Source organism: Amycolatopsis sp. WAC 04169 (assembly GCF_003947535.1).
In the GTDB taxonomy this organism is placed as follows: Bacteria; Actinomycetota; Actinomycetes; order Mycobacteriales; family Pseudonocardiaceae; genus Amycolatopsis; species Amycolatopsis keratiniphila.
This window is the reverse complement of the sequence record NZ_QHJI01000007.1, coordinates 283,959-682,618: the sequence shown is the minus strand read 5'-3', so window position 1 is coordinate 682,618 and position 398,660 is coordinate 283,959. Positions and strand designations below refer to the sequence as shown.

Here is a 398,660-nt window from a genome sequence, read left to right as displayed (position 1 = left end):
CGTCCTGGGTAAGTCCGTGATCCAGACCGTTCTGGATCTTTTCCCGTTCCTCGCACGTCAACCGGGGTCCTGGCATGAAGATCTCCTATCAGCTGCCACCACTTGCAACAACCGATTGAGACCGCCGAGCCTTCGGCCCACTCGTGACAGCATGAAACCGCTCAGACCGCGTCCAAGCACACTGCCCCTATGGGCAACGACCGGCGCACGGCCGCACACCCGTCCGCTGGTGCCGGTCGCGACGCCGGACGCGCAGACTTCTGGGTATGGGAGCAACGGCGACGCTGTCCGAGGCGGGTCTGGTCGCGGAACCGGGCCAGGAGATCAGCTGCTCGGTGACGATCCGCAATGCCGGCCGGGTCGTCGATCAGTTCGCGATCGAGGTGGTCGGCGACCCGGGTGCCTGGGCCACCGCGGAACCGGCGACGGTGAACCTGCTGCCGGGCGAGGCGGGCACGGTCGTCGTCCGGTTCGCGCCGCCGCGCTCGTCCGACGTTCGGGCGGGCCTGATTCCCTTCGGTGTCAGGGTTTTCTCGAGTGAGGATCCGGCGGGGTCGGTGGTCGAGGAGGGCACCCTCCAGCTCGGCGCGTTCACCGAGGTGACCGCCGAAGTCGTCCCGTCGAAGGTGGAGGCCGGTTCCAAGGCCGACTTCGAAGTCGCCGTCGACAACCGCGGCAACCACCCGGTCGCCGTCGAACTGAGCGCGCTCGACCCCGAGGACGAGCTCGACTTCCAGCTCGAACGGAACCGCGCCGACCTCGCGCCGGGCACGGCCGCGTTCGTCCGCCTGCGCGCCCGGCCGCGGAAACGGTTCCTGCGCGGGCAACCCGTACGGCATCGCTTCCAGGTGTTCGTCATCGCCGACAATGCCGAACCGCTCAAGACCGAAGCCACCATGGTGCAACGGCAGCTGCTGCCGAAGTGGCTGCTGCCGGCGCTGGCCGCGCTCCTGCTGCTGTTGCTGGCCTTGGTGACACTGTGGTTCACCGTGCTGAGACCCGCGGTGAAGTCGGCCGCCCGTGAAGCCGCTCAGGAACAGAACCAGGAGGTGATCAAGGCCGCCCAGGACGCCGGTGGCGCCGCGGGCGAGGCGAAGAAGGACGCCGATCAGGCCAAACAGAACTCCGAAGACGCGATGAAGGCCGTCGGGCTGACCCCGCCGCCGGACGGCGCGCCGCCCGGCCCCAGGGCGTCGAACGGTGTCCCGAACCCGGCGGGCAACGCCAACGGGACACCGACCGACTTCCGCGTGGCGGCGGACGCGGCGGTCGATTCGAACGTCAACCGCTTCGCCGAATTCCCCTACACCATGCCGGATGCCTCGAAGACCCTGGTCGTCACCGACCTCATTCTGCAGAACCCGCGTGGTGACAACGGAACCCTGCGGCTGCTGCGGGATTCCGGTGGCACCAAGACGGTCCTGCTCGAAGTCGGCCTCGCGAACTTCCGCGACCTCGACCACCACTGGTTGCAGGCTTGGCGGTTCGCCCCCGGCGAGAAGATCGTGCTCGCGGTCAGCTGCCAGACGCCGGGAGGCGGCAGCCGGTGCACCCCGTCGGTCTCGTTCTCCGGCCGCGTCGAATAGACGCCGATCAGATCAACCCCTCGCGCAAGGCGAACGCGACGGCGTGAGCGCGGTTGCGGAGCTGGAAACGGTTGGTGATGTCGTGCAGGATCGATTTCACCGTGCGCTCGGAATAGCTCAGCCGATCGGCGATCTCCTTCGTCTCGAAGCCGTCGGCGACCATCCGCAGCACCTGGATCTCGCGTTGTGCCATCCCGGCCAGATCCCAGCCGTTCGGTTGCAGCACGTCCCGCTGCAACCGGGACACCCTGGACAGCAGGCGCCCGAGCAGATCCGGCGGCAGCGCGCCCTCCCCGGCGGCCGCGGCCTTCACCAGCCGCACCAGGGTGTCGGGGGTGGCGTCGGCCCGGCGGATGATCGCGGAGACACCGTTGCCCACGACGTCCAGGAGCTCCGAGTCGTCCACCTCCCCGGCGACCAGGACGACCCCGGCGCAGCCGGCGCAATTGAGACTGCGCAGCAACTGCCGCGCCTCCTCGTTCAGCCGCTCGACGATGACCAGTACGACGGCCGGCTCATCGGTGTCCTCGGCGAAACGGATCTCAGGGCGTGCGCGCAGCGCGGCGGTGACACCCGCGTGCGTGATGGTGTCGGTGGCATGGAGCAGCACCGGGATCTGGTCGACGAGCATCGATGAACCCCTCCCGTGAACGGTGTTCCGTCATTCCCAAGGATCGTGCGGACGGGGTTTCGCGAACAGGGATCCGGTGTCCCGATATGTCCCGCTTTGCTACTCCGATCGAGCGACGCCCGCCTTCCTGATCTTGGCGATGGCCTGGGCGCGGTCGGTGACCTGGAGCTTGCGGAAGATGTGGGACACGTGGTTCCGCACGGTTTTCGGGCTGAGCACCAGCCGGTCGGCGATGGAGGCGTTCCCCATGCCCTGCGCGATGAGCCGCATGATCTCCCGCTCGCGCGCGGTCAGCTCCGGGAACGACTCGTTGCGCGGGGTTTCCGTGCCCAGCAGGGCAAGCACCTGGGTCGCGATCGCCGGGCTGAAGATCGCCTCGCCGTCGCCGATCACCCGTACCGCGCGGACGACCTGCTCGTTGCGCGCCCCCTTGAGCAGATAGCCGCGCGCACCCGCGCGCATGGCGGCGAACACGGCGGCCTCGTTCTCGAACATGGTCAGCATGAGCACACCGGTGTGCGGGGAGGCCTTCACGATCCGGCGGGTCGCCTCGACGCCGTCGAGGTCCGGCAGGTTCAGGTCCATCAGGATGACGTCGGGTTCCAGCCTGCCCGCTTCCGCGACCGCGGTGAGGCCGTCGGCGGCCTGCCCGACCACGTCGATGCCGTGGGTACCGTCGAGCATCGCGCAGATGGCCGTCCGGAAAGCGGGATGATCGTCCACCACGAGGACGCGGAGGGGCGGGAACATCGCGTTCACTCCTGGGCGGCGAGCGGCAGCCAGGCGGCGATCCGGGTGCCGCCCGAGGACACCGGTTCGACCACGCAGCCGCCGCCGAGGTCGACGGCGCGTTCCCGCATCGAACGCAACCCGGTCCCACCGGCCGCGGGCAGCGGCTCCCCGCCCGTGCCGACCCCGTCGTCGACGATCTCCACGCGCAGATCGCCGTCCAGCGGCCAGAGGCGCACCGTGCACTGCCGGGCACCGGAGTGGCGGGCGATGTTCACGAGCGCCTCGCGGATGATCCGGTACGCGGCGACCTCCACCGCGGCCGACAGCGGCGGCAGCTCACGGCGGACCTCGACCGTCACCGCGAGCGGACCGTGCTCGGCGGGGACCCGGTCGGCGAGCAGTCCGGCGTACCGGCGCACGGCCGTGACGAGACCCGCCTCGTCGAGCGCGGGCGGCCGCGCGTCGGTCACGATGCGGCGCAGTTCGGTGATGGCGCCGTAGAGCTCCTCCTCGATCCGGGACAGGAGACGCTCGGCCCCGGCTCGGTCGCGGACGAGCAGATCCCGGGCCGCGCGCAACCCGAGCACGGCCACGGCGAGTGTCGGCCCGACGCCGTCGTGGAGGTCGCTGAGCACCGTCCGGAGCCGGTCCTCGTATCCGGCGGGATGAACGACGTCGGTGACGACGAAGGTCCGGCGCATTTTCTCCCCCGTGTCGGGCGGTGGTGCGGCTCGGTGGTGCGTAGCGTTCTGGTCACTCGCGGTACTAGTCGCGGAATCCGGTCCCGGCGTTTCCCCACCTGCCACGAGTTCAGGTAACGGTTTGGAGCCGATGCGGGCGGCGGCTCGGTCGGCCGCGACCCGGGCGGCGGCGAAATGCCGTAACCGGGATTCGAGAATTCGGGTCATAAAATGATGGTGCTCGCTTCGAAGTATGATGCGCGCGAGTGAACTTTCTCGACAGTGGACAGGCCTTCGCGGACAATCGGATCCGCGCGGCACCCTGCGAGCAAATCCTTCTGTTGCGCTCAGTTCCCTGCTCCCATCATTTGGCGAAAAGGAACCTTATGCATGACGATGACGAACCGGTAGGCCGGGTGCTCGGCAGGCGGCAGGCGTTGATTCTGCTCGGCGCCGCCGGCGCGACACTCGCCGCCGCGGGCTCCGCGGCGGCGAGCACCACCACTCCCGCCGCGGGCATCCCCGAGGTCTGCACGCTGGATTGCGTGGTCAAGCCCGAGCAAATGGAGGGTCCGTACTTCGTAGACGAGCGGCTCAATCGCTCCGATATCCGCAGTGAGCCATCCACCGGCCAACTGGTTCCCGGCACCGCGCTGGTAATCAATTTCACCGTTCAACAGGTTCGCCAGCAGCAGTGCACCGCGCTGCCCGGAGCGATGATCGACCTGTGGCAGTGCGACGCGTTCGGGCTGTATTCCGACATTCCGTCCCAGGGCAGTCGCGGCCGCCGTTTCCTGCGCGGTTATCAGAACACCGACCAGGCGGGCACGGCCCGGTTCACCACCATTCTTCCCGGCTGGTACACCGGACGCACACTGCATATCCACGTCAAGATACGCACCACCGGAACCAACGGCCGTCCGTACGAGTTCACTTCGCAGCTCTACTTCACGCCCGAGTTCGGCGCGGCCTATCTGCGGACCGATCCGTACCGGCGGAAAGGCCCGGCCGACACGACCAACAGCCGGGACTCGATCTACCGCAACGGCGGATCGCAGATGCTGCTGCGTCCGCAGCAGAGCGGGACCGGTTACACGGCGGACTTCGCCATCGGTCTCGACCTGTCGAACACCCAGGTCGGCCGCCCCGACTAGCGCCATCGTGTGACACCAAACGGGCCGAAGGCTCCCTTCGCCGCATCGGACGCGGCGAAGGGAGCCTTCGGCCCGTTGTAGCACTCACGCGCCCACGGCCACGCCGAGTAGCCCCGCGGGCCGAAGCCGCCCCCTTCATAACACCGTGACCCGCTGGATCAACTCCGATCGAGTGTCGCCTACCTGCGGACTTGACCGCCGACGAGAATAAGACCAAACTTCGTTGGTGAAAAGGAGTCCGCCATGACGCATGGTCCACTCGACCCATGAGGAGCTGACAAAGTGGAATCGCCGACGTTTGTGGTCATCGGTGCCGGCCTGGCCGGTGCGAAAGCCACGGAAGCCTTACGCGACAAGGGATTCGACGGGCGGATCGTGCTGCTCGGCGATGAGGGGCACCGCCCGTACGAACGGCCGCCGCTCTCGAAGGACATGCTCACCGGAAAAGCCGGGCCGGACAGCGCTTTCGTGCACGACGAGGGCTGGTACTCCGGCCACGAGGTCGAGCTGCGGCTCGGCGCCCGCGTCACCGCGATCCATCGCGCGGCCCACGAGGTCGAGCTCGCCGACGGCACCCGGGTCGGCTACACCAAGCTGCTGCTGGCGACCGGAGCCGAACCTCGCGTCCTGCCTGGCGCGGAGGGCGCGCTCACGCTGCGCCGCCTCGGTGACTCCGAGCGGCTGCGGCAGGTACTGGAGACCGGGTCCCGGCTCGCGGTGGTCGGCGCCGGGTGGATCGGTCTCGAAGCCGCGGCGGCGGCCAGGCAGGCCGGTCTCGACGTGACGGTGCTGGAAGCACTCGATCTGCCGCTGCTGCCCGCGCTGGGACGCGACGTGGCCAAGGTGTTCGCGGACCTGCACGCCGCACACGGCGTCGACCTGCGGTTCGGGGTCAAGGTGGCCGAAGCGGGCGCGAAGCACGTCAGCCTCGCCGACGGCACACGTGTCGACGCCGACGCCGTCCTCGTCGGGGTCGGCGCGGTCCCGAACACCGAGCTGGCCGAAGCCGCCGGATTGACCGTGGACAACGGCATCCGCGTCGACGCGCACCTGTGCACCGGCGACCCGGACATCTTCGCCGCCGGGGACGTCGCCAACGCGGACCACCCGTTCCTGGGCCATCCGGTCCGGGTGGAGCACTGGGCGAACGCGCTCAAGCATCCCGCCGTCGCGGCCGCCGGGATGCTCGGCAAGGACGAAACCTACGACGAACTCCCGTATTTCTTCACCGACCAGTACGACCTCGGGATGGAGTACCTCGGCCACAACGCCGGTCACGACCGGGTCGTCTTCCGCGGCGACGTCGGGGCCAGGGAGTTCATCGCCTTCTGGCTCAAGGGAGACCGGGTGCTGGCGGGGATGAACGTCAACGTCTGGGACGTCACCGACCCGATCAAGGCCTTGATCCGCGGCGGGCGTCCGGTGAACCCCGGCCGGCTCGCCGACACTTCGGTGCCACTCGGGGAGGTCACCGTCGGCTGAGCCGGGAGGAGTGGCGCCGGGCGTTCAGACTTTGCGCCCGACGCCGGCGTAGACGTCGTCCGGCTCGATGTCGCGAAGACCTGGTTCCGCATGCCACAGCGGTGCGCTCACGACACCGGGTTCGACCAGGTCCAGCCCGTCGAACAGGGCGGCGACCTCGGCGTAAGGGCGGAAATACATGGGGTCCCGGCTGTTCTTCATCGCCTCGGTGACCGCCGCCATCGCCTCGGGCGCGTGGTCGGCGGTCAGATGCGACAGCGCGACCAGGCTGCCGGACGGCAGCGTTTCGCGGTACCGGGCGACGATCTCGGCGGGGCGCAGGCTGTCCGGGATGAAATGGAAGACGGCCACCATGAGCAGCCCGATCGGCCGGTCGAAGTCCAGCATCTCTCGCGTCGCCGCGGAGTTCAGCACCTCTTCCGGCCGGCAGAGGTCCGCCTCGACGACGGTGGCGTTCGGATTCCCGTCGAGGATGAGGCGGCTGTGCGCGACGGCGACCTTGTCGTAGTCGACGTAGACCACCTTGCAGCCTGGGTCCATCTCCTGCGCGATTTCGTGCACGTTGCCGACGGTCGGGATCCCCGAGCTCAGATCGAGGAACTGGGTGATGCCGTGGGAGACCATGTACCGCACGGCACGGCGGAGGAACGCCCGGTTGGACGCGGCGACCCGGCGCCCGGACGGCAGGACGGCCACGACCTTCTCCCCGACGGCGCGGTCGGCGTCGAAGTTGTGGCTGCCGCCGAGCAGCCAGTCGTAGACCCGGGCCGCGCTGGGCAATCGGACGTCGACGCCCTCTGGAACCCGTTCACCCTGCACGGACACCCCACACCTCACACCGTGTCGACAGCTGGAAACCTTTTTGTCACCAGCACCGTACCGACTCGGACTCGGGACGCCTATCGTGTGGCGCGGTCACGCTGGGTCGGCCATTCGGCCGATGGCGCCCCGGCCGATGAGCCGATCCGGTCATGATCTTCGCCTCATAGTGTGACGACGGTAAGTAATTCGTCGTCTACGGGGAGATCACGATAATGCTTCGCAAAACAGGGGTACTGGCGGTCGGGCTGGCCGCGGCGGGAGCGATGCTGATCCCGGGGGTCGCCGCGGCGGCCGAGGGGCCGACGCCCTATGTCATCGGCGGGCACGACGCCACCGAGGACTACTCGTTCATGGTGTCGCTGCAGCAGGGCGGCAACCATTTCTGCGGCGGCTCGCTGATCAGCGAAGACTGGGTGGTGACCGCGGCGCACTGCGTGAAGGGAGCGCGGCCGGGGGAGATCAGGACCAGGATCGGGGCGCGGCAGCACGACAGCGGGGGCACGGAGACCGGTGTCAGCCGGATCATCGTGCATCCGGACTTCGTCGGGCAGAACCCGCCGGGCGCGGACATCGCGCTGGTGCGGTTGGACAAAGCGGTGAGCGAGAAGCCGATCGAGATCGCCGGGGCGGTGGGCGAAGCGGGCACGGCGACCCGGATCCTCGGCTGGGGTGAGCACTGCGCCGACCAGACCTGCGGGGCGCCGGAGATCCTCCAGGAGCTCGAAACCAAGGTCCGGCCGGCGGGGGATTGCCGAAATCTGGCCACGGGCAAGGAGATCTGCACCGGTTCCGACACCCCGGACGCGATGGGTTGCTACGGCGACTCGGGCGGGCCGCAGATCAAGGGCAGGCCGGGCGAGTGGGAACTGGTCGGCGCCACCAGCCGCGATGGCGACGCGGACCCGAAGTGCGCCAGCGGTCTGGGCATCTGGACCGACGTGACGGTGTACCGGGACTGGATCGCCGAGCAGCAGGCGAGCCACTCCGGTAGCGAGGCGTGACAAACGGGCGAGGACGGTGATGAGACCGTCCTCGCCCGTTCACCGCGATCCGTCACCGGGGCGCGAGTGCCTCCAAAGAGGACAGTGGCGCCTTGTGCAGGTTCGAAATGATGTTCCTCGGCTTGTCCGCGGCCTTGCTGTAGTAGTGCGCGCCGGACTCGAACGCCAGGTAGACGTTGCTGCCGTAGACGGTCAGCCCCTCGGACATGCTCGGCGCGCGGAAGCAGTGCTTCTTGGCCGTGTCCAGGTCCTTGTCACCCGCGCCGCGCCGGACGACGTAGATGTTGCTGCGGTTGTTCCTGCCGTGCGAAGTGCTGTAGATGAACAGGTCCTTGGTGACAATGAGGCCCTGCGTCTTCGTCGGCACTTCCCACGACCCCGGCCGGTAGCTCAGCTTGCCGTCGGCGCCGACGGTGTACGAGTGCATCAGACCGCGTTTGGCGTCCTCGAACTTGCCCGCCCACAGGGTGTCGGTCGGGCCGTGGCTGGTGAGGAACGAGGAGGCGTAGACGGTCTGCGCCTTCCCCTCCTGCTCGATGGGCAGCGACTTCTTGATCGCGTTCTTCAGCTTCGCCAGCGAGTACTTGCGGATCGTGTCGCCCTTGCCCGACACGAACGCCCAGCCCTGCTTCTCGAACACGGCGATCCCGCCGACGTGCGAGTAGGCGAGCAGCGCCTGGCCGACCTGCTTGCCGGTCTTGGCGTCGATGCCGATGATGATCGCGCTGCGGTGGCCCGACTCGTACGAGGAGACCAGGATCAGGTCGTTCGAGCCGTCCCAGTTCGACCAGGTCGCCGTGCCCTGCGGGATGTTCGTCTCCAGCGCGGGGACGGGGTGACTCTTGCTGAACCGGTTGTCGTAGGCGTAGGAGGCGGATTCCCCGCGGTAGAAGGGCCCGTCCTTGCCGCTGGACTTCGTGTCACAGGTGATGGCCGCGGCCTCAGCGGAGGCGGTGCCCACCACCGTCAGGCCGAGCAGGAGCGTGCTCGCCGCGGCGGTGATCGTCGCCTTCTTGAGTAGCGTCTTCATTCATTCCCTTGTAGTCGTCGTGCGTCCGGTTCTCAACTGGGACTCGCCGGAGGCGCTCGCGGTTCCGGCGGGTCCGCGGCGAACACGGCCGGTCACGGTGGGTTAGTCCATTGAGGACGGTGACCGTCCTCCGCGTATTTCTGAATCGATTGTGGAAAATTGTCCACTTTGTTTTGGTGAACGCATTCCTCGGCACAGTGTCGGTTAATATCCGACGCATTACCAAAAGTGATCGACCGAGTGTTCATGGTGGTCGGCGAATCGGTCACGAAAGCCGTCGGGGTGCCCGATTGGGCTGGAAGACGTGGATTGCTGCGTCTTGTGGTCCAAGATCAGTGCGCCATTCGGACCAAATCGATGGAAATCGTATTCCTCGTCGCGGCCTGCCGTCTTAACCTTGCGTAATTCTTCACCTGCATGGTCACTGGGGAGCAAGATGAAGTCCACGCCGTTGTTGTCGCGCGCCCGAAAAGCCTCGGAGCGACTGTCCGACGCCCGATGAGACAAGACGGCTGCGTCGGCCGATTCGAGGTGCACGCCCGGCGATCACCGGACCGGATCGCGGTCGACGAGCACGGCACCGGGGTCACCTACGACCGGCTCGCCGGGCTCGCGGGCGGCCGCGCGCTGCGGTTGCGCGACGCCGGTGTCCGGCCGGGGGAGCGGGTCGGGCTCGTCACCGGCCACGGCACTGCCGCGATCGCGGCGATCCTCGGCACGCTCGCCGCGGGCTGCACCTACGTCCCGCTGGACCCGACCTTCCCCCGCGAGCGTCTCGAACACCAGCTCGCGGCCGCACGGGTGACCGCCGTGCTCGCGGATCCGGAGTACGTCGAGCTCGCGGAGTCCTTGTGCCGTACCGGATCCGCGCGGCTCGTGCGTACCGGTACGGAGACCGCGCCGCTTCCGGTGTCCGAAGCCGACCCGGACAGTCCTGCGTACGTGCTGTTCACGTCCGGGTCCACCGGCAGGCCGAAGGCCGTCGCGCAGACCCACCGCAACCTGCTGCACGTGGTCGGCAACCAGATCGACGCGCTCGGCATCACCGCGGCCGACCGGCTCAGCCTGCTCGCGTCGTTCGGTTTCGACGCGGCGATCCCGGACCTGTACCCGGCTCTGCTCACCGGGGCCGCGGTCGTGCCGGTCGACCTGCGCGCGCACGGTCTCGCGCACGCCGCGCGCGAGCTGACCAGGCATGAAGTCACCGTCTACCACTCGACGCCCACGGTCTACCGGCACCTTCTCGACGTCCTCGGCGAGACCGGCCTCCCGTCCGTGCGGACCGTGCTGCTCGGCGGCGAGCAGGCGACCCACGCCGACGTCCGCCGTGGCCGGTTCGCGCCGGAGTGCGTGTTCGTCAACGGCTACGGCGCCACCGAGGTGACCTTCGCCGCGCACTACCGGACGACCGCCGCCGAACTGGACCCGGATGCCGACGGGCCGCTGCCGATCGGGCGCGCGCTGCCCGGGTTCACGCTGACCGTGCTGGACGGCGGGGAACTCGAAGTGAGCGGGCGGCACCTCGTCGACGGCTACCTCGACCAGCCGAGTCCGGCGTTCGGGGTGACGGCCGACGGCGGCCGCCGTTACCGGACCGGCGATCTCGCCGCGCTGCTGCCGGACGGGAACCTCGTCTGCCTCGGCCGGATCGACCGGCAGGTCAAGGTCCGCGGTTTCCGGGTGGAGCTGACCGAGATCGAGGCCCGGCTCGCCGAACAGCCCGGCGTGGCCGAGGCCCGCGCGATCGTGCGCGACGGCGACCTGCTCGCCTACGTGACCGCGGCCGGGCAGCGTCCGGACGGCCGGACGCTGCGGGCCGCCTTGGCGGACGTCCTGCCCGGCTACTCGGTCCCCGCCGCCGTCGCCGTGCTGGACGCTTTTCCGCTGACCGTCACCGGGAAACTCGACGAACTGGCGCTGCCGGACCCGCGGACGGCCGTGACCGTCCCGGCCGAGCGGCTGACCCCGGACGAGGAACGCGTGCACCGGATCTGGTGCGCGGTGCTGGGCCGCGACCGGATCGGGCGCACCGAGGCGTTCTTCGACGCCGGTGGCGACTCGCTGCGGCTCGGCCGGGTGCAGGCGGGGCTGGCCGACGAGTTCGGGGTGGACGTCCCGATGCTCGCCCTGTTCGAGCGTACGACGATCGCCGGGCAGGCCGCCTGGTTCACCGAGTCCACTTCGGACACTCAGCCGCGGGTCACCGCGGAGGAACAGACCGGGGACCTCATCGCCGTCGTCGGGCTGGCCTGCCGGTTCCCCGGTGCGCCGGACGCCGCCTCGTTCTGGTGGAACCTCTGTGCGGGCATCGACTCGATCCACGACTACACCGACGAAGAGCTGGCGGCGCTGGGCATCGGGCCGGGCCTGCGTGCCGACCCGGCGTACGTGCGGGCCGGTGGCCGGATCGACGGTGTCGAAGACTTCGACGCCGGGTTCTTCGGATTCACCGCCGACGAAGCCGCGCGGACCGACCCCCAGCACCGGCTGTTCCTCGAAACGGCCTGGCGGGCGCTGGAGGACGCGGGCCGCGATCCCGCCGCCGAGACCGGGCCGGTCGGGGTGTTCACGAGCACCTCGGTGAACCGCTACTTCCTGTTCCACCTGTTCGGCAACCCGGCGGTGACCGGCGACGTCGACCCGGACGACTGGGAGGGGCGGCTGCCCGGCCGCCAGCTCGCCGATCACCTGCCCGGCCAGGTCGCGTACCGGCTCGGGCTGACCGGGCCGGCCGTGGCCGTGCAGAGCGCGTGCTCCAGTTCGCTCGCGGCGGTGGCGCTGGCCGCGCAGAGCCTGCTGGATTACCGGTGCGACGTCGCGCTGGCCGGTGGGGCGAGCGTGACGTGGCCGCGGTATCGCAGCGGCGGGCTCGTCTCGCCGGACGGCCGGTGCCGGGCGTTCGACGTCGCCGCGGCGGGCGCCGGATTCGGCTCGGGCGCAGGCGCGGTCGTGCTTCGGCGGCTGGCGGACGCGGTCGCCGACCGCGACCACGTCTACGCCGTGCTGCCCGGCTGGGCGATCACGAACGACGGCCCCGACCGCGCGGGCTACGCCGTGCCGGGACCGGCGGGGCAGGCGGCCGCGGTGGCCGAGGCGCTGGCCCTCGCGGACGTCGCCCCGGACGAGGTCGCGCTGCTCGAAGCCCACGGCAGCGGCACCCCGCTCGGCGACGCGATCGAGATGGCCGCGCTCAACCGGGTCTACCGGGACACGCCGCCGGAAACGTGTGCGCTGGGCTCGGTGAAGACGAACATCGGGCACCTCGACACGGCGGCGGGTATCGCCGGGCTGATCAAGGCCGTGTTGTCCGTGCGGCACGGCGTCATCCCACCGAGCCTGCACTTCACCGCCCCGCATCCGGAGGTCGACCTGGCGGGCGGCCCCTGGTACGTCCCCGCGAAGGCCACCGACTGGCCCGACCGCGACCGGCGGGTGGCCGGGGTCAGCTCGTTCGGCATGGGCGGCACGAACGTGCACGTGATCGTGGAGGAGGCCCCAGCCGTCCCGCCACGGCAGCCGGCGAGCGGTCCGTTCGTCCTGCCGCTGTCCGCGCGCGACCCGAAGGCGTTGCGCGAGGCGGTTTCCCGGCTGCGGGACCGGCTCTCCACGGACGCGCCGGACCTCGGGGACACGGCGTACACGCTGTCGGTCCGCCGGGCGTTCGCTTGCCGCGCCGCCGTGGTGGCGGACTCGGTCGAGTCGGCGGTGGCCGCGCTCGACGCGGTGCTGGCGAACGGAACCGACGTCGAGGGCCCCGCCGGGGCAGAGCGGGACCTGGCCGTTCATTGGGCCGGGGGCGGCGACATCGAGTGGGCAGCGGACGGCGATCCCGGCCGCGTCCCCTTGCCGGGCTATCCGTTCCAGCGGGAGCGGCACTGGATCGACCCATCGCCTCAGCACACAACCGACCAGGAGACCCCTCGGTGACCGACACCTTGCCCGTCGTGGGTGGCCATGGCCCGCCACTGTCCTATCCGGACACCACGCTCACCGGGCTGATCCTCGCCCAGGCCGCGCGCACCCCCGACGCGGTCGCCGTCCGGCAGGGGGACGCCCGGCTGACCTACCGCGAACTGGTCGCGTCGGCGACCGGCGTCGCCCGGTTGCTGCGGGCCCGGGGCGCCGGGCCCGGCACCCGCGTCGGCGTCTGCGCCGACCGGCGCCCGGAGCTGATCTCGACCGTGGTGGGGGTGCTGCTGTCCGGGGCCGCCTACGTGCCGCTCGAACCAGGCGGGCCGAAGGCGCGGCTGGCCGAAATCGCGGCGGATGCCGAGGTCTCCCTCGTCGTAGGTGACTGCGCGCGGGCCGAATTCGGTGCCGCGCAAGGTATCGAGGCGCTCGACGTGCCCCAGCCCGCGGACGGGCCCGTCGACTGCCCCGCCGGGCCGGACGACCTCGTCCACCTCCTCTACACCTCCGGCTCCACCGGCCGTCCCAAGGGCGTGCTGACCAGTCACCGCAACGTGGTCGCGTTCGTGACCGGGTTCGCCGCCGCCCTCGGGATCCGGCCCGGCGCCCGCGCGCTCGGCATCTCGTCGCTCGCCTTCGACGCCTTCACCATGGACGTGTTCGTCCCGCTGACGCACGGCGGATCGGTGCAGCTCACCGGCGCCGCCGACCGGGCCGACCCCGAACGGCTGCGGCGGTTCCTCGTCGAGCACGACGTCGAGTGGGGCTTCGTCACGCCGACGCTGCTGTCCATGATCGACCCCGCGACCGTTCCCGGCTGGCGCGTCATCGCCTGCGGTGGCGAGCCGGTGCCGGCGGAGCTCGCCGCGCGCTGGCTGCCGGGGCGGCGGTTCTTCAACGCCTACGGCCCGACCGAGACCACCGTCGTGGTCGTCACCGACGAGGTCACCGGCATCCCCGCCGATCCGCTGCCGCTCGGCCGCCCGACGCCGAACCACCGGGCGTACGTCGTGGACGCCGGGCTGCGGCCGGTCGCGCCCGGCGAGATCGGCGAGCTGCTCATCGGCGGCCCGGGCGTCGCGCTCGGCTACCTCGGCAGCCCCGAGCTGACCGCCGAGAAGTTCGTCGACGACCCGATCACGCCGGGAGAACGGCTCTACCGCACCGGAGACCTGGCCCGCGAGCTGCCCGACGGGCGTCTCGAGTTCGCCGGCCGCGCCGACCAGCAGGTGAAGGTCCGCGGCCAGCGGATCGAGCTGGGCGAGGTGGAGGCCGCGCTCACCACCCACCCGGACGTCGACGCCGCCGCCGTGACGGCCGTCCCCGGCCCGGCGGGCACCCGGCTGGTGGCCTTTCTGGCACCGGCGTCGGCACCGTCCGATGTGGACGAACTCGGCCGGGACCGGCTCACCGCGGCGATGCGCCCGGCCGCGATCCGGGTGCTCGACCGTCTGCCGGTCAACCCGCTCACCGGCAAGGTCGACCGGCCCGCGCTGCGCGAACTGGCCGAAGCGGCGCTGGCAGAGGAACGGTCCGGCCTCGGCCCGCTCGGCACCCCGGCCGAACGCGCGGTCGCGGCCATCTGGCGGCGGGTGCTCGGTGCGGGCGCGGGGACGGACTTCCTGGCCTCGGGCGGGAACTCGATCGCCGCGATGCGCCTGGTCGCGGCGCTGCGCACGGAGCTGGCCGCGGACGTCGCCGCGGAGGACGTCCTGGCCACCGGCACGCTCGACGGGTTGACCCGGCGGGTCGCGGCCGCGTCGCCGTTGACCGGGCCGGGCCTGACCACCGGGCACGCGCCCACCCTGTCGCCGCAGCAGCGGCGGCTGTGGTTCCTCGACCAGCTCGCCCCGGACGCCGCGCCGTACAACATCGCGATGGCGTTCCGGCTGACCGGCGCGCTGGACGTCGACGCGCTGCGCCACGCCTTGCGCGCGGTCGCCGAGCGGCACGACGTGCTCCGCTGGCGGATCCGCGCCGTCGACGGCGCGCCGGTGGCGGATCGCCTGCCGCCGTCGGACGTTCCGCTGCCGGTGACGCCGGTGACCGAGGACGGTCTGCGGGCCCGGCTGGCCGCCGACGCCGCGACGCCGGTGCACCTGGACCGCGAGGCTCCCTGGCGCGTGCGGCTCTACCGGCTCGGCGAGACGGAGCACGTGCTCGGCTTCACGCTGCATCACGCGGTGTTCGACGGCTGGTCGCAGGACCTGCTGTGCGCCGACCTGTCGGCGGCCTACCGGGGTGAGCCGCTGCCGCCGCCGGTGGCGTCCTACGCGGACTACGCGGTGTGGCGGGCCGGACGCGACGAACGCCGCGAAGCGGTTGATGTCGCGTGGTGGACCGAACGTCTCGCCGGTGCACCATCCACAGTGGACCTTCCGCGCGACCGGCCGCGTCCTGCCGTGCAGACCTACCGGGGCGCGAGCCTGCGTCAGTCCTTTTCGGACGGTGTCGCCGACTCGGTGCGGGCACTGGCCGCCCGCACCGGTATGACCCGCGCCGGGGTGCTGCTCGCCGCGTTCGGCCAGCTGCTGCGGCGGCTCACCGGGGCGAGCGATCACCTGGTCGCCACGGTCGTCGCCGACCGGCAGCTCGCCGAATGCCAGGAGGTCGCGGGGTTCTTCGTCGACATCGTGCCGGTGCGGCTGCGGGCCGACGACGCCGCGGACTTCGCCTCGCACGTCCGCGACGGCGGCGCTGAACTCCTCGCCGCGACCGCGCATCCGGCCGCACCGGTCGAGCGGCTCGTCGAGGCGCTCGGCGTACCCCGCGATCCCGCGCGCGCCCCGCTCGTGCAGGTGATGTTCAACGTGCTGAACTTCGCCGAGCCGAAGCTGGACCTGCCGGGCGTTGCCTCGGCGTGGCTGCCGGTCGACAAGCCGGGATCGCCGTTCGACCTCACGGTGTACGTCCACGACGACGGCGTCGAACTGCTCTACAACCCGGATCTGTTCGACCAGACCCGGATGGCCGGGCTCGCCGAGGATTACGTCGCCCTGCTCGGCGCGCTGGCCGCGGCGCCGGACGCGCCGGTCGGGACGAGCGTGCCGCAGCTGCCGCGGGCGGACGTCCGCACCGCCGCTCCCGCCGCGGCGGCCCGCGCCAGGGCACGCCCGGCGCCGGTGGTCGCGGATCCGGCGGCGCTCGCCGCGACCGAGGCCGTGATCGCGCGTGCGTGGTGCGACGTCCTCGGCGTGGCAGAAGTGGGGCACACCGACAACTTCTTCGACGTGGGCGGGCATTCGCTCGCTCTCGCCAGGGTGCACGCCCAGGTCACCGCCCGGCTCGCCCGCCGGATCCCGATGGTCGACCTGTTCACCCATCCCACCGTCCGCGCCCTCGCCGCGCATCTGCACTCCGGCGACGCCGCCAGCCCGGAGCTGGCGCGTGCCGCCGAACGCGTCGCCGCCCGCCGCGGCCGCACCCAGACCAGAAGACCCCGTCGCACCGCCGGCCCGGCCGGCCCCGGATAGGAGCACCACCGTGACCCACCTCCCCGAAACCGGCACCGGCGACCCCGGAGCCGAACCCATCGCGATCGTCGGACTGGACGTGCGCGTGCCCGGCGCGCGTGACGCGCGGCAGTTCTGGCGCAACCTCGTCGACGGCGTCGAGTCGATCGTGCCCGCCACCCGCGAGGAGATGATCGCCCGCGGCGCCGCACCGGACACGGTGGACGATCCGAGCTGGGTGAACGCCACCGCCGTGGTCGACGGCTTCGACGAGTTCGACGCGGAACTGTTCGGCATGACCAGCCGCGAGGCCGAGATCACCGACCCGCAGCATCGGCTGTTCCTCCAGTCGTGCCACGCCGCGCTCACCGACGCGGGCTACGACCCGGCCCGCTTCGACGGCGCGATCGGCGTCTACGGCGGGTCCGGGGGCACCGGATACCTGACCGAGAACCTGATGCGCAACGAGCGGCTCCTCGCCTCGCAGCACGGCGGGATCGGCATCTCGACCGGCAACCAGCCGAGCTACCTGACTACCTCGGTGTCGTACAAACTCAACCTGCGCGGCCCGAGCCTCGCGGTGTTCACCGCCTGTTCGACGTCGCTGGTCGCGGTGCATCTCGCCTGTGAGGCGCTGCGCAACGGCGAATGCGACATGGCGCTGGCCGGCGGGGTCAACGTGGAGATGCCGCACGGCGTCGGCTACATGGGTGTCGACGGCTTCACCTCACCGGACGGCCACGTCCGCGCGTTCGACGCGGGCGCCAACGGCACGGTCTGGAGCAGCGGCGTCGGGGTCGTGCTGGTGAAGCGGCTGTCGCAGGCGATCGAGGACGGCGACCACATCCGGGGCGTCGTGCTGGGCAACGCGATCAACAACGACGGCGCCACCAAGGTCGGCTTCTCCGCGCCCAGCGTGTCCGGGCAGACCGAAGCGGTCGCGCAGGCCGTCGGCATGGCCGGGGTCGACCCGCGCACCATCGGCTACGTCGAGGCGCACGGCACCGGCACCGCGCTGGGCGACCCGATCGAGATCACCGCACTGTCCACTGTGTACGGAAACGGGGTCGAGGACACCGGCTGGTGCGCGATCGGCTCGGTGAAGTCCAATATCGGCCACCTGTCGCAGGCGGCGGGCGTGGTCTCGTTGATCAAGGCCGTGCTCGTGATGGAACACGGGCTGATCCCGCCGACCATCAACTACCACGAACCCAACCCCGGCATCGACTTCCCGGCGAGCCCGTTCTATCCGGCGCGCGAAGTGACGAAGTGGGAGGCGGACCGGGTGCCGCGGCGGGCGGGCGTCAGCTCGTTCGGCGTCGGCGGCACCAACGCCCACGTCGTGCTGGAGGAGGCGCCGAGCCCGCAGCGGTCCCGCACGCCGCACCCGGCGCATCTGCTGCGCGTGTCGGCCAACACCGCGGAGGCGCTCTCGGCCGCGGTCGACCAGCTCGCCGAGCGGCTGGCCGGTGACGTGGACGTCGACCTCGCCGACGTGGCGTACACCCTGGCCGCCGGGCGCACCGAGTACCCGCATCGGGCGGTCGTCGTCGCCCGTGACCCGGAGGACGCGGTCGACGGGCTGCGCGACCCCCGGCGCCTCGTGTCCGCACAGGCCGGGGAGACGAACGTGGCGTTCCTCTTCCCCGGGCAGGGTTCCCAGTACGCCGGGATGGGCGCCGAGCTGTACGACGCCGAGCCGGTGTTCGCCGCGGCCGTCGACGAGTGCCTGCGGCTGCTCGAAGCCGAGCTGCCGGAGCTGCGCGACCTGATCTTCCGGCCAGGGGGCGAGCAGGCGCTGAGGGAAACCCGCGTGACCCAGCCCGCGCTGTTCGTCGTCGAGTACGCGCTGGCGAGGCTGTGGCTGAGCTGGGGCGTGCGGCCGGCGGCGATGATCGGGCACTCGGTCGGCGAGTACGTCGCCGCCACCGTCGCCGGGGTCTTCACCCTGCCGGACGCGTTGAACCTGGTCGCCACCCGCGGCCGCCTCATGCAGTCGATGCCCGCCGGGGCGATGCTGGCCGTCCAGCTCGACGAGGAGAGCGTCGCCTCGCGGCTGCCGGACACGCTTGCGATCGCCGGGGTGAACGGGCCCGGCACGTGTGTCGTGGCCGGGCCGTCGGACGCGGTCGCGGATTTCGCGGCGACGCTCAAGTCCAGCGGTGTGCAGTGCCGCGAACTGGTGACCTCGCACGCGTTCCACTCGCCGATGATGGACCCGATCCTCGCCGAGTTCACCGCGGCCGTCACCGCCGTCACCCGCACCGCGCCCACACGGCCGTTCCTCTCGAACGTCACCGGCGACTGGATCACCGACGCCCAGGCCACCGACCCGGCCTACTGGGCCTCGCACCTGCGTCAGGCCGTCCGGTTCGGCGACTGCGTCAAGAACCTGTTCGCGCGCGGCGGCCGCTGGGCGCTCGTCGAATGCGGCCCGGGTCACCAGCTGTCCGGGCTGTCCCGCGGCCAGGTGCCGAAGGGCATGCCCGCGCCGCAGCCGAGCCTGCCGGGCCGGACCGAGCGCATCGGCGACGTCGAAACGCTCTACGGCGCGGCCGGTCTCTTGTGGACGAACGGGGTTTCCCTGGAACCGCGGACGTTCGGTGCTCCGGGCAACCGGGTCCCGCTGCCCGGCTACCCGTATGCGCGCAAGCGGTACTGGGTCGACCCGGACCCGGTGACGGCGACCCGGCCCGTGCGGTCGACCGGTCCGCTGCCGCTGTCCGAGTGGTTCGCGGTCCCGGCGTGGCGGCAGGCGGAACCGGATCTGCGACGCGAGCCCCTCGCGAACGCGCTCGTCTTCACCACCGACGACGTCCTGCCCGGCCTGCTCCGCGACGCGGGGGTGGGGGTCACCGAGGTGCGCCCCGGTGACGGGTTCGCCGCGACGGAGACCGGATTCACCGTCCGGCCCGGGGTCCGCGAGGACTACGACGCACTCGTGGCCGCGCTGCCCGCCCGGCCCGAGCGGGTCGTCCACGCCTGGGCACTGGCCGGGGACGAGCGCGGCATGGCCGCACTGGACCGCGGGTTCTTCAGCGTGCTCAATCTCGTCCAGGCCTGGGGCGAGCCGGTGCGGATCGACGTGCTGAGCACCGGCACCGCCGACGTCACCGGTACCGATCTGACCCGGCCCGAGCACGCGACCCTCGCCGGTATCGCGAGGGTGGTGCCGCTGGAGGCGCCGGGCACCGTGGTGCGCCGGATCGACACCGATCGTGTGCAGGACGCCATCGCCGAGCTGTTCCGCCCGGCGGACGCGGCGGCCGAGGTCGCGCTGCGGGCCGGCCGTCGCTGGGTGCTGGACTACACCCAGCTCGCCCTGCCCGAGACCGCCGAACCGGTGCTGCGCGACGGCGGCCGGTACCTGATCACGGGCGGGACCGGCGGTATCGGCATCACCCTCGCCGAGGATCTCGCCCGCCGGGTGCGGGCGAAGCTCGTGCTGCTCACCCGCGCCGGGCTGCCGCCGCGGGCGGAGTGGGACGCGCACCTCGCCGCGCACGGCGGCACTGACCGCGCCGGGCGCGCGATGCTCGCCGTGCGGCGGATGGAGGCCGCGGGCGCGGTGGTGCACGTCGTCGCCGCCGACGTCACCGACGCGGCGCGGCTGCGCGAGGTCCGAGAGCTGGCCGAGCGCGAGTTCGGCGGCCTCGACGGGATCGTGCACGCCGCCGGGCTGCCCGGCGGCGGTGTCGCCGAGGTGAAGGAGCGGGCCGCGGCCGAGGCCGTGCTGGCCCCGAAGATCGCCGGGACACTGGCGCTGGCCGAGGCGTTCGCCGACCTGCCGATGGACTTCGTCGCGCTGTGCTCGTCGATCACCGCGGCGGTGGGCGGCATCGGGCAGGTCGACTACTGCGCCGCCAACAACTTCCTCGACGCCTACGCGCGGGGCGGTCACGGCTGGCAGGCGCGGCTGGTGTCGCACGCCTGGGGCGGCTGGGACGAGGTCGGCATGGCCGCGGAGGTGGCCGCGCCGACCACGATCCGCACCACCCGGTCGCGGGCGCTCGGCCCGGTCGGGCACCCCGTGCTCACCACGCGCACCGAGGACGGCGCGCACGGGCTCGTCTCGGCGGCCACGCACTGGCTGCTCGACGAGCACCGGATCGCCGGGGTGCCGGTGGTCCCGGGCACGGGACACCTGGAGACCGTCCGTGCGGCGGTGGCCGCGTCGCTGCCGAAGCCCGGCGACGGATACGTCGTCGAGCTGCGGGACGTCGCGTTCCTGGAGCCGTTCGGCGTCCCGGACGGCGCCACCGCGGAGTACCGCGTGGAGTTCGACGGCGACGACTTCACCGTGACCAGCCACGTCGCGGGCGCGAGCCGGACCCACGTGCGCGGATCCGCCGGATGGGTCGCGGCCGAACCGGTGTCCACTGTGGACATCGCGGCGGTGACCGGGCGGACCGAGCCGATCGACGACGGGCACGGCTTCGGCACCGGCCGCACCAGCATGGTCACCTTCGGCCCGCGCTGGGCGGCGTTGCGCGAACACCGCATCGGCGCGGAGGAGGAGCTGGCCACGATCACGGCCCCCGACGCGGCGGCGGGTGACGTCGGCGCCTGGGGCCTGCACCCGGCGCTGCTGGACGTCGCGACCGCGTTCGGCCGCGGCCGGGGGAGCGGCACCTACCTGCCGATGAGCTACGGCCGGATCGTCGTGCACGACGCGCTCCCGGCGAGTTTCCGTAGTCATCTGCGCTACCGCGACTCCGGCGGCGACCAGGTGGTGGCGGCCGACCTCTCACTGTGCGACGAGACCGGCCGCGTGCTCGTCACGATCGAGGATTTCGTGCTGCGCCAGGTCGATCAGGCCGCCGTCGGCGGTGGCCTGACCTCATCATCGTCCACAGTGGACAGCGCGGGGACCTCGACCGGGATCCGGCCGGTCGACGGTGCCGAGGCGTTCGTCCGGGCGCTGGCCCCCGGCCTCGGCGGGCACGTGGTCATCACCACCCTGCCGGTGCGGGAGCTGATCGAGCGCCAGGTCAGTGCCGAGGAACTGGAGGAACCCGGCGAAGCACCGGTGGCGGTGTCGGAAGACGACTACGTCGCCCCGCGCACCGAGCTGGAGGCCGAGATCGCCCGTCAGTGGACCGAGCTGCTCGGCGTGGAGAAGATCGGCGTGCACGACGACTTCTTCGCCCTCGGCGGCAACTCGCTGGTCGCGATCCAGCTCATCGCCCAGGTGCGCAAGGCCACCGGCGCGCGGCTGGCGATGAAGACGCTGTTCGAAGCGTCCACGGTGGCCACCCTGGCCGAGCGGATCGAGGAGCTGCGCGCCGGCAAGGCCGAGGCGCCCGCCGAAGAACCCGCCCGGACCACCATCCCCAAGCTCGAGCGCTGAGCCGTGCGGTGGGTCGTGAGCGGCGTTTCGATTAGAACCCGAAACGCCACTCACGACCACCTGGACCGACGCGGCACTCTCGCGTGACCTCTCACTGAACAGGAAATCATGAGCGACACGAAGGAATGGACGTTCCCGGCCTCGTTCGGGCAGGAGCGGATCTGGCTGTCCGGCCAGCTCGACCCGGCGTCCCCGGTGTACAACCTGCACTGCCAGGCGCGGCTCGACCGCCCGCTGACCGCGGAGCAGTGGCGTGCCGCGCTCGGCGTCATCGTCGGGCGGCACGAGGCGCTGCGCACGTCGTTCCGTATGGAGGGCGGCGCGCTCATGCAGGTGGTGCACGCCGAGGTGCCGATCGACCCCGAGGTGCACGACCTGCGGGACCTGCCCGCCGACGCCCGCGAAGCCCGGCTCACCGAACTCGTCGGTGGCGTGTCGCGCGAGGCCATCCCGCTCGACTCGCCGCCGCCGTGGCGGGCCCAGGTGTGCCGCACGGCCGACGACGAGTGGGTGCTCACGTTCGTCGTGCACCACACCGTGTTCGACGCCGGTTCGGTGCTGGTGCTGGGCAAGGAGCTGGGCGAGGCGTGCGACGCCGTGTTCGAGGGCCGCGAGCCGAAGCTGCCCGAGCTGGCCATCCAATACCCGGACTTCTCGGCCTGGCAGCGCGGGCAGCTCGAAACGTCCAGTGAGCAGCTGGACTACTGGCGCAAGCAGCTCACCGGGCTGCCGCCGGTGCACGGCCTGCCCACCGACCGGCCGCGCCCGTCGGAGCTGACGTTCGCCGGTGACCAGGTGCACTTCGCCCTCCCGGACGGCCTGATCGACCGGGTCGGAGAGCTGAGCCGGGAGTTGTCGGCGTCGCCGTTCATGGTGCTGCTGGCCGGTTACGCGGCCCTCCTTTCGCGACTGTCCAGAGTGGACGACATCGTCGTCGGCGTCCCGGTCGCCGGCCGCGACCTGCCGGAGCTGGCCGACCTGATCGGCATGTTCGTCAACCAGATGGCCGTGCGCGTCGACTGCTCGGGCGCGCCCGCGTTCACCGAGCTGGTCGGCCGGGTCCGGACCACGTTGCTGGAGGCGATCGACCACAGCCAGGTGCCGTTCCAGGCGGTGGCCGAGGCGGTCGGGGCCGAGCGTGATCCCGGCGTGCAGGCGCTGTACCAGCTCGGCTTCAACTTCCTGCCCGACTCGGGGCTGGAGCCGATCCGTTCGGCCACCGCGAAGGACGACATCGCGATCGACCTGACCTCCGTGGACGGCAGGCTCGTCTACCGCACCGACCTGTTCGACCGCGAGACCGCCGAAGCCATCGCCGAGCGGTATGTGCGGCTGCTCGACGCGGCGCTGGCCGATCCGGCCGCGTCGGTCGCGGATCTGCCGCTGCTGTCGGACGCCGAACGCGAACTGGTCCTGAACGGGTGGAACCCGACGGAACTGTCCACTCCGGACACCAAGACGGTGCACGCGCGTTTCGAGGAACAGGCACGACGGAACCCGGACGCGCCCGCCGTCGACTTCGGTGGGGTCCGCCTGACGTACGCCGAGCTGAACACGCGGGCCAACCGCGTCGCGCACCGGCTGCGCGAGCTGGGCGCCGGTCCCGGCACCGTCGTCGGCGTCCGCGTGCCGAACTCGGCGGACCTGCTGACCGGCGTGCTCGGGGTGCTGAAGAGCGGCGCGGCCTACGTCCCGCTCGACCCGGCCGACCCGGCTCCCCGGCAGGCGCTGATCCTCGCCGACGCGGGCGTCCCGTTCGTGCTGGTCACCGGGGAGTCCACAGTGGACACCAAGACGCTGGCACTGGACGACCCGGCCGAGTGGTCGGCCGCGGCCACCGAAGACCCGGAACCCGCGGCCGCGCCGGGCGACGTCGCCTATGTGATCTACACGTCGGGCTCGACCGGGCGGCCCAAGGGCGTCGAGGTCGAGCACCGGGCCGTCGACACGTACCTGGCGTGGGCGCGGGAGGCGTACCCCGGCCTGGCCGGACGGGCGCTGCTGCACACGTCGGCGTCATTCGACCTCACCGTGACGACGCTGCTCGGCACCCTCACCGCCGGGGGCGCGGTCGTCGACGGTGGCCGCCCGACGTTCGTCAAGGCGACCCCGACGCATCTCGCCATCCTCGCCGAGGAACTGTTCCCGACGGGTGAGCTGGTGCTCGGTGGTGAAGCGCTGACCGCCGAGGCCGTCCAGCCGTGGCGGGACCGGCATCCCGGCACGCTCGTCGTCAACGAATACGGCCCGACCGAGGCCACGGTCGGCTGCGTCGTGCACCGGATCGAGCCCGGGGACGTGCTGCCGTCCGGGCCCGTCTCGATCGGCCGTCCGGTACCCGGAACCCGCGCGTACGTCCTCGACGAGCGAGGGCAGCCGGTGCCGCCGGGCGTCCCGGGCGAACTGTACGTCGCCGGGCGCCAGCTCGCCCGCGGCTACCTCGGCCTGCCGGACCTGACCGCGGAGAAGTTCGTCGAGGGCCCGTCCGGCCGGATGTACGCGACCGGAGACCTCGTCCGCCGGCGTCGCGACGGCTCGCTCGACTACCTCGGCCGCGCCGACGAGCAGGTGAAGCTGCGCGGCTACCGCATCGAGCCCGGCGAGGTCGAAGCGGCGCTGCGCGAACTGCCGGCGGTGCGGGACGCGGCCGTGGCGGTCCGCGGCGACGCGCTCGTCGGCTACGTCGTCGGCAGCACCGACGGCGCGTCCGAAGCACTGCGGAAGACGCTGCCGGAGTACCTGGTGCCGACCCGGTTCGTGGCGCTCGACGCGCTGCCGATGGCGGCCAGCGGCAAACTCGACCGGACCGCGCTGCCGGATCCCGAACCCGATGAGGCACCGGTGTACGTCGCACCCCGGACCGCGGCCGAAGAGCTCGTCGCCGAGGTGCTCGGAGAGCTGCTCGGCATCGACGACCTCGGCGCGCACGACGATTTCTTCGCCCGTGGCGGCAATTCGCTGCTGGCGATCCGCGCGATGGCCCGGCTGCGCAAGCAGATCGAGGTCGACATCCCGGTGCGGGGACTGTTCACCCTCACCACCGTCGCCGGGCTCGCCGCGGAGATCGAGCGGCGGCTCGAGGAAGACCTCGACCAGCTCAGCGACGAAGAGGTCCAGCGTCAGCTGGCCGAAGGCGAGAACTCATGACCGCGATCGACGAAACCAGCGCGGCCGCGCGCCGCGCCCTGCTCGAACGGCGATTGCGACGGCGCGCGGAACCGGCCGCGACCATCGCCCCGCGTCCTGCCGATGCCGTCGTCCCGCTGTCTTATCAGCAGGAACGCGTCTGGTTCATGGAGCAGTTCGCGCCGGGCACCGGGTCGTACCACATCCCGGTGCCGATCCGGCTGACCGGCAGGCTCGACGTCGCCGCGCTCCGGTCCGCTTTGGACACTCTGCCCGCACGGCACGAGGCGCTCCGGATGCGGTTCCCGGAGGGGGACGACGGCCAGCCGACCGTCCACATCGAACCGTCGGTCACCGTCGCTCTGTCCATAGTGGACGCGGGAAGCGAGGAAGCGGCCCGCGCCGCCGTCGACGCCGCCGCGGCCGAGACGTTCGACCTGGCCACGGGCCCGCTGCTGCGGGCGACGCTGGCCCGGGTGTCCGACGAGGAACACCTGCTGGTCCTGTGCACGCACCACATCGTGGGCGACGGCTGGTCGGTCGACCTGCTGCTGCGGGACCTCGCCGCGGAGTACCACGCCCTGAGCACCGGCGGCACGGCCGAGCTGCCCGCGCTGAGCATCGGGTACGGCGACTTCGCGCACTGGCAGCGCCGCACGCTCACCGGCGGCGAACTCGACCGTCAGCTGGAGCACTGGAAGGCGCAGCTCGCCGGGGTCGAGCCGTTGGAGCTGCCCACCGACCGGCCCCGGCCCGCCAAGCAGAGCTTCGACGGCGCGATCCACGAGTTCTTCGTCGAGCGCGAACTCGCCCGCGCCCTCGGCGAGCTGAGCCGCGAGCACGGGGTCACGCTCTTCATGACCCTGCTGGCCGCCTACCAGGTGCTGCTTTCGCGGTACTCGGGCCAGGAGGATTTCGCGATCGGCTCGTCGTCGGCCGGGCGCGGTCTGCCCGAGCTGGAGGGCGTGGCGGGCATGTTCATCAACATGCTGCCCCTGCGCGCCCAACTGGCGGGCGACCCGACGTTCGCCGAACTGCTCGAACGCACCCGGCGGCACGTGCTGGACGCGTTCGAGCACGCCGACGTCCCGTTCGAGCGGCTGGTGAACGCCCTCGGCGTGCCCCGCGACGTCAGCCGCTCGCCCGTGTTCCAGGCGATGTTCGTGCTGCAGAACTACGAGATGGGCCGGATGGGCGAGGCGGGCGAGTCCGAAGTGGACTTCCGCTGGCTGCCGATGGACCTGCCCGCGACCCGGTTCGACTTCGAGTTCCACGCGATCGAGCTCGAACGCGGGCTGATCGGCAAGCTCGTGTACAACACCGCGCTGTTCACCGCGGACACGGTCGACGGGATGGCCGGGCGGCTGGTCACGCTGCTGCGGTCGATCGTCGCCGACCCGGACCGGCGACTGTCCGAAGTGGACATACTCGACGCCGCGCAGCGCGAACTCGTCCTGGAGCGGTGGAACGACACGACCACCGAGTTCCCGCAGACCACGCTGCACGCGCTCGTCGAGGAGCAGGCCGCCCGGACGCCGGACGTGCCCGCGGTGACCTTCCGCGGCGCGTCGCTGACCTATCGCGAGCTGGACGAGCGGGCCAACCGGCTCGCGCACCGGCTGCGTGGCCTCGGCGTCGGGCCGGGCGTGCTCACCGGGGTGTTCGCGGAGCGGTCGTTCGAGCTGGTGGTCGCGCTCCTCGGCGTGCTGAAAGCCGGTGGCGCGTACGTCCCGCTCGACCCGGAGTATCCGGCCGACCGGCTGGCGTTCATGCTGCGGGACGCGGCCGCGCCCGTGGTGCTGACGCAGGCGGCGTTGCGCGAAACGCTGCCGCCGGGCGACGCGACCGTCGTCGTACTGGACGACCCTGCCGAGACCACGGGGCAACCGGGCACCCCGCCCGAAGCTCTCGCCGGACCGGAAGACCCGGCGTATGTCATCTACACCTCCGGCTCCACCGGTCAGCCGAAGGGCGTGCCCAACGGTCACCGCGGCATCGTCAACCGGCTCGACTGGATGCAGCGCGCGTACCGCCTCGACGGCACCGATTCGGTCCTGCAGAAGACCCCGGCAGGGTTCGACGTGTCGGTCTGGGAGTTCTTCTGGCCGCTGATCACCGGCGCGCGGCTCGTGCTCGCTGAACCCGGCGGCCACAAGGACGCCGCGTACCTGCGTGAGCTGCTCGCGTCGGAAAGCGTCACCACCGCGCATTTCGTGCCGTCGATGCTCACGCTCTTCCTGGCCGAACAAGGCGTCGAGAGCTGCACGGCGCTGCGGCGGGTCGTGTGCAGTGGCGAGGAACTGCCGCTCGACGCCGCCCGCGAGTTCACCCGGCGGCTGCCCGGCTGCGAGCTGCACAACCTCTACGGCCCGACCGAAGCCGCCATCGACGTCACCTCCTGGCACTGCACGCCCGCCGCGCTCGCCGACGTCGCGTCGGTGCCGATCGGGGCGCCGATCCAGAACATCCGGATCTACGTGCTCGACCGGGCCGGGCGGCCCTGCCCGGTCGGCGTGCCCGGTGAGCTGCACATCGCCGGCGTCGGCCTGGCGCTGGGGTACCACAACCGCCCGGAGCTGACGGCCGAGCGGTTCGTGGACGATCCGTTCCACAGTGGACGGATGTACCGCACCGGCGATCTCGCGCACTGGCGCCCGGACGGGACGATCGCGTTCCTCGGGCGGATCGACCACCAGGTCAAACTGCGCGGCCTCCGCATCGAACTGGGGGAGATCGAGACGACCCTGCGCGCCCAGCCGGGCGTGCGCGACGCCGCCGTGATCGTCCGCGAGGACACGCCGGGGGACAAGCGGCTGGTCGGATACGTCGTCGGCGACGCCGAGCCCGGCACGCTGCGGACGGCGCTCAAGCAGAGCCTGCCGGACTACATGGTCCCGCCGTCGTTCGTCGCCCTCGACGAACTGCCGCTCACCCCGAACGGCAAACTCGACCGCAAGGCATTGCCCGCTCCGGTCGCGTCCCGGGACGCGACCAAGGAACTGGTCGCGCCGTCGACCCCGGTCGAGACCCTGCTCGCCGAAATCTGGCGAGACGTGCTCAAGGTGGACGAGCTGGGCGTCGACGACGACTTCTTCGACCTCGGCGGCCATTCGATGCTGGCCACCCAGGTGGTGGCGCGGATCGGCAAGGCGGGCGCGGGCCAGGTCGGCGTCATGGACCTGTTCCAGCACCGCACGATCCGCGAGCTGGCGTCCTTCATGGACGGTGACGACGCCGACCGGCCGCGGCACCTGCTGTACGAGCTGACCAAACCGGCGAAGCAGCGGACGCTGACCTACGTCTGCTTCCCCTACGGTGGCGGCAGCGCGATCGTCTACCAGCCCTTGGCCGACGCGCTCCCGGAGGGCCACTCGCTCTACTCGGTCGCCATCCCCGGCCACGACGTCGGGCTGTCCGAGGAGGCCCTGCCCTTCGACGACCTGGTCGAGCGGCTGACCGAGGAGATCCTCGACCGTATCGACGGACCGCTGGCGATCTACGGTCACTGCGGTGTCGGCAACGCGCTCGCCGTCGCCGTCGCCCGGCTGCTCGAAGAGGGCGGCCGCGAGCTGGAGGTCGTCTACATCGGCGCGATCTTCCCGTTCGCCCGGATGAAGGGCGCGGTGGGCACACTGCGCACGCGGCTGGAGAAGCTGCGCAGCAACCGGTACTACTCGAACTGGCTCAAGGGCATGGGCGTCGACACCGACGACCTCGACCCGGCGCAGGCCGACCGGATCATCACGAACATGCGCGCCGACAGCCGCGCCGCCGAGGAGTACTTCAGCGGCCTGCTCGACGCCCGCGTGGCCAAACTGCGCGCGCCGATCGTGTCGGTGGTCGGCTCCGAGGACCCGGTCACCGACTACTACGCCGAGCGGTACCGGGAATGGGAGTTCCTCACCGACACCACCGCGCTCGTGGTGCTCGACCAGGCCGGGCACTTCTTCCTGCGTTACCGGGCCGAAGAACTCGCGGAGATCGTCACGCGGGTGCATCCGGCGCTGGACGATCCCGGCGAACTCGACGTCCGGGTCCGCGGTGAAGACGCCGCCTGGGCGGTGCACGAGACGCATCGGGCGGTCGTGGACGACAAACCCAAGGTCCGGCCGAGTATGGGCCGGTTCGTCACGATCACGATCGGGCAGCTGGTCTCCTCGACCGGCTCGGCGCTGACGTCGTTCGCGGTGCCCATCTGGCTCTACACCCGCACGGGCTCGGTGGCCGACCTCGGCCTGCTGTGGGCGCTCGCACTGCTGTTCGGCGTGCTCGTCCTGCCGGTGGCGGGCGCACTGGTCGACCGCGGCGACCGGCGGCGGATCATGATCGCGGCCAGCAGTATCGCGGGCGGGATCCAGCTGATATTGGCGTTGCTGCTGCTCACCGGGCAGGTCCAGCTGTGGTTGTTCTATGTGCTGATCCCGCTCGGGTCGGTGGCCTCTTCGTTCCAGCGGATCGCCTATCAATCGTCGGTGGCGCAGCTGGTGCCGAAGCAGTACCTCGGGCACGCGATGGGTCTCGCGCAGCTGTCCAACGGGTTCGCCCAGCTGCTGATGCCGGTCCTCGCGGCCGGGCTGCTGGCGGCGATCGAGCTGTCCGGCATCCTGATCCTGGACATGGCGAGCTACGTGTTCGCGATCGTGGGCCTGCTGCTGGTGCGCTTCCCGGACATGATGGGCTGGCGCCCCCGCGAACCGCTGCTGACGGCGATCGCGGGCGGGCTGCGGTACTCGTGGAACCACCGCGGTTTCCGCACGATGCTGCTGTACTTCGCGCTGGCGAACGTCTTCCTCGCCCCCGCGCTGGTGCTCCTCTCGCCGCTCGTGCTGTCGTTCGGTTCGGTCACCGACGTCGCGCAGGTGGCGCTGGCCGAGGCGCTCGGCGCGGTGGCGGGCGGCATCGGGATGGCGCTGTGGGGCGGACCGCGGCAGCGGCGGATGGTCGGCGTGCTCGCCGGCAACGTCGGGATCGCGCTCGGCAGCCTGGTGATGGGCCTGCGGCCTTCGCTGATCGTCGTCGCGGCCGGGGTGTTCCTCCTGGCCGCCGCGATGGCCGTGTCGCAGGGCATCTACGCGACGCTGGTGCAGGTCAAGGTGCCGCAGCGGTTCCACGGCCGGGTGTTCGCGATCAACCAGACGATCACGTGGTCGACGCTGCCGATCGGGTTCGCCGTGCTGGCACCGCTGGCCGTCGGCTGGTTCTCGCCGCTGCTGGCGCCGGGTGGCGCGCTGACCGGGTCGGTGGGCGCCGTGCTGGGCACCGGCGAGACGCGGGGGATCGGGCTCGCCTACGTCGTCTTCGCGCTGATCCTGTTGCTGATCAACGTGGGCGGGTTCTCGCTGCGGCGGCTGCGCCGGTTCGACACCGAGGTACCCGATTCGCTGCCCGACGATCTGGTGGGGGCACAGGAACGGGAGCGCAAGCTCGCCGGGAAGGAAGCCGCATGAGTACGGCAGTGCTGGTCAGGGAGGCCCGCGGGCACTGGGTCGGCGAGGTCGCGCCGTCGATGCGGGCGGCCGGGCACCGCGTCGTGCTGCTCGCCCCGCCGATGGACGAGGCCGAGCGTGCGTCGCTGGACGGTGTGGTGGACGACATCGTCGCGCTCGACGACGTCCACGACCCGGAAGCCGTCGCGGCGAAGGTCCGGGAGGTCGACGGCGGCGCGCTGGCCGGGATCTTCACCGGTTCGGACGGCGCCATCGCGAGTACCGCCCACGCCGCGGAACTGCTCGGGGTGGCGCGCTGCCCGGCGTCGGTGTTCGCCTTGTGCGCCAACAAGTTCGCCGTCCGGGAAGCCCTCGCCGCGGCCGGGCTGCCCGGCCCCGCGTACGCGCTGATCTCGTCGGCCGCCGCGGCGGCGTCGGTCGCCGCGGCGGTCGGGTTCCCGGCGATCGTCAAACCGGTCAACGGAGCGGGCAGCAACCTCGTCCGCACCGTGTCCAGTGTGGACGAGCTGGCGGCCGCCTACGAGCTGCTGGCCGCGCGGCTGCCCGAATCCGCGGATCCGCGCTATCACCGTCCTTTGGGGACACTCGACCCGTCGGCGACGTTTCTCGTCGAAGGGTTCCTGAGCGGCCCGGAGTACGCGGTGGACGTGCTGGTCCGCGACGGGGTGGCCGAACCGGTAGAGATCCTCGACAAGCCGCTGATCGACGAGCGGAAGTTCGAGCTGGCGCTGTCGTGCCCGCCCGCCGGGCTCACCGCCGACCGGGCCGGCCTGGTCACTGCGGCGGCCGTCGCCGCCGTCCGCGCGCTGGGGCTCGACAACACCTGTGCCCACGTCGAGCTGATCGACGACGTCGACCGCGGGCCGACGATCGTCGAGGTCAACGCGGGCAGGCCCGCCGGATCGATCATGCCGCTGCTGGCGAAGCTGCGCACCGGCATCGACGTGTTCGCCGAGCTGGCCGCGCTCGCGGTGGGCGCTCCGCCGCCGGCGCGGGAACCGGCGAAACTGCCGATCCCGCTGGGCATGCTGATCCTCTACGCGTCCGGCTCGGGCCGGTTGACGAGGATCGGCGGGCTCGACGAGGTCGCCGACCTGCCCGAGGTGATCGACGTCGTCACCACCGTCTCGCCGGGGCAGGTGCTCACCGACGAACAGGAGACCTACGCGGTCAACCTGGTCGTGGCCGGGTTCGCCGATCACGACGACCTCGCCGCCCTGCACGCGGAGGCGAGCAAGCTCGTCCGGCTCGAACTGGAGGAAGTGTGAACACCGCGTTCGTGGTCTGCGAGACCGCAGGACAGTGGATCGCCGACATCGTGGCCGCCGTGCGCGCGACCGGCCTGCGGGCCGAGCTGGTCACCGAGCCCCTCGAGCCGGCCGAGCTGACGCAACTGGCGGACGTGGTGGACGGCTTCATCGTCGTCAGCGATGTCCGTGACGCGGAATCCGTGGCCGAGGCGATCCGGGCGCGGACGCCGCTTCCGGCCGGGGTGGTGACCGCCGCCGAGGGGATCATCGCGAGCGTCGCCCGTGCGGCCGAACTGCTCGGCGTCGCACGCTGCCCGGCGTCGGTGTTCGCTGTGGCGCACAACAAGTTCGCGGTCCGGCAGGCGCTCGCCGCGGCCGGACTGCCCGGTCCGCGCTGCGCGCTGATCTCGGCCGAGTCCGAGGCGGCGTCGGTGGCCGAGGCGGTCGGGCTCCCGGCGATCGTCAAACCGGTGAACGGCGCGGCGAGCAACCTCGTGCGCACTGTGTCCACAGTGGACGAACTGGCGGCGGCGTACCGGCTGCTGGCCGAGCGGTTGCCGCTGTCGGAGGACGCCCGGTACCACCGGCTCGTCGGGTCGGTCGACCCGCTGAAGGTGTTCCTCGTGGAAGGCCTGCTGCGTGGCCCGGAGTACGCGGTCGACGTCCTGGTGCGCGACGGCGTCGCGGAACCGGTTGCCGTGGTGGAGAAGCCGCTGATCGACGAGCGCAAGTTCGAACTGGGCATGGTCTGCCCGCCGCTCGAACTGTCCGAAAAGGACACCGAACGGCTTTTCGCGGCCGCGACGGCCGCCGCGCTCGCGCTGGGCCTGGACAACACCTGCGCTCATCTGGAACTGATCGACGACGCCGAACTCGGCCCGACGATCGTCGAGGTGAACGCGGGTCGTCCGGCCGGCGGTGCCCAACCGGTGCTGCTGAAGCTCGCGACCGGCATCGACGTCATCGCCGAGGCCGTGTCGCTGGCACTGGGCACGCCTCCGCCCGCGCGAGGAAAGGGCCTGCCGGTGCCGGTGGGCTACCTCATCTTCTACGCCGAGGGCACCGGGCGGCTGGTCCGCGTCGAGGGCACCGACGAGGTCGCCGACCTGCCCGAGGTGCTGGAGGTCGTCACGATCGTGCGCCCCGGCCAGCTGCTCACCGACGACCAGGAGATCTACGCGGTGAACGTGCTCGCCGCGGGATTCGCCGACACCGAAGACCTCGCCGCGCTGCACGCCGAGGCCGCCAAGCTGATCCGATTCGAACTGGAGGAGTCATGACCGCCGAACTCACGGCGAACCTCGGGCACATCGAGGGCAACGAACACACGAAACTCACCGTGTACCCGGCCACGGGCCTGGATTGGGTGCGCGCGCACCGCGAAACACTGCAGGACCGGCTGCGCGAGCACGGCGCGATCCTGCTGCGCGGGATGCCCGCCGACCTGACGGTGTTCAACCAGGTCACCGAGGAGATCGGCGGCTCGCTGCTGACCTACACGGAACGGTCGACGCCGCGCTCGGCGGTCTCCGGCAACATCTACACCTCGACGGAGTACCCGCCCGCCGAGTCGATCCCGATGCACAACGAGAGCTCGTACTCGGCGCACTGGCCGGATCGCCTCTTCTTCCTGTGCGACATCGCGGCCGAAACCGGTGGCGCGACGCCGATCGCGGACAGCCGCGCGATGTACCGCCTGCTGCCGGAAGACCTGCGCGAGCGCTTCGCGGGCGGCGTCACCTACACGCGGGCGTTCCGCGAAGGCCTCGGGCTGAGCTGGCAGGAGGCGTTCCAGACCGAAGACCGGCGGGCGGTGGAGGACTACTGCACCGCCAACGGCCAGACGTACGAGTGGACCGACGAAGGCCTGCGCACACGGCACGTGCGCCCGTCGTTCGTCACGGAACCGCACACCGGCGGGACCGTGTGGTTCAACCAGGCCAACCTGTTCCACGTTTCGAGCCTGGGGGAGGAGGTCAGCGAGGCGCTGCTGGAGCTGTACCCCGTGGAAGACCTGCCCCGCAACGCTTTCTTCGCCGACGGCTCGCCGATCCCGCAAGCGGACCTGGACGCGATCAAGGCGGCGTACGACGAGGTCAGCTACGCGTTCCCGTGGCAGCCGGGTGACATCATGGTGATCAACAACATGCTGATGGCGCATGGGCGGGAGCCGTTCACGGGGAAGCGGCGGACGCTGGTCGCGATGACCTGACGCTGAGGCGGCGTGCCCGATGTCGCGGGCGCTTCGCGGGGGTCGTGAGTGGTAATGATCGTTCTAACCGCCTTTATCACTCACGACCCCACCGCAAAATCGCACATGGAGGCATGAACCGGACGGTCTGCCAGCCGGCTCTGCCGCCGTGGGCTCGCCCGCCCGATCGACTCCAGTCTTGACTTGACCAACGGCGACATAACGTGTTGCGAAAGCCACTTTCGCAACCTTCAACGTTACGAAAGTGGCTTTCGCAACGCCCCCTTTCCCCACCCTCACCAAGCCTCACTCCCGGCGAGCAGGCATCGTGACGACGAACCCCGTGCTGCGCCCCAAATCGTCCAGCAGCCAGCCCATCCGTTTGGCCGTCCGCAGGATCAGCGCCGAGTCGACGATCGACAGCGGCGCCAGGTCCTGTTCCAGATGCTCCTGCATCCGCATCGATTCCTCGATCGAGCGCATCCACGTGGTCACCAGCAGATTCGCCGGGCCGGGCAGGCTCGCGATCTGGCGGATGGCCGGGTTCGCCCGCAGCCGGTCCACGCAGGTCGGCACGTGCGCGACAGGCACCTGGCACCACCAGTTGACGACGATCGGCGACGGGGTGAGCCCCTGCGCGATCTCGCACCGGAACGTCAGCGCGTCGGCGGCGATCAGCTGGCCGAGCTGGCGCCGGACGGTCGACACCGGGCGGCCGGTGAGCCGGGCGAGGTCCGCGGCGGTGCGGCGGCCGTCCTCGCCCAGCGCGGCGGTCAGCGCGGCGTAAGGCTCCTGCCACGGCTGCATCGCCGTCTGCCGCCCGCCCGCGCCGCCGGACGGCGGTAGCTGGGACAACGCCTGCACGCGCCCCCGGTCCAGCGCTCCCACCCGCCACGAGCTGCCTTCGACGTGCAACCGCGACACCAGATGCGAACGGATGTTCAGCACACCGGGGAGCCCGGGGATCGCGTCCAGCAGCAGTGTCGACAGGTCGTGCATGCCGAGGCCGAACACCGTCAGCACCAGGCTGTACTCGCGCGAAGCCTCCTCGATGCTGACCACCGACGGCCAGCTGGACAGCTCGCGGATCAGAGCCCGCACCTGGCCGCTCGCGCAGCGGATCTCGACGTACGCGGCCTGGATCCGGGACCGCCCCGGCACGCGCGGATAAGCCGTCACCCAGGCTCCGCCTCCGTCGCGCAGCCGCTCCCACCGCCGGGTCAGCGTCACCGGCGACGAACCGAGGGCTTCGCCCAGCTGCGCCCAGGACGCCCGAGGCCGCAGTTGCAGAGCGTGAATGAGCGAAAAGTCCTCCTCATCCAGCGAATCGAGCATCATTTGCGCTTCCCAGGGCCGATCGTTGAGCGATTCCGACAATTCTAGCCCGATATCGGACGCCGATTCGCACACTCGACGACCAAGACGCCGACGTCCGACGAAGAGGAGATCGACCGGTGGACCTTCACGACGACGCTCGAAGCCTGCAGGACGAGCTGGTCCGGTTGCGGCGCGACCTGCACCGCGAGCCCGAGATCGGTCTCGACCTGCCCCGCACCCAGGAGCGGGTCCTGCGTGAACTCGACGGGCTCGGCCTGGAGGTCTCCACCGGGACGGACACGACCTCGGTGACCGCGGTGCTGCGCGGCGAGGGCACGGCCCGGGATTCGGCGCGACCGCGGACGGTCCTGCTGCGCGCGGACATGGACGCGCTTCCGGTGGCCGAAGCGACGGGCCTGGACTTCGCCGCCACGAACGGCGCGATGCACGCCTGCGGCCACGATCTGCACACCACGTCGCTGGTCGGCGCGGCCCGGCTGCTGCACACCCACCGCGATCGCGTCAACGGCGACGTCGTCCTGATGTTCCAGCCCGGCGAGGAGGGCTGGGACGGCGCGGGCGTGATGCTCCGGGAAGGCGTGCTCGACGCCGCGGGCAGGCGCGCCGACGCGGCCTACGGGCTGCACGTCTTCTCGTCGATGCTGCCCAGCGGGCAGTTCGCCAGTCGTCCCGGCACGCTGATGTCGGCGTCGTACCGGCTGCTCGTGACCGTGCACGGCGAAGGCGGCCACGGGTCGATGCCGCACCGCGCCAAGGACCCGATTTCCGCGACCGCGGCGATGATCACCGCGTTGCAGACGATGGTCACCCGGCGCCTGGACATCTTCGACCCGGCGGTGATCACGGTCGGTGTCATCCGCGGCGGCACCAAGCGCAACGTCATCCCCGCCACCGCAGAATTCGAGGCCACCGTCCGCTGTTTCTCGGACGCCACCGGCGCACTGCTCGACACGGCGATCCGCGAGACGATCGACGGCGTCGCGCGAGCGCACAGCGTCACCGCCGACGTCGTGTTCGAAAGCGAGTACCCGGTCACCGTCACCGACGTCGACGAGACCGCGTTCGGCGCCGAGGTCGTCCGCGAAACGATCGGCGAGCGATACTACACCGAACTGCCCAATCCGGTGGCCGGTTCCGAGGACTTCTCCCGGGTGCTGGCCGAGGTGCCGGGCACGTTCCTCGGCCTCGGCGCGCTGATGCCCGGGCTCGAGCCGGACACCGCGCCCAACAACCACAGCCCGTACGCCGACTTCGATCCGTCCGTGCTGTCCAGGGCCGCCACCGTCTACGCCGAACTCGCCATCCGCCGTCTCGACCGCTTCGCCGAAGGAGCCACCCGATGAGCGTGACCGCGGGCAAGGACCGCCGCCGCACCCTGTTCGGGCTCGGCGCGGGCAACGCGATGGAATGGTTCGACTGGAACATCTACGCGACGTTCGCGTCGTTCTTCGCCGCCCAGTTCTTCAACGCGCAGGACGAGGTTTCGGCGCTGCTGAGCACCTTGGCGGTCTTCGCGGTCGGCTTCGCCGCCCGGCCCCTCGGCGGCTTGGTCTTCGGCTGGATCGCCGACCACAAAGGCCGTCAGCTGTCGATGACCCTGACGGTCGCGATCGCCGCCGGCGGCAGCCTCGTCATCGGCTTTTCCCCCACGTACGGCCAAATCGGCGTGTGGGCGTCGGTGATCCTCGTGGTGGCACGGCTGGCGCAGGGCCTCGCGCACGGCGGTGAGCTGCCGTCGGCGCAGACCTACATCGCCGAGGTCGCCCCGCCCGCCCGGCGTGGGCTGTGGTCGAGCCTGATCTACTTCTCGGGCACGTGCGGCGTGCTCGCCGGGACGCTGCTGGGCGCGGTCCTCTCCGGTGCGCTGAGCCACGAGCAAATGCTTTCCTACGGCTGGCGGATCCCGTTCGTGCTCGGTGGCGTCTTCGGGATCTACTCGCTCTACATGCGGTTGCGCATGCGGGAAACCGGGGTGTTCCTCGCCGAGGCGGCGAAGGACGACGCCGCCGGGAAGAAGGCCGAGAAGGGCCGCATCTGGCAGACGCTCAAGCAGAATCCGAAGCTGCTCGCGCAGGTCGTCGGGCTCACCGTCGGGGCGACGGTCATCTACTACATGTGGGCCGTCGCCGCGCCGTCGTACGCGATCACCGTGCGCGGAGTCGATCCGACCGGTGCGCTGTGGGCGGGCGTGTTCGCGAACGTGGTCTTCCTGATCGCCTTGCCGTTGTGGGGAAGGCTGTCCGACCGCATCGGCAGGAAACCGGTCCTGTTCATCGCGATCGTGGGGCTGCTCGTGCTGAGCTTCCCGCTGAACGCGATGGTCGGCGACCAGGCGTGGCAGTTGTTCCTCGCGATGTCGATCGCCCTGGTTTTCATGGCCGGGTTCTCCTCCATCGGCCCCGCGGTCTACGCGGAGATCTTCCCGACCCGTATCCGCACCATCGGCGTCGGCGTGCCGTACTCGATCGCGGTCGCGTCCTTCGGTGGTACCGCGCCGTATCTGCAGACGCTCCTCGCGAAGAACGGCCAGCCGTCGCTGTTCGTCGTCTACGGCATGGTGCTCATGGTCATCAGCGCCTTGGTCGTCTTCACCCTCCCGGAAACCCGGGGTGTCGACCTGCGCGAGAAGGCGGACACGGAGGTCGAGTCCAAGGCCGTCGCCTGATCGCGACAGTACTCTGTGCTACTTTGTACTGGTACTCAGTGCTACTGGGTACCAGGCAGTCGAAGGGGCACCATGGACGGTTTGACCGAGATGCTGAAGGGCACGCTCGAGGGCTGCGTGCTGGAGATCGTCGGCGGCGAGGAGACCTACGGGTACGCCATCACGCGTCGGTTGAACGAGCTCGGCTTCGCGGAGGTGGTCGAGGGGACGGTGTACGCCATCCTGCTGCGGCTGGAGAAGAACGGTCTGGTCCTGGTGACGAAACGGCCGTCCGAGCAGGGGCCGCCGCGCAAGTTCTACGCGCTCAACGACGCGGGTCGCGCGGAGCTCGCGAGGTTCTGGGCGAAGTGGGAGTACGTCACTTCGCGGATCGACAAGCTCAAGGAGGGCGGGAAATGAACTTCTGGGAGACCGTCACCGGCAGTGATCTCACCAGGGAATGGAAGGCGTTCGAAGCGCGGGCGCAGGCGTTGCCCGCCGACCATCGGGCGGTGTGGGAGCAGATCACGGGGCATCTTTCGTCCTATTCGGATTTCACCGGCCGGAACCTGATGCCGATTCTCGACGGCGCTTTGGGATTGCTGGAGGAAACGGCCGCGGACGGGCAGAGCGTGCACGACGTCCTGGGCGACGACATCGAGGGCTTCTGCGCGGCGCTGGCGGGGGAGGAACGTGGCCGCGGCTTTCGTGATCGCTGGCGCCGGCAGCTGAACCGGAATGTCGCCAGGAAACTGAAGCAGCTGGGAGGCTGACGTGGGCATCCAGGACATCATCGAGGGCAAGAGACAGTGGCGTGCGCACGTGGCACGGGTCAAGACGCTCCCGCCGGACTACCGGATCGTCTACCAGGAGATGCAGAAGTACCTGTTCAAGGTGGGGCCGGTCGACCTGGCCGAGGGGCCGCTGCTCTCCGGGATCGTGGACTTCTTCGAGGAGGGGGCCGCGTCCGGCAAGGGGGTGCTGGAACTCATCGGTGAAGACGTCGCCGCGTTCTGCGACGAGCTGATCAAGGACACGCCCACCTACGCGGACGCCTATCAGGAGTCCATCGGCGGCAAGCCCGGCACGGCGGGGCGACCTTGACGAAATCGAAGGTTTCCGGGAAATCCCGGCCTCGGCGACTCGATCCCGCACTGCGGCCGGGAATCCACGTCGGCTGACGACAGGCGTCAACAAGAGATCGGGACCGGGGTGATCGGCGTACTGTTCCCGTGAAATTCGGTCCCGTGTCACCGGGAAGCGACTCCCGGCACACGAGGATCGGGTGTATGCGCACCTCGTACCACGAACAACTCGACCGGCTCGTCACCCGGCTGCTGCGGACGTCGCGGCTGGTCGCCGACATGATGGACCGGGCAGGCACGGCCTTGGTCGAAGCCGACGGCGAGCTGGCACGCGAGGTCATCGCCGACGGCGCGACCCTGGACCGGGTCAAGACGGAGGCGGAGGGGCACGCGCACGCGATCCTGGCGTTGCAGTCGCCGGTGGCGACCGATCTGCGGGTCGTCCTGGCGGCGATCCACGCCGTCGGCGACCTGGACCGGATGGGACGGCTGGCGATTCATGTCGCCGAGGCCGTCCAGCGCAGGTACCCGGCCCGGGTGGTGCCGCACGTGCTCGTGCCGCGGTTCGTCGAAATGGGCCGCATCGCGGTGTGGCTGGCGGTGATGGCCGGGCAGGCCGTCCAGAGCCGTGACGCCGTACTGGCCAGGACACTGATCAGCGTCGACGACGACATGGACGACCTGCACCGGACGCTCTTCACGGTGATCGACTACCAGAACTGGGCCCACGGAACCACGAAAGCCGTCGACGCGGCCTTGTTGAGCCGGTACTACGAACGGTTCGCCGATCACGCGGTGTCGCTGGCGAAGCAGACCACGTTCGTCGTCACCGGCCGTCCGAAGTGGACGGACGTGGTGCCCGCGCAGGGCGGCGCACGGATCGCGTAGCACCGTTCACCGGGCGGTCAACCGGAAGCGCATCCGGCAGACGACGGCGTCCGAGCGGCGGCGCAGGGCGCGGGCGAGCACGCCGCCGCGCTGGTTCTGCAGGATCCGCTGCCACCAATGCTCCGGTTCGACCTCGGCGATCAGCACGAAGACGTGCCGGTCGGCGACCGTGCGGAGGTGCTCCACCAGCGGCTCGCCGAGACGGCGGCGTTCGTCGTGGAGCTGGATCAGCGTCACTTCGGGGTGCCACTTCTCCCAGTCGGCGACGAAGCCCCGCGCCGCCTGTTCGTCGTCGGGGTGGACGACGTGCACAGCCTCGACGTGGTCGCCGAGCGACAGCGCGGCGGCGAGGGCGTCACGGGTCAGACGGGAGACGGTGTGGACGGGGACGATGACGAGTGAACGGTGCGGTCGCGGGGGAGCGGGTGTCAGCCCGAGCCCGAGCCGCTCGCCGATCCGGTGGTAGCTGCGTTCCACCCATTCCATGGCCGCCACCAGCAGCGGCAGCGCGACGACGATCAGCCAGCCGCCCTCGCCGAACTTGGTCGTCGTCACCACGATCGCCGCGGCTCCGGTGAGCAGCGCGCCGAAACCGTTGAGCGTGGCCTTTCCACGCCAGCCGGGCGGGCGGGTGCGCCGCCAGTGCCGGACCATCCCGACCTGGGAGAGGGTGAACCCGACGAACACCCCGATCGCGAACAGCGGGACCAAGGTGTTCATGTCGCCGTCGGTGATGACGAGCAGCAGGGCCGCGGTGATCGCGAGGAAGCCGACGCCGTAGCGGTACACCTGGCGTTCGGCGCGCAGGGCGAACACGTGCGGCAGCTTGTTGTGCCTGGCGAGCAACTGGGCCAGCACGGGCAGGCCGCCGAAGGAGGTGTTCGCGGCCAACGCGAGCAGCACCACGGTCGAGAACTGCACCAGGTAGAAACCGAAACCGTCGCCCAGCGCCGCGGTAGTCACCTGCGAGAGCACGGTGACGCCGTCCACCGGATGGATGGCGAACTTCCCGATCAGCACGGCGATCCCGAGGAGCATCACGCCGAGCAGACCGCCCAGCGCGATCTCCGCGTGCTGTGCGCGCCGTACCCGGGGTTTGCGGAACGACGGTACGGCGTTGGCGATCGCCTCGACCCCGGTCAGTGCCGCGCAACCGTTCGCGAAAGCCTTGAGCAGCAACAGAATGCCGACCGTCTGCAGGTTCTGCGCATGGTCCGGCGCGACGACCGCCGCGGCCGGGCCGGAACGGAACAGGCCGGCGACGATCACGGTCAGGATCGCGCCGACGTAGATCACGGTGGGCACGACGAACACCCGGGCGCTCTCGGCGATGCCGCGCAGGTTCACGCCGGTGACCAGCGCCAGCACGCCGAGGCACAACCACAGCGTGTACGGCAGCAGGCCAGGGAATGCCGACGTCAGCGCCGCCACCCCGGCCGCCACCGACACCGCGACGTTGAGCACGTAGTCGACGATCAGCGATGCCGCCGCCACCAGTGAGGCCCGGCGGCCGAGGTAGGTCCGGCTGACCCCGTAGGCGCCGCCTCCGTCGGGGAACGCGGCGATCACCTGGCGGTAGGACAGTGTCAAAACACCCAGCAGTACGGCGATCGCGAAGGTGACCGGCAGGGTGAAGCCCAGCCCCGCGCCGCCGGCGACGGCCAGCACGATGACGATGGCCTCGGGTCCGTAGGCGACCGACGCCATCGCGTCCAAGGATAGGGCGGCGAGCCCGCCGACGACGGAGAGGCGGTGGCGTTCGGAGCGGCCGGTTCCGCTCTCGGGACGGGTGAGTGTCGTGGTCACGCCGTCAGCGTGGGGTTCCGCTGGTCTTCGGTTCGAGGACGTTGACGGGTTCTTGACACCGAATCGGGTGAACCCGATGCCGCACTGACGCCCCGGGACAAGCACGCGAAACCGGTGGCGCCCAGCCAGGAGTGCACGGAAGCGAGTGGTTGCGGTGACCGGGATCCGGCGTGCGGTACGCATCCCTACAGCCGAACTTGCGGAAGCCGCCGGCTGAAGGCTTGCGCATCCGGCGGTAGTCAGCGCTACTATGTACTGGTAGTCAGTGATGCTGAGTAGTGCGAAGGGGGACGGCCTGATGGCGACGCGAGCTCAGGCGATCCGGGTGCGAGGCCTGGAGAAGTCGTACAAGACGCTGCATGTGTTGCGAGGGGTGGATTTCGATGTGGAGAGGGGCAGCATCTTCGCTCTCCTCGGATCGAACGGGGCGGGCAAGACCACGGTGGTGAGGATCCTGTCCACGTTGCTCAAGGCGGACGCGGGGACGGCGAGTGTCGACGGCTTGGACGTCGCCACACGTCCGGCGAGCGTGCGGGAGGTCATCAGCCTCACCGGCCAGTTCGCCGCTGTCGACGAGATCCTCAGCGGCCGCGAGAATCTCGTGCTCGTCGCCCGGCTGAGGCATCTGAAGCAGCCGGGCAAGATCGCGGACGACCTGCTCGAACGGTTCTCGCTGACCGACGCGGGCGCGCGGAAGGTCTCGACGTATTCGGGTGGCATGCGCAGGCGGCTGGACATCGCCATGAGCCTCATCGGGAATCCGTCGGTGATCTTCCTCGACGAGCCGACCACCGGGCTCGACCCCGAGGCGCGTATCGAGGTGTGGGCCGCGGTGAAGGAACTCGCCGCCCGTGGCACGACGGTGCTGCTGACCACGCAGTACCTGGACGAGGCCGAGCAGCTGGCCGACCGGATCGCGATACTCCACAAAGGACGGATCATCGTGAACGGCACCCTCGCCGAACTCAAGCGGCTGCTCCCGCCCGCCGAGGTGGAATACGTCGAGAAACAACCGTCGCTGGAGGACGTCTTCCTGGCCATCGTCGGCGCGGACAAGTAGAGGACACGCGATGAACAAGCACTTCTTCGGCGACACCACCGTCCTTTTGGGACGTTCGGTGAAACACGTGACGCGCAGTATGGACACCATCATCACGACCGCGATGATGCCGGTGGCCATGATGCTCATGTTCGTCTACGTGTTCGGCGGCGCGATCAACACCGGAACGGACTCGTATGTGAACTACCTGCTGCCCGGCATCCTGCTGATCACGGTCGCGTCGGGCGTCGCCTACACCGCGCTCAGGCTCTTCACCGACATGAAGAGCGGGATCTTCGAACGCTTCCAGTCCTTGCCGATCGCGCGTTCGGGCGTGCTGTGGGCACACGTGCTGACCTCGCTCGTCGCCAACCTGGTCTCACTCGTGATCGTCATCGGCGTCGCGCTCGTCATGGGCTTCCGCTCAGGAGCGGGAGTGGCGACCTGGCTCGCGGTGGCCGGCATCCTGCTGCTGTTCACGCTGGCGCTGACCTGGCTGGCGGTGATCCCCGGTCTCTCCGCGAAATCCGCGGACGGTGCGGGCGCGTTCTCCTACCCGCTCATCTTCCTGCCCTTCCTCAGCTCGGCGTTCGTGCCCACCGCCACGATGCCCGGCCCGGTGCGCGCCTTCGCCGAGCACCAGCCGGTGACCTCGATCGTGAACGCCCTCCGCGCCCTGCTCACCGGGGGTCCGGTCGACACCGACATCTGGACCGCCCTCGCCTGGTGCGCCGGTCTTCTCGTCGTCGCGTACTTCTTCGCCACGATCACCTACCGCCGCAAGATCTCCTGACCGCCGAGGATCGTCGTCGAAGGTCAACTCCAGACGGTGCGGGCCGGCTCTTTCCGGGCGCGCCGGACACCTGACGCGGCCTCGGAGTTCTCAGGTGAGCAGTCTGCGCAAGGCGGTCGGAGTGTGCCCCAGATGCTCGCGCATGGTCCGGCACAGATGTGCCTGGTCGGCGAACCGGAGGTCGGCGGCGAGGGCGGCGAGGCTGGGCTCGCCCGCCTCCAACCGGTCCAGCGCGTGGGCCACGCGGACGCGGTTTCGGTAGCGGGTCAGGGAAATTCCCAGTTCGCGGGTGAAGGCCCGGCTGAGCCGGTACGGCGAGACCCCCAGCAGGGTGGCGAGGGGAACCAGGCCCGCCGTGGCGGGATGACTGTCTCCGATCAGGCGCCGGGCCTGAGCCACCAGCGTCCGGTCACCGGTGGCTGCCCGGTCGCCGTCCGGGACGGTCGTGGTCACGATCTGCCGGACGACCGAGGCCAGCAGGTCGATCAGTCCTTCGGTCGCCGCGTGGTCGGTGTCGGCGGTGCGGGTGGCGGCCAGGAGCCGCCGGTGGGCGAGGTCGAGCCGGCCGTCGACGTACAGCGACGAGCGCTCCAGTCGTGGTGCGTCGCCCGCCATCGTGCGCCAGAGCGCGGGTGTCAGGCTGATCGAGGTGCACGTGTCGCCGCCGTCTGGATGAGCGAAGTACTCCTCGTCGCCGGGCAGCCCGAGGTAGCCGACGGTGGGGTCGAGGTCCGCGCGGACACCACGGACCCGCCTGCGGAACCCGCCGCGGCGCACGAACACGAGCCGCACATCGTCGCGCGGCCGCTCAGCCGTCCAGCCGCGGTGATCGTCGCGGCAGTCCACCGCCGTAACCGCGAACTCCGGGCGGGCTGCGAGTTCGAGGAAGGAGAGCACACGCGGAGGCTATGCGGAGGGTCCGACAGTTCCGCAAGGATCTTCAAGACCCGGGGACAGGTTCGGGGCAGCCTTGGGGACATGGCGTCCATCAGCTACGAAATCATGGTCGAGTCCAGCGCCGAAGCGGTGTGGAAGGTGATCGGCGACTTCAGTACGGGGCCTTCGCGAATGGCACCGGGGTTCGTGGAGGACACCCGCATCGAGGACGGCTGCCGGGTCGTCACCTTCGCCGACGGCACGGTGGTCCGGGAGCGGTGCGTCTCCGTAGACCACGACAAACGCCGGATCGTCTACTCGGGGTGGTCGGCGGCACCGTCCGGCCGGACCACGACAACGCCTCCATGCAGGTCTTCGCCGACGGTGAACGGCGGTGCCGACTGGTGTGGGCCCGCGACGTCCTCCCCGACGCCTTGGCCGCACCGATGGCCGAGGCGATGTCGCAGGCACTGAAGGCCATCAAGCGGACTCTCGACCGGGGCTGACTCCGGCGGGCCGGGACCGTGGGCACAACGGTTGTGGTGGGGATAGGCGGCTCGGGATCCGCACAGCGCACGGCGGTGTGTTCGGCGGGCGAAGCCCGCCAAGAGGAGGAAGCGACTCCGTCCGATCCACGTGTACCTGGTTCCTCCGGTGCGGATGCCCAGCGTGATGCCGTCCGCCGACGCGACCCGGTCGGCGTTCGAGTCGCAAGGGACGCGATGGCTCGCGGAAGCCCGTGACGCGGTGGCCGAGCGCTATCCGGACCTGACGGTCATTGCTTGGTCGTCGTCGCGAGAGGGAACGCCCGGAAGACGCTCCGCCGGAGATCGGCCCGGTCGTCGTGGGCACGGACGGTTCCGAATCGAGTGGCTGACACCGTGGCCGGCCAAGTTCTTGAACCTGTACGTCGAGACCGTGATCGCGCGCGGCCAGCCCATGCCCTGCTCGGTTTCGACGAACATGTGGGCAGGAGACGGTGAGGAGCATGCGAGCACGGGACCTGATGTCGGCCCCGGCCGTCATGGTGACGCCCGGGGCCACCGTCACACAGCCAGCCGAGCGCTTGGCGGAGAAGGAATTCACCGCGTTGCCGGTAATCGACGAGGATGGATCAGCGGCGGCACGGACGCCGCTGAGTCGGCAGGGCTCTACTCGACGGACGTATCCGCGCGATGCCCATCGTTGACGGTGCCAAGGGGGTCGGAATCCTTGAGCGAGGCGTGCCTTCGCCCGTCCGGACTAGGCGATCCGCCATCACTTGTCGATCTACGGCGGACCGGCCCGGTGGACGGCCGAAGCGCGCGACCGCGTCCTGAGGCCGACGACGCCAGGGACAACGAGACCGACCGACATGCGGCGAAGCTGCTGGCCGAGGCGGTTCTGGGGGCTGGCTTTGATCAGGAGGTTTCCCGAATCCTTTCCAGACTGCTGCGGCAACTGGTGGTGATCGGATGACGCTCGCCGAGAGCTTCGCCGCACACTGCCAAGGTGGCGCGTTGTTCTTGTTCGGCGGCCTCCCGCAAACCGAGATGGTAGAGAAGCACGCCGTGATTCACTCGGCGGCCAAGGGTGACCGGATCGCGCTCGCCGAGAGTGGCCGTCGTTGCCTCGACCAGCATTCTTTGCTGGTTCACCGCTTCGCGCAAGTCGCCGGAGTCGAGCAGGAGGTAGGCGAGCAGGCTTTGGCTGAACAGCGTTTCCACATCGGCCGGGCCGAGAGCGCGAGCGCAGTCGTTCTTGGTGGCCCGCAACTCGTGCTCGGCCTCCTCCAGCCTGCCGGCGCGGTGCAGGGCGAAGCCGAGCAGGTTCCTGGCTTTCAGTGTCTCCCGATGATCCGGCCCGAACCGGCTAGTGGCAAGCGAGACCGCGGTCCGGTGGGTATGGATCGAGTCGACTTCCGACATGCTGCTTCCTCCCCTGTAGTGAACTGCCCTCTCGAACGAGGGTACGCGCATCGTCGGCCCGCATGGCGAGATCGAGGGGCACCCGCAGGGGGTTCCGGGTGCCCCTCGATCAAGGCTCACTCAGCGGTTCACAGCGGGATCCAGTAGTACCCACCGTCGATGTACGTGCAGATGTGGATGATGCCGAACCGGTCGGTCTTCCAGTCGCCCACCTCGCTCGAGGTGCACGCTCCGGGGGGATTGCTGAACAGTGTCGCTTCGGACGCCTGCGCGGCCGATGTGCCCAGAAGTGTCAGGCCGAGCAAGGCGGCCGTTCCGGCCAGCGCGGCGCCGATGTAGCGAATTCGATTCATTTCTTCTCCCGTGTTCTGGAGGGATTGAACCTACTTGGTAGGTGTTGCCACTTTCGCGTAGTGAACTGACGAACGACTGACGCGGGGTGGAATTTTGCCGTCCTTCCGCGTCCGATGGTTCTACGGAATTTCTATATCTCACCTATTTCGAGTAAGTGTCGGGAAGAACGGGTCGACGGAACGCGCAAGCGCATTCCCCGGCGCCGTCGGGTTTGCTACGGTAAACAATCCGGCAGAGGGGCGGGGAAAGGCGATGTCCGTTTCTTCAGGTTCGTTCTTGCGTGCTCGAGTGCTCGGCTCCTTGGAAGTTAGACGGCGGGATCAGCTCGTGGAACTGGGGCCGGTGCGTCAGCGGGTCATACTCGCGCTGTTGCTACTGAACGCCGGGCGCCCGGTCCCGCGTGCTCGACTGGTCGACGTGCTCTGGGCCGATCCGCCCGCGAACGCGGTGAACAAGGTGCAGGGTTATGTCGCGGCCTTGAGGAACGTCTTGGAGCCGGGAAGGCGACGCAGAGGTGAGTCGATTTTGCGGCATACGGGCGGCAGCTACACGCTCGACGTGCCACGAGACCTGCTGGACCTCTCGGTGTTCGACGACCTGCTCGGCGCCGCTGCGGCCGCCGAACGGACCGCGATCGCCGGGTTGCTGAGGTCCGCGCTCGAGCTCTGGCGCGGTGACGTGCTCGCCGACCTTGGCGAGATGCTCGCCCATCTGCCGGAGGTTCAAGCGGTGCGATCCCGGCATCGGCAAGCGGTACTGACGGCGGCCACGCTGGCTGAGGATCGCGCGGACAACGCCGTGCTGGTGCCACATCTGACGAGAGCCGCCGAACTGGCCCCGCTGGACGAGGAGGTTCACGCGGTGCTCATGGTGGCGTTACATCGCTGCGGCCGGCGAGGAGATGCACTACGGGCGTACCACTCCGTCCGCGAACGCCTGGCCAGGGAGCTCGGTGTAGGGCCGAGCTCCCGGCTCGCCGAGGCCTACCAGGAGGTTGTGGGTCCCGACGCGGAGCCGTCGGTGCCGGCGCAGCTGCCCCCGGACGTGCCGAGATTCGCCGGGCGGTCCATGATGCTGAAATCGCTGTCCCGCAAACTGACCAGGAGCCACGCGCGTCCCAGGGTCGTGCTCCTCGCCGGTGTGGCGGGTGCGGGCAAGACCGCTCTGGCAGTGCGGGCGGGGCATCTGGTGGCGGAGGCGTTCCCGGACGGCCAGCTGTTCGCCGACCTGGGCGGTACCGGTGACCGGCCCGCGGATCCGAACGAGGTCCTTCATGGTTTTCTGAGAGCGCTCGGTGTTCCCGACGAACGCATCCCCATCGCGTTGCCGATGCGTGCCGCGTTGTTCCGGTCCTTGCTAGCGCATCGGCGGATCCTGGTGGTGCTCGACGATGTGCGGGACGTCGCGCAGGTTCGGCCGCTACTGCCCGGTTCTTCGTCCAATGCGGTGGTACTTACGAGTAGATCCCATCTCGCCGCTATGGACGTCACGGACCGCGTTGACGTCGGGGTGCTGAACGCTCCGGACGCCGCCGAGTTGCTGGCTTCGACGCTCGGTAGGCCGCTCGGAAACACCGACGGCGAAGCGGCGGAGGGGCTGCTCGCGGCTTGCGGATACCTCCCGCTCGCCGTGCGGATCGCGGCGGGCCGGATTCTGCTCGGCGGCCATCCGGACATCGCCTCGCTTGCCCGCCTTCTGAGCGACGAGCGAGCCAGGCTCGACGAATTGCGATTGGGCGATCTCGCGGTGCGCTCCAGCTTCATGCTCAGCTACCGGAATCTCGATGCTCAGTCCGCGCGTGCGTTTCGGCTGCTGGCGACAGCCGTTAGCCCGGTGCCGAGTCCGGCGGCGGCGGCGATGCTGGCTGTGCGCCCGAATCAGCTCGCGCGTCTCCTGGAGCCCCTGGTCGACACGCACATGCTGACCATCGACGCGATGGGGCGGTGCGAGTTCCACCAGTTGTTGCGTGTGTTCGGCCGGGAACGCGCACGGGCCGAGGACGGAGAACAGGAATTGCTGCGAGCCCACATGCGGCTGGCCGGTTGGTATCTGAACACACTTGGGCGAAGGGTGGAGACGTCTTGTCCCGTGCCTGGCATCTCCGACACCGCACCTGATCAACGCCTCCAGCGAGTATAGGACCAGTATGGGGTCAAGCCGCACCCTGATCCGGTGCCGAGCATCTTTCGTGGCCGGCACACCGTTCTTCTGCTGTGGTGGTGAACAAGAAGGAGTGTGCCGATGCGATTCGGACTTTTCTACGAGCTGCAGATGCCACGGCCGTGGGAAACGGGAGCCGAGCATCGGTTGTTCAACGAGACACTCGACCAATTCGAACTGGCCGACCGGCTCGGTTACGACTACATCTGGATGGTGGAACACCATTTCCTGGAGGAGTACAGCCATTGTTCCGCCCCCGAGGTGTTCCTCGGTGCGGCCAGCCAACGGACCACCAGGATCCGACTCGGTCACGGGATCATGGCCCTGCCGCCCAACGTCAACGCGCCGGCGCGGGTCGCGGAACGGATCGCCACTCTCGATCTGATATCCGATGGCAGGGTGGAGTTCGGTAGCGGAGCGTCGAGCACGGAAGTCGAACTGGATGGCTTCAGGGTGGACCGTCGGCGCAAGAACGCGGAGTGGCTCGAGGCACTGGATGCCGTCACAAGAATGTTGGTCGAGGAACCTTTCGCCGGGTATAAGGGCGATCACATCACGATGCCCCCGCGGAACGTCGTACCGAAACCGTTGCAAACCCCGCATCCGCCGCTGTGGCGTTCGTGCATTCGCAGAGAGGCCATCGTCGATGCCGCGTCTCGCGGCCTCGGTGCGCTCACCTTCTCCTTCGTGCAACCAGACCAGGCCGCACGTTGGGTACAGGCCTACTACGAGACAATTGCGTCCGACGAGTGCGTGCCCATTGGTTTCTCGGTGAACCCGAACGTCGCGATGACGCTTTACCTGCAGTGCCACCGTGACGAGGCCGTCGCGCGTGAACGTGGCGTCGCGAGTCACACTTTCTTCGCGAAGTCACTCGCCTACTACTACCAACACGGAACTCCCGCGCCAGGACGGACCTCGCTGTGGGACGACCTTTCGATCGAAGAGCAGGCGAAGAACGGTAACGGTCACCAGGTGGAGCTCAGTGCCGCGTTCGACGCCGTCGGGAGTCCGGGCCGGATTCGTGAGCGGCTGCGCCGGTACGAAGAAGCCGGCGTCGACCAGATCTTGCTGGTGGCGCAGTCGGGGCGAATCCCGCACGAGCAGGTCTGCGAGTCCTTGGAGTTGTTCGCGAAGGAGGTCATGCCAGAGTTCCACGACCGGTGCGAGGCGGTGGAACACGCGAAACGGATCAAGCTGCGGCCGGCCGTCGAAGCCGCGCTCGCGAGACGCCCTGGGCCGGTCGAGGTGGCTCAGGACTACCGTGTCCCCCGACCAGCGAAACTCTGAGCGGCAACCGGTGACGCCCTACGCCACGTCCACTCCGCTGGAGGTCAGCAGGATCGTCGTATCGACGACGCCCGCTCTCACCGACCCGGTGTTCGCCGGGCATTTTCCGGGTTTTCCCTTGCTGCCGGGTGCTTACCTCATCGAGTTCGTCCTGCGTGCGGCGGTACTCGGCCGCCCGGATGCGGTTCTCGCCGAACTCGTGGATTGCCGGCTTCACGAATCGGTCGCCCCAGGCGACCGGTTGCGGATCGAATTGTCCTTCAGCGACCTTTTCTGTTCTGCAGTCGTGACGGTGGACGGGCGCCTGACAGCGCGACTGCGGCTCAGATATCGGGACGGAGAGTGACGATGATCCCGGTCGAGGAGTTGCTGCCGCACCGCCCGCCTATGTTGTTCGTCGACGAGATCGTCGAACTCGTTCCCGGTGACCGGATCACCTGCGCCCACTCCGTCACCGGATCCGCGTCGATGCCCGGTGTACTGCTCCTCGAATCATGGGCGCAGGCCGCGCTACTGCTGGTGGTGTGGGACGCCCCGCATCCGGATACCCGGGCTTCGGCCGTTCCGATCGTGGGCAGGTTCGGCGGGGTTCGCTTCGGAAGGAACGCCTTGCCCGGCGAGACGATCGAGCACCGGGTGAAACTGAACAGACTCATCGCCGGGACCGCCTTCCTAAGCGGCAGAAGCCTCATCGACGGCGAGATCGTCCTGGAGGTCGACAGGCTGGTAGGGGGAACCCGTCTGGCCGCGGACCTCCGCAATCCTGGGGAGGGGAGCGACCGATGAACGACTCATCGCGACCGGTAGCCATCGTCACCGGTGGTTCCCGGGGGATCGGGAGGGCTGTCGTGGATCGCCTCGCCAAGGACGGATACGACCTCGCGTTGTGTTATCGATCGGATCGGGAAGCGGGCGCAAAGGCGGTCGCCGGTGCCCTGGAACACGGTGCGAGGGCGATCGCGTGTCAGGTCGACGTCGCCGACGCCGCCGCGGTACGGGATTTCGTGCGGGTCGCGGAAATCGAGTTCGGCAGGCTCGACGCGGTCGTCTCGTCGGCGGGGATCATCCGGGACAAGCCACTCGCCCTGATGGCGGGCGAAGATTGGCGTTCAGTGCTCGATGTGAACCTGGACGGCACCTACAACGTCATTCGAGCGACGATCCGGAGGATGATGAAGCAGCGAGGAGGCGCCATCGTGACTTTGTCGTCGGTGGCGGGGGTGGCAGGAAATGCCATGCAGACCAACTACTCGGCCTCGAAAGCAGGCATCATCGGCTTCACCAAGGCACTCGCCAAGGAAGTCGGGCGATACGGGATCCGGGCCAACACGATCGCACCCGGCGTCATCGAGTCCGACATGACCTCGGCTCTGAGGGATGCCGAGGAAGAGGCGATTCGGGACAGAGTGGCGCTCGGCCGATTCGGCACGGTGGACGAGATCGCCGAGGTGGTTTCCTTCCTCGTGTCAGCGCGTGCCTCCTATTTGACCGGTCAAGTCGTCACCGTCGACGGCGGAATGACCCTGTGACTCGGCGTCAAGCGTGACGCTGAGCTTCTTCCTGTCGATTTTCCCGTTTGCTGTCAACGGAAGCTGTTCCAACCGGAAAACCAGCCGCGGTACCTTGTAGGGCTCGATCTCCTCCCGCAACGACGCCAGGAACTCGGCGGGTTCGCGCGAACCTACCAAGAACAGCACCGCCTCGGGACGACCAGGAGCGGGAGGTAGGACCGCCGCGGATTGGATACCCGGCAGCCGGCACGCGGCCGCCTCGACCTCGGTCGCGCTCACTCGGAAGCCACGCGACTTGTAAAGGTCGTCCCGTCGGCCGCTGAAGTAGAGGTAGCCATCCTCATCGAGCCAGCCGTAATCGCCGGAATGCAACCGTGGGAACAGGCCCTCCGACCGGCGGAACCGTTCGGAGGTGCTTTCGGCACGCCGCCAGTAGCCCGCCATGACATGAGGACCGCGGATCACGAGCTCGCCGACGGTGCCGGCCGGAACTGGGTCGCCTTCGTCGTCGAGGACGAGCACTTCGGTACCGGGTAATGGCAGACCCGAGGAACCGGGACGGGCCAGATCCCCGTCCGGGGGCATGATCGACACTCGTTTGCATTCGGTCAGACCGAACATCAACTGCACACGCAGACCGGGCAGCCGGTCGCGCAGCACCCGGAGGACGTGGGCCGGCATGGCGGCGCCGGTGTTGGTGAGCAGCCGCAAGGGTGGTGCCCCGCCGTAGCGGGCGAGCATACGGCCAAGGTTCTCGGCGAGTGAGGGCACCGCCGGCAGGACGGTGGCGCCGGCGCGGCGCAGGTTCCGTAGCAGGACAGGGCCGATGTCGGCCGAACCACCGAGCCACACGTGTGCTCCCGCGAGGGCGGCGAGAAAGACTTGATAGAGCCCGTAATCGAACGACAGGGGGAGTGCGACGTACACAACGTCGTCCGCGCGATACCTTAGTCGTCCTTGGATGGCCTTTGCCGCGAACAGCACCTGCGCGTGCGTCGAAACGACCGCCTTCGGCATCCCGGTACTGCCCGAGGTGTAGACGAGGCAGATCGGATCGATCGACAACGGGCCAGGCCCCGCCGGAGTCCCGTCGGACTCCAAAGTGTCGGTGTCGGCCACTGGTATCGCGTTTTCCGAGCAGGCCGAGCGTACGTCGAGGTGGTCGGTGAGCACGAGCGCCGGCTCCGCGTCCTTCAGCACGTGGTCGAGACCGGCGCCTCGGATCTGCTCGTGGACGACGACGAAAACGGCACCGATGCGGGAACTCGCGTAACCGATGATCACCGTTGAGGGCCGGTTCGGGGAAATGATCAGGACACGATCGCCGCGGCGTACCCCCTGGCTCGCCAACCAGTTCGCGGCCCGCTTGCTGGCGTCGGCGAGGTCCGCGTAGGAGAAGGTGTGGCCTTCGCAGCTCAATGCGGGCGCTTCGGGCGTCATGGCGGCCGCATCGTCGAGGATGTCGTGCACCAATCCTGCGTTCACGGCCGTGTCCCAAGGTTCTCGGGCACGTGGAACGTGCAGAGGCAGAGGTAGCCGAGCTCTGGCTCGTACTCGACCACGAGCACCATGCGTGCGAAGGACGTCGCGGTCTCGAGTTCTGCCGCCAGTTCGGCCCAGACCGAGGTGCAAAGCCGGTCCTTGGGCGCCACGCGTAATCGATGTGGCGTCCGCGGGGGTGGGACGGTGGGCCCGCACACCAAAGTCACCGGTCCGGAGGGCAGCTCGGCCAACTCGGCGGCGAGCACGGAGTCCAGCCGTTCCAGGCTCACCCCGGGCAGGTGGCGGGCGAGCCCCGCCTTGATCGCCCCATCAGGAGTGAACAGGAGGCCGACGGCGTGATCCGTGCCGAAGTCCAGCCCTGCCAACGCCGGATCGGAGTATGCGATCGTGCCCTGGTCCATCGCCAATACGGCCGCACGGCGATAACCACCGGTAGCGAGTTGTTGAACGAGCCGTATCGCGGTGAACGGAGTCGCTCTACCCTGTTCGGTCACGGCGAAGGTGAGTGGTTGCCCCGTGCAGCCCTGATCGAGATAACCTGAAATCGACGTGGCCAGGCCACAGTCCGGGAGCGCGTGCGCGACGACGACGAGATCGGGATCCGTCGAACCGGCCAGCCCCCGTAGCACCGGTTTCCCCATGTGGGCATAGCTGTTCCGGTTGCCGGGGAGGTTCTGCCACCGGTCGACCGGCACACCATAGGGTGCGGAACGTTCGGCGAACAACGCGATGACACCGGGATAGTCCGGTTCGGCTCCGTTGACGCCGAACGTGGTGTGGTGGATGGCGCTCAAGCCCAGCACGGCCCCTCCTAGTGTTTGAAGAGCATCGCGGAAAAAGTCGCGCCTAGCCCTACGCTCGCCATCAGGTAGTGGTCACCGCGGCGCAGCAGACCGCGGCTCAGCGCATGTGCGTAGTTGACGAACGAGTCGGCGCAGAAACAGTGGCCGGTCACCGGGATCGTGTCGAGGAGCACCCGGTCGACAGGAAGCCCGAGCACCTGGCACACACGGACCCAGGAGATTCGGTTGATGTTGTGCGGCAGGATCTGTCGGACGTCGCCGAGCGCGACACCTGCTTTCTCGGTGACGGTTCGGAGAAGCCCCGCGAGCGTGTCCGGATAGGACCGCTCGAACTCGGCGATCAACTCGCCGCTGTCGGCGCCGAAGTCGTTGAAGGCGCCGAGTGTGCGCGTCTCGAATGCCACCAATCGGTCGTGTCCGCCGCCGAGACCGACGAGGCAAGCGGCCGAGGCCTCACCCATCACCGTGGAAGCCGGCATGTACCGGGCCACATGCGGATAGGTCTTCTCGCCGGTCAGCAGCAAAACCTGTCCGTTCGGGTCTCCATCGGCACGCAGCATCCGCCCCGCAAGGTCAATGCCGAGCAGCCCGGACGCACACGCGTGCTGGCTGAGCCCGAACGCGGGCACGTGACCGAGGCCGAGTTCCCTGGTGGCCACGTGCAGCGCGTTGACCGAGTAGGGGCCAGTGGGCTCGATCGTCCTGGCGTGGATCACGTACCGAACGTTGCTCAGGTCGGGCAACAGGCGGGCGGCCGACACCAGCAGGTCGGACTGTCGTGCCGCCGGATCCCAGCGCACCCTGTCGAGCCCCATGAATCGCCGGTACCGCTTCAGTTCACGGGCCGTGAGGCCGAGCACCTCGGCTATGTCTTCCAGCGAGTAACTGTGCTCGGGTACGTACACGGCCACCGACGCGAGCCGGGTGGCGGTCGTGGCCGGTGTGGCCACGTCCGGCCCGGTTGACAGGTCAACGGCCATAGTGCGCTTCCCCTTTGAGATACCCCTGTGTCACGTGAAGCCGCTGGATATGGCTTGTTCCCTCCATGAACTCGAACGCCGCCGAGTCTCGCCACCACTTCTCGAGCAGCGGATGCTCCAGCAACGCTCCCCTGCCGAGTAGCCGGGGGAGGCGGGCGCACACTCGCTCGCAGAGGGCGACGGCCGTCAGCTTCGCCAGTGCCGCGCCGTAGCCACGGGTGCGGTCGACATCGACGTCAGCGGCCGCCTGGAAGGTCAGCAGACGCACAGACTCGATTTCGGCTTCCATCGCGTCCAGCTCGAACTGTTCCTCGACCGTCCACTCACGACGCTCGGTGCGTACGTACTCGTGTACCGCGAGCGCCGTTCCGACCGCCATGGCGGCGACCTGGACCCGCACGATGTTGAAGCACTGCAGTAGTCCCCACATTCCGCGGCGTAAGGACTTGAGGTGCGAACCGAGCAGATCCGCCGACCGCACCGGAACCCCGTCGAAGGTCATCTCGCTGATCCGTGCGCCGCGCAGGCCGATCGTCTCCAGAGGAGCCGCGGACAAACCCGGAGCTGGTGTTTCGATCAGCGCCGCACGCAGCGACAAGGGACTCGGGCCGGTCCTGGCGAGGACCACGCCTGCCTTACCCCGCGAGCCGTTGCCGACGAATCGCTTGGCGCCGTGCAACCGGTAACCGTCACCGTCCCTGTGCAACTTGGTGCGAAGGCCGGGCACATCGCTGCCACCGGTGGGTTCGGTGACGGCGAGGAACGCCCAGCTCCTGCCGTCCGCGACGGCCGCGGCCAGCCTGCCGCGCTGGTCTTCGTCGCCGATCAGCCCGGTCAGGATGCCGGCAAGCGACTGACTCGGACATGCGAGCACCGTACCCGCGTCGCCCTTGGCGAGCTCGACCATGACGACCGCGGACTTGAGACAGCCCAGGCTGATCGGGTCGAAGCGGTGGATCGCCCGCGACGCGGCGGAATCGAGATGCTTGTCGAGGTGGTCCGGACTCGCGTCGACCGATAGCGCTCGTTCTCGCAGATCCGCCGCGCATTCCCGGGCTTCCTCGCGGAGGATGTCCAGCTCAGTATCGAGTCGCATCGGGAATCCCTGTCCAGGTGGTATGCACGAGTTCGGCGAAATACAGGCAACGGACCGGATGATCGCGAAGGTATCCCTCAGCGCCGAAGAAGGTCCGGATGGACCGTGCCGCTGTGTCGAGGCGTGCGTGCAGTTCCGCGGCCACGGCAGGGTGATCCGCCGACGACCTCAGGCCGTACCGACAAGTCTCGAGTTCGACGAGCACATCCGCGATCGCGCCACGCAGCAGCTGTTTGTCGGTCAATGGCTTGCCGTCCGCCTGCCGCCCGCCCAGATGGCGGACGGCGACGTCGAGCATGTGCTCCGTCAGTCCCAGCCTGACCGCGGCCAGCAACAGCCCGGTCCGATCGGCGGACGGGGGATCACCGGGCCTCGCTCGGTCCCAGTTGCTCACTTCGACCAGTGCCAGCCCTTCGGTGGCGATGAGTTCGTGCGACAGAACGGTCACGACCGCATCCTCGGCGGGGAGCCAGGCGCCAGGCAGGGTCCAGCCGACGATCGAACCGTCTACCCCCGTCGGCACCAGCGTGAGACCCCGGCTCGAGCACGGCGCGGGTACCCCCCCTGCGAGCAGAAGTCGCAGTCCGGCGGCGAGGCCCTCGGCCTCGCTCGTCGAGCGCAGGTCTTCGACGACCGTGGGCGACACGGTCACTTTCCCGAGGCCATGGCGGCGAGATAGTCGGCGAGGCTGCCGGCGGTCTGGAAGACGGCGGGATCGAGCGTGTCCGGGTCGACTTCGAAGCCGACGATGTCCTCGAGCTCCATCAGCAGCTCGATGATGCCGGTGGAGTCGATGCTCAACTCGTCGAGCAGCCGGGTATCGGCGGCCAAGGTGAGAGCACCCTGACCGAGGACCTTCTCAGCCACGATCCGGATTTGTTCGATTGCTTCGAGACGATCCATCTGCTCACTCCTTCGACAGGCGTCATACCGCGGGGTCCGTCACATCCGCGAACTTGTGGTGGCGCTGTTTGCGCAGCAGATCGGCCGGTACGTCCCTGTCTCGGATCAAGTAAGGTTTCCCTTTTCGCACCAGTACTTCCGCGGGAAAGCCATGGCCGAGGAACAGCCCAGGGGAGGCAGTAGGGCCGTAGGCGCCGGAGCGGAGGATCCCGATCAGGTCGCCGGGCCGCGGTGCGGGAAGCGCGACGTCCTTGGCGATGACGTCGTCAGGTGTGCACAGTGGGCCGGTGAGTTGCCACAGCCCGTCGGGCGGCTCTTCGGGCCTGTCGAGATGACGGACCGGAAAGTTGCGCTTCCCGAACGAGCCGATCCCGACCGCGGCCATGTGGTGATGGGTGCCGCCATCGGTGACGGCGAACCGGCTGCCGAAGGATTCCTTCACATATCTGACCCGAGTAACGTAAACGCCCGATCGGGCGGTCAGGAAGCGGCCGGATTCGAAGAGCAGCCTGGTATCCGGATGACGAAGCCGGAACGGCTCGACCGCCTGCCGCATCCCGTCGCGCAGGCCTGCCAGATCAGGGTCGGACTCGCGCTCGAAGTACGCGACTCCGAGTCCTCCGCCGACGTCGACGGTGTCCAGCCGGATCCCGGTGGCTGCCGCGACCCGCTCGGCGAGATCGAGGATCAGTATCGTGTTCGCCACTACGACCTCGTGGTCGAGGATCCTGGTCCCCAGGTACGCGTGGACACCCGCGAGGTCGAGAGCCGGATAGCGGCCGGGCAGGTCGGCTCGTGTGAGCAGTTCGGCCTCGTCGATGCCGAACTGCCTTGGCCTCCCGCCCATCGTCAACCGTGAGCCGGCGACCGCAGTGATCGGATTGACCCGGACCAGCACGCGTTGGCGTCTGCCGGCCGCCGCCGCGAGAACGTTCAGTTCGTCGAGTTCGCCGAAGGACTCGACGACCACTGCGGCGACTTCGGCGGATAGACAGGCGACGAGTTCCTGACGTGTCTTGCCGGGGCCGAGAAATATGATGTCCTGGCCTCGAATCCCCGCTTGCTGTGCGGTTCGCAGCTCCACCAACGACGAAACCTCGGCTCGTGCGCCGTGCGCGGCCAGCAGGGCCACCAGGGCCACATTCGGGTTGGCCTTCAGCGAGTAGAAGATCTCCATCTCCGGCGGCAGCACCTCGCGGAGTTCGCGCAGAGAACGGACCAGCGTCGACCCGTCGTAGACGAAAAGAGGCGAGCCGTATCGTTCAGTGAGCTCTCGGAAGTAACCGGTCTCGATCTCTTCGTTGTCCGGCAGGAAATCCACTCCATCACCCTCACACCGACGGTCATCGGGCGAGTCGCCCTGCCACAGGCTGTGTGAGATGTCCATACATTTCCTATAGGTGGATCCGTAGAAAAGATATAGCCGGGAACAGGAGGCTCGCTCTGGCCAGTCCACGGAGATGGGGGAAGTCGATGACGCGTACACAGGGTTCGACGATCTCCGGGCTGGGTGTCTATCGGCCGGGCCGAAAAGTGACCAATGCGGCGGTCTCCGAACTCACCCCGGCGAGCCCGGAATGGATCGAACAGCGCACCGGAATTCTCACGCGGTACCGCGCCTCGGCGGAAGAGGATGTTCTCACCATGTCTGTGGAGGCCGGAGCGAAGGCGCTGGCGGACGCCAGCGTGGATGTCACCGAGGTGGACCTGGTGATCCTGGCGACGGCCACCCGTAGGCAGCGTCTGCCCGGTGCCGGCCCGCAGATCGCGTCCCGGCTGGGGATCCCGGACGCCGGAGCGTTCGACGTCAACGCCGTGTGTGCGGGCTTCTGCTATTCCCTCGCTTTGGCCTCCAATGCCGTCCGGCTGGGCGAAGCGCGAAACGTCCTGGTCGTCGGGGCGGAGAGGACCAGCGACTTCCTTGACCCGAACACTCCTGACAGTTATGTCATCTTCGGCGATGGAGCGGGCGCCGCGGTCGTGACGAGTTCGGAAACCCCGGATATCGGTCCGGTGGCATGGGGTAGTGACGGTGCTCGGCACGGAGTGCTGGAGATCCGGGAGGACGCCGGCGGCAGGGAGTACGTGACCATGGACGGTCCGCTGGTCTACAAGTGGTCCACCACGACCATGCCGAAGGTCGCCCGCAGGGCTTGTGAGCTGGCGGGCGTTTCGATGTCCGAGGTGAAATGGTTCGTACCCCATCAGGCCAATCGGCGGATCGTCGACACCCTGGCGAGAGTGCTCGAGTTCCCCGCCGACAGGGTGGCGAGAGACGTCGTCGACACGGGCAACACCTCTTCGGCCTCCGTACCACTGGCGTTGAGCCGACTGTGCGACAGCGGCCGCGCCCGCCCCGGTGATCTGGCGCTGGTCCTGGGCTTCGGTGCGGGTTTGACCTACGCCGGACAGATCATCCGCATCCCCTGAACGCGCTCCCCACGAGAGGAAACGTCATGAGCACGAATGTCGTCGGAGAGGTCGAGAAACTGATCCGCGGACTGATGCCCGAGCTCGACGGCAAGGAGATATCGCCGACGGCGAGTTTCGAGGAGCTCGGCATGGACTCCTTGACTCGCGTCGATCTGTTGGCCGAGGTCGAAGGATCTTTCGGCATCCAGGTGCCGGACGAAGACGTGGCGAGCTTCGTCCGGGTCAACGATGTCATCGACTTCATCAAGACCACCGGAGTCGGCTGAACCGTGGAGCAGGACGTCCGCGCGCTCTCCCTCGGACAACAGTCCTTGTGGTTGTTCCACAACCTCGTTCCGGAGAGCACCGCGTACAACGAAGCTTCGGCTGCGTCGTTCTCGCCGTGGCCTGACATACCCACCCTCGAACGTGCGGTATCGGCGGTCGCGGATCGTCACGAACTGCTCAGATCGAAGTTCACCGAGCTCGAAGGCCGGCCCGTCCGGATCGTCTGCGCGGCGGATCTGGTCCGGCTGGAGGTCAGGTGGCTGCCGGACGGCGAAGATGCGCGAGCCGCGGCACGTGCGGTCGCCGCCCGGCCGTTCGCGCTGACCGACACCGGCGCCTTTCGAGTCGTCCTCCTGCTGAGGGAGCACGAAGCCGTGCTCGTCGTGGTGATCCACCACATCGCCAGCGACGCTTTGTCCCAGCGGCTGGTGTGGCGGGATCTGATCGAGGCGTACCGGGCGAGCAGGCTTGACGTCGAGCCGGACTGGCCTGCGTTGTCCGGACGATTCGACGATTACGTGGCCAAGGAACGGGCGCTGCTGGATTCACCGCGTGGGATCGAGCTCCGGCGGTACTGGGAAAAGATCTGCGACGGTGCGGAGGCCGCCGTACTGCCCACTGACCGACCACGCCCGACAAGGCCGGCGTTCGCTGGTGCGACACATCGAGCGACCTTGCCGGAAGAACTCGTCAGACTCGTGCATACGGCGGCGGGGGGATTGGGTGCCACGCCTTTCGCGGTTCTGCTCGGCGTGTTCCAGGCGTTGATCTTCCGATACACCGGGCAGCACGACTTCACCGTAGGATGCCCCGCTTCCGTCCGCCGGACCCGCTCACTGCGGGAAGTCGTCGGTCTGCTCGTGAACCCGATCGTGCTGCGTGCCGGGTTCGGCGGTGCCACCACTTTCGCGGAGACGATCGCGGAAGCTGGTGGGCAACTCGGCGCCGCGACCTTCCGGGCGGGCTACCCGTTCGCCTTGCTCGCGGCGGACCGGGCCGCCGATGACCCGCTGTTCCGCATCGCGATCACCATGGTGAAACCTCAGCACGACGACCGTTTGCCGGCGATCGCGGGTGGTCGAATCAACGTTGCGGGGCACCTGCTGGAGCGGGTCGACCTGCCGCATCTGGAAGGACAGTTCGACCTTTCCCTCGAGATCACCCACTCGCCCGGCTCGCTGACGACGGAATTCCGATACGACGTCGAACTCTTCGAACCCGCGACGATCGAGCGTCTCGCCGGACACTTCCTGCGCTTGATCTCCGTGGCGTGCGCCGAGCCGGATTCCGTGGTTGCCAAGGCACCCATGATCGACCACGCCGAGCAGCGAAGACTGCTCGCTCTCGGTACCGGCACGGAAACCCTTGCCTGACGGTGACCGGGCGCCGGTGGGCACACCCGAACGAACCCGATTGCGAGGAGCGCCCGTGAACGCCCTTCTGCACCAGCTCGTGGCCATACAGGCTGCCCGCACCCCGAACGCGACAGCCGTGGTGCACGGAGCGGCGGAACTCAGTTACCGTGAACTCGACAACCGAGCGAACCGGCTGGCGAACCATCTCCGCGAGCTCGGCGTCGGAGCGGAGTCGTTCGTCGGAGTCTGTCTGGAGCGTGGCTTCGACCTCGTGGTCGCGCTGCTCGGAGTGTGGCGGGCCGGGGGTGCGTATGTGCCGATCTCACCCGGTCTGCCCGCCGTGCGAAGGCGCTGGCTGGTCGAGGACACCGGGCTCAGGATCCTGCTGACCCGCTCGTCACTACCGGAGATGTCGGCGGTGCGGGATGTCCGCGTGGTCAACCTCGGCACCGATCGGTCCATCATCGACGCCTGCGGCGTCGCCGCTCCGGAGATCGTCGTCGAACCGGACTCCGCGGCGTACGTTCTCTATACCTCCGGCTCGACGGGGCAGCCGAAAGGCGTGGTCATCACACACGAGGGGATCGGCAACCGCGTCGACTGGCAAGTGCGGCGGCACGATATGTCAGTCGGTGATCGGGTGATCCAGAAGACTTCGATCGGCTTCGACGCGGCTTGTTGGGAGTTCTTCGCACCACTGATCTCGGGTGGGGCGGTCGTACTCGCGCCGATCGGTGCCGAGCGTGACCCCTCGGCGCTGGTCGCCGCGATCGCCGAGCAGGAAGTGACGATCCTTCAAGGTGTGCCGTCGGTGTTGCGGCTGCTCGCGGACGAGCCTGGATGGGCGGAATGCGTCACCTTGCGGTTGGTGTTCTCCGCCGGCGAGCCACTGGAAGCCGAACTCTGCCGACGGCTCCGCGCCGACGTCCCCGTGGAGATATGGAACACCTACGGTCCGACCGAATGCTCGATCGACGTCACCGCTCAGGCTGTGGAACCGTGGAAGGAAGCCGGGCGGGTCCCGATCGGCCGTCCGCTCGACCGTCTTCGTGTCCTCGTGCTGGACCCCGATGGTCAACTCGCCCCGGCGGGCGCGGTCGGCGAGTTGTACGTCGGCGGTATCGGGCTCGGACGCTGCTACCTCGGCCGTCCCGATCTGACCGCCGACCGGTTCGTGCCGGACGGCTTCGGCCCCCCGGGCGCCCGGCTTTACCGCACCGGTGACAGGGTCCGCTGGCGGACCGACGGGTGCCTCGAGTACATCGGCCGGGTCGACGGCCAGCTGAAGGTCGACGGTGTGCGGATCGAACCCGGCGAGGTCGAGTCGGCACTCGTCTCGCACCCGGGTGTCGTCGCGGCGGCAGTGGCCGGTTTCCGCGATGGCGAAGGGCGGACGCGGATGGCCGCACACGTGGTGAGCAACGGAGAACTCCGAATTTCCGAGCTGCGTGCGAATCTCGCCGAATGGTTGCCCGAGGTCATGGTCCCGGCTGTCTTTCTGGAGGCCGATGCGCTGCCACTGACCGAGAACGGAAAGGTCGATCGGGCCGCCCTGCCGGTTCCGGCCGCGAGTTCGTCCGGTCGGTACGCCGAGCCGCGTACGTCCGCGGAACACATGGTAGCTCGGGCCTGGGAGGAGGTTCTCGGGACTGAGCGAGTGGGCGTATACGACGACTTCTTCCGGTTGGGTGGGTCTTCCCTGAAACTGGCCAAGCTCGCGAACTTGTTGCGTGCCAGGACGGACGTGGACATCGCCACGCGTGATCTTTTCCTGGCGGCCACGGTGGAGGATCAGGCGAAACTGCTGGACGAGTCCGGTGAGCGACCGGCCTCACTGACACCGGTGTCCCGGCAAGGTGCCTTGCCGCTGTCGTTCGGCCAGCACCGGTTGTGGTTCCTCGACAAGATGAACCCCGGTGGTCGCGAGTGGGTGGCCCCCTTGTTCCTGCGGTTGCCTGCCGCGCTGGCGCCGGCGGACGTCCAACGCGCACTTGACACCGTCGAAGCACGGCACGAGGCGTTGCGAACCCGGTATGTGACACAAGGGGATGAACCGCGGCAGTTCATCGACAGGCCGGGCGAGGTCGAGTTGCGCGTCGTGGATTTCTGTGGCTCGGAGCCGTCCGCGTTGTTCGGTGAACAGTTCGAGCGCGGCTTCGACCTCCGGCACGGTCCCCTGTGGAGAGCGATGCTGATCCGGATTCCCGGCGAGGAGCACCTGCTCCTGGTGACGGTCCACCACATCGCGTCGGACGGCCGGACAACGGTCGTGCTGACACAGGAGTTGCGTGAATTGTGTTCGGCGCGGCTCGAGGGCCGCGAGCCGGAGCTGCCCGAACTCTCCGTTCAGTACGCGGATTTCGCGGCTTGGCAGCGTGCTCGGCTCACCGACGAGGTCGTGTCCCGGGAACTCGCCTACTGGCGCGGCAATCTCGAAGGGCTGCCGAGGCTCGAACTGCCGCTGGACCGAGGCCGGCCCGTCGAACGGGATCCACACGGCTCCGGAGCGCGGATCGAGATTCCGGACGGTACGGCCGAGGCCGTCATCGAGTTGGGCAGGCGCCATGGCGCAACGCCGTTCATGACCTTGCTCACGGCCTTCGCCGCGTTGTTGGCGAGATACGCGGGGCAATGGGACGTGCCGATCGGTACCCCGGTCGCGGGGCGGAACAGGCCTGGGCTGGAGAACGTGGCCGGGTTCTTCCTCAACTCGTTGGTGTTGCGCTGCGAACTGACCCCTGACCTGTCATTTGTCGACGCGGTCCGCAAGGTGCGTAAAGTGGTCACCTCGGCTTTCGCTCATCAGGAATTGCCGTTCGAGCGCATCGTCGATCTTCTCGAACCGACTCGCGACCTGTCGCGCACCCCGCTCTATCAAGTCGCTTTCGATCTACAGGAAGAAGGCGACACCAGTGCGGTCCTGGCGGACACGACCTCGTTGGACGCCTTCCAGAAGGCCTGGCAGGTCGCCAAAACCGACTTGACCTTGTTCGTCTGGCAAGGCGAAGAGGGGTTGACGGCCGCCTTCGAGTACGCGACCTCGATTTTCGACGAGTCCACAGTGCTGCGGCTTGCCGAGCATTTCTCTCGGCTGCTCGCCGCGATCGCGGCCGATCCGGACGCCCGGCTCGGCCGCTTGGACTTCCTCACCTCAGCCGAAACCGAACAGCTCGTCTCCGGCTGGAACGCGACCACGACACCGCTTCCTCAGGTATCGGTACTCGATCTGTTCGAAAGCCGGGTCGCGGCCGACGGCGCCGCGGTCGCGGTGACAACTGACGAAGCGACGGTCTCGTACGCGGAATTGAACATGCGGGCCGATCGCGTCGCGGGGTGCTTGCGGCGGCGTGGCGTCGGAGCAGGGGCGGTGGTCGGCGTCGTGGTGGAGCGTGGGGTCGACCTGGTCGCCTCCCTTCTCGGTGTGTGGAAGGCGGGAGCGGCGTACGTACCCGTCGAACCCTCCTTTCCCACGGAACGGATTCGCTTGATGCTGGCCTCCGCGGGCGTGAAAGCGGTGGTGGGTTCGGCGAACGCCGTGGATCGATCGGACGCGACCGAGTTCCTGGTCGTGTCCGAAATGGGGAATGTCGACGAGCCGGTTTCCCGAAACTCCGAGTTGGACGATCTCGCGTACGTGATCTTCACGTCAGGATCGACGGGAACGCCGAAAGGGGTGCAAGTCACGCACCGGGGCTTGGCCGACCACGTCCTTTGGGCGGCGGCCGAACTCGCGGCGCGGGGAACCTCCGGGGCGCCCTTGTTCTCTTCTGTCGCCTTCGACCTGGTGGTCCCGAATCTGTGGGCGCCCTTGGTGACAGGGCAGCGGGTGCACCTCGTCGACCCGGAATCGGAGTCGGCCGGTTTGGGCGCGGCGCTGGAGGCGGCGGGGCCGTTCAGCTTCGTCAAACTCACCCCCGGGCATCTCGAGATCCTTCTGCATCAGTTGACCGCCGAGCAGGCGGCCAGCCTCGCGTCGGTGATCGTGGTGGCCGGAGAAGCCCTCCCCGGCGCGCTGGCCACCAAATGGCTGAGCCTGCTGGGGCCGGGTCGATTGATCAACGAGTACGGCCCGACCGAAGCGTCGGTGGGGACGAGTGTCTTCCCGGTGAACGCTCCGCAGGACGTGGACGTGGTACCGATCGGCAGGCCGCTGCCGAACGCCACGATGTACGTGCTGGACGCGGGCTTGGGTGTGGCCCCCGTGGGTGCGCCCGGGGAACTGTACGTCGGAGGCATCGGAGTGGCACGAGGCTATGCCGGCCGACCGGACCTGACGGCCGGACGATTCGTACCGGACCCGTTCGGCGAACCAGGGGACCGCCTGTACCGGACAGGAGACCGCGTCCGCCGGCTACCGAGTGGAGACATCGCCTTCCTCGGCCGTGTGGACGACCAGGTCAAGATTCGCGGTTATCGTATCGAACCGGGGGAGGTCAAGGCCGTCATCGATGCGTGTCCCGGTGTTCGGGCGAGTGCGGTCGTCGCGCGTCGGGAACGGTTGGTCGCCTACTACGTCGGTGACGCACCAGGTCTCGCTGAGCACTGTGCGGCCTTCCTGCCCGGCTACCTGATGCCGTCGCTTTTCGTGCCGCTCGACGAGCTGCCGTTGAACGCCAATGGAAAGGTGGACCGGGAAGCCCTTCCCGATACGGACAAGACGGAAGCCGAACCCCCGTTCGCCGTGCCTAGGAACGTGATCGAAGAACGGATATCGGAGATTTTCACCGAGCTGCTGGGGACCGACATCGGTGTCCTACGCAGCTTCTTCCGGTCGGGTGGGCATTCCATTCTGGCAGTGCGGCTCGTATCCCGGCTGCAGGAATGTTTCGAGGTCGACCTCCCGATCCGGCTCGTCTTCGAGCAGCCGACTGTCGCAGGTATCGCCGAGGCCGTCGAAGAACGCATCAAAGCCGAAGTCGCTGCCCTTTCGGATACCGAACTCGCGCGCATGGGCGAGGAGGCCGAGACGTGAGCCTCGTCGAGGCCGCGCCGGGGGACCGGAAGGAGGTACCACTCGGCCGCAACCGCGACTTCCTGTTGCTGTGGATCGGCGCCGGAGTCTCCTTCCTCGGCTCACGGGTCAGTGCGATCGCCTACACCCTCCTGGTGTTCTGGTCGACCGGTTCGGCGACCGCCGCGGGGCTGGTGGGCTTCGCGGCGCTGTTGCCGAACCTGGTGGTGCAGCTTCCCGCGGGCGCACTGGTCGACCATTGGGACCGGCGCAGGACCATGATCCTGTGCGATGTCGGCCGGATGGTCACGATCGGCAGTGTCGCTGTCACGGTCTTGCTCGGCCATGTCTGGATACCGCATCTGATGGCCGTGGCTTTCCTCGAGTCGTCCTTGACCTTGCTGTACCGGCTCGCGGAACGGGCCGTGGTGCGCAATGTGGTGCCGAAGGGGCAGCTCGCTGCGGCGCTGGCCCGAAACGAGGCCCGTGGCCAGGCGGCGGGCCTGATCGGGCAGCCGGCGGGCACCTTGTTCTACTCGATGACCCGGTGGGCGCCGTTCGGATTCACCGCCGTCGCGCACTTGATCTCGCTGATCACCTTGTTGTTCATCCGGAAGGACCTGCAGGAGAAACCTTCACACGGGCGGAAACCCCTGAGGATGTTCACCCGGGTCAAGGAGGGTTTCGTCTTCGTCTGGGCCCAGACGTACCTGCGCCGGGCTCTCGGCATCGTCGCGGCCAGCAACATTCTCTTCCAGGTTCTCAGCCTCGGTCTGATCGTGATCGTCAAGCAGAACGGTGGTTCGCCGGCCACGGTCGGCTTCATCATCGCGGTGAACGGCATCGGCGGAATGCTCGGCGCGTTGTCGAGCAACTTTTACCTGAAGCGTGTGGGAATCCGACGGATCATCATGAGCGTCAACATCTCGTGGGCGTTGTTGATGCCGCTGATCGCGTTCGCCCGTCATCCGATCGCGCTGGCCGCGATCTACTCGACGATCATCTACGGCGCCGGAGTCGCCAACGTGGCGGGCATGGTCTACCAGGTCAAGACCACGCCCGACGCCATGCAAGGCAGGGTCGGCTCGATCGCCACCTTGCTCACTTCCGGTGCCAACTCCCTCGGCGCCCTCCTCGCGGGGTTCCTGCTGGACGCGTTCAGTTCACGCACGGCCATCCTGCTGGTGGGTGGCGTAATGACCCTCTTGGCCGCGCTGTCGGTCGTCGGTCTCGCCGGCAAGAAGGCAGCCGAAGCAGAGCGTGGGATCGACTTGACCACCTGAATGCGGCGCCCGGGCCCACACGCCCGCATACCCAGGCGCGCCGAACAGACGGCAGGGTCCCTCAGGAGCCGGCCACCGTCACATCACCGGCCGAGGTGGAGGCCTCGATCCGATGCGGACTGGCGGGGACGTCTTGGACCTCCACGACACGCCTGCCCGCGTTCGTATCGGCTCGCACCTGGTATCCACTCGGGTTCGCGGGCACCCGGACGCGGACGTCGCCCGCACCGCTGGACGTCCGCACGAGGCTGGGAACGCCGCTGAGCCGAAGGTCCACGTGCCCAGCGCCGGTGCCGAGGTCGATCTCGGCCGAGGTGATCCCGGTGGCCGTTAGGTCACCGTTGCCACTTCGCGCGTAAAGCTTGCCCTTGGTGTTCTCCAGCGTCGTGCGACCGGCCTCGGTCTCGGCCTTGATGTCGCCGCTGAGGTCCCGTATATCGAGGTCTCCCGCGTCCGTATGGGCTCGCACGCTTATCGATCGGGGTACCCGGATCGTGTAGTGCACCGAGCAACCCAGCTTGCCGTCCGGGCACCGGACGGTGATTCGCAGCGTGTCGCCGTTCCACTGTTCGGTGTAGGTCGGTTTGTGGGCGGTCCACTCCAGCCGTCGATCCACGCCCACCTCGCCGTCAGGACCCGCCGAGACGGTGAGGTCGCCCGCGGCGGAGCTGATCTCGATCCTGCCGATCGGTTGCCGGTATATCTGCGACTGCGACTCGGTGTTGGGCCGGCTCTCGCCGGACAGCCATGACCAGACCATGGCGCCGGCGAGGAGCAGGACGAGGACTGTAACCAGCGCGCCGCCGGCGAACCAGGTTTTACTGGGGTTTAGGGTCTCCGTCGTCGTGGTGGACATCGAGTCCTCTCTAACCGTTGAGAAAACGAAGGACCGCCAGTACCCGACGGTGGTCGGAGTCGGCGGTGGCGAGGTCCAATTTTGTGAAGATGCTGTTCACGTGCTTGGCGACGGCGCTCTCGCTGACTACGAGCGCGGCCGCGATACCGGAGTTCGAGCGCCCTTCCGACATGATCGCCAGAACTTCACGTTCTCGTGCGGTGAGCCGTTCGAGGGGACGCTGCCTGTTGCGCACCAGGATCTGCGCGACTACCTCGGGGTCGAGCGCGGTACCGCCTGCGGCGACCCGGCGGAGCGCGTCGACGAACTCCACGACGTCGGCGATCCTGTCCTTGAGCAGGTAACCCACACCGCTGGTTTCCCTTGACAAAAGATCCGACGCGTACCGCTCTTCGACGTACTGGGAGAGCACGAGCACCGCGACGGCCGGCCATCGTTCGCGGATCGTGAGGGTGGCTTGCAGCCCCTCGGAGGTGTACGTGGGCGGCATGCGTACGTCCGCGATGACCAGGTCAGGCTCGTACCGCTGGACGGCGTCGACGAGCTGCTCGCCATCGCCGACCGCCTCGACGACCTCGAATCCGTTGACGCCGAGCAACCGTACGAGGCCTTCGCGGAGAAGGACCGAATCCTCGGCGATCACCACGCGCATGGCAGTGTCACCACTAGTCGGGTCGGGCCACCCTGCGGACTGTCGATGGACATCGTTCCGTCGACCGAGCCGACCCGCTGGGCCAAACCGCGCAGTCCAGTGCCAAGGGTCGGGTCGGCGCCCCCTCGGCCGTCGTCGGACACGATGATTCCGAGCACCTCGTCAGTGGTCATTTCGACGACAATATCGACTTGCTTCGCGTGGGCGTGCTTGGCGGCGTTGGTGAGTGACTCGGAGACCACGAAATACGCGATCGTCTCGACGGCGCGGGGCGGCCGACGAGGCAATTCGACGAGCAGTCTGACCGGCACCGGAGACCGGGCAGCGATTCCGGACAGCGCCGCGTCGAGCCCCAGGTCGTCTAGCACCGCGGGATGTAGACCGCGCACCAGGTCCCGTAACTCGGACAGCGCGAGTTTTGCTTCCTCATGGGCTTGCTCTATCGCCTCACGGGCCTCCGGGGGGATCCCGGTCAGCGTGGTGCGCGCCATCCCCAGATTCATCGCCAGTGACACGAGGCGTTGCTGCGTGCCGTCGTGCAGGTTCCGTTCGATACGGCGGCGCTCGGCATCGGCCGCGTCTATCATCTCGGTCCTGCTCGCGGAGAGGGTTTCGACTCGCTGTGCCAGCGTTTCGCTCCTACTGGGTGCCAAGAGGGCTTTCGCAAGGCCGATATCGACCTTCACGGCGTTCGCGGCGACCGCGGGCGCCGCGAGAAGCAGGATGAGGCCGAGTACGGTCAGGGACGCGAAAACCAGTGGCGAACGGTCGATTCGCGAGGTGTCGGGCAACAGCCAGCCGTGGGCCAGGATGGTGCTGAACAGGGCACCGAGCGTCCAGAAACCGGAGACGAGCACCGCGCCCGCCGTGCCGGTCACGCCGGCCAGCGTGTGGTAAAGGACGTGTCGCCAGGTCTCTTTCGTGCGTGCTTCGGTCCAGAGTCCACGCAGCCAGTCTTCCCGTGGCAGCCGCGATCGCGGCGGGATGGAAATCCCGAGTAGCCCCCGGAGCCGAGCGCGCTGCCAGAACGTGAACGCCCTGCTCAGCCAGAAAAGGGCCGCCAGCAGGGGAATCACGAGCACAGCTGTGATCGCCAGCGAGACCGTGAGCGCCAACATCGTCACCACGATCGCCGACGCCGCCAGGGCCAGAGGGAAACCCGCGAGTACGACGGTCGTGTCGCGCCATGCCCTCGGGCTCAGCGGCGCGCGAAGGAGGCCGCCAAGCCGTCCACTCGCGGTTTCCGAACCGACATCCGTCGTCATGAGACCAGCCTAAGGAGCGCGCGAAGCGGGCACCAGGGACCTGGATTCCGTATCCTGCTGTACCCAGCACCACCCCGAACTCGGGTGTGGGGACTACCGATATCACGCGTTCTTCCCGCGATGCTTTCCCCATGATTAGCCGACTTGGGAACTTCTGCGTTCGCAGACGATGGTGGGTCTTGACGGCGTGGGTGCTGGTCATGATCGCGGGCTCGTTCGCCATCGGTCCCGTGCTCGACGGCATGGGGGACACCAACAACATGAAGGGGACCGAGGCGAGCCACGCCCGCGATGCGATGAAAGAGGGCATCGACCGGGGGGTCGAGTTCATCGCGGTGGTCGACAACGTCGATCCGTTGGTTCCCGCCACGGGAGAAGTCGTCGACCGGGCACTGAGCGACGTCAGAGCGATCCCGGGTGTCAAGGAAGTGGCCAAACCCCGCACGGCGACGGACAAGCGGGCAGTGGCGATAACCGTCGTACTGGCCAAGGCTGAAAAGCAGGCGGTGCCCTTCCGTGAATCGACGACCCGACTGAAACAACTGTCGAACGAGTTGCCTGGCGCCACGGTACAAGTGGGCGGCGGGGAGTTGATCAGTCCGCAGGCGAATGATGCTGTCGATGAAGACCTTCAACGGGCCGAACTGTTCTCGCTCCCGCTCACGGCGATCGTGTTGCTGTTCGTGTTCGGTGGGGTCATCGCGGCCGGGCTCCCGATACTCGCCGCGGTGGGCACGATGCTCGGGGCCTTCGCCAGTTTGCTGGGCTTTTCCGCGATCTTCGATCTCGACGCCAACGTCATCACCGTGGTCACCCTGTTGGGTCTCGGGCTCTCCATCGACTACGGACTGTTGCTGGTTGCCCGCTACCGGGAGGAACTGGCTGCCACGGACGACCGGGCGGCAGCCGTCGAGCGGGCTTGGCGCACGGCGGGCAGGACCATCGCGTTCAGTGCGCTGACAGTGGCGGCCGCCTTGACCGGCCTGGCGGTCTTCGACGTTCCACGCCTGCAGGCGATGGCCGCGGCCGGGATCTCGGCCGCCCTCGTCGCGATGCTGGCCGGGCTGACGCTGACCGCGGCGCTGATCGGTCTGCTCGGCAAGTGGATCAAACCGGGGAAGAAGGACCTGATCCGACAAGCCGCGTCGCGCACCGCGGCCGCAGGTGGGACGAAGCCCGCCGCCGCGGCACTCGAGAAAGGTTTCTTCGCGAGGCTGGCCAAAGCCACGCAGCGCAGACCGTTGCTGGTGGTGTTGGGTTCGCTGGTGGTACTGCTGGCGATCGCGGCGCCGGTGCTGCACGTGAACGTCAAGGTTCCTCAGTTGGAGGGACTTCCCCGGAGTATCGAATCGGTCAGGGTCGCCGATCAGCTCGACGCCCGGTTCGGGCAGACCAGCCTCGCCGCGGTGCGAGTGGTGGCCCGCACCGATCCGGCGACGTTGGACGCCTACTCCGCCAAGTGGGCTTCGGATCCGGAGGTGCTTCGCGTCGAGAAAGCGAGGCCGGTGAACCCGACCGTATCCGCCGTGGTCATCGCGACCAAGGGGGATGGCCAGAGCAAGGGCGCTCAGGACTTGGTGAACCGGCTCCGAGCGGACCGACCCGGCGGAATCGAGTCTTGGGTGGTCGGTGACGCGGCTCAGCTGATCGACCTGAAGCAACGGCTGGCCGACAGGCTACCGTTGGGTATCGCGATCACCGCGCTGGCCATGATTCTGCTCCTCTTCCTGATGACCGGCTCGCTGATCATCCCGTTGAAGGCCATCGCGATGAACGTGATCTCGCTCGGTGCCACTTTCGGGGTTCTGGTCGCGGTCTTCCAGGACGGGTTCCTCGCCGGTCCGCTGGACACGTTGACCGTCGGCGGGCTCAGTCCGTACATGATCGTCGTGGTCTTCGCCTTCGCGTTCGGGCTTTCGATGGACTACGAGGTCTTCTTGCTCGGCCGGATCAAGGAGTACGTGGACGCGGGGGAGGACAGCGACACCGCGGTCCGGCACGGGCTGCAGGACAGCGGCCGGATCATCACCTCGGCCGCCCTGCTGATGCTGATCGTGTTCGCGTTCTTCGCCGCGGCCAAGGTCGGCCAGGTCGAGCAGATCGGGCTCGGACTGTTCATCGCGGTGCTCGTGGACGCCACGATCGTCCGGTGCCTGCTGGTGCCCGCCACGATGACCCTGCTCGGCAAGGCCGCGTGGTGGGCGCCGCGACCACTCAAGCGGCTGCACGACAGGATCGGCCTGCGAGAGACCTCGACCGTCGTGGGGCGGGCACAGGAAAAGGTTTCGGTCGACTGAGACCGATGCCGGCGGAGCCGGCGGGCGCCCCCCACGCCTGCCGGCTCCGCGTGTTCCGCGATATCGAAGAAATATGGACCTCAGCGGGAATCTCCCCTCAATGACGCACGCCATGAGGGGGATTGGCATGAACGATCCAGCCGGCTGGAAACCACGGGAGATCGACCCGTCCGAAACCGGAATCGGGGCGAGCGTCAGCGACCTCGTCGAATACCTCGATGGCTTCGATGTCACCGAGACGTTGACAAAAGAGAAGGCGCTGGTCTTCCGTGGTTTCGGTGTCACTCCGGACACCCTCGAACAAGTGCTCGATCAGTTGGTGCCGAACCGGCTCGCCTACCTGCACGGCAACTCGCCGCGGACCAAGGTAGGACAGCACCTTTACACCTCCACCGAGTATCCCGCCGAGTTCACCATCTCCATGCACAACGAGCTCTCCTACGCGTCACGCTGGCCCACTCGGCTGTTGTTCTTCTGCGAGATCGCGGCACCGGTCGGCGGCGCGACCCCGGTCGTCGACGCGGCCCTGTGGCTGGACCTTCTCGATCCGGAGGTCCGCACGGCGTTCGCGGGAGGCGTGCGCTACCAGCAGAACCTGCACGACGGCGTAGGTCTGGGGAAAAGCTGGCAGGACACCTTCGAGACAGACCGTCGCGCCGACGTCGAATCGTTCCTCGCGGAGACTGGAGCCGACTGGCGGTGGACCGCGGGCGGCCTGCGGGTCAGCCAGGTCCGGCCCGCGACCATCAGACACCCGTCGACCGGGGCCGAGGTGTGGTTCAACCAAGCGGATCAGTGGCACCCCGCCGCTCTCGGTGACGATACCGCCGCCGCGTTGGCACAGATCATGCCGCCGGAGGAGCTGCCGCAGTCGGTGACCTTCGCCGATGGTGAGCCGATTCCCGACGAGTACGTGTTCCAGGTCCGCGATCGCGCTTTGCAGGCTGCGGTGGATGTCGACTGGCGTCCCGGGGACCTGCTGCTCATCGACAATGTCCTGGTCGGGCACGGCAGGCGGCCGTACACCGGTGAGCGCCGTGTCTTGGTCGCGATGTCCGACTGATCCCCACTCGGCGACCGTGGACCGGCCGAGCTGTGGCGACTTCCCGAATTCCCCGCTCGTGACGGCTTCGTGTGTCCGTGCGAAGCCGCGAAAAGGCACTACGAGATTCCCGCTACGAGGAGGAACCAATGGTCGATGAGCAGGACGACAACCAGGTCTATCGCGTGGTCGTCAATCACGAGGAGCAGTACTCCATCTGGCCGGTGGACAGGGATATGCCCGCGGGCTGGCGGGCGGAGGGCAAGGAAGGCACCCGCGCCGAGTGCCTTTCGCACATCGGAGAGGTATGGACGGACATGCGCCCGCTGAGCCTGCGTAAGCGCATGGAGCAGAACGCGGCGCACTGAGTACATCACCGGTCCGAGCCCGGCGGGCCGGACGTCGAGCCGGAGCCGAATTCGCGACAGCGGAAGGAACGACAGCCATGACCATGGGGGAACTCGAAAGCGCTGACATGGAGGCGCTCAGGGACGAAATCCTGCGGCGACGGCTGGCCGGCGAGTCCCGCGGCAGTCGACTCGCCATCGAGCGTGTCGATAGGTCGGGGCATCTGCCGCTGTCGTTCGGGCAACAGCAGATGTGGTTCCTCAACCGGCTCGATCCGGAAAGCGCGGAATATCTGATCCCCCTGGCTTTCCGGCTGCGCGGCGAACTCGATGTCTCCGCATTGACCGAGGCCGTCTCGGAGATCGTCGCCCGGCACGAGGTGGTGCGGACCCGATATGTGCTGACCGGTACCGAACCGGCCCAGATCGTGGATCCGGCGACGCCACTCGAACTGCCGATCGAAGAGATGCCGGGACGTTCGATCGCGGAACGGCGTGCCCGGGCACACGAGTTGGTCGAGCGGGAAGCCAGGACTCCGTTCGATCTCGAGTTCCAGTGGCCGATGCGAGTACGGCTGGTCCGCATCTCCGCGTCCGAACACCTCATGACGATCGTGTTCCATCACATTGCCTTCGACGCGTGGTCGACGCGGGTTCTCGGCATCGAGCTGAGTGCTCTCTACAGCGCGTTCGTGGAGGGTGGCCCGTCACCGCTGCCACCGCTACCGTTGCAGTACGCGGACTATGCCGCCTGGCAGCGCCGGACGGTGGCCGGTGCCGTGCTGAAAAGGCAACTGGACTACTGGCGCGATCAGCTCGACGGCAACGAACCGGTCGACCTACCCGCGGATCATCCTCGGGCTCCCGTACGCGATCACCGGGGCGGGAGCGTCCCGATCACCTTGACCCCACAGCTGTCCGCACGGATACGTGAATCGGCCGGGAAACTGGGGACGACCCCATTCGTCGTGCTGCTGACCGCGTTCCAAGTTCTCGTCGCCCGTTACACCGGCGAGACCGACGTGCCGGTGGGTACGGTCGTTTCCGGCCGGACCCGTCCCGAACTGCAGGAACTCATCGGTTATGGCATCAACAACCTGGTGATGCGCGGTCGCTGGACCGGTGACCCGGGTTTCGGGGCGCTGGTCGAGCGGTCACGGGGTAACCTGATCGCCGCTTACGAACACCAGTCGGTGCCGTTTCCCACGCTGGTGGACGAACTGCGCCCGGAGCGGGACATGTCCCGTACCCCGCTTTACCAACTCGCCCTGACGATGCACGAGCAGCGCGGCGAACTGTTCGACCTGCCCGGTCTGCTGGTGGAGCCGGTCGAGCTCAGTGGTGACATCGCCAAATGCGACCTCGAACTTCAGATAGAAGACTCGCCGGACGGGTCCTTGCGAGGCCGTTTCGTCTATGCGACCGGCCTTTTCGAGGCCGCGACGGTCACTCGCCTGAGCAGCCACTTCACGCGCCTGCTGGACAGTGCGCTGACGGATCCGCACGCGCCTGTCTCGCGATTGGAACTACTTGACGACGCGGAGCGGATGACGGTCACCGGGCCACCGCTGGACGATCCCGAGTTTCCGTCCCTGACCGTGCATGAGGTGTTCGAGGCACGGGCCGCCGAGACCCCTGACGCGGTGGCTGTGGTGTTCGACGGGATCGAGCTGACCTACGCGGAGCTCAACGCACGAGCGAACCGCCTCGCCCATCGTCTGCGCGACCTCGGGGTCGGCGCGGAGGATTTGGTCGGGGTTTGCCACGAGCGCGGGATCGAGCTGATTCCGGCTCTGCTGGGAGTGATGAAGTCAGGGGCCGGCTACGTGCCATTGGATCCGGTGAACCCACCGGATCGTCTGGGATTCATTGCCGCTGACGCGGGCGTGTCGGTGTTGGTTACTGACTCGGCTCAGGCCTCGTCGCTCCGTGGGATATTCGAGGGCGAACTGGTCCTGTTGGACGATCACGAACGGGAACTCACGCATTTCCCCGTGACGAACCCTGTTCCGGTGTCCGGTGCGGACAACGTGATCTACGTGATCTACACGTCGGGTTCGACCGGGCGGCCGAAGGGCTGCGTGGTGACCCACGCGAACGTCTTGCGGCTCATGTCGACGGCGGACGAGCACTTCGGGTTCGGTGCGTCAGACGTGTGGTCGCTGTTCCACTCCTTCGCCTTCGACGTCTCGGTGTTCGAGATGTGGGGAGCGCTGCTGCATGGCGGCAGAGTGGTCGTCGTACCCAGGGATACCGCACGGTCGCCTGAGGAACTGCTCGACCTTCTCGCCGAGCAAGGCGTCACGATCTTCAGCCAGACTCCCTCGGCGTTCCGGTCACTGGTGGCCGCAGTCGATGAAACCCGACTTGGTCGGCTGGCGTTGAGGTCGGTGGTCTTCGCCGGGGAAAAGCTGGAGACCCCCGAACTGAGACCGTGGGTGGACCGGCTGGGTCTGGATCGGCCCGCGCTCGTGAACATGTACGGGATCACCGAGACCACCGTGCACACGACCTGGCATCGGGTTTCCGAGGCGGATCTGGAGTCGCGCGCAGGCAATCCGATCGGTCGACCACTCAGCGATTCGAGGATCTACCTCCTCGACGGGGCGGGAAACCTGGTGCCGCTCGGAGTGCCGGGGGAGATCTGTGTCGGCGGTCCGGCGGTGACACGCGGCTATCTGAACCGTCCCGCGCTGACCGCCGCGCGCTTCGAGCCGAATCCGTTCGGTCCGCCGGGCTCCCGCTTGTACCGCAGCGGAGATCTGGCGCGGCGCGGGAGCGACGGGAGTCTTGAATTCGTCGGCAGGGTCGATGATCAGATCAAGATCCGCGGCTACCGCATCGAGCTCGGTGAGATCGAGACCGCACTGCTCGCGCATCCGGGGGTGAGGGACGCGGTGGCGATCGTGCGAGAGGACAAGCCCGGAGACAAGCGGCTCGTCGCCTACCTGGTGCCCGCCGATGGCGAAACACCGACGGTGGCCGAGCTGCGGGCCGCGTTGAGCCGTGACCTACCTGAGTACATGGTGCCGTCGGCTTACCTGAATCTGACGGAACTCCCGCTGAACGCCAACGGGAAACTGCACAAGTCCGCGCTACCCGCGCCGGGGCCGGACGCTTTCGCGATGACCGCCTACGTGGCACCGAGAACCCCGGTTGAGGAACGGGTCGCGGAGGTGCTGGCCGAGGTGCTCGGCGTCGATGAGGCCGGTGTCCACGACAACTTCTTCGACCTCGGTGGTGATTCGATCCGGGCGGTGGCCTTGGTAGGAGCGCTACGGGCCGAAGGATTCGACCTGGCGGTGCGGGACGTGTTCGACCGCCGTTCGGTCGCGGGCCTGTGCGAGCTCATCACCGGGAGATCCGCTCTGTCAGAGGACGACTTGGCGGTCACCAAACCATTCGAGCTCATCTCTCCCGCTGACCGGCTCCGGGTGCCGGAGGGAATCGTCGACGCTTACCCGCTCTCGCAACTCCAGACCGGAATGGTCGTCGAGATGATGGCCGACGAAGGACAGAACAACTACCACAACGTCACCTCCTTCCGTGTCCGCGATGACCGTCCCTTCTCCTTTCCGGCGTTCCGGCGGGCCGCCGAGATCCTGGTCGAACGACATGAAGTCCTGCGGACTTCGTTGCACCTCACCGACTTCTCGGTGCCGATGCAGCTGGTGCACGCGACCGCCGAAGTCTCCACCGGGATGCGGGACATCACCGGCCTCGCCGCGGAGGACGCGGAGAAGGCCGTGCGTGAGTTCGCGCGGAAATCGCGCACGGTGCTGTTCGACCTCGCCACTCCGTCCTTGGTGCGGTTCTTCGCCCACGCGGCCGAGGGCGGTTGGTGGGTGTCGATCACCGAATGCCATCCGATCCTTGAGGGCTGGAGTTACCACTCGATGCTCATGGAGCTGCTCGGCTGTTACCAGCGGCTCCGGGACGGCGCGTCGCTCGAGCCGTATCAGGCACCGGCGGTCCGGTTCGCCGACTCCATCGGCGCGGAGCTGACCGCTTTGGACTCGGCGGGCGATCGGGACCACTGGCGCGGTATCACCGACAGCTACCCCAAGTTCCGGTTGCCCACGGGGTGGGGTGACGAGCAGGACTCCCCGCGAACGACGCACCGCGTGCGGGTCGGCTGGGCTGATCTGGAGGGTGGTCTACGCGCGCTGGCGGCCGCAGCGCACGCCTCACTGAAGAGTGTCATGCTCGCTGCGTACCTGAAGGTGCTGAGCCAGCTCACCGAGGAGCCGGAATTCCACGCGGGCCTGGTCTACGACACGCGTCCCGAGGTGTTCGGCGCCGAGCGGGTGTACGGGATGTACCTGAACACATTGCCGTTCCCCTTCACCCGCTCGGCGACCACCTGGACGGATTCGGTCCGGGGACTGTTCGTGCGAGAGGCCGAATCGTGGCCGCACCGCCGATATCCGTTGCCCGCCATCCAGCGGGACCGCGGTGACGCGCAGCGCCTGATCGATGTGTTCTTCAACTATCAGGACTTCCGTCAGGTCGACCTGGCGCTGGTCGACGACGCGGCCGGTATCGACGACAGCCCCACCGAGTTCCCCCTCACCATCTCCTCGCGCAACAAGCACATCCACCTCACCGCGGATTCGCGGTCGCTGAGCTTGGCCAACGTCGAGCGGATCGCCGGGATGTTCCGGTCCGTGCTCGAAGCCATGGCCGCCGATCCGGACGGTGACGCCGGAGCGACTTTCCTGCCCGAGGGTGAACGGGCTCGTGTCCTGACCGAATGGGCGGACCGCTCCGAGCCGGTGACACGTGGTCTGTGTGAGCTGTTCGTGGAACAGGCCACGCGGACACCGGACGCGATCGCGGTGGTGGCCGGTGACGTCCGGGTGAGCTATTCGGAACTGGCGTCGCGCGCGGACCGTTTCGCGTGCTATCTGCGAGCCGCCGGGGTCGGGCCCGAATCGGTGGTCGGGGTTCTGCTCGACCGGAGTGTGGATCTGCTCGTCACCCTGCTGGGAGTGTGGCGGGCGGGTGGCGCCTACCTGCCACTGGACCCGGCTTTCCCCGACGACCGGGTGACGAGTCTGCTCTCCGACGCGCGTGCGACGGCCGTCGTCGTCGGAGCGGCTTATCAGGACAAGATCGGGGAGGAATTCGACGGAAGGGTGGTCGTACTCGACCGCGAAAGAGCGGCGATCGAGGTATGTGCTGGGCCGATCCCGCCGGTGCCCGCCGATCCCGACCGGCTTGCCTATGTCATCTACACGTCAGGTTCGACCGGGCGGCCGAAAGGTGTGGCGGTAACCCATCGGGGGCTGGCCAACCACGTGTCGTGGGCCGTACGGGAGCTGGCCGCGCTGGGGACCGGTGGTGCCCCGCTGTTCTCCTCGATCGCCTTCGACCTCGTTGTCCCGAACCTGTGGGCGCCGTTGATGGCAGGCCAGGCGGTACACCTGCTGCCCCAGGACCTGGATCTCGGGAGGCTTGGAGAGCTATTGACCGCCGGCGCTCCGTACAGCTTCGTCAAGCTCACGCCTGCCCATCTCGAGGTGCTTACCCACCAGCTCGCCGCCGGGCAGGCGGCCTCCCTCGCCTCGGTACTGGTCGTCGCGGGTGAGGCGTTGACGAGACGGTTGGTCGGGGCGTGGCGTGAACTGGCGCCGGCGGTGAAGCTGATCAATGAATACGGACCGACCGAGGCGTCGGTCGGTACCTGTGTTTCCCCGATCGAAGGAACGGTGACCGCCGATGTGCTGCCGATCGGTCGTCCGCTGCCGAACATGACGATGTACGTGCTGGACGACCTGCAACAGCCGGTCCCCGTAGGAGTGACCGGGGAGCTTTACGTCGGCGGAACGGGCGTGGCGCGAGGCTATGTCGGGCGCCCAGAGCTGACCGCGGACCGCTTCCTGCCCGACCCCTTCGGCCCGCCGGGAGCGCGGTTGTACCGCACGGGGGATTTCGTGCGGATGCTACCGAATGGCGAAGCGGACTTCCGCGGTCGTCGTGACGGACAAGTGAAGCTCCGTGGTTACCGGATCGAGCTCGGCGAGGTGGAGGCGGCACTCGGTGACCTGGCGTCCGTATCGGACGTCAGAGTGGTGCTACGCGAGGATTCCCCCGGTGACAGGCAACTGGTCGCCTATGTGGTCCCGGCCGAGAACGGGGGGTTCTCACCCGGTGCCTTGCGTGCCGAGCTCGGGACGAAACTGCCCGAATACCTGATCCCGGCGAGATACGTGGCGCTCGATTCGATTCCGTTGACCGCGAACGGAAAACTCGACTATCGGGCGCTGCCCGTCCCGGACGAGGACTCGATCTCCCGGACGGGGTTCGTCCCGCCGAGGACACCGATGGAAGAGCGTGTCGCGGCGGTTTGGCGCGAGGTACTCGGTGTACGCCGGGTCGGCGTGCACGACGAGTTCTTCGAGGCCGGTGGTGATTCGATCCGCGCGGTCGCTCTGGTCGGAGCCCTGCGGGCGGAAGGGGCGGCATTGGCCGTCCGTGAACTCTTCGAGCGACGGACCGTCGCAGGCGTGGCGAAGCTGCTGACCGGCCGGTCGACGTCGACCGTGGCAGACCACACCGCCGTCGCGCCGTTCGAGTTGGTCACCGAAGAGGACCGCGCGGCGCTGCCGGACGGTGTCGTCGATGCCTATCCGCTGGCGCGGAATCAGATCGGTATGCTGGTCGAACTGCTGGCCGACGAGACCCGGAACAACTACCACAACGTCAACGTGTACCGGGTGAAGGACGACGGACCGTTCGACCCCGCGGCCTTCCGGGAGGCGCTCGAGCTGGTCGTGTCGAGGCACGACGTGCTGCGTACGTCGGTGCATCTGACCGGGTTCTCGGTGCCGCTGCAGATCGTGCACGGCCAGGTCGAGGTTTCGTGCGAGGTACAGGATCTGCGGGATCTCGACGAGCCGGAGCAGCGAATCGAAACGGCCGCGTCGGTGGCGGCGGAACGTGCCGACGTATTCGACCTCGGTGCTGCCCCGCTGCTGCGGGTCTTCGCCCAGTTGACCACCGACAGTACGTGGAACTGTGGCTTCACCCAGAGCCACGCGGTCATGGACGGCTGGAGCAATCAGCTGTTGCTCGTGGAACTCGTCGGCTGTTACCAGCGTCTTCGGGACGGCCGCGCACCAGAGCCATACGAGCGGCCTTCGGTGCGTTTCGCGGATTCCGTGGTGGCCGAGCGTGCCGCGGTGGAATCCGCGGAGGACAACGCGTACTGGCGGGAACTGGTCGGACGGCATGCCAAGTTCGTGCTGCCCGCCGACTGGCACGGCGACTTGACCGTCGCGCCGAAGCAGGTACGCGCGGGCACGAGCTATGCCGACGTCGAGGACGGACTCAACGTCCTCGCCAGGACGGCGCGCGCCTCGATCAAGAGTGTGCTCGTCGCCGCGTACCTGAAAGTGCTGAGCCAGCTCACCGACGAGCCTGCGTTCCACGCCGGCCTGGTCACCCACACGCGGCTCGAGGAACGCGGAGCCGACCGGGTGTACGGCACTTTCCTGAACACCTTGCCCTTCCCCGCGGACCGATCCGCCAGGACCTGGTCCGAACTGGTGCGCCAGGTGTCGAACCGGGAAATCGAAGCTTGGCCCCACCGGCACTTCCCCATGCCCGCGATCCCCGGCGAATCGGGACGCGGGCGACTGGTGGACGTGTTCTTCGCCTACCTCAACTTCCACCGGCTCGACGAGGACGCGGTCGGCGAGGGTTGGGGGCTCAACGAGGCTCCCAACGAGTTCGGACTCGGCTTCACCGCCCTCGACGGCGTGCTCAGCCTGCGTTCCCACTCCCACGTGCTCAGCCAGGCGAACGCCGACCGGATCATCGGAATGTTCCGCTCGGTGCTGGTGGCGATGGCCGCGGATGTGGAAGGTGACGCGCGGAAGGCGTATCTGCCGTCCGGGGAGCGTGAGTGGCTGCTGGACGCAGGGGGAACCCGTGCGGACGGACCGGTGTCGTGCTGCGTGCACGAGGTTTTCGAAGCTCAGGCCGCAGCGTCGCCGGAGGCGGTGGCCGTGGTCGCCGACGGGATCGAACTGTCGTACGCGGAGCTGAATCGCCGGGCGAATCTGGTCGCCCATCACCTGCGCCGCCTTGGTGTCGGCGCGGAGTCCCTGGTGGGGGTTTGTCTCGATCGAGGGGTGGATCTGCTTACCACCTTGCTCGGGGTGGTGAAGTCCGGCGCGGGCTATGTCCCGCTGGACCCGGTGAACCCTGCCGACCGCCTTGGTTTCGTCGCCGCCGACGCCGGCGTGTCGGTGGTGGTGACCTCGAACTCGCACGGTCCCGAACTGGCCGGCGTCTTCGATGGTGAAATCGTGATGCTGGAGCGCGACCACGACCTGCTCGCGGTGGGGCCGGAAAGCGATCCGGAGCCGGTGTCCTGTCCGGACAACGTGATGTACGTGATCTACACGTCCGGTTCTACAGGGCGTCCGAAGGGCTGCGTGGTGACGCATGCGAACGTGCTGCGGTTGCTGGAGGCCGGGCGCGCGGAGTTCGACTTCGACGCGGGCGATGTCTGGACCCTGTTCCACTCCTATGCCTTCGATTTCTCGGTGTGGGAGATGTGGGGGGCGCTGCTGCACGGTGGGCGGTTGGTGGTCGTGCCGCGGCAGGTGACCCGCTCGCCGGAAGACTTCCTGGATCTGATCGTCCGACGACGGGTGACAGTGTTGTGTCAGACCCCGTCGGCGTTCCGGGCACTGGCCGCCGCGGCGGCATCCGATGCTCCGGCGATCGAACGGTCGGCGCTGCGAACGGTCATCTTCGGAGGCGAGATGCTCGATCTCGGTGAACTCGAGCCGTGGGTGGACCGTCTCAGCCTGGCACGGACCGCACTGGTGAACATGTACGGCATCACCGAGACCACTGTCGTCACCACTCGCCACCGACTCACCGCGAAAGATTTCATCGAGCGATCACTGAGTCCGGCAGGGTTTCCCCTGTACGGCCAGACAGTCCACGTCCTCGATCGGAGTGGCGAGCCGGCGCCGATCGGGGTACCCGGCGAAATCCACGTCGGCGGTTCGGGAGTCGCGCGCGGCTACCTGGCCCGGCCGGAGCTGACGGCGGCCCGATTCGTGCCCGATCCGTTCGGTCCACCCGGATCGCGGCTCTACCGCAGCGGTGACTTGGCGCGAAGGCAGCCCGGCGGAGGCCTGGACGTTCTCGGACGTCTCGATCAGCAGGTGAAGATCCGTGGCTACCGGATCGAACTCGGAGAGATCGAGGCTGTGCTGGCCGCACACGCCGGGGTGAGGGACGCGGTGGTGATCGCCCGCGAAGACAGTGCCGGCAAGCGAACCCTTGTCGCCTACTACGTCGGAACCGGTACAGGATCCGTCTCCGGCACCGAGTTGACCGCGCACTGCGCCACCAGCCTGCCCGACTACATGGTGCCGTCGGCCTTCGTCGTCGTCGAAGCGATTCCCTTGACCACCAACGGGAAACTGGACGAGCGAGCGTTGCCCGCACCGGACGACGACTCGTTCGCTTTCGCCGACTACATCGCACCCAGGACGCCGGCCGAGGAGCGCATCGCCGCGGTCTGGCGTGAAATGTTCGCGGTGCGGCGGGTCGGGGCCCACGACGGCTTCTTCGAACTCGGTGGTGATTCGATCCGCGCCGTGGCGCTGGTCGGCGCGCTGCGTGCTGAAGGCATGGATCTTTCGGTCCGGGACGTGTTCGACCATCCCACAGTGGCCGGCCTCGCCGGCTCGGTGACCGGCCGTTCAGCGCCCACCGCCGCCGAGGAACGCGTCGCGCCGTTCGAGCTGATCTCGGCCTCGGACCGGGCCGAACTGCCGGAGGGCGTCGACGACGCTTACCCGATCTCGCAGATTCAACTCGGTGTACTCGTGGAGATGCTTGCCGACAGCGGCCAGAACCCTTACCACGGCACTGCCTCTTACCGGATCGCCGATGACCGGCCGTTTTCGACCGATGCCCTGCGTTCTGCCCTCGCGCTCGTGGTCGGCGGTCAGGACGTGCTGCGTACCTCTTTCGACCTGTCGAACTACTCCGTACCCATGCAGTTGGTGCACACGGTGGTCGAGGTCCCGTTGACCGTCCACGACATGCGAGCCCGGGACGAGACCGCTCGGTACCAGCTACTGAACGAGTATGTGGAAGCAGAGCGGTCCGCGGTGTTCGACTTGAGGATCGCTCCACTGCTGCGGGTGGGGGTGCATCTAGTGGACGACGGCTGGTGGCTGTCGCTCACCCAATCGCACGCGGTCGTCGACGGGTGGAGTCTGTACTCGCTCATGTCGGAACTGATCACCGGCTACCGCCGATCGCGGGACGGCTTGCCCGACCCGGCGCTCGGGACCTCGCCGCTGCGCTTCGCTGACGCGATCGCGGCCGAAAGCCGGTCGCTCGTCTCCACGGCGGATCGCGGGTACTGGCGCGGTCTCGTCGAGAGCCATCCTCCGTTGGCGTTGCCGCCAGGGTGGGGTGGCGGCGGCGTGGAGCCCGACGAGGCCTACACCCTTCAGATCGAGGTGGCCGATCTAGCCGACGCCTTGCGAGCCTTCGCGTCCGAAGTGAAGGTCTCGCCGAAGAGCGTGCTGCTCGCCGCCTTTGCGAAGACGATGAGCCAACTCACCGAACAGCCGACCTTCCACACCGGGCTGGTCTGCCATGTCCGGCCCGAGACGGCGGGGGCGGATCGGGTCTACGGAATGTACCTGAACACGCTGCCGCTCGTCGTCGATCGCACCGCGCGCACCTGGCGAGAACTGGTGCGCGGAGTGTTCGATCGCGAGGCCGGGTTGTGGCGGCACCGCAGGTTCCCGTTGCCCGAGATCCAGCGCATGGCGCCCGGCACGGGACGGTTGATCGACGTTCTTTTCAGCTACTTGGATTTCCAGGCGGTCACCGACGGTTCGGTCGCCACCGGCTCGGGATTCGGAGCGAGCGCCACCGAGTTCGCGCTTTCGGTGACCGGCTCCTTGCGCGGGCTCAGTCTCAAGGCACGGACGCGGACCCTGGACAGGGTGAACGGTGAGCGGGTCGCCGGGATGCTGCGTGCGGTACTCGAAGCGATGGCGGCCGATTCCGGAGGAGATGCTCGAGCGGTGTACCTGCCCGCTGAGGAGCGGGAGTGGCTGCTGTCCAACGGTGTCGCCGAGTTCGTTGAGTCGTCGCCGCGACTTCTGCACGAGGAGTTCGAGGCATGGGCCGCCGCCACTCCGGAGGCGGTGGCGGTGGTGGCCGACGGGATCGCGCTGACGTACGCGGAGGTCAACGCACGGGCGAACCGGCTCGCCCATCACCTGCGAGGTCTGGGGATCGGCCCTGAGTCACTGGTGGGGTTGTGCCTTGATCGCGGGATCGAGCTGGTTCCCGCGATACTCGGGGTGGTCAAGTCCGGGGCCGGATACCTTCCGATGGACCCGGTGAACCCGACGGACCGGATCGGGTTCATGGCCGAGGACGCAGGTGTTTCCGCGGTGGTGACCGAGTCCGCGCTGCTGCCGTCGCTCGCGGCGGTCCCAGTCGGCGATCTCGTGGTGCTGGATCAGGACAGTGCGCTGTTGGAACGGCTGTCTGAGGCGAATCCACCACCGGTGTCCGACCCGGACAACGTGTTGTACGTGATCTACACCTCGGGGTCCACCGGGCTGCCGAAGGGCTGCGTCCTCACGCACCGCAACGTGCGGCGGTTGTTCGAGGCGCTCCGGGAGCGAATCGAATTCGGCCGTGACGATGTCTGGGCATTGCTGCACTCCTATGCCTTCGACGTGTCCGTGGCCGAAATGTGGGGTGCGCTGTCGTACGGGGGGAAGCTCGTGCTGGTTTCCCGAGAGGTGAGCAGGGCGCCGGACGAGCTCCTCGACCTGCTGGTCGAGCGCCAGGTCACCATGTTGTTCGAGACTCCCTCGTCGTTCCGGTCGTTGGTCGCGCTGGCGGCCGAAGACGATCCTCGGATCGACCGCCTCGCCCTGCGTCTGGTGAACATCGGCGGTGAGCCACTCGAGGCGTCCGACCTACGAGCCTGGGTGGAGCGAGTGGGTTTCGCGCGTCCCGTCACGGCCAACGCACACGGCATCACCGAGACCGCGGTGATCGACACGTTCCACCGCATCGGCGCCGCGGACGTCGACGCGGGCGGTGTGCTGCCGATCGGCCGCCCGCTGCGGGACGTGACACTGCACCTTCTGGACGAAACCGGTGAACTGGTCCCGGCCGGGGTGACGGGGGAGATCTACATAGGCGGGGTCTCGATCGCCCGGTGCTATCTGGGCAGGCCGGAACTGACCGCGGAGCGGTTCGTACCCGACCCATTCGGCGGCCCAGGGGCGCGGCTCTACCGCACCGGGGATCTGGGTCGGTTGCGGCCTGATGGGGAGTTGGAGTTCGCCGGGCGCGTCGACGAGCAGGTCAAGATCCGCGGCCACCGGGTCGAACTCGGCGAGATCGAGGCGGTGCTCGGCCTGCACCCTGGGGTCGCCGAGGCGGTCGTGGTGGTGCGCGAAGACGACCGCGGCACCCGTCTGGTCGCTTACTGGGTCGCGGCGGACGACGAACCCCCTCCGGCGGATGAACTGGCAGCGCACTGCGCGGCCGGAGTTCCCGAGTACATGGTCCCCTCCGCGTACGTTTCCCTGGAAACGATTCCGTTGACCACCAATGGAAAGCTGGACAGGCGGGCGCTTCCCGCGCCGGCGGGTTTTGATGCGGCGGCAGGGGAGTTCACGGCCCCTCGGACCGAGCTGGAGGAGCGGCTCGCCGCGGTGTGGAGCGACGTGCTCGGAGTCGACAAGGTGAGCGTGCACGACGATTTCTTCCTGGCCGGTGGCGACTCCATCCGCGCGGTGACGCTCGTCGGCGCGCTGCGGTCGACCGGCTTCGACGTGTCTGTACGTGACGTGCTCCGGATCAGGACCGTGGCACGGCTCGGTGAGGAACTCGCGGACCGGGCACCGCTGGTGGCCGCCGACACGTTCGTCGCACCTTTCGAGTTGGTCACCCCTGAGGACCGGTCCGTGCTGCCGCCCGGCCTTACCGACGCCTATCCGCTTTCGCAGGCGCAGACCGGAATGCTCGTCGAGATGCTGGCAGGTGTGGCGAACACCTACCTCAACGTTTCGACCGCCTTCGTCCGCGACGATCGGCCCTTCTCGCTCACCGCGCTGCGGGAAGCGGTCGCGATCGTCGTCACCCGGCACGACGTACTTCGGACTTCGGTCGACCTGACCACTTACTCCGTGCCGATGCAGCTGGTGTGGGACGAAGTGCAGATTCCTTGTGGCTATGACGATCTGGCCGGACTCGACGAGGCCGGGCAACGTATGGAGCTGGCCGCCTTCGTCGAATACGAACAGACGCGGGGGCTCGACCTCACGGCGCCTCGGCCGCTGTTCCGCATTCACGCGCACAGAAGCGGCGATCACGGGTGGTTCTGCACCATCACCCAGAGCCACGCGATCATGGAAGGGTGGAGCTACCACCTCCTGCTGGCCGAACTGATCGAGTGCTATCGGCGGATCAGGGACGGTGCGGAGCCGGCGCCGTACGAGGCACCGCCGGTGCGATTCGCCGACGCGATCGCGGCCGAGCTCACCGCGATGAAGTCCGACGATGACCGGAGGTTCTGGCTGGGCGTGGTGCGCGAATACGAACCGTTCGTACTGCCGCCGACATGGGCGGATCGAGGCGCCGAACCGGTGAGCTACGGACTGCGGATTCCGCTCGAGAACCGGGATCGGTTGCGAGCCCTGGCGGATGGAATCGGAGTTCCGTTGAAAAGCGTGCTTCTCGCCGCGCATCTCAAAGTGCTCAGCCAGCTTACCGACGTGCCTGCGTTCCACAGCGGACTGGTGGCGCACACCCGCCCCGAGGCGCCTGGCGTCGAGCGCGGCTACGGGATGTACCTGACCACGATGCCGTTTCCCTTCGACCGGTCCGCGCCGACCTGGCGAACACTGATCCGCCGGGTCGCCGATCGGGAGGCCGGGGCGTGGGCGCATCGGTTCTACCCGATGCCGGAGATCCAGCGGATCGCCGGCATCGGCGGCCGCCTCATCGAAGTGATGTTCAACTACGTCGACTTCAGTCGTGCCGACGGTCTCGGCGGCGGGTCGGCGGAAGTGGTGGCTAGTTCCGCGCCGACCGAGTTCGGCCTCGCCGTGCACGCGCACTCCGACGAGTACCTGCATCTGCGCACCAACACCTCGGTACTTACCAAGCCCAACGCGGAACGAGTGGCGGGAATGTTGCGCACGGTCCTGGCGGCGATGGCCGCTGACGGCGACGGTGACGCGCGGGCGGTGTACTTGCCCGCGGGCGAACAGGACCGGTTGCCCGGCGGCTCGGCGGTCGAGTCCGCGCCTTCGGCGTCGCGGTGCGTCCACGAAGTGTTCGAGAGGCAGGTCGCGGCGGTGCCGGACGCGATCGCGGTCGTGGCTGGAGAAGCGCGTCTTTCGTATGCGGAGGTGAACGCGCGGGCGAACCGGCTGGCACATCACCTTCGTACGCTCGGAGCGAGCGCCGAGGCAGTGGTGGGAGTTTGTCTTGATCGTGGGCCGGACCTGGTGCCCACGCTGCTCGGCGTGATGAAGTCAGGCGCGGCTTACGTGCCGTTGGATCTGGCGAACCCGATTGAGCGGCTCGGTCACGTGCTCGCGGATTCGGGGGCATCTCTCGTGGTCACGACATCCGCGTGGGCGGCGCAACTCGCCGAGGTGTTCGACGGCGAGCTCGTGGTGCTCGACGAGGAGGGCAGTGGACTGTCCGCGTCCCCGGATACGAACCCTTGTTGGTCGACGGATCCGGAGAACCTCATTTACGCGATGTACACCTCGGGGTCGACCGGCCTGCCGAAAGGTGTCGGGGTGACGCACGCGAACGTGGTGCGGTTGATGGAGGTGGTCGAACAGCACTACTCGTTCGACGGGACGGACGTATGGGCTGCCTGCCACTCGTTCGCGTTCGACGTGTCGGTGTTCGAGATGTGGGGGGCGTTGCTGCACGGCGGCAGGTTGGTCGTCGTCCCGGCCGAGGTGACACGATCCCCGGACGAGTTCCTCGACCTGTTGGTCGACGGCGAAGTCACCATGTTGTGCCAGACACCGTCGGCGTTTCGCTCCCTGGTGTCTGCGGCGGCCGCAGATGACGCGCGCATCGGCAGGCTGGCGCTGCGCGCGGTGGTCCTGGCGGGGGAGAAGCTGGAGGTCACATCGCTCAAACCGTGGATCGACCGGCTGGGGCTCGGGCGGACCGCGTTGGTGAACATGTACGGACCGACCGAGCTGACCGTCTACGCCACCTATCACCGGCTGGTGAAGCGCGACCTCGAACCGGGGGTGAACAGCCCGATCGGACGGCCGTTGTCGGATCTCCGGGCGCGGCTGCTGGACGGGTTCGGGAATCAGGTGCCTGCAGGGGTGATCGGCGAACTGCATGTCGGCGGCCCGGGTGTGGCACGCGGCTATCTGAATCGACCGGAGCTCACCGCGGAGCGGTTCGTCCCCGACCCCTTCGGTCCGCCGGGATCCCGGGCGTACCGGACCGGCGATCTGACCCGCCTGTCGGCGGACGGGGGCCTCGACTTCATCGGCCGGAGCGACGATCAGGTCAAGATCCGCGGCCACCGGGTCGAGCCCGGTGAGGTCGGAGCGGTACTGGCGTCACATCCGGCGGTCCGCGAAGCAGTCGTCGTTTCACGTGAGGCTGCGGCCGGTGATCATCGGCTGGTCGCGTACTTCGTCCAGGAGGGAGCGGCTGCGCCGGACGCCGGGGAGTTGCGGAGCTTCCTCGGTCGTGCCCTGCCCGACTACATGCTGCCCGCGGCGTATGTCGACGTGGAGCGCATTCCTCTCACCTCCAACGGAAAGCTGGACAAACGGGCCTTGCCGGATCCGACCGCGGACGCGTTCGCCCAACGCGCGTACCTGGCACCGAGAACGCCCCTGGAGGAACGAGTCGCCTCGGTGTGGGCCGGAGTGCTCGAACTCGACGAGGTCGGCTTGCTGGACGGCTTCTTCGACCTCGGCGGCGACTCGATCCGGGCGATCGCGATGGTCGGGGCACTTCGTGCGGAGGGGTTCGACGTCGATGTACGGGACGTGTTCGAGCAGCAGACGCTGACCGAGTTGTGCGCCGTTCTGGCCGGCCGATCCGCGTTGCGGGAACGGGACGAGGCCGTCGCACCGTTCGCGCTCGTGGGCGACGAGGACCGGATGAAGCTCCCGCCAGGCCTCAGCGACGCCTACCCGCTGACCCGGAATCAGGCAGGCATGCTCGTGGAGATGCTGTCCGGTACGGGACGTCGCCGGTACCACGTGGTGAATTCGGTTCGTTTCGACGACGGCAAGTCGTTCTCGGGCGAAGCGTTCCGGCGTGCGGTCGCCGAACTGGTTGCACGGCACGAAGCCCTACGTACCTCAGTGGATCTCGAGACCTACTCCGTGCCGATGCAGTTGGTACACGCCGAGGTGGTACTGCCGGTGACACTCGTGGACCTCGGTGACTCGGACGAAGAGGGACAGCGGCGGATACTGGCCGATTTCGCCTCGGCCGAAGCCGGAAACCTGTTCGACCACGAGAACGCCCCCTTGCTGCGAATCACCGTGCATTCGAGCGATGACGGCGGTTGGCAGTGCACCTTCACTCAGTCGCACCTGATCGTCGATGGCTGGAGTTTCGATATCTTGCTGCGGCAGCTCATCTCCGAGTACCACCGTTTCCGGGACGGCGCGGAGCCCGCGCCGTACAAGCGACCCGAGGTGCGTTTCGCCGATGTGGTCGCCAACGAGCTGAGGACGCTGGACTCCGAAGAGAGCAGAAGCTTCTGGCGCGGAATCGTGGACACGCACGAGAAGTTCGTGCTTCCGCCGGGATGGGGCGCGGATTCGGACGCCCCGCTCGAGGCGTACAGCCTGCGGGTACCTCACGCCGACCTCCAGCCTGGACTTCGGGAACTGGCCATCGTGGCGAAGGCCGGTATGAAGAGCGTCCTGCTCGCGGCCTTCCTGAAGGTGATGAGCCAGCTCACGGCTGAGCCGGCCTTCTTCGTGGGGTTGACCAGCCATGTCCGGCCGGAGGTCCATGGCGCTGACCAGGTGTACGGCATGCACTTGAACACGCCGCCGTTTCCGATGAATCGGACCGCGCGTACTTGGCGCGAACTGGTGCGCCAGGTGTTCGACCAGGAGTCGGTGATGTGGCCGCACCGGTTCTTCCCGATGCCCGCCATCCCCCACGATGGCGCGAACGGTCAACGGCTCGTCGATGTCTACTTCAGTTATCAGAAACTGGATCCCTCCGAGGTCGAGGCCGCGGTGCCCGACGCGACCATGAGCTCTGCGGCCAACGAATTCCCGTTCTCCGTCAGCACTGGTAGGGATGAGCTCGTCCTGCGCACCCACACCCACGCAGTGAGCAGGCTCCACGGCGAACGGATCGCGGACATGGTGCGCGCGGTGCTGACGGCGATGGCCGCCGACCCGGATGGCGACGTCCGCACCGTCTTCCTGCCAGCCGACGAGCGCGCACGGCTGCTGGGGGCGTGGGCAGCCAACCCGGGTGAAGCGGTCACCCAGTGCGTACACGAGCGTTTCGAGCAGCAGACCCAGCTCACCCCGGACGCACCCGCCGTGATCGCGGCCGGTACGTCGACGGCGTATGCAGCGCTCGATGCCAAGGCGAACCGGTTCGCCCATCATCTGCGGGTACTCGGGGCCGGACCGGAAACCGTGGTCGGTGTGGTGCTGGACCGGGACGAAGAGCTGATCGCCACCTTGCTGGGGGTCTGGAAGGCGGGCGGGGCGTACCTGCCGATCGACACGTCGACTCCGGCCGATCGAGTGGCCTTCCTGTTGGCCGACGCGGGAGCGTGCGTCGTCGTGACCAGTTCCTCGTACGTGGGACACGTCCGTGGTTTCGACGGAGAGGTGGTGTTGGTCGACCAGGACGAGGATCGGCTCGCCGCCGCGCCGTCGTCACCAGTCGGTGTCCCGGCCGATCCGGACCGGCTGGCATACGTGATCTACACGTCAGGGTCCACCGGGCGGCCGAAGGGTGTCCAGGTGCCGCACCGTGGTCTGGCCAATCACCTGAGCTGGGCTGTCGACGAACTCGCCGCTCGCGGTGACGGCGGGGCGCCGGTGTTCTCGTCGGTGGCCTTCGACCTCGTGGTGCCGAACCTGTGGGCACCGCTGCTCGCGGGGCAGCCGGTGCATCTGCTGCCGCCGGATCTGGACCGGCTTGGGGAGAACCTGACCGAGGCGGCGCCGTTCAGTTTCGTGAAGCTCACGCCGGCCCATCTGGAGGTGCTGGCCCAGCAGCTTTCGCCCGCCCAAGCAAACAGGCTGGCGTCGGTGCTCGTGGTGGCGGGAGAGGCGTTTTCCCGTCGTGTCCTGGCCACGTGGCGGAAGCTGGCGCCTTCCATCCCAGTGATCAACGAGTACGGGCCGACCGAGGCTTCGGTCGGCAGCTGCGTGCACCCCATCGAGGGGTCGGAATCGGGCGATGTGCTGCCGATCGGTCGCCCACTGCCGAACGTGACCGTCCAAGTGCTCGATGGGAACCTCGAGCTCGTTCCGGTCGGGGTGGTCGGTGAGCTGCATATCGGCGGTCCAGGGCTGGCCAGGGGCTACAGCGGCCGGGCGGACCTGACGGCGGAGCGGTTCGTGCCGAATCCGTTCGGTGAGCCGGGCTCGCGACTCTACCGAACCGGTGATCTCGTGCGGACGCTGCCCAACGGCGAACTCGACTTCCTCGGCAGGGCGGACAGGCAGGTGAAGCTCCGCGGCTACCGTGTCGAGCCCGCCGAGGTCGAGTCGGCGGTCGCTGGGCACCCGGACGTCACCGAAGCCAGGGTGCTTCTCGACGAGGGGACCGATGGCAAGGGACGGTTGGTGGCGTACCTGGTCACGAACGGCGGTGTCGAAGTCGATCAGGAAGCCCTGCGTGCGTACCTGAATGGCATCCTGCCTGAACACTTGATCCCTTCGACGTTCGTGCCCGTCGACGCCATGCCGCTGACCGCGAACGGCAAACTGGACGAACGTGCCCTGCCCGTCCTGGCGGCAAGGCCGGGGCGGGAATACGTGGCGCCCAGGACACCCACCGAACGGGCGCTAGCCGGGATCTGGGCCGAGGCGCTCGGGGTGCCGAGGATCGGTGTCGGTGACTCGTTCTTCGACCTCGGCGGTCACTCGGTCCTGATGATCAAGGTGGTCGCCGAGGCGCGGCGGGCGGGCTTACCGGTCAGCCTGGTCATGTTCACGCAGGACCTCACACTCGCCCACCTGGCTGCGGCCGTCGATGGGGCTGCCGAGGCGGCGCCCACGCCGATCCGCAGTGCCTCGATTCCCTCGCCGATGCCGCTCATGCGTGCGAACGAGGTGCCCGGTGCCAGTGTGGCCATGATCGAGGGTGGGGAGTTGGTCGCCGCGGCGGGCTTCGGCGAGCTGACCGCAGGAGGCGACCCGGTCACTCCGGAGACGCTTTTCCAGGTCGGCTCGTTGAGCAAGCACGTCACCGCGCTCGGGGTGTTGCGGCTGGTGGGCTGCGGTCTTCTCGAACTCGACGTCGATGTCCGCCACTACCTCACGGGATGGAAGATCCCGGGCGGGGTGGAGGCCCCGCCGATCACCGTGCGACAGCTGCTCGGACATCGCTCGGGTCTCGCCCCGAACCCCGGAAAAGGCTACCCGCTCGGCGGGGTTCCCTCACTGCTCGACGTGTTGTACGGCAGGCCACCCGCCATCAACCCGCCGGTGACGAGAGAGGAGCGACCGGACACCGTTTTCCGAAAGGCGAACGTGCACTTCTCGGTGCTGCAGCAGATCATGTCCGATGTCACCGGCCAGCCGTTCGCCGAGCTCATGCGGGACCTTGTGCTGGACCCACTCGGCATGCACGGCAGCGACTTCGATCAGTCGTTCCCGCAGCGCGCCGGCAGGCCGGTCGCGCGCGGCCACCACATCGACGGGACCGCGGTCGAGGGCGGCTGGCTGATCCGCCCCGACCTGGCCGCGGCGGGGCTCTGGGCGACCGCGACGGATCTCGCCAGACTGGCGATCGAGGTCCGGCGCTCTTGGCTGGAACGGCCACTCGCCCTCTTCGCCCCGCAGTTGGTGCGGGAGCTGCTGACACCACATCCGGAAAGTGCTTATGGACTCGGCACGGTCGTCGACACCGCCGGAGCCGACCCGCACTTCGGGCATGGCGGCGAGCCGGTGGGTTATCACGCCTTGAGCACGTGCAGGGTGCGGTCGGGTTCCGGCTGGGTCGTCCTGACGAACGGCGTGGGAGGAGGACGAGTGATCCGGAAGCTGGTGCTCGGTGACCTCGCCGACCAGGGAACATCCCGTTCGCGACCGTCGGCGAACGGGAGGTGAGCGATGCTCGCCGGATCTGACTGGTTCCGGGTCCACGTTCCGCGGCCGAACGCGCGACTCCAGCTGATCTGCTTCCCGTACGCGGGTGGCTCCGCCAGCGTCTTCAGGGAGTGGGGGGACATGCTGCCCCTCGTCGAGTTGATCTCGGTGCAGTACCCGGGTCGACAGGATCGCGTCGGTGATCCTTTCGCCGTCACTCTCGCCGAATTGGCGGACCGGCTCGCCGAAAAGATCCAACCCCTCCTCTGCCGACGGACGGCGTTCTTCGGGCACAGTATGGGTGCCATCGTCGCCTTCGAGGTCGCGCGGAGGCTGCGGCCGCGGTTTCCGTCACCGTTGACGAGGCTGTTCGTTTCGGCTTGCAATCCACCGGCTGAAGCCCGACCTCGTGGCTTGAGCTTCGACGACACCGAACTCAGGGACTATGTCCGGGAATTGGGCGGCGCGGATGCCACCACATCGACGGAAGACGACGAGCTGTGGCAACTGGCGTTGCCCCCGTTGCGTGCCGATCTGCGGCTCACCGAAACCTATCGGTATGTTCGCGGCGCGCCGTTGGCCTGTCCTATCACGGCGATAGCCGGCGACGAGGATGCCTTCGCCACCATCGAGGAAATGCGGCGCTGGCGAGAGCATTCGGTTGCGGGAACGGATATTCGAGCGCTGCCGGGCGGGCACTTCTATTTTGACGATTCGCTGCCGGAACTCGCAAAATTATTGCAGAGTGAACTGGACACGGGAAGAACCTCGACGGTCCGTTCGCCCGGCTGAGCCATCGAAAGTCGGAAAGGGGAATGATGCCGGTCATCGGATCGCCAGAGCAGTACACTGAGAACGACCTTTACGTGACTCTGGAGAACATCTACGACCGCCGCCTCTACCTCAAATGCGAAGGTTTCAACTTCGCCGGTTCGATCAAGCTCAAGGCCGCCGCCGAGATGGTGGACACGGCGGAGCGGAAGGGACTGATCGGGCCGGATTCGATACTGGTCGAGTCCTCGTCGGGAAATCTCGGAGTCGCGCTGGCGATGCTCGCCACCGGTCGAGGGTATGCCTTCCTGTGCGTCACGGACACGCGCTGCACGCCGGCGAACCGGCGCCTGATCGAGGCATTCGGTGGTGTCGTGCATGTGGTCACCGAACCGGACCCGGACAGTGGCTATCTGGGGGCCAGGATCGCCCATGTCCGGAGGCTGTGCTCGGGGAGCTCTCGCTACGTCTGGCTTGACCAGTACTCGAATCCGGGTAACTGGATCGCCCACTACCGGCACACGGCGCCGGGTATCGCGGACAGGTTCCCCGATCTGGACGTACTGTTCGTCGGTGCCGGTACCACGGGGACGCTGATGGGATGCGCCCGCTTCTTCCGGCGGAACCGGCCGCGGACCCAGGTGGTGGCCGTGGACGCGGTGGGATCGGTGACATTCAGTGGAGCCAAGCCCGGCCCGCGGATGATCCCGGGTATCGGCACGACGGTGCGGCCCGCGCTGCTCGACGAGGCTTGGCTCGACGACGTCGTGCACGTCGCCGAGCCGGACGCGATCGAAGCCTGCCGTCGAATGGCAGCCCATGGGTTCCTGTTCGGTGGGTCCACCGGTGCGGTGGTCAGCGGAGCACTGCGGTGGTTGACGGAGCATGAGGCTCGTCCGGAAACGAGTGCGGTGGCGATCGCACCCGATCTCGGTGAGCGGTACCTGGGCACCGTGTACCGGCCCGACTGGGTCAGGGAAACCTACGAAAACGGGAAGACAGACCTGTCGAACGCGTCCTTCGGTTGACGCGACATCCGAGGAAGGCGGCACGATGAGCATCCGGACGACCGGGGTCCCGGACGAGATTCTCGCGATCGACCTGGTCGATCCCCGAACCTATCTCGAAAACGACATGCGGGAATACTGGCGGCGGCTGCGCGCGGAGCACCCGGTCCACTGGCACCCCCCGGCTCGTGGAAACCCGGGATTCTGGGTGCTCAGCAGACATGCCGACGTGATGGCGGTGTACCGCGACGACAAGCACTTCACATCGGAGCGCGGAAACGTGCTCGTCACTTTGTTGGCAGGCGGTGACACGGCGGCGGGCCAAATGCTCGCGGTCACCGATGGTGAACGCCATAAGGACTTGCGTAACGTGATGCTCAAGGCGTTCTCGCCGCGTGCGCTGAACAGAGTGGCCGACCGTGTGCGGGCGAACACCAGGCGAATCATGGCGGACGCGGTTCGACGTGGCGAGTGTGAGTTCGCCGGCGAGATCGCGGCGAGAATCCCGCTGACCACGATTTCGGACCTGCTCGGTGTGCCGGAAGCAGATCGCGCCCATCTGCTCGGCCTGACGAGATCCTCGCTGAGTTCCGACGAAGCGAACCAGGACGCCGACGATTCCTGGACCGCGCGGAGCGAGATCTTGCTCTACTTCAGCGAATTGGTCGCCGAGCGGCGGAAAATTCCCGCCGATGACGTGATCAGCGCGCTGATCGCCTCCGAGGTGGGCGGTGTGCCGCTGAGCGACCGGGACATCGTGCTCAATTGCTACAGCCTGATTCTCGGTGGAGACGAAACCAGCAGGCTGACCATGATCGATCAGGTGCTGACGCTTTCGAAGTCCCCCCGGCAGTGGCGTTCCCTCAAGAACCGGGAGGTGTCGCTGGAGACCGCCACCGAGGAGGTACTGCGATGGGCGACTCCGGCCATGCATTTCGGTCGTACTGCCCTGGTCGATGTCGAGGTCGGGGGACGGTTGATCCGGGCGGGCGAGGTCGTGACGCTGTGGAACATCGCCGCGAACCGGGACGAGAAGGTCTTCAGCGACCCCTACGCCTTCGACCTCGGCAGGACACCGAACAAGCACGTCACCTTCGGCTACGGCCCGCACTTCTGTCTCGGCGCCTTTCTCGGCCGGGTCGAAGTGAGAGAGATGCTCTCGGCCCTGCGCGATTTGACCAGTGGATTCGAACTCGCCGGCGAACCGAAGCCGATCCACTCCAATCTCATGGCGGGAATGTCCTGGCTGCCGGTCCGGTTCGAGTGTGACGAGGCAGGGCTGGCGGAAGAGGGCCTCTGACGGGGCGGCCAGGTTGGCGACGAACTGTCTTCGCGTCCGGAAACCGTCCGCCATCAGGCCAGCATCAGAGAGAATACCGGCTCAGGTCGGCGAAGAACTCGTCGATGACGCGCAGTTCGCCTCGTTCGGCGATGGTGTCATAGACATGCCGAGCCAGCGCCAGGTCGAGGACGCCGAGGCCGAAGGGCGAGAACACGACCGGCCGGTCGGTGGGGATCGGACCCCTACCCTTCAGTACATCGTGAAGGGTGCCCGATATGAACTTGCGATGTCCGGCTCGCTGTTCGGCCAGATGTGGGGAGGTTCCGGCCTTGAGACAGTGATCGACGTCGTCGACGACGTTGTGCGCCGTGAGAATGATTTCCGGAGCCAAATCACGCAGGGAGATGTTCAGAACGAGTGGATTGTGGTCGAACCACGAGCGGTCGGTCAAGTAGGGTTCGGCCGCGGTGGTCGCGAGGACGACGAGATCCGAGGCGCGGATGAGACTCGCGGCGCGGTGATGGGTCCGGATCACCGTCTTGTCGTGGCTGCGCGAAAGATAGGTGCCGAAGTCGTGAGCGTAGGCGGGGTGGTGGTCGTGCACTTCCACCTGCTCGAAGGTGAAACCGCTGTCGACCAGGAAGGTGTGGACGTATCTGGCGATGAGGCCCGTACCGAGAAAACCGACCGTGGTCGGCCTGACGCCCCGGCGACGGGCCAATGCCGACACGGCAAGCACTGCGGAAGCCGCCGTTCGCGCCGCGCTGATGATCGAGCTTTCGAGGCAGGCGAACGGATATCCGGTTTCGAAGTCATTGAGAATGGTCACCGCGGACGCGCGGGGGAGGCCTTCCGTCAGGTTGCCTGGAAAACTTCCTATCCACTTGATTCCGTGCACCCCGACGTCGCCCTTAACAGAGGCGGGTAGGGCGATGATGCGTGACGACGGCCGATCAGGAAAGCGCAAGAAGTACGAGTCGGGGTTCACCGTCTGCCCGTCGCCGTGCAGCCGATAGGCGGACTCGATGACCTCGACGACATCGGGAACGGCACCGTGGATCACCCTGCGGACCTGCGCGCCCGAGATGACGGCGAAAGGACGTGGTTGCGTCAAGGGAACTCCTGACATAGGAGGAAAACGTATCGACCGGCGCGAGCGGCGGAGTGAATTCGTGGTCAACGGGAAGTCAAAGGACATCCCGGCACCACTCCATGACCGCCATCGCGCTGTGCATCTTCGCTTCCGCCTGCGCGAAAGCGATGCTTTCAGGACCGTCGAGGACCTCCGCGATCACCTCTTCGCCCCGGTGAGCCGGCAGGTCGTGCATGAAGACGGCCTTGGGGCTGCCTTGCCAGAGATCCGCTGTCACCTGAAACGGAACGAACGCCTCTCGCCACCGTGGATCGGGCTTGGACGTGCCGGTGGTACGCCATCGGGTGGTGTAGACGACATCGAATCCTGAGGGCAGGTCGTCCATGTCGTGTCGTTCGGTGACGATGGCACCGCATCGCAGAGCATGCGTTTCGGCGCGCGCCAGGACGTCGCCGGTCACGCCGTACCCGGGAGGTGTCCGTAGGACTAGTTCCGTGTTCCGATAGCGACTCAAGGTCAGCGCCAGCGCCGCAGCCGTGTTGTTCCCCTCGCCGACGTAGAGCACGCGGAGCCCTGCGACCTGGCCGAAACGAGTGGTCATGGCCGCGAGGTCGGCCAGTGCCTGAGTCGGATGCTCGGCGGCGGTCATGGCGTTGATCACCGACATACGGTTTCCCTCGGCCCAGCCTCGCAACTCCGCGCACCCACCTCCAGTACGGGCAACGAGGATGTCGAGCATTCGTGACAGCACCCTTCCGGTGTCTTCTGTCGTTTCTCCGGTATTCGTCTGCAAGTCACCGGGGCCGTACGCGATGATCTGCCCGCCGAGCCGAAGTGCGCCCGAGGAGAACGCGGTCCGAGTCCGAGTCGATGTCATCCGGAAGTAGATTCCGGCGACTTGACCTGTCAAAGACCCGTTGTTCACGAGTCCGCCGGAGGCAAGCTCGGCGCCTCGGCCGACGATCGCCCGAAGGTCTTCGTCAGTGAGATCATCGGTCGAGATGAGACTTCTGCTTCGTCTCTCCATGGACTCCTCGTTTCCTGTCCTGAAATTCACCTTGTGCACTGTCGGCCTGCTGATCCGTCGGAAATGTTCCACTGTGGAGCTATATCCGGGCTATCCGGGCCGGGCTCCGGTGCATATCCGTCAGGCTCGGGTGTTGCAAGAGAAATCCTGGGACGGGCGATGTGGATACCGCACCGATTGTGCCGGAAATCGGCGTTATTCGTCGCGGTGGACAAGGGGGCGGGTAGTCGAACACGGTGGCAGCCTGTTGCCATGGCAACAGGCTGCCACGTCAAGTTCAGGTCGTGGGGGCTTGAGTTCGAAATAATCATGAGGTGGGCAAGTGTGCAACATGCGCGAGCCCACCGTTGTCTGGGGACATATGTTTACCGAAGGGGAGAGGTGTCACTGTACATGCGTCGGGTTTCGAGGGAAGTCGTCGTTTTCTGTCGGGCAAGCGATTTCTTTCTGCTGGAAGAAAATACCTGGGGGCCGTCTGTTCGTCGATGAATTCGATTGGAGGTGACAGCGCAACTGGATACCGCTCGTTCGATGATATCTAGTCGCATGCACGCTCGATCATGTTAAGGAGTTCGAAATGACGATCAGTTCAATTCGTCGTATTGGTAAACGGGTCGGCGCCATGGCGTTCCTTGTCGCCGGGTTGACCTTTTTCGGGACTTCGCCCGCGTTGGCTTTGCAACCGTCATTGACGGTGAGTCCGACCACCGGCATCGCTGACGGACAGACCCTGAGTGTGACCGGTTCGGGTTTCGGCGCAAATGCCACCGTGCACATCGTGGAATGCTCTCTCAACGGTGGCGTACTCGCGTGCAATCTGGGCAACGGCGACGCGAAGACCGTGACGGCGGACTCGAACGGCCAGGTCGCAGCCGGGCTACCCGTGCGTAAGGTGTATGCGGGCGTCGATCCGGTGACCGGCAACCCGACAGGGCAGGTGGACTGCGGTGCGGCGCCGGGGTGCATCGTCGTCGCGTCGGTCGACGGGTCGTCCACCGCTACCGATCCCGTGGCGATCAGCTTCCAGTAGGTCCTGGTGAAGACGGGTTTCCTGGAAGGCCGAGGATGCTCTTCATCGGCGGCGCCGGAGACCGTTCGAGCCGACGGTACCCGCGTTGACAGAGGTGGGACAGCGTGGTCTCGCCCAGGCAGGCTCGGCTTCGGCGAGCCGGCCGCACGACGTGGGGTTTGATCTCAAAGGGTTCCCCTGGTCGGGGTTCAAGTCGAACCCCGACCGGGAGAATTCTTTCGCCAGGGCGGCGACATCCTGCATCCACTCTAGTGATTCACTGCCGTCCTGCCGTAGGCGATGGATCGTTCGTATCAGCCGGCATTGAGCCTTTTCCCGTATCGGCCGAATGGCGTTTCCCTGTCGGAGGCCGACTGCTCGGGCGCGACATGGCGATGAACTGAAAGACCTTTGGCGCCGAGTTGAGGACATTGAGTCTTTGAGGCATTCTCGGTTGCGCCCGCAGATCACGCGAACGGCGGTATCTTTCGCGGGCGAAGCTCTGGTTCTCTCCTGGTGGGGAGGTGGGTGCGTAGTGGCGCAAAAGGGGAAGTGTCCATGCTGCGACCTCGTGTGCGCTCTCCGCTGGGGAGTACGCTTTCCGTTCTCACGGTAGGGGTGCGGAGGGTTAATCGTCGAATTGGGGTAGTTCATGTCGTTTCGATCGGGCGCTTACTCCGTGGGATGCTTCGTGTCGACGCGGGCGATGGCGGTGCTCGGGCTCGTCGGCCGGGCGAACATATAGCCCGGATCCGGAAAGTTCTTCCTGCGGCGGCGAATATTCGTTGTCGGGGTGGCCGAAAACCCGACTGGGCAATAGCGGGCGGTTTGGGGCGCGCGCTGGAGGGGAGTCGACTGTTTTGAGCGAAAGCAGGGTGACCGGTGCTCTCGGTTTGACCGAGGACGAGGAGACGGTCTACCGAGCGATGCTGGAGAACCCGCGGTTGGGAGTGGCCGGGTTGGTGGAACTACTGGGCTGGCCGGAGACCAGGATCACCACCGTGCTCGACGGGCTCGCTCGCCTCTCCCTCGTCCGGGAATCGCTGGAGAAGCCCGGACAGCAACGTCTCGTTCATCCTGAAATCGCCCTGAACTACTTGTTGCTCCGCCATGAGGCGGAGTTGATTGAGCACGCCAGGCGGGTCAGTTCCACCCGTCTGGTCGTAGCACAGCTACTTGTCGACCACGGTGAACGAGAGAGCGTGGTCGCTCCCTCGGACGCGGTAAGGGTGATGGGACGTGACGCCATCCAGTCGCGCATCGAGAAGCTCGCCGCCGCCTGCCAAACTGAAGTCGTGGTCTTCGCGCCGGGAGGTGCGCAGCCCGCGCAGAGTCTCGAAGTGGCCAAACCCCTTGATTCGGCACTGCTCTCTCGAGGCGTCGACATCCGATACGTGTATCTCGACAGCATCCGGAACGATCGGGCTACGACCAGGTACGCCCACTGGTTGATCGAGCAGGGCGCACAGGTGCGTACTATACCCCAATTGCCTCCGCGAATGATTATTTACGATCGCCGTCTCGCCGTCGTACCGGTGGATCCGGATGTCGCGGACCTCGGCGCGGTGGTGTTGTCAGGCATCGCCGTGGTGGCCAGTCTGTACGCTCTGTTCGAACAGGTCTGGGCCCAGGCTTCGCAGATCGGCGAGGTGCCACGCCATCAACATGAAGATCTCACCGATCAGGAGCACGCGCTTCTCCTATTGCTCACCCAGGGCCACACCGATGACGTGGTGGCTCGCCGGCTCGGCGTATCGGTGCGCACCAGCCGCCGGCTCACCTCCCGGCTGTTGGACAGGCTTGGTGCCCGTAGCCGCTTCCAGGCAGGCGCGCTCGCGGCGGAGCGCGGTTGGATCCCGGGTGTTACTCCCACCGCGGTCTTGGACGGGGTGTTCGCAACCGGATCGCGGGTGTAGCCAACTCCACCCTGGAAACGCGTGCCTGCACCCGTGCGGCCGAGGCGCGGGTGCGGTTTCCTCGAGTCATGGGTTCACGAGTTCGTGAGTCTTCGATGGCGAAGCTGGTTGGAAAGCTCAGTGGTCGTGTACCCGAGGTCGCGTTCCCGTCCCGCGAAAGTCTGTTCGGCGAACAACTTCGGTGGTGTCGGTTGTATCTGCTACTCGCTCGACTCGACGGCTCGGCTCCAACCGATATGGACGCGGCCAGGCTGCGAGATCTGGTCCGTGCCTCCGCACCGGCCCAAGGATGCCTCGAACATGTCTACGTCCAGGTCGATCAGACTGGATTCGATCTTGTGCTCTTCATGATCTGTCGATCGCGAGCCTGTGTCCGAGCCGAGGCAGAGGTCATCCGGATGCGCGCCCTCAGCGCGTGTTCTTGCCAGACGAGTCGATGGCGGTTGTCCAAGTGCGACATCGCCCGGGCCGAAACGGTCGCCCGGATGGCTCTCGGAGACGACGCCCGGAGACAATAGTTAGCGATCCGATATGTGGTGTCAGGACCCTGTCGTCGCAGGGTCCTGACATGCCGGGAGACTGGTTCTGCCCCAGGTCCCGGCCCAGAATTGTCCTGCCCGCGATACTTCATGCCAAGGGGTTCGCAGGGTAGGCCTCGACCAGAACTCCCGCAGTGCGCGAGGTCACGTGGCCATCTGTGCGGGAGCTGGGGGTTCGATGGAGTTCAGAGTTCTCGGTCCGGTGGAAGCGAGCGACGACAGAGGTCGTATCGCTCTGGCAGGTAGCAAGGTGTACACCGTGCTTGCCGCTTTGCTGCTGGCGCGCGGAAAAACCGTTTCAGACGAGCGGCTCAGCACGCTTCTGTGGGGCTGGGAACCGCCCGCCACAAGGAATGCGCAGCTTTATACGTACGTGTCGCGTCTGCGTAAACACCTGGGCCCCGAGATCGAACTCGTCCGCGAGCCGCCGGGCTATCTGATCCGAACCGGGTCGGCCCGGTTGGACCTGGTCGAGTTCGAGCAGTTCGCGCGGAACGGCAGGGAAGCCCTTGCTCAGCGCCGATACCACGACTCGGCCAGATATTTGCGCGCCGCGTTGCGCCTTTGGCGTGGTACAGCGCTGGCCAACGTCACCGAGCATCTCGCTGCTGCGGAGCAGCCGAGGCTGGACGAGGTGAGGTTGACCGTCCTGCAGGATCGGATCGAGGCTGAAATGGCGCTCGGCAGGCACCACCAACTCGTACCTGAACTGGTCGGCCTGGTTTCCCAGCATCCGGTGCGGGAGGGGATGCGGATTCAGTTGATGACGGCGCTCTGTCGCTGTAATCGGCAAAGCGACGCCCTGGCTGCCTACTATGAGGGGCGACGGGTGCTGGCCGAAGAACTGGGCATTGACCCAGGGTTCGAGTTGAACGCGGCATACCAGGCGGTGCTCGACGGCAGTCTTGCCGAACCGGTGGTGGGCATCGGGCAGCAAGAAGCAGGAGTTCGTCCTGTCCCGGCGATGGTGCCACCGGAGACACCGGACTTCACTGGACGATCGCTCGAGCTGGCCCATCTGCGGGAGCTTCTCCAAGTCGGCCGGCGAACCTCCGCGCCCTCGTCGTGCGTTCTGATCACCGGGATGGCCGGCGTGGGAAAGACAAGCCTGGCCTTGCGCGCCGCTCATGCCAACGCGAGTTTGTTCCCGGATGGCGACCTGTATGCCGACCTGCGAAGACCGGATGGGTCTGCCAAGAACCCGAGTGAGGTGCTGAAACAGTTTCTTCGTGCACTGGGGGTGAACATAGGGCGACACCAGGGGAATCTCGACGAACTGACCCGTCTGTTCCGGACACACATAGCCGGTAAGCGGCTGTTGGTAGTGCTCGACGACGCGGTCGGCGATAGCCAACTGGCGCCGCTGCTGCCCCACTCGTCCGCTTCGGGCGTGATCGTCACCAGCCGGAAGCCCTTGGCCGGAACCGTGGGGCACCGGGTGTGCGCAGGTCCGCTCACCGAGAACGAGGCTGTCGATCTGCTCGCCGCGACGGCCGGAAGCGAGCGATTCTTGGCAGAGCCGACGGCGGCGCGCACCATCGTGGACCTGTGCGGCAGGCTCCCGTTGCCCATCCGCGTCGCGGGCCTGCGCTTGGCCACCCGGCCTCAGTGGTCCGCGACGGTACTGGTCCGGCGACTGGAAGATCCGGCGACCCGCCTGGACGAGCTGCGTTTCGGCGAGTTGAGTGTCCAGGCGACCTTGGCGAATTCGATGATGGAGATATCCGAAGCGACTCGGCTCTTGCTGCCACGGCTGGCCGCTGTCGGCCATGCCGAGTTCCCGGTCAGTACCGCGGCGGAGGAACTGGGCATGTCCGAACGAGCGGCTGGGTGGGTTCTGGACGAACTCCTCGATGCGTGGCTGCTCGAGACGGCGGGGACAGACCGCGCAGGACGGTTCTTGTATCGCTTCCACGAGCTTGTTCTGCTGTACATGCGCTACATACTCAGCAGTCAGAGCTGCGTGGAGGTGACTTGAGCCGGTGGCACGTCGGCGTGGCGTGCGGCTCGACACCGCGCTTCCGCGGGGAGCGGCCTCGCAAGGCCGAGAACCGTGTCCTCGGTGAGGAAGTTGACGACCAGCCAGTCGTCAGCGGGGCGGTCCGGGAGGCAATTCGGAGGGCGCCCCGCGGTGCCAAGGCGACGCGTCCGGAGCGAACCCGTACTGTAGGTGGTGGATCGCAGCTCAACGTTGTCGTGCCGACAATGGCGAATGATGACGGCTGCCGATGTGGTTGGAGAGTGTGTTGCGGGGTAAGTCTGCCGCACGCCGGCTTCTGAAGGCGTCAGCCGAGCGTTCCTACGACCCGTCGGTGGACGTCGATTGGGACGCGGGGCCTGTGGACGGCAAGGCATGGTTTCCCGAACATCGGATATCACTGTACGGAACCCCGTTATGGGACGAATTGACGTCCGAAGGTCGGGAGGAGCTCGCCAAACAGGAGTTGATCACCGTCTTGTCGGTGATCATCCATGCCGAGCTCAGTCTGATGCGCTCGCTGCTCCGCTCGATTCAAGAGGGTGAACCGGAAAGTGACCAGGCGCTGTACGCACTGACCGAGGTGGGAGACGAATGCCGCCATTCGACGATGTTCGCGATGGCGATAGATCGGTTGGGTGGCCGGGCCGTACCGCAGTCGAGAGCGCTGACGAGGGTCCTGAACGTCTGCTCGGCGTTGGCCCCGCTGGGGCCGTTCTTCTGGGCCAGCGCCCTGTTCTTCGAGGAGCCGATCGATCGGCTGCAACGCGAGTGCATGGCTGATGACGAGTTGCAGCCGCTGACACGGATGATCTCACGCATCCATGTCGTCGAAGAAGCTCGTCACGTTGCCTATGCTCGGGAAGCCGCGGTCCGGACGATGGCTTCGGCCGGCCCGGTTTCCCGATGGGTGAACCGGGTCGGTATCGCACTGCTCGCGTTGTCGTTGCGGCGAGCCTTCATCAGGCCTGAAACCTATAGGCGTGCCGGCCTGGACAAGAAGTCGGCGTACCGGGCCGCTCTGGAGAATCCGCGGTATCACGAGTCGTTGCGGTGGATGACGGGCCGATTGATCGTCTTCTGTCACGACGCCGGCTTTCTCCGGGGCCGCTTGACCATGGCATTGTGGCGCCGCTCCCGACTGCTTGACTAACTGCTCGGCACGCATGCGTGCACGAAGCCGCCGAAAGTCCAGATCGGTCCCTGTCTGGCCCCGTTGGGCAGGGTGAGGTAACGAGCCTGACCATCTGCCAGATCGAGGTCCTCGACGACCGAAAGACCGAAAGCGTGGACGAAGGAGGCAGCCGTTCCTCGTGGGATTCCGGAAAGCCATGGTTCGCCACGGGAAGCGACGTCGCGCATCGCTTCGTCGGCTTCCGGTATCTGTCCGGGGTCGTCGAGCACCTCTTGCCAGCAGTAATCGAAGACGATGGAACTGCCCGGGGACTGTGCGGCCAGCCAGCGCAAGGTGGCCTCGACGCCGCGCTGCTTCAAGTACGGTACGACTCCGGACCAGATGACGATCGTCCGCCGGGTGGGGTCGAAGCCACGGTCACTCAGCACCCGATGGAGGTTCCCGTCGTTGAAGTCGATGGTCACGTAGCGGACGTCAGCGGCCGGAAGCGATCGGACCCGGGCCTGCTTCCGTTGGGATAGTGCCGGGCGATCGACCTCGTACACCACGACGTCCTGCAGGTCGGCGCGCATCCGGTGGGCGCGACTGTCGAAGCCGGCTCCGAGGATCACGACCTGATCGGCGCCTTGGCGGATTTCCTGGAGCAGGATGTCGTCCATATAGCGGGTCCGGACGAGTTCGAACCAGAGTGCGCCGGGTTTGCGCCTCCTGACGGCGTTGACGATCAACGCCCGGAGACCGGGTACTTTGACCAAGGTGCGGACCGATAGCCGCCAGGGGAGCATGTATGCGGCGAGCGTATCGGGACCGCGGACCTCTCTTTGGGGGAGCAGGGAACCGGCGGCCCGGAGCAGGGTGGCTGTTTCCGCGGTCGAAGCTGGTGACATGGCGTGTCAGTTCTCTCCGTGATCCAAGAGCATGAGGCGTTTCCTGACTTGATCTCCTTCAGGAACGCCCAGTTCATGGTAGATGGCAACTGCTTGCTTCCAGTGCTTACGGGCCTCAACGGTCCGACCTTGTGCCAGGTGGGCTTGGCCGACGCCGTCGTGGGCACAGGCGGCCTCGTACGGATTGCCCGTTTCGTCCGCGAGCCGCAGAGCCTCTCGATAGCGTTGCATCGCGAGTTCGTGCCGCCCCATATCGCGGTGGATTCCCGCCAAGGTGCGTAGCGCGCGGTTCTCGATGTTTCGGTTCTTGCCCGTTCTCGCCAGCTCCAGAGCCCGTAGACAGTGCGTCAAAGCCTTGCCGTACTCGCTTTGCCCGGCGTGGATCTCGGCGAGTGCTCGTACGGCATAGCCCTCCACAGTTATATTACCCACCTCGCGGGCGATGGCGGACGCCTGTTCGTACGAGCTCACCGCGGCTTCCGTGTCCCCTAGTCGATGATGTACCTCGCCCAGCCCTCGTAAGGCATAGCCTTCGAGAACTCGGTCACTGGTATCCCAGCTGGCGGCCAGTGTTTCCTCTAGCGTGGCGCGCGCTTCCCGATGGGCACCCAGCCGGGTGTACACGAGTCCGAGCGCGTGCAGAGCGCGGCCTTCCAAGCTGCGATCATTCGCGGTGTCGGCGAGCCGGGCGGCCGTCACGCAGTCATTCCGCGCATGCTCGTACCGGCCGAGCCACCAATTGACATAACCTCGGCTGGCCAGTGAGTCTGCTTCGTACCGGCTGTTTCCCGCCGCGCGCGCCGCGGCGATGCCATGGGTGTGCAGCATGAACGCGTCATTGTGATAGCCGCTGATGTGGAAGTACCGCCACAGCGTGGCGGAAAGCAGGTATGCGTAGGCCGATGGTCCGTGCGTCGCACACTTCGCGGCGACCGTCAGGAGGTTTACTCGTTCGACGTTCAGCCATTTCAAGGCGGTGTCGTAGTCTGAAAAGCGTGGCGCCCCGGATGATCCGCCTTGTAGTGCCGGCCGGTGTGCTCGTTCGGTGGGAGACAAGACGTCCATGGCGGACGCGGCCGTGCGCAGGTAATGCTCGAAAAGCCGCCGGAAAGCCTCCTCCCGTTGAGATTCCGAGTCCTCGATGACCGATAAGTCGGCGGCATAGGAACGTAAAAGGTCGTGAAGTCGATACCGCCCCGCCATCGACTGTTCCAGCAGATGGGCGTCCAGTAGATCCTCGAGTATCTCCTCGGCCTTGGCCGGCGTCAGACCGAGGAGGGCTGCCGCGGCGTGAGGTTCGATGTCCGCGTAGGGGGCTGTACCGAGCATACGAAACAGATCCTGGTGTTCGTCCCGTAGTTGATCGTAAGACAACTTGAACGCGGCCGCGACGCTGTGGTCGTCCGCTTTCAGTTCCTCGAGACGGGAGCATTGATCCCGTAGCCGGTCAGCGAGATACGACACGCTCCACGACCCACGGTGCCGCAGTCGCGCGCCGGCGATACGGATGGCGAGCGGCAGGTTGCCGCACAACTGCAGTACCTCGGTGGTCGCGGCGGGCTCGGCCATGGGTCGAGCGTCCTTCGTCACGTTGAACAACAAGCGACGTGCGTCGGCCATCGGCAGCACATCGAGTGTCAGCGTCGCGGCATCGAGACCGGTTAGCCGCTTTCTGCTGGTGACCAGCACCGAACAGCCTTCCGTGCCCGGAAGCAGAGGTTCGACCTGGTTGGTGTCGAGGGCATTGTCGAGTACGAGCAGGACCCGCCGATTCGTCAGTTGGGCTCGCCAGAAGGACGCGCGTTCGTGGAGTTCGTGGGGAATGCGATCGCTGTCGACCCCGAGTGCTCGTATCAGCTTTTCCAGGGCCGTTGCTGGGCTGAGTGGCGGATGTCCAGGGGTATGGGCGTGCAGGTCGACGAAGAGCTGAGCGTCGGGAAACCGGTCGGCCAACCGGTGAGCCGCACGGATCGCCAGAGCGGTTTTCCCGACGCCCGGCATGCCGTCGATGGCCGAGACGGGAACTGTCGCCTCGCTGTCTGCCGCGGGCGTGATCAGCTTGACAAGCTCGCGGGAGCGGCCAGTGAAAGAAGGCGTGTCGCGGGGAAGATCGGATCTGGGAAGTGGCTTCCTGGGAGAGGCGAGCGCCTCGTCGTTGGCCAGTATCCGCTCATGCAGATCTTTCAACTCGGCGCTAGGCCCGACGCCGAGTTCTTCGCGCAAAAGGCGTTCCAGACGCTGGAAGACCAAGGTCGCCTCGGCGGGCGAACCCGATCGGTACAACGCGAGCATCAGCAGCGCGGTGAGTCGTTCTCGGAACGGGTGCTCTCGCGCCCAGCTGGTCAGCTCACCGACGAGGGCACGATGATTGCCTCGTTCGAGCTGAAGGTCACTCCACTCTTCGAAGACGGTGAGCCTGAGTTCTCGGAGCTTCGCGACCTGCGGTTGCAGGGAAGGGCACTCGAGCCCAGCGAGCACATCGCCTCTCCATAGGGCCAGTGCGGCCTCGAACTCGGATGCGGCGGCCAAGTCGTCTCCGGCGGCTAAGCGGTGTCGTGCTCTCTCCGTCATTCGGATGAATGCTGCGGCGTCCAGGTGGCCTTTGGCGTCAAGCCGATAGCCGCCGGTGACGGCCTCGATGGAAGGGCCTTCGGGTGGAAGTGCTCGTCTGAGATCCGAAATCGCGTTGCGGACCTGTTTGGCGGCCGTCGCCGGTGGCTCCGCCTCCCAAACGACGTCCACGAGATGGGTGACTGGAACGGGTTGGCCGAAGGCGAGTAAGAGCGCGGCGAGTATTTTCTGATGCTTCGGGCCACCGCACGACGTGACTTGCCCGTTCCTGCGGACTTCGAGTTGGCCGAGTACCTCGAACAACACGAAATGTTCCTCCGATGACTGAATCGTGACCGTCGCACCCTATCAAGGCTCGGTCGCGACCGAGGACGAAACGAGGACGCCGGTCCGGATACTGACCGGGAAGGCCCGGGGAGTTCGCTGCGGAGGGAAATGGACTGAGGTTGTTCGAGCAGACGGTGAACCGATGCAGCTTCGGTCTTTGTTGATTCGAAGGAACAAGATTACGATATGCGTAAGACTTGACTGCGCTGTCAGTGGAAAGCGTGGTCATCCTTCTAATTAAAGGAGGCCGGTGCTCCTGTGCGTTGACGCTGAGGTTCGGCATCGGTGTGCGGATGCGGGTCTGCGGGCAAGCCGCCGCCACGTTGGGGAGCGGAGTCGGGTGTGAGGAGAGAGTTGTCTAAGGCGGCGCGAGAACCTGCAGGGTTGTCACGGAAGAAGTCGATGTGTCTTTTCGCGGACTCGTCCTTCCCGGCCTGCGATTTATGCCGCAGTCACTCGCCAGATCTCCTGATCACGGTGGCTCTGCTCGGAATCTGTCCGGTGGAACGCTGTCTTGACGTGAAGGTGGACCTGATGTGCGGCTCCGAAAAGGGTCGATCGTCGAAAGGCGGGTAACGGCGACTTGTGGATCTGTGCTGAGGCGCCCGCCGGCGACTACGGGGTCGTCACCCGGAGCCGGGCTGGACATGCTCGGCGGATCAGCGGTCCCAGTGGATGCGGATCCGCCAGTTCACGGGTATTGCAACGGGCCGGTCGTCAGCGTAGAGAAGCTCGCGGGCAGCACGCAGGATTCCGTCTTGGCGGGCGCGTGGATGTGGCCGCCGTCCGAGTAGTTGCCGATCGTCCACTTGAACCGGCGGTCGGGCGCCACGATCGTGCCGCTCCGATCTTTCACTTCGACTCCCCAGGCAGATGTCTTTCGCGCTAGGACGAATTGTCGGATACCCATGCCTGATCGGGCGATGCATTCGGACGTTCCAGGCGATCCTGGACACAACGGGCGACGGCGGATGCGACCGGCACCGCGAGCCGGCACGCGCAGGCGGTGATGTCGTCGGTCGGAAACGCCATGGGAATGGAAACGCATGGTCTGGCAGGTTTTGCGCGTCAGGCTCCAGGCGAACACGCCGGGGTAGCGAGGAACGCGACCGTCATCCGCGGGCTGCCGCAGCCTAAGAGCCGATGGTCCAGTAGCGTCGCCAGATTCCGATCCCTTTACTGGGCACGCTGGAGGGGATCGAGCCGGCGATCAGCCGGGCACGGAAACCGCTCGAAGTTGACGGCCTGGCGTGGATCTCCGTCGAGCCCGAAGCTGTGCGACGAGGGCTGGCACGCCTCGCCCGGCCCGGGCGGATCCGGGAACGGCTGATCTGTACGGCGCTTGCCCGATCGGCCTGACTCGGCAAGCCGATCGTCCCCGAAGCCGCCGGATCCCGGCAGGGAAGGCGGACCCGCTCCTAATTTGGTGTTCGTCGCACAAAAAGCGGGCGGGGAGGAATCCTGATGGTGTCAGCGATGGCGAGCCGGTCGACGATGTCGCCGAGACGGGCGCGGTTCGTGCGGAACTGGACCGGCAGGCTCGTCGCGTTCGGCGAGTTCATCGACGGCTACGACCTGCTCGTCATCGGCGCCGCGGTCCTGTTCCTCAAGCCGTCGTTCCACCTCACCGCCGCCCAGGTCGGGCTCGTGACCGCGGCGGCGTTCGTGGGCACGGCGCTCGGCCTGGTGGTCTTCGGCGATCTGTCCGACCGGTTCGGCCGCCGGGTGATCTTCATGGTCAACCTGGTGGTCTTCGTGGTGGCCTCCCTTGCCGCGGCGTTCGTGCAGGACGTTTGGCAACTGGTCGCGGCCAGGTTCGTGCTCGGTCTCGCGGTGGGGATGGACATCCCGACCTCCCACGCCTTCCTCACCGAGATCGCGCCCAAATCCCGCCGGGGCCGGATCGCGGGCAGCCTGCCGAACATGATGTGGCTGAGTGGCGCCATCACGTCGGTGTTGCTCGCGCTCGCGCTCCAGCCGCTGTTCGGCGACGAGACCTGGCGATGGCTGTTCGGATTGGCCGCGTTGCCCGCGGCCGCGGTCCTGGTGGCGAGGCAGTTCCTGCCGGAGTCGCCCCGGTGGCTGAGCGCGCGCGGTCGCGTGGATGAGGCTCGGCGGATCTACGACGCGCTCGGGCTGGAACCGCCGAAACGCGAGGTGTCGGAGCGGCGGAGCTACCGGATGCTGGTGTCCGGCGGTGCGTGGCGGCGGCTGGCGACGGTCACGGCGTTCTTCGCCATCCAGGCCTTCGGTGGCGCGGTGGCGACGGTCGCCGGGCCGTTGATCATCAGCAGCACCGGCATCGGGGTCTCCAACACCCTGTACTTCTCCCTGCTGGGTTTCGTGGTGGGGCTGATCGCCGTGGTGGCGGGCGCCGCGATCATCGACCGGGTCAACCGGCGCTGGCTGGGCGTGTGGACGTGCCTAGGGGTGTTCGCCGCCGGGCTCGGCATAGCGTTCACCGGTGAGCGCGCCGGTGTCGGTCTGGTGGCCTTCTGGGTCGTGTACGCCATGTTGACCTGGTTCGGCCCGGGCGTGTTGTCCTGGGTGTGGAGCACCGAGGCGTTCCCGACCGCGTTGCGCGGCCTGGGATCCGGCATCGCGCAGTGCGTGACCCGGCTCGCGATCGCGCTCAACGTGTTCCTGGCACCCATGCTGGCGCAGAAGCACGGCATCGCGGTCGTCGCGTGGTACGCCTGCGCGTTCCTGGTGAGCGCGGTGATCGTGCTGGTGTCGCCGTGGCTGGCCACCACCGGTGTCGAGCTCGAAGAGGCCAACGGCGTCGAGTCCGGGAAGACGGAGTGAAGACGAACCAGCCGGGCCACACCGGAAGCCGGCCGCGTCAGGCCCGGCAGGCCAACACGGCCGCCGTGCTCCAGTTGCTCGTCCGGAGCGGGCCGCTGGCGCGCGGCGACATCGCGAAGGAACTGTCCCTCAACCACGGAAGCGTCAGCCGGATCATCGAGCCCCTGCTGTCCGCCGGTGTCGTCCGTGAACTCGCCGAGCGGTCCACCGTCGCCCGCGTCGGCAGGCCCCGGGTGCCGGTGGAGCTCGACTCGTCCAGCCGGTACGCGGTCGGTGTGCACCTCGGCCTGGAACGGACCACGCTCGGCCTGATCGACCTGTCCGGGCACTGCGTCAAGACCTACACCGAGAACCGCGATCCGGCGGACAGCGCCGCCACCCTGCGGCACGCCGCGGAACTGGCGGCCGGGATGGCGGACACCGCGCCGGGACCGGTGCTGGGCATCGGTGTCACCGCCGGCGGTGAGGTGGACCGGGCGACCGGCCGGGTCGTGCGCAACGACGTGCTGGGCTGGGCCGACGTCCAGGTCGACGGTGTGTTGCGGGAGCGGACCGGGCTCGACGTCGTGGTGGACGGCAACGTGCCCGCCCTGCTGGGAGCCGAGCTCACGTTCGGCGCGGGGCTCGGCGGGCAGGACGTGTCGTACCTGTTCATCGGCAACGTCACGGAGACGGGATTCCTCAGCAGGCCTATGGGTACCTGCTCGAACAGCATCGTTCAGGGCGATTTCGGCCGCCTCCTCGTACCCCAGCTCACCGGCGGCGGTCACGGACGCTTCGGTGACTGCGGGACGGACGTGGCGTTGCTCGCCGCCGCCCGGTCCGCCGGGGTCGCGGCGACCTCGCTGACGGAGCTGATCCGCTTGGCGGACAAGGATCCAGCCGCGGCCGGGCTTCTCGAGGCGCGCAGCACGCAGGTGGCCCTGGTGGCCGACACGGTGTACGACCTGATGCGGCCGGACCTGATCGTCCTCGGCGGCAGCGGCGCGCCGTCGGACCGTTGGCTCGACGCGGTGCGCGATCGCGTCGAGACGGCTCCGCCCCAGGCGCTGGTCCGCCCACTGGCTCGGGGCAATCCGTTGGTCGTCGCGGCGGCGGGACTCGTCGTGCGTGCCTTCTTCACCAGTGGGGAGTGGTCATGAGCGGTGTGGTGGTACTCGGCGGCGCGGGCGGCATCGGCTCGGCCGTGGTCCGCGCGCTTCGGGCGGAGGGACGGCCGGTGGCGGTGGTGGACATCGCGCCGAACCCGCCGGAACACGCCGGTGTGCCGTGGATCCGCGGTGACGCGACCGATCCGGCCGTGATCGGCGCCGCGTTCGACACCCTCGGCGGCGTGACCGGTCTGGTGCATTGCCTGCTGAGCGAGCATCGCGCCTCCTTCACCGAGCAGACGCCGGACTCGGTGCGCAAGGTGCTGGACATCGGTGCGGTGTCCGCGTTGGAACCGTTGCAGCAGCTGGTTTCCCGTGCCGGGGGACGGCCGTGCGCCGCTGTGCTGGTCAGTTCGATCCACGCGGGCCTGGCCTGGGGTGGGCAGGCCCCGTACGCGATGGCCAAGGCCGCCTTGGAGGCGCTCGGCCGCGCGGCCGCCGTGGAACTCGGACCGCGCGGGTTGCGGTGCAACACCGTCCGGCCGGGGTTCGTCATGGTGCCGCGTAACGCGCATCGCTGGCAGGACGCGGACACCCGCGAAGCCTTGACCGGGCTTCAGCCGTCCGGCGAGCTCGCCGGACCGGACGACGTCGCGAGCGTGATCGCCTTCCTCCTCGGCGATCAGGCCAGGTTCGTCTCCGGTGAGACCGTCACCGTGGACGGCGCGATGACCGCCGTGCTGCCCGAGCCGCCGCCCTCGTGACTCCGCGCCGCCTTCACCCGAGGAGGGCCTGGGTGATCTGGCGGGTGGTCTGCGCGGCGACGCGGGGGTTCACGGCGGCGTAGGAGACATAGGCGTTCAAACCGGTGGCCAAGGCCCAACCACGACCGCGGGTCCAGGTCGCGTCGTCCAGGTCGAGCGCGGCGCGGAAGGTGGCTCGCGTTTCGGCAGACATGAGGGTGAAGGCGACGATCAGATCGCGAGCCGGATCCCCGACGCCGAGCTCGCCGAAGTCGATGACGGCGCTGAGGCGCCCGTCGGTCGTCAACAGGTTGCCGGTGTGGAAATCGCCGTGGAACCAGACCGGGGGAGCGGCCCAGCCGGGGGCGGCGAGGGCGGTGTCCCACAGGTCGGTCATCGCCGCGGTGTCGAAGGCATCGCCGACTTGCGCGATGGCGGACCGCGTCGCCTTGTCCCGAGTGGCGAGCGGACGACCGGTGAGGTCTTCCGTCTTTCCGGCGTCGATCCGGTGGAGTGCGGTCAGGAACCCGGCCAGTGCCACAGCGGCCTCGTGCGAGCTGGACAGGGCGTCGACGGTCGCCACCTCGCCGTCCAGCCATCGCGACACCGCCCATGGCCACGGATAGCCGAAGTCCGCTGCTCCCACTCCCACCAGCACGGGTACGGCCAACGGCAGGTGCGGGGCCAGCCGGGGCAACCACTCGGCTTCCTTCTTCGCCTGCCCGATCGCGCCGTCGTGGCGAGGAAGCCGCACGGACAATTGCTCGCCGAGCCGGTAGATCACATGATCCGAGCCCGCCGGAGCGTACGGAAGCAACGGCAGCCCGGCCCACTGCGGGAACTGCGTATCGACCAGACGCCTCGCCAACGCGGCGTCGATCGCCGGGGTGGTTTTCACGGTCAAGGGCAACTCCCGCCATCGATGCCGGCAGCGTTTCATGGTCCCTGCTCGGTGATCAACCGATTTGCCGGACTCGCGCGCCGGGCCACTGCCCGACTTTCGGGCCTACACGCCGGTGCGCCGGACGCCTACCGTGGTGTGGTCTAGACCTCTCAAGAGAGGACTTTGCGATGAAGTTTTCCCGCTCTGCAGTGAAAGTCGCGGTATTGACCGCTGTCTTCGGCGCGGTTTCGGTGTTCACCGCCGTTCCCGCGCTCGCGCACGGCTCGATGGGCGATCCGATCAGCCGGATCATGCGCTGTTTCCAGGAAGGTCCGGAGAACCCGAGGTCCGCCGCGTGCAAGGCCGCCATCGCGGTGGGCGACAGCTGGCCGATCTACGACTGGGACGAGGTCAACATCGGTGACGCCAGCGGCCGTAGCCGCGAGATCATCCCGGACGGCAAGCTGTGCAGCGCCGGCCGGGACAAGTACAAGGGGCTCGATCTGCCCCGCGCCGACTGGCCGGCGACCACTATGCCGGGCAGCGGGCCGTATACCTTGCGGTATCAGCTGACCGCCCCGCACCCGGGCACGTTCGAGCTGTATGTCACCAAGCCGGGTTACGACCCGACGAAACCGCTCAAGTGGTCCGATCTGGAAGACACCCCGTTCTACAAGCAGGACAACCCGCCGATCGCCGGCAACGCCTACCAGCTGCGGGCGAACCTGCCCGGCGGGCGCACCGGCAGGCATTTGATCTACTCGATCTGGCAACGCCACTGGCCCGATTCCGGTGAGGCCTTCTACTCCTGCTCGGACGTGATCTTCCCCTGATGTCCGTGGCCCGGCCGGCAACGGTGTCGAAGACCGATGCCGGCCGGGCCTGGATCAGGGCCTAGCTGAGGTAGAAGCCGCCGTCGTTGCGGAGGACCGTCGCGACGATCGGGAACCGCCTGGTGCCGTTCCACCAGTGGTAGACCGCGTGGTACTGGCCGTTGGCCGCCTGGAAGAAGTCCATCCCGCCCGGGCCCGGGTGGTTGCCGGGCAGGCCGCGGTAGGGGTTGAGGCCGCCGGTGCCGGTGTACCCGAAGTACGGCCGCTCGGCCCCGTTCTGCCGCGGTGTGCAGCGCGTCGACGGGATCGGGCCGGTGCCGCACCTGGCGATGCCGGTCGCATACCGTGCGCTGTCCCAGTTGTTGCCGGAGTAGGCCAGGTACCAGTAACCGTCGGCGGACTTGAACATCGACGGGTTCTCGACCACATGGGTACCACCGCTCATCCGGATGGTCTCCCAGCCGATGTCGGTGCTCTTCAGCGCGTCCCGCCGGGTATCCCAGTCCGCCATGCCGTTGGCGTGGGTGCGCACGATCGAGATGCCGGTCTCCGGGTACGAGGTGATCGCGTCGTCCCGGTAGGCGACGTACATGGCGCCGCCCGCGACGTACGGGTTCGCGTCGATGGCCCAGCGGCCGTTGCCCGGGCACGCCCACTCGACGGGGTTGGTGAACGGTCCTCGTGCACTGCCCGAGACGGCGCGGCCGAGGCATTTCTGCCCGGAGCCCCGCCTGGATGCGGTGTAGTACATGAAGTACGTGTCGCCGAAGCGGACGACGCCGGGCGCCCAGACGTTGCCCTCCGCCCAGCTGCCCGGCCCGTTGGGCAGTGCGTCGGCCGACGCGCAGGTGCCCACGCCGACGGTGTTGCCGGAGCCGTGCGAGAGCACCGGCACGAACAGTTTGCCGGTCGCGCCGCACCGGGCGCCGACGCCTTCGCCGACTGTGGTGCCGTAGGTGACGTACGTGCCGTCCTTCGCCTGGACGGTGTCCGGGTCGGCGAGGGGGAACGTCGATTCGGCGGCGGTGGTTGAGACACCGTCGGCCGCACTGGCCGGGTTGACCGCCACGAGGGCGGCCGCGGCGGTCGTGGCGAGCATGCCCGCCACGAGTAATCTGGTCGTCCACTTGCGCATGCTGAATCCCTTACTGGGCAAGGAGAGTGGTGTCGGTCAGCGGGAACACCCGGCCGGCCACGATCGAGGCGGCGCCGGGGTGACCAGCGGCTCTCCTCGGTTACTTGTGGACGGACAAGTGCGCCGGTTGCAAACTATGTGACCTCGCTCGCCAACGGGACAGAAAGCGCGGAAACTGCCGCTCGATACGCCCGTCCGGCCTATCGGCGGGTGACCACCTTGCCGATCAGCTGGAACGCCTGCCTGAACGTGATCTTCGGCAGATACGCCTTGGCGATGGCGTTGCCGACGCTCGGCAACGCCGCCACCCGCGGGTAGGCCATGTACAGCGGCAGGTACGTGGGCTGGAACTTGGCCTTGAAGGCCAGGAGCGACCGGAATCCGTAGACGGGTTCCAGCGTCTTGCCGACGACGTCGAGCAGTCGTTGCGGGAACACGGTCCGCTCGTCCCGGTCGAGCCGGGCGAGTGGTGCGCCCGACAGACTCAGGTACTTGGAGCCTTCGTCGCGGCAGCGGACGACCATGGACGCGATCAGGAATTCCATCACACCGGGGAACGCGTCCCGGCCGCGGCGCATGAAGTCCAGTGTCCAGGCCATGATCCGGCCTTCGTCACGGACCGGGAGCCAGCTCGTGACGCCGTGGACGTGCTGCCGGCCGTCGACCGCGACGAGACAACGGACGTCGGGGTCGGCGAGCTCGTCGAGGCCGCCGAGGGTGAACCTCATGTCCGGTAGCCCCTTGTCGGCCAGCCAGTCCCGGGACAGGGCCTTGATCTGACTGGACATCCACGGCGGAGCGTCCGCATAGGACAGACACTCCGCGGTGACACCGGAATTCTTCGCCTTGTTCATCGCCGTGCGGATGTCCTGCCACTTCTTTCCCTTGAATTCCAAACCCTTCAGCGGGACGACGGTCTCTTCGGCGACCTGAACCGAATTCCACGACGACAGGTCTTGCCGGAGTTCGTCGGTGATGCCGTAGAAACACGGTGTCCACCCGTTGCGAACGCAGAATCGGGAGAACTCCCGGGCGGCGGCGCCCCTCGAGGTGGGTGCGCCGACCGGCTCGCCCGTGGTGAGCGCGACCGAGGAGATGACGCGGTAGGCGACGACGGCCTGGCCGTCCGGAGCGAACCAGTAGTCGTTGCCCGGCCAGGTGATCATATGGGCCATCGAGGTACCGCCGTGGGCTTCGAGCAACTCCCGGGCGCGGGCACGGTCGGCCGCGCGTCGTTCGACGATGGCCTTCCTGAACGTGATCAACCCGCCGGTGAGCACGACGAGCCAGAAGATCACGCCGATCCACTGGTGCAGCATCGTGGCGAGCCGGCCGGTGGGCAGCACCGTCGTTTCGATGGCGCCGAGGTAGCCGGGCGGGGCGAACCGGGTCGGGAGGTCCGTGAGGATTCCGCCTCGCCGGATCGGCGCTGAACCACCGCGAACGACTGCAGGTCGGGATACTCGGGCCACGCGGCACCACCTCGGTCGTCTTCGGGCTCCTCGCCTTCAATCGCCTCCCCGAGGGACCGGTCGCCGACACCATCCTGCTCATCACCGTCACCCTGGTCCTGGGCAGCGTGGTAGTGCACGGCATCGGTGCCGGCCCTGCCGTGAAGTGGCTGACGCCCGCGAAACCGGCTCGTCGCTGAAATCGCGTGCCGGCCACGGCGCTGGGTCAGCTGGGTGCTCGAATCCCGGTCGCCGGCCGCTCCTGGCCTGCCGCCCACGACGCCAACAGGGCCAGACCATCCGCGGTCGCCGTACCGGCGGGTGCGGTGTAGACGGTCAGGAGCAGGCCGGGCTCGGCAGGCAGTTCCATCGACTCGACGTCCAGGTCGAGCCGGCCCACCACCGGATGGTGCAGACGCTTGCGTCCGGACCGGTGGAGCTGAACGTCCTGGGAAGCCCACCGCTGCCGGAACAGTTCACTGCGCGTCGACAACTCACCGACCAATGCGAACAGCTCCTCGTCGTGGGGATTGCGGCCGGCTTCCATGCGTAGCTTCGCGGCCACGTCACGGACGATTCGGTCATAGTCGACAAAGAACGTGTTCGCCGCCTCGGGATCCAGATACACGAACCGCGCGGTGTTCGCCGGCCGTCGCGTGTCGGCCAGCACCGGTAGATACAGCGCTCGGGCAAGGCGATTCGTGGCCAGCACGTCGTAGCGGCCGTTGCAGATCCACGCCGGCGCGTCGGTGACGGCGTCGAGCACCTGCTGAAGCGCCGGACGCACCGTCGTGGCGGCTCGCCGCCGGCGTGGGCCGCCGGGCGTCCCGGACCGCCGGGCCAGGTGGAACAGGTGATCGCGCTCGGCCTCGTCAAGGTGCAAAGCAGCGGCCAACGAGTCGAGCACCCCGTCGGAGGCACCGGCGAGGCTGCCGCGCTCCATGCGCACGTAGTAGTCGACCGATACTCCAGCCAGTAGTGCCACCTCTTCGCGACGCAGACCTTTGACCCGGCGGTTGCCACCGTAGGCGGGCAGCCCGGCCCGCTCGGGCGTGATCCGCGCGCGACGCGAGCTCAGGAATTCCTTGATCTCGGTGCGCAGGTCGATCGTGGTCACCCTTTCACTCTAGGTCCCTGACGCGGTCGTGGCGGTGCCGCCGTCGACCGGGACGATGGTGCCCGTCAGGTAAGACCCGGCCCGGCCGGCGAGGAACACGGCGACGCCTGCCATGTCGTCGTCGCGGCCGAGCCGGCGCAGAGGTGTCTTCGCCGCGATCGTGTCGCCGATGGCCTCGATCGTGGCCGCCATCATCTGCGACGGGAACACTCCCGGGGCTATCGCGTTCACCGTGACGTGCTGTGGGCCCAGTTCCCTGGCCAGCACCCTGGTGAGTTGATGGAGTGCGGCTTTGCTGCTGGCGTACGAGTAGTTGGGCGCCTCGGCGACGTGGATGGCGGCGATACTGCCGATGTTGATGATCCGCGCGGGATCCTCGGCGGTGCCCGCCCTGCGCAGTGCGGGCAGCAGCGCCTGTATCAGCCAGAATGGCGACTTGAGGTTGAGGTCGATCACCGCGTCCCATGCCTCGGCGGGGAACGTCTCCAGCGGCTCGCGCCACATCGCTCCGGCGTTGTTGACGAGGATGTCCAGGCGTTCCGAGCCGGCCTCGACAAGATCGGCGAGGCGTCGGCACTCGTCGTATCTGGACAGGTCGGCGGGGATCGCTCGGACGTCACCGAATCCGGACAGCAGACGTTCTGCCTCCGCGCACGCGTCCGCCTTGCGTGAGCTGACGACGACGCGGGCGCCTGCCTGCAGAAGGCCGCGCGCGATCATCATCCCGATGCCCCTGGTGCCGCCAGTGACAAGTGCGTACTTCCCGCTCAGATCGAAAAGTCCTGAGTGAGTGGTGAACTGGTTGCCCGCCATGGGTCTTCGTCCGTTCTGTCGTGTGAAGCCGACTAGAACAGCCTGACAGGCGTGCTGGACGTCTGGAGAGTCCCTGGCGATACAGGTACTGCGAGAGCCCCCTTGTCCGCTACCGCGGAGGCCGGCGGTTCCGGGCAACCGCCGGCCGTTGCGTCAGGGCCGGAGCCAGGGCCCGGTCATCGCGGCGAGAAGGCTGTGCTGCGGATCGTCGGCACCCAGCTCCCACATCATCATGCCCGCCAGGCGGTTGCGTTTCGCGAACAGCGAGCGGTCCTGGATGGACCGCGGGTTCTCGTAGCTCACCCAGATCTTCTTTTCCGGGTTCCAGAGGTACGGCGAGCGCACGATCGGGTCCCAGCCCTTGCGGAACCCGGGGTCACCGGCCCACTCCGGGCCCATGAGGACCTTGTAGTCGAGGAACTGCATGGCCGTGTACGGCTGGTAGAGGCCGTCGTTGGCGGTCGAAGTGACGGTGAACGCCCGGCCGTAGAAAGGAACGCCGAGGACGATCTTCTCGCGCGGGACGCCGTGGTCGGTCATGTACTTCAGCGCGCCGACGTTGTTGTTGTACTCGTCGTTCGGATCACCGGGCCGCTTGACCAGCGGATCGTTGAAACAGGAGAACTTCGAGTAGCCCGTGCAGAAGTCGTAGGTCATCAGGTTGAAGATGTCGACGAGCCTGCCGACCTCACGCAGGTCGAAACTGTTGGACGCGTCGTAGGGCGCGCCGCCGGTTCCGGTGCCGTCGTCCTGGACACGGCCCGCGGGGATGTCCGCGGACAGCTTCATTGCGCGGGCAGACCTGCCGTGTTCGCGCGCATAGCGCTGCAGTTGTGCCCGGAATTCCTTGAGCAGCAGGGTGAAGTTCGCGCGGTCGGCAGGCGAGTTGCCGATACTGGGCAGCCCTCCGGAGACCGGGAACTCCCAGTCGACGTCGAATCCGTCCACCAGCCCGGTCGGGAACGCGCTCAGCCATTTGTCCACACAGGACTTGACGAACGCGCGGCGGGATTCCGCGGTCGCGGCGCCGGCACCGAAACCCGGGGCGGCCCAGCCACCGATGGAGATCAGCACGGTCAGATCGGGGTGGTCACGTTTCACCGCCGCGAGGCTTTCGATGTCCTTGCGCTGCTTGGCGTCCGGGGTGCTGCACCGGCCGCCCGCCGGTGAGGCGAACCAGTAGCTGATGGTGTTCAGCATTTCCCAGGGGACCTGGTCGGCGGGCGGCGTGCCACCCCAGAACGCTTCCAGGACCGGCCGATCCGGTGGCGGGGCGGCCTCGATCTCCGGTGTCCCGGAAGCAGGCGAGGCGGGGAGCAGGGCCAGGACCGCGGCGAGGCACAGCCCGAGCCGCAAGGCCAGTTTCTTCGGTCGCATGGAAGATCCTTCCTGGTGGGGATGTGTCGGAAAAGGGGCGATCACGGCGGCATGATCGACGCGATTTGTCCGTTGTGGACAGTCGGCGGAGTCTGTCCGTATCGCCAGTTCAGACTCACGTCGCATAGGCGTCCCTCCCGTCTGAAGCTGGCGAAGAACGTCTAGCGGGGCACTAGTGGGGATGTGTACGAGAGGCGGTGGCGACCAGACCGGCCCGCGCGGCGGCGACGCCCGCCTGGAACCGGCTCTCCGCGGCGAGTTCCTGCATCATCGCCGAGATATGCCTGCGCAACGTCCGTTCGGACAGGCCGACCCGGCGCGCGATCACCTCGTCCTTGAGGCCGGCGGCGAGCAGGTCCAGCACCCGGGACTTGACGACGTCGAGGGTGCCGTCGTAACCGGCCCGGCCGGGATCGAAATCGGTGCCGGATTCCCAGCCCCGGTCGTGCGTCCCGGCGAGGAACTGCGCGATCACCGGCCCGTGCACCATCGCGACGGCCTGGTCGCCCTCGAGTCCCGCCCGGAGGAACGCGACCTCGCGGTCGAACACGGCGAATCGGTCGAAAATCTCGTCCGAGGTCCGCACCCGGCCGCCGAGGGAGGCGACGTTGCACAGGAACGACCGGGTCGCCGCGTCCGCGCGGGCCGCGTGCGGATACAGCACCCGGACGCGGATCCCGCGCCGCAGCGCGTCCAGGACGAGCGGCCGCAGATGCCGCGCTTCGGGCGGCTCGTGCGCCACGCAGGACTGCATCATCAGCACCTCGGATTTGCAGCCGTTCGCCGTTTCGACGAGCCGCAACTCGGTTTCGCGCGGATCACGCGAGATCTGGATCGGGGAGTGGCGCGGGTTCGCCCGTTCCGCGCGACCGAAGGCGTCGGCGAACGAGTGCAGTTGCCGCCGCCGGGCCAGCAGCAGGCTGCGCTGGTCGTGGATCGCCCGTTCCAGCGGCAGCAGCAGTTCGGTCCGCGCGCAGTCGGGACTGACCGCGACGACCTCGCCGTCCCGGGTCTCCCGGATCAGCCGCAGCCGCCGCAGGAGGCCGAACGCGCGGTCCACCTCGGCCACCGGGACATCGAGCCGGGCCGCGATGTCCGCGGGACCGTCGCCGTCGAGGATCCGTTCGTAGACCTCGACGGCGAACTCGTCGGCCTCGATCCGGTCACTCGGCACTTCGCAGATCCCTGATCGAGCGGACCGCGAGCAGCAGCCCGGTACAGACGAGCCCGAGCACGGTCGCGAGGATCATCAGCGGCCGTGCGCCGAAAAGGCCCGCCATCGGACCGGCGAGCGACCTGCCCAGCACCAGCGCGAGCAGCGACCCCGAGACGTCGTAGGCGTAGACCCGGTTCAGGAGCTCAGCGGGGATCTGGGTCTGGACCGTGGTGGACCACAGCACACCCCAGTAGGCGAGGCCGAAACCGGCCAGCGTCCAGCCGGCGATGAGGAAGGCGACCGGAAGTCCCACCGCGGGAGTGATCGGGTACAGCGCGAACAACGCCCAGCCGATCGCCCCGGACAGCAGCGGACGGCTCGGGCGGACGCGCATGGCGACCGCGCCGCCCGCGACCCCGCCCGCGCCGAAGGCGGCCATCCCGATGCCCAGTGCGGTCGAACCGTAGTCCGAGACGACCAGGTCCGCACCGACCGGCAGGGACACGCCCGCCACGAAACAGCCGTACACCAGGTGGATAGCGATCACACCCCAGAGCCAGCCACGGGCGGCGAATTCCCGCCAGCCTTCCACCAGTTGACGCCAGAACGACGGTTCACTGTCCTCAGTGGACTTCACCGGCGTGAGCCGCAGGGCGAACAGGCAGACGGCGCTGATCCCGTACGTCGCGGCGTAGATGCCGAACACGGTCCCGGTGCCGGCGACGGCGACCAGCACACCGGCGAGCGCCGGGCCGAGCACGCCCGAGATCGCCTCGGAGATCCGCAGGATGCCGTTCGCGCCCTGGACGTCCTCCGCGACCTGAGGGACCATGCTCGCCACCCCGGGCTGGAACAACGCGGTGGCGGCACCGCTGAGGAACTGCAGGACGACGACCGTCGGCAGCGACGGCGTCCCGACGGCGAAGGCGACCGCCATCCCGCCCTGGACGACCAGCCGGACGAGGTCCGCGATGATCATCATCCGGCGCGGCGTGAACCGGTCCGCGAGCACACCGCCGAACAGCATGAACAGCGCGAGCGCGCCCATCCACGCGCCGAGGGCGTAGCCGACGCCGTCGATCCCGTGACCCGCCGCCAGCACGGCGATCGAAAGTGCGACGGGCAGCATCGCGTCGCCCAGCATCGACCCGCTGCGCGCGGTGAGGTAGAGCTTGAAGTTGCCGGACCAGAGCCGTCCGGCGGCCGGTTTTCCCTCACCGGTCAGGGTTTCCGTGTCGTGACTCATACCGGCAGCTCCCGCCCGCTCGAAGAGTCGATGGCCGTGGCGGTCCAGGCGCCCGGATCCAGCGGATCGGCGGGAGGTTCGGCGCAGATCACGTAGTGGTGCGGTGCCAGCGCGGTCGGCCGTCCCGGCAGCGCGGCCAGTACTCCGGCGTGCAGGTCCGCGGGCGTCGCCGGGCCGGTCAGGTGACACACCAGCCGGTGACCCAGGACGTCGTCGGGTTCCGCGGTCACCAGATGCGGCCGGTCACCGAGGACGTCGGAGACCAGTTCCCGGACGGCGTCGAGCTCGACCCAGCACGAGTCCGAGAGGTACCAGCCTTCCCCGCGTTCGATGGGCGCGAGCGTGGTGAGTGAATGGAGTTCCTTCAACGGAAGATCCGCCTCGGCCGCCGCACGCAGCAACGCCAGGAGACCGCGGCCGAACTCGGTCACCTCGGAGGTGCCGAGACAGCCGGGGTCGACCCACAGCGTCAGATCCAGTTCCGTGTCGAGGCGGTACAGGCAGCCGAAGAAGCGGGTCGGGATGTCCTCCTGCGGCAGCAATTCCAGCGTGCCACCGATTTCGGGGTCGTCTTCGACGTCCGGTCCGCCCGGCAGCCACACCGACGGCAGCCTGCCGTAGGCGGCGCGAGGCGGCTCGCCGACGGCGGCGTCGCCCAGCGCGCTCATGTCGTTGAACACGAGGTCCCTGGCGAAGGAGAAGCCCCGTTCGTGGGTGACGCGGGTGATCACCTCCCAGATCGCGTCGGCTTCGAACCAGCTGTGCCGGTACGCGGGCACCGAAGCGGCGCGGACGGCGTGGACCAGTTCGTCGAACGTCTCCGGGATGCTGACCGGGAGTAGCGCGTCCTGCGCCATCGAACCGAAGAAGCGGCGCAACTGCTTGAGCACCCGGTTGCCGGACAAGGACGTCGTCACGCAGGTGGATTGCGCGGTCCAGTGCGCGATCAGCGCGTTGAGCGCGGCGAGGGCGATGGCGGAGGGGCTCGCGCTGGTCCGCTCGGCGATCGCCGCGATATGGCCCATCGCGGCCCGTGAACGGACTCGCAGCCCGGGCCGGAGGAAGCCGGTTCCGGTGGCGGGGATGGGGAACATCGCCTGCGGAACCGTCCGCAGCTTGCTTTCCCAGTAGCGCGTCGCCGCTTGGCCCAGCCGCTGCACCGCGGGCGTCTTCTCGAGTTCGACGACGTCGAGAGGTTGCGGCGAGTCGTCCTCGGGAAGCTCGCGCCCGGCGGCCAGCTCGGTCCATTCGCCGAGGAGGAGTTCGCAGGTGGCGACGTCCATCGCGGCGTGGCTCACCACCCAGACGAGCCGGCGCGGGACGGCGTCTTCGGTCACCACGGCGAGCCGCAGCGGCAGGTCCGCGGTGAGATCGAAGACCCGGGATCGCAGGGCGCGCGCGGTGGCCTCGGCCGTCCGGAGGACGTCGCCGTCGCTCTCGACGACCTCGACCTCCACCTCGCCTTCCGCGAGCACGTGCTGGAGCGTCCGGTCGCCGAACGAGTACGTCGTCCGCAGCGACTCGTGGCGTTCGAGCAGCACCCGGATCCAGGTGCCGACCTGGTCCACCGGCGCACCGGGCACGTCGAACACCATCGCGAGGTTGAGCCGCGTCGGATCGTCGTCGAGCGTGATGGCGCGGACGATGTTCGCGTGGCCGAACGCCAGCGGACCGGAGCGCGCCGTCTTGCCGGTGTAACGGACCTGGAACCTGCTCATTTCGTCACCTCGTGGGTCGGGCGGGTCAGGGGAGCGGCGGTGGTCTCGAACCGGCAGAACGCGACGGTCGCGTCGTCGTGGTGTTTCCCGGCGAAGTGGCCCGGCGCGGTACGGAGTTCGGCGCGGCGGGTCTCGTGGACGACGGCGACCTGGCCGTCGAGCTCGGCGACGTCGAGCAGCCGGCGCCAGGTCCACCCGTAGCGTTCGACGAGCCGGTACGCGCCGTCGGTGAGGAGCGCGGCGCGCCGCAGTTGCGAGAGTTCCACGGTGCCGGTGCGGGCCTGGGCGGCGGCGGCCGGATCGCTGCCCGCGACCCAGAACCCGCCGGGCGCGTTGCGCAAGGGCCGGACCTCCTGCCAGGACAGGTGCAGCAGCCGGTCGATCCGGTCGTCGATGACGGCCTCGACGGTGCCGTCGAGCCGTTCGAGCACCACCGCCGAATCGCTGAGCACCAGGTAGTCGGCGAATCCGTCCCGTTCGCGCAGGATCGCCACGGTCGCGGTCGGGCCGCAGGGGTTGCCGAGATCGCAGGTGCCGGAATGGGCGTAGCGCACCGACTCGATGGCCGCGCGGAGGACGTCGCGCAGGTCTTCGGCGGGACGTTCGACGAGGAGCCGGTCCAGCGCGGTGCCGAGCCTCGCCACCAGCCAGCGGACGTCGTGCACGCAGCCGGTCTCGGCACCCGGTTCCGCCGTCGCGCCGTCGATGACCAGCGCGTGACACCGGCCCGAAAGCACCAGATCCTCGTTGACCAGGCCGTCACCCGGCTGGGAGAGACGATCGACTTTCATGCTTCTTCCTTTTCGTAGGCGAGCCACTGGGCGAGTGCGCGAATGCCTTGATCGAGTTCCGTCGCCGGTTCGTCGGCGACGAGGTGCGGGGCGGAAGGGCCGTGCGGCGACGACGGCCAGCTGACCGGAACCCGCCGGACGGTCCGGGCGACCGCGTCGGCCAGGTCCCGGCTGGTCAGCGGGGACGGCGTCGCGACGGTCCGCCGCGGCGCGGGCTGATGCAGCAGGTGGTGCACGGCGAGCGCGATGTCCCGGATGTAGGCGGGCCGGTGGGTCGCCTCCGCCGGGACGTCGGCCTGGATCGGTTGTGCCAGCAGGGCTTGCCGGGTGAACGTCTCCAGGACCGAGTAGCCCTCGATCCCGGGCCCGTACGGCGAACCGGTCCGCAGGACGCTGGTGCCCGGCGTGGCGGCGGGGACGGGCGCGCCGGGAGGACAGACCTGAACCACGTGCCGCGCCGTCACGGGCGGAAGCGGGGAACCGGGTTCGGCGACGTGTACCACGGCGTCGACGTCCGGCCCGTCGCTTCCGGCCACGACCTCGTAACCGCGATCGGCCAGATGACGCGCGATCTCCCGGCCGAGCGGGCGGTGAGTGGTGGTGACGAGGACGCGTTCCCGCCGGGGCGCGGGCGAACGTCGTGCCCGGGCACCGGCCTCGTGGCCGAGCCGGGCCAGTTCGGACATGGCGGGCCGCAGCGTCCGGAGCGTGGAAGCGCCGACGCTGGTGCACACCCCGCCCGCGCCGATCGTGCCCAGCGCGAGGGAGCCGACCCGGTCGAGCCGGCGGCGGGTCCCGAGTGCGCCGAGGAGGTAGGCCGTGGTCCAGAGGCCTTCGACGGCTTCTTCGTCGAGATGCCGTTCCAGTTCGGCGAGAGCGCCGAACACCGACCCGGTGACTTCGAGCCGTTGTTTCTGGCAGGCGTCGAAATCCCAGCCCGCCCGGCCGAAGTACCGCTCGGCGTCGATGGTCGTGCGTCTTCCGCCGTCACGGACGACGCATTGGGCGATCCCGTGCTTGAAGAACGGGATGACATCGGGATCGAGCGGGCCCGCGCCGAGTGACCAGTCGTCGCCGGGCGGGGCGGCGAAACACGCCGACCGCCGCGAGCCGTGGGAGTCGTTGCGGAGGACGCTGGGTTCGTCCGCGTGCTCGACGAGATTCGGCGCGACCAGGAGCACCGGCACCCCGGCCGCGCGCAGGTACCGGGACATGACGACGTCGTCGGGCCAGGTCGAGCCGTGCGCCTCGGCGAAATCCGCGAAACCTGCCGCGATCTCCGCGGGCAGGGCCAGCGCGACGGTCGGGGTGTACTCGTGGGTCGCGGTGACCCACCGCTTCCCGGCCAGAGCGGCGATCCGCACGGCGGCGCCGTTGCGGGAGTTCCAGTTGGTGTAGAAGGCGATCGCGGCGTCGGGCGCGGCCGCGACGGCGGCCCGGGCGTGGTCGAAGAAGCCGTCGGCGGTGACGGCGTCGTCCTGGAGGACCAGGTGGTGGGTCGTGCCTTCGGCGATCGCGGACCAGGCCCGGATCGCGGTACGCAGGGCGGTCGGCGGTCCGGCGGGCTCCGGATCGGAAACCGGTCGCAGCGCCCCGGCGTGCCCGGCGGCCAGCAGGCGGCCGGTGCGTCCCGGCCGCCGAGGATGGGTCATGACGGCACCGGTGAGCACTATGTCGTGGCAGGGAGTCGGAGTGGTCACGTGGCTGGTCCAATCAGGACGAGAATGCGAGACGATCCGGAACGGAATCTAGGTCGGTCCCGGCGGATGCCACCAGAATTTGGCCGAAAGCGGACTCGGCGAGCGGGGAAAGCGACCTCGATCGGCGGCGCCGGTAATGATCAATCCACAATGGACGCAGAATGCGGCCGGTACCGGACAACCGCTTCAGTCGGGTGCGCCGGCGGGCAGCCACCCGCATTCCGCCGCCCGGAACCCGAGTTCGAACCGGCTTCTCGCGCCGACGCGGGCCATGAGGACGTTCACGTACCGCCGAACGGTCCTCGCGGATACGCCCAGCCGGTTCGCGACCGCTTCATCGGTCATCCCGTCGACCAGGCAGCGCAGAATCGCCTGTTCGAACTCGTCCGGCCGAGCGGACGTCAGCTCCCAGGGCGTGGCCTCCTCCCAGCGAGGGTCGAAGGCGTCGGCGAGGGCGCTGATCAACGTCGGCGTGGTCACCATGAGCAAGCTTCCGGCGTCGTCGCCACCCGAAGGGACCAGTGCCAGTCTGCGGTCTATCAAAAGGGATTCTTCGATCGCCCGATCGGTGACCTTGACCCGGAGCCCGTGCCGCACCGCCTCGATGAGTTCGCCGCGCGTGTGCTCCGCCGGTGCCGTGCACAGCAGCCGCACCCGGACGTGCCGCGGGAAGGCGCCGCGGCGCGCGGCCTCGGTGACGGTGCCGCCGAACCACGGCGAACCGCCCGTCGCGGTGGTCAGCACTTCCCGTCTCGCGGTGGAAACCAGATCGAGTACGGTCGACAGCCTCGTTCCATCGGTCGGGTTCGGAGCGGATGACGCAGACACTGACCTAGCCCCCAGGCGTGTTCGTCCTACACGGTCGCACTTTGTTTTCCCGCCGGTTGAATTCTTGTTCCGAAGCATGCGGAGAGCCGGTATAAATTTGGTATGGACCACCAACCGGAAAGATCGTGAACGCTTCGCGATTATTCCGGCGAGGTGAGTGGGGGTCATATGGAGTTCACGATTCTCGGGCCGCTCGGTGTCCGCGACGGAAATGCCGAACTCGACCTGGGCGCGCCGAAAGTCCGTCGTCTGCTGGCGCTGCTGCTGCATCGCGCGGGCGAGGTGGTCCCGGTGAGCGCGCTGGTCGACGGCCTGTGGGCGGGCCGCCCGCCCCGTACCGCGGTGAAGAACCTCCAGCTCTACGTCCTCCAGCTCCGCCGCGCGCTGGCGGATCCGGATCGGGTGGTGCACCGCAGACCCGGTTATCTGCTGGTGGTGAATCCCGGCGAACTGGACGTGCGGCGGTTCGAGGAGCTCGCCGACCAGGCGCGCACGGCACACGAGAGGCGGAACGCGGTCGTCGCCGGAAGTCTCGCGCGGCAGGCGCTCGCGGTCTGGCAGGGCCCTCCGTTCGGCGGGCTGGCCGACAGCAGTGCCGCGCTCCAGGTCGAGGCGGACCGGCTGCAGGAACGACGGCTGGTCGTGCTGGAGCAACGCATCGACGCGGATCTGACCCTCGGCAGGCACGCGGACGTCGTCGCCGAGCTCACCGAGCTGGTCTGGGAACATCCGCTGCGGGAACGTTTCCAGGCTCAGCTCATGCTCGCGCTCTACCGGTCACGGCGCCAGGCCGAAGCGCTCAAGGTCTATCGCCGGGCACGTGCCCTGTTCACCGGCGAGCTCGGGCTCGAACCGGGTGCGGAGCTGACCGACCTCGCCCAGGCCATCCTGCGCACCGATCCGGCGCTGGACCTGCCCGCCGCCGGACAGCCGGTTTCCGCCGGGCCGAGGCAGCTGCCCGCCGCGGTGCCGACGTTCACCGGCCGCACCGTGCAGCTGCGCCGGATCGACGCCCTGGTCGCCGGCGGCGCACCGGTGGTGGTCGTCAGCGGCACCGCGGGGGTGGGCAAGACCGCGCTGGTACTGCAATGGGCACACGGCGCGCTCGACCGGTTCCCCGACGGCCAGCTCTACCTGAATCTGCACGGCTGCGCGCGGTCGGCCACGGTGACCGCGGCCGAAGCGCTGGTCCGGCTCGTGCGCTCGCTGGGTGTCCCGCCCGACCGGATACCGGTGGACCCCGACGAACTGGCCGCGCTCTACCGGTCCGAGCTCGCGGGCAAACGGATACTCGTGGTGCTCGACAACGCGGGCACGGCCGATCAGGTGCGGCCGCTGCTGCCCGGCCGTCCCGGCAGTCTCGTCGTGGTGACCGGCAGGCAGGAACTGCCGGGGCTCGTCGTCCTGCACGACGCCGGTGCCGTCCGGCTCGATTTGCTGACCGAAGAGGAGGGGCTCAAGCTGCTCGCCAGGCTCGTCGGCGCGCAGCGGGTCAAGGAGGAACGGCGGGCGGCGGCGACGCTGGTCCGGTTGTGCGCCGGGCTGCCGCTCGCGTTGCGGATCGCGGCCGCGGACATCGGTATCGGCCGGGACCGGCCGATCGGCGCCGTGGTCGACGGGTTGCGGGCCGACCGGCTGGACCGGCTCGGGATCGACGGCGACCCCTCGACCGCGGTCCGCGCCGCGTTCGAGCTCTCGTACCGGCGGCTCGGTCCGGCCGCCCAGGGCTTGTTCCGGTTGCTCGGCGTGGTCCAGGTGCCGGATTTCACCGCACGGTCGATAGCCGTGCTCGCCGGGGACACGTCCGACGCGCTCGCCGAACTGGAGCGTGCTCATCTCGTGGCCCGGGGCGCCGACGGCCGGTACCAGTGCCACGACCTGCTCCGGCTGTACGCGACCGAACGCGCGCGGGCCGAGGACGACGCGGCCGGACGCGACGCGGCCAGGCTCCGGCTTTTCGGCTGGTACCTCGCGACGGTGACCGCCGCGGTCACGCGGATCACGCCGCAGATCCTCCGGCTTCGTGAAGGAGCCGAATTCGGCGAGACCGACGTCGTCTTCGAGGACGACGCCGAGGCGCTGGAGTGGCTCGAAGCGGAACGTGCCTGCCTCATGGCCATCGTCCACGACGCCGCCGCGCAGGGCCCGCACCGGGTCGTCTGGTTACTGGCGGACGCCCTTCGCGGCTTCTTCTGGCTCAGAAGGCATTCCGTGGACTGGATCACCGTCGCGAAGGCCGGGCTCGCCGCCGCGGTCGCGGACGGTGAACCGCGCGGCCGCATCGCCGCCCGGCAAAGCCTCGCGCAGGTGTACCGCGGGCTGGGCGACTACGCGGCCGCCGTCACGCACTACACCAGGGCGCTGGAGCTGGCGACCAGCGAACGGTGGCCGGAAGCGGAAGCCGCCGCGCGCGGCAATCTCGCCGGAGTCCACTGGGAGCTCGGGGCGCTCGACGAGGCCGTCGCCGAACTCGATCGCGCGATCGAACTGAACAGCCGGATGGGCTGGGAAGCGGGACTTTCGGCCAATCTGCACAACATCGGGACCCTGCTGCGCGAGCTGGGCAAGCCGCAGGAAGCCATCCAGCGGCTGGCCCAGGCCCTTTCCCTGATCGAACGCAACGCCAATCGCGACGGCGCCGCGCATGTGTACACCACGCTCGGCGAGGTCTATCTCGACCTCGGCAGGCTGACCGACGCACGCGAGTCGCTGTCGAAGGGTGTTTCCCTGCACCGGGAGAACGGCGCTCGTTACGGCGAGGCCACCGCTCTCTGTTCACTGGCGGCGTTGTGCGCCGAGACCGGGGACTTCACCGAAGCGGCCGAGCACGCCGAGGCGATGCTGGAACTGGCCCGGGAGACAGGTGATCGCCGGGCGGAGGCGAACGCGCTCGCGGCACTGGCCGAACTCGGCGGCCGGGCCGAGTTGCCGGTGGCTCCCGAGGTCCTGGCCGGACAGGCGGTCGAACTCGCGCACAAGATCCACTACACCCGCGCGGAGATCGTCAGCCTGCTGGCGCTGGCCGAGGTGTGTCGTCGTGGCGGGCGGCTCGACGACGCCGTCACGCATGCGGGCGCGGCCGCGGAACTGGCCGCACGGCGGGACTTCCGGCTCCTCGCGGCCCGGGCGCAGACGGTGCTGGCCACCACCCGGCGGGACCGCGGCGACCGGAAACAGGCGGCCGAATGCGCCGAGCGGGCGCTGACCCTGCATCGCCGCACCGGCAACCGCATCGGCGAGGGACACGCGCTCGCCGTCCTCGGCGAAGTCACCGCGAAACGGGATCCCGGCGCCGGGCAAGGACTTCTGCGGAAGGCGCACGACATCCTCGCCGACTGCGGTTCGGTCGAACGATTCCGGGTGGCGAACCTGCTCGCGACCTGAATTCAGGCCGTCCCCAGCGCGACCGCGATCACGAGCCCCCGCTCACAGGAAATGGAGACGTCGACCCGATCGATGCCCAGCGCGCGGGCACGTTCGGCCGCCACGCCGCGCAACTCCACCGATGTCGCGCGCTCTCCGGACCGCCGGATCACGATCTGCGCGGGCGGGACCGAACCGGACAGGCAGGTCCTGAGCATCTTCAGCACCGCCTCCTTCGCGGCGAACCGGCAAGCGAGACAGATGCTGCCCGCCGTCGCGAGTTCGTCGATTTCCTCCTGGGAGAAAAGGAACTTCAGGAACCAGCCGCGCCGCGCGAGCAGGTCGAGTTCGGCCACGCGCAGCGCGTCCACTCCGACGAGCGTGGTCATACGTTCCCGGTCCCTTCGCAGGCGATTCGTGTTTCTCTTGAGCGGTAAGTCAAAGGTCGCGTGGTCGCGGGCGGGTCGGTGGTGGGATGAAGGCTCCCTTCGCCGCGTCTGATGCGGTGAAGGGAGCCTTCAGCCCGGCCACTCACTCGCGCCGACCGCCACGCGGCCGGCGCCCGTGTTGCGAAAGCCACTTTCCCAACGTTCAACGTTGCGAAAGTGGCTTTCGCAACACGCCACCTTTGCCCAGCCCCCACTCACGACGCCCCGCGTCCTCGCCATGCGACCATCCTAGGTCGCCACCGCACCGGCGAACCAGGGTGCTGTCCGGTGTCGGCCAGACCGCTTGCGGACGTTGAATCGCGCGGATTCCTTGCCGTAGCGTCGAATCGAGTCCGGAAGAACGGAGGAGACCTTCGTGGCCAGTGACATCAGCGACATCATCGACGCGGACGAACGGTTTCGCGGCTTGCTCGATCGCCTCTCGTCGAAGTCGATCGACGACTATTACAACCCCTATCAGATGTTCGAGTGGCCGGACAGCCTGCCCGAACGGATGTGGTGGATGAGCCCCGAGCTCACCACCACATACGGCACCGAGTTCGCCACGACACTGAGCGAAGACCAGCTCTTCGCCCTGTCGCGGTTCGAAAGCATCAACTTCTACAGCCTCAACGTGCACGGGATCCGCGAGCTGCTCATCGAGGTCGTCGCGCGGATCCACACGGTGGGCTTCGAGACGCCGTCGGAGTTCTTCCACCACTTCATCGGCGAAGAGAACGAGCACATGTGGTTCTTCGCCGAGTTCTGCCTGCGCTACGGCAAGAAGATCTATCGCGCACCGGGGGCCGGCGTCACCATCCCGCCCGCGTCTTCGTCCAAAGTGGAGAGTCTGCTGGTGTTCGCGAGGATCCTGATCTTCGAGGAACTGGTGGACCACTACAACTCGCTGATGGCGCGGGACGAACGCCTGCACGAGACGATCCGCGCGATCAACCGCATCCACCATCAGGACGAATCGCGGCATATCGCGTTCGGCCGGGAGCTGGTGGAGCATCTCTACAGCGACCTCAAGAAGACGGCGACCGAAGAGGAGCTCGCCGAGGTTTCGGCCTATCTCCGGCGGTATCTCACCTACAGTTTCGAGTCGCTGTACAACCCGCAGGTCTATCGCGACGCCGGTATCGAGAACCCGCTGGAACTCCGGCGTGCGCTGCTCGACGCGCCCACCCGGCCTGCCACCGAGCAACAGGTGTTCCGCAAGACCTTGAAGTACCTGGAGCGAACGGGGATCCTCCGATGACCCGCACCACCGGAGTGGACGGCGCCGAAGCGCTGGCGATCCTCGGTCCCGACGAGACCGCCCTCGTCCAGGAACTCGACCGGATCTTCCTCGGCTGGGCAGGCGCCGCCGGGGCGCGGGAGATCAGCCCGCCGCCGCTGTACCCGGTCACCGACCTGGAGAAGTTCGACGTCTACGCGAACTTCCCGCATCTGGCGTTCGTGGCCGGCCCGCTGGATCTGGCCGACCGGGAGGGAAAGCCGGTCGACGGGCGGTTCGCCGGCGGCGATCTGCAGGACGGCCGTTACGGTCTGCCGCACGCGACCTGTTACGGGGCTTACCTTTTCTACGAGGGCACGAAGGTGTCCGAGACGGAGATCGTCACGCTCGTGAACCGCTGTTTCCGCAGCGAAGACCACTACAGCGGATTGCGGCGGCTGGCGAGTTTCCAGATGCGCGAGATCGTCGCGCTCGGCTCGTTCGAACACACCCAGGAGGTCGTTTCCCGCTTCACCGAACGGATTCTGGCGTTCTCCGGCGAACTCGGCCTCGGCCTGGAGAAGGAGGCCGCGATCGATCCGTTCTTCAAGAACGACGGCGCCCGCGCGCTCCTGCAGAAGCTGAGCCCGGTCAAATACGAGTTCCAGCACGGCACCCTCGCGATCGCCTCGGTCAACACCCATCGGAACTTCTTCGGCGAACGGTGCGACATCCGCTTCGGTGACGGCAAGGAGTTCGCCTACACCAGTTGTGTGGCGTTCGGCCTGGAGCGCTGGCTCGCCGTGCTGACCGAGGTCCACCACGGCGATCTCCCGGCGGCGCTGGCGGCCGTCCGAGCGGCGGCGGGCCGGGCCGGGTGACCATGCCCGCGAGACGGATCGGCATCGACGTCGTCCCGCTCAGCCGGGTGCGCGAGCTCGTCGCCCAGGACGCGGAATCCGCGTTGCGGCGCATGCTCTCCGCCGCCGAACTGCTGAGCTCGTCCACTCCGGACGGTCCGGACCTGGCCGGTATAGCGGGACGCCTTGCCGCCAAGGAGGCGGTGTTCAAACTCTTCCACGTCGGTGGGCAGCCCGTGCCCTGGCTGTCGACCGAAGTGCTCAAGAGCGACGGCGGCTGGCCGGTGGTCCGGCTCACCGGCCGCGCCGCGCGGCTGGCCAGGGAAGCCGGGCTCGGCGAGATCGAAATCAGCATCACCCACGACGACGCGTACGCCATCGCGGTCGCGGTGTCCGCCGCGGACTGAGAAGGAACCAACCTCGAAGGAGAAAGACATGCCCGCCCCCGGTATCGAAAAGGTCAGTGACTGGATCCTCGGCAAGCACCCGGAACGCACCGAGCTGGCGTTCGACGAGGACCTGATCGAAAGCCGCTTGGTCGACTCGCTGTCGTTCGTCGAACTGGTCTACGTGATCGAGGACGCGAGCGGCGTCGAGGTCGACTTCGACAACATCGACATCGCGGACTTCAAAACCCTGTCGGCCATCGAGAAGGCGTTCTTCGCCGGAGCGGGAGTCAGCTGATGCACGCCGTTTCCTATACCGCGCAGTGGATGGCGGCGGCCCGCTCGCTCGAATCCGAGCGCGAGGACGCGTTGTACGTCGACCCGCTGGCGAGCGCCCTCGCCGCGCCGGACGGGTTCCGGCTGATCGAGCGCTACGCCGGTGGCGGGCTGCTGCCGTTCATCAGCATCCGGACCAGGTTCCTCGACGACGCGATCGGCGAGCTGCGGTCGGATCCCTCCATCCGCCAGGTCGTGCTGATCGCGGCGGGGATGGACACCAGGGCGTTCCGGCTGGACTGGCCCGAGGACACCGTCGTCTTCGAGGTCGACCACGAGCCACTGCTGGTGGAGAAGCAGCGCCGGCTGACCGAACTGGGCGCCGAGCCGCGGGTCGACCGCCGGTGCGTACCCGCCGACCTGACCCGTGAATGGCTGCCGGAACTGGAGAAGGCGGGCTTCGACCCCACCCGCCCGACGTTGTGGGTGGCCGAGGCGCTGACCTTCTTCTTGACCGAGGAGCAGGCGGGCGGTCTGCTGGAGACGCTGGGTTCGGTGTCGGCGCCGGGAAGCAGGCTGGCGCTGGACATCCTCGGCCGTGCCCTGCTGCGCAGCCCGTTCTCGAAGCCGTTCCTCGACCGGCTGGCCGACGACGGGACACCGTGGATCTTCGGCACCGACGAGCCGGCGGACTTCCTGCTGGCCCACGGCTGGAAGGTCGACGAGATCAAGGAACCCGGCCAGCCCGGCACGGGCGAGGGCCGCTGGCCGTACGAGGTACAGCCACCGGAACGCCGCGGCGCCAACCGGCTCTGGCTGTTGCAGGCCGAGTACTTGGAGGGCTGATGGGCGCGACCACACTGGAACGCGTCGAATCGTTCGTACCCGAGCGCAGCGTCCGCATCGAGGAACTCGGCGAGCACCTCGGGCTGCGCCGGGCGGAACTCGGCGTGTTCCGGAAGTTCTACGGCCTCGACACCCTCCGGTTCGATCCCGGGATGGACCTGTTCGACCTGCTGTTGCCCGCCGCGAAGCGGGTGCTGGCGGCGTTGCCCGCCGGCCGCAGGATCGACAGGCTGGTGTTCGCGCATACGACCCAGGCGCTCGCCCCGGCCGACGTCGAGATCGCCCAGGAGCTCGCGCGGCGGCTGGGACTGGTGGACGTCGAGGCGTTCGCGTTGTCCCACCAGGCGTGTGTCAGCAGTCTGGGTGCCATCGACGTGGCGGCCGAGCTGCTGCGGGCCGAGGGCGAGACCGGCGGTTACGCGCTGATGGTGACCGGCGAGCGGGCGTTCTCGCCGATCGTGCAGCTGATCCCCAACACCGCGATCATGGCGGACGCGGCCTCGGCGTGCCTGCTGACGGTGGACGGCGACGGCGACGTCGTGCATTCGTTCGTCACGAAGACACTGGGGCAGTACGCGGAATGGCTGGCGCTGACCCCGGAGCAGAACACCGAATTCGGCGAGCTCTACGGGCCGCGACTGGCCGAGGTCATCCTGGAGGCGGTGGCCGAGGCGGGATGCGGGTTCGACGACATCGATCTGGTGATCCCGCACAACGTCAACGCCCTCGCCTGGCGGCAGACGGTGAAGGCGCTGGAGGCGCCGTCGGAGAAGTTCTTCCTGGAGAACATCCCCAAACTCAGCCATTGCTTCTCGTCGGACGTGTTCCTGAACTACACGACCTTGCGGGAGAACGGCAGGCTCGTCGACGGCGCGCGCTACGTGCTCGTGACGGTCGGTCTCGGTGCGACGTTCGGCGCCATGGTGATCAGCCATCGGACGCGGGGGAGCGGGACGTGACGGCCCGCGACGAGGTGGTGGCGGCGATCGGGGCCGCGCTCGGGGACGTCCTGGAACGGGAGATCACCGGGCTGACCGAGGACACACGGCTGTTCGACGACCTGCGGCTGGACTCGTCGAAGGTCTTGGAACTGCTGATGCTGGTGGAGATGGCCGTCGACATCACGGTGGATCCGGACGACCTCGACATCGATCGCCTTCGGACCGTCCGTTCGTTCGCCGACTACGTCGAATCCAGGCAGGCCATCGGGGAAGGAGTGTCATGAGCGGTGAACCGACCCTGCGCGGCACGAGCGCGGTGATCTCACCGCCGGGGCCCGGCTATCGGGAGGACGCGGCGGTCTCGAGGTTCCTCGCGGATCTCGTCGAACCGTTCGGGTCCAAAGTGGACGAAGAACGCTGGCAACGCGGCGCGCACGTCTCGCACAAGGCGCTGACCGACCGGTTGCTGGAAGCCGAGGGGGTGCGTGCGAGTCGCCCGCAGCTGATCATCGTGACGCACGCCCTGCCCGACGTCCTCCCGTTCACCGCCGTGGCGCCGTATCTCGCCGACCGGCTCGACGCCACGGCGACCACGTTCTCCTTGGCACAGCAGGGTTTGGCCGCGCCTTTCACGGCCTTGCGCATCGTGGCGGCGTATCAGCGGTCGGGACGGTGCGACGAGGCGGTCGTCGCGGTACTGGAGCAGACGACGCTCCCGACCCCGCATCCGCTCGTCGATGACGGCGGGCTGGTCGACTCGGGTGCGGCGCTGGTCCTCGGCACCGGACCGGGGCCACGGCTGGCGTCGGTGTCGTCCGGCGGGACGGTGGGGGAGTTGCTCGAACCCCATCGGGAGCCCGGCACGCTCGTGGTCCTCGGCCCGTGGGTGACGGAAACCGTCGAGGCGGAGGACGTCCACCGGGTCGCGCCGGGCTCGTACTGCACCAGTGTGTGGCTGGCCCTGGCGGGAAACTGGCCGGCGTGGCAGGAGACGTACCGGAAGGTCGTGCTCTGCGACACCGACCCGGTGAGCGGTCGCAGTCACGCCGCGGTCTTCACCTTCCCGGCCGGGTAGCCCGATGCGGATCGGGGCCGACCTGCTGTACGTCGGCGAACTGGACCGGCTGCTGGCACGGCCGTGGTTCCGTGCCTACGTCTACGCCGAGTCCGAACTCGCCACCACGGCCGGGTTCGGCCCCGATCGATGCCGGGAGTTCCTGGCGGGCCGGTTCGCCGCGAAGGAAGCCGTCGCGAAGGCGATCGGCACCGGTTTCGCCGGCGGCGTCACGCCGCGCCAGATCGCCGTCGAACGAGCCGATTCCGGAGCGGCCCTGGTGATGCTGACCGGCGCGGCGGCCGTGAGAGCCGCCGCGCTCGGCGTCGTGGACGTACAGGTCTCGATCACGCACAAGGCGGATTTGGTCCTGGCGGTCGCGCTCGCGGTGCTCACTCGAAGACGTGCGTGAACTGTCGCAGTGCTACCGCGGGCGTAGCCGCTGTTTGACCACTTTGCCCATCTGGTTGCGCGGCAGTTCGTCGAGGAATACGACCTCGCGTGGCCGTTTGTGCCGGGACAGCCGGTGGGCGACGTGATCGATGAGGACTTGGCCGTCACGATCGGGACTGATCACGAAGGCGATGATCTTCTGGCCGAGGTCGGGGTCCGGGACTCCGACCACCGCGACGTCGACGACCGAGGGGTGGTCCATCAGTGCCGCCTCGATCTCGCCTGCCCCGATGCGGTACCCGCCCGACTTGATCAGGTCGGTGGACTCGCGTCCGACGATCCGGTGGAAGCCACCGGGATCGCGTACGGCAAGGTCGCCGGTACGGAACCAGCCGTCATCGGTCCAGGCTTCCGCGGTGGCGTCCGGCCGGCCGAGGTAGCCGCTGAACAGCATCGGGCCTCGGACCTGGAGCGCGCCGACGGTCCGGCCGTCGTCCGGGACCGGGCCCGCGTCGTCCTCCGAAGGTGACATCAAACGAGTCTCGGCACCGGGAATCGGTAGTCCGACCCAGCCGGCGCGCCGTTCTCCGGAGGCCTGCGCGCTCACCGTGATCATGGTTTCGGTCATGCCGTAACGCTCGACCGGCGACTGCCCGGTCAGTTCCGCGATGGCTTCGAACAAGGGGGACGGCAAGGGCGCGCTCCCGGATACCAGCAGCCGGGCCTTGCGCAGGGCGTGCGCCGACCCAGGATCCTGTGCTATCCGGTTCCACACGGTCGGGACGCCGAAGTACATGGTGCCGTCGGTGGCCGCGTACCGATCGGGTCGCGGGGCCACCGTGTGCACGACACGGGATCCTCGTCGCAGCGAGCCGAGCACACCCAGAACGAGGCCATGGACGTGGAACAGTGGCAGACCGTGTACGACGGTGTCGTCCGGAGTCCAGTCCCATGCGGCGAACAGGCCGTCCAGTCCGGCGGCGATCGCGGCGCCGGACAGCTGGACGCCCTTCGGCGCACCTGTCGTCCCGGAGGTGTAGACGAGCATCGCCGTTCGCTGAGGATCGACGGCTCGCGGCGCGATCGGGGTCCGGCCGGGAGTGATCGTCGGCAGTTCGACGCACTCCGGGAGGTCGCCCGACCAGGCCGTCGCACCCGAGTCGCGGATCATGTGGGACAGCTCCGCGGGACCGGAGTCCGGGGGAACCGGCACCACCGGTACACCGGCGAGCAGACAGCCGGTCACGGCGACGACCGTGTCCATCGTCGGCGTCGCCAGGACCGCGATCGGCCCCGTGTCGGGGATCGCGGCCGCGAACCGGCCTGCCCGATCGGCCAGCTCCGACCTCGACAGCACTTCGTCCCCGACGACGACGGCGCGCTCAAGGTCTTGTCCTGAAACGAGCGAGGTGAGTAACAACGGGATCTCCGGCTTCTTTTCTTGGGGTGGTCAGAGCGCCATCGCGGGCAACACGAGCCCACCGACCAGGACGACCGGCCCGAGCACGACCATGGTGAGGCCGTATCTGGTCAGCAACGCGGTCATGCGGGGCCGAGCTTCGGGATCGACGGTGGTCGCGACCAGCGCCGCACCCACCGTCGAGAAGGGCGAAATGTCCACAATGGAGGAACAGACGGCCAGCGCGCAGATCAGCGCCCAGCCCGGCAGATCCCCGTGCTGCACCAGGGGGATGGCGAGCGGGACCAGGGCGGCGAGGATGCCGGTCGTGGAGGCGAAGGCCGACACCAGGCCGCTCACCGCGCAGATCACGAGTGCGGCGAAGATCGGCGCGCTCGGACCGGAGGCGAGGTCGCCGAGGAGGTCGACGGCGCCGATCTTCTGCAGGACACCGACGTAGGTGATGATTCCGCCCACCAGCAGCACGGTCGACCAGTCGATCTCCTTGAGTGCCGTCCTGCCGCTCTCCGGGTCGATCAGCGCGAGGACCGCGCCGAACCCGAAGGCGAGCACGCCGACGTCGGGCCGGCTGTCCCGCACCGCGAGCACGACGACCACGGCGAGCAGACCCAGCACGGCGAAGGCGGTGATGACGTGGATCGTCCGCAGCGGCGCGATCCTGGCCGGGTCACCGGTCTCGGTCTCGTCGCCGTCCGAGGGCAGGGGGCGCCGTTCGCCTCGGACGGCGAACATCAGGTAGGCCGCCCCGAGCAGGAGCAGGTTCACGCCGATCGCGACGGCGAACAGGACGAGCGGGTCGAGTGCGATACCCGCCGAATCGGCGGTGCCCCAGGTGACGATGCCGAACAGGGAAGTCGGCGCGAACCCGCCTGCCGACAACCCGGTGCCGATCGCGAGCGCCATCAACATCGGGTCGATCCCGCGCCGGTGTGCCACCGACATGCCGATCGGCGCCATCACCAAGCCGCCGAGTGGGGAACCCATCGCCGAGATCAGCCCGGTGAGGACGAAGAAGGCCACGGGCAGCGCTCCGGTCCGCCCTCGGACGAAGACCAGTGCCCGGTCGACGAGTCGTTCGATCGTGCCGTTGGACTTGGCGATCCCGAAGAAGAACGTCACCCCGACCAGCAGGATCAGGATGTCGATGGGATAGCCGCCGACGATGTCGTCGAGTGGCACACCTGCGAGCAGCCCCATCGCCGCGGCGGCGGCGAACATCGCGATGCCGATATGCGTGCGGCGGATTTCGGCGATCACGAACACGGCCGCGAATATCGCCAATGCCACGATCTGCACGGTCATGTGCGCACCTCCGTTGGTGTACCGCCACCCGATCGGTCCACTGTGTGGCACAATGGTGCGCTATGTGGACCGCTGGCGGATACCGTAGGACGGACGTGCGAGGAGGGTCAAGCGGATGACGACGAACAGCGTTCTCTCGGCGATCAAGGTGCTGGAGGCGGTGGGCGAGTCGCAGCCCGTCGGCCTGTCCGAACTGGCTCGTACCGTCGGACTCCCGAAGAGCACGGTGCAGCGGACTCTGCGGACGCTCGAGGAGGTCGGGTGGTGCCGCACCGACGACGCCGCCCGCTGGCAGCTGACGTATCGGGCGTTCGCCGTCGGGAACCAGGCGCGTGACGCCGGGGGGCTGCGGGAACGCGCGTTGCCGATCCTGCACGAACTTCAGCTCGGCACCGGAGAGACCATCCACCTGGCCGCCGCCGACGGCCGGGAACTGGTGCTCCTCGAGCGACTCGACACCGCGCATTCCCTGCGCGCGTTCCTGCCGCTGGGCTATCGCATCCCGCTCAACGCCTCCGCCACCGGGCAGGCGTATCTGGCGGCATGCACCGACCTCGAGGTCGACGCCTACCTCAAGGGCGGCGTCCTGGAAGAACGTACCCGGCGCACCATCGTCGATCCGGACGCGCTGCGTGCCAGGCTGGCGGAAATCCGGGCCCGTGGCTGGTCGCTCAACCAGGAAGGCCTCAGTGACGGCATCGTCGCCGTCGGCGCGGCGATCCTGGACGCGGACGGCCACCCGATCGGTGCCGTATCCGTGTCCGGCCCGACCGTGCGGATGACCGATGCGGTGTTCGACGAACACGGCCGCGCCGTCGCGGAGGCGGCGCACCGGATCACCCGGGGACTCGGCGCCGCCTTGTGATCCGCGGCGAGGATCCGCCCTTCGTGGCCTTCGGGCTGTCGTTGCCCGGCAGGGATGTGTCTGGTTGATCGGTACTGGTCGCGGTGCGCGGCCAGGTCCAGGCGTATCGCAGGATGCAGACGAGAAGGAGCACTTCCAGGGCGACGCCAAGGCCGTAGAAGTACGTCCAGGACCCGCCCACCACGTTGAACGCCGCGTAGGGGATCTGTACCGAGGCCACGATGAGGTTCGTGACGCGGTTCGCCCTGGCGGGCAGCGTCATCGACAGCACGATCATGAAGATCGGGATCGCCATGAGCGTGAGGAAGAGGACATACAACGGCTGGCTGATGTCGAACTCGAAGACGACGCCCGCCAGGATGTCCGTGACGACGCCGGGCTTGAAGAAGGCGAGAATGTCCACGTAGGCGTACAGGAACATGACGCCTGTCCACGCCGCGGTGAGCTTGGCCTTCACCGGGATCGGCGGGTCTTCCAATGTGGTGGTGGGTTGAGGTGTTCTCATCGTGGGCTCCGTTGTCGTGGTGAGGACTGGTGGCCAACGATCGCCGAGCCCGGCGGCGCGCACATCGTCGTCGAAGCCGGTCTCGCCCCGGCCGTGGGGATGAGCGGCGTCTCGTTCTTTCGGTCGGTCCCCGACGCCTCGGTGGTCCCTAGGCTGGGCGCGTGACCACCAACGTTCTGCGCTCGCTGTGGGCCGAGCCGCGCGCCACGGACGCTCCCGGGCGGATGCCGCGCGACTGGATGCTGGTCGGGGCGTTGATGGTGACGGCGCTGCTCGAGGGAGCCCTCCGGGACGACGTCGCCTGGCGGCCGTTCGCGACGACCGTGGCGGTCGGACTCGCGCCGGTGCTGCTGTGGCGGCGTACTCACCCGTTGGCCTGTGTCGTGGTGGCCTTCGGCACGGCGATGGCCTTGGGACTGGCGAGCCTTCTGGGTCCGAGCGTGGGTCTCGACACGATGATCTACGTCCTGGTGCTCGTCTACGCGCTGGTCCGCTGGGGCTCGGGGCGCGAGATCGTGATCGGGCTGGCGGTGGTGGCGGTCGCCGCGGGAATCGGCATGATCCCCGACCACGTCGGGCCGACCGAGGTCTTCGGCGGATTCGCCATCCTCGCGGCGGCAGCGGCGGGGGGAGCGGCGTTCCGCTACCGCGCCGAGAGCCGGCGCCGGGAGTTGGACCAGATCCGCGGCCAGGAGCGGGTCGGTCTCGCGCGCGAGTTGCACGACATCGTCGCGCACCACGTCTCGGCGATCGCCGTGCAGGCGCAGGCGGGCCGGGCGATGGCCGGGCAGCGGCCTGAGGCGGCACTCGAAGTGCTGGCGACGATCGAAGGGGAGGCGTCGCGGACGCTCGCGGAGATGCGGGCGATGGTCCGCGTGCTGCGCGACGGAGCGCCGGCGGGATACGCCTCCCAGCCCGGCGTCGCCGACCTGGTGTCCCTCGCCAGACGCGCCCCGGTCCCCGTCGTCGACGTGGAGTTGCCGGAAGACCTGGACGACCTTCCGCCCCAGATCGACGCGGCGGTCTACCGGCTGGCGCAGGAGGCGCTGACCAACGCCCTGCGGCATGCCCGCGACGCCTCGCTGGTGCGGATCCGGGTCGTGGACGGCGCGGGAACGCTGCGACTACGCGTGACCGACGACGGACGGATCGACCCGAAACGGTCGGTGAACCACGGCTTCGGGCTGCTCGGGATGACCGAGCGGGTGCAGCTGCTCGGCGGCACGCTGCGCGCCGGACCGGCGCCCGAGGGCGGGTGGACGGTCGACGCCGAACTGCCGACTAAGGTACGCCGATGACGGTGCGCGTGCTGGTGGCCGACGACCAGGATCTGGTGCGCACCGGCCTGTCGATGATCCTTGCCGCGCAGCCCGGAATCGAGGTCGTCGGCCAGGCCGCCGACGGCCACGCCGCCGTCGAGCTGGCGCACCGGCTCCGCCCCGACGTGTGCCTGGTCGACATCCAGATGCCCGGCCTCGACGGCATCGAGGTGACCAAGCTCCTCGCGGGGCGGGGCGTCCCGGACCCGATCGCGGTAGTCGTGATCACGACTTTCGACCTCGACGAGTATGTCCACGGCGCGCTCCGGGCCGGCGCCCGAGGCTTTCTGCTCAAGGACGCAGGGACGGAGCTGCTCGTCCAGGCGGTCCATGCCGCCGCCGCCGGCGATGCCCTGATCGCGCCGAACATCACCCGGCGGCTGCTGGCCACGCTCGCCGCCCGGGAACCGTCGAGCCGGCGGACCCAACCGGTCGAGCCGCTCACCGACCGCGAGGAGGAGGTGCTGATGCTGGTCGCCCGCGGCCGCACGAACGCCGAGATCGCCGCCGAGCTCTTCATCGGCCTGACGACCGCCAAGACCCACGTTGCCAGCCTCCTGACCAAAATCGGCGCCCGGAACAGGGTCGAGATCGCGATGTGGGCGTACGACACCGGCCGGGTGGGGGACTGAACCGAACCCGACGAGCCGGCGTCAGAGCCCGTTCATGTACATGGCGTCTTCCGGGTACCGCTGGCCCTTCGTGATGCCCGCCGGCACCGCGGCGTCGAGCAGTGCCATGTCCTCGGGACCGAGCCGCAGAGACACGGCCCGGAGGTTCTCCTCGAGCGTCCACCGTCGCTTGGTGCCCGGTATCGGCACGACGTCATCACCTTTGGCCAGCAGCCACGCCAGGCACACCTGCGCGGGGCTCGCGCCGACACGGGCGGCGACGACGCCGACCTCGTCGACGGCGGCGGAGTTCGCGCAGAAGTTCTCGCCCTGGAAACGAGGATCCCGTCGGCGGTAGTCGTCGTCGGCGTACTCCTCCGCGGGTTTGGCGTTTCCGGTCAGGAAACCGCGGCCCAGCGGGGAATAGGCGACCAGGCCGATACCCAGTTCGCGCAGGAGAGGCAGGATCTCGGCCTCGATGTGTCGTTCCCACAAGGCGTACTCGGTCTGCAGGGCCGTCACCGGGGTGACCGCGTGCGCTCGGCGGATCGTGGACGTCCCGGCCTCGGACAGGCCGAAGTACCGGACCTTGCCGGAGGCGATCAGCCCGCCGACGCCGTCGGCCACGTCCTCGATCGGGACCGTGGGGTCGACCCGGTGCTGCGACAGCAGGTCGATGCGGTCGGTGCGCAGCCGGACGAGCATCGCGTCGACTGTCCGGCGGATGTGACCGGGCCTGCTGTTCAGTCTGCCACGGGTGCCGTCCGGGGCGTACTCCCAGCCGAACTTCGTGGAGATGAACGCTTCGTCGCGCCGTCCGCGCAAGGCGGCGCCGAGCAGTGCTTCGTTGTGGAAGGGGCCATAAACCTCCGCGGTGTCGAAGAAGGTGCAGCCGAGGTCGAGTGCCCGGTGGACGGTGGCGATCGATTCGGCGTCGTCCGCGGCGCCGTAGGCCCGGCTCATCCCGAAGCAGCCGAGTCCGAGCGCGGACACGGCCGGACCGCCGTCCCCCAGGACACGCGTGGGCAGGGCATCGTCGTATGTCACCGCAGTTTCGCTCCCTGGCCGACGACCGCGTCGAGGAAGTCGCCACGCGCGAGCGCGGCGGCGAGCGCTCCGATGTCGTCGCTCAGATACCGGTCCCGGTTCAGGGCCGGGACGATCGCCCGTACCTGGTCATGGGTGACCCGGCCGAGCGGACCGAGCCGCCGGTACCGGCCCGACACGTCCACGGCCTGCGCCGCGGCGAGCAGTTCCACCGCCAGGATCCAGTTGTTGTTCGCCAGTACCCGGCGGGCGTTCCTGGCCCCGATCAGACCCATGCTGACGACGTCCTGGTTGTCGGCGTTGGCCGGCACGCTCTGGGTGCTGGCGGGGCCGATCGTCCGGTTCTCGGCGACCAGCGCGCTCGCCGGATACTGGGCACCGGCGAGCCCGCTGTGCAGGCCGGGATCGCTCGCGATGAGGAACTCGGGCAGGCCGTCGTTGAGATGCCGGTTCAGCAGCCGATGCGTCCGGCGTTCGGAGAACACGCCGAGCTGGGTGAGCGCGATGGTGCAGTAGTCCATCGCGAAGGCGACCGGCTGGCCGTGGAAGTTCGCGCCGTGGAAGATCTCTTCCTCGCCGTCGTCACCGGATTCGCCGAAGAACAGGGGATTGTCGTTGGCGGAGTTGAGTTCGATCTCCAGCGTGGCTTCGGCCTGCCGGAGGGTGTCGCGCACGGCGCCGAGCACCTGCGGCACCGCACGCAGGGTGTACGCCTTCTGCAGGTAGACCTCGCCGTCGCCGTCGCGGGCCTGCCGCGCGAGCTCGGCGTGACCGACGGCGAGCCCGCTGCCGTCCAGCAGCAGGCGCAGGTTCGCCGCGGTGTCGATCTGACCGCGGTGGGGCCGGGCCCGCTCGTGCCCGGCGGCCAGGAACGGGCTCGTCGAACCGCGCAGTACCTCCAGCACTAGCGCGGAGATGATCTCGGCCTGCCGCACCTGATCCAGCGCGCGGCCGGCCACCAGGGCGCCGAGCCCGGTCATCGCCGACGTGCCGTTGATCAGCGCGAGCCCTTCCTTGGCCCGCAGTTCGAGCGGAACGAGCCCGTGCCGTTCGAGGACAGGGCCGGTCCGTGTCCGTTCACCGTTTTCGAGGACGTAGCCCTCGCCGATCAGGGTGACGGCGACGTGCGAGAGCGGCGCGAGATCCCCGCTGGCGCCCAGCGACCCGATCTCCGGCACGGCCGGGGTGATGTTCAAGTTCAGATACGCCGCCAGCCTCTCGAGGACGGCGGGGCGCACCGCCGAGTGGCCCTTGGCGAGCGCGTTGAGCCGGGCCGCGATCATCGCCCGGACCTCGTCCTCGGCGAACAGCGGGCCGACACCGGCACTGTGACTGCGGACGAGGTTCGTCTGCAGGGCCACCTCGTCGCCCGCGCCGACCGGATGGTGCACCAGCTCGCCGTACCCGGTGGTGACGCCGTAGACGGGAACGCCGCGGCCCACCAGCTCCTCGAACGACTTCCGGTTCCTCGCGACGGCGGCCAGCGAGGACGGGGCCACCGCGCACGGCGCCCCGTTCTCGGCGATCCGCCGGACACCGGCGAGGTCCAGGCCCTCGCCGTCGAGTTCCACTGGTCGGTGTTCCCTGTCTGTCACAACCCGGCTCCCGCCTCTGTCGCCGTTCCCGATCGGCCGAGCACCCAGCTCAGCACCGCTGTCGCCACGGCGAGCGCCGCGAGCACCCCGCAGGTGACGACGAACGCGTCACCGAAGTCGCTCGCGGGGATCGACGCCGAGTCCTGCGGATTACGCCCCAGCGCGGCGCGGTAGACCGTGCCGATCCCTGCGATCCCGACGGCCATCGCGGCCTGGGTGACGGTGTTCAGCACCCCCGAACCCGCGCCGGTCAGATCGGCGGGCACCTGGGCCATGGCGATGCCGACCAGTGGCGAGACCACCAGTCCCTGCCCGATCCCGGACAGCCCGATGGTGGCCGCGAGCGCGACGGCCTGGGTGCCGGTGCCTGCCTGCACGATGAACGGCATCGGCAGGAAGCTCGCGAACATCAGCAGCGCGCCGGTGATCAGCACCCGGGTGCCGTAGCGCTCGGCCAGCCGTCGTCCGGCCACCGAAGCCACCGCGAACCCGACGCCCAGCGGCACGAACACCACACCGGTGGCCAGCGGGTCCAGGTGCAGCGCGGACTGGAGGTAGTAGGTCAGCACCAGGAAATAGCCCGCGTTGCCGGCGAAGAACACCGTCACCGTCGCCATGCTGGCCGGGAATCCGCGCCCGCGCAGGACGCGGGCCGGCAGCAGCGGATCCCCGCCGCGCGCGGCGAGCCTGTTCTCGTACCGGAACAGGCCCGCCGTCAGCAGCGCCGCGGCGGCGAAGCAGCCCCAGATCCACGGCGGCCAGCCGTGTTCCGGGCCGAGCGACAACGGGATCAGCAGGATCGGCAGCACGGACGCGGTGAGCACCGTCCCCACCATGTCCAGCGGCGCGGTGACCTCGCTCCGGCTTTCCCGGACCGTCGACGGTGCGGCCAGCAGGATGAGCAATCCGATCGGGACGTTGATCAGGAAGATCGTCCGCCATTCCAGCCCGGCGACGTCCACGTTCAGGAGCAGCCCGCCGCCGATCAGCCCGGCGACGACCCCGAGCCCGATCACCGAGCCGTACGCACCGATCGCGCGCTGCCGGTCCTGCGGGCGGGCGAAGGTGCCCTGGATGATCGACAGCACCTGTGGCATCAGGACGGCCGCCGCGGCGCCCTGCACGACTCGCGCCACGATCAGCAAATTCGCCGTGGGGCACAGCGCGCACAGCAACGAGGCGACGGTGAACGCCGCCACCCCGTACTGGAACACCTTCTTGCGGCCGAACCGGTCGCCGAGCTTGCCGCCGGTCACCATGCCCGCCGCGTAGGCGATCACGTAGCCGTCGATGACGAACTGGATCTGGCCGAAGCTGGCGCCCAGATCCGTTTGGATCGGCGGGCTGGCCACGTTCACGATGAACATGTCGATCTGGCCCATGAACGTGGCCAGCAGGACCACCCCGATCCCCGCCCAGTCACGAGGACCGGGCACGGTCGAGGGTGATGTTTCCGCGACGGCAACCATTCTCGTCCTTACCTGGTCGGGTGGGCGCCGCCGTTGACACCGAAAGTCTGCCCGGTGATGTGCCGGGCGCCGGCGGAAGCGAGGAAGTACACCGTTTCGGCGATGTCGGCGGGAATCCCGGCGCGGCCGGTGCTCGTCGCGTCGATCAGCTGCTCGGCCCGCTCGGCGGGGAGCTTGTCGCGGAAGAACTCGGTCTCCCGGATGTAGCCCGGCGAAACCACGTTCGCGGTGATCTTGCGGGCCCCGAGTTGCTTGGCAAGGTCGACGTTCCACGACGCGAGTCCCGCCTTGGCCGCGCCGTACGATCCGGCGCCCTGGTCCGCGGCGATGGACCCGATGTGGATCACCGATCCGCCTTCGACCAGCTTGTCCTGGACAGCGGTGGTGGTCAGCACCGCGCTGATCAGATTGGCGTCCAGGTTCGCCCGCCAGTGCGCGAGGACCCCGGCGAGCCCGTCCTGCTCGGGGAGGTCGAAGTCGGTGTTGCCGCCCGCGTTGTTGACCAGTACGTCGATCGGCCCGTCCAGCGTGTCCAGCGCGGCGGTCACCTGTTCGGGATCGGTGCCGTCGCAGACGAGCGGCCGGACCGACGGGCCGAGCTCGGCCGCCGCCGAGACCAGTACGTCCTTGCGACGGCCGGTGATGTGCACGACGGCGTCGGACGCCGCGAATCTCGCCGCCACGGCCCTGCCGATGCCGGTGCCCCCGCCGGTGACCAGGATCGTCCGGGTCATCTAGCCTCCTTCGTGTTCGCCGGTCCTAACTCACGTTTAGGCCTAAATGATAGGCTGTGCGTCGTGCAGCCGACAACCGCGGTGGAGGTCTGGGATGAGTGCAGCGTCCGAAAAGGACCCCACGCCGGACGCCGCGGACGAGATCGAGGCGGCATGGCAGCGCGAACGGCCCGGCACGTCGACCGAGTCCATCGGCATCGTGACCCGGGTGTGGCAGCTGGCGAAGCTGTTCGGTGAGGACCGGCGCCGCGTCCTGCTGGACTCCGACGTCGATTCGGCAACGCTGGACCTGCTCAGCATGCTCCGGCGCAGCTCACCGCCGTACTCGCTGACGACCAGGGAACTGGCGAGGCTGACCCTGGTCACGGCGGGGGCGATCTCGCAGCGGGTGGCCCGCGCGGAACGCGAGGGGCTGGTCGAGCGGCACACCGAACCGCGCGGCCGCAGCGTGTACGTCACACTCACCCCGGCCGGGCACGCCTTGGTGGAGCAGACGGTCGATCGGGTGCTGGAGCGGGAACTCGAACTGATCTCCGGGCTGAGCGTCGAGCAGCGCGCCCAGCTCTCCTCACTGCTACGGGTGCTCCTCGGCGAGGTCCAGGGCCGATGCAACGATCACGGTGTTTCGCATGTCGGTGATGTCGGTTCGGCGCTCTGAACCCCGCCGGGTGCGGATCAGAGCAATCGGGTGAAATGCCGGACGACCCGCTGCGCCTGATCCGGATTCAGCCGGGGGTCACAGGCCGACTCGTACCTGTCCAGGTCGAGGGCGCCGGACAGCTCCGCCGCGGTGTCCACGCATTCGGTCACCGGGTCGGGGCTCACCTCGAGGTGGAGCCCGCCCGGGTGCACGCGGTGCTCCCGCAGGATCCGGCAGAATTGGGAGATCTCGGCCTGGATCTCGGTCACCACCCGGGTCTTCTGGCCCGCCGTGGTCTTCTTGGTGTTGCCGTGCATGGGATCGCACAGCCAGGTCACCTGCCCGGCGCGCGTGCCCAGCGCCGCCACCAGCGCGGGCAGCCGGTCCGCGATCTTCTCCGCGCCCATGCGGATGATGAGGCTCAGCCTGCCCCGGCGATGTCCGGTGGCGAGCCGGTCGACGATGGCGATCAGCTCTTCCGGCGTCGCGTTCGGGCCGATCTTCACGCCGACGGGATTGGTGATCTGTTCGGCGAACGCGAGATGCGCGTGGTCGAGCTGCCGGGTGCGCTCACCGATCCAGACCATGTGGGCCGAGGACGCGTAGTTGCCGCCTCTGGCCGGGTCCGGGCGGAGCAGCGCGTGTTCGAAGTCCAGCAGGAGAGCTTCGTGGCTGATGTAGGTCGGCGCCAGCAACGAACTGATCCCGCTGCCGCCCTCGAGAAGCAGCAGTTGCCGCATGAACAACGCGTCCAGGCCGCTCGCCGCGAGATCGTAGGCGGTCAGCATGCGCGCCGGATCGGCTCGCCTGGCCACGGCCGTGGGGGTCACGCCGTTCACGGCGTCGCCGCGGTAGACCGGGATCTCCGTGCCGTCCGGCAGGACTTCCGTCGCGCAGGAGCGGGGTTTGGCGAACTGCCCGGCGAACCGGCCGATGCGGACGGTCGGGACCCCGGCGGTTTCGGCGGTTTCACAGAGATGGTGCAGCTGGGAGGCCTTGGCCTGGACCCGGTGCCGCTCCGAATCGGAGAACAGTTCCGCACAGTCGCCTGCCTGGATCACCACGGCTTCCCCGCGGGCGACGAATTCGAGTTCACCCGCAAGCGCGTAACAGGAGTGCGCGTCGACGAGCGGAGGTCTGGTGCGCAATTCGTTCCGCACGGCGGCGAGCTCCTCCGGCGCGGACCAGTCGGGTTGGTGGGCGGCGGCGATTTCCAGCATTGTCCGGGGGATCATCGCGGTCTCCTGGTGGGGTGGTGGTGATCACGCGGGGCGAAGCTCCGGCGGTTTCAGCCGGAGCTGTACCCGCCGGGCCAGGTCGATCAGCCGTTCTTCACTGCCGGGTGGCCCGACGATCTGCACCCCGAGCGGCGCGCGGTTCACCCGGCTGAGCCGGGCGGGTACGGCGATGGCAGGCAGTCCGGCGAAACTGGCGATCGGGGTGTAGCCGATGCGCCGGTCGTAGTCGGCTTCTCCCGGGGCCGGGATGGTGGTGGCGGCCGGGCTTCCGGTCCGCAGATCGGGTGGGGGAGAGGGATCCAGCGGCAGCAGCCAGGCGTGCATGTCGTCCCCGAAGCGGGTGGCGTTCGCCTGACGGCACGAGTGCATCGCGTCGAGGATCTCCGTGTACTCGGCGTCGGTCACCCGTGCGCCGACCTCCAGCGCCTGTTCGGTGCTCCGGTGCACCGGCACGGTGATCCAGCGCCGCCACTGCCGGTAGCCGTCCCACGCCTGCCGGGCGCAGAGCTGCCAGGCGTCGCCGCGGCGACGCCAGAGATCGTCCCCCACCCGGAGGTCGGTCAGCTCGTGGCCGTCGTCGGACAGCGCGGCGCTGACGAGGTCCAGCGTCTCCAGCATTTCGGGATCGCACGAGCCGTCCCGGACGTCGGTGGGCACGCCGATGCGGTACCGGTCGGGCACCGGTCGCCCGGCCTGGCCGAGCAGGGCGCGCAGCCCGAGGCGCTGCCACAGGAACGCGAGGTCCTCGGCCGTGCGCGCCACCCAGCCGACCGCGTCCATCGGTGGTGACAAAGGGAAAATGCCGTGCAGCAGCCCGGGATCGTGCGTCATCCGCAAACCGACGGTGCCGCAGTGCCCGGCGGGCCAGCGCACCGACCCGAGGACGTCCGTGCCCATCGAGAGATCGCAGAGACCGGCCGCGACGGAGACCCCCGAACCCGTACTCGAGCCGGCGGGGTCGATGTGCGGGAAGTAGGGATTCACGCAGCCCGAGCCGACACCGATGTTCAGCTCCGTGCTCACGACCTTGCCGATCACCTGGTCCTCGGCACCGTCGAGCCGGGAAAGCGCCCTCGCCGACGCCACCGGATGGTGCCGGTAGTGCCGCAGGCCCAAGGAAGTCGGCAGACCGGCGACGTCGATGGTGTCCTTGACGCCGATCCGGATCAGCGGCGTACCCACTCCCGGGCCGCGTCGCGAGGTGATCGCACGGTAGCGGGCGTCGGCCGCGGAATGCCAGGTTTCGTTCTGCTCCGCCCATTTCCGGTCGTCCCACTCGCCCCGGTCGTGCAGGTCGCATCGTTCGGCGAGCGGTAGTTCGAGCAGATCGGGCAGCTCCGGGCGATCGTCCGGATAGGAGATTCCGGCGTTTTCGGCGTAGGCGCCCAGCGAAGTGGCGGGATCGGACGGGCGCGGACGGGCTGCCGCGGCCATCAGCTCGCTCCTTCCAGCGCCGCCCTTGGCTTCTGCTGGGTGAGCGCGTACAGGGCGGTGACCGCGATCTTCCCGGTCGCGGTCCGGGGGATGCGCCGGACCTGGTGCACCGCTCGCGGCGGGGTGACGTCACGCATGACTTTCCGCAACCGGGCGGAGATCTGGCGATGGGAGAGGTCCTGATCGAAGCTGTAGAACAGTTCGTAGTGTTCGGCACGGACGGGATCGTGCACGGGCAGGCAGGCCACGTCCAGACCGTCGACCGAGTTCCGCAGCGCGGTCGCGAGTTCCTCCAGGTTGACCCGCTCGCCGTTCACCTTGATCAGCGCGGAGGCCCGTCCGTGGAACTCGAAGGACCGGCCGTCGCGGTGGATCACGTCGGGCAGTTGCCACGTGTCCGGCCGGACCGCCATGTCGCTGCGGCGGGCCAGCCGCGGGCTCCGGATGTTGAGCCACTGTCCCGGACCCGCGCTCGGATCGGCGAACTCGACGTCGGGCAGGAGCCGCCACCGTCCCGTCCCGGTGCCGGGCGGGGTGATCTCCCGGTGCGCGATCCCACCGGTTTCGGTGGAGCCGAACAGTTCGAACGCGCGGAAACCGGTGCCGGACAACGCGGCGACCACTTCACCGGTGGCCTGCACCGTCGGCCCGGTCCCGTGCAGGGCGACCGACGAGGGGAGTGCCTTGAGCCGGCCGAGCAGATGACGCAGCACCAGCCAGCTCGACGGCAGGCAGACGAACAGCGTCCGTTTCTCCTCCACCTCGGGCGGCAAGCCGGTGGGCGCGTGGGTGAGATGATGCACGGGGACGCCGCGAAGCTCCGGCAGGACCTGCGCGAACAACCGGCCGAACAGGTGCTCCACCGGCGCGAAGCTGACGATCTGCTCGACCTCGCCGACGAGTTCGTCCGCGATGAGCCCGGCCTCGGCCCGGAGCTGGTCCGGGGTGCGCAGCCAGACGGCGGGGGAACCCGTGTGCCCGGAGGTGCGGAATTCGATTTCCGGCGCCGTCATCGGGACCCTCCGAAAACCGCCCGGTCTTCCAGTTGCGAGTGGACGAATTCGGCGATGCGGTCCAGTTGCGCGAAGGTGTAGCGGACGTCGTGCTCGACGAAGTCGACCTCGATGCCGAACTCCTTTTCCATCGCGGTCACGCATTCCATCGCGCCGAGACTGTCGTAGCGGTCGCCGAGCGTTTCCGGGAGCGGCGTGTCGGCGGGCAGGTCGTCGATCTCCGGGCCGAACAGGCCGGCCAGCACGGCCCGGGTCCGGGTCTGGAGCGAGTCGAGGGTGGGCACGGAAGATAAGGTCATCGGTTTCCCCTCAGTGTGGCGTCCGCGCGACGAAGTCGTCCCTGGGCGCCGAAGTACACGGATTCCTTGGGTGTCGGCCGGAATTCCAGGTAGAGGAACGGAGTTCCGGCGGTCATTCCGAGCGAGTCGGCGAGCACGGTGGCGAGTTCTTCGTAGAAGGCTTCGTCTCGTCCGACGGACACACAGCAGACGACACTGGCGTGGTGCAACCCTTCGTCTTCGTGCGGCAGGGCTTCGACCGGAAGGCCGCCGACGAATACCGTGCCCTCCTCGGTCCGTTCGAACCGCACGACCACATGCCTGCGGTCGCTGTCGTGTTCGCCGAACCACCGGGTCAGCCGGACGGCGATGGCCCGGCGTTCGGTAGTGGACAGCGCGGTCGTGCGAATGGTGATGGTGGGCATGATTTCCCCAGAATGGAAGGATTTTCCTTCAGGACAGGGTGAGCGCGGGCAGGTCCGCCCGGCGCCCCTCGATCCGTTCGCGGAGCAGTGAGCCGAGGCAGTCGGCCAGCACGCCGCCACCGGTCGGCGCGAGCGGGGTCCACCCGATGCCCTCCGGCCGGACGAGCCGGTCGAGGAAGACGGTCAGCCGGGCGGAATCCACGAAGATGCCCTGCCGGTCCGCGGTCACCACGGCTTCGTAGGTGCTCAGCAGGTCCGGCATGCGCGAACCGACATTGGCGAAGCCGCCACTGGACACCCGATGGCGTTCGAGCAGAGCGGCCAGCTCGCCGGACGAGGCCTGGCCCAGTTGTTCCCGGATCCGCAACGCCTGTAGCCCGGCCCTGAGCGTGGGAGGCGCCCCCGGGACGTGCCGATGGCCCTGTTCGTCACGGCAGCCCAGGACGAACTCCGCCAGGCGTGCGGTGTCCAGCACCTCCGAGACCGGAATCCCGAGCAGCCGCAACGCTTCCACCGCCGCCGCGGTGGAGACCAGATCCGATCCCCGGCCTTCCCAGTAGCCGAAGCCACCGTCCGGGTTCTGCAGATCCGCCAGCCAGTCCGCGATTCCGGCCGGCGCGGTGGGGTCGGCGTCGGCCGCCCCCGCGGCGAGCGCCCACAGGGTGCACCGCACTTCGCTGCCCCGGGCGGGCATGTACATGACCCCGCCCTCGTTCGGCAGACGGCATCCGGCGAGCCAGGTGCGCCACTGCTCCTGCCGCGGGTCGTCGGCCGCCGTCGCCAAAGCGGTCGCCGCGGTGCTCAGCGCGTCCCCGGCCTGATCGGGTTCGCGGTAGGTGAAACCGCCGGCGGGGCAGGAGAGCTCGTGCAGCCTGCGCAGCACGGGACCGGCGTGAGGGCCGGTGTCCGCGCCCAGCGACCGCACCGAGCCGATCGCGCAGAACGAAGCCCAGACGTCGGCCACGTCGTAACCGGCCCAGCGGACGAACGCGCCGTCGGCCGTCCGGCGGTCCAGCACCCAGTCGAGGCAAGACTGTTTCTCCGCCGGGGCCGCTCCCAGCGCTTCCAGCGCGGCTGTCGCCCGATAGGTGGCCCACAGGCACGGGATGTCCGCCGACGGACCGAACCGGAAACCGCCTTCGGCCTGTTGCTGTTCCCGCAGCCAGCGCACGAGCGCGGGACCGTCCCAGGGAAGCGCCAGCTCCGGTTCCACGGTCCGCAGCGCCCGCCAGGACATCACCCCGTAGAAGCAGGCGCGGACGTCGGAATCACCGCCGTGCTCCGGCGACCAGCCGAGGCCACCGTCCGGCGCCTGCAGGGCGCGAAGCCAGCTCACCAGCCGATCGAGGTCCGGCGGGGCGTCCCCGCACAGTTCGACCACGCTGCGCACCGAGAAATGCGTGGCCCAGACGTCGGGAGCCTGGCCGGGCAGCATCGCGTACGCGTCACCTGACCAGGTCTCGCGCAGCCAGCCCCGCGTCGCGTCGAGCTTGGGGATCTCGGCGCCGAGTTCGGCCATCGCCTGGGTGCAGTAGAACGTCGCCCACGCGTCGGAGGCCATGCCCTTGCTCCAGGCGTACCCGCCATCGGTGTTGCGCCGGCTGCTCAGGTAGTCGATCGTGGCCGCGCGACCGGGCAGCTCGCCGGTCCGGCCCAGCCAAGCGGCCGTGCGGACCGCGGCGTAGGTGCACCACAGGTCGGCTTCACCGGTGGTGACGGCGATCCCCTTCGGCGCGTGGGGAGCGAGGCGCGCGGTCATCCGCCGGCTCCCACGACCCGGAAGTTGGATCGCTTCCAGCTCTTCTGCGACGCGCCGCTCTTGGTGCTCGCGGGCAGCTGGTTGACGAAGAGCACCTCGTCCCATTCCAGGCCGAGCACCTCCCGGGACGAATGCTGGAGGCGGTCGGCCATCGTGGCTTCCCCCGCCCGATCCCAGTGCACGTCCCGTTCCAGGATCAAGCGGGCGAACGCCCCGGGCGCGTCGGTCTCCATCAGATAGCCGGTCGCCTCTGTCTCGCCGTAGACCACCTCTTCGACCGCGCGCACGGTGAGCTTCGCACCGCGCACGGCCACGGCGTCGGAACCGCGTCCGACCACTTCGATCACCGGGGCGCGGTCACCGCAGTCGCACCGGGCGCCCAAGCGCACGTCGTCTCCGGTGTCCAGGCGCAGCACGCACCGGGCATGCAGGTTGAGCGGGGTGACCACGAGCCGTCCGGCGCCGGATTCCGGCAGCGGGCGGACCGTGCCGTCGTCGTCGGCGAGTTCGAAGTAGTTGGTGGCGGTCAGCAGGTGCAGGCGGTCCCTGGCGCAGCCGGCGGCCAGGGTGCCGGTCTCCGTGCTGCCGTAGCTCGCGTCCAGCGCGGAGGCGTTCCACCACCGGCCGAGGCGGGTGCGGAACGGCGCGGTGCTGACTTCGCCGAGCAGCATCATCCGATTCACGTCGGCGCTCAGTTCCGCCAATAGTCCGCGTTGTTTGACCAGTCTGCTGAACTGCAACGCCACCCCGGGCGCGGCGAAAACGGTGGTCGGCCGGAAGGACCGGCACAGACCGATCAACCGGTCCCAGTCGGAGATCCCGGTGGCGAACGGATAGGCCCGTGTGTGGGGGCGCCCGAGGTACTCGCAGACACCGACGATAAGGTCTGCCACCGGAACGATGTCCGACGGCAGCATAATCAATACGCGTTCATTTTCCGGCAACAGATCACGCCAGGCTTCGGCCACCGAAACGGTGTTCCAGATTATGTCCTCCGGCAACCGAGGGGTCGGCGTCGGAAGTCCGGTTGTGCCGGTGGTTTCATAATACTTGGCCGCCGCGTCGATCGGGGCTGCCAGGAATTCATAAGGGGTTTTCTTGAGGCGATACTTGCTGGTGGTGCCGAGCTTCTCGAATCGGGCAAAAGAGTACTCCGGGAGGCCGGCGTAGGCCTCGGTCCGTCCGGCCCGCTGCCAGGTCTCGGATAGTTTTCGCAGGTAGAAGCCTTTGTCGGGCAGGCTCCGCTGCCGGTCGCGGATCTCGTCGCCTGCGTGCTGCACCAGGCGCAACCGATCACTGCCGTTGATGATCAAGGACAATTCCTCCCCAGGAAATAACGCAGTCGATGATCCCCTTGTGTCCCCATGGCGATTAGAACGCCGACGAAGTTTAGCACTAAACACCAACTTCACGCAAGTTGTCCGGTGAGACAACGCGACCTTTGTCCCCATCGCCGCCGACGTCACTCTGGTGGCGGTACGGGCCCTGTTGGGCGCTGAGTACAGTCCTCGACCAGATGAATTACCGGCAGTTGTCGTCGTGCGTTCGTCTGCACTATATCGCCGACCTGGTCGGTCAAACACCCTCTTTCGTCCACCCCGTCGCGCCGAGCCAATAGCACGTGTCGCGAGGGTGAACGACTCGTCATGGCGGCGTACGAGGAATCGAGCAGACCCAGCATGCCTCTAAGACAGGGAGCGTCATGTGCGGAATCGCCGGCTGGATCGATCTCAGCCGTCCCAACGAGTGGAAAGAAGCGGATCTCGAACGCATGACCCGCATGCTGGCCCGCCGCGGGCCGGACGACGAACGGCTGTGGTCGGACCGGTATGTGGGACTCGGTCACCGCAGGCTGGCCATCCTCGACGTGCGCCGCGGTGTGCAGCCGATGGTCGCGGGTGCGCCCGAGGATCCGCACGCCGTGCTCTGCTACAGCGGCGAGGTCTACAACTTCCGTGAACTGAGGACGGAACTGGCCTCACGCGGCCACGTCTTCCGCACCCACGGCGACACCGAGGTGGTGCTCAACGCCTATCTGGAATGGGGCGAGAGCTTCGTCGAACGCCTCAACGGGATGTTCGCCTTCGCACTGTGGGATCCGCGCGTGCGGAGGCTGCTCCTGGTCCGTGACCGGCTGGGCATCAAACCCCTCTACTACGCCAGGTCCGGCGACGCGGTGTTGTTCGGGTCCGAACCGAAGGCGGTGCTTGCCCATCCGGAGTTCACCGCCCGGCTCGATCACCAGGGGCTCGCCGATCTGCTGGGCCTGGTCAAGACTCCCGGCGTGACCCCGTTCCACGACCTCTACGAGGTGCCACCGGGGCACGTCCTCACCGTCGACGGCAACGGCAACAGGCTGTCCCGGTACTGGAAGCTGCCGTCCGCTCCGCACGAGCAGGACATCCCGGACACGGCCGCCCACGTCCGCGAACTGCTCGTCGACATCGTGCGCAGGCAGTTGATCACCGACGTTCCGCTGTGCACCCTGCTTTCCGGTGGCCTGGATTCGAGCGCGTTGACCGCCATCGCCACGGCCGTCCTCGACGAGGCGGGCGAAGGCCCGGTCCGGTCGTTCTCGGTCGACTTCGTCGACAGCGCCGAACACTTCCGTGCCAGTGCCTTCCGGCCCGAGCGGGACAATCCGTACGCCCTCCAGGTCGCCGGACATCTCGGCACGGCACATCGGACCATCGAGCTGCCGGACGAAGCCCTTACCCAGGACGGGAACCGGGACGCGGTACTCGGTGCGCACGACCTCCCGCTCACCTTCGGCGACGTCGACACCTCGCTGTATCTGCTCTTCTCTGCCATCCGTGAGCAGTCGACCGTCGCGCTGTCCGGTGAATCCGCGGACGAGGTGTTCGGTGGCTACAACTGGTTCCACGATCCCGACGTCGTCGCCACGGCGGACTTTCCCTGGCTCAGCACCATGCAGTTCGTCCCCGAGCACATGCTGACCACCGAGTTCCGCGAGCACACGCGGTTCGGCGAGTACCGGGCCGACCGCTACCGGCAGGCGATCGGCGAGGTCGAGTACCTGCCGGGAGAAGACGCCGAGGACCGGCGGATGCGCGAGTTCGGTCACCTGCACCTCACGCGCTGGCTGCCGGTGCTGCTGGATCGCAAGGACCGGCTCAGCATGGCCGCCGGACTCGAAGTACGGGTGCCCTTCTGCGATCACCGGCTGGTCGAGTACGTGCACAACATCCCGTGGAAGATCAAGACCAACGACGGCAGGGAAAAGAGCGTGCTCCGCGGCGCGGCTGCCGGTCTGCTGCCCGACTCGGTCCTTAACAGGAAAAAGAGCCCATATCCGACCACCGCCGACACCCGGTACGAACAGGATCTGCGACGGCGCGTCGGCACCCTCCTCGCGGAGAACCGTTCGCCGGCGCTGGACATCGTCGACGCGGGTGCGCTGCGCGAGTTGCTGAGCAGGCCGGACGGTCACTTCGACACCCAGCTCCGGCGCAACCCGCTGGAAACCGTGCTGAGCCTCGCGCAGTGGTACCGGGAGCAGTGGAACTCGTGACCAGACCTCCGGGAGGAAAGATGGAAAACCCGTGGCTCGCCGACGTCCTCGCGAAGCCCGCCCCGGAATCGGTGCGGTTCCTCAGCCGGGCCGACGTCGTCGAGTGCCTGGCCGGGATCGACGTCGTGGCCGAGGTCAAGGACGCGCTGCTGAGTCATCACTTCGGCCGGACGATCCTGCCGAGCGAGGCGTATCTGTCCTGGACCAACCGGCACGGCGCCTACAGCCGCTCGATCGGCATGCCGGGTGCGGTGCTCGAAAACGGCGCCGAGGGCGCCTACGGCATGAAGATCATCAACGCCAGCGTGTCGAATCCGGAGTTCGGCCTGGAAAGGGCCGGTGGGCTCGGACTTTGCTTCGACGCGCGGACCGCCAGGGTTACCGCGGTGATGGAGGTCGGCGTGCTCAGCGCCGTGCGGACGGCCGCCGTCACCGCGATCGCCGTCGAAGCCGCCGGGTACCGGGCGACGCGCTCGCTGGCCGTCGTCGGGTGCGGGACTCAGGCACGGGTGCATCTTGCCCTGCTCCTCACGCGATGCCCGGAGCTGAGCCGGATCACCCTGTGCGACGTGCGCGGGCCGGTGGCGAAAAGCCTCGCCGTCGAACTCGCCGCACGGCATCCGGGGGTTTCGTTCTCCGTTGCGGCCACACCGGCAGAGGCGATGGCCGAGGCGGAAACAGCGTTGTTCCTGACCACCGTCGCCGAGGGGTACGTCCAGCCGGAGTGGGTGCGGCCCGGGTCGCTCCTGGTCAACGTCTCGCTCGGCGATCTGACCGACGAGGTCCTGACCGGTGCGTCCGCCCTCTTCGTGGACGACGTCCAGCTGATCGTCGAAAACCCCCGGCGTCCCTTGGGGCGTCTGGTCAACGAGGGGCGAATCGCGGCGAAGATGCGGGAAGACCGGCCCTCGATCACCGCGACGCTCGGTGAACTGCTCGCCGGCGACACCGTCGCGGAGCGGCCGGACACCGGCTACGTCGTCGTGAATCCTTTCGGGCTCGGCATTCTCGATGTGGCGCTGTTCGGCGCGGTCCTGCGCCGGGCGAGCGGCGCGGACATCGGGCAGGCGCTGGAGCTCGTGTGATCCGGAAGTTCCACCGCCATCGATTCAGGGAGTTCAAGTGCGGTTGCCCAACCATCGCGGTCCGGTGAGCGAAATCCTCGTCGGTCTCTTCCAGCGTCCTCCGGAGGACGGCGACGAGTCAGTCCTGGGAGCCATTTCGGCGACCGAGGTGGACGCCATTTCCGACGAGGACCTGCAGCTGAGTTTGTTCTTGTGCTACGGCCCCCAGTACTGCCTTTTCGGCGAAGCGGCGCAGACCTGGGAATGGGATTCCTCGCTGGTCGAGCTTCGCAAGCGGCTCGAAACCCGCTTCGCCCGCGAACTACGGGAAACCGCCGGCCCGCTTCCGGCAGTGGACGTCGAGAAGCTACCCGGGTTCCTGATGGAACTCGGGAAACCGAGCCCGGGGCGGTCTCTTTCGCGGTACCTCAGGCAGGACGCCACGATGGGGCAGTTCCAGGAGTTCCTCATGCACCGGTCCGTCTACAGCCTCATGGAGGCGGACCACCACAGCCTCGTCATCCCGCGGGTGCGCGGCGGCGGTAAACCTGCCCTGGTGGAGATCCAGGCCGACGAGTACGGTGGCGGAATTCCGGGTCGCCTGCATTCCCAGTTGTTCGAGCTGACCCTCGCCGAGCTCGGTATGCACACCGAATTCGGCGCGTATTTCGAGGACGTTCCGGCTTGTTCGCTCGCGAACGTCAACGTGATATCCTATTTCGGGACCTACGGTCGTCACCGGGGAGCGCTGCTCGGAAACCTCGCGATGACGGAAATCGGCTCGCATTACGTCAATCGCAATTTCCGGAACGGTCTGCAGCGGTTGAACGGGTCGGACGATTCGTGGTTGTTCTTCCAGGAGCACATCGTGGCCGACGCCGTCCACGAGCAGCTCGCCGCCTACGACATGTGCGGCAAGTTCGTGCGGGACCACCCGCGTGAACTGTCCGACATGGTCTTCGGCGCCGTCGTGACGGCCGAACTGGGCGCACGGGCCAACGAGTACCTGCTGTCCGCCTGGGAACGCGGGGAGTCCTCTCTCCGTGTCGCGACGTCGGCGGCGGGCTGATGGACGCACAGGAATCGGATCGGAACGGGGCCGCGGTGCGGAAGCCCGCTCCGGCCACGGTCGTGGTGTGCGAGGACGGGCCGGTCATCATCCGCGGCGACTACGACCTGCGCAGTCAGACCGACGAGCCGATAGATCCGCAGCGAAAGACCATCGCGCTCTGCCGTTGCGGACGTTCACTGCAGAAGCCGTTCTGCGACGGCAGCCATATCTGGGCCAGGGGCGTGACCCATGGAGATCGGTCGAACCGGACGTGACCAGTGAACTGGGACAAGGGGGAGGGGAAGACGTTGCCGACTGAACTGCACGGCCCGGTGCCGGGGAGGACCCCGATGCTGAACGCCGTGACGAGATATCGCGGCAGAACGACGAATCTCTGGCTGAAACTGGAACAGGAGAACCCGTTCGGGTCCATCAAGGACAGAGTGGCGTACTCCCTGCTCTCCTCGATCTTCGAGTCGGGGGTGCTCTGCGGCGGGATCATCGAGTCGACGTCCGGGAATCTCGGTGTCGCGCTGGCCAGGTACTCCCAGATCTGCGGGGTGGAGTTCACCGCGGTCGTCGACCCGCGGACGTCGCGCAAGCTCGTGCGGCAGATGCGGAGCGCGGACGCGAAGATCGTGGAAGTGACGAATCCGGACGAGACGGGCGGCTACCTGCTTTCCCGGCTGGCCTACATCCGTGACCGGATGGCGGCCGAAGATCTGCTCGTGTGGCCGAACCAGTACGAGAACCCGGCCAATCCCCGCGCGCATTCCGAGGGAACCGCTCCGGAGATCGCTTCCGCGGTCCCGCACGGAGAACTCGACGTCTTCCTCGGCGTGTCGACCGGGGGGACGGTGCGCGGGTTCACCGACTACGTCAAGCGCAACAGCTTGCCCTGGCGTTGCGTCGCGGTGGACGAGGTGGGCTCGGTGGCGCTCGGCGGCCCGCCGGCGTCCCGCTGCCTCAACGGGATCGGCGCGAGCCGGACCTCGTCCTTCGTCGACGGGCGGGATTGCCTGAACGTGAAGGTGACCGCGGCCGAGGCGGTGGCCGCGTGCGACTGGGTCGCGAGCGAACTGGGCGTCCGGGTCGGCGGCAGTTCGGGCGCCGCGGTCGCCGGTGCCCTGCGGTGGATCGGCGAGGGTCTCGGCGCCGAGCACGTGGTCGTCGTCTGTCCCGACGGCGGCGATCGCTACGAGGACACGATCTATTCGCCGGGCTGGCGCCGCGCGAAGGAACTCACGTCGAGGGCGGACCGGGAATTCCCCGAGGTGTGCTCGACGCGGGTCGTCGACAATTCGCTGGTCTTGATCTGACGGGGGTGCACAGCATGGTCGGTTTTCTTTCTCTCGATGACGTCGGCACCGAGGAACTGCACGGAATCGTCGAGCGTTCCGCCGGTGTGCTCGATCGGCCGGAACCGTTGGCGCAACAGCTCTCCGGCAAGGTTCTCGGCGTCTACTTCGCCAAGACCTCGACGCGCACGCGGACAGCGTTCACCTCGGCCGCGTTACGGCTCGGGGCCTCGGTCATCCCGTACGGCCCCGGCGATCTCCAGCTCAACACCGGTGAGTCCCTGCACGACACCGGCCGGATGTTCGGCGCGATGCTCGACGGTCTGGTGATGCGTACCGCGGGCCCGCTGGAGGATATGCGACTGGTGGCCCACAGCAGTGGTTTGCCGGTCGTGAACGCGATGGCGGCGCAGGAGCATCCGACTCAAGGCGTCTGTGACGCGGCGGCGATGCTCCGGCACTTCGGCTACGTGGACGGCCTGTCGGTGCTGTATGTCGGCGAAGGGAACAACACGGCCGTAGCGCTGGGAAAGATCCTGAGCACTTATCGTGGCGTCACAGTGGTTTTCGCCACGCCGAAGGGCTATGGGCTCGACGCCGCGCTGCTCGGCTCGTTGCAGGAAAAGGGCGCGGCCTCGGGATCCCGTTTCCTCGAGACCCACGACCTCGACGCTGTCGACATCACCGCCGACGTCGTCTACACGACTCGGTGGCAGACCACGGGAACGGCCAAGCCGAGTGCGGACTGGCGGGAGGACTTCCGTCCGTTCCACGTGGACGACGAAGTCATGGCCCGGTGGCCGAAGGCGGTATTCATGCACGACCTGCCCGCGCACCGCGGTGACGAGGTCAAGGGATCGGTGCTCGACGGGGACCGCTCGATCGCCTGGGAACAGGCGCGGATGAAGTACGGCAGCGCGGTCGCGATCCTGCAGTGGATCTACCGCGACGCCCGATGAACAACTCGTGAGTGAACAACGCGGGGGGACCGCTTGACGACAGCTACTTTGCTCGCTTTCACCGCCGCGGCCGCGGTCATCGTCATCGTGCCGGGGCCGGACCAGGCGTTGCTGCTCCAGACGAGTGCCGCCGCCGGACGTCCGGCGGCGGTGCGTACCGCCGGCGGCGTTCTGCTCGGCATCGTCCTGTGGGGCGTCGCTTCGGTCGCGGGGCTGGCCGCGCTGCTGGCCAACGGCAGCGTGGCCTTCCGGATCGTGACCGTGATCGGCGCAGCCTACCTGATCTGGCTCGGGATCACGGCCTTGCGGTCCGCGGTGACGGCGGCCGCGTCCGCGCCGAAACACGAAGATCGCGTGAGCACTGGATTCTTCCTACGCGGACTGCTCATGAATTGCCTGAACCCGAAGATCGGCTTGTTCTACCTGTCGATTCTTCCGCAGTTCCTCCCGGGCTCGGCCGCGTCGGCCCTGGGCGCGGAACTCGTGCTCTTCGCCATCTACGTCACGGTGAGCGCCCTGTGGTTGTTCGGGTTCGCGTTCGCGGCCGGAAGTCTCCACCCGTTCCTGAACCGGCCGCGGGTCAAACGATCGTTGGATTCGGTGGTGGGCGTGATCTTGCTGGGACTCGGAGTCATGGCCTTGGTGGGAGTGTGACGGTGTGGCCGTACAACAAGAAGAATCGGCGCTGTGGCAGGAGAACTTCGTCGAAACCGGCAGCGAGGTGGGGCGTGCCGTCGACGCTGTCGAACGGGCCAGGGGCAGGTTGCGGATGTCCGGTGATCCGCTGATGGCCGCGGTCGACAGTGCCCTCACCTGTGCCGTGTCGTTGATCGAACTTCGGCAGCGCGGAACGGAATGCGACATCGACACGCTTCACAACGCGCTGGACGCCGCCCGCGCATTGGTGGGCGAAGTGACCTTCGCCGTGCGGGACAGCTATCCGGGGTCCGGTTCTTGACGACCGGGTTGTGAAGCTCCTCCTAGGCGTGATGGCCCTTCCCGCGGGAGGGCCATCACGTGTCCGTCGCAGGTCGATCCGGGCCGTGACCGGCGGATACCCGCGGCGACGCCATCGCGAACCCGGCGTTCTTCGACGGCTCGCACCGGATCTTTTAGGTCGAGCTGTGGACAGAAACCCTCCGGACATGTTGGGCTGAGACCCGGCCGTCCCTTGAGCGGTCGGAGATTTTCCGCCCTGCGACGTCGAGGAGCAGCGCCCTGAGCCTGTCGGAGTACCTCCGGGAGAACTGGATCGACGTCGTGAACGACGCGATCCTGCACGTGGATCTCACTCTGGCGGCGATGGCGCTGGCCGTGCTGGTCGGCATGACGATCGGCCTGCTCACCTACCGGCGGCGGTGGCTCGGCGCGATGGCGACCACGACGACGGCGGCGTTCCTGACCGTTCCGTCGATCGCGTTGCTGGGCATCCTGATCGGCCCGTTCGGACTGGGGCTGACGAATGTCCTGTGCGCGCTGGTGCTCTACGCGCTTTTGCCGATCACGCGCAACACGATCGTCGGGCTGCGTGGCGTCGATCCGGCCGTGGTGGACGCGGCGCGGGGGATGGGGTTCGGCCGCGTGCGGTTGCTGTTTCGCGTGCGGCTGCCCCTAGCCTGGCCGGTGATCCTTTCCGGCATCCGGGTCTCGACGCAGATCACGATCGGTATCGCGGCCATCGGCGCGTATGTCAAGGGCCCCGGCCTCGGCAACCAGATCTTCGACGGGCTCGGCCGGTTCGGCTCGGTCAACTCCCTGAACCAGGTGCTCACCGGAACGCTCGGGATCATGGTGCTGGCGCTGCTGTTCGACCTGGCCTTCGTGGTGGTCGGCAAGCTGACCACACGGCGACGCCCCCGTGCCGGCCGAGCGGTGGCTCCGGCGACGACCGGGGGAGCGACCGGAAGGGGCGGCGAGACGATCGAGCTGCGGAGCGTCGGCAAGCACTACCCCGGACGAGCGGTACCGGCGGTCGAAAACCTGACGATGCGCATCCCCGCGGGCGAGATCGTCGTGCTGACCGGCCCGTCGGGGTGCGGGAAGACGACGACCATGCGGATGATCAACCGGCTCGTCGAGCCCACCTCGGGCACCGTCACGATCGGCGGCACCGACGTCTCGGCGCTCGATCTCGACGAACACCGGCGCAACACCGGCTACGTCATCCAGCAGATCGGGCTCTTCCCGCATCTGCGAGTGGACGCCAACATCGGCGTGGTGCCGCGGCTGCTCGGCTGGACCCGGCGACGTATCGCCGACCGTGTGCGCGAGCTGCTCGACGTCGTCGGCCTGACCCGCGAGCAAGGAATCCGTTACCCGCGTGAGCTTTCCGGCGGTCAGCAGCAGCGCGCCGGCGTTGCGCGGGCGATGGCCGCGGACCCACCGGTCATGCTGATGGACGAGCCGTTCGGCTCCACCGACCCGATCACGCGTGCCCGGTTGCAGGACGAATTCCTTCGCCTGCAACGGGAAGTGCGCAAGACGATCGTGTTCGTCACGCACGACTTCGACGAGGCGCTGAAGGTCGGCGACCGGATCGCCGTGCTGCGGCCACGATCGGTTATCGCGCAGTACGACACGCCCCAGGCGATCCTCGCCGCGCCCGCGGACGATTACGTCGCGAGCTTCATCGGGCCGAAGCGGAACCTCAGGCGGCTCGCACTGATCCGAGTGGGTGATCTGGAGCTCCGGCAGGAAGAAGGGCCGGACGGCCGGCCCGCCGTCCGGTCCGACGCCACCCTGCGGGACGTGCTGGATGTGATGGTGCGGACCGGCAGCACCGCGGTCGTGGTCACCGAGGACAGCGCCGCGCGGCCGCTGGGGGTATGCGACGTGGCCGGCCTGGTCGCGGCCCTCCGGCCCACCGACAAGGCACCTGTGATCCCTGATGTGGCGGAGGCGCCTCGGCCGGACACCACGGTGCGCGCGCGGCCCGGCCGGCGTCGGCTCGGGCTGCTGATACGCCCGGTTCTGTTGACGCTCGGGTTGCTGGCGCTCTTCCTGATCGTGCGCGCGCAGCCGCTCGACTCGATCGAACAGCGTTTCCTCAACGCCGGCGAGATCTTCACCGAACTGGGCGCGCATCTGCGGCTCACGGGGATCTCGACGGCGTGCACCATCGCGATCGCCCTCCCGCTCGGCATCCTGCTCACTCGCGCCGGTGCCCGCTGGGCCCGGCCCATCGGGTTGGGGCTGGGCAACCTCGGCCAGGCGATCCCGTCGATCGGGCTGGTCGTGCTGCTCGCGCTCTGGATGGGCACGGGCACCGCGACCGCGGTGACGGCGCTCGTCGTCTACGCGACGTTGCCGGTGCTGCGCAACACGATCGTCGGACTCGACGGCGTCGACCCGAGCCTCGTCGACGCCGCGCGAGGTATGGGCATGGGCAAGACGGCCATCCTGTGGCGGATCGAACTGCCGCTGGCCGTCCCGGTGATTCTCGCCGGGATCCGGACCGCGCTGGTACTCACCGTAGCGAGCGCGACGCTGGCGACGTTCATCGACGGCGGTGGTCTCGGCGGCGGGCTCGTCGCCGGGATCGGACTGGACCGGCCGATCCTCAGCCTGACCTTCGGCATCATCGTCGCCGCACTTGCGCTCTTCATCGACTGGCTGGGGCTTGTCGCCGAGGAGATCCTGCACCCGCGCGGAATGTAGCCCGACCGACTTCAAGGAGGACCAACCCATGCGGATGCTTCAGCGCACGACCGCCGCGGTGCTCGCGCTCGTCATGGCAGCGGCGCTCTCGGTCGGCTGCACGATCGGCAAGGACGAAACCGGCGCCCAGGTGGGGGCGGGCTCCATCAAGAAGATCGACGCGCTGAACGGCGCCCGGATCCGAGTCAGCTCCAAGGAGTTCGACGAGCAGCTGCTGCTCGGCCAGATCGCCCTCGTCGCATTGCAGGCGGCCGGGGCGAGCCCGGAGGACAAGACCAACATCACCGGTTCGAGCAACGTCCGCCAGGCGCTCACCGGCGGCGCGGTCGACCTGTACTGGGAGTACACCGGCACCGCCTGGATCAGCTACCTCAACCAGACCAAGCCGATCAGCGACCCACAGGCGCAGTACGACGCGGTCAAACAGGCCGACATCGCCAACGGTGTCACCTGGTGGGCGCGCTCACCGGCCAACGACACCTACGCCCTCGCCGGAAACCCGGAGACAGTGGCCCGGACCGGCGTGAAGACGCTGTCCGACTACGCGGCCCTGGTGAAGCGGGACCCGGCCGCGGCCTCGACCTGTATGGGCCCCGAGTTCAAGAGCCGGGACGACGGGTTCCCCGGCCTGGCGAAGGCCTACGGGTTCACCCTGCCCGACCCGCAGATGCACCTGCTCAACGACGCCGTCGTCTACCCGAGCGTCGGGAAGGGGGAACCGTGCGGCTTCGGTTCGGTCGCCTCCACCGACGGGCGTGTGGCCGGGCAGCGGCTCACCGTGCTCGAGGACGACAAGCATTTCTTCCCGACGTACAACCCCGCGATCGCGATCGCCACTCCGCTCGCCCGGAAATACCCGCAGCTGGAGCAGGTCTTCACGCCGATCGCCGCGAAACTCGACACCGCGACGCTCACGGACCTGAACAAGAAGGTCAGCGTCGATGGCCAGAAGCCCGCCACGGTCGCCCGCGACTGGCTCAAGTCGGCGGGCTTCATCAGCTGAAGCGTCCGCGCGACGACGGATTCCTGGCGAATGTCGCGCTGGTGAACACCCCGGTGTTGAAGGCGAAACAAACGGCTGGTCCGGTCGTTTCCTTTCCGGCGGTCAATGGTCGAGCCGGGGGAGCAGACCGGCGCGGTGGGCGATGGCGGCGGCCTCCGTGCGGCGACCGGCACCGAGTTTGGCCAGGATCCGGGAGACGTGTACGCCCGCTGTGCTGGCGGAGATGAACAGTGACGCGGCGATCTGGCTGTTGGTCAGCCCATCGGCCAGCAGACGGAGCACGTCCAGTTCCCGGGCGGTCAGGCCGAACGGATCCGCGGGCGGTGGTGTGGGTGGGGGTTCGGACGAGGCGAGATCGACGCGGCCGCGGGCCGCGAGCAGGTCGATCTCGCGACGGAGGTGTCCGGCGCCGAGGTCGTCGGCGAGGGCCGCGGCTTCCCGCAGCGGGTCCTGCGCGGCAGCGCGGTCGCCCGCTGACAGTGCCGACTCGGCCATGCCGAACAGCGCCTGGGCGAGTTCGTAGGGCTGGGACCGGCCACGCCACGCCGCCACCGCGGCGGCCCACAGCCGCGAATCGTTCTGCGCGATCTCGGCGTGGAACGCGGCCAGGTGCGCCGACGGCACCGGGCGGTCAGCGGTCACACGCGCCGCCAGCTCCTGGAGCTGTTCGGTGCGCCGCTCGACCAGTTCGCGCCGCTGCCGGTCGGGGCCTGCCGTGTCGAGCAGAGCCCGCCGCACCCGGGTGCCCGCGCGCAGGAGCGTCCACGGGTCGCCGAGAGGGCCGAGCAGCCCCGGGTCGTCCAGGGCGTCGGCCAAAAGCCGGTCAGCCGCTTCGAGGTCACGCTGGGCGACCGCGAGCCGGCACCGGAACGCGACGGCGAACACTGGCGTCCCCTGCCCGGGCGAACCGGCCGCGACCTCCGCCGCCGCGTTCAGGTCGCCCTGGGCCAGCAGCATCTCGCCCAACAGGGTGGTCAGCACCGCGGTCGTCATGGTCGGCGGGTCGTCGGTCAACGCGTCTTCGACGACCTCTCGTGCCTGCGACCACTGGCCGAGCAGCCAGAGCGCCTGGGCCAGGACGCCGGTGAGGGCCGCGCCTCGCGACCGGGCCTGTCCCACACGATGGGCCGTCGCCCGCCCCTTCGCCGCGACGACGGCGGCCGAGCCGTAGTCGCCGGCGCCCATGAGCAGGTACGCCTGTCCGAGCAGGGCGGTGAGCGCGTTGTAGTGGTCGGAGGTGACCTCCGCGATCGTGGCGGCTTCCCGGAACAGGGCGAGCGCTCGATCCTCCTCACCCGTCGCCGCCGCGACCCTGGCGGACGCGATCAGCGCGGTGGCCTGGACGACGGGCAGCCCGTGAGCGCGGCCGATGTCCAGTGCCTCCCCGGCGTAGCGCCCGCCCTCGTCGGGGTCACGCAGCCCCACGGTGACCGCGAGCATGGCCAGCGTCTGGCCACGCAGCTCGGGCGGCGCGTCAGCGGGCATCGTGGCCAGGGCGGCGCGGAGGTCCGCGTCACCGTCCCGGCCCGCGCGGCGGTTGAGCAGACCGCGGGTGGCCAGTACGCGGGCGGGCCGCTGCGGGTCGGTCGCGGGGTCGGCTTCGTCCAACGCCCTGCTCGCCAACGTGACGCCCCGTTCGAAGTCCCCGGTGTTGACGCATGCCCTCGCGGCGTGGTCCAGCACGACGGCCCGGGACACACCCAGGCGGGCGGCGGGGTCGGGAACCGTGTCCCAGCGGTCGAGAACCCGGTCGAGCAGCCGGAGCTGCTGTTCGTAGGCGTAGGCGCGGCCCGCGTCGCCCGCCGCCCGCCAGGACGCTTCCAGGGTCCGCGCGTGATCGCCCGCGGCGTTCCAGTGCGCGGCCAGCTCGACGGCGCCCCGCCCCTCGGGCACCAGCGCGGGGTTGTCGTGGATCGCTTGGGCGCAGCGGACGTGCAGCCTGCGCCGCTCGCCGGGCAGCAGGTCGCCGTACACGACGTCGCGGAGCAACGCATGATGAAAGGCGTACCCGTCCTCGCGCACCACCATCAACCGCCGGTCGACGAGCGCGCGCAGCGCCGGTTCCAGCTCCTCGTCAGGCAGCCGGCAGGCCAGCGCGAGCAGTTCGTGCCCGACCTCGTGACCCACGACCGCCGCCGCGCGCAGCACCGACCGTCCGGTCTCGGGCAGCCGCGCGGTCGCCGCGGTGAGCAGGTCCCGCAGCGAGGACGGGGTGATGTTCGCCGGGTCGGCGGCCAGCGCCTCCACGAACAGCGGGTTGCCGTCGCTGCGCTCGTGCACGCGTGCCACCAGCGCGCGGTCGGGCTCGTGACCGAGCAGCCCGGCCAACTGCGTGCCGACCTGCGACCGGTCCAGCGGGCCCAGCTCGAACTGCAGGCCCCGGGGCCTGCGGGCGATGTCGAGCACCAGCGGACGCAAGTCGGCCCCGCCGACCTCGCCCGACCGGTAGGTGCCGACCAGCAGCAGGCCCGGCTGTTCCAGGTTGCGCACCAGGTACGCGAGCAGGTCCCGGGTGCCGGAATCGGCCCAATGCAGGTCTTCGAGCACGACCACCAGCGCGTGCCGTGCGGCGGCGCCTTCCAGCAGCGTCAGCACCTCGTCGAACAGCCTCGACCTGCCCTGCGCCGGATCCTGGTCGGCCGGCGGCTCGCCCAGTTCGGGCAACCAGCGCGCCAGGCTCAGCCCGCCGGCGGGCAGTAGGTCCCGGATCGCGTCGCCACCGAGTTCGCGGCGCAGCCGCCGCACCACCGTGGTGAACGGCGCGAACGGCAGGCTGTCCGCGCCGAGTTCGAGGCACTCGCCGCGCACCGTCCGGGCGACGGGATCGAGCCGGTCGGTGAACTCGGCGACCAGCCGGGATTTCCCGATGCCCGCCTCGCCCGCCACGATCGCGACGGCCGCCCCCTCTGCGACAGCAACCTCGTAAACCTCGCCCAACGCGGCCAGTTCGGCGTCGCGTCCGACGAGGGCCGACCCGCCCCCATGCACGTTCACTGACGCCATGATGCCACCACCCGGGGCGACCTAAAGAGGTGGCGGCGGACGCGTAAAGAGTCCGGTCGGCCGATGAGGACAGTTCTCCTGATGTGGCCGAGGGGGTGCTTGAACGAGATTTGTCGGCATGGAAACCAAGGGATTGAGCCTCGTCCTCGCAGCCGCCGGCGTCGCCGGGGCCCTCATCGCACCATCCGCCGCCGCGGCCCCCGCCGACCGATGGACCGGCACCTGGACCACCTCGATGCAGCGCCCCATGGGCGCGACCTGGCAGGGCGCGAACTGGTCGCTCGACGGGTTCGCCGGCGAGTCGGTCCGCCAAGTAGTACGGATCAGCCGGGGTGGCACGCAGTTGCGTATCCGGTTGTCCAACCGCTACGGAACGTCGCCGCTGCGCCTGGCGGGCGCCACGGTCGCCAAGGCGGGCGACGGCGCGTCGATCCAGCCGAGCACAGTTCGTCCACTGCGGTTCGACCGCTCGCAGTCCACAGTGGTCCCGGTCGGCTCGGAGGCGGTCAGCGACGCGACACTGCTGCCCACGGCCGCGCTGGACCGGTTGGCGGTCACGCTGTACTTCGCCGTGCCGACCGGACCGGCGACCTTTCACGAGGCGGCGACCGCGACGACATTCCGTGCGAAGGGCGACCACCGGTTCGACGCCACCGGAAGGGCGTACTCCGCCGAGAGCCACTCCTGGTACTACCTGTCCGGGGTGGACATCGCAGGCGGTCCGGCCCGGTCCGCGGTCGTCACGTTCGGCGACTCGATCACCGACGGTGTCAGCGCCACCAAGAACGCCGACAACCGCTATCCCGACCAGTTGGCCGAACGGCTGGTCGCCTCCCGTAAGCCGCTGGCGGTGCTCAACGCGGGCATCGCGGGCAACCGGGTGCTCGATGATTCCGACTGCTGCGGTGACAGCGCGCTGTCGCGGTTTCGCCGCGACGTCCTCGACCAGCCGGGCGTGCGCAGCGTCGTCGTCACCCAGGCGCTCAACGACATCGGTTTCGACCCGGAGGTCACCAGCGCCGAGCTGATCCAGGCGCACCGGAAGCTGATCCGGGCCGCCCGCGACCGCGGCGTCAGGATCATCGGCGGCACCGTCACCCCGATGAAGGGTTCGATGCTGGACAGCCCGCGCGGCGAACAGATCCGCAGCGAGGTCAACCGCTGGATCCGCACGGGCGGCGAATACGACGCGGTGGTGGACTTCGCCGCCGTCCTGGCCGACCCCGCCGACCCGGCCGCACTGCGCGCCGAGTTCGACGCCGGCGACCGGCTGCACCCCAACGACGCCGGCTTGCAGGCGATGGCCGACGCCATCGACCTCTCCAGCCTCTGAGCCAAGCCCCCACCGATCCCTGTCACCAGAAGGAGAACCATCATGATCCTCGTCACCGCCGCCACCGCCCCCGTAGGCCGTGAGATCGTCGGCCAGCTCACCGCCGCCGGCCACCCGGTGCGCGCCCTGACCCGCGACCCGGAGAACACCGGCCTCCCGGCCACCACCGACGTCGTCGCCGGCGACCTGGCCGACCCCGAGTCCCTGGCGATCGCGATGCGCGGCGTGTCAACGGTGTTCCCGCTGGCCGTCGTACCCGGCTTCGCACCGGCGTTCCTCGCCGCCGCGAAGGAAGCCGGCGTGCGGCGCATCGTCTTCCAGTCCTCGGGCTCGGTGGACGACACCGCGGCCGAGCAGCCCCACCCCGTCGCCGCCTTCCACCACGACATCGAGCAGCAGCTCCGCGACTCCGGGCTGGAGTGGGCGATGCTGCGTCTGGAATTGTCCGCCGCCAACCCCATCCAGTGGGCGTTCGACGTGCCGGGGCAGGTACGGGCAGGCGACGTCGTCCGAGGCCCGTACGCCCAGGCCGCCGGCGCTCCGATCCACCCCGCCGACTTCGCGGCCATCGCCGTGGCGGCCCTCACCGACGACGCCCACGCCGGTCGGACCTACCCGGTCACCGGCCCGCAATCCCTGACCCACGCGGAGCAGATCGCGCTCCTGGCCGAAGCACTCGACCGGCCGCTCCGGTACGAGGAGCTGCCCGTGGAGCAAGCCCGAACGGCCATGGGCCCGCACGCGCCCGCCGACGTCCTGCTCGACGACTGGGCCCGTCACCTCGACCGCCCGGCACCGATCACCGACACCATCGAAAGGATCACCGGCCGGCCGGGCCGCACCTATGCCGAGTGGGCCGAGGACTACCGCGGCGACTTCCTGAATTAGCAGGTCGGGGACTGGCGCGGGCGCTCGACGTTCTGTTTCCAGTCCCCGCCACCTCGAACCGGTCCCGGAGAACCCGGGACCGGTCTCTGACCTGCGACTTGCGCACGAAAGTCGCTCGCGGTCGCTGTCAGACGGTAACCGGACATCATCTCAATGTGAGTCACGGTGACGATACGTACCCCCCTGATCGAGGGCTCTCAGGGGACGTATACTCTTCTCACATCAGCAAGTCCGAGTGGCGGAATGGCAGACGCGCTAGCTTGAGGTGCTAGTGTCCTTAACGGACGTGGGGGTTCAAGTCCCCCCTCGGACACACACGTTATCCACACGTGGAGAGGCGGTCACTACGACCGCCTCTTTTTTGTTGTCGTAGAGCACTTGCAGCCCGAGATCCCGGTAGACCTGTGTGATGCGGTCCGGGTTCCGCGAGTTCAGTGCTCGCTCGACACCCAGCGAGTCCAGCATGGCGTACACCTCCGCCGCGTCGATCGTGGCGGACTCAGGCAGGTTCTCCAACTCCTCTCGTGCCGCCTGGCGCTCCGCCTGAGCAAGGTTCATAGCGTCCACGAGCGCCGCCGGATCCACGCCGGCCTCGATCGCCGCCTGATGCCGCCGCAACCGCGCCTCTGCGTCCTTCAACCGTTTCTCAACGGTCTCGCGTCCCGTTCCCGACCCACCCGGCTGGGCTCCGACCATCGCGGCCACGGTCTCGTCGCGGTTGTCCGGGTCGAAGACCTGGCACAACCAGGCATTGAGCGGTGGGATCACGACGTCCTCGCGAAGGTTCACCGTCTTCGGATGATCGGCCAGCACCGGCGACCCCGGCGCCATCGTCCGAGCGATGCACCGGTAGTAGATGCCCTTACGAATCACCGCACCCTGCATCCTCCGAGCGCAGATGTCACAGCGCACTAGCCCTTTCAGCAGGTACGTGTGCTTGGCAGCGGGCCGCTCGCGCTCCAGCTTCGCGATACCGCGCAGTCCACCAGCAGCCCGCGACCGGCGCATGAGCTGGGCCTGCGTGAAGTCCTCCACCGAAACGATCTTCGGATGTGCCGGCTGCCGTGAGCGCACGATGCGGTCAGGTGCCGCGCGCCGGAACCGGACCACATGACCGGCACCGACGTCGTCAGGATTCAGGAGCGTCTCGTGCTTGGCCCATCGGCCGAAGATGGCGTACCCGGTGTAGCGCGGATTCTCCAGAATCGATCGCGTCGTGCTGCCCTGCCATCCGTCGGCGAGCCGATGCCGGTTCTGCTCCGGCCGCCGAGCGGAAGGGCACGGGATCCCATGCTCGGCTGGCCCGCCTCCACCATCTCGCGCCTGGAAAGCGGCCTCCGCAACTACCAAGCGGGCGACATCGCCATCTACCTCGCCCGAGCGAAAGCAACCCCCCCCCGCGAACTCGACGATCTGGTAGCCCTAGACCGTCTCCCCGACGACGGCTACCAGGTCAGAAGCCACCCCATAGGCTTCCCCGACGACCTTCCACTCATCAAAGTGCTCGACAGCGGCAGCCAGTCCGTCACGGCCTACGCCACCGTCGAAATCCCACGGCAACTGCAGATCGAGCCGTATATCCGCGAAGCTCTCGCCAGGAACGGGCATGCGGACGGTCCCGCTCTCGATACGGCAGTGCGCACGCGACTGGCCAGCCAAGCAGCATCCCTCCGGACACCTGGGCCCTTCACCTTCTACCTGCACGAAACCACGCTGCTCGCACGCCTTGAAGAACCCGTCGTCAAACACGAGCAGATACTGCACCTGCTGATCACGTCGTCGCTACCTCATCACCACATCCACCTGTTACCCAATCACCTCGCCCTGGCCAGCCTCCATGCAGGTTTCGCCCTGTATCGACACGACCAGCACCGTCCGCTCATTCATCACCAACAGCCCACAACCAGCCTGTTCCTCGAGAACGATGATGACGTCGCCTTCTACGAAAATCAGCTCGAACGCATCGCCCGCGATGCCCTGCCTCGCCGACAAACCCGCGACTGGCTCATGGGCCACCTGGCCGAGCTGGAGTTGGACCGTGACCCCCGGTATCGCGAGCTGAGCAACTCTCATCTAGATCGATTACTCCGGCCGTGAGTTGAGGTAATAGAGCAGGGGCACCAACACGCCCGCTCCGAGCAACTTCTCCTGCTGTACAAATCGATTCACCGCGACAACGGCGCCCACTCCACCCGACCGACCACTTCCGCATCAGTGGGCTCGCCAATGTGCTCGACCTTGCGCCAAAGGTACGCATTCACCGGCGCCGTAACCTGGCCCGGCAATTGCTCGAAACTCACCAGATGCTCCGCATCACCGATCGGCCGCCAACCGGACTCCTCAACAGCTTCCCGCACAGCCGTCCCGGCATAATCGTCGCCAGCCTCGACCATCCCATCCAACAGTTCATAGCCCCACTGCTTCGTCGCAAACCGGTAGCGCCACAACATGGGCCCCCGTCCTGGTCGTTCACAATCAACCCGATAGCTATCCACGCGAGATGCACCACGTGATGGTCCCAGCGCTCGCCGTTCCAGGCAGCGACGACTATTTCGACGCCCGCTGTGCGCCGGTTACGAAAACGCGCGTCCGATCCGGTAACGCTTTCCGGTGCCACTTTTACGTTTTCTCAATATCCCGCACAGCCACATCTTAATTATGAGCTAAGCGTGCAGCTAAGCTGGGCAACAGTAATCTATAACTACGATATGCGGTGTCCGGCCCTGTCCCATCATGCTTCGAGTAGAAAAGGTCAAACAGAGATTTATAGAAGGCTTTGTCATTTTTCCACACGCCAGACAAAACTTTGGCACTCAACCATTTCTGAACAATGCCTCGGTAAATTTCGAGATTGTAGGCGCGGACAAAGTCTATGCAAACTCTTGCCACATGATGTAGCTCCGCTAATTCTATCACAATATTCAGCTTTTGCCCATTTGATGCACTAACTCCGAGAGCTCGCGCATTACCTCGATTTAAAGCACCTTGGGCATGGATAGCCGCATGGCGCATGTGGCAGATTCGATCGAATGCCTTTAGCGCCACGTCTACCGAGCTAAGCGGTGCCCATGTTACTCCTGTTAGCTGCTTTGTTTTTTTGATTATCTCGGTGTCGCCTGCGAAGCTAGCACCTTCAAATAGTGCAAGGTTAACGTGTTTAACCCCATAGTAATCAATGGAGCCCACCGCAATCATCTGATCCGCCACTAGCTCACGACTCAGTGGGCAGGTTATGGTAATGCCTAAAAGTATCGATCTTATGTAAGATTCAACTCCGGCAACAAGGCCCATTACGAGTAGCTTTCCCAGCATATCACTTGCAGCGAGAGCTGAAGGCTGACCTAGAGTCAAGATGTGAGCTTGCGTCTCATAGTATGAGTCAATAGGGCTGAGAACGTCGGCTATTGTTGTACACCTCGGCGCCGGTCCACTGGATATAGCACTGGGTGGCCCGCTGATCTCCGTCCAGGTAGATGGTTTTTTACTAGACACTTACAAACTCTTCCGCATAGCGACGGATTCGGGCGGACCAGATCGGTCCCACAGACGGCACTGATCGTATTTGAGTGTAGTCTTCGTCCAGCAGGACATCATTTACGGTTCGGATACCCGTGTACTTCTTTAGTCCTTGAATCTTATTCTTCGTCAACGGAAGCCTGTCGATTGGCGCCTTTATTAGCTCGTCATAAACGGAAGCGGTCTTGAGTGGTTGCCCACATCGCATGCAGAACAGCGCATCTTCGGACGGGCGAGGTGCCCCACAATTCTCACACGGCGCAAGGTCAAGCGTGCAACGATTCGCATAATCAAGGCCCAGCAGATTCTTTGCTTGCACTCTGACAAACGCATGAGCGTTCCGCTGCGTCAGCGCGGCGACGACATCAACAAGAGAGAAACTCTTGCCTAGACTCAAAGCGTTACCAGTTATTACAAACCCGTAGTGAAGGATGTATCTATTAAAGACACCCTTCTCGCCACGAGAGACTGACCCTGCGTCTCTAACTATCCCCGCATACTCCAGCATTTGAAGCATGCGATTGACCTCTGGGCCGATCGGAACAGGAAAGGCGACGGTCACCGCCTTTCTTGCAATGCCTTTATTTACATTGAAGGCCTGAAGAGACTGAGTCATCGCCAGTGCCAGCTCGTTGCCGACTTCGACGAAACGCGAATACCTCGAGAGCTTCGAAGCTAGGCTCGTAAAAACGTTCTTGACAGAGTCAGCGTGATCACTGACGGCTCTTTCAGCTGAGAGTCGTGTCGGCGTGGCGCTTGGTTCACCCTCTTCAATGCCGAGTAGCTGCGAGAGCATGACCAAGAACCCGCGCGGAATCCCAAAGCATGCCAGAGCTACGTAATCCACCAGGTCTTCGCGGCCTCGAAGCGCTCTCTTGTGACGATTCGGCAAACGTCGATCGGCAATCTCGCGCATCGTGTATAGATAGTCTTCATCCTCGGGCTTATACCAGGCCTGAACAACTTCCGCCTCGTGGCCGACATGGAAGTATGGCGAGTAGCTAGTTATCCCTGGATAAACCGCCGCCTTAGCGGAAACAATCCTTGAACGCAGCTCCCGGAATACTTCAAAGAACTCGCGCTGCTGCTCCGGCGAGAAAGCATGCGCCGCATCATCCAGAAGAAGAATTAGCCTCTTGCGATCAAGTCTAGCTGCCCACGATTCTAGCAGACTTAGCAGAGTCGACGGAGTTAGATAGTCGCCGGAGAGCTGCACTTGAAGCCCCGCCTCTAGTTCGCGAATAAAATCGCGTCCTTTTTGATAGATGGGCACAAGCGTTGGCGGAAGCTCTAATCCTTCTTCAAGTATAGTGTTACCGACGCCGACCGCGATCTTAACGAGAACCCATTGGCGAAATAGTTGTAGCGCATTCGCGGTCTTGTGGAACATGGGTTCTAGGGCTAGCGACCTGCTGTAGTTTACATAGACAGCCAGATCTTTTTTCTTTTCATTGATTTGGAAGTAGGAATGGCGCAGCAGAGTAGATTTCCCGCAACCGCGGGGGCCTATCAGCAGTTTCGCCCCAGGGCCGGTAAGCTTGGCGATTATTTCACGGTCACGCGCCGTGATAATGGTCCATGCACTGAGCTCGGTTTTTGAAAGATATTCTGCGCGCTCCTCGAACACGCTTGCCAGCAACTCCTGGTCCACCTCGGCCAATACGCACCGCCTCTAGTTCTTCCTGTATGCACTAGCTTAGCCGTCGCGTGCGCCTCAGAATACCTCCGCACACTTCCGGTCAGCGCGTGTCGTCGTCATGAGAGCGGAAAGTAGTGATTCGTGACACAGAGTGTCGATCTTGGCGGAGCCGCACCTTCCGATTCGATCCGGGCCCGATCTGCTGATCGTGATCGCGCCCGACCCATCCTGCCAACACGCCTCATCGATTCGAGGGCGCCATCAACCCGTCCGCCGCAGCACGCCTATGTGCGGCAGTTGAATCGGACCGGCCAGCTCGTCCTCGCCGCATCGGTCCGCGAACAGCTACTCGTCGCACACGCCGGCATCACAGTGGCCTGCCTCCCGACCCCGTACTATCGCGACGTGACCGTGCCCGGTCATGACGACTGACTTGTCCCGTGTCCTCGCCGCCCGCCAGATCTTCGGGTGAGCGGGCTTGCGTCCCAACAGCCTCAAGACTGGCGCGGTCGGGTGTGAGGGTTCCCCGGACGAGAACGACGCGTGACGCCGACACGGCGTGTCTCAAACCGGCCCCGGAAGGCCGTCTTGTGACGGCTTGGACGGGCGCGAGCGAACCCGTCACGGCCGTCACAAACAACGTTTCCCCTGGTTAACGCGCACACGCAGCCGTCATTGCGGCGTGACGGTTGTGACGGCTGGTCAGCGAGGACTCGACGGGTGAATTGTGCGAAACTCGCTCCTCGGACACGTGGGGGGGCAATCCCTAGGGACACCCCGTTGATGCTCGACGCCCGAGGGCCCGCGATCTTATCGTCGTTTGGACATAAGAGCCGTACTTCGCGGCGAGCCACAGCACTGCCATACGATGGTCACGTGCAGGCGGTAGACGATACGGGCGTCGTGCTCAACGCGGCGTTCGAGATTGAGCAGGACGGCAACGGGCTTGCGTTGGTGATGAGGAGCGCAAGCGGCAGGTCAAGCAGGTATCCGCAAGGTATTAATCCGCAATACAACCACGCACTTGAGCTGCTGCTCAGCCGGCTTCGAGATCGCGAGGCCGTGTTGGAAAGCGGCGTTGTCGACTCCAGTAGGGTCAGGAACCTACCTGAAGCAGAACGCACCATCCTTGACGCGCCAGTTGCACTCACGGACCTGGCAGACATCGAGCAGTTTCGCAAAAAGCTGGGCCGCGCGCAGGGGCAGATCGCCGGATCTTCAGGTGGCAACAACACGAAGCAAATCCGGCTCAGATTACGAGTCCCCGGCTACGGCGCTAATGACGCTGCTCGACTTGCCGCGGACTTAGCACTACCCTGTGCCCAGCCCGCTAGCGGCGTGAATTTGCGAGACGCCTCAGAAGACCTCGCCAATAATCTGCATTTCGACCTGGCCTGGCTGCAGAAAGTTATCTCCCTCTTGCAGGACCGTAAGCAAGTCGTACTATACGGGCCGCCCGGCACCGGAAAGACCCACCTTGCAAGGGAGCTTGCAAGGTGGGTCTCCGACCACGACGCGATCCGCTTAGTACAGTTCCACCCCTCTTACACCTACGAGGATTTCTTCGAGGGTTTCCGGCCACGTCTCAAAGGAGAGAACGCAGCCTTCGAACTAGTGCACGGACCGCTGCGTCGACTGGCAAGTGATGCCGATGCAGACAAGGGTCGGCCACACGTGCTTATCATCGACGAGATCAATCGCGCAAACCTGCCAGCAGTCTTCGGGGAGCTGTACTTCCTACTAGAATACCGCGACGAGGTGATCGATCTCCAATATTCACCCGGCGAGCGATTCAAGCTGCCACCGAACGTATTCTTGATCGGCACGATGAATACCGCCGATCGTTCGATCGCCTTAGTGGATGCAGCCATGCGGCGTCGGTTCGCGTTCGTTGAACTTCACCCCGACCATCCGCCGGTGCGCGATGTCCTTTCGCGTTGGGCGGAAGCAAACGGCAAGGACGACGATCGAGCCGCCCTGCTCGCTAGACTCAACCAGGCAATCGGTGCTGATCACGAATTTAAGATCGGCCCCTCGTATCTTATGAAACCTGACGCGGATCGTGGACTGAACCTCGTTTGGGAGCACTCGATCTTGCCCTTGCTCGAGGAGCACTTCTACGAACGTCTGTCCCGTGAACAGATACATGAGACTTTCGGCCTCGACGCGATTCGTGGCCTTCGGTGATCGTCCTCCAGGAGAATGCCCGCACAGGCACTGTCGTGTCACTCACTCCCAGTCAGGCGGACTACCTGAGTAAGTCCGGGTTGGTAGAGGTTCGGCCGAACGGCAGAACATTCGCACTCGCACCCAAAGCCAAACGGGTGGGCGCTGTTCATGCATACGGCCTTGATATCGTAGTAACTCCGAAGGTCAGTATCCCACGTCTACTTTTCATGGTCGGATACGCAATCAACCCCGGCTTTCTTCCGGAAGATGTCGAGGGCGTCGAGGCGGCCGGATTATGGTCGATCGTCGCCGAGACATTGTGCCGAAATGCCGAACGCGCTCTAAGGCGTGGCGTGCTGCACGGGTACACCACCGAACACGCGACAAGTACTGTAATCCGAGGACGAATTCGAGTCGGCGACCAAATCTCCAAGCGACCCGGTCGCCTGACACCGGTGGAGATCACACACGACATGTTCACTGTCGACATTGCAGAGAACCGTCTTCTGCGGGCCGCCATCATCCGAATGCTCACGGTTCCCCGCGTCAACGGATCAATCCGGAATCGCCTACAGCATCTGCTCAACCGATTGACTGGCGTCTCGCCTTTGGCGCGCGCGGCCTCGTTACCGCGCTGGCGTCCACACCGACTCAACGCACCCTATCACGCTGCACTACGAATTGCGGAACTCGTACTGAACGCAGGCTCGTTCGAGGTCGGAGAGAACGGCCTGTCGATAGCCTCTTTTATCGTCAACATGGAGAAGGTTTTTGAAGACTTCGTCACCACCGCCCTGACCGAGGCATGGAGATCCATTCCTGGTCGAACTGAACGCCAATACCCGGCCAAGCTCGATACCGATGGGGCAGTGTCAATGAACGTCGATGTCGTGCATCTCGTTGACGACATGCCTCGCGTCATCGTAGACGCGAAATACAAGCTCGAAAGCACATCCGGGCGTTACCCCAATACTGACCTCTATCAGGTGCTTACATATTGTATAGCGCTCCGCGTTGACCGCGCCTGGCTCGTGTACGCGGGGGATAAGGCCAATGCGAAGTCGCACAACGTTCTCAATTCGCCGATCACGATTACGACATATGCGCTGGACCTCGGCGCGCCGCCACAGGACCTCGTCGGTCAGGTCGAGCGGCTAGCGCGTGCCTCTTTGCCCGCACTCTCCCCCCACACAACAACGTAAAGTCGAGGAACGCACGCAGCAGTCGCTTACTGCTGGTCAATTGTCGCCGAGCCCCTCTGCGTGGACCGTCGCACCTTCCACTCGATCACCGACCGCCCGGTGGGGGTGGCTGTGGCCGGGGCGACCAGCGATATCAGGACTGCCAGGTCACCCGGGACCGGGTTGGGGGATAGGTTGGCCGCTTGGCATTTCATGTCGCCGGCGTCCGCTGGGTCTGCCGCAAGGTAGACCAGCATCGAGCCACGTCGACCTGCCGGATCGCGTAGCGCATCGGCGTGCGGGTCGGGGGTCTTCGTCGATGCCCCGGCAATCCGTTCGGCGGCGTCGCGATGCTTGGAGTCGCTACCTGCGAAGTCGAGTCGAGGCAGGTTTCGTCTGCTGCGAGTGACGATCTGGGCATCCCCAAGACCCGGCAACTTGCGGGTCGCGACCGTCTTGCCCAGGTGCGGTCGAATGACGACGACATCCTCGAGACCCCCCTTCGCTACGAGGTTCTCATAGAAGCGCAATGTCGGATCGAAGACGGTCCTGTAGTCGGGATGCCACTGAAGGGCTCTCAGAAGTTCGAGATATTCCTCGGCCTTCACGACGCCAACGAGCGCATGGAAGTCACGAATCGGATCTTCCGGTTTGCTTCTGCCCTTGAACGTCCGCGGTTCGCAGGCCCGAGCCAGGATCGGCACCGCAAGGTTGAGGTTGGCCGCCTTTGCTTCTGCGTCTTTCCGCGGCGGAATGCCATAGAAGTCCTTGAGTTTGCCAGCGTCACCAAGGGTATCGACGACGGCGTTGAACATCTTGGTCCGCCCGGTCGGTCTGAGGTATGGCAGGTGCTGGCTGACGATCGGCGGGACCTGCCAGGGTTCGAGGATCGGTGAACCGTCCTCATGGAAACCTTCGTAGTCCTGAAGTCGGTGCCGCAGCGCGACCTCGTCCCGCATGAGCCCCTCGAAGGCCTCGTACAGGTCGACACGCCGAGGATTGTCGTCAGGGTCACGTCGGATGAACAGACGCACTAGGTCCCGGTACCCGCTCCGGAAGCCAAACCACCGCCCAGCCTGCATGAGCGTGTCACCTTGCAGCGCCTTGCGCGTGTAGAACGAGATGGTCAATCCCTCGACAGTGAACCCTCGACTGAGTTTCGCGCCGCCCACGAGAATCCGCCACACCCGGTTACGGTCGAAGTCGAGAATCTGCTGGTTGCGCTGAACGTCCTGATCGCTGTTCACGACCAGGACGGGGTCGCCGACCTCTCTGATTCTGCGACAGGCTTCCCCCATGGGCTGCTTGAGCTGGTCGAAGGTCGCTGGAACCGGAAGACCGTCGGCGCGGGCCGCGCACACCGGACGGTAGTCCGATTCCCACAGCGACCGGAGTCGGCTCAGCGCTCGTGGGGTGCCGTAGCCGCTCTTGCTCCACACTTCCCGCACGAGTTCCGCCTGCTCACGATGCACGTGAGTGTCGGTGGCCTCGTGAACCAGCATAGTGTGATGTCGGTAGTCAAGACTTGCTTCCTGCTCTCGGAATACCTTGAGCGCGCCGGCCAGGACGAACGAGTCGAGCGCCGTTTGCATCTCCGCGGCGCGCTTCTTCAGCTCGTCCGGCTTGTCGGGGTCCGGTGGCGGCCCGACAGGGCGGACAAATGCGCGTTCGTTCGATTTGCCTGGATCGTTCTTGTCGTCCTCGCTGTCCCAGTCGACGTCGTGGAAGTCTTCCACACCCATATAGCCGGGCGGTCTGTCGAGGGCAAGTATGAAGTTCTTGGGAAAGATGTCCTCGTGATCGTCGGGGTCGACGAAGAAGTTCGCGAACGGCGTCGCTGTGTACATCACGAGCTGGCCGCGGCGAAGATGCCCCAGCAAGTCCGAGATCGCCTTGTTGATCGCGGTGCGCTCTCGGGTCTTCATCGGGTTCTTGGTGTTGATGGAGGCGAGATCGGACTCGTCGTCGACAATCAGGACTGGGATCTCGGCGAGCTTGTCCTTGAGCGGTTTGAGGTCCTGAGCGAGCTTCTTCAAGACAGCGCTGTTCTTCTTGACCACGACGAGGCGCGCGTCGGCGGGCATCAGGTTCTCGGGGTCGTAGAAAGGCTTCGACCTGTCCCGGAGGTGGAACTGCATCCTGCTCAGGCCCTGCTTGAGCCTCTTGTAGTCGTCGTGCAGAAGGGTCATCCGCTCGATTCCGGGATAGCCTCGTGCGAGGAAGTCATCGCCATGGTCGATGAATGCCTTGTCGAGCCAGTCCTTGTCGGCGGCGTAGTCAAACTCCTCAGCGGCCTCCTCGTCAAGACCGCGGGTGAGGTTCTGCACGCCGACCAGTTCGCGGTCCAGCCTGCGCTGGGTTTGCGAGCGTAGCAGCTCGATGGTGCCGGTCATGACGATGACTAGGCGGTAGCCCGCATCAATCGCCTTCGCGATCACGCCGGTGAAGTTTGCAGTCTTCCCGCTCTGTACATAGCCGACCACGAGCCCCTTGGACCGATAGCTGTTGTCCGATGTGGGGTCGGAGATGCGTTGCACGACGTCGGTGGTGGCCAAGTCAAGCGCGGCGACCGATTCTGCAGGCCAGCCTCGGTGATGGAGCAGGTAGTCCTTGTAGTGAGGCCAGTAAAACGCTGAGGCCTCTCGGCGTTCCTCGGTGTACCAGGGCTCCCACCGGGTGCTGATCACCGTGGTGCGCATGGTCGCGACCGGCGCGATGGCATCCAGCCGCGCCGAGACCTCGGGAGTCAACCGAAGCAACGAATAGACCCGAGCTCGGCGTTCCGCCGTGCGAGGAGAAGTCGGCTGGTCGCGGTCGTCCCATGCAGGATCCTCGGCGAAGTCCCACTCGGCCAGCGCCAACGCGAGCTGGCGTACGGCGTGATTGTCCTGCTGATTATGGGCCTCGAGTAGCTTCGACAGATCGTCGGCCGTCACCTTGTCATCGCCGTCACGGTCGATGTTGACCCGCTTCAACAGGTCTGCCGGGCGGAGCGAGCGCAGCGCTGCCACTGCGGCGACAAGCTCCTGTTCCCAGTGTTCGAACAGTGGTGGCATGGTCAGCAGCTCTCTTCGATGAACCGGTCGGCCGGAGCGGGCGGTCGCGCGCTCGGCAGCGATGTGACGTCGATCGTGTAACTCGCGTCGATGATCAGCTCCGGCCGCACGCAGCTCCTGCTCACAATTCCGCGGGTCAACATCGGAAAGGACTCGTCTACGGGGTACGCCGCAGGCACGGTGCGCAGGGTCAGTGTGTCGCGGTAGAGGGAGCGGTCACGTTCGCGCCATCCCGCCCGGGCGAGCGCAGTGTCCAGGTCTCGCCGCGTCGAGCCAACCGCCGCGCGTACGTCGTCGACGAGTTCGGGCAGCGAACGCCCGCCACCGGGTGCGGCCTCGGTGAGTTGGACCGAGACCAGCCACAACGGCACAGTAGGCAATGGCTGCAGTTGTTCCAGACTGCCGATGCGGTGGCGACGCTTCTCAGTTCTCGTCGTCTTGATCTCGAAGCCCGCGCGCGGGAACACGAAGTCGTGCTCGTGCGCCGCGAAGCCCTTCCAACTGGCAATCGCCTTGGCCGCGGGTACCGAACGTATGCAGGCTTCGAGAAACAGCAGCTCGCCGTACAGCCCTGTCCGACGCTCCGCAGTGAGACCGGCTGCCCGGGCGAGAAGATCCTCGAAGGTGCTCAACGCCAAGAGCACTGCCGCGGCCAGAGTCATCCCGTTCTGCTGCACCATGTCGACGATGTCGCAGAGCAACAGGTACGCCTCGTGTGCGTGATTGCGGTAGTCGATCGACACCTCGCACCAGGTGGCACCGTCCACGAAGATCAGGCGAGCGTCGACGTGCACGAAGTCCGCGAGATCCAGCTCATTGCCGCGGTGCGGGGTACGCAGTGCCATCAGTCGCCGGGGCGCATCGATGACGATGCGGCACGTGGGATTGCCCGGCACGACGATGGTGGCCGGACCCGACAGCGCCAGGTACTCCTCCAGCGCCGAGCGGGACAGGTGCTTGTTGTCCAAGGACGGGATCATGGGTTGGCCTCGTCGTTGCGGTAGGCATATTCGGTGCGCACAGCCGCGCCGAGGATGACGTCCCACATGTCGAGCAGGTCTCTGTGCTTAGACCCCCAGTACTGGCCAGTGAAGTGGTTCTGGGTGAGCAGGTACACCAGTGTCTTCAGCAATGGGGCGTCGCTCAGACCGGTCCTGCCACCGGTGAGCATGGCGCGGTAACGCTGGTTCAGGTAGATGACGCGGGCCTCGCGCTCGAGTTCCAGAAACTTGTCGCTGGGCATGCGTCGCCAGCGGATCTCCACCGGGTCTTCATCCCTGCGGATGGGAACCTCCGCCCGGATCACCCGACGGACGTCCTCGTGCAGTCCCTTGGTTGGTTCGACAACCGGGCTGCGCTTCCGGACACGGCGCCTGGACTCGACCAACACGGACTCGGCCCGCTCTATGTAGTCCTTGAACGAAATTCCGCCGTTACGTCCCGATATGGTCGTGGCTCCGATGATTGCGGCCTCCAACTCGTGGGTGAAGCTGATCCCGCTCTTCTCCGGGTTCATCCGCACGAAGTTCTGGAGCGACTCGAAGTCGTCGAGCACCACTCGCGCCAGCGCCCGATCACCGTCGGAGGTGAGGATACTGTTCCAGCCGCCGCTTTGCAGAAGACGATCGTTGCGATAGATGAAAAAGCCCTGGTACTCCGATCCGTCCCGCCCGTAGAGGCGGAACTCCGGGCCGCTCGCCTTCGGAGGCACGATGTGACACTCGAGCCGCAACCGAACTTTTCCCAAAGTTGCGAACAGCGTCTTCGGATAGCCTGACACCGCGGCCACTGGGAACCCGAACGGGTCGATCGGCATCACAGCTTCCGGCGGTCCGGACTCCCTCAGACCCAGGTCATGCACTTCGATGTCCATCCGGATACGGCCCGAAGTCAGCAGACGGTGGTAGACAAGACCCAGATGCATGCGAAGCTGGGTCTTCGACTCGTCCAGCCAGTCACTCTTCCCGATCACGGTCGCCCGCGGGAAGCGGGTGTCGGACCACCTCACGCTCGTACCTGTCGCCGCGCCGAGCAGAGCGAGATGGTCTGCCAACTCACCACTGATCATGGCGGGATCGAGAACTTCGCAGCTGTAGTCGCGCTGAACATCCACCTTTCGCAGACGGCGTCCGTGGTACTCACCTCGTCTCGGTGACGTGCAGACGGTCAGTGTGTCGGCATGACCGAACGAGGCCGCCTTCAAACCGATTCCGAAGTGTCCTTGCGCATTGGTTGCGTACCTGCGCTGTCGCCCCAGTCGCATCGCCTCGTCGGCCTGGACACCGTTCATGCCCCGCCCGTTGTCCACGACGGTCAGCCCGACCGGTACGTCGTCCTCGATCTCGAACCTGATCAAGACCCGACCGGCGCCCGCATCGATGCTGTTGTCCACAAGATCGGCGACGGCCGACCGAAGAGTGTGGTGCAACCCCAAGCTCTTGATCAGACCCGGATCGGGCTCGAGGATCTTCCGCTCGAGCACATCATCGTGAACTGGCACTTCGATCACAACCACCCCATGCGACGACCACAAATCGAACCGACCGAGAGAACAGCGTGCACGCGTGCGTCGCAGTTCACGCCGACCTTCCGCCCGGCGCCCCGACACACCGCGACGACGTGCTTCTCCTCGACGCGGACCGTTTGCTTTCAGTGACCGCGACGACACTATGTGGATTCGGATCGGGCTCGGCTCGCCGAGCTCGTGTGCACCGCCGGCCCGGGTGTGAGCGTCCATCGAAACACTGGGTGAGGACGTTGGAACCGGCCAAGAGTCGAGACGAGCGAACCACGCAAAGTTCTCCTGAGCATGCAACGACGCCGTCGAACGGGGACCTGTCACGACGCCGCAGGGGCTGGGCAGTGTGTTGGTCGCTCCGACGTCTCACCGTGTTACTTCGAAGGCAGGTCGTTCCGCGCGATCAGCTGATTCGGTTGTAGGCGCGTCCGCAGGATGTTCCGCATCTCGCCGGACCTGCGTTGGACGGTCGGCCTTCGACGGCCCCGCCAGCCGACCGCGCCAGGCAGACCCAGACCAACGAGTGCCTCGGCTGGCGGAGGTGAATCGGCCGGTTGTAGAGGTCGTAGGTCTCGAACCGCAAGCGAGCGACCGGAGCCGGCCATCGCCGGTACGTGGCCAGGTCGGTGTGGACCCGCAGGTCAGTGCTGGTCGTCTCCACAAGATGCGCGAGGCGTTCGACCTATACTGACTCCATCGCCGCAAGGGCGCTGGTGAGGAAGCTTGCTACGTCCAAGGGTGTCAAAGCACGGCGACTCGCAGCTGCCGCCCCAGCACTGCGGGGTCTACTGACGATCCTTCGAACCAAGCGTCAACGTCAGCGCTGACAGAGACGACAGCGGGCCGCGCGATCGCCCGACTCCTTACCAACGCGTCACCAGCGAGCACGTCACGTACAGCGTTCCAGGCTGAGCCGTGTGGATAGTGAGCAACTCGCCGCTCGGACACCCGCATTATTCACACGCAAAGAGGTCGTCGCGTAGACGGCCTCTTTTTCGTTGTCGTACCGCAGGTCAAGCCTCAGATCCCGGTAGAGCCTTGCCAGTTTGCCCGGCTGACTGTCTGCGAGCGCTGCCTTGATGTCGCCGAGCGAGTCGATCATTGCGTAGACCTCGGCGTCAGTAATCCCCGCTGGCTCGTCCGCGACCGCTAGCGCTCCCTGCGCGGCAGCTCGATCCGCCTGAGCCTCGTTGATGCTCTCGACCAGCGCCATCGGGTCGACACCCGCAGCGATGGCGTCCTGGAACCGCCTGAGCTTGGCTTCTGCCTCCACTCTGGCGAGAGCATGCAACTCGACTCCGCTTCCAACAACTGGGAACTACCGAGCCAGGGCACCTGCGGATTTGACCTCCCCGGGAGAAGACCACATGACCATGCTCGAGCCAGACCGGGGCGCGCATTCCTGACCGGCACACTGTGTTGTTGATCTTGCCGTAGGGTTCGCGATCATCGTGAGTGGAGGGGAGCCATTCTGGTGCAGGATCGCGAGCAATCTGCGCGGGTGGTGCAGTTTTGGCGCACGATCGAGATGTTCAGTCCGCAGGGTGTCCCGAAACTCACTCCAGCCGGTGAGCGCCAGAGGTCGACGCAGGTGGTTCTGGACGTCGCACGTAATGAACCGGCACCGTGGCAGGCCCATCATCCGATCGCGCGACGTCAGCCGCGTGAAGGTAAGACGTGGCAGTTCACGGTGTACGGCGGTTTGTACAGCGTGGCGGCGGCACGGGCCGCGTTGACCACCGCGTTCGGTGAGGACGACCTGCCGGTCGATGCCCGCGGGAACGACGGTGAGACCGCACTGTTCGCGTTCACCCTCGACGCGGAGGGATGCCTGGTCGAGAACTCGGCCACGTTGTCCGCGTGCGCGTGGGCGATCAGCAGGCTGGCCTCACCTGGACCGGATGACCACACGTGGCTGGACGGGTTCGCGCACCACGAGCGCGAGTTCGTGGCCGCATTGAACAAACTCGTACCCCCCAAGCGCGAGCCAAGGTCGACGGGAAACGGCGTGGTCAAGTCCGCTTTGACCACCGCGGGAAGGGCGATCACCGAACAGGCGAAAGGCGCCGCCAAGGAGGCGGTCACGGCCGGCGCGAAAGCCACGGGTGCCGCGGTGACGACGGCGGTGGGCGCTGGAGTCAGCGCGGTCGCAGGTCCGGTAGTCGGTGGGATCGCCGGAGCGGTCGCGGGTACCTTCGCCGAAAAGCTGCTGACCCCGCGCGACTCCGAGTCCCCGCCCAAGAACGAGGGCGACGCCGCAGACCGGCCCGCAGGCCACGGCGAGGCAGGTATGACAGTTCCGCGGCTGCGGATGACCGCAGCCGCGCTGAATACGTTCGTCTCGGAGCTGGCCTCTGCCCTGGGAGTCGCGGACGTACTGGACGCCCAAGGGGTCCGGGTGGCCTGCACGCAGGTCCCGGTGACCAGGGCAGATCAGGCTGGTGGACAGAACTTCCTGAACAGCTACATCGCAGCCGACCTGGCCGAGATCGAGGATGCCGTGCGCTCCGGGAATGTCGGCGCCGGACTGGCGACCTACCTCGCCGACCACCCAGCCGCGGACCGGGTCGATGTGCGCGCAGGACGCGACCCGCTGATCCACGGTGTCCAACCGCGCTACATCCCGGGTGGGCGCTGGCCGACCGCGGTGTCGCGGCCGCTGGTGATCAGCCAGCAGTTCGCTGTGAACCAGATCATGTCCGAACTCGGCGACAACACGGGCTTGTTCGCGGTCAACGGCCCGCCCGGCACCGGCAAGACCACCATGTTGCGTGACGTCCTGGCCGCCATTGTCGTCGAGCGCGCTACCCGCTTGGCCGCGCTGCAGAATCCCAAAGACGCCTTCACAGAAGTGACCGAGAGGGTAACGCTTGGCCCGCGATACACCGCCGCTGTGCGGAGTCTGCGGGCGGAGCTGATCGGGTTCGAGGTGGTGGTCGCCACCGCCAGCAACGACGCGGCAGCCAATGTGACAGCGGAGATCCCGGCCATGGACGCCGTACGCGGGGCCGAGGACGAGGCCTTGGCCGTCGACTACTTCACCGACCTTGCCTCGCACGTGCTAGGCAGCCCAGCCTGGGGAATGGTCGCTGCGGCCCTGGGCAACATGAAGAACCGCAACAGCTTCGCCGGCCGATTCTGGTGGGGTGACGGCGCGCGCCAGATCTCGGACGAGGCAGGACGCCAGAATGCGGACGATGAGACTGACACGGACGAGCTGAACGACGAATCCGGCAATGTCGGCCTGTTGAACCTGATGAAACAGGTACGCGAGGACCCGGACCTCGTCGAGGACTGGGACACCGCGGTCACCGCGTTCACCGACGCGCAAGCGGAGGTCCAGCGACTCGCCGCCGCTCGTCAAATCGCCGCCGAAGCCATTGCAGAGTTCAATTCCCGCCGGAATGCGGTCCGTGAAGCCGAGGGCAGGCTGCGGCAGTCACAGGCCGCCTGCGAGCAGCTCAACAACGATCTGCGCCATGCCACCGAGCAGTGTCACAGAGCGGAACACGCCTACCGGAATGCCGACGAGGAGTACGAGGACTGGCCAAACCACAGGCCAGGATGCTGGGTCTCATTGTCCACCGGCTTCCGGGCCGGCAAGGAATGGGACACCCAGCATGGCAAGTTGCGGAAGGCTCGGGACAACGCCAAAACCACCCTCGCTCAGTGGACTGAATTCGTCCCCAAATGCAAGTCCGCCTTGCACGAAGCCGTGCTACAGAATCGGCGGAACGAGAACGCCTTGAACGATGCCACCTACGCGCTGGCCGCAGTGCAGGCACGCATCGATGCCGCTCGAGCCGAGTGGCCCACCACTGTGCCTTTTGGTGACGAGCTCGCCGACGAGGCGCGATTTCAGCTGTGCGCGCCGTGGGCCGACCCGGAATTCACCACTGCACGTAACCAGCTGTTCCTGGCCGCGCTGCGGTTGCACAAGACCTTCCTGCTGAGCGCGGAACCACACGCCCGCGGCAACCTGGCCGTCATCGCCGCCGTCATCGGCGGCACGCTCAAGAACCAGCCCAAGTCGCAGACGCTGCTGGCCGCGTGGCAGGCCTTGTTCCTGGTCGTGCCAATGATTTCCACGACCTTCGCCTCGCTGCCGCGACTGTTCTCCGGTCTGGGCAGCGAAAGTTTCGGCTGGCTGTTCATCGACGAAGCCGGCCAGGCAACACCCCAGCAGGCCGTCGGCGGTCTCTGGCGATGCCGCCGCGCCGTGATCGTCGGCGATCCGCAGCAACTCGAGCCGATCGTCACGCTCCCCCTGCCCGCTCAGCACGCATTGCGCCGCCACCATGACGTGCACGAACAGTGGACCCCGGAAAACACCTCGGCCCAACGCGTCGCTGACCGGCATGCCCGACACGGCACCGTCCTCCTCGAGCCTGACGGCGGCACCGTATGGGTCGGCGCTCCTCTTCGCGTTCACCGCCGCTGCGACCGCCCGATGTTCGAGATCTCCAACACCATCGCCTATGGCGGAGACCTCATGATCTACGGCACCAACCACGACGGTGACTACCCAGGGCAGAACACCTGGATCGACGTCCGATCCGGGCAGTCGCACGGCAACTGGATCCCCGCCGAAGGCGAGGCCCTGCTCCGACTGCTCACCGACCTGGCCAGGGACGGCGTCAAAACGCACGAGATCCGCGTGATCAGCCCATTCCGCGACGTCGTCCGTGGCAGCAAAGACATCCTCACCGAACGACTCGGCCGCGACGACCACATTCGGGGCTTCATCCACAAAAACGTCGGCACCGTCCACACCGTGCAAGGGCAAGAAGCCAACGTCGTGATCCTTGTATTGGGCAGCAAACCCAACAGCACCGGCGCACGCGCCTGGGCGGCCGAAAAACCCAACCTCCTCAACGTCGCCGCCTCCCGCGCCAAACGCCGCCTCTACATCATCGGCAACCACGACAACTGGAAGCACCTCCGCTACTTCAACTTCCTCGCCACCACCATCCCCGCCGACCGGCAGTAGCGTCAGACCTAAGGCGGTCCGGCAGATCGATCACTGCGGCGAGTGCGTTGCGCAACAGAAGCTGAGTATGCAGACCGCTGCTACTCAGGTTTGTCCCGCCTCTCGCACCGGCGGATCAGGTGCTCGCGGAACCACTCTTCGGCGAGAGCCGAACTAGCCTGCCTTCGCAGATAGAGCTGGCGATCGGGATCTTGGAGGTTGTGACGGCCCGAGCCGGCGTTCCACTGCAAGTTCTGTTCAGGGACTTCACGCGATTTCGGAACTACTGGGTCTGAAACGGCGCTCAAAGGTCGTGGCAGGCACAGCGAGAAATCTTGGACGGGCTGTTCGAACCGACGCGAACCAAGTTGGCGCAGATAGTGGCTAGTCCACTCGATGCCCGGCTGCCGGCGAGTCCCTCAGGGGCCTGAAAGACCTATCCGCGCTCCTGGGGTACCTCCAGCGAATCCAGCGCGCGATCGTTACCGAACTGGCGCAGGTCATCGGCAGTGCGAAAGAGCTCATCGAGAGTACCTCGAAGTCGGGGTTAGCCCGCCCCTGCCGCGCACTGGGGTGAATCTGGTGTAAGTGTCCCTGCCCAGGGGGCTACTCCGGTCGTGAGCAGCACGGCCGTGAGACATGAATGCCTCCACGCGCGCTTGCAAGCATGATCCAGCCCGTCCACCGGCGCATGGGTCCCTGAGTCCAGTGCTGCTGCAATGGTCTCGGCGCTGCCCCCGTCCACTTCTTTGACGTCGGTTCGCACTCCGGTTGGCGCCAGGACGATGGCCGCTTCATCCAACCGCTCATCGTCGATGAACTCCTGACCCCATGACCGTCGAGTTCTGGAAGTCCTCGCGCAACGATTCGAGCCGACGGCTAGCGCGGTCGGCACCGTCACAAGAGCCCGTCGACACGCTCTCGATCACAGACCACCCGAACGCCTTATTTACTGTCACTCTGACAATAAATAAGGTCTTGCACATGCCGGATGACGACTGGACCCCCCCGCTGGTGATGCTGGCCGTGGACCTGGTGATCTTCACCCTGCGAGAGTCGGCACTCTATGTGTTGCTCGTCGAAAGGGGCATCGAGCCTTTCCAGGGCGCGTGGGCGCTGCCGGGCGGTTTCTTGGGCAACGGCCAGGAGGACGTACTCGCCGCAGCCCGTCGCGAGCTACGGGAGGAGGCGAATCTTGATGCGTCACAACTGCACTTGGAGCAATTGGGTGCCTATGGAACCCCAGACCGCGATCCCCGTGGCCGGGTCATCTCGGTGGCGTACCTGGCCATCGCTCCCGGTCTCCCGGAACCACTGGCGGGCACTGACGCAGCCCATGCGTCGTGGACGCCGGTGTCGGACATCCTGCGCGGGCGGCTTCGGCTGGCGTTCGACCACGACGAGATCCTCGGTGATGGCTTGGAGCGAGCGCGGTCGAAGCTTGAGCACACGGCGCTGGCAACGGCCTTCTGCCGGGAGACGTTCACCATCAACGAACTGCAAGAGGTCTACGAGGCCGTGTGGGGCTGCCCGCTCGATCTGCGGAACTTCTACCGGAAAGTCCAGGCTGCTATCGGTTTCATCGTGCCTGCTGGCGCCGAACGCCGCACTGGCAAAGGCCGTCCCGCCCGGCTGTTCAAGGCTGGTCATCGCACGACACTTCATCCGCCACTGGTACGACCCGCCACGACGACACGAGAGGGGAACTCATGACCGACGACCTGGTGGTGATGCTGACCGCCTTGAATCTTGAGTACGAGGCGGTCCGGAACCGGCTCGAGAACCTGCGATCGGACCGGCACGATCGCGGTACTCGTTTCGAGGTCGGCACCGTTCGCGGTACATCGTGCCGCGTCGCGCTCGGCCTCACTGGCAAGGGAAACCACTCTGCCGCGGTACTGGCCGAACGCGCCATCTCGCACTTCTCCCCGACCGCACTGATGTTCGTCGGTGTCGCCGGCGCCATGTGGGGCACACCGCTCGGTGACGTCGTCTTCGCGACTCACGTCTACGCCTACCACGGCGGCACCAGTGAGGACGACGGTCTCAAGGCCCGCCCCAGGACGTGGGAAACCTCGCATGAGGTGGCCCAGATCGCACAGCACGTCGCACGCATCGGCGACTGGAAGCGAGACGTCCCCGACGGCACGAACGCCCATTTCGGCCTCATCGCCGCTGGTGAGATCGTGCAGAACTCGACCATTTCCGCCGAGGCGCGGTGGATTCGCGACCACTTCAACGACGCGCTCGCGATCGAGATGGAAGCCGCGGGCGTCGCGCAGGCCGGTCACCTCAACGGCGCCCACGTCGCAATCGTTCGTGGCATCAGTGACCAGGCCGACGGAACGAAGAACTCCGCCGCAGACCGGAACTGGCAACCACGGGCCGCCGCGAACGCCGCGGCGTTCGCCACCCACCTCGCCACCGAGCTACTCAAAGAAGGGGAACACGCCGCCATGCGGAACTCGAACGCTTCGGGCGGGCCGCGTACCGTCCACATCAGTGGGACCGGGACGGTCGGGATGCAAGCCGGGACCATCTCCGGGAGCACCGTCGTGCAGAACGTCTCCCTCCGTTCCGAGGGCACCCCGGATTTCGCGACCGAGTTGTCGCGCCTGCGCCGCGATCTCGAACGGGAGCACTCGCGTGGGCAGCTCGACGACGACACCTACGAAGCCGCACGCGGTGAACTCGACATCGCGGACAAGGCGATCGCGTCCGACACGCCAGAGGGCCGAAAGACCTTCGTGCTGGCACTCAAGCGGCTCGGCGGCCTGATCGCGGAACTCGTCGGTCCCGCGGCGAAAATCGCCGCACTCGTAGCGGCGGCGAAGGGATTCCTGTGATCCCACCGAATCAATCCACGTTCACAGCTGAAGCCGGATCGACGGTCGGCATGCAGGCCGATGAAATCCACAACTCGACGGTCTATCAAGTCCTACCCGACGCTCCACCCGAGGAAAAGTACAAGGTCGGCATCGCGTATCTGCGGGACGGCGTCCCTACCCGCGCGCGCAAATTCATCGATGAAGCACGCGCCCACGGATACGACAACGCCGAAGTCAGGTTCCACTGGGTACTCGCGATGCTCAGCAAACGCTCCTACCGCGATCTCACCCCGGACGAACGGCAGCGCCTGGCATCCGAAGTGCAATGGTGCGCCGACCTCCCAAGCGACGAGTGGACGCGCTCGCTCTCGGCAGTACACGATCTGCTCGACTACCTCATCGGCACCAACAAAGATCCGGAGCAGGCGCTCACGCAGCTGGCCGGCTTGCCGGCACCGCAACGCGACCAGGTCATCCACCACCTGGACCTAGTACTCACTGGTGGACTGAAAGACCGGTTCTGGGCCGATATCCGTCGACACGCAGAAGAAACACGCACCAGTCACAACCGGCAGAACCGCGTCTGGGCCTACTTCGAGCCGTTTCCAAACAGACCCCGAACCCGGCAGCCGACACCCGTCACGAGCACGACGCGCGATCGCGTCCGAGCCGGATTCGCCACAGTAGCGGCTGTCCTCGGCGCCGGCTACCTGGCCAAAGCGGTCTTCTTGGCTGCACGACCGCTGCCGATAGTGGCGTATCTGCTCGCGATCGCCGCAGCGAGCATCGCGATCCGGAGCGGATTCCAGTGGCGCTATCTCAGTGGGCGCCTCGCCGAGCACGAACGGCGATACGCGGGCCGGAGCGGGACCACGGAAACCACGGACCAGGGCTTCGCCGCCAGCGTGACCCGGTACTTCGAATATTACTTCAACCGGTACCCACCCATGGGCATGGATCGCACACACTGGACGAAGACAACTGCCGGTATCCGATCGTGGTTACGCAACGAGGTCGTCGATCTCTACCGCGAAAGCAGGATCCCAGCCGGCCGGATCAAGTGGCTCGTCCGCTTTCTCGCGCGAGATGTGCGTGACAAGTGGCACAAGGGTGAGCTGTTCGAGTACCGCGAAAGGTACCAGGTCGCCGTCCCCACGAAGATCGTCTGCACACTGTCCACAATGGCCTTTCTCGGCTTCGCCTCCTACACCGTCTCGGCAGCGCTCGAAACCGAACTCTTGGCCACCGTGACCGCGACTCTCGTCCTCCTCATCGGAACGGGTTACGCACTCCGCGGCTGGTCGGAAATCATCGGCGAACGCCGACGAGTTGCGGATGACCAGCTCGAACGCGAGAGGGTGCACAAAGCACGCGAGGACGAGTACCAGCGCTGGAAGGACAAACTGGACGCGATCCGGCCATCCGAAACCGAAATGGAGACCTGGCTGACCGCCGACAAGACGATCGTCGTCGAACGGGCACTGCGCCACTACCGCCTCGCGTGGCGCGACGTGCTCACCCACGCAGTGCTTCAGACACCGGTTAAGAACAGCAAACACGCGCGAGTCCGCGGTGGCCCGCGACGATATGCGAAGTACGACATCCGCCTCTTCCTCATCACCCTCGACGGCGTGCGTGAGCTGGGTACCTCGATCGACTTCGAACACATGATCCTCACTGACATCGAACGCAACAACTTCCGCTTCGACGCCGTCTCCTCGGTCTACGTCGCGACGCCGACCGACCTCAGTTGCGACCTCGAACTCACTCTCATGAACGGCGAACCCCGCGGCATCCACATCACCGACCCCACCAGCGACCAGACCACCCCCGACGAGAGCCCGGACGTGGTCGCACAGATGAACCTCGACGTCACCGGCTTCACCCACACCCTGCACATCCTGGAAGGCATCGCCGCCGAAGGAAAACGATGGATCGAACGCGACCCATACCTCACCAAGCCCCTCGAAGGGCTCGCGGACGAGCTCAACCGCCCGAACCCGTCGAGTGCTAACGGCGCGAAAGCCCATAATTAGGAGAAACGGGAGACGAAGGCCTGCAGAACCAGAGGAGTGCCTGGTCAGGAGGTAGTTCGATCTTCCTGTCATGGAAGTACTCACTTGCCGGCTACAGACACACTCAACTACCAACCACTACTTCAACCAAAGGCGTGTGGATAGTGAGCAAGTCGCCCTCGGACACACGCAGTACCCTACGAGGTGGAGCGGATGCCGTCCGCTCTTTCGCGTTATGACCGTGTACACAGCCGGCGGGGAATCAATCCTGGTCACGGAGCGCTTACACGGGCGTGAAGAAGATTGGTTTCCTGTCCTTCGGCCACTGGTCACCGAGCGCGCACTCCGAGACGCGGTCCGCGGCCGACTTCCTGCATCAGTCGATCGACTTGGCGGTCGCGGCCGAGGAGCTCGGCGTGGACGGCGCGTACTTCCGGGTGCATCACTTCGCGCGGCAGGCGGGGAGTCCGTTCCCGTTGCTGTCGGCGGTCGGGGCCCGGACGTCGAAGATCGAGATCGGCACCGGCGTGATCGACATGCGCTACGAGAACCCGATGTACATGGCCGAGGAGGCGGGCGCCGCCGACCTCATCTCCCGCGGCAGGCTCCAGCTCGGCGTCAGCCGGGGATCCCCGGAGCAGGTGATCGACGGCTGGCGGTACTTCGGGTACGGGCCGGCGGAGGGGCAGACCGCGGCGGACATGGCCCGGCAGCGCACCGAGGTCTTCCTCAAGCTGCTCGAGGGCGAGGGGTTCGCGCAGCCGAATCCGCGGCCGATGTTCCCCAATCCGCCGGGGTTGCTGCGGCTCGAGCCGTATTCGGAGGGGTTGCGCGAGCGGATCTGGTGGGGGTCCAGCTCCAACGCGACCGCGGTGTGGGCGGCGGAGCAGGGCATGAACCTGCAGAGTTCCACCCTCAAGGACGACGAGACGGGGGAGCCGCTGCACGTCCAGCAGCGCAAGCAGATCGAGGCCTACCGCGAAGCCTGGAAGGAGGCCGGTCACTCGCGTGAGCCGCGGGTGTCGGTCAGCCGCAGCATCTTCGCGTTGACCAACGACCTGGACCGCGCGTATTTCGGCCGCGACCGGAACTCGCGCGATCAGGTCGGCATGATCGACGAGACGACCAGGGCGATCTTCGGGCGGTCGTACGCCGCCGAGCCGGACGAGCTGGTGCGGGCGCTCAAGGAGGACGAGGCGATCGAGGCCGCGGACACCTTGCTGCTGACCATCCCGAACCAGCTCGGCGTCGAGTACAACGCGCACGTGCTGGAGAGCATCCTCACCCACGTGGCGCCGGAGCTCGGCTGGCGCTGAGAATGCGCGATTCGGCGGATGGGCCGGGGATGTCCCGCTCGTTACGATCGGGACATCCCCGGCCATCGGAGGGTCCCGTGAGACTGCCCCGATCCCTGTCCTGCCTGGTCCTGGCCTTCGGTCTGGCCTTGCCGTCGACCGCGCACGCGAGCGCTCCCGCCCCGCTCGGCGGCGGGAGCGTGTTGCAGAGCAGCGCCGCGACGCGGTGCATGGCCGGGTTCGCCGCCGTCTCGGGGAATACCGGCTACCTGATCGCGAGTTCGGCCTGCGGCAAACCCGGTGACACGATCCGCAGCGCCGGCCGGGTGGTCGGGGTGGTCGTGGGCGCCCAGACGCCGCCGACCGGCGCGATCGTCATCCGGGTGACCAACACGACCGACTGGCGGCTGGTGGCCTCCATCCCGCCCACCGAGCCCCGCGTGACGGTCACCGGGTCGGTCGAGGCCCCGGTCGGCGCGTCGGTGTGCCGGTACGGCGCGACCACCGGCTGGCGGTGCGGCATCATCCAGGCGAAGAACGTGTCGATCACCTTCCCGGAGGGGACACTGACCGGCTTGACCCGGACTTCCGTGTGCGCCGAGCCGGGGGACAACGGCGGGCCGTTCGTCAGCGGGACACAGGCCCAGGGTGTGCTGGTCGGTGGCAGCGGCAACTGCTCCAGCGGCGGCTCCACCTTCTTCGTCCCGGTCAACCGGGTCTTGTCGGCCTACGGGCTGACGATCCTCGCCGGAACCTAGAACGGCAGCGCCCTCGGATACGGGGGAGGGGAATGCCGCGCGAACGCCGGGGTGGTCGTCACCCGGGTCTCCCGTACGATGTCGAAGATCGTCTGGTGTTCCGGGGCGAGCGTGCCCGCTTCGGAGTTCAACGTGGCGGGGCCGGTCGACGGCCAGCGTCCGTGATCCAGCCGCCGTTCCAGCGTGCGCAGGGCGGTGATCTCCTCGGACGCGGTGAACACACAGTGACCTGCGCGGTTCACGAACAGCTGACGGAGTTCGTCGCCAGGTCCCACTCGTTCGGCGTAGGCGCGTTCGTGCGCCGCGGGGGCGGTGCCGTCCGCGACGGTGTGCATGGTCAGCACCGGGACCGGCGTGCGCCCCAGCGGCAGCCCGAAGCGGGCCAGATAGACCACCGCGGCCGGATCCGGGGTGATTCGGGGCGCCTTCGCCAGCCGGTCGAGGTCGGCGCCGAGGTCGAGCCCTGCCTCCGCGTAGGCGCGTTCCACCAGCGTCCGTTCACCGGAGTTCGCCAGGATCCGCCGGTAGTCGACACCCACGTTCCAGCCCGGGTTGCCGCCCGCCCGCTGTTCCAGCGCGACCCTGTCGACGCCGAACGCGCCGGCGCGGTAGAAGCGATCCCATACGCCCTGCCAGAAAACCTGGTCCGCGACGTCCGGCGGGCGAGGTTGCGTGGCGTCCAGCCAGCCTGGGATCTCGGCCAGCGCGTTCGCCATCGCGAGCCGCGCCCTGCCGCCCGGATTCGCGGTGGCGGCCTGCACCACGTCGACGAATCTGCCCACGTTGGCCGCGGGATCGGTGATCCGCACCAGTTGCAGCCGTGCGTCGAGCAGGGTGTTCAGCGCGTACCCGAGATCGAGCGACGAATTCCAGTGCGCGGCCCCGCCGGCGAGGTTGCCGCAGAAGGTCATCAGGCCGTCGAACCGGCGCGGATTCCGCTCGGCGAGCAGGGTCGCGGTGATCGCGCCCACCGATTCGCCCGCCGCGATGGTTCGCCGCGGCGGGCCGACCGTGCGGGTGAACCAATCGTGCAGCCGGGTCTGGTCGGTGAGCGCCTCCTCGATCGACCAGCCGCGCACGGTCCGGTACTGGGAGGCGGCCAGCGCGTATCCCTGCGCCAGCAGGAAAGACTCGGTCGCGGGCTGGGATGTCAACGCGATCCGATCCGGCTCCGGATAGGCCAGGGAGTACATCCCGTGGCTCCACAGCATGAGCGTGCCGTTCCAGTTTTCCGGCACCAGCACCAGATAGCGTGCGCCTTCGAGTTCGCCTTCGTACCTGGCGACCGGGCCGCCGGCCGAGGCGCGGGGCACCACCAGCCCCAGGAAGATCGTGAGCAGAGCCAGGAAGACCAGTCCGCGTCGTGCCACGACGACCACCCCCGCGCCTCATCCTTCGCCGCGCGGGGTGTGGTGTCGAGGTCCGCTCGGCCTAACTGAAGATGACCGAGCGGAGGAGGAGTCTGTCCGAGCCGCGGCCGCCGTGGGGGCGAAGCGAGAAGTAGGAATCACTCTTGCAGTCGTCGTCCAGGAACACCACGGCGGTCGAGTCGGTGTTGTTCCGCGGGCGGAACGCGTCGACGTCCCAGTCGGCTATTTCGGGAATCTCTATGCATTCGCCGCTGGGCGGGTCGACCAGGGTGCCGACCTGGATCTCTTCGTCTTCGTCGTAGTAGCGGTAGGTGAATTCGCCTTCGGCGGCGGAGGCCACCGCCGGGATCGTGAAGCAGAGGGCGAGGGCACTGGCGATGGACAGGAAAGCGGTTCGTGTACGCATGGTTCGACGTTAGGTCGGTGATCAACACCTCCGGTAGGTCCCGCGACGAGGTCCACCCGAGGGTGTGGACCTCGTCCGGACGGTGATCGATAGTGAGGGGCATGTACACCGGCAACCCCGACGTCCCCGACGACGTGTTCGCGGACGTTCTCGGCCAGATCGACGATTTCGTGCGCACCCGGGTGATGCCCCGGGAGCTGGAGATCATGAACACCGACGCCATCCCGGCCGATCTGCGGGCGCAGGCAGCGGAGATGGGGCTGTTCGGCTACGCGATCCCCCAGGAGTGGGGTGGGCTCGGCCTCGACCTGGTGCAGGACGTCGAGGTCGCGATGGCGCTGGGGTACACGTCGCTGGCGTTGCGGTCGATGTTCGGCACGAACAACGGGATCGCCGGTCAGGTGCTGGTCGGGTTCGGCACCCGGGAGCAACAGGCCCGGTGGCTGCCGGGGATCGCCTCGGGGGAGGTCGTCGCGTCGTTCGCGCTGACCGAGCCGGGCGCGGGGTCGAATCCGGCCGGGTTGCGGACCAGCGCGAAACCGGACGGTGACGGCTGGGTGATCGACGGCGGGAAGCAGTTCATCACCAACGCCACCGAGGCCGGCCTGTTCGTGGTCTTCGCGCGGACGGACACCGGGATCGCGGTGTTCCTCGTGCCGGCCGACGCGCCGGGCATCACGGTGGGGGCGAAGGACGCGAAGATGGGGCAGGAGGGTTCGCGGACCGCGGACGTGACGTTTTCGCAGGTCCGCGTCGGGCCCGACGCGTTGGTCGGCGGGGACGGGGAGGTCGGCTACAAGGCGGCGATGACGTCGCTGGCGCGCGGCCGGATCCACATGGCGGGCCTCGCCGTCGGGACGGCGCAGCGAGCGCTGGACGAGTCGGTCGCGTACGCCGCGACGGCGACCCAGGGCGGCACGCCGATCGGGGATTTCCAGCTGGTGCAGGCGATGCTGGCCGATCAGCAGACCGGTGTGCTCGCCGGTCGCGCGCTCGCGCGTGAGGCGGCGCGGGCGTATGTGACGGGGGAGGACCGGCGGATCGCGCCGTCGGCGGCGAAGCTGTTCTGCACCGAGATGGCGGGCAAGGCCGCGGATCTCGCGGTGCAGGTCCACGGCGGGAGCGGCTACATGCGCGAGGTCGCGGTCGAGCGGATCTACCGGGACGTCCGGCTGATGCGGCTGTACGAGGGCACGAGCGAGATCCAGCGGTTGATCATCGGCGGCGGGCTGGTGCGGGCCGAGAAGAAGAAGGCATGACGCGGCCGCTCGACGGGGTCACCGTCGTCGCCGTCGAACAGGCCGTGGCCGCACCGCTGGCCACCCGCAACCTCGCCGACCTCGGCGCGCGGGTGATCAAGGTGGAACGCGTCGACGGCGGGGATTTCGCCCGCGCCTACGACCACGCCGTGCACGGCAGCGGCGCGCATTTCGTCTGGCTGAACCGGGGCAAGGAATCGCTCGCCGTCGACCTCAAGACCGGCGAAGGCCGTGACGTCGTCCGCCGGCTGGTCGCGAAGGCCGACGTGTTCGTGCAGAATCTCGCCCCCGGCGCGGCGGAGCGGCTCGGTTTCGGTGATCTGCGGGCGGATCACCCCGAACTGGTCGTGGTGAACCTGTCCGGGTTCGGCGCGGGCGGGCCGATGGAGCGGCGCAAGGCCTACGACATGCTGATCCAGGCCGAGGCCGGGCTCATCGCGATCACCGGAACCCCGGACGCGCCGGCGAAGACCGGGATCCCGACCGCCGACATCGCCTCGGGCATGTACTGCGCGCAGGCGGTGCTGGCGGCGTTGCTGCGCCGCTGGCGCACCGGCGAGGGCGCGACGATCGAGGTCTCGATGCTGGAAGCCACCGTCGAATGGATGGGATACGCGCTCAACACCCGGATGTACGCCGGCACCGAGCCCGAGCGGATGGGGCTGAGCCACAGTTCGATCGCGCCGTACGACGCCTTCCCGACGCGTGACGGCCAGATGCTCATCGGCGTCCAGAACGACACCGGCTGGCGCACGCTCGTCACCGATGTCCTCGACGCGCCCGAACTCGCCGACGACCCGCGCTTCACCACCAACGTTCAGCGGGTGGCTCATCGCGCGGAGTGCGACGCCGCCGTCGCCGCCAGGACTTCGTTGTGGTCCAACAGTGAACTCGACGAACGGCTCGCCGCTGCCGGGGTTCCCGCCGCGCAGCTCAAGGACGTCGGCCAGGTCGCCGATCACCCTCAATTGCGGGCGCGCGACCGGTGGCGCAAGGTCGGCACCGAATTCGCCCGGGTCGACGCGCTGCTGCCGCCGGTGACGTTCGACGATTTCGAGGCGTGCATGGGCGATGTCCCGGCCCTGGGAGAGCACACGCGCGCGTTGCTCGTCGAGTCCGGAGTGGACGCCGACGACTATCTTCGCCGCGGCATCGCCCGCTGATTTTCAGAAGCGACTGGAGGAACTCCAGGTTTACGATCAAGATCATGCGATTCGCCATCAAGACTTCGCCGCAGGACACCGTTTGGTCCGACATGCTCGCCGTCTGGCAGGCCGCCGACGAGATCGAACTCTTCGAATCGGGCTGGACCTTCGATCACTTCTATCCCATTTTCTCGGATTCGACCGGTCCGTGCCTGGAAGGGTGGGTGACGCTCACCGCGCTCGCGCAGGCCACGAAACGGCTCCGGCTGGGCACGCTGGTCAGCGGGATCCATTACCGCCACCCGGCGCTTCTCGCGAACATGGCCGCGACCCTCGACATCGTTTCCGGCGGCCGGCTGGAGATCGGCGTCGGCGCGGGCTGGAACGAAGAGGAATCCGGCGCGTACGGCATGGAACTGGGCACCATCAAGGAGCGCAGTGACCGGTTCGAGGAGGCCTGCGAGGTCCTCGTCGGCCTGCTGACCCAGGAGACCACCACCTTCCAGGGCGAGCACTACCAGCTGACCGACGCCCGCTGTGAACCCAAGGGCGTGCAGAAGCCGCATCCGCCGATCTGCATCGGGGGCAGCGGCGAGAAGCGCACCCTGCGCACGACCGCGAAGTACGCCCAGCACTGGAACTTCGTCGGTGGCACGCCGGAGGAGTTCGCCCACAAGCGCGAGGTGCTGCACCGGCACTGCGCGGACATCGGCCGGGATCCCAAGGAGATCACCTTGTCCTCGCACGTGCGCCTCGGCACGGACGGTGACTACGCGAAGGTCGCCGCGGACGCCGAAGCACTCGGTGAGGTGGGCCTCGACCTGGCGATCATCTACCTGCCGCCGCCGCACACGCCCGCCGTGCTGGAACCGCTCGCGAAGGCGCTCGAACCGCTGCGCTGAGGTCTCGGAGGCCGGCCGGGGAGCGACGGCCCGTTGCGGAACCGGCCGGTCTCGCTATACGGTGACAGAACTAGAACAGGTTACAGTTCTGCACGGTGGGCTGACCGAGGAGCGGACATGGCGAACAGGGCTGCGCGCGGCGACGAGGCCGACTACGTGGTCGTCGGATCGGGCAGCTCGGGTGCCGCGGTCGCGGGCAGGCTGGCGGCGGCCGGGGCCAGCGTGATCGTGCTCGAAGCGGGTAAGACGGACGAGAAGATGCTCGTCAAGAAGCCGGGGCTGGTCGGCCCGATGCACGCGGTGCCCCAGCTCAAGAAGCCGTTCGACTGGGGCTATTACTCGGTGCCGCAGAAACATGTTCTCGATCGCCGGATGCCGGTGCCCGGCGGCAAGGTGGTCGGCGGCTCCAGCTCCATCAACGGGATGGTCTACGTGCGCGGCAACCGCGCCAACTTCGACTCCTGGGCCGCCGAGGGCAACAAGGGCTGGGACGCCGACAGCGTCAACGCCGCGTACAAGCGGATGGAGGACTTCGAGGACGGCGAAAACGACTTCCGCGGCGCGGGCGGGCCGATCCGGGTCACCCGCAACAAGACCCCGCAGGAGGGCACGCTCCAGTTCCTCCAGGCGACCGCCGACGCGATCGGCTGCGAGATCCTCGACGACTACAACGCCGAGTCCCAAGAGGGCGTCAGCCGGATGCAGCAGAACGCCGCCGACGGCCTCCGCTACAGCGCCTCCCGCGGCTACATCCACCATCTCGCGCCCGCAACGCTTCAGGTCCAGTCCGGGGTGCTGGCGAAGAAGGTGGTCATCGAGAACGGCCGTGCCGTCGGTGTCGAGGTCGTCGACGCGAACGGGGGCCAGCGCATTCTGCGCGCGGGCAAGGAGGTCATCCTCTCGGCGGGCTTCGTCGGGTCCGCGCAGTTGCTGATGCTGTCCGGGATCGGCCACGCCGAGCACCTGAAGGAGCACGGCATCGACGTCGTCGCGGACCTGCCGGTCGGCGACAACCTGCACGACCACATGTTCCACGCGCTGACCTTCCGCGCGTCGTCGAGCAAGAACAGGGGCACGCCGCCGTACTTCGCGCGCGGCCTGGTCAGCGAACTGATGCGGCCCGGAACGACGTTCCTGGCGAACTCGGTCTTCGAGGCGGTCGCCTTCCTCAAGACCTCCCAGGCCGCCGAGGTGCCCGACCTCCAGCTGCACCTCCTGCCGTGGGCGTACGTGACGCCGAACCAGGACGCGCCCATCCGGCACGACGTCGACAAACGTCCCGCGCTCACCGTGCTCACGACGCTGATCTACCCGAGGAGCCGCGGCACGCTGCGGCTCGCTTCGGCCGATCCCACCGCGGCGCCGCTCATCGACCCGCAGTACCTGTCCGACCCGGCCGATCTCGAGGTGCTCGGCGAGGGCTCGGAGATGGTCCGCGAGATCTTCGCGTCGAAGGCGTTCAACGGCTCGATCAAGGAGGAGCTGCACCCGGGCAAAGCCTTGCAGGGACAAGAACTGCGCGACGCGATCCTGAACCGCGCGACCTCGGTCTACCACGGCGTCGGCACCTGCCGGATGGGCGTGGACGAACTCGCGGTCGTGAGTCCCGACCTCAAGGTCCGCGGGGTCGAGGGCCTGCGGGTCTGCGACGCCTCGATCATGCCGTCGATCACCGGCGGCAACACCAACGCGCCCGCCATCATGATCGGCGAGATGGGTGCGCAGCTCGTCTTGTCGGACAACTGACGGAAAGAGGGCCATGACCGTCACACCGCTCGCGCTCACCCGTCCGGCGTCGGTGACCGACGCCTTCCTCCGGCGGCTCGCCGCCCGCGTGCCGGGCTCGTCCGGCGCGACCTGGAAACTCAACGAGGTCTACACCGGCGAAGTGCTCGTCGAGCTGCCACAGTCGACCCCCGCCGACATCGAGCAGGCGTTCGTCACCGCGCGCGCCGCGCAGGAGAAGTGGGCCGCCACCCCGCTCAAACAGCGGCTGGAGGTGTTCAAACGCGCGCACACGCTCTTCGTCGACAACGCGCCGGCCGTCACCGACCTCATCCAGGTCGAGAGCGGCAAGAACCGCCGGATGGCGATCGAGGAGACCTGCGATCCGGCGATGGTGATGAGCCATTACCTCACGCGCGCCGCCAAACTGCTGGCGCCGGCGAAACGCGGGGGACCGGTCCCGTTCCTGACGACCTCGACGGAGATCCGGCAGCCCAAGGGCGTGGTCGGGATCATCGCGCCGTGGAACTTCCCGTTCGCCACGGGTATTTCCGACGCCGTCCCGGCCCTGATGGCCGGGAACGCGGTGGTGCTGAAGCCCGACAACAAGACCGCGCTCTCCCCGCTCTACGGCGTCGAGCTGCTGGAACAGGCCGGGCTGCCGAAGGGGCTGTTCCAGGTGGTGTGCGGCGAGGGCCCGGACGTCGGACCCACGCTCATCGGCCAGGCGAACTACGTGATGTTCACCGGTTCCACCGCCACCGGCCGGGTGATCGGCGAACAGGCGGGCCGCAACCTCATCGGCTGCTGTCTCGAACTCGGCGGCAAGAACCCGATGATCGTGCTCGAAGATGCCGATCTCGACGAGACCGTGCAGGGCGCGATCTTCGGCGCTTTCGGCAACACCGGGCAGATCTGCATGCACATCGAACGGATCTACCTGCCGGAATCCCGCTACGAGGAGTTCAAGAACGCCTACGTGGCGAAGACCAAGGCGCTTGACGTCCGCGCCGCCTACGACTTCGGGCCGGACATGGGCTCGCTCGTCTCCGTCGACCATATGAACCGGGTCAAATCCCATGTGGACGACGCCGTGGCCAAGGGCGCGACCGTCCTTTGTGGAGGAAAGCCGCGGCCCGACCTCGGCCCGGCGTTCTTCGAGCCGACGATCCTCGAAGGCGTCACGAAGGACATGCTCTGCGGCGTCACCGAAACCTTCGGACCCGTTGTCGCGCTGCACAAGTACCGCACGGTCGACGAAGCCGTCGCGCTCGCCAACGACACCGAGTACGGCCTCAACGCCTCCGTCTGGGGCCGTGACGTCGGCGCCGCGCGTGCGGTGGCCGCGCGGATCGAGTCCGGCAACGTCAACATCAACGACATCCTGGCCACCGCGTACGCCTCGAAGGGGACACCGTCCGGCGGGGTCAAGAACTCCGGCGTCGGCGCCCGCCACGGGGACCAGGGCCTGCTCAAGTACACCGACGTGAAGAACGTGGCGGTGCTCAAGAAGCAGGTCATGGGCCCCCGCGGCGGCCAGACCTACGAGAAGTACGTCGAAGGGATGCTGTCCGGGCTGAAACTCATGCGACGGCTGCGCATCCGCTAAACCTCGTCGGTGTGCTGCGGCGCGGCCAGCACACAGGCGATGCTCAGCACGCACATCCCGATCAGCAGGCCGATCGCCGGCCAGACACTGCCGGTCGCCTGGAACAGCAGCGTCGACACCAACGGCGAGAGGCCGCCGAACAGCGCGCCCGCGAGCTGATAGGACAGCGAGATGCTGGTGTAGCGCGCCCGAGGGCGGAACATCTGCGACAGGATGGCGGCGATCGGGCTGTAGGTCGCCGTCATCGCCAGGCGCATCGCCACGAACGCCGCGATGATCAGCACCGCGTTCTTGGTCGAGAGCACCAGGAACTGCGGGGCCGCGAGCACGGCGACCCCGACGAGACCGATGACGACCACCCGCACCCGGCCGAAGCGGTCGCCGAGCCAGGCCGCGCCGAAGCTCACGGCCAGTTCCACGAAGGCCGCGATGGTGAGCGCGTTGAGCACCAGCGATTCGGAGACGCCGACGGCCGGATCGGTCGCGTACGCCGTCGCGAACGTGGTGACCAGGTAGTAGCCGCCGACCGCGACGGGCAGCACGCAGATGCCCAGCAGGATCGGCTTCCAGTTGGTCCGCACCGCGTACAGGATCGGCACGCCCGTTTCTTCGGTGGTTTCCTCGAAGACCGGTGACTCCTCGACCTTCAGCCGCACGAGAAGGCCGACCCCGATGAGCAGCGCGGACGCGAAGAACGGGATCCGCCAGCCCCAGGTGGCGAGCCATTCCGTGCCGCCGGTGCTCAGCAGGCTGAACAGACCGGTCGCCAGCAACGCGCCCGCCGGGTTGCCCGCCTGCGCGAACGCGCCGTAGAACGTCTTCTTGTCCGGTGGAGCGTGTTCGACGGCCATCAGCACGGCGCCGCCCCACTCACCCCCGACGGCGAGCCCTTGGACGAACCTGAGCACCACGAGCAGGATCGGCGCCCACGTGCCGATCTCGTCGTAGCCGGGCAGGCAGCCGACCAGGAAGGTCGCCACGCCCATCATGGTCAACGTGACCACGAGGGCGGTCTTGCGGCCGACCCGGTCACCGACGTGCCCGAACACGATGCCGCCGAGCGGCCGCGCGAAGAAGCCGACGGCGTACGTCGCGAAGGCCGCCGCGACACCGGTCAGCCGGTCGCCGGTCGCGGGGAAGAACACGGTGCCGAAGACGAGGCTCGCGGCCGTGGCGTAGATGTAGAAGTCGTACCACTCGATCGTGGTGCCGACGAAGGCCGCGAGCCCGGCCCGGCGGGCCCGGCGGAGCGACTGGGTGTCGGTTCGGACGGTCATCGGGCCACCTCGCCGTCGATCCAGGTTTCCAGCACGCCGATGCCCGCGATCCGGCTCGGGTCGCAGGTGAGGGGATTCTCGCCGAGCAGCACGAAATCCGCGCGTTTGCCGGGCGTGATCGAACCGAGGTCGCGTTCCCGGCCGAGCACCCTGGCGCCGGCGATCGTATGCGCGGCGACGGCCGACCGGACGTCGATCAGCAGGTCGTCGCCGCCCAGCCGGTGGCCGCGGCGGGTCGTCCTGGTCACCGCGGTCTGGATGGCTTCGAGCGGATTCGGCTCCGCGACCGGCGCGTCCGAGCTCAGCGTGACCGGCACGCCCGCCGCCTGGAACTCGCCGAGGGGGTTGAACCGCTCGCCGGGGGTGCCGACGGCGTCGGTGACGCCTTCGCCCCAGTTGTAGTAGTGCTGGGGCTGGTTGACCGGGTGGACGCCGAGCGCGGCCATCCGCTCGATCTGCTCCGGGGACGGCAGCCCGCAGTGCTCGATGCGATGCCGCGCGTCGGGCCGGGGAGTCCGCTGCTGCGCGTCCTCGATGGCGTCGAGCACCATGGCGATCGCGTCGGGGGACTGGGCGTGGGTCGCGGTCTGGAGCCCGGCTTCATGGGCTTTGTCGATGAGTGCCGCGTAGTCCTTCGGGTCGTGGTAAAGCTGCCCGGTGCGGCAGGGATCGCCGACGTAGCCATCGGGGAAGTACGCGGTCCACCCGCCGAGGGTGCCGTCGGCGTAGAACTTGATCCCCGCGAACGCGAGGCGCGTGGTGCCGAAAGCGCCGTGCAGCCCCATTTCCAGGGCCTGGTCGAGCAGATGGGACAGCAGGTACATGTGGACGCGCGTCTTGAGCCGCCCGGCCTCGTCCAGCCGCAGGTACATGTCGAACTCGCGGCGCGTGACCTGGGCGTCGCCGATCGCGGTTACCCCGGCGGCGAGGAACTTCTCCTGCGCCGCGGCCAGTTGCCGCGCGTGCTCCTCTGGCTCGTCTTCGAGGTGGAAGTTCGGCCCGTGCCGTCCCACCTTCACCCCGGTGACCCCGGTGAGGATGTTGCACGCCGCGTCCGAGAGTTCGCCGGTGAGTTCGCCGTGCTCGTCGCGGAAGAACACGCCGCCGTCGGGATCCGGGGTGTCGCGGGTGACGCCGTTGCGCCGCAGCGTGAAGCTGTTCACCACGCCGCCGTGCCCGCTGGCGTTCATGAGATAGACCTCGCGATCGACGGCGACCGCGTCGAGTTCTTCTTTGCGGGGATGCCGTTTCTCGGCGAGGTTGCGGTGCTCGTAGCCGTAACCGCGGATCGGCCTGCCCGCCGGGGTGTTCTCGGCCGCCTCTCGCAGCAGCGTGACGATCTCGGGAATGGTCGACGCGCGTTCGGGGCCGCAGTCGACCCAGGTCATCATCTGCCCGTACATCAAGGGATGCGCGTGCGGATCGACGAATCCCGGCAGGAGCGTGCCCGGCATCCGCCGCACCTGCGGATCGGGACGGCCGAGGCTCGCCGCGCGGGTACGGCAGTCGTCCAGGGAACCGACCGCGGCGATCTCCTCGCCGAACACGAGGACCGCTTCCGCGCCTTCGGTGGCGTCGTCGACGGTCACCAGCTCATCGGGACGCAGGATCGTCGCTCGCGCGTCGAGGACTGAACGATCGAGGGGCAACAGGCGCATCGGGCGGACTCCTGGGGTTTTCGACGGTGAAGTGGGGCGAAGGTAAGCGACGAAAACTCCGGGCGCAATCAGATCGGTCGCGTGCGGACGGTGTTCACGATCGATCTGTCCACGATCATGAACACAAAGCGCTATCTCGGCTGTTCTGGAGGCGGTCATGCCGGTGATATGGTGCGTCCCGCCGTCGGAAATTCAGCAGAGGAGAAATCGCGTGGACGACGCGCTGGTCGCGGCTTTGCGCACGGACGGCCGGATGAGCGTCGCCGATCTGGCCAAACGCGTCGGGGCTTCGAGGTCGGCCGTGTCGGCCCGGCTGGAGCAGCTGAAGGCCGACGGCTCCCTGAACGTGGTCGCGGCGGTCCACCCCGAGTTCCTCGGCCTCACCGCGTACGCGCATCTCGCGATCCGCACTTCGGGCCGCTCGCAGGCGACGACTGACGCCATCGCGGCGCTGCCCGCCGCGGCGTTCGTCTCCGCGGTGAGCGGGGAGTACCAGACCGTCGCCGAACTGCGCCTGCCCGACTCGCCCGAGCTCTATCGCACGGTCGCCGACATCCGCGGCCTGCCGGAGGTGGAACAGGTCAACACCCTCGTCTACGTCGACGTGGTCAAGGGTCTGTTCATGCCGGGCCGCCCGCTGCCGCCCTGGTTGCGGCTCGACGACCGCGATCTCGCGATCATGCTGCGGTTGCAGGCCGACGGGCGGGAAAGCTACGCGAGCATCGCCGAACACGTCGGGCTGTCACCGTCGGCCACGCGCACCCGCGTGCGCTTCCTGGTCGAGCACGACGTCATCCGGATCGCGCCGGTGCTCAGCCGGGCCCGCCCGGACGCCGGCCTCGTCTGCGGGATCGGCCTGAACGTGCGGGGCGCCGGGGATTCCGTGACCGCCGCGCTCGCCGCGCGGGAGGACACCGAGTTCCTCGCCAGGACCATCGGCCGGTTCGACGTCGTCGCCACCATCGCCGCGCAGTCCGCCCGCGCCCTCGACCGGGCGCTCGAAGAGATCAGCGGCCGACCCGACGTCGTGACCGCGGAGACGTGGGTCCACCTCCGCATCGCCAAGGAACGCTACGAGTGGCCGCTGCCGACCGCGGAGGAGCTCGCGCGGCGCTAAGCGTTGTCCAGCAAAGCTTTCCGGATCTCGGTCTTGAGCACCTTGCCGATCTTGGACCGGGGGAGATCCGGCCAGACCAGGATCTCCTTCGGGGTCTTGATGCCGCCCAGCCGCTCCTTCACCGCGGCGCGGAGTTCTTGCGCCGCCGCCGTTCTGCCGGAGTGGAGCTGCACCACGGCGGTGATCTGTTCGCCCCATTTCTCGTGCGGCAGGCCGATCACGGCGCAGTCCTGCACCGCTTCGTGCGCCATGAGCGCCTGCTCGACCTCGGCCGAATAGACGTTGAAACCGCCGGTGATGATCATGTCCTTGGCGCGGTCGACGATGTAGAGGTAGTGGTCCTCGTCGAGGTAGCCGATGTCGCCGGTGTGATGCCAGCCGTGCGCGCTCGCTTCCGCCGTCGCCTCCGGATTCTTGTAGTAACCGAGCATCACCAGCGAGCCGCGGACGACGATCTCGCCGCGTTCGCCGGGCGGGAGCAGCTCGCCCGTGTCGGACATGATCGCGACCTGGGTGAGTGGTGTGGGCTTGCCGGCCGACGTGAACCGTTCCAGGGCAAGGGATCCATCCGGGTGGACGTGCTCGGCGGGGGAGAGGGTGGAGACCATCATGGGGGCTTCGCTCTGGCCGAACAGCTGCCCGAAGACCGGGCCGATCCGGGTGATCGCCTCGGCGAGTTTGGTGGCCGACATCGGCGCGGCGCCGTACCAAAGGCATTGCAGCGACGAAAGATCGGCCTCGTCCAGCGCCGGATTGTCGAGTAGCAGATAGATCAGCGTCGGTGGCAGGAAGGTGTGCGTGATGCGGCGGCGTTCCACCAGCGCGAGGAATTCGCCGAGATCCGGCGAGGGCATGACGACGATCTCGCCGCCGAGGGTGAGGACCGGGAAACAGAGCACACCCGCCGCGTGTGTCAGCGGCGCGAGCGCCAGATAACGCGGTCGCCCGGTGAACGGGTAGCTCATCAGCGTGAGCGCCGACATCGTCTCGACGTTGGTGCCGCTGAGCATCACCGCCTTGGGGCGTCCGGTGGTTCCGCCGGTGCCGACGAGCAGGACCATGTCGTCCGGCGGCGTTTCCTCCCAGGGCTCGGCGCTGTCGAGCCAGTCGGAAAACGGGACGGCGCTGGGCATCGTGCCGTCGAGACAGACCACTGTGGACAGTTTCGGCAGGCCGGGGAGCATCCGGGAGACGAGCGGTGCGAAGGACTCCTGCACCAGCAGGCAGGTGCAGTCGAACAGGTCGAGCAGTTCCCTGTTCTCGGCGGCCTCGTTGCGCGGGTTGACCGGGCACCACACGGCACCGGCCCGGCTGATCCCGAAGACGCAACCGAACGACAGGGGATCGTTCCCGGACAGGATCGCCACCTTGTCGCCCGGTTCGACGCCGGACCGGGCCAGCGCCCGCCCCACCCGCCACGACAGCTTTTGGACTTCGCCGTAGCTGAGCGAGGTGTCACCCATGGTGAGGCAGGGTGCCGCCGGATCGAGTGAAGCGCCCTTGTCGAGGTAGTCGGTCAGTCGCACGCGCTCGTCCTTCCGGTCAGTCGTGGACGGTCAAGACCGGATTGGAAACCAGCCCGAAGCTTCGTAGCACGCCGAGCAGCTCGCGGTGGCCGAAAGCCTGGCATCCGGACGCGAATCCCACGCGCTTCGGCGGCTGCTGAAGCAGCGAGTAGGCGCCGTAAGCCTGCATCAACCCGGTCTGCTTGTAGTTGCAGGTGCCGTGGATGACGCAGTGCGCGCGGCCCAACGGCCCCGAGGCGTGCACCGAATCCAGCGAGGTGTTGAGCCGCTGGTTCTCCCGCGGCGGCATCTCGTCGCGCACCGCGGCGGCCTGCTCCGCCAGCACGCGCATCTTCTCGTCCAGCGGCAGGTCTTTCACCTGTTCCAGCACGGCGGCGACGATCTGCGGCACCCCCTGCATGAGCGCGCGGTCGAAGACGCCGCCGACGGCCTTGACGTTGGCCACGCGGGCGTCGTTCTTGAACCAGACCGGATGCGAGGTGCCGCCCCAAGGCAGCGCCAGCCCGGTTTCGTGATGACCGGGCACGGTGACGTCCTGGAGGCCGCCGTCGGCGGGCCAGGGCCGGTATTCGTTCTGTTCGAGGTAGTACGCGGCGGACAGCGCGGCGTTGACCAGGATGGTCTTCGTCGAAGCGACCGTGGGATACCCCTTCCAGAACACCAGGATGTCCAAAGTGTCCAGTCCGGGTGTCTCCAGGCAGAGGTTCGCCGCGATCTCGCCGGTGGTGTACATCTGCGCGATGCCGGGGGAGAGCAGCAAGCCCTTCTCGGCCATCTGCGCGCCGTAGCGCTCTTCGGAGGCGATCAGCCAGTCCTGTTCGCCGGTGGTGTCGAGGTAATGCGTTCCGGTGCGCAGGCAGGCTTCGACGACCTCGTGGCCATACTCGCTGAACGGGCCGACGGTGTTGCACACGACCTTGGCGTCGCGGAACAGTTCGGTGAGCGCTTCGACGTCGTGCGAGACCTCGACGACCTCGTGATCGATGGTGTCGAGGCCGGGCACGTGGTCGATCGCCTCCTGGATACGGGCCTTGTCCCGGCCGGCGGCGACGAACGGGACGTTGTACTCGCGCAGGTACTCGCAGATCAGCCGTCCGGTGTAGCCGGAGGCGCCGTAGACGACGACGGGTTTGGGGCTGCTCATGGTGATTCCTTTCGGGTTCGTGCTGGTCACATGCCCATTCCGCCGTCGACCGGGAGCCCGGCGCCGGTGATGAAGCGGGCGGCGTCGGAGGCGAGGAACACGACGGCGTCGGCCATGTCCGCGACCTCGCCGAGCCGCCCGGCGGGGGTTTGCCCGACGACCGCGCCGATGGCGTCCTCGACGCTGGGGAAGAGGCCGACCTCGACGACGTCCTGCGCGAGCTGATTGCCCATCTGGGTGGGGACGAGGCCGGGGTAGACGCAGTTGACGCGCACGCCGTAGCCGAGTTTCCCGGCCTCCATCGCGGCGACCCTGGTGAGCCGGTCGACCGCCGATTTCGTCGCCGAATAGCCCGCGATACCGGGGAAGGCGATGGTCGCGGCGACCGAGGCGATGTTCACGACGGCGCCGCCGGCACCCGCGGGACCGCCGGGCCGCATCGCGCGGAAGGCGTGCTTCACGCCGAGGGCGGTGCCGAGCACGTTGACGTCGAGCATCTTGCGCACGTCGGCGGGGTCGAGGTCGGCGACGAGCCCGGTGATCTCGACGCCGGCGTTGTTCACCACGATGTCCAGCCCGCCGAGTTCGCCGATGACCGCGTCGACCGCCTGCTCCCAGCTCCGTTCGTCGGTGACGTCGAGCCGGACGAAGCCTGAGTCGAGCTTGTCGGCGGTGGCGCGCCCGAGATCCTCCTGGACGTCGCCGATGACCACCGAGGCGCCCGCCTGTGCCAGCGCTTCGGCCATTCCGGCGCCCAGGCCCTGCGCGCCACCTGTGACCAGGGCTTTCCGGCCCGAAAGGTCGTACGAACCCATGGACTTCTCCTCCTTGAGACGGTCCGCGGTTGCGGTGTGGGTCACATCCTGAGCCAACTTTGGACAGTCGTCAAGATTTTCTTGGACAGTCGTCAAGAAATCCGCGACGCTAGACTGTGGGACCCCGCGGCAGGCGCGGGCTCCCGGACCGGACAGGAACTCGTGGTGACCGAGACGAGCGAGCGGATCGCACGCCGGAGCGTGGACAAGTTCGCCCAGCGGCGGGCGGAACTGGCGGAGTCCGCGCTGCAGGCGCTGTCCGAACTGGGGTACGCGAGGACGAGCCTGCGGGAGATCGCGCAGAAGTCGAACTTCTCGCACGGGGTGCTGCACTACTACTTCACCGACAAGGTGGAACTGCTGACCTACGCGGTCCGCAAGTTCGAGGAAGTGTGCGTGACCCGCTACGACGAGGTCGTGGCCGTGGCGCGTTCGGCCGAGGAACTGGAGCGGGGCTTCGGCGACGCGATGGCGGGCACGCTGCGGGCCGACGCCGTGATGCACCGGCTGTGGTACGACCTGCGGAATCAGAGTCTGTTCGAGGCCGCGTTCCGCGCGGACGTGCTCGAGATCGACACTCAGCGGCAGGCGATGATCTGGCGGGTCGTGGAGCGCTACGCCGAGCTCGCCGACGCTTCGCTGGTGGTGACGCCGCAGGTCGCTTACGCGGCCTTCGACGGCTTGTTCCAGCAGGCGCTGCTGCACCATCTCGCCGATGGCCTCGCCGAGGATGCCGGGTCGTTGCTCAGGCGGCTGGTCTCGTAGGCCCGTTCGACGGGCTCCTGGCCGGAGCCCATCGAACGGCTTGTTCCCTAGTCGGTGGCGTTGATCGCCGCGCCGTCGTAGAGGAGGGTTCCGGCGCTGTCGTAGACGCGGACCTTGAGCTTCGCCATTTCCGTTCGGGAGTCGGCCATCAGGCGCTCGAACTCCGCGCGGCCTTCCGCGGAAGCGGCTTCATGGGCTTCCAGTCTTTCCCGCGCGTGGCGCAGACCGGCCATGTCCACGGCTATTTCGGCGGCGAAGGTGCCGTCCACGACGTCGGCTTCGGCGACCGTGCCGTCGCTCGCGTGGAGCTCCAGCCTGGCCGCTCCGGGAGCGAGGCGTCCCATCAGGCAGGCGGGCCGGCCGTTGTAGGCGGCCATCCATCGCCAGACCGAGTACGGGCGATGGTCTTGCTTTCGGTCTTGGGGCTGCAGATTCAGCCACGTGCCGCGGCCGTTCTCGAGATTGCAGATCCCGGTGGATCCGTCGTCGTTGTAGGCGAGGAGCGCGCCGAGTTCGGCCGTGGCGCCGATCCTCGCGCCGGGATGCCATCCCTGGGCGGTTGGCAGTTGGTCCGTTCTTCCTTGTGCTGTTTTCTCTTCGATGGTCGTGGCCAGGGCTGATTCGAGCTGTGCCGCGGGTGAAGTCACTGCGTGCTGTTCTCCTTCTTGTCGGATCGGGTTCGGTTCACTCTCGCTTCGGTTCGTGGTCGGCGCATCGGGGAGATTCCCTGAGTTCCGGTGAGTGGGGTGGTGGATGTTAGCAGAAAGCGCTTACCTGCGGGCTGTGGTCGGTATGCCTGGCTGTGCTGGTTTCGGGAAGCTGTTTCACTCTTCGGTGTTGTATGTGCGTTTTGGTTGTTGCTTAAAATTACGAACACTTGTTCGATTTTGTGGTGTATTATGGAGGTGTGTCCGAGACCTTTCTTCCCGAACTGCCGCAGGAGTTGTGGCGCGCTGGCAAGCTGGAGCTTGCGCATGGCGTGCAGCAGTCGTTGCAGGTGATTCGGATCGCGACCGCCTGCCTGGGGCGGTTTCTGGCGGAGATCGAGAATCGGGGCGTCAAAGACTTGTATGGGCATGGCAGCACAGCGAGCTGGTTCGCGGAGATGGCGGGGTTGTCGCGCGGTGAGGCGGGCGCGGTGGTGAAGCGGGCTCTCGCCCTGAACCCCACCCGTGCGTTGGATGGCACCGAAGTTCCGCCTGTCGCTCCCGCCACTGCTGCGGTTGCCGCTCAGGGGTTGGTCGGGGATGAGCGGATCGATCAGATCCTGGACATTTTGAAACGGCTCCCTGCCGACACCTCCGCTGAGGATCGGGAGACTGCGGAGAAGATCCTGGCCGAGCTGGCCCCGAACGCCGGACCCCGGCGACTCTCCAGCGCCGAGACGAAACTGATGGGTTGGCTCAATCCCGACGGCAACGAGCCGAAGGATCCCGAGCCCAAGGAACCCCGTCGGGAAATCACGCTGGAGCGCCGCAAGGACGGCTTCTGGAAGCTCACCGGTCTCCTCGATGACGAGACCGGTGCCCGGACCGCGGCTGCTTTGGAGGCGCATGCCCAGCCACGTCCTGTCGATGAGTTCGGCCAAGCGGACCTGCGGATGAAGTGCGAGCGCATGGGCGACGCCTGGGCTGAGCTTCTGGACCTGGCGATCGCGTGTCCGGATCAGCCGGGAACCAGTGGCTACCGGACGTTGGTGCACGTGACCATCGGACTCGAGGAGTTGAAGTCGGGGCTCGGGACGGCCTGCCTGGACTTCGTCGGGACGATGACCGCGCGGGAAGCCCGACTCGCCGCCTGCGACTGCCTGATGTTGCCGGTCGTGATGGGAACCTCGGGTGAGCCGTTGGATATGGGTCGCCTGAGACGGTTCGTCACCCCGGGCCAACGCCGGGCGTTGAACATCCGCGATGGTGGTTGTGCGTTCCCGGGATGTCATCGGAAGCCCAAGAACTGCCACGCTCACCATATTGAGCACTGGGCAGACGGCGGACCGACGGATCTTCGGAACCTGGTGTTGCTCTGCGGCTTTCATCACCGCCTGATCCACCACGGCGACTGGGAAGTACGGATGGCGGCCGATGGGTTACCGGAGTTCGTTCCACCCCAATACCGGGATCCGCTCCGACAACCCCGCCGCAACACCCTGCATCACGTCTGAACCCCGAGGAGCCCGTCGGCCACACCGACGACGGGCCCCTCGGCATGCCCGCAGTCGGGAGGACGTCGCTCGTGGCCGCAGCTCATCGAGAAGACCGCCGCCGAAGACCTGCGCCGGAACCGTCGACGGCAGCCAGCTGAAGAGCGTGCCAGTTCATCAAGGGCTTATTGTCCTCAGCCGTGACGACGTCGCGAGGCGGCATCCGGTGCGGACCTGGCCGGCTCGTCACGATCGGATCGTTGCCGGCGACCGACCCCGGTCAGCGAAGTGCTTGGATTCGCCGGTAAGCGGCGACGAGTGTCGCGCCGTTGCCGACGGGAATCTACAGAGAGGCCGGTTCGGAGCCCAGATCCCGGCCCGGCGTTCGCGACACGACCGCAGACGGCCGCGACCGGACCGCGCCACCACCCACCTTCAACCCGCCGTAAACGGTTAAAAGCCCCATACGTTCGACGGGATACACCCGGACTCGGTGCCCATATCGTCGGAGGCCGACCGCGACCAGGTGAGGAGCGTCTCGGATGAAACTCGTGCGGATGATGGGGCTGGCCGTGCTGACGGCCTCCGCGTTGGTGTTGTCGATGACCGCGGCGTCCGCGCACGATCCCGAGACGGCGGAGGGACAGGCGGCGGCCCGGACGTTCCTGGCCGACCACGTCCCGGCCGAGCGGCACGCCGTCACCGGCACCGCGGCCGGGGTCCCGTGCGTCAACGGCAAGGCCGACAAGTACCCGTGCAAGAACGTCGACCTGCTCAGCGTGTTACCCCTCTCCGGACTCGGCGGCGGGAACGGCAACGACATCTGGGGCTGGACCGATCCGTCGTCCGGCAAGGAATACGCCATCGTCGGGCGGACCAACGGCACCGCGTTCGTCGACCTGAGCGTCCCGACCTCGCCGAAATTCCTCGGCAACCTGCCCTCCAACGGCGGCAGCAGTTCGTGGCGGGACATGAAGGTGTACAAGAACCACGCGTTCATCGTGGCCGACTTCATCACCGGGCACGGGATGCAGGTGTTCGACCTGACCAGGCTGCGCACCGTCACCACACCGCAGACCTTCACCGCCGACGCGCTGTACAAGGAATTCGGTCCCGCGCACAACATCGCGATCAACGAGGAGACCGGTTTCGCCTACGCCATCGGCTCCAACACCTGCAGCGGCGGACCGCATATCGTCAACATCCAGAACCCGAAGGCCCCGGCCAAAGCCGGTTGTGTCTCGCAGGACGGGTACACCCACGACACCCAGTGCGTCGTCTACCGCGGGCCGGACGCTGCCTACAGCGGCAAGGAAATCTGCTTCAACGCCAACGAGGACACGCTGACCATCGTCGACGTCACCGACAAGGCCAGGCCGGTCCAGATCTCGCGCAAGGGCTACTCGGGCGCGCAGTACTCGCACCAGGGTTGGCTGACCGGCGACCAGCGTTACTTCCTGCTCGACGACGAACTCGACGAGTCGCGCGGCACCGACAAGCGCACCAAGACCTACGTGTGGGACCTGGCCAAGCTGTCCGCCCCCGTGCACACCGGCGTCTACAGTTCGCCCGCCACCGCGATCGATCACAACCAGTACATCAAGGGCCAGTACTCCTACCAGGCGAACTACCAGGCCGGTCTGCGGATCCTGGACGTCAGCGGGGTCGCTTCGGCGAAGTTGTCCGAGGTCGGCTACTTCGACATCTACCCGGCCGGTGACGCCGCGAACTTCAACGGCGCGTGGAGCAACTACCCGTACTTCTCCAGCGGCATCGTCATCGTCAACGGGATCGAGCAGGGCCTGGTCGTGGTGAAGCCGAACCTCGGCGGCAAGTGACCGGGGGCAGGGCGTGCGCAAACCCCGGCTGACGGACTGGCTGTTTCTCGCGCTGGCCCTGGTGATCGGCACGGCCGCGGTGTTCGTGGCCCTCCGGCCGACACCGGGCTCCGCGCATTCGGCTCACCAGCAGCCCGTGGTGACGGCGGATCTGCTCCCGGCCGCCCACAGCGACGGGCTGTCGGAGGCGGAAAGCGGCTACCGGTTCGAGCGGGTCACCACCCCCGCCGTCCGGGGCCCCGAGGTACCGGTCGCGTTCCGGATCCTCGGTCCCGACGGGCGGCCGGTGACCCGGTTCCTCGACAACCAGACCAAACAGATGCACTTCTTCGCCGTGCGCGACGACATGAACGTCTTCCAGCACGTGCATCCGAGGCTGGACGGCGACACCTGGCACACGAACCTCGCACTGACCGACGGCGGCGCCTACCGGATGTTCGCCGAGTTCGTACCGCTCGACACGAAGGATCCGAAGCATCCGGTGGTGCTCGGCGTCCCGTTCACCGTGCCCGGTGACACCACTTTCGTGCCGGTGCCCGCGCCGGCGGCCGACACCGTGACGGCCACGGGATACCGGGTGGCGCGGGTGGACGGGGCGGCCCGGATCCCGTCGATGCGGGCCCAGGTCCTCCGGTTCGCCCTGCGCGGCCCGGACGGCACGCCCCTCACCGCGGTCGACCCGCATCTGGGCGCCAACGGCCATATGACCGGATTCCACACCATGCTGCTGTCGGCCACACATCTGCATCCGGTCCAGCCGCTCGGCGTGGCGCTGGCCGACGGCGAGCTGACCTTCCACTCCCTGTTCTCGGAGCGCGGGGAGTACCGGCTGTTCCTCGAGTTCTCACACGGCGGGCGGGTGCACACGGCCGCCATCACGGTCGCGGTGGACTGACCGGGACGACCTCCGCGATCTTCGGTGCCGCGCCTCCCGGCGACCAGAGGAGCCGGACCTTGTCGGTCACCACGCCGTCAGCCGGCAGTTCCGTGTAGCCGCCCGACAGCCTGCCGATCGTCCGCCAGCCACCCGCCGCGTCCGCGACCTGGACGTCGGCGCCCGCACCGGCGTCGGCCGCCAGGACGACGACCTTGCTCAGCGGTTTCGGCGCGATGGCCGTGACGACGAGCGCGTCGCCCGCCATCGGCGCCGACGCCGCCGCGTACAGGGAATCGGCGTTGTTGTCCGCCGCCGCGGCCAGGTTCGGCCCCGCCGGGGTTCCGGTGACGGTGTACTTGGGACTGTCCGGTGTGGACACGGTGAGTTCACGCACCACGACCCAGAAGGTCTGGGCGCCGGTCGTGCGGATGCGGACGAACCGCGCCTCGGCGCCTTCGGGCAGGTCGGCCGAGATCACCGGCTCGGTGACCGTCTTCACCGTCGTCCACCGGGTGCCGTCTGCGGAGTATTCGAGGACGCCGTCGCGGACGTAGTCGTCGGGGCTGGTCGGCTTTCCCATCAGGATGTCCACATGGGACACCCGCTGCGGGGAACCGAGGTCGACCCCGATGGTGGCGCCGATCCGGGGTGCCCAGTCGCTCCAGTAGTAGGTCTCGGGGTCGCCGTCGACCATCCGGGCGGGGACATTGTCGGTGTAGGTGCCGAGCGACGTCGTCGGCCGCGGCCGGATCCCGGGCAGGCCGAACCAGCGGTCGGCCGTGGCCAGCGCGCTGTCGAGGAACGGCACGCAGACCTCCGTGCAGGTGCTCGGGTTGCGCGGGCCCCGCGAGGTCGGGACGCGGATCGCCTGCGCCCGCTTGAGCGCGGCGACGAGTTCGCCGCGTTCCGCCCACGCCTTCGCGCCGTCGCCGTCGACCTGGGCCAGCAGCATCCGCACCGCGTGCCTGCCGGCCTGACCGTAGAGCCCGACCTGGTCGAGCCACGGTCCGACCTCGGCGAGGAACTTCGGGTTCGAGGCCATGCCGCGCCGCAGATCTTCGGGATCGGATGCCATCGAGGTCAGGTAGCGATCCAGTTTCGCGGCCGCGTCCCACGGATCCTTCTTCTCCAGCGCGGTCCAGAAGGCGGCCAGGAGCGGCCGCAGCACCGGCGAATCCAGATCCGGCTTCCCGGTTTCGAGACGGACGAGCAGACTCGAATAGTTGTTCTCCGCGAACACCTTCAGCGCGGGTGCGGCCGGTCCGCCGAGGTCGGCGATGGCGGCGAGCCAGGACTTGTCGGGGTCGTACCGGTCCGGGTTCCACAGGAAGTCACCGGAGGTGAACTCGGCGATCTTGGACGCCTCGGCCTGCACCATCGGGTTCGCGGTGATCCCGGACAGGTACTTCGCGACCCCGGGCTCGCGGCCGATGTACGGGCCGAGCAGCAGACGTTCGGTGATGTAGTCGTTGACCGGGTAGTTGTCCCAGATCAGGATGTCGTGCCCGAAGACCTCTTTCGCCTGCCGGGCCTGCTTTTCGGTGATCTGTCCGGCGATCACGCCGACGCCGGTCCACTCGACGATCACCGCCTTGTCGAGCTGGGTGCGCAGCGCGGTCTTGTACGGCGAGTCGGCGAGGTCGTAGTACTCGGTCGGGACGGTCTGCAAACGTTCGACGCCGGGATGTGCCGCGATGAAGTCCTGCTGAACGCGGTTGAGCAGGAACGACTGCGCGGCGCCCGCGGCCGCGCCACCGGTGCCGAACTTCGCGGCGTCGGCGTCGCAGTTCCAGCGGGTGTAGGAGATGTCGTCGAGCGGGATCGCGAACGACCGCACCCCGATGTCCCACAGCGACTGGAACTTCGTGACCAGCGCGGTCTTGTCGGCGTCGGAGGAGTAGCACACGGAAAGGCCGGGGGAGAGGGCGTAGGTGAACTCGACGTGGTTCGCGGCGGCGCGCCCGACCAGTTGCGAGAGCAGGGCGAGCTGTTCCGGCGGGTACTGGTCACGCCAGCGGGCGCGCAGGAACGGGTCGTCCTTGGGTGAGTAGACGTACATGTTCTGCTTGGTGCGGCCGTAGAAGTCCAGCTGTGCCAGCCGGTCGGCGTGCGACCACGGCGCGCCGTAGAAGCCCTCGATCACGCCGCGCAGCGGGGCCGCGGGCCAGTCGCGGATGCCGAACGCGCCGCTCTTGCCGGAAGCGAACAGCTGCCGGAACGACTGCGCGGCGTAGAACGTCCCCGAAGTGTCCACACCGGACAGTGCGATCACGCCGCGGTCGGCGGCGAGGACGTATCCGCCGGGGGCCAGGCCTTCCGGACCTTTGAGGCGGAGCGCGGCGACGTCGAGCGCGGTCGCCCTGCTTTCGGTGGGCCCGCCGACGAAGACGACGAGGCCGCCGTTGCCGCGTTCCCGGTCGACGGCGGCCTGATCGTGGTCGGTGACCTTGACGATCGTGCTCGTCCCCGCCGCGCGGAGGACCTGGTCCACGACGGCGAGTGCGGACGGATCGGTGCCCGCACCGACGACTTCGACGACGGTGCGCGGGATGGTCACCTGCCCCGCCCGTGGCGTCACCTGCTGGGGTGTGGGCCATACCTGTGCCAGGGGAGGGGCGGGAGCCGCGTTCGCCGGTGCGGGGACGGCTACCGCCACCGCGGTCACAAGCAGCGTCACCGGAATGAGTCGAAGTACCCATCGGAAGGACATCGGCGGCCCCCAAATCGTCGATCAACGACGTTCTGCGAGCAAGCAAACACCCGATGTGATGACCTGGGCTAGGTCGGTCCGGGTGATTTTCCGACCGGACCGGCGGCTATTCGGTCAGGGCGGCGGCGGTGAGGGTGAGATGCCGGGTCAGCGCCTCGGCCGCCGCGTCGGCGTCGCGCGCGAGCGCCGTTTCCTCCAGCAGGCGGTGTTCGGCGAGATGATCGCGGCCGGGAGCGCGGTGCGCCGCCCAGCGGCGGGCCAGTTCGCTCGCGGTCCACATCCGGTCGAACGTCTCCAGCAGGACCGGGTTTCCGCAGCCGTCGAGCAGGGTGCGGTGGAAGACGCGATGGGCTTCGGACCACGCGGCGCTGATGTACTCGCCCTCTTCGGGGACGAACGGCGGCGTCCGGCTCAGCCGGTGATGGGCGGCGCGGACGCGGGCCTCCCAGTCGAGGTCGCCGCGTTCGACGGAAAGGCGCAGGACGAGCGGCTCGATGGTCCGGCGGGCTTCCGTGATCTCCTGCCAGCGCCGATCGGAGAAGGCGGGGACGGCGAAGCCGCGGTTGGGGAGCCGGTCGGCGAGCCCGTCGCCGACCACGCGGACGAGTGCCTCCCGAACGACCGCCAGGCTCACGCCGTGTTCCTTGGCGAGATCCTGCGGTTTGAGCGGGGCGCCGGGGGCGTGGTCGCCGCGCATGATCGCGTCCCGCAGGCGGGTGTACACCTGCTCGGAGAGCATCTGCTTGTCCGGTGAGGCCATCCGCAGAGCATAGACGAACCGGCAGATAATCGATTATCTGTGTTATGGTCGATTTATGAACGATCCCTTCGCGAGGCTGCCCGAGGTGGCCGCCTTCACCGTCACCAGTGCTTCTGTCGTCGACGGTGGCTCCTGGTCGCCCGAACAGCTGGCAGGCAAGGACGTCTCGCCGCAGCTGAGCTGGAGCGGCGCCCCGGCCGGCACCAAGAGTTACGCCGTCACCGTCTACGACCTCGACGCGCCGACCGGTTCCGGTTTCTGGCACTGGGCGGTCGCCGACATCCCCGCGGCCGTCACGGAGCTGCCCGAAGGCGCCGGTGACGACACCGGCTCCGGGCTGCCCGAAGGCGCCTTCCAAGTGCCCAACGACGCCCGCCTCACGCGTTTTCTCGGTGCCGCACCGCCCGCCGGGCACGGCGTGCACCGCTACTTCGTCGTGGTGCACGCCCTCGACGTCGAGTCGCTCGGCGTCCCGGCCGACGGCACGCCCGCCCTCCTCGGTTTCACCATGGCGCCGCACGTTCTCGCTCGCGCGGTCCTGGTCGCCACCGCGGAAACCCCAGGCCCCGAACGCATCGAGGTCTCGCGGCTCATTCCCGCCTCCGCCGCGGAGATCTTCGCGGTCTTGAGCGATCCGCAGGGACATGTCGACATCGACGCGTCCGGAATGCTCATCGACGCGGAAGGTGGCCCGGTCGAGCAGGCGGGCGACCGGTTCGTGGTCCACATGGACCGGGAAGCACTCGGCGATGTGCCCTTGGGCAAGTACGACGTCGAGGTCGTCATCACGACACTCGCTCCGGGCGAGGAGATCGCGTGGACCGTCGAAGGCCGGATCCGGCCGCATGCCCGGCACATCTACGGCTACCGGCTGGAGCCCGCCGAGGGCGGCACGCTCGTCACGTCGTACTACGACTGGTCGGAGGTGGGCGAGGAGTGGAAGGAACGCATCACCTTCCCCGTGGTCCCCGAATCCGCGCTCAAGGCCACGCTCGGGATTCTCGAGCGGACCGTGCGGCGTCGAGCCGTTTCACCCCCGCGCGGACGCTGAACACGACAGAATGTCCCGGTGCGGAACATCCTCGTAGCGATCGCCCTCGTCCTGCTCGGTGTCACCGGTTGCCAGAGTGGGGTTTCCGGCCAAGCCGAGCCCGAAGGCGACAGTTTCGCGATCAAGGACGGGTCACTGCTGCGGTTCCGCCCGGTCCTGGCGGAGTTCCCGCCCGGCCCGGCGACAGGCGCGGCGACCGACCGCCAGAGCACGGATCCGGCCGGACAACAGGCCGCCGTCGCGGCGCTGGACTGTTCGGAGGGACCGGATCCGCTGGACGGCCGCGACGACCCGGCGCTCCCGCTGGTCAGCTGCGACAGGGTGCAGGGCACGAAATACCTGCTCGGCCCGGCGTTCCTCACCGGAGCCGACCTCAGCCGGGCGAACGCTCGCCTCGACACGCAGTCCGGGGGCCCGATCGTCGGGCTCAGCTTCACCGACGCGGGGGCGCGGACGTGGGCCGACTGGACCGCGGCGAACGTCGGCAAGCAGGTCGCGATGGTGCTGAAGAGCCGGGTGCTGACCGCGCCGTCGATCCAGTCGGCCATCACCGGCGGCGAAACCCAGATCACCGGCAAGTTCACCATGGACGACGCGCGCCGGCTGGCGCGCGACATCGCCGGCGGCTGACCTCGCCCCCTTAGTGGGTAAGGACGGTCGGGGCCGACCGTTTCGCGTGATCAGATGGACGACACACGTGATCAGATGGACGACACGCGGCGGACCCGGTCACGTGCGCGTGTCGTCCGTCCAGTCACGCGTGTCGTCCATCTGATCACCCGTGTCGTCCGCGCGGTCACGAGACGTGCCCGCCATACCACCGCCGCCCCGCGGGACACCGGGCGGAATACGATCACCGCAGGCGACGTTTGAGCGTTCAACTACTTGAGGAGTTGGACATGGCTTACGAGATCCTGGGCACCCCGCAGGCGCCGACTTTCGGCCTGGACACCTTCGGCGACGTCGGGAACGACGCGAACGGCCGGCCGGTGAGCCAGGCCGAGGCCATCCGCGAGGTCGTGGCCGAGGGTGTCCTCGCCGACCAGGTGGGCGTGGACTACTTCGGCGTCGGCGAACACCACCGCGCGGAGATGGCGGTGTCCTCGCCGGACGTCGTGCTGGCCGCGATCGCGGGCCGGACCGAGCGGATCCGGCTGGGCACGGCGGTCACGGTGCTCAGTTCGGACGACCCGGTGCGCGTGTACGAGCGGTTCGCCACGCTGGACGCGGTTTCCCGGGGACGCGCGGAGGTCACGCTCGGCCGGGGCTCCTTCACCGAGTCGTTCCCGCTGTTCGGCTACTCGGTGGAGGACTACGAAGCACTGTTCGCCGAGAAGCTCGACCTGTTCACGCATCTGCAAGCGGAGAAGCCGGTCGACTGGTCTGGGACCGTCCGCCCGGCCCTCGAAGGCGCGCAGGCCTTCCCGGTCACCGAATCGGGCAGCCTGCCCGCGTGGGTCGGGGTCGGCGGCACCCCGCAGTCGGTCGTCCGCGCGGCGGCGTACGGGCTGCCGCTGGTGATGGCGGTGATCGGCGGGTCGCCGGAACGGTTCACCCCGCTCGCCGACCTGTACCGGCGTGCCCTGAAGGAGGCGGGCCACCAGGAGCTGCCGATCTCGATGCACAGCCCCGGCCACATCGCCGAGACCGACGAACTGGCCGTCTCCCAGCATTTCTCGCACCACCAGGCCGCGTTCGCCAAGATCGGTGCCGAACGGGGCTGGGGCCCGATGTCCCGGGCCGACTACGACGCCATGGCGGGTCCGCGCGGCGCGTTGTTCGTCGGCTCTCCCGAGACCGTCGCGCAGAAGATCGCCTGGGCGGTGCGGACCCTGGGGCTGTCGCGGTTCCAGCTCAAGTACAGCGTCGGCGAGCTTCCGCACGAGCAGCGCCTGAACTCGATCCGGCTGTACGGCGAGCAGGTGATCCCGCGGGTGAAGGAGTTGCTCGGTTAGGGCGTGTATCCCAGACCGGAAGTTCGGCTGGTAGGTGAGGACACGCGCGCGCGTTTCTCTTCGGCCGGAGGCCTCGGATTTGCGGAGGTGGGCCGTTGACACGGCTGAGCGAGATCAGCTGACGCCGCGGCCCGGCTACGGAAATCCGAAAGCGCGCCCTAAGAGACACAGCTAGCCTCGAAGCCGTGGTGTTCGATTCCGAGCGATTCGACCTTCAGCCCTACACCGGTTTCGACATGTCCCGCTATGTCCGGCGGACCTATTGCAGCTGGGAGGATTCCGGCTGGGAGTCGCTGCTCGTCCAGCGGTTCGACCACGTTCCCGTCGCGGAGGACCTGCGGCTGCCCGCCGTCGCGGATCTGCATCTGGTCCTGCCGCTTTCCGGGCGGGCGGTGATGGAGACCCGCGGCGAAGGCCGGTGGAACCGGTACGAATGGGGACGGCTCGAACTCGCCGTACCCGGCAGGCCGCTGCGACGCCGCTACCGCGGGGACGGATCGATGCGCAGCCTGCAGGTGCACATCCCGGGCACCACGGTGGAATCGGTCGCCGCGCGGCTGGGTGGCCGCGCGGTGGACCACGAGGCGATGGCGGCGTCCGTGGCCGGGGGCGATCCGTTGCTCGACGAGCTGGTCCGGGCGGTCGGGAACGCGAGGGAGGACGACGACCTCTACGCCGAATCCGCGGCCGCCTTCCTCGCCGTGCACCTGCTCACCCGCCACGCGCGGAAGCCGGGCCCGCCGAGCGCGGGCCGGGAGGACGAGCGGGTCCGCGCGGCCGTCGCGATGATGCGTGACCGCCTGGCCGATCCGCTCAGCGTCGCCGAAATCGCCGGTGAGGTGCATCTGAGCGTCTACCACTTCATCCGGGTCTTCAAGGAGAAGACCGGCGAGACACCACACCGGTTTCTCGGCGGGCTCCGGATCGAGGAGGCGCGAAGGTTGTTGCGGGGCACCGATCTCCCGATCGCCGCCATCGCGGGAAGATGCGGGTTCGCCACTCCCGGCGCGCTGTCGGCCGCTTTCCTGAAGCGCACCGGATCGCGGCCCTCGCAGTACCGCAATTCCTGATCACCGTGCCGCAATCCGGCGCATGGTGGCCTCACCCGGCCGTTCCTAGGGTGAGCCTTGTGAGTGGAATGCAGTCGTACGACGTCACCGCCGAATCGTCGGCGCCGCCCGCCGAGGTGTGGGCCCTGCTGCTGGATGCCCGCAGCTGGCCGGTCTGGTCTCGGGTCGGCTCTCTGGAAGTCGCCGCGTCACAAGGACTTTCGACCGACGGCCGGGACGAGGTCGGCGCGGTTCGCGCCTTCCGCACCGGCAAGACGGTCACCAAGGAGCGGATCACCGCCCTCGACCCGGAACGCCGGTTCGCCTACGAGGGGGTGGACGTCCCGGTGATGCTGGAGTATCAGGCTTCGATCGATCTGTGCGAAACGCCCGGTGGGGGAACGCGGATCCGTTGGCACGGAACGTATCGCGTGGGCAAGGGGAGCGCGTGGATCTTCCGGTGGTACCTCCGGCGCTTCATGCGCGACATGGCGACCGGGCTCGCCGGTCACGCCGGCGGCCCGGTCCGGAGGCCATGACGGAAATCAGTGCCGATGCGCGGCTTCGCGGTGGAAGCCCGCGATCATCGCTTCGGTGCTCGGCGGATTGAACGGCTGGCCGAGGGTGCGCATAAGCGAGTTCACGCTGGGCCGGTACATCCCGGTCTTGCAGTAGCGGGAGCCCTCGAAGACGCCGACCGTGCCGCCGTCGGGGGAGGGCTTGCCCAGCCAGGCGTACCACTTGGCCCGGCGGTCCTTCATCTGCTGGGCGGTGAGCGCGGAAGCGTTGGGCTCCCGAGGTTCCCGGGTGTCGCAGGTGCCGTAGTCGTACTCGTCGGCCAGCCCGCCGATCGAGTGCCCGAGTTCGTGGGCGACGATCTGGCTGGCCTGGATGTTGCCGCCGGAGGAGGTCGCGACCCCGCCGCCCGCGCCGCCGTACTTCGTGGTGTTGGCCAGCATGATGACCTGATCGACGTCCGGTGCGGCCGCGGCGTACTGGTTCGCCTTGGTTTCGTTGACGCACAACAGCCGTTCGATGCCGCCGCACCAGAAGTACGAGCCCAGCGCGGTGTTGCGCCGGATGCCCTGGGTCGGGTCGTTGGTGATTCCGGACTGGGGCGAGACGACGTCGACCTGCCAGAGGTTGAACTGCTTGCGGTAGCTCTTGTACGGCTCGATGGCGAACAGCGCGGCGATACTGGACCGGACGTGCTGCGCGTACGTGCCCAGCTGCGTGGAGGTGTAGCCGTCGCCGACGAAGACCAGGTCGAAGGTGGTCTCGCTGGGGCCGTTGGTCTCGATCGGGGTCACCGCGGCGGCGGCCGCGATCTGCTGCGGCGCGGCCGCCCGGTCCGAAGCGGGCCGGGTGACGTCCACTCTGGTGATGGTTCCTCCGGGCTCGAAGGCCTCCATCGACGTCGTGAATCGGGGAGCCGCCGACGCCGTCGCGGGAACGAGCCCGGCGACGAGGACGGCGGTCAGCGCGAGCATGAGGCAGGCGCGTCGCATGCGTACTCCTTGCGGGGAGGGGAGAGAGGGGAGTACGGAAAACGATCCCGACTTTCGACGGCTTCCGGCACATCCCAAGTGGCCATAAGGTCCGCGTGATGGACGTCGAGTTACGTCATCTGCGAGTGGTGTGCGCCGTCGCCGACGCGGGCAGCATCACGCGCGCGGCGATCCGGATCGGGAGCACCCAGCCCGCGCTGACCGCCGCCGTGCAACGGATCGAGCGTGCGTTCGGGGGAACCTTGTTCGTCCGGGGACGCGACGGGGTCTTCCCGACGGCGTTCGGCGAATGCGTACTCGTCCGCGCCCGTGCCGTCCTCGCCGCGGCGGACACGATGCACCGGGACGCGGCGCGTTTCCTGGCGGAGGGCGAGAAACGTCCGGTCGCGCTGGGTGGGATCGGCGGGTCCATGGTCGTCGAGCTGGCGGACCGGCTCGGGGATTCCGGCCGGGGACAAGCGGTTTCGGTGACCACGGAGTTCTCTCCGTTGCGGCTGCTGGATCTCGTGGCAGGCGGGCAACTCGACGCCGCGGTCGTCGCCGACTATCCCGGCCACCTCCTGCCATCGGCGCCGGGGGTGGCGTCGCGGCCGCTGGCGACACAACCGGTGTTCGTGGCGATCGCGGCGGACCATCCCGCGGCCCGCCGCGCCGAGATCGACCTCGCCGAGCTCGCCGGCGAACGGTGGGTGCTCGGGCCGTCCGACGGCGCCGGATGGCCGGAGTGTTTCGAGGAAGCGTGCGCCCGCGCGGGATTCCGGCCGCAGGTCGCGCACCGGAGCACGGAATTGCGTCCCCTGCAACGTCTGATCGCAGCGGGCCGGGCGATTTCCCCGTGCCAGGTCTCCTTTCCCTCGTCACCCGGGATCGCGATCCGGCCGCTCGCGGGGGATCCGCTGTGGATGCGGTATCTGATCGCTTGGAGCGCGGAGGGAGCCTTCGGCGGGGACACCGATGCCTTGATCGAGGCGGCCGAGGCGGCTTACCGCTCCGACACCGAAACAAGCCTTCCCTATCGCCACTGGCTCGCTCGTCGCGCTGGGCCGATCGAGGAGCGGGCGTCCATCGGGTGACACCTGGTCGGGGAATTCCCCTTGTCGGGCAGGGGGTTCTAGCCTCGGATCACCTCATCGACGAAGGGTAAGAAATTGCGTCTGCGCGCCCTGCTGGCCGCTGCTGTCCTGACCATCACCACCGCTCCGGCCGCGTTCGCCGCGCCGGACGTCGCCCACGGCACCGATGTCCCACCGGGGCGGTTCGGGTTCGTCGCGAAGATCGCGATGACGAAGATCCCGCGCCCCGACGGTTCGACCTACAGCAGCTACTGCACGGGCGCGCTGGTCGCGCCCGGCTGGGTGGTCACCACGGGGCACTGCTTCCACGACGCGCACCGCAAGCGGGTCGCGGGCAAGATGCCGTATCCGACGATGGTGACGTTGGGCCTGGTCGACGAGGCGGTCGAATCGGGTGTGGCGCGCAAGGCGACCGAAGTGCTGCAGGCGAAGGAAAACGACGTCGCCCTCATCAAGCTGGACACGCCGGTGACGACGGTGACCCCGCTGACGGTGAGCCGGGTCCTCCCGAAGGTCGGCCAGCAGCTGACCTTGGCGGGCTGGGGGAGCCTGACCGCCAAGAATCCCGCTCCGGCCACCCGGATGCAGCAAGGCACCGTGCAGGTGGCGACGGTGGCCCCGACGACGATCGGCGTCCGCGGCGCCGCGCCGTCGATCACGACCAGTGCCTGCACGTACGACTCGGGGGCGCCGTACTTCGTCCCCGGTGACACGGGCGGCGCGCTGGTCTCGCTGGAGGCCACCGGGCCGGACTGCCCGCACGCCGGCATCGAGACGACCTCCCGCGCGGACGTCATCGCGGACTGGATCGCCACCCATACGGGGTAACCGGCCGTTTCGGCCGGTGGCGCATCGGGTAGTGGCGTGGGCAGGAGGTAGTGCGATGACGAGTCCTCGAACGACCGCGCCTCCGGCGCCGCCGGACCCCATGCCGCCGGATCCCGGTATCCCCGAACCGGTGCCCGACCCGGGCAAGCCGGTCCCGGGCCCCGGGGTGCCCGAACGGCTCCCCGATCCGGGACCGGACCGGCCGATCCCGGAACCCGAGAGCCCGCCGGAATCCCAGCCGGGACCGGCGGGTCTCAGAGGGTGAAAGCGAGCCAGAGCGCGAGCCAGGCACAGGCCGCGATCGCGACGACGACCGCGACCACCCGCAGGCCCGCGGTGGCGATCCGGAGCGACGCGGTGCCGGTGTGGTGTCGGTGATTGCCCATGATGACGCCCTCCTTTCCAAGATCACCATCCGCTCCCGGCGCCTTCGCCGCAGCGGGGATGGCCTGTCCGGGTGACCCCATCCGGGTGAGGGCTTCCCGCATTCAGAGGACGAAACGCGGGGTGGTCAGAGCCAGTTGTTGTGCGCGGCGAAGACCCCCAGCTGGAACCGGCTGGAGACGCCCGCGCGGTCCATCAGGGTTTCGAGATAGCGGAACAGGGTGCGTCTGCTGACGCCCAGTTCGGTGGCGATCTCGTCGTCCTTGCGCCCGGCGGCGAGCAGGATCAGCAGCTCCCGCTCGATCGGCCGGATCGGCTGATCGGACGTCCGCCCACGACGGTCGATCGGGAGCGCGGCCGCCCAGGACGTCTCGAACAGCCCTTCCAGCGCGGAGAAAAGGCTGCAAGGGCGCACGATGACGATGGACTGGTTGCGATCGGCCTCACGGATGGTCAGCGCGATGGTGGCCGCACGGTCGTCGAACAGCGTCAGCTTCACCGGGAGTTCGGGCAGCAGGCGTGCCTGCTCACCGGCTCGCAGGCACGGCAGGATGTTGGCGGCCAGATAGCCGGGGTCGCCGAACGACGCTCCACTGTAGACACAGCGATAGCCGATGCCGCGCCGCAGTTGCTCCTCCTCCAGGAGGTTCCGGCGGCCGCCGGTGAAATAGGGCGGGGAATCGAGACGGCGCACCTGATGCCGCACCGTGGTCGCGAGGTGCTGCAGCCGGGGGATGATGGCGTCGCCGGTGACCACTTCGAGCAGGTCCTGCGCGTTCGGCATGCCCGAATGCGCCCGCCTGAAGGCACGGTACGCGGTCTGGACCGCGAGCCGGGCGTCGTGCAGCTCGGCCTGCCGTCGCGTGGTCAGCGCGGTGAGCGCTTCGCTGGGGTTCGCCGGGAGGTACTCGTCTCCGTCCACTCCGGACGACACCGCGAGCCCTGCGTCGGCCAGTTCCTTCAGCGCCAGCTCGACGTTCTCCGCGTCTTCGTCCCGCCAGGACAGTTCTTTGACGGTGACGGGCGCGCTTTCGAGCATCCGCCGGTAGATCCGGGCGGCGGTCTCGCCGAGGCCCAGCCTGCTCAGCTGCGGGCCGAGCCCGTCCGGAGCCGTCGATGCCACTTTCCACCTGCCTCTCAGCGGTCCGGGAGCGGCGGCGCCACCGCTCCCGGACCGGTTCGGACCTAGACTCCCGACGTGTTCCGGATCCAGGTGCGGTTCGCCGAGATGCTGGTGTGCGTGGAGGTGTCCACCTTGTTGCCCGCGATGTGCACGCCGACCTGCTTGCCGCCGACGAAGACCGGCCCGCCGGAGTCGCCGCCGTTGGTAAGTCCGTTGCCACGTCGGGCCTTGATCAGTCCATTCCCGACACTGGTCACGGTCATCCGGGCGACCTTGAGGTAACGCTGCAGATCGCCGTCTTCGTTGTAGCCCCAGCCATAAACGTATTCGGTGTCGCCGACCGCGACGGAGGTGCCGAGCGACGCGTACGTCGTGGTCACCGAGCGGTCCAGTTTCAGCAGTGCGATGTCGGCGCCGTTGGACGGTGTGTGGATTTCGGCCACCACCGCGTACGTTCCGGCCTGGTGGTCGACGTCGCCCACCCGGACGGAGTATTCGGCGCCGGGCTCGTCGACGCAGTGCTCGGCGGTGAGTACCCAGCGGGCGCTGATGATCGAACCGGAGCACCACTGCGCGCCGTTCTGCTCGATCATGGCGGCCCACGGGCCGGACTGGGCGTATTCGCCGTCGATGATGGGGGCCGCGACGGCGGCGGGTGCGACCGTCGTGAGCCCGGCCGCGCACAGCAGGGCGGTGAGGAGACCTCGGATGCGCATGGGTGCCTTCCAATGCAGGGGAATCAGGGAAATCGACGGGTCACCCGTTTACGGCCACGGCGGATCACCAGGGATCGCCCGGCCGGATCCGATACCGGTTTTCCCATGCTAGGCAAGCGGATACGGCGGTTGATAGCGACTAAAGACGGGAGAAGGCCGCGGCGGACGGCGCGGGACCCGGGCTTTCGGCACCCGAGTGCCGGTGGCACCGATGTGCCAAGCGTGATCGACTAGCGGCGCTCGGGCGGCCGCGGATCGAGCAGTTCCTCGGCGAGCACGATGGCCCGGTCCGATAGCGTGCCGGACCACCGCTCCACCGAATCGCCGATCCAGCCCGCTTCCCGGCGGACGCCCTCGCCCACGGGCTTGCTGTGCCGGTCGGCGAGGCCCGCGAGCCTGCTCCCCGAGACCAGGACCAGGTCGGCGAGCCGCTCGCCGAGTTCGGTCAGCCGGTTCGCCGTCCTGCCCGCGCGGCGCGCCACCAGATCCTCGGTCTCCCGTCGCAGTTCGCGGACCGCGGACCGCGACTCGGCCGTCGTCCCGGTGAGTGCGGACCTCAAGGTTTTCGTCACGTCCATCAGGGTTCGACCTCCACGCCGCCAGCCTGCTTTGAGTGTACAACTGTGCACCGTATTTTCGGAATACGTGACCGCGCCTTCCCTTGCTGCATCGAAAAGAAGCGCGTTCGGCCCGCGTTCGGAGAACGTGCGTAGTCGTCAGCAGCGCCAGATCGCGCCTCGGTCTGGCCGAAGTCGCAAAATTTCGGAAAGCAGTCAACTTCTTGCATTTTGTCTCCGGGTTGTTGCATGCTCGTACGGCTCTGGCTCCCTCCCCGCCGTCTCAAAGAAGAGAAGACGCCATGACACGTATGCGCCTGTCCCGGATCGTCGCCGGTCTCCTGGTCGCAGGGCTTTCCGTCGCCGGACTCTCCTTCGCCTCCGCCGCGAGCGGGCCACCACCGGATCCCGCCGCCCCACCCGGTCCGGCGGCGCTCGCCGAAGTGCCGTTGACCCGCACGGTGTCGGCGAGCAGCGCGCTGCCCGGCTATCCCGTCGCGAACGCCGTCGACGGAAACCAGGAGAGCTACTGGGAATCCGCCAACAACGCGTTCCCGCAGTGGATCCAGGCCGACCTCGGGGTGGCCAAATCCCTGTCGCGGATCGTGCTGAAACTGCCGTCCGGCTGGGAATCCCGCACCCAGACGCTGGCCGTGCGCGGAAGCACCGACGGCACGGCGTTCACCGACCTCGCCGCGCCGACCGGCTACGCGTTCGCGCCCGGCACCAACACCGTCACGATTCCGATGACCGCGTCGGCCCGCTACGTGCTGCTGCAGTTCACCGCGAACACGCGCTGGCCCGCCGCGCAGCTGTCGGAATTCGAGCTGTACGGACCGGACACCGGTGACACCCAGGCGCCGAGCGCGCCCGCGAATCTCACGCTGACCGAGCCCGCCGCCGGCCAGATCCGGCTGGCCTGGTCGCCCTCGGCGGACAACGTCGGGGTCACCGGGTACACCGTCTACCGCGACGGCACGCCGGTCACGACGATCACCGGCACCACGTTCACCGAATCCCGGCCCGCCGGGACAAGGGCCGAGTATTTCGTGCGCGCCAAGGACGCGGCGGGCAACGAGTCCGGCGACAGCAACCACGTCGTGCGCTCCGGGACGAGCGCGGGCGCGAACCTGGCGGCGGGTAAACCGATCGAGGCCACGTCGGCGGTCCACTCGTTCGTCCCCGCCAACGCCAACGACAACAACACCGCCACGTACTGGGAGTCCGCCGCGGGCTATCCGAACTCGCTGACGGTGAAACTCGGCGTCGACGCGGACGTCGACTCGATCGTGGTGAAGCTCAACCCGGACCCGATCTGGGGTGCGCGGACGCAGAACTTCGAGATCCTCGGCCGCGCGCAGGGTGCCACCGCGTTCACGTCTCTTTCAGCACGTGCCGACCACCGCTTCGACCCCGCCACCAACCAGAACTCGGTGGTCGTACCGGTCAGCGGACGGGCGTCGGACGTGCGCCTGCAGTTCTTCGCCAATTCCGGCGCTCCCGGCGGCCAGGTCGCGGAATTCCAGGTGATCGGCACGCCCGCGCCGAACCCGGACCTCGTCGTCACCGGCACGACCTGGACGCCGTCGAATCCGACGGAGACCAGCAAACTCGCCGTCTCGGCCACGGTGAAGAACGCCGGCACAGCGAACGCGGTCGCCACGACCGTGAACGTCAGTCTCGGCGGCACCGTCGTCGGTGAAGCGGCGGTCGGCGCGCTCGCCGCCGGAGCGTCCACGACGGTGACCGTCGACGCGGGAACGCGTCCACAGGGGACGTACACCGTGGCCGCCACCGCGGATCCGGCGGGCACGGTGGCCGAGCAGAACGAAGCCAACAACACCTACACCTCGCCGACCCCGCTGGTCGTCGCGCAGGCGCCGGGGCCGGATCTCGAGGTCGCCGGCATCACGTCGAATCCGCCCAACCCGGCGGCCGGTTCGGCGGTGTCCTTCACCGTCGCGGTGCGCAACCGCGGCACGAGCGGCGCGGACGCCTCCGTGACGCGGCTGACCGTCGGCGGCACCACGCTGACCGGCACCACCGGTGCGATCGCGGCAGGGGCCACCGCGAACGTCGCGATCGCGGGCACCTGGACCGCCACCGACGGTGGCGCGACCCTGACCGCGACGGCCGACGCGACCGGCACGGTCACGGAGACCAACGAGTCCAACAACAGCCTCTCGCGGGCGATCGTCGTGGGCCGCGGCGCGGCCGTCCCGTACGTCGAGTACGAGGCGGAAGCCGCGCAGTACCAAGGACAACTGCTGGAAGCCGACCCGTTGCGCACCTTCGGCCACACGAACTTCGCGACCGAGTCCTCCGGCCGCAAGTCCGTGCGGCTGGCGAATCAGGGGCAGTACGTGGAGTTCACGTCGGCGAACGAGGCGAACTCGATCGTCGTGCGCAACTCCATCCCGGACACCCCCGGCGGTGGCGGGCAGGACGCCACCCTCAGCCTCTACGTCAACGGGACGTTCGCGCAGAAGCTGACGCTGTCGTCGAAGCACAGCTGGCTCTACGGCAGCACCGACGACCCCGAAGGCCTGAGCAACACCCCGCAGGCCGACGCGCGGCGCCTGTTCGACGAGTCGCACGCGCTGCTGTCCCGGTCGTATCCGCCGGGCACGAAGTTCAAGCTGCAGCGGGACAGCGGTGACAACGCGGCGTTCTACATCGTCGATCTCATCGATCTGGAGCAGGTCGCCCCGGCGTCGGAGAAACCGGCGAACTGCACGTCGATCACGGAGTACGGCGCCGTGCCGAACGACGGGAACGACGATTCGGCGGCGATCCAGCGCGCGGTGACCGACGACCAGAACGGCGTGATCGCCTGTGTCTGGATCCCGGCGGGGCAGTGGCGGCAGGAGAAGAAGATCCTGACCGACGACCCGAACGTGCCCAACGGCGGCGGCCAGTACAACCAGGTCGGCATCTCCGACGTGACGATCCGGGGCGCCGGCATGTGGCATGCGCAGCTGTACTCGCTGATCGAGCCGCAGAACGCGGGCGGCATCAACCATCCGCACGAGGGCAACTTCGGCTTCGACATCGACAAGAACACGCAGATCTCCGACATCGCCATCTTCGGTTCCGGCCGGATCCGCGGCGACGACGGCGGCGCGGAAGGCGGCGTCGGGCTCAACGGCCGGTTCGGCACCGGCACGAAGATCACGAACGTGTGGATCGAGCACGCCAACGTCGGCGCGTGGGTCGGCCGGGACTACAGCAACGTCCCGGCGCTCTGGGGGCCGGGCGACGGCCTCGAGTTCAGCGGCATGAGGATCCGGAACACCTACGCCGACGGCATCAACTTCACCAACGGCACGCGGAACTCGAAGGTGTTCAACTCGTCGTTCCGCACCACCGGTGACGACTCGCTCGCGGTGTGGGCGAACCAGTACGTGAAGGATCCTTCGCAGGACATCGCGCACGACAACGTGTTCGCCAACAACACGATCCAGCTTCCGTGGCGGGCCAACGGGATCGCTGTCTACGGCGGCTACGGCAACAAGATCGAGAACAACATCGTCCACGACACGATGAACTACCCGGGCATCATGCTGGCGACGGACCACGACCCGCTGCCGTTCTCCGGGGAGACACTCATCGCGAACAACGCCCTGTACCGCTGCGGCGGCGTGTTCTGGGGCGAACAGCAGGAGTTCGGCGCGATCACGTTCTTCGCGCAGGGCAAGGACATTCCCGGGGTCGTGCTGCGGGACACGGAGATCCACGACTCGACCTACGACGGTGTCCAGTTCAAGACGGGCGGCGGCGTCGTGACCGCGGCCCTCACCAACGTCAAGATCGACAAGTCGAACAACGGCGCGGGCATCCTCGCGATGAGCGGCGCCCGTGGCAGCGCGACCTTGACGAATGTGACGATCAGCAACTCCGCGAACGGCGATGTCGTCCGTGAGCCGGGGTCGCAGTTCGTGATCAACGGTGCCCCGGTGCCGGCGGTGGTCTCGTCGGGCCGCCGCGGCATCCGGTAGGCGGAATCCGTGCCGGGGCCGGAGTGGGCGACCACTCCGGCCCCTTTCACGTCCGGGGGCTCAGCCCTGCCACGGCCAGGCGGAACAGCCGGCCCGCCTGGGCGGCCGGATCCGGGTGGTGCTCGGTGGCCAGGACGATGCCGACGATCAGCGTGACGAGTTCCGCGACGGTGACTTCCGGTCGCACCGCGCCGTCCCGCGCGGCCCGCCGCAGGAGGGGTTCCCCCGCGTCTTCGATGGCGGTGGAACAGGAGTTCTCGTGCGTGGGCCCGTCGTACGACAGCGCGGCCGCGAGGCCACGGGCGGAGACGCAGTAGGCGACGAGCTCGTCGAGCCAGGTCAAGAGCGCTTTCCGGCTGTCCTCCTCGCCGGTCAATTCGGCGGCGCGGGCGCACAACGCGGCGATCCGGTTCGCGGAGACCGCCTCCAGCAGCGCCCGGCGGGTGGGGAAGTGGCGGCGCACGGTCGCCGAACCGACGTTGGCGGTGCGGGCGATCTGCTCCAGCGAGGCGCCGGAGCCATGGGCCGCGACCTCTTCCTCGGCCACCGCGAGGATGCGCGCGTAGTTCCGCCGTGCGTCGGCGCGCTGACCGTCGGACATGGCTTCACCTCGGTGTTTGCGTAAGTGGCGGGGCCCGCCATATTGTAGCGGACGTTAAGTGGTGGGCCCCGCCACTTAGTCGACCGAAGGAGTCACCATGTCCGCAGCACCCGTTTTGGTCACCGGCGCCACCGGCAGGCAGGGCGGCGCGACCGCCCGCGCCCTGCTCGCGGCCGGCGTCCCCGTCCGCGCCCTCGTCCGCGATCCGGCCAAGGCGAAGGCCGTCGAAGCACTCGGCGCCGAACTCGTCGTCGGCGACCTCCACGACGTCGAGTCCGTGACCCGCGCGGCCAAGGGGGCCCGTGCCGTTTTCTCGGTGCAGATGCCCGGAATGAACGAAGACGGATTCGACTTCGCAGGGGAGGTGGCGCAAGGCGTCAACCTCATCGAGGGCGCGAAGGCGGCGGGCGTGCCGCAGTTCGTGCACACCTCGGTCTCGGGAGCCGGACAGCACGTCGAGGCGGACGGATGGGCCGAAGGGCGCTGGTCCTCGATGGAGCCGACGCTGGGCGCCAAGGCCGCGATCCAGGATCACCTCCGCGAGGCGGGCTTTCCGCGGTGGACACTGCTCAAGCCCGGCTTCTTCATGGAGAACTTCCTGCCCGACATGAAGTTCCTGTTCCCGCGCGGGGTGGACGGCGGCCTGGTGAGCGTCATCAAGCCCTCGACGTCCCTGTCGCTCGCCGCCGTCGACGACATCGGTACCGCCGCCGCGGCGGCCATCGCCGAACCGGACCGGTTCACCGGCGTCGAACTCGAGCTCGCGAGCGACTTCCTGACCATGGCGGAGATCGCCGAGATCCTGTCCAGTGTGCTGGGGACGAAGCTGGCCGCCCCGGACATGACCGTCGAGCAGGCGGTCGCCGCCGGGATGCCGCCGATGGGTGCTTCGCACGAGTGGCTGAACGTGATCGGCCAGCCGGGGCGGCCGGAGTACGCGCGGGACCTCGGCATCCCGCTCACCGGTTTCGCCGACTGGGCGCGGAAATACCTTGCGTAGCGGGTGATCGTTGAGGCATGCGCATCGAACCCCTGCTGGACCATCTCGACCGTGAGGATCCCGGCGGCGTCCTCGGGTTGTACCTCTTCGGTTCCGGCGCGGCGGGCGGGCTCAAACCGGACAGCGACGTCGATCTGCTGCTGGTCACCCGCCGGTCGCTCGGTGAAGACGAACGTGCCGCTCTGGTGTTACTGCTGTTGCGGCTTTCGGGCTGGCGCGGCCACGCCGGCCGCTTTCCCGGCGCGGCGGACCGGCGTCCGATCGAGTTGACCGGGATCGTGGCCGGGGGCGAACCGTCTCGCCGGGATTTCCAGTACGGGGAATGGCTTCGGGAGGAGCTCGTCAAGGGTCGTCTTCCCGGGCCTGCCGAGGATCCCGATGTCGCGATCCTCGCGGCCACGGCCCATGCGGCGCACCGGGTTCTACGCGGTCCCGCGCTCGCGGAGGTCGTCGATCCGGTGCCGCCGGATCGGCTTCGCGACGCGGCACTCGGCGTCATCCCCGGCCTCCTGTCGGAGATCGAAGGCGACGAACGCAATGTCCTGCTCACGCTCGCGCGCATCGTCGTGACCGTCGAAACGGGACGGATCGTCTCGAAGGACACCGCGGCGGCGATGGTCGGCGGCGGTGTGCTGCTGGAACGCGCGCGGGCGGGCTACCTCGGCACGGCTTCCGACGACTGGACCGGGCTTTCGGCTGAGGTGGCCTCGCTCGCGGGTGCTCTCGCGGACCGGGCGAGGGGCGTCTGACAAGTAGTTCAGCGAACCGCCGGCTCGACGGTGAGGGTTCCCGCCTCCGTGTCCAGGATGGCGGCCGGACCCAGCGGCAGCGACAGGGGATCGGGGCCGTGTCCGACGTCGATTCCGCCGAGTACGGGCACGTTCAAGGAACCCAGGCGGTCCTTGAAGACGTCGACGAGGGTCCAGCCGCGATCGGTGAAGTCCTCGAATCCGGGGAACCGGCCGAGTGCGATCCCGCGTACCCCGTCGAGCGCGCCTGAGCGGATCAGCTGGGTCAGCTGGCGATCGATCTGACCGAGGCCCATCGTCCGCTCGGCCTCGAGGAAGAGGATGGCGCCCGAGAGTGAGGGCAGGCCGATGCCGACCGCGTGGGCGAGGGTGCCGAGATTGCCGCCGACGAGCTCGCCCGAGGCGGTGCCGGGTACTTCGGCCGCGATGGTCATGGCTCGCGGATCGCGGTGCAGGACGGCGGGTTCACCGTCCATCAGGAGTCTGCGGGTCGCGGCCGCGGAACGCGGGTGCGCGAGGAAACCGTGGATCCCCGCCAATCCGCAATGCCGCCAGAGCGCGAGGTGCAGGGCGGTGATGTCGCTGAAACCGACCATCGGCTTGGGATCGGCCAGGACCGCGGCGAAGTCCAGGTCGTCGGCGATGCGGTACGCGCCCGCCCCGCCGCGGGTGGCGATCACCGCGCGGACGGCAGGATCGCGGAACGCGTCGTCGAGGTCGGCGAGACGGTCTTCGTCCCGGCCGGCCATGAAGCCCCGCTGGTCGAACACGTGCGCCCCGATTTCGACCACCAGCCCCCAGCTTTCCAGGATCGCCTTGGTTTCGGCGACCAGCTCGCGGCTAGGAAAGCTGGCGGGGGAGACGAGCCGGACGTGGTCGCCCGGCCGTGGCATCGGCGCGATCAGGGGGCGGCGCGGCGCGGTCACCCGATGATCGTGTCAGAGCACCGGGATCTCCGCCCACACCGTCTTGAACCCGGCGCCGGTGTTCACACCCCACTTGGCGCTGATCGCCTCGACCAGCGCCAGCCCTCGTCCGTGCGGGCTCGTTGGATCGTCCTTGCGCACGCGGTGCGGCCGCAGGCGCGGACGGCGGTCGTCGACCTCGATGCGGACGACGTCCCGTCCCGAGGGGACGGAGACCCTGAGCTCGGCGACGCCGTCCGCGTGTTCGTGCGCGTTGGTGACCAGTTCCGTGGTCAGCAGCTCGGTGTCCGCGATGGTGGTGCGTCCGACCCCGCCCAGCTGCTCTCGCAGCCAGGCCCGGACCGCTCCCAGTGGCGGGGCGATGCCGGTGGGGAATTCGTAAGCCTGTCTTGTTCTCGTGATACCCACGCGTTCTCCTTAGCGGGTTTCCCAGCTGGGCCAAGAGCATGGGCGCAGGCATGGAGTACCCAAGGAGTGCGGGGTTCACACGTGGGCGTTCCCGGCGATCGCGGTGACCCTGATCTCGACCCGCATCTTCGGCGCGCCGAGGGCCGCGACGCCGATCTCGGTCCAGATCGGCGCCCGGTCGCCCATGTGCTCGCGGAACTGCGCCACCATCACGCGGTTGTGGGTCTCGCCGATGAAGCCGGGGACCTCCGGGACGTGGTACGAGTCGACGGAGATGACGTCGCGCCAGGTGGCGCCCGCGGTGGCGAGGGTGCGGGCGACGTTTTCGAAGGCCGTGACGATCTCCTCTTCCAGTGACTCCGGGAAGTTCAAGTCGTCGTCCCAGCCGCCCTGGCCCGAGATCTCGATGCGATCGCCGACGCGGACCGCCTGGCTGTAGCGCATCTCGGCCAGTTGCCGGTCGCCGTAGCCGGGCGTGGCGAAGAACTCCGGCTGGGTCATGGTGGATCCCTTCGTTGACTTCATGCTTGAAGTCAAGCTAGCACGATTTCACTTCACGTGTGAAGTCGCGGCGTTCTGGGTAAGGTTCCGCCATGGCCGCCCTGGACCCGGACGAAACGCTGTGGCTGACCCCTGCCGAAAAGGAGGCATGGACCGGGCTGGTCTCCTTGGTCCTCCTGCTGCCGGGGCGGCTCGAGTCGCCGTTGCAGCACGACGCCGGGCTGACGTTGTTCGAATACCTCGCCCTCAGTCATATTTCGGAGGCGCCGGAGCGTCGGCTGCGGATGAGCGAACTGGCCTACCTCGCCAACGGCTCGCTCTCCCGTCTGTCCAATGTGGTCAAACGCTTCGAGCAGCGTGGCTGGGTGGAGCGGACGCCGGATCCCGGCGACGGCCGGTACACCCTCGCCGTGCTCACCGACGACGGCTACGACGTGGTCGTCGCGGCCGCGCCCACGCACGTCCGTTCGGTGCGGGAACTCGTCCTCGACCCGTTGACCTCGGAGGATCAGCAGGCGCTGGCCCGGATCGCGGCCAAGCTGCGGACGCGGCCCGTCGATCTCGCCTAGTTACCGTGGAGGCGCCGAGCCGATCGGCCCGGGAGTCCGAGTTCAGCGTCCCGCTGATGCTCGCGCCGCCGAACGTCAGCCCGAGCACCATCCTGGGGCCCTTTCATCTCGCTTTCATGCCATGAAAGAGGCACTCGCACTTCGAGGCGGTCGAATGTGCGCGCGAAGGTACCTTGTGCGCGCGTCGCGGACTTTGGTCCCCTGACGGGGTTCATTTCGCACGCAGAGGGGGAACTCTCGTGTTCAAGAAACTATTCGCCGTACTGTCGGCATTTTCGATGGTACTCCTCGGACTCGCGGAAACGGCGCACGCCGGTATCACGCAATGGTCCGACGGCTACGAATCGAACCCGTTCGGTGTCTGGGAGCGGGGAATCCAAGGTGGTGACGGGCATTCCTGGATCGACATCGGCATGGGCGTGGCCCGGACCGGCAACAACAACGGTTGGCTCTTCGCCGACAACGGCTGGTCGGCGATGAGGACTCCGAAGTCGCTCAGCAGTTTCCCGTCGAATCGGTCGAATTGCGCTGCCGCGATCCACGCCGACCCGGTCGGTGGTGGAGCGAACATCGGCCTCGAGATCTGGGATCCCAACGGCTGGCGGAAAATCTCCCACACGGTCAAGTGGATCGACGACTGGGCGGGCTATCAGCTCATCACACTGCCCAATCTCAATCTGAACGGCGTGGGCACCGTCTATCTCCAGCCGATCTACGGCAACAATGGCGGGCCCGCGAAGTACATCCGCTTGGACGACGCGATCATCCAGTGCGTCTACTGAGCCCGAGGTCTCGCCACGGTATCGATCGGCGCGTGACGTTACGACATTCGGTGACTGTTCGCCGGATGAACGCGGATTCCGTCCGGCCGAGCTGATCACGGAAACGCAGGAAACTTCGACACCTCTCACGCTGAAGAGTGAGAGGTGTCGAAGGTCCTTCGGCTGGACGGCGCAATACGGGTCTGGTCCGAGTAGCCCGGATTCGCGGTAACAGCCCGTTGGGCCTCTTGACACAGGGCGCTCCGGGTGAAGTCCCGCCTTCGCGCTAACGAAAAACGAAATATTCCGTCTTTCCGAGGAAGCCCATAGGAATTCCGGCTCCGGCCGGGTCTGAGGAGGGAAGTCCATGTCACGAAGACCACTGCTCGTCGTCCTGGCCGCGGTCACGGCGATGTTCGCGTCCACCGCGGTCGCCGCCGCGGCCCCGCCGGGAGTCGACCCGGCCACGGTCGATCTCACCCTCGACGCGGGGCAGAGCACGACCGTGACCAAGAACGTGACGACCTCGGCCGTGCCGCCGAACCCCGACCTCGTCCTGCTCGCCGACACCACGGGCAGTATGGGCGGGCCGATCGGCAACGTGCGGTCGAACGCCAGCGCCATCACCGGTGACGTGCTCGCCGCGCAGCCGACCGCGCAGTTCGGCGTGGCCGAGTACAAGGACTTCACCGACTCGGTGCCGTTCAAGGTCAATCAGGGCATCACCGGGGACACGACCGCCGTCCAGGCGGGGATCAACCAGTGGGTGGCCGCGGGCGGCGGGGACACGCCGGAAGCCAACCTGAACGCGCTCTACCAGCTGGCCACCGGCGCGGTCGCCTTCCGGCCGGACGGCACCCGCATCATCGCGTGGTTCGGCGACGCGCCGTCGCACGATCCGAGCGGCGGGCACACACTGGCCCAGACCATCGCGGCGCTGCAGGCGGCGAAGATCCGCGTGGTCGCCGTCAACGTCGGTGCGCTCGACGCCACGGGACAGGCCTCCGCCATCACCTCGGCGACGGGCGGCGTCCTGCTCAACAACGTCCCGGCAGGCAAGGTCTCGCAGGCCATTTTGGACGGCATCAAGTCCATCGAGGTCACCGTGACGCCCAAGGTGACCAGCTGCGACCCGCAGCTCACCGTCACCAACGACCCTGGCAGCGTCAAGGTGCCCAGCGGCGAGGTCGCCACGTTCACCGAGACGATCAAGGTGGCGGCCGGCGCCGCACCCGGCACCTACCAGTGCGTCGTCGACTACCAGGTCGACGGGGTTTCCCGCGGTTACATCGAGACCACCACGGTGCGCGTGCTCGGCTTGAGCATCAACGACGTGACGGTCGGCGAGGGCTCCGGCGGGGCGCAGGTCCCGGCGACGTTCACGGTGTCGCTGCTCGGCGGCCCCAGCCCGAATCCGGTGACGGTCCAGTACGCGACCGCCAACGGCACCGCGACCGCGCCCGCCGACTACGCGGCGGCGGGCGGGACGGTCACGTTCGCTCCCGGGCAGACGACCAAACCGGTGACCGTCCTGGTCAACCCGGACACAGTCGACGAGCCGGACGAGACCTTCACGGTGAACCTCTCGGCCCCGGCCGGTGCCGGTCTGATCGACGCGACCGGGGTCGGCACGATCGTCGACGACGACCGTGACGGCGTCTTCTCCTGCACGGGTACCGCGGCGAACGTCCTCGGCGTGACCGCGGCGCGGGCCAACCCGGCGAATCTGCCGTGTGCCGACGACAGCAGCACCGTCGCCGCCGCGACGCTCAACGCCGGTCTGATCAAGGTGGACACCAAGGTGCTGACCGCGTCGACCGATCTGACGCCGGACGACCAGTCGGTGGCTCCGGCCGCGGGCGATCGCGCGCTGGCGTCGGCCAAGATCGACAAGACGGTGATCAGCACGCTCGGGCTGACCATCGAGCTCGGCGTGATCCAGTCCCAGGCGACGGCGACCTGTCAGCCGTCGGCGGGCGGGCTCGCGCCGGTGCTGGCCGGCAGTTCGAACGTCGCCTCGCTGAAGATCAACGGCGAGTCGATCACGGTGGGCTCGGCGCCGCTGACCATTCCGTTGGTCATCGGTTCGCTGAAGCTCAACGGCCAGACCGTGGCGAACGGCGTCGTGAAGCAGCAGGCCGTCGCGCTGGACACCGCGCTCGCGAAGATCGTGCTCGCGGAGTCCCAGGCCGACGTGCACGGAACCTCGGCGCATCCGGCGGGCAACCCCTGCCGTCGCTGAGCCGCTGAACCCCGCCGGGACGGACGGATCCTCGTCCGTCCCGGCGGGACCGGTCAGGGGAGGGCCTTCATCGCGGCCGCGGTGGCGTCGGCGAGGAGCTTGTTGTCGATCTCGGCGTCCTTGTCCGGCCGGTCGGTGAGTACCGAGACGACGATCGGGGCCCGGTTCGGCGGCCACACGACCCCGATGTCGTTGCGTGTGCCGTAAGCCGCCGTGCCGGTCTTGTCGGCGACCGCCCAGCCGGGCACCCCGGCGCGGATGTTCTGGTCGCCGGTGGTGTTGGCGCGCATCATGTCGACGAGGATCTTGCGCTTGTCCTCGGGGAGGGCGTCGCCGAGCGCGAAGGCACGCAGGCTCACGGCGAGGGCGCGGGGTGTGCTGGTGTCCCGGAGGTCACCGGGGAAGGTGTCGTTGAGCTCGGGTTCGATCCGGTCGGCGTGGCTCGTGGTGTCGCCGATCCTGCGGAACACCGCGTTGAGTCCTTCGGGGCCGCCGAGTTCGCGGAAGAGCAGGTTCCCGCCGGTGTTGTCGCTGTAGCGGAGGGTCGCGTCCATGACGGCGCGCAGCGGCAGGCCCGTCGCCACGTGTTTCTCCGTGACCGGCGAATTGACGACCAGGTCCTGCTTCCCGTAGGTCACGGTGCGATCCAGTTCGGTGATCGGCGTCCGCTGCAGGACACCACCGGCGCTGAACACCTTGTGCGTCGAGGCGTAGGCGAAGCGTTCGTCGGCGCGGAAGGCGACTTCGCGGCCGGTCGCGGTGTCCACGGCGTACACCCCGACCCGGGCACCGAAGGCTCGTTCGAGCTGTTCGAAGTCGGCGCTCGCGGCCGGCGCGACCGGCGAGGCGGCGGCGGGAGGTGGCGCGGGGGCAGGTGCGGAACACGCGGCGAGTGATACGGCCGAGAGCGCCAATAGTGCGGCCCAGCGGCGAGAAGTGACTGACATGCCCGCAGTCTGTCCAGCTCCGGTCATGCTGTCCAAGACACGGATGACGTCTTTCATGCGAAACGCGCATAGTATGTGGTCGTGGACCTGATCGGGAGTTGCCGGGCGTTCGTGAGCGTGAGCGAGGCCGGGACGTTCACCGCCGGAGCCGCGCTCGCGCGCATCCCGCAACCGGTGGCGAGCCGCCGGATCGCCGCGCTGGAACGGCATTTCGGCGAGCGGCTGTTCGACCGCTCCACCCGGCGTGCCCTGCTCACCCCGTTCGGGCGGGACATGTTGCCGTCGGCGAAACGGCTGGTGGCCTTGGCCGACACCCTGGAGCACGACGCGCGGCGCGCCAGGCAGCGGCCGATGCGGCTCGCGATGCCGGAAACCTGCACCGTCCGCGAACTCGCCGAACTCGACGCGGCGGCGCGGGCGGTGGACGTCTTCCTGGAGTTCCGGCAGGCGCCGCCGCGGGAACGGGCGGAACTCGTGCGCACACAGGAGGTCCGCGCCGCGCTCACCGCCGTCCCCGGCGAGGAGGGCAGCTGGAAGGTGCCGCTCGGGCTGGCGGGTGGAGGCAGGCCGCGGGCGGACGTCCTCCATCTGGAAACGCTGCGGGTCGGCCGGTCCGGCCGTTCGCCTCGGCGGGTCTGGATTCAGCCGGAGGACGACGTCCCGCATCTGCGCGACCGTCTCTTCCGGATCCGTGACGCGGTGGGGCTGCGGCCCGCGCAGGTGTCCGTCGCCGATTCGCTCACCGCGGCCGCCGCGGCCGTGTTCGGTTCGGACGATCTGCTGCTGTGCTCGGCGGCGCAGGCCACCGACCTCGGCTTGAACTGGCGGACCATCGGCGAGATCCGGCTCGTACGCGGGTTCGAGATCACGGCGGGGCCCGGCGAGGACGCCCAGCGGCTCCGGGCACGATTGGGGCCGGACATCGCCCGCTGTCTCGGCGCGGAGGAGACGACGTGAACACGGAAACGCTGCTCATGCGGCTGCGCGCCGATTTGGCCGACGGCGGCCTGCGGGGTTCGTTCCTCGTGCGCGATCTGCGGACCGGTCACGAGGTGGGCATCGACCCCGACGTCGAGTTCCCGAGCGCCTCGCTGGTGAAGATCCCGCTCGCCGCGGCGACCCTGGAGCGGATCCGGCGGGGCGAGCTGGACGGCGCGGCGGCGCTCGACGTCGAGCCGGGGCGGGCCACCGCGCCGGGGCCGACCGGGCTGACGCGGTTCCGGCATCCGGCCAGGGTGGCGATCGACGACCTGCTCTACCTGACCATGGCCATCAGCGACGAGACCGCCGCGGACGCGCTGTTCGCGCTGACGCCGCCCGCCGAGGTCACCAGGATGACGCGCGATTGGGGCATCACCGGGATCACCGCCCGGCATCCGGCCGCGGACCTCAGCGACACCCCGGCCGAGCGCTTCGCCCCCGCCGATGTCCACCTCGCGCACGCGCTCGCGATCAACGCGGGCACCGCGGGGCGAGGCCATCCCGTTCCGCAGCTCGACGTCACACGCGCGAGCTCCGGTTCGGCCCGCGCGTTCGTGCACCTGCTCGAAGCACTGTGGAAGCCGTCCAAAGTGGACGAGCAGGTGGCGGCGCGGGTCCGCGAGCTCATGGGGCTCAACCTGTTGCGGCAACGGCTGAGCCCGGATTTCGTCTCCGATGCCACGAAATGGTCGTCGAAGACGGGCACCGTGCTGAACCTGCGGCACGAGGTCGGCGTGGTCGAGCACGCCGACGGCGGGATGTTCGCGATCGCCGCGCTGACCGAGTCCGAGGTGTCCGCGGCGATCCAGCCGGAGGCCGAAGTGCTGATGGCCCGCGTGGCGCGGGAGCTGCGGGATCACCTGCGCGAGGGCTGACGTCACGTTCTTCGCCGCTGCCCGGTTCTTGAGGGAAAGGACCGGCGGAGTGGAGGATCGGCATGAAGGTCGTCATCGTGTGCGTTTCGGTGTCCCACGGCAACACGCGAAGGGTCGCCGACGTCATGGCGGGGGTGCTCGGCGCCCGCGTCGTCAGCCCCGAGGAAATCGGGCCGGCCGACCTCGATTCCTGTGACCTGGTGGGATTCGGCTCGGGGATCTTCGGCATGGACTTCCATCCGCGCCTGCTCCGGTTCGTCCGGGAGCTGCCGGGGGAGCAGCGGCGAAAGGCGTTCGTGTTCACCACGAGCGGGCTGCCCGAACCGCCGTTCCGGAGCTACCTCCGCCGCCTGGCGCGGCTGCTCGGTCACAAGGGATTCGACGTGGTGGGCACCTTCTCGTGCCGCGGTTTCGACACCTGGCTCCCCTTCAAGCTCGTCGGCGGCATCGGCAAGAACCGTCCTGGCACGGCGGATCTCGACGCGGCGCGGCGATTCGCCGAAAGCCTCGCGGGCTGAGCCGGAACGTGAGCAAGCCCGGTCCGTGGTCGCGTCCCTTCCCAGCTCCCGAGGCCTCCCGCCGGGCGGGCAAAAGCGAGTACCCGAGAACTGAGGAAATGCTCATAATAGTGCTATGACCTGCACAAACACTGAGAGTTCGCGATGATCCCGCGCCTCAAGGCCCCGAGCTCGCGGAAGATGATCACCCTGGAGGTCCGGGAGCGCGTCAGCCTCAGCCCGAGCTTCGCGTCGGTCACCTTGGGCGGTCCGGAGCTGAAGGACCTCGTCGTCACGGGCGCGGACCAGACGGTGCGGCTGTTCTTCCCCCGCGAGGGACAGCGCGGGCTGCGGATGCCCACCTTTTCGAACGAGACGTGGATGCCGGAGCTGATGCTGCTGCCCAAATCGGTCCGGCCTTGGGTTCGCACGCTCACCATCCGCCGGGCGAGACCCGCCGACGACGAGGTCGACATCGAATTCGCCCTCCACGGGAATTCGCCGATGAGCGAGTGGGTCCGCCGCGTGCGCCCGGGCGATCCGGCCGGGATCTTCGACATGGGCACCACGTACCGGCCACCGGCCGACGTCGGCGGGCAGCTCGTCGTCGCCGACGAGAGCGCCCTTCCCGCCGCGTTGGCGATCCTCGACGACGCTCCGGAATCCCTTGCCGCACAGGTGTTCCTGGAGGTGCCCACCGCTGCGGACATCCGGCGGTACGACACGGCCGACGGCGTCCGCGTCCACTGGCTCAGCAGGGACGATCCGGGACTCCGGCCGGGAACCCTGGCCCTGGAGGCGGTCCGGCGGGCATCGCTGCCGCACGGCCGGTTCTACACCTGGGTCGCGGGGGAGTCCCGGCTGGCGACGTCGCTGCGCCGCCATCTGGTGTCCGAGCGAGGTGCGGCGAAGGCGGACATCTCGTTCGCCGGGTATTGGCGGCACGGCTGGTCCAGCCCGGGTTGACCGTTCGTGTCGAGATCCCGCCATGTCGGGTATCCGCCAGCCCGTGGCCGTGTGGGAAGGCTGATCACCGGTCTTTACTTCACGTACGGACGTCGGGGGGCTCCTGTCGAAAGGGATCATGGTGATCAGTAGTACGAGAAAGACGCGGAGAGGCACGGTGGCCGTGGTCACCGGTGCGTTCCTGGCCTCGGGCCTGGTGCTCGCCCCCGCCGCGGGTGCGGCTCCCGCGGTCAAGGCCGAGCCGGACACCGCCGCGCTCGCCGGTGCGCTGACCAAGCAGGCCGTGGCCTGGGGCGAATGCTCGTTCCCGTCCGTCGCGCCGGCGACGGAAGCGGAACTGAAGAAGGTCAAGGGCCTGGCCTGCGCCACGGTCCAGGTACCGCGGGACTGGCACAACCCGCAGGACGGCAACACGATCGGCGTCCGCGTCTCCAAGACCGGGACCGCCTACCCCGGCACCGGCAGGCAGGGCATCGCGCTGGTCAACCCCGGCGGTCCCGGCGGCGAAGGCCTCCCGTGGGGCGCCGCGATGGCGATGCGCAGCCCCGTGCTGGCCTCGCAGTACGACTTCGTCGGCTTCGACCCGCGCGGCGTCGGCCAGAGCACCCCGCTGACCTGTAGCTACACCGTCCCGGACAGCACGGATCAGAACGTGATCAGCCGGGCGAAGGTCGAAGGCTGCCTGAAGAACCCGCTGACGAAGTTCATCACCACCGAGCAGACCGCGTACGACATGGACTTCATCCGCGTGCTGCTCGGCGAGAAGAAGACCAGCTACATCGGCTACTCGTACGGCACGTGGCTCGGCACCTGGTACGCCACCACGTTCCCGAGCAAGGCGCACCGGTTCCTGCTCGACTCGTCGACCGACGCGAGCCGCCCGACCCTGGAGAAGACCTGGGACCTGCAGCCGCGCAGCCGCGACCGCCAGTTCCAGGAGGCGCTGCTGCCCTACGTCGCGCGCAACGACGCCAAGTACAAGGCGGGCACCGACCCGATGGAGATCCGCCGCAACTGGGAGAAGGCGGGCGGCACGCGGGAATTCGCGGGCATGCTCTACGCCGCGTGGTTCATCATCCCGGCGATGTACGACACCACCCAGTACCCGTCGGCGGCCTCCATGGTGGCCGCGCTGGCGAAGGGACCGGCGCCCACCGGGACCGACGCGGAGAAGCTGGAGCAGGTCGTCGCGAAGGCGCTCGCCACCCCGGGCCTGACCGACGCGAACAAAGCGTTCCTGAACAAGGCCAAGGGCAACGCGCTCGAGGCCATCGCGAAGAAGGACTCGGTCGAGCGCAAGGCCTCGTATCAGGGCGGCGCCGAGGTCGAGACCTGGGACGCGGCGTTCGAGGCGATCCGCTGCCAGGACGGCCAGTGGAACCAGAATCTGCACTACTGGACCTACTGGCAGGCCGACCTGACCGTGAACGCGCCGTTCATCGCGCCGATCATGGCCCTGTCGGGCGCGCCGCTGTGCGCGTTCTGGCCGACCACCAACGCCAAGCCGGCGCCGGACGCCAAGACGTTCCCGAAGCTGCTGATCGCGCAGACCGAACTCGACGCGGCCACGCCGTACGAGGGCGCGCTCGCCACCGCGAACGGCCTGCCGGGCGCCAAGATGATCAGCGTCGACAACGAAGGCAGCCACGGGATCTTCCCGTACAACACCGACTGCGTCGACGACCCGATCGTCGCCTACTTCCAGACCGGTCACACGCCGAAGAAGAAGTTCACCGGCTGCCAGGGCCTGCCCTTGCCCGGTGAGGACAAGACGGTCGAGGTCGGCGGCAACCTCGGGCACGACGGCAAGATCAAGATCAAGATGATCACGCCGCAGGTGCGCAAGGCGAACGAGATCGTCCGTGAGCTGCTCGAAGGCACCGCCACGCCGGAAGCGGACGAGAAGGGCATGCCTGCCAACGCCTGATCCCCGGCAGCGTCGCACAAGGGCTCCCGCGGGCCGATCCGGCCCGCGGGAGCCTCTTCGGCGATCCGTGACGGTTTCGTTATCGGTCCAGCCGCACGATCCGGCCGCTTTCCCCCTCAAGAAGGGTGAGACGTGACATCGATGTCACGTCGATCGATCCTGGGCGGGGGAGGAGAAGCGTCATGCTCGCCGAGTCGCGAGGCCTGTCGGTGGAGGCCGAGCAGCTGTACCGGGCCCTGCTGGAGGGGCGTCCGGGGCCGCCCGGCGCCGAACTGGCGGAGCTGGAGCGGTTCGGCTTGATCCGCGCCGGCGCGTCCGGCGTCGAGGTGTGCCCGCCGCGTGCGGCGCTGTCGGCGTTCGCGGCGCAGCACGAGGCCGCGGCCGTCCGCGCGCGGGAAGCGGCCGAGGTGCTGGGCGCGGCCTACTCCCTGAGGACCGGCCGGGACGCGGACTTCGTCGAGGTGCTGCGGAGTGGGGACGAGGTGATCGCCACCTTCGAGGCGATGCAGACGCAGGCCGGCGTCGACATCGTCGCGCTGGACCCCGGGTCGTACATGAGCCCGAAGGCCGAAGTGAGCACGGTGCAGCCGGGCTCGATGGCGCGCGGCATCGCGTACCGCGTCGTCTACGACTCGGCGGTGTTGCGGACCGACGATGGATTCGCCCAGGTGCAGTCGAGTATCGCGCTCGGGGAGCAGGCCCGGGTGTTCCCCAGGCTGCCGCTGAAGCTGGTGATCGCCGACAGCAACAAGGCGCTGATCGCCGTCCCGAACTCCGACGCCGGCGACGTGCTGGCCCTGCTGATTCATCCGTCGATGCTGCTGAGCGCGCTGATCGAGCTGTTCGAATCGTTCTGGCGGATGGGTGTCCCGGTGCGGGCGGGCGGTCCGGAAGACGCGGAGGCGACGCAGGAACCGACCGTCGCCACACGCCGTCTGCTCGCGTTGCTGAGCGGAGGCCTGACCGACGAGGCGATCGCGCGCGAGCTCGGCGTCAGTGAACGCACGGTCCTGCGGCGGATCAGCCGTCTGCAGCAACTGCTGGGCGCACAGACCCGATTCCAACTGGGCGCGCAGGCTTCGCGGCAGGGATGGTTATAGCGCGAGTGTGAACGGGGCAGGCGGGAATTGTCACGGGAGAGTGGGGTCCAGTTTCGTGAGTGGTAAGGACGGTTAGAACCGTCCTCTTCACTCACGAGGAGCCGAAATGAGAGCGACGCTCCTCATGATCGGGCTCGGGGCGTTCGTCACCACCCTCGACAACACGATCGTCGCGGCGGGCGCGCCTTCGCTCGCCCGGGAACTCGGGCTCGATCTGCCCACGCTGCAATGGGTGAGCATCGGCTACATGCTCCCGTTCGCCGGGTTGCTGCCGGTGGCGGGGACGCTGGTGGACCGCTGGGGCCAGGCCGCGACCCTGCGGGCCGGGCTGCTCGCGTTCGGCGCCGGGGCGGCGATCGGAGGGTTCGCCACGACGGCGTGGCTCGTCATCGCCGCGCGGATCCTGCAAGGCGCGGCGGCGGCGTTCCTGGTCCCGGCCCTGCTCAGCCTGCTCCGCACCGACCTCGACGCGCGAAGGCGGGCGGTCGGCGCGACGGTCTGGACCGCCTGCCTCGCGGTCGCCCTCGCGCTCGGACCCACGCTCGGCGGCGCGCTGAGCGAATATCTCGGCTGGGGCTGGATCTTCTTCGTCAACCTCCCGTTCGTGGCGGCGATGCTGATGCTGGTGCGCAGGGTCGCCCTCGCGGATCGTGATCCGGCGGCCGGACGGCCCGCCGTGCTGTCCATGCTGGTGCTGACCACCGCGATGGTCCTGGTCACCGCCGCCGTGGTGGAGCTGAACGCGGTGCTCTGCGCGGCGGGGACGGCCTTCGCGATCTGGTTCGTGGTCAGGGAAAGACGCGCGCGGGTGCTGCTGGTGCCGGCGGCACTGACCGGAACGCGGGTGTTCACCGGCGCGCTCACCGTGCAGTTGCTGTGGGGACTGGGGGTTTCGGGCGTCTTCTTCTTCACGCCGTTGCTGCATCAGGAATCCCTCGGCCTCGGGCCGATGCTCGCCGGATTGCCGCTGGTCGTGGTGGCGGTCGCGGTCGTCGCCGCCACGCCGCTGGTGCCCTGGGCGGTACCACGGTGGGGTCCACATCGGACGGTCGCGGTCGGGCTGGCGACGGTGGCCGCCGGACTGCTGGCGCTCGCCGCGGTCAACCATCTGCCGGAAATCCCGCCCAGGGTTCCCGGGCTGGTGCTGATCGGCGCCGGATCGGCCCTGACCACCCCGTTGACCTCGTACGCGCTGGAGATCGTCGCCGAACGGCACGCGGGCACGGCCTCCGGCCTGCTCACCGCGTCCCGTGAACTGTCGAGCGCGCTGGGCGTCGCGCTGATCGGGGCCGTCCTGTCGGTGGTTCGCACGGCCCGGCTCGACGAGGGCGCCGCGGCCGCGCTGGCGGACGGCTACACGGCCGGGCTGCTGACCGCGGCGGCACTGCAACTCGCCGGAGCACTCCTCGCGCTCCGGCTCCTGAATCCCCGAAGTTCGTCCCGAAGTGACAAGCCGGGTGCCCCCTTTCTCACTTCGCGGTGAGCACGTCCGCGCGGGCAACGGCGTTCCATCATCCTTTCATTGACACCCTTCCCGGGACGTCCATACAGTTCCGGGCAGACAAAGAACGGTCTCCGGAATGGAATCCGCTTTCGGCAACGGCGCCGTTCCGAATTCACCCGCTCCTGCTCACGTCGTCAAAACGAGGGGCCATGGAAACCATTTCGGAAACGGTCGTCGCCGCCCGCGGCACGGACGACGCACCCGGTGGGGAATCGTTCGCCACGCTGCTGCGGTACTGGGCGTGGCGGCTCGGCGACGAGGTCGCGGTGACCTACCTCGACCATCGCGCCGGAGCGGACGGCCGCGCGATCAGCCTGTCCTGGCGTGAACTCGACGAGCGCGTCGATCACCTCGCCACCCGGCTGACCGCGTTCACCGGCGCCGGTGACCGGGCCGCGATCCTGGCGCGGCAGTCCGTGGACTACGTCGTCGCCTTCCTCGGCGCGATCCGTGCCGGGCTGGTCGCGGTGCCGCTGTTCGCCCCGGACCTCCCCGGGCACGCGGGCAGGCTGGCCGCCGTGCTCGCCGATTGCGCGCCGAAGGTCGTGCTCACCACCACCGACGGACTCGACGTCGCCGCCGGTTTCCTCGCCTCGACGGCGATCGAGCGCCCCGCCGTGCTCGCCGTCGACACCACAGCTCCGGTCGCGGCCGGTGACCGCTCCTGGCCGCGACCGGAACCGGACGGACTGGCGTACCTGCAGTACACGTCCGGTTCCACGAGGACGCCGGCTGGCGTGATGCTGACCCATCGCAATGCGCTCACCAACGCCCGGCAGGCATGCGACGCGTACGCGATCGAAACCGGGACGACGTCCACCGTCAGCTGGCTGCCGCTCTTCCACGACATGGGCCTGATCCTCGGGATCGGCGCGCCCATGGCGGCGGGGGCGCCGTCGGTCCTGATGGATCCGCTCGCCTTCCTCGAACGTCCGTCACGCTGGCTGCGCGCGCTCTCGGCCAGCCCCGGCGCGATCAGCGCGGCACCCAATTTCGCCTACGCCTACAGCGCTTCCCGCGTGACCGAGGCCGAGAAGAGCTACCTCGAACTGAGCCGGGTCGTCTCGCTCATCAACGGCAGCGAGCCGGTCCTCCCGTCGACGATCGCGAAATTCCACGGCGCCTTCGAGGAATGCGGGCTGCGCCCGGAGGTGCACCGGTCGTCGTACGGACTGGCCGAGGCCACCGTGCTCGTGTCCGTCACCGAGGCGGGCAAGGCGCCGCGAGAGGTCGCCTTCGACCGCGAACAGCTCGCCGCCGGGCTGGCGGCGCCCGCGCTCCCCGGCGCGGTGTCCACCACGCTCGTCTCGTGCGGATTCCCCGCCGGGCAACGGGTCCGCATCGCCGATCCGGTCACCGGCGCGCTGGTCGAACCCGGCAGGGTGGGGGAGATCCAGGTCAACGGCCCGAACGTCGGAGTGGGGTACTGGGGGCGGCCCGCCGCGTCCGACGGTGTCTTCGGCCTGCCGCCGATCGACCCGGAGTCCGGCGCGGGCTGGCTCGCGACCGGGGACCTCGGCGTGCGCTACGACGGCGAACTGTTCATGACCGGCAGGCTCAAGGATCTCGTCATCGTCGACGGCCGCAACCACTATCCGCAGGACATCGAGCAGACCGTGGAGACCCATCCCGCGGTCCGGCCGCATTCCGCCGCGGCGTTCGCGATCGAGCGCGAAGACGGCGAAGCGGCGGTCGTGCTGGCGGAGCGCGCCAAGGGGAGCGAGGCCGACATCGTCGTGGCGAGCGGCGAGATTCGGAGGGCGGTCTCGGCCGCGCACGGCCTGCGGGCGTACGACATCGTCTTCCTCTCGCCAGGCGAGATCCCGCGCACCTCCAGCGGCAAGATCAGCCGGGCGCTGTGCCGGAAGTCCTATCTGGACGGATCGCTGACCGCGCGGCGGCTCGGGTGACCGGCGAGATCCACGCCTGGCTCATCGCGCGGGTGGCCGAGCGGACCGGCACGCCCGCCGGTCAGGTCGACCCCGACCGGCCACTGTACGAGAGCGGGCTTTCCTCCCGCGAGTCGATGGAACTGGCGGCGGAACTGAGCAGGCATCTCGGCCGCCCGCTGCCGCCGACATTGGTGTGGCAGTACCCGACGATCTCCGCGCTCGCCGCCCGTCTGTCCACAGTGGAGGACTCCGCGGTCGTCGAAGGTGAAGGCCGCGAGGAGGAACCGGTCGCGATCGTCGGCATCGGCTGTCGTCTGCCGGGCGGCGCGGACTCCCCGGAGCGGTACTGGCGGCTCCTGGACGCCGGACGCGACGGCATCCGCGAGGTTCCGGAGGACCGCTGGGACACCCCCGCCCGCGGCGGGTTCCTCGGCGACATCGCCGGATTCGACGCCGAGTTCTTCGGCATCACCCCGGGTGAGGCCGAGACGATGGATCCCCAGCAGCGGATGCTGCTCGAAGTCGCGTGGGCGGCGCTGGAACACGCCGGGATCCCGCCGTCCACGCTGCGCGGAAGCCGGACCGGGGTGTTCGTCGGGCTCTCGGCGGGCGAGTACGGACACCTGACGATGGCCGATCCCGCCGCCGTCGACGTCTGGTCCGCCACCGGCGCCGCGACGAGCATCGCCGCGAACCGGCTGTCGTACCTGTTCGACCTGCGCGGCCCCAGCCTCACCCTCGACACCGCGTGCTCGTCTTCGCTGGTCGCGGTGCACCAGGCGGTGCAGAGCCTCCGCCGCGGCGAATGCGGGACGGCGCTCGTCGCCGGGGTGAACCTGCTGCTCTCGCCCGCGGTCACCGCGTCCTTCGAGCGGGCCGGGGTGCTGGCGCCGGACGGGCACTGCAAACCGTTCGACGCCGCCGCCGACGGCATCGCCCGAGGCGAGGGCTGCGGGGTGATCGTGCTGAGACCGCTGAAGGCCGCTCGCCGCGCGGGCGACCGGGTGCTCGCGGTGATCCGCGGCAGCGCGGTCAATTCCGACGGACGGTCGAACGGGCTCGTGGCACCCAGCCCCGGCGCGCAAGCCGACCTGTTGCGTGACGCGTACGCGACGGCGGGCGTCGAACCGTCCTCTGTGGACTACGTGGAGGCGCACGGGACCGGGACCGCGGTGGGCGACCCGATCGAGGCGGGCGCGCTCGGTGAAGTGCTCGGCGCCGGCCGCGAACCCGGCCGCCCGCTGCTGATCGGCTCGGTGAAGGGGAACCTGGGCCATCTGGAAGGCGCGGCGGGGATGGCCGGGCTGATCAAGGTCGTCCTCGCGATGGTCCACCGGCGGCTGCCGCCGACCCCGCACCATCACGAACCCAGCCCGCACATCGATTTCACCGGTCTCCGCCTTCGCGTGGTGGACACCGGGACGGACTGGCCGCGCTACTCCGACGTCGTACGCGCCGGGGTCTCCGCGTTCGGATTCGGCGGCACCAACGCCCACGTCGTCGTCGAAGAATGGCCTGCCGCCTCGTTCGCCGCCCGGGGGAAGGAAACCGAGGGCTCGCGGGTGTTCGCGCTGTCCGCTCGCTCGGCCGAGGTGCTCCGGGCGCGCGCCGCCGATCTGGCGGACTGGCTCGAAGATCCCGCGCACCGCTCGGTCTCGCTGGACACGGTCGCCGCGACGCTGGCCAGGAGCCGGGACCACCTGCCCGTCCGTGGCGCGGTCGTCGCGGAGGGGCGCGACCGGGTGGCCGCCGCCTTGCGGGCGATGACCGCCGGACGTGAGAGCGCCGACGTCGTCTTCGGCGAGGCCGCGCCCGTGTCCGACGTCGTGTTCGTCTTCTCCGGTTACGGCTCCCAGTGGCCCGGGATGGGCCGCGTCCTGCTGCGCACAGAGCCCGCGTTCCGCGCCGAGGTGGAGGCGCTCGACCCGGTGTTCCGGGCCGAAGCCGGCTTCTCCCTGCGCGCGGTGTTCGCCGGCGACCACGACCCGCCGGACCTCGGCGCGACGCAACTCGCGTTGTTCGGTATGCAGCTCGCCCTCGCCGGGCTCTGGCGTGCGCACGGTGTCGTCCCGGCCGCGGTGCTCGGGCATTCGATGGGCGAGGTCGCGGCCGCCGTCGTCGCCGGTGCGCTGGACGTCGCCGAGGGTTTGCGCGTGATGGCCACCCGCGCCCGGCTGCTGGCCGAGGTCGACGCCTCCGGCGACGGCGCGATGGCGGTGGTCGAACTGTCGCCGGCCGAACTCGCCGATCTGGAAGCGGATTTCCCCGGGATCACCGTCGCGGTCTACGCCTCGCCGGTCCAGTGCACCGTCAGCGGCGGAGCCGAGCAGGTCGAGGCGCTGGTGTCGCACGTCGAGAGCCTCGGCAGGCTGGCGAAGCGGCTGCCCGTCGGCGGCGCGGGCCATTCGGAGGCCGTCGACGCCGTTCTCGGCCGGTTCCGTGCCGGGCTCGGCGAGCTGTCCCCGCGACCGGTGGAAATCCCCTGTTACAGCAGTGTTCTCGACGATCCACAAGGGTCGCCGGTGTTCGACGTCGACTACTGGGCGGCGAATCTGCGCCGTCCGGTGCGGTTCAGCCAGGCACTGACGGCGGCGACCGCCGACGGATACGACGTGTTCGTCGAGATCTCGCCGCATCCGGTGGCGCTGGCCGCGATCGAGCAGAGCACCGGCGCGCTCGCCGTGCCGTCGGCGAGCCGCAAGATCGACGAGCGCGTGGCGTTCCTGACCACGCTCGCCCGGCTCCACACCCTCGGGCTGCCCGTCGCGCTCGACGACGGTGGGCCCCGCCCGCTTCCGGTCGAGCTGCCCGCCCCGCGCTGGCGGCACCGGCGGTTCTGGCCGCGGCGCCCGGCGAACCGGGCCGGGGGCACACATCCGTTGCTGGGTGTCCACATCGAACAACCGACCGGCGGCGGGCACCTGTGGCGTGCGGACGTCGGGACCGAGACGCTGCCCTGGCTGGCCGACCACGCGGCGATGGGGGTGCCGCTGTTCCCCGCCGCCGGATTCCTCGAACTCGCGCTCGCGGCGGCGAAATCGGTCCTGCGACCAGGCGGGCAACTCCGCGTCGGCGGCCTCGAACTGCACCGGGTCCTCCCGCTCGCCGCGCATACCGAGGTGACGACCGGCCTGCGCACCGGACCGTCCGAAGTGGACGTCTACGCACGGTCCTCGGACGGCGGCTGGGTGCGGCACGCCACAGCCCGCGTCCGCGACGGGAACACCGCGGTGGTGCCGTTCGGCGCGGTCGGCGACGACGCCAGGCCGATCGACCTGTACCGGCTGCTGGCCGGGATGGGACAGAGTTACGGACCGGCTTTCCGCGGGTTGCGGGACGTCCTGGCCGCACCGGGCAGGGCTTCGGCCTCGATCACCCTGCCCGCCGACGATCCGGCGTACGTCCTGCATCCGGTGATCGCCGACGCCTGCCGGCACGCGCTGGCCGCGGCCGCCGGGGACGTGCTGCGCGAAACCGACGGGGTCTTCCTGCCGCTGACCTTGGGCGAGGTCGTCGTCGCCGGTGACCCACGCCGTGGTGTCCGGGTCGACGCCGTGCTCGACTCGCTCGATCCGGCCGGTGACGGCCTGGTCGGCGGTGTCCAGCTGGTCGATGCCGGCGGTGTCGTCCTGGTCGAGTTCCGCGAGGTCTACTGCCGCCGGTTCCAGCGTTCGGCGCTGCCGGTGCCGATGGCGGAGCTGCTGTTCGAGACGGTCTGGCGGCAGGCCGACCTGCCCTCGGCCGCGCCGGGCCCGCGCCGCTGGGTCGTCCTGCACGAGGACGCGCCGTGGCTGACGGCGTTGCGTGACCGGCTCGCCGGGGACGAACTGGTGACCGTTCCGCTCGGGGATAGGGCGGCGCTGGCGGAAGCCCTGCGAGCCCGTGAGGTCACCGGAGTTCTGGCTTGCCTCGCGTCCGGTGACTTCGACCCGATGCGGGACGCGCGGATGGTCGCGACGCTTTCGGGTGTCGTCGCCGAACTGGTCGAAGGGGCGCCGCGGTTGTGGTTCGTCAGCGCGGGCGCGTCGGCCGTCGAACCCGGCGAGCGTGGAGACCCCGGCCAGGCCTGGCTGCGCGGGCTGGTCCGCGTTCTCGCCTTCGAACATCCCGAACTGCGCGCGAGCCAGGTCGACTTCGACGCCGAGCCGGATCCCGCGCTGCTCTGGGTCGCCAAGCTGGCGGCGGAGCTCCGCGCGGACGCGCCGGACGACGAAATCGCCTGGCGCGAGGGCGTCCGGTACACCCGGGTGCTGGCCCGGCCGGAACTCGGCGACCCAAGCCGCGAAACCGTTGTGCGCGAAGGTGCCTACGTGATCACCGGTGGTCTCGGCGGCCTCGGCCTGGTCGCCGCGGACTGGCTGACCGGACGCGGCGCGAGCAGGCTCGTCCTCTCCGGACGGCGTGGCGCGAGCCCCGCCGTCGAACCGCTGCTGGCGGATTTGCGTGACCAGGGCGTCGACGTCCGCGTGGTGGCGGGTGACATCGCAGCGCCAGGGACGGCCGAAGCGTTGGTCGCGGCGGCGATCGATGGCGGCCTGCCGTTGCGTGGCGTGCTGCACGCGGCCGGTGTGCTGTCCGACGGTGCCGCCGTCAACCTCGACGAAGACGCCGTCGAGGCGGTCTGGCGCGCGAAAGCGCTGGGGGCGTGGCGTTTGCACGAAGCGACGGCCGGGCACGAACTCGACTGGTGGCTGACGTACTCGTCGGCGGCCGCGCTGTTCGGATCGCCGGGTCAGGCGGCCTACGCCACCGCGAACGCGTGGGTGGACGCGCTCGTCGCGTGGCGCCGGGCTGCCGGATTGCCGGCCGCGACCATCGGCTGGGGTGCCTGGGGCGAGGCCGGAGCGGCCGTCGGCAACCGCAACCCCGTCCTCGAACCGCTCGGTACGGAGGAAGCGCTGGCGGCGTTGGACGCCGTGCTGCGCCGCGACCGCGCCTCGACCGGGATCGCCCGCGTCGACGCCGGAACCGTCCTGGCCCTGTTCCCGCGATTGGCCGGACGGCCCTTCTTCGAGATCCTGGTTCCGGGGGAGGAACCGGCCACTGGACCGTCCACTTGGGACGGACTGGACGCGCTGCGGGCGGTCCTGCCCGAAGCGGCGCGCGAGATGCTGGCCGACTACCTGGCGGGGCTCGTCGCCGGGATGCTCGGCCTCGCCGCGGACGAGATCGACCGGAACGCGCCGCTCACCCGGCTCGGCCTGGATTCGCTCACCGCGATGCGCGCCAGGGGAGTCGTGGAACGCGATTTCGGCCTGCCGCTGCCGATCCCGCTGCTGTTGCGTGGTGCGAGCCTCGGCGAACTCGCCGACCATCTCGCGGAACAGGCCGGGTTCCGCGAGGCGGACCCGCGGCCCGCCTCGCCGGGTGCGGCCGTCGGGCCACGTGACCCGGCCGAACGCTGGATCGCCCGGCACTGGCAGGCGGAACTCGGCGGCGCGGAACCCGGCGTCCACGACGACTTCTTCGCCGCCGGTGGCGACGCGGAAGCGGCCGAGCGGCTGCGCGCCGTTTTCGCCGGGCAGCTCGGAGCCGTCCCTGACGGGCTGTTCGCCACGCCGACGATCGCCGCGATGGCCGATCTGCTGCGCGACGCGATCGAGGGACGCGGCGGCTGCCCTGTCCGGCCGCTGCGCGAGGGCGGCACGGATCCGGTGTTCCTCTTCCATCCGGCGGGCGGCCCGACGAGCGTCTACGAAGGGCTCGTCCGCCTGCTGCCGGAGGGCAGGCCCGTCTACGGGCTCGAACGGATCGACGAAGAGGACACGGTCGAGGACAAGGCCGAGTGCTATCTCGAACTGATCAGGGAGATCCAGCCGCAAGGCCCGTACCGGCTGGGTGGCTGGTCGTTCGGCGGCTGCCTCGCCTACGAGACCGCCCGGCGGCTGACGGCGGCGGGGGAGCGGGTCGATCTCGTGTTCCTGATCGACAGCATCCTGCCGCTGCCCGCGCCGGGGAAGCCGGCGCACGAGATCCTGCTGGACCGGTTCGACCGCTTCGCCGAACACATCGAGCGGACCTACGGCGTCCCGCTGGACATCCCGCGCGAGGATCTCGTCCGGCTCGGCGACGACGAACAGATCCGGCTGGTGATCAGCAAGCTGGCCGAGCAGGTGCCCGGGATGGGGCACGGGGTGCTGCGGCATCAGTACGAGTCCTATGTGGACGCGCGGGTCGCGGAACGGTACGAGCCGGAACCGTATGCCGGGCCGGTGTTGCTGATCCGCGCGCAGGAGCCGCATCCGCTGACCACCACCCTCGACCCGCGGTACCTGCGCACGGACGAGTCCCTCGGCTGGGACGCCTTCTGCGCGGATCTGGAGGTCGTACGGGTGCCGGGCGATCACCTGTCGATGATCGACCCGCCGCACGTCGAGGTGGTCGCCGCCGCGCTCGCGGCCCGGCTGGGGGCACCCAAGGCGGCGCGGCCATGACCGACACGACGGCGTTCCGGATCGCCGACCTCGCCGCCCGTCAGGAAGATCTCCGGATCGCCGAGAAACGAGCCGTCGACCGGCAGCACGCCAAGGGCAAGCTGACCGCGCGCGAACGCGTCGAGCTGTTGCTGGATCAGGGTTCCTTCGTCGAGCTCGACCAGTTCGCCCGGCATCGGTGCACCGAGTTCGGGATGGACGCCAACCGGCCGTACGGCGACGGAGTGGTGACCGGGCACGGCACGGTCGACGGCAGGCAGGTCTGTGTGTTCTCCCAGGACTTCACCGTGTTCGGCGGCAGCATGGGCGAGGTCTTCGGCGAGAAGGTCCTCAAGGTGATGGACCTGGCGATGACGCTGGGCTGTCCCGTGGTCGGCATCAACGACTCCGGCGGCGCCCGTATCCAAGAGGGCGTCGTCTCGCTGGCCTACTACGCCGAACTTGGCAGGCGGAACGCGCTCGCGTCCGGTGTCATCCCGCAGATCTCGCTGATCATGGGACCGTGCGCGGGCGGGGCGGTGTACTCGCCGGCGATCACCGACTTCACCGTGATGGTGGACGAGACCGCGCACATGTTCGTCACCGGCCCGGACGTCGTGCACGCCGTCAGCGGCGAGCGGGTCTCCGCCCAGCGGCTCGGCGGCGCCGCGGTGAACAGCGAGGTCTCCGGGAACGCCCACCACCGGGCCGCCGACGAGCACGACGCGATCGACTGGGTGCAGACGTTGCTCGGGTATCTGCCGTCCAACAACCTCGACGCTGCCCCGGAATACGCCGACGAGACCGATCCCGGACTCACCGCCGCCGATCTCGAACTCGACCGGCTGGTGCCCGACTCGCTGAACCAGGTCTACGACATGACCGAGGTGATCTCGCGGCTCGTCGACGACGGCGAGTTCACCGAGATCCACAGTGCCTTCGCGCCGAACATGATCTGCGCGTTCGGCCGGATGCGGGGCCGCACGGTCGGGGTCGTGGCGAACCAGCCGTGGCACCAGGCGGGCGTGATCGACATCGACGCCTCGGAGAAGGCGGCGCGATTCGTCCGGTTCTGCGACGCGTTCGGCATCCCGATCCTCACCCTCGCCGACGTTCCCGGCTACCTGCCGGGTGAGGCACAGGAACGGCACGGGATCATCCGCCGCGGCGCCAAACTGATCTACGCCTACGGCGAGGCGACCGTGCCGAAGGTGACCGTGGTGATCCGCAAGGCCTACGGCGGCGGCTACGCGGTGATGGGGTCGAAACACCTCGGCGCGGACGTCAACCTGGCTTGGCCCACCGCCGAGATCGCGGTGATGGGCGCCGAGGGCGCGGTGCGGGTGCTCCATCGACACGAACTCGCCGCACTGCCACCGGAACAGCGGACCGCCGAACGACGGCGGCTCACCGAGGCGTACCGCGAACGGTACTCGAACCCTTATCTGGCGGCGGAACGCGGCTACGTCGACCAGGTCATCGCGCCGTCGCAGACCCGCCTCCAGGTGGCGAGGGCCCTGCACGCGTTGCGGACCAAACGGCAGACCCTCCCGGCCAAGAAGCACGGAAACATCCCGTTGTGAGCGAGGAGAAGTGATGAAGCGAACCCGGCGGTGGGGTCTGCTGGCGCTGGCCATGGTGGCCCTGCTCGGAAGCCCGGTCCCCGCGAGCGCGGCGCCCGCGCCGGTGTCCGCCGACAACGGGGCGAAGGTCGTCGAGGAGACCTGGCTGGACGCGCGCACGGTCGATCTCAAGATCAGTTCGCCCGCGCTCGGCACCACCGGTATGGTCCGCCTGCTGGTGCCGACCGGCTGGGCCGCGCAACCCATGCGGACCTGGCCGACGCTGTACCTGCTGCACGGCTGCTGCGAACCGGTCGACTACCGCTCGTGGGATCAGTTCACCGACGTCAAGGCGTTCACCGCCGACAAGGACGCCCTCGTCGTCATGCCGACGGGCGGCCCGGCCGGCATGTACACGAAGTGGTGGAACTTCGGGCTCAGGAGCACTCCCGACTGGGACACCTTCCACACCCTGGAGGTGCGGCAGATCGTCGAACGCGGCTACCGGGCGGGCACCCGCCGGGCGGTCGCGGGCTTGTCGATCGGCGGCTACGGCGCGCTCGCGTATTCGTACAAGCACAAGGGGATGTTCGCCGCGGCGGCGTCCTACAGCGGGGTGCCGAACACCCTCAATCAGGGCGCGCCGCTGTTCATCCAGGGAATCCTGGCCCGCGCGGGGATCTTCAACTACCTGGAGCTCTGGGGCGACAGCTGGGGGATGCGACCGATCTGGACGGCGAACAACCCGTACGACAACATCGACGGCCTGCGCGGCACGGCACTCTACATCTCGTGCGGGAACGGCAAGACCGGTCCGCTCGACCCGCCCGGCCAGTCCGACATCTTCGAACCGCAGGCGCTGGCTTCCTCGGTGACCTTCACGGATCGGTTGAAGGCCAAGGGGATTCCGGCGACCGTCGACTACTACGGCGACGGCACGCACAGCTGGCCGTACTGGCAGCGGGCGCTGCGGAACTCCTGGCCGGTGCTGGCGGGCGGGCTCGGCTTGTGAGCGCAAGTCCGTGAAGGCCTCCTTGAGGGACCCAGAGTCCCTCAAGGAGGCCTTCACGGACAGCCGCATTCAGAGGACGAAATGCGGGGAGGTCAGCCGGCGATCAGCTCGGCGAAGCGTTCCGGGCTGACGTTCCCGCCGCTGATGATCACCCCGACCCGGCCCGACGCGGGAATCCGGCCGCTGAGCAGCGCGGCGAGACCGGTCGCCCCGCTCGGTTCGATGACGAGCTTCAGCCGTTCGAACGCGAACCGCATCGCGTCCCGGACCTGCTCGTCGGTGACCAGCGCGATGTCGTCCACGAGCCGCCGGTTGATCGAGAACGTCAGTTCGCCGGGGACGGAAGCGGCCTGGCCGTCGGCGATCGTCCGCGGCACCGGGATCGACACGCGTTCGCCCGCCTCGAGCGAGCGTTTGGTGTCGTCACCCGCGGCGGGTTCGACGCCGACCACCCGGATACCGGGCCGCACGGCCTTCGCGGCGGTCGAGCTGCCCGCGATCAGGCCGCCACCACCGACCGGGACGACGAGCGTGTCCAGGGATTCGGTGTCCTCCAGCAGTTCCAGCGCCGCCGTGCCCTGTCCCGCGATCACGTGCGGGTGCTCGTAGGGCGGGATGAGCGCGAGACCGCGGTCGGCCGCCAGCGCCTCGCCGATGGCGACGCGGTCGCCGGTGTACCGGTCGTAGGTGACGATCTCGGCGCCGTAACCCGCGGTGGCGTCCTTTTTGGACTGCGGGGTGTCCTCCGGGATCAGGATCACCGCGCTGCTGCCGAGTTCGCGCGCGGCGAGCGCGACGGCCTGCGCGTGGTTGCCCGAGGAGTACGCGGCGATGCCCTTGGCCAGCTGTTCCGGCGAGAGCCGGGAGGCGGCGTTGTACGCGCCACGGAACTTGAAGGCCCCGACGCGCTGAAGGTTCTCGCACTTGATGAAGACCTCGGCGCCGACGAGCTCGTCGAGGGTGCGGGAACGCACGACCGGGGTCCGGTGCGCGACCCCGGCCAGCTGGGCGGCCGCGTCGCGGATGTCGTCGATGGTCACGGGGGCGGTCATGATGCTCCTTGTTCACGGATTTCGGCGAGATAGTTGTAGGCGGAGGCGCGGGAGATCCCGATCCGCGCCGCGACCTGGGGTACGGCCCGCCGCACGGCGAACACTCCCCGTGCGTGCAGGCTGCGGAACAGATCGAGACGTTCTTCGCGGTTGAGGGCGGTCCACGGTTTGTTCAGCCGGAGTTGATGCTCGTCGACGATCGCGTCCACCACGGCGTCGACGTCGTCGCCGAAGGTGGTGGTCGGCGTTTCGGCCGCGGTGCCGACGTCGGCGAGTTCGCCGACGAGGGTTCGTAGCTGGCCCAGAGCGGTGACGTCGAGGTTCACGCACAGCGCGCCGAACACCGAGCCGCCGCTGTCGCGCAGCAGCATGGTCGAAGACTTCACGAGCTTCCCGGACGCCGTCCGCGTGACGTAGTTCAGCTGGTCTTCGGCGTCGTCGCCGCGGGCGAGCAGGCCCATGCCGATCTCGCTCATCGAGCCGCCCACGGTGCGGTCGGTCACCGAGCCGGCGATTGCGACCACCGACTTCTCCGGGCGGCGGAAGTCGTGTACCACGACCTCGCAGAACGAACCGAGCGTCGCCGCGATGCCATCGGCGACCGGGGCGAGCGCGTCGAGGATCGCGTCCTGCTCAGACATCGCGTACTCGGGCGAGGGCCTCGACTTCGACGACGCCGCCGTAGGGCAGGGAAGCGACCCCGACACAGGTACGGGCGGGCCTGGGTTCCGAGAAGAACTCCTCGTAGACCCGGTTGAGGCCGTCGCGGTCGGCGATGTCGGTCAGGTAGACCACGACCTTCACCACGTCCGCGCGGGTCGCGCCCACCGAACGCAGCGCGGCGTCGAGGTTGGCGAAGGCCTGTGGGCATTCGGCGTCGAATCCGCCGGGTACCAGCGCCCCGGTCTCGGTCACGCCGAGCCGTCCGGACACGGAAACCAGGTCGCCGCTGCGGAAGGCGGGCGGATACGGATGCTCGTTGGTCACGAGACCGACTGTATAAGTGCTGGACGGATTGTCCAACCGATTAAGAAGTGACCTACCGCTCACACGTGCCGACGGTGATTGATATACCGTATACAGACAGGGAGGGGTTCGATGACCACGAGTTCCGCCGATGCCGTGCAGGACGAGGACGGCCGGATCGTCGCGCCGCCGAGCATGGCCGACCTGGCCACCCGTGCGCTGCGCGCGATGATACTTTCCGGCGAACTCCCGCCCGGCACGCGTTTGGTCGAGGCCAAACTCACCGAGCGGCTCGGGGTTTCCCGGCCGCCGCTGCGCGAAGCGTTGCAGGTCTTGGCCTTCGAAGGACTCGTCGTGCCCCATCCGCGGCGCGGCGTCATCGTCCGCCCGCTCACCCGCCACGACGTCTACGAAATCGTCACCCTGCGCGAAGAACTCGAAGCCTTCGCCGTCCGGATCGGGATCCCGGTCCGCTCGCCGGAGCGGCTGCAAGCCTGCCGGGATGCTCTCGCCGCGTTCGAACAGGCGGGCCGCGACGGCGACGAAGGTGTGTTCACGCAACGGAAGTACGACTTCCATCAGTCGATCGTCGCGCTCGCAGGGCACGAGCGGGTCACCGAGGCCTATCGCGCGCTTTCCCTGCAGATGCAGTTGTGCATGGCCCTCAACCGCAGTGCCCGCCGCGACGGCGAATCGTTGATGCAGAACGTCGAGCGGCACCGCGAGCTGCTCACGATCATCGAGGGCGGCGACCCGGACGCGGTGTTGCGGGCGCTGGCCGATCACGGTCACGGCAGCTTCCTCGACGCGGTGGTGGATCAGCTCGACGGCGGCACTCCCGATTCGGAACGCTGGCTGGCCGAGCGCCGGAGCCGGTAGCAGAACGGCGCGGGTGGTCGTGAGTGGCGTATCGGGTTCTAACCCGAACCGCCACTCACGACCGCATGGGCCGCCTCAGCCTCAGCCGGGCAGGATGAACAGCAGCCAGGTCGCGATCGGCGCGATCGCGCACATGCTGAATCCCCAGATCATCAAGCCCCGGAACACTTTGTCGTTCTGCCCGGCGGGCGCGTTGGCCACGACCAGCGCGCCGCTGGTGGAGAACGGCGACGAGTCGACGACCGAGGACGAGATCGCCAGCGCGATGATCATGCCGACCGCGCCGACCTCGCCCGCCAGCAGGAACGGCACCGCGAGCGGGATGAGCGCGCCGAGGATCCCGGTCGTCGACGCGAACGCCGACACCACCGCGCCGATCGCGCAGATCAGGATCGCGGCCAGCAGCGGTGAACCGATCCGCGTCACCAGGTTGCCGAGCCAGTCGATCGTGCCGACCCGCTCCATCAGCGAGACGAAGGTGACGATCCCGCAGATCAACAGCACCGTCGGCCACGCCACCTCGCCGACGGCCGCCTTGGCCGATCCCGGCGAGACCAGCGACAGCACCGTCGCCACGGTCAGCGCGGTGAAGCCGACGTCGAGTTTGAACACCAGCGCGCCCACCGCGAGCGCCGCCAGCCCGATCAGCGTGAACACGTGGTCGCGTGTGAGCGGGAGTCGTTCTTCGGGCTCGTCGGTGCCGCCGCTCGAAGGCGTGGGGTCGCCGGTCATCGTCGTCACCGTCGAGGAACCGCTGTGCGCGAGCGCGGCGACCTTGGGTTCGGCCGATGACCGGCGGATCAGTTCGCGGCCGCCGAAGAGGAAGAACACCACGACACTCAGCGCCAGGTTGAAGACGAAGGAAGACGCGAAGAGCAGTCCCGGATCACTCGGCAGGTTGTCGCGCGCGACGACGCCGTTGACGATGCTGCCGAAGATGCTGATGGGGGAGAAGCCGCCCGCGCTGGCGCCGTTGATGATCAGCAGGCCCATCAGCATCGGGTTGATCGAGTAGCGGCGGGCGAATCCCATGCCGATCGGCGCGATGATCGCCACCGCCGCCGGCACCACCGCGCCGACCGCGGTCGGGGCCGCGGTGACCACGAACATCACCCACGGGATCAGGGCGATCCGCCCGCCGACGGCGCGCACCACCAGATGCACGAGCCGGTCGACGGTGCCGTTGCCTTTGGCGATCGCGAACAGCAGTGTCACCCCGACCAGGATGACGAAGAGGTCGCCGGGAAAGCCCGAGACGATGTCGTCGGTGCTCTCTCCGGCGAAGGCCGTGCCGATCACGAAGGCGGCGACGAACGCCAGCGCTCCCATGTGGACGGGGAGCACGGTCGCGATCAGGAAGACCAGGGCGAGCGCCACGACTGTGACGAGTTGTATGGACATCGGAATCCTCTGCGGTCGGCGCTGACACATTCAGGGAATCGGGTCGAAGTCGGTCCGGGTACCCCCTCGACGGAGTTCGGTACACGGTATACCGTTCAGGCGGTGGGACCAAGGTTTCACTCCGTGCAACCTTTCGAAGCCGAGCGTGGAGGCGCACATGACATACGCGGCCGGACGGCACTTCCTGCAGATCCCGGGGCCGACGAACGTTCCCGACGTGGTGCTCCGGGCGATGTCGGCGGCGACCATCGATCACCGCGGACCGGAGTTCCAGGAACTGGCGACGCGGCTGTTACGCGACATCAGGCCCGTCTTCGGCACGAAGAACCCGGTCGTCATCTACCCCGCCACCGGGACCGGCGCGTGGGAAGCGGCGCTCACCAACACCCTCAGCCCCGGCGACACCGTCCTGGCTTTCGAGACCGGCCATTTCGCCACGCTGTGGCGGGAAATGGCGCAGGGGCTCGGCCTGCGCGTCGACTTCGTGTCCGGTGACTGGCGGCGTGGCGCCGACCCCGAGGTGGTCGCCGAGAGGCTCGCCGCCGACACCGCGCATCGGATCAAGGCCGTTTGCGTGGTCCACAACGAGACGTCCACCGGTGTCACCAGCCGGATCCCGGAGATCCGCGCCGCGATGGACGCCGCCGGGCATCCCGCGCTGCTGCTGGTCGACACCATCTCGTCGCTGGGCTCGATCGACTACCGGCACGACGAATGGGGCGTCGACGTCACCGTCGCGGGCTCACAGAAAGGCCTCATGCTCCCGCCGGGCATGAGCTTCAACGCCATCAGCGACAAGGCCCTCGACGCCGCCAAGACCGCGAGCCTGCCGAAGATCTTCTGGGACTGGGGGCCCATGCTCACCGCGAACGAACGCGGATTCTTCCCCTATACCCCCAACACCAACCTCATGTACGGCCTGCGGGAGGCCTTGCGGCTGCTCTACGAAGAGGGTCTCGAGAACGTCTTCGCGCGCCACGCCCGGCACGCGGCCGCCACCCGCGCCGCCGTCCGGGGCTGGGGCCTGGAGGTCCTGTGCCAGGACGAGCGCGAGCATTCCGCGGCGCTGACCGCCGTCCTGATGCCCGAGGGGATCGACGCCGACAAGGTCCGCGCGCTCATCCTGGACCGGTTCGACCTGTCCTTGGGCGCGGGGCTGGGCAAACTCGCCGGGAAGATCTTCCGGATCGGGCATCTCGGCGCGTTCAACGACCTCACCCTCGCCGGCACGCTCGCGGGAGTCCAAATGGGACTGACGCTCGCCGGCGTGCCCGCCGATCCACGCGGGCTGCAGGACGCCCTCGAACTGCTGCAGAACGACTGAGGGCCGGCCGATGACCAGCCTTCTCGAAGAAGCGTTGCGCGCCCGGATCGACGGGGAAGTCGCCTTCGACGACTACACGCGGCACCTGTTCTCCCGCGACGCGAGCATGTACTCGATCATGCCGCGCGGGGTCGTGTTCCCCGTCGATCAGGAGGACGTCGCCGCGGCCGTCGCCACCGCGGCGGAGTTCGGCGTGCCCGTCGTCGCGCGCGGGGCGGGCACCAGCCTGGCCGGGCAGACCGTCGGCCCCGGTCTGGTGCTCGACCTTTCGCGGCACATGAACCGCATCATCGCACTCGATCCCGTCGCGCGGACCGCCGTCGTCGAACCCGGCGTCGTCCAGGACCAGCTCAACCAGGCGGTGGCCGCGCACGGGCTGATGTTCGGGCCCGACACCTCCACCAGCAACCGCGCCACGATCGGCGGCATGGTCGGCAACAACTCGGCGGGGTCCGGATCGCTGACCTTCGGCATGACCATCGATCACGTCCGCGCGCTGGACGTCGTCCTCGCCGACGGCTCCACCGCCCGGCTGGAGCCGGTGAGCGAGTCCGAACGCTTGCGGCGTGCCGAGGCGGACACGCTCGAAGGCCGGATCTACCGCGAACTCCCCGAACTCGTCACCGCGCACGAGGACGCCATCGCCAAGGGCATGCCGTTGTTCTGGCGGCGCGCGTGCGGCTACCGGCTCGACCGGCTCTCCGGGTACGGCGACGGGAAACCCTTCGACCTGGCCAAATTCGTCGTCGGGGCGGAGGGCACGCTCGTGCTGGCCACCCGGATCGAGGTCGACCTGGTGCCCAAGCCGAAGAAGACCGTCTACGCGGTCGGGCATTTCGAGACCACGCACGGCGCGATTTCGGCGACGCTCGACGCGCTCAGCTGCGGGCCGCATCAGGTCGAGATGATGGACAAGACGATCCTCGACCTGTCGCGGCGGAAGATCGAGTACGCCGACCTCGGCAACCATCTCGTCGGCGATCCGGAGGCGCTGCTGTTCGTGTCGTTTTCCGGCGACGACGAGACCGTGCTGGCGGCCAAACTCGACGAGGTCGCCGCGCTCTGGGAGCGCGACGGGCACGGCTATCACACGCTCAAGCTCGTCACGGCCGCCGAACAGGCGGCGCTGCTCAAGGTGCGCAAGTCCAGCCTCGGCCTGCTGATGGCGGCGGGCGAGGGGACCAAACGGCCATTGGCGTTCATCGAGGACACCGCCGTCGCTCCGGAGCATCTCGCGGAGTACACCGCGCGGTTCAAGGAAATCCTCGACGAGCACCACCTGGAAGCCGGGTTCTACGGTCATTGTTCGGTCGGCTGCCTGCACATCCGGCCGTTCGTCGACCTCACCGACCCCGCCCAGGTCGACACGATGCGCACGGTCGCGGAGAAGATCAAGGATCTCGTGGCCGAATTCGGCGGCGTGAACTCGTCCGAACACGGCGACGGCCTCGCCCGCTCGGAGTTCAACCGCGAGATCTTCGGCGACGAACTCTACGAAGCCATGCGCCAGGTCAAGAAACTCTTCGATCCCGCGGGCACGATGAACCCCGGCAAGATCGTCGACGCGCCTTCGATGACCGAGAACCTGCGCGACCGTGACGCCCTGCCGCCCGCGCCGCCGCTGCGGACGATGCTGTCGTTCGAGGTCGTCGGCGGGATGCGCGACGCCGCCGACCGCTGCATGAACATCGGGTTGTGCCGCAAGACCACCGGTGGCGTGATGTGCCCGTCGTACCAGGTCACCCTGCAGGAGGAGCATTCCACGCGCGGCCGGGCCAACGCGTTGGTCAAGGCGCTCTCCGAACCGGACCCGAAGGCCGCGCTCGGCGGGGAACGCCTGCACGAGATCCTCGACCTGTGCCTGATGTGCAAGGCGTGCAAGAGCGAATGCCCGATGAGCGTCGACATGGCCTCGCTCAAGGCCGAAACCCTGTACCAGCACCATGAGGAACACGGCACGCCGCTGCGGTCCCGGATCTTCGGCTCGATCCGGTTCCTCAACCGGCTCGGCTCGGCCACCGCGCCACTGTCCAATGTGCCCGGTCGGCTCGGTCCGCTCCGCCGACTCATGGAACGGACCGTCGGCATCAAGGCCGAACGTCCGCTGCCGAAGTTCGTCCGGGACAACCTGATGCGCTGGAACCGCCGCCGGGTGACGGCGCCGGGGACGGTGGGCACGGTCAACTGGCTGGCGGACTCCTTCACCACCTTCACCGAACCGCAGATCGGCAAGGCGGCCATCGAACTGCTCGAAAGCGCGGGCTGGGCGGTGGAACTCGCGTCCGGGGGCTGCTGCGGACGGTCGAGCCTGTCCAAAGGCCTGCTGGACGATGCCAAGAAGAAGGCCACCGGACTGGTCACGTCCTTGACCCGCGACACCGAGCCGGGATCGCCGATCGTCGGCTGTGAGCCGTCGTGCGTGTTCACCTTGCGCGACGAGACCTTGGCACTGCTGCCGGATCTTCCCGAAGCGCGTCAGGTCAAGGAGCGGGTCCGGCAGGTCGAGGAACTGCTCGTGGAGGCCATCGACGACGGCAGGCTGAACCTGCCGGAACGTTCGTGGCTGAGTGGGCGCCGCGTGGTCTTCCACGGCCACTGTCACCAGAAGGCGGAGGTCGGCACCGCCGCCACCATGGCGCTGCTGCGCCGCATCCCGGGACTGGAGGTCGCCGAGATCGACTCCGGCTGCTGCGGCATGGCGGGTTCCTTCGGCTTCGAGGCCGAGCATTACGAGACGTCGATGGCCGTCGGCCGCGACCGGCTTTTCCCCGCGCTGGAGCGGGAACCGGCCGGAACACTGGTCGCGGCCACCGGCGTTTCGTGCCGTCAACAGATCTTCCACGGAGCGGGGCGCACGGCGTGGCATCCGCTCGAACTGGTCCGGGAAGCGCTGGGCGGTCCGGCATGAGGCTGATCCGCTTCGACGCGGAGGGAACCGCCCGGAGCGGCTGCGTCGAGAACGACGTCGTGCGTGCTTACGACCCGGACACCGGGCCCGGCGAGGTCATCGGTCCGCTGTCCGGGGTCCGGCTGCTCGCGCCGTGCGAGCCGCGCACGATCGTCTGCGTCGGCAGCAACTATCCCTGCCAGCTGGAGGAAAAGGGGCGCCCGTGGCCGGAGCGGCCCGCCCTGTTCCTCAAGGCGCCGAACGCCGTGACCGGTCCGGGGCAGCCGATCCTGCACCCACCCGAGGTCGAACGCCTGGAGTACGAGGGCGAACTGGCCGTCGTCATCGGCAGGACCGCGCGGAACCTGACCGTCGACGACGCCGCCGAGCACGTCCTCGGCTACACCTGCGCGAACGACGTCACCGCGCACGACTGGCGGGCCGATGGCCAATGGGCACGGGCCAAGAGCGCCGACACGTTCCTGCCGCTCGGGCCCTGGATCACCACCGACATCGAAAACGGAGACCTCGAGGTGACCACGCGGATCAACGATCGACTCGCCCAGCGCTCCACCACCCGGGAGATGATCTTCGGGGTGCCGGAGATCCTCGCGTGGGTGACCCGCTGGTTCACCCTGCGCCCCGGCGACGTGGTGCTCACCGGCAGCCCGGCCGGGGTCGGGCCGATGAAGCCGGGGGACGAGGTCACCGTCGCGATCGAGGGCGTCGGGGAGCTGACCAACCCGGTCCGCTAGACCACCTCGAAGTTCGCCATCATCGCCATGTCCTCGTGTTCGGCGTTGTGGCAATGGAAGACGTACCGGCCGCGATAGCCGTCGAAGCGGGCGATGACCTCGGCCGACTCGCCCGGCGCCAGATCGACGGTGTCCTTGATGCCGCCGTCGAACGGCCCCGGAGGCCGCCCGCCCCGCGAAAGGATCCGGAAGCCCACCAGATGCAGGTGCACGGGATGGTGGATGTCGGCGACGAACCGCCAGATCTCCGTGTCGCCGAGGCGCGGGCTCGCCGACATCAGGTCCGGCGAGAAGGGTTCGCCGCCGATCACCCAGCCCGCGCGACCGTGGACGGTGCCCGCGCGGAACGAGAAGTCGCGCGTGGTCGTGGCCTGTTCGCGGGTGAGCGGCGGGATCTCGCTGAGCTTGGCGGGAACTCGGCTGTCGTCCGCCGCACGGCGCGCGACGACGAATCGCATGACCTGCGCGGTCGAGCCGGTGCCGAGCCGGTTCACGAGGGTGACTTCGGTGCCGACCGGATACCGGCCGAAGTCGACGACGACGTCGTACCGTTCCGCGGGAGCGATGGGGAGATGGTCGTGTGCGCGCGGCGCGTCGAGCAGGCCCTGGTCGGCGCCGATCTGCACGAATCCGCCTCCGCCGGGCGGCGGCGGGTCGAGCGCCAGGTCGTACCGCCGCGCGTTGGAGCCGTTGAGGAGACGCAGCCGATACCGCACGGCGGCGACCTCGTGCACCGGCCACGGCGCGCCGTTGACGAGGATCACGTCGCCGAAAACACCCTCCACGTAAGCACTTTCGACACCCGGTGTGGTCCGCAGCGACCGGTCGAGGGAGGGATAGGCGAACTCGCCGTGCTCGTCGAAGGAACGGTCGGCGATCATCAGCGGCAGTTCACGTTCCCCGGACGGGAGCCCGAGGGCGTCTTCCTCGTCGTCGCGGATCAGGTGGAATCCGGCCAGGCCCCGGTACACGGCCGGACCGGTGAAGTCCATCCGGTGGTCGTGGTACCACAGCGTCGCGGCCCGTTGCCGCAGCGGGAAGACGTAGTCGCGCTCGCCGTTCGAGATCCGGGCACGGCTGTCGACCATGCCGTGTCCGGCGTGCGCGGTGCTCCAGCCCGACCGCGGCAGGACGAGATCGGTCGGGTAGCCGTCGGAGTCGGCAGGCGTGTGCCCGCCGTGGAGGTGGACCACGGTCGGCACCGGAAGTTCGTTGCGATGGTGCGCCACCACCGTCCGGTCCCGCCGCGATTCGATCGTCGGGCCAGGGAAGATCCCGTCGTAGCCCCAGATCGGTGTCCGGACGCCCGGCAGGATCTCGGCCGTGGCCGCCCGCTGGGTGATGGTGTAGTGATCGGCGTCGGCGGTCCTTTGTGGACGCAGGACCGGCGGGATCGGCAGCGGCACCCGGAACGGTTCCGGCAGGGGGAGCCCGCTGCGCAGCAGCTCACCGGTCCCCGGTGCGCCTTGCGCGAGCAGGCGGGGAGCCGCGATCCCGGCGGCGGCGAGGACACCGGCCCCGCCGGCGAGCCCGAGGAAGGTCCTGCGGGGAAGGCGGCGGCTCATCGGCGGGCCCGCCAGGTCTGCGGGCGCCAGACGGCGATGGTCGTCAGGATCGCTCCGGTGACCAGCGCGACGCCGAGGGGGACGTGCAGATCGAGCGCGCCCGCCATCCCGGCGAGGTACTGCGCGGTCTCGCCCGCCGCGAGCAGCAGGCTGATCCAGAACAGCCAGCGCGGTCCGCGGGTCAGCCAGAGGACCAAGGCCGCGATGATCTGCGCGTACGCCAGGTACGACACCGCGTCCGCGCCCCAACGGTGCAGCCACAGCATGTCGTAATCGCCGCCGAGATAGCCGCCGGCGAACACCGGCTGGCCGATGATCGCGACGGCGTGGGCGCTCACCAGCACCCGGTTCACCACCAGCGTCCCGTTCGCCTTCCGGCTCGGGCTGGTCAGGGTTTCACTCACGCGATCGAACGTAAAAGCCGAGGCCTTATGCTGTCCAAGACAAGATCGGTTATCTGTTCATAACAGGTGGGGTATCAGCAGTGGATCTTCTGGCGCTCCGGTACTTCCAGACGGTCGCCCGGCTCGAACACGTCGGCCGCGCGGCCGAGAAGCTGCGGGTCGCGCAACCCTCGCTCAGCCGGACCTTGGCCCGGCTGGAAAGCGAACTCGGCGTACCGCTGTTCGACCGGCACGGCCGCCGGATCAGGCTCAACCGCTTCGGCACCGCGTTCCTCCGCCGAGTCGACCGGGCGCTGGCCGAGCTCGACGACGCCCGTCAGGAACTCGACGACGCCGCCGGGCTGGAACGCGGCACCGTCACCGTCGCGGCCGAAAGCCTGCTCGCCCTCACGGAACCGCTTCGCACCTTCGTGCCCGGCCATCCGCTGGTCGACGTGCGGCTGTCCCAGGCCTCGGCCGAGGGTATGGCGGAGAAGCTGCGATCCGGCGACGTCGATCTGTGCATCTCGTCGCAACCGTTGGCGGGCAACGACATCCGCAGCCGCGTGCTGCTCGATGAGCAAGTGTTCCTCTGCGTGCCTTCCGGGCACCGGCTCGCCCGGCGTGGCCGCGTCGGCCTGGCGGACCTCGAAGGCGAGCCGTTCCTCACCACGCGCCCCGGGTACTGGCAGCGTGCGCTCGTCGAGCGCCTCTTCGCGAAGGCCGGGCTCGAACTCCACATCGTCTGCGAGGGCGACGAAGCCGCCGTGCTCTTCCAGCTCATCGACGCGGGCCTCGGGCTCGCGCTCGTGCCGTCGCTCGGACTGCGGCCGGAAACCAGCCGGACGGTGGTCTGGCTCGATGTCGACGACCCCGATTGCCGCCGCGTGCTCAGCGTCACGTGGCGCGAGGACACCTATCTTTCGGCTGCGGCGCAACGCTTCCGCGACCACGTCGTCGAGCACTTCCGCGCACAGGCCGGGCCCCGGTCGCGGTGACCGGGGCCCGGGACGTGCTTACGGGTTGAGCGTGACGCTGTAGGCGCTCAGCGCCTCACCGATCGGCTGGTAGTACGAAGTGCCACTGCCCTTGCCGGAGGTGATACCGAGACCGACGCTGCCGGAGAAGAGGCAGCCGCCGGAGTCACCGGGGTTGGCCAGCGCATTGGTCTGGATCAGCTGGTGCACCGAACCTTCGGCGTAGTTCACCGTGACGTTCAGCCGCTGCACCGAACCCGAGGTGAGCCGGGTGGTGCTGCCGCTCTTGCTGATCCGCTGCCCGACGGTGGCCGAACCGGCGGAGGCGATCCGCTGGGTGGAGCCGTTCCACAGGGTGACCGCGCCCGGCGCGCTGCCGGTGGTGTTGCGGATCAGGCCGTAGTCGTTGGTCGGGAAGCTGGCGCCCTGCGACGGTCCGACGTTCCACTGCGACACCGCGCGGGTGCAGTGGCCGGCGTCGAGGATGTAGTTCTGGCCGCCGCGGTTGGTGTTGAAGCCGACCGAGCAGCGGGTGCCGCCGCCGGTGATGGCCTCGCCGTTGTAGATCGCGGTGTGCATCTCGCCGGTGGTCCGCTCCACGCGGACGCGGTCGCCGAGGGCTTCGGCGGCCTTCACGAGGGCCTCGGAGCCCTTCGCGGCGTCGGAGATGGTCAGCACGACCTGGTTGGCCTTGGGGTCGAGGCCGATCGAGGTGTGCGCGACCGCGGGCAACGCCTGCAGGGCGTTCTGCGCGCTCGTGAGCGCCGCGGTGGAGTGCTTGACCACGCGGGCCCGCGCGCCGGTCGCCGTCACCTGGTCGGCGGCGGCCTGGTCGAGCACGTTCACCACCGGCTTGGCGGCGTCGTCGAGGTAGCCGTCGGCGGCACGGGAGCCGAGCGACGCGGTGATTTTCTGCAGCGTTTCGACGCTGGCCGTCTGCGTCCGGAGGAACTCGACCGCGGCGGCCTGGCTGATCCCGGCTTCGGAGGCGAGGGACGTCACCGCCTCGTGCTGCACGGTGGGGGAGTAGCCCGCGATCGTGGTGGCGGTGGCCGTGGACGGGGCGAGGAAGCCGACGGCCGCGGCCGCGGCCACCAAGGTGGTGGCGGTACGGGCCAAGGGGTTTGTGCGCATACCGGTGTCTCACTTTCGCGAGGGAGGATCCAGTGCGAGGGGTGGCCGCACTGGACACAGTGGGGTCGCCGGGCACGGCCAAGGCGACCCGGCACCGGTGATCCGGTGCCGATCATGGTGATCCGCCGCACCGGTGGCGGATACCGACTTTCGTTGGACAGGAAGAAAGATAGGTACCGGCAAACGGGGCTACCGAGGTATACGCGCACAGTAAACGACGGGACTCACGAGGCGTCGAAGGCCAGCCGGGCGAAGCGTTCCCCGATGAGCCGGTGCGTGGCCGCGTCCGGGTGGAGGTGGTCGGGCAGCGGCAGCTCGGCATGGTCCGCCTCGCCGTACAGTTCGAGGCCGTCGAGATAACGCAGGTGGGGGTCGTTCGCGCTCCGCTCCTTGACGATACGGGCGAGTTCGTCGCGGATCACGGTGAGTGTCAGCTTTCCCGCGGCGGTTTCCGCGGGGTCGCCGGTCGCCCTGAACCGCACCTTTCCCGCTCGCAGGGCGGCCGGATCGAACTCGCCGGGCCCCGGCGTGTGCTCGTGGATGGGGCAATAGAGCGGCGAGACGACCAACAACGGCGTGGTGGGATGGCCTTCCCTGATGGTGTCGAGAAACCCGTGCACCGCCGGGCCGAACGCGCGCAGCCGCATCAGGTCCGCGTTGACGACGTTGATCCCGATCTTGACACTGATGAAGTCGGCCGCCGTGTCCCGCATCGCGCGGGCGGTGAACGGATCGAGCAGCGCGCTGCCGCCGAAGCCGAGATTGACCAGTTCCTTACCGGCGATGGCCGCGGCCGTGGCGGGCCAGATCCCGGTCGGGGTCGCGGCGTTGGAGCCTTGGCTGATGGAACTGCCGTGGTGCAGCCAGGTCTCGCGACCGGACGACTGGACACTGTGGACGGACGCGTCGGTGCGCAAGGCGACGAGCTGCGTCGTTTCGTTGTGGGGCAGCCAGATCTCGACGTTCTTCTCGTGCCCGGGCAGGCCGTCGAAGCGCAGGGTCCGGACAGGCCCGGGCTCGTGTCGCGCGGTGCCGGTGGCCAGGTCGACGGTGATCGTGTCGCCGTCGGTGGCGCTCGCCCGTCCGGCGAGCCGTCCGTCGACGAACAATTCGTAGACGCCATCGGGCCGGGGCGGAGTGTCGGCGAAGACCCGTTTGGTGGCCAGGACGTCCAGTTCGACGAGCGACGCCGCGCTGCGGAAGACGAGCCGCACTCCGGAAGGCTGCGATTCCGCCATGGCCAGCTGACCATCGGGGATCTGCTGCCTGGCCCGCGCGGGCAGCCGGTGGGGGAGCACGCCGCGCTCGGTGTCTTCGAGGTCCAGCGCGCCTCGGACGAGGGCGGCGGTGATCGGGGTGGTGAGCATTCTTCCGTTCATTTCGTTCGGGGCCAGGCGCGCAACAGGACGTCGAGAGCGTCGAGGATCTCGGTCCAGCTCTCCTGCGAGCCGGGGGTGCTGTGGCTGAAGCCTCCGGCGGACTCCAGGCCGACGAAACCGCTGAACACGCTGCCCAGCAGCCGGACCGCGTGCGTCTGGTGTGGCTCGGCCAGGTCGTAGCCGCGCAGGATCGCCCGCATCAGTTCGGCGTGGCGGACACCGGCGCTGCTGGACGCCTTCTCCGGGGCGAGCCGGAATCTCGCGGCGGTGAATCGGCCGGGGTGTTCGAGCGCGTAGTCGCGGTGGACGTTCGCCAAGGCGATCAGCGCGTCCTTGCCCGCCAGCCCCGCCACCGCGGTGGCGGCGAGATCGGCGAGTTCGGCCAACGCCAGCAGGGCGATCTCGGTCTTCAGCTCGTGGGCGTTCCGCACATGCGAGTACAGGCTCGCCGTCTTGACGCCGCACCGCTTCGCGAGCTCGGTGGGGGTCACGTGCTCGAAGCCGATCTCGTCGGCGAGCTCCGCGCCCGCCCGGACCACGCGTTCCGTGGTCAGTCCCGCTCTCGCCATGACGGGCACCGTACCATAGTCCATTCGGGAGTTGCCTAATCAGATTAGGAAACCGAAAACCTGGGTTCGGTAGCGCCCGGCGCGGCGGAAGCTGGGCGCGGACCCGAACGGAGGTGAGCGTGATGAACACGGTGGATCCGGCCAAGGCCAGGCACGACCGCATCGAGCGGCTACGGGGTGACCGCCGTCTGCTCGCGGGCGCGATCCTGGCGTCGGCGGTCACCCTGGTCTGCGGCTTCTTCGCCGGACACGGATTCGGAGACCTCCTCGAACAGTTCCGGACGATGGCGATCGACAGCATCTTCGACGACCGCGGCGACGGCGAGCCGCCCTACGGCCCCCTCTGGGGAACGTTCGGCTTGCTCGGTTGTCTCGCCGCCGGCAACCTCGCGGCGGCCGCCACGAGGCGCTACCAGGGACAGTCGTCGGGACCGGCGTTCCCCGTCGTGGCGGCATTCGCGGCCAGCACGCTCGGCCTCTGGCATTCCTCGCGCGACTGGCTTCCGCCGCTCGCCGTCGGCACCGCTGTCGACCCGGTGTTCCACGAGGACGAAAAATGGGGGCTCTGGGCGTGGTTCCTCTACTACGCCGACTGGTGGGCGCCCGCGTTCTTGTTCGTCCTGACGGTGCTGGCCCTGTGCTACGCCGTCCAGGTTTCGCGGCGGCACGCCGAGACGGTCCGCACCAGGGAATGGTTGCTGCGGCACGGCCGGCGGGTGCCCGCCGGAATCGTCGAGGTGAAACTGCGCCTGGCGGGTGACGAATCAGGGACCCGTGTCGCGGGCGCGAACGTGACGGTCGTGTTCACCGACGGCGCGGGGGTCCGGCACTGGGTGACCCGCCGCACGAGGGACACCACGATCGCGACCGCCGAAGTGCTGTTCGACCCGGCATCACCGGCCGACGACAAGAAGATCTTCGTGGCGCTCCGGCGCCATCCCGCCCGCAGCGACTGGCTGCCCGCCCACTGAGTCCCGAAAGTCTGGAGTCACGCCCATGCCGCTCGCCCTCGTCCGCGGATTCCTGACCGGGATCATCACCGGTACGACCCTGTGCGCGTTCATCGTGGGGATCGTCATCGAGTACGTGCCGCTGATGGTCGCGGGCGCCGGACTCCCCATCGCCTACGGAATCCTGCTCTACCTCGCCGGGGCGCCACGACGTGCTCGTGAGGCGAGGGTCGCGCCGGTGATCGCGCTCGCGAAGATCGAGAGCCTCCGCGCGGGCGGCACCGAGACGGGGGACATCCCGGTCTACTTCGATCTCACCGTCGCCCCCGACGGCCTGGCCACCTACCGGTTGAAGGTCACGCACAGCATCAACCTGGTGGACCTTCCGAACTACCGGCCGGGCGACGTCCTCGTCGTGCGGTACCCGCCGGACCGGCCGTGGAAGGCGGAGGTTGTCGAGCGGTTGTCACCGGAGTGGGAGCGCCGCGTGGCCGAAGCGGTGATCGAATCCGCTCCCGAATCCAGCCTGGTGCGGGAACCGGAAGAGGGCTGCGCGTTCGGCGCGCTCGCGGTCCTCGGGTTCGTGCTCGGCGCGGCTCTCGTGCTGTTCCTGTTCCGTGTCGAGCTGTTCGCGCCGGAAGAGCCCGCCCGGGCGGAAGAAACCCAGTCCGGCACGACCACGTCCTCCTCGGGATCGGCGACCGTGAACGTCGACAGATCCCTGCTGGGCGAAGGTGAACTGCGCCGGGCGATCGACGCGCTGGCGCGGGCCACGGACGTTTCCCAGGTGGTCACCGCGGTCGTCGAGGACCGGCGGCTGACCGTGGTCTTCGCCCCGACCGACGCCCAGGTGCCGCGGTTCGACCTCCGTGAGGTGGCGGTTGACCGCGTCCCTGCCCTGGTCGAGCGGGCGAAGGCGACCATCCACGTCGGTGAGCCGAAGACGTGGCAGGTCACGATCATCCCGTTCGGGACCGCGGTGAGCAGCCGGGTGATCGTGACCGGCCCCGATGGCAGCGGCTCACTCGCGGACGGTGGCTGAAGCCGTGGTCAGGCTCCGTGTTTTCCCGGCGCGGCGCTGCCGGAGTACTCGCCGAGGCCGGAGATCAGCTCGGTCAGTTCGGCGTCGTTGTCGTAACGGCGCTGGTGCAGTTCGGCGATCTTCGCGCCCATCTCCGGATCCGGGTCGTCGGTGACGTCGAAGGACGCGAACCGGTCGACCAGCGGGAGCCCGACCCGGTCGGTGTTCCGGTGCGCCGGGTGCATGAGGTACTCCCAGTACCCGTCGAGGTCTTCGATCGCGAAGACGGCACCCCATTCGTAGTCGCCGCCGAAATCGCGGCCGACGACGAAGGACTTCACCGCCGGGATGACCCGGCCCTGATTCCGGAGGCTCTCCAAGGCCTCTTCGACCTGCTCCGGCGAGGCGTCGGGCCGCAGGGTGAAACGGTTGCCGTGGTAGATCATCGTGTTTCCTTTCCGTTGTTGCGATTCGAGAGAAATGCGGCGAGCGCCGCTCCGGCAGCCAAGGCGATGCCGGACCAGGTGAACGCACCGGCGATGCCGATGCCCTGGACGAGTGGCTGGACGACGAGCGGGGACAGGAACTGGCCGAGGAAGATCCCGGTGACCAGGCCACTGAGCACCCGGCCGCGCCGCGCGGGATCGGCGGCTTCGGCCAGGCGCAGGTTGAGGTTCGGGACGACGAGGCCGACGCCGAGCCCGCCCGCGAGCAGCCCCGCCACGACCTGGACGACGGTGCCCGCGGTACCGATCACCAGCCAGCCCACGCCCATGAGCGCGACACTGACGGTGGTGATCGCGGTGGGGCCCAGACGCCGGCGCAGCCGCGGGAAGGCCAGCGCGCCGACGACGCCGGTCAAGGTGCTCCCGGCGACCACGGCGCCGACGACGGCGGGCCCGCTGCCGAATTCCTCCAGCAGGAACGGCAATTGGGTCGGCGCCATGTAGAAGACCAGCGTCACCACCAACGCCAGGACGTAGATCCCGACGACGCGGGCGGGCAGCCTGCCGCCTTCACCGGCCGCGGGACTGTTCCGTTCCGGTTCCCGCAGGGACACGAGAGCGAAGGCCGCGACGATCACTGAGACCGAGTAGATCCAGAACGGCGCATGCCAGTTCACGGTGGCCAGCAATCCGGCCAAGGGCAGAAAGACGACGCCGCCCAGGCTCGCGAAAGCCTGCTGGAGACCGAGGAAAGAGGCGCGGCGTCCGCCGGTGAACCAGTCGGTGATCAGGGTGCTGATCGCGGTCATGATCCCGCCGACGGCCAGCCCGAGCGCCGCTCGGGTGATCAGCAGCAGGTAGAGGTCGTCGACGAAGAATCCGGCCGTACCGGAAACCGCGTAGAGCCCCAGCCCCGACAAGAGCAGCGGGCGTCGTCCGACGCGGTCCGCGACGATCCCGGACAGCGGTGCGCTGATCGCGATCGCGAGCGAGGTCACGGTCAGGGCCAACCGGACGAGAAGACCGGAACCGGGCGTATCGGCGAAGTCCGCTCGCATCGCGGGCAGGCTGGGCGCGATGATGGCCGCGGCCATGATGGTCAGCGGCGCCGCGGCCAGCACGGTGCCGCGAGCCCGCCGCGTCGGTGCCAAGGTGTTCGTCACGCCACCGAATCTCGCAGCCGGGCGGCGGGGTTCGCGTCGGTGAAGATCACCTAGATCGGCCCGCGCTCGGTAGCGTGCGGGCATGACCGACGAGATCCTGCCCGCCATCGCCGGAGAGATCCTCACCGGAGAAGCCTCTACCCGGTGCGGAACGACCGGTTGAAGACCGCGCTGTTCAGCGTGCCGCCGGGTGAGCTCTCCTGGCTCTTTTCCCCGCTGCGGGTGGGTCTTCCCGACGATCCGCTGCACAACGCGCGCCTGCTGGAGCTCAATGTGGACCTGTACCGGAAGGCACGTGATCTCGGCGGAAAGGTCTACCCGTCGAACGCGCTGCCGATGTCCACAGAGGACTGGCGCGCACACTTCGGCGACGCCTGGCCGAAACTCGCCGACGCCAAGGCCCGGTACGCACCGGGGAACCTGCTCAACCCCGGCCAGCGCCTGCACTGGTAGAAATGTCCGGTGCGTGACTTTCTCAAGGGAATCCGGATGTTCGGGCGAGGCCTCGGCATCCTGGCGCGGTCGCCGAGGCTGCTGCTGATCGGCGCGCTGCCCGCGTTGCTGACCACGGTGCTGCTGATCGGCGGGATCGTCGCGCTGGCGTTCTGGATCGACGATCTCTCGCTGCTGATCACGCCGTTCGCCGACGATTGGTCGCCGGGCTGGCAGACGACGATCCGGGTGGCGGTCGGCGTCGCGGTGTTCGGGGCGGTGCTGGCGATCGCCATGATCGGCTTCACGGCGATCACCCTCGCCGTCGGCGGCCCGTTCTACGAGCACATCGCCGAGAAGGTCGAGGACGACCTCGGTGGTGTACCGGGTGCGGTGGACCTGTCGGGATGGCGGTTGCTGGTGATGGGCCTGAAGGACGGCCTTGTCCTGGTGCTGCGTTCGCTGATGTTCACGATCCCGCTGCTGATCGCGGGCTTCATCCCCGTGGTGGGGCAGACCGTGGTGCCGGTCCTGCTGGCCTTGGTGACGGCGTGGTTCCTGGCGCTGGAACTGATCGCCGTGCCGTTCTACCGGCGCGGGATGGGACTGAAGCAGCGCCGGCTGGTGCTGCGGCGGCACCGCGCGCTCGCGCTCGGGCTGGGGCTTCCCGTGTCGCTGCTGTGCCTGATCCCGTTCGCCGCGCTGATCGTGATGCCGGTCGGTTTCGTCGGCGGCGTGCTCGTGGCGCGCGACGTCCTGGCAGACGACATGGCCTAGGTGTCTGTGTCAGATGACGCAGACACCGGCGGCTCCCCGGCGCCATCGTTGGCGCGACACTGAGGGGAGCTTCCGATGAAGAGAGCGTTGTTCCTGGCCGCCGCCATCCCGATCGTCGCGCTGCTGACGACCGGTCCGGCGATGGCCGACGAGGGGATCGTGGCCGGGGTCGTCAAGGCCGCCGACTCCGGTGAGCCGGTGGCCGGGGCATGTGTGACGCTGTTCGATCTCGACCTGAAGGAGACGGGTTCGGGGTGCGCGGGCGCGGACGGCCGCTACGAGATCGCGGGCGTCGTTCCCGGCAAGTACAAGGCACGCGCGACCGCCGCCGGCTACGCCGAGCTTTGGGCGTACAACAAGGGAAGCTCGCTCGCCGCCGAGGTACTGGACCTGCCGCACGGCCTGGACTTCTCGTTGCGGCAGGGCACGGCCACGGTCCGCGGGCAGATCACCGCCGAGGGAAGGCCCGCCGCGGGTGCCTCGGTGAGCCTCACCGATCAGAACCAGCGGTGGTGGTCGACGGTCCTCACCGCGGCGGACGGCACGTATTCGTTCAGCGGTGTCAAGGCGGACACCTACACGATGGCGATCACCTACGGCGACCGCACGCAATGGATCCGGCAGAAGTCGAGCTTCCCGGAAGCGGACACCTTCGCGGCCGAGGAAGGCCAGGTCGCCGTCGTCGACGAAGCCATGGTGCCGTACGGAAAGCTCCGGGTGGTCGCGACCGACGAGAAGACCGGCGCGCCCGTCGCCGGCGCGTGCTCGCAGCTCAACCGGCCGCGTCCGCCGGAACTGCGGAAATGCGCGGGCGCCGACGGAGTCATGCTGTACGAGGACGTGCCGCCGTTCGACTACCACACGCTGAGTGTTTGGGGCCCGGACGGTACGCATTACCCGGTCAACGGGCAGCAGGTCCATCTGACCCCAGGCCAGACCACCGAATTCGGGGCGCCGATGAAACCCGCCGCATCGGTCGTGGCCACCGTGCGGGACGCGAAGACCGAGGCGCCGCTGGAGCGGATCTGCGTCGACACCTACGCCCTCCCGATCGTCGGCGTCCTCGACGCGGACTATCGGTACTACTGCAGTGACGCGGACGGGAAACTCGTGATCGGGCCGATCGACCCCGGCTCGTACAAGCTGCTGGTCAAGCCGCTCGACGAGCGCTACGGCATGCAGTGGGCCGGGCCGGACGGCGGCACCGGCGACATCGGGCAGGCCCGCACGGTCACCGCCGAACTCGGCAAGGCCGTCCCGACCGCGGACATCAAGATGGATCCCGCCGGCACGATCACCGGCAAGGTCACCGACCGCGCCACGGCGGCGCCGGTGAACGGCGTCTGCGTCTACCCGTACGCGGTCGATCCCCGGATCGGCTTCCGCTTCGACGTGAACTGCAGCCGGAACGGCGGGGTCTACACGATCAAGGGCCTCGGGCCGTACAACTGGCCGCTCGAATTCGCGTCCTCGCGAGGTGACTACGCGTGGCAGTGGTCGGGAGGCGGCGCGGACCGGTTCGCCGCCCGTCCGGTGCGGGTGCGGCCCGGCGCGAGCGCGACCGAGAACGCCGCGCTGGTGCCGAACGGCGCGATCAGCGGACGGATCCTCGACAAGGACGGCAAGCCGACGTTCGGCTACGTCTACGCCTTCAGCGCGCGCACCGGCGACATCGTGGACTGGGCCACGCCGGATTCGAACGGGCAGTACACCGTCAACGGTCTCACCACGCAGAACGTCAAGATCAAGCACTACACCGATGCCGACTGCTGGTACCGCGACGCGGCCGATTTCGCCTCCGCCACACCGATTCCGGTCACGGCCGGGCAGACCACGGGAGGAGTGGACCTCCGCCCCTGCCGCCGCTGACAAGCGCGTGAAGGCCCCCTTCCCTCGGCTCAGCCGAGGGAAGGGGGCCTTCACGCGCCATGGCGATCTAGCCGATGGGCTCGATCCAGATGTTGCGGAACCGCGGGTTCTCACCGGGATCCCCGTGGTCCTGCAAGCGGATCGCGCCCGGTGCCGCGCTTTCCGGGATGCTGTCGCCCGTGCCGCCGTCGATCGCCACGTCGTTGTGGACCACGACGCCGTTCCACACCACGGTCACGCGGGCGTTGTCGGTCTTGTTCCCGGCACCGTCGAACCGGGCGGCGCGGAAGGTGACGTCGTAGGTCTGCCAGGTGCCGGGCGCCGTCGCCATGTTCCGGTCAGGTGCCTTCTTCGAGTAGATGGCGCCCGCCTCGTTGTTGGCGAGCGTGGTGTCCCCGAAGGATTCGAGCACCTGCAGCTCGTAGCGCTCCTGGAGATAGACCCCGCTGTTGCCCCTGGCCTGTCCGGTGACCTCCGGCGGGTAGTTCGGCTCGTTCCATTCGACGTGCAGCCGGAAATCGCCGAACTGCTGCTTCGTGCGGATGTCCCCGCCGTTCGACTCCATCGCGCCACCGGACACCGGCCAGGTGGCCGCGCCGCCCGCGCGTTTCTCCCACGCGTTCAGATCGGTGCCCTTGAACAACGGGATACGCCGGGATTCGGTCAGGGTGAGGCTGTCGAGGTTGACGTTGCCCGCGTCGCCCGCGTCGTAGCGATAGGAGATCGTGTTCGATCCGGCTTTGAGGTTGAGCGTCTCGGGCTGTGTGTTCCAGGTGTCCCAGTTGCCGGTGCTCGCGAGCCTGACCTGCTTCACCTTCGTCCCGTTGACGTAGACGGTCACCGATTTGGTCCCCGGCGCTGGATCCGGGCCGTTCGAGTAGCGCAAGGCCGCGTTGTAGGCACCGGACTTCGGCGCGTTCACGGTGAACGTCGTCACGGCGCCCTGGTTCCAGTAGCCGTCGACGAACCCGGTGCCCGTGTAGCCCGCGTGGTTCGTGTTCGTCCCCGCGCCTCCGCTCAGCGCGGCCCGCTCCGCCTCGTAGGTCGTGCTCGCCGGAGGACCGCCGACCAGTGAGTTGAGCGTGTACCAGGCTTCCGTGCTCCACAGCGCCGCACCGGACTCCGCCGCGAACGGACGCGGCGACCGCAGGTGGACGACGTGCCCGGCCTTCAGCCCCGCCACCTGCAGCGTGACCTTCTTGCGATCGGCGGACAGGCTCGCGGAGGTGACGGACAGGGTCTGTTCGTCGATCTTCGGCCCGCCGTAGGCAGGGGTGGGCTGGTAGCGCCACTGCTGCGCCTGGTACTTCGCCGCGAGGTTCTGCGCGGTCCCGGCCGACAACGGTTGCGTGTACTCCAGTTCGAATCCGCCCGCGACGGCGCGCATCGCCCGGATGTCGAAGGCGTTCGTGCCGTTGGGCGTCACCTTCTGGAGGCCGTAGGCGAGTTTGCCGGGCTGGCCCCAGTTCCCGCCGCCGTCGATCCCGCCGGTGTAGATCGCGCCGTCGGGGCCGAGGCTGATCCGGCTGACACCCGACTCGAGGCCCTGGGTCATGCGGAAGACCGCGCCCTGGTACTCGCCGTTCACCTTCTCCAGGAACGCGCGCTGCAGCCCGCCGTAGGTCACGTCGCCGTACACCATCTGCCCGGCGAACGGGCCCGTCGGCAGCATGACCATGTTGCTCGGCGAGTTCGCGATCTCGTTGTGCGGCAACCACAACACCGGCGCGGTCACCGGCTTCGCGTCGAACGGCCCCGCGGGATTGGTGTAGTGGTTGAAGAAGCGGTCCTGCTTGACTCGCACGAGCTTGTTCGCCGGCAGCCAGCCGCCCTGGTTGTCGGTGACGAAGACGTCGCCCTCCGGCCCCCAGCCGATGCCGTGCGGCGTACGCAATCCGCCGGCGATGTAGGAGACCTGGCCGGTGGCCTTGTTCACCTTGATCGTCGTGCCGCGGTTGGGCGCGGGCTGCGGATCGGTCGTGGCGCCGCCGTAGTTGATGGACACGGAAAGGTTGGCGTAGAAGTAGCCGTCCTTGTACAGCAGGCCGAACGCGAATTCGTGGAAGTTGCCGCCGAACGGCCAGGTGGCGACCGTGCGGTAGTCGTCGGTCACGCCGTCGCCGTTGGTGTCGTTCAGTTCGACGAGTCGCGACTTCTCCGAGACGTACAGCTTGCCGTCGACGTACTTGACGCCCATCGGTTCCTTGAGCCCACTGGCGACGCGCTGCGTGCGGACCTTGCTCGGGTCGGTGTTCCCGCTGACGTTGCTCAGCAGGTGGACCTCGCCGAGGACCTTGTCGGAGCCGCCCCAGGTGGCGATGGCGAGCCGTCCGTCCGGCAGCCAGTCCATGCCGGTGACCTGCGGCTGGAAGCCCTCCGGACGCAGGTTCGTCAGCGTGAAGCCGGGGTGGACGCCGTTGAGCGGCAGGCCGTCACCGGGCGAATCCGTGGCGCCCTCGCATTCCTTGCGCCCCGGCGAGGTCACCCGCACGACGTCGGCGTCGGTGCTGAGCACCGAATTCGGCACGAGCGCGAAGCCCGCCGCGCCCGGCGGCCGCCATTCGAGGGTGACCTGCTGATCGTTGGTGTTGTCGAAATGGTCGATCCGCAACGCGTGGTACCCGGTGCTCAACTGCACCGACCCGGTCGCCGGGGTCGCCCCATGCAGGCCGTCGTGGTTGATCACCGTCTGGCCGTCGATCCGGAGCCGGGAGCCGTCGTCGCTGGTGAGCCGGAATTCGTACTGGCCCGCGGTGGCGATGTTGATGTTCGCGATGACCTCGGAGACGAACCGCTCGCCGAGCCCGAAGTCGGCGGTGGTTGTCCAGTCGATCGTCGGCATCAGCTTGTCGACGTTGGGGGTCTGGCCGGATTTGATCGTGCAGAGCTTGGTGAGCTCGCGCTGGAGGTCGTACGTGCGGAGCGTGACACCGGGTTGCTGGGGCGGGATGGCCGCTTCGGCCGGGGCTGTCGTCAGCCCGGTCAATGCCGTGACCAGCGCCAACGAGGCGACGATGGACCGGTTGAAGCGCTTGCGGACAAACGGAAGCATCGTTGCTCCTCGGGTCGGCGGCGGAGCACCTCTGTGACGTCGCTGAACCTAAGAGGACTTTCGATCGAAGTCAACGAAAGTATGTACAGAACGGACGAAAGTTAGTCCGAACGGTCGTGTTCGGGATCTTTGCCTTGCCGTCTCGACCTGCGCCATTCAGGTGGGAACCGCGGGAACCCGCGACACCGGTCCGTTCCGGCGCGATGTTCCAGTATGGATCGTTGGTACGACGAGTCCCCCGGGCGTGGTGAAGGTTCTCCGCCGACCCCGCATCAGCTTCCCGCCGTGACCGCGACGTTCGTCGGGCGGGAAACGGAACTGGCGAGGATCAGCGCGATCGCGGACCGGGACGACGGCCGATCCAACGCGGTCGCGATCATCGCGGGCGCGCCGGGGGTGGGGAAGACCGCCTTGGCCGTGCAGTGGGCATCCGCGCAGCGCGAGCGTTTTCCCGACGGCGATCTCTACTGCGATCTTCACGGCTACGCACCGGGTCCGGCCAGTACGTCACCCGAAGTCCTCGCCGGTTTCCTGCGCGCGCTCGAGGTCCCCGGGAAGAAGATCCCGCGGAGCCTGGAGGCGAAGTCGGCGCTCTTCCGCTCGCTGCTGAACGATCGCCGGTTCGTCATCGTGCTGGACAACGTCACCTCGCCCGACGAGGTACGGCCGCTGCTGCCCAGTACCCCCGGCTGTTTCGTGCTGGTGACGAGCCGCAGCAACCTGTCCGGCCTCGTGGTGACCAACGGCGCCCGCCGGATCACCTTGGACATGCTGATGCCCGCCGAATCGGAGGCCCTGCTCCGGACGGCGATCGGAGCGCGCCGGGCGGACGGTGAACCGGGCGCGGTCAGGGAACTCGCCGATCTGTGCGGACATCTGCCGCTGGCGGTGCGGATCGCGGGTGAGCGTGTGGCGGCTCATCCGTATCTGCGGCTGGCGGACCTTCTCGGGGAACTCCGGTCGGAGGCACGGAGACTCGACGGGTTCGAAACGGGCGACGACGAGATGTCCGCCCTGCGGCCGGTGTTCTCGTGGTCGTACCAAGCCTTGGATCCCGCCACCGCCCGCGTCTTCCGGATGCTCGGCCTGCATCCCGGACCGACCGTCACCGTGGCCACCGCGTCCGTGCTCGTCGGCCCGCCCGCTGCCGATGTCCGGCGCAGGCTCGACAAGCTCACCGCGGGTTGTCTGCTGAGCGAAGTCGACCGCGACAGATTCCGCTTCCACGACCTGCTGCGCGTGTACGCGAGAGAACGTGTCGATGCGGAGGAGTCCGCCGAAGAATGCGAGGAATCGCCTCGGCGTTTGCTCGAGTGGTATCTCGCCGGCGCCGATTCCGCGGACCGGGTGCTCACTCCCATGCGAAGGCGCGTCGCTCTCGAAGTTTCGCCGGAGGTCTCCGGCGAGTTCGAGTTCGGCAGCTACGGGGAAGCACTCGCCTGGTGCGAGGCCGAGCAGCCCAATCTGGTCGCGTCGGTGCACGCCGCGCTGGCCGCGGGGTGGTGCTCGATCGCGTGCAGGCTGCCGCTCGCGCTGTGGGCGTACTTCACCTTGCGGAAACCGTGGGCCGACTGGATCGCCACCTACAAGGCGGGTGTGGAGGCCGCGAGGCGATGCTCCGACCAGTTCAGCGAGGCTTCTCTGGTGGCAGGGTTGGGCATCGCGCACCGGGACCTCTGCCGTTTCGAAGAGGCGCTGGCGTATTTGGAGTCGGCGCTCGCGATCCGGCGGCGGATCGGTGATTCCTGGGGGCAGGGCCAGGCGCTGATCAGTCTGGGGATCGCGTATCACGAGCAGGGCCGGTTCGCCGAAGCCCTCGGGCATCACGCGGACGCGCTGGAGGTGTTCCGACACCTCGGTGACGAATGGGGAGTGGCGCAGACCCTGCATTTCCTCGGTCTCACGAACCACGGGCTGGGCAGATTCGACCAGGCTTACGAGAATCTCCAGCAGGCCTTGGACATCCGGCATCGGATCGGCTACCGCTACGGCGAAGCCGAGACGCTGGTGGGGCTGGCCCTCGTCTTCCAGAAGATCGACCGGGGCGGCGAGTCCGCGGGGCAGCTGAAGCGGGCCTTGGAACTACGTCGTGACATGGGAGATCGCTATGGCGAAGCGGCCGCACTGGACCACTTGGGCCAGCTCTGGGCGGTGAAAGGCGAATCCGAGTGGGCGAAGACCTGCTGGGGCGACGCGTTGGCCATCTTCAATGAACTCGGAGCGCCGAGAGCGGCGGAGGTGTACGCGCGGCTCCGTGAGGTTCAAGCGAGCTAGGTTTTTTGACTTGTTGCCGAAAATCGGCAATTCTTCTGCCGTTCGTGGGGCCGGGAATTGTCGGTGGCAGGTCGTAGGTTCGTGGGGTGGACACTCATTCCGCGCCTGTGGCGCTTTTGGAAAGCCTCACCGATCCCGAGGTGCTGACAGCGGTGAACGATGCCGCGAATATGTTGGATGACAAGGATTCCGTTGCGTTGGCGCAAGCCGCGTCGGCCGGGATCGCGCGCCTGGAAGCGGTCCGGTTCCGGGCGTTGGCGCAGCTGAACCGGCATCGTGAGGGAGCGCGGAGTGTGGCGCAGGAGGTCGCGCTTGAGTTGTCCCTTGTGGACAATCATGCGGGTGCGCTGGTCGCCGCGGCGGACGCGTTGACCACTCGGTTGCCCTGCACGCTGAATCTGATGGATGAGGGAAAGCTGGCCGGTTTCAGCGCGATGAAAGTCGCTTCGGCGACCGTATGGCTCTCCGACGAGGACGCCCGTGCGGTCGACGCGCTGCTGGAGGGCCGGATCGCGGACAAGAACCCGGATCAGGTGCGGAAAGCCGCGAACCACGCGGCGAACACCGTCGACCCCGACGGTGCCGGTAGACGGGCCGAGCGGCATCGTGAAGGCCGTCGCCTCACTCTGCGGCACGGCGAAACGGGGGTGGCGTCGATCGAGGTCGAGGATGCGCCGGTGGAAAAGGTCGCCGCTGCTTATCAGCGGATCGACCGTGAGGCGCGGGCTCTCAGAGCTGGTGGTGAGACTCGTACTTTGGAGCAATTGCGTGCGGATGTCGCGCTCGATCTGCTGCTCGGTGGCCAGGGCGGGGCGAGTGAGCGCAGCGAAGTGTTCCTCTATATGGACTTGCTCACCTATCTCGGCTTGAACGACGACCCCGCGGAACTGGCCGGACATGGCACGATCCCCGCCGCGTTGGCCCGGAACATCGCTAGCGGTGAGAACAGTGTGCTGCGGCGAATCATCACCGATCCGCTGTCCGGGCAGGTTCTGGATCTCGGCCGGGACCGGTACCGGCCGACGGCGGGGCTGGCCGAGTTCGTGCGGGTGCGGGACCGTGAATGCCGAAGACCTGGCTGCCACCGCCCTGCCCAGGCGTGCGATCTCGATCATGCGGTGCCGTGGCAGCACGGCGGGCACACTGCCGACACCGAACTCATCGATCTCTGCCGCCGCGACCACCGGTTGAAGGACGAACCCGGCTGGACCTACCAGCTGACATCTGCTGGCACTCTTACGATCACCACTCCTACCGGGCAGCGCTACGACAGCACACCGCCGCCTCTTCACGAACCCCGCCCGGTAGTCGACGAGTCACCACCGTTCTGAGTCCGTCGCCGAAAAGCGGCAACGGACGGCTTGTGCCCAACCGGGCCCCTCATCTCACGCGGTGAAGGGCGCTTTGCCCGCGTCAGATGCGGTGAAAGTCCCCTTCAACCACCCCAGGGCCAGAAGAACTCAAGACACGAATCCCCAGCCTCCGACGTCCAACACCAGTGAACATCCTTCGGTCGCGAAGCCAGCCGCTATCTCCGGATGGACGTCGCCGCACGAGGAGAACCACGCGGTCGAGAGCAGGGCGGTTCGCGTCGTCCGCCCGGTTGGGTCTTTCGGGCATCAAGGTGAGCCCAGCCTCGGATAGAGTTGCGGCCGGAGCAGAGGAGGGCGATGACGGGATCGGGCGAACCCCGGCTGAGGTCGGCCGTTCTCGCACAGGCCTGGGCGGACATCTCCGGCGTCGAGGTCCTGTCGTCCGCGGATGGCGGACCGCTGACCCGGACGATCAAGAAGATCATCGACCCGTTGGTGATCCGCACGGCGGCGCGTCCCCGGCTCGGCCGTCCGGTGCTGGACGCGGTCACGGCGGCGGAGCTGACGGAGTTCCTGCTCGCCGACGCGGACAGGCTGCGCGCGACGGCCGCGTGGTTCACCCACCTCAAGCGTCAGCGCCGCGCCTTGCGTATCACGGCCGGCAACGTCCAGGACGTCTGTTTCCCGCTGGCGTATGAACTGGCGACGGGGTTCGGCTCGCCGGGGCCCGGCGCGGCGGCGACGGCCGCGGCGGCGTTGCGGGATCTGCACGGCGAGGGCGGCGCGGCGGGCGTGGATCAGCTCACGGCGTATCTCGCGGATCCGCGGCACGAGGCGCGGCTGACCGCGGAGTTGCGTCGCCGCTGGCACGCCGAATCCACCCTGCCGCAGGACATCGGCGCGCTCCGGGCGTTCGTTGACGAGCTTTCCGACGGCGCTTGGCGCGTCCTCGCCGATTCGGCGACCGGGCACGCTCTCGGGCTCGGGCTGAGGCAGCCGGGCGGGGCAAGCGCGCTCGGCGAGATCGTCCGGGAGATCTCCGGGCTGCCCGCGCCGGATCTCGGTCTGCAGCGCGGGGATCGCACCGCCGTCCCGCCGTTGAGCCGGCGCGACGAAACCGGTGCCGAACTGCTCGAACGCAGTGTCGAACGTCGGGTACGCGCCACGTTGCGCCGTCTTCCCCCGGACGAGCGGGCCGCCGTCGAGGACCTCGTCGACGACGAACTCGGCCGGGTCGCCGCCGGATTCGGGCTCGGCCTGCCCGCGCTGGCCGCCTGCTTCGCGCTCGGTGTCGTCCTCGCCCCCGCGCTGAGGCCGCTCGACGGCGCGGCACCCGCCGGGGTCCCCGAATTCGCGCGACGGCTCAACGCGCAAGTCGCGCGAGAGGGTTACGTCCTGCACGCGCGCCGTGCCCTGGCCGGGGCCACCCCACTCACCCCGCGGCCCGACGCCGAACTCCTGCGCGATCTTCGCGAGTTCGCCAAGCATTTCCTCGGCAGGCTGTGGGTCCGGCTGCACGGCTTCGACGTCCGGGGTGACCTGCCCGCCGACGCCGCCGACGTCCGCGACCTCGTCACCGGCGTGGTCCGCTCGACGTCGCTGGACCTGCGGACGAAGGTGCGCCGCGCGCTCGTGGCCCGGTTGCCGGATCTGGAGGCCGTGTCGTGACGCATCCGGTGCACACGCCCGTCGTCGCCGCTGATGGCGGCCTCATCAGCTTCGCCCTCGCCGATCTCCTCGCGGGCCGGACGACCACGATGCGCGTCGAACTCAGCGACGCCGGAGCGGCCGAACCGTGGCTGACCCGGCTCGTGGGCGCGGAAGCGAGCCTCGCCGCGCTCGGCCAGGGCCAGGCGGATCTGCCCGCCCGGCCGGAACTCGGCAGGCTCGCGTTGCTGCTGTGGTTGCGTCGCTGGTGGCCCGCGGGCCCGTCGCTCGGAATCCCGTCGCTGGACCCGGCGTTGCTGGACCTCGAAACGGCGGTCGCGACAGCCGACGTGGAAGACCTGGCCGAAGGGCTTCTCGACGGTTTCGAAGCATCGCCGGGGGAACTGTTCGACGCGGCGATCGCGGACGGCGCCCTCGCGGCGGCGGCGTGGCCGGTCGGCGACGACGTACGGGCACTGTGCGCGCGCCTCGCCGCCTGGTTCGACGATCAGGACGACGTCGTGCGCGCCGAAGCCGCGGCACGCGTGGAAACACCGGCGCCGACCCAGAACACATACGCGCTGGCGGCGGGCCTCGATCCGGTCGTACCCGGCGAAGGCGTACTGGCGAGCGGGCGCGCGAGCGTCGACTGGGCGCGGGTGCCGCCGGGGATCCTGGACGCCGGCGAGGACACGGTGAGCTGGCGGATCGTGGCCGCCGCGGCCGCCACCCGGCTCGAAGTCGTCGTCGCGGGCGCGTTCGCCGACGCGGCCATCACCGCCTTCGCGAGCCACGAGGGCGAGCCGTTCGCGGAGGTGCCGCTGGAGCTGGGCGCCGGGCGGTTCACCGGCACGGCCGATTTGCCCGAGACCGCGGCACATGTCCACAGTGGACTGATCACCGTCGTCGTCGGGTTGGCGGACGAGGGGGTCGCCGGGACCACCGCGGAGGACCGGGCCGAGGTGGTCGCGCTCGTACGGGCCCGCCCTTCCGGGATCAGGACGCTGGCCGAACGGGCGGCGGCCGCTTCCGCCGACGAGGAGTTCTGACGTGCTTGTTGGCATGCCGCCTCCCCGGAACCCGCCGGACCGCCCGCTTCCGCCCGAACTGGGCCCCGCGACCTCGCACGGGTACAACTGTCGTTGCGTCGCACGGTACTTCGGGCTCGATCCGGCTCCGTATGGCGTACTTCCCGCGTGCTCGCTCTCGGAGCGCCAGTACCGGAAGCTGCTGCTGGAGGCGGGCAAGGTCCAGGACGAGGCCAAGCGACTGGCCGTCACGCGGAACGTCGTGGACGCGCAACGGAAGTACGCCCGGATGCGGGAGATCGCGCAGCGGCTCGACCGGACGGACCTCGAAGTCGCCGCGGTCAGCGATCTCGCCACGCTCTGTTATTCGGCGGGCGACCTGCGCAACGCGCGGCAATGCGCCGAAGCCGTGCTCGACGTGTTCAAGGTGAGTGCCGTCGCCATCGTCCACTTCGGACAGTACGCCGAGGCGCGGATGATCGAAGGCTCCCGCGAGGTCGCCGAGCGCGTGCTGATCTCCCTGGCCACCGAGGAAGGCGACGTCACCAAGGCGCGTGAGCTGATCGCCGGGCAGCGGCGCCGGGCCGCGTTCCGCAAAGAGGCCGGGCCGGAACAGTATCCGCCCGAGTTGCTCGACGTCCACGGTGTCGACGAGCTGGAACTGCGGATCTTCGACGTGCGCGTCCAGATCGCCGCCGGGGACTTCGCGGGCGCGCGGACGGCGATCGAGGAGATCTTGGCGGCGTTGGAGGCGCTCGCGGAGAACGACGAGGTCCGCGAGCGGGTCGTGCACCAGCAGGCCATGGTCAGGGCCGAACGTGCCCGGATCCACCAGGCGGGTGGCGAGGACGCCGAGGCACGGGCGGATCTGCTGAGACTGACCGCCCGGCACGCGGGCAGCCCGATGGCCGCGAAGGTGGGTATCGGGCTGGCGGAGGCCCGCGCCCTCGCAGGCGACTTCCCCGGCGCGGTCGCCGCGATCGTCACCGCCCGCGACGAACTCGCCGCGGCGGGCCTCACCGGCGACGTCGCCGAGGCGAGCCACGCCCTGGGCTCGTTGCTGCTGCACGCGGGCGACGTCGCGCAGGCCAGAGCGCAGTTCGAACACGCGAGGACGATCCGGACGGCCAACGGCGACGGCCCGGGCCTGCGCCTGGTGGACACGGCGCTGGCCCGTTGCGCGGCGGCGGAAGGCGACTGGGCGACGGCGGAGCACCACGCCACCCGCGCGAGGGAATCGGCGCGGTCGTCGGGGGACTGGGCGGATCTGCTGCACACGGATTTCGTGGCGGCTTCGATCGGGTTCGCCCGTGGAGAAGACCTGCCCGCGGTGCTGGACCTGTTGCTTCCGCTGACCCTCGCGGCGGCGGAGTACCGCTTCGAGTTCGCCGCGCCGCAGGCACGCACGGCCTGGGCCCGCGACGTCGCCGGTCCCGCGATGGAACTGCTGATGGCGCTGCTGGCGAAGCTCGGGGAACAGCGGCTGGCGGCGGAACTCATCGAACGAACCTGCGCCGTCGGCGCGTACACGGGCGTGGAGGAGCGTTCGCTGGACCTCACCGGCACGCTTCCCACCCTCGAAGTCGGCCCGGCCGTCGAGGGTCTTCCGTTGGCGGCACTGGGTTCCGTGACTTCGTCGCTTCCGCTGCGGCTGGCCCCGCCGCCCGCACTGCGCTGGTCGCCGTCGTCGCCCATGGAGCTGGAGCCGTGGCTCCGTCTCGCCGCCGAGCGGTATCGGCTGCCCCGCCCCGCCGCCGACACCGTCGAGACCTGGCCCGCCGCGAAGCCCGGGCGCGAGACGTTCCTCCTGCGCTTCGCCGACGCCGGGCACACCTTCCTGACCTGGCGGACCACCGAGGACCTCGACACCGTCCACACCCACCCGATCGACTTCGCCCTGGTCGCGACCGCCCGGCAATATCTGGACGCTGCTTCTCCGACACCGCACGAAGGCGAGAGCGTGGCCGACGCGGTCCGGCGGTCATTGGGCGAAGACGCGTTCGGGAGCTTCGCCGGGGAACAGCGCCTGGCCCGCGTCCTCGCGCTCAACCTCCTGCCCGCCGATCTGGTCGAGCGGCTCCGGCGTGCCGCCGCCGGGGGAAACCGTCCGCTCCTGCGGATCCAGCCGTCGCCGAGCCTCGCCGGTGTCCCGTGGGGACTGCTGGCGCTGCCCGACCGGCGGGCCGATCGTGTGCTGGAGATCGACGAGATCGGCTTCTGTTTCGACGGCGACGAGCGCGTCCTCGACGTCGCCGACGTCTCACTGCTCGCCCCCGCCGCGATCCCGCGCCGCCCGTCCTCGGCCGACGGCCCGCCGGTCTACCTGCTCGACCCGCGAATCCCCGGCCAGAGCGCGTTCGGCGAGCTGGGTTCCGTGCTCGGCAAACAGGACGCGACCTCACCGCTGATCCGCCATCTCGACGAGCGGCTCGCCGGTGGCCCGGTCCTCCCCACCGCCGAACGCGGGCTCGATCTGGTGCGCCGCACGGACACCGACCGCCGGCTGCTCGCCGAACTCCTGGCCGGGCCCTGTTCGCGGCTGGTGTTCGTCGGGCACGTCAGCCGTGTGCGCGACGAGTACGGCGCGCAGACCGCGCTGCATCTGTCCTGTTCGGCCGAGCTGCCGGGTACGGCCGCCCCGATCGGTGCGCACCGCCCCTTCACCGCCGCCGACCTCGCACTGTCCGAAGTGGACACCATGCCCGCGCGGGTGGCGCTCGTCGGCTGTGCCAGCGCGAGCGATTTCGGCCTCGCCGAACCGTTCGGAGTGCTGCTCGCCGCCGTCGCGGCCGGAGCCGGTCTGGTCGCCGCCACGGTCTGGGCGCTGCCGACCTCGGCCGCCGTGCCCGGCGCGGACCCGATGTCCGAATTGGTCATCGCCGTCGACACCGCCCTCGCCGGTGAGGATCCGGTCACCGAGTTGTGCGCCTGGCAGCGATCCCGGCTCGCCCGCTGGCGCGAGACCCCCGGACCCGCCACCTCACCGGTCTTCTGGGCGCCGCTGACCTGCCTCGACGCGACCGACGACGGGAAAACCTGGGTTCGGTAGCGGAACGCCCCGCCGAAGCTGTGTCCAGCACCGACGACACGGCGAAAGGCGGCACCCGATGTTCAAGAAGATCCGCGACAAGATCAACGAAGCGACGCAGCAGGGCATGGCGCGGGGCGAACAGGACTTCCAGCGCCACGCGGAGCAGTTCCGCCAGGCCGCCGCCGCGCAGGGGCACGACATCACCCCGCAGCTGCCGACACCGCAGCTGGCCGCACAGGCGTTCCGGAGTCTGAACGCGGACCCGGACATGGCGGCGTTCCTGGCGCTGCCGATGGACGAGCAGTTGCGCCAGCAGCAGGAACTGCAGGCCTACGGCACCGAACTGCGGCGGCTCTACGACACATGCGAACCCGCCACCCTGGTGGTCCGCGGGCTGGAGCCGACCGGCCGCAAGATCGCCGGGCAGGCGCAGTACACCGCGACGCTCGAGGTCACCCGCGCCGATGGCACCACGTACCGGACGGTGACGCAGCTGATCACGCCGCTGGCGACGATCCAGCAGTACGCGCCCGGCACCCGGCACGAAGCCCGCGTCGACCCCGCGGACCCGGCGAAGGTCGCCGTGTTCGGGCCGATCGGTTAGGTGGTGGAGATGTTCGGGACCTTCGAGTTCGGCCTGCCGGACGACCCCCGGCGGACCCGCCGCCCCGGCCTGCGTCTGTGGCTGCTCGGCGTGCCCACGACGCTCGCCTGGGCGGCCGCGGGCTGGTCGGGCGCGCTCGGGCTGCTGGACGGCTTCCGGTTGATGTCGCTGAACCGCGTCGACACGTGGGGGCCCGACGCGGGCCCGGCGGTCTCTCTCGTCCTGTTCTTCAGCGTCTCGATCACGGTGGCTTCGTCGCTCGGGTTCGCGATGCTGTGGGGCGGCGGGATGTCGCTGCGCGGAATGGGCGTCGGCTTCCGGGCGAGCAGCCTGGCCGCGTCGCTCGGCATCGCGCTGGGCACCGGCGCCGCGATCCCGTCGTGGACGCCGCCGGAGTCGGTGGGGAAGCGGCTGCCGTCCGAACCCTGGACCGAGGTGGACTGGATCATCTACTACGAGCCGTATCTCGTCCCGGCGGTGGCCGGGTTGACCGCGCTGGTCATGATCATGGTGCTGGGACGGGCGTTCGTCACCAAGGCCGAAGCGGACGACCGCGCGCAGGCGCTGGCCCAGACCGGCCGTCAGGTGATCGGCCACGTGATCGGTGTCGAGTTCACCAACGTCTGGGTGATGGGGAATCCCCGGTTCACCGTGCAGGTCAGGTTCCCCACCGACGCGGGGGAGCGGACCGTCGTCGCCGCGATGATCACCCCGCCGCTGCAGGCCCCGGCCCGCGGTTCGACGGTGAAGGTCACCTACGACCCGCGCGATCCGGACTCGGTCCTGATCGATCCGGATCCGGCGGACCGGGCGGCGGGCGGAAACCTCGGTGCCTTCCTGCCCCCGTTGTTCTGATCGCCCTCTACACTCCCGCGGATGGACGAACAGACGGCAGAGGTGTCCACCGCGCAGGCGGTCCGCAAGGCGATGATCCGGCTGGTCCCGTTCCTCGGGCTGCTCTATCTGCTCAACTATCTCGACCGGGTCAACGTCGGGTTCGCCGCGCTCACCATGAACGTGGACCTCGGCATCAGCTCGGCGGCCTACGGGCTCGGCGCCGGCCTCTTCTTCGTCGGGTACTTCTTCTTCGAGGTGCCCAGCAACGTGATCCTGCACAAGGTCGGGGCCAGGGTCTGGATCGCGCGGATCATGGTCACCTGGGGCATCGTCGCCTCGGCCACCGCGTTCATCCAGGGCGAGGTCAGCTTCTACATCGTGCGGGTGCTGCTCGGCATCGCCGAGGCCGGGTTCTTCCCCGGCATCATCCTGTACCTGACCTACTGGTTCCCGCGGAAGGTGCGGGCCAAGATCGTCGCGCTGTTCTTCCTGGCGGTCCCGCTCTCGTCGGTGATCGGCAGCCCGATCTCCGCCTTGCTCATCAAGCACGGCGACGGGGCTCTGGGCTTCGACGCGGGCTGGCGCTTCATGTTCTTCGCCGAAGGTGTTCCTTCGATCCTGCTCGGCTTCGCGGTGCTGTTCCTCCTGCCGAACCGGCCGAAGAACGCGAAATGGCTGACCCCGGACCAGCGCACCGCGCTGCAGTCGACCCTCGACTCCGAGGACACCCGCGAGGTCGGCCACGAGGTGAGCACCCGGTCGGCGCTGACCGACCCGCGCGTGATCGCGCTGAGTGCCGTCTACTTCGGGATCATCTTCGGCCTCTACGTGCTCGCGTTCTTCCTCCCGCAGGTGATCAAGGGCTTCGAGCAGCAGTTCCAGACCAAGTACAGCATCGTCGAAATCGGCTTGATCACAGCGGTCCCGTACGCGATCGCCGCCGTCGCGATGGTGTTGTGGGCACGCCATTCCGACCGCACCGGCGAACGGGCGGGACATGTCGCCATCGCCGCGTTTGTCGGCGCGGTCTCGATCGCCGCCGCGCTCTATATGGGTTCGCCCTTGCTGGTGATGGCCGCGGTGACGCTCTGCGCGGTCGGCGTGTTCACCGCGGTCCCGGTGTTCTGGCAGTTGCCGAACGCGTTCCTCACCGGGGTCGGCGCGGCCGCCGGGATCGGACTGATCAACTCGTTCGGCAACCTCTCGGGCTTCGTGGGCCCCTACCTCGTCGGCTGGCTGCAGGGGCTCACCGGCAGCTTCCGGCCCGGCATGTGGGCCGTCGCGTTCTTCATGGGGCTGGCGGGTGTCATCGCGTTGTTCTTCCGCCGTAAGGAAAAGGCCAAGGAGAACGTCGCGGTCAAGTGAGGTGGTCGAAGTCGCCGCTGACCCACCGGATGTGGGTCTCGGCGCTTCGGCGCACGACGGCGCGGGCGTCACGATCGATCGTGTCGCCGCCCAGGGTGTAGAGCCGGTCGTAGGTGAAGTCGTCGAGCCGGTCGACGACGCGGCGCACCACGGCCGCCGACAGCGGGATGTGCTTGGGGAAGTTGCGCTGGAACGACACCCAGCCCGGCGCGAGCCCACCCGAGATCGTGTCGCCGGCCAGGATGCTGCCGTCCGGTGTCCTGGCCACGGCGCTGCCGCGCATATGCCCGCCGAGCCGGATCAGTTCGAGGCCGGGCAAGGGTTCCACGTGCTCGTCCCAGAACTCGAACGCCGGATCGGGTGCGGGCAGCCATTCGCGGTTGCGTTCGTTGACCAGCACCGGGACCCCGCCCAGCGCGCGGCTCCAGCCGAGCTGGGCGCCGAACATGTGCGGATGGCTGGTGGCGATCACGGCGACGTCGCCGAGACCGCGTACGACGTCGAGCACCTCGGTGTCCAACCAGGACGGCGGATCCCAGAGCAGGGTGCCGGCCGGGGTCGTCGCGATGAACGACCAGTGCCCGATCGCGAGCTGCGGGTCCCGCCTGATGCTGTGCAGCCCGCGGCCGTGATCCCGGTGCAAGGTCTTGTGCGGCAAGGACATCAGTTCTTCGTGCGTCCACCAGCGTCCGGTGTGCGCGCCGAGGTCGCCGGCTTCCTCCATGCCGACTTCACCGCGGTCGAGCACGCACCGGGGCGGCTCCGGGGTGGCTGGATGTTCGATACCGCACCTGTCGCAAATCCACATGATCGGAAGACTGCGACCTCCAGCGCGCTGGAGGTCAAGACGCGTCTTCCCCCGGCTCGCCGAGCCGGGGGAAGACGGGCGATCAGCTGACGGTCGTCTTGCCCAGGACGGCGTCCTGGTCGGGCGGGTCGAGGGTGAGGTTGACGTCGAACTCGCCGAGCGAGCTGTCGGTGACGATATGCGAGGTCGCCGCGGGGTCCACGCTGCTGGTCGCCTCGCCGGCGGGGGTGCCGGCCGGGATGGTGAAGTCGACCTTGCCGGTCGCGGTGAACTTCAGGGAACCTTCGGCAGGCACCTCGGTGTCCGGGATCGGCAGTTCGATGGGGATCGACACCTTCTGTTCGCCGAGCGCGACGTTCACCTTCGAGTTGATGGTGCCGGAGAGCTTCTTGGCGCCGACCAGCCGGAGCCCGTCACCGGCGGCCTGGCCGGCATCGACGTCGAGGGTGAACGGCACCGAAATCGGTTCACCCGCCTTGGCCGTCGCCGGGATTTCCGCCTTCACCACCACCGCCACCTGCTGGTCGCCGATGATGGGGAAGCCGCCCTTGTACGTGAGATTCTTTTCGACGGCGGCCGCGGTTCCGGCCGCGGTGAGCATTACGATTCCGGCGACCACGGCCGCGATCCCGGCCGCGCGGAATCGCCGGACACCCTTCCGTACGAGGGTTTCCGTCATGTCAGGTCCTTTCGTCGTTGAATGGGCTCGAAACCGAATGTAGGTGGAAAGTCACCAACGAGGAAAGGAAAAGATCTCTCGCGTTTTCTTTATGCTTCGATCTTGTCACGCGTATGTGGAATAACGAGTTCTCGAATTGTCACGCGAAGGTGGAAAGGGGGAATGCCGCCCGTATTCTTGTCACGCCGGTGACAGGTGCCCCGTCCGCGCGGCGAACGACTATCGTCTTGATCGTGACCGAACGACCTGAGCCGTGGCATCTCCGGACCCGCCGGTTCCTGCGCGCGACGGACCAGCGCAGGGAACTGGTGCGCGGCGCGCGGTTCCTCCGCGGGCTCGTCCCCGGGACCGGCGAGCCGCTGGCGCCGTCGACCGGACGCTCGTCCGACCGGCTCGCCCGCCTGCTCGCCGAAGCGGGTGCGGACCGGCCCAGCGCCACCCGCGAGCTGGGGCTGGCCGCGGTCCAGGCGTGGCAGGCCGTCCGGCGCTCCGGCACCCCGGCGGTGTCCGCGGACGGCATCACCGTGCTGTTCACCGACCTCGTCGGCTTCTCGACCTGGGCACTGGAGGCCGGTGACGACCGCGTGCTGCAACTGCTGCAGGAGGTCTCCAAGGTGACCGAGTCGATCGTCATCGGGCACCGCGGCAGTGTCGTCAAAGGGCTCGGCGACGGGGTCATGGCCGTGTTCGCCGACCCGGGCGAGGCGGTGAACGCCGCCTACGAGACGTGCTCCGCCGTCAGCGTGATCAAGGCCGAGGGCTACCTGCCCCATCTGCGCGCGGGACTGCACCGCGGGAACCCGCAGCGGGTCGGCGACGACTACCTCGGCGTCGACGTGAACATCGCCGCCCGGATCATGGCCGCCGCCGACGGCGACGAGGTCCTGGCCAGCGCCAGCGTCGTCGAAGAGCTGGACCAGGACGTCTTCACCGTGCGCCCGCGCCGGAACTTCCGGGCGAAGGGGACCCCGAGGGACCTCCGGGTCTTCCGGGTCGTTCCCCGGTACTCCTCGTGAGTGGCGAAGGACGGCTTCGCCACTCACGAGGAGTGGGCTAGCCGGGCATCTCCGAAGGCTGCGAGTCCAATCCTGGCCGCGCCTTCGTCCAGCCACCGCGCGTGAAGTCCGGTACCGCCACCGGTTTCCCGCCGCGCGCGAGGGAGACCACGCTCAACGGCACGGGGGAGCACCAGGCCGCCGAGTCGTAGACGTCGATGTCCGGCACCAGCCCGGCGCGCATCTGCTGCACGATCCGCCACTGCAGCACGTAGTCCATGCCGCCGTGCCCGCCGAGGTTCGGGTCGTCCTTGAGCTTCTTCCACAGCCAGTGGTCGTGGCGCTCGCGATACGGCCCGAAGTCCTTCCACGCGTGCCCGCTGTGGTCGGGCTCGACGTAGATCCGGGCGGGGTAGTCCTCCACGATGCCGCGGCTGCCGGCGAGGCTGTTGATGCGGCTGTACGGCCGCGGCGAGCTGACGTCGTGCTCGGCGCGGATGATCCGGCCCTGCTCGGTCTCGATCAGGCAGGTCACCAGGTCGCCGTTGATGTAGGTCTCTTTCCACGACGGGTGGCCCGGTGGCATATGGCGTTTCCGGTAATCGGCGAGGCCCTTCGGCTCGGTCGCGGTGGCGCGCAACGTGGCGAACCGGTCGCCGCGGTTGACGTCCATGCAGGCGGCGATCGGCGCGAGGCCGTGCATCGGGTAGAAACTCGCCGTGCTGCGCGTATGCCACTTCCGGCGCCACGCGTCGGTGTAGTACGTGTCGGAGAACAGCAGCTCGCGCAGGTCGTGCAGGTAGCCGCCGTGTCCGTTGGTGACCTCGCCGAAGACGCCCTGGTGCGCCATCTTGAGGATGGCCAGCTCGTTGCGGCCGTAACTGCAGTTCTCGGCGAGGAACAGGTGCTTGCGGGTCTGCTCGCTGGTGTCGACGAGATCCCACAGCTGGTCGAGCTCGGTGGCGATGGGCAGCTCGACGCCGACGTGCTTGCCGGCCAGCAGCGCGGCCTTGCCCTGCGGGTAGTGGAACTCCCACGGCGTGGCGATGTAGACGAGGTCGACGTCGTCGCGCGCGAGCATCTTCTTGTAGGCGTCGGCGGACCCGCCGTACTCCGCGGGGCGCGGCTTCCCGGCGGTGGCGAGCTTGTCCGCGGCGGCCTTCGCGCGCTCGGCGCGGATGTCGCAGACGGCCGTGACCGCGGCACCCGGGACGGCACTCCAGCCGCCGATCATGGACATCCCGCGGTTGCCGAGACCGATCATCCCGATCCGGACGGTCTGGTGCCGCTCGAACGGGACGCCGATCATGCTGCGCTGGCCGGGACGGCGGGGCGAAATCGCGGCTTCGTCCGCGGCGGTGGCGCTCGCCGGCATCGCGGCGAGCGCCCCGGCGGCGAGCGCGCCGCCGAACAGTGTCCGCCGGGAGACAGAGGGCAGGTCGGCCATGAAGAACACTCCTTCGTGTCGCCTTCGGTGCCCAGACCTTGTCCAATCGTCGCCGGATATGTCAAGAGATGCGCCAAAGTGAGCACTAAACTGCACTAATGAGCAGTTCGAGTGCTTGTTGATGGGTGTTTCGCGCAACCCGGGTGCGCGTACACACCCGGGTCGCGCGGCGGCTCAGCGGCGGATCATCACCTGGTCGATCGACTTGCGCACCAGGTTCGGCACCACGCAGTCGTCCGCCGGATAGCCGACCGGGATGACGGCGAACGCCTTCTCGTTCTGCGGCCGTTCGAGCAGTTCGCCGAGGAACCGCATGGGCGACGGCGTATGCGTCAACGCGGCCAGCCCGGAGAGGTGAAGCGCGGTCAGGAGCATGCCGACCGCGATGCCCACCGACTCGTCGACGTAGTAGTGCTTGTGCTTGGTCCCGTCCTCGTCGAGGAAGTAGCGCTGCTGGAAGACCACGATGAGGTACGGGGCGTCGGTGAGGTGGGTCTTCACGGCGTCGGTGCCCAACGGGCGCAAGGCGGACAGCCACTCCTCGCCGAGCCTGCCCTCGTACGAAACGCGTTCCTCCTCTTCGGCGGCCTCACGAATCCGTTGTTTGGTGGCGGCGTCCTCGATGAGGACGAACGTCCACGGCTGCTGATGTGCGCCGCTGGGCGCGGTCGAAGCCACCGCGATGGCATCGACGACCACCTGCTCGGGCACCGGATCGGTCGAGAACATCCGCACGGTGCGGCGGCTGTCCATCCGACGGCGCAGATCGGCGGCGGTGGCCAGCGATTCTTCCTCGGGCATACGCGCCGGACGGTAGGGCACCGGCTCGAAGGGGTCGCCGTAGGTCGGGGTCCACTGTGCTGCGGTCATGGTGGCGATTCTGTCGGCGGGACGGGCTTTCGGGAAGCCCCGGCGCCGGGTTATGTCCCTGGAGTTATGCCGCCATCTGTCTCAAGTGGACGGACGCCGGGCGTCGTAACGGGCGGGTGGTTCCGGTACCTAGAGGGGCACTTAGCGGTGGTCACGGCGAACAGATAAGTACCTACTGCACGACTTTCGGCGGTTTCCGGTTTCTCTTGCCGCGTCCCAGAATCAGCACACCCCGTCCCCATCGCGCGGCCGGATCCCGGCCGCAGAAATGAGTCGGAACCATGCGACTTCGCTCCTTCGCACTGATCGCCGGCACCGCCTTCGCGGCGCTGCTCGGCGTCACCGCCCCCGTGGCGTCCGCCGCGGAACCGTCCTCCGACGTCCAGCCGATGATCATCGGCGGCCAGAACGCGACGAGCGGCCCGTGGGCGGCCAGGCTCTTCGCCAACGGCCGGCAAACGTGTACCTCGACGATCATCGCGCCGCAGTACATCTTGACCGCGAAGCACTGCGTGGCCAGCAGCGGCACGTTCACCTTCCGGATCGGCAGCCTCGACCAGCAGAGCGGCGGCACCATGGCCACCGGCTCCACGGTCACCCGCCACCCGAGCGCGGACCTCGCGATCGTGAAGCTGACGACGTCGGTCAACGCCACCTACTCGCCGCTGGGCACCACCGCCAACGTCTCCGTCGGCCAGACCGTCCAGGTCTACGGCTGGGGCGCGACGAGCCAGTGCGGCTCGGAGATCAACTGCCAGTCACGCTACCTGAAGGTCGCCAACGTCTCGGTCACGTCGGTCTCTTGCCGTGACTACAACGGCGGCATCGCGGTGTGCGCGCGCCGCGGCGACGGCATTACCGCCGGCGGGGACTCGGGTGGCCCGATGTTCGCCTCCGGCCGTCAGGTGGGCGTCGCCTCGACGAGCGACCGGCAGACGACCACCGCGTACACGAACATCACGCGGTACCGGCCCTGGATCCAGCAGATCGCCGGGGTCTGAGGTTCGGTTGTAGCGGGGCCCTCCTCGGCGTCGGCCGGGGAGGGCCCCGCTCGCCGGCTTGTGTGTTCCCCGTCAGGGCGCGGGCCGTAGTCGGTAACGGCCTCGAGCAGTTCGAGCTACTTCTACACTCGGCCTGGTGAGGTCGACCGGGCGCTCTGCTGATCAGCAGCCGGGCGATGTGGTCGCGCAGCAGTTTCTGCGCGTGGTCGGCGTCGAGCCGCGCCCGACGCTCGTCGGCGACGTCGCGGCCGGGTTCGTTGCCCAAAGACACCGACCACGCGCTCTGCGCGGCATGAGAGTGCGTTGACCGTTCGCGCCTGAAGGCGGGGCTGTAGCGGTCTGAGCGTCGTGGCCGATATCGAGGGTTGACGGTCGTGGCGAGGTGAGGGGTTCGGTGTGATCGAGTCGGTCGAGCTGGTGGTAGCGGCGTTGGCCGCGGGTGCGGCGGTGGGGGCGCGTGAGACGGCGTCGAACGCGGTGAAGGACGCTTATTCGGGGGTGAAGACGCTGGCCCTCCGCACGTTGCGCCGTGGCGATTCCGTGCCGCCCGAGGTGGTGGAGGCGGTCGAGTCCGATGCGATCACGCCGATCGAGGACGGGGCCGCGCGGCGACGCGAGCTCACCGCGGCCTTGGCCGCGGCGGACGCGGGGGCGGATGACGAGCTTGTGGTGGCGGCGCTCAAGGTCCTGGAGCTGACCGATCCCGCCGGAACCCAGGGGGGAAAGTACCGGGTGCTGATGCACGGCAACAAAGGCGTGCAGGTCGGCGACCACAACACTCAGACCAACACCTTCGGCTGACACCGTCGCCGATGCCCTCGAACCCCTACGGTCCCGACGGAAAACCGGCCGCCGCGTACGAGGTCCGCGGTGGCCAAGGCGTGCAGGTGGGAAACCACAATGTCCAGCACAACACCTATGCGCACCACGTCCACGTACCCGCGGTCGTCACGCCGATGGAGCAGATCGACGCACCGGCCGGTCTGATCAACCTGCCGAAACGGTCCGCGATGTTCGTCGGCCGTGGCGGGGACCTGCAGCGGCTGCGGGAGGCGATCACGGCGTCATCGTCGGGATCGGTGGTGGTGACCGCGGTGCACGGCTTGGGCGGGATCGGCAAAAGCACGCTGGCCGCGCACTACGCCGACACGCACCGCGCCGGCCACTCACTGGTGTGGTGGATCACCGCCGACGCCCCCACGTCCGTCGAGACCGGCTTGGCGCGCCTGGCGGTCGCGCTGCAGCCCGCAGTGGGAACTCTGCCGCTGGAGCAGCAGACCGAGCACGGCCTGCGCTGGCTGGCCACCCACAGCGGCTGGTTGCTGATCCTGGACAACCTTCCTGGGCCGAATGACGCGGCGACGCTGCTGGCTCGCCTGCCCGGGGGCCAGGTGCTGATCACCAGCCGTCGCACCACCGGCTGGCACGACATCGCCACCACGCCGCTCTCGCTCGACGTCCTGGAACCCGGCCAGGCGCACGAACTGCTCACCCGGATCCTGACCCACCACGACCCCGCCGCCGACACCGACGGCGCGGACACCTTGTGTGCCGAACTGGGATTTCTGCCGCTGGCCATCGAGCAGGCCGGCGCCTTCATGGCCGAAACCGGTTCCACAGCCGGCGAATACCTCGACCTGCTCGGCCGGTACCCGGCCACCATGTACGGCGAAACCGCCGAGGGCGGGAATACGCAGCGGACCATGGCCCGGATCTGGCGCGTCACCCTTGACCGGCTCGCCGACACTCCGTTGGCGGGCAAGGTGTTGCGAGTGCTTGCCTGGTACGCCCCCGACGACATTCCCACCACGCTGCTGAACGAGATCGATGACGAGCTCGCCGTGACCAAGGCGTTGGGACGCCTGGCCGCCTACGCCATGATCACCCGCGACGGTGCAGTGATCAGCGTGCACAGGCTCGTGCAGGCGGTCACCCGCACCCCCGACCCCGATGACCTTCATCGCAGCCCGGTCGACGTCGCACACGCACGTGACCACGCCACCAGCGCTCTGAGCCGGGCACTCCGAACGCTGAATCCCGAGGCGCCCCAAGATTGGCCAGGGCTGCGGGTCCTGGTGCCCCACGCTCAATCACTCATCGGCAACACCGCCCCTGAGGACGACACCGGCGACACCATCTTCGTCCTCGGCCAGTTGGGGCGATTTCTGGGGAACCAGGGAGCAGTGGCGATGGCGACGGGATACTTGGACCGTTGCCTCATCGACTGTGTGCGGGTGCTGGGTCCTGACCACCCCGGCACTCTGACCTCCCGCAACAATCTCGCCGGCGCCTACGAATCGGCGGGGGATCTCCGACAGGCGATCCGGCTGTACGAGGCCGCTCTCGCCGATCGCGAACGGGTGCTGGGCCTCGACCACCCGGACACCCTGACCTCCCGCAACAACCTCGCCGGCGCCTACCGGTCAGCAGGTGATCCCGGGCAAGCGATCCCGCTGTGCGAAGCGACCCTCGCCGACTGCGAACGAGTCCTGGGCCCCGACCACCCCAGGACGTTGACGTCCCGCAACAATCTCGCGGGCGCCTACGAGATGGCGGGGAATCTCAGGAAGGCGATCCCGCTGTACGAGGCCAACCTCGCCGACCGCGAGCGCCTACTGGGCCCCGACCACCCGGGCACCCTGACTTCCCGCAACAACCTCGCCGCCGCTTACGAGATGGCGGGAAAACTCGGGCAGGCGATCCCGCTGTATGAAGCGACCCTCGCCGACTGTGAGCGAGTGCTGGGCCCGGACCACCCCGACACTCTGATCTCCCGCAACAACCTCGCCTACGCCTGCTGGCTGGCAGGGGACCTCGGGCGGGCGATCCCTTTGCACGAGGCCACTCTCGCGGCCCGCGAACGGGTACTCGGTCCCAGTCACCCGCACACTCTGTCCTCTCTACACAATCTCGCCGGCGCCTACGAATCGGCGGGAGATCTCCGGCAAGCGATCCCGCTGTACAAAGCCACCCTTGCCGCCTACAAGCGGATACTGGGGCCCGGCCACCCCGAAACCCGCGCCGTACGCGCCAGTCTTCGCCGCGCCCGCGGAAGATGACACTTCGAGGAACAGCCCAGTGATGCGCTCGCGTCCCGTCGGACCGACGGAAGTGACCGGGAGCGGGGCACGCTTTCGGCCACCGATCTGCCACGCGGGCAGGGTTTGGTCCACTCGGCGTTGATCCGCGTGCGTGGGCAGGTCGCCCCTGCTGTGCGCCACCCGTGGTTTCGAGCTGTCGATACTGACCAAAGTTCTTCCCCCCACGCTTGGGTTCCGAGGATCTGCCGTCGGCCTTCGACGACCCCGAAGCCAAGATCGGCTGGGTATCCTTGCGTGAAAACGGCGGGCCGCGCTATGGACGTGCCGACGGCTGTGCGTCTCGAGTTCACCACGGAGCATGTGGTTTGTCGCTGCCATCCCACAGCCGCCGGAGTGGCAGCGCGTGTTCCTCGGAGGGGACGAGATCATGGTTGTCTCCTCGCCCGAGAGGATGCGCGACATGGGCTTCGGCGACACCACATTCCTTTGATAGTTCAGTTACACGCTCGACGGCATGAGCAGACAGTGGCGGGAACACACGACCCGCGGCATGAGCGGATGTTGGCCACGCGACGGGTCCTTATGCTGCCGCGGCGGGCGGAGTCCGCAAAGGCCTCGCCCGAGGACTCAACCAAAGGGCCAGCTCGAGCATGAGTTCAGCTGGGTTCGCCTCGGGCCCTCTGGTTCGTCCTTAGCGGCCAGCGGGCTGGACGATGTCCGGGCCGCCGGTATGAGGTGTCGGGACGTAGCCTTGCGCCGACGTCGGCAGCGTCGCCACGCAGTTCCCGGAGCACGCGTTCACCAGCAGCGGCAGCACGTCGGTACCGACCCGGCGGGAAACCCACACCTGATGCAGTTCTCGATCGATCAGCCTGTCGCAGACGCTGCATGTCCGTACGCCCGTGGTGCCCCACACGCCCGGATCGAGCTCGGCGAAGTCCGCCTGGTCGGCGCGGGTCACCGGCCGCAACGCCGGAAACGGTGGCCGGAACTTGGCGTTGCCGTAGAGGACACGGGTGCTCACCGTGCTGTCGATGACTCTTGCACACCTGGTGAGTTCATACGGGTACCAGTGCAGCCGGTGCGACGTATAGGGCTCGAACACCTCAAGGCTGGTCATCGCTCCGATCTCGGGTGGCAGGCGGACCAGGTTCGTTCCGTACAGGACCAGGCGCGTGACCGCGGTCAGTTTCGCGATCGTGGACGGCAACGTGATGATCTGCCGCCGTTCCACGGCGCTCATCTCCGTGAACGGGGCGAACTCCGTCCGACCATCCTCGGCGGTCTCGTCGATCAGAGCCAGTAGGTGCTGCCAGCCCTCTGCCGCTTGGTCTTGTGTGTCCTTATGGAAGGAGACGGTCACCGGTCGGGTCGTCTTCGAATAGCCGACGCACCGGCAGTGATCCCGATCGGGTCCATCTTGCGGGGCTCCGATGGCGTCGGCGAACCGGTTGAGGAACACCTGCGGCGCGTTCTCGTCTGTCGACACCTGTGAAGCGTATCGACGATGGCGGGTAACAGTTGCCATCGCTACGACCCGTAGTGCGCCAACCTCCTGTCATCGGCATGACAGGACGTTGGCAGGATGCGGACAGCCGCGCCGGAACCGTGTGGCGGAGGGCTAGCCTGCGCTCGTGGAACGACAGGGGCAGCAGCAGTGGTTTCCGGATTTCCCGTCGCAGCCCGGTTACCAGGCGCCTTCGCCGAAACGGCGTCGCACGGGGATGCTCGCGGGGATCGCCGTCGGCGTGCTGGTGGTGATCGCCGGTTTGGTGGCGGGGCTGCTGGTGTTCCTGAACAACAAGGACGACAGCGCTGCCTCATTCTGGCCTATCAGCGAGAGCGGTACCTCCCGAACCCCGCCGGCGCCTGGCTGGAAGACGCTGGAGCTCGGGCTGGGCGTGTTCGTCGAGGTGCCACCCACCTGGCAGCCGGTCGACGGAACCTTCATCCCGGACGCTCGAACCCGAGGCGCGCGGTACAAACCGGGCTACTGCGCAGCGAATCCGAAAGCCATCCTCGGCCAGCTGTATCTCGACCGGGCGCGTATCACCGATCCGATGGCGGCCGCGGCGGACGCGTTGATGTATCGGGGAACGCGGGCTTTCCGCAGCGGCGGTCAGGTGTCTTCCGGCCCTGTCGGACGCCGCCCGGACGGCGGGGCGCAGGTGCAGGGCACGGTCACCCCGCACGGCAGGGACGAGTGCGACCCGCCGTCGACCACCTACCGAGTGGTCGCCTTGCCCACCGCGCAGGGGACGCTGCTGGTCGTGGTGTGGGGTGACCTGCAGATGCCGGACTCGCCTGCCGAAGAGGACCTCACCAGGATCGCGGACAGCGCGCGCCTCGCGGCATGAGCGGATATCCGTCATCGGTGTGCCCGGGACTGGCCATCAGTGTGCGGTGAGTCCGCCGTCGATGACGAGTTCGGTTCCGGTGATGAACGAGGATTCGTCACCGGCCAGGAACAGCATCGCGGGAGCGATCTCGGCGGGGTCGCCCGCGCGCCGCATAGGGGTGCGCATGATGTCGGGTTGCCGGTCGCCCTGCTCGTCGAGCAGGTCTTGGATCATCGGGGTGGCGATGACCCCGGGGTGCACCGAGTTGACCCGGACGCCGCGGGTGGCGTATTCCACGGCGGCGGTCTTTGTCAGCAGGCGCACGGCTCCCTTGGTCGCCTGGTACGCGGCGGCGGCTCCGCTGCCGACCAGGCCGAGCACCGAGGAGGTGTTGATGATGGAGGCGTTGCCGGAAGCGCGTAGCAGGGGCATGGCGGTCTTCATCCCGAGCCAGGTGCCGGTCTGGTTGACCGCGACCACTTGGTCCCAGCCGTCCTTTGTGGTCTCTTCGATGCCGGGCCAGTCCAGGACACCGGCGATGTTGACCAAGATGTCAAGGCGGCCGAAGTGCCGCCGGGTCAGTTCGATCGCCGCGCTCCAATTCTCCGGCGAGGAGATATCCAACCGGACGGCCAGCGCATCGGTGCCCTCGGCTTTCAGACGTGCGGCGAGCTCGTCCGTGGTGTCCTGGGAGATGTCGGTGACGACCAGGCTGGCTCCTTCCCGGGCGAACAGTTCCGCGGTGGCTTGTCCGATGCCGCCGGTCGCGCCCGTGATCAATGCGACTTTGCCGGCGAGGCGTCCACGCATGACGTGCTCCTTCTCTCGTTGTTGCTAGGAGTCAGGCGGCGGTGTAGCCGCCGTCGGCGGCGACGACCGCGCCGGTGATGAAGCTGGAGGGGGGCGACGCCAGGAAACCGATCACCTCGGCGATCTCCTCGGGCTGCGCGACGCGGCCGAGGGCGTGGGCGTCGCCGAAGGAGCGCAGATACTCCCGGCTGTCGGCCCGGAAGTTGTCGAGCATGTCGGTCTCGATCACACCGGGGGCGACGACGTTGGCACGGATGCCGTGCGGTCCGCCCTCCAGCGCGAGCACCTTGGTCAACTGCGCTAACGCTCCCTTGGCCGCGCTGTAGGCCGCGGCCTCGGCCAACCCGACGGTGCAGGCGAACGACCCGACGGTGACGATCACACCCCCGCCGCGTTCGCGCATGACCCGGAATGCTTCCCGGGCGTGGAGAAACGCCCCTCGGGCGTTGATCGACATCAGCTCGTCCCAGTCGGTCGCGGTGGTCTCGGTGATCGGCTTGTTCACGGATCGACCGGCGTTGCTGACCAGGATGTCCACGCTGCCGAACCGGTCGATGGCCGCGGCCACCGACCGCACCGCGGTGTCCTCTCGGGACACGTCGCCGACCAGGGTGGACACGCGGTCGAACCGGGTGGCGAGACCATTCACCTCGGGGCGGAGGTCAGTGGCCAGCACTCGCGCGCCGTGGGCGTGCAACCAGGCGACCGTGGCCGCGCCGACCCCGCGGGCGGCACCAGTGACCAACGCGACCTTGCCCGCCAAGTCGCCAGAGATCGGTGGCAGGCTCATCGCCGTGCCTGCCGGTGATCGGCGGCGGACTCGCGATACAGGGCGAGATGCTCGTGGTGGAGCACGCCGTCGCGGATGTCGCCCGTCGCGGTGAAGCCGGTGTCGTCCACGTAGTCGAGGTGGTTCCCGGTCACCGTGTAGCGACCGGTGTAGGCGCTACGCCGTTCGCCGCGTGCTTCGTCGTAGCGCCCGTCGGCGCGCAGCTCCTGCCGGATATGCCCGTCCGCGGTGACCCACATGCCGACCACGTCGATATCGCTTGTCATACCGACCAGCGTCGGCGACGGCGAAAAGCGATGGCAGGGCGTGTGGTGGCTGGGTGTGCCGCACCCACCCAACCGGACGCGCAGCGATCTAGCATGATCGCCATGGGCAGTGGTGAGCTGGGAGCGTTCCTGCGAGCGCGCCGTGCACAACGATCTCCGGAAGACGCGGGCGTGCTCTACTCCGGCCGCCGCAAGGTGACCGGGCTGCGCCGCGAAGAAGTCGCCGTGCTCGCCGGAGTGAACGTCGACTACTACACCCGGCTGGAACAGGGCCGCGAGATTCACCCGTCACCGCAAGTGCTCGACGCCCTGTGCCGCGCACTGGATCTCGACCCCGACGCCCGCGAGCACCTGTACCGGCTGGCCGGTGCCACACCGGACGACACGCCCGCTCCGGTACCTCAGACCGTGAGCGCCGAACTGCGGCAACTCATGGACGGCTACCCGCACACCCCGGCCTTCGTGCTCAACCGCATCCTCGACGTGCTGGCCACCAACGCCCTCGCCGACGCGCTGTTCTCACCATTCCGAGCGGTGGACAACCTCGCCCGTATGACCTTCCTCGACCCCGCGGGACGACAGTTCTACGCGCGCTGGGACTGGACCGCACAGGCCACCGTGGCGAACCTGCGGGTGGCCGCAGGTCTCAACCCGCACGACCCCGCCCTGCGGTGCCTCGTGGCCGAACTGAGCGAAGGCAGCGAACACTTCCGCGACTTGTGGGAAATCCACCAGGTGCGCGGCAAGACCCGCGAACCCAAACACCTCGTACACCCCGACGTCGGCCCGCTCACCCTTACCTACCAGGCATTCGACGTGCGCAGCGCCCCCGGTCAGCAACTGATCATCTACCACGCCGAACCCGCCACGCCCAGCGCCCACACCCTCGCACTGCTGAGCAGTCTCCACGCCACCACAAACCACACGCGCACGGTCGACACCTTGCCGGCCGAACGTCCGGTCTAGGTCTTCGGCTACACCCTGGTGCCGGCGGATCGCGCCGCCGAAGGTGCCGCTGCCCGCGGCCCAGCCACCATTGGCGGCGGTGGAGACATATCCTCTGGTGTGGCCGGCGGATAGGGGCAGCGCCACCGTGGCGGCCCGCAGCGGCGCGATCTCGCTGCCTTGTCGGACGGCTCAAGCGTGGTGAAGCTCGGACGCCTTACGCGCCCGATGATTCGCCACGTTGACGCGGTTCCCGCAGAGTCCTGGCATGCAATAGCGCCGCCGTCCGGGACGCGTCGTGTCGATGAAGACACCCTGGCAAGTCGGCGCGCCACAGGCGCGGAACCGTGCCACGTCGAGTGACTGGACGACGCCGAGTATCCCGACACCGCAGATCAGGGAAAGCGCGTCGACGACGGTCGCGCCCTGTCGGAGCGAAAGGGTCCATCGAGAGCGGCCCGAGGTGGCATCGAGGGAGACGTCACCGACCGACGAGGTGAGCGAGGTGGCGCCGGTGATGAGGCGTGCCTCGGCCGGATGGTCGATCAGGTCGCGCACTGTGGCACGCAGCCGGTGAACGGCCCGCAGGTCACCAGGCCGCGTGCTCACGGGTATCGAGTGCTGCTCGGCGAAGGCGGCAAGAGACGCCAGGTCAGGCAGCTTGTCCGCCCCGTGCCACACCTCCGGCGCCGTGTTGACCAGGTCGGTCGCGACGCCAGCCGCCCAGACGTAATCGTCTAACGCCACTTGCATCCCTTACCGGCCTCTCGTACGTTCGCGGTTAACCGACACTTTAACCCTTACTGGGAGGTTCATCGTGGAGATCGACGCGTTGGTGTTCGACATCCTCGGCACGCTCGTCGACGAGCCGGCCGGGATCCGCGCGGCCGTCCGGCAGGCCGCGCCGGATGCCGACGCCGACGAGCTGGTCAGGCTGTGGCAGGGCCACGTCGAGACCGAGCAGCGGCGCATCGTCGCGGGGGAACGGCCGTACGCCCCGAGTGACGTTCTCGACCGCGAAGCGGCCCAGCTCGCCACTAAGACGGACGTGGTGCCGAAGCTCTCGCCGTGGCCCGACTCCGTCGAAGGGCTGGCGAAGCTCGCTGAACACCACACGCTGATCGGCCTCTCCAATGCCAGCCGGACGAGTCTGCTCGGGATCAACGCCCATGCCGGCCTCCGGTGGCATCAAGCGCTCTCCGCGGAGGAGGCGCAGACCTACAAGCCGGATCCGGCGGTCTACAAGTTGGCCGTCGACGTGGCCAGGACGAAGCCGGAGCGGCTGCTGATGGTCGCCACCCACGCGTGGGACCTGAGGGGAGCGCAGCGCGCCGGTCTCCGGACCGCCTACGTCGCCAGGCCGGTAGGGGACCCGCCGTCCGAGACGGACCGGTTCGACTTCCATGCCGACGGCCTCGCCGATCTGGCCGTTCAGCTCGCAAAATTTCGGATGTGATCAAAACTGTCGGTGCCTCCCGCTAGGTTCATCCCAGTCCCCACCGAGGCACCCCCGCAAGGAGAAGATGCGTTGTCAGACTGGGAAAGAGCAAGCACGGCCCGGGTTTTGCCACCCGCTCGCCCGCGCAAGCTCGCGAAGGTCCCGTTCGTCGAACTGGCCGACGGACGGGTGCAGGGCGTGGTGTCCAGCGGGTCGGACATCGGCCGGGTGTACGTCTCGTCCGTCGCGGCGAGCACGTACGAATTCTCCTGTAGTACCAACAACAACCGGCCGTGCGGCGGGGCGCGGGGGATGTTCTGCAACCACATTCTCTCCCTGATCAACGAATCCACCCTTCAATACGGTGCCGAGCGAGTAGCGCGGTACCTGCGCGTCGAGGTTCCCGAGCCGACAGCGCAGGCCATTTCGCAGACCATGGGCGCGACACGGCCGTCGCAGGGCGACAGCACCGCCGCGGCTTCCGTGTTCAGCCAATTCCTGCGGCACTTGGCATACCTGGAATTCAAAGCGTCGACGGCACCGGTGCCGGAGCTTCAGTGGTTCCCGTCGACCAGGGCGGTGGTCTGATGCGCGTCGATCTGCTCACCGATCCCATCGCGGGTCTCGACGAGGCACTGGCGGTTGTCGACGCCTTCGACGACGTGCTCGTCGCCGGGTTGCTTCGTCCACAGAAGACAGCCGGTCTGACCGAGCTCGCCGATGCCGTCGCCGGATCGCCTTTGGCGGCGCGCGTCGCGGAGGCGGCCGAGAAGACAGCGGCCGGTGCGGCAGGGGAGGAGCACTTTGTTTCCCTTGCGGCGGCAAGGACAGCGGTGTTCGGCTCCGTGCACGACGCGGTCTTCGCGCGCCTTGCCGAAGCGACAGGGCGGCCGCAGGGCGAGGACTCGACCCGGCCTACTTCCGCGACAGAGTCGCCGAATCTGCTGGCGGCCGCTCGGTCGTGGCTCTCGGACCTTGCCCGTGCCGGCTGGCACGGCATCGACCATGACCTCATCTCGGGCTCGGCGCAGGTGATTTCGGCGCTGCTCGCCGAGCCGAGCCTGCGTCGGCTGGCCGTACTGCTCGACGGTTTCGCGGCCGAGCTCGCGGCGTCGTGTCCTGGTGCGGCGCTGGAGCGCGTCCCCGCCCGGCGCTGGGGCGATCTGTGGTCGCGGGCGATGGTTCTGACCCTGCCCGTGGCGGCGCCGGAGATCGGCACGGTCACCGGCCGCTTGCTGCCGCTCGGGGTCGACCTGCTGGAACACTCGACAGCCGCGCAGGCCCAGGTCTACGCCGTGTTCGAACCCGAAGACGGCACAGCGCCCCGTCTCGTGCGTGCGAACGTGACCGTGCCCAAACCGGACACGATCATCGGCGCCGGGATCTGGCAGTTGCTGCGCCCGCATCTTTCCCTGCTCACGGCGATCAGCGAGGGCCGCTCCATGGACCTCGCCGACATGCCGGTCACCGCCGAGGGCGACTTGCTCTGGCAGGACGAGCACGCCCGCCTCGGCGAACCCGCGGACGCCTTCTCCACGGCACGCGTCGTTCTGCCGAAGGCCGTCACCCCGGCGGTCGCACCGCTGGACCGGCATCCGGTGCGGATCGCCATTCCTGTCTTCCTCGAGGGTTACGACATCGAGGGTGACGAAGACGAGGTCGCGTTCACCTTCGCCGGGAATCGGCTCTTCGTCGAGACGGACCGCATCCCGGCGGCCGGTCCGCTGACGCCGAAGGCCGTCGCGAGCTCCAGCGCGTGCATCGGCCTGATCCGGTGGGACGGTGGATTCCGCCTCCAGCCGCTCGCCGTCGAGACCACCGTGCGGAAGAAGACCACCGCCGTGCACGCCGGAGCCTGGGCCGGCGGCACCACGGACAAGGCCGGGGTGAAAGCCGAGAAGGCGGCCACTGACGCCGCGGCCGTGCTGCGCGAGCGCGCCGGAAGGTTGCTGCGGAAATGACCGAACCCGAGGACAACCGCCGCCAGGTCCTGTACTGGCGGCTGCTCGCCCGGCTCTTCGACACCGAGGAGCAGGCCGCGCTCGAGTCGGCGAGTGTGGCCGTCGTCGAGGACATCGGCTTGCCGTCGGCGCTGCTGGATCCGAACGTCGCGGTCGACTCGGTCGTCCAGCGTCATCCGGAGCTGGCCGCCGAGTTCGATGGCCTGATGGTCCCCGAAGCCGAGGACAGCCGGGACAAGGCGGCGGAGGTGCGGCGCGCGGCGCTCGTGTCGAAGGTGCTGCTCAACGTCTTCGCTCAGCCGCCGCACACGGTGACCGCCGGCCGGCTGTCCTGCTGGCAGTCCGACGCGGGCTGGCTGGAGCGCGCGCTCGGGTGCCGCCCGGGCGAGTTGCGCGGTGGTCGTTCCGGAGGCGCTCCGACCGGGCTCGGTGGCACAGGTGGGGGCGGCACACCCGATCTGAGCACCCTGCTCCCGGCCATCGGCCCGGACCTCGGCGACATCGAGGCGGACCTCGTCAAGCGGATGCATCTGCGCGAGGTCCTCGCCGATCCCGCGCTCGCGGCGAAGCTGAGCCCGAGTATGTCCCTCATCGAACAGTTGTTGCGGGACAAGGACAACCTGTCCGGAGTGGCGTTGGCCAACGCCAAGTCGCTCATCCGGCGCTACGTCGACGAGATCGCGGAGGTCCTGCGGACCCAGGTCGAGAAGGCCTCGACGGGCAAGGTGGATCGTTCGGTCCCGCCGAAGCGCGTTTTCCGCAACCTCGACCTCGATCGCACCATCTGGAAGAACCTCACCAACTGGAGCCCGGAAGAGGAACGGCTCTACGTCGATCGCCTCTACTACAAGCAGACCGCGAAGAAGACCACACCGCAGCGTCTCATCGCGGTCGTCGACCAGTCCGGCTCCATGGTCGACTCGATGGTGAACTGCGCCGTGCTGGCCTCGATCTTCGCCGGACTGCCCAAAGTGGACGTTCATCTGATCGCCTACGACACGCAGGCGCTCGACCTCACGCCATGGGTCCACGATCCGTTCGAGACGCTGCTGCGCACCAACCTGGGCGGCGGCAACGACGGCATGGTCGCGATGGGACTGACCCAGCCGAAGATCGCCGAACCCGCGAACACCGTGGTGGTGTGGATCTCGGACTTCTACGAGACCCGCGTCGAGCAGCTCTTCGAAAGCATGGCCGCGATCCACCGGTCCGGGGCGAAGTTCATCCCGGTCGGTTCGGTCACCAGCGCCGGCCGGGGCAGCGTCAATCCCTGGTTCCGTGAGCGCTTCAAGGATCTCGGCACGCCCGTGATCTCCGGCCACATCACCAAACTCGTCCACGAACTCAAGACTTTCCTCACCTCCTGAACTCCCCGAAAGGCAAGACATGTCCGACCTGTTGCGCGCCCCCGCCGAGATCAAGTACGCCGAAGAGCTGGACTGGCTGGAGTCGGTCGACGACAACCCCAAGCCGTTCGCCTGGCGCCTGTCCCCGAAGATGCTGCGCCTGTTCATCCTGGGGTCCGAGCGCGCCGACGGCCTCGACCGCGAGATCTCGCAGAAGTGGTTCGGCGACCGGAGCATCGTCGAACGGGCCATCGTCACGCTCGCCTCGGACCGCGGGCTCCTGCTGATCGGCGACCCGGGCACCGGCAAGAGCTGGCTCGCCGAGCTGCTGGCCGCCGCGATCTCCCGCAACTCGACCCACGTCGTGCAGGGGACCGCCGGCACCACCGAGGACCACATCAAGTACTCGTGGAACGTCTCGATGGTCATCGCGAAGGGCCAGTCCCGCGAGTCGATGATCCCGTCGCCGATCATGACCGCGATGGAAGCGGGCTCGATCGGCCGGTTCGAGGAGCTGACCCGGTCCACCAGCGACGTCCAGGACGCGCTGATCTCGATCCTGTCGGAGAAGTACATCTCGGTGCCGGAGCTGGACAGCGACGGCATCGTCTTCGCCAAGCCCGGCTTCTCCGTGATCGCCACCGCCAACAGCCGCGACCGCGGGGTCAACGATCTGTCGTCCGCGCTCAAGCGCCGCTTCAACTTCGTCCGAATCCCGGTGGTGACGAACAAGAAGAGCGAGGCGGAGATCGTCCGCTTCCGCACCGAGGAACTCCTGCGCCGCCACCAGATCGAGCTGGACGTGCCGCCGACGCTGCTCGATGTGCTGCTGCGCAGCTTCGGCGACCTTCGCGCCGCGGCGGCGTCGGCGGGCAGCGACGACGAGAAGCTGGAGTCCGCGTTGTCCACGGCCGAACAGATCGGCGTGCTCGAAGACGCGGTGCTGCACAGCAACTTCTTCGGGGAACGCGCGCTCACCGCCCGCACCCTGGCGTCGTCGCTGGTCGGCTCGCTCGCCCGTCGTGAGCCGGAGGATCTGGCGATCCTCAACAAGTACCTGCACGGCGTCGTCGAGCCGCGCAGCAAGGACGAGGGCGGGGACTGGCCGGAGTTCCTCGACGGCGGCCGCGACGCGATCGCCTCCCTCTCGTGAGCGGCGCCTTCGAGGCGTTGCGCGGCCAGTTGCAGGAGGCCGCGGCCGCCTTCGCCGACGGGCCCGGCGCACTGGAGGGCATCCTGCTCGGACTCGTCGACGACGTCGACCGCGCGGTGCGCGAGCCGTTGGAGATCTTCCCGGTCTGCCACCATTCCCCGGCTTCGGCCGTCGCGATGGCACGGCGGCTGCGGGAGAAACAGCCGAAGGTGGTCTACCTCGAACTGTGCGAGGACATGGCGCCGTTGCTGACCGAGCTGCGCAACTGCCGTCTTCCCGTGGCGGTGCAGGCGTTCGCGACGGAGGTGAAGGGGTTCCCCGCGGAGTGGGCGCCCTTGTCCGTGGTCGCGCCGATCACCGAGGCTTCGGCGGAGTACCAGGCGATCGCGTACGCCCTCGACACCCCGGGCGTCGAACTCGTGCTCGTCGACCGGTCGGCGGACCATGTCTTCCAGTGGGACGAGCGTGTGCCGTCCTCCGATCCGGACGCTCCGCCCGCCGAGGAGGAGGCGGCGCTGCACGGTGACGCGGTCGGTGTCGAGATCGGCGATCTTCGGCCTCGGTTCGCCGAGCTCGAAGAGCACCTGCTGCGGCACGGGCGGGTGCGGCACTGGTCGGAATGGTGGCACCAGTACGTCGAGCTGCCGCTCGGTGACAGCGACCACGACACCTATCGCCAGGTCATGTTCCTTATCGGCAGCCTGTTCCGCCGTCTCGCGCCGGGGGACACCCGGCACGTCCGGGTGGACGAAGACCGCGAGCGCTACATGTGGACCCGCATGCGCGAGCATCTCGCCGCGTCAGAGGCGGACCCGGCGGAGTGCCTCTACGTCTGCGGCGCCTTCCACGCGGCCAGCCGGGTGGCGGAGTTCGGCGTCGAAGGTTCGGACGGGTTCGTGATCAGCCCGCGCAGTCAGAGCACCTGGCAGTACGGGCTGATCCCGTCGAGCCACGCCTCGATCGAGGCGCAGTTCGGGCTCGCCGGGGGATCGGTGTCGATCGCGGCGACCGAGTGGGCCAAGAACCTCAAGCGCACCAAGGTGAAGCAGTTCCAGCTGGAAGGGCAGGTGGGCGCGCCGAAGCGGAAGAAGGCCGCGGAGCTGCCCGCGCCGACGCCGGATCCGGTGGCAGTGGACCCATCGGACCAGCTTTCCGGTTTCCTGCAACGACCTCCGGTACTCGACCGGCTGGACGAGGCCGAGCTGCTGGGCTGGTCGGTCGAGATCGTGCGGGCGGCGCGCCGGAACGGGTACCTGTCCTCGACGGCCGATGCCATCGCGGTCTTCGAGACCTCGATCCTGCTGGCGGGCATGCGTGACCGGGCCAAGCCGACACCGTACGACTTCCAGGACGCGGCGGTCACCTGCATCGAGAAGGACGTCGTGCCCGGCAGGCGCGACATACGCCGCCTCGTCGAGATCATGATGGGCGGCGACCGGATCGGCCAGGTCGGGTACGACGCATTGCCACCCTTGGCACGCGACGTGCACGACAGGCTGGAGCCGCTGGATCTCAAGCTCCAGCAACGAGGTGTGCAGCGGGCGCTGCTCGACATCGCGTCGCGGCCCGAGCTGGAGCCCTGCTCCGATCTGCTGTGGATGCTGCGCTACCTGATGCCGCACGGTGCGGCGAGGCCGATCATGGGCGAGCGGCGGCTCGGCGAGCGGCCGATCCAGGAGTCGTGGGATCTGGCGCTGGGCACTCACCAGCGGGCCCTCATCGAGCTGGGCTACGAGGGGGTCAGCGTCGAGCAGGTGCTGGAGCAACGGCTTCGGCGCGCTGCCTACCATCCGCAGGCCACCGCCGCGAAGGTGCTCGGAGCGGTCGAAGACGCGACGCTTTACCTTCGCAGCGCGCGGCTCGCGGGGGAGTTGGGGACGCGCGCCCTGGAGGTGCTGGCCACCGAACGGACCGTCGACGGCGCTCCGGAAGTGCTGCGGCGGGTGCGCAGGTTGCTGGCGCACTACCGGACCAGCGAGCCGGTGCTGCCCCGATGGATCGAGGAGTTCGTCAGGACGGGGTACGCGCACTACTGCACCCTGCTCCCGGCGGCCTTCGCCGACGAGGAAGCCGGTGTCGAGCAGGTCGCCGCGATGCTGGGCTTCCTGTTCAGCATGGAGTCGCTCGCGTTGTCGCTGGGGTGCGACCGCACCCAACTGGAGCTGGCGATCGTCGGATCGCATCCGCAGGAGCCGTCGAAAGTGGCGTTGCTGTGGGCGGCGCAGGTGCAGCTCGGCCGTCTCTCCCGGGCGGAGCTGCGGGAGCGGTGCGCAGAACTGCTGGCGAACCCGATGGTGCTGCCCGCTTATCCGCGCTACCTCTCCGGGTTCGTGCACGCGCTGGAGCCGGCGCCGGGGCTGGCCGACTTCGTCGTCGAGGCGGTGTCGAACGCCTTCGCCGAGCTTCCGGACAGGTTGCTGTTGCCGTGGTTGCCGACGTTGATCACCACCCTGCGGTCCCGGGGGGCCGAACTGGTGCCCTTGCTCGTGCGTGAAGCCGGTCGGATCTTCCCCGGCCGTCTCGCGGCGCTCGACGAATGGGTTCCGCCTTGGCGCGACCAGCCGGAACCTGTCGCGGTGGCGAGGAAGGCCAAGGGCGGCGGCCTCGCGCTGCTGGCGGCGCATCCGGCCGCGTGTGACGCGGTGGCGGGTCTGCTGGGCTGCAACGAGCCGTGGGGGAGCACCACGCCCACGGGGCTGGCGTTGCTCGAGCGGTATCCGGACTCCGCCGCCGCGTTGGAGGAGGTGCTCACCGGAGTGTGAACGGGCGGGCTGTCGCCGGGAAGTCCGGCGACAGCCCGATCGGTCAGTCGGCGACCCAGCTTCCATGGAAGCCCAGCGGTACCGGCCTCGGCAGGTGAATGCGTGCCAAGGGTTTGGCGGTGAAGTCCTGTGCCGCGAGGATCACCAGGTCCGACGCGTTGCGGTCGGGGTTGTTGACGTAGGCGAGGGCGTAGCCGTCGTCCTCGGCCTTGCCACGGGAGGAGGGCACGAACACCGCTTCGCTCGCGTCAGCGCCCCGGCCGAAGCGGTGCACCTCCGAGCGTCCGGTCCGCAGGTCGTGCTTGATCAACGCGTTGCCGAAGGAACCGGCCGGCTTGTCCAGGTAGACGTCGAACAGTTCGCCGGGGGAGGCCGAGTAGCCATACCGGTGCCGTCGCGACACCAGGCTTTCGTTGACCCGCGGGAACTCCTGCGGCCGGTCGTCGAGGACACGGCGCCGGACCCGTCCCTGCGCGAGGTCGATCGTCCAGCGCTCCAGCACCGGCGGGCCCGACGCGGAGGGACCACCGAAGCCCTGTTTGCCCGCCACCTCGAACGGCGCGGGCATCGTGGTCAGGTCGACCACCACCGTGGAGCCCTGCTCGTAGGCGTTGAGGGTGTGCGAGTAGAACACCGGATCCACCCCGAACCAGCGGACCGGGCCGCCGTCGCGTCGCATCACCCCGACGCGGGCCTGGTGATCCGGGTTCCACTTGTAGGGCACGATCTTGCCCGGCTGCGGATCGAAGGTGACCGGTACGTCGAAGACGACCACGTGGTTCTCGGTGAGCCCGAAGTCGTGCATCATCGGGCTGTCGGTGACCGGGATGCGGGTGGTCCGCACCACGCGGCCGGTCCGGTCGACCATCAGATGCCGTACGTGGTCCCAGGTCGGGTGATAGGTCACCGCGTGCAGTTCGTCGGCGCGCGCGTCGAACTTGGTGTGCGCGGTGTAGGAGCCCTCCAGTGAACCGCTGAAATCGAACGGCCCCAAAGTGTTCAGCTCGCCGTCGAGTTCGTACGGCGGGGCACCCGATTCCTGCAGGGTGAGGATGCGGCCGTGGTGGCCGATCACGTGCGTGTTCGGCGCGAAGTCCTCGGCGGGCACCGGCCACGGGTACCGCTCGCCGAGTTTCGCCGCGACGCCGGACGAGCGCACCCAGCGATTGCGGTACCACTCGGCCTTCCCGTCGCGCAGCCGGACGCCGTGCACCATGCCCTCACCCAGCATCCAATGGTGGGCGCGCGGATCTTCGAGGCCGAGCACGTTCGGTCCGGTGCGCAGGTATCGACCGCACAGATCGCTCGGAATGCGGCCGGTCACCGGTAGCGCGAACGCGGTCACCTCTTCGGTGACGGGCGCGAACGCGCCTTCGAGGAACGGGTAGCGCGGTTTCGCCGGAGCCGGTGCGGCAAAAGCGGATCCGCTGCTCGCGGCGGTTCCGGCGATGGCGAGCGCGGCGGCCCCGCGGAGCACGTTCCGCCTGGTCGGTTCGGTCATGGTCGATCCCCCAGTTCGTGAAGTAACTGTGTATGCCATGAACAGTGTATGGCTTTACCGGTTTTGGATGCAACAATGCCCCGATGGACGACGTCGAGATCGAGTTGCTGCCGCCGGGTACGGCGCTGGCCTGGGGGCACACCCCGGCGCCCCGGCGCGGGCCGAAACCGGGATACAGCCTCGAGCAGATCGTCGACGCGGCCATCGCGCAGGCCGACGCGGAGGGCTATGCGGCGCTGTCCATGCCTTCGATCGCCAAACGCCTCGGCGTCACCGCGAACGCGCTTTACCGGTATCTGAGCTCGAAAGAGGAACTACTCGTCCTCGTGGCCGAGGCGGCCTGGGGTCCGCCGCCGGAATCGACTCCCGGCGATTGGCGCGCCGCGGTCACCGCCTGGGCTCGCGCGCTCCTCGAACGCTGCCGCCGTCATCCGTGGCTGATCGACCTGCCGGTGCGGAGCGCGCCGAGTACGCCGAATCTCTTGGGATGGCTGGAGAACTTCCTGGAGGGAATGGCCGATTCGGGGCTGAACGCCCAGGACGTAACGGGCTGTGCGGTACTGGTCGACGGCTGGGTCCGCAGCACCGCCTCGTTGCTCCGGGATGTGAACGCGAGCCCTCCTGATCGGGTCCGGGCCCTGGGCTCGTTTCTGGGGCCGCGTCTCGAAGAGCGGGGCTACACCCGCGTCGCCGCCGTGATTTCCGGTGAGGCGTACGGCGAAGAAGGTATCGAGGAAGCGGACATCGAGTTCGGCCTCGGGCGCATCCTGGACGGCATCGAAGCGCTCATCGAGCGCCGCTGAATACCCCGTCCAGCCGGTAGTCGACGATCTCCGACGCGCGCTCGGCCGTGTAGGCGTCGACCATGATCGCCGTGACGAGGCCGGCGGACATCGTCGCGAGGGAGTCCGCCTCGAGCCGGGGATCGAGGTGCGCGGAAACGTCGCCTTTCTCCTGGGCCGCCCGGAGCAGTTCGGTGATCGCGTGGACGAGGTGGGGCAGAAGCGGTTCCTGATCGGGATCCTGGCTGCCGCGCGTGACGTCGACGGCGAAATACGCGATCTGGACGGCGGAGAGCATGCGGGCGCGCTCGTCGTCCGGCAGTACCGCGGTCAGATAGGCGCGCACGATGGTGCGTTCGTCACCGGTCTTCATCGCCTCGCCGATGGTCTTCCCGGCGTGTTCCGCGGTCAGCTCGACGATCCGCTGCCAGGAGAAGCGCAGCATCTCTTCCTTGGTCGGGAAGTAGTACTGCACCAGGTTCATCGAAATGCCCGCCTCCGCGGCCACCGCACGCAGCGTGACCGCCTGCAGTCCTTGGGCGGCGGCGATCCGGAAGAGCGCTTCCGCGATCTCGCGCCTGCGCTCTTGGTGGTCCACACGTTTCGGCACGCGGTCACTCTGCCATGCCGGTGAGGGGTGGCCGAAATGGCCACCCACTGTTATGGTGCAAGTGCACTATAAAAATCAGAGGAGGCCCGATGCTGGGGGAGTTCACCGACAAAAAGGCCGAAGAGCGCTTCTTCGCCGTCTACGACGAGATCCTGCGGAAGTGGCCGGTTCCCGCCGAAGAGCTGGACATCGAGACGAAATTCGGCCCGACGCGAGTCCGCAGCTGCGGGCCTGAGGACGGTCCGCCGATCGTGCTGCTTTCCGGGGGGATGGGCACGTCACTGTCCTGGTATCCGCATATCGCCGAACTCGCCGTCCGGCACCGGATCCACGCGGTCGACTCCCTCGGCGAGCCCGGGCGATCGATCCAGACCGCGCCGATCGAGTCCGTGGAAGACTGCGCGGACTGGCTTGCCGAGGTCGTCGAAGGCGTGCTCGCGGGAACAGGCCACGAGAAGGTCTACCTCGCCGGTGTTTCGCGAGGCGGCTGGCTGGCGTTGAATCTCGCCACGCGGACCACCGCCCGGATCGCCGGTGTCGTCGCCATCGAAGCCGCGGGGTTCGGCGTGATCGGCCGGAGTTTCATCTGGTGGAGTTTGCGCGAGATCTTCCGCTGGTTCCTTCCACGATGGCTCCTTCGGCTGGTGGCGTCGGGGGATCCGGACGTGCGGCACACCGTGCGGCCTCTGCTTTTCGCCGCGCTCAAGTACAAGCAGCAACTCCCCGAGATGCACCTGTTCAGCGATGACGAGCTGTCGGCGATCGACGTGCCCACCCGGATCGTCGTCGGCGAACGCAGCGTCATCCACGACGCTCGCGAGGTGGCGGCCCGGCTCGGATCATTGAACCCGCACATCGAGGTCGAGGTCGTGCCCAAGACCACTCATGGGTTGTCACTGGAGAAGCCCGACCTCGTCACCGACCGGATTCTCGAGGCCGCGCGTCACGCCGCGGCGACCTGATCCGGCCACGACGGTGAACGGCCCAGCAGGGCGACGATCGTGTCCAAATCGGACTGTCCCGTCGCCTGGACGGCCGGTGCGAACGCCGCGCCCGGCGCGTTTCGGCTCTTCCCGTTCGGGATCGCCTCGGCGAACCGCAGTCCGGCGTCGAGAACCTCCTGCTGGAATGTGATCGGCAGGCCGAGGGTTTTGGCCACGTCCCACGAATGCACCAGGTAGTCGACGAAATGGAAGCCGAGGGCCTGCTCCGCGGTGAAGGTGACTTCGGTGGAGAACTCGGGAAGGGCGAACTTCCGGTCGGCGAGGTCGTGGGGGACGAAGGCGTTCAGCACCCGGTTCACCGAGGCGCGGTAGGTGCCGATGGGGTCGTCGCCCAGCGGGAGCAGCCGCCAATGGTCGAGGTGGCTCTCGCCTTCGGCCGCGGCGGCGAAGCCGTGGTGCTGGGTGGCCATATGCGCCAGCAGACCGTGCAGGGTCCAGGCGCTGCACGGGGTCGGTTTGGCCAGGTCCGCGGGGGTGATCTTGGTGACGAGGTCCAGGCTGGCCCGGGTCACGACGGCGTCGAGGATGCGAAGTTCATCAATAGGCATATGCATATCATCTACATATGCGTACGAGTTCGTCAACCGGTTCCGGGACTTCGGTCGGTATGGTCTGCGCATGGCGGAGCAGGGGAGGCCGGATCTCGCGGCGATGCTCGGTGGGCTGATGCGACGGCTGATGAACGCCGAGACGCCGGTGCTGGCCGAGCACGGGTTGACCATGTGGGGCTACGTGGTGCTGAGCGCCCTCGACGACGGGCCCGTCCGTACGCAGGCAGCGCTCGCCAAGGCGATCGGCGCGGACAAGACCCGGATCATCGGCACCCTCGACACCCTCCAAGCGGACGGGCTGATCACCCGCGAGCCGGACCCGAAGGACCGCCGGGTCCGGCTGCTGGGGATCACCGAGGCGGGCCGGGCGTCGCGACGGTCGGCCCAGGCCCGGATCCAGGAGCAGGAGGAACGGCTGCTCGGCCGGCTGTCGGCCGCCGACCGCAAGGCGTTCCTCAAGGCCGCGCGCGTGCTTTCCGAGGCGCAGTGGCCGTGAGTCAGCCCAGTTCCTCCACGACCATGCCGGCCGGGTAGTCCGACGGCGACCGGCGCCACCACGCGCTGAAGGCCTGGGCCAGCCGCCGGGGCACCTCGACCTGCGCGCCGCCACCGTGGAAGTCGATCGTGACCAGCAGAGCCTCGATGTCCCAAGGGATCCGCCGGGCCAGTTTCGCGTAATCGGCGCTGGCGGAGACGAAAGTGACCGCTTTCGTCGCGCCGATCCGGCGCGCTTCGCCCAGCACGGCGTCTTCGAGCACTCCCGGCGGCCAGTCGCTGAGCCGCAGCTTCCGGTCGTAGTAGGAGATCGGCTCGTCGGCGCGCAGGATCCCGTAGCCGCCGCTGAGGATCAGCGTCCGCCCGTGCTCGGCCGCCTCGCCCAGCGCGACGCCGACGTTCCGGTAGAAGTTCCCGCTGTAGCGCAGCCACGCGGGCCGCAGGCCGCCGCTTTCGACCTTGGACCTCGCCAAGATCTCGGCTCGCGCGCGAAGCATCGGTTCCGGCCAGGCTGTCTCGGTTTCCGCGGCATGCCCCCCTCGGTTCTTGGCCTTGGAAGGGCCGAGAACGGTCAGTGCCTCGCGCGGATCGATCGCGTCGAGAACGGCGGCGGCATCCATCGGAGGGATCCTATCGGCGACTCGCTGATCGGCCGCTGATCGGTGCCGGGCATGCTGGAGGGACCGGACCAGCGGAGAGGGGGAACATGTCGCCACTGGTCGTGCACGGTTTGTGGTCCCGTGGCCGCGGGATCGTCCTGTGGGGTGAACACGGCGACCGCCCGGCGACGACGTCGATGCGGCCGTCGAGCGCGGCCCGGCCGCATCCGTTCGCCGCCTCGGTCGCGGATCTGACCGCCCTGCATCCCGGCAAACCGGCGACCGCCGTCCTGCTGCTGCCGTCGCGGCGCGGCGGCCCGATCGCCTCGCCCGAACTGGGTACCCGTGGCCGTCCGCAACCGGAACCGACGCTGGAACCCTGGTCGGTGCCGGCCCTCCTGGTCGACCCCTCGGAACTCGAAGACCTGGCCGAGACGGTCAGCTACGGCACTTCGGTCCGCCACCTCCGCGCCGTCGTCCGGCTGGCGGACGACCTGGTCCGCCGCGGCCGGGTGCTGCCGACGCTCGTGCGGAACGAGATCGTGGCGCGGGCGCGCTGGCGGCCGGTGGCCCGGGGCGGTGACGCGGTCGCGGTCCGCGCGCTGATCGCGGCCACCCCGCCGGTCGGCCGGGCCGAACATCCCGGGCCGGATCCGGCGGCGCTCGTCACCGACGCCCTCCACACCCTGGTCGACGCCGCGGTCCGCGATCGGCTGGGCGCCGCCGGGCATGCCACGGAAAGCGACGGTCGCGAAGGCCCGTTCGGGTCGTGGCTCCACGCGCTGAAGAGCGCCGACGACCGGGTCGGCCAGTCGCCGGGGCGGATGGGGATCGTCGCGGAGGGCATCGCCGCCTGGGACGCGATCGGCGACACGGACCTCACCGAGGGCACGGTCTGCCTCCGGCTCGACGAGGTTCCGACGCTGCACGGCCCGGCCGACGACCCGGACGACCAGACCGGCGACGGGACGAAGTGGCAGCTGCGTTTCCTCCTGCGCTCCACCGCCGACCCCAGTCTCCTGCTCCCGGCCGAGGACGTCTGGTCCGGCAAGGCGGGCGCGAAGTTCACCGACCCCGAAGGTCTCTTCGCCGCCGAGCTGGAGCGCGCCGCCGGGGTATTGCCGCTGCTCGGGCCCGCGGTCGAGGCCGGGAAACCGGGTACCTACGACCTCACCGTCGCCGAAGCCGTGGAGTTCCTCGACGGCGGCGCGGAACAGCTGGTCGCGGCCGGATTCGACGTCCAGCTCCCGGCGAGCTGGGGTGGCAGGCGGAAGCTCGCGCTCAAGCTGTCCGTCCGCGGCGCGCCGGTCGACCAGGCAGCCGTGCACCGGCTCGGGCGGCATCAGCTCGCTTCCTACCGCTGGGCGCTCGCCGTCGGGGAGGACGCCCTGACCGACGACGAACTCGCCGGGCTCGCGGCCGCGAAGTCGTCGTTGGTGCGGCTGCGCGGCCGGTGGGTGAGCGTGGACCCCGAACTGCTGCGCGCGGGCCTGGAGTATCTCCGCCGCGATCCGGACCGCGAGAAGCCACCGCTGCCCACGCCGGCGGACCTGCTCGCCCTGCTCCGTGGCGGCTTCGAAACACCGCTGCCGGTCACCGAAGTCACCACCGACGGCTGGATCGACGACTTCCTCGCCGGCCGGGTCCAGCGCACCATCGAACCGGTCGAGCCACCGCCGACCTTCGTCGCGACGCTGCGGCCCTATCAGAGCCGCGGTGTCGCCTGGCTTTCGTTCATGACGTCGATCGGGCTCGGGGCCTGCCTCGCCGACGACATGGGGCTGGGCAAGACCGTCCAGCTGCTCGCACTCGAAGCGATGGAGAGGGCGCAGGACGACAGGCGGCCGACACTGCTGGTCTGTCCGATGTCGCTGCTCGGGACGTGGCAACGGGAAGCCGCCAAATTCGCCCCGGAGTTGCGTGTCCACCTCCATCACGGCGCCGACCGCGGCCCCGTGCCGACCGAGGGCGCGGATCTCGTCGTCACCACCTACACGACCGCCGCCCGCGACGCCGACGAACTCGCGGCCATCCGCTGGCACCGGCTCGTGCTCGACGAGGCGCAGGCGGTCAAGAACCAGAACACCGGACCCGCGCAGGCCCTGCGCCGGATCCCGGCCGGGCACCGGGTCGCGCTGACCGGGACGCCGGTGGAGAACCGGCTCGCCGACCTGTGGTCGCTTTCGGACCTGCTCAACCCCGGCGTCCTCGGTGGCAGGCAAGAGTTCCGTGAGCGGTTCGAGGTGCCGATCGAGCGACGGGGCGACCTCGCCGCCGCCACCGAACTGCGCCGCCTGACCCGGCCGTTCCTGTTGCGGCGCCTCAAAACCGACCCCACCGTGCTCGCGGATCTGCCCGAGAAGATCGAGATCCTGCAGGAATACCGCCTCACCCGCGAACAGGTGACGCTCTACCGCGCGACCGTGGACGAGATGATGACGAAGATCGCCGACAGCGCCGGGGTCAAACGGCGCGGCAACATCCTCGCCGCGATCACCAAGCTCAAGCAGATCTGCAACCATCCCGCGCATCTGCTGCACGACGGTTCGCCGATCGGGCACCGTTCCGGCAAGGTCAACCGGCTCGAAGAACTCCTGGCGGAGATCCTGGACTCGGGCGACCGCGCGTTGTGCTTCACCCAGTTCGCCGAGTTCGGTCACCTGCTCGTGCCGCATCTCTCGCACCGGCTGAACGTGAAGATCGCCTTCCTGCACGGCGGGCTGTCACAGCGGCGCCGCGATTCGATCGTCGAGCACTTCCAGTCGGGCGAGGGCCCGTCGATCCTGCTCGCGTCGCTGAAGACCGGGGGAGCGGGGCTGACCCTCACCGCCGCCACCCACGTCCTGCATCTCGACCGATGGTGGAATCCGGCGGTGGAGGAACAGGCCACCGACCGCGCGTTCCGCATCGGCCAGCGCCGCAGCGTCCAGGTGCGGAAGTTCGTCTGTCCCGGAACCATCGAGGAACGCATCGACGACGTCATCACCAAGAAGGAGGCACTGGCCGATCTCGTCGTCACCGACGGGGAGGACTGGCTCACCGAGCTGTCCACCGATTCGCTGCGCGAGGTCTTCACACTCGGCAGGGAGGCGGCCGATGACTGAGGGATTCCGCCGGGCGCTCGACGAACTGGGCGTCCACAAAGGACTGGTCCCGCCCTGCACGGTCGATACGCTCACGCTGGGGCCGGGGGCCGCCGTCGCCAGGGTCCGGGTGACCCGGCAACGGTTCTACGAGGTCCGTATCGGCCTGCCGGCGTTCGGCAAGCAGGTGTGGACGGCGGTCGTCGCCGCCGTCGTGGCGGACGAGCCCACGAGGACCGCTCTGCTCGACGGGCGGGTCCCGGACGACATCGATCGCTTCTTCGCCGCCGAGCAGGTGCCGCTGTTCCCCGAGGCGGCGTGGGAACTGTCGCTGGACTGCACGTGTCCCGGCACCCGCGTCCCGTGCGATCACCTCGTCGCGGCCCTGATCGCCCTCGAGGCGGACGCGGATCCGTTCGCGATCTTCACGCTTCGCGGACGCGATCGCGCGACGCTGCTCGAAGAGATCGGACGGCAGGCGGGCGCGCGCGTGACCGCCCCGGCGGCGGAGGACGAGACACCGGGGCTCGACGAGGTGATGGACGACTTCTTCGGCTGGGGCCCGGCCGGGGACGTCACGAATAGGAGACGTCCGCCCGCCGGGGATCCGCTGGGACTGCTCGACGAGGTCCCGCCGCTCAAGGCCACAGTGGACGGAACCTCGGTCACCGCCCTGCTGCGGCCGCTCTACCGGGCGATCACCGGTCAGGAGAAGTAGGCGTCGACGATCCGCTCGTCCACTTCGGACAGAGTGGCGGGCGACCACTTCGGAGCGCGGTCCTTGTCGATGATCTGCGCCCGGATGCCTTCGGCGAATTCGGCGGTCGAGAGGGCGTGGGCCGAGATCCGGTATTCCTGCGCCAGCACGGTTTCCAGGTCGGGCATCGCGGCCGCCGACCGGAGTGCCCGCAGGGTCACCTTCAGCGCGGTCGGCGACTTCGCCTCGATCTCCTTGGCGGCGGTCGCGGCGGCGTCACCGCCGGCGTGGAGCCGGGACAGGATCTCTTCGACGGTGTCCGCCGCGTAGCAGTGGTCGATCCAGGCGGCGTCCCCGGCCAGCGCGCTCGGCGGCGCGGGTTCGGCGATCAGTTCCAGCGCGTCGTCCGTGGGGCGCGAAGTGAGCGCGTCGAGCAGCTCCGGGATCCGTTCGCTGGGCACGAAGTGATCGGCGAGTCCACAGTGGATCGCGTCGGGCCCGGAGATCGCCCCGGCGGTGAGCGCGATATGCGTCCCGAGTTCGCCGGGAGTCCGCGACAACAGATACGTGCCACCGACGTCGGGGACGAAACCGATGCCCGTCTCGGGCATGCCGACACGGGAGCGTTCGGTGACGATCCGGTGGCTGCCGTGCGCGGAGACGCCGACCCCGCCGCCCATCACGAGCCCGTCCATGAGCGCGAGATACGGCTTGGGGTAACGCGAGATCAGGAGGTTGAGGCGGTATTCGTCGGCCCAGAACCGCAACGACGCGGTGCCGCCGGCGCGCGCGTCCTCGTAGATGGCGCGGATGTCGCCGCCGGCGCAGAGCCCGCGATCGCCGGCGCCGTCGATCAGCACGGCACGGACTCCCGGGTCGGCGCGCCACGCTTCGAGGTGGTCGAGCATGGCGAGGACCATGCCGTGGTTCAGCGAGTTCAGCGCACGCGGCCGGTTCAGCGTGATCCGGCCGATTCCGCTCTCGACGAGGAACTGGGCGTCATTCACCAAGCCACCCTAAAAGTCGGAAGTCCGACCATGTCGGAGTTGTGGCGCAGGACTCAGCGCGTGCTTTTGCGAATGCGAATATCTGTCAGCGGACGCCGGTCCCGATCTGGTAGTCATCGGTTATGAGCGATGAGCCCACCGCGGCGGAGCTGGCCGACGAACTCCTCGACGTCCTCGCGACCGAACTCCCTTTGATGGCGACGTTCGACAACGTCCCCGGGCACGACCACGAACTGCGGGACGTTTCGGAGGCGGGCGACGACCGGCTGCGGGAGCGCGCCGTCCGGATCGCCGGGCACGCCGCCCGATCCGCCGATCCGGACCGGATCACCCTCGGAGTCATCGCCCATCACGCGGAATCGCTGCTGACCAGGCTGGATTCGCGGCTGACGGAGTTCATCCTCGCCGATCCGATGGTGGCCGAGGGGATCGGGGCGCTGGCCTGGCTTCCGCAGCTGGAGCCGTCGGGGGAACAGGCGGAGGAGGACTATCTGGCCAGGCTGGCGGCGTTCCCGGACTTCTTCGCGGCACTGGCCGAACGCCACCGCGCCGGGATCGCGGCGGGCCGGACACCGGTGGAACGGGCGGTGCGCAACGCCATCGACTACCTGGACCGGATCCTGGCCGCCGAACGCCACCCGCTGCTCGTCCCGCCGTTGACCGGCGACCGCGCCGAGCGGCGGGAGCGGCTGTTCACCGAGCGGGTGCGGCCGGCGCTCGTCGCCTATCGCGAGGTGCTCGCCCGGGAGATCGCCGGACGTGGCCGCCCCGACGACCGGCCGGGCCTCTGCTGGCTGGACGGCGGCAAGGAGAGTTACGCCGGCCTGGTCAAGACGCATACCACCACCGGGATCTCGCCGGAGGAACTGCACGAGACCGGTCTCGAACTCGGCCGGGCGCTGGACGAGGAATACCGGCGGCTCGGCGCGGCCGTCTTCGGCGAGGACGACCCCGTCGCGGTCCGGCTGCGGATGCGCACCGATCCTTCGCTGCGCTGGCGGGACGCGGACGAGATGATCACGACCGCGACGGAAGCCGTCGCGCGGGCCGCGGCCGCCGCGCCCGGCTGGTTCCGGCGGATACCGTCGGCCGAATGCGTCGTGCGTGCCGTGCCGGAGGCCGACGGCCCCTCCGCCTCGCAGGCGTATTACATGCCGCCGTCGGCGGACGGCAGCCGTCCCGGCGTCTACTCCACCAACACCTACCGGGTGACCGAGCGGTTCCGGTTCATCGCCGAGTCGGTCGCCTTCCACGAAGCCGTTCCAGGGCACCATTTCCAGGCCGGGGTGTCCTATGAGCTGGAGGAATTGCCACGGCTGCGCAGGCTCGTCCCGCTCTCGGCGTTCGACGAGGGCTGGGCGCTCTACACCGAACGGCTCGCCGACGAGATGGGGCTGTACTCCGACGACGTGATGCGGCTCGGCATGGTCGCCGAGGATTCCTTGCGCGCCGCGAGGCTCGTCGTCGACACCGGGCTGCACGCGCTGGGCTGGAGCAGGCAGCGATGCGTGGACTACCTCGCGGAACATTGCGTGCTCAGCGATGTCGAGGTGCAATCGGAGACCGATCGCTACATCGAATGGCCCGGTCAGGCACTGTCGTACATGACGGGCAGGCTGGAGATCCAGCGGTTGCGTGCCTTCGCCGAGGAAGAGCTGGGGGAGGCGTTCGACATCCGCGACTTCCACGACGTGGTGCTGAGGAACGGGCAGGTGCCGCTGCCGGTCCTCGGCGACATCGTGCGGGAGTGGGTGACGGACACGCGGCGCCGGGAGTGACCCCGGCGCCGCGTGCTCGGGCTCAGTCGCGCTTCGCGAGCGTCGCGACCTCGGCGTCGGACAGCGGCCGGTCGTAGAGCCGGACATCGTCCACCGCGCCGCGCAGGAAGTCGACCTGCTGACCGCCGTACTGGCCGCGGCCGATCACCGTGTTGCCGGTGCTCGGGGCGGCCGAGCAAGCGTTCTGCGAGGCGACCTTCGTGCCGTCGACGTACAGCGACAACGTGCCCGCCTTGGCGTCGCGAACGCCGGTCAGGTGGTACCAGCGGCCGGCTTCCGGCTTCTCCGGCGACAGGGCGCGGAGGCCGACGAAGCTCATCGCCCACCGCTGGTCCTGCCCGGAGTACTGCAGGAAGAACGCGCTGTCGCGGCCGGTGTCCTGGCTGACGACGGTCTGGAACGCCCCGCTCGCCTCGTCCAGCTTCGCCCACGCCGAAACCGAATAGCTCCCGGCGGTGTCGACGAGGTTCGCCCCGGTGTCGGCTTGCCCGTTGCCGGTGAAGGCCAGAGCGCCGCCTTCGACACCGCCGGCCCACTGCGCGTTGGTCAGGGTGGCGTGCGCGGTGCCGACCGAGTCCTTGGCGCTGGAACCGGTGCCCTCGTCGAACTTGTAGGCGTGCACGCCGTCGATCCCCGGAGTGCCGGGACCGGGGTCCGGCGCGCCCGAGCCGCTGCCGTCGGCGTTGCGGATGATCGCCTGGTTGACCGCTCGCACCTGCGCGAAGTCCATCTTCTTCACCTGCCTGTCGTAGGTGAAGAAGCCGTTGACCTCGTGCTCGACGTCGGTGATCTGCGTGTAGATCGAGCCGCTGATGCCGCAGCTCTGCGCGGACGCGAGCACGTCGCGCTGGTTCTGGACGTAGCGGCTGTTCAGGGTCGCCTGGTCCTTCACCATCTCGTAGGCGTGACCTTCGCCGAACCACATGTGGTCCTTGACTTCGAGACCGTAGCCGCCGTGTTCGCCGTCGATCGAGATCCGCTTGGCGTCGGGCATCGGCTTCGCGGGGCCGGGGTAGGCGTGCCAGTCGAGGACGTCACCCTTGCCGGAGTCGCCGAGCGAATCGCAGCAGTTGACGCCGCTGTGCGCGTTGACCAAGCGGGTCGGGTCCTGGGCCTTGACGCTCTCGGCGACCTGCCCGGTCTCCTCGCGCGACCACTCCGCCCAGCCTTCGTTGAACGGCACGTAGCCGACGATCGAGGTCCAGTTCTTCTTCTGCTCCACCAGTTCCTTCAGCTCGGCCTTGAACTGCCGCTGGGCGTCGACGGGCGGGCGGCCGCCGGTGCGCATCGACGGCATGTCCTGCCAGACGAGCAGGCCGAGCTTGTCGGCGTGGTGGTACCAGCGGTCGGGTTCGGTCTTGATGTGCTTGCGGACCGTGTTGAAGCCGAGGACCTTGTGCTGTTCGAGGTCGAAGCGCAGCGCCTGGTCGGTCGGCGCGGTGTAAATGCCGTCCGGCCAGTAGCCCTGGTCCAAAGTGGACTGGAGGAAGAGGATCTTGCCATTGAGGGTGAACCGGAGTTTGCCGTCGGCGCCCTTCGCGGTGCCGAATTCGCGCATGCCGAAGTAGGACGACACCTTGTCGACGGTGCGGCGGCCGTCCTTCAGTTCGACGTCGAGGTCGTAGAGGAACGGTGAATCCGGTGACCAGAGTTTCGCCTTGGGCACCGGCAGCGAGATCGTGCCTGCCGCGGACGCCTTGCTGCGGCTGACCACCTTCCGGCCGTCGCGGACCACGGCCTCGACGGTCAGCCCGGAGTTCCCGCCGGTGTCGACGGTGAGCTTGAGCGTGGAGGATCCGAGATCGGGGACCATGCCGAGCGTGCCGATGTGCTTGGCCGCGACCGGCTCCATCCACACGGTCTGCCAGATGCCCGAGGCGCCTTCGTAGAAGATCCCGCGGTCGGGAACCCGGCGCTGTTTGCCGACGGGCTGCCAGGTGGCGTCGGTGCGGTCCTCGACGCCGACGATGATCTCCTGCTCTCCCTTGGGTTTCAGGGCCGAGGTGACGTCCGCGGAGAACGCGCCGTAGCCGCCCTGGTGCGCGGCGACCTCCTTGCCGTTGACGTAGACCTTCGCCTTGTAGTCCACGGCGCCGAAGTTGATCCGGAGGGTGTTGTCCTTGCCGACGTTCCAGTTCCGGGGCACGGTGAACGTGCGCCGGTACCACATGAAGTCCTCGTGCCGCTGGATCCCGGACAGCGCCGATTCGGTGGGGTAGGGGACCAGGATCTTCTCGGCGAGCTTCTCGCCGAAAGGCGGGACCTCGCCCGGTGCGGCGCCGGCGAACTCCCAGACCCCGTTGAGGTTCTGCCAGTTCTCGCGCACCAGTTGCGGCCGCGGGTATTCGGGCAGCGCGTTGGTGGGCGACACCTGGTTCGTCCACGGGGTGGTCAGGCGTGGCTTGCCCATCTTCCAGCCGCTCTCCGCGGCCGTCGCGGCCCCCGACGTCAACGCCAGGGCGGTGACGGCGACCACCGCGGCGGTCAGGGGTTTCCGGAAGCGTCTCCGGGGGCGTGGTGGTGACAACGTTGGCAACATCTGCTCGACACCCTTCTCCGGGGGCGGCCGCCTCGGCGGAGGTGCGCCTCCCACTGGACCTGTGCAGGCGTGAAACCACGACCCCGTGGCCGGTGGGAACCGGTGTGAGCCGGGCCACGGCTGGCCGTCAAGATGTTTTTACATCGTTGATACAACGTTGTAAAGCGTCGAAGGCGTCGAATCGGTCGTGGGCGAAAGAGCTGTCCGGTGTGTCAGGCGATCGTCGGGGCGCCGTCCGTGAAGGCCTCCTTCCCTACTCTCAAGGTGGGAAAGGAGGCCTTCACTACCTCTGCGGGCTGCTGCTGCCAGTAGTCGCAGTAGGGATGCGAGGGCTCCTTCGTGTCAAGTACCCGCAGCGTGTCCACTGTCCCGGGGTGCTCTATGCGTTGACACGGTAACTGACTGATAAGTAACTTACTAGCGAGTCAGATCGAACGGAGGCGACGATGCCGGCCGAGGAGCGTTCGTGGTGGGGCTGGGGCACCACCGACGGCGAACTGTCCAAGGAAGAGTCCGACGCGCTGGTCGCCCGCACGTCGGGAGTGCTGCCCGGCCACGACTTCACCGATCACGCGCCGCCGGATCCCGCGGATCTCGGCCTCCCGGCGCCGAGGATCCGGCCGCCCGCCACGCTCGCCGCGTTGTGCAGTGACGGACCGGTCGACCGGTTGTCCCACGCCCGCGGCAAGGCGTTCCGCGACGTCGTCCGCAATCTGCTCGGACGGCTCGACCACGTCCCGGATCTGGTCGCCCGCCCGCGCACGGAACAGGACGTCGTCGACCTCCTGGACTGGTGCACGGCCTCCGGTACCCCGTTGATTCCTTACGGCGGCGGCAGTTCCGTGGTCGGCGGGGTCGAGCCGCGGTTCGACGGCCCCGCGGTTTCGATGGATCTGGCCGGTCTCGGCGAGGTGCTCGAAGTGGACACGGTCAGCCGCGCGGCGCGGATCCAGGCCGGGATCTTCGGACCGGCGCTGGAAGACCGGCTTCGCCCGCTGGGGCTGACCCTGCGGCATTTCCCGCAGTCGTTCGCCCATTCGACGCTCGGCGGCTGGCTCGCCACCCGTGCGGGCGGGCATTTCGCCACCCTCGCCACGCATATCGACGATCTCACCGAATCGCTGCGCGTCGTCACACCCGCCGGGATCAGCGAATCGCGGCGCCTGCCGGGCTCGGGCGCGGGTCCCTCGCCGGACCGGATGTTCCTCGGCTCCGAGGGGACGCTCGGCGTGATCACCGAAGCCTGGATGCGCCTGCAGGACCGGCCGGTCTGGCAGGTGACCGCGTCCGTCGCCTTCGAGCGGCAGGAAGACGCCGTCGCCGCCACCCGCGCGATCGCGCAGTCCGGGCTGTACCCGTCGAACTGCCGTCTGCTCGACCCGGCGGAGGCGTTCATCAACGCGGGCGCGAGTGTGGGCGGCGGTCTCCTGCTGGTCGCGTTCGAATCCGCCGATCATCCGGTCGACACTTGGCTCGACCGTGCGCTCGAACTGACCGCGGGCCACGGCGGTGTGGTGAAAGCCAGGCGCAGCAAGGACTCCGCCGGTCAGGACAGCGCATCGGCCTGGCGATCGTCCTTCTTGCGGATGCCCTATCAACGCGACGCGCTGGCCCGCCGCTCGCTGATCGTGGAGACCTTCGAAACCGCGTGCACGTGGGACGGCTTCCCGGAGTTCCACGACGCGATCACCTCGGCGGCCCGCGCCGCGATCGACGCGGTGTGCGGCGGCGCGGGTGTCGTCACCTGCCGTTTCAGCCACGTCTACCCCGACGGCCCCGCGCCCTATTACGGGATCTACGCCGCCGGGCGCTGGGGGAGCACGGTCGCCCAGTGGGACGACATCAAGGCCGCCGTCTCCGAGGCGATCGCGGGCCACGGCGGCACGATCACCCATCATCACGCCGTCGGCCGCGATCACCGGCCCTGGTACGACCGGCAGCGTCCCGACCCCTTCGCCGCCGCGATCACCGCCGCCAAGTCGGCGCTCGACCCGGCGGGAATCCTCAATCCGGGAGTGCTGATCGGCTGACCGGAGGCTGGACGAACGACGTCAGCAGCGCGGTGAACCGCATGGCGGCCAAGGACAACGTCCGCCCCGCCATGGTCTGCACCTGGGCTTCGCGTTTGCGGAACACGGCGTTGTCGAGCAGCACGTAGGCGACCCCTTCGGTGGCCGCGTCCCGCTCGATGTCACCCAGTCCGCCGACCAGGGCGATCCCACCGCCGCAGCGGACGAACTCGTACTTCGGGCTCAGTTCGTTGCACTCCAGCACCGGATGCGCCGTGAGGTTGTCGATCCGCGCGGCGATGTCGAACAGGTCGCGCAGGCTCTGTCCCGGCGCCGGCAGCGCCAGCGGATGCCCGCACAGTTCGGCGAGTCCGACGGAGTCACGGCTGGTCAGCGGATGACCGAGCGGCACGATCGCGTACACCGGGACGACGACCGCGCTCTCGACGCGCACGCCGTGCTGCGGCCCGGTCGCGAACGTGACGGCGACGTCGGCCGCGCCTTCGAGGACCCGGCGCGTCGCCTCGTCCCTGGTCACGACGTCGATGTGGAACGTGACGTCGTGGTCGCGCCGGAAGGCGGCGATGGCCTGCGGGACCACGCGGCGGGCGAATCCCTCGGAGCACGCGACCGTCAGGGACCGGGCGTGCAGCCCGCGGCCGGTGCGGAGTTCGTCGACGAGAACGGCGGATTCCGCCTCGCTGCGGCGGACGTGGTCGAGCAGCCGGGTGCCGGCCTCGGTCGGCACCATGCCCCGCGGATGCCGGACGAACAACGGCACCCCGATGCCCGCTTCGAGTTTGGCGATCTGACGGCTGATCGCCGAGGGGGCCACCGTTAGTTCCGTCGCCGCCTCGGACACCGAGCCGGTGCGGGCGACTTCGAGGAAGTACGTCAGCGCGATCGGCAGTAGTCGCATCAGGGCTCCGCAGGTTTGCCGCAATGAGAACGCGGAGCACGGTAAACGGCAATGGTCAGAGTGCGCAAACCGACTTACGCTCCTCTGCGACACTCGACGAGCGAATCGGGAGACAACGCGGTGATCCCAGCGGAACTGGTCACGAAAGCCCACGAGCACGTCGACTCCGGCGCGTTCTTCGCCGAGCTCGCCGAGCTCGTCCGATATGCGACGGTGAGCGATCATCCGAGCGGCCGCGTTGCCATCAAGGCATACCTGGACGAGGTGCTGACCCCCGCGCTGACCGCGCTCGGCTGTTCGGTGGAGACATACCCGAACCCGGACCCGGACGGCGGGCCGTTCCTGATCGGCACCCGTATCGAGCGCCCGGAGCTGCCGACCCTCCTGTGCTACGGCCACGCCGACGTCGTCGACGGGCACGAGGGCCAGTGGAGCGAAGGTCGGGATCCGTGGACGCTGACCGCCGACGGCGAGCGCTGGTACGGCCGCGGTTCGGCGGACAACAAGGGACAGCACCTGATCAACCTGACCGCGCTCAGGCTGCTCCTCGCCGAAACGGGTTCGCTCGGCTTCAACCTCAAGTTCCTTTTCGAGACCGGGGAGGAGATCGGCTCGCCGGGCCTCGACGAGTTCGTCGAGGCGAACCGGGAGGCACTGAGCGCCGACGTCCTCATCGCGTCCGACGGCCCGCGCCTGGACGCGGCGACACCGACGGTGTTCCTCGGCGCGCGGGGCAGCGTCCGGATCGCCCTCGACGTCGATCTCCGCCCCGACGCCTACCATTCGGGGAACTGGGGCGGAGTCCTGCGCAATCCCGCCACTACTCTCGCCGGGGCGATCGCCTGTCTCGTCGACGGGCACGGCCGCGTCCAGGTGCCGGAACTCCTGCCGCCCGAGCTCCCGGACAGCGTCCGTGCGGCGCTCGCGGACCTCGAGATCGGGAACAAGCCAGGTGATCCGGCGCTGGACGACGGCTGGGGCGACACCGCCCTGACCGCGGCCGAGCGGCTGTACGGGTGGAACACGCTCGAAGTCCTTTCGCTCGGCGCGGCCGACATCGACCGTCCGGTGAACGCCATCCCCGGCCGCGCCCGGGCGATGCTGCAACTGCGCTACGTCGCCGGGACCGACGTCGACGGTGTGGGCGAAGCGATCACTAAACACCTTGCCGCGAACGGGTTTTCGATGGTCGACGTGACCGCCGAGGGCAGCTTCCTCGCCAGCCGCACCCCTGTCGACGACCCGTGGGTCGGCTGGGCGAAGAGCGTGCTCGACGAGGTTGCCGAACAGCGGGCGGCGATCCTGCCGAGCTTCGGCGGGGGACTGCCGAACCACGTGTTCACCGACCTGCTCGGCCTCGCGACGTTGTGGCTGCCGCACTCCTATCCCGGCTGCCTGCAGCACGCGCCCGACGAGCACCTGCTCGCGCCGATCGCCCGCGAAGGCCTCGTCCTCGCCACGGCACTGTTCCACGCGCTCGGGCGGCGCGGGGAGGGGGCATGACGACCGGCCGGACGGTGGCCAAGCCGCGCACGCCGTCGTCCACGCGGCGGGCGATCGCCGCGGCGACCATCGGCAACGCGCTCGAATGGTTCGACCTCGGCGTGTACGCGCTGATGGCGGCCTACATCGGCAAGACCTTCTTCCCCGGCGGGAACGCCGCCGTGCAGCTCGTCCAGGCGTACGCGGTCTTCGGCATCACGTTCCTCGTGCGCCCGCTCGGCGGTCTGGTGCTCGGTGCCTACGCCGACCGGTTCGGCCGCAAGAAGGCGCTGGTGCTGACCATCTGGCTGATGGTCATCGGGACGTTCCTGCTCGCGGTGATGCCGGGTTACGCGACGATCGGGTTCCTCGCGCCGGTCGGTGTGATCGTCGCGCGGCTGATCCAGGGATTCGCCGCGGGCGGGGAATTCGGGGCGGCCACGTCGTTCCTGATCGAACAGGACGACCGTCGCAAGGGTTTCCTCGGCAGTTTCCAGTTCGCCAGCCAGGGTTTCGCGACGCTGATGTCCGCCGGATTCGCCGCCGGGCTGACCGCTTCGCTCAGCGCCGACGCGATGACGTCGTGGGGCTGGCGGATCCCGTTCGTCTTCGGGTTGCTCGTCGGGCCGGTGGGCTACTACATCCGGCGTCACGTCGACGAACCCGAAGTCGCTCAAGAGAAACAGTCGACGCCGGTCCGGACGCTGTTCCGCTTCCACTGGGGCGGCCTGCTGATCGCCGGCGGAGCGCTGGTCGTCTCGACCTCGTTGAACTTCATCCTGCAGTCACTGCCGACGTTCGCGATCAAGAACCTCGGCCTCGACGACTCGCTGTCGTTCGTCGCCCTGATGATCACCGCGGCCATTCTGACCTTCGTGACACCGATCGTGGGACTGCTCACCGACCGGCACGGCCGCATCGGGATCATGATCGGGGCCGCGGCGGTGATCGGGGCCGGTGTGGTGCCGTTGTATCTGTGGGTCACCACGTCGCCGTCGTTCCTGACCCTCACGGTGACCATGACGATCCTTGGCCTGTTGAAGGCCATCTACTTCGGCGCGCTTCCCTCGGTGATGGCCGACGTCTTCCCGGCCCACACCAGGGCGACGGGGCTTTCGTTCGCCTACAACGCCACCGTCGGGATCTTCGGCGGATTCACGCCGACCATCGCGACCGCGATGATCGCTGCCACCGGATCGCCGGTATCGCCCGGTTATTACCTCTTGGCCACAGCGTCGCTGAGCATTGTCGCGCTGGTGGCGGCGAATCGGCGGCGCGGGATTCGCTGACCGGTGGCGAAAGCCCCTTTCACAACTCCCGCAACAAGTACCGCTGCAGCTTCCCGCTCGGATTGCGCGGCAACGCCTCGATGAACCGCACGCGCCGCGGATACTTGTACGGCGCCGCGGTCGCCTTCGCGTGGTCCTGTAAGGCTTTCACGAGATCCGTGCCGGGTTCGGCGCCGAGCCGGGGGACGACGAACGCGGTGACGACCGAACCGCGATCCGGGTCCGGGGTGCCGATCACGGCGCATTCGTCCACGTCCGGATGGGTCAGCAGGACTTCCTCGACCTCCGGGGCGGCGATGTTGTAGCCCGACGAGATGATCATGTCGTCGCTGCGTGCGACGAACCGGAAGTAGCCGTCGGCGTCGCGCACGTAGGTGTCGCCGGTGAAGTTCCAGCCGTCGCGGACGTAGTCGCGCTGGCGCGGGTCTTCGAGGTAGCGGCAGCCGGTGGGGCCGCGCACCGCCAGTAACCCGGGCGTGCCGTCGGGCACGGGCGAACCATCGATGTCGAGGACGGCCGCCTCGTAGCCGGGTACGACCTTGCCGGTCGCGCCGGGACGGGCGTCGTCGTCGGCGGCGGAGATGAACACGTGCAGCATTTCGGTGCTGCCGAGCCCGTCGATGAGCGGCCGCCCGACGATCGCCCGGAACTGCTCGGCCACGGGAGCGGGAAGCGACTCACCCGCGGACACGGCCCGGCGCACTCCGGCCAGCAGCCGTCCGTCGCCGGCGTTCAGGATCGCGCGGTACGCGGTCGGGGCGGTGAAGAGGACGGTGACGCCCTTCTCGGCGACGATGGCGGCGAGTTCCGCCGGGGTGGCGCGTTCGACGAGCAGCGTCGCCGCCCCGGCACGCAACGGGAAGACCAGCAGGCCGCCGAGGCCGAAGGTGAAGGCCAGTGGTGGTGTGCCGCAGAAGAGGTCGTCGGACGTCGGGCGCACGACGTGCCGGGAGAACGTGTCGGCGATCGCGAGCAGATCGCGATGGAAATGCATGGTCGCTTTCGGCGAGCCCGTCGTGCCGGAGGTGAAGGCCAGCAGGGCGACGTCGTCGGCCGCGGTCGGGACGTCGGCGAACGTCACCGGATGCCGTTCCGCGCGGGCGGCGAGTTCCGTTCCGTACGCCACGACGGGCAGATTGGGCGGGAGTTCGTCCATCAGGCGCTCGTCGCAGACGGCGAGCGCGGGCTTCGCGCGGCCGACGATCTTGTCGAGTTCGGTCCGTCGCAGCATCGGCATGGTCGTGACGGCCACCGCGCCTGCCTTGAGCACGGCCAGCCACACCGTCGCGAGCCACGGGGTGTTGGTGCCCCGCAGCAGCACGCGATCGCCTGGGACCACACCGAATTCGGCGACCAGGACGTGGGCGACGCGGTTGGCGCGGGCCAGGACTTCGCCGTATGTCCACGTTTCGGTGGGGGAGAGCAGGCAAGGCCGGTCCGGACCGAGCCGGGCGACGGTGTCGTCGAGCAACGCGGTCGCGGCGTTCAGCCTGTCGGGATAGCGGAGTTCCGGCAGGGCGAAGACGAACTCCGGCCATTGATCGGCGGGAGGCAGCCGGTCACGGCAGAACGGGTCGACATGCGCGCTGGGAGAAAGCCTCATCGTCGCCGCTCCTCGGTCCGGCCGTGCCCCCTCCCGCGAAGGTAGCACTTGTTACGACCGTCGAGAAGACGCGATGAAGCTCAGCCCGCGACGTCGGCCACCGCTCGCGCCAGGGTGGTTCGCACGGTCTCGGGGTCGTCGAGGTTCCCGCCGTGGAGGGCGCCGTCGCGGAGGAGGACGAGCGTGCGGGCGGCGTGCTCGGGGTCGGCGTGGCCCGCGTCGCGCGCCAAGTCGCGAAGCACGCCGAAGAACCAGTTCCGGTGGTCGTCGATGACCTGCCGCACCTGGTGTGCGCGATCGGGGTATTCGGCGGCGGCGTTGAGGAACTGGCAACCGCGGAAGTCGTCGTCGAGTGTCCGGTCGCCGATGATGCCCAGTGCGGCGAGCAGTGCTTCGCGGGCGGGCTTCCCTTGCGTCACCGCGCCGACGCCCGCGCGGATCCGTTCGCTCGTGGTGCTCAGGTAGGCGGCGACGAGGTCGTCCTTGGTGGGGTAGTGGCGGTAGAACGTCGCCCTGGTCACGGCCGCTTCGGAGACCAGGCGCTCCACGCCGACGGCATGGATGCCCTCCGCGTAGAAGAGCCGCGACGCTGTCTCGAGCAGCCGGATCTTCGGGTGTACGTCCCGGTCGACAGTCGGCATCTTTCAACTCTAGAGAAAGAACGGTCATTCCACTAGGTCGTCTTCGTCACGTTGCGGAAGGCATCCCGTGGCGCCATGGTTGAGGCAGAAAGACCGATCATTCTCCCTGGCTCTGAAGGAGCAGCAATGAGCAACCAGAAGCCCACCATCGTCCTGGTCCACGGTGCTTTCGCCGACTCGTCCAGCTGGAACGGAGTCGTCCCGAAGCTGCGTGAGCAGGGCTATCGCGTGCTGGCGGCGTCGAACCCGCTGCGCGGCATCGAGTCCGACGCGGCCTATGTCGCCGACGTCGTCAACGGAGTGGACGGCCCCGTGGTGCTGGCCGGGCACTCCTACGGCGGCGTGGTGATCAGCCGCGCGGCCACCACCGCGCCGAACGTCAAGGCGCTCGTCTACATCGCCGCCTTCCAGCCGGAGGCGGGGGAGAGCGTGTTCGAACTGTCCGGCCGGTTCGAGGGCGGCAAGCTCGGCCCGGACACCACGAACGTCCTGGCCGCCCAGGGTGAGCTGTCGATCAAGCCCGAGAACTTCTCGGACGTGTTCGCGGCCGACGTCCCCGCGGAGACCGCCGACGTCATGGCGGTCACCCAGCGTCCGGTCACCGAGCGCGCGCTCGGCACCCCGTTCGACGGCGAGCCGGCGTGGAAGAACCTGCCGTCGTGGGCCCTGATCGCCGAGCAGGACCACGCGATCCCCGCCGCCGCGCAGGCGTTCATGTCCGACCGCGCCGGTTCGGAGGTCACCAGGGTCGACGCTTCGCACGCCGTCTCGGTCTCGCGGCCGGACGTCGTCGCGGAGGTCATCCTCGCGGCGGCCGCCAAGGTCGCCTGACCTCGGTCGCTTGACAGGTGAAACCCTCCCCGGAGAGACTGAAAAAGCGTTTTTGCAGTCTCTCCGGGGAGAACCACGTGAAGGTCTTGGTGCTCGATTCGAGCCCGCGTCGTGAAGGCAATTCCTGGGCTCTCGCGCAGGCTTTGGGCAAAGGTGCGGAGGAGGCCGGGCACACGGTCGACTTCGCCCGGCTCTCCGATTTCGTCGAGTCGCCGCTGGGGGACTGCCGTGACTGCCGGCTGAGCGATCGGTCGTGCGGCATCGGGGACGGCTACGAGCGTCTGCTGTTCGATCAGGTGCTCCCGGCGGACGCGATCGTGTACGCGACACCGCTGCATTGGTACGGCATGACCGGGCGGCTCAAGTCGTTCTTCGACCGGCTTTTCTGTTACACCTCCGGCAGTTCGCCGCACACCGCCGACGTCGTGCCGGGGTTGATGGGCAAACGCGCCGCGGTGCTGATCTCCTGCGAGGAGAGCTATCGCGGCGCGACGCTCGGCCTCGAGGCCCAGTTCCAGGAACTCACCCGGTATCTGCGTCAGGATCTCGCCGGGATCGTGGTCGGCGTCGGCAACAGCCGGGGCGAGGTGGAACGCGACCCCGCCCGGCCGTTGGCGGCGGCGGAGGACCTCGGCCGTAGGCTGGGCGACGCCCATGTCACCGACTATCGGCTGGACACCGACCGGCCGAACCGCGTCTGGGGACCGCCCGTGGAGGCCTGAGTGTCGCCGACCATCCGTGACGTCGCCGCCGCCGCGGGGGTTTCGATCACCACCGTCTCCCACGTGCTCAGCGGACAGGGGCGGATCTCCGAGCAGACCAGGCAGCGGGTCGCGCGGGCGGCGGCCGACCTCGGCTATCAGGCGAGTGTGCACGCGCAGCAGCTGGTCACCCGGCGCAGCCGCACGCTGGCGATCCAGCTCGCGAACTCGGTCGACGCGAGCAGCGCCTGCGCGCTCGTGCCCAACTCGGACTACTTCCTCGAAGTGCTCAACGGGGCGGCCGAGACCGCGTCGAAACGGTCGTACGCCTTGCTGCTCGCTCCGACGGACGCCGACCTCGACCGGCTGAACGCCTTCGCCGTCGACGGCGCGATCCTGGTGGATCCCCGTGGCGACGAACCTTTCTTCGCGACCGGCTGGTGCCGCGACCGGCCTCTGGTCACCGTCGGACGGCCGATGGCGGCGCCGTGCCCGGTGCCGGTCGTCGTCGACAACGACCTGGTCGCGGCCGCCCGGCTGATGCTGGATCACTTGGCGGACAACGGTTACGAGCGGCCGGCGATGATCACCACCGACACCCGCCGGTCGTACGCGGCGGATCTGGTCACGGGCTACACCGGCTGGCTGGAGGACCGGGGACTGGAGCCGGTGGTGGTCGAGATCGACGAGCCGCCGACCACCGAAGGCACGGCGGAGGCGCTGGGCAGGCTGCTCGACCGCCCGGTGCGTCCGGACGCCGTCTTCACGACGTCGGAGAACCTCGCCCTCGGAGTGCTGCACGAGGCCCGCCGGCGACGGCTCGCGGTACCCGGCGGGCTCGGGATCTGCAGTGCGGTCGACAGTGGTTCGCTGCGGCTCGTTTCGCCGCAGGTGACCGGGATGTTCGTGCATCCCCGTGAGGTGGGTGGCCGCGCGGCCACGGCGTTGATGGACCTCGTCGAGGGCGCGGCCCCGGACGGCGAGCCGCACCGGATCGAAGTCCCCGTGCGCCTGAACGCGCGGGAATCCACCACCCGCTAGCATGCGTTTAGTCCTCTGAATGCGGTCCTTGGACGGGCAACTACCGCATTCAGAGGACTAAATGCATGCTCAGGAACTCCGGCACACCGCGACCGGCGTGTCCCCGCCGTCGTCCTCGGTGGTCGCGATGAAGCCGAACGTGGTCGTCCCGCCGGCGGGCAGTACCGCGTTCCAGTCCAATTCGGACACTCGTACGCGATCGCCGTCCTGCACGAGGGAACCGTTCCACAGATTGGCGATACGGGTGCCGGGTGGCAGCGTCCAGCTGACCTCCCAGCCGGTGAGCCGGGTGTCCTGGGCGTTGCGCACGGACACGCGGATCTCCGAGCCGCCGGGCCAGCGGTTGGCGATCTCGTAACGCGCTTCGCACACCGGCTTCGCGGCCGACGGCGAAGGCGCCGCCACCGGGGCGACGGCATCGGGTGCGTCGTCGTCGAACAGCAGGATCCCCGCCAGGACACCTCCCGCCACCACCACGCCGCCCGCGATGGCGATCGGCAAGCGCGATCGGCGGTCAGGTGCGGGAAGCCGTTTGGTGCCGGCCAGGATCGCCGGACGGCCGTCGGCGACGGCGGCGAGCATCCGTTCGGCCTCGGCCATGTCCGGCCGCTCCGCGGGATCGCGCCGGAGCATGCGCAGCAGGACGTCCGTGAGCGGGCCGGTGGTGTGCGGCGTGACGATCTCGCCGCGGGCGACCCGTTTGAGGAGCGCGATCTGGTTGGCGTCGGTGCCGAACGGCGGCGCGCCCTCCAGCACGGTGTAGAGCGTGGAGCCGAGCGAGAACACGTCCGACGGATAGCCGGGTTCCTCACCGTCGGCGACCTCGGGGGAGAGGTACGCGGGAGTGCCGACGACGAGCCCGCCGCCGGTCATGGTCCCTTCGCCCGTGGCGTGGGACAGGCCGAAGTCGGCGATCTTCGCCTGCCCGTCGCCGGTGATCAGGATGTTGTTGGGCGTCACGTCGCGGTGCAGGATCCCGGCGTCGTGCGCGGCGGCCAGCGCCGAGGCGATCCGCGCGCCGAGTTCCGCGACCCGGCCGGCGGGGAGCGGGCCGTCGTCCGCGAGGAGGTCCGTCAGCGGCCGCGACGGCAGGTATTCCATGACCAGGAACGGTGTTCCGTCCTGCTCCACGACGTCGTACACGGTGACGGCGTGCGGATGCTTGAGCCGCGCGGCGACCCTCGCCTCCCGCATCGCGCGCACGATCGACCGGAACGGCGCGCCGTCCGGCGAGGTGTCCGGCAGCATCTGCTTGAGCGCCACCGTCCGGTCGAGCCGCTCGTCCCGCGCCCGCCACACCACGCCCATCGAGCCCCGGCCGACCTCGCGCTCCAGCCGGTAACGTCCGGCAATGACGGCATCCCGGTTCACGGACGCAACTGTATCCGCTAGGAGAGCGGGGCCTCCTGGACCGGCGACCCGGCCGCGGCGAGCCAGGCTTCGGCGAGCAGGCGATGTCCCAGCGGGCTGGGGTGGACGCCGTCCGGGGCCAGCGTCGCCGCCCCGTGCTCGGCGGCCGCCTGCGGCATGAACAGATCCGCGCGGATCAGCCGCGCGCCGAACTCGATCGCCACCTCGATCGCGGCCTCGACACGGGGCGCCAGATCGGCGACCCAGTCCTGCTGTTCCGGCTCCACCGGCAGCAGGAACGGCGTGATCACGTACAACTCGGCCGGGAGATCCCGCCGTGCGCCCGCCAGCAGCCGGGAGTAGGCGGCACGGAACTTGCCGATCGGGCTCGGCAGGCCGCGGTCGAACGTCCGCCAGGTGTCGTTGATGCCGATCTTCACCGTCAGCACCGTGGGACGCGCCGCGAGGACGTCGGTGGCCCAGCGGGCTTCGAGGTCGTAGATCCGGTTTCCGTTGATCCCCCGGTTGAGCACCTCCGGCCCGTCGCCGAGGAGATCCGCGATCCGCCGCACGTAGCCCTTGCCGAGCGACGCGGGGTCGGTGCGGTCGCGGCTGGAATCGGTGATGGAGTCGCCGGCGAACAGCAGGCGGTCGGCTTCGGTGAACCTCACGCGCCCGCCTCGATCAGCTTCCGCAGCGAGTCGGCCTCACCGGGGATCAGGTCCGGGTCGTTGTCCGGGACGAATTCCAGCAGCGCGTCGAGCGGCCGCCCCGCCTTGGCGAGCAGGCCGAACGCCCGCGTCCACAGCTCCGTCCGGAAGGTCAGCGGATGCCGCTCGTTGCTGGGCCACCACGAGAACACGTGCACCGCGCGGACCTGGTCGAGCACCAGTTCCAGCCCCGCCAGCGCCTGCTCGTCCGGCAGATCCTGCGGCGGCTGCCAGTAGGTGCCGAGGTTGTCGCGGCCGACCTCTTCGAGCAACCGCACGGTCGATTCGGCGGTGTCGGTCAGCGTCCCGCCGTGGAACTCCAGCGCGACTTCGAGTCCGTGCTCGTTCGCGACGTCGGCGGCCTCGCGGAGCCCGGCGACGATCTGCTCGCGCTCGTAGGAGTCGACGTCCTCGGAGCCCGCTTTCCCCGCCCACACCCGGATCCGCGAAGCGCCGAGCCGGACCGCGGTGGCGGCGATCTCGCCGAACTTCCCGGTCTCCATCGGGGTCGCGCGGAAGTAGGAGCCGTAGGAGTCGCAGGTCAGCCCGTGCCGTGCCATGGCCTCGAACGCGCGCTCGGCGGCCCAGTCGTCACCGGGGCGCACATGGACGTCGGCACCCCATTCGATCACCTGCAGCCCCGCCTCCTCGGCGCGACGGGCGACCTCGTCGGCGTCCAGCCGCCGCAAGGTCACCGAACACAGTCCCGGGCGGATCATTTTCCCTCCAACGGTTGAGTGCTTTCCCGCAGCACGACCTCGCCGGTGATCGGCTTGACGCGGGGACCGTCCGCGCGGTGGTCGAGGATGAAGTCGAGGGCCTGTTCGCCCATGCGCTCGATCGGCACCCGCACAGTCGACAGCGAAGGCCTTATGTCGCGCAAGGTGATAATGTCGTCGAACCCCGCGATCGCGATCTGGGCGGGCACCTGCAGCCCGCGGTCGCGACAGGCGGCCATCGCGCCGACGGCCATCACGTCGTTGACCGCGAACACGCAGCCGCGGAAGCCGCTCTCGATCGCCCGCACCATCGCCGCGTAGCCGCCGTCGCGAGTGAATTCCGCGCGCAGCACGTGGTTTTCGGGCAAGGGGACGCCGTGCCGGGCGAGGCCGTCACGGAAACCCAGCACCCGGTCCCGCGAGGTCAGCAGGCCGGACGGCCCGGCGAGGACGAGGAAGTCGCGGTGCCCGAGCCGGGCGAGCTGTTCGGCCAGATCCGCCGCTCCCGCGCGGTTCTCCAGCATGACGGTGTCGAACGGCAGTTTCCGCTGCCCGATCACCACGACCTGGCCGTCGGCGGCCTCGAACGCCTTGAGTTCCTTGGTCAGATTCCGTTGCAGGGCACTGTCCTCGTTCCGCGACCCGGCGAGGATGACCGCCCGCGCCCGTTGCCCGCGCAACGTCGTGACGTACTCGAGTTCCTTCTCCGGATGGTTTTCCGTGCTCGCGATGGTGACCGTCAACCCGTGCCGGGCGGCCACCCGCATCACGCCGGACGCGATCGAGGAGAAGTACGGGTCGACGATGTCGTGCACCAGCAGCCCGACGACGTTGCCGCGGCCGCGGGCCATCGCCTGCGCGGGCACGTTCGCCGTGTACTGCAAGCGTTCCGCGGCCCGCAGCACCGATTCGCGCAGGGTGCCGCTGACCTGTCTGGTCCCGCCGTTGAGCGCCCTCGACGCCGTCGCGAGCGACACTCCGGCCTCGCGGGCGACGTCGGCCAGGGTGGCCGAACCCGCGGCACGCTGCGCCATGGTTCCTCCTCGGTGGTGCGGTTGGGCTCACGCCGGCGTGGGCTGACGCCGGCGTGAGCCCGGCTCTGATGTCCGCCGCCTCGCTACGGGGCGCCGGGGCCGACGTCCGCGGTGGTGAGCGGCCGGTTGGCGATGGCCGCCGTCGAGTACTCGTCGGCGCCGACGTCACGCAGGCTGCCGCGGGCCTGACCATCGATGTCCAGCGTGACCGGCGCGGTCGAGAGGGTCGCCGCGTCGATCGCCGGGCTGCCCGCGGCGAGCCGCGAGACGCCGTCGGAGCCCTGCACGAGCTTCGGGTCGACCCGGCGGAAGGTGCCAGCCGGGATGTTGCCGTTCCCAGCCGAACCCCACAGGATGTTGCCGGACCAGGTGAAGTTGCCCGTGGTGCTCATCGCGACCAGGTCGCCGTTACCGCCGACGAAGAGGTTGTCCGAGATCGTGCAGTCACGCGGTTCGATCGTCCGTTTGGTCTCGCCGGCGAGCGTGCCGCCGTTGTTCAGCAGCGTGTTGTGCGCGATGAGCACGCGGTCCGCCGCGTCGTTGCCGCGCCGGGATTCCTTCGATTCACCGGGGAAGTGGTCCCGTACGGAGCCACTGCCGACGACCAGCGCGGTACCGGACACCCCGGCCACGTAGTTGTTGACGATCTTGTGGTCGTTGCCGTAGATCCGGATGCCTTCCTTGCCGCCGAGGATGAAGTTCGATTCGACGACGGACTTGTTCCCGTGGCGCAGCACGATGCCGCCCAGGCTGTTCCGGATGGTGTTGTTGCGGATGAAGTTGCCCGACGACTTGATCGAGATCGCCTCCGGGTCGCCGTTCGCGCGTTCGAAGAGGTTGAACTCGACCTTGGCCCCGGCGGTGCTGAGCGCGCGCGGGCTGACGCCGAGCCGGATCGGCTCGCCGCCGTTGTCACCGGGGAAGGTGTGGTCGGAGAAGTAGTTCCGGAAGACCTCGACGTCCGCGGCCATCTTGTCGTCGTCCGCGCCCTCGATGCAGAGCATGACGCCGAGCGTGGTCTTGTGGTGGAAGTGGTTGCGGTCGATCTTGCTGTTGTCGGCGCGCACCATCACCCAGTGCAGGTCCGGGAGGTCGGCGAACTGGAGATCGTTGCGGGTCAGCCGGATCCGCGAACAGTTCGCCGGGATCTCCAGCGTGGTGCTCTGGCGGAACTTGAACCCGCTGATCGTGACACCGGTGGAATCGTCGAAGACGAAGCTCTGCTCACCGTTGAACGTCACCCCGCCGCGGGACTGGGCGACGATGGTGATCGGCTGGTCCTTCGTGCCGCGCCTGCCCTTGATGCTGATCGGCTTGCCCGTGGGCACGGTGTAGGTGCCGTTGTTCACGGTGATGACGGCACCGGGTCCCGCCTGGTTGATCGCGTTCTGCAGTTCGGTGAGCGAACTGACGTTCAGCGCGCACAGCCCCTGGGGTTTGGCCGACGCCGTGCCCGCGGTGACCCAGGGGACGGTGATCAGCGCGGCGCCGAGGGTGGCGCCGCTGAGGAACCTTCTGCGATCCATGATGCCTCCGTGCTCAATCGGTGGGGCGGGTTTCGGCGGCGGGGCTTTGTTTGCTCAGGAACAGTTCGATCACCGGGACCGGGGTGTCCGGTTTCCGGATGGGGAGCTTCAGGGTGAGCGTGCCTTCCGGCTGCCCGCCCATCTGCGTGTTCTGCGCGGTCTGCCCGGGATCCGTGTGCACCTGCCGGATTTCCGAGGCGTCGTCGAGCAACTGGGCGTAGCGCACCCGTCCGGCGAGGCCGGGCAGGTGGACGTGGTTCATCGGCCAGCTGAACAGGTGCAGGTACAGCCGGTCTCCGCGCTGGGTGTAGCGGCCGTCGGCGGGCGCGGTGAACTCGCTGGGACCGCAGCCGCGGATGGAGCGTTCGTGGCGGTCCATCCAGCGGCCGATCTCGGCGAGGACTTCGTGCGCACGGGGGTCGATCTCGCCCCGGCCGTTCGGCCCGACGTTGAGCAGCAGGTTGCCGTCCTTCGACACGCCGTCGACCAGCATCCGGATCAGCAGTTCCGGGCTCTTGTAGTCGAGGTTGTCGCGGTCGTAACCCCAGCTGCCGTTGAGGGTCTGGCACGCCTCCCACACCACGGGCACACCGTCGCGGGTCATCGGGCCGGACGGCTGGTACTGCTCCGGGGTGATGAAGTCGCCGGGGATCCCGGTGCGGTCGTTGACCAGGATGCCGGGCTGGAGTTCGCGGACCAGCGCGAGCAGGCCGGGGGAGTCCCAGTCGTCCGGTCCCTTGCCGCCCCACCATTCCTTGCGGCCCTTGTAGGAGAAGTCGAAGAACAGGTAGTCGATCGTGCCGAAGCGGGTGAGCAGTTCGCGCACCTGGCCGTGGAGATACAGCTGGTACTCGGCGATGTCGGCGTACTGGTGCGCCGCGATGTACTCCGCGTCGTCACGGCGGGGATGGGTGCCGTCGACGGGGAAAGCCGGGTGGTGCCAGTCGATCAGCGAGTGGTAGAAGCCGACCTTCAGGCCTTCCTCGCGGCATGCGTCGACGAACGGGCCGAGCAGATCCTTGCCGTACGGCGTGTTCGTCACCTTGAAGTCGGTGAGGTCGCTGTCCCACAGGCAGAAACCGTCGTGGTGCTTGGTGGTCAGCACGACGTAGGTCATGCCCGCGGCCTTCGCGGCACGCGCCCAGGACCGCGGGTCGTACTTGTCCGGCTCGAAGTGGTCGAAGTACACCCGGTACTGCTCGTCGGTCAGCTTCTCGCGGTTCTGCACCCATTCGTGCCGGGCGGCCAGGGAATACAGTCCCCAGTGGACGAACATCCCGAACCGGTCGTGGGTGAACCAGGCGGTGGAACTCACTGCAGGATCGCTCCTTGTTTGTCATTGGTGAACCCGCGACCGCGATCGAACCTCGGCAGGGCGCTGAGATGGTGGGTCAGCCCTTCAGCGCGCCCGAGGCGAGGCCGCGGACGAACGAACGCTGGAAGAACAGGAACGCGGCGACCGACGGGAGCAGCGCCAGCAGTGACGCCGCCATGATCACGCCGGGGGTGACGTTCGTGTCGATCCGCAGCGTCCGCAGGGCCAGCGGCAGGGTGTAGGTCGAGGCGTCGGTCGACACCAGCAACGGCAGCAGGTACTGGTCCCAGATCATCGTGAAGCCGAAGACGCCGATCACGCCGAGCGCGGGCTTGCACATCGGGAGGATGATCTGCGCGAAGATCCGCAGGTCGCCCGCTCCGTCGATCCGCGCGGCCTCTTCGAGTTCGCGGGGGACGTCCTTCATGAACTCGGTCATCACCAGGATCGAGAAGGCCCAGGCGCCCAGCGGCACGATCATCCCGGCGAGGCTGCCGATCAGGTTCAGGTGCACCACCGGCAGATCCGACAGGATCAGCGAGAGGGGGATCGCGAGGATCTCCTCCGGCAGCATCAGCGTCGCCAGGATCGCGACCAGCACGAAGGTCATGAACCGGAACTTCTTGCGCGCCAGCGCGTAGCCGGCCAGCACCGAGATGACGACCTGCAGCAGCAGGCCGAAGCCGACCACCAGGAACGAGTTGAGGAGGTACATCCCCACGCCCAGGTCGAAGGCGATGCCGAAGTTGTCCAGGGTCGGACTGGACGGGACGACGCTCAGCGCCGTCGGATCGGAGACGTCGTTGAACGCGCTGACCAGCAGCGCCAGCAGCGGCCCGGCGAACACCAGGAGCAGCAGGGCGTACAGGACGAACTTCAGGATCCGCCCGGCCGGTGATTTGACGGCGTCGAGGCCGAGGGCGGAATCGTTGGCCGCGGTCATGCGTCTCGCCTCCGTCGGAGCACCTGGACGAACAAGGTCAGCACGAGCGTCGCGAGGAACAGCAGGACCGCGCCCGCCGCGCCGACGCCCAGCCGGTTCTGTTCCAGGCCGAGTTTGTAGATCAGGGTCATCGCCACCTCGGTCGAGCCGTTCGGCCCGCCGTTGGTCAGCAGGAACACCTCGGTGAACACGCGCAGGCCGCGGATCGCCGCGAGGACGAACAGGATCGAGAACACCGACCGCAGGCCGGGCAGCGTCACGTGGAGGATCTTCCGCCAGCGGGAGGCACCGTCCACAGTGGCCGCTTCGTAGAGGCCGCGGTCGATACCGGCCAGACCGGCGAGGAAGATCATCATGTCGTACGGGGCGCCGCGCCAGATCCCGGTGATGATCACCGAGACCATCGACGTGTCGGGATCGTTGATGAAGCCCGACGGGCCCAGCCCGACCAGGCCGAGGATGGAGTTCAGCATCCCGTCCTCGGTCGGGTGGTACATGATGCGCCAGAGTTCGGCGACCACCGCGATCGGCACGACCACCGGCAGGAACGCCGCCGACCGCAGGAACTTCAGCCGCTTGCTCTGGCCCTCCATCAGCAGGGCGAGCGCGAGGCCGAGGATCATCGACCCCGCGGTCTGCCCGACCGCGATCACGACCGTGTGCCAGATCGCGGAGTGGAACGCCTCGTCACCGAGGACGGTGCTGTAGTTCTGCCCGCCGACCCACTGGTTGCCCAGATACGGCTGGACGTCCTGGAAGGACATCGTCACCGCGGTGATCATCGGGATGAACTTGAAGTACACGAACAGGATGAGGGCCGGGGCCAGGAACAGCCACGGCGTCCACCACTTCCCGTCGCGGTCGCTGCGCCTGCGGGCCTTCGGCGCGGGCGTCCGCTGCACGGCGGGACGGTCCGCGCCGACGGCCGCCGGCTTGGCGTGATCTACGGTCATGAGGCGCTGATCCCCTGTTGCTGCAACGTCGCGGTGAGCTTGGTGTCGAGTTTGGACAGTTCCGCCTTGAGGTCGAGCTTGCAGTCGGCGACGAGCGCGCTGATCGTGTCGGCGGTGTCCTGGCGGACGGGCGTCCAGTTCGGGATGGACGGCGCGTAGTGGCCGGACTTGGTGTAGATCTCGGCGTAGGTCTTCCACCGCGGGTCGGAGCGGACCTGGGTGATGTCGACGTTCTTGTTCACCGGGAGCTGCACGATGAAGGCCGACTCGCCCTCCATGCCGATCTTCTGGCCGTCGGCCGAGATCGCGAAGTCACCGAACGCGTCCTGCCCGGCCTGGTTCGGCGAACCGGCCATCATGTAGATCGACAGGCCCTCGGCGAGCACGTCGGCGTTCTTGGCGCCCTTCGGCATCGGGACGACCTCGTACTTGTCCTTGCCGAGCGACTTGTCGAAGCGCGGCAGCAGGTACGGGCCGACGACGTACATCCCGGCCTTGCCCGCTTCGAAGGTCTCATTGGTCGCGGGGGTCGGCATGGTGACCGAACCGGGCTGGATCACGTTGTCCTTGCAGCCGAGGTCGCGGAACCACTGCACCGCGGCCACGGATTCGGGCGTGCTCATCGCGGGCTTGTACTTGCCGCCACCGGCATCGGCGATGAAGTCGCCGCCCGCGGCCCACAGGAAGTTGGAGAAGTACCAGGAGGCGTAGCCCCGCTTGGTCGACAGCGTCGCGTTCAGGCCGGCGGTGTCGGCCTTGCCGTTGCCGTCGGGGTCGCCGGTGGTGAAGGCCTTGGCGAGGTCCGCCAGTTCGGCCCAGCTCTGCGGGACTCCCTTGCCGAGCTTCTCGCGCCAGTCCTTGCGGATCAGCAGCGCCGAAGCCTGCGCGCTGTAGGGCAGGCCGTACAGCTTGCCGTCCGGCATCTGGTTGGACTTCAGCGCCTGCTCGGTGAGCTCCGACGCGTGCTTGATCTTGCCCTGTTCGATCTCACGCACGAGACCCTGGCTCTTCAGCGTGCCGACCTGGGTGACGTCGTTCATCACGATGTCCGGCAGGTCGCGCTGGGCGGCGCGCTGGGCGAGCTTCGTCTCGAAGTCGTCGAAGATCGCGGTGACCTGCACCTTGAATCCCGTGGCCTTCTCGAAGGCTTCCGCGAGCCGCTTGGTGGCCTGTTCGCCGGGGCCGCCGGGGGTCGTCCGGGTCCACAGTTCCAACGGCGCCTTGGTGTCCTGCGCGACGTTCGTTCCGGCGGGGCCTGCCGAGCAGCCCGAAAGGACCAGCGCTGAGACAGTGAGTCCCACGCCGATCCACCGCGATTTCCGCATCGCTTCTCCTGTTCACTGTGGACCACGCTGTCTACCTCGGAGGGGACGGTAAGCGCTTTCCCGGTCTCCGGTCAATGGTCCGATCATTACGAATTTCAATCGCCCGTGTTTGCCGCTGCGGGGGACTCGCCGTGCGTGGACCGGCTCAGGCATCCGATGTATGGTCGCCGCCGGAGGTAGGGATGACCGAGCTGCGACACCGGCCGACGGCACTTCTCGTGATGGAGGAGCGCCGCCGCGACGACGTTTACCCCGAGGCGGTGCTGAAGGAGATCGGCACGCTGGCGGACCTGCGTGAACCGCTCACCCGCGAGCGGCTGGCGGAGGATCCGGCGGCGCTGGAAGGCGTCGAAATCCTGCTGTCCGGCTGGGGCGCCCCGGTGCTGGACTCCGTCCTTTTGGGACATGCGCGGGAGCTGCGGGCCGTGCTCGTCGCCGCCGGCTCGGTCCGGCCGCTGACCACGCCCGAGTTCTGGGCGCGCGAGCTGCCGATCGTGTCCGCCGCGGCCGCGAACGCCGTCCCGGTCGCCGAGTTCACCCTGGCCCAGGTCCTCTTAGGACTCAAGCAGGTGCACCGCATCTCCCGGGAGATCCGGGAGCGGCGGGCCTATCCGCCGGATCCGCGGGTCGCGGGCGCGTACCGGTCCCGCGTGGGCCTGCTCGGCCTCGGCGAGATCGGTGCTCTCTTCGCGTCGCATTTGCGCGGTTTCGACGTGGAAGTGCTCGCGAGCGACCCCGTCGTCGACCCGGCGACCGCCGACGGCCTCGGCGTGCGGCTGGTGAGTCTGGAGGAACTGTTCGCCACCTGTCCCGTGGTCAGCCTGCACGCGCCGTTGCTGCCGGAGACCGAAGGGCTCGTCGACGGCGAGCTGGTGGCCAGGATGGGCGTCGGCGCGACCCTGATCAACACCGCCCGCGGTGCCGTCGTCGACGAACCGTCCGTCATCCCGGTGCTGCGGGAACGCCCGGATCTGACGGCGATCCTCGACGTCACCTGGCCGGAACCGCCGGAGCCGGACTCGCCGCTGTACACGTTGCCGAACGTGGTGCTCACCTCGCATCTGGCGGGCGCGCTGGGCGCCGAGCGCGCGCGGATGGGCGAACTCGTGGCGGCGGAGCTGCGGCGATTCGTGCTCGGGGAGCCGCTGCGGCATGCCGTCGCGCCGGACCGGGCGCACCTTCGGGCCTGATGCTCGCCTTCCGGGAGACCGGCCCGTCCGTCGGGGTGCCCGTCGTCCTGCTGCACGCCCTGGGCAGCAAGGCGGGCACTTGGGACGATTTCGCCGCCCGCCTGGATCGCCGTGTCGTGGCGGTCGACCTGCCGGGGCACGGTGACAGTGCCCACGCGGAGAGCTACTCGCTCGAGGTGATGGCCGACGGCGTGGCCGAACTCCTCGGCGAGGAAGCGGATCTGGTCGGCCATTCGATGGGCGGCCGGGTCGCCGTGCTGCTCGCCCAGCGCCTGCGCGGCCGCGTGCGGCGGCTGGTCGTCGAGGCGGGCGGCCCCGTGTCGAGGATCGTATAACGCCCTATACCGCTTGCCGCACGGCCGCGAGGCCTTCCTGCAGATCCTTGACGAAAAACCCGGGAACCTCCAGGGACGGGAAATGCCCGCCGGACTCGGGTGACCTCCATCGGACGATCCGCCGGTATCGCTCCTGCGCCCAGGGGCGCGGGTACTTCTCGATGTCGCGGGGGTAGACGGTGATCGCCGACGGGACGTCCACGCGGAGCTCGGGATCGAGCGAGTTGTGGCTCTCGTAGTAGATGCGGGCCGACGATGCGCCGGTCCGGGTCAGCCAGTACAGGGTGACGTCGTCGAGGATGCGGTCCCGGGAGATCGTCTCGAACGGGCTGTTCTCGGTGTCCGACCACTCGGCGAACTTGTCGAGGATCCAGGCGAGCAGGCCGACCGGTGAGTCGACGAGCGAGTAGCCGATGGTCTGCGGGCGGGTCGCCTGCTGTTTGGCGTAGGCCGCGCGGTGATGCCAGAAGTCGTGGGTCTCCTCGGTCCACTCGCGCTCGGCGGGAGTGAGTCCCTCGGTCGTCAGCCCGGGCGGTCCCTCCGCGAATGTGGTGTGGATACCGAGGACATGTTCCGGGAACCGGCCGCCGAGGACCGTGGTGATGTTGCCGCCCCAGTCGCCGCCATGGGCCGCGAACCTGTCGTAGCCGAGCCTGCTCATCAGTTCGACCCAGGCGGCCGCGATCTTTTCGGTTCCCCATCCGGTGGTGGCCGGTTTGTCGCTGTAGCCGAAACCCGGCAACGACGGGACCACGACGTGGAACGCAGGCGTGTCCGGGTCCGCCGGGTCCGCCAGTTCGTCCACCACGTCGACGAACTCGGCGATGCTGCCCGGCCAGCCGTGTGTCAGGACCAGGGGAGTGGCGTCCGCGCGGGTGGACCGGCGGTGCAGGAAGTGGATCCCCAGGCCGTCGATGGTCGTGCGGTACTGCCCGATCCGGTCGAGGCGATCTTCGAACCACCGCCAGTCGTACTCGGTGCGCCAGTAGTCCACGACCTCGATCAGGTCGGCGAGAGGAACGCCCTGCCCCCAGCGGGGGACCGTCGCGGCTTCCGGTAGCCGCGCCGCGGCCAATCGGGCACGCAGATCGTCGAGTTCGGCGTCGGTCGCGTGGGCTTCGAAGGCTTGCACTTCGCTGGTCATGTGACCTCCTGTCGGAACCGGCTAAGACGGTTCTAACAGGTCGCCCTGCCAGGACGCAACCGGCTAAGGTGGTTCCATGCGTTCCGGCTTCCCCGACTTCCGCCTCGGCAGCGTGCTGGCGACCAGCTTCACGGCGACTCTGACGGAGCGTCGTGGTGAGCCCGTGGAGCGCATTCCCACGCCGCAGCGGCTCGTGGACTGGCTGGCGGTGAGCGGCCTCGCCGTGGAGTCCTGCACCGCGGCCCAGCTCGACCTCGCCCGGGAACTGAGGGAAGCGATTCACGCCGCCGCGACCGCGACCGCGAATCGAGAAGCCCTGCCCGCTGCCGCCGTCCAGGTCATCAACGACCGCAGCGTTCAGGGGCGGGCCGCGGCCGTCCTGACGTCCGAGGGCGAGCGGCAATGGCGGGTCGCCGGCGTGGAAGACGCCCTCAGCGTGATCGCCGCCGACGCGATCAGCATCCTCTCGGGCGAACGGGACGGGAAGATGGCGTTGTGCGCGTCGCCGACGTGTCTGGCCGCCTTCTTCGACACCAGCCAGAGCCGCACGCGTCGGTGGTGTGACATGAACACGTGCGGGAATCGGTCGAAGAAGGCGCGGTTTCAGGCCAATCAGCGGAAGAAGTCGGGGAGTTCGTGAGCGGGTTCGTGAGGCGGCTGTTTCGTCGGTTGCCGGGAAATGGCGACCAGCTCACTTGGGTCCGGCGTAACCGTTCGGGCTCGTTGCCGGAAATCGGCGATGGGCGGAATGGTGGCGGTGTCGTCGAGGCAGGTATGACATGACCGGTCGCTTCGTTGCCGGGAATTGGCGACGGTGACTGATTCGCGTGGGTCGGCTTCGGGGGTTGGTGGTTGCCGGGAAATGGCGACCAGCTCACTTGGGCTCGACCGACCGTTCGGGCCCGTTGCCGGAAATCGGCGACGGCCGGAAAAGCGGCGGCGCCGTCGAGACGCCCATCCCCACCCATCGCCAAAAAACGGCGACAGAGTCAGGCCACCCCAGCCCGTCGCCGAAAACCGGCAACACCCCACCACCCGCAGAGCCCGGTCACCAGTTCCGCACCCCAGGCGCGTACCCCGCCGGCTTGTCCCCGACCTTCACCCCGGGCGAGATCACCCAGTTCTGGTACTCGGGCGTGAACATCCGGTACACCGACTCCGGCGGAACGGCACTCGCCTCGTCGAGGAGCGCTCGCAGGTCCGGCGGCAGTTCGAAGTCCAGTGCCGCCATGCTCTTGCCCAGCTGGTCCGCGCTGCTCGCCCCGACGATCGCCGCCGCGACGCCCGGCTGGGTCGCGACCCAGTTGATCGCGACCTGCGCCATCGTGACACCGAGTTCGTCCGCGACCTTCTCCAGCGGCTTCAGCAACGCCCAATCCCGGTCCGTCCACGACTTCCCCGAGCTCCCCGGATCGCTCAGCCTGCCTTCGCCGGACGGCGTCTCGCTGGTCGGCCGGTACTTGCCGGTGAGGAATCCGCCTGCCAGCGGGCTCCACGCGGTGACGCCGAGCCCGAGATGCTGACCCATCGGCACATGCTCGGTCTCGATGGTCCGCTCCACGAGCGAGTAGGGCAGCTGGAGATTGACGACCGGGGTCAGCGCGTTCGCCTCGGCGAAGCTCTGCGCTCGCGCGGCGTACCAGGCGGGCACGTCGGAAAGCCCGGCGTAGCGGATCTTTCCCGCGCGCACCAGATCGTCGAACGTGCGCATCACCTCTTCGACCGGCGTGACGCGATCCCAGGTGTGCAGCAGGAACAGGTCGACGTGGTCGGTGCCCAGCCGCCGCAACGATGCTTCGAGCGCCCGGATCAGATGCTTGCGGCCGTTGCCGCCGGCGTTCGGATCGCCGGGGTCGACGCTGTTGGTGTACTTGGTGGTGAGCACGACCCGGTCGCGCACCTTCGCCTCGGCGATGAGGCGGCCGAGGATGGTCTCGCTTTCGCCTGCGGTGTAGAAGTCCGCGGTGTCGATGAAGTTCCCGCCCGTGTCGAGGTACTTGCGGAAGATCGGGCGGACCTCGTCCTCGGTCTTGCCGTACGCGGCGTGGAAACCGCCGGTGCCGAAGTTCATCGTGCCGAGCGCGATCCGGCTGACGCGCAGCCCGGAGCGGCCGAGCAGGTAGTACTGATCCAGTGTCATCGTGGGTCTCCAGGATTTCTCAGTGGTGTCCACTGTGGACGGGAACGACGAAGTTCACCGTCTTCTCGTCGAGGATCTTGTGCGTCGGATCGGCGAGACCGATCCACACCTTGTGCGGTCCCGCCGGCAGCGACTGGATGATCAGCGGCTCCCCGCTGCCGTCCGCCCAGTGCCACGCCGCGTCGTCGACGGTCACGTGGATGTGGCCGATCCGCGGCGACACGTCCAGGGCGGCCGGGCCGTAGACCGGGACGATCCGGAGGTTTTCCGCCCGGTACCGCAACACGACCAGACCCATCGCCAGCTGCTCGGGCAAGGGCGCGTCCACGACCAGCGAAGGCGGCGGTTGCGACGGAAGCGGCACGACGGGGGCGGGCGACCATCCGGCGGCGGCCGCGCCAGGGGGTGCGGGTGCCGCCGGGGCGGGCGGGGGAGCACTGCAGGCGGCGGTGAGCAGAACGGCGGCGGTGAGGGCGAGTTTGCCGAGTGCGGGCATGAATTCACGCTAGGTCGGCGCGGAGGGCCGCGGCGCCCGTCGGGCGACGTCATCGGTGTACGTCACCCGTGACACTTTCCGGTGATCGGCAGATGAACCGGCCGGATCCGGGGAATACGCGGGACATCGACCCGCCAGGGGAAGAAAAGGAGAGAACGATGAAGTCTCGAATCGCCGCAGTGGCGGCCGCGGTCACGTTCTTGGTCTCCGCGGGCGCCGCCACCGCCTCGCCCGCCGCCGCGGACCCGGTGCCCGGCAGCCCGAATCAGTTCTACGCGTCGTGCGCGGTGGACCTGCTGGGCGTTCCGGTGGGCTGCCTGGAAACCGACGAAGTGCACGCGACGCATATCTGCCAGTACGTGATCACGACGTTCGGACTGGGTCTCGACTGCATCCAGCGCTAGGTCCCGAGCCAGCCGGGGTTCGCCGCCGCCCACTCGGGAAGACGGTGCCGGATCGCGGCCAGCTCGGTGATCGCGTGCACCAGTCCACTTCGGACAGCAGGGACGTCGACCGGTGAGCCGTCGCGCCACAGCAGGAGATGCCGCGTCCGCAGCGGCACACCCCGCAGCGCGACCACCGGGCCGGGCATCGTGGAACCGGAATCGAGGGACGGGGTGGGCGCCACCGCGCGGGGATCGCGCCGGACGGTCTGCCGCAGCACCGTCGGTTCCAGTTTCCGCACGGTGATCGCACCGAGCCCGGCCCGGGCGCACTGATCGGTCAGGTGGTCGTGGAACTCGTCGTCCCCGCCGGCCGCGGTGAGCCAGGCCGAGCCGTCGAGCTCCGCCAGCGAAACCTCACCGCGTCCGGCGACGGGATGCTCCGGGGACACGGTCACGAACACCGGCTCCGTCCCGACGGGAAGCAGGTGGAGACCGGCGGGCGCAACGATTTCCTGCCCGGGGTGGTCCACGTACAGCGCCAATTCGACCGTGCCGTCGAGAAGCGCCGAGAACAGCGCCGTCCGGCTGGTCACCGCGAGCAGTTCGACCGGACGGCCGGGGGCGGCCGCGGCCACCACGCCGCTCAACGTCTCGGCGAAGACCGTCGGGAGCGCGCCGATCCGGAGCAGCCCCTCGTCGGGCGCGGTGTGGAACCGGCGGATGGCCAGTTCGAGGTCGTCCGCCGCGGCCAGGACGCGCCGCGCGTGGTTCAGCAGCACCTCGCCCAGCGCGGTGGGCCGCACGCCGTGCCGGTCGCGTTCGAACACCGTCCGTTCCAGTGCCCGCTCGACCCGGTGGAGCTGCGCGCTCAGCGCGGGCTGGGAGAGCCCGAGCGCGGTCGCGGCCTTGGCGATGCTGCCCGCCGACGCGATCGCGTCGAGGAGCCGCAGATGCCGGACGTCGATGTCCATCGGCCAGGTGTGGCCGTCCCCGGGACCGATGAGGGGGCTGATCACAGGTCGTCCTCGCTGATGATCGTGCGGAGTTTCTGCAGGGCGCGATGCTGGGCGACCCGGACCAGACCGGGGCTCACCCGCAGGACCGCTCCCGTTTCGGGCGCCGTCATCCCCACCGTGATCCGCAACCGGAGGATCTCCTGCTGGAGACCGGGAAGGGTGCTCATCAGCCGCGTCAACCGGTCGTGTCCGTCGGCGGCGAGGGCCAGCCGCTCGGGTTCGTCGGTCTCCGGCGTCGCGCGTTCGGGCGGATCGGGCGTGGGTTCCGACCTGTCCCGGGCCCGCCTCCGGAAGGCAGCGGCGACCTTCCGGGCGGCGATCCCGAGGACGGCGGCGAGGAAGGAGCCGCCGGTGGTCTTCGCGGTGGGCAGTGCGGTGAGCACGGCGAGGCAGGTCTCCTGCGCGACGTCCTCCGCGGCGATCACCCGCGCGTCCGTTCCGTCCATCCTGCTCCGGCAGTAGTCCGCGACCACCGGCTGGACGATGCTCATCAGCTCGTTCGTCGCCGCGGGGTCACCGCGGCGGGCGCGGGGGACGAGGGATTCGAGATCCGCCGCCCGCGCGCCGTCGTCAAGAGGAGGAGCCGCCCCCGGCGAGGTCGGGTCGCCGGGGGCGGTCCAGGTCAGGCGAGTTCCCAAAGCGCGGGCACGTTCGGCGGCTCCCAGCCGGGCATCGAGGTGTGCGGCTGGATGACCCGGTAGTTGCTGCCGCCGTAGGAGGCGGTCGCGCCGGAGCCGTAGTACGTGTACGGCGCCCAGGTGCCGCCCGGCGGGTTCGACGTCGTCGGGCTGGTCGGCGTGGTCGGGGTGGTGGGCGTCGTGGTGGTGCTGGACGGCGGGTTCCCGCTGACCGTCAAGCGCAGGTTGTAGACGCTCAGGATCTCCGAGATCGGCTGGAAGTAGATGGTGCCGCCGGAGGTGCAGTTGCCGGAGCCGCCGGAGGTGACGCCCTGCGCCTGGTCGCCGGTGAGCCACGAACCGCCGGAGTCGCCGGGCTCGGCGCAGGCGTTGGTCCGGGTCAGGCCGGTGATGGTGCCCTCGGGGTAGGTGACCGAGGTGTTCTTCTGCAGGATGGTGCCGCAGCGCCAGCCGGTGGTGGAGCCGGAGCGGCACACCGACGAGTTGACCGGCGCCTCGGTCGAACCGGCGACCGGCACGGTGCCGGGATAGCGGTTCACCAGCGGACGCGGGGTGTTGCCCGCGTCGGCGCGGACCCACGCGTAGTCGTTGCCGGGGAAGCTGGAACCGGCGACGGTCCCGCTCGGGTTCGAGGTGCGGGTGCCGGTGGTGCCGCAGTGACCGGCGGTCACGAAGCCGCCGTCGACCGCGAAACCGATGGAGCAGCGGCCCGAGCCGAAGGTGTAGGCGTTGCCGCCGATGATGTCGATCAGCGGACGAGGCTGTTCGGTGCTGGTCTCGACGCGGACCACGTCGGCAGGCACGCCCGAGGCGGTCGCCCACGACTTCGCGGCGGCTTCGCCACCGGCGTTGGCCAGGACGACGATCGAGTTGGCGGTGACGTCGGTGAACCAGCCGGGCACGGTCTTCGGCGCCTTGGTGGCCTTGGCGTCCAGCCGGAGCTTCGCCGTGTCGAGGTCGGCGGCGCTGCGGGCGACGGTCTTCGGGGTCGCGCCCGCGGCGCGCACCAAGTCGCCCACGGCGGCGTCGGTGACCGCCACGGTCAGCGTGGTCCCGCTGCCGTCCAGCCACGATCCGGCGTACGACATGCCGAGCTGCTTCTTCAGCGTGTTGTCGGCGACCGCGGCGCGCTGTTCGCTCGCGAGCCGGAGCTTGGCCTGGTCGGGGCTGATCTTCAGGTCGCGGGCCATCGCGGCCAGCATCTCGGACTGGACCTGGTCGCCGGCGGTGGCTTGTTGACCGGCGCTCGCGCTGGGGGTCAAGGCGATGGCGGTGACCAAGCCTGCCCCGGTTATGGCCGCGGCAGTCGCGGCTAAGATCTTTCTGTTCATTTCAACGCTTTCCTCGAAACGGGCGGGGGGAGGGGGATTCGTCCCCGACCGTACGAGGCACATCACTGGACTGGTACATACCATTTGGGTCATACCGCCCGGCCGTGACGTGGGGCGATATGGCGGTGTTCCGTGCTGATCCGCCCGGTGATTCCGTTGCGGTGCAACGGTTCAGCCGTCGCCGGAAGAAGTGGTGCACAGCCGCGAGAGATGGTCGATCGCGGTGTCCACTGTCGTCAATACCGTACTTTTGAGGGGGAACGCCAGGACTTCTCACAGAGTGGGGAAGTGCCCGTCGTACCGGAGGGGGCGCCGGCACGACGGGCACTGGTTCGGTGAACCTCAGTGACCGGTGCAGCGGTAGCTCGACGCCACCGCGGGATCACCGTGGCCGCGGTATCGCGAAACCTGCGGATACGGGCAGAGATCGCGGGTCTTGCCGCCGTTCGCCGCGGGCAGGGTCGCCGGCGCCTTGCCGTGTTCGACCCAGTCGACGAGTGCGCCCAGCGCGTTCGCCGGCGTGGCGCCCGCGCCGCCGCCGCAATGCGCGACACCGGGGGCGAGGAACAGCCGGTAGAAGTCGTTGACCCGTTTCGCGCCGCCCATTTCGCGCTCCACCTCGTGGCGGTACCGCAGCGTGCCGCCCGGCGGGATCAACTGGTCGTCGGTGCCGACGAAGGTGATCAGCTTGCCGCCCGCCCGGCGGAAGTCCGACAGATCCGGGTCGGAGGTCCCGATGACGTCGTCGTATTCGCGCACCGACTGGCGGAACAGGTCGGCGAACTGGCGGTAGGTGAGCTTCTCGGTGTCGAACCCGGGCTGCTTCTTCAAGAACGTCTGCACCCAGCCCACCGCGACCGGGAAGCCGGGAGCCGTCGTCACCGGGCCGAAATCCGCTCCCTTGGGCAGGCCCGCCCAGAGCCGTCGCCCGTGCTCGTCGGCAGGCCCGGCCCAGATCTTGCGCACGACCTCGGCGTCCGCCGCGGTGACGGTGACCTCCTTGCCGTCGCAGAGCACCTTCGTGCCGATGAGCGACCGAGGATCGTAACCGCACTCGTCAGGCCGGTCGACGATGCCGTTCGTGACGCCGTCCCGGCCGTCGCAGGCCTTGATCGCGGCCTGCTGGAAGGCGGTGAACACGCAGGTCGCCGGGAAGGTCTTCTCCTGGTTCATCACGACTCGCGGCCAGAGCGTCGCTACCGCGAACTCCGCCCAGTGCACGGCCGGCGCGTTCGCCAGGACACCGTCGAAGTCGCCCGGATACCGCTGCGCTTCGGAGTAGCCCTGACGACCGCCGGTCGAGCAGCCGTTCCAGTACGAGTAGGCGACTTCCCGCTGGTAGAACTTCTGCGTCACGTCCTTCCCGACGAGGGCGGCCTCGTGGACGGACCGGGTGGCGAAGTTGGTCACGAGGGGTTTGTCGATTTCGCCCCGGGGAGTGAGTGCCCAGGAGGTGTCGAGGAAGGTCAGGGGGACGCCGGCGTCGGTGGTGACGCCGCTGAAACCGTCCTTGACCGCCTGGACGAGCGGGGCGCCGAAGTCACCGGCGGTGTACGCGCTGCCGCCGATCGCCTGAAGCCTGCCGGTCCACCCGGTCCGGGGCAGGGTGACGGCGACCTTGACGTGATCACCCGCCGTGCCGTGGGTCAGGGTGACGGTGATCTCGCAGTACGCGGGCACGTCGGTGATCGTGGCGGGAGGCGTGAACGGGGTGGGCGGGAACGTGACGGTGCCGCCGGGCTTGTGCTCCGCCTGGACGGACTCGATCCGCGCCCCGTCCGGCGCCGAAACGGGGACCGCCGCGCACGACGTCGCCGCCGCTTGGGCGGGTGCCGTCTGGGTGACCGAGGTCAGCACCAGCGGCAGCAGGGCGGCCAGCGGTGCCGCCGCGAGGAACAGCTTCTTGCGTCTCATCACTTTCCTTCAGGATTTCAGTCGAACGAACAGCCGGGATTGGGCACGTCGACGGCCAGCGCCTGACCTACGGGCACCCGGTAGAGCACCTCGAGCACGACCGGTTCGGTCCCGAGGTTGCGTCCGATGTGGACGTAACCGGGTCCGCTCTCCTCGGTGATCGCCTGCCCGGCGTGGTAGACGCCATCGCTCGCGCAGGTCGCGTCGTGGTGGCTCAGGACGCCGCGTTCGACCACACCGCTGACCGCGCCGGGGTGGAAATGCCAGCCGGTGCTGCCGCCGGGTGCCAGCGTGATCTCCTTCAGCACGTACTGGGTGCCGCCGACCACGTGGTCGAAGAGCGTCACGGCGCTGACACCGCGTCCGGGGGTGGCGTTCGCGGTCGCGGGCGCCAGCCCGACGGCCAGGCCGGTGAGCGCGAGGGCGAGGGTGAGCCGGGAAGCCTGGTGCATGCGACCGAAGCTAGGCCGATCGTGTTGACAGGCCGTCTACATCCTGTGGACGCCGCCGGGAGTCCTAACCGGACCGTTTGGGTATCGTCGAAGGTGCGGCCGCCCATGGCCGACGGGAGGAATGCCGCACCATGCCGCTTTTCGGACGGGAAGCCGAGCTGAAGGACCTGACCGAACTCGTCGACGGTCCCGCCGCCGGCTGTGGCGGCGTGCTCGTCCAGGGCGAACCGGGCGTCGGGAAGTCCGCGCTCGTCGCGGAAGCCGTGGCCGCGGCGACGCTCGGCGGCCTGCGGGTGCTGCGGGCGACCGGCGCCGAGGCCGAACGCAACTTCGCCTACGCCGCGCTGCATCAGCTGCTCCATCCGGTCCGCGCGGGCGCCGACCTGCTGCCCGCGCCGCAGCGTTCCGCGCTGTGGGCGGCGCTCGGGCTGGCCGAAGGGACGGAGCCGAACGCGTACCTGGTCGGGCTCGCCGCGCTGACGCTGCTTTCGGAGGAGGCGTCGGCCAAACCGTTGCTGATCGTCGCCGAAGACGTCCACTGGATGGACCGCGAGAGCGCCGACGTGCTCGCGTTCGTGGCCAGGCGGATCGAGACGGAACCGATCGTCCTGATCGCGACCCTGCGGGACGGGGAGCCGTCGCCGCTGCGCGACGCGGGACTGTCCTCAATGGACCTGGAACGGCTCCCCGAGGAAGTGGCCGCCGAGCTGCTCGACTCCGTCGCCCCCGGGATCACCTCGCCGGTCCGCTCCCGGATCCTCGCCGAAGCCGCGGGCAATCCGCTGGCCCTGACCGAGTTGCCGTCGGCCATGACCGGCACTTCGGATCCCGTGCTGCCCCTGACCGAGCGGCTCGAGCGCACGTTCGGGGCCCGGTTCACCGCCCTGCCGGAACCGGCGCGCACGACCTTGCTGGTCGCCGCGCTCAACGAGACCGGTTCGCTCGCCGACACCCTCGCGGCGGCGTCGACGTTGCTGGGTGAAGATGTCGAGCCCTCGGCGCTGGCACCCGCCGCGGAGGCCCGGCTGATCGACCTCGAAGCCAGGACGGTCTCGTTCCGGCATCCGTTGATGCGTTCGGCCATTCCCGCTTCGGTGCCGGCCGAGGAACGGCGACGCGCGCACATGAGCCTCGCCGAGATCTTCCGCGGCCGGCCGGATCGCGCGGCCTGGCACTGGGCGGCGGCCGCGACCGGAGCCGATGAGAACGTGGCACGGGAACTGGAGAACGCCGCCGATCGCGCGCGGCATCGCGGTGGTGTGACGGCCGCCGTCGCCGCGTTGGAGCAGGCGGCGTCGCTGAGCCTCGATCCGGAGCGCCGGGCGGACCGGTTGCTGCGCGCGGCCGAGCTGGCCGTCGAATCCGGTGATCGTGAGACGGCGGAACGGCTCGTCCGCGACGCACGCGCGGGAGAGCTCACGTCGCGGCAACGAGCGACGGCGAGCTGGCTGCTCAGCGGGTTCGAGGACGGCGCCCGCGAGGACCTCTCACGGATCGCGGAACTGGCACGGCTGGCCGAGTCGATCGCGCAGGACGGGCACCCGGATCCGGCGATGCGCGTCCTGTGGGGCGCGGCCATGCGGTGTTTCTGGGCCGAACCCGGTGCGGACACCCGGGGAACGCTGCTGGCCGTCGCGGACCGGCTGCCGGTGGAGGACTCCGACCCGAGGCTGGTCGCCGTCGCCGCCTACGTGGCGCCGTTCGACCGGGCCGAATTCGTGCTCGGCGAGCTGCGCGGACTCGCCGCCGCCACCGGTGCCGACCCCGAGGTCGACCGCTTCCTCGGCAGCGCGTCACTGCAGGTCGGCGCGGTCGATCTGGCGGCCCGGTTCTCCGCGGCCGCGGCGCCGGGGCTGCGGGCGCAGGGCAGGCTCGGGCTGTTGCCGCGTGCTTTGGCCGTCCAGGCGTGGAGCCGGGTCCGGCTCGGTGACCTCGCCGGCGCGGTGCCGGTCGCGGCGGAGGCGGCCAAATTCGCCAAGGAGACCGGGCAGCCGTTCATGTACGGGTTCGCCACCGCGGTCCAGGCCGAGATCGCCGCGCTGCGGGGTGAGCACAAACTGGCCAAGACGCTGGCCGACGAGGCCGAACGGACCGCGCTCGCCGCCGGGGCCCGGCCGGTACTGGCCACCGTGCAGCTCGCCAGAGGCATCGCCGCGTCGAGCGAAGGCCGGTTCGACGACGCGTTCGCCGACCTGCGGCGTCTCTTCGACCCCGCCGATCCCGCCTTCCAGCTCGCGCTGCGCGTCTATTTCATCGCGGAACTCACCGAGGTCGCGGTCCGGGCGGGGCAGGTCGAGGCCCTGCGCGAGATCGTCGCGGAGATGGAGCGGCTCGCCGTGACGACCCCGGCGCCCGCTCTGCACATCGGCTTGCGGTACGCCCGCGCCGTGCTCGAACCGAGCGACGAACTGTTCGAGACCGCGCTGCGGGCAGAGCTCGACGGCTGGCCCGCCGAACGCGGGCGGCTGCACCTGGCCTACGGCGAATGGCTGCGGCGGCAACGGCGGGCCGTGGACTCGCGGGCACATCTGCGCACCGCGCGGGAGACGTTCGACGCGCTCGGCATGACCGCGTGGGCCGAGCGGGCGCGCCGCGAACTGCGGAGCGCGGGGGAGTCGAGCCCCAACCGCGGGCCCGACGCGCGGGAGAAGCTGACCCCGCACGAGCTGAGCATCGTGCAACTGGCCGCCGAAGGCCTGACGAACCGGGAGATCGGGCAGCGGCTCTACCTCTCGCACCGGACGGTCGGCACGCATCTGCACCGGATCTTCCCGAAGCTGGGGGTGAGTTCGCGGGCGGAGCTCAAGGGCGTCGTGTCATGAAAGGGCCGTTCAGGACGAAAAGTGTCCTGAACGGCCCTTTCATGACATCCGGGGACCGCGGCTCACGCGACGGTGGCGTCCAGCGTGACCTCGACGTTCCCGCGCGTCGCCTTGGAGTACGGGCACACCTGGTGCGCGCCCTGCACCAGTTCGTCGGCCGTGGCCTGGTCGATGCCGGTGGCCTCCAGGTGCAGCGCGGCGCTCAGGTGGAACTCGCCCGCGTCGGTGTCGTGGTGCAGCGTCACCTCGGCGACGACAGCGAGGTCTTCCAGCTTCACCTTCTTGACGCCCGCGACGCGGCGGACGGCGCCGACGAAGCAGGACGCCCAGCCCGCGGCGAAAAGCTGCTCGGGGTTTGTGCCGTCGCCGGAGCCGCCGAAGGCCTTCGGGACGGCGAGGCCGACGTCGAGCACGCCGTCGTCGGAGGTCGCGCGGCCGCCGTTGCGGCCTTCCGCGGTCGAAGTGGCGACGGCGGTGTACGTGGTTTCAGACATGCCGCAACCGTAGGAATCCGCCCCTGACCTCGGCGACCGTCGGATGACGTCATTCCTGTACGTCATCGGTGGATGACGTACGCCGACGACGTCGTCCGACGGTCGCCGCCGCGGCCGGGACCCGCCTACCTTTCCGCGCATGTCCCCTCTGCCGCAGGAAGTCCGGTGCCGTTTCACCGTCCTCGGCCCGCCGGGGTTCACCAGCGGCGGCACCCGGCTGGACCTCGGTTCGCCCCAACAGCAGGCGGTGTTGATGTTGCTGCTGGCCAACGCGGGCAGTTTCGTCCGGACCGGCGAGCTGATCGACGGGCTCTGGGGCGAGCGGGCGCCCGCGACCGGCGAGGCGGTGATCCGGACCTACATCTCCCGCCTCCGGCGGCTGCTCTCCTTGCAGGGACTGGGATCGGCGATCGTCTCGCGGTCCGGCGGCTACCGGCTGGATCCCGATCGCTTCGAGGTCGACGCGGTCGAGTTCGCCGGGCTGATCGAAAGCGCGCGTCAGGCGCGTTCCGTGGAGACGGCGGCGAAGCTGCTGGAACGGGCGCTCGGACTGTGGACCGGAACGGCATTGGCCGGCGTCCCCGGCGAAGCGGCCGAACACGAGCGTTCGCGCCTGGAGCGGCTGAAGCTGACCGCCACCCAGGAGCTGCTCAGGCTGCGCCTCGAACTCGGGGAGCACGACGAGGTGGTGGCCGAGGTGCCCGCGCTGATCGAGCGCAATCGCCTCGAAGAACCGCTGTACGAGATCTATCTCCTCGCCCTCCATCGCGGCGGGCGCCGTGCCGAGGCCTTGGAGCTCTATCGCGCGATCCACGACCTGTTCGACGCGGAACTCGGCGTCCGGCCTGGGCCGAAACTGCGGGCGCTGCACCAGAAGGTGCTTCGTGCCGAGGACGAGCGGACGCCCACACTCCGTGGACCGGACCCGCTGTTCGTCGGACGTGAACGCGAACGCGCGGAGTTCCGGCGGCTGCTCGCGAGAGGTGGGGTGCTGTTCCTCACCGGCGCCCCCGGGATCGGGAAGTCGACCCTGATCCGGAAGTTCGCCGACGACGCGGCGGCCATGGGCAAACCCGTGCGGCTGTTCGACGGGCTCGACGATCCGGCGGAGACTCTGCGCCGCCTGCCCGGAGACGTCACGGCCGTGATCGCGGGCCGCACCGGTCCGGACGCCACGCTGCTGGTCGATCCGGCGTGGTCGGGCCGGATCACGATCCGGAAGCTCGAACCCTTGAGCGACGACGAGTCCGCCGCACTACTCGAAGCACGCGGCGTCGACCCGGATCATCGGAAGTCCATTGTGGACTTCGCGGCGGGCAACCCGTTCGCACTCTCCCTGGCCGCCGAAGTCAGCAGGTCACCGCAAGCGGACGCGGCGCGCTACGTGGTGGACACCGTGTACGCCCACCTGGCCGGTGATCCGCCGACGGAGGCGCATCGCTGGGCGTTGTACGTATGCGCGCAAGCGGACCACACCACCGAAGACCTCCTTCGGTCCGTGCTGCCGGGAGGGCGGTCTTCGGAGCTGTTCGACTGGCTCCGCGACCACCCTTGCGTCGAGACCGCCACCCACGGCCTCGTCCTCGGCGGTGTGCTCCGCGAGGTGCTCGACAGGCACCTCCGGTGGCGTGACCCGGCGGGCCGCGCCCGGATGCGCGGCCGGATCAGCCGGGTCACGACCGGCCGGTGATTAGGTGAGCAGCCACACCGCCGTATCCGTCGGGAGTTCTCCGTCGACCGGGCCACTGACCATGAGCACCTCGCGATGCGGCGGCAGCGGCACGGGCTTGTCCGAGAAGTTCAGCACGAAGGTGAAGCCCGGCTCCCGGGTGAACGCGAGCACGCCGTCGCCCAGTTCCAGCCACTCCAGGCCACCGGCGCCGAGCGCGGGAAGTTCGTCCCGCAGGCGCAGACCGGAGCGGTAGAGCCGGAGCATCGACGCCGGTTCGGCCGCCTGCGCCTCCGCCGTGCTGGAGCGCCATTCCCCAGGCTGGGGCAGCCACGCTCCGCCCGTGCCGAATCCGAACGGCGGCGCGTCACCGGACCAGGGGAGCGGGACGCGGCAGCCGTCCCGGCCGGGGTCGGCGCCGTTCGTCCGGGCCCACACCGGGTCCTGCCGGAGTTCGCCCGGGATGTCCTCGATCTCCCACAGGCCGAGCTCTTCCCCTTGGTAGACATAGAGACCACCGGGCAGTGCCATGGTCAGCAACGCCGCCGCCCGTGCCCGGCGGGTCCCGAGCCCCCGATCCACCGGAGTGCCGTGCAGCCGGTCCGCGAACGCGAAACCGGTGTCGCCCTCGCGGCCGTACCGGGTCACGTGCCGGGTGACGTCGTGGTTCGACAGCACCCACGCCGCGGGCGCGCCGACCTCCTCGTGCGCCGCCAGCGTCCGCCCGATGACATCTCTGAACCGGGCGAAATCCCAAAGACACACCAGGAAATCGAAGTTGAACGCCGCGTGCAGTTCGTCGCGGCGAAGGTAGCGCGCGGCCCGCGACATGTCCGGCAGCCACATCTCGCCGACCAGCACCCGGTCGCCGGGGTAGCTGTCCGCGATCTTGCGCCACGACCGGTAGATCTCGTGCAGCCCCTCCTGATCGGAGAACGGCGTCTCGTCGCCGGGATCGACGTCGGGCAGCCGGGGGTCCTTCACCAGCCCGTCGGCGACGTCGATGCGGAACCCGTCGACCCCGCGGTCGAACCAGAACCGCAGCACGTCTTCGAAATCGGCGCGGATCTCCTGGTTGTCCCAGTTGAAGTCCGGCTGGCGCGAGCTGTACAGGTGCAGGTACCACTCGCCGTCCGGGACCCGCGTCCAGGCGGAGCCGCCGAAGCGCGACTTCCAGTTGTTCGGCGGCTCGGAGCCGGCCGGCCCGCGGCCCGGCCGGAACCAGAACCGTTGCCGTTCGGGCGATCCCGGCTCGGCGGCGAGTGCTTCGGCGAACCAGCGGTGCTCGTCGGAACAGTGGTTCGGCACGATGTCGATGATCACGCGGATCCCCTTGGCGTGGGCCGCGGCGATGAGGTCCTCCGCTTCGGCGAGCGTGCCGAAGAGCGGGTCGATCTCCCGGAAGTCGGCGACGTCGTAGCCGCCGTCGTCCATCGGCGACGGATACCACGGGGTGAACCAGATCGCGTCGATCCCCAGTTCGGCCAGGTAGTCCAGCCGCGCGCGGACACCGGCGAGACCGCCGACGCCGTCGCCGTTCCCGTCCGCGAAACTGCGGAGGTAGACCTGGTAGATCGCCGCGCTCCGCCACCATCCGGCGGACTGCCCTGATGCGGTCACGAAATGCCCTCCCAATCGTTTGTGGAAACCCCGGATGCGGCGAGAGTCAGCCTTTGAGGCTGCCGGCGGTGAGCCCGGCGAGGATATGCCGCTGGAACGCCAGGAACAGCGCCACCATCGGCAGGCTGGCCAGCACCATGCCCGCGACGAGCACGTTCAGCGGCATGTCGATGGCCACGCGCTGCAGCATCACCGACAGCGTCTGCTTTTCGGTGTCCGGGAACACCAGCAGTGGCCAGATGAAGTCCTTCCACGCGGCCACCACCGCGAGGATCGAGACCACGGCCAGGATCGGCCGGGAGATCGGCAGGATGATGCGCCACAGGGTGCGCACCGGTCCCGCGCCGTCGAGCCGCGCGGCTTCGATCAGCTCGTCGGGGATCTGGTCGAAGAACCGTTTCAGCAGATAGATGTTGAACGCGTTCGCGGCGGCGGGCAGCCAGACCGCCGCCGGAGAGTTGATCAGGTTGATGTCCAGCAACGGCAGGTCGGCGATCGTCACGTAGGTCGGCACCAGCAGGGCAGCGGCGGGCAGCATCAACGTCGCGAGCATCAGCCCGAGCACGACGTTGCCGAATTTCGGCCGCAGCTTCGACAATGCGAACGCCGCGGGAACGTCGATGGCCAGCTGGGCCAGCCAGGCGCCGCCGGCGACGATGACGGTGTTGAGGAAGTACTTGCCGAGGCTGAGCTGATCCCACGCGTCGGCGAAGGTCTCCGGATGCCACTCGTTCGGAAAGAATGTCGCAGGCGTCTGCGCCAGCTCCTGGGGCGACTTCATCGCACCGGTCACCGCCCAGTACAGCGGGAACAGGAACGCGATGACGAACAGGAGCAGCGTGCAGGCGAAGATCACGGCGTACCCGATCTTGCCGCCGGGGCTGCGGAGCGTGCTGGGGGAGACGAGCGTCCTCATGACTCGTCCGCCTTCCGGGTCAGGCGCACGTACAACGCGGAGAACACCCCGAGCGCGACGAACAACAGCAGGCTCAACGCGCTGGCCGAGCCGAAGTCGTTGTAGACGAAGGCATAGCGGTACAGCAGCAGGAGCACGGTGACGGTGGAGTCGTCCGGTCCGCCGCCGGTCATCACGTACGGCTCGGTGAACACCTGCATGGTCGCGACCACCTGCAGCAGCAGAAGCACCAGCAACACGAACCTCGTCTGCGGCAGGGTGACATGGATCAGGCGTTTCCACAGCCCCGCGCCGTCCAGTTCCGCGGCTTCGTAGAGCTCGCCGGGGATGGTGCCGAGCGCGGCGAGGTAGATCAGCGTGGTGCTGCCCATGTTCGCCCACGTCGACACGAACACCAGCGACAGCATCGACGTGTCGCTCGAGTCCAGCCACTGGCCGCCGGGCAGGCCGACGGTGCCGAGCGCGGAGTTGAACAGGCCGGCGCCCGGGTCGTAGAACCATTTCCACATCAGGGCGGTGACCACCGGCGGCAGCATCACCGGCAGGTAGACCGCCAGCCGGAAGAACGCCTTGGCGTGCCGCAGTTCGTTGAGCAGCACCGCGGTCAGGAACGGCACCACGAACCCGAACACCAGCGCCAGCCCGGTGAACCACAGCGTGTTGCGCCAGGCGATGCCGAACAGCGGGTCTTCGAAGAGGCGGGTGAAATTGTCGAACCCGACCCACGTCGGCGGGTTGACGAAGTCGACCTGCTGGAAGCTCAGCAGTACCCCGCGCACGATCGGATACCACGAGAACAGGGCGAACACCACCAGCGCGGCGCACAGCAGGCCGTACGCGGTGACGTTCTCCTTGAGCTTGCGGCGCACCCGGTTCCGGCGGCGTTCGGCCGCCGAGGCGACCGGCCGACTGGCCCGCGACGACGCTGTCGCGGGCCAGTCGAGGACGCTACTTGACCTGGGCGAGGACACTGTTGACCTTCGACTCGGCCGACGACAGCTGCTGGTCGACATCCGCGTTCCGATCGGTGAGCACCGCCTGCATCACACTGTCGAGGATGGCGTAGACCTGCTGCGCGTTGGGCGGTTCGATGCTGCCCTTGATCCGCGAACTCGCATCCACATAGGACTGGTAGTTCTCGGCGGGAACGTTGGCGTGCTTGGCCTTCACCGCGAGCTGCTGATCACGGACGGCGCCCTGCCAGACGTCCGGGGTCGGCTCGGCCGGCAGCCCGACCGGCTGCTTGCCGTCGACGTACTGCTGGACGTGCTTCTCGAAGCGCTCCGGGTTGAGGTACTTCCAGCGGACCCATTCCAAACCCGCCTTGATCTTCTCCGGCGAGGCCTTGGGGTTGATCATGTAGCCCTCGCCGCCGAGCAGCGTGCCCTGCCCGCCCGGCATGCCCGCGACGCCGTAGTGCTCGTACTTGCCGTTGAACTGCTTGACGAGCACCGGGACGTTGTCCGGGGCGGCCATGTACATGCCGAGCTGGCCGGCGCCCATCATGCGCTGGACGTCCTGGGCTTCGAGCAACTGCTTGCTGCCCATGCTGTCGTCTTCCCACCGCATGGCGCGCAACTGGTTCAGGGCGGCCTTGGCCTTGTCGTTGTTGAAAGCGGCGACCCACTTGTCGCCGTCCTTGCGGGCGACCTCGCTGCCCATGGAGTAGAGCCAGGCGGTCAGATGCCAGCCGCCCTGGTTGTTCTTGCTGTAGTCGGCGTATCCGACGGTGCCGTTGCCCAGCGCGGTGATCTTCTTCGCGGCCGCGCGGACCTCGTCCCAGGTCTGCGGCGGTTTGTTCGGGTCGAGCCCGGCCTTCTGGAACAGCGGGCGGCTGTAGACCAGGCCCATGCTGTAGTTCATCGTCGGGAGGCCGTAGAGCTTGCCGTCGGCATCCCGGAAGTTGTCGAGTAATTCCGGCTTGATGTCGCCGAAGTTCTTCAGGCCCTTGGCCGCTTCGGTGATGTCGGCGGCCTGGCGGCGCGCGATGATCTGCGCGGGGTCGGTGAAGTAGACGTAGTACACGTCTTCGAGCTGCCCGCCGGCGAGTTTGGCGGAGAACGTCTTCGGGTCCATGAACCCTTCGTGCGGCTCGATGTCGATGTCCGGGTGGCTCTCCTCGAACTCCTTGACGTCGGCGTCGAACACGCCGCGCTCGAACGGCTGGCTGGTCGGGGGCTGCCCGGTCACGGTGATCTTGACCTTGCCCCCGGTGCTTTCACCGGAGCCGGAACCGCAGGCGGCCGCGCCCAGGGTGAGTCCGCCCGCAAGGAGCAGGCAGAACATCCGGCGGCGCACGGCGGGGGACCAAGTGCTGCTCATTTTCAAGCCTCATCTCGGGATCGCGACGGCTGTCACGTGATTGCGGTCACTCTAAAGTGAAGCCTCGGATCAACGCAATAACTGGATGAGAACTTGCAACTTCGCGACAGCCGCGGTCGCGAGCGTGCTTCAAGTACATGAAGGCCCCCTTCGCTGCGCTAGGCGCAAGGAAGGGGGCCTTCATGTACGTGGGACGCGACGCCCCGCAATTAGTCGGCTAAACGCGGCGCGCGGTCGAGCCCCGGACGACGAGTTCGGGCGCGAACAGGAGTTCCTCGGCCGCCACCTCGCCGCCGTTTATGCGTTTGACCAGCAGTTCGACCACGGCGCGGCCCATCGCCTCGATCGGCTGGCGGGTGGTGGTGAGCGGCGGATCGGTGCAGTTCATCAGGGCGGAATCGTCGTAGCCGACCACCGAGATGTCTTCGGGCACCGACAGTCCCTGCCGCCGGGCCGCGCGGATCGCGCCCAGGGCCAGGAGGTCGCTCGCGCACAGGACGGCGGTCGCGCCGCGCGGGTACAGCCGGGCCGCGGCCGCGTGCCCGCCTTCGATGGAGAACATGCCGTGTTCGACGAGTTTGTCGAGGACCGGGAGGCCGAGTTTGCCCGCGTAGGCGCGGAAGGCCTCGAGTTTGCGCTGGGACGGGACGTGGTCGTTCGGACCGAGGACGAGACCGATCTTCTCGTGCCCGAGCGAGCTCAGATGCCCGACGACCTGTTCGACGGCGACCGCGTCGTCGCACGAGATCTGCGGCAGCCCGAGGTGGTCGACGGCGGCGTTGATCAGCACCGTCGGCAGGCGGCGTTCGGCGAGATGGTGGTAGTGGGAGTGCACCGCGTCGGCCTGGGCGTAGAGCCCGCCGGCGAACACGACCCCCGAGACCTGCTGCTGCAACAGCAGTTCGACGTACTCCGCTTCGGAGACGCCGCCCGCGGTGCGCGTGCACAGCACCGGGGTGAAACCCTGCTGGGCCAGCGCGTTGCCCATGATCTCGGCGAGCGCGGGGAAGATGGGGTTCTGCAGTTCGGGAAGGACCAGCCCGACCAGGCGGGCACGATCCCCGCGCAGCTGGGTCGGCCGTTCGTAGCCCATCACGTCCAGCGCGGTGAGGACGGCGGCCCGGGTGCTCGCGGAGACCCCGGACCGGCCGTTGAGCACCCGGCTGACCGTGGCTTCACTGACCCCGACCTTGCGGGCGACTTCGGCAAGACGACGCGTCATGGCTGAAACATTACCGCAAGCGAGCGCAAGAACTAGACACTCTTGATCGGTGCGGTCGCCCGGAAGTCGCGCGAGGAAGGAACGAGGGCGGCGGCGGCCGGAGCGGCGAAGCAGACGACCGCGCACGCCGCCAGCACCGGCGCCGCCCCGAACCGGTCGATCGCGGGCGCGATGAGCGCGAGCCCGGCGGGGGCGAGACCGTAGGAGAACAGGAAGTCCAAAGAGGACACTCGGGCGAGCTTCCCCGGTTCGACCTCCCGCTGGGTCGCGGTGAACCAGGGGACGTTGAACAGTTCGATGCCCAGCCCGGCGACGGCGTAGGCGGCGACGACGAAGGCCGGGTGCACCGGGAACAGCAGGCTCAGTGGCGCGAAGCCGTAGCAGCCGAGCCCCGCCAGCGCCGTCCAGCCTTGCCGCTTCGGGCGCCAGCGCGCGATGACGACGGCGCCCGCGAGCGCGCCGAGCGTGTACGCGGTGAGCCCGGCGGCCAGTACCGTTTCGCTGTCGTAGCGGTCGCGGCTGACCAGCGGCAGCACCACGCCGGTGGCGGAATAGCCGGTCGCGACGACGGCGGTCAGCGCGCCGAGCCCGGCCAGGAACCACGGATGGCGGCGGGCTTCGCGGAGACCGTCGGCGAACTCGCCGAAGAAGCGGGTCCCGGCGGCGGCCGGGGCGGGCGTGAAAGTGCCTCGCGGCGGGATCAGCGCCGCGCCCAGCCACAGCACGCCGGTCCCGATCACCAGAGCCGACGTCGAGGCGAACTGGGAGAGCAGGGCGGTGAGCCCCGGTGCGACCAAAGTCGTGACCCGGACGGCGAGGGTCATCGCGGCGTTGGCCTGCTGGCGCCGGTCTTCGGCGATCACCTCGGCCGTCAGCGCCTGGAACGCCGGGCGGCACGCGCCCTGCCCGACGCCGACGACGGCGGCCGCGGTGGCCATCAGCAGGACCGATCGGCCCAGTCCGGTGGCGATCAGCGGAGTGGCGAAACCGGCGATGAGACCTGCCCAGAGCACGACCCCGCGACGGGAATGCCGGTCGGCCAGTACACCGGCCACCGGGACGGCCACGAGGAATCCCGCCGTCCGAGCGGCGAGCACGATGCCGAGGTCCACAGCCGAAAGCGACCGTTGCAGCACCGCCAATCCGAGGATGAACGGCAGGGCCCAGGTCGCCAGCCCGGAGGCGGTGTTCCCGGTCCAGAGCCGGAGGAACGACAGGCTGCGGAGCACCGGGCCGACGATATCAAGGAGAGACAACGGGCCCGTTCGCGCTCTACTCTGCCTCCCGTGCGCACGCCGACCCCGACCCGAGGCCCGGCCCGGCGCCTCCGCGGCGGGGCCGTGGGGGTCCTGACCGGCACCTTGGCGACCGGTGCCCACGTCGGGACCAGCGGCCGCGTCCCGGATCTCGGGGTCGTCGTGCTGCTCGTCGCCCTGCTGAGCTGGGTGGCGTACGCGTTCGCCGGACGCCGCCGCGGCCCGCTCGCGATCCTCGGCCTGGTGGCGGGCGGGCAGCTGGCGATGCACGCCTGCCTGACCTTCCTGACCTGGCAGTCGCACGCCCATCACACCGAATCCCCGGGCAACGGCCTGGCCATGGCCGCCGGGCACGCCGCCGCGACCCTCGTGGTGGCGATGGTGCTCGCGGGCGCCGAGCACGTCATGTACGCGCTCACGACGCTCATCGCTTCGGTCCTTCCCCGGCGGTTGACCCCGCGGCCGGCGACCGCGCCGCTGCGGATCCACGTCCCCCTCGCGGTGGAGTTCCCCGCGACCGAGGCACTCCTGCGGGACGTGCTCTCGCGGCGCGGCCCGCCGGTGACGTCCGCCTGATCCCCGAAACCCTGCCGAGACCCGTGTCGCGGCAGGGCTCAGCACGCGTGCCGTGACCACCCCGGCGCGCGGCGCAGGCGCACGCCTCCCCATCGACGCCTCAGGAGTTCCCCCAATGGCAACGCGAATCGAATCGACCACGAGCCCGCCGCGCGCGACCGGCTGGCGCGGGCTGTTCCTCCGCTTCCACTTCTACGCCGGCGTTCTCGTCGGACCGTTCATCCTCATCGCCGCACTCAGCGGCGTGCTCTACGCGGCGACGCCGCAGATGGAGTCCTGGATCTACTCAGACCAGCTTCGCGCCCCCGTGGGGCTGAGCCAGGCTTCACTCGCGGATCAGGTCAAGGCGGCTCAAGCGGCCCATCCCGGCGGCGACCTGGTCGCCGTCCGGCCCGCTCCCGAGCCGGGCGACACGACTCGCGTACTGTTCGCCGAGGAGGGACTCGGCGAATCCGAACGGCGCGCGGTGTTCGTCGATCCGGCCACCGCGCAGGTGCGCGGGGACCTCGTCGCGTACGGATCGAGCGGCGCCTTGCCGTTCCGGACCACGCTCGACCAGTTGCACCGCAACCTGCTGCTCGGTGAGCCAGGGCGGCTCTACAGCGAACTCGCCGCGTCCTGGCTGTGGGCGGTCGCGCTCGGCGGTCTCGTGCTGTGGGTGAGCCGCCGTCGGGCTCGCCGGGCCGAAAAGACGGAGTCCGCGCGCGGGAAGTCGGTACGCCGTCACGGTTCCGTCGGTCTGTGGGTGCTGCTCGGCGCGTTGTTCCTCTCCGCGACAGGGCTGACGTGGTCGGCGTACGCGGGCGAGAACGTCTCCGCGTTGCGTGAATCCCTCGGCTGGGCCACCCCGGCGTTGAAGGTGACCGGAGGCGACGAGCATGCCGGACACGCGGGTCACGGCGAAGCCCCCGCCGCACCGGCGCCCGCGAAACCCGAGAGCGTGGACGCGATGCTGGCCTCCGCCCGCGCGGCCGGGATCGACGCCGCCTCGGTGGAGATCGGGCTGCCCACGAAACCCGGCGCTCCTTGGCAGGTGGCGGAAGTCGAGCGCGGCTGGCCGACGCAGGTCGACGCCGTCGCGGTCGACGGGATCACCGGGCAGATCCTGGGCGAGGTGCGCTTCGCCGACTACCCGCTGATGGCGAAGCTCGCCCGCTGGGGGATCGACGCGCATATGGGCGTGCTGTTCGGCTGGCCCAACCAGCTCGTGCTGCTCGCGCTGGGCGCCGGTCTGGTCACGCTGGTCGTGCTCGGCTACCGGATGTGGTGGCGGCGCAGGCCGACCAAGGCCACCGGGCTGACCTTCGGACGGCCCATCCCGCGCGGTCAGTGGCGCAAGGCGCCGCCCTGGCTGGTGGCAGGCCTCCTCGTCCTGGCCGCCGCGATCGGCTGGTTCGTGCCGCTGCTCGGCATCAGCCTGCTGGCGTTCCTGGTGATCGATCTGCTGCTGGGCCTGCGATCCCGCGGCCGGTCCACAGCGGACTCGACCGACGTCACGGTGTGAGTTCCGCGCTCGCCGCCCGCAACCGGGCGGCGAGCGCGGTCCATCAGGGAATCGAGCGCGCCACCGGGCCGGACTCCGCGTTCGTCTTCCCGCCGCGAGGCCGGCCGGGGTTCCGACCGTCCGCGCCGAGGTCCTCGGTCGGCACGTGGTGCGTCTCGCGCGCGGTGAGGGCGGCCGCGGCGCTGATCAGGCACACGGCGGCGGTGAAGACGGCGACGCCGAGCCAGTCGCCCTTCCCCGTGCCGATCGCGGCCACCACACTCGGGGCGAATCCGGCGATCGCGAACCCGATCTGGGTGCCGATCGCCATCCCCGAAAGCCGGACCTTGGCGCTGAACATCTCACCGTAGAACGACGGCCACACCCCGTTGACGGCGCTGTAGGCCACGCCGAACAGCAGGATGCCGACGACGAAGATCAGCGGATACGAACCGTCCGAAATGGACCACAGGTACGGGAAGATCAGCGCCGCGCAGGCGAGACAGCCGGCGATGAACACGGGTTTGCGGCCGACCCGGTCGGAAAGTCCGGCCAGGAACGGGATCGCGAGCAGCGCTACGACGTTGGCCAGTACGCCGACCCACAGGATCGGCCCGCGGTCCAGCCCGATCGTGTTGACCGCGTAGCTCAGCGCGTACACGGTGAAGATCGTGCTGACCGAGGCGATGGTGGCCGCGACGACGACGCGGAGCACGTCCTTCCAGTGCGTCCGGAACAGCACGGCGACCGGCAGTTTGGCGACGTCGGACCGGTTCTGTTCGAACACCGGGGTTTCGTCGATCTTGCGGCGGATCACGAAACCGACGACCACCACGGCGGCGCTGCACCAGAACGGGATCCGCCAGCCCCAGGTGAGCAACTGGTCCTGCGGGAGCGCGGCGATCGGCAGGAAGACCGCGGTGGCGAGGATCTGCCCGGCCTGGGTGCCGCTGAGGGTGAAGCTCGTGTAGTAGCCGCGCCGGTGGGACGGCGCGTGTTCCAGTGACATCGAGTTGGCGCCCGCCTGTTCGCCGGCGGCCGAAAGTCCTTGCAGGAGGCGGAGGATCACCAGCAGCACCGGTGCGAGCACGCCGACCGAGGCGTACGTCGGCAGGCAGCCGACCAGGAACGTCGTCACGCCCATCAGCACCAGCGTGAACACCAGGACCTTCTTGCGGCCCAGCCGGTCGCCGACGTGCCCGAGCACGAACGCGCCGACCGGCCGGGCGAGATAGCCGACGCCGAAGGTCGCCAGCGCGAGGAGCGTGCCGGTGGCGGGGGAGGAGGCCGGGAAGAAGACCTTGTTGAACACCAGCGCGGCGGCGGTTCCGTAGATGAAGAAGTCGTAGTACTCCAGGGCACTGCCGATCCAGGCGGCCGATGCGGCCTTGCGGGGCATGCCTTGCGTGACAGGGGAGGGAGAGGCCACGTCGACGCTCCAAGGGGACGGACAACAATGTACGATCTAGTTAGTTAATACAGCCTGCGAGACGGTGTCCCGGTTGTCAAGAGCCGGGATTTCAGGCGGTCAGGTACTCGATCACCAGGTCGCCCAGCATCAGGCGATAGTGGGCGCGGCGCGCGGGGTCGAGCATGTCCCGGCCGAAGATCGCGGAGAAGGTGTGCCGGTTCGCGAGGCGGAACACGCAGAACGAGCTGATCACCATGTGCACGTCGAGAGCGTCGACGTCTTCGCGGAACCGGCCGGCCTCACGGCCGCGGTCGAGGATGCGGGAGAGTACGTCGAGAGCCGGATTCGCCATACCGGACAAGGCTTCCGAGCGTGCGATGTGCTCGCCGTGGTGGATGTTCTCGATACTCACGAGACGGATGAAGTCCGGGTTCGCCTCGTGGTGGTCGAAGGTGAGCTCGGCGAGCTGGCGGATCGCGTCCTCGGGTTCGAGGTGGTCGACGTCCAGATCCTGTTCGAGCGCGCGGATGGTCGCGTACGCCCGCTCGAGCGCGGCGACGTAGAGCTGCTCCTTGCCGCCGAAGTAGTAGTAGATCATCCGCTTCGTGGTGCTCGTGCGAGCGGCGATCTCGTCCACTCTCGCGCCGGCGTAGCCCTTGTCCGCGAACTCCCTGGTGGCCACCGCGAGGATTTCGGCGCGGGTGCGTTCCTTGTCGCGCTGGCGCTCGACCTCGGACGACGGTGCGGCCACCTGACTCCCTCCGAACCGCTGGTGGAAGGCCTCACTGTAGCGCAGCCCTTCTCGTGCCGACCGGTCCGCGCTACAGTGAACTCACTAGTTCGTACATTAAGGGAGGATCTTGGTGAGCGGCTACCTCATCGGCCTGGCCGGCACCGGCATCGGGCCGTCGCTGAGCCCGGCGCTGCACGAACGGGAAGCCGACGAACTCGGGTTGCGCTATCTCTACCGGCGCCTCGACCTCGACGTGCTGAGGCTGCCGATCGGCGAGGTGCTGGCCGCCGCCCGGATCGCGGGCTTCGACGGGCTCAACATCACGCATCCGGTGAAACAACAGGTGTTGCCGTATCTCGACGAGGTGGCACCCGACGCCGCGGCGCTCGGCGCGGTGAACACGGTGGTGTTCCGCGAAGGGCTCGCGACCGGGCACAACACGGACGCGACCGGGTTCGCCCGCAACCTCACCCAAGGGCTGCCGGACGCCGACATGGACACCGTCGTCCTTTTGGGTGCGGGCGGAGCGGGCGCGGCGGTGGCCCACGCCCTGCTCTCCCTGGGCGCCGGGCGGCTGATCGTGCACGACGTCGACGCCACGCGTGCCGGAACTCTGGTCTCCGCGCTGCGACGGCGTTTCGGTGACGACCGGGCCCTTTCCGGTTCCCTTGACGACCTCCGCGATGCCGACGGCCTCGTCCACGCCACGCCGACCGGGATGGCCGCGTACCCGGGGTCACCGGTTCCCGCCGAGTCGCTGCGCGAGGACATGTGGGTGGCCGACATCGTGTACCGGCCGCTGGAGACCACGCTGCTCAAGCAGGCGCGCGAGCGGGGCTGCCGGACGCTGCACGGCGGCGGGATGGTGGTGTTCCAGGCGGCGGACTCGTTCCGCCTGTTCACCGGCGTGGAGCCGGACGCCGACCGGATGCTCCGGCATTTCGAAGCGCTGGAAGGGAAACCCGCCCATGCCCGGTGACACCGCCATCGCGACCGTCTGCCTCTCCGGCACGCTTGAGGACAAACTCGCCGCGGCCGCCGCGGCGGGTTTCCACGGTGTCGAGATCTTCGAGAACGACCTGATCGCGTCGAGGAGGTCGCCGTCGGAGATCCGGCGGCTCTGCGCGGATCTCGGGCTCACGATCGACCTTTACCAGCCGTTCCGCGATTTCGAGGCGGTGCCGCCGGATCTGCTCCGGTCGAATCTCCGCCGGGCGCGCCGGAAGTTCGACCTCATGGCCGAACTCGGGGCGGACACCGTCCTGGTCTGTTCCTCGGTCTCGCCGGATGCCGTCGACGACGACGATCTCGCCGCCGCCCAGCTCCGGGAATTGGCCGAACTGGCTGGGGAACGCGGGATCCGCGTCGCCTACGAAGCGCTCGCGTGGGGCCGGTTCGTGAACACCTACGAGCACGCGTGGCGCATCGTGCGGCGGGCCGATCACCCGGCCCTGGGCGTCTGTCTCGACAGCTTCCACATCCTGTCCCGGCGCAGCGATCCCCGCGCGATCCGGACGATCCCGGGGGAGAAGATCTTCTTCCTGCAACTGGCCGACGCGCCGTTGCTGGACATGGACGTGCTGCACTGGAGCAGGCACCACCGGCTCTTCCCCGGGCAAGGCGCGTTCGACCTGACCGCGTTCACCGGGCACGTGCTGGCGGCCGGCTATCGAGGCCCGCTTTCGCTGGAGGTCTTCAACGACGTCTTCCGGCAGGCGGACCCGCGGCCCGCCGCCGTCGACGCCATGCGATCGCTGGTGGCCTTGCGTGAATCCGTTGGCACGCTTGAGGTTCCCCAGGCGCCTCGGCTGGGCGGGCACGCCTTCGCGGAACTGGCCGTGCCGGGGGCCGTGCTCGCGGACCTCGGCTTCGCGCACGTCGGAACACATCGCTCGAAACCGGTCCAGCTGTGGCAACAGGGCTCCGCGCGCCTGCTGGTGAACGAAACCGCCGCGGACGGCACGATCGGCGCGCTCGGCCTGACCAGCGCGGATCCGGCCGGTTCGGCGCGGCGTGCGGAAACGTTGCTCGCCCCCGTGCTGCCCCGCGAGCACGGCCCCGGCGAGGCGGACCTTTCCGCCGTCGCCGCGCCGGACGGCACCGAGATCTTCTTCTGTGGCGGCGATGAATGGCTCCGGGACTTCGTGCCGACCGGGGCGGCGCCGTCCGGGGCGGGGATCACCGGCATCGACCACATCGCCTTGACCCAGCCTTTCGACCGTTTCGACGAGGCGACGCTGTTCTACCGTTCGGTGCTGGGCCTGCGGCCCGAACCGGTGGCGGAGTTCGCGGCACCGTTCGGGCTCGTGCGCAGCCGGGCGGTCGGTGACGGGGACGTCCGGCTGACGCTGGACAGCGCGCTGGTGAGGCGAGGGGAGTGGGCTCCTGGAGTGCCTTCGCCGCAACACATCGCGCTCGCTTGCGATGACGCTCTTGCCGTCGCGCGTGCCCTGCGGGAGGCCGGTGCGCCACTGCTGGAGATCCCCGGGAACTACTACGACGACCTCGAAGCGCGGTTCGATCTGCCCTTCGCCGCGGAGCTGCGGGAGAACTCGGTGCTGTACGACCGTGACGAGCACGGTGAATTCCTGCACTTCTGCACCGAGCTGGTCGGGGCGCGGGTCTTTTTCGAGGTGGTGCAACGGATCGGCGGGTATCGCGGCTACGGGGTGGTCAACACGCCGGTGTCCATGACCGCGCATCGGGAGCGGCGTCTCAGCCTTGCACGCTGAGCTGGGTGTGCCGGCCGAGGCGGAGCGCTGAGACGAGGAAGAAGATCCCGCCGAGTACGGCGTATCCGGCCAGGTTGCGCAGTGACGCGTCCGGCTGGGTGGCTTGCAGGACGAAAGCGGTGCCGGCGAGGGTCGAGATGGCCCCGCTGGCGATCATCGCCCACTGGCCGCCCAGTTCGCGGCGGCCGATGCCGACGGCGAGCTGGACGAGGCCGGACACGACCGCCCAGGCACCCCACACGCGCAGCACCGCCGGGATGCCGGACGCGGCGGCGAACGCGAGGCCGATTCCGGCGACCGCGCTGATCGCGATGTTCACGTACAGACCTGTTGTGTCCTTTGACGAACGAAGGTCGATGACGGCGGCGACCACGTCGAACAGCGGGTACAGCACCAGCAGCGCGACACTGACCGGCCCGAGCTTCGACGCGCTCGTGAACAGCAGGCCCGCCCACACGAGGGCGAAGCCGAAACGAACGAAGTACAAGCGCCGGAGGGTGGCGGTTTGGCTGCTCACGGGAGCTCCTTGAAGTGGTGAGGAGAACGTTCGGTCTACCGAGACCCTGACAGTGCGGCGCGGCAGCGTCAAGACCGAACGTTCTATCCCGTAAGATGGCCGTAATGGTCAAAGGTCAAGCTTCCGAAGCGCGCACGAGGTTGCTCACCACGGCGACGAGGCTCTTCTACACGGAGGGCATCCACGCCGTGGGTATCGATCGGATCGTCGCCGAGGCCAAGGTGACCCGCGCGACCCTCTACCGGCATTTCCCGGGCAAGGACGATCTGATCGTCTACTACCTGCAGGAAGCCGACCAGGCGATCCGTGGGCAGCTTGACGCCATCGTCGCCAAGGGGGCGCCGGCGCCCGGCACACTGCGGGCGATCGCCGCGAACATCACGGAGGGCATCCGGTCACCCGGCTTCCGCGGTTGCGCCTTTCTCAACGCCGCGTCGGAGTATCCGGACCCGGCCCATCCCGTGCACCAAGCCGTCCTCGCCCATCGCCACTGGTTCGCGGGGTTGATCACCGACGTGCTGGCGCACTTGGGAAACGCGCGGGCCGAGGTCGCGGCCCGGCGCTTCGTCCTGCTGCGGGACGGCGCGATGGCCACCGGTTGCCTGACCGACCCAGCGCCGGTCTGTGAAACCTTCCTCGAGGGAGTCGAAGACCTGCTGCGGCTTCACGTCACGTCGTGAGCGCGGGAGCCGTCAGCTCGGCGGCTGCGGAGGCTGCTGTGCCGGAGGCGTGGGCTGCTGACCCTGCGGGGCATAGCCCGGCTGCGCGGGCGGGTAGCCCGGCTGGGCGGCCGTCGGGTAGCCGGCAGGCGGCGCGAAGCCCTGCTGCTGCCGCGAAGAACGACCGCTTTTGACGACCGCGATCGCGACCAGCAGCCACGAGAGCAGCGAGGCGATGTCGAACACCATGCCCACCGCGAGGTAGATCCAGCGGATGGAGTCGATGGAAAGGTCGCCGGACTCGCTCCAGTCTGGCACGTTCAACGCCACGAACTGCCACGCGATCGCCAACACCGTCGTGACGAGCATGACCGCGAAAGCGGCCACCATCAGGCCGGAGACTCCCCGGGCGCGTCCTTTGACCGAGACGATCAGGCCGAGAAAGCCCACCGCGAGTTGCAGTACGAGGGGGATGGTCTCGACGCTCGCGAACGATAAGGGGGACATGCCTGCCTTCCACAGCTCTCCGCCGGACGTCCGGCCACGTCGAGGATCCTATGCGGTGACGACCCCGCGTGTGGTCAGAACCCGATGGGCAGTCCCGCGTAGTTCTCCGCGAGCCCGGCCCGGCCCGCCTCGCTCCGTGCCAGCCATTGCAGCTGCGAAAGCTGCAATTGCCGGTCGAACGGATCGTCCGAGCGGTGCAGCATCGTCGTCATCCACCACGAGAAATGCGTACACCGCCAGACCCGGCGCAGCGCGGTGTCGGAGTAGGCGTCGGCGAGCGTGAAGTCCTTGTCCCGCACCAAAGCGGCCAGCGCGGGGGCGAGGAGGGCGACGTCGGCGACGGCGAGGTTGAGGCCCTTGGCGCCGGTGGGCGGCACGATGTGGGCGGCGTCGCCGGCGAGGAAGAGGCGGCCGTGCCGCATGGGCTGCTGCACGAAACTGCGCATGGGCAGCACGCTCTTGTCGGTGATCGGCCCCGGAGTGAGGGTCCAGCCGTCCTGGCCGTGGCCGAGCCGGGTGGCGAGCGCCTCCCAGATCCGCTCGTCGGACCAGGTGCCGATATCGGTGCCGTTGGGCACCTGCAGGTACAGCCGGCTGACGGTGGCCGAGCGCATCGAGTGCATGGCGAAACCGTCGGGATGCCACGCGTAGATGAGCTCGTCGGTCGACGGGGCGACGTCGGCGAGCACGCCGAGCCACGAGTACGGATAGGTGCGCTCCCACGTCTGCTTTCCGGCGTCGGGGATCGCGGTGCGGCAAGGCCCGAAGGAGCCGTCGCAGCCGACGACGGCGTCGGCGTCCAGGCGCTGCTGTACGGCGTCCGCGTCGGTGAAGGTGACATAGGGCCGGTCGGTCTCGATGTCGTGCACGGCGGTGCCGGTGACCTCGTAGTGGATCTGTTGCCCGGCCGCCGCACGCGCCTTGCCGAGATCCTTCGTCACCTCGGTCTGGCCGTAGACGGTGACGCTTCGCCCGACCAGGTCCACGAAGTCGAGATGGTGCCGCTCCTCGGGCCACTGCAGGTAGATACCGCGGTGCTCGTCGCCCTCGCGGTCGAGCCGGTCGCCGAGACCGGTCTCGCGGAGGAGGTCCACTGTGGACTGTTCGAGGATGCCTGCCCGGATCCGCGCCTCGACGTACTCACGCGAGCGGGTCTCCACGACCACCGACTCGACCCCCGCCAGATCGAGCAGATGCGACAGGAGGAGTCCGGCCGGGCCGGCGCCGACGATGGCGACTGGGGTGCGCATGACCGGAGTCTGGTCGCGTGACCGCCGAACGCCTAGCTTTCGCTTCCACTCAGTGAAACCCGCAGGCTCCGGCCGATCCCGGCGGCCGCGACCTGGAGCGCGGAGATCAGCCGCGCCCGGCCTCGGCTCAGATCCGGGACGACCAGACCGAGCGCCGCGACGACGTCCCCACCGGACGGCCGGATCGGGACGGCGACCGAGCAGGCGCCCCGGCTCATCTCCTCGACGGTCTGCGCGTAGCCCTCCCGGCGGACGCGTCGCAACTGTTCGCGCAGGCGCCCGGGCTGGGTGATGGTGTACGGCGTGACACGGGTGAGCGAGGCGAGCACCCGACGCTGGACGTCCTCCGGTGCCCAAGCCAGCAGGACCTTTCCGACCCCGGTGGCATGTAGTGGTAGCCGCCCGCCGATCCGGCTGACGACCGGCACGGAAGCGTTCCCGGACAGCCGGTCGAGATAGAGCACCTGGTCACCGTCGCGCTCGCCGAGATGCACGGTGGCGCCGGTCGCGCCGTAGAGGTCCTGGAGGAACGGAGCGGCGACCTGCCGCAGTTCGAACTGGACGGGCGCGAGCAGCCCGAGATCCCACAGTCGCCTGCCCACGGCGTATCGATCTTCGCGCCGTTCCAGCGCGCCCAGGCCGACGAGATCGCGGGCGAGCCGGTGCGCGGTGGGCAGGGGCAGGCCGGCGCGGCTCGCGAGTTCGGTCAGCGACAGTTCGCGATGGTCGACGTCGAAGGCGCCGAGCAGCGCGAACGCCCGCGAGACGACCCCGGCGCCGGGCGTGGACAGATTGCCGGGCATTCGCCCATGTTCTCACTGAGTGGAAGTCAGGGCGAGGCCGAGCCACAGACCGGCGACGGCGAGCACGATGGACGCCGGAACGGTCAGCAGGCCGAGCCTGGTGAACTCGCCCAGATCGGGCCGGGTGTCGTGCCGGTGCAGGATCCGCCGCCACAACAGCGTGGCCAGCGAGCCGACGTAGGTGAGGTTCGGGCCGAGGTTGACCCCGATCAGCACCGCCAGCACCACCGGTGTCCCGCCCGCGGTGGCCAGCGGCAGCAGCACGAGCACCGCGGGCAGGTTGTTGATCAGGTTGGCGAGCACGGCCGCGCCGGCGGCGGCGCCGAGCAGGGCGAGGAACGAGGTCGACGTCGGCACCAGGTGGCCGAGCGCCTCGTCCAGTCCGTTGTCGACCACGGCGCGGACCACGATCGCCAGTGCGAGCACGAAAGCGACGAAGGGGATGCTCGCCGAGCGGACGATCGCGGCGGGGGAGGTCCGCCGCTGCGCGAGGGCGCGGCAGGCCAGGACGGCGGCTCCGGCGAACGCGGCCCACGCGGGGCTGACGTCCATCAGCGAGGTGATCACGAAACCGGCCAGCGTCAGGCCGAGCACGACCAGGACGAATGCCGGGACCTTCCCGGCGGCCACCACCTTCCCGCCACGCGGCCGGGCCGCCAGGTCGGCGGCGAAGAACCGGCGGAACACCAGGTATTCGGTGAGGACCGCCGCGAGCCAGGGCAAGGTCATCAGCGCGGTGAACCGCAGGAACGAGATCCCGGTCGCGGCGACGGCGAGCAGATTGGTCAGATTCGACACCGGCAGCAGCAGCGAGGCGGAGTTCGCGAGATGCGTGCAGGCGTAGGCGTGCGGTTTGGCCCGCGCGCCCATCCGCGCGGCGGTGGCGAACACGACGGGGGTCAGCAGCACGACGGTGGCGTCCAGGCTGAGCACCACGGTGACCGCCGCCGCGACCGCGAACACCGCGGGCAGCAGCCGTCGCGGTTTCCCCCGGCTGAACCGCGCCATGAGCGTTCCCGCCGCTTGGAACAGCCCTTCGTCGTCGCACAGCTTGGCCAGGACGAGCACCGCGGCGATGAGGCCGACGACCGGCGCGAGCCTGGTGACCTCGTCGAGGGCGTCGGGAAGCGAGATCGCCCCAGCCGCCAGCACGATCCCGGCGGCAGGGACGGCGGCGACCGCCTCCGGCAGGCCGCGTGGCCGGATCACCGCGAAGGCCAGGACGATCAGCAGGAGCGCGATGGACAACAGCTCGCCGGGAATGCCGGTCAGCGTGGACCTCCTCAGGGTGGAGCCGACTTCGGCAATCTAGGCTGGGCCTGGTGCGCGAGACGAACTGGGCGGGCAATCGGACCTTCACCGCGGAGCGGATCCTTCGCCCGCGCGATCTCGACGAGGTTCGAGAAGCGGTCTCCCGAGCGGCCGCGGTCAAGGCGCTCGGCAGCAGGCACTGTTTCAACGACATCGCGGACTGTCCGGGTGGTGTCCTGCTCGACTTGTCCGCGCTCGGTACCGAGGTCGTCCTCGACCCGGAATCGGCGACGGTCACGGTACCCGCGGCGGCCCGCTACGGCGACATCGCGGTCCAGGTGCACGCGGCCGGTTTCGCGTTGGCCAACCTCGCTTCGCTGCCTCATTGCACCGTGGCGGGCACTGTCGCGACGGCGACGCACGGCTCCGGGCGGCGTAACCAGAGCCTCGCGTCGGCGGTGTCCGGGTTGGAGCTCGTCACCGCGGACGGTGAGGTGAAGACGTACACCCGGCACGACGGGGTCGTGGTCGGGCTCGGCGCGCTGGGTGTGGTGACGCGGCTGACCCTCGACCTGGTGCCGTCCTTCGACCTCCGGCAGGACGTCTTCGACGGCCTGCCCTGGGAGTCGGTGTACGACCATTTCGACGAGATCCAGGACGCGGGTTACAGCGTCAGCCTGTTCACGAACTGGGCCCGCGACGAGGTCGACCAGGTCTGGGTCAAGGGGCCGGGGCGGCCGGGTGCGGACTTCTTCGGCGCGAAGGCGGCGGACGGGCCGCGGCATCCGGCCCACGCGGCGGGCATCCCGGCGGACAACTGCACGCGGCAGCTCGGGGTGCCGGGCCCGTGGCACGAACGGATCCCGCATTTCCGCCTGGCTTTCACGCCCAGCATCGGGAACGAACTCCAGACCGAGTACTTCGTGCCCCTCCGGCACGCCGTCGCGGCGATGGAGGCGATGCGCGCCATCGGGGACCGGCTGGCACCCGTGCTGCTCACCTCGGAGATCCGCACGGTCGCGGGGGACGAGCTGTGGCTCAGCCCGTTCCACGGCGGCGACCGGATGGCACTGCATTTCACCTGGCTGCCGGACGAGGACGCGGTCCGGGCGCTGCTGCCCGTGATGGAGGACCGGCTGGCGCCGTTCGACGTCCGGCCGCATTGGGGGAAGCTCTTCCACCGGGCGGCGGAGTACCCGAAGCTGGCGGATTTCCGGGCGCTGGCCACCGAACTGGACCCGGACGGCAAGTTCCGGAGCCCATTCGTCCGGCGGCACGTTTTCGGCGAGCGCTAGGCCGTGTCCTGCAAGTCTTGTTCGCGGTCTTCGCGCCCAGGCGGCCCCTGGCGGCACGGGCGGATGCGGCCGAGTACGACCCGGTACGAGGCCGATCCGCCCGCACCGCCAGGAACCACCTGGATCACGAAGCCCATCGAACAGACTTACAGGACACGCCCTAGTCCGACTGCGACCAAGCGGCGACGGGCAGTGCGAGATACACGCCGACGTCGTCGATGCCGGTCGCGGACTCGATGCTCGTGCGCAGCAGGTCCACCCGCTCCTGGCGGTTGTCCGCCCGGCTCGGGAACCACTTCGACCGGACCTCGACGAG

General features: G+C 68.6%; 314 protein-coding genes, 1 tRNA gene and 2 pseudogenes (1 of these 317 only partly in view). 172 read left to right on the top strand and 145 right to left on the bottom strand.

Features of this window, described 5'->3' with window-relative positions; all coding sequences use genetic code 11:
- The first annotated feature begins 266 nt into the window (after positions 1 to 266).
- Positions 267 to 1,586: a hypothetical protein gene (locus DMC61_RS22185; RefSeq protein WP_125690928.1), complete on the top strand. Its 1,320-nt coding sequence runs from the start codon at positions 267 to 269 to the stop codon at positions 1,584 to 1,586.
- Between the two features lie 7 nt (positions 1,587 to 1,593).
- Here the strand turns inward: DMC61_RS22185 and DMC61_RS22180 are convergent, their stop codons facing one another.
- From DMC61_RS22180 to DMC61_RS22170, 3 genes are all read right to left on the bottom strand, one after another.
- Positions 1,594 to 2,217, bottom strand: a complete 624-nt coding sequence (locus tag DMC61_RS22180) for a response regulator transcription factor (RefSeq protein WP_125690927.1) — start codon at positions 2,215 to 2,217, stop codon at positions 1,594 to 1,596.
- Positions 2,218 to 2,316: 99 nt separating this feature from the next.
- Complete coding sequence (locus DMC61_RS22175) at positions 2,317 to 2,967, bottom strand: response regulator transcription factor (protein ID WP_125690926.1); 651 nt, start codon at positions 2,965 to 2,967, stop codon at positions 2,317 to 2,319.
- A 5-nt stretch (positions 2,968 to 2,972) separates the two neighbouring features.
- Positions 2,973 to 3,857, bottom strand: a complete 885-nt coding sequence (locus DMC61_RS22170; RefSeq protein ID WP_233594902.1) for a sensor histidine kinase — start codon at positions 3,855 to 3,857, stop codon at positions 2,973 to 2,975.
- Between the two features lie 158 nt (positions 3,858 to 4,015).
- Here DMC61_RS22170 and DMC61_RS22165 point away from each other — a divergent pair, with 158 nt between their 5' ends.
- Complete coding sequence (locus DMC61_RS22165) at positions 4,016 to 4,783, top strand: twin-arginine translocation pathway signal protein (RefSeq protein ID WP_125690925.1); 768 nt, start codon at positions 4,016 to 4,018, stop codon at positions 4,781 to 4,783.
- 282 nt (positions 4,784 to 5,065) lie between these two features.
- Complete coding sequence (locus DMC61_RS22160) at positions 5,066 to 6,265, top strand: NAD(P)/FAD-dependent oxidoreductase (RefSeq protein ID WP_125690924.1); 1,200 nt, start codon at positions 5,066 to 5,068, stop codon at positions 6,263 to 6,265.
- Between the two features lie 24 nt (positions 6,266 to 6,289).
- Here the strand turns inward: DMC61_RS22160 and DMC61_RS22155 are convergent, their stop codons facing one another.
- Entirely contained in the window at positions 6,290 to 7,090 is an 801-nt protein-coding gene (locus DMC61_RS22155; RefSeq protein ID WP_125690923.1) for an SAM-dependent methyltransferase, read from the bottom strand.
- Between the two features lie 209 nt (positions 7,091 to 7,299).
- On the opposite strand from DMC61_RS22155, the gene DMC61_RS22150 reads away from it, so the two are divergent.
- A complete protein-coding gene (locus DMC61_RS22150; protein ID WP_125690922.1) occupies positions 7,300 to 8,088 on the top strand; it encodes a trypsin-like serine protease in 789 nt (262 codons plus the stop codon).
- A gap of 52 nt (positions 8,089 to 8,140) precedes the next feature.
- Here DMC61_RS22150 and DMC61_RS22145 read toward each other — a convergent pair whose 3' ends face one another.
- A complete protein-coding gene (locus DMC61_RS22145; protein WP_125690921.1) occupies positions 8,141 to 9,118 on the bottom strand; it encodes a hypothetical protein in 978 nt (325 codons plus the stop codon).
- A 498-nt stretch (positions 9,119 to 9,616) separates the two neighbouring features.
- Here DMC61_RS22145 and DMC61_RS22140 point away from each other — a divergent pair, with 498 nt between their 5' ends.
- From DMC61_RS22140 to DMC61_RS22105, 8 genes are all read left to right on the top strand, one after another.
- Complete coding sequence (locus DMC61_RS22140; RefSeq protein ID WP_125690920.1) at positions 9,617 to 13,045, top strand: AMP-binding protein; 3,429 nt, start codon at positions 9,617 to 9,619, stop codon at positions 13,043 to 13,045.
- A complete protein-coding gene (locus tag DMC61_RS22135) occupies positions 13,042 to 16,500 on the top strand; it encodes a non-ribosomal peptide synthetase (RefSeq protein WP_125690919.1) in 3,459 nt (1,152 codons plus the stop codon). The genes DMC61_RS22140 and DMC61_RS22135 overlap by 4 nt, the downstream gene beginning before the upstream one ends.
- A gap of 10 nt (positions 16,501 to 16,510) precedes the next feature.
- Positions 16,511 to 21,829, top strand: a complete 5,319-nt coding sequence (locus tag DMC61_RS22130) for a type I polyketide synthase (protein WP_125690918.1) — start codon at positions 16,511 to 16,513, stop codon at positions 21,827 to 21,829.
- 108 nt (positions 21,830 to 21,937) lie between these two features.
- On the top strand, positions 21,938 to 24,976 hold the full coding sequence (locus DMC61_RS22125) for a non-ribosomal peptide synthetase (RefSeq protein WP_125690917.1): 3,039 nt from the start codon (positions 21,938 to 21,940) through the stop codon (positions 24,974 to 24,976).
- Complete coding sequence (locus DMC61_RS22120) at positions 24,973 to 30,402, top strand: non-ribosomal peptide synthetase/MFS transporter (protein WP_125690916.1); 5,430 nt, start codon at positions 24,973 to 24,975, stop codon at positions 30,400 to 30,402. Before DMC61_RS22125 ends, DMC61_RS22120 begins: the two co-directional genes overlap by 4 nt.
- The gene (locus DMC61_RS22115) at positions 30,399 to 31,670 is read left to right on the top strand and encodes an ATP-grasp domain-containing protein (RefSeq protein ID WP_125690915.1); all 1,272 of its coding nucleotides are present in this window, start codon (positions 30,399 to 30,401) and stop codon (positions 31,668 to 31,670) included. Before DMC61_RS22120 ends, DMC61_RS22115 begins: the two co-directional genes overlap by 4 nt.
- The gene (locus DMC61_RS22110; RefSeq protein ID WP_125690914.1) at positions 31,667 to 32,932 is read left to right on the top strand and encodes an ATP-grasp domain-containing protein; all 1,266 of its coding nucleotides are present in this window, start codon (positions 31,667 to 31,669) and stop codon (positions 32,930 to 32,932) included. The genes DMC61_RS22115 and DMC61_RS22110 overlap by 4 nt, the downstream gene beginning before the upstream one ends.
- Positions 32,929 to 33,864, top strand: a complete 936-nt coding sequence (locus tag DMC61_RS22105; protein WP_125690913.1) for a TauD/TfdA family dioxygenase — start codon at positions 32,929 to 32,931, stop codon at positions 33,862 to 33,864. Before DMC61_RS22110 ends, DMC61_RS22105 begins: the two co-directional genes overlap by 4 nt.
- Positions 33,865 to 34,149: 285 nt before the next feature.
- On the opposite strand, the gene DMC61_RS22100 is transcribed toward DMC61_RS22105, so the two are convergent.
- Positions 34,150 to 35,181, bottom strand: coding sequence for an Lrp/AsnC family transcriptional regulator (locus DMC61_RS22100; protein WP_233594901.1), 1,032 nt, complete (start codon positions 35,179 to 35,181; stop codon positions 34,150 to 34,152).
- Between the two features lie 116 nt (positions 35,182 to 35,297).
- On the opposite strand from DMC61_RS22100, the gene DMC61_RS22095 reads away from it, so the two are divergent.
- From DMC61_RS22095 to phoU, 6 genes are all read left to right on the top strand, one after another.
- Entirely contained in the window at positions 35,298 to 36,524 is a 1,227-nt protein-coding gene (locus DMC61_RS22095) for a M20 family metallopeptidase (protein WP_125690912.1), read from the top strand.
- Positions 36,521 to 37,846, top strand: a complete 1,326-nt coding sequence (locus tag DMC61_RS22090; RefSeq protein ID WP_125690911.1) for an MFS transporter — start codon at positions 36,521 to 36,523, stop codon at positions 37,844 to 37,846. Before DMC61_RS22095 ends, DMC61_RS22090 begins: the two co-directional genes overlap by 4 nt.
- Before the next feature lie 72 nt (positions 37,847 to 37,918).
- The gene (locus tag DMC61_RS22085; RefSeq protein ID WP_063273411.1) at positions 37,919 to 38,245 is read left to right on the top strand and encodes a PadR family transcriptional regulator; all 327 of its coding nucleotides are present in this window, start codon (positions 37,919 to 37,921) and stop codon (positions 38,243 to 38,245) included.
- Entirely contained in the window at positions 38,242 to 38,598 is a 357-nt protein-coding gene (locus tag DMC61_RS22080) for a DUF1048 domain-containing protein (RefSeq protein ID WP_125690910.1), read from the top strand. The genes DMC61_RS22085 and DMC61_RS22080 overlap by 4 nt, the downstream gene beginning before the upstream one ends.
- Position 38,599: 1 nt before the next feature.
- Positions 38,600 to 38,929 carry a DUF1048 domain-containing protein gene (locus tag DMC61_RS22075; RefSeq protein ID WP_125690909.1) on the top strand — a complete coding sequence of 110 codons (330 nt, stop codon included), beginning with the start codon at positions 38,600 to 38,602 and terminating at the stop codon, positions 38,927 to 38,929.
- 185 nt (positions 38,930 to 39,114) lie between these two features.
- On the top strand, positions 39,115 to 39,798 hold the full coding sequence (gene phoU, locus DMC61_RS22070; protein WP_125690908.1) for a phosphate signaling complex protein PhoU: 684 nt from the start codon (positions 39,115 to 39,117) through the stop codon (positions 39,796 to 39,798).
- 6 nt (positions 39,799 to 39,804) lie between these two features.
- Here phoU and DMC61_RS22065 read toward each other — a convergent pair whose 3' ends face one another.
- Complete coding sequence (locus DMC61_RS22065; RefSeq protein ID WP_125690907.1) at positions 39,805 to 41,604, bottom strand: APC family permease; 1,800 nt, start codon at positions 41,602 to 41,604, stop codon at positions 39,805 to 39,807.
- Between the two features lie 298 nt (positions 41,605 to 41,902).
- Here DMC61_RS22065 and DMC61_RS22060 point away from each other — a divergent pair, with 298 nt between their 5' ends.
- Positions 41,903 to 42,664: an ABC transporter ATP-binding protein gene (locus DMC61_RS22060; RefSeq protein ID WP_125690906.1), complete on the top strand. Its 762-nt coding sequence runs from the start codon at positions 41,903 to 41,905 to the stop codon at positions 42,662 to 42,664.
- 10 nt (positions 42,665 to 42,674) lie between these two features.
- Complete coding sequence (locus DMC61_RS22055) at positions 42,675 to 43,436, top strand: ABC transporter permease (protein ID WP_125690905.1); 762 nt, start codon at positions 42,675 to 42,677, stop codon at positions 43,434 to 43,436.
- Positions 43,437 to 43,526: 90 nt separating this feature from the next.
- Here the strand turns inward: DMC61_RS22055 and DMC61_RS22050 are convergent, their stop codons facing one another.
- Together DMC61_RS22050 and DMC61_RS41725 are read right to left on the bottom strand one after the other, a co-directional pair.
- Complete coding sequence (locus DMC61_RS22050; RefSeq protein ID WP_125690904.1) at positions 43,527 to 44,333, bottom strand: helix-turn-helix domain-containing protein; 807 nt, start codon at positions 44,331 to 44,333, stop codon at positions 43,527 to 43,529.
- Between the two features lie 95 nt (positions 44,334 to 44,428).
- On the bottom strand, positions 44,429 to 44,614 hold the full coding sequence (locus DMC61_RS41725) for a hypothetical protein (RefSeq protein WP_233594900.1): 186 nt from the start codon (positions 44,612 to 44,614) through the stop codon (positions 44,429 to 44,431).
- Positions 44,615 to 44,635: 21 nt separating this feature from the next.
- Here DMC61_RS41725 and DMC61_RS41720 point away from each other — a divergent pair, with 21 nt between their 5' ends.
- Positions 44,636 to 44,818 (top strand): hypothetical protein, encoded by a 183-nt coding sequence (locus DMC61_RS41720; protein ID WP_233594899.1) that lies wholly within the window; start codon positions 44,636 to 44,638, stop codon positions 44,816 to 44,818.
- A gap of 482 nt (positions 44,819 to 45,300) precedes the next feature.
- Entirely contained in the window at positions 45,301 to 45,501 is a 201-nt protein-coding gene (locus DMC61_RS41715) for a CBS domain-containing protein (protein ID WP_370456423.1), read from the top strand.
- 211 nt (positions 45,502 to 45,712) lie between these two features.
- Here the strand turns inward: DMC61_RS41715 and DMC61_RS22030 are convergent, their stop codons facing one another.
- Both DMC61_RS22030 and DMC61_RS22025 read right to left on the bottom strand, forming a co-directional pair.
- Complete coding sequence (locus tag DMC61_RS22030; protein ID WP_125690903.1) at positions 45,713 to 46,219, bottom strand: tetratricopeptide repeat protein; 507 nt, start codon at positions 46,217 to 46,219, stop codon at positions 45,713 to 45,715.
- Positions 46,220 to 46,347: 128 nt separating this feature from the next.
- A complete protein-coding gene (locus DMC61_RS22025; protein ID WP_125690902.1) occupies positions 46,348 to 46,572 on the bottom strand; it encodes a hypothetical protein in 225 nt (74 codons plus the stop codon).
- A gap of 328 nt (positions 46,573 to 46,900) precedes the next feature.
- Between DMC61_RS22025 and DMC61_RS22020 the strand changes: the two genes are divergently transcribed.
- The 5 genes from DMC61_RS22020 (at position 46,901) to DMC61_RS22000 (ending at position 51,552) form a co-directional block, all read left to right on the top strand.
- A complete protein-coding gene (locus DMC61_RS22020; protein WP_158634129.1) occupies positions 46,901 to 48,712 on the top strand; it encodes a BTAD domain-containing putative transcriptional regulator in 1,812 nt (603 codons plus the stop codon).
- A gap of 102 nt (positions 48,713 to 48,814) precedes the next feature.
- Positions 48,815 to 50,023, top strand: coding sequence for an LLM class flavin-dependent oxidoreductase (locus DMC61_RS22015; RefSeq protein WP_125690900.1), 1,209 nt, complete (start codon positions 48,815 to 48,817; stop codon positions 50,021 to 50,023).
- A complete protein-coding gene (locus DMC61_RS22010; RefSeq protein ID WP_125690899.1) occupies positions 49,998 to 50,369 on the top strand; it encodes a hypothetical protein in 372 nt (123 codons plus the stop codon). Before DMC61_RS22015 ends, DMC61_RS22010 begins: the two co-directional genes overlap by 26 nt.
- A 2-nt stretch (positions 50,370 to 50,371) precedes the next feature.
- On the top strand, positions 50,372 to 50,809 hold the full coding sequence (locus DMC61_RS22005; RefSeq protein ID WP_125690898.1) for a 3-hydroxyacyl-ACP dehydratase FabZ family protein: 438 nt from the start codon (positions 50,372 to 50,374) through the stop codon (positions 50,807 to 50,809).
- Positions 50,806 to 51,552 (top strand): SDR family NAD(P)-dependent oxidoreductase, encoded by a 747-nt coding sequence (locus DMC61_RS22000; protein WP_125690897.1) that lies wholly within the window; start codon positions 50,806 to 50,808, stop codon positions 51,550 to 51,552. Before DMC61_RS22005 ends, DMC61_RS22000 begins: the two co-directional genes overlap by 4 nt.
- Here DMC61_RS22000 and DMC61_RS21995 read toward each other — a convergent pair.
- Genes DMC61_RS21995 through DMC61_RS21965 form a run of 7 tightly spaced genes read right to left on the bottom strand, consistent with a single transcriptional unit; the run spans position 51,490 to position 58,275 of the window.
- Positions 51,490 to 53,019, bottom strand: coding sequence for a class I adenylate-forming enzyme family protein (locus tag DMC61_RS21995; RefSeq protein WP_233594898.1), 1,530 nt, complete (start codon positions 53,017 to 53,019; stop codon positions 51,490 to 51,492). The two genes, DMC61_RS22000 and DMC61_RS21995, sit on opposite strands and share 63 nt — an antisense overlap.
- Complete coding sequence (locus tag DMC61_RS21990) at positions 53,016 to 53,840, bottom strand: hypothetical protein (RefSeq protein WP_125690896.1); 825 nt, start codon at positions 53,838 to 53,840, stop codon at positions 53,016 to 53,018. Before DMC61_RS21990 ends, DMC61_RS21995 begins: the two co-directional genes overlap by 4 nt.
- Positions 53,841 to 53,848: 8 nt before the next feature.
- Positions 53,849 to 54,820 carry a 3-oxoacyl-[acyl-carrier-protein] synthase III C-terminal domain-containing protein gene (locus DMC61_RS21985; protein ID WP_125690895.1) on the bottom strand — a complete coding sequence of 324 codons (972 nt, stop codon included), beginning with the start codon at positions 54,818 to 54,820 and terminating at the stop codon, positions 53,849 to 53,851.
- Entirely contained in the window at positions 54,810 to 55,916 is a 1,107-nt protein-coding gene (locus DMC61_RS21980) for an acyl-CoA dehydrogenase family protein (RefSeq protein ID WP_125690894.1), read from the bottom strand. Before DMC61_RS21980 ends, DMC61_RS21985 begins: the two co-directional genes overlap by 11 nt.
- Positions 55,900 to 56,568, bottom strand: coding sequence for an acyl-CoA dehydrogenase family protein (locus DMC61_RS21975; RefSeq protein WP_125690893.1), 669 nt, complete (start codon positions 56,566 to 56,568; stop codon positions 55,900 to 55,902). The genes DMC61_RS21980 and DMC61_RS21975 overlap by 17 nt, the downstream gene beginning before the upstream one ends.
- Positions 56,565 to 56,819 (bottom strand): phosphopantetheine-binding protein, encoded by a 255-nt coding sequence (locus DMC61_RS21970; RefSeq protein ID WP_125690892.1) that lies wholly within the window; start codon positions 56,817 to 56,819, stop codon positions 56,565 to 56,567. The genes DMC61_RS21975 and DMC61_RS21970 overlap by 4 nt, the downstream gene beginning before the upstream one ends.
- A 22-nt stretch (positions 56,820 to 56,841) precedes the next feature.
- Positions 56,842 to 58,275, bottom strand: a complete 1,434-nt coding sequence (locus DMC61_RS21965; protein WP_233594897.1) for a type III PLP-dependent enzyme — start codon at positions 58,273 to 58,275, stop codon at positions 56,842 to 56,844.
- A 17-nt stretch (positions 58,276 to 58,292) separates the two neighbouring features.
- On the opposite strand from DMC61_RS21965, the gene DMC61_RS21960 reads away from it, so the two are divergent.
- Genes DMC61_RS21960 through DMC61_RS21940 form a run of 5 tightly spaced genes read left to right on the top strand, consistent with a single transcriptional unit; the run spans position 58,293 to position 67,108 of the window.
- Positions 58,293 to 59,249, top strand: a complete 957-nt coding sequence (locus tag DMC61_RS21960; RefSeq protein ID WP_125690891.1) for a beta-ketoacyl-ACP synthase III — start codon at positions 58,293 to 58,295, stop codon at positions 59,247 to 59,249.
- 26 nt (positions 59,250 to 59,275) lie between these two features.
- On the top strand, positions 59,276 to 59,518 hold the full coding sequence (locus tag DMC61_RS21955) for an acyl carrier protein (RefSeq protein ID WP_125690890.1): 243 nt from the start codon (positions 59,276 to 59,278) through the stop codon (positions 59,516 to 59,518).
- Positions 59,519 to 59,521: 3 nt separating this feature from the next.
- Entirely contained in the window at positions 59,522 to 60,892 is a 1,371-nt protein-coding gene (locus DMC61_RS21950) for a condensation domain-containing protein (RefSeq protein ID WP_125690889.1), read from the top strand.
- A 55-nt stretch (positions 60,893 to 60,947) separates the two neighbouring features.
- Positions 60,948 to 65,846, top strand: a complete 4,899-nt coding sequence (locus tag DMC61_RS21945) for a non-ribosomal peptide synthetase (RefSeq protein WP_199750065.1) — start codon at positions 60,948 to 60,950, stop codon at positions 65,844 to 65,846.
- A complete protein-coding gene (locus DMC61_RS21940) occupies positions 65,843 to 67,108 on the top strand; it encodes an MFS transporter (RefSeq protein ID WP_199750064.1) in 1,266 nt (421 codons plus the stop codon). Before DMC61_RS21945 ends, DMC61_RS21940 begins: the two co-directional genes overlap by 4 nt.
- Positions 67,109 to 67,169: 61 nt before the next feature.
- Here the strand turns inward: DMC61_RS21940 and DMC61_RS21935 are convergent, their stop codons facing one another.
- Genes DMC61_RS21935 through DMC61_RS21925 form a run of 3 tightly spaced genes read right to left on the bottom strand, consistent with a single transcriptional unit; the run spans position 67,170 to position 69,881 of the window.
- Positions 67,170 to 67,964: a DUF4097 family beta strand repeat-containing protein gene (locus DMC61_RS21935; protein ID WP_125690886.1), complete on the bottom strand. Its 795-nt coding sequence runs from the start codon at positions 67,962 to 67,964 to the stop codon at positions 67,170 to 67,172.
- A gap of 10 nt (positions 67,965 to 67,974) precedes the next feature.
- Complete coding sequence (locus DMC61_RS21930) at positions 67,975 to 68,616, bottom strand: response regulator transcription factor (protein WP_125690885.1); 642 nt, start codon at positions 68,614 to 68,616, stop codon at positions 67,975 to 67,977.
- On the bottom strand, positions 68,604 to 69,881 hold the full coding sequence (locus DMC61_RS21925) for a sensor histidine kinase (protein ID WP_125690884.1): 1,278 nt from the start codon (positions 69,879 to 69,881) through the stop codon (positions 68,604 to 68,606). Before DMC61_RS21925 ends, DMC61_RS21930 begins: the two co-directional genes overlap by 13 nt.
- Before the next feature lie 179 nt (positions 69,882 to 70,060).
- Here DMC61_RS21925 and DMC61_RS21920 point away from each other — a divergent pair, with 179 nt between their 5' ends.
- From DMC61_RS21920 to DMC61_RS21890, 7 genes are all read left to right on the top strand, one after another.
- Entirely contained in the window at positions 70,061 to 72,178 is a 2,118-nt protein-coding gene (locus DMC61_RS21920) for an MMPL family transporter (RefSeq protein ID WP_199750063.1), read from the top strand.
- 127 nt (positions 72,179 to 72,305) lie between these two features.
- Positions 72,306 to 73,241 carry a TauD/TfdA family dioxygenase gene (locus DMC61_RS21915; protein ID WP_125690882.1) on the top strand — a complete coding sequence of 312 codons (936 nt, stop codon included), beginning with the start codon at positions 72,306 to 72,308 and terminating at the stop codon, positions 73,239 to 73,241.
- Positions 73,242 to 73,369: 128 nt separating this feature from the next.
- Positions 73,370 to 73,588, top strand: a complete 219-nt coding sequence (locus tag DMC61_RS21910; protein ID WP_125690881.1) for an MbtH family protein — start codon at positions 73,370 to 73,372, stop codon at positions 73,586 to 73,588.
- Between the two features lie 77 nt (positions 73,589 to 73,665).
- Positions 73,666 to 93,918: a non-ribosomal peptide synthetase gene (locus tag DMC61_RS21905; protein ID WP_199750062.1), complete on the top strand. Its 20,253-nt coding sequence runs from the start codon at positions 73,666 to 73,668 to the stop codon at positions 93,916 to 93,918.
- 3 nt (positions 93,919 to 93,921) lie between these two features.
- A complete protein-coding gene (locus DMC61_RS21900; protein WP_125690880.1) occupies positions 93,922 to 94,689 on the top strand; it encodes a thioesterase II family protein in 768 nt (255 codons plus the stop codon).
- 26 nt (positions 94,690 to 94,715) lie between these two features.
- Positions 94,716 to 95,696 (top strand): 2,3-diaminopropionate biosynthesis protein SbnA, encoded by a 981-nt coding sequence (sbnA, locus tag DMC61_RS21895; RefSeq protein WP_125690879.1) that lies wholly within the window; start codon positions 94,716 to 94,718, stop codon positions 95,694 to 95,696.
- A 25-nt stretch (positions 95,697 to 95,721) separates the two neighbouring features.
- The gene (locus tag DMC61_RS21890; RefSeq protein ID WP_125690878.1) at positions 95,722 to 96,975 is read left to right on the top strand and encodes a cytochrome P450; all 1,254 of its coding nucleotides are present in this window, start codon (positions 95,722 to 95,724) and stop codon (positions 96,973 to 96,975) included.
- A gap of 64 nt (positions 96,976 to 97,039) precedes the next feature.
- On the opposite strand, the gene sbnB is transcribed toward DMC61_RS21890, so the two are convergent.
- Both sbnB and DMC61_RS21880 read right to left on the bottom strand, forming a co-directional pair.
- Positions 97,040 to 98,086, bottom strand: a complete 1,047-nt coding sequence (sbnB, locus tag DMC61_RS21885; protein WP_125690877.1) for a 2,3-diaminopropionate biosynthesis protein SbnB — start codon at positions 98,084 to 98,086, stop codon at positions 97,040 to 97,042.
- 58 nt (positions 98,087 to 98,144) lie between these two features.
- The gene (locus DMC61_RS21880; RefSeq protein WP_125690876.1) at positions 98,145 to 99,077 is read right to left on the bottom strand and encodes an ornithine carbamoyltransferase; all 933 of its coding nucleotides are present in this window, start codon (positions 99,075 to 99,077) and stop codon (positions 98,145 to 98,147) included.
- A 577-nt stretch (positions 99,078 to 99,654) separates the two neighbouring features.
- On the opposite strand from DMC61_RS21880, the gene DMC61_RS21875 reads away from it, so the two are divergent.
- The 4 genes from DMC61_RS21875 to DMC61_RS21860 all read left to right on the top strand — a co-directional run bounded on the left by DMC61_RS21875 (position 99,655) and on the right by DMC61_RS21860 (position 105,672).
- On the top strand, positions 99,655 to 100,107 hold the full coding sequence (locus DMC61_RS21875; RefSeq protein ID WP_125690875.1) for an enediyne antibiotic chromoprotein: 453 nt from the start codon (positions 99,655 to 99,657) through the stop codon (positions 100,105 to 100,107).
- A gap of 854 nt (positions 100,108 to 100,961) precedes the next feature.
- On the top strand, positions 100,962 to 102,002 hold the full coding sequence (locus tag DMC61_RS21870) for a helix-turn-helix domain-containing protein (RefSeq protein ID WP_125690874.1): 1,041 nt from the start codon (positions 100,962 to 100,964) through the stop codon (positions 102,000 to 102,002).
- Between the two features lie 789 nt (positions 102,003 to 102,791).
- Entirely contained in the window at positions 102,792 to 104,519 is a 1,728-nt protein-coding gene (locus DMC61_RS21865; protein WP_199750061.1) for a BTAD domain-containing putative transcriptional regulator, read from the top strand.
- Positions 104,520 to 104,769: 250 nt separating this feature from the next.
- On the top strand, positions 104,770 to 105,672 hold the full coding sequence (locus DMC61_RS21860; RefSeq protein ID WP_125690872.1) for a diiron oxygenase: 903 nt from the start codon (positions 104,770 to 104,772) through the stop codon (positions 105,670 to 105,672).
- On the opposite strand, the gene DMC61_RS21855 is transcribed toward DMC61_RS21860, so the two are convergent.
- The 3 genes from DMC61_RS21855 to DMC61_RS41190 form a co-directional block, all read right to left on the bottom strand.
- Positions 105,669 to 106,541, bottom strand: a complete 873-nt coding sequence (locus DMC61_RS21855; protein WP_125690871.1) for an SAM-dependent methyltransferase — start codon at positions 106,539 to 106,541, stop codon at positions 105,669 to 105,671. The two genes, DMC61_RS21860 and DMC61_RS21855, sit on opposite strands and share 4 nt — an antisense overlap.
- A gap of 6 nt (positions 106,542 to 106,547) precedes the next feature.
- Positions 106,548 to 109,418 (bottom strand): BTAD domain-containing putative transcriptional regulator, encoded by a 2,871-nt coding sequence (locus DMC61_RS21850; protein WP_125690870.1) that lies wholly within the window; start codon positions 109,416 to 109,418, stop codon positions 106,548 to 106,550.
- 712 nt (positions 109,419 to 110,130) lie between these two features.
- Complete coding sequence (locus DMC61_RS41190; protein ID WP_158634127.1) at positions 110,131 to 110,295, bottom strand: hypothetical protein; 165 nt, start codon at positions 110,293 to 110,295, stop codon at positions 110,131 to 110,133.
- A 608-nt stretch (positions 110,296 to 110,903) separates the two neighbouring features.
- On the opposite strand from DMC61_RS41190, the gene DMC61_RS21845 reads away from it, so the two are divergent.
- From DMC61_RS21845 to DMC61_RS21835, 3 genes are read left to right on the top strand one after another with little or no spacing between them, the layout of a single operon-like run.
- Positions 110,904 to 112,244: an MFS transporter gene (locus DMC61_RS21845; RefSeq protein ID WP_233594894.1), complete on the top strand. Its 1,341-nt coding sequence runs from the start codon at positions 110,904 to 110,906 to the stop codon at positions 112,242 to 112,244.
- The gene (locus DMC61_RS21840; RefSeq protein ID WP_125690869.1) at positions 112,241 to 113,386 is read left to right on the top strand and encodes an ROK family transcriptional regulator; all 1,146 of its coding nucleotides are present in this window, start codon (positions 112,241 to 112,243) and stop codon (positions 113,384 to 113,386) included. The genes DMC61_RS21845 and DMC61_RS21840 overlap by 4 nt, the downstream gene beginning before the upstream one ends.
- Positions 113,383 to 114,099: an SDR family NAD(P)-dependent oxidoreductase gene (locus DMC61_RS21835; protein ID WP_125690868.1), complete on the top strand. Its 717-nt coding sequence runs from the start codon at positions 113,383 to 113,385 to the stop codon at positions 114,097 to 114,099. The genes DMC61_RS21840 and DMC61_RS21835 overlap by 4 nt, the downstream gene beginning before the upstream one ends.
- A 13-nt stretch (positions 114,100 to 114,112) precedes the next feature.
- Here the strand turns inward: DMC61_RS21835 and DMC61_RS21830 are convergent, their stop codons facing one another.
- A complete protein-coding gene (locus tag DMC61_RS21830) occupies positions 114,113 to 114,976 on the bottom strand; it encodes an aminoglycoside phosphotransferase family protein (RefSeq protein WP_233594907.1) in 864 nt (287 codons plus the stop codon).
- 173 nt (positions 114,977 to 115,149) lie between these two features.
- On the opposite strand from DMC61_RS21830, the gene DMC61_RS21825 reads away from it, so the two are divergent.
- A complete protein-coding gene (locus tag DMC61_RS21825; protein WP_125690866.1) occupies positions 115,150 to 115,794 on the top strand; it encodes a lytic polysaccharide monooxygenase in 645 nt (214 codons plus the stop codon).
- A 61-nt stretch (positions 115,795 to 115,855) separates the two neighbouring features.
- On the opposite strand, the gene DMC61_RS21820 is transcribed toward DMC61_RS21825, so the two are convergent.
- The 11 genes from DMC61_RS21820 to DMC61_RS41185 all read right to left on the bottom strand — a co-directional run bounded on the left by DMC61_RS21820 (position 115,856) and on the right by DMC61_RS41185 (position 129,042).
- On the bottom strand, positions 115,856 to 116,929 hold the full coding sequence (locus DMC61_RS21820) for a family 43 glycosylhydrolase (protein ID WP_233594893.1): 1,074 nt from the start codon (positions 116,927 to 116,929) through the stop codon (positions 115,856 to 115,858).
- 200 nt (positions 116,930 to 117,129) lie between these two features.
- Complete coding sequence (locus DMC61_RS21815) at positions 117,130 to 118,401, bottom strand: bifunctional lysylphosphatidylglycerol flippase/synthetase MprF (RefSeq protein WP_125690865.1); 1,272 nt, start codon at positions 118,399 to 118,401, stop codon at positions 117,130 to 117,132.
- A 205-nt stretch (positions 118,402 to 118,606) separates the two neighbouring features.
- Entirely contained in the window at positions 118,607 to 119,497 is an 891-nt protein-coding gene (locus tag DMC61_RS21805; RefSeq protein WP_125690864.1) for a helix-turn-helix transcriptional regulator, read from the bottom strand.
- 9 nt (positions 119,498 to 119,506) lie between these two features.
- On the bottom strand, positions 119,507 to 120,310 hold the full coding sequence (locus tag DMC61_RS21800; protein ID WP_125690863.1) for an SDR family oxidoreductase: 804 nt from the start codon (positions 120,308 to 120,310) through the stop codon (positions 119,507 to 119,509).
- Positions 120,311 to 120,463: 153 nt separating this feature from the next.
- On the bottom strand, positions 120,464 to 121,687 hold the full coding sequence (locus DMC61_RS21795) for a glycoside hydrolase family 18 protein (RefSeq protein ID WP_158634126.1): 1,224 nt from the start codon (positions 121,685 to 121,687) through the stop codon (positions 120,464 to 120,466).
- A gap of 172 nt (positions 121,688 to 121,859) precedes the next feature.
- Positions 121,860 to 122,861 carry a helix-turn-helix transcriptional regulator gene (locus DMC61_RS21790; protein ID WP_199750059.1) on the bottom strand — a complete coding sequence of 334 codons (1,002 nt, stop codon included), beginning with the start codon at positions 122,859 to 122,861 and terminating at the stop codon, positions 121,860 to 121,862.
- Positions 122,851 to 124,089: an MFS transporter gene (locus DMC61_RS21785; protein WP_125690860.1), complete on the bottom strand. Its 1,239-nt coding sequence runs from the start codon at positions 124,087 to 124,089 to the stop codon at positions 122,851 to 122,853. The genes DMC61_RS21790 and DMC61_RS21785 overlap by 11 nt, the downstream gene beginning before the upstream one ends.
- On the bottom strand, positions 124,086 to 125,807 hold the full coding sequence (locus tag DMC61_RS21780) for a condensation domain-containing protein (RefSeq protein WP_125690859.1): 1,722 nt from the start codon (positions 125,805 to 125,807) through the stop codon (positions 124,086 to 124,088). The genes DMC61_RS21785 and DMC61_RS21780 overlap by 4 nt, the downstream gene beginning before the upstream one ends.
- Positions 125,804 to 126,598 (bottom strand): protein phosphatase 2C domain-containing protein, encoded by a 795-nt coding sequence (locus DMC61_RS21775; RefSeq protein WP_125690858.1) that lies wholly within the window; start codon positions 126,596 to 126,598, stop codon positions 125,804 to 125,806. Before DMC61_RS21775 ends, DMC61_RS21780 begins: the two co-directional genes overlap by 4 nt.
- Entirely contained in the window at positions 126,595 to 128,298 is a 1,704-nt protein-coding gene (locus DMC61_RS21770) for an NAD(P)-dependent oxidoreductase (protein ID WP_125690857.1), read from the bottom strand. The genes DMC61_RS21775 and DMC61_RS21770 overlap by 4 nt, the downstream gene beginning before the upstream one ends.
- Positions 128,299 to 128,484: 186 nt before the next feature.
- Entirely contained in the window at positions 128,485 to 129,042 is a 558-nt protein-coding gene (locus DMC61_RS41185; protein ID WP_158634125.1) for a LuxR family transcriptional regulator, read from the bottom strand.
- 252 nt (positions 129,043 to 129,294) lie between these two features.
- Here DMC61_RS41185 and DMC61_RS21760 point away from each other — a divergent pair, with 252 nt between their 5' ends.
- Complete coding sequence (locus DMC61_RS21760) at positions 129,295 to 132,510, top strand: BTAD domain-containing putative transcriptional regulator (RefSeq protein ID WP_125690855.1); 3,216 nt, start codon at positions 129,295 to 129,297, stop codon at positions 132,508 to 132,510.
- A gap of 2 nt (positions 132,511 to 132,512) precedes the next feature.
- Here DMC61_RS21760 and DMC61_RS21755 read toward each other — a convergent pair whose 3' ends face one another.
- Complete coding sequence (locus tag DMC61_RS21755; protein WP_125690854.1) at positions 132,513 to 132,878, bottom strand: holo-ACP synthase; 366 nt, start codon at positions 132,876 to 132,878, stop codon at positions 132,513 to 132,515.
- Positions 132,879 to 133,293: 415 nt separating this feature from the next.
- Here DMC61_RS21755 and DMC61_RS21750 point away from each other — a divergent pair, with 415 nt between their 5' ends.
- Genes DMC61_RS21750 through DMC61_RS21710 form a run of 9 tightly spaced genes read left to right on the top strand, consistent with a single transcriptional unit; the run spans position 133,294 to position 138,911 of the window.
- Positions 133,294 to 134,178: a diiron oxygenase gene (locus tag DMC61_RS21750; protein WP_125690853.1), complete on the top strand. Its 885-nt coding sequence runs from the start codon at positions 133,294 to 133,296 to the stop codon at positions 134,176 to 134,178.
- Positions 134,175 to 135,017, top strand: coding sequence for a hypothetical protein (locus DMC61_RS21745; protein ID WP_125690852.1), 843 nt, complete (start codon positions 134,175 to 134,177; stop codon positions 135,015 to 135,017). The genes DMC61_RS21750 and DMC61_RS21745 overlap by 4 nt, the downstream gene beginning before the upstream one ends.
- Positions 135,018 to 135,019: 2 nt before the next feature.
- On the top strand, positions 135,020 to 135,403 hold the full coding sequence (locus DMC61_RS21740) for a holo-ACP synthase (protein WP_043848072.1): 384 nt from the start codon (positions 135,020 to 135,022) through the stop codon (positions 135,401 to 135,403).
- A 28-nt stretch (positions 135,404 to 135,431) separates the two neighbouring features.
- A complete protein-coding gene (locus tag DMC61_RS21735) occupies positions 135,432 to 135,680 on the top strand; it encodes a phosphopantetheine-binding protein (protein WP_016333663.1) in 249 nt (82 codons plus the stop codon).
- Positions 135,680 to 136,504 carry an SAM-dependent methyltransferase gene (locus DMC61_RS21730; protein WP_125690851.1) on the top strand — a complete coding sequence of 275 codons (825 nt, stop codon included), beginning with the start codon at positions 135,680 to 135,682 and terminating at the stop codon, positions 136,502 to 136,504. The genes DMC61_RS21735 and DMC61_RS21730 overlap by 1 nt, the downstream gene beginning before the upstream one ends.
- Positions 136,504 to 137,463 carry a 3-oxoacyl-ACP synthase III family protein gene (locus tag DMC61_RS21725; protein ID WP_199750058.1) on the top strand — a complete coding sequence of 320 codons (960 nt, stop codon included), beginning with the start codon at positions 136,504 to 136,506 and terminating at the stop codon, positions 137,461 to 137,463. Before DMC61_RS21730 ends, DMC61_RS21725 begins: the two co-directional genes overlap by 1 nt.
- Positions 137,460 to 137,729 carry an acyl carrier protein gene (locus tag DMC61_RS21720; RefSeq protein WP_016333666.1) on the top strand — a complete coding sequence of 90 codons (270 nt, stop codon included), beginning with the start codon at positions 137,460 to 137,462 and terminating at the stop codon, positions 137,727 to 137,729. The genes DMC61_RS21725 and DMC61_RS21720 overlap by 4 nt, the downstream gene beginning before the upstream one ends.
- Positions 137,726 to 138,520: a hypothetical protein gene (locus tag DMC61_RS21715; protein WP_125690850.1), complete on the top strand. Its 795-nt coding sequence runs from the start codon at positions 137,726 to 137,728 to the stop codon at positions 138,518 to 138,520. Before DMC61_RS21720 ends, DMC61_RS21715 begins: the two co-directional genes overlap by 4 nt.
- A gap of 4 nt (positions 138,521 to 138,524) precedes the next feature.
- Entirely contained in the window at positions 138,525 to 138,911 is a 387-nt protein-coding gene (locus DMC61_RS21710) for a holo-ACP synthase (RefSeq protein WP_125690849.1), read from the top strand.
- 12 nt (positions 138,912 to 138,923) lie between these two features.
- Here DMC61_RS21710 and DMC61_RS21705 read toward each other — a convergent pair whose 3' ends face one another.
- Positions 138,924 to 140,312 (bottom strand): acyl-CoA synthetase, encoded by a 1,389-nt coding sequence (locus tag DMC61_RS21705; protein ID WP_199750057.1) that lies wholly within the window; start codon positions 140,310 to 140,312, stop codon positions 138,924 to 138,926.
- Positions 140,313 to 140,342: 30 nt separating this feature from the next.
- Positions 140,343 to 141,614 (bottom strand): SLC13 family permease, encoded by a 1,272-nt coding sequence (locus DMC61_RS21700; RefSeq protein ID WP_125690847.1) that lies wholly within the window; start codon positions 141,612 to 141,614, stop codon positions 140,343 to 140,345.
- Between the two features lie 115 nt (positions 141,615 to 141,729).
- On the opposite strand from DMC61_RS21700, the gene DMC61_RS21695 reads away from it, so the two are divergent.
- Complete coding sequence (locus tag DMC61_RS21695; protein ID WP_125690846.1) at positions 141,730 to 142,479, top strand: IclR family transcriptional regulator; 750 nt, start codon at positions 141,730 to 141,732, stop codon at positions 142,477 to 142,479.
- Here DMC61_RS21695 and DMC61_RS21690 read toward each other — a convergent pair.
- The gene (locus DMC61_RS21690; protein ID WP_233594891.1) at positions 142,451 to 142,984 is read right to left on the bottom strand and encodes a DUF6326 family protein; all 534 of its coding nucleotides are present in this window, start codon (positions 142,982 to 142,984) and stop codon (positions 142,451 to 142,453) included. The genes DMC61_RS21695 and DMC61_RS21690 overlap by 29 nt on opposite strands.
- A 161-nt stretch (positions 142,985 to 143,145) precedes the next feature.
- Between DMC61_RS21690 and DMC61_RS21685 the strand changes: the two genes are divergently transcribed.
- On the top strand, positions 143,146 to 144,282 hold the full coding sequence (locus DMC61_RS21685) for a sensor histidine kinase (protein WP_125690845.1): 1,137 nt from the start codon (positions 143,146 to 143,148) through the stop codon (positions 144,280 to 144,282).
- Positions 144,279 to 144,935, top strand: a complete 657-nt coding sequence (locus DMC61_RS21680; RefSeq protein WP_125690844.1) for a response regulator transcription factor — start codon at positions 144,279 to 144,281, stop codon at positions 144,933 to 144,935. Before DMC61_RS21685 ends, DMC61_RS21680 begins: the two co-directional genes overlap by 4 nt.
- A gap of 21 nt (positions 144,936 to 144,956) precedes the next feature.
- Here DMC61_RS21680 and DMC61_RS21675 read toward each other — a convergent pair whose 3' ends face one another.
- Genes DMC61_RS21675 through DMC61_RS21660 form a run of 4 tightly spaced genes read right to left on the bottom strand, consistent with a single transcriptional unit; the run spans position 144,957 to position 149,759 of the window.
- Positions 144,957 to 145,961 (bottom strand): aldo/keto reductase, encoded by a 1,005-nt coding sequence (locus tag DMC61_RS21675; protein ID WP_125690843.1) that lies wholly within the window; start codon positions 145,959 to 145,961, stop codon positions 144,957 to 144,959.
- On the bottom strand, positions 145,958 to 147,556 hold the full coding sequence (gene cmdF / locus DMC61_RS21670; RefSeq protein WP_125690842.1) for a tyrosine 2,3-aminomutase: 1,599 nt from the start codon (positions 147,554 to 147,556) through the stop codon (positions 145,958 to 145,960). The genes DMC61_RS21675 and cmdF overlap by 4 nt, the downstream gene beginning before the upstream one ends.
- Positions 147,553 to 148,992 (bottom strand): MFS transporter, encoded by a 1,440-nt coding sequence (locus tag DMC61_RS21665; protein WP_233594890.1) that lies wholly within the window; start codon positions 148,990 to 148,992, stop codon positions 147,553 to 147,555. Before DMC61_RS21665 ends, cmdF begins: the two co-directional genes overlap by 4 nt.
- 41 nt (positions 148,993 to 149,033) lie before the next feature.
- Positions 149,034 to 149,759 (bottom strand): SDR family NAD(P)-dependent oxidoreductase, encoded by a 726-nt coding sequence (locus tag DMC61_RS21660; RefSeq protein WP_125690841.1) that lies wholly within the window; start codon positions 149,757 to 149,759, stop codon positions 149,034 to 149,036.
- A 94-nt stretch (positions 149,760 to 149,853) separates the two neighbouring features.
- Here DMC61_RS21660 and DMC61_RS21655 point away from each other — a divergent pair, with 94 nt between their 5' ends.
- Complete coding sequence (locus tag DMC61_RS21655; RefSeq protein WP_125690840.1) at positions 149,854 to 150,417, top strand: MarR family winged helix-turn-helix transcriptional regulator; 564 nt, start codon at positions 149,854 to 149,856, stop codon at positions 150,415 to 150,417.
- Between the two features lie 17 nt (positions 150,418 to 150,434).
- On the opposite strand, the gene DMC61_RS21650 is transcribed toward DMC61_RS21655, so the two are convergent.
- The 7 genes from DMC61_RS21650 to DMC61_RS21620 are packed head-to-tail and all read right to left on the bottom strand — an operon-like array spanning position 150,435 to position 158,012.
- Positions 150,435 to 151,634, bottom strand: a complete 1,200-nt coding sequence (locus DMC61_RS21650) for a 3-deoxy-7-phosphoheptulonate synthase (protein ID WP_125690839.1) — start codon at positions 151,632 to 151,634, stop codon at positions 150,435 to 150,437.
- A 27-nt stretch (positions 151,635 to 151,661) separates the two neighbouring features.
- Positions 151,662 to 153,071: an amidase gene (locus DMC61_RS21645; RefSeq protein ID WP_125690838.1), complete on the bottom strand. Its 1,410-nt coding sequence runs from the start codon at positions 153,069 to 153,071 to the stop codon at positions 151,662 to 151,664.
- Entirely contained in the window at positions 153,071 to 154,084 is a 1,014-nt protein-coding gene (locus DMC61_RS21640) for a class I adenylate-forming enzyme family protein (protein ID WP_125690837.1), read from the bottom strand. The genes DMC61_RS21645 and DMC61_RS21640 overlap by 1 nt, the downstream gene beginning before the upstream one ends.
- Positions 154,081 to 154,383 carry an acyl carrier protein gene (locus DMC61_RS21635; protein ID WP_125690836.1) on the bottom strand — a complete coding sequence of 101 codons (303 nt, stop codon included), beginning with the start codon at positions 154,381 to 154,383 and terminating at the stop codon, positions 154,081 to 154,083. The genes DMC61_RS21640 and DMC61_RS21635 overlap by 4 nt, the downstream gene beginning before the upstream one ends.
- Positions 154,380 to 154,787, bottom strand: a complete 408-nt coding sequence (locus DMC61_RS21630; RefSeq protein ID WP_125690835.1) for a hypothetical protein — start codon at positions 154,785 to 154,787, stop codon at positions 154,380 to 154,382. The genes DMC61_RS21635 and DMC61_RS21630 overlap by 4 nt, the downstream gene beginning before the upstream one ends.
- 28 nt (positions 154,788 to 154,815) lie before the next feature.
- Positions 154,816 to 156,546, bottom strand: a complete 1,731-nt coding sequence (locus DMC61_RS21625; RefSeq protein WP_125690834.1) for a prenyltransferase/squalene oxidase repeat-containing protein — start codon at positions 156,544 to 156,546, stop codon at positions 154,816 to 154,818.
- Positions 156,543 to 158,012, bottom strand: coding sequence for a phenylacetate--CoA ligase family protein (locus DMC61_RS21620; protein WP_233594889.1), 1,470 nt, complete (start codon positions 158,010 to 158,012; stop codon positions 156,543 to 156,545). Before DMC61_RS21620 ends, DMC61_RS21625 begins: the two co-directional genes overlap by 4 nt.
- 236 nt (positions 158,013 to 158,248) lie before the next feature.
- Between DMC61_RS21620 and asnB the strand changes: the two genes are divergently transcribed.
- The 10 genes from asnB (at position 158,249) to DMC61_RS21570 (ending at position 169,110) form a co-directional block, all read left to right on the top strand.
- Positions 158,249 to 160,078 (top strand): asparagine synthase (glutamine-hydrolyzing), encoded by a 1,830-nt coding sequence (gene asnB / locus DMC61_RS21615; protein ID WP_125690833.1) that lies wholly within the window; start codon positions 158,249 to 158,251, stop codon positions 160,076 to 160,078.
- A 20-nt stretch (positions 160,079 to 160,098) separates the two neighbouring features.
- Positions 160,099 to 161,163 carry an ornithine cyclodeaminase gene (locus DMC61_RS21610; protein WP_125690832.1) on the top strand — a complete coding sequence of 355 codons (1,065 nt, stop codon included), beginning with the start codon at positions 160,099 to 160,101 and terminating at the stop codon, positions 161,161 to 161,163.
- 37 nt (positions 161,164 to 161,200) lie between these two features.
- Positions 161,201 to 162,211 (top strand): iron-containing redox enzyme family protein, encoded by a 1,011-nt coding sequence (locus DMC61_RS21605; protein WP_158634124.1) that lies wholly within the window; start codon positions 161,201 to 161,203, stop codon positions 162,209 to 162,211.
- Entirely contained in the window at positions 162,211 to 162,468 is a 258-nt protein-coding gene (locus DMC61_RS21600) for a CDGSH iron-sulfur domain-containing protein (RefSeq protein WP_125690830.1), read from the top strand. The genes DMC61_RS21605 and DMC61_RS21600 overlap by 1 nt, the downstream gene beginning before the upstream one ends.
- A gap of 3 nt (positions 162,469 to 162,471) precedes the next feature.
- Entirely contained in the window at positions 162,472 to 163,512 is a 1,041-nt protein-coding gene (locus DMC61_RS21595) for a pyridoxal-phosphate dependent enzyme (protein ID WP_370456422.1), read from the top strand.
- A 14-nt stretch (positions 163,513 to 163,526) separates the two neighbouring features.
- The gene (locus tag DMC61_RS21590) at positions 163,527 to 164,450 is read left to right on the top strand and encodes an ornithine carbamoyltransferase (protein WP_125690828.1); all 924 of its coding nucleotides are present in this window, start codon (positions 163,527 to 163,529) and stop codon (positions 164,448 to 164,450) included.
- Between the two features lie 33 nt (positions 164,451 to 164,483).
- Positions 164,484 to 165,104, top strand: coding sequence for a LysE family translocator (locus DMC61_RS21585; RefSeq protein WP_233594888.1), 621 nt, complete (start codon positions 164,484 to 164,486; stop codon positions 165,102 to 165,104).
- Positions 165,105 to 165,108: 4 nt separating this feature from the next.
- A complete protein-coding gene (locus DMC61_RS21580) occupies positions 165,109 to 165,408 on the top strand; it encodes a hypothetical protein (protein WP_125690827.1) in 300 nt (99 codons plus the stop codon).
- Between the two features lie 302 nt (positions 165,409 to 165,710).
- Positions 165,711 to 168,107, top strand: coding sequence for an ABC transporter permease subunit (locus DMC61_RS42135; protein WP_125690826.1), 2,397 nt, complete (start codon positions 165,711 to 165,713; stop codon positions 168,105 to 168,107).
- A gap of 28 nt (positions 168,108 to 168,135) precedes the next feature.
- Positions 168,136 to 169,110, top strand: a complete 975-nt coding sequence (locus DMC61_RS21570) for a glycine betaine ABC transporter substrate-binding protein (RefSeq protein ID WP_125690825.1) — start codon at positions 168,136 to 168,138, stop codon at positions 169,108 to 169,110.
- Between the two features lie 102 nt (positions 169,111 to 169,212).
- On the opposite strand, the gene DMC61_RS21565 is transcribed toward DMC61_RS21570, so the two are convergent.
- On the bottom strand, positions 169,213 to 172,113 hold the full coding sequence (locus DMC61_RS21565; RefSeq protein ID WP_125690824.1) for a helix-turn-helix transcriptional regulator: 2,901 nt from the start codon (positions 172,111 to 172,113) through the stop codon (positions 169,213 to 169,215).
- A 118-nt stretch (positions 172,114 to 172,231) separates the two neighbouring features.
- Between DMC61_RS21565 and DMC61_RS21560 the strand changes: the two genes are divergently transcribed.
- From DMC61_RS21560 to DMC61_RS21550, 3 genes are all read left to right on the top strand, one after another.
- Entirely contained in the window at positions 172,232 to 173,446 is a 1,215-nt protein-coding gene (locus DMC61_RS21560; RefSeq protein WP_125690823.1) for an SGNH/GDSL hydrolase family protein, read from the top strand.
- A 42-nt stretch (positions 173,447 to 173,488) separates the two neighbouring features.
- A complete protein-coding gene (locus DMC61_RS21555; protein WP_125690822.1) occupies positions 173,489 to 174,334 on the top strand; it encodes an NAD(P)H-binding protein in 846 nt (281 codons plus the stop codon).
- 229 nt (positions 174,335 to 174,563) lie between these two features.
- Positions 174,564 to 174,647 (top strand) — tRNA-Leu (locus DMC61_RS21550).
- Here DMC61_RS21550 and DMC61_RS21545 read toward each other — a convergent pair.
- Complete coding sequence (locus DMC61_RS21545; RefSeq protein WP_233594909.1) at positions 174,629 to 175,369, bottom strand: zinc ribbon domain-containing protein; 741 nt, start codon at positions 175,367 to 175,369, stop codon at positions 174,629 to 174,631. The two genes, DMC61_RS21550 and DMC61_RS21545, sit on opposite strands and share 19 nt — an antisense overlap.
- A gap of 18 nt (positions 175,370 to 175,387) precedes the next feature.
- A pseudogene (locus DMC61_RS41695) lies at positions 175,388 to 175,684 on the bottom strand (recombinase family protein); the annotation flags it as partial.
- Here DMC61_RS41695 and DMC61_RS41690 point away from each other — a divergent pair.
- Positions 175,580 to 176,431, top strand: a complete 852-nt coding sequence (locus tag DMC61_RS41690; protein ID WP_370456421.1) for a DUF5753 domain-containing protein — start codon at positions 175,580 to 175,582, stop codon at positions 176,429 to 176,431. The pseudogene DMC61_RS41695 and the gene DMC61_RS41690 sit on opposite strands and share 105 nt — an antisense overlap.
- Here the strand turns inward: DMC61_RS41690 and DMC61_RS21540 are convergent.
- From DMC61_RS21540 to DMC61_RS21530, 3 genes and pseudogenes are all read right to left on the bottom strand, one after another.
- Positions 176,417 to 176,879: pseudogene (locus tag DMC61_RS21540) on the bottom strand (NUDIX domain-containing protein); the annotation flags it as partial. The gene DMC61_RS41690 and the pseudogene DMC61_RS21540 overlap by 15 nt on opposite strands.
- 107 nt (positions 176,880 to 176,986) lie before the next feature.
- Complete coding sequence (locus tag DMC61_RS21535) at positions 176,987 to 177,625, bottom strand: hypothetical protein (protein ID WP_125690820.1); 639 nt, start codon at positions 177,623 to 177,625, stop codon at positions 176,987 to 176,989.
- A 193-nt stretch (positions 177,626 to 177,818) separates the two neighbouring features.
- Positions 177,819 to 179,510: a zinc ribbon domain-containing protein gene (locus tag DMC61_RS21530; protein WP_125690819.1), complete on the bottom strand. Its 1,692-nt coding sequence runs from the start codon at positions 179,508 to 179,510 to the stop codon at positions 177,819 to 177,821.
- A gap of 855 nt (positions 179,511 to 180,365) precedes the next feature.
- Here DMC61_RS21530 and DMC61_RS21525 point away from each other — a divergent pair.
- Together DMC61_RS21525 and DMC61_RS21520 are read left to right on the top strand one after the other, a co-directional pair.
- A complete protein-coding gene (locus tag DMC61_RS21525; RefSeq protein WP_199750056.1) occupies positions 180,366 to 181,676 on the top strand; it encodes an McrB family protein in 1,311 nt (436 codons plus the stop codon).
- A complete protein-coding gene (locus tag DMC61_RS21520) occupies positions 181,673 to 182,860 on the top strand; it encodes an McrC family protein (protein ID WP_370456420.1) in 1,188 nt (395 codons plus the stop codon). The genes DMC61_RS21525 and DMC61_RS21520 overlap by 4 nt, the downstream gene beginning before the upstream one ends.
- Before the next feature lie 26 nt (positions 182,861 to 182,886).
- On the opposite strand, the gene DMC61_RS21515 is transcribed toward DMC61_RS21520, so the two are convergent.
- The 4 genes from DMC61_RS21515 to DMC61_RS21500 form a co-directional block, all read right to left on the bottom strand.
- Entirely contained in the window at positions 182,887 to 185,895 is a 3,009-nt protein-coding gene (locus DMC61_RS21515) for a Z1 domain-containing protein (protein ID WP_125690817.1), read from the bottom strand.
- 2 nt (positions 185,896 to 185,897) lie between these two features.
- Positions 185,898 to 186,863 (bottom strand): PD-(D/E)XK motif protein, encoded by a 966-nt coding sequence (locus tag DMC61_RS21510; protein ID WP_158634123.1) that lies wholly within the window; start codon positions 186,861 to 186,863, stop codon positions 185,898 to 185,900.
- Positions 186,864 to 186,871: 8 nt separating this feature from the next.
- Positions 186,872 to 188,404 carry an ATP-binding protein gene (locus tag DMC61_RS21505; protein ID WP_158634122.1) on the bottom strand — a complete coding sequence of 511 codons (1,533 nt, stop codon included), beginning with the start codon at positions 188,402 to 188,404 and terminating at the stop codon, positions 186,872 to 186,874.
- Positions 188,405 to 189,302: 898 nt separating this feature from the next.
- Positions 189,303 to 189,686, bottom strand: a complete 384-nt coding sequence (locus tag DMC61_RS21500; protein WP_199750055.1) for a hypothetical protein — start codon at positions 189,684 to 189,686, stop codon at positions 189,303 to 189,305.
- A gap of 201 nt (positions 189,687 to 189,887) precedes the next feature.
- Here DMC61_RS21500 and DMC61_RS21495 point away from each other — a divergent pair, with 201 nt between their 5' ends.
- The 6 genes from DMC61_RS21495 to DMC61_RS21470 all read left to right on the top strand — a co-directional run bounded on the left by DMC61_RS21495 (position 189,888) and on the right by DMC61_RS21470 (position 200,278).
- On the top strand, positions 189,888 to 193,403 hold the full coding sequence (locus DMC61_RS21495) for a DEAD/DEAH box helicase (protein WP_233594886.1): 3,516 nt from the start codon (positions 189,888 to 189,890) through the stop codon (positions 193,401 to 193,403).
- A 963-nt stretch (positions 193,404 to 194,366) separates the two neighbouring features.
- A complete protein-coding gene (locus DMC61_RS21490) occupies positions 194,367 to 195,095 on the top strand; it encodes an NUDIX domain-containing protein (RefSeq protein ID WP_125690814.1) in 729 nt (242 codons plus the stop codon).
- Entirely contained in the window at positions 195,092 to 196,228 is a 1,137-nt protein-coding gene (locus tag DMC61_RS21485) for a 5'-methylthioadenosine/S-adenosylhomocysteine nucleosidase (RefSeq protein WP_125690813.1), read from the top strand. The genes DMC61_RS21490 and DMC61_RS21485 overlap by 4 nt, the downstream gene beginning before the upstream one ends.
- A complete protein-coding gene (locus DMC61_RS21480; RefSeq protein WP_125690812.1) occupies positions 196,225 to 198,246 on the top strand; it encodes a hypothetical protein in 2,022 nt (673 codons plus the stop codon). Before DMC61_RS21485 ends, DMC61_RS21480 begins: the two co-directional genes overlap by 4 nt.
- Positions 198,247 to 198,518: 272 nt before the next feature.
- Entirely contained in the window at positions 198,519 to 199,541 is a 1,023-nt protein-coding gene (locus DMC61_RS21475) for an LLM class flavin-dependent oxidoreductase (protein ID WP_125690811.1), read from the top strand.
- Positions 199,542 to 199,618: 77 nt separating this feature from the next.
- Positions 199,619 to 200,278 carry a S1 family peptidase gene (locus tag DMC61_RS21470; protein WP_125690810.1) on the top strand — a complete coding sequence of 220 codons (660 nt, stop codon included), beginning with the start codon at positions 199,619 to 199,621 and terminating at the stop codon, positions 200,276 to 200,278.
- Here DMC61_RS21470 and DMC61_RS21465 read toward each other — a convergent pair.
- Both DMC61_RS21465 and DMC61_RS21460 read right to left on the bottom strand, forming a co-directional pair.
- A complete protein-coding gene (locus DMC61_RS21465) occupies positions 200,275 to 201,648 on the bottom strand; it encodes a DUF6351 family protein (protein WP_125690809.1) in 1,374 nt (457 codons plus the stop codon). The genes DMC61_RS21470 and DMC61_RS21465 overlap by 4 nt on opposite strands.
- A 61-nt stretch (positions 201,649 to 201,709) precedes the next feature.
- Positions 201,710 to 202,054 (bottom strand): hypothetical protein, encoded by a 345-nt coding sequence (locus DMC61_RS21460; RefSeq protein ID WP_125690808.1) that lies wholly within the window; start codon positions 202,052 to 202,054, stop codon positions 201,710 to 201,712.
- 101 nt (positions 202,055 to 202,155) lie between these two features.
- Between DMC61_RS21460 and DMC61_RS21455 the strand changes: the two genes are divergently transcribed.
- The 5 genes from DMC61_RS21455 (at position 202,156) to DMC61_RS21435 (ending at position 208,694) form a co-directional block, all read left to right on the top strand.
- Positions 202,156 to 203,313 carry an acyl-CoA dehydrogenase family protein gene (locus DMC61_RS21455; protein ID WP_125690807.1) on the top strand — a complete coding sequence of 386 codons (1,158 nt, stop codon included), beginning with the start codon at positions 202,156 to 202,158 and terminating at the stop codon, positions 203,311 to 203,313.
- Positions 203,310 to 204,476 (top strand): CaiB/BaiF CoA-transferase family protein, encoded by a 1,167-nt coding sequence (locus DMC61_RS21450; protein ID WP_125690806.1) that lies wholly within the window; start codon positions 203,310 to 203,312, stop codon positions 204,474 to 204,476. The genes DMC61_RS21455 and DMC61_RS21450 overlap by 4 nt, the downstream gene beginning before the upstream one ends.
- Before the next feature lie 44 nt (positions 204,477 to 204,520).
- Positions 204,521 to 205,360, top strand: a complete 840-nt coding sequence (locus DMC61_RS21445; protein ID WP_199750054.1) for an LLM class F420-dependent oxidoreductase — start codon at positions 204,521 to 204,523, stop codon at positions 205,358 to 205,360.
- Between the two features lie 117 nt (positions 205,361 to 205,477).
- Complete coding sequence (locus DMC61_RS21440; protein ID WP_125690805.1) at positions 205,478 to 207,106, top strand: GMC family oxidoreductase; 1,629 nt, start codon at positions 205,478 to 205,480, stop codon at positions 207,104 to 207,106.
- Positions 207,107 to 207,119: 13 nt separating this feature from the next.
- Complete coding sequence (locus DMC61_RS21435; RefSeq protein ID WP_125690804.1) at positions 207,120 to 208,694, top strand: succinic semialdehyde dehydrogenase; 1,575 nt, start codon at positions 207,120 to 207,122, stop codon at positions 208,692 to 208,694.
- On the opposite strand, the gene DMC61_RS21430 is transcribed toward DMC61_RS21435, so the two are convergent.
- Both DMC61_RS21430 and DMC61_RS21425 read right to left on the bottom strand, forming a co-directional pair.
- A complete protein-coding gene (locus tag DMC61_RS21430; RefSeq protein WP_125690803.1) occupies positions 208,691 to 209,971 on the bottom strand; it encodes an MFS transporter in 1,281 nt (426 codons plus the stop codon). The two genes, DMC61_RS21435 and DMC61_RS21430, sit on opposite strands and share 4 nt — an antisense overlap.
- On the bottom strand, positions 209,968 to 211,629 hold the full coding sequence (locus DMC61_RS21425; RefSeq protein WP_125690802.1) for an amidohydrolase: 1,662 nt from the start codon (positions 211,627 to 211,629) through the stop codon (positions 209,968 to 209,970). The genes DMC61_RS21430 and DMC61_RS21425 overlap by 4 nt, the downstream gene beginning before the upstream one ends.
- Positions 211,630 to 211,840: 211 nt before the next feature.
- Here DMC61_RS21425 and DMC61_RS21420 point away from each other — a divergent pair, with 211 nt between their 5' ends.
- Positions 211,841 to 212,746, top strand: a complete 906-nt coding sequence (locus DMC61_RS21420) for an Lrp/AsnC family transcriptional regulator (RefSeq protein WP_125690801.1) — start codon at positions 211,841 to 211,843, stop codon at positions 212,744 to 212,746.
- Here the strand turns inward: DMC61_RS21420 and DMC61_RS21415 are convergent.
- Genes DMC61_RS21415 through DMC61_RS21405 form a run of 3 tightly spaced genes read right to left on the bottom strand, consistent with a single transcriptional unit; the run spans position 212,743 to position 216,231 of the window.
- Positions 212,743 to 214,272 (bottom strand): long-chain fatty acid--CoA ligase, encoded by a 1,530-nt coding sequence (locus DMC61_RS21415; protein WP_125690800.1) that lies wholly within the window; start codon positions 214,270 to 214,272, stop codon positions 212,743 to 212,745. The two genes, DMC61_RS21420 and DMC61_RS21415, sit on opposite strands and share 4 nt — an antisense overlap.
- A 16-nt stretch (positions 214,273 to 214,288) precedes the next feature.
- Positions 214,289 to 215,416, bottom strand: coding sequence for a DUF5938 domain-containing protein (locus tag DMC61_RS21410; protein WP_043848795.1), 1,128 nt, complete (start codon positions 215,414 to 215,416; stop codon positions 214,289 to 214,291).
- A 26-nt stretch (positions 215,417 to 215,442) separates the two neighbouring features.
- A complete protein-coding gene (locus DMC61_RS21405) occupies positions 215,443 to 216,231 on the bottom strand; it encodes an SDR family NAD(P)-dependent oxidoreductase (protein WP_125690799.1) in 789 nt (262 codons plus the stop codon).
- A gap of 165 nt (positions 216,232 to 216,396) precedes the next feature.
- Here DMC61_RS21405 and DMC61_RS21400 point away from each other — a divergent pair, with 165 nt between their 5' ends.
- A complete protein-coding gene (locus DMC61_RS21400; protein WP_125690798.1) occupies positions 216,397 to 216,996 on the top strand; it encodes a TetR/AcrR family transcriptional regulator in 600 nt (199 codons plus the stop codon).
- A 47-nt stretch (positions 216,997 to 217,043) separates the two neighbouring features.
- On the opposite strand, the gene DMC61_RS21395 is transcribed toward DMC61_RS21400, so the two are convergent.
- Positions 217,044 to 217,643, bottom strand: a complete 600-nt coding sequence (locus DMC61_RS21395; RefSeq protein ID WP_125690797.1) for a hypothetical protein — start codon at positions 217,641 to 217,643, stop codon at positions 217,044 to 217,046.
- A gap of 260 nt (positions 217,644 to 217,903) precedes the next feature.
- On the opposite strand from DMC61_RS21395, the gene DMC61_RS21390 reads away from it, so the two are divergent.
- The 3 genes from DMC61_RS21390 to DMC61_RS21380 all read left to right on the top strand — a co-directional run bounded on the left by DMC61_RS21390 (position 217,904) and on the right by DMC61_RS21380 (position 221,869).
- A complete protein-coding gene (locus DMC61_RS21390) occupies positions 217,904 to 219,157 on the top strand; it encodes an HNH endonuclease signature motif containing protein (protein WP_125690796.1) in 1,254 nt (417 codons plus the stop codon).
- Positions 219,158 to 219,678: 521 nt separating this feature from the next.
- Entirely contained in the window at positions 219,679 to 220,974 is a 1,296-nt protein-coding gene (locus tag DMC61_RS21385; protein ID WP_125690795.1) for a choice-of-anchor B family protein, read from the top strand.
- Between the two features lie 13 nt (positions 220,975 to 220,987).
- Positions 220,988 to 221,869 carry a hypothetical protein gene (locus DMC61_RS21380; protein WP_125690794.1) on the top strand — a complete coding sequence of 294 codons (882 nt, stop codon included), beginning with the start codon at positions 220,988 to 220,990 and terminating at the stop codon, positions 221,867 to 221,869.
- Here the strand turns inward: DMC61_RS21380 and DMC61_RS21375 are convergent.
- Together DMC61_RS21375 and DMC61_RS21370 are read right to left on the bottom strand one after the other, a co-directional pair.
- Positions 221,850 to 224,528, bottom strand: a complete 2,679-nt coding sequence (locus DMC61_RS21375) for a beta-N-acetylglucosaminidase domain-containing protein (protein ID WP_233594885.1) — start codon at positions 224,526 to 224,528, stop codon at positions 221,850 to 221,852. The genes DMC61_RS21380 and DMC61_RS21375 overlap by 20 nt on opposite strands.
- Positions 224,529 to 224,667: 139 nt before the next feature.
- Positions 224,668 to 225,300 (bottom strand): GntR family transcriptional regulator, encoded by a 633-nt coding sequence (locus tag DMC61_RS21370; protein ID WP_197684805.1) that lies wholly within the window; start codon positions 225,298 to 225,300, stop codon positions 224,668 to 224,670.
- 76 nt (positions 225,301 to 225,376) lie between these two features.
- Here DMC61_RS21370 and DMC61_RS21365 point away from each other — a divergent pair, with 76 nt between their 5' ends.
- The 5 genes from DMC61_RS21365 to DMC61_RS21345 all read left to right on the top strand — a co-directional run bounded on the left by DMC61_RS21365 (position 225,377) and on the right by DMC61_RS21345 (position 229,915).
- Complete coding sequence (locus tag DMC61_RS21365) at positions 225,377 to 226,372, top strand: YbhB/YbcL family Raf kinase inhibitor-like protein (protein WP_125690793.1); 996 nt, start codon at positions 225,377 to 225,379, stop codon at positions 226,370 to 226,372.
- 18 nt (positions 226,373 to 226,390) lie between these two features.
- Entirely contained in the window at positions 226,391 to 227,002 is a 612-nt protein-coding gene (locus DMC61_RS21360) for a precorrin-3B C(17)-methyltransferase (protein ID WP_125690792.1), read from the top strand.
- Between the two features lie 269 nt (positions 227,003 to 227,271).
- Positions 227,272 to 228,327: an LLM class flavin-dependent oxidoreductase gene (locus DMC61_RS21355; RefSeq protein ID WP_125690791.1), complete on the top strand. Its 1,056-nt coding sequence runs from the start codon at positions 227,272 to 227,274 to the stop codon at positions 228,325 to 228,327.
- A gap of 185 nt (positions 228,328 to 228,512) precedes the next feature.
- The gene (locus DMC61_RS21350; protein ID WP_125690790.1) at positions 228,513 to 229,397 is read left to right on the top strand and encodes an AraC family transcriptional regulator; all 885 of its coding nucleotides are present in this window, start codon (positions 228,513 to 228,515) and stop codon (positions 229,395 to 229,397) included.
- Positions 229,398 to 229,465: 68 nt separating this feature from the next.
- Positions 229,466 to 229,915: an SRPBCC family protein gene (locus DMC61_RS21345; protein ID WP_125690980.1), complete on the top strand. Its 450-nt coding sequence runs from the start codon at positions 229,466 to 229,468 to the stop codon at positions 229,913 to 229,915.
- A gap of 6 nt (positions 229,916 to 229,921) precedes the next feature.
- On the opposite strand, the gene DMC61_RS21340 is transcribed toward DMC61_RS21345, so the two are convergent.
- Positions 229,922 to 230,884, bottom strand: coding sequence for a M64 family metallopeptidase (locus tag DMC61_RS21340; RefSeq protein WP_125690789.1), 963 nt, complete (start codon positions 230,882 to 230,884; stop codon positions 229,922 to 229,924).
- 98 nt (positions 230,885 to 230,982) lie between these two features.
- Here DMC61_RS21340 and DMC61_RS21335 point away from each other — a divergent pair, with 98 nt between their 5' ends.
- The 3 genes from DMC61_RS21335 (at position 230,983) to DMC61_RS21325 (ending at position 233,050) form a co-directional block, all read left to right on the top strand.
- Positions 230,983 to 231,957 (top strand): LysR family transcriptional regulator, encoded by a 975-nt coding sequence (locus DMC61_RS21335; RefSeq protein WP_125690788.1) that lies wholly within the window; start codon positions 230,983 to 230,985, stop codon positions 231,955 to 231,957.
- Positions 231,958 to 232,032: 75 nt separating this feature from the next.
- On the top strand, positions 232,033 to 232,785 hold the full coding sequence (locus tag DMC61_RS21330) for a trypsin-like serine protease (RefSeq protein ID WP_016333733.1): 753 nt from the start codon (positions 232,033 to 232,035) through the stop codon (positions 232,783 to 232,785).
- Between the two features lie 55 nt (positions 232,786 to 232,840).
- Entirely contained in the window at positions 232,841 to 233,050 is a 210-nt protein-coding gene (locus tag DMC61_RS21325) for a hypothetical protein (RefSeq protein WP_125690787.1), read from the top strand.
- Here the strand turns inward: DMC61_RS21325 and DMC61_RS41955 are convergent.
- The 4 genes from DMC61_RS41955 to DMC61_RS21310 form a co-directional block, all read right to left on the bottom strand.
- Entirely contained in the window at positions 233,040 to 233,171 is a 132-nt protein-coding gene (locus DMC61_RS41955) for a hypothetical protein (RefSeq protein ID WP_255431567.1), read from the bottom strand. The two genes, DMC61_RS21325 and DMC61_RS41955, sit on opposite strands and share 11 nt — an antisense overlap.
- A gap of 125 nt (positions 233,172 to 233,296) precedes the next feature.
- Complete coding sequence (locus DMC61_RS21320; RefSeq protein WP_125690786.1) at positions 233,297 to 234,292, bottom strand: helix-turn-helix domain-containing protein; 996 nt, start codon at positions 234,290 to 234,292, stop codon at positions 233,297 to 233,299.
- A gap of 62 nt (positions 234,293 to 234,354) precedes the next feature.
- The gene (locus DMC61_RS21315) at positions 234,355 to 235,008 is read right to left on the bottom strand and encodes a trypsin-like serine protease (protein WP_125690785.1); all 654 of its coding nucleotides are present in this window, start codon (positions 235,006 to 235,008) and stop codon (positions 234,355 to 234,357) included.
- Between the two features lie 230 nt (positions 235,009 to 235,238).
- On the bottom strand, positions 235,239 to 235,586 hold the full coding sequence (locus DMC61_RS21310; RefSeq protein ID WP_125690784.1) for a hypothetical protein: 348 nt from the start codon (positions 235,584 to 235,586) through the stop codon (positions 235,239 to 235,241).
- A 281-nt stretch (positions 235,587 to 235,867) separates the two neighbouring features.
- On the opposite strand from DMC61_RS21310, the gene DMC61_RS21305 reads away from it, so the two are divergent.
- On the top strand, positions 235,868 to 239,563 hold the full coding sequence (locus DMC61_RS21305) for a CARDB domain-containing protein (protein WP_233594884.1): 3,696 nt from the start codon (positions 235,868 to 235,870) through the stop codon (positions 239,561 to 239,563).
- A gap of 46 nt (positions 239,564 to 239,609) precedes the next feature.
- Here the strand turns inward: DMC61_RS21305 and DMC61_RS21300 are convergent, their stop codons facing one another.
- Positions 239,610 to 240,164, bottom strand: a complete 555-nt coding sequence (locus DMC61_RS21300) for a TetR/AcrR family transcriptional regulator (RefSeq protein WP_125690783.1) — start codon at positions 240,162 to 240,164, stop codon at positions 239,610 to 239,612.
- 97 nt (positions 240,165 to 240,261) lie between these two features.
- Here DMC61_RS21300 and DMC61_RS21295 point away from each other — a divergent pair, with 97 nt between their 5' ends.
- Both DMC61_RS21295 and DMC61_RS21290 read left to right on the top strand, forming a co-directional pair.
- A complete protein-coding gene (locus DMC61_RS21295; RefSeq protein ID WP_125690782.1) occupies positions 240,262 to 241,164 on the top strand; it encodes an NmrA/HSCARG family protein in 903 nt (300 codons plus the stop codon).
- A gap of 17 nt (positions 241,165 to 241,181) precedes the next feature.
- Complete coding sequence (locus DMC61_RS21290; RefSeq protein ID WP_125690781.1) at positions 241,182 to 241,913, top strand: aminoglycoside adenylyltransferase domain-containing protein; 732 nt, start codon at positions 241,182 to 241,184, stop codon at positions 241,911 to 241,913.
- 8 nt (positions 241,914 to 241,921) lie between these two features.
- Here the strand turns inward: DMC61_RS21290 and DMC61_RS21285 are convergent, their stop codons facing one another.
- The 3 genes from DMC61_RS21285 to DMC61_RS21275 all read right to left on the bottom strand — a co-directional run bounded on the left by DMC61_RS21285 (position 241,922) and on the right by DMC61_RS21275 (position 243,748).
- Complete coding sequence (locus DMC61_RS21285) at positions 241,922 to 242,839, bottom strand: LD-carboxypeptidase (RefSeq protein WP_233594883.1); 918 nt, start codon at positions 242,837 to 242,839, stop codon at positions 241,922 to 241,924.
- Positions 242,840 to 242,851: 12 nt separating this feature from the next.
- Positions 242,852 to 243,247 carry an ATP-binding protein gene (locus DMC61_RS21280; RefSeq protein WP_125690780.1) on the bottom strand — a complete coding sequence of 132 codons (396 nt, stop codon included), beginning with the start codon at positions 243,245 to 243,247 and terminating at the stop codon, positions 242,852 to 242,854.
- A gap of 75 nt (positions 243,248 to 243,322) precedes the next feature.
- On the bottom strand, positions 243,323 to 243,748 hold the full coding sequence (locus tag DMC61_RS21275; RefSeq protein WP_125690779.1) for a Rid family hydrolase: 426 nt from the start codon (positions 243,746 to 243,748) through the stop codon (positions 243,323 to 243,325).
- 92 nt (positions 243,749 to 243,840) lie between these two features.
- Between DMC61_RS21275 and DMC61_RS21270 the strand changes: the two genes are divergently transcribed.
- The 3 genes from DMC61_RS21270 to DMC61_RS21260 all read left to right on the top strand — a co-directional run bounded on the left by DMC61_RS21270 (position 243,841) and on the right by DMC61_RS21260 (position 247,320).
- Positions 243,841 to 244,317 carry a MarR family winged helix-turn-helix transcriptional regulator gene (locus DMC61_RS21270; RefSeq protein ID WP_125690778.1) on the top strand — a complete coding sequence of 159 codons (477 nt, stop codon included), beginning with the start codon at positions 243,841 to 243,843 and terminating at the stop codon, positions 244,315 to 244,317.
- A 278-nt stretch (positions 244,318 to 244,595) separates the two neighbouring features.
- The gene (locus tag DMC61_RS21265; RefSeq protein WP_125690777.1) at positions 244,596 to 245,099 is read left to right on the top strand and encodes a hypothetical protein; all 504 of its coding nucleotides are present in this window, start codon (positions 244,596 to 244,598) and stop codon (positions 245,097 to 245,099) included.
- A 346-nt stretch (positions 245,100 to 245,445) separates the two neighbouring features.
- Complete coding sequence (locus DMC61_RS21260; protein WP_125690776.1) at positions 245,446 to 247,320, top strand: Calx-beta domain-containing protein; 1,875 nt, start codon at positions 245,446 to 245,448, stop codon at positions 247,318 to 247,320.
- 53 nt (positions 247,321 to 247,373) lie between these two features.
- On the opposite strand, the gene bla is transcribed toward DMC61_RS21260, so the two are convergent.
- On the bottom strand, positions 247,374 to 248,267 hold the full coding sequence (bla, locus tag DMC61_RS21255; protein WP_125690775.1) for a class A beta-lactamase: 894 nt from the start codon (positions 248,265 to 248,267) through the stop codon (positions 247,374 to 247,376).
- A 75-nt stretch (positions 248,268 to 248,342) separates the two neighbouring features.
- Here bla and DMC61_RS21250 point away from each other — a divergent pair, with 75 nt between their 5' ends.
- The 11 genes from DMC61_RS21250 (at position 248,343) to DMC61_RS21200 (ending at position 266,996) form a co-directional block, all read left to right on the top strand.
- The gene (locus tag DMC61_RS21250; protein WP_125690774.1) at positions 248,343 to 249,224 is read left to right on the top strand and encodes a LysR family transcriptional regulator; all 882 of its coding nucleotides are present in this window, start codon (positions 248,343 to 248,345) and stop codon (positions 249,222 to 249,224) included.
- Complete coding sequence (locus DMC61_RS21245; RefSeq protein WP_125690773.1) at positions 249,221 to 250,123, top strand: serine hydrolase; 903 nt, start codon at positions 249,221 to 249,223, stop codon at positions 250,121 to 250,123. The genes DMC61_RS21250 and DMC61_RS21245 overlap by 4 nt, the downstream gene beginning before the upstream one ends.
- 62 nt (positions 250,124 to 250,185) lie before the next feature.
- Positions 250,186 to 250,641: a flavodoxin family protein gene (locus DMC61_RS21240; RefSeq protein ID WP_125690772.1), complete on the top strand. Its 456-nt coding sequence runs from the start codon at positions 250,186 to 250,188 to the stop codon at positions 250,639 to 250,641.
- Positions 250,642 to 250,785: 144 nt separating this feature from the next.
- Positions 250,786 to 251,586, top strand: a complete 801-nt coding sequence (locus DMC61_RS21235) for a siderophore-interacting protein (protein WP_125690771.1) — start codon at positions 250,786 to 250,788, stop codon at positions 251,584 to 251,586.
- 157 nt (positions 251,587 to 251,743) lie between these two features.
- Complete coding sequence (locus DMC61_RS21230) at positions 251,744 to 253,513, top strand: alpha/beta hydrolase (RefSeq protein WP_125690770.1); 1,770 nt, start codon at positions 251,744 to 251,746, stop codon at positions 253,511 to 253,513.
- Between the two features lie 182 nt (positions 253,514 to 253,695).
- On the top strand, positions 253,696 to 254,613 hold the full coding sequence (locus DMC61_RS21225) for a helix-turn-helix transcriptional regulator (protein ID WP_016333754.1): 918 nt from the start codon (positions 253,696 to 253,698) through the stop codon (positions 254,611 to 254,613).
- Between the two features lie 106 nt (positions 254,614 to 254,719).
- A complete protein-coding gene (locus DMC61_RS21220; RefSeq protein WP_125690769.1) occupies positions 254,720 to 256,096 on the top strand; it encodes an MFS transporter in 1,377 nt (458 codons plus the stop codon).
- Between the two features lie 170 nt (positions 256,097 to 256,266).
- Positions 256,267 to 258,027 carry a fatty acyl-AMP ligase gene (locus tag DMC61_RS21215; RefSeq protein WP_125690768.1) on the top strand — a complete coding sequence of 587 codons (1,761 nt, stop codon included), beginning with the start codon at positions 256,267 to 256,269 and terminating at the stop codon, positions 258,025 to 258,027.
- The gene (locus tag DMC61_RS21210; RefSeq protein ID WP_125690767.1) at positions 258,024 to 264,443 is read left to right on the top strand and encodes a type I polyketide synthase; all 6,420 of its coding nucleotides are present in this window, start codon (positions 258,024 to 258,026) and stop codon (positions 264,441 to 264,443) included. Before DMC61_RS21215 ends, DMC61_RS21210 begins: the two co-directional genes overlap by 4 nt.
- On the top strand, positions 264,440 to 266,005 hold the full coding sequence (locus tag DMC61_RS21205; protein WP_125690766.1) for an acyl-CoA carboxylase subunit beta: 1,566 nt from the start codon (positions 264,440 to 264,442) through the stop codon (positions 266,003 to 266,005). Before DMC61_RS21210 ends, DMC61_RS21205 begins: the two co-directional genes overlap by 4 nt.
- Before the next feature lie 13 nt (positions 266,006 to 266,018).
- Positions 266,019 to 266,996, top strand: coding sequence for an alpha/beta hydrolase family protein (locus DMC61_RS21200; RefSeq protein ID WP_125690765.1), 978 nt, complete (start codon positions 266,019 to 266,021; stop codon positions 266,994 to 266,996).
- Positions 266,997 to 267,088: 92 nt separating this feature from the next.
- On the opposite strand, the gene DMC61_RS21195 is transcribed toward DMC61_RS21200, so the two are convergent.
- The 3 genes from DMC61_RS21195 to DMC61_RS21185 are packed head-to-tail and all read right to left on the bottom strand — an operon-like array spanning position 267,089 to position 269,035.
- A complete protein-coding gene (locus DMC61_RS21195; protein ID WP_125690764.1) occupies positions 267,089 to 268,048 on the bottom strand; it encodes a pyridoxal-phosphate dependent enzyme in 960 nt (319 codons plus the stop codon).
- Positions 268,045 to 268,689 carry a transcriptional regulator gene (locus DMC61_RS21190; RefSeq protein WP_125690763.1) on the bottom strand — a complete coding sequence of 215 codons (645 nt, stop codon included), beginning with the start codon at positions 268,687 to 268,689 and terminating at the stop codon, positions 268,045 to 268,047. The genes DMC61_RS21195 and DMC61_RS21190 overlap by 4 nt, the downstream gene beginning before the upstream one ends.
- On the bottom strand, positions 268,682 to 269,035 hold the full coding sequence (locus DMC61_RS21185; RefSeq protein WP_063274716.1) for a RidA family protein: 354 nt from the start codon (positions 269,033 to 269,035) through the stop codon (positions 268,682 to 268,684). Before DMC61_RS21185 ends, DMC61_RS21190 begins: the two co-directional genes overlap by 8 nt.
- Before the next feature lie 111 nt (positions 269,036 to 269,146).
- On the opposite strand from DMC61_RS21185, the gene DMC61_RS21180 reads away from it, so the two are divergent.
- Positions 269,147 to 269,893, top strand: coding sequence for a GntR family transcriptional regulator (locus DMC61_RS21180; RefSeq protein ID WP_016333763.1), 747 nt, complete (start codon positions 269,147 to 269,149; stop codon positions 269,891 to 269,893).
- Positions 269,894 to 269,974: 81 nt separating this feature from the next.
- On the opposite strand, the gene DMC61_RS21175 is transcribed toward DMC61_RS21180, so the two are convergent.
- Positions 269,975 to 271,294, bottom strand: a complete 1,320-nt coding sequence (locus tag DMC61_RS21175; RefSeq protein ID WP_125690762.1) for an SLC13 family permease — start codon at positions 271,292 to 271,294, stop codon at positions 269,975 to 269,977.
- A 157-nt stretch (positions 271,295 to 271,451) separates the two neighbouring features.
- On the opposite strand from DMC61_RS21175, the gene DMC61_RS21170 reads away from it, so the two are divergent.
- From DMC61_RS21170 to DMC61_RS21160, 3 genes are read left to right on the top strand one after another with little or no spacing between them, the layout of a single operon-like run.
- Positions 271,452 to 272,618 carry an alanine--glyoxylate aminotransferase family protein gene (locus tag DMC61_RS21170; RefSeq protein WP_125690761.1) on the top strand — a complete coding sequence of 389 codons (1,167 nt, stop codon included), beginning with the start codon at positions 271,452 to 271,454 and terminating at the stop codon, positions 272,616 to 272,618.
- Between the two features lie 10 nt (positions 272,619 to 272,628).
- Positions 272,629 to 275,526, top strand: a complete 2,898-nt coding sequence (locus DMC61_RS21165) for an FAD-binding and (Fe-S)-binding domain-containing protein (protein ID WP_125690760.1) — start codon at positions 272,629 to 272,631, stop codon at positions 275,524 to 275,526.
- A complete protein-coding gene (locus DMC61_RS21160; RefSeq protein WP_125690759.1) occupies positions 275,523 to 276,260 on the top strand; it encodes a fumarylacetoacetate hydrolase family protein in 738 nt (245 codons plus the stop codon). The genes DMC61_RS21165 and DMC61_RS21160 overlap by 4 nt, the downstream gene beginning before the upstream one ends.
- On the opposite strand, the gene DMC61_RS21155 is transcribed toward DMC61_RS21160, so the two are convergent.
- Both DMC61_RS21155 and DMC61_RS21150 read right to left on the bottom strand, forming a co-directional pair.
- The gene (locus DMC61_RS21155; protein ID WP_125690758.1) at positions 276,257 to 277,825 is read right to left on the bottom strand and encodes a multicopper oxidase family protein; all 1,569 of its coding nucleotides are present in this window, start codon (positions 277,823 to 277,825) and stop codon (positions 276,257 to 276,259) included. The genes DMC61_RS21160 and DMC61_RS21155 overlap by 4 nt on opposite strands.
- On the bottom strand, positions 277,822 to 278,229 hold the full coding sequence (locus DMC61_RS21150; RefSeq protein ID WP_125690757.1) for a hypothetical protein: 408 nt from the start codon (positions 278,227 to 278,229) through the stop codon (positions 277,822 to 277,824). The genes DMC61_RS21155 and DMC61_RS21150 overlap by 4 nt, the downstream gene beginning before the upstream one ends.
- Positions 278,230 to 278,309: 80 nt before the next feature.
- On the opposite strand from DMC61_RS21150, the gene DMC61_RS21145 reads away from it, so the two are divergent.
- The gene (locus DMC61_RS21145; RefSeq protein WP_125690756.1) at positions 278,310 to 279,206 is read left to right on the top strand and encodes a LysR family transcriptional regulator; all 897 of its coding nucleotides are present in this window, start codon (positions 278,310 to 278,312) and stop codon (positions 279,204 to 279,206) included.
- A gap of 18 nt (positions 279,207 to 279,224) precedes the next feature.
- On the opposite strand, the gene DMC61_RS21140 is transcribed toward DMC61_RS21145, so the two are convergent.
- From DMC61_RS21140 to DMC61_RS21130, 3 genes are all read right to left on the bottom strand, one after another.
- Positions 279,225 to 280,319 (bottom strand): S1 family peptidase, encoded by a 1,095-nt coding sequence (locus DMC61_RS21140; RefSeq protein WP_199750052.1) that lies wholly within the window; start codon positions 280,317 to 280,319, stop codon positions 279,225 to 279,227.
- A gap of 224 nt (positions 280,320 to 280,543) precedes the next feature.
- Positions 280,544 to 281,686 carry an SGNH/GDSL hydrolase family protein gene (locus DMC61_RS21135; RefSeq protein WP_125690755.1) on the bottom strand — a complete coding sequence of 381 codons (1,143 nt, stop codon included), beginning with the start codon at positions 281,684 to 281,686 and terminating at the stop codon, positions 280,544 to 280,546.
- Positions 281,687 to 281,694: 8 nt separating this feature from the next.
- Complete coding sequence (locus DMC61_RS21130) at positions 281,695 to 282,267, bottom strand: TetR/AcrR family transcriptional regulator (RefSeq protein WP_125690754.1); 573 nt, start codon at positions 282,265 to 282,267, stop codon at positions 281,695 to 281,697.
- A 122-nt stretch (positions 282,268 to 282,389) separates the two neighbouring features.
- Here DMC61_RS21130 and DMC61_RS21125 point away from each other — a divergent pair, with 122 nt between their 5' ends.
- A complete protein-coding gene (locus tag DMC61_RS21125; RefSeq protein WP_125690753.1) occupies positions 282,390 to 283,238 on the top strand; it encodes a hypothetical protein in 849 nt (282 codons plus the stop codon).
- A 25-nt stretch (positions 283,239 to 283,263) separates the two neighbouring features.
- A complete protein-coding gene (locus DMC61_RS21120) occupies positions 283,264 to 284,259 on the top strand; it encodes a hypothetical protein (RefSeq protein WP_125690752.1) in 996 nt (331 codons plus the stop codon).
- Positions 284,260 to 284,267: 8 nt separating this feature from the next.
- Here the strand turns inward: DMC61_RS21120 and DMC61_RS21115 are convergent, their stop codons facing one another.
- Positions 284,268 to 284,684, bottom strand: a complete 417-nt coding sequence (locus DMC61_RS21115; protein ID WP_037336691.1) for a Dabb family protein — start codon at positions 284,682 to 284,684, stop codon at positions 284,268 to 284,270.
- Entirely contained in the window at positions 284,681 to 285,847 is a 1,167-nt protein-coding gene (locus DMC61_RS21110; RefSeq protein ID WP_125690751.1) for an MFS transporter, read from the bottom strand. The genes DMC61_RS21115 and DMC61_RS21110 overlap by 4 nt, the downstream gene beginning before the upstream one ends.
- Before the next feature lie 144 nt (positions 285,848 to 285,991).
- Between DMC61_RS21110 and DMC61_RS21105 the strand changes: the two genes are divergently transcribed.
- The 3 genes from DMC61_RS21105 (at position 285,992) to DMC61_RS21095 (ending at position 288,925) form a co-directional block, all read left to right on the top strand.
- On the top strand, positions 285,992 to 286,300 hold the full coding sequence (locus DMC61_RS21105; protein ID WP_233594882.1) for a hypothetical protein: 309 nt from the start codon (positions 285,992 to 285,994) through the stop codon (positions 286,298 to 286,300).
- A gap of 9 nt (positions 286,301 to 286,309) precedes the next feature.
- Positions 286,310 to 287,056, top strand: coding sequence for an EI24 domain-containing protein (locus DMC61_RS21100; RefSeq protein ID WP_125690750.1), 747 nt, complete (start codon positions 286,310 to 286,312; stop codon positions 287,054 to 287,056).
- Between the two features lie 75 nt (positions 287,057 to 287,131).
- Complete coding sequence (locus DMC61_RS21095) at positions 287,132 to 288,925, top strand: carboxypeptidase-like regulatory domain-containing protein (protein WP_125690749.1); 1,794 nt, start codon at positions 287,132 to 287,134, stop codon at positions 288,923 to 288,925.
- Between the two features lie 67 nt (positions 288,926 to 288,992).
- On the opposite strand, the gene DMC61_RS21090 is transcribed toward DMC61_RS21095, so the two are convergent.
- Complete coding sequence (locus DMC61_RS21090) at positions 288,993 to 291,977, bottom strand: family 16 glycoside hydrolase (RefSeq protein WP_125690748.1); 2,985 nt, start codon at positions 291,975 to 291,977, stop codon at positions 288,993 to 288,995.
- A gap of 285 nt (positions 291,978 to 292,262) precedes the next feature.
- On the opposite strand from DMC61_RS21090, the gene DMC61_RS21085 reads away from it, so the two are divergent.
- From DMC61_RS21085 to DMC61_RS21050, 8 genes are all read left to right on the top strand, one after another.
- Complete coding sequence (locus tag DMC61_RS21085; protein ID WP_158634121.1) at positions 292,263 to 294,251, top strand: tetratricopeptide repeat protein; 1,989 nt, start codon at positions 292,263 to 292,265, stop codon at positions 294,249 to 294,251.
- A 107-nt stretch (positions 294,252 to 294,358) separates the two neighbouring features.
- Positions 294,359 to 295,582 (top strand): HNH endonuclease signature motif containing protein, encoded by a 1,224-nt coding sequence (locus DMC61_RS21080; RefSeq protein ID WP_125690972.1) that lies wholly within the window; start codon positions 294,359 to 294,361, stop codon positions 295,580 to 295,582.
- 339 nt (positions 295,583 to 295,921) lie between these two features.
- Positions 295,922 to 297,232: a hypothetical protein gene (locus tag DMC61_RS21075; RefSeq protein ID WP_125690746.1), complete on the top strand. Its 1,311-nt coding sequence runs from the start codon at positions 295,922 to 295,924 to the stop codon at positions 297,230 to 297,232.
- Complete coding sequence (locus DMC61_RS21070) at positions 297,229 to 298,260, top strand: hypothetical protein (protein WP_125690745.1); 1,032 nt, start codon at positions 297,229 to 297,231, stop codon at positions 298,258 to 298,260. The genes DMC61_RS21075 and DMC61_RS21070 overlap by 4 nt, the downstream gene beginning before the upstream one ends.
- 1 nt (position 298,261) lies before the next feature.
- Entirely contained in the window at positions 298,262 to 301,288 is a 3,027-nt protein-coding gene (locus DMC61_RS21065) for a tetratricopeptide repeat protein (RefSeq protein ID WP_125690744.1), read from the top strand.
- A 58-nt stretch (positions 301,289 to 301,346) separates the two neighbouring features.
- Entirely contained in the window at positions 301,347 to 301,874 is a 528-nt protein-coding gene (locus DMC61_RS21060) for a hypothetical protein (RefSeq protein ID WP_125690743.1), read from the top strand.
- Positions 301,875 to 301,883: 9 nt separating this feature from the next.
- Complete coding sequence (locus tag DMC61_RS21055; RefSeq protein WP_125690742.1) at positions 301,884 to 302,729, top strand: DUF3592 domain-containing protein; 846 nt, start codon at positions 301,884 to 301,886, stop codon at positions 302,727 to 302,729.
- A gap of 21 nt (positions 302,730 to 302,750) precedes the next feature.
- Positions 302,751 to 304,076 carry an MFS transporter gene (locus DMC61_RS21050; RefSeq protein WP_125690741.1) on the top strand — a complete coding sequence of 442 codons (1,326 nt, stop codon included), beginning with the start codon at positions 302,751 to 302,753 and terminating at the stop codon, positions 304,074 to 304,076.
- Here the strand turns inward: DMC61_RS21050 and DMC61_RS21045 are convergent.
- Positions 304,069 to 304,800, bottom strand: coding sequence for a hypothetical protein (locus DMC61_RS21045; RefSeq protein WP_063274740.1), 732 nt, complete (start codon positions 304,798 to 304,800; stop codon positions 304,069 to 304,071). The genes DMC61_RS21050 and DMC61_RS21045 overlap by 8 nt on opposite strands.
- 166 nt (positions 304,801 to 304,966) lie before the next feature.
- Positions 304,967 to 305,563 carry a DUF6801 domain-containing protein gene (locus DMC61_RS21040; RefSeq protein WP_125690740.1) on the bottom strand — a complete coding sequence of 199 codons (597 nt, stop codon included), beginning with the start codon at positions 305,561 to 305,563 and terminating at the stop codon, positions 304,967 to 304,969.
- 227 nt (positions 305,564 to 305,790) lie between these two features.
- Here DMC61_RS21040 and DMC61_RS21035 point away from each other — a divergent pair, with 227 nt between their 5' ends.
- Positions 305,791 to 306,579, top strand: coding sequence for an adenylate/guanylate cyclase domain-containing protein (locus tag DMC61_RS21035; RefSeq protein ID WP_125690739.1), 789 nt, complete (start codon positions 305,791 to 305,793; stop codon positions 306,577 to 306,579).
- Between the two features lie 37 nt (positions 306,580 to 306,616).
- Here DMC61_RS21035 and DMC61_RS21030 read toward each other — a convergent pair whose 3' ends face one another.
- Positions 306,617 to 308,005 (bottom strand): Gfo/Idh/MocA family protein, encoded by a 1,389-nt coding sequence (locus tag DMC61_RS21030; RefSeq protein ID WP_125690738.1) that lies wholly within the window; start codon positions 308,003 to 308,005, stop codon positions 306,617 to 306,619.
- Positions 308,006 to 308,179: 174 nt separating this feature from the next.
- Complete coding sequence (locus tag DMC61_RS21025; RefSeq protein WP_125690737.1) at positions 308,180 to 308,875, bottom strand: nitroreductase family protein; 696 nt, start codon at positions 308,873 to 308,875, stop codon at positions 308,180 to 308,182.
- Positions 308,876 to 309,156: 281 nt separating this feature from the next.
- Between DMC61_RS21025 and DMC61_RS21020 the strand changes: the two genes are divergently transcribed.
- The 3 genes from DMC61_RS21020 (at position 309,157) to fxsT (ending at position 312,935) form a co-directional block, all read left to right on the top strand.
- Complete coding sequence (locus tag DMC61_RS21020) at positions 309,157 to 309,876, top strand: trypsin-like serine protease (RefSeq protein WP_034316513.1); 720 nt, start codon at positions 309,157 to 309,159, stop codon at positions 309,874 to 309,876.
- A gap of 396 nt (positions 309,877 to 310,272) precedes the next feature.
- Positions 310,273 to 310,677 (top strand): hypothetical protein, encoded by a 405-nt coding sequence (locus DMC61_RS21010; RefSeq protein WP_125690736.1) that lies wholly within the window; start codon positions 310,273 to 310,275, stop codon positions 310,675 to 310,677.
- Between the two features lie 11 nt (positions 310,678 to 310,688).
- On the top strand, positions 310,689 to 312,935 hold the full coding sequence (fxsT, locus tag DMC61_RS21005) for an FxSxx-COOH system tetratricopeptide repeat protein (RefSeq protein WP_125690735.1): 2,247 nt from the start codon (positions 310,689 to 310,691) through the stop codon (positions 312,933 to 312,935).
- 673 nt (positions 312,936 to 313,608) lie between these two features.
- On the opposite strand, the gene DMC61_RS21000 is transcribed toward fxsT, so the two are convergent.
- Positions 313,609 to 314,406: a leucine-rich repeat domain-containing protein gene (locus DMC61_RS21000; protein WP_233594880.1), complete on the bottom strand. Its 798-nt coding sequence runs from the start codon at positions 314,404 to 314,406 to the stop codon at positions 313,609 to 313,611.
- Positions 314,407 to 314,551: 145 nt separating this feature from the next.
- Here DMC61_RS21000 and DMC61_RS20995 point away from each other — a divergent pair, with 145 nt between their 5' ends.
- Complete coding sequence (locus DMC61_RS20995; RefSeq protein WP_125690734.1) at positions 314,552 to 315,274, top strand: hypothetical protein; 723 nt, start codon at positions 314,552 to 314,554, stop codon at positions 315,272 to 315,274.
- A 36-nt stretch (positions 315,275 to 315,310) separates the two neighbouring features.
- Here the strand turns inward: DMC61_RS20995 and DMC61_RS20990 are convergent, their stop codons facing one another.
- The 3 genes from DMC61_RS20990 to DMC61_RS20980 are packed head-to-tail and all read right to left on the bottom strand — an operon-like array spanning position 315,311 to position 317,122.
- Entirely contained in the window at positions 315,311 to 316,066 is a 756-nt protein-coding gene (locus DMC61_RS20990; protein WP_125690733.1) for an SDR family NAD(P)-dependent oxidoreductase, read from the bottom strand.
- Positions 316,067 to 316,097: 31 nt separating this feature from the next.
- Positions 316,098 to 316,856 (bottom strand): SDR family NAD(P)-dependent oxidoreductase, encoded by a 759-nt coding sequence (locus tag DMC61_RS20985; RefSeq protein ID WP_125690732.1) that lies wholly within the window; start codon positions 316,854 to 316,856, stop codon positions 316,098 to 316,100.
- On the bottom strand, positions 316,853 to 317,122 hold the full coding sequence (locus DMC61_RS20980; RefSeq protein WP_125690731.1) for an Atu4866 domain-containing protein: 270 nt from the start codon (positions 317,120 to 317,122) through the stop codon (positions 316,853 to 316,855). The genes DMC61_RS20985 and DMC61_RS20980 overlap by 4 nt, the downstream gene beginning before the upstream one ends.
- A gap of 102 nt (positions 317,123 to 317,224) precedes the next feature.
- Between DMC61_RS20980 and DMC61_RS20975 the strand changes: the two genes are divergently transcribed.
- Positions 317,225 to 318,088 carry a helix-turn-helix transcriptional regulator gene (locus DMC61_RS20975; protein ID WP_125690730.1) on the top strand — a complete coding sequence of 288 codons (864 nt, stop codon included), beginning with the start codon at positions 317,225 to 317,227 and terminating at the stop codon, positions 318,086 to 318,088.
- 171 nt (positions 318,089 to 318,259) lie between these two features.
- On the opposite strand, the gene DMC61_RS20970 is transcribed toward DMC61_RS20975, so the two are convergent.
- Complete coding sequence (locus DMC61_RS20970; protein ID WP_233594879.1) at positions 318,260 to 318,820, bottom strand: CGNR zinc finger domain-containing protein; 561 nt, start codon at positions 318,818 to 318,820, stop codon at positions 318,260 to 318,262.
- A 64-nt stretch (positions 318,821 to 318,884) separates the two neighbouring features.
- Here DMC61_RS20970 and DMC61_RS20965 point away from each other — a divergent pair, with 64 nt between their 5' ends.
- The 6 genes from DMC61_RS20965 (at position 318,885) to DMC61_RS20940 (ending at position 326,727) form a co-directional block, all read left to right on the top strand.
- Complete coding sequence (locus DMC61_RS20965) at positions 318,885 to 319,523, top strand: haloacid dehalogenase type II (protein ID WP_125690728.1); 639 nt, start codon at positions 318,885 to 318,887, stop codon at positions 319,521 to 319,523.
- 72 nt (positions 319,524 to 319,595) lie between these two features.
- Positions 319,596 to 320,093, top strand: coding sequence for a hypothetical protein (locus tag DMC61_RS20960; protein ID WP_233594878.1), 498 nt, complete (start codon positions 319,596 to 319,598; stop codon positions 320,091 to 320,093).
- Positions 320,093 to 321,466, top strand: a complete 1,374-nt coding sequence (locus tag DMC61_RS20955; protein WP_233594877.1) for a hypothetical protein — start codon at positions 320,093 to 320,095, stop codon at positions 321,464 to 321,466. Before DMC61_RS20960 ends, DMC61_RS20955 begins: the two co-directional genes overlap by 1 nt.
- Entirely contained in the window at positions 321,463 to 322,833 is a 1,371-nt protein-coding gene (locus DMC61_RS20950; RefSeq protein WP_125690726.1) for a VWA domain-containing protein, read from the top strand. Before DMC61_RS20955 ends, DMC61_RS20950 begins: the two co-directional genes overlap by 4 nt.
- Before the next feature lie 19 nt (positions 322,834 to 322,852).
- Complete coding sequence (locus DMC61_RS20945) at positions 322,853 to 323,965, top strand: AAA family ATPase (RefSeq protein ID WP_125690725.1); 1,113 nt, start codon at positions 322,853 to 322,855, stop codon at positions 323,963 to 323,965.
- Entirely contained in the window at positions 323,962 to 326,727 is a 2,766-nt protein-coding gene (locus DMC61_RS20940) for a DUF5682 family protein (RefSeq protein ID WP_125690724.1), read from the top strand. Before DMC61_RS20945 ends, DMC61_RS20940 begins: the two co-directional genes overlap by 4 nt.
- Positions 326,728 to 326,770: 43 nt before the next feature.
- Here DMC61_RS20940 and DMC61_RS20935 read toward each other — a convergent pair whose 3' ends face one another.
- Positions 326,771 to 328,228 carry a carotenoid oxygenase family protein gene (locus tag DMC61_RS20935; protein WP_125690723.1) on the bottom strand — a complete coding sequence of 486 codons (1,458 nt, stop codon included), beginning with the start codon at positions 328,226 to 328,228 and terminating at the stop codon, positions 326,771 to 326,773.
- An 83-nt stretch (positions 328,229 to 328,311) separates the two neighbouring features.
- Here DMC61_RS20935 and DMC61_RS20930 point away from each other — a divergent pair, with 83 nt between their 5' ends.
- Positions 328,312 to 329,031, top strand: coding sequence for a TetR/AcrR family transcriptional regulator (locus DMC61_RS20930; protein WP_125690722.1), 720 nt, complete (start codon positions 328,312 to 328,314; stop codon positions 329,029 to 329,031).
- On the opposite strand, the gene DMC61_RS20925 is transcribed toward DMC61_RS20930, so the two are convergent.
- Positions 329,015 to 329,620, bottom strand: a complete 606-nt coding sequence (locus DMC61_RS20925) for a TetR/AcrR family transcriptional regulator (RefSeq protein WP_016333811.1) — start codon at positions 329,618 to 329,620, stop codon at positions 329,015 to 329,017. The two genes, DMC61_RS20930 and DMC61_RS20925, sit on opposite strands and share 17 nt — an antisense overlap.
- An 89-nt stretch (positions 329,621 to 329,709) precedes the next feature.
- Between DMC61_RS20925 and DMC61_RS20920 the strand changes: the two genes are divergently transcribed.
- Positions 329,710 to 330,582: an alpha/beta fold hydrolase gene (locus DMC61_RS20920; RefSeq protein WP_125690721.1), complete on the top strand. Its 873-nt coding sequence runs from the start codon at positions 329,710 to 329,712 to the stop codon at positions 330,580 to 330,582.
- Here DMC61_RS20920 and DMC61_RS20915 read toward each other — a convergent pair.
- A complete protein-coding gene (locus DMC61_RS20915; RefSeq protein ID WP_125690720.1) occupies positions 330,564 to 331,172 on the bottom strand; it encodes a TIGR03086 family metal-binding protein in 609 nt (202 codons plus the stop codon). The two genes, DMC61_RS20920 and DMC61_RS20915, sit on opposite strands and share 19 nt — an antisense overlap.
- Before the next feature lie 70 nt (positions 331,173 to 331,242).
- On the opposite strand from DMC61_RS20915, the gene DMC61_RS20910 reads away from it, so the two are divergent.
- The gene (locus DMC61_RS20910; protein WP_016333814.1) at positions 331,243 to 331,671 is read left to right on the top strand and encodes a MarR family winged helix-turn-helix transcriptional regulator; all 429 of its coding nucleotides are present in this window, start codon (positions 331,243 to 331,245) and stop codon (positions 331,669 to 331,671) included.
- Position 331,672: 1 nt separating this feature from the next.
- On the opposite strand, the gene DMC61_RS20905 is transcribed toward DMC61_RS20910, so the two are convergent.
- On the bottom strand, positions 331,673 to 332,290 hold the full coding sequence (locus DMC61_RS20905; protein WP_125690719.1) for a hypothetical protein: 618 nt from the start codon (positions 332,288 to 332,290) through the stop codon (positions 331,673 to 331,675).
- An 86-nt stretch (positions 332,291 to 332,376) separates the two neighbouring features.
- Between DMC61_RS20905 and DMC61_RS20900 the strand changes: the two genes are divergently transcribed.
- Together DMC61_RS20900 and DMC61_RS20895 are read left to right on the top strand one after the other, a co-directional pair.
- Positions 332,377 to 335,373 carry a DEAD/DEAH box helicase gene (locus DMC61_RS20900; protein ID WP_125690718.1) on the top strand — a complete coding sequence of 999 codons (2,997 nt, stop codon included), beginning with the start codon at positions 332,377 to 332,379 and terminating at the stop codon, positions 335,371 to 335,373.
- Entirely contained in the window at positions 335,366 to 336,070 is a 705-nt protein-coding gene (locus DMC61_RS20895; RefSeq protein ID WP_125690717.1) for an SWIM zinc finger family protein, read from the top strand. The genes DMC61_RS20900 and DMC61_RS20895 overlap by 8 nt, the downstream gene beginning before the upstream one ends.
- Here the strand turns inward: DMC61_RS20895 and DMC61_RS20890 are convergent.
- Positions 336,058 to 337,056 carry an enoyl-CoA hydratase/isomerase family protein gene (locus DMC61_RS20890; protein ID WP_125690716.1) on the bottom strand — a complete coding sequence of 333 codons (999 nt, stop codon included), beginning with the start codon at positions 337,054 to 337,056 and terminating at the stop codon, positions 336,058 to 336,060. The genes DMC61_RS20895 and DMC61_RS20890 overlap by 13 nt on opposite strands.
- A 122-nt stretch (positions 337,057 to 337,178) precedes the next feature.
- Between DMC61_RS20890 and DMC61_RS20885 the strand changes: the two genes are divergently transcribed.
- Positions 337,179 to 338,834, top strand: coding sequence for a DUF885 family protein (locus DMC61_RS20885; RefSeq protein WP_125690715.1), 1,656 nt, complete (start codon positions 337,179 to 337,181; stop codon positions 338,832 to 338,834).
- Positions 338,835 to 338,856: 22 nt separating this feature from the next.
- On the opposite strand, the gene DMC61_RS20880 is transcribed toward DMC61_RS20885, so the two are convergent.
- Positions 338,857 to 341,310, bottom strand: coding sequence for a LamG-like jellyroll fold domain-containing protein (locus DMC61_RS20880; protein ID WP_125690966.1), 2,454 nt, complete (start codon positions 341,308 to 341,310; stop codon positions 338,857 to 338,859).
- Positions 341,311 to 341,819: 509 nt separating this feature from the next.
- Between DMC61_RS20880 and DMC61_RS20875 the strand changes: the two genes are divergently transcribed.
- Entirely contained in the window at positions 341,820 to 343,403 is a 1,584-nt protein-coding gene (locus DMC61_RS20875; RefSeq protein WP_125690714.1) for an FAD-binding oxidoreductase, read from the top strand.
- On the opposite strand, the gene DMC61_RS20870 is transcribed toward DMC61_RS20875, so the two are convergent.
- Positions 343,378 to 344,301 carry a LysR family transcriptional regulator gene (locus DMC61_RS20870; protein ID WP_125690713.1) on the bottom strand — a complete coding sequence of 308 codons (924 nt, stop codon included), beginning with the start codon at positions 344,299 to 344,301 and terminating at the stop codon, positions 343,378 to 343,380. The genes DMC61_RS20875 and DMC61_RS20870 overlap by 26 nt on opposite strands.
- Before the next feature lie 120 nt (positions 344,302 to 344,421).
- Here DMC61_RS20870 and DMC61_RS20865 point away from each other — a divergent pair, with 120 nt between their 5' ends.
- Both DMC61_RS20865 and DMC61_RS20860 read left to right on the top strand, forming a co-directional pair.
- On the top strand, positions 344,422 to 345,804 hold the full coding sequence (locus tag DMC61_RS20865) for a M20 family metallopeptidase (RefSeq protein ID WP_199750051.1): 1,383 nt from the start codon (positions 344,422 to 344,424) through the stop codon (positions 345,802 to 345,804).
- The gene (locus DMC61_RS20860; RefSeq protein WP_125690712.1) at positions 345,801 to 347,072 is read left to right on the top strand and encodes an MFS transporter; all 1,272 of its coding nucleotides are present in this window, start codon (positions 345,801 to 345,803) and stop codon (positions 347,070 to 347,072) included. The genes DMC61_RS20865 and DMC61_RS20860 overlap by 4 nt, the downstream gene beginning before the upstream one ends.
- Positions 347,073 to 347,091: 19 nt before the next feature.
- On the opposite strand, the gene DMC61_RS20855 is transcribed toward DMC61_RS20860, so the two are convergent.
- Positions 347,092 to 348,675: an AMP-binding protein gene (locus DMC61_RS20855; RefSeq protein ID WP_125690711.1), complete on the bottom strand. Its 1,584-nt coding sequence runs from the start codon at positions 348,673 to 348,675 to the stop codon at positions 347,092 to 347,094.
- A gap of 80 nt (positions 348,676 to 348,755) precedes the next feature.
- Complete coding sequence (locus tag DMC61_RS20850; protein ID WP_072027447.1) at positions 348,756 to 349,316, bottom strand: TetR/AcrR family transcriptional regulator; 561 nt, start codon at positions 349,314 to 349,316, stop codon at positions 348,756 to 348,758.
- Between the two features lie 126 nt (positions 349,317 to 349,442).
- Between DMC61_RS20850 and DMC61_RS20845 the strand changes: the two genes are divergently transcribed.
- The 3 genes from DMC61_RS20845 to DMC61_RS20835 all read left to right on the top strand — a co-directional run bounded on the left by DMC61_RS20845 (position 349,443) and on the right by DMC61_RS20835 (position 351,889).
- A complete protein-coding gene (locus DMC61_RS20845) occupies positions 349,443 to 350,147 on the top strand; it encodes an alpha/beta fold hydrolase (protein WP_125690710.1) in 705 nt (234 codons plus the stop codon).
- A gap of 77 nt (positions 350,148 to 350,224) precedes the next feature.
- The gene (locus DMC61_RS20840; RefSeq protein WP_125690709.1) at positions 350,225 to 350,869 is read left to right on the top strand and encodes a flavodoxin family protein; all 645 of its coding nucleotides are present in this window, start codon (positions 350,225 to 350,227) and stop codon (positions 350,867 to 350,869) included.
- Positions 350,870 to 351,889, top strand: coding sequence for a LacI family DNA-binding transcriptional regulator (locus tag DMC61_RS20835; protein ID WP_125690708.1), 1,020 nt, complete (start codon positions 350,870 to 350,872; stop codon positions 351,887 to 351,889).
- A 69-nt stretch (positions 351,890 to 351,958) separates the two neighbouring features.
- Here DMC61_RS20835 and DMC61_RS20830 read toward each other — a convergent pair whose 3' ends face one another.
- The 9 genes from DMC61_RS20830 to DMC61_RS20790 all read right to left on the bottom strand — a co-directional run bounded on the left by DMC61_RS20830 (position 351,959) and on the right by DMC61_RS20790 (position 361,764).
- On the bottom strand, positions 351,959 to 353,260 hold the full coding sequence (locus tag DMC61_RS20830) for a protein kinase (RefSeq protein WP_125690707.1): 1,302 nt from the start codon (positions 353,258 to 353,260) through the stop codon (positions 351,959 to 351,961).
- A gap of 17 nt (positions 353,261 to 353,277) precedes the next feature.
- Positions 353,278 to 353,910, bottom strand: coding sequence for a GDSL-type esterase/lipase family protein (locus DMC61_RS20825; protein WP_125690706.1), 633 nt, complete (start codon positions 353,908 to 353,910; stop codon positions 353,278 to 353,280).
- Positions 353,907 to 354,668 carry a sugar phosphate isomerase/epimerase gene (locus DMC61_RS20820; protein WP_199750050.1) on the bottom strand — a complete coding sequence of 254 codons (762 nt, stop codon included), beginning with the start codon at positions 354,666 to 354,668 and terminating at the stop codon, positions 353,907 to 353,909. Before DMC61_RS20820 ends, DMC61_RS20825 begins: the two co-directional genes overlap by 4 nt.
- Positions 354,665 to 355,702 (bottom strand): LacI family DNA-binding transcriptional regulator, encoded by a 1,038-nt coding sequence (locus tag DMC61_RS20815; protein WP_125690705.1) that lies wholly within the window; start codon positions 355,700 to 355,702, stop codon positions 354,665 to 354,667. Before DMC61_RS20815 ends, DMC61_RS20820 begins: the two co-directional genes overlap by 4 nt.
- Before the next feature lie 83 nt (positions 355,703 to 355,785).
- Entirely contained in the window at positions 355,786 to 357,228 is a 1,443-nt protein-coding gene (locus DMC61_RS20810) for a polysaccharide lyase 6 family protein (RefSeq protein WP_125690704.1), read from the bottom strand.
- A 13-nt stretch (positions 357,229 to 357,241) separates the two neighbouring features.
- Positions 357,242 to 358,543, bottom strand: a complete 1,302-nt coding sequence (locus tag DMC61_RS20805; protein WP_125690703.1) for an alpha-L-fucosidase — start codon at positions 358,541 to 358,543, stop codon at positions 357,242 to 357,244.
- Positions 358,544 to 358,619: 76 nt separating this feature from the next.
- Positions 358,620 to 359,486, bottom strand: coding sequence for a carbohydrate ABC transporter permease (locus DMC61_RS20800; protein WP_125690702.1), 867 nt, complete (start codon positions 359,484 to 359,486; stop codon positions 358,620 to 358,622).
- Positions 359,483 to 360,439: a carbohydrate ABC transporter permease gene (locus DMC61_RS20795; RefSeq protein ID WP_125690701.1), complete on the bottom strand. Its 957-nt coding sequence runs from the start codon at positions 360,437 to 360,439 to the stop codon at positions 359,483 to 359,485. The genes DMC61_RS20800 and DMC61_RS20795 overlap by 4 nt, the downstream gene beginning before the upstream one ends.
- A complete protein-coding gene (locus tag DMC61_RS20790; protein ID WP_125690700.1) occupies positions 360,436 to 361,764 on the bottom strand; it encodes a sugar ABC transporter substrate-binding protein in 1,329 nt (442 codons plus the stop codon). The genes DMC61_RS20795 and DMC61_RS20790 overlap by 4 nt, the downstream gene beginning before the upstream one ends.
- Positions 361,765 to 361,946: 182 nt before the next feature.
- Here DMC61_RS20790 and DMC61_RS20785 point away from each other — a divergent pair, with 182 nt between their 5' ends.
- Together DMC61_RS20785 and DMC61_RS20780 are read left to right on the top strand one after the other, a co-directional pair.
- Positions 361,947 to 362,954 (top strand): hydroxyacid dehydrogenase, encoded by a 1,008-nt coding sequence (locus tag DMC61_RS20785; RefSeq protein ID WP_125690699.1) that lies wholly within the window; start codon positions 361,947 to 361,949, stop codon positions 362,952 to 362,954.
- A complete protein-coding gene (locus DMC61_RS20780; protein ID WP_233594876.1) occupies positions 362,954 to 363,289 on the top strand; it encodes an alpha/beta fold hydrolase in 336 nt (111 codons plus the stop codon). Before DMC61_RS20785 ends, DMC61_RS20780 begins: the two co-directional genes overlap by 1 nt.
- 4 nt (positions 363,290 to 363,293) lie before the next feature.
- On the opposite strand, the gene DMC61_RS20775 is transcribed toward DMC61_RS20780, so the two are convergent.
- Entirely contained in the window at positions 363,294 to 364,433 is a 1,140-nt protein-coding gene (locus DMC61_RS20775; RefSeq protein ID WP_125690698.1) for an epoxide hydrolase family protein, read from the bottom strand.
- Positions 364,434 to 364,509: 76 nt separating this feature from the next.
- Between DMC61_RS20775 and DMC61_RS20770 the strand changes: the two genes are divergently transcribed.
- Positions 364,510 to 365,073: an ABATE domain-containing protein gene (locus tag DMC61_RS20770; protein WP_125690697.1), complete on the top strand. Its 564-nt coding sequence runs from the start codon at positions 364,510 to 364,512 to the stop codon at positions 365,071 to 365,073.
- A gap of 408 nt (positions 365,074 to 365,481) precedes the next feature.
- Here DMC61_RS20770 and DMC61_RS20765 read toward each other — a convergent pair whose 3' ends face one another.
- Together DMC61_RS20765 and DMC61_RS20760 are read right to left on the bottom strand one after the other, a co-directional pair.
- On the bottom strand, positions 365,482 to 366,573 hold the full coding sequence (locus tag DMC61_RS20765; RefSeq protein ID WP_125690696.1) for an aldo/keto reductase: 1,092 nt from the start codon (positions 366,571 to 366,573) through the stop codon (positions 365,482 to 365,484).
- 19 nt (positions 366,574 to 366,592) lie between these two features.
- Complete coding sequence (locus DMC61_RS20760) at positions 366,593 to 367,069, bottom strand: DUF6130 family protein (RefSeq protein WP_228688371.1); 477 nt, start codon at positions 367,067 to 367,069, stop codon at positions 366,593 to 366,595.
- A 158-nt stretch (positions 367,070 to 367,227) separates the two neighbouring features.
- Here DMC61_RS20760 and DMC61_RS20755 point away from each other — a divergent pair, with 158 nt between their 5' ends.
- On the top strand, positions 367,228 to 367,473 hold the full coding sequence (locus DMC61_RS20755; RefSeq protein ID WP_125690695.1) for a hypothetical protein: 246 nt from the start codon (positions 367,228 to 367,230) through the stop codon (positions 367,471 to 367,473).
- Here the strand turns inward: DMC61_RS20755 and DMC61_RS20750 are convergent.
- The 5 genes from DMC61_RS20750 to DMC61_RS20730 all read right to left on the bottom strand — a co-directional run bounded on the left by DMC61_RS20750 (position 367,470) and on the right by DMC61_RS20730 (position 372,806).
- Positions 367,470 to 368,471: a LysR family transcriptional regulator gene (locus tag DMC61_RS20750; RefSeq protein ID WP_125690694.1), complete on the bottom strand. Its 1,002-nt coding sequence runs from the start codon at positions 368,469 to 368,471 to the stop codon at positions 367,470 to 367,472. The genes DMC61_RS20755 and DMC61_RS20750 overlap by 4 nt on opposite strands.
- Positions 368,468 to 369,109, bottom strand: a complete 642-nt coding sequence (locus tag DMC61_RS20745; protein ID WP_123798420.1) for a sigma-70 family RNA polymerase sigma factor — start codon at positions 369,107 to 369,109, stop codon at positions 368,468 to 368,470. Before DMC61_RS20745 ends, DMC61_RS20750 begins: the two co-directional genes overlap by 4 nt.
- Complete coding sequence (locus DMC61_RS20740) at positions 369,094 to 370,440, bottom strand: alpha-lytic protease prodomain-containing protein (RefSeq protein ID WP_125690693.1); 1,347 nt, start codon at positions 370,438 to 370,440, stop codon at positions 369,094 to 369,096. The genes DMC61_RS20745 and DMC61_RS20740 overlap by 16 nt, the downstream gene beginning before the upstream one ends.
- A gap of 342 nt (positions 370,441 to 370,782) precedes the next feature.
- On the bottom strand, positions 370,783 to 372,354 hold the full coding sequence (locus DMC61_RS20735; RefSeq protein WP_125690692.1) for a tannase/feruloyl esterase family alpha/beta hydrolase: 1,572 nt from the start codon (positions 372,352 to 372,354) through the stop codon (positions 370,783 to 370,785).
- A 17-nt stretch (positions 372,355 to 372,371) separates the two neighbouring features.
- Positions 372,372 to 372,806, bottom strand: a complete 435-nt coding sequence (locus DMC61_RS20730) for a cupin domain-containing protein (protein WP_125690691.1) — start codon at positions 372,804 to 372,806, stop codon at positions 372,372 to 372,374.
- Positions 372,807 to 372,937: 131 nt separating this feature from the next.
- Here DMC61_RS20730 and DMC61_RS20725 point away from each other — a divergent pair, with 131 nt between their 5' ends.
- On the top strand, positions 372,938 to 375,628 hold the full coding sequence (locus DMC61_RS20725; RefSeq protein ID WP_125690690.1) for a LuxR family transcriptional regulator: 2,691 nt from the start codon (positions 372,938 to 372,940) through the stop codon (positions 375,626 to 375,628).
- Positions 375,629 to 375,690: 62 nt separating this feature from the next.
- Here DMC61_RS20725 and DMC61_RS20720 read toward each other — a convergent pair whose 3' ends face one another.
- On the bottom strand, positions 375,691 to 376,122 hold the full coding sequence (locus DMC61_RS20720; RefSeq protein WP_037336829.1) for an organic hydroperoxide resistance protein: 432 nt from the start codon (positions 376,120 to 376,122) through the stop codon (positions 375,691 to 375,693).
- A 139-nt stretch (positions 376,123 to 376,261) separates the two neighbouring features.
- Here DMC61_RS20720 and DMC61_RS20715 point away from each other — a divergent pair, with 139 nt between their 5' ends.
- Complete coding sequence (locus tag DMC61_RS20715) at positions 376,262 to 377,812, top strand: BTAD domain-containing putative transcriptional regulator (protein WP_125690689.1); 1,551 nt, start codon at positions 376,262 to 376,264, stop codon at positions 377,810 to 377,812.
- On the opposite strand, the gene DMC61_RS20710 is transcribed toward DMC61_RS20715, so the two are convergent.
- The 6 genes from DMC61_RS20710 to DMC61_RS20685 form a co-directional block, all read right to left on the bottom strand.
- The gene (locus DMC61_RS20710; protein ID WP_125690688.1) at positions 377,813 to 379,411 is read right to left on the bottom strand and encodes a glycoside hydrolase family 13 protein; all 1,599 of its coding nucleotides are present in this window, start codon (positions 379,409 to 379,411) and stop codon (positions 377,813 to 377,815) included. It abuts the gene before it with no gap.
- Positions 379,412 to 379,457: 46 nt separating this feature from the next.
- Positions 379,458 to 380,327, bottom strand: coding sequence for a carbohydrate ABC transporter permease (locus DMC61_RS20705; RefSeq protein ID WP_125690687.1), 870 nt, complete (start codon positions 380,325 to 380,327; stop codon positions 379,458 to 379,460).
- Positions 380,324 to 381,298, bottom strand: a complete 975-nt coding sequence (locus DMC61_RS20700) for a carbohydrate ABC transporter permease (protein ID WP_125690686.1) — start codon at positions 381,296 to 381,298, stop codon at positions 380,324 to 380,326. The genes DMC61_RS20705 and DMC61_RS20700 overlap by 4 nt, the downstream gene beginning before the upstream one ends.
- Entirely contained in the window at positions 381,276 to 382,649 is a 1,374-nt protein-coding gene (locus DMC61_RS20695) for an ABC transporter substrate-binding protein (protein ID WP_125690685.1), read from the bottom strand. The genes DMC61_RS20700 and DMC61_RS20695 overlap by 23 nt, the downstream gene beginning before the upstream one ends.
- Positions 382,650 to 382,866: 217 nt before the next feature.
- On the bottom strand, positions 382,867 to 383,871 hold the full coding sequence (locus DMC61_RS20690; protein ID WP_125690684.1) for a LacI family DNA-binding transcriptional regulator: 1,005 nt from the start codon (positions 383,869 to 383,871) through the stop codon (positions 382,867 to 382,869).
- 32 nt (positions 383,872 to 383,903) lie between these two features.
- On the bottom strand, positions 383,904 to 385,100 hold the full coding sequence (locus DMC61_RS20685; RefSeq protein WP_125690683.1) for an MFS transporter: 1,197 nt from the start codon (positions 385,098 to 385,100) through the stop codon (positions 383,904 to 383,906).
- A 57-nt stretch (positions 385,101 to 385,157) separates the two neighbouring features.
- On the opposite strand from DMC61_RS20685, the gene DMC61_RS20680 reads away from it, so the two are divergent.
- Complete coding sequence (locus DMC61_RS20680; protein WP_228688372.1) at positions 385,158 to 385,703, top strand: hypothetical protein; 546 nt, start codon at positions 385,158 to 385,160, stop codon at positions 385,701 to 385,703.
- Between the two features lie 115 nt (positions 385,704 to 385,818).
- The gene (locus DMC61_RS20675; RefSeq protein WP_125690682.1) at positions 385,819 to 387,207 is read left to right on the top strand and encodes a PepSY domain-containing protein; all 1,389 of its coding nucleotides are present in this window, start codon (positions 385,819 to 385,821) and stop codon (positions 387,205 to 387,207) included.
- A gap of 43 nt (positions 387,208 to 387,250) precedes the next feature.
- On the opposite strand, the gene DMC61_RS20670 is transcribed toward DMC61_RS20675, so the two are convergent.
- Entirely contained in the window at positions 387,251 to 388,585 is a 1,335-nt protein-coding gene (locus DMC61_RS20670; RefSeq protein WP_125690960.1) for an MFS transporter, read from the bottom strand.
- Between the two features lie 121 nt (positions 388,586 to 388,706).
- A complete protein-coding gene (locus DMC61_RS20665; RefSeq protein ID WP_016333863.1) occupies positions 388,707 to 389,348 on the bottom strand; it encodes a TetR/AcrR family transcriptional regulator in 642 nt (213 codons plus the stop codon).
- A gap of 112 nt (positions 389,349 to 389,460) precedes the next feature.
- Between DMC61_RS20665 and DMC61_RS20660 the strand changes: the two genes are divergently transcribed.
- A complete protein-coding gene (locus tag DMC61_RS20660; protein ID WP_125690681.1) occupies positions 389,461 to 390,309 on the top strand; it encodes a shikimate dehydrogenase in 849 nt (282 codons plus the stop codon).
- Positions 390,299 to 392,062 (top strand): bifunctional sugar phosphate isomerase/epimerase/4-hydroxyphenylpyruvate dioxygenase family protein, encoded by a 1,764-nt coding sequence (locus DMC61_RS20655; protein WP_125690680.1) that lies wholly within the window; start codon positions 390,299 to 390,301, stop codon positions 392,060 to 392,062. The genes DMC61_RS20660 and DMC61_RS20655 overlap by 11 nt, the downstream gene beginning before the upstream one ends.
- Here DMC61_RS20655 and DMC61_RS20650 read toward each other — a convergent pair.
- Positions 392,046 to 392,579 carry a hypothetical protein gene (locus DMC61_RS20650; RefSeq protein ID WP_125690679.1) on the bottom strand — a complete coding sequence of 178 codons (534 nt, stop codon included), beginning with the start codon at positions 392,577 to 392,579 and terminating at the stop codon, positions 392,046 to 392,048. The genes DMC61_RS20655 and DMC61_RS20650 overlap by 17 nt on opposite strands.
- 104 nt (positions 392,580 to 392,683) lie before the next feature.
- On the opposite strand from DMC61_RS20650, the gene DMC61_RS20645 reads away from it, so the two are divergent.
- On the top strand, positions 392,684 to 393,259 hold the full coding sequence (locus DMC61_RS20645) for a TetR/AcrR family transcriptional regulator (protein ID WP_125690678.1): 576 nt from the start codon (positions 392,684 to 392,686) through the stop codon (positions 393,257 to 393,259).
- A gap of 12 nt (positions 393,260 to 393,271) precedes the next feature.
- Here the strand turns inward: DMC61_RS20645 and DMC61_RS20640 are convergent, their stop codons facing one another.
- The 4 genes from DMC61_RS20640 to DMC61_RS20625 form a co-directional block, all read right to left on the bottom strand.
- On the bottom strand, positions 393,272 to 393,745 hold the full coding sequence (locus DMC61_RS20640) for a hypothetical protein (protein WP_125690677.1): 474 nt from the start codon (positions 393,743 to 393,745) through the stop codon (positions 393,272 to 393,274).
- A 74-nt stretch (positions 393,746 to 393,819) separates the two neighbouring features.
- Positions 393,820 to 394,995, bottom strand: a complete 1,176-nt coding sequence (locus DMC61_RS20635) for a 4-hydroxybenzoate 3-monooxygenase (RefSeq protein ID WP_125690676.1) — start codon at positions 394,993 to 394,995, stop codon at positions 393,820 to 393,822.
- 32 nt (positions 394,996 to 395,027) lie between these two features.
- A complete protein-coding gene (locus tag DMC61_RS20630) occupies positions 395,028 to 395,798 on the bottom strand; it encodes an IclR family transcriptional regulator (protein WP_125690675.1) in 771 nt (256 codons plus the stop codon).
- Positions 395,799 to 395,810: 12 nt separating this feature from the next.
- The gene (locus DMC61_RS20625) at positions 395,811 to 397,049 is read right to left on the bottom strand and encodes an ArsB/NhaD family transporter (RefSeq protein ID WP_125690674.1); all 1,239 of its coding nucleotides are present in this window, start codon (positions 397,047 to 397,049) and stop codon (positions 395,811 to 395,813) included.
- A 71-nt stretch (positions 397,050 to 397,120) separates the two neighbouring features.
- Between DMC61_RS20625 and DMC61_RS20620 the strand changes: the two genes are divergently transcribed.
- The gene (locus DMC61_RS20620) at positions 397,121 to 398,344 is read left to right on the top strand and encodes an FAD-binding protein (RefSeq protein WP_125690673.1); all 1,224 of its coding nucleotides are present in this window, start codon (positions 397,121 to 397,123) and stop codon (positions 398,342 to 398,344) included.
- A gap of 160 nt (positions 398,345 to 398,504) precedes the next feature.
- On the opposite strand, the gene DMC61_RS20615 is transcribed toward DMC61_RS20620, so the two are convergent.
- Positions 398,505 to 398,660: the 3' end of a hypothetical protein gene (locus tag DMC61_RS20615; RefSeq protein WP_125690672.1), read on the bottom strand. Its footprint extends 195 nt past the window's final position; the window shows 156 of its 351 coding nt (coding positions 196-351); its start codon lies off the right edge, out of view; it ends in the stop codon at positions 398,505 to 398,507.

What these genes read in the sequence shown, in the direction of transcription:
- DMC61_RS22185 (WP_125690928.1), top strand. Translation starts at nt 267, where the DNA reads ATGGGAGCAACGGCGACGCTGTCCGAGGCGGGTCTGGTCGCGGAACCG.
- DMC61_RS22180 (WP_125690927.1), bottom strand. Translation starts at nt 2,217, where the DNA reads ATGCTCGTCGACCAGATCCCGGTGCTGCTCCATGCCACCGACACCATC.
- DMC61_RS22175 (WP_125690926.1), bottom strand. Translation starts at nt 2,967, where the DNA reads ATGTTCCCGCCCCTCCGCGTCCTCGTGGTGGACGATCATCCCGCTTTC.
- DMC61_RS22170 (WP_233594902.1), bottom strand. Translation starts at nt 3,857, where the DNA reads ATGACCCGAATTCTCGAATCCCGGTTACGGCATTTCGCCGCCGCCCGG.
- DMC61_RS22165 (WP_125690925.1), top strand. Translation starts at nt 4,016, where the DNA reads ATGCATGACGATGACGAACCGGTAGGCCGGGTGCTCGGCAGGCGGCAG.
- DMC61_RS22150 (WP_125690922.1), top strand. Translation starts at nt 7,300, where the DNA reads ATGCTTCGCAAAACAGGGGTACTGGCGGTCGGGCTGGCCGCGGCGGGA.
- DMC61_RS22145 (WP_125690921.1), bottom strand. Translation starts at nt 9,118, where the DNA reads ATGAAGACGCTACTCAAGAAGGCGACGATCACCGCCGCGGCGAGCACG.
- DMC61_RS22140 (WP_125690920.1), top strand. Translation starts at nt 9,617, where the DNA reads ATGAGACAAGACGGCTGCGTCGGCCGATTCGAGGTGCACGCCCGGCGA.
- DMC61_RS22125 (WP_125690917.1), top strand. Translation starts at nt 21,938, where the DNA reads ATGAGCGACACGAAGGAATGGACGTTCCCGGCCTCGTTCGGGCAGGAG.
- DMC61_RS22120 (WP_125690916.1), top strand. Translation starts at nt 24,973, where the DNA reads ATGACCGCGATCGACGAAACCAGCGCGGCCGCGCGCCGCGCCCTGCTC.
- DMC61_RS22115 (WP_125690915.1), top strand. Translation starts at nt 30,399, where the DNA reads ATGAGTACGGCAGTGCTGGTCAGGGAGGCCCGCGGGCACTGGGTCGGC.
- DMC61_RS22105 (WP_125690913.1), top strand. Translation starts at nt 32,929, where the DNA reads ATGACCGCCGAACTCACGGCGAACCTCGGGCACATCGAGGGCAACGAA.
- DMC61_RS22100 (WP_233594901.1), bottom strand. Translation starts at nt 35,181, where the DNA reads ATGATGCTCGATTCGCTGGATGAGGAGGACTTTTCGCTCATTCACGCT.
- DMC61_RS22090 (WP_125690911.1), top strand. Translation starts at nt 36,521, where the DNA reads ATGAGCGTGACCGCGGGCAAGGACCGCCGCCGCACCCTGTTCGGGCTC.
- DMC61_RS22085 (WP_063273411.1), top strand. Translation starts at nt 37,919, where the DNA reads ATGGACGGTTTGACCGAGATGCTGAAGGGCACGCTCGAGGGCTGCGTG.
- DMC61_RS22080 (WP_125690910.1), top strand. Translation starts at nt 38,242, where the DNA reads ATGAACTTCTGGGAGACCGTCACCGGCAGTGATCTCACCAGGGAATGG.
- phoU (WP_125690908.1), top strand. Translation starts at nt 39,115, where the DNA reads ATGCGCACCTCGTACCACGAACAACTCGACCGGCTCGTCACCCGGCTG.
- DMC61_RS22060 (WP_125690906.1), top strand. Translation starts at nt 41,903, where the DNA reads ATGGCGACGCGAGCTCAGGCGATCCGGGTGCGAGGCCTGGAGAAGTCG.
- DMC61_RS22055 (WP_125690905.1), top strand. Translation starts at nt 42,675, where the DNA reads ATGAACAAGCACTTCTTCGGCGACACCACCGTCCTTTTGGGACGTTCG.
- DMC61_RS41715 (WP_370456423.1), top strand. Translation starts at nt 45,301, where the DNA reads ATGCGAGCACGGGACCTGATGTCGGCCCCGGCCGTCATGGTGACGCCC.
- DMC61_RS22030 (WP_125690903.1), bottom strand. Translation starts at nt 46,219, where the DNA reads ATGTCGGAAGTCGACTCGATCCATACCCACCGGACCGCGGTCTCGCTT.
- DMC61_RS22025 (WP_125690902.1), bottom strand. Translation starts at nt 46,572, where the DNA reads ATGAATCGAATTCGCTACATCGGCGCCGCGCTGGCCGGAACGGCCGCC.
- DMC61_RS22015 (WP_125690900.1), top strand. Translation starts at nt 48,815, where the DNA reads ATGCGATTCGGACTTTTCTACGAGCTGCAGATGCCACGGCCGTGGGAA.
- DMC61_RS22005 (WP_125690898.1), top strand. Translation starts at nt 50,372, where the DNA reads ATGATCCCGGTCGAGGAGTTGCTGCCGCACCGCCCGCCTATGTTGTTC.
- DMC61_RS22000 (WP_125690897.1), top strand. Translation starts at nt 50,806, where the DNA reads ATGAACGACTCATCGCGACCGGTAGCCATCGTCACCGGTGGTTCCCGG.
- DMC61_RS21985 (WP_125690895.1), bottom strand. Translation starts at nt 54,820, where the DNA reads ATGGCCGTTGACCTGTCAACCGGGCCGGACGTGGCCACACCGGCCACG.
- DMC61_RS21980 (WP_125690894.1), bottom strand. Translation starts at nt 55,916, where the DNA reads ATGCGACTCGATACTGAGCTGGACATCCTCCGCGAGGAAGCCCGGGAA.
- DMC61_RS21970 (WP_125690892.1), bottom strand. Translation starts at nt 56,819, where the DNA reads ATGGATCGTCTCGAAGCAATCGAACAAATCCGGATCGTGGCTGAGAAG.
- DMC61_RS21960 (WP_125690891.1), top strand. Translation starts at nt 58,293, where the DNA reads ATGACGCGTACACAGGGTTCGACGATCTCCGGGCTGGGTGTCTATCGG.
- DMC61_RS21955 (WP_125690890.1), top strand. Translation starts at nt 59,276, where the DNA reads ATGAGCACGAATGTCGTCGGAGAGGTCGAGAAACTGATCCGCGGACTG.
- DMC61_RS21935 (WP_125690886.1), bottom strand. Translation starts at nt 67,964, where the DNA reads ATGTCCACCACGACGACGGAGACCCTAAACCCCAGTAAAACCTGGTTC.
- DMC61_RS21930 (WP_125690885.1), bottom strand. Translation starts at nt 68,616, where the DNA reads ATGCGCGTGGTGATCGCCGAGGATTCGGTCCTTCTCCGCGAAGGCCTC.
- DMC61_RS21925 (WP_125690884.1), bottom strand. Translation starts at nt 69,881, where the DNA reads ATGACGACGGATGTCGGTTCGGAAACCGCGAGTGGACGGCTTGGCGGC.
- DMC61_RS21915 (WP_125690882.1), top strand. Translation starts at nt 72,306, where the DNA reads ATGAACGATCCAGCCGGCTGGAAACCACGGGAGATCGACCCGTCCGAA.
- DMC61_RS21910 (WP_125690881.1), top strand. Translation starts at nt 73,370, where the DNA reads ATGGTCGATGAGCAGGACGACAACCAGGTCTATCGCGTGGTCGTCAAT.
- DMC61_RS21905 (WP_199750062.1), top strand. Translation starts at nt 73,666, where the DNA reads ATGACCATGGGGGAACTCGAAAGCGCTGACATGGAGGCGCTCAGGGAC.
- DMC61_RS21900 (WP_125690880.1), top strand. Translation starts at nt 93,922, where the DNA reads ATGCTCGCCGGATCTGACTGGTTCCGGGTCCACGTTCCGCGGCCGAAC.
- sbnA (WP_125690879.1), top strand. Translation starts at nt 94,716, where the DNA reads ATGCCGGTCATCGGATCGCCAGAGCAGTACACTGAGAACGACCTTTAC.
- DMC61_RS21890 (WP_125690878.1), top strand. Translation starts at nt 95,722, where the DNA reads ATGAGCATCCGGACGACCGGGGTCCCGGACGAGATTCTCGCGATCGAC.
- sbnB (WP_125690877.1), bottom strand. Translation starts at nt 98,086, where the DNA reads ATGTCAGGAGTTCCCTTGACGCAACCACGTCCTTTCGCCGTCATCTCG.
- DMC61_RS21880 (WP_125690876.1), bottom strand. Translation starts at nt 99,077, where the DNA reads ATGGAGAGACGAAGCAGAAGTCTCATCTCGACCGATGATCTCACTGAC.
- DMC61_RS21875 (WP_125690875.1), top strand. Translation starts at nt 99,655, where the DNA reads ATGACGATCAGTTCAATTCGTCGTATTGGTAAACGGGTCGGCGCCATG.
- DMC61_RS21860 (WP_125690872.1), top strand. Translation starts at nt 104,770, where the DNA reads ATGTGGTTGGAGAGTGTGTTGCGGGGTAAGTCTGCCGCACGCCGGCTT.
- DMC61_RS21855 (WP_125690871.1), bottom strand. Translation starts at nt 106,541, where the DNA reads ATGTCACCAGCTTCGACCGCGGAAACAGCCACCCTGCTCCGGGCCGCC.
- DMC61_RS21845 (WP_233594894.1), top strand. Translation starts at nt 110,904, where the DNA reads ATGGTGTCAGCGATGGCGAGCCGGTCGACGATGTCGCCGAGACGGGCG.
- DMC61_RS21835 (WP_125690868.1), top strand. Translation starts at nt 113,383, where the DNA reads ATGAGCGGTGTGGTGGTACTCGGCGGCGCGGGCGGCATCGGCTCGGCC.
- DMC61_RS21825 (WP_125690866.1), top strand. Translation starts at nt 115,150, where the DNA reads ATGAAGTTTTCCCGCTCTGCAGTGAAAGTCGCGGTATTGACCGCTGTC.
- DMC61_RS21820 (WP_233594893.1), bottom strand. Translation starts at nt 116,929, where the DNA reads ATGCGCAAGTGGACGACCAGATTACTCGTGGCGGGCATGCTCGCCACG.
- DMC61_RS21800 (WP_125690863.1), bottom strand. Translation starts at nt 120,310, where the DNA reads ATGGCGGGCAACCAGTTCACCACTCACTCAGGACTTTTCGATCTGAGC.
- DMC61_RS21795 (WP_158634126.1), bottom strand. Translation starts at nt 121,687, where the DNA reads ATGCGACCGAAGAAACTGGCCTTGCGGCTCGGGCTGTGCCTCGCCGCG.
- DMC61_RS21785 (WP_125690860.1), bottom strand. Translation starts at nt 124,089, where the DNA reads ATGAGTCACGACACGGAAACCCTGACCGGTGAGGGAAAACCGGCCGCC.
- DMC61_RS21780 (WP_125690859.1), bottom strand. Translation starts at nt 125,807, where the DNA reads ATGAGCAGGTTCCAGGTCCGTTACACCGGCAAGACGGCGCGCTCCGGT.
- DMC61_RS21775 (WP_125690858.1), bottom strand. Translation starts at nt 126,598, where the DNA reads ATGAAAGTCGATCGTCTCTCCCAGCCGGGTGACGGCCTGGTCAACGAG.
- DMC61_RS21760 (WP_125690855.1), top strand. Translation starts at nt 129,295, where the DNA reads ATGGAGTTCACGATTCTCGGGCCGCTCGGTGTCCGCGACGGAAATGCC.
- DMC61_RS21755 (WP_125690854.1), bottom strand. Translation starts at nt 132,878, where the DNA reads ATGACCACGCTCGTCGGAGTGGACGCGCTGCGCGTGGCCGAACTCGAC.
- DMC61_RS21745 (WP_125690852.1), top strand. Translation starts at nt 134,175, where the DNA reads ATGACCCGCACCACCGGAGTGGACGGCGCCGAAGCGCTGGCGATCCTC.
- DMC61_RS21740 (WP_043848072.1), top strand. Translation starts at nt 135,020, where the DNA reads ATGCCCGCGAGACGGATCGGCATCGACGTCGTCCCGCTCAGCCGGGTG.
- DMC61_RS21735 (WP_016333663.1), top strand. Translation starts at nt 135,432, where the DNA reads ATGCCCGCCCCCGGTATCGAAAAGGTCAGTGACTGGATCCTCGGCAAG.
- DMC61_RS21730 (WP_125690851.1), top strand. Translation starts at nt 135,680, where the DNA reads ATGCACGCCGTTTCCTATACCGCGCAGTGGATGGCGGCGGCCCGCTCG.
- DMC61_RS21725 (WP_199750058.1), top strand. Translation starts at nt 136,504, where the DNA reads ATGGGCGCGACCACACTGGAACGCGTCGAATCGTTCGTACCCGAGCGC.
- DMC61_RS21715 (WP_125690850.1), top strand. Translation starts at nt 137,726, where the DNA reads ATGAGCGGTGAACCGACCCTGCGCGGCACGAGCGCGGTGATCTCACCG.
- DMC61_RS21710 (WP_125690849.1), top strand. Translation starts at nt 138,525, where the DNA reads ATGCGGATCGGGGCCGACCTGCTGTACGTCGGCGAACTGGACCGGCTG.
- DMC61_RS21700 (WP_125690847.1), bottom strand. Translation starts at nt 141,614, where the DNA reads ATGACCGTGCAGATCGTGGCATTGGCGATATTCGCGGCCGTGTTCGTG.
- DMC61_RS21695 (WP_125690846.1), top strand. Translation starts at nt 141,730, where the DNA reads ATGACGACGAACAGCGTTCTCTCGGCGATCAAGGTGCTGGAGGCGGTG.
- DMC61_RS21690 (WP_233594891.1), bottom strand. Translation starts at nt 142,984, where the DNA reads ATGAGAACACCTCAACCCACCACCACATTGGAAGACCCGCCGATCCCG.
- DMC61_RS21680 (WP_125690844.1), top strand. Translation starts at nt 144,279, where the DNA reads ATGACGGTGCGCGTGCTGGTGGCCGACGACCAGGATCTGGTGCGCACC.
- DMC61_RS21660 (WP_125690841.1), bottom strand. Translation starts at nt 149,759, where the DNA reads ATGACCCGGACGATCCTGGTCACCGGCGGGGGCACCGGCATCGGCAGG.
- DMC61_RS21655 (WP_125690840.1), top strand. Translation starts at nt 149,854, where the DNA reads ATGAGTGCAGCGTCCGAAAAGGACCCCACGCCGGACGCCGCGGACGAG.
- DMC61_RS21650 (WP_125690839.1), bottom strand. Translation starts at nt 151,634, where the DNA reads ATGATCCCCCGGACAATGCTGGAAATCGCCGCCGCCCACCAACCCGAC.
- DMC61_RS21645 (WP_125690838.1), bottom strand. Translation starts at nt 153,071, where the DNA reads ATGGCCGCGGCAGCCCGTCCGCGCCCGTCCGATCCCGCCACTTCGCTG.
- DMC61_RS21640 (WP_125690837.1), bottom strand. Translation starts at nt 154,084, where the DNA reads ATGACGGCGCCGGAAATCGAATTCCGCACCTCCGGGCACACGGGTTCC.
- DMC61_RS21635 (WP_125690836.1), bottom strand. Translation starts at nt 154,383, where the DNA reads ATGACCTTATCTTCCGTGCCCACCCTCGACTCGCTCCAGACCCGGACC.
- DMC61_RS21630 (WP_125690835.1), bottom strand. Translation starts at nt 154,787, where the DNA reads ATGCCCACCATCACCATTCGCACGACCGCGCTGTCCACTACCGAACGC.
- DMC61_RS21625 (WP_125690834.1), bottom strand. Translation starts at nt 156,546, where the DNA reads ATGACCGCGCGCCTCGCTCCCCACGCGCCGAAGGGGATCGCCGTCACC.
- asnB (WP_125690833.1), top strand. Translation starts at nt 158,249, where the DNA reads ATGTGCGGAATCGCCGGCTGGATCGATCTCAGCCGTCCCAACGAGTGG.
- DMC61_RS21610 (WP_125690832.1), top strand. Translation starts at nt 160,099, where the DNA reads ATGGAAAACCCGTGGCTCGCCGACGTCCTCGCGAAGCCCGCCCCGGAA.
- DMC61_RS21600 (WP_125690830.1), top strand. Translation starts at nt 162,211, where the DNA reads ATGGACGCACAGGAATCGGATCGGAACGGGGCCGCGGTGCGGAAGCCC.
- DMC61_RS21590 (WP_125690828.1), top strand. Translation starts at nt 163,527, where the DNA reads ATGGTCGGTTTTCTTTCTCTCGATGACGTCGGCACCGAGGAACTGCAC.
- DMC61_RS21570 (WP_125690825.1), top strand. Translation starts at nt 168,136, where the DNA reads ATGCGGATGCTTCAGCGCACGACCGCCGCGGTGCTCGCGCTCGTCATG.
- DMC61_RS21565 (WP_125690824.1), bottom strand. Translation starts at nt 172,113, where the DNA reads ATGGCGTCAGTGAACGTGCATGGGGGCGGGTCGGCCCTCGTCGGACGC.
- DMC61_RS21560 (WP_125690823.1), top strand. Translation starts at nt 172,232, where the DNA reads ATGGAAACCAAGGGATTGAGCCTCGTCCTCGCAGCCGCCGGCGTCGCC.
- DMC61_RS21555 (WP_125690822.1), top strand. Translation starts at nt 173,489, where the DNA reads ATGATCCTCGTCACCGCCGCCACCGCCCCCGTAGGCCGTGAGATCGTC.
- DMC61_RS41690 (WP_370456421.1), top strand. Translation starts at nt 175,580, where the DNA reads ATGCCGGTTCTGCTCCGGCCGCCGAGCGGAAGGGCACGGGATCCCATG.
- DMC61_RS21535 (WP_125690820.1), bottom strand. Translation starts at nt 177,625, where the DNA reads ATGGGCCTTGTTGCCGGAGTTGAATCTTACATAAGATCGATACTTTTA.
- DMC61_RS21515 (WP_125690817.1), bottom strand. Translation starts at nt 185,895, where the DNA reads ATGCCACCACTGTTCGAACACTGGGAACAGGAGCTTGTCGCCGCAGTG.
- DMC61_RS21490 (WP_125690814.1), top strand. Translation starts at nt 194,367, where the DNA reads ATGCCGGATGACGACTGGACCCCCCCGCTGGTGATGCTGGCCGTGGAC.
- DMC61_RS21485 (WP_125690813.1), top strand. Translation starts at nt 195,092, where the DNA reads ATGACCGACGACCTGGTGGTGATGCTGACCGCCTTGAATCTTGAGTAC.
- DMC61_RS21460 (WP_125690808.1), bottom strand. Translation starts at nt 202,054, where the DNA reads ATGCGTACACGAACCGCTTTCCTGTCCATCGCCAGTGCCCTCGCCCTC.
- DMC61_RS21455 (WP_125690807.1), top strand. Translation starts at nt 202,156, where the DNA reads ATGTACACCGGCAACCCCGACGTCCCCGACGACGTGTTCGCGGACGTT.
- DMC61_RS21450 (WP_125690806.1), top strand. Translation starts at nt 203,310, where the DNA reads ATGACGCGGCCGCTCGACGGGGTCACCGTCGTCGCCGTCGAACAGGCC.
- DMC61_RS21445 (WP_199750054.1), top strand. Translation starts at nt 204,521, where the DNA reads ATGCGATTCGCCATCAAGACTTCGCCGCAGGACACCGTTTGGTCCGAC.
- DMC61_RS21440 (WP_125690805.1), top strand. Translation starts at nt 205,478, where the DNA reads ATGGCGAACAGGGCTGCGCGCGGCGACGAGGCCGACTACGTGGTCGTC.
- DMC61_RS21435 (WP_125690804.1), top strand. Translation starts at nt 207,120, where the DNA reads ATGACCGTCACACCGCTCGCGCTCACCCGTCCGGCGTCGGTGACCGAC.
- DMC61_RS21430 (WP_125690803.1), bottom strand. Translation starts at nt 209,971, where the DNA reads ATGACCGTCCGAACCGACACCCAGTCGCTCCGCCGGGCCCGCCGGGCC.
- DMC61_RS21425 (WP_125690802.1), bottom strand. Translation starts at nt 211,629, where the DNA reads ATGCGCCTGTTGCCCCTCGATCGTTCAGTCCTCGACGCGCGAGCGACG.
- DMC61_RS21410 (WP_043848795.1), bottom strand. Translation starts at nt 215,416, where the DNA reads ATGAGCAGCCCCAAACCCGTCGTCGTCTACGGCGCCTCCGGCTACACC.
- DMC61_RS21405 (WP_125690799.1), bottom strand. Translation starts at nt 216,231, where the DNA reads ATGGGTTCGTACGACCTTTCGGGCCGGAAAGCCCTGGTCACAGGTGGC.
- DMC61_RS21385 (WP_125690795.1), top strand. Translation starts at nt 219,679, where the DNA reads ATGAAACTCGTGCGGATGATGGGGCTGGCCGTGCTGACGGCCTCCGCG.
- DMC61_RS21370 (WP_197684805.1), bottom strand. Translation starts at nt 225,300, where the DNA reads ATGCTCTCCGAGCAGGTGTACACCCGCCTGCGGGACGCGATCATGCGC.
- DMC61_RS21365 (WP_125690793.1), top strand. Translation starts at nt 225,377, where the DNA reads ATGAACGATCCCTTCGCGAGGCTGCCCGAGGTGGCCGCCTTCACCGTC.
- DMC61_RS21355 (WP_125690791.1), top strand. Translation starts at nt 227,272, where the DNA reads ATGGCTTACGAGATCCTGGGCACCCCGCAGGCGCCGACTTTCGGCCTG.
- DMC61_RS21345 (WP_125690980.1), top strand. Translation starts at nt 229,466, where the DNA reads ATGCAGTCGTACGACGTCACCGCCGAATCGTCGGCGCCGCCCGCCGAG.
- DMC61_RS21340 (WP_125690789.1), bottom strand. Translation starts at nt 230,884, where the DNA reads ATGCGACGCGCCTGCCTCATGCTCGCGCTGACCGCCGTCCTCGTCGCC.
- DMC61_RS21335 (WP_125690788.1), top strand. Translation starts at nt 230,983, where the DNA reads ATGGACGTCGAGTTACGTCATCTGCGAGTGGTGTGCGCCGTCGCCGAC.
- DMC61_RS21325 (WP_125690787.1), top strand. Translation starts at nt 232,841, where the DNA reads ATGACGAGTCCTCGAACGACCGCGCCTCCGGCGCCGCCGGACCCCATG.
- DMC61_RS41955 (WP_255431567.1), bottom strand. Translation starts at nt 233,171, where the DNA reads ATGGGCAATCACCGACACCACACCGGCACCGCGTCGCTCCGGATCGCC.
- DMC61_RS21315 (WP_125690785.1), bottom strand. Translation starts at nt 235,008, where the DNA reads ATGCGCATCCGAGGTCTCCTCACCGCCCTGCTGTGCGCGGCCGGGCTC.
- DMC61_RS21310 (WP_125690784.1), bottom strand. Translation starts at nt 235,586, where the DNA reads ATGGACGTGACGAAAACCTTGAGGTCCGCACTCACCGGGACGACGGCC.
- DMC61_RS21305 (WP_233594884.1), top strand. Translation starts at nt 235,868, where the DNA reads ATGACACGTATGCGCCTGTCCCGGATCGTCGCCGGTCTCCTGGTCGCA.
- DMC61_RS21300 (WP_125690783.1), bottom strand. Translation starts at nt 240,164, where the DNA reads ATGTCCGACGGTCAGCGCGCCGACGCACGGCGGAACTACGCGCGCATC.
- DMC61_RS21295 (WP_125690782.1), top strand. Translation starts at nt 240,262, where the DNA reads ATGTCCGCAGCACCCGTTTTGGTCACCGGCGCCACCGGCAGGCAGGGC.
- DMC61_RS21290 (WP_125690781.1), top strand. Translation starts at nt 241,182, where the DNA reads ATGCGCATCGAACCCCTGCTGGACCATCTCGACCGTGAGGATCCCGGC.
- DMC61_RS21275 (WP_125690779.1), bottom strand. Translation starts at nt 243,748, where the DNA reads ATGACCCAGCCGGAGTTCTTCGCCACGCCCGGCTACGGCGACCGGCAA.
- DMC61_RS21270 (WP_125690778.1), top strand. Translation starts at nt 243,841, where the DNA reads ATGGCCGCCCTGGACCCGGACGAAACGCTGTGGCTGACCCCTGCCGAA.
- DMC61_RS21265 (WP_125690777.1), top strand. Translation starts at nt 244,596, where the DNA reads ATGGTACTCCTCGGACTCGCGGAAACGGCGCACGCCGGTATCACGCAA.
- DMC61_RS21260 (WP_125690776.1), top strand. Translation starts at nt 245,446, where the DNA reads ATGTCACGAAGACCACTGCTCGTCGTCCTGGCCGCGGTCACGGCGATG.
- bla (WP_125690775.1), bottom strand. Translation starts at nt 248,267, where the DNA reads ATGTCAGTCACTTCTCGCCGCTGGGCCGCACTATTGGCGCTCTCGGCC.
- DMC61_RS21240 (WP_125690772.1), top strand. Translation starts at nt 250,186, where the DNA reads ATGAAGGTCGTCATCGTGTGCGTTTCGGTGTCCCACGGCAACACGCGA.
- DMC61_RS21235 (WP_125690771.1), top strand. Translation starts at nt 250,786, where the DNA reads ATGATCCCGCGCCTCAAGGCCCCGAGCTCGCGGAAGATGATCACCCTG.
- DMC61_RS21225 (WP_016333754.1), top strand. Translation starts at nt 253,696, where the DNA reads ATGCTCGCCGAGTCGCGAGGCCTGTCGGTGGAGGCCGAGCAGCTGTAC.
- DMC61_RS21220 (WP_125690769.1), top strand. Translation starts at nt 254,720, where the DNA reads ATGAGAGCGACGCTCCTCATGATCGGGCTCGGGGCGTTCGTCACCACC.
- DMC61_RS21215 (WP_125690768.1), top strand. Translation starts at nt 256,267, where the DNA reads ATGGAAACCATTTCGGAAACGGTCGTCGCCGCCCGCGGCACGGACGAC.
- DMC61_RS21205 (WP_125690766.1), top strand. Translation starts at nt 264,440, where the DNA reads ATGACCGACACGACGGCGTTCCGGATCGCCGACCTCGCCGCCCGTCAG.
- DMC61_RS21200 (WP_125690765.1), top strand. Translation starts at nt 266,019, where the DNA reads ATGAAGCGAACCCGGCGGTGGGGTCTGCTGGCGCTGGCCATGGTGGCC.
- DMC61_RS21195 (WP_125690764.1), bottom strand. Translation starts at nt 268,048, where the DNA reads ATGACCGCCCCCGTGACCATCGACGACATCCGCGACGCGGCCGCCCAG.
- DMC61_RS21190 (WP_125690763.1), bottom strand. Translation starts at nt 268,689, where the DNA reads ATGTCTGAGCAGGACGCGATCCTCGACGCGCTCGCCCCGGTCGCCGAT.
- DMC61_RS21180 (WP_016333763.1), top strand. Translation starts at nt 269,147, where the DNA reads ATGACCACGAGTTCCGCCGATGCCGTGCAGGACGAGGACGGCCGGATC.
- DMC61_RS21175 (WP_125690762.1), bottom strand. Translation starts at nt 271,294, where the DNA reads ATGTCCATACAACTCGTCACAGTCGTGGCGCTCGCCCTGGTCTTCCTG.
- DMC61_RS21170 (WP_125690761.1), top strand. Translation starts at nt 271,452, where the DNA reads ATGACATACGCGGCCGGACGGCACTTCCTGCAGATCCCGGGGCCGACG.
- DMC61_RS21165 (WP_125690760.1), top strand. Translation starts at nt 272,629, where the DNA reads ATGACCAGCCTTCTCGAAGAAGCGTTGCGCGCCCGGATCGACGGGGAA.
- DMC61_RS21160 (WP_125690759.1), top strand. Translation starts at nt 275,523, where the DNA reads ATGAGGCTGATCCGCTTCGACGCGGAGGGAACCGCCCGGAGCGGCTGC.
- DMC61_RS21155 (WP_125690758.1), bottom strand. Translation starts at nt 277,825, where the DNA reads ATGAGCCGCCGCCTTCCCCGCAGGACCTTCCTCGGGCTCGCCGGCGGG.
- DMC61_RS21140 (WP_199750052.1), bottom strand. Translation starts at nt 280,319, where the DNA reads ATGCGCACAAACCCCTTGGCCCGTACCGCCACCACCTTGGTGGCCGCG.
- DMC61_RS21135 (WP_125690755.1), bottom strand. Translation starts at nt 281,686, where the DNA reads ATGCTCACCACCCCGATCACCGCCGCCCTCGTCCGAGGCGCGCTGGAC.
- DMC61_RS21130 (WP_125690754.1), bottom strand. Translation starts at nt 282,267, where the DNA reads ATGGCGAGAGCGGGACTGACCACGGAACGCGTGGTCCGGGCGGGCGCG.
- DMC61_RS21125 (WP_125690753.1), top strand. Translation starts at nt 282,390, where the DNA reads ATGAACACGGTGGATCCGGCCAAGGCCAGGCACGACCGCATCGAGCGG.
- DMC61_RS21120 (WP_125690752.1), top strand. Translation starts at nt 283,264, where the DNA reads ATGCCGCTCGCCCTCGTCCGCGGATTCCTGACCGGGATCATCACCGGT.
- DMC61_RS21115 (WP_037336691.1), bottom strand. Translation starts at nt 284,684, where the DNA reads ATGATCTACCACGGCAACCGTTTCACCCTGCGGCCCGACGCCTCGCCG.
- DMC61_RS21095 (WP_125690749.1), top strand. Translation starts at nt 287,132, where the DNA reads ATGAAGAGAGCGTTGTTCCTGGCCGCCGCCATCCCGATCGTCGCGCTG.
- DMC61_RS21090 (WP_125690748.1), bottom strand. Translation starts at nt 291,977, where the DNA reads ATGCTTCCGTTTGTCCGCAAGCGCTTCAACCGGTCCATCGTCGCCTCG.
- DMC61_RS21075 (WP_125690746.1), top strand. Translation starts at nt 295,922, where the DNA reads ATGACGGGATCGGGCGAACCCCGGCTGAGGTCGGCCGTTCTCGCACAG.
- DMC61_RS21060 (WP_125690743.1), top strand. Translation starts at nt 301,347, where the DNA reads ATGTTCAAGAAGATCCGCGACAAGATCAACGAAGCGACGCAGCAGGGC.
- DMC61_RS21055 (WP_125690742.1), top strand. Translation starts at nt 301,884, where the DNA reads ATGTTCGGGACCTTCGAGTTCGGCCTGCCGGACGACCCCCGGCGGACC.
- DMC61_RS21050 (WP_125690741.1), top strand. Translation starts at nt 302,751, where the DNA reads ATGGACGAACAGACGGCAGAGGTGTCCACCGCGCAGGCGGTCCGCAAG.
- DMC61_RS21045 (WP_063274740.1), bottom strand. Translation starts at nt 304,800, where the DNA reads ATGGAGGAAGCCGGCGACCTCGGCGCGCACACCGGACGCTGGTGGACG.
- DMC61_RS21040 (WP_125690740.1), bottom strand. Translation starts at nt 305,563, where the DNA reads ATGACGGAAACCCTCGTACGGAAGGGTGTCCGGCGATTCCGCGCGGCC.
- DMC61_RS21030 (WP_125690738.1), bottom strand. Translation starts at nt 308,005, where the DNA reads ATGGCCGACCTGCCCTCTGTCTCCCGGCGGACACTGTTCGGCGGCGCG.
- DMC61_RS21025 (WP_125690737.1), bottom strand. Translation starts at nt 308,875, where the DNA reads ATGACCGCAGCACAGTGGACCCCGACCTACGGCGACCCCTTCGAGCCG.
- DMC61_RS21020 (WP_034316513.1), top strand. Translation starts at nt 309,157, where the DNA reads ATGCGACTTCGCTCCTTCGCACTGATCGCCGGCACCGCCTTCGCGGCG.
- fxsT (WP_125690735.1), top strand. Translation starts at nt 310,689, where the DNA reads ATGCCCTCGAACCCCTACGGTCCCGACGGAAAACCGGCCGCCGCGTAC.
- DMC61_RS20990 (WP_125690733.1), bottom strand. Translation starts at nt 316,066, where the DNA reads ATGCGTGGACGCCTCGCCGGCAAAGTCGCATTGATCACGGGCGCGACC.
- DMC61_RS20985 (WP_125690732.1), bottom strand. Translation starts at nt 316,856, where the DNA reads ATGAGCCTGCCACCGATCTCTGGCGACTTGGCGGGCAAGGTCGCGTTG.
- DMC61_RS20980 (WP_125690731.1), bottom strand. Translation starts at nt 317,122, where the DNA reads ATGACAAGCGATATCGACGTGGTCGGCATGTGGGTCACCGCGGACGGG.
- DMC61_RS20975 (WP_125690730.1), top strand. Translation starts at nt 317,225, where the DNA reads ATGGGCAGTGGTGAGCTGGGAGCGTTCCTGCGAGCGCGCCGTGCACAA.
- DMC61_RS20970 (WP_233594879.1), bottom strand. Translation starts at nt 318,820, where the DNA reads ATGCAAGTGGCGTTAGACGATTACGTCTGGGCGGCTGGCGTCGCGACC.
- DMC61_RS20955 (WP_233594877.1), top strand. Translation starts at nt 320,093, where the DNA reads ATGCGCGTCGATCTGCTCACCGATCCCATCGCGGGTCTCGACGAGGCA.
- DMC61_RS20950 (WP_125690726.1), top strand. Translation starts at nt 321,463, where the DNA reads ATGACCGAACCCGAGGACAACCGCCGCCAGGTCCTGTACTGGCGGCTG.
- DMC61_RS20945 (WP_125690725.1), top strand. Translation starts at nt 322,853, where the DNA reads ATGTCCGACCTGTTGCGCGCCCCCGCCGAGATCAAGTACGCCGAAGAG.
- DMC61_RS20935 (WP_125690723.1), bottom strand. Translation starts at nt 328,228, where the DNA reads ATGACCGAACCGACCAGGCGGAACGTGCTCCGCGGGGCCGCCGCGCTC.
- DMC61_RS20930 (WP_125690722.1), top strand. Translation starts at nt 328,312, where the DNA reads ATGGACGACGTCGAGATCGAGTTGCTGCCGCCGGGTACGGCGCTGGCC.
- DMC61_RS20920 (WP_125690721.1), top strand. Translation starts at nt 329,710, where the DNA reads ATGCTGGGGGAGTTCACCGACAAAAAGGCCGAAGAGCGCTTCTTCGCC.
- DMC61_RS20915 (WP_125690720.1), bottom strand. Translation starts at nt 331,172, where the DNA reads ATGCCTATTGATGAACTTCGCATCCTCGACGCCGTCGTGACCCGGGCC.
- DMC61_RS20910 (WP_016333814.1), top strand. Translation starts at nt 331,243, where the DNA reads ATGGCGGAGCAGGGGAGGCCGGATCTCGCGGCGATGCTCGGTGGGCTG.
- DMC61_RS20905 (WP_125690719.1), bottom strand. Translation starts at nt 332,290, where the DNA reads ATGGATGCCGCCGCCGTTCTCGACGCGATCGATCCGCGCGAGGCACTG.
- DMC61_RS20900 (WP_125690718.1), top strand. Translation starts at nt 332,377, where the DNA reads ATGTCGCCACTGGTCGTGCACGGTTTGTGGTCCCGTGGCCGCGGGATC.
- DMC61_RS20895 (WP_125690717.1), top strand. Translation starts at nt 335,366, where the DNA reads ATGACTGAGGGATTCCGCCGGGCGCTCGACGAACTGGGCGTCCACAAA.
- DMC61_RS20885 (WP_125690715.1), top strand. Translation starts at nt 337,179, where the DNA reads ATGAGCGATGAGCCCACCGCGGCGGAGCTGGCCGACGAACTCCTCGAC.
- DMC61_RS20875 (WP_125690714.1), top strand. Translation starts at nt 341,820, where the DNA reads ATGCCGGCCGAGGAGCGTTCGTGGTGGGGCTGGGGCACCACCGACGGC.
- DMC61_RS20870 (WP_125690713.1), bottom strand. Translation starts at nt 344,301, where the DNA reads ATGCGACTACTGCCGATCGCGCTGACGTACTTCCTCGAAGTCGCCCGC.
- DMC61_RS20860 (WP_125690712.1), top strand. Translation starts at nt 345,801, where the DNA reads ATGACGACCGGCCGGACGGTGGCCAAGCCGCGCACGCCGTCGTCCACG.
- DMC61_RS20855 (WP_125690711.1), bottom strand. Translation starts at nt 348,675, where the DNA reads ATGAGGCTTTCTCCCAGCGCGCATGTCGACCCGTTCTGCCGTGACCGG.
- DMC61_RS20850 (WP_072027447.1), bottom strand. Translation starts at nt 349,316, where the DNA reads ATGCCGACTGTCGACCGGGACGTACACCCGAAGATCCGGCTGCTCGAG.
- DMC61_RS20845 (WP_125690710.1), top strand. Translation starts at nt 349,443, where the DNA reads ATGAGCAACCAGAAGCCCACCATCGTCCTGGTCCACGGTGCTTTCGCC.
- DMC61_RS20820 (WP_199750050.1), bottom strand. Translation starts at nt 354,668, where the DNA reads ATGATCCGCCCGGGACTGTGTTCGGTGACCTTGCGGCGGCTGGACGCC.
- DMC61_RS20815 (WP_125690705.1), bottom strand. Translation starts at nt 355,702, where the DNA reads ATGGCGCAGCGTGCCGCGGGTTCGGCCACCCTGGCCGACGTCGCCCGC.
- DMC61_RS20810 (WP_125690704.1), bottom strand. Translation starts at nt 357,228, where the DNA reads ATGGATCGCAGAAGGTTCCTCAGCGGCGCCACCCTCGGCGCCGCGCTG.
- DMC61_RS20800 (WP_125690702.1), bottom strand. Translation starts at nt 359,486, where the DNA reads ATGACCGCGGCCAACGATTCCGCCCTCGGCCTCGACGCCGTCAAATCA.
- DMC61_RS20795 (WP_125690701.1), bottom strand. Translation starts at nt 360,439, where the DNA reads ATGACCGTAGATCACGCCAAGCCGGCGGCCGTCGGCGCGGACCGTCCC.
- DMC61_RS20790 (WP_125690700.1), bottom strand. Translation starts at nt 361,764, where the DNA reads ATGCGGAAATCGCGGTGGATCGGCGTGGGACTCACTGTCTCAGCGCTG.
- DMC61_RS20785 (WP_125690699.1), top strand. Translation starts at nt 361,947, where the DNA reads ATGACCGAGCTGCGACACCGGCCGACGGCACTTCTCGTGATGGAGGAG.
- DMC61_RS20780 (WP_233594876.1), top strand. Translation starts at nt 362,954, where the DNA reads ATGCTCGCCTTCCGGGAGACCGGCCCGTCCGTCGGGGTGCCCGTCGTC.
- DMC61_RS20775 (WP_125690698.1), bottom strand. Translation starts at nt 364,433, where the DNA reads ATGACCAGCGAAGTGCAAGCCTTCGAAGCCCACGCGACCGACGCCGAA.
- DMC61_RS20770 (WP_125690697.1), top strand. Translation starts at nt 364,510, where the DNA reads ATGCGTTCCGGCTTCCCCGACTTCCGCCTCGGCAGCGTGCTGGCGACC.
- DMC61_RS20765 (WP_125690696.1), bottom strand. Translation starts at nt 366,573, where the DNA reads ATGACACTGGATCAGTACTACCTGCTCGGCCGCTCCGGGCTGCGCGTC.
- DMC61_RS20760 (WP_228688371.1), bottom strand. Translation starts at nt 367,069, where the DNA reads ATGCCCGCACTCGGCAAACTCGCCCTCACCGCCGCCGTTCTGCTCACC.
- DMC61_RS20755 (WP_125690695.1), top strand. Translation starts at nt 367,228, where the DNA reads ATGAAGTCTCGAATCGCCGCAGTGGCGGCCGCGGTCACGTTCTTGGTC.
- DMC61_RS20740 (WP_125690693.1), bottom strand. Translation starts at nt 370,440, where the DNA reads ATGAACAGAAAGATCTTAGCCGCGACTGCCGCGGCCATAACCGGGGCA.
- DMC61_RS20735 (WP_125690692.1), bottom strand. Translation starts at nt 372,354, where the DNA reads ATGAGACGCAAGAAGCTGTTCCTCGCGGCGGCACCGCTGGCCGCCCTG.
- DMC61_RS20730 (WP_125690691.1), bottom strand. Translation starts at nt 372,806, where the DNA reads ATGCACCAGGCTTCCCGGCTCACCCTCGCCCTCGCGCTCACCGGCCTG.
- DMC61_RS20725 (WP_125690690.1), top strand. Translation starts at nt 372,938, where the DNA reads ATGCCGCTTTTCGGACGGGAAGCCGAGCTGAAGGACCTGACCGAACTC.
- DMC61_RS20720 (WP_037336829.1), bottom strand. Translation starts at nt 376,122, where the DNA reads ATGTCTGAAACCACGTACACCGCCGTCGCCACTTCGACCGCGGAAGGC.
- DMC61_RS20715 (WP_125690689.1), top strand. Translation starts at nt 376,262, where the DNA reads ATGTCCCCTCTGCCGCAGGAAGTCCGGTGCCGTTTCACCGTCCTCGGC.
- DMC61_RS20705 (WP_125690687.1), bottom strand. Translation starts at nt 380,327, where the DNA reads ATGAGGACGCTCGTCTCCCCCAGCACGCTCCGCAGCCCCGGCGGCAAG.
- DMC61_RS20695 (WP_125690685.1), bottom strand. Translation starts at nt 382,649, where the DNA reads ATGAGCAGCACTTGGTCCCCCGCCGTGCGCCGCCGGATGTTCTGCCTG.
- DMC61_RS20690 (WP_125690684.1), bottom strand. Translation starts at nt 383,871, where the DNA reads ATGACGCGTCGTCTTGCCGAAGTCGCCCGCAAGGTCGGGGTCAGTGAA.
- DMC61_RS20675 (WP_125690682.1), top strand. Translation starts at nt 385,819, where the DNA reads ATGGCAACGCGAATCGAATCGACCACGAGCCCGCCGCGCGCGACCGGC.
- DMC61_RS20670 (WP_125690960.1), bottom strand. Translation starts at nt 388,585, where the DNA reads ATGCCCCGCAAGGCCGCATCGGCCGCCTGGATCGGCAGTGCCCTGGAG.
- DMC61_RS20655 (WP_125690680.1), top strand. Translation starts at nt 390,299, where the DNA reads ATGCCCGGTGACACCGCCATCGCGACCGTCTGCCTCTCCGGCACGCTT.
- DMC61_RS20645 (WP_125690678.1), top strand. Translation starts at nt 392,684, where the DNA reads ATGGTCAAAGGTCAAGCTTCCGAAGCGCGCACGAGGTTGCTCACCACG.
- DMC61_RS20640 (WP_125690677.1), bottom strand. Translation starts at nt 393,745, where the DNA reads ATGTCCCCCTTATCGTTCGCGAGCGTCGAGACCATCCCCCTCGTACTG.
- DMC61_RS20635 (WP_125690676.1), bottom strand. Translation starts at nt 394,995, where the DNA reads ATGCGCACCCCAGTCGCCATCGTCGGCGCCGGCCCGGCCGGACTCCTC.
- DMC61_RS20630 (WP_125690675.1), bottom strand. Translation starts at nt 395,798, where the DNA reads ATGCCCGGCAATCTGTCCACGCCCGGCGCCGGGGTCGTCTCGCGGGCG.